General features: G+C 73.0%; 431 protein-coding genes, 5 tRNA genes, 1 pseudogene and 2 riboswitches (2 of these 439 cut by a window edge). Of the genes and pseudogenes, 128 read left to right on the top strand and 309 right to left on the bottom strand.

Annotation, left to right across the window (positions count from 1 at the left end; translation table 11 throughout):
- Positions 1–673, top strand: partial view of an aldo/keto reductase gene (locus tag QMF98_RS12630; protein ID WP_490715610.1) — the 3' portion only. Its footprint begins 353 nt before the window's first position; the window shows 673 of its 1,026 coding nt (coding positions 354–1,026); its start codon lies off the left edge, out of view; it ends in the stop codon at positions 671–673.
- Positions 674–686: 13 nt separating this feature from the next.
- Here QMF98_RS12630 and QMF98_RS12635 read toward each other — a convergent pair whose 3' ends face one another.
- On the bottom strand, positions 687–1,682 hold the full coding sequence (locus tag QMF98_RS12635) for a pirin family protein (protein WP_337973362.1): 996 nt from the start codon (positions 1,680–1,682) through the stop codon (positions 687–689).
- Between the two features lie 111 nt (positions 1,683–1,793).
- Between QMF98_RS12635 and QMF98_RS12640 the strand changes: the two genes are divergently transcribed.
- The 3 genes from QMF98_RS12640 to QMF98_RS12650 all read left to right on the top strand — a co-directional run bounded on the left by QMF98_RS12640 (position 1,794) and on the right by QMF98_RS12650 (position 5,738).
- Positions 1,794–2,993, top strand: a complete 1,200-nt coding sequence (locus QMF98_RS12640) for a Gfo/Idh/MocA family protein (protein WP_337973363.1) — start codon at positions 1,794–1,796, stop codon at positions 2,991–2,993.
- Positions 2,994–3,137: 144 nt separating this feature from the next.
- The gene (locus QMF98_RS12645) at positions 3,138–4,016 is read left to right on the top strand and encodes an LLM class F420-dependent oxidoreductase (protein WP_337973364.1); all 879 of its coding nucleotides are present in this window, start codon (positions 3,138–3,140) and stop codon (positions 4,014–4,016) included.
- A gap of 90 nt (positions 4,017–4,106) precedes the next feature.
- Positions 4,107–5,738, top strand: a complete 1,632-nt coding sequence (locus tag QMF98_RS12650) for an HNH endonuclease signature motif containing protein (protein ID WP_337973365.1) — start codon at positions 4,107–4,109, stop codon at positions 5,736–5,738.
- A gap of 52 nt (positions 5,739–5,790) precedes the next feature.
- Here the strand turns inward: QMF98_RS12650 and QMF98_RS12655 are convergent, their stop codons facing one another.
- Positions 5,791–6,720 (bottom strand): Gmad2 immunoglobulin-like domain-containing protein, encoded by a 930-nt coding sequence (locus tag QMF98_RS12655; protein ID WP_337973366.1) that lies wholly within the window; start codon positions 6,718–6,720, stop codon positions 5,791–5,793.
- A gap of 207 nt (positions 6,721–6,927) precedes the next feature.
- On the opposite strand from QMF98_RS12655, the gene QMF98_RS12660 reads away from it, so the two are divergent.
- The gene (locus tag QMF98_RS12660; RefSeq protein WP_337973367.1) at positions 6,928–7,401 is read left to right on the top strand and encodes a CoA-binding protein; all 474 of its coding nucleotides are present in this window, start codon (positions 6,928–6,930) and stop codon (positions 7,399–7,401) included.
- A 60-nt stretch (positions 7,402–7,461) separates the two neighbouring features.
- Here QMF98_RS12660 and QMF98_RS12665 read toward each other — a convergent pair whose 3' ends face one another.
- Together QMF98_RS12665 and QMF98_RS12670 are read right to left on the bottom strand one after the other, a co-directional pair.
- Positions 7,462–8,163 carry an anti-sigma factor domain-containing protein gene (locus tag QMF98_RS12665; protein WP_337973368.1) on the bottom strand — a complete coding sequence of 234 codons (702 nt, stop codon included), beginning with the start codon at positions 8,161–8,163 and terminating at the stop codon, positions 7,462–7,464.
- Entirely contained in the window at positions 8,156–8,731 is a 576-nt protein-coding gene (locus tag QMF98_RS12670) for an RNA polymerase sigma factor (RefSeq protein ID WP_337973369.1), read from the bottom strand. The genes QMF98_RS12665 and QMF98_RS12670 overlap by 8 nt, the downstream gene beginning before the upstream one ends.
- A 127-nt stretch (positions 8,732–8,858) precedes the next feature.
- Here QMF98_RS12670 and QMF98_RS12675 point away from each other — a divergent pair, with 127 nt between their 5' ends.
- Both QMF98_RS12675 and QMF98_RS12680 read left to right on the top strand, forming a co-directional pair.
- A complete protein-coding gene (locus tag QMF98_RS12675; RefSeq protein WP_337973370.1) occupies positions 8,859–9,410 on the top strand; it encodes a COG4315 family predicted lipoprotein in 552 nt (183 codons plus the stop codon).
- A gap of 7 nt (positions 9,411–9,417) precedes the next feature.
- A complete protein-coding gene (locus tag QMF98_RS12680) occupies positions 9,418–10,044 on the top strand; it encodes a DUF6529 family protein (RefSeq protein WP_337973371.1) in 627 nt (208 codons plus the stop codon).
- A 34-nt stretch (positions 10,045–10,078) separates the two neighbouring features.
- Here QMF98_RS12680 and QMF98_RS12685 read toward each other — a convergent pair whose 3' ends face one another.
- The 7 genes from QMF98_RS12685 to QMF98_RS12715 form a co-directional block, all read right to left on the bottom strand.
- Complete coding sequence (locus QMF98_RS12685; protein ID WP_337973372.1) at positions 10,079–10,417, bottom strand: DsrE family protein; 339 nt, start codon at positions 10,415–10,417, stop codon at positions 10,079–10,081.
- Between the two features lie 111 nt (positions 10,418–10,528).
- Positions 10,529–11,152, bottom strand: coding sequence for an ATP-binding cassette domain-containing protein (locus tag QMF98_RS12690; protein WP_337973373.1), 624 nt, complete (start codon positions 11,150–11,152; stop codon positions 10,529–10,531).
- Entirely contained in the window at positions 11,149–11,949 is an 801-nt protein-coding gene (locus tag QMF98_RS12695; RefSeq protein WP_337973374.1) for an ABC transporter permease, read from the bottom strand. The genes QMF98_RS12690 and QMF98_RS12695 overlap by 4 nt, the downstream gene beginning before the upstream one ends.
- On the bottom strand, positions 11,927–12,955 hold the full coding sequence (locus QMF98_RS12700; RefSeq protein ID WP_337973375.1) for an ABC transporter substrate-binding protein: 1,029 nt from the start codon (positions 12,953–12,955) through the stop codon (positions 11,927–11,929). The genes QMF98_RS12695 and QMF98_RS12700 overlap by 23 nt, the downstream gene beginning before the upstream one ends.
- Before the next feature lie 4 nt (positions 12,956–12,959).
- Positions 12,960–16,154 (bottom strand): NAD(P)-binding protein, encoded by a 3,195-nt coding sequence (locus QMF98_RS12705; RefSeq protein ID WP_337973376.1) that lies wholly within the window; start codon positions 16,152–16,154, stop codon positions 12,960–12,962.
- Between the two features lie 205 nt (positions 16,155–16,359).
- Entirely contained in the window at positions 16,360–16,722 is a 363-nt protein-coding gene (locus QMF98_RS12710) for a thioredoxin family protein (protein WP_337973377.1), read from the bottom strand.
- 12 nt (positions 16,723–16,734) lie between these two features.
- Positions 16,735–16,950, bottom strand: coding sequence for a YgaP-like transmembrane domain (locus QMF98_RS12715; RefSeq protein ID WP_337973378.1), 216 nt, complete (start codon positions 16,948–16,950; stop codon positions 16,735–16,737).
- Positions 16,951–17,061: 111 nt separating this feature from the next.
- Here QMF98_RS12715 and QMF98_RS12720 point away from each other — a divergent pair, with 111 nt between their 5' ends.
- A complete protein-coding gene (locus QMF98_RS12720) occupies positions 17,062–17,385 on the top strand; it encodes a rhodanese-like domain-containing protein (protein WP_337973379.1) in 324 nt (107 codons plus the stop codon).
- Between the two features lie 116 nt (positions 17,386–17,501).
- Here the strand turns inward: QMF98_RS12720 and QMF98_RS12725 are convergent, their stop codons facing one another.
- Positions 17,502–18,884 carry a UTP--glucose-1-phosphate uridylyltransferase gene (locus QMF98_RS12725; RefSeq protein WP_337973380.1) on the bottom strand — a complete coding sequence of 461 codons (1,383 nt, stop codon included), beginning with the start codon at positions 18,882–18,884 and terminating at the stop codon, positions 17,502–17,504.
- 177 nt (positions 18,885–19,061) lie between these two features.
- Here QMF98_RS12725 and QMF98_RS12730 point away from each other — a divergent pair, with 177 nt between their 5' ends.
- Complete coding sequence (locus QMF98_RS12730; protein ID WP_337973381.1) at positions 19,062–19,511, top strand: methylglyoxal synthase; 450 nt, start codon at positions 19,062–19,064, stop codon at positions 19,509–19,511.
- A 154-nt stretch (positions 19,512–19,665) separates the two neighbouring features.
- Here QMF98_RS12730 and QMF98_RS12735 read toward each other — a convergent pair whose 3' ends face one another.
- On the bottom strand, positions 19,666–19,821 hold the full coding sequence (locus tag QMF98_RS12735) for a hypothetical protein (protein ID WP_263729507.1): 156 nt from the start codon (positions 19,819–19,821) through the stop codon (positions 19,666–19,668).
- A gap of 214 nt (positions 19,822–20,035) precedes the next feature.
- Between QMF98_RS12735 and QMF98_RS12740 the strand changes: the two genes are divergently transcribed.
- The 5 genes from QMF98_RS12740 to QMF98_RS12760 all read left to right on the top strand — a co-directional run bounded on the left by QMF98_RS12740 (position 20,036) and on the right by QMF98_RS12760 (position 26,515).
- Positions 20,036–20,923, top strand: a complete 888-nt coding sequence (locus tag QMF98_RS12740; protein WP_337973382.1) for an SDR family oxidoreductase — start codon at positions 20,036–20,038, stop codon at positions 20,921–20,923.
- A gap of 109 nt (positions 20,924–21,032) precedes the next feature.
- A complete protein-coding gene (locus QMF98_RS12745; protein WP_337973383.1) occupies positions 21,033–21,974 on the top strand; it encodes an NAD-dependent epimerase/dehydratase family protein in 942 nt (313 codons plus the stop codon).
- Between the two features lie 235 nt (positions 21,975–22,209).
- Complete coding sequence (locus tag QMF98_RS12750; protein ID WP_337973384.1) at positions 22,210–24,000, top strand: pectate lyase-like domain-containing protein; 1,791 nt, start codon at positions 22,210–22,212, stop codon at positions 23,998–24,000.
- A gap of 323 nt (positions 24,001–24,323) precedes the next feature.
- Positions 24,324–25,625, top strand: coding sequence for a HEPN domain-containing protein (locus QMF98_RS12755; RefSeq protein ID WP_337973385.1), 1,302 nt, complete (start codon positions 24,324–24,326; stop codon positions 25,623–25,625).
- Positions 25,626–26,002: 377 nt separating this feature from the next.
- Positions 26,003–26,515 carry a hypothetical protein gene (locus tag QMF98_RS12760; protein WP_337973386.1) on the top strand — a complete coding sequence of 171 codons (513 nt, stop codon included), beginning with the start codon at positions 26,003–26,005 and terminating at the stop codon, positions 26,513–26,515.
- 84 nt (positions 26,516–26,599) lie between these two features.
- Here the strand turns inward: QMF98_RS12760 and QMF98_RS12765 are convergent, their stop codons facing one another.
- Complete coding sequence (locus QMF98_RS12765) at positions 26,600–27,667, bottom strand: glycosyltransferase family 9 protein (RefSeq protein ID WP_337973387.1); 1,068 nt, start codon at positions 27,665–27,667, stop codon at positions 26,600–26,602.
- Positions 27,664–27,903 (bottom strand): hypothetical protein, encoded by a 240-nt coding sequence (locus QMF98_RS12770; protein ID WP_337973388.1) that lies wholly within the window; start codon positions 27,901–27,903, stop codon positions 27,664–27,666. The genes QMF98_RS12765 and QMF98_RS12770 overlap by 4 nt, the downstream gene beginning before the upstream one ends.
- A 46-nt stretch (positions 27,904–27,949) precedes the next feature.
- Between QMF98_RS12770 and QMF98_RS12775 the strand changes: the two genes are divergently transcribed.
- Positions 27,950–28,549 (top strand): TetR/AcrR family transcriptional regulator, encoded by a 600-nt coding sequence (locus QMF98_RS12775; protein WP_337973389.1) that lies wholly within the window; start codon positions 27,950–27,952, stop codon positions 28,547–28,549.
- On the opposite strand, the gene QMF98_RS12780 is transcribed toward QMF98_RS12775, so the two are convergent.
- The 6 genes from QMF98_RS12780 to QMF98_RS12805 all read right to left on the bottom strand — a co-directional run bounded on the left by QMF98_RS12780 (position 28,533) and on the right by QMF98_RS12805 (position 36,616).
- A complete protein-coding gene (locus QMF98_RS12780) occupies positions 28,533–29,459 on the bottom strand; it encodes an NADP-dependent oxidoreductase (RefSeq protein WP_337973390.1) in 927 nt (308 codons plus the stop codon). The genes QMF98_RS12775 and QMF98_RS12780 overlap by 17 nt on opposite strands.
- Entirely contained in the window at positions 29,459–30,223 is a 765-nt protein-coding gene (locus QMF98_RS12785; protein WP_337973391.1) for a glycerophosphodiester phosphodiesterase, read from the bottom strand. The genes QMF98_RS12780 and QMF98_RS12785 overlap by 1 nt, the downstream gene beginning before the upstream one ends.
- The gene (locus QMF98_RS12790; RefSeq protein ID WP_337973392.1) at positions 30,220–30,996 is read right to left on the bottom strand and encodes a glycerophosphodiester phosphodiesterase family protein; all 777 of its coding nucleotides are present in this window, start codon (positions 30,994–30,996) and stop codon (positions 30,220–30,222) included. Before QMF98_RS12790 ends, QMF98_RS12785 begins: the two co-directional genes overlap by 4 nt.
- Positions 30,993–32,045, bottom strand: coding sequence for an alpha/beta fold hydrolase (locus QMF98_RS12795; protein WP_337973393.1), 1,053 nt, complete (start codon positions 32,043–32,045; stop codon positions 30,993–30,995). Before QMF98_RS12795 ends, QMF98_RS12790 begins: the two co-directional genes overlap by 4 nt.
- Position 32,046: 1 nt before the next feature.
- The gene (locus QMF98_RS12800; RefSeq protein WP_337973394.1) at positions 32,047–33,462 is read right to left on the bottom strand and encodes an MFS transporter; all 1,416 of its coding nucleotides are present in this window, start codon (positions 33,460–33,462) and stop codon (positions 32,047–32,049) included.
- A gap of 145 nt (positions 33,463–33,607) precedes the next feature.
- The gene (locus QMF98_RS12805) at positions 33,608–36,616 is read right to left on the bottom strand and encodes a UPF0182 family membrane protein (protein ID WP_337973395.1); all 3,009 of its coding nucleotides are present in this window, start codon (positions 36,614–36,616) and stop codon (positions 33,608–33,610) included.
- A gap of 120 nt (positions 36,617–36,736) precedes the next feature.
- Between QMF98_RS12805 and QMF98_RS12810 the strand changes: the two genes are divergently transcribed.
- Positions 36,737–37,390: a PPA1309 family protein gene (locus QMF98_RS12810; RefSeq protein ID WP_337973396.1), complete on the top strand. Its 654-nt coding sequence runs from the start codon at positions 36,737–36,739 to the stop codon at positions 37,388–37,390.
- Positions 37,391–37,394: 4 nt separating this feature from the next.
- Here QMF98_RS12810 and QMF98_RS12815 read toward each other — a convergent pair whose 3' ends face one another.
- The gene (locus tag QMF98_RS12815) at positions 37,395–38,531 is read right to left on the bottom strand and encodes a YlbL family protein (protein WP_337973397.1); all 1,137 of its coding nucleotides are present in this window, start codon (positions 38,529–38,531) and stop codon (positions 37,395–37,397) included.
- Positions 38,532–38,782: 251 nt separating this feature from the next.
- Between QMF98_RS12815 and QMF98_RS12820 the strand changes: the two genes are divergently transcribed.
- Positions 38,783–40,255, top strand: a complete 1,473-nt coding sequence (locus QMF98_RS12820) for a zinc-dependent metalloprotease (RefSeq protein ID WP_337973398.1) — start codon at positions 38,783–38,785, stop codon at positions 40,253–40,255.
- 85 nt (positions 40,256–40,340) lie between these two features.
- On the opposite strand, the gene QMF98_RS12825 is transcribed toward QMF98_RS12820, so the two are convergent.
- Positions 40,341–40,961, bottom strand: coding sequence for a M48 metallopeptidase family protein (locus QMF98_RS12825; RefSeq protein ID WP_337973399.1), 621 nt, complete (start codon positions 40,959–40,961; stop codon positions 40,341–40,343).
- 184 nt (positions 40,962–41,145) lie between these two features.
- Between QMF98_RS12825 and QMF98_RS12830 the strand changes: the two genes are divergently transcribed.
- Together QMF98_RS12830 and QMF98_RS12835 are read left to right on the top strand one after the other, a co-directional pair.
- Complete coding sequence (locus QMF98_RS12830; protein ID WP_263729539.1) at positions 41,146–41,304, top strand: DUF5679 domain-containing protein; 159 nt, start codon at positions 41,146–41,148, stop codon at positions 41,302–41,304.
- A gap of 269 nt (positions 41,305–41,573) precedes the next feature.
- Complete coding sequence (locus QMF98_RS12835) at positions 41,574–42,578, top strand: ThiF family adenylyltransferase (protein ID WP_337973400.1); 1,005 nt, start codon at positions 41,574–41,576, stop codon at positions 42,576–42,578.
- Between the two features lie 69 nt (positions 42,579–42,647).
- Here the strand turns inward: QMF98_RS12835 and QMF98_RS12840 are convergent, their stop codons facing one another.
- The 3 genes from QMF98_RS12840 to QMF98_RS12850 all read right to left on the bottom strand — a co-directional run bounded on the left by QMF98_RS12840 (position 42,648) and on the right by QMF98_RS12850 (position 45,456).
- On the bottom strand, positions 42,648–42,986 hold the full coding sequence (locus tag QMF98_RS12840; RefSeq protein WP_291757739.1) for a WhiB family transcriptional regulator: 339 nt from the start codon (positions 42,984–42,986) through the stop codon (positions 42,648–42,650).
- Positions 42,987–43,130: 144 nt separating this feature from the next.
- Entirely contained in the window at positions 43,131–43,301 is a 171-nt protein-coding gene (locus tag QMF98_RS12845; RefSeq protein WP_291757741.1) for a hypothetical protein, read from the bottom strand.
- 67 nt (positions 43,302–43,368) lie between these two features.
- Entirely contained in the window at positions 43,369–45,456 is a 2,088-nt protein-coding gene (locus QMF98_RS12850; RefSeq protein ID WP_337973401.1) for an ATP-dependent helicase, read from the bottom strand.
- A 208-nt stretch (positions 45,457–45,664) separates the two neighbouring features.
- Between QMF98_RS12850 and QMF98_RS12855 the strand changes: the two genes are divergently transcribed.
- Positions 45,665–45,934: a mycoredoxin gene (locus QMF98_RS12855; protein WP_337973402.1), complete on the top strand. Its 270-nt coding sequence runs from the start codon at positions 45,665–45,667 to the stop codon at positions 45,932–45,934.
- 15 nt (positions 45,935–45,949) lie between these two features.
- Here QMF98_RS12855 and nudC read toward each other — a convergent pair whose 3' ends face one another.
- A complete protein-coding gene (gene nudC / locus QMF98_RS12860; RefSeq protein ID WP_348773371.1) occupies positions 45,950–47,242 on the bottom strand; it encodes an NAD(+) diphosphatase in 1,293 nt (430 codons plus the stop codon).
- A gap of 152 nt (positions 47,243–47,394) precedes the next feature.
- On the opposite strand from nudC, the gene QMF98_RS12865 reads away from it, so the two are divergent.
- Entirely contained in the window at positions 47,395–48,342 is a 948-nt protein-coding gene (locus tag QMF98_RS12865; protein ID WP_337973403.1) for a phosphotransferase, read from the top strand.
- Positions 48,343–48,356: 14 nt separating this feature from the next.
- Here the strand turns inward: QMF98_RS12865 and QMF98_RS12870 are convergent, their stop codons facing one another.
- Positions 48,357–51,662, bottom strand: coding sequence for an ATP-dependent helicase (locus QMF98_RS12870; protein WP_337973404.1), 3,306 nt, complete (start codon positions 51,660–51,662; stop codon positions 48,357–48,359).
- Positions 51,659–54,961, bottom strand: coding sequence for an ATP-dependent helicase (locus tag QMF98_RS12875; protein WP_348773372.1), 3,303 nt, complete (start codon positions 54,959–54,961; stop codon positions 51,659–51,661). The genes QMF98_RS12870 and QMF98_RS12875 overlap by 4 nt, the downstream gene beginning before the upstream one ends.
- Before the next feature lie 153 nt (positions 54,962–55,114).
- Here QMF98_RS12875 and QMF98_RS12880 point away from each other — a divergent pair, with 153 nt between their 5' ends.
- On the top strand, positions 55,115–55,903 hold the full coding sequence (locus QMF98_RS12880; protein WP_337973405.1) for a TetR/AcrR family transcriptional regulator: 789 nt from the start codon (positions 55,115–55,117) through the stop codon (positions 55,901–55,903).
- A gap of 120 nt (positions 55,904–56,023) precedes the next feature.
- Positions 56,024–56,248: a DUF3107 domain-containing protein gene (locus QMF98_RS12885; protein WP_263729547.1), complete on the top strand. Its 225-nt coding sequence runs from the start codon at positions 56,024–56,026 to the stop codon at positions 56,246–56,248.
- A 30-nt stretch (positions 56,249–56,278) separates the two neighbouring features.
- Here the strand turns inward: QMF98_RS12885 and QMF98_RS12890 are convergent, their stop codons facing one another.
- Positions 56,279–57,052, bottom strand: coding sequence for a ferritin-like fold-containing protein (locus QMF98_RS12890; protein ID WP_337973406.1), 774 nt, complete (start codon positions 57,050–57,052; stop codon positions 56,279–56,281).
- Between the two features lie 318 nt (positions 57,053–57,370).
- Here QMF98_RS12890 and QMF98_RS12895 point away from each other — a divergent pair, with 318 nt between their 5' ends.
- Positions 57,371–59,047, top strand: a complete 1,677-nt coding sequence (locus QMF98_RS12895) for a DEAD/DEAH box helicase (RefSeq protein ID WP_337975625.1) — start codon at positions 57,371–57,373, stop codon at positions 59,045–59,047.
- Positions 59,048–59,166: 119 nt separating this feature from the next.
- On the opposite strand, the gene QMF98_RS12900 is transcribed toward QMF98_RS12895, so the two are convergent.
- Together QMF98_RS12900 and QMF98_RS12905 are read right to left on the bottom strand one after the other, a co-directional pair.
- Positions 59,167–59,787, bottom strand: a complete 621-nt coding sequence (locus QMF98_RS12900) for a MarC family protein (protein ID WP_263729549.1) — start codon at positions 59,785–59,787, stop codon at positions 59,167–59,169.
- On the bottom strand, positions 59,784–60,629 hold the full coding sequence (locus QMF98_RS12905) for a PHP domain-containing protein (protein ID WP_337975626.1): 846 nt from the start codon (positions 60,627–60,629) through the stop codon (positions 59,784–59,786). Before QMF98_RS12905 ends, QMF98_RS12900 begins: the two co-directional genes overlap by 4 nt.
- 221 nt (positions 60,630–60,850) lie before the next feature.
- Between QMF98_RS12905 and QMF98_RS12910 the strand changes: the two genes are divergently transcribed.
- From QMF98_RS12910 to QMF98_RS12925, 4 genes are read left to right on the top strand one after another with little or no spacing between them, the layout of a single operon-like run.
- On the top strand, positions 60,851–62,041 hold the full coding sequence (locus tag QMF98_RS12910) for a complex I 51 kDa subunit family protein (RefSeq protein ID WP_337973407.1): 1,191 nt from the start codon (positions 60,851–60,853) through the stop codon (positions 62,039–62,041).
- A gap of 10 nt (positions 62,042–62,051) precedes the next feature.
- A complete protein-coding gene (locus tag QMF98_RS12915) occupies positions 62,052–63,983 on the top strand; it encodes a [FeFe] hydrogenase, group A (RefSeq protein WP_337973408.1) in 1,932 nt (643 codons plus the stop codon).
- The gene (locus tag QMF98_RS12920; RefSeq protein ID WP_337973409.1) at positions 63,980–64,561 is read left to right on the top strand and encodes an NADH-quinone oxidoreductase subunit NuoE family protein; all 582 of its coding nucleotides are present in this window, start codon (positions 63,980–63,982) and stop codon (positions 64,559–64,561) included. The genes QMF98_RS12915 and QMF98_RS12920 overlap by 4 nt, the downstream gene beginning before the upstream one ends.
- Positions 64,521–66,065, top strand: a complete 1,545-nt coding sequence (locus QMF98_RS12925; protein ID WP_337973410.1) for an aminopeptidase P family protein — start codon at positions 64,521–64,523, stop codon at positions 66,063–66,065. Before QMF98_RS12920 ends, QMF98_RS12925 begins: the two co-directional genes overlap by 41 nt.
- A 9-nt stretch (positions 66,066–66,074) precedes the next feature.
- Here the strand turns inward: QMF98_RS12925 and QMF98_RS12930 are convergent, their stop codons facing one another.
- On the bottom strand, positions 66,075–66,791 hold the full coding sequence (locus tag QMF98_RS12930; protein ID WP_337973411.1) for a YflT domain-containing protein: 717 nt from the start codon (positions 66,789–66,791) through the stop codon (positions 66,075–66,077).
- A gap of 92 nt (positions 66,792–66,883) precedes the next feature.
- On the opposite strand from QMF98_RS12930, the gene QMF98_RS12935 reads away from it, so the two are divergent.
- The 3 genes from QMF98_RS12935 (at position 66,884) to QMF98_RS12945 (ending at position 69,912) form a co-directional block, all read left to right on the top strand.
- On the top strand, positions 66,884–68,152 hold the full coding sequence (locus QMF98_RS12935) for a magnesium transporter MgtE N-terminal domain-containing protein (RefSeq protein ID WP_337973412.1): 1,269 nt from the start codon (positions 66,884–66,886) through the stop codon (positions 68,150–68,152).
- Entirely contained in the window at positions 68,145–68,669 is a 525-nt protein-coding gene (locus QMF98_RS12940; RefSeq protein WP_291757757.1) for a DUF1003 domain-containing protein, read from the top strand. Before QMF98_RS12935 ends, QMF98_RS12940 begins: the two co-directional genes overlap by 8 nt.
- Before the next feature lie 76 nt (positions 68,670–68,745).
- Positions 68,746–69,912: an Mrp/NBP35 family ATP-binding protein gene (locus QMF98_RS12945; RefSeq protein ID WP_337973413.1), complete on the top strand. Its 1,167-nt coding sequence runs from the start codon at positions 68,746–68,748 to the stop codon at positions 69,910–69,912.
- Between the two features lie 57 nt (positions 69,913–69,969).
- On the opposite strand, the gene QMF98_RS12950 is transcribed toward QMF98_RS12945, so the two are convergent.
- The 5 genes from QMF98_RS12950 to QMF98_RS12970 form a co-directional block, all read right to left on the bottom strand.
- Complete coding sequence (locus tag QMF98_RS12950) at positions 69,970–70,767, bottom strand: exodeoxyribonuclease III (protein WP_337973414.1); 798 nt, start codon at positions 70,765–70,767, stop codon at positions 69,970–69,972.
- 43 nt (positions 70,768–70,810) lie between these two features.
- The gene (locus QMF98_RS12955) at positions 70,811–71,290 is read right to left on the bottom strand and encodes a VOC family protein (RefSeq protein ID WP_337973415.1); all 480 of its coding nucleotides are present in this window, start codon (positions 71,288–71,290) and stop codon (positions 70,811–70,813) included.
- A gap of 137 nt (positions 71,291–71,427) precedes the next feature.
- Complete coding sequence (locus QMF98_RS12960; RefSeq protein WP_337973416.1) at positions 71,428–72,309, bottom strand: bifunctional methylenetetrahydrofolate dehydrogenase/methenyltetrahydrofolate cyclohydrolase; 882 nt, start codon at positions 72,307–72,309, stop codon at positions 71,428–71,430.
- Complete coding sequence (gene glyA, locus QMF98_RS12965) at positions 72,309–73,586, bottom strand: serine hydroxymethyltransferase (protein WP_337973417.1); 1,278 nt, start codon at positions 73,584–73,586, stop codon at positions 72,309–72,311. Before glyA ends, QMF98_RS12960 begins: the two co-directional genes overlap by 1 nt.
- 71 nt (positions 73,587–73,657) lie before the next feature.
- Positions 73,658–73,747: riboswitch (ZMP/ZTP riboswitch) on the bottom strand.
- 90 nt (positions 73,748–73,837) lie between these two features.
- Positions 73,838–74,362: a MarR family winged helix-turn-helix transcriptional regulator gene (locus QMF98_RS12970; RefSeq protein WP_337973418.1), complete on the bottom strand. Its 525-nt coding sequence runs from the start codon at positions 74,360–74,362 to the stop codon at positions 73,838–73,840.
- 42 nt (positions 74,363–74,404) lie between these two features.
- On the opposite strand from QMF98_RS12970, the gene QMF98_RS12975 reads away from it, so the two are divergent.
- On the top strand, positions 74,405–75,361 hold the full coding sequence (locus QMF98_RS12975) for a DMT family transporter (RefSeq protein WP_337973419.1): 957 nt from the start codon (positions 74,405–74,407) through the stop codon (positions 75,359–75,361).
- Here the strand turns inward: QMF98_RS12975 and QMF98_RS12980 are convergent.
- A complete protein-coding gene (locus tag QMF98_RS12980) occupies positions 75,348–75,878 on the bottom strand; it encodes a GNAT family N-acetyltransferase (protein WP_291757768.1) in 531 nt (176 codons plus the stop codon). The genes QMF98_RS12975 and QMF98_RS12980 overlap by 14 nt on opposite strands.
- Positions 75,879–75,926: 48 nt before the next feature.
- On the opposite strand from QMF98_RS12980, the gene purU reads away from it, so the two are divergent.
- Positions 75,927–76,793, top strand: coding sequence for a formyltetrahydrofolate deformylase (gene purU / locus QMF98_RS12985; protein ID WP_337973420.1), 867 nt, complete (start codon positions 75,927–75,929; stop codon positions 76,791–76,793).
- 145 nt (positions 76,794–76,938) lie between these two features.
- Here the strand turns inward: purU and QMF98_RS12990 are convergent, their stop codons facing one another.
- From QMF98_RS12990 to mmsA (QMF98_RS13000), 3 genes are all read right to left on the bottom strand, one after another.
- On the bottom strand, positions 76,939–78,042 hold the full coding sequence (locus QMF98_RS12990; protein ID WP_337973421.1) for a substrate-binding domain-containing protein: 1,104 nt from the start codon (positions 78,040–78,042) through the stop codon (positions 76,939–76,941).
- A 67-nt stretch (positions 78,043–78,109) separates the two neighbouring features.
- Positions 78,110–79,390, bottom strand: coding sequence for a multiple monosaccharide ABC transporter permease (gene mmsB, locus QMF98_RS12995; protein WP_337973422.1), 1,281 nt, complete (start codon positions 79,388–79,390; stop codon positions 78,110–78,112).
- A 29-nt stretch (positions 79,391–79,419) separates the two neighbouring features.
- Positions 79,420–80,967, bottom strand: coding sequence for a multiple monosaccharide ABC transporter ATP-binding protein (gene mmsA / locus QMF98_RS13000; protein WP_337973423.1), 1,548 nt, complete (start codon positions 80,965–80,967; stop codon positions 79,420–79,422).
- A 307-nt stretch (positions 80,968–81,274) separates the two neighbouring features.
- On the opposite strand from mmsA (QMF98_RS13000), the gene QMF98_RS13005 reads away from it, so the two are divergent.
- Complete coding sequence (locus QMF98_RS13005) at positions 81,275–81,556, top strand: DUF167 domain-containing protein (protein WP_337973424.1); 282 nt, start codon at positions 81,275–81,277, stop codon at positions 81,554–81,556.
- Positions 81,557–81,585: 29 nt separating this feature from the next.
- Here the strand turns inward: QMF98_RS13005 and QMF98_RS13010 are convergent, their stop codons facing one another.
- The 4 genes from QMF98_RS13010 to QMF98_RS13025 form a co-directional block, all read right to left on the bottom strand.
- The gene (locus QMF98_RS13010; RefSeq protein WP_337973425.1) at positions 81,586–82,398 is read right to left on the bottom strand and encodes an ATP-binding cassette domain-containing protein; all 813 of its coding nucleotides are present in this window, start codon (positions 82,396–82,398) and stop codon (positions 81,586–81,588) included.
- Between the two features lie 35 nt (positions 82,399–82,433).
- Positions 82,434–83,624, bottom strand: a complete 1,191-nt coding sequence (locus tag QMF98_RS13015; RefSeq protein ID WP_337973426.1) for an ROK family transcriptional regulator — start codon at positions 83,622–83,624, stop codon at positions 82,434–82,436.
- 169 nt (positions 83,625–83,793) lie between these two features.
- Entirely contained in the window at positions 83,794–84,786 is a 993-nt protein-coding gene (locus QMF98_RS13020; RefSeq protein ID WP_337973427.1) for a malate dehydrogenase, read from the bottom strand.
- A 67-nt stretch (positions 84,787–84,853) separates the two neighbouring features.
- The gene (locus tag QMF98_RS13025; protein ID WP_337973428.1) at positions 84,854–86,071 is read right to left on the bottom strand and encodes an NADP-dependent isocitrate dehydrogenase; all 1,218 of its coding nucleotides are present in this window, start codon (positions 86,069–86,071) and stop codon (positions 84,854–84,856) included.
- A gap of 176 nt (positions 86,072–86,247) precedes the next feature.
- Here QMF98_RS13025 and QMF98_RS13030 point away from each other — a divergent pair, with 176 nt between their 5' ends.
- Positions 86,248–87,243 (top strand): aquaporin, encoded by a 996-nt coding sequence (locus tag QMF98_RS13030; protein WP_337973429.1) that lies wholly within the window; start codon positions 86,248–86,250, stop codon positions 87,241–87,243.
- 51 nt (positions 87,244–87,294) lie between these two features.
- On the opposite strand, the gene QMF98_RS13035 is transcribed toward QMF98_RS13030, so the two are convergent.
- The gene (locus QMF98_RS13035; RefSeq protein WP_337973430.1) at positions 87,295–88,596 is read right to left on the bottom strand and encodes an NAD(P)/FAD-dependent oxidoreductase; all 1,302 of its coding nucleotides are present in this window, start codon (positions 88,594–88,596) and stop codon (positions 87,295–87,297) included.
- 181 nt (positions 88,597–88,777) lie between these two features.
- On the opposite strand from QMF98_RS13035, the gene QMF98_RS13040 reads away from it, so the two are divergent.
- Positions 88,778–89,095 (top strand): DUF3017 domain-containing protein, encoded by a 318-nt coding sequence (locus tag QMF98_RS13040; protein ID WP_337973431.1) that lies wholly within the window; start codon positions 88,778–88,780, stop codon positions 89,093–89,095.
- Positions 89,096–89,179: 84 nt separating this feature from the next.
- On the opposite strand, the gene purH is transcribed toward QMF98_RS13040, so the two are convergent.
- A complete protein-coding gene (gene purH / locus QMF98_RS13045) occupies positions 89,180–90,808 on the bottom strand; it encodes a bifunctional phosphoribosylaminoimidazolecarboxamide formyltransferase/IMP cyclohydrolase (RefSeq protein WP_337973432.1) in 1,629 nt (542 codons plus the stop codon).
- Positions 90,809–90,855: 47 nt separating this feature from the next.
- Positions 90,856–90,947: riboswitch (ZMP/ZTP riboswitch) on the bottom strand.
- A 3-nt stretch (positions 90,948–90,950) separates the two neighbouring features.
- Positions 90,951–91,649 carry a phosphoribosylglycinamide formyltransferase gene (gene purN / locus QMF98_RS13050; protein ID WP_490715611.1) on the bottom strand — a complete coding sequence of 233 codons (699 nt, stop codon included), beginning with the start codon at positions 91,647–91,649 and terminating at the stop codon, positions 90,951–90,953.
- Between the two features lie 68 nt (positions 91,650–91,717).
- Between purN and QMF98_RS13055 the strand changes: the two genes are divergently transcribed.
- Positions 91,718–92,320 (top strand): hypothetical protein, encoded by a 603-nt coding sequence (locus QMF98_RS13055; RefSeq protein WP_337973433.1) that lies wholly within the window; start codon positions 91,718–91,720, stop codon positions 92,318–92,320.
- A 24-nt stretch (positions 92,321–92,344) separates the two neighbouring features.
- Here the strand turns inward: QMF98_RS13055 and QMF98_RS13060 are convergent, their stop codons facing one another.
- From QMF98_RS13060 to sucC, 3 genes are all read right to left on the bottom strand, one after another.
- A complete protein-coding gene (locus QMF98_RS13060) occupies positions 92,345–93,652 on the bottom strand; it encodes a cell division protein PerM (RefSeq protein ID WP_337973434.1) in 1,308 nt (435 codons plus the stop codon).
- A 115-nt stretch (positions 93,653–93,767) separates the two neighbouring features.
- Positions 93,768–94,643, bottom strand: coding sequence for a succinate--CoA ligase subunit alpha (sucD, locus tag QMF98_RS13065; RefSeq protein WP_337973435.1), 876 nt, complete (start codon positions 94,641–94,643; stop codon positions 93,768–93,770).
- 30 nt (positions 94,644–94,673) lie between these two features.
- Positions 94,674–95,855 carry an ADP-forming succinate--CoA ligase subunit beta gene (gene sucC, locus QMF98_RS13070; RefSeq protein ID WP_337973436.1) on the bottom strand — a complete coding sequence of 394 codons (1,182 nt, stop codon included), beginning with the start codon at positions 95,853–95,855 and terminating at the stop codon, positions 94,674–94,676.
- Positions 95,856–96,064: 209 nt separating this feature from the next.
- Here sucC and QMF98_RS13075 point away from each other — a divergent pair, with 209 nt between their 5' ends.
- Positions 96,065–96,274 (top strand): helix-turn-helix domain-containing protein, encoded by a 210-nt coding sequence (locus QMF98_RS13075; RefSeq protein ID WP_490715612.1) that lies wholly within the window; start codon positions 96,065–96,067, stop codon positions 96,272–96,274.
- Entirely contained in the window at positions 96,274–96,849 is a 576-nt protein-coding gene (locus tag QMF98_RS13080) for a Clp protease N-terminal domain-containing protein (protein WP_337973438.1), read from the top strand. The genes QMF98_RS13075 and QMF98_RS13080 overlap by 1 nt, the downstream gene beginning before the upstream one ends.
- A 13-nt stretch (positions 96,850–96,862) precedes the next feature.
- Here QMF98_RS13080 and arfA read toward each other — a convergent pair whose 3' ends face one another.
- Both arfA and QMF98_RS13090 read right to left on the bottom strand, forming a co-directional pair.
- Complete coding sequence (arfA, locus tag QMF98_RS13085; protein WP_337973439.1) at positions 96,863–98,371, bottom strand: arabinosylfuranosidase ArfA; 1,509 nt, start codon at positions 98,369–98,371, stop codon at positions 96,863–96,865.
- A 159-nt stretch (positions 98,372–98,530) separates the two neighbouring features.
- Complete coding sequence (locus tag QMF98_RS13090) at positions 98,531–99,565, bottom strand: LacI family DNA-binding transcriptional regulator (RefSeq protein WP_337973440.1); 1,035 nt, start codon at positions 99,563–99,565, stop codon at positions 98,531–98,533.
- Positions 99,566–99,752: 187 nt separating this feature from the next.
- Between QMF98_RS13090 and QMF98_RS13095 the strand changes: the two genes are divergently transcribed.
- Positions 99,753–100,223, top strand: coding sequence for a GyrI-like domain-containing protein (locus tag QMF98_RS13095; protein WP_337973441.1), 471 nt, complete (start codon positions 99,753–99,755; stop codon positions 100,221–100,223).
- Positions 100,224–100,226: 3 nt separating this feature from the next.
- Here the strand turns inward: QMF98_RS13095 and pcrA are convergent, their stop codons facing one another.
- The 5 genes from pcrA to QMF98_RS13120 are packed head-to-tail and all read right to left on the bottom strand — an operon-like array spanning position 100,227 to position 105,763.
- Positions 100,227–102,785 carry a DNA helicase PcrA gene (gene pcrA / locus QMF98_RS13100; protein WP_337973442.1) on the bottom strand — a complete coding sequence of 853 codons (2,559 nt, stop codon included), beginning with the start codon at positions 102,783–102,785 and terminating at the stop codon, positions 100,227–100,229.
- Between the two features lie 53 nt (positions 102,786–102,838).
- Entirely contained in the window at positions 102,839–103,333 is a 495-nt protein-coding gene (locus QMF98_RS13105; protein WP_337973443.1) for a DUF456 domain-containing protein, read from the bottom strand.
- A gap of 10 nt (positions 103,334–103,343) precedes the next feature.
- Positions 103,344–103,700 (bottom strand): hypothetical protein, encoded by a 357-nt coding sequence (locus tag QMF98_RS13110; RefSeq protein ID WP_337973444.1) that lies wholly within the window; start codon positions 103,698–103,700, stop codon positions 103,344–103,346.
- Between the two features lie 36 nt (positions 103,701–103,736).
- Positions 103,737–104,408, bottom strand: coding sequence for a LuxR C-terminal-related transcriptional regulator (locus tag QMF98_RS13115; protein WP_263729599.1), 672 nt, complete (start codon positions 104,406–104,408; stop codon positions 103,737–103,739).
- Positions 104,405–105,763 carry an ATP-binding protein gene (locus QMF98_RS13120; RefSeq protein WP_337973445.1) on the bottom strand — a complete coding sequence of 453 codons (1,359 nt, stop codon included), beginning with the start codon at positions 105,761–105,763 and terminating at the stop codon, positions 104,405–104,407. Before QMF98_RS13120 ends, QMF98_RS13115 begins: the two co-directional genes overlap by 4 nt.
- 126 nt (positions 105,764–105,889) lie before the next feature.
- On the opposite strand from QMF98_RS13120, the gene QMF98_RS13125 reads away from it, so the two are divergent.
- Both QMF98_RS13125 and QMF98_RS13130 read left to right on the top strand, forming a co-directional pair.
- Positions 105,890–107,359, top strand: a complete 1,470-nt coding sequence (locus tag QMF98_RS13125) for a PspC domain-containing protein (protein WP_337973446.1) — start codon at positions 105,890–105,892, stop codon at positions 107,357–107,359.
- Entirely contained in the window at positions 107,359–107,880 is a 522-nt protein-coding gene (locus tag QMF98_RS13130; protein ID WP_337973447.1) for a hypothetical protein, read from the top strand. Before QMF98_RS13125 ends, QMF98_RS13130 begins: the two co-directional genes overlap by 1 nt.
- A gap of 188 nt (positions 107,881–108,068) precedes the next feature.
- On the opposite strand, the gene QMF98_RS13135 is transcribed toward QMF98_RS13130, so the two are convergent.
- From QMF98_RS13135 to QMF98_RS13145, 3 genes are all read right to left on the bottom strand, one after another.
- The gene (locus tag QMF98_RS13135; protein WP_337973448.1) at positions 108,069–108,620 is read right to left on the bottom strand and encodes an aromatic ring-opening dioxygenase LigA; all 552 of its coding nucleotides are present in this window, start codon (positions 108,618–108,620) and stop codon (positions 108,069–108,071) included.
- A 231-nt stretch (positions 108,621–108,851) separates the two neighbouring features.
- A complete protein-coding gene (locus tag QMF98_RS13140; protein ID WP_337973449.1) occupies positions 108,852–109,997 on the bottom strand; it encodes a glycosyltransferase family 4 protein in 1,146 nt (381 codons plus the stop codon).
- Positions 109,998–110,038: 41 nt separating this feature from the next.
- A complete protein-coding gene (locus QMF98_RS13145) occupies positions 110,039–110,440 on the bottom strand; it encodes a DUF3817 domain-containing protein (protein WP_337973450.1) in 402 nt (133 codons plus the stop codon).
- Between the two features lie 170 nt (positions 110,441–110,610).
- Between QMF98_RS13145 and QMF98_RS13150 the strand changes: the two genes are divergently transcribed.
- The 5 genes from QMF98_RS13150 to QMF98_RS13170 all read left to right on the top strand — a co-directional run bounded on the left by QMF98_RS13150 (position 110,611) and on the right by QMF98_RS13170 (position 114,280).
- Positions 110,611–111,693, top strand: a complete 1,083-nt coding sequence (locus QMF98_RS13150) for a tyrosine-type recombinase/integrase (protein WP_337973451.1) — start codon at positions 110,611–110,613, stop codon at positions 111,691–111,693.
- A 486-nt stretch (positions 111,694–112,179) separates the two neighbouring features.
- Positions 112,180–112,743 (top strand): rolling circle replication-associated protein, encoded by a 564-nt coding sequence (locus tag QMF98_RS13155; RefSeq protein ID WP_337973452.1) that lies wholly within the window; start codon positions 112,180–112,182, stop codon positions 112,741–112,743.
- A gap of 31 nt (positions 112,744–112,774) precedes the next feature.
- A complete protein-coding gene (locus QMF98_RS13160; RefSeq protein WP_337973453.1) occupies positions 112,775–112,972 on the top strand; it encodes a helix-turn-helix domain-containing protein in 198 nt (65 codons plus the stop codon).
- A gap of 635 nt (positions 112,973–113,607) precedes the next feature.
- Positions 113,608–114,006: a hypothetical protein gene (locus QMF98_RS13165; protein ID WP_337973454.1), complete on the top strand. Its 399-nt coding sequence runs from the start codon at positions 113,608–113,610 to the stop codon at positions 114,004–114,006.
- A 34-nt stretch (positions 114,007–114,040) separates the two neighbouring features.
- Positions 114,041–114,280 carry a hypothetical protein gene (locus QMF98_RS13170; protein ID WP_337973455.1) on the top strand — a complete coding sequence of 80 codons (240 nt, stop codon included), beginning with the start codon at positions 114,041–114,043 and terminating at the stop codon, positions 114,278–114,280.
- Positions 114,281–114,617: 337 nt separating this feature from the next.
- Here QMF98_RS13170 and QMF98_RS13175 read toward each other — a convergent pair whose 3' ends face one another.
- Positions 114,618–115,613, bottom strand: a complete 996-nt coding sequence (locus QMF98_RS13175) for a site-specific integrase (RefSeq protein WP_337973456.1) — start codon at positions 115,611–115,613, stop codon at positions 114,618–114,620.
- A 198-nt stretch (positions 115,614–115,811) separates the two neighbouring features.
- Between QMF98_RS13175 and QMF98_RS13180 the strand changes: the two are divergent.
- The 6 genes and pseudogenes from QMF98_RS13180 to QMF98_RS13205 all read left to right on the top strand — a co-directional run bounded on the left by QMF98_RS13180 (position 115,812) and on the right by QMF98_RS13205 (position 130,506).
- Positions 115,812–117,367: pseudogene (locus tag QMF98_RS13180) on the top strand (type I restriction-modification system subunit M).
- Entirely contained in the window at positions 117,360–118,559 is a 1,200-nt protein-coding gene (locus tag QMF98_RS13185) for a restriction endonuclease subunit S (protein WP_337973457.1), read from the top strand. Before QMF98_RS13180 ends, QMF98_RS13185 begins: the two are co-directional and overlap by 8 nt.
- 1 nt (position 118,560) lies before the next feature.
- Positions 118,561–119,418 carry a restriction system modified-DNA reader domain-containing protein gene (locus tag QMF98_RS13190; protein ID WP_337973458.1) on the top strand — a complete coding sequence of 286 codons (858 nt, stop codon included), beginning with the start codon at positions 118,561–118,563 and terminating at the stop codon, positions 119,416–119,418.
- Positions 119,418–122,498 (top strand): type I restriction endonuclease subunit R, encoded by a 3,081-nt coding sequence (locus tag QMF98_RS13195; RefSeq protein WP_337973459.1) that lies wholly within the window; start codon positions 119,418–119,420, stop codon positions 122,496–122,498. Before QMF98_RS13190 ends, QMF98_RS13195 begins: the two co-directional genes overlap by 1 nt.
- Positions 122,499–122,728: 230 nt before the next feature.
- Positions 122,729–125,896: a hypothetical protein gene (locus tag QMF98_RS13200; RefSeq protein WP_337973460.1), complete on the top strand. Its 3,168-nt coding sequence runs from the start codon at positions 122,729–122,731 to the stop codon at positions 125,894–125,896.
- Positions 125,893–130,506, top strand: a complete 4,614-nt coding sequence (locus QMF98_RS13205) for a DEAD/DEAH box helicase (RefSeq protein ID WP_337973461.1) — start codon at positions 125,893–125,895, stop codon at positions 130,504–130,506. The genes QMF98_RS13200 and QMF98_RS13205 overlap by 4 nt, the downstream gene beginning before the upstream one ends.
- A gap of 8 nt (positions 130,507–130,514) precedes the next feature.
- Here QMF98_RS13205 and QMF98_RS13210 read toward each other — a convergent pair whose 3' ends face one another.
- Together QMF98_RS13210 and QMF98_RS13215 are read right to left on the bottom strand one after the other, a co-directional pair.
- Entirely contained in the window at positions 130,515–131,339 is an 825-nt protein-coding gene (locus QMF98_RS13210; RefSeq protein ID WP_337973462.1) for a DUF1828 domain-containing protein, read from the bottom strand.
- Positions 131,336–131,920 carry a DUF6978 family protein gene (locus QMF98_RS13215; protein WP_337973463.1) on the bottom strand — a complete coding sequence of 195 codons (585 nt, stop codon included), beginning with the start codon at positions 131,918–131,920 and terminating at the stop codon, positions 131,336–131,338. The genes QMF98_RS13210 and QMF98_RS13215 overlap by 4 nt, the downstream gene beginning before the upstream one ends.
- A gap of 315 nt (positions 131,921–132,235) precedes the next feature.
- On the opposite strand from QMF98_RS13215, the gene QMF98_RS13220 reads away from it, so the two are divergent.
- Both QMF98_RS13220 and QMF98_RS13225 read left to right on the top strand, forming a co-directional pair.
- Entirely contained in the window at positions 132,236–133,120 is an 885-nt protein-coding gene (locus tag QMF98_RS13220) for a hypothetical protein (protein ID WP_337973464.1), read from the top strand.
- 830 nt (positions 133,121–133,950) lie between these two features.
- Positions 133,951–134,916, top strand: coding sequence for a hypothetical protein (locus QMF98_RS13225; protein ID WP_337973465.1), 966 nt, complete (start codon positions 133,951–133,953; stop codon positions 134,914–134,916).
- Positions 134,917–135,724: 808 nt separating this feature from the next.
- On the opposite strand, the gene guaA is transcribed toward QMF98_RS13225, so the two are convergent.
- Entirely contained in the window at positions 135,725–137,305 is a 1,581-nt protein-coding gene (gene guaA, locus QMF98_RS13230) for a glutamine-hydrolyzing GMP synthase (RefSeq protein WP_337973466.1), read from the bottom strand.
- 148 nt (positions 137,306–137,453) lie between these two features.
- Here guaA and QMF98_RS13235 point away from each other — a divergent pair, with 148 nt between their 5' ends.
- Together QMF98_RS13235 and QMF98_RS13240 are read left to right on the top strand one after the other, a co-directional pair.
- Positions 137,454–139,241, top strand: a complete 1,788-nt coding sequence (locus tag QMF98_RS13235) for an ABC transporter ATP-binding protein (protein ID WP_337973467.1) — start codon at positions 137,454–137,456, stop codon at positions 139,239–139,241.
- Positions 139,238–140,974, top strand: coding sequence for an ABC transporter ATP-binding protein (locus QMF98_RS13240; protein WP_337973468.1), 1,737 nt, complete (start codon positions 139,238–139,240; stop codon positions 140,972–140,974). The genes QMF98_RS13235 and QMF98_RS13240 overlap by 4 nt, the downstream gene beginning before the upstream one ends.
- A 10-nt stretch (positions 140,975–140,984) precedes the next feature.
- Here QMF98_RS13240 and QMF98_RS13245 read toward each other — a convergent pair whose 3' ends face one another.
- Entirely contained in the window at positions 140,985–141,761 is a 777-nt protein-coding gene (locus tag QMF98_RS13245) for an SURF1 family protein (RefSeq protein WP_337973469.1), read from the bottom strand.
- Between the two features lie 373 nt (positions 141,762–142,134).
- Here QMF98_RS13245 and QMF98_RS13250 point away from each other — a divergent pair, with 373 nt between their 5' ends.
- Genes QMF98_RS13250 through QMF98_RS13260 form a run of 3 tightly spaced genes read left to right on the top strand, consistent with a single transcriptional unit; the run spans position 142,135 to position 148,008 of the window.
- Positions 142,135–144,615 (top strand): phosphoketolase family protein, encoded by a 2,481-nt coding sequence (locus QMF98_RS13250; RefSeq protein WP_337973470.1) that lies wholly within the window; start codon positions 142,135–142,137, stop codon positions 144,613–144,615.
- Between the two features lie 46 nt (positions 144,616–144,661).
- Entirely contained in the window at positions 144,662–146,815 is a 2,154-nt protein-coding gene (gene pta / locus QMF98_RS13255; protein WP_337973471.1) for a phosphate acetyltransferase, read from the top strand.
- A complete protein-coding gene (locus QMF98_RS13260) occupies positions 146,812–148,008 on the top strand; it encodes an acetate/propionate family kinase (protein WP_337973472.1) in 1,197 nt (398 codons plus the stop codon). The genes pta and QMF98_RS13260 overlap by 4 nt, the downstream gene beginning before the upstream one ends.
- A gap of 65 nt (positions 148,009–148,073) precedes the next feature.
- On the opposite strand, the gene QMF98_RS13265 is transcribed toward QMF98_RS13260, so the two are convergent.
- From QMF98_RS13265 to QMF98_RS13320, 12 genes are all read right to left on the bottom strand, one after another.
- Positions 148,074–149,726 carry a succinic semialdehyde dehydrogenase gene (locus QMF98_RS13265; protein ID WP_337973473.1) on the bottom strand — a complete coding sequence of 551 codons (1,653 nt, stop codon included), beginning with the start codon at positions 149,724–149,726 and terminating at the stop codon, positions 148,074–148,076.
- A 153-nt stretch (positions 149,727–149,879) separates the two neighbouring features.
- Positions 149,880–151,595: a phosphoenolpyruvate--protein phosphotransferase gene (ptsP, locus tag QMF98_RS13270; RefSeq protein ID WP_337973474.1), complete on the bottom strand. Its 1,716-nt coding sequence runs from the start codon at positions 151,593–151,595 to the stop codon at positions 149,880–149,882.
- Positions 151,592–151,873 carry an HPr family phosphocarrier protein gene (locus QMF98_RS13275; protein WP_263729620.1) on the bottom strand — a complete coding sequence of 94 codons (282 nt, stop codon included), beginning with the start codon at positions 151,871–151,873 and terminating at the stop codon, positions 151,592–151,594. Before QMF98_RS13275 ends, ptsP begins: the two co-directional genes overlap by 4 nt.
- 60 nt (positions 151,874–151,933) lie before the next feature.
- Positions 151,934–153,478, bottom strand: coding sequence for a PTS fructose transporter subunit IIC (locus QMF98_RS13280; RefSeq protein ID WP_337973475.1), 1,545 nt, complete (start codon positions 153,476–153,478; stop codon positions 151,934–151,936).
- On the bottom strand, positions 153,475–153,930 hold the full coding sequence (locus QMF98_RS13285; protein WP_291757827.1) for a PTS sugar transporter subunit IIA: 456 nt from the start codon (positions 153,928–153,930) through the stop codon (positions 153,475–153,477). Before QMF98_RS13285 ends, QMF98_RS13280 begins: the two co-directional genes overlap by 4 nt.
- Before the next feature lies 1 nt (position 153,931).
- Positions 153,932–154,879, bottom strand: coding sequence for a 1-phosphofructokinase (gene pfkB / locus QMF98_RS13290; RefSeq protein WP_337973476.1), 948 nt, complete (start codon positions 154,877–154,879; stop codon positions 153,932–153,934).
- A complete protein-coding gene (locus QMF98_RS13295; protein ID WP_263729625.1) occupies positions 154,876–155,637 on the bottom strand; it encodes a DeoR/GlpR family DNA-binding transcription regulator in 762 nt (253 codons plus the stop codon). The genes pfkB and QMF98_RS13295 overlap by 4 nt, the downstream gene beginning before the upstream one ends.
- Before the next feature lie 458 nt (positions 155,638–156,095).
- A complete protein-coding gene (locus QMF98_RS13300) occupies positions 156,096–156,536 on the bottom strand; it encodes a PTS mannitol transporter subunit IIA (protein WP_337973477.1) in 441 nt (146 codons plus the stop codon).
- Complete coding sequence (locus QMF98_RS13305; protein ID WP_337973478.1) at positions 156,533–158,134, bottom strand: PTS mannitol transporter subunit IIBC; 1,602 nt, start codon at positions 158,132–158,134, stop codon at positions 156,533–156,535. The genes QMF98_RS13300 and QMF98_RS13305 overlap by 4 nt, the downstream gene beginning before the upstream one ends.
- Before the next feature lie 154 nt (positions 158,135–158,288).
- Entirely contained in the window at positions 158,289–159,329 is a 1,041-nt protein-coding gene (locus QMF98_RS13310; RefSeq protein ID WP_337973479.1) for a zinc-dependent dehydrogenase, read from the bottom strand.
- A 61-nt stretch (positions 159,330–159,390) separates the two neighbouring features.
- Positions 159,391–160,152, bottom strand: coding sequence for a DeoR/GlpR family DNA-binding transcription regulator (locus QMF98_RS13315; RefSeq protein ID WP_337973480.1), 762 nt, complete (start codon positions 160,150–160,152; stop codon positions 159,391–159,393).
- 277 nt (positions 160,153–160,429) lie between these two features.
- A complete protein-coding gene (locus tag QMF98_RS13320) occupies positions 160,430–161,551 on the bottom strand; it encodes a GuaB3 family IMP dehydrogenase-related protein (RefSeq protein ID WP_263729632.1) in 1,122 nt (373 codons plus the stop codon).
- Positions 161,552–161,680: 129 nt separating this feature from the next.
- Here QMF98_RS13320 and QMF98_RS13325 point away from each other — a divergent pair, with 129 nt between their 5' ends.
- Positions 161,681–162,406: an exonuclease domain-containing protein gene (locus QMF98_RS13325; protein WP_337973481.1), complete on the top strand. Its 726-nt coding sequence runs from the start codon at positions 161,681–161,683 to the stop codon at positions 162,404–162,406.
- A gap of 27 nt (positions 162,407–162,433) precedes the next feature.
- Here the strand turns inward: QMF98_RS13325 and guaB are convergent, their stop codons facing one another.
- From guaB to QMF98_RS13340, 3 genes are all read right to left on the bottom strand, one after another.
- Positions 162,434–163,945, bottom strand: a complete 1,512-nt coding sequence (gene guaB, locus QMF98_RS13330) for an IMP dehydrogenase (RefSeq protein WP_337973482.1) — start codon at positions 163,943–163,945, stop codon at positions 162,434–162,436.
- Between the two features lie 94 nt (positions 163,946–164,039).
- Positions 164,040–164,732: a response regulator transcription factor gene (locus QMF98_RS13335; RefSeq protein WP_337973483.1), complete on the bottom strand. Its 693-nt coding sequence runs from the start codon at positions 164,730–164,732 to the stop codon at positions 164,040–164,042.
- Positions 164,733–164,908: 176 nt separating this feature from the next.
- Positions 164,909–165,868, bottom strand: coding sequence for a MerR family transcriptional regulator (locus QMF98_RS13340; RefSeq protein ID WP_337973484.1), 960 nt, complete (start codon positions 165,866–165,868; stop codon positions 164,909–164,911).
- Between the two features lie 272 nt (positions 165,869–166,140).
- Between QMF98_RS13340 and QMF98_RS13345 the strand changes: the two genes are divergently transcribed.
- The gene (locus QMF98_RS13345; RefSeq protein WP_337973485.1) at positions 166,141–166,437 is read left to right on the top strand and encodes a WhiB family transcriptional regulator; all 297 of its coding nucleotides are present in this window, start codon (positions 166,141–166,143) and stop codon (positions 166,435–166,437) included.
- Positions 166,438–166,542: 105 nt separating this feature from the next.
- On the opposite strand, the gene groES is transcribed toward QMF98_RS13345, so the two are convergent.
- Positions 166,543–166,836, bottom strand: coding sequence for a co-chaperone GroES (gene groES, locus QMF98_RS13350; protein WP_263729639.1), 294 nt, complete (start codon positions 166,834–166,836; stop codon positions 166,543–166,545).
- Positions 166,837–167,042: 206 nt separating this feature from the next.
- On the opposite strand from groES, the gene QMF98_RS13355 reads away from it, so the two are divergent.
- Both QMF98_RS13355 and QMF98_RS13360 read left to right on the top strand, forming a co-directional pair.
- The gene (locus QMF98_RS13355) at positions 167,043–168,296 is read left to right on the top strand and encodes a class I SAM-dependent methyltransferase (protein WP_337973486.1); all 1,254 of its coding nucleotides are present in this window, start codon (positions 167,043–167,045) and stop codon (positions 168,294–168,296) included.
- Positions 168,296–169,444, top strand: a complete 1,149-nt coding sequence (locus QMF98_RS13360; RefSeq protein WP_337973487.1) for a glutamate--cysteine ligase — start codon at positions 168,296–168,298, stop codon at positions 169,442–169,444. The genes QMF98_RS13355 and QMF98_RS13360 overlap by 1 nt, the downstream gene beginning before the upstream one ends.
- Before the next feature lie 42 nt (positions 169,445–169,486).
- On the opposite strand, the gene tsaD is transcribed toward QMF98_RS13360, so the two are convergent.
- Entirely contained in the window at positions 169,487–170,542 is a 1,056-nt protein-coding gene (gene tsaD / locus QMF98_RS13365) for a tRNA (adenosine(37)-N6)-threonylcarbamoyltransferase complex transferase subunit TsaD (protein WP_378097774.1), read from the bottom strand.
- Between the two features lie 97 nt (positions 170,543–170,639).
- On the opposite strand from tsaD, the gene QMF98_RS13370 reads away from it, so the two are divergent.
- Positions 170,640–171,290, top strand: a complete 651-nt coding sequence (locus QMF98_RS13370) for a malonic semialdehyde reductase (RefSeq protein WP_337973488.1) — start codon at positions 170,640–170,642, stop codon at positions 171,288–171,290.
- Positions 171,291–171,368: 78 nt separating this feature from the next.
- Here QMF98_RS13370 and QMF98_RS13375 read toward each other — a convergent pair whose 3' ends face one another.
- Genes QMF98_RS13375 through QMF98_RS13405 form a run of 7 tightly spaced genes read right to left on the bottom strand, consistent with a single transcriptional unit; the run spans position 171,369 to position 177,464 of the window.
- Entirely contained in the window at positions 171,369–172,217 is an 849-nt protein-coding gene (locus QMF98_RS13375; RefSeq protein ID WP_337973489.1) for a sulfurtransferase, read from the bottom strand.
- Positions 172,214–172,699 carry a ribosomal protein S18-alanine N-acetyltransferase gene (rimI, locus tag QMF98_RS13380; protein WP_337973490.1) on the bottom strand — a complete coding sequence of 162 codons (486 nt, stop codon included), beginning with the start codon at positions 172,697–172,699 and terminating at the stop codon, positions 172,214–172,216. The genes QMF98_RS13375 and rimI overlap by 4 nt, the downstream gene beginning before the upstream one ends.
- On the bottom strand, positions 172,696–173,391 hold the full coding sequence (gene tsaB / locus QMF98_RS13385; RefSeq protein ID WP_337973491.1) for a tRNA (adenosine(37)-N6)-threonylcarbamoyltransferase complex dimerization subunit type 1 TsaB: 696 nt from the start codon (positions 173,389–173,391) through the stop codon (positions 172,696–172,698). The genes rimI and tsaB overlap by 4 nt, the downstream gene beginning before the upstream one ends.
- A gap of 5 nt (positions 173,392–173,396) precedes the next feature.
- Positions 173,397–173,987 (bottom strand): tRNA (adenosine(37)-N6)-threonylcarbamoyltransferase complex ATPase subunit type 1 TsaE, encoded by a 591-nt coding sequence (gene tsaE / locus QMF98_RS13390; RefSeq protein WP_337973492.1) that lies wholly within the window; start codon positions 173,985–173,987, stop codon positions 173,397–173,399.
- Complete coding sequence (gene alr / locus QMF98_RS13395) at positions 173,984–175,180, bottom strand: alanine racemase (RefSeq protein WP_490715613.1); 1,197 nt, start codon at positions 175,178–175,180, stop codon at positions 173,984–173,986. The genes tsaE and alr overlap by 4 nt, the downstream gene beginning before the upstream one ends.
- Positions 175,181–175,227: 47 nt before the next feature.
- A complete protein-coding gene (locus tag QMF98_RS13400; RefSeq protein WP_337973493.1) occupies positions 175,228–175,911 on the bottom strand; it encodes a nucleoside/nucleotide kinase family protein in 684 nt (227 codons plus the stop codon).
- Complete coding sequence (locus tag QMF98_RS13405; protein WP_337973494.1) at positions 175,908–177,464, bottom strand: NAD(P)H-hydrate epimerase; 1,557 nt, start codon at positions 177,462–177,464, stop codon at positions 175,908–175,910. The genes QMF98_RS13400 and QMF98_RS13405 overlap by 4 nt, the downstream gene beginning before the upstream one ends.
- Before the next feature lie 30 nt (positions 177,465–177,494).
- On the opposite strand from QMF98_RS13405, the gene QMF98_RS13410 reads away from it, so the two are divergent.
- Entirely contained in the window at positions 177,495–178,481 is a 987-nt protein-coding gene (locus QMF98_RS13410) for an LLM class F420-dependent oxidoreductase (RefSeq protein ID WP_291757864.1), read from the top strand.
- A 108-nt stretch (positions 178,482–178,589) separates the two neighbouring features.
- On the opposite strand, the gene QMF98_RS13415 is transcribed toward QMF98_RS13410, so the two are convergent.
- Together QMF98_RS13415 and glmS are read right to left on the bottom strand one after the other, a co-directional pair.
- Positions 178,590–178,943, bottom strand: coding sequence for a holo-ACP synthase (locus QMF98_RS13415; RefSeq protein ID WP_263729652.1), 354 nt, complete (start codon positions 178,941–178,943; stop codon positions 178,590–178,592).
- 7 nt (positions 178,944–178,950) lie between these two features.
- Positions 178,951–180,807 carry a glutamine--fructose-6-phosphate transaminase (isomerizing) gene (gene glmS / locus QMF98_RS13420; RefSeq protein WP_337973495.1) on the bottom strand — a complete coding sequence of 619 codons (1,857 nt, stop codon included), beginning with the start codon at positions 180,805–180,807 and terminating at the stop codon, positions 178,951–178,953.
- Positions 180,808–180,889: 82 nt separating this feature from the next.
- Here glmS and coaA point away from each other — a divergent pair, with 82 nt between their 5' ends.
- The gene (gene coaA / locus QMF98_RS13425) at positions 180,890–181,840 is read left to right on the top strand and encodes a type I pantothenate kinase (protein ID WP_263729654.1); all 951 of its coding nucleotides are present in this window, start codon (positions 180,890–180,892) and stop codon (positions 181,838–181,840) included.
- A 24-nt stretch (positions 181,841–181,864) separates the two neighbouring features.
- On the opposite strand, the gene QMF98_RS13430 is transcribed toward coaA, so the two are convergent.
- From QMF98_RS13430 to QMF98_RS13460, 7 genes are all read right to left on the bottom strand, one after another.
- On the bottom strand, positions 181,865–182,521 hold the full coding sequence (locus QMF98_RS13430; protein WP_337973496.1) for a hypothetical protein: 657 nt from the start codon (positions 182,519–182,521) through the stop codon (positions 181,865–181,867).
- Between the two features lie 136 nt (positions 182,522–182,657).
- Entirely contained in the window at positions 182,658–183,308 is a 651-nt protein-coding gene (locus tag QMF98_RS13435; RefSeq protein ID WP_337973497.1) for a DedA family protein, read from the bottom strand.
- 69 nt (positions 183,309–183,377) lie between these two features.
- On the bottom strand, positions 183,378–184,049 hold the full coding sequence (locus QMF98_RS13440; protein ID WP_337973498.1) for a peptide deformylase: 672 nt from the start codon (positions 184,047–184,049) through the stop codon (positions 183,378–183,380).
- On the bottom strand, positions 184,046–185,395 hold the full coding sequence (gene glmM / locus QMF98_RS13445) for a phosphoglucosamine mutase (protein ID WP_337973499.1): 1,350 nt from the start codon (positions 185,393–185,395) through the stop codon (positions 184,046–184,048). The genes QMF98_RS13440 and glmM overlap by 4 nt, the downstream gene beginning before the upstream one ends.
- A 190-nt stretch (positions 185,396–185,585) precedes the next feature.
- The gene (gene rpsI, locus QMF98_RS13450) at positions 185,586–186,074 is read right to left on the bottom strand and encodes a 30S ribosomal protein S9 (RefSeq protein WP_263729660.1); all 489 of its coding nucleotides are present in this window, start codon (positions 186,072–186,074) and stop codon (positions 185,586–185,588) included.
- Between the two features lie 38 nt (positions 186,075–186,112).
- Positions 186,113–186,562: a 50S ribosomal protein L13 gene (gene rplM, locus QMF98_RS13455; protein ID WP_263729661.1), complete on the bottom strand. Its 450-nt coding sequence runs from the start codon at positions 186,560–186,562 to the stop codon at positions 186,113–186,115.
- A 228-nt stretch (positions 186,563–186,790) separates the two neighbouring features.
- Positions 186,791–187,711 (bottom strand): LysR family transcriptional regulator ArgP, encoded by a 921-nt coding sequence (locus QMF98_RS13460; protein WP_337973500.1) that lies wholly within the window; start codon positions 187,709–187,711, stop codon positions 186,791–186,793.
- Positions 187,712–187,727: 16 nt separating this feature from the next.
- On the opposite strand from QMF98_RS13460, the gene QMF98_RS13465 reads away from it, so the two are divergent.
- A complete protein-coding gene (locus tag QMF98_RS13465; protein ID WP_490715669.1) occupies positions 187,728–188,375 on the top strand; it encodes a LysE/ArgO family amino acid transporter in 648 nt (215 codons plus the stop codon).
- Positions 188,376–188,480: 105 nt separating this feature from the next.
- The gene (locus QMF98_RS13470) at positions 188,481–188,930 is read left to right on the top strand and encodes a DUF5709 domain-containing protein (protein ID WP_337973502.1); all 450 of its coding nucleotides are present in this window, start codon (positions 188,481–188,483) and stop codon (positions 188,928–188,930) included.
- A 106-nt stretch (positions 188,931–189,036) separates the two neighbouring features.
- Here the strand turns inward: QMF98_RS13470 and truA are convergent, their stop codons facing one another.
- Entirely contained in the window at positions 189,037–189,951 is a 915-nt protein-coding gene (gene truA / locus QMF98_RS13475; protein WP_337973503.1) for a tRNA pseudouridine(38-40) synthase TruA, read from the bottom strand.
- A gap of 42 nt (positions 189,952–189,993) precedes the next feature.
- Here truA and QMF98_RS13480 point away from each other — a divergent pair, with 42 nt between their 5' ends.
- Complete coding sequence (locus tag QMF98_RS13480) at positions 189,994–190,758, top strand: ROK family protein (protein ID WP_337973504.1); 765 nt, start codon at positions 189,994–189,996, stop codon at positions 190,756–190,758.
- Here QMF98_RS13480 and QMF98_RS13485 read toward each other — a convergent pair.
- The 43 genes from QMF98_RS13485 to QMF98_RS13695 form a co-directional block, all read right to left on the bottom strand.
- Positions 190,660–191,556: an alpha/beta fold hydrolase gene (locus QMF98_RS13485; RefSeq protein WP_337973505.1), complete on the bottom strand. Its 897-nt coding sequence runs from the start codon at positions 191,554–191,556 to the stop codon at positions 190,660–190,662. The genes QMF98_RS13480 and QMF98_RS13485 overlap by 99 nt on opposite strands.
- Positions 191,557–191,676: 120 nt before the next feature.
- Positions 191,677–192,240 (bottom strand): 50S ribosomal protein L17, encoded by a 564-nt coding sequence (gene rplQ, locus QMF98_RS13490; RefSeq protein WP_337973506.1) that lies wholly within the window; start codon positions 192,238–192,240, stop codon positions 191,677–191,679.
- 76 nt (positions 192,241–192,316) lie between these two features.
- Positions 192,317–193,330, bottom strand: coding sequence for a DNA-directed RNA polymerase subunit alpha (locus QMF98_RS13495; RefSeq protein ID WP_291757890.1), 1,014 nt, complete (start codon positions 193,328–193,330; stop codon positions 192,317–192,319).
- A gap of 135 nt (positions 193,331–193,465) precedes the next feature.
- A complete protein-coding gene (gene rpsK, locus QMF98_RS13500) occupies positions 193,466–193,870 on the bottom strand; it encodes a 30S ribosomal protein S11 (protein WP_291757892.1) in 405 nt (134 codons plus the stop codon).
- Positions 193,871–193,915: 45 nt separating this feature from the next.
- A complete protein-coding gene (rpsM, locus tag QMF98_RS13505) occupies positions 193,916–194,296 on the bottom strand; it encodes a 30S ribosomal protein S13 (RefSeq protein WP_263729672.1) in 381 nt (126 codons plus the stop codon).
- A 179-nt stretch (positions 194,297–194,475) separates the two neighbouring features.
- Positions 194,476–194,589, bottom strand: coding sequence for a 50S ribosomal protein L36 (gene rpmJ / locus QMF98_RS13510; RefSeq protein ID WP_088289657.1), 114 nt, complete (start codon positions 194,587–194,589; stop codon positions 194,476–194,478).
- A gap of 55 nt (positions 194,590–194,644) precedes the next feature.
- Complete coding sequence (gene infA / locus QMF98_RS13515) at positions 194,645–194,866, bottom strand: translation initiation factor IF-1 (protein ID WP_029290613.1); 222 nt, start codon at positions 194,864–194,866, stop codon at positions 194,645–194,647.
- Between the two features lie 420 nt (positions 194,867–195,286).
- On the bottom strand, positions 195,287–196,219 hold the full coding sequence (locus QMF98_RS13520; RefSeq protein ID WP_337973507.1) for a hypothetical protein: 933 nt from the start codon (positions 196,217–196,219) through the stop codon (positions 195,287–195,289).
- Between the two features lie 291 nt (positions 196,220–196,510).
- Positions 196,511–197,332, bottom strand: coding sequence for a type I methionyl aminopeptidase (gene map, locus QMF98_RS13525; protein WP_337973508.1), 822 nt, complete (start codon positions 197,330–197,332; stop codon positions 196,511–196,513).
- 5 nt (positions 197,333–197,337) lie between these two features.
- Positions 197,338–197,919, bottom strand: coding sequence for an adenylate kinase (locus QMF98_RS13530; protein WP_337973509.1), 582 nt, complete (start codon positions 197,917–197,919; stop codon positions 197,338–197,340).
- Positions 197,916–199,211, bottom strand: coding sequence for a preprotein translocase subunit SecY (gene secY / locus QMF98_RS13535; RefSeq protein ID WP_263729676.1), 1,296 nt, complete (start codon positions 199,209–199,211; stop codon positions 197,916–197,918). Before secY ends, QMF98_RS13530 begins: the two co-directional genes overlap by 4 nt.
- 167 nt (positions 199,212–199,378) lie before the next feature.
- Entirely contained in the window at positions 199,379–200,089 is a 711-nt protein-coding gene (rplO, locus tag QMF98_RS13540) for a 50S ribosomal protein L15 (protein WP_337975630.1), read from the bottom strand.
- Between the two features lie 2 nt (positions 200,090–200,091).
- On the bottom strand, positions 200,092–200,274 hold the full coding sequence (gene rpmD, locus QMF98_RS13545) for a 50S ribosomal protein L30 (RefSeq protein ID WP_263729677.1): 183 nt from the start codon (positions 200,272–200,274) through the stop codon (positions 200,092–200,094).
- Positions 200,274–200,921: a 30S ribosomal protein S5 gene (gene rpsE / locus QMF98_RS13550; RefSeq protein ID WP_291757903.1), complete on the bottom strand. Its 648-nt coding sequence runs from the start codon at positions 200,919–200,921 to the stop codon at positions 200,274–200,276. Before rpsE ends, rpmD begins: the two co-directional genes overlap by 1 nt.
- Positions 200,922–200,958: 37 nt before the next feature.
- Positions 200,959–201,330 (bottom strand): 50S ribosomal protein L18, encoded by a 372-nt coding sequence (gene rplR / locus QMF98_RS13555; protein ID WP_263729681.1) that lies wholly within the window; start codon positions 201,328–201,330, stop codon positions 200,959–200,961.
- 3 nt (positions 201,331–201,333) lie between these two features.
- Positions 201,334–201,873 carry a 50S ribosomal protein L6 gene (gene rplF, locus QMF98_RS13560; protein ID WP_263729682.1) on the bottom strand — a complete coding sequence of 180 codons (540 nt, stop codon included), beginning with the start codon at positions 201,871–201,873 and terminating at the stop codon, positions 201,334–201,336.
- Between the two features lie 25 nt (positions 201,874–201,898).
- Positions 201,899–202,297, bottom strand: coding sequence for a 30S ribosomal protein S8 (gene rpsH / locus QMF98_RS13565; protein ID WP_263729683.1), 399 nt, complete (start codon positions 202,295–202,297; stop codon positions 201,899–201,901).
- 86 nt (positions 202,298–202,383) lie between these two features.
- Positions 202,384–202,569 carry a type Z 30S ribosomal protein S14 gene (locus QMF98_RS13570; RefSeq protein WP_263729684.1) on the bottom strand — a complete coding sequence of 62 codons (186 nt, stop codon included), beginning with the start codon at positions 202,567–202,569 and terminating at the stop codon, positions 202,384–202,386.
- Position 202,570: 1 nt separating this feature from the next.
- The gene (rplE, locus tag QMF98_RS13575) at positions 202,571–203,143 is read right to left on the bottom strand and encodes a 50S ribosomal protein L5 (RefSeq protein ID WP_263729685.1); all 573 of its coding nucleotides are present in this window, start codon (positions 203,141–203,143) and stop codon (positions 202,571–202,573) included.
- Positions 203,143–203,484, bottom strand: coding sequence for a 50S ribosomal protein L24 (gene rplX, locus QMF98_RS13580; RefSeq protein WP_263729687.1), 342 nt, complete (start codon positions 203,482–203,484; stop codon positions 203,143–203,145). Before rplX ends, rplE begins: the two co-directional genes overlap by 1 nt.
- 2 nt (positions 203,485–203,486) lie before the next feature.
- On the bottom strand, positions 203,487–203,855 hold the full coding sequence (gene rplN, locus QMF98_RS13585; protein ID WP_263729688.1) for a 50S ribosomal protein L14: 369 nt from the start codon (positions 203,853–203,855) through the stop codon (positions 203,487–203,489).
- A gap of 130 nt (positions 203,856–203,985) precedes the next feature.
- Complete coding sequence (gene rpsQ, locus QMF98_RS13590) at positions 203,986–204,276, bottom strand: 30S ribosomal protein S17 (RefSeq protein WP_263729689.1); 291 nt, start codon at positions 204,274–204,276, stop codon at positions 203,986–203,988.
- Positions 204,277–204,283: 7 nt separating this feature from the next.
- The gene (rpmC, locus tag QMF98_RS13595) at positions 204,284–204,523 is read right to left on the bottom strand and encodes a 50S ribosomal protein L29 (RefSeq protein ID WP_263729690.1); all 240 of its coding nucleotides are present in this window, start codon (positions 204,521–204,523) and stop codon (positions 204,284–204,286) included.
- The gene (rplP, locus tag QMF98_RS13600; RefSeq protein ID WP_263729691.1) at positions 204,523–204,942 is read right to left on the bottom strand and encodes a 50S ribosomal protein L16; all 420 of its coding nucleotides are present in this window, start codon (positions 204,940–204,942) and stop codon (positions 204,523–204,525) included. The genes rpmC and rplP overlap by 1 nt, the downstream gene beginning before the upstream one ends.
- A 3-nt stretch (positions 204,943–204,945) precedes the next feature.
- Positions 204,946–205,761, bottom strand: a complete 816-nt coding sequence (gene rpsC / locus QMF98_RS13605) for a 30S ribosomal protein S3 (protein ID WP_263729692.1) — start codon at positions 205,759–205,761, stop codon at positions 204,946–204,948.
- A complete protein-coding gene (gene rplV / locus QMF98_RS13610) occupies positions 205,761–206,147 on the bottom strand; it encodes a 50S ribosomal protein L22 (RefSeq protein ID WP_263729693.1) in 387 nt (128 codons plus the stop codon). Before rplV ends, rpsC begins: the two co-directional genes overlap by 1 nt.
- A gap of 52 nt (positions 206,148–206,199) precedes the next feature.
- Positions 206,200–206,481, bottom strand: coding sequence for a 30S ribosomal protein S19 (gene rpsS, locus QMF98_RS13615; protein ID WP_263729694.1), 282 nt, complete (start codon positions 206,479–206,481; stop codon positions 206,200–206,202).
- A 12-nt stretch (positions 206,482–206,493) separates the two neighbouring features.
- Entirely contained in the window at positions 206,494–207,330 is an 837-nt protein-coding gene (gene rplB, locus QMF98_RS13620; RefSeq protein ID WP_263729695.1) for a 50S ribosomal protein L2, read from the bottom strand.
- A 22-nt stretch (positions 207,331–207,352) separates the two neighbouring features.
- Positions 207,353–207,655 carry a 50S ribosomal protein L23 gene (gene rplW, locus QMF98_RS13625; protein ID WP_263729696.1) on the bottom strand — a complete coding sequence of 101 codons (303 nt, stop codon included), beginning with the start codon at positions 207,653–207,655 and terminating at the stop codon, positions 207,353–207,355.
- Complete coding sequence (rplD, locus tag QMF98_RS13630; protein WP_337973510.1) at positions 207,652–208,308, bottom strand: 50S ribosomal protein L4; 657 nt, start codon at positions 208,306–208,308, stop codon at positions 207,652–207,654. Before rplD ends, rplW begins: the two co-directional genes overlap by 4 nt.
- 5 nt (positions 208,309–208,313) lie before the next feature.
- A complete protein-coding gene (gene rplC / locus QMF98_RS13635; RefSeq protein ID WP_291758114.1) occupies positions 208,314–208,973 on the bottom strand; it encodes a 50S ribosomal protein L3 in 660 nt (219 codons plus the stop codon).
- 22 nt (positions 208,974–208,995) lie between these two features.
- On the bottom strand, positions 208,996–209,304 hold the full coding sequence (rpsJ, locus tag QMF98_RS13640; protein ID WP_263729699.1) for a 30S ribosomal protein S10: 309 nt from the start codon (positions 209,302–209,304) through the stop codon (positions 208,996–208,998).
- Between the two features lie 428 nt (positions 209,305–209,732).
- Complete coding sequence (tuf, locus tag QMF98_RS13645; protein ID WP_291758112.1) at positions 209,733–210,926, bottom strand: elongation factor Tu; 1,194 nt, start codon at positions 210,924–210,926, stop codon at positions 209,733–209,735.
- 122 nt (positions 210,927–211,048) lie between these two features.
- Positions 211,049–213,151: an elongation factor G gene (fusA, locus tag QMF98_RS13650; RefSeq protein WP_337973511.1), complete on the bottom strand. Its 2,103-nt coding sequence runs from the start codon at positions 213,149–213,151 to the stop codon at positions 211,049–211,051.
- An 84-nt stretch (positions 213,152–213,235) separates the two neighbouring features.
- A complete protein-coding gene (gene rpsG / locus QMF98_RS13655; RefSeq protein ID WP_263729702.1) occupies positions 213,236–213,706 on the bottom strand; it encodes a 30S ribosomal protein S7 in 471 nt (156 codons plus the stop codon).
- A 5-nt stretch (positions 213,707–213,711) separates the two neighbouring features.
- Positions 213,712–214,080: a 30S ribosomal protein S12 gene (gene rpsL / locus QMF98_RS13660; RefSeq protein WP_263729703.1), complete on the bottom strand. Its 369-nt coding sequence runs from the start codon at positions 214,078–214,080 to the stop codon at positions 213,712–213,714.
- A gap of 425 nt (positions 214,081–214,505) precedes the next feature.
- Positions 214,506–218,375 (bottom strand): DNA-directed RNA polymerase subunit beta', encoded by a 3,870-nt coding sequence (locus QMF98_RS13665; RefSeq protein WP_337973512.1) that lies wholly within the window; start codon positions 218,373–218,375, stop codon positions 214,506–214,508.
- A 120-nt stretch (positions 218,376–218,495) separates the two neighbouring features.
- Positions 218,496–222,002, bottom strand: a complete 3,507-nt coding sequence (gene rpoB, locus QMF98_RS13670) for a DNA-directed RNA polymerase subunit beta (RefSeq protein WP_337973513.1) — start codon at positions 222,000–222,002, stop codon at positions 218,496–218,498.
- Positions 222,003–222,538: 536 nt separating this feature from the next.
- Positions 222,539–222,928, bottom strand: a complete 390-nt coding sequence (rplL, locus tag QMF98_RS13675) for a 50S ribosomal protein L7/L12 (RefSeq protein WP_263729706.1) — start codon at positions 222,926–222,928, stop codon at positions 222,539–222,541.
- An 84-nt stretch (positions 222,929–223,012) separates the two neighbouring features.
- A complete protein-coding gene (rplJ, locus tag QMF98_RS13680) occupies positions 223,013–223,546 on the bottom strand; it encodes a 50S ribosomal protein L10 (protein WP_291758107.1) in 534 nt (177 codons plus the stop codon).
- A 268-nt stretch (positions 223,547–223,814) separates the two neighbouring features.
- Positions 223,815–226,442 (bottom strand): CHAT domain-containing protein, encoded by a 2,628-nt coding sequence (locus tag QMF98_RS13685; RefSeq protein WP_337973514.1) that lies wholly within the window; start codon positions 226,440–226,442, stop codon positions 223,815–223,817.
- A gap of 4 nt (positions 226,443–226,446) precedes the next feature.
- The gene (locus QMF98_RS13690) at positions 226,447–226,950 is read right to left on the bottom strand and encodes a carboxypeptidase regulatory-like domain-containing protein (protein WP_337973515.1); all 504 of its coding nucleotides are present in this window, start codon (positions 226,948–226,950) and stop codon (positions 226,447–226,449) included.
- Positions 226,947–227,576, bottom strand: coding sequence for an RNA polymerase sigma factor (locus QMF98_RS13695; protein WP_337973516.1), 630 nt, complete (start codon positions 227,574–227,576; stop codon positions 226,947–226,949). Before QMF98_RS13695 ends, QMF98_RS13690 begins: the two co-directional genes overlap by 4 nt.
- A gap of 402 nt (positions 227,577–227,978) precedes the next feature.
- Here QMF98_RS13695 and QMF98_RS13700 point away from each other — a divergent pair, with 402 nt between their 5' ends.
- Entirely contained in the window at positions 227,979–229,655 is a 1,677-nt protein-coding gene (locus tag QMF98_RS13700) for a chymotrypsin family serine protease (RefSeq protein WP_337973517.1), read from the top strand.
- A gap of 193 nt (positions 229,656–229,848) precedes the next feature.
- Here QMF98_RS13700 and rplA read toward each other — a convergent pair whose 3' ends face one another.
- The 5 genes from rplA to QMF98_RS13725 form a co-directional block, all read right to left on the bottom strand.
- Positions 229,849–230,565: a 50S ribosomal protein L1 gene (gene rplA, locus QMF98_RS13705; protein WP_263729712.1), complete on the bottom strand. Its 717-nt coding sequence runs from the start codon at positions 230,563–230,565 to the stop codon at positions 229,849–229,851.
- 74 nt (positions 230,566–230,639) lie between these two features.
- Positions 230,640–231,071 (bottom strand): 50S ribosomal protein L11, encoded by a 432-nt coding sequence (gene rplK, locus QMF98_RS13710; RefSeq protein WP_263729713.1) that lies wholly within the window; start codon positions 231,069–231,071, stop codon positions 230,640–230,642.
- A gap of 95 nt (positions 231,072–231,166) precedes the next feature.
- Positions 231,167–231,988 (bottom strand): transcription termination/antitermination protein NusG, encoded by an 822-nt coding sequence (nusG, locus tag QMF98_RS13715; protein ID WP_337973518.1) that lies wholly within the window; start codon positions 231,986–231,988, stop codon positions 231,167–231,169.
- Positions 231,989–232,049: 61 nt separating this feature from the next.
- Positions 232,050–232,331: a preprotein translocase subunit SecE gene (gene secE, locus QMF98_RS13720; RefSeq protein WP_263729716.1), complete on the bottom strand. Its 282-nt coding sequence runs from the start codon at positions 232,329–232,331 to the stop codon at positions 232,050–232,052.
- A 150-nt stretch (positions 232,332–232,481) separates the two neighbouring features.
- Positions 232,482–232,554, bottom strand: a tRNA-Trp gene (locus tag QMF98_RS13725).
- 142 nt (positions 232,555–232,696) lie between these two features.
- Here QMF98_RS13725 and QMF98_RS13730 point away from each other — a divergent pair.
- From QMF98_RS13730 to QMF98_RS13755, 6 genes are all read left to right on the top strand, one after another.
- Complete coding sequence (locus tag QMF98_RS13730) at positions 232,697–233,920, top strand: pyridoxal phosphate-dependent aminotransferase (protein ID WP_337973519.1); 1,224 nt, start codon at positions 232,697–232,699, stop codon at positions 233,918–233,920.
- Between the two features lie 147 nt (positions 233,921–234,067).
- A complete protein-coding gene (locus QMF98_RS13735; protein WP_337973520.1) occupies positions 234,068–235,021 on the top strand; it encodes an ABC transporter ATP-binding protein in 954 nt (317 codons plus the stop codon).
- Positions 235,018–235,872 carry an ABC transporter permease gene (locus QMF98_RS13740; protein WP_337973521.1) on the top strand — a complete coding sequence of 285 codons (855 nt, stop codon included), beginning with the start codon at positions 235,018–235,020 and terminating at the stop codon, positions 235,870–235,872. Before QMF98_RS13735 ends, QMF98_RS13740 begins: the two co-directional genes overlap by 4 nt.
- Before the next feature lie 152 nt (positions 235,873–236,024).
- On the top strand, positions 236,025–237,326 hold the full coding sequence (locus QMF98_RS13745; protein WP_337973522.1) for a sensor histidine kinase: 1,302 nt from the start codon (positions 236,025–236,027) through the stop codon (positions 237,324–237,326).
- On the top strand, positions 237,323–237,946 hold the full coding sequence (locus QMF98_RS13750) for a response regulator (RefSeq protein WP_337973523.1): 624 nt from the start codon (positions 237,323–237,325) through the stop codon (positions 237,944–237,946). The genes QMF98_RS13745 and QMF98_RS13750 overlap by 4 nt, the downstream gene beginning before the upstream one ends.
- A gap of 57 nt (positions 237,947–238,003) precedes the next feature.
- A complete protein-coding gene (locus QMF98_RS13755) occupies positions 238,004–239,044 on the top strand; it encodes an adenosine deaminase (protein ID WP_337975631.1) in 1,041 nt (346 codons plus the stop codon).
- A 22-nt stretch (positions 239,045–239,066) separates the two neighbouring features.
- Here the strand turns inward: QMF98_RS13755 and QMF98_RS13760 are convergent, their stop codons facing one another.
- The 3 genes from QMF98_RS13760 to QMF98_RS13770 form a co-directional block, all read right to left on the bottom strand.
- The gene (locus QMF98_RS13760) at positions 239,067–240,224 is read right to left on the bottom strand and encodes a UDP-N-acetylmuramate dehydrogenase (protein ID WP_490715614.1); all 1,158 of its coding nucleotides are present in this window, start codon (positions 240,222–240,224) and stop codon (positions 239,067–239,069) included.
- 9 nt (positions 240,225–240,233) lie between these two features.
- On the bottom strand, positions 240,234–241,562 hold the full coding sequence (locus QMF98_RS13765; protein WP_337973524.1) for an MFS transporter: 1,329 nt from the start codon (positions 241,560–241,562) through the stop codon (positions 240,234–240,236).
- Between the two features lie 75 nt (positions 241,563–241,637).
- Positions 241,638–242,978: an MFS transporter gene (locus tag QMF98_RS13770; protein WP_348773373.1), complete on the bottom strand. Its 1,341-nt coding sequence runs from the start codon at positions 242,976–242,978 to the stop codon at positions 241,638–241,640.
- 241 nt (positions 242,979–243,219) lie between these two features.
- Between QMF98_RS13770 and QMF98_RS13775 the strand changes: the two genes are divergently transcribed.
- A complete protein-coding gene (locus QMF98_RS13775; RefSeq protein ID WP_337975633.1) occupies positions 243,220–244,284 on the top strand; it encodes a LacI family DNA-binding transcriptional regulator in 1,065 nt (354 codons plus the stop codon).
- A gap of 29 nt (positions 244,285–244,313) precedes the next feature.
- Here QMF98_RS13775 and QMF98_RS13780 read toward each other — a convergent pair whose 3' ends face one another.
- From QMF98_RS13780 to rpmG, 3 genes are read right to left on the bottom strand one after another with little or no spacing between them, the layout of a single operon-like run.
- Positions 244,314–244,739 carry a MaoC family dehydratase gene (locus tag QMF98_RS13780; protein WP_337973526.1) on the bottom strand — a complete coding sequence of 142 codons (426 nt, stop codon included), beginning with the start codon at positions 244,737–244,739 and terminating at the stop codon, positions 244,314–244,316.
- Complete coding sequence (locus QMF98_RS13785) at positions 244,739–245,188, bottom strand: FAS1-like dehydratase domain-containing protein (protein WP_337973527.1); 450 nt, start codon at positions 245,186–245,188, stop codon at positions 244,739–244,741. Before QMF98_RS13785 ends, QMF98_RS13780 begins: the two co-directional genes overlap by 1 nt.
- A gap of 5 nt (positions 245,189–245,193) precedes the next feature.
- Entirely contained in the window at positions 245,194–245,364 is a 171-nt protein-coding gene (gene rpmG / locus QMF98_RS13790) for a 50S ribosomal protein L33 (RefSeq protein WP_291758088.1), read from the bottom strand.
- Between the two features lie 231 nt (positions 245,365–245,595).
- On the opposite strand from rpmG, the gene QMF98_RS13795 reads away from it, so the two are divergent.
- On the top strand, positions 245,596–246,765 hold the full coding sequence (locus tag QMF98_RS13795; RefSeq protein WP_337973528.1) for a MarP family serine protease: 1,170 nt from the start codon (positions 245,596–245,598) through the stop codon (positions 246,763–246,765).
- 250 nt (positions 246,766–247,015) lie between these two features.
- Here QMF98_RS13795 and QMF98_RS13800 read toward each other — a convergent pair.
- The 3 genes from QMF98_RS13800 to QMF98_RS13810 all read right to left on the bottom strand — a co-directional run bounded on the left by QMF98_RS13800 (position 247,016) and on the right by QMF98_RS13810 (position 247,497).
- A tRNA-Met gene (locus QMF98_RS13800) sits at positions 247,016–247,089 on the bottom strand.
- A 53-nt stretch (positions 247,090–247,142) separates the two neighbouring features.
- A tRNA-Thr gene (locus QMF98_RS13805) sits at positions 247,143–247,215 on the bottom strand.
- 200 nt (positions 247,216–247,415) lie between these two features.
- Positions 247,416–247,497 (bottom strand) — tRNA-Tyr (locus QMF98_RS13810).
- A 154-nt stretch (positions 247,498–247,651) separates the two neighbouring features.
- On the opposite strand from QMF98_RS13810, the gene QMF98_RS13815 reads away from it, so the two are divergent.
- Positions 247,652–248,149 carry a YajQ family cyclic di-GMP-binding protein gene (locus tag QMF98_RS13815; protein WP_291758083.1) on the top strand — a complete coding sequence of 166 codons (498 nt, stop codon included), beginning with the start codon at positions 247,652–247,654 and terminating at the stop codon, positions 248,147–248,149.
- Positions 248,150–248,167: 18 nt separating this feature from the next.
- On the opposite strand, the gene QMF98_RS13820 is transcribed toward QMF98_RS13815, so the two are convergent.
- The 3 genes from QMF98_RS13820 to QMF98_RS13830 all read right to left on the bottom strand — a co-directional run bounded on the left by QMF98_RS13820 (position 248,168) and on the right by QMF98_RS13830 (position 251,221).
- The gene (locus tag QMF98_RS13820; RefSeq protein ID WP_337973529.1) at positions 248,168–248,758 is read right to left on the bottom strand and encodes a DinB family protein; all 591 of its coding nucleotides are present in this window, start codon (positions 248,756–248,758) and stop codon (positions 248,168–248,170) included.
- 74 nt (positions 248,759–248,832) lie between these two features.
- Positions 248,833–249,717 carry a zinc metalloprotease HtpX gene (gene htpX, locus QMF98_RS13825; protein ID WP_337973530.1) on the bottom strand — a complete coding sequence of 295 codons (885 nt, stop codon included), beginning with the start codon at positions 249,715–249,717 and terminating at the stop codon, positions 248,833–248,835.
- A gap of 133 nt (positions 249,718–249,850) precedes the next feature.
- Positions 249,851–251,221, bottom strand: a complete 1,371-nt coding sequence (locus QMF98_RS13830; RefSeq protein ID WP_337973531.1) for an FAD-dependent oxidoreductase — start codon at positions 251,219–251,221, stop codon at positions 249,851–249,853.
- Between the two features lie 138 nt (positions 251,222–251,359).
- Between QMF98_RS13830 and rarD the strand changes: the two genes are divergently transcribed.
- The gene (gene rarD / locus QMF98_RS13835; protein ID WP_337973532.1) at positions 251,360–252,355 is read left to right on the top strand and encodes an EamA family transporter RarD; all 996 of its coding nucleotides are present in this window, start codon (positions 251,360–251,362) and stop codon (positions 252,353–252,355) included.
- 36 nt (positions 252,356–252,391) lie between these two features.
- Here the strand turns inward: rarD and QMF98_RS13840 are convergent, their stop codons facing one another.
- From QMF98_RS13840 to QMF98_RS13925, 18 genes are all read right to left on the bottom strand, one after another.
- Positions 252,392–253,138 carry a PP2C family protein-serine/threonine phosphatase gene (locus tag QMF98_RS13840; protein ID WP_337973533.1) on the bottom strand — a complete coding sequence of 249 codons (747 nt, stop codon included), beginning with the start codon at positions 253,136–253,138 and terminating at the stop codon, positions 252,392–252,394.
- A 155-nt stretch (positions 253,139–253,293) separates the two neighbouring features.
- Positions 253,294–254,301 carry a polyprenyl synthetase family protein gene (locus QMF98_RS13845; RefSeq protein ID WP_337973534.1) on the bottom strand — a complete coding sequence of 336 codons (1,008 nt, stop codon included), beginning with the start codon at positions 254,299–254,301 and terminating at the stop codon, positions 253,294–253,296.
- A gap of 50 nt (positions 254,302–254,351) precedes the next feature.
- Positions 254,352–256,064: an NADH-quinone oxidoreductase subunit NuoN gene (gene nuoN / locus QMF98_RS13850; RefSeq protein WP_337973535.1), complete on the bottom strand. Its 1,713-nt coding sequence runs from the start codon at positions 256,062–256,064 to the stop codon at positions 254,352–254,354.
- A complete protein-coding gene (locus tag QMF98_RS13855) occupies positions 256,061–257,596 on the bottom strand; it encodes an NADH-quinone oxidoreductase subunit M (protein WP_337973536.1) in 1,536 nt (511 codons plus the stop codon). Before QMF98_RS13855 ends, nuoN begins: the two co-directional genes overlap by 4 nt.
- 17 nt (positions 257,597–257,613) lie before the next feature.
- On the bottom strand, positions 257,614–259,566 hold the full coding sequence (nuoL, locus tag QMF98_RS13860) for an NADH-quinone oxidoreductase subunit L (protein WP_337975634.1): 1,953 nt from the start codon (positions 259,564–259,566) through the stop codon (positions 257,614–257,616).
- 19 nt (positions 259,567–259,585) lie between these two features.
- Entirely contained in the window at positions 259,586–259,885 is a 300-nt protein-coding gene (gene nuoK, locus QMF98_RS13865) for an NADH-quinone oxidoreductase subunit NuoK (RefSeq protein ID WP_263729737.1), read from the bottom strand.
- Positions 259,882–260,868: an NADH-quinone oxidoreductase subunit J gene (locus QMF98_RS13870; RefSeq protein ID WP_337973537.1), complete on the bottom strand. Its 987-nt coding sequence runs from the start codon at positions 260,866–260,868 to the stop codon at positions 259,882–259,884. Before QMF98_RS13870 ends, nuoK begins: the two co-directional genes overlap by 4 nt.
- Positions 260,865–261,734, bottom strand: coding sequence for an NADH-quinone oxidoreductase subunit NuoI (gene nuoI, locus QMF98_RS13875; protein WP_490715615.1), 870 nt, complete (start codon positions 261,732–261,734; stop codon positions 260,865–260,867). The genes QMF98_RS13870 and nuoI overlap by 4 nt, the downstream gene beginning before the upstream one ends.
- Positions 261,727–263,073, bottom strand: coding sequence for an NADH-quinone oxidoreductase subunit NuoH (gene nuoH, locus QMF98_RS13880; protein ID WP_337973538.1), 1,347 nt, complete (start codon positions 263,071–263,073; stop codon positions 261,727–261,729). Before nuoH ends, nuoI begins: the two co-directional genes overlap by 8 nt.
- A complete protein-coding gene (locus QMF98_RS13885) occupies positions 263,070–265,685 on the bottom strand; it encodes an NADH-quinone oxidoreductase subunit G (RefSeq protein ID WP_337973539.1) in 2,616 nt (871 codons plus the stop codon). The genes nuoH and QMF98_RS13885 overlap by 4 nt, the downstream gene beginning before the upstream one ends.
- Positions 265,685–267,019, bottom strand: a complete 1,335-nt coding sequence (nuoF, locus tag QMF98_RS13890; RefSeq protein WP_337973540.1) for an NADH-quinone oxidoreductase subunit NuoF — start codon at positions 267,017–267,019, stop codon at positions 265,685–265,687. The genes QMF98_RS13885 and nuoF overlap by 1 nt, the downstream gene beginning before the upstream one ends.
- A complete protein-coding gene (gene nuoE, locus QMF98_RS13895) occupies positions 267,019–267,813 on the bottom strand; it encodes an NADH-quinone oxidoreductase subunit NuoE (RefSeq protein ID WP_490715616.1) in 795 nt (264 codons plus the stop codon). The genes nuoF and nuoE overlap by 1 nt, the downstream gene beginning before the upstream one ends.
- Positions 267,813–269,180 carry an NADH-quinone oxidoreductase subunit D gene (locus QMF98_RS13900; protein WP_378097572.1) on the bottom strand — a complete coding sequence of 456 codons (1,368 nt, stop codon included), beginning with the start codon at positions 269,178–269,180 and terminating at the stop codon, positions 267,813–267,815. Before QMF98_RS13900 ends, nuoE begins: the two co-directional genes overlap by 1 nt.
- Positions 269,177–269,878 carry an NADH-quinone oxidoreductase subunit C gene (locus tag QMF98_RS13905; RefSeq protein ID WP_490715670.1) on the bottom strand — a complete coding sequence of 234 codons (702 nt, stop codon included), beginning with the start codon at positions 269,876–269,878 and terminating at the stop codon, positions 269,177–269,179. Before QMF98_RS13905 ends, QMF98_RS13900 begins: the two co-directional genes overlap by 4 nt.
- A 236-nt stretch (positions 269,879–270,114) precedes the next feature.
- On the bottom strand, positions 270,115–270,669 hold the full coding sequence (locus QMF98_RS13910; protein ID WP_337973542.1) for a NuoB/complex I 20 kDa subunit family protein: 555 nt from the start codon (positions 270,667–270,669) through the stop codon (positions 270,115–270,117).
- A gap of 66 nt (positions 270,670–270,735) precedes the next feature.
- Positions 270,736–271,098, bottom strand: coding sequence for an NADH-quinone oxidoreductase subunit A (locus tag QMF98_RS13915; protein ID WP_263729744.1), 363 nt, complete (start codon positions 271,096–271,098; stop codon positions 270,736–270,738).
- A 64-nt stretch (positions 271,099–271,162) separates the two neighbouring features.
- On the bottom strand, positions 271,163–272,437 hold the full coding sequence (locus QMF98_RS13920; RefSeq protein ID WP_337975638.1) for a geranylgeranyl reductase family protein: 1,275 nt from the start codon (positions 272,435–272,437) through the stop codon (positions 271,163–271,165).
- Positions 272,438–272,631: 194 nt separating this feature from the next.
- A complete protein-coding gene (locus QMF98_RS13925) occupies positions 272,632–273,336 on the bottom strand; it encodes a demethylmenaquinone methyltransferase (RefSeq protein WP_291758068.1) in 705 nt (234 codons plus the stop codon).
- A 132-nt stretch (positions 273,337–273,468) separates the two neighbouring features.
- Between QMF98_RS13925 and QMF98_RS13930 the strand changes: the two genes are divergently transcribed.
- Positions 273,469–274,842: an isochorismate synthase gene (locus QMF98_RS13930; protein ID WP_337973543.1), complete on the top strand. Its 1,374-nt coding sequence runs from the start codon at positions 273,469–273,471 to the stop codon at positions 274,840–274,842.
- Between the two features lie 91 nt (positions 274,843–274,933).
- On the opposite strand, the gene QMF98_RS13935 is transcribed toward QMF98_RS13930, so the two are convergent.
- The 3 genes from QMF98_RS13935 to QMF98_RS13945 form a co-directional block, all read right to left on the bottom strand.
- Entirely contained in the window at positions 274,934–276,832 is a 1,899-nt protein-coding gene (locus tag QMF98_RS13935; protein ID WP_337973544.1) for a trypsin-like peptidase domain-containing protein, read from the bottom strand.
- Positions 276,833–276,955: 123 nt separating this feature from the next.
- The gene (gene menD / locus QMF98_RS13940; RefSeq protein WP_490715617.1) at positions 276,956–278,845 is read right to left on the bottom strand and encodes a 2-succinyl-5-enolpyruvyl-6-hydroxy-3-cyclohexene-1-carboxylic-acid synthase; all 1,890 of its coding nucleotides are present in this window, start codon (positions 278,843–278,845) and stop codon (positions 276,956–276,958) included.
- Positions 278,842–279,813 carry an o-succinylbenzoate synthase gene (locus QMF98_RS13945; RefSeq protein ID WP_337973546.1) on the bottom strand — a complete coding sequence of 324 codons (972 nt, stop codon included), beginning with the start codon at positions 279,811–279,813 and terminating at the stop codon, positions 278,842–278,844. The genes menD and QMF98_RS13945 overlap by 4 nt, the downstream gene beginning before the upstream one ends.
- Before the next feature lie 44 nt (positions 279,814–279,857).
- On the opposite strand from QMF98_RS13945, the gene QMF98_RS13950 reads away from it, so the two are divergent.
- A complete protein-coding gene (locus tag QMF98_RS13950; protein ID WP_490715618.1) occupies positions 279,858–280,829 on the top strand; it encodes a 1,4-dihydroxy-2-naphthoyl-CoA synthase in 972 nt (323 codons plus the stop codon).
- A 94-nt stretch (positions 280,830–280,923) separates the two neighbouring features.
- On the opposite strand, the gene QMF98_RS13955 is transcribed toward QMF98_RS13950, so the two are convergent.
- From QMF98_RS13955 to QMF98_RS13965, 3 genes are read right to left on the bottom strand one after another with little or no spacing between them, the layout of a single operon-like run.
- On the bottom strand, positions 280,924–281,676 hold the full coding sequence (locus QMF98_RS13955; RefSeq protein ID WP_337973547.1) for an SDR family oxidoreductase: 753 nt from the start codon (positions 281,674–281,676) through the stop codon (positions 280,924–280,926).
- Positions 281,677–281,692: 16 nt separating this feature from the next.
- Positions 281,693–282,622 carry an RNA polymerase sigma-70 factor gene (locus QMF98_RS13960; protein ID WP_337973548.1) on the bottom strand — a complete coding sequence of 310 codons (930 nt, stop codon included), beginning with the start codon at positions 282,620–282,622 and terminating at the stop codon, positions 281,693–281,695.
- A 15-nt stretch (positions 282,623–282,637) separates the two neighbouring features.
- On the bottom strand, positions 282,638–283,774 hold the full coding sequence (locus QMF98_RS13965) for a DUF3048 domain-containing protein (protein WP_337973549.1): 1,137 nt from the start codon (positions 283,772–283,774) through the stop codon (positions 282,638–282,640).
- Between the two features lie 128 nt (positions 283,775–283,902).
- Between QMF98_RS13965 and menE the strand changes: the two genes are divergently transcribed.
- Together menE and QMF98_RS13975 are read left to right on the top strand one after the other, a co-directional pair.
- Positions 283,903–285,132, top strand: coding sequence for an o-succinylbenzoate--CoA ligase (gene menE / locus QMF98_RS13970; protein ID WP_337973550.1), 1,230 nt, complete (start codon positions 283,903–283,905; stop codon positions 285,130–285,132).
- Between the two features lie 95 nt (positions 285,133–285,227).
- Positions 285,228–286,097 (top strand): 1,4-dihydroxy-2-naphthoate polyprenyltransferase, encoded by an 870-nt coding sequence (locus QMF98_RS13975; RefSeq protein WP_337973551.1) that lies wholly within the window; start codon positions 285,228–285,230, stop codon positions 286,095–286,097.
- Here QMF98_RS13975 and QMF98_RS13980 read toward each other — a convergent pair.
- The 7 genes from QMF98_RS13980 to QMF98_RS14010 form a co-directional block, all read right to left on the bottom strand.
- Positions 286,061–286,537 (bottom strand): DUF4229 domain-containing protein, encoded by a 477-nt coding sequence (locus QMF98_RS13980; RefSeq protein ID WP_337973552.1) that lies wholly within the window; start codon positions 286,535–286,537, stop codon positions 286,061–286,063. The genes QMF98_RS13975 and QMF98_RS13980 overlap by 37 nt on opposite strands.
- A 19-nt stretch (positions 286,538–286,556) precedes the next feature.
- Positions 286,557–287,708 carry a c-type cytochrome biogenesis protein CcsB gene (gene ccsB / locus QMF98_RS13985; protein WP_337973553.1) on the bottom strand — a complete coding sequence of 384 codons (1,152 nt, stop codon included), beginning with the start codon at positions 287,706–287,708 and terminating at the stop codon, positions 286,557–286,559.
- The gene (gene resB / locus QMF98_RS13990; protein WP_337973554.1) at positions 287,705–289,411 is read right to left on the bottom strand and encodes a cytochrome c biogenesis protein ResB; all 1,707 of its coding nucleotides are present in this window, start codon (positions 289,409–289,411) and stop codon (positions 287,705–287,707) included. The genes ccsB and resB overlap by 4 nt, the downstream gene beginning before the upstream one ends.
- Before the next feature lie 118 nt (positions 289,412–289,529).
- Positions 289,530–290,411: a cytochrome c biogenesis CcdA family protein gene (locus QMF98_RS13995; RefSeq protein WP_337973555.1), complete on the bottom strand. Its 882-nt coding sequence runs from the start codon at positions 290,409–290,411 to the stop codon at positions 289,530–289,532.
- On the bottom strand, positions 290,408–291,085 hold the full coding sequence (locus QMF98_RS14000; RefSeq protein WP_337973556.1) for a TlpA family protein disulfide reductase: 678 nt from the start codon (positions 291,083–291,085) through the stop codon (positions 290,408–290,410). The genes QMF98_RS13995 and QMF98_RS14000 overlap by 4 nt, the downstream gene beginning before the upstream one ends.
- Positions 291,085–291,780, bottom strand: a complete 696-nt coding sequence (locus QMF98_RS14005; RefSeq protein ID WP_337973557.1) for a histidine phosphatase family protein — start codon at positions 291,778–291,780, stop codon at positions 291,085–291,087. The genes QMF98_RS14000 and QMF98_RS14005 overlap by 1 nt, the downstream gene beginning before the upstream one ends.
- Positions 291,781–291,846: 66 nt before the next feature.
- Positions 291,847–292,338, bottom strand: a complete 492-nt coding sequence (locus QMF98_RS14010) for a MarR family winged helix-turn-helix transcriptional regulator (RefSeq protein ID WP_337973558.1) — start codon at positions 292,336–292,338, stop codon at positions 291,847–291,849.
- A 146-nt stretch (positions 292,339–292,484) separates the two neighbouring features.
- Here QMF98_RS14010 and QMF98_RS14015 point away from each other — a divergent pair, with 146 nt between their 5' ends.
- Complete coding sequence (locus tag QMF98_RS14015) at positions 292,485–293,042, top strand: YceI family protein (RefSeq protein ID WP_337973559.1); 558 nt, start codon at positions 292,485–292,487, stop codon at positions 293,040–293,042.
- Between the two features lie 98 nt (positions 293,043–293,140).
- On the opposite strand, the gene QMF98_RS14020 is transcribed toward QMF98_RS14015, so the two are convergent.
- Both QMF98_RS14020 and QMF98_RS14025 read right to left on the bottom strand, forming a co-directional pair.
- Entirely contained in the window at positions 293,141–293,806 is a 666-nt protein-coding gene (locus tag QMF98_RS14020) for a redox-sensing transcriptional repressor Rex (protein ID WP_337973560.1), read from the bottom strand.
- 69 nt (positions 293,807–293,875) lie between these two features.
- A complete protein-coding gene (locus QMF98_RS14025) occupies positions 293,876–294,136 on the bottom strand; it encodes a glutaredoxin family protein (RefSeq protein ID WP_337973561.1) in 261 nt (86 codons plus the stop codon).
- 140 nt (positions 294,137–294,276) lie between these two features.
- Here QMF98_RS14025 and QMF98_RS14030 point away from each other — a divergent pair, with 140 nt between their 5' ends.
- Both QMF98_RS14030 and QMF98_RS14035 read left to right on the top strand, forming a co-directional pair.
- The gene (locus QMF98_RS14030; protein ID WP_348773374.1) at positions 294,277–295,284 is read left to right on the top strand and encodes an HAD family hydrolase; all 1,008 of its coding nucleotides are present in this window, start codon (positions 294,277–294,279) and stop codon (positions 295,282–295,284) included.
- Between the two features lie 74 nt (positions 295,285–295,358).
- Positions 295,359–295,907 carry a GNAT family N-acetyltransferase gene (locus QMF98_RS14035; RefSeq protein ID WP_337975641.1) on the top strand — a complete coding sequence of 183 codons (549 nt, stop codon included), beginning with the start codon at positions 295,359–295,361 and terminating at the stop codon, positions 295,905–295,907.
- Between the two features lie 95 nt (positions 295,908–296,002).
- Here the strand turns inward: QMF98_RS14035 and QMF98_RS14040 are convergent, their stop codons facing one another.
- The 3 genes from QMF98_RS14040 to QMF98_RS14050 all read right to left on the bottom strand — a co-directional run bounded on the left by QMF98_RS14040 (position 296,003) and on the right by QMF98_RS14050 (position 297,892).
- A complete protein-coding gene (locus QMF98_RS14040; RefSeq protein WP_003792170.1) occupies positions 296,003–296,101 on the bottom strand; it encodes a 30S ribosomal protein bS22 in 99 nt (32 codons plus the stop codon).
- 203 nt (positions 296,102–296,304) lie between these two features.
- Positions 296,305–296,541: a helix-turn-helix domain-containing protein gene (locus QMF98_RS14045; protein WP_337973562.1), complete on the bottom strand. Its 237-nt coding sequence runs from the start codon at positions 296,539–296,541 to the stop codon at positions 296,305–296,307.
- 151 nt (positions 296,542–296,692) lie between these two features.
- Positions 296,693–297,892: an acetoin utilization protein AcuC gene (locus tag QMF98_RS14050; protein ID WP_337973563.1), complete on the bottom strand. Its 1,200-nt coding sequence runs from the start codon at positions 297,890–297,892 to the stop codon at positions 296,693–296,695.
- Between the two features lie 182 nt (positions 297,893–298,074).
- Here QMF98_RS14050 and QMF98_RS14055 point away from each other — a divergent pair, with 182 nt between their 5' ends.
- Complete coding sequence (locus QMF98_RS14055; protein ID WP_337973564.1) at positions 298,075–298,929, top strand: polyphosphate kinase 2 family protein; 855 nt, start codon at positions 298,075–298,077, stop codon at positions 298,927–298,929.
- 63 nt (positions 298,930–298,992) lie between these two features.
- Here QMF98_RS14055 and QMF98_RS14060 read toward each other — a convergent pair whose 3' ends face one another.
- From QMF98_RS14060 to QMF98_RS14195, 28 genes are all read right to left on the bottom strand, one after another.
- Positions 298,993–299,724, bottom strand: a complete 732-nt coding sequence (locus QMF98_RS14060; protein ID WP_337973565.1) for an ABC transporter permease — start codon at positions 299,722–299,724, stop codon at positions 298,993–298,995.
- Positions 299,721–300,479 carry an ABC transporter ATP-binding protein gene (locus tag QMF98_RS14065; protein WP_337973566.1) on the bottom strand — a complete coding sequence of 253 codons (759 nt, stop codon included), beginning with the start codon at positions 300,477–300,479 and terminating at the stop codon, positions 299,721–299,723. Before QMF98_RS14065 ends, QMF98_RS14060 begins: the two co-directional genes overlap by 4 nt.
- On the bottom strand, positions 300,469–301,197 hold the full coding sequence (locus tag QMF98_RS14070; RefSeq protein ID WP_337973567.1) for a TetR/AcrR family transcriptional regulator: 729 nt from the start codon (positions 301,195–301,197) through the stop codon (positions 300,469–300,471). Before QMF98_RS14070 ends, QMF98_RS14065 begins: the two co-directional genes overlap by 11 nt.
- Positions 301,198–301,304: 107 nt before the next feature.
- Positions 301,305–302,486, bottom strand: coding sequence for a multiple monosaccharide ABC transporter permease (gene mmsB, locus QMF98_RS14075; protein ID WP_337973568.1), 1,182 nt, complete (start codon positions 302,484–302,486; stop codon positions 301,305–301,307).
- Between the two features lie 5 nt (positions 302,487–302,491).
- Positions 302,492–304,021, bottom strand: coding sequence for a multiple monosaccharide ABC transporter ATP-binding protein (mmsA, locus tag QMF98_RS14080; protein ID WP_337973569.1), 1,530 nt, complete (start codon positions 304,019–304,021; stop codon positions 302,492–302,494).
- 83 nt (positions 304,022–304,104) lie between these two features.
- Positions 304,105–305,253, bottom strand: a complete 1,149-nt coding sequence (gene chvE, locus QMF98_RS14085) for a multiple monosaccharide ABC transporter substrate-binding protein (protein WP_337973570.1) — start codon at positions 305,251–305,253, stop codon at positions 304,105–304,107.
- 171 nt (positions 305,254–305,424) lie between these two features.
- Entirely contained in the window at positions 305,425–306,930 is a 1,506-nt protein-coding gene (gene araA / locus QMF98_RS14090; protein WP_337973571.1) for an L-arabinose isomerase, read from the bottom strand.
- Entirely contained in the window at positions 306,927–307,682 is a 756-nt protein-coding gene (locus tag QMF98_RS14095) for an L-ribulose-5-phosphate 4-epimerase (protein WP_337973572.1), read from the bottom strand. The genes araA and QMF98_RS14095 overlap by 4 nt, the downstream gene beginning before the upstream one ends.
- Positions 307,683–307,708: 26 nt before the next feature.
- A complete protein-coding gene (locus tag QMF98_RS14100; RefSeq protein ID WP_337973573.1) occupies positions 307,709–309,355 on the bottom strand; it encodes a xylulokinase in 1,647 nt (548 codons plus the stop codon).
- A gap of 89 nt (positions 309,356–309,444) precedes the next feature.
- Positions 309,445–310,515, bottom strand: coding sequence for a LacI family DNA-binding transcriptional regulator (locus QMF98_RS14105; RefSeq protein WP_337973574.1), 1,071 nt, complete (start codon positions 310,513–310,515; stop codon positions 309,445–309,447).
- An 11-nt stretch (positions 310,516–310,526) separates the two neighbouring features.
- The gene (proC, locus tag QMF98_RS14110) at positions 310,527–311,393 is read right to left on the bottom strand and encodes a pyrroline-5-carboxylate reductase (RefSeq protein WP_291758032.1); all 867 of its coding nucleotides are present in this window, start codon (positions 311,391–311,393) and stop codon (positions 310,527–310,529) included.
- A 182-nt stretch (positions 311,394–311,575) separates the two neighbouring features.
- Positions 311,576–313,558 carry an efflux RND transporter periplasmic adaptor subunit gene (locus QMF98_RS14115; protein WP_337973575.1) on the bottom strand — a complete coding sequence of 661 codons (1,983 nt, stop codon included), beginning with the start codon at positions 313,556–313,558 and terminating at the stop codon, positions 311,576–311,578.
- Positions 313,551–314,480 carry a hypothetical protein gene (locus QMF98_RS14120; protein WP_337973576.1) on the bottom strand — a complete coding sequence of 310 codons (930 nt, stop codon included), beginning with the start codon at positions 314,478–314,480 and terminating at the stop codon, positions 313,551–313,553. Before QMF98_RS14120 ends, QMF98_RS14115 begins: the two co-directional genes overlap by 8 nt.
- A 53-nt stretch (positions 314,481–314,533) precedes the next feature.
- Entirely contained in the window at positions 314,534–315,766 is a 1,233-nt protein-coding gene (locus tag QMF98_RS14125) for an ABC transporter permease (protein ID WP_337973577.1), read from the bottom strand.
- Positions 315,763–316,596, bottom strand: coding sequence for an ABC transporter ATP-binding protein (locus tag QMF98_RS14130; protein ID WP_337973578.1), 834 nt, complete (start codon positions 316,594–316,596; stop codon positions 315,763–315,765). Before QMF98_RS14130 ends, QMF98_RS14125 begins: the two co-directional genes overlap by 4 nt.
- Positions 316,589–317,965 carry an efflux RND transporter periplasmic adaptor subunit gene (locus tag QMF98_RS14135; protein WP_337973579.1) on the bottom strand — a complete coding sequence of 459 codons (1,377 nt, stop codon included), beginning with the start codon at positions 317,963–317,965 and terminating at the stop codon, positions 316,589–316,591. Before QMF98_RS14135 ends, QMF98_RS14130 begins: the two co-directional genes overlap by 8 nt.
- Before the next feature lie 252 nt (positions 317,966–318,217).
- Positions 318,218–320,488: an alpha-xylosidase gene (yicI, locus tag QMF98_RS14140; RefSeq protein WP_337973580.1), complete on the bottom strand. Its 2,271-nt coding sequence runs from the start codon at positions 320,486–320,488 to the stop codon at positions 318,218–318,220.
- A gap of 28 nt (positions 320,489–320,516) precedes the next feature.
- Positions 320,517–321,410, bottom strand: a complete 894-nt coding sequence (locus QMF98_RS14145) for a carbohydrate ABC transporter permease (RefSeq protein WP_337973581.1) — start codon at positions 321,408–321,410, stop codon at positions 320,517–320,519.
- Complete coding sequence (locus QMF98_RS14150; RefSeq protein WP_337973582.1) at positions 321,407–322,345, bottom strand: carbohydrate ABC transporter permease; 939 nt, start codon at positions 322,343–322,345, stop codon at positions 321,407–321,409. Before QMF98_RS14150 ends, QMF98_RS14145 begins: the two co-directional genes overlap by 4 nt.
- A 92-nt stretch (positions 322,346–322,437) precedes the next feature.
- On the bottom strand, positions 322,438–323,769 hold the full coding sequence (locus tag QMF98_RS14155; RefSeq protein WP_337973583.1) for an ABC transporter substrate-binding protein: 1,332 nt from the start codon (positions 323,767–323,769) through the stop codon (positions 322,438–322,440).
- A gap of 62 nt (positions 323,770–323,831) precedes the next feature.
- Entirely contained in the window at positions 323,832–324,839 is a 1,008-nt protein-coding gene (locus QMF98_RS14160) for a LacI family DNA-binding transcriptional regulator (protein ID WP_337973584.1), read from the bottom strand.
- A gap of 234 nt (positions 324,840–325,073) precedes the next feature.
- Positions 325,074–326,759: a DUF7059 domain-containing protein gene (locus QMF98_RS14165; protein WP_337973585.1), complete on the bottom strand. Its 1,686-nt coding sequence runs from the start codon at positions 326,757–326,759 to the stop codon at positions 325,074–325,076.
- Positions 326,756–327,436 (bottom strand): endonuclease/exonuclease/phosphatase family protein, encoded by a 681-nt coding sequence (locus QMF98_RS14170; RefSeq protein ID WP_337973586.1) that lies wholly within the window; start codon positions 327,434–327,436, stop codon positions 326,756–326,758. Before QMF98_RS14170 ends, QMF98_RS14165 begins: the two co-directional genes overlap by 4 nt.
- A gap of 160 nt (positions 327,437–327,596) precedes the next feature.
- A complete protein-coding gene (locus tag QMF98_RS14175; RefSeq protein WP_337973587.1) occupies positions 327,597–330,053 on the bottom strand; it encodes a sodium-translocating pyrophosphatase in 2,457 nt (818 codons plus the stop codon).
- A gap of 209 nt (positions 330,054–330,262) precedes the next feature.
- On the bottom strand, positions 330,263–330,625 hold the full coding sequence (locus tag QMF98_RS14180) for an anti-sigma factor antagonist (protein WP_337973588.1): 363 nt from the start codon (positions 330,623–330,625) through the stop codon (positions 330,263–330,265).
- 93 nt (positions 330,626–330,718) lie between these two features.
- On the bottom strand, positions 330,719–332,209 hold the full coding sequence (locus tag QMF98_RS14185) for an HNH endonuclease signature motif containing protein (RefSeq protein ID WP_337973589.1): 1,491 nt from the start codon (positions 332,207–332,209) through the stop codon (positions 330,719–330,721).
- 223 nt (positions 332,210–332,432) lie between these two features.
- Positions 332,433–333,263, bottom strand: a complete 831-nt coding sequence (locus QMF98_RS14190; protein WP_337973590.1) for an anaerobic ribonucleoside-triphosphate reductase activating protein — start codon at positions 333,261–333,263, stop codon at positions 332,433–332,435.
- Positions 333,260–335,134 carry a ribonucleoside triphosphate reductase gene (locus QMF98_RS14195; RefSeq protein WP_337975642.1) on the bottom strand — a complete coding sequence of 625 codons (1,875 nt, stop codon included), beginning with the start codon at positions 335,132–335,134 and terminating at the stop codon, positions 333,260–333,262. Before QMF98_RS14195 ends, QMF98_RS14190 begins: the two co-directional genes overlap by 4 nt.
- A 409-nt stretch (positions 335,135–335,543) precedes the next feature.
- Between QMF98_RS14195 and QMF98_RS14200 the strand changes: the two genes are divergently transcribed.
- Complete coding sequence (locus QMF98_RS14200; RefSeq protein WP_337975643.1) at positions 335,544–338,147, top strand: DEAD/DEAH box helicase; 2,604 nt, start codon at positions 335,544–335,546, stop codon at positions 338,145–338,147.
- Between the two features lie 8 nt (positions 338,148–338,155).
- On the opposite strand, the gene QMF98_RS14205 is transcribed toward QMF98_RS14200, so the two are convergent.
- The 7 genes from QMF98_RS14205 to QMF98_RS14235 form a co-directional block, all read right to left on the bottom strand.
- A complete protein-coding gene (locus QMF98_RS14205; protein WP_337973591.1) occupies positions 338,156–338,611 on the bottom strand; it encodes an Rv3654c family TadE-like protein in 456 nt (151 codons plus the stop codon).
- Positions 338,608–338,916: a TadE family type IV pilus minor pilin gene (locus tag QMF98_RS14210; RefSeq protein WP_337973592.1), complete on the bottom strand. Its 309-nt coding sequence runs from the start codon at positions 338,914–338,916 to the stop codon at positions 338,608–338,610. The genes QMF98_RS14205 and QMF98_RS14210 overlap by 4 nt, the downstream gene beginning before the upstream one ends.
- A gap of 101 nt (positions 338,917–339,017) precedes the next feature.
- On the bottom strand, positions 339,018–339,347 hold the full coding sequence (locus QMF98_RS14215; protein ID WP_337973593.1) for a DUF4244 domain-containing protein: 330 nt from the start codon (positions 339,345–339,347) through the stop codon (positions 339,018–339,020).
- Between the two features lie 139 nt (positions 339,348–339,486).
- Positions 339,487–340,125, bottom strand: a complete 639-nt coding sequence (locus tag QMF98_RS14220) for a type II secretion system F family protein (RefSeq protein WP_337973594.1) — start codon at positions 340,123–340,125, stop codon at positions 339,487–339,489.
- Positions 340,122–340,922 carry a hypothetical protein gene (locus QMF98_RS14225; RefSeq protein WP_337973595.1) on the bottom strand — a complete coding sequence of 267 codons (801 nt, stop codon included), beginning with the start codon at positions 340,920–340,922 and terminating at the stop codon, positions 340,122–340,124. The genes QMF98_RS14220 and QMF98_RS14225 overlap by 4 nt, the downstream gene beginning before the upstream one ends.
- Entirely contained in the window at positions 340,919–342,232 is a 1,314-nt protein-coding gene (locus QMF98_RS14230) for a TadA family conjugal transfer-associated ATPase (protein WP_337973596.1), read from the bottom strand. The genes QMF98_RS14225 and QMF98_RS14230 overlap by 4 nt, the downstream gene beginning before the upstream one ends.
- A gap of 18 nt (positions 342,233–342,250) precedes the next feature.
- Positions 342,251–343,021, bottom strand: coding sequence for a CpaE-like family protein (locus QMF98_RS14235; protein ID WP_337973597.1), 771 nt, complete (start codon positions 343,019–343,021; stop codon positions 342,251–342,253).
- Positions 343,022–343,212: 191 nt separating this feature from the next.
- Here QMF98_RS14235 and QMF98_RS14240 point away from each other — a divergent pair, with 191 nt between their 5' ends.
- The 5 genes from QMF98_RS14240 (at position 343,213) to acs (ending at position 350,199) form a co-directional block, all read left to right on the top strand.
- Positions 343,213–344,097, top strand: coding sequence for an HAD family hydrolase (locus tag QMF98_RS14240; RefSeq protein WP_337973598.1), 885 nt, complete (start codon positions 343,213–343,215; stop codon positions 344,095–344,097).
- A 378-nt stretch (positions 344,098–344,475) separates the two neighbouring features.
- Positions 344,476–345,873: an NAD-dependent malic enzyme gene (locus tag QMF98_RS14245; protein WP_337973599.1), complete on the top strand. Its 1,398-nt coding sequence runs from the start codon at positions 344,476–344,478 to the stop codon at positions 345,871–345,873.
- An 89-nt stretch (positions 345,874–345,962) separates the two neighbouring features.
- Positions 345,963–346,847: a formate/nitrite transporter family protein gene (locus QMF98_RS14250; protein WP_337973600.1), complete on the top strand. Its 885-nt coding sequence runs from the start codon at positions 345,963–345,965 to the stop codon at positions 346,845–346,847.
- A gap of 149 nt (positions 346,848–346,996) precedes the next feature.
- Positions 346,997–348,064, top strand: coding sequence for a hypothetical protein (locus QMF98_RS14255; protein WP_337973601.1), 1,068 nt, complete (start codon positions 346,997–346,999; stop codon positions 348,062–348,064).
- A gap of 152 nt (positions 348,065–348,216) precedes the next feature.
- Positions 348,217–350,199, top strand: a complete 1,983-nt coding sequence (acs, locus tag QMF98_RS14260) for an acetate--CoA ligase (protein ID WP_337973602.1) — start codon at positions 348,217–348,219, stop codon at positions 350,197–350,199.
- Here the strand turns inward: acs and QMF98_RS14265 are convergent.
- Entirely contained in the window at positions 350,196–350,996 is an 801-nt protein-coding gene (locus QMF98_RS14265; protein WP_337973603.1) for a hypothetical protein, read from the bottom strand. The two genes, acs and QMF98_RS14265, sit on opposite strands and share 4 nt — an antisense overlap.
- Positions 350,993–352,642 (bottom strand): bifunctional lysylphosphatidylglycerol flippase/synthetase MprF, encoded by a 1,650-nt coding sequence (locus tag QMF98_RS14270; RefSeq protein WP_337973604.1) that lies wholly within the window; start codon positions 352,640–352,642, stop codon positions 350,993–350,995. The genes QMF98_RS14265 and QMF98_RS14270 overlap by 4 nt, the downstream gene beginning before the upstream one ends.
- A gap of 92 nt (positions 352,643–352,734) precedes the next feature.
- Between QMF98_RS14270 and QMF98_RS14275 the strand changes: the two genes are divergently transcribed.
- On the top strand, positions 352,735–353,877 hold the full coding sequence (locus tag QMF98_RS14275) for an alpha/beta hydrolase (protein WP_337973605.1): 1,143 nt from the start codon (positions 352,735–352,737) through the stop codon (positions 353,875–353,877).
- 43 nt (positions 353,878–353,920) lie between these two features.
- Positions 353,921–355,162, top strand: coding sequence for an alpha/beta hydrolase (locus QMF98_RS14280; protein ID WP_337973606.1), 1,242 nt, complete (start codon positions 353,921–353,923; stop codon positions 355,160–355,162).
- A 37-nt stretch (positions 355,163–355,199) separates the two neighbouring features.
- Here the strand turns inward: QMF98_RS14280 and QMF98_RS14285 are convergent, their stop codons facing one another.
- The gene (locus tag QMF98_RS14285; RefSeq protein WP_337973607.1) at positions 355,200–356,402 is read right to left on the bottom strand and encodes an NAD(P)-binding domain-containing protein; all 1,203 of its coding nucleotides are present in this window, start codon (positions 356,400–356,402) and stop codon (positions 355,200–355,202) included.
- Positions 356,403–356,471: 69 nt separating this feature from the next.
- On the opposite strand from QMF98_RS14285, the gene mshD reads away from it, so the two are divergent.
- Genes mshD through QMF98_RS14300 form a run of 3 tightly spaced genes read left to right on the top strand, consistent with a single transcriptional unit; the run spans position 356,472 to position 360,686 of the window.
- Complete coding sequence (gene mshD / locus QMF98_RS14290; RefSeq protein WP_337973608.1) at positions 356,472–357,428, top strand: mycothiol synthase; 957 nt, start codon at positions 356,472–356,474, stop codon at positions 357,426–357,428.
- Between the two features lie 46 nt (positions 357,429–357,474).
- The gene (locus QMF98_RS14295) at positions 357,475–359,718 is read left to right on the top strand and encodes an RNA degradosome polyphosphate kinase (RefSeq protein WP_337973609.1); all 2,244 of its coding nucleotides are present in this window, start codon (positions 357,475–357,477) and stop codon (positions 359,716–359,718) included.
- Entirely contained in the window at positions 359,715–360,686 is a 972-nt protein-coding gene (locus QMF98_RS14300; protein WP_337973610.1) for an NUDIX hydrolase, read from the top strand. Before QMF98_RS14295 ends, QMF98_RS14300 begins: the two co-directional genes overlap by 4 nt.
- 45 nt (positions 360,687–360,731) lie before the next feature.
- On the opposite strand, the gene QMF98_RS14305 is transcribed toward QMF98_RS14300, so the two are convergent.
- The 3 genes from QMF98_RS14305 to QMF98_RS14315 form a co-directional block, all read right to left on the bottom strand.
- Positions 360,732–361,736 (bottom strand): inorganic phosphate transporter, encoded by a 1,005-nt coding sequence (locus tag QMF98_RS14305; RefSeq protein ID WP_291757992.1) that lies wholly within the window; start codon positions 361,734–361,736, stop codon positions 360,732–360,734.
- Between the two features lie 6 nt (positions 361,737–361,742).
- Positions 361,743–362,363 (bottom strand): DUF47 domain-containing protein, encoded by a 621-nt coding sequence (locus QMF98_RS14310; RefSeq protein ID WP_337973611.1) that lies wholly within the window; start codon positions 362,361–362,363, stop codon positions 361,743–361,745.
- A gap of 293 nt (positions 362,364–362,656) precedes the next feature.
- Positions 362,657–363,256, bottom strand: a complete 600-nt coding sequence (locus QMF98_RS14315; RefSeq protein ID WP_337975644.1) for a hypothetical protein — start codon at positions 363,254–363,256, stop codon at positions 362,657–362,659.
- 199 nt (positions 363,257–363,455) lie between these two features.
- Between QMF98_RS14315 and QMF98_RS14320 the strand changes: the two genes are divergently transcribed.
- Positions 363,456–364,922, top strand: a complete 1,467-nt coding sequence (locus QMF98_RS14320) for a sugar porter family MFS transporter (protein ID WP_337973612.1) — start codon at positions 363,456–363,458, stop codon at positions 364,920–364,922.
- A gap of 27 nt (positions 364,923–364,949) precedes the next feature.
- On the opposite strand, the gene QMF98_RS14325 is transcribed toward QMF98_RS14320, so the two are convergent.
- The gene (locus QMF98_RS14325) at positions 364,950–365,723 is read right to left on the bottom strand and encodes an NERD domain-containing protein (RefSeq protein ID WP_337973613.1); all 774 of its coding nucleotides are present in this window, start codon (positions 365,721–365,723) and stop codon (positions 364,950–364,952) included.
- A 105-nt stretch (positions 365,724–365,828) separates the two neighbouring features.
- Positions 365,829–366,233, bottom strand: a complete 405-nt coding sequence (gene msrB, locus QMF98_RS14330; RefSeq protein WP_263729825.1) for a peptide-methionine (R)-S-oxide reductase MsrB — start codon at positions 366,231–366,233, stop codon at positions 365,829–365,831.
- 152 nt (positions 366,234–366,385) lie between these two features.
- Here msrB and QMF98_RS14335 point away from each other — a divergent pair, with 152 nt between their 5' ends.
- The 5 genes from QMF98_RS14335 (at position 366,386) to QMF98_RS14355 (ending at position 371,463) form a co-directional block, all read left to right on the top strand.
- The gene (locus QMF98_RS14335; RefSeq protein WP_337973614.1) at positions 366,386–368,458 is read left to right on the top strand and encodes a putative bifunctional diguanylate cyclase/phosphodiesterase; all 2,073 of its coding nucleotides are present in this window, start codon (positions 366,386–366,388) and stop codon (positions 368,456–368,458) included.
- 242 nt (positions 368,459–368,700) lie between these two features.
- The gene (locus QMF98_RS14340; protein WP_337973615.1) at positions 368,701–369,393 is read left to right on the top strand and encodes a TasA family protein; all 693 of its coding nucleotides are present in this window, start codon (positions 368,701–368,703) and stop codon (positions 369,391–369,393) included.
- 5 nt (positions 369,394–369,398) lie between these two features.
- Positions 369,399–370,121, top strand: coding sequence for a signal peptidase I (locus tag QMF98_RS14345; RefSeq protein WP_337973616.1), 723 nt, complete (start codon positions 369,399–369,401; stop codon positions 370,119–370,121).
- The gene (locus tag QMF98_RS14350) at positions 370,102–370,344 is read left to right on the top strand and encodes a hypothetical protein (RefSeq protein ID WP_337973617.1); all 243 of its coding nucleotides are present in this window, start codon (positions 370,102–370,104) and stop codon (positions 370,342–370,344) included. Before QMF98_RS14345 ends, QMF98_RS14350 begins: the two co-directional genes overlap by 20 nt.
- Before the next feature lie 126 nt (positions 370,345–370,470).
- Complete coding sequence (locus QMF98_RS14355; protein ID WP_337975645.1) at positions 370,471–371,463, top strand: IS481 family transposase; 993 nt, start codon at positions 370,471–370,473, stop codon at positions 371,461–371,463.
- Between the two features lie 116 nt (positions 371,464–371,579).
- Here the strand turns inward: QMF98_RS14355 and QMF98_RS14360 are convergent, their stop codons facing one another.
- Positions 371,580–373,016, bottom strand: a complete 1,437-nt coding sequence (locus QMF98_RS14360; protein ID WP_337973618.1) for an FAD-binding oxidoreductase — start codon at positions 373,014–373,016, stop codon at positions 371,580–371,582.
- A gap of 227 nt (positions 373,017–373,243) precedes the next feature.
- On the opposite strand from QMF98_RS14360, the gene QMF98_RS14365 reads away from it, so the two are divergent.
- Complete coding sequence (locus QMF98_RS14365; RefSeq protein ID WP_337975646.1) at positions 373,244–374,419, top strand: LLM class flavin-dependent oxidoreductase; 1,176 nt, start codon at positions 373,244–373,246, stop codon at positions 374,417–374,419.
- A complete protein-coding gene (locus QMF98_RS14370) occupies positions 374,416–375,036 on the top strand; it encodes a CE1759 family FMN reductase (RefSeq protein WP_337973619.1) in 621 nt (206 codons plus the stop codon). The genes QMF98_RS14365 and QMF98_RS14370 overlap by 4 nt, the downstream gene beginning before the upstream one ends.
- Here the strand turns inward: QMF98_RS14370 and QMF98_RS14375 are convergent.
- Complete coding sequence (locus QMF98_RS14375) at positions 375,011–375,958, bottom strand: endonuclease/exonuclease/phosphatase family protein (RefSeq protein WP_337973620.1); 948 nt, start codon at positions 375,956–375,958, stop codon at positions 375,011–375,013. The two genes, QMF98_RS14370 and QMF98_RS14375, sit on opposite strands and share 26 nt — an antisense overlap.
- A 122-nt stretch (positions 375,959–376,080) precedes the next feature.
- Between QMF98_RS14375 and QMF98_RS14380 the strand changes: the two genes are divergently transcribed.
- Entirely contained in the window at positions 376,081–376,704 is a 624-nt protein-coding gene (locus QMF98_RS14380; RefSeq protein WP_337973621.1) for a nucleotidyltransferase family protein, read from the top strand.
- Positions 376,705–376,754: 50 nt separating this feature from the next.
- Here the strand turns inward: QMF98_RS14380 and QMF98_RS14385 are convergent, their stop codons facing one another.
- Positions 376,755–377,156, bottom strand: a complete 402-nt coding sequence (locus QMF98_RS14385) for a transferase (protein WP_337973622.1) — start codon at positions 377,154–377,156, stop codon at positions 376,755–376,757.
- Between the two features lie 139 nt (positions 377,157–377,295).
- On the opposite strand from QMF98_RS14385, the gene QMF98_RS14390 reads away from it, so the two are divergent.
- Positions 377,296–378,069 (top strand): aldo/keto reductase, encoded by a 774-nt coding sequence (locus tag QMF98_RS14390; RefSeq protein ID WP_337973623.1) that lies wholly within the window; start codon positions 377,296–377,298, stop codon positions 378,067–378,069.
- A 10-nt stretch (positions 378,070–378,079) separates the two neighbouring features.
- Here the strand turns inward: QMF98_RS14390 and QMF98_RS14395 are convergent, their stop codons facing one another.
- The 5 genes from QMF98_RS14395 to QMF98_RS14415 all read right to left on the bottom strand — a co-directional run bounded on the left by QMF98_RS14395 (position 378,080) and on the right by QMF98_RS14415 (position 382,200).
- Positions 378,080–378,526 carry a hypothetical protein gene (locus QMF98_RS14395; RefSeq protein ID WP_337973624.1) on the bottom strand — a complete coding sequence of 149 codons (447 nt, stop codon included), beginning with the start codon at positions 378,524–378,526 and terminating at the stop codon, positions 378,080–378,082.
- 245 nt (positions 378,527–378,771) lie between these two features.
- A complete protein-coding gene (locus tag QMF98_RS14400; protein WP_337973625.1) occupies positions 378,772–379,596 on the bottom strand; it encodes a hypothetical protein in 825 nt (274 codons plus the stop codon).
- Positions 379,593–380,243 carry a signal peptidase I gene (locus tag QMF98_RS14405; protein ID WP_337973626.1) on the bottom strand — a complete coding sequence of 217 codons (651 nt, stop codon included), beginning with the start codon at positions 380,241–380,243 and terminating at the stop codon, positions 379,593–379,595. Before QMF98_RS14405 ends, QMF98_RS14400 begins: the two co-directional genes overlap by 4 nt.
- 71 nt (positions 380,244–380,314) lie before the next feature.
- Positions 380,315–380,752, bottom strand: a complete 438-nt coding sequence (locus QMF98_RS14410) for a hypothetical protein (RefSeq protein WP_337973627.1) — start codon at positions 380,750–380,752, stop codon at positions 380,315–380,317.
- A gap of 278 nt (positions 380,753–381,030) precedes the next feature.
- The gene (locus QMF98_RS14415; protein WP_337973628.1) at positions 381,031–382,200 is read right to left on the bottom strand and encodes a sensor histidine kinase; all 1,170 of its coding nucleotides are present in this window, start codon (positions 382,198–382,200) and stop codon (positions 381,031–381,033) included.
- A 69-nt stretch (positions 382,201–382,269) separates the two neighbouring features.
- Between QMF98_RS14415 and QMF98_RS14420 the strand changes: the two genes are divergently transcribed.
- The gene (locus QMF98_RS14420; protein WP_337973629.1) at positions 382,270–382,941 is read left to right on the top strand and encodes a response regulator transcription factor; all 672 of its coding nucleotides are present in this window, start codon (positions 382,270–382,272) and stop codon (positions 382,939–382,941) included.
- A 61-nt stretch (positions 382,942–383,002) separates the two neighbouring features.
- Here QMF98_RS14420 and QMF98_RS14425 read toward each other — a convergent pair whose 3' ends face one another.
- Positions 383,003–383,677 (bottom strand): recombinase family protein, encoded by a 675-nt coding sequence (locus QMF98_RS14425; protein ID WP_337973630.1) that lies wholly within the window; start codon positions 383,675–383,677, stop codon positions 383,003–383,005.
- Between the two features lie 247 nt (positions 383,678–383,924).
- Between QMF98_RS14425 and QMF98_RS14430 the strand changes: the two genes are divergently transcribed.
- Positions 383,925–386,432, top strand: a complete 2,508-nt coding sequence (locus tag QMF98_RS14430; RefSeq protein ID WP_337973631.1) for a LamG-like jellyroll fold domain-containing protein — start codon at positions 383,925–383,927, stop codon at positions 386,430–386,432.
- A gap of 114 nt (positions 386,433–386,546) precedes the next feature.
- On the top strand, positions 386,547–387,041 hold the full coding sequence (locus QMF98_RS14435) for a hypothetical protein (RefSeq protein WP_337973632.1): 495 nt from the start codon (positions 386,547–386,549) through the stop codon (positions 387,039–387,041).
- 1,332 nt (positions 387,042–388,373) lie between these two features.
- Here QMF98_RS14435 and QMF98_RS14440 read toward each other — a convergent pair.
- The 4 genes from QMF98_RS14440 to QMF98_RS14455 form a co-directional block, all read right to left on the bottom strand.
- A tRNA-Thr gene (locus tag QMF98_RS14440) sits at positions 388,374–388,447 on the bottom strand.
- A 70-nt stretch (positions 388,448–388,517) separates the two neighbouring features.
- The gene (locus QMF98_RS14445) at positions 388,518–389,444 is read right to left on the bottom strand and encodes a DsbA family protein (protein ID WP_337973633.1); all 927 of its coding nucleotides are present in this window, start codon (positions 389,442–389,444) and stop codon (positions 388,518–388,520) included.
- 46 nt (positions 389,445–389,490) lie between these two features.
- The gene (locus QMF98_RS14450; RefSeq protein WP_337973634.1) at positions 389,491–389,964 is read right to left on the bottom strand and encodes a hypothetical protein; all 474 of its coding nucleotides are present in this window, start codon (positions 389,962–389,964) and stop codon (positions 389,491–389,493) included.
- 95 nt (positions 389,965–390,059) lie between these two features.
- The gene (locus tag QMF98_RS14455) at positions 390,060–391,865 is read right to left on the bottom strand and encodes a serine/threonine-protein kinase (protein ID WP_337973635.1); all 1,806 of its coding nucleotides are present in this window, start codon (positions 391,863–391,865) and stop codon (positions 390,060–390,062) included.
- A gap of 209 nt (positions 391,866–392,074) precedes the next feature.
- On the opposite strand from QMF98_RS14455, the gene QMF98_RS14460 reads away from it, so the two are divergent.
- The 4 genes from QMF98_RS14460 (at position 392,075) to QMF98_RS14475 (ending at position 396,697) form a co-directional block, all read left to right on the top strand.
- Positions 392,075–393,688 carry an alpha,alpha-trehalose-phosphate synthase (UDP-forming) gene (locus QMF98_RS14460; protein ID WP_337973636.1) on the top strand — a complete coding sequence of 538 codons (1,614 nt, stop codon included), beginning with the start codon at positions 392,075–392,077 and terminating at the stop codon, positions 393,686–393,688.
- Positions 393,681–394,469 (top strand): trehalose-phosphatase, encoded by a 789-nt coding sequence (gene otsB / locus QMF98_RS14465; protein ID WP_337973637.1) that lies wholly within the window; start codon positions 393,681–393,683, stop codon positions 394,467–394,469. The genes QMF98_RS14460 and otsB overlap by 8 nt, the downstream gene beginning before the upstream one ends.
- Positions 394,470–394,565: 96 nt before the next feature.
- Positions 394,566–395,483, top strand: coding sequence for an ABC transporter ATP-binding protein (locus tag QMF98_RS14470; RefSeq protein WP_337973638.1), 918 nt, complete (start codon positions 394,566–394,568; stop codon positions 395,481–395,483).
- Positions 395,480–396,697, top strand: coding sequence for an ABC transporter permease (locus tag QMF98_RS14475; RefSeq protein WP_337973639.1), 1,218 nt, complete (start codon positions 395,480–395,482; stop codon positions 396,695–396,697). Before QMF98_RS14470 ends, QMF98_RS14475 begins: the two co-directional genes overlap by 4 nt.
- A 44-nt stretch (positions 396,698–396,741) precedes the next feature.
- Here the strand turns inward: QMF98_RS14475 and QMF98_RS14480 are convergent, their stop codons facing one another.
- From QMF98_RS14480 to QMF98_RS14530, 11 genes are all read right to left on the bottom strand, one after another.
- Positions 396,742–397,230, bottom strand: a complete 489-nt coding sequence (locus QMF98_RS14480; RefSeq protein ID WP_337973640.1) for a hypothetical protein — start codon at positions 397,228–397,230, stop codon at positions 396,742–396,744.
- Positions 397,227–397,589 (bottom strand): response regulator, encoded by a 363-nt coding sequence (locus QMF98_RS14485; RefSeq protein ID WP_337973641.1) that lies wholly within the window; start codon positions 397,587–397,589, stop codon positions 397,227–397,229. Before QMF98_RS14485 ends, QMF98_RS14480 begins: the two co-directional genes overlap by 4 nt.
- On the bottom strand, positions 397,586–398,065 hold the full coding sequence (locus tag QMF98_RS14490; protein ID WP_337973642.1) for a chemotaxis protein CheX: 480 nt from the start codon (positions 398,063–398,065) through the stop codon (positions 397,586–397,588). Before QMF98_RS14490 ends, QMF98_RS14485 begins: the two co-directional genes overlap by 4 nt.
- Positions 398,062–398,457, bottom strand: coding sequence for a response regulator (locus QMF98_RS14495; RefSeq protein WP_337973643.1), 396 nt, complete (start codon positions 398,455–398,457; stop codon positions 398,062–398,064). The genes QMF98_RS14490 and QMF98_RS14495 overlap by 4 nt, the downstream gene beginning before the upstream one ends.
- Positions 398,454–399,389, bottom strand: coding sequence for a CheR family methyltransferase (locus QMF98_RS14500; RefSeq protein WP_337973644.1), 936 nt, complete (start codon positions 399,387–399,389; stop codon positions 398,454–398,456). The genes QMF98_RS14495 and QMF98_RS14500 overlap by 4 nt, the downstream gene beginning before the upstream one ends.
- Positions 399,386–400,633: a chemotaxis-specific protein-glutamate methyltransferase CheB gene (gene cheB / locus QMF98_RS14505; protein WP_337973645.1), complete on the bottom strand. Its 1,248-nt coding sequence runs from the start codon at positions 400,631–400,633 to the stop codon at positions 399,386–399,388. The genes QMF98_RS14500 and cheB overlap by 4 nt, the downstream gene beginning before the upstream one ends.
- Positions 400,634–400,734: 101 nt before the next feature.
- The gene (locus tag QMF98_RS14510) at positions 400,735–402,348 is read right to left on the bottom strand and encodes a methyl-accepting chemotaxis protein (protein WP_337973646.1); all 1,614 of its coding nucleotides are present in this window, start codon (positions 402,346–402,348) and stop codon (positions 400,735–400,737) included.
- A gap of 128 nt (positions 402,349–402,476) precedes the next feature.
- Positions 402,477–402,893, bottom strand: a complete 417-nt coding sequence (locus QMF98_RS14515; protein ID WP_263732604.1) for a chemotaxis protein CheW — start codon at positions 402,891–402,893, stop codon at positions 402,477–402,479.
- Positions 402,890–405,316: a chemotaxis protein CheA gene (locus tag QMF98_RS14520; protein WP_337973647.1), complete on the bottom strand. Its 2,427-nt coding sequence runs from the start codon at positions 405,314–405,316 to the stop codon at positions 402,890–402,892. Before QMF98_RS14520 ends, QMF98_RS14515 begins: the two co-directional genes overlap by 4 nt.
- A 52-nt stretch (positions 405,317–405,368) precedes the next feature.
- Entirely contained in the window at positions 405,369–405,695 is a 327-nt protein-coding gene (csrA, locus tag QMF98_RS14525) for a carbon storage regulator CsrA (RefSeq protein ID WP_337973648.1), read from the bottom strand.
- A 101-nt stretch (positions 405,696–405,796) separates the two neighbouring features.
- Positions 405,797–406,261 (bottom strand): hypothetical protein, encoded by a 465-nt coding sequence (locus QMF98_RS14530; RefSeq protein ID WP_337973649.1) that lies wholly within the window; start codon positions 406,259–406,261, stop codon positions 405,797–405,799.
- Positions 406,262–406,323: 62 nt separating this feature from the next.
- Here QMF98_RS14530 and QMF98_RS14535 point away from each other — a divergent pair, with 62 nt between their 5' ends.
- Positions 406,324–406,554 (top strand): hypothetical protein, encoded by a 231-nt coding sequence (locus QMF98_RS14535; protein ID WP_337973650.1) that lies wholly within the window; start codon positions 406,324–406,326, stop codon positions 406,552–406,554.
- Positions 406,555–406,585: 31 nt separating this feature from the next.
- Here the strand turns inward: QMF98_RS14535 and QMF98_RS14540 are convergent, their stop codons facing one another.
- The 30 genes from QMF98_RS14540 to QMF98_RS14685 form a co-directional block, all read right to left on the bottom strand.
- Positions 406,586–407,734, bottom strand: a complete 1,149-nt coding sequence (locus QMF98_RS14540) for a hypothetical protein (protein WP_337973651.1) — start codon at positions 407,732–407,734, stop codon at positions 406,586–406,588.
- Positions 407,712–409,769, bottom strand: a complete 2,058-nt coding sequence (gene flhA, locus QMF98_RS14545) for a flagellar biosynthesis protein FlhA (protein ID WP_337973652.1) — start codon at positions 409,767–409,769, stop codon at positions 407,712–407,714. The genes QMF98_RS14540 and flhA overlap by 23 nt, the downstream gene beginning before the upstream one ends.
- Entirely contained in the window at positions 409,766–411,049 is a 1,284-nt protein-coding gene (locus QMF98_RS14550; protein WP_337973653.1) for an EscU/YscU/HrcU family type III secretion system export apparatus switch protein, read from the bottom strand. The genes flhA and QMF98_RS14550 overlap by 4 nt, the downstream gene beginning before the upstream one ends.
- A complete protein-coding gene (locus QMF98_RS14555; RefSeq protein ID WP_337973654.1) occupies positions 411,046–411,822 on the bottom strand; it encodes a flagellar biosynthetic protein FliR in 777 nt (258 codons plus the stop codon). Before QMF98_RS14555 ends, QMF98_RS14550 begins: the two co-directional genes overlap by 4 nt.
- 13 nt (positions 411,823–411,835) lie before the next feature.
- Positions 411,836–412,108 (bottom strand): flagellar biosynthetic protein FliQ, encoded by a 273-nt coding sequence (locus tag QMF98_RS14560; RefSeq protein ID WP_337973655.1) that lies wholly within the window; start codon positions 412,106–412,108, stop codon positions 411,836–411,838.
- A complete protein-coding gene (gene fliP, locus QMF98_RS14565; RefSeq protein ID WP_337975647.1) occupies positions 412,105–413,076 on the bottom strand; it encodes a flagellar type III secretion system pore protein FliP in 972 nt (323 codons plus the stop codon). Before fliP ends, QMF98_RS14560 begins: the two co-directional genes overlap by 4 nt.
- A complete protein-coding gene (locus QMF98_RS14570) occupies positions 413,076–413,624 on the bottom strand; it encodes a flagellar biosynthetic protein FliO (protein ID WP_337973656.1) in 549 nt (182 codons plus the stop codon). The genes fliP and QMF98_RS14570 overlap by 1 nt, the downstream gene beginning before the upstream one ends.
- Positions 413,624–414,337, bottom strand: coding sequence for a flagellar motor switch protein FliN (fliN, locus tag QMF98_RS14575; protein ID WP_337973657.1), 714 nt, complete (start codon positions 414,335–414,337; stop codon positions 413,624–413,626). The genes QMF98_RS14570 and fliN overlap by 1 nt, the downstream gene beginning before the upstream one ends.
- Positions 414,334–415,320: a flagellar motor switch protein FliM gene (locus QMF98_RS14580; protein ID WP_337973658.1), complete on the bottom strand. Its 987-nt coding sequence runs from the start codon at positions 415,318–415,320 to the stop codon at positions 414,334–414,336. The genes fliN and QMF98_RS14580 overlap by 4 nt, the downstream gene beginning before the upstream one ends.
- Positions 415,321–415,544: 224 nt before the next feature.
- Positions 415,545–416,069: a flagellar basal body-associated FliL family protein gene (locus QMF98_RS14585; protein ID WP_337973659.1), complete on the bottom strand. Its 525-nt coding sequence runs from the start codon at positions 416,067–416,069 to the stop codon at positions 415,545–415,547.
- 70 nt (positions 416,070–416,139) lie between these two features.
- The gene (locus QMF98_RS14590; protein ID WP_337973660.1) at positions 416,140–417,054 is read right to left on the bottom strand and encodes an OmpA/MotB family protein; all 915 of its coding nucleotides are present in this window, start codon (positions 417,052–417,054) and stop codon (positions 416,140–416,142) included.
- The gene (locus QMF98_RS14595; protein ID WP_263732622.1) at positions 417,051–417,830 is read right to left on the bottom strand and encodes a motility protein A; all 780 of its coding nucleotides are present in this window, start codon (positions 417,828–417,830) and stop codon (positions 417,051–417,053) included. The genes QMF98_RS14590 and QMF98_RS14595 overlap by 4 nt, the downstream gene beginning before the upstream one ends.
- On the bottom strand, positions 417,830–418,156 hold the full coding sequence (locus QMF98_RS14600; RefSeq protein ID WP_337973661.1) for a flagellar FlbD family protein: 327 nt from the start codon (positions 418,154–418,156) through the stop codon (positions 417,830–417,832). Before QMF98_RS14600 ends, QMF98_RS14595 begins: the two co-directional genes overlap by 1 nt.
- Positions 418,157–418,258: 102 nt before the next feature.
- Positions 418,259–418,900 carry a M15 family metallopeptidase gene (locus QMF98_RS14605; protein WP_337973662.1) on the bottom strand — a complete coding sequence of 214 codons (642 nt, stop codon included), beginning with the start codon at positions 418,898–418,900 and terminating at the stop codon, positions 418,259–418,261.
- 8 nt (positions 418,901–418,908) lie between these two features.
- Complete coding sequence (locus QMF98_RS14610; RefSeq protein ID WP_337973663.1) at positions 418,909–420,108, bottom strand: flagellar hook protein FlgE; 1,200 nt, start codon at positions 420,106–420,108, stop codon at positions 418,909–418,911.
- Positions 420,109–420,134: 26 nt separating this feature from the next.
- Positions 420,135–420,593 carry a flagellar hook assembly protein FlgD gene (locus QMF98_RS14615; protein WP_337973664.1) on the bottom strand — a complete coding sequence of 153 codons (459 nt, stop codon included), beginning with the start codon at positions 420,591–420,593 and terminating at the stop codon, positions 420,135–420,137.
- A 50-nt stretch (positions 420,594–420,643) separates the two neighbouring features.
- Complete coding sequence (locus QMF98_RS14620; protein ID WP_337973665.1) at positions 420,644–422,170, bottom strand: flagellar hook-length control protein FliK; 1,527 nt, start codon at positions 422,168–422,170, stop codon at positions 420,644–420,646.
- Positions 422,167–422,613 (bottom strand): flagellar FliJ family protein, encoded by a 447-nt coding sequence (locus tag QMF98_RS14625; protein ID WP_337973666.1) that lies wholly within the window; start codon positions 422,611–422,613, stop codon positions 422,167–422,169. Before QMF98_RS14625 ends, QMF98_RS14620 begins: the two co-directional genes overlap by 4 nt.
- On the bottom strand, positions 422,610–423,959 hold the full coding sequence (locus tag QMF98_RS14630) for a FliI/YscN family ATPase (protein WP_337973667.1): 1,350 nt from the start codon (positions 423,957–423,959) through the stop codon (positions 422,610–422,612). The genes QMF98_RS14625 and QMF98_RS14630 overlap by 4 nt, the downstream gene beginning before the upstream one ends.
- Positions 423,956–424,573, bottom strand: a complete 618-nt coding sequence (locus tag QMF98_RS14635; RefSeq protein WP_337973668.1) for a FliH/SctL family protein — start codon at positions 424,571–424,573, stop codon at positions 423,956–423,958. The genes QMF98_RS14630 and QMF98_RS14635 overlap by 4 nt, the downstream gene beginning before the upstream one ends.
- Positions 424,566–425,570 (bottom strand): flagellar motor switch protein FliG, encoded by a 1,005-nt coding sequence (gene fliG / locus QMF98_RS14640; RefSeq protein ID WP_337973669.1) that lies wholly within the window; start codon positions 425,568–425,570, stop codon positions 424,566–424,568. The genes QMF98_RS14635 and fliG overlap by 8 nt, the downstream gene beginning before the upstream one ends.
- Positions 425,567–427,183 (bottom strand): flagellar basal-body MS-ring/collar protein FliF, encoded by a 1,617-nt coding sequence (gene fliF / locus QMF98_RS14645; RefSeq protein WP_337973670.1) that lies wholly within the window; start codon positions 427,181–427,183, stop codon positions 425,567–425,569. Before fliF ends, fliG begins: the two co-directional genes overlap by 4 nt.
- The gene (gene fliE / locus QMF98_RS14650; RefSeq protein WP_337973671.1) at positions 427,183–427,524 is read right to left on the bottom strand and encodes a flagellar hook-basal body complex protein FliE; all 342 of its coding nucleotides are present in this window, start codon (positions 427,522–427,524) and stop codon (positions 427,183–427,185) included. The genes fliF and fliE overlap by 1 nt, the downstream gene beginning before the upstream one ends.
- A 2-nt stretch (positions 427,525–427,526) precedes the next feature.
- Positions 427,527–427,922, bottom strand: coding sequence for a flagellar basal body rod protein FlgC (locus QMF98_RS14655; RefSeq protein WP_263732462.1), 396 nt, complete (start codon positions 427,920–427,922; stop codon positions 427,527–427,529).
- Complete coding sequence (locus tag QMF98_RS14660) at positions 427,922–428,269, bottom strand: flagellar basal body rod protein FlgB (RefSeq protein WP_291758201.1); 348 nt, start codon at positions 428,267–428,269, stop codon at positions 427,922–427,924. Before QMF98_RS14660 ends, QMF98_RS14655 begins: the two co-directional genes overlap by 1 nt.
- Before the next feature lie 175 nt (positions 428,270–428,444).
- On the bottom strand, positions 428,445–428,771 hold the full coding sequence (locus QMF98_RS14665) for a hypothetical protein (RefSeq protein WP_337973672.1): 327 nt from the start codon (positions 428,769–428,771) through the stop codon (positions 428,445–428,447).
- On the bottom strand, positions 428,768–429,193 hold the full coding sequence (fliS, locus tag QMF98_RS14670; protein WP_337973673.1) for a flagellar export chaperone FliS: 426 nt from the start codon (positions 429,191–429,193) through the stop codon (positions 428,768–428,770). The genes QMF98_RS14665 and fliS overlap by 4 nt, the downstream gene beginning before the upstream one ends.
- A gap of 19 nt (positions 429,194–429,212) precedes the next feature.
- A complete protein-coding gene (gene fliD / locus QMF98_RS14675) occupies positions 429,213–430,598 on the bottom strand; it encodes a flagellar filament capping protein FliD (RefSeq protein WP_337973674.1) in 1,386 nt (461 codons plus the stop codon).
- Positions 430,599–430,736: 138 nt separating this feature from the next.
- On the bottom strand, positions 430,737–431,897 hold the full coding sequence (locus tag QMF98_RS14680) for a flagellin N-terminal helical domain-containing protein (protein ID WP_337973675.1): 1,161 nt from the start codon (positions 431,895–431,897) through the stop codon (positions 430,737–430,739).
- A gap of 134 nt (positions 431,898–432,031) precedes the next feature.
- Positions 432,032–432,892 carry a sigma-70 family RNA polymerase sigma factor gene (locus QMF98_RS14685; protein WP_337973676.1) on the bottom strand — a complete coding sequence of 287 codons (861 nt, stop codon included), beginning with the start codon at positions 432,890–432,892 and terminating at the stop codon, positions 432,032–432,034.
- A gap of 376 nt (positions 432,893–433,268) precedes the next feature.
- On the opposite strand from QMF98_RS14685, the gene flgN reads away from it, so the two are divergent.
- The 8 genes from flgN (at position 433,269) to QMF98_RS14725 (ending at position 441,957) form a co-directional block, all read left to right on the top strand.
- Complete coding sequence (flgN, locus tag QMF98_RS14690; protein ID WP_337973677.1) at positions 433,269–433,754, top strand: flagellar export chaperone FlgN; 486 nt, start codon at positions 433,269–433,271, stop codon at positions 433,752–433,754.
- A gap of 7 nt (positions 433,755–433,761) precedes the next feature.
- Complete coding sequence (flgK, locus tag QMF98_RS14695) at positions 433,762–435,237, top strand: flagellar hook-associated protein FlgK (RefSeq protein WP_337973678.1); 1,476 nt, start codon at positions 433,762–433,764, stop codon at positions 435,235–435,237.
- Complete coding sequence (gene flgL, locus QMF98_RS14700; RefSeq protein WP_337973679.1) at positions 435,234–436,145, top strand: flagellar hook-associated protein FlgL; 912 nt, start codon at positions 435,234–435,236, stop codon at positions 436,143–436,145. The genes flgK and flgL overlap by 4 nt, the downstream gene beginning before the upstream one ends.
- Entirely contained in the window at positions 436,142–436,600 is a 459-nt protein-coding gene (locus QMF98_RS14705; protein WP_291758212.1) for a flagellar assembly protein FliW, read from the top strand. The genes flgL and QMF98_RS14705 overlap by 4 nt, the downstream gene beginning before the upstream one ends.
- A 44-nt stretch (positions 436,601–436,644) precedes the next feature.
- A complete protein-coding gene (locus QMF98_RS14710) occupies positions 436,645–437,841 on the top strand; it encodes an EAL and HDOD domain-containing protein (RefSeq protein ID WP_337973680.1) in 1,197 nt (398 codons plus the stop codon).
- A gap of 193 nt (positions 437,842–438,034) precedes the next feature.
- Positions 438,035–439,114: a DsbA family protein gene (locus QMF98_RS14715; protein ID WP_337973681.1), complete on the top strand. Its 1,080-nt coding sequence runs from the start codon at positions 438,035–438,037 to the stop codon at positions 439,112–439,114.
- 268 nt (positions 439,115–439,382) lie between these two features.
- On the top strand, positions 439,383–440,504 hold the full coding sequence (locus QMF98_RS14720; protein ID WP_337973682.1) for an ABC transporter ATP-binding protein: 1,122 nt from the start codon (positions 439,383–439,385) through the stop codon (positions 440,502–440,504).
- A 157-nt stretch (positions 440,505–440,661) separates the two neighbouring features.
- Positions 440,662–441,957 carry a DUF4032 domain-containing protein gene (locus QMF98_RS14725; protein WP_337973683.1) on the top strand — a complete coding sequence of 432 codons (1,296 nt, stop codon included), beginning with the start codon at positions 440,662–440,664 and terminating at the stop codon, positions 441,955–441,957.
- A gap of 63 nt (positions 441,958–442,020) precedes the next feature.
- Here QMF98_RS14725 and rlmB read toward each other — a convergent pair whose 3' ends face one another.
- From rlmB to QMF98_RS14760, 7 genes are all read right to left on the bottom strand, one after another.
- On the bottom strand, positions 442,021–443,037 hold the full coding sequence (rlmB, locus tag QMF98_RS14730) for a 23S rRNA (guanosine(2251)-2'-O)-methyltransferase RlmB (RefSeq protein ID WP_337973684.1): 1,017 nt from the start codon (positions 443,035–443,037) through the stop codon (positions 442,021–442,023).
- On the bottom strand, positions 443,037–444,473 hold the full coding sequence (gene cysS / locus QMF98_RS14735; RefSeq protein WP_337973685.1) for a cysteine--tRNA ligase: 1,437 nt from the start codon (positions 444,471–444,473) through the stop codon (positions 443,037–443,039). The genes rlmB and cysS overlap by 1 nt, the downstream gene beginning before the upstream one ends.
- A gap of 9 nt (positions 444,474–444,482) precedes the next feature.
- On the bottom strand, positions 444,483–445,778 hold the full coding sequence (locus tag QMF98_RS14740; RefSeq protein WP_337973686.1) for an MFS transporter: 1,296 nt from the start codon (positions 445,776–445,778) through the stop codon (positions 444,483–444,485).
- A complete protein-coding gene (locus QMF98_RS14745) occupies positions 445,778–446,422 on the bottom strand; it encodes a TetR/AcrR family transcriptional regulator (protein WP_337973687.1) in 645 nt (214 codons plus the stop codon). The genes QMF98_RS14740 and QMF98_RS14745 overlap by 1 nt, the downstream gene beginning before the upstream one ends.
- Before the next feature lie 144 nt (positions 446,423–446,566).
- Positions 446,567–447,082, bottom strand: a complete 516-nt coding sequence (gene ispF / locus QMF98_RS14750) for a 2-C-methyl-D-erythritol 2,4-cyclodiphosphate synthase (protein WP_337973688.1) — start codon at positions 447,080–447,082, stop codon at positions 446,567–446,569.
- Positions 447,079–447,810, bottom strand: a complete 732-nt coding sequence (ispD, locus tag QMF98_RS14755; protein WP_337973689.1) for a 2-C-methyl-D-erythritol 4-phosphate cytidylyltransferase — start codon at positions 447,808–447,810, stop codon at positions 447,079–447,081. The genes ispF and ispD overlap by 4 nt, the downstream gene beginning before the upstream one ends.
- A 48-nt stretch (positions 447,811–447,858) precedes the next feature.
- Positions 447,859–448,341, bottom strand: coding sequence for a CarD family transcriptional regulator (locus tag QMF98_RS14760; RefSeq protein ID WP_122148867.1), 483 nt, complete (start codon positions 448,339–448,341; stop codon positions 447,859–447,861).
- A gap of 240 nt (positions 448,342–448,581) precedes the next feature.
- On the opposite strand from QMF98_RS14760, the gene QMF98_RS14765 reads away from it, so the two are divergent.
- Positions 448,582–449,091 carry a hypothetical protein gene (locus QMF98_RS14765; protein ID WP_337973690.1) on the top strand — a complete coding sequence of 170 codons (510 nt, stop codon included), beginning with the start codon at positions 448,582–448,584 and terminating at the stop codon, positions 449,089–449,091.
- Positions 449,092–449,116: 25 nt separating this feature from the next.
- On the opposite strand, the gene pstB is transcribed toward QMF98_RS14765, so the two are convergent.
- The 6 genes from pstB to QMF98_RS14795 form a co-directional block, all read right to left on the bottom strand.
- Positions 449,117–449,896 carry a phosphate ABC transporter ATP-binding protein PstB gene (gene pstB / locus QMF98_RS14770; protein WP_291758229.1) on the bottom strand — a complete coding sequence of 260 codons (780 nt, stop codon included), beginning with the start codon at positions 449,894–449,896 and terminating at the stop codon, positions 449,117–449,119.
- Between the two features lie 43 nt (positions 449,897–449,939).
- The gene (gene pstA / locus QMF98_RS14775; RefSeq protein ID WP_337973691.1) at positions 449,940–450,908 is read right to left on the bottom strand and encodes a phosphate ABC transporter permease PstA; all 969 of its coding nucleotides are present in this window, start codon (positions 450,906–450,908) and stop codon (positions 449,940–449,942) included.
- Positions 450,908–451,828 (bottom strand): phosphate ABC transporter permease subunit PstC, encoded by a 921-nt coding sequence (gene pstC / locus QMF98_RS14780; protein WP_337975648.1) that lies wholly within the window; start codon positions 451,826–451,828, stop codon positions 450,908–450,910. Before pstC ends, pstA begins: the two co-directional genes overlap by 1 nt.
- A gap of 219 nt (positions 451,829–452,047) precedes the next feature.
- Positions 452,048–453,178, bottom strand: a complete 1,131-nt coding sequence (gene pstS, locus QMF98_RS14785) for a phosphate ABC transporter substrate-binding protein PstS (RefSeq protein ID WP_337973692.1) — start codon at positions 453,176–453,178, stop codon at positions 452,048–452,050.
- 163 nt (positions 453,179–453,341) lie between these two features.
- Complete coding sequence (locus tag QMF98_RS14790; RefSeq protein WP_337973693.1) at positions 453,342–454,064, bottom strand: response regulator; 723 nt, start codon at positions 454,062–454,064, stop codon at positions 453,342–453,344.
- Entirely contained in the window at positions 454,061–455,311 is a 1,251-nt protein-coding gene (locus tag QMF98_RS14795) for a sensor histidine kinase (RefSeq protein ID WP_337973694.1), read from the bottom strand. The genes QMF98_RS14790 and QMF98_RS14795 overlap by 4 nt, the downstream gene beginning before the upstream one ends.
- Before the next feature lie 147 nt (positions 455,312–455,458).
- Between QMF98_RS14795 and phoU the strand changes: the two genes are divergently transcribed.
- Positions 455,459–456,130: a phosphate signaling complex protein PhoU gene (phoU, locus tag QMF98_RS14800; protein ID WP_337973695.1), complete on the top strand. Its 672-nt coding sequence runs from the start codon at positions 455,459–455,461 to the stop codon at positions 456,128–456,130.
- Between the two features lie 94 nt (positions 456,131–456,224).
- Here the strand turns inward: phoU and QMF98_RS14805 are convergent, their stop codons facing one another.
- A complete protein-coding gene (locus tag QMF98_RS14805) occupies positions 456,225–456,965 on the bottom strand; it encodes a phosphoglyceromutase (protein WP_337973696.1) in 741 nt (246 codons plus the stop codon).
- Between the two features lie 76 nt (positions 456,966–457,041).
- A protein-coding gene (locus tag QMF98_RS14810; RefSeq protein ID WP_490715619.1) for a glycosyltransferase crosses the window boundary here: on the bottom strand, positions 457,042–457,933 show its 3' portion. It continues 440 nt past the right edge of the window; 892 of the gene's 1,332 nt are visible here — the last part of the coding sequence; its start codon lies beyond the right edge, outside the window — the gene reads right to left on this strand; it ends in the stop codon at positions 457,042–457,044.

Genomic DNA, 457,933 nt, shown 5'->3' on the forward strand with positions numbered 1-457,933 from the left:
CTCCGGCGACCGGGTGCGCGCCTCGGTGGCCGAGAGCATGCAGCGCCTCGGCCTGGACCACCTGCCGCTGGTGCACCTGCACGACCCGGAGGCCTTCGAGTTCGCGGAGCTGACCGCGCCGGGCGGTGCGGTGGACGCCCTGGTGAGCCTGCGGGAGTCCGGCGTGGTCGGCTCGATCGGCCTGGCCGGCGGGCGGGTGCAGGAGATGGCGCGGTACCTGGCCCTCGGGGTGTTCGACGTGCTGCTGGTGCACAACCGCTGGACGCTGCTGGACCGCAGCGCCGCGGACCTGCTGGCCGAGGCCGAGCGGCGCGGGATGGGCCTGATCAACGCCGCGGTGTACGGCGGCGGCATCCTGGCCGGCGGCAGGTCAGGTGGGTCGGGCGGCACCGGCCCGGCGCGGTACGGGTACCGGCCGGCGCCGCCGGAGATCCTGCAGGCGGTCGACGCGATGCGTCAGGTGTGCGAACGGCACGGCACCGACCTGCGGACGGCGGCGCTGCAGTTCTCGCTGCGGGACCCGCGGTTCGCCACCACCGTGGTCGGCATGAGCCGCCCCGAGCGGGTGGCGGCGACCGTGTCCGCGGCGCAGCAGGAACTGCCTGAGGCGATCTGGGAGGAGCTGGAGGCCCTGCTGCCGCCGTCGGGCGTCTGGCTGGACGCCCCGCTCTGACGCCGCGGGCGGGTCAGCCGCGCGGTGCGAGCCGCAGGGGTGGCAGCACGGGAGCGGGCAGCGGTGCGTGCGGGTGGCCGACGACGTGGCCGAACCGGGACCCGTCGTCGCCCAGGACCTCCTGCGCACCCGGCTCGGCGCCGATCTCCGCCTGCCACTGCGCCCGCGCCTGCACCACGTCCTCGTGCGAGCGCCCGACGAAGTTCCACCACATGACGATGCGCTCCCCCAGCGGCCGGCCGCCCAGCAGCAGCAGCCGCACGGGTGCGTCACCGGCCACCACGGTCAGGTGCGTGCGGCCGGGCGCGACGTAGAGCAGCTGCCCGGCCACGCCGTCCGTACCGGCCACCTGGACCTCGCCCCGGTCCACCAGCACCCCGTGCTCGAAGTCGGGGTCGACGACGAACGTGTGCCGCGAGCCGGCGTCGAGCAGCAGCTCAGCCCCGAGCAGCGGCGAGAACGTCGGCACCGGTGACACCTCACCGGCCAGCGCGCCGAGGAACACCCGCACGGTGACGCCCTCCAGCCGCAGGGCCGGCGGCGCGTAGTGCTGGAACGCCGGCGCCGTGTCGCGGTGCACCGCCGGCAGGGCGGTCCACAGCTGCACGCCGTGCAGCAGCGTGGTGCGTGCCGTCGAGTCCTCGGAGTGGCTGATGCCGTGCCCGGCCGTCATCAGGTTGAGCTGACCGGGTCTGACCAGGACGTGCGTGCCGAGGCTGTCGCGGTGCTCGATCTCTCCGGAGAACAGCCAGCTGACCGTCTGGAGCCCGGTGTGCGGGTGCGGCGGCACCCGCATGCCGCCCGTCACCGAGACGTCGTCCGGGCCGTAGTGGTCGAGGAAGCACCAGGCGCCGATCAGCGAGCGGGCGCGCTGCGGCAGCGTGCGCCGGACGGTCATGGCGCGGATGCCGCCGAGCGGGACGTCGCGCGGCTCGAGCACCTGCACGGCGTCCGTGGCGCCGGAGCCGTCGCACACCGTCTCGGTCGGCGCCTGCTCGAGGTTCGTCATGCGCCCATCGTCACCCCGGGTCGCCGAGGACGGCAGCGCCGTCCCGCCACACGCGCACGGGTGCCGGCTGCGCTGCGCGTCGTGGAGCACCGCCCGGGTCAGGATGTGCGCATGACCCCGGACGACTCCCCTGCCCCCGCCCAGCAGCCCCGCCTGCGCGTCGGGATGGTGGGCTACGCGTTCATGGGCCGGGCGCACTCGCACGCCTGGCGCACGGCACCGCGGTTCTTCGAGCTGCCGATGCTGCCGGAGCTGACGGTGCTGGCCGGGCGGGACGCCGCAGCCGCACGCGCGGCGGCGGACACGCTGGGGTGGACGGACGTCGAGACGGACTGGCGCGCTCTCGTCGCGCGCGAGGACGTCGACCTCGTGGACGTCTGCACCCCGGGCGACACGCATGCGGAGATCGCGATCGCCGCGCTCGAGGCCGGCAAGCACGTGCTGTGCGAGAAGCCGCTGGCCAACTCGGTGGCGGAGGCGGAGGCGATGACGGCGGCTGCGGCACGCGCAGCCGAGCGCGGGGTCGTGGCGATGGTCGGCTACAGCTACCGCCGGGTGCCGGCGATCCAGCTCGCCCGCCAGCTGGTGGCCGAGGGGCGCATCGGGACGGTGCGGCACGTGCGCGCCCAGTACCTGCAGGACTGGCTCGCGGACCCGCAGGCACCGCTGTCGTGGCGGCTGGACCGGCAGAAGGCCGGATCGGGCGCGCTCGGGGACATCGGCGCCCACATCGTGGACCTGACGCAGTTCATCACCGGTGACCGGCTGACCGAGCTGACCGCGATGCTCGAGACGTTCGTCACCGAGCGCCCGGTGGCGGCCGGCTCCTCCGGGCTGGGCGGGACCCCCGGCACCGAGCGGGGACCCGTCACGGTGGACGACGCCGCGGTGTTCATGGGGCGCCTGGGCAACGGCGCGCTGGCGACGTTCGAGGCGACCCGCTTCGCGTGGGGACGACGCAACTCGATCCGCCTGGACATCGACGGCACGGACGGCGCGCTGGCGTTCGACTTCGAGGACATGAACGTCCTGCAGGTGTTCGACGCGCACGAGGACCCGCGCACCGCCGGCTTCCGGCGCATCCAGGTCACCCAGCCGGTGCACCCGTACACCGGCAGCTGGTGGCCGGCCGGGCACGGGCTGGGGTACGAGCACGCGTTCACGCACCAGGTGGTCGACCTGGTGCGGGGCATCGCGGGCGGGACGCAGCCGGAGCCGACGTTCGCGGACGGGCTGCAGGTGCAGCGGGTGCTCGCGGCGGTGGAGCGGTCCGCCCAGGGCCGCACCTGGGAGCGCGTCGAGGGCGACTGACCACGCTCGCCCGCCCGGTCGTCGACGCGGCGAGGTCGCACCCGGCGAAACGGAGGCCCCTTCCGCTTGACGCCGGACGGGGCCCCGTGTGCAGAGTGCTGCTGGCGGCTCTCGCCGTCTCCCGCTCGTCCTCGAGGAGTTCCCGTGCGCGTCGGCATCCACCTCATGCGCTTCGACAGCGTCTCCCCCACCGAGCTGCGCGGCGAGCTCGCGCGCACCGTCGAGACGGCGGACGCGGCCGGCGTCGCCTGGATCTCGGTGATGGACCACTACTTCCAGATGATGCGCGCCGGGTTCCCTGCCGAGGACCCGATGCTCGAGGCGTACACGACCCTGGGCTACCTCGCGGGGCACACCGAGCGCGCGGAGCTGGGCGTGCTGGTCACCGGGGTGACCTACCGGTACCCGGGGCTGCTGGCGAAGATCGTCGCCACGCTCGACGTGCTCAGTGGCGGCCGCGCCGCGCTCGGCATCGGTGCCGCCTGGTACGAGGAGGAGCACGCGGCGCTCGGCGTCCCGTTCCCGCCGTTGTCCGAGCGGTTCGAGCGCCTCGAGGAGACGGTGCAGATCGCCCGGCAGATGTGGGACCCGTCCGACGAGGGCCCGTACACCGGTCGGCACTACCAGCTGGACCGCACGCTGTGCTCCCCGCTGCCGCTGCACCGGCCGGAGATCATGATCGGCGGCTCCGGCGAGCGGAAGACCCTCCGCCTGGTCGCGCAGTACGGCGACGCCTGCAACCTGTTCGGCGCCACGCCCGACGAGGTCGCCCACAAGCTCGAGGTGCTCCGGGCGCACTGCGCCGACGTGGGCCGTGACCCGGCCGAGATCCGGGTGACGGTGCTCAACGCCGGCGACGAGCTGCTCGACGGCGACGTCGCTGGCTTCGTCGAGACGATGAGCCCGTTCGCCGAGCTCGGCGTGGAGACCGTCATCCTGCGCCCTCCGGCGACGTCCCTGGCGGCCTGGGTCCGCGACGCCGTGGTGCCGGCCGTCGCACCGCTCGCCGACCTCCGCGTCTGACGCCCCGCATCTCCCTACTTCGTCTCGTGCCGCACGGACTCTGTGCACAGACCGCGACACAGCTGATGTCCGTCTTGCTATGATTCGTACATGCGTTCGACGGTGGTCGAGGATGAACGGCTCGGGGCCGTGCCCGCAGCCGACCCGAGACGCTGGCCGGACGACGGATGGGAGCCATGTCCCGGCGGCGGCGCAGGAGCGCAGCCTCGTCCCTTCGCCGCGGCACTCACCGCGGCGGTCGACGCCCTGGAGCGCGCGCTCGTCGCGGCGTCGGGGGCCGAGGGATGGCCGACGACCGAGCGGCACGGTGCACTCGAGGCGGTGGACCGCGCGACGAGCACCCTGACAGCGCTTCGTTCGCGCCTCCTCACGGCCGAGCAGGCCGCGGGCACCTGGGGGCTGCACGGCGACCGGACCCTTGCCGCCTGGCGCGCTCGCACGTCGCGACAGGGAGCCGGCGCCGGTTCCGCGCAGGTGCGGCAGGCCGTCACCGTCGCCACGCTGCCGCGCATCGCCGACGCTCTGACGTCAGGAGCCGTGACCGCGACCCACCTCGACGCGATCGCGCGACTGAGCACCGGCAGCTCGCGCGAGGTCGCACGGCACGTCACGTCCGACGAGGGACAGGCGCATCTCGTCGCACTGGCCGAGCGGCTCGACGGCACCGCCTATGCGAAGGCGCTCGCGCAGTGGCAGGCCGAGCTCGACCCCGCCGCTCGGCAGCGCGCGCACGACGAGCAGCGGGCCGCTCGCTACCTGCACCTGAGCCACACGCCCGGCGGCACCGTGGTCAAAGGCCTCCTCGACTCGGTGGCGGGCCACCGGGTCCAGCTGGCGCTCGAGGCGGTGTCCCCCAGACCCGCGCTCGATGACGACCGTTCACCCGAGCAGCGGCGAGCCGACGCCCTGGTTGCGCTGGCGGATCGCGCACTGGAGGACCCTGCCACCGTGACCGGCGCCGCCGTCAGGCCGCACGTGTCGCTGCTCGTCAGCGAGTCGACGTGGGCGTCCGTGCGCCGCGCGCAGCTCACGGTGCCGACAACGCCTGCGCAGGCCGCGGTCGCCGCGCAGCACGCGGGCGCGGCACGGGGAGGCGCCGTCCAGGTCGCCTCGGCGCTTGCCGGGCAGCCTGCTGTGTGCGACGAGGACGGCCGAACGTGGCCAGCGAGCGAGGTGGCACGCGTGCTGTGCGACTGCCGCATCAGCCGGGTGGTCCTGGGGTCGGATTCCGTCCCGCTCGACCTCGGTCGCACCCACCGGCTCTTCACCGGTGCGCAGCGCCGCGCCGCCACCGTCCGGGACGGCGGCTGCGGCTGGCCGTCGTGCCCGGCCGCCGCGCGCTGGTGCGAGCTGCACCACATCCGTTGGTGGGACCGCGACGGTGGCTCATCGGACCTCGACAACGCCGTCCTGCTGTGCAGCTACCACCACCACCTCGTCCACCGGCGGGAGCTGACCATCACGCGCCTCCCGCGCGCCGTGACGCCAGCCCTCCCCCTCGAGAGCCAGCGCCGCGTGCACTACAGGTTCACGGATGGGAAGGGCCGCGCCGTCGCCGAGCCGCGGAGCGCCCCTATGGGCCGCCCACCAACCGAGCAGAGCGCCGCCGCGACCAGCCCACCGGACGAGGACTCTGCCGCCGCCGGGACCAGTCCACAGGACGAGGACTCTGCCGCCGCCGGGACCAGCCGACTGGCCGACGGGAGTGGCGCAGGGAGGTGACTCCCTCGCGACGTCGTCCATCCGCTTGCGGCTGGTTCCGGCCTGTGGGAGCTCAGTGCACGGTGAACTTCTTGCTGTCCTGCATGCGCGGTCCCGGCGCCTCGCCACCGGAGGGGTCGTCCTCCGTCGCGACGACGGTGTAGGTGCCCGGCGGCAGCTGAACCGTGAACGAGTACGGCGCGAACGTCTGGCCCTCTGCTGTGTGCGCGACACCGGAGAGCACCACCACGCCTCGGTCGGTGACCACCTTCCACGGCAACGTCGCCTCGAACACGGCCGCCTGACCGCTGACGGTCACGGGCGACGTCGTCGTCGCACCCTGCCGCGGTGCGTCGATCTGCACCCAGGCCTGCACGTCGAGCGCCGGCTCACGCACCTGAGGATCCGTCCAGACGACCGCACCCCACAGCTCCCCCGCCGGCTGGCCGGCGATGGTCAGCAGCACCGAGCCGGACGGGTCGCCGGTCGCCGCCGTCACCGTGTGCACCAGCTGCTGGATCATCAGCGCGGCACCCGCCGAGCCGATCGACGCGGTCCGGGCGTCGGCGCTGAGGTCGACGACGGTCGGGTGGCCGGGCGTGACACCGAGCACGGTGGTCGCCCTGTTCCACGGGCTGGTGTAGTCCGGGTCGTCCGGTCCGGCGATCATCCGTTCGACGGCGCTGCGCACCGGGTCGCCGGTGAGGTCGTGCCGCTCGGGGATGAGCCGCAGGCCGGTGCGGGTGTCGATCATGAAGTAGACGGGCACGTCAGCCGCCGTGACGGTCGGCGTGGGTGTGGGCGTCGGGGTGGGCGTCGGGGTGGGCGTCGGCGTGACGCTGGGGGTCGACGGCGCGACGGTGGGGGCCGGACTGCTGGTCGAGGACGACGAGCCGGGACCGGCGGTCTGGTTCTGGCACCCGGTCAGCAGCGCGCCGACGACGGCGACCACCGCACCGGCCGCGAGGAAGGGGAACGACGAGGGCCTCGTCAGCGTCGACATGGCGCGCTCCTGCAGCGACCCCGGGCCCTGCGACGGGGCCCGCCACGGGGCCACTGTCTGGTTCGAGCGTCCCACCGCGCCCCCGTCAGGACCACGGACCGAAGGTCCCCACCGGGCCCTTCGGCCCTGGACGCGGGCCGGCAGCGGCGGTCGGCTGGTCGGGAACCCGCTGCACCAGCAGCGTCGAACCCTGCCGAGGAGCACCCGATGAAGACCGCCGACGCCGCCGCCGAGTTCCTCTCCCAGCGCCGCATCGCGGTGACCGGGGTGTCGCGGACGCCGGCCAGCCACGGCGCGAACGTCGTCTACAAGACCCTGCGCGACAAGGGCTACGAGGTCGTCGCGGTCAACCCGAACGCCACCACGGTAGAGGGTGACCCGTGCTACCCCGACCTCGCCTCGGTGCCCGGTGGCGTCGACGCGGTGGTGATCGCCACGGGTCCGGACCACGCGGACGAGACGATGCAGCAGGCGGTGGACGCCGGCGTCGGGCACGTGTGGATGCACCGGTCGGTGGACAAGGGCAGCGTCTCGGCCACGGCGACGGCACTGGGGCGGTCGCACGGCATCACCGTGATCGACGGCGGCTGCCCGCTGATGTACGGCGCGGTGTCCGACCCGGGGCACCGGTTCATGTACCGGTTGTTCACGCTGACCGGCCGGGTGCCCCGCAACGTCTGACGGCCCGGAGCAGCTGCCACCCGCGCTCGGCCCGCACGCCCCGCACGCCCCCCGCGAGCCTCACACCTGCGCGGTCGCCCAGCGCGCCCCTGACTCGGAGACCATCTCCACCGACGTGACCTGACCGCTCGCGGGCCACGGCACCACCCAGCTCCCGCCGCCGGACCCGTCGAGCGCCCACGTGCCGGCCGCCTGCCGCGAGCCGTCAGCCAGCACCAGCCAGCACGAGTACCACTGCCCGGCCGGACCGCCCGCCACGCTGACGACGAGCACGCGCTGCCCGTCTGACCGGCTCTCCTGGACCGCCCCCACCGCGCTGCCGTCCGGGGTGCGCAGCGGCGTGCCGACCGCCACCTGCTGCGCGGCGCCCTGGTGCAGCACCACGGCCGAGCCGCCTGCACCGACCGCGATCCCGACGACCAGCGCGGCAGCGACCAGCACGGCGATGCGCCGCCGCGGGCGGTGACGGTGCACGACGGCCGGTGCTGCGGCCGTGCGCCGGTCCAGACCCGTCGCCACCAGCACCCGCTGCGAGAACCCGGCGGGCGGCTCGACCCGCGGTGCGGCGACGAGCACGTGCTCCACGGCGTCCGCCAGCGCGGTGTAGCGGGTGCGGCAAGTCTCGCACCGGGCGAGGTGCCGGGTGAGCTCGTCACGGTCCCGCTGGTCCACCTGCGCCAGGGCGAGGTCCGTCAACGCCTCGTCGCCCGGGTGCGGGCCCGGCTCCGGGTTCGGGCGCAGCCCCGGGTTGTGCTCAGTCACGGTCCGCCTCCATCGCCTCGCGCACCCGACGCAGGCCCGTCCGGATGCGCGTCTTCGCCGTCCCGAGAGGGATGCCCTCGGACACGCTGATCTCGTTGGCAGTCCGCCCGCCGATCACAGCGAGCACCACGGCGCGCGCCTGCTCGGGCGGCAAGGTCCGCAGCCGCGCGACGGCGGCGTCCCGCTCGGTGGAGCGCACCACCTCGTCCTCCGGCCCGGGCACCTGCAGGGTGGCGGTGATCATCTCCTCGAGCACCGACGCGTCCACCGGGGTTGCCCGGCGGGCCCGCATCGCGTCGATCGCCGCGTTCCGGGTGATGGTCAACAACCAGGTCAGCACCGAGGCGCGCCGCACGTCGTAGGTCCCGGCGGCCCGCCACGCGCGGACGAACACCTCCTGGCTGACGTCCTGGGCCAGCCCGGTGTCGTGGGTGATCGACACCGCCAGGCCGAACACCGCCGACTGGAACCGCCGCACGAACGCGATGGCCGCGGCGTCGTCGTCCACCGCCAGCCCGGCGACCAGCGACGCGTCGGCGGTGCGGTCGGCACCGGAGAACAGCTGCACGTCCTGATGTACGGCGTCGGGGCCGGCAGGGATTGCGTGCCGCCGCAATCCCCCTGGCCACGCAGCACGTATCACCCTCGACGGCCGCCCACCCGAGGACGGCCCGCTCGGACCACCTGGAGGGGCCATGAACGCACGATCCCGCGTCTGGACGTTGGGGGCGAGCCTGCTGCTGGCGGGGACCCTCGCGGCGTGCGGCAGCTCGTCGTCGGGCGGAGGGACCGGCGCCTACGGCGGCGGCGCGACCAGCGCACCGGCCATGGGCTCCTCGGCGTCGGCCGGTGGTGGCGCCTACGGGTCGGGTGCGTCGGGCGGGTCGACCAGCGCCGCCGCGGTCACCGTGATGACGGCCAGCTCGAGCCTCGGCACGATCCTGGTGGACGGCAGCGGCCGCACCCTCTACCTGTTCACCAAGGACTCCCCCAACACCTCGACGTGCACGGGCGGCTGCCTCGCGGCGTGGCCCCCGCTGCTCGGCACGGCCACGGCCGGCACCGGGGTCGACTCCTCCCTGCTGGGCACGTTGACCCGACCGGACGGGAAGATGCAGGTCTCGTACAAGGGCATGCCGTTGTACTACTGGGCCCAGGACTCCGCAGCCGGTCAGACCAACGGCCAGGGTGTGCAAGGCGTCTGGTGGGTGGTCAGCCCACAGGGCACGCCGATCACCACCAAGTGACGGCGTCGTGCCGACGACGACGGGTGCACCGGACCGTGCCCGGGCCAGGACCGCGGGCACGCCGGGGCGCGGCACCACGCGCACGCTGCTCGGCACCCTCGTCGCCGGCACCGCGGTCTCCGTGGCGCTCGGCCTCTACGCCCGCCTGCACGTGCCGACCGGCCGGACGCTGACGACGCTCGGGTTCACCGACCTGCTGCACATGAAGGCGTGGCTGACCACCGCCGCGCTCGCGCTGGCCGGGGGTCAGGTGCTCAGCGCCCTGCGCCTCTACGGCCGGCTCGGTGGCCGGCAGCAGAGCTCGTCGAGACCGCGACGAGCCGAACCGGCACCGGCCTGGGTGCACCGGCTGCACCGGTCCGGCGGCGCGCTCGCCGTGCTGCTGACCCTGCCGGTGGCGTTCCAGTGCGCGTGGTCGCTCGGCTTCGGCACGTACAGCGCGCGAGTGCTGGTGCACTCGGCGCTCGGGTGCGTGCTCTACGGCGTGTTCGTGGCGAAGATGCTCGCGCTGCGCCTGCGACGCCCCCCGGGCTGGCTGATTCCCTGGCTCGGCGGCTTGCTGGTGCTCGCGTTCGTCGGCCTGTGGCTGACGTCGTCGCTGTGGTTCTTCACCCACGGCGGCAGGGGCTACTGACTCCCCGCTGACCCGGCCGCCGACCCGTCGCGCGTCACGGGCGCAGGTACGCCCAGCCCTGCCGCTGCCGGGCCACCAGGTGCGCCACCCCGGACGGGACGACGACGGCACCGGGCGTCACCGCGCCGTCGTCCAGCCCCATGCTGCGCAGCGAGTTGCGGCACACCGCGAGCCCGATGCCCGCCTCGAACGCCTCCGCGAGCGCGGGCGCCGTCTCCTGCCCCGGCAGGCCCAGCCGCGCCGCCTCGCCGTGCACCACCACCTCCACCGGCGTGCCGGGCTCCAGCTCGCGCAGCAGGTTCAGCGCGTTGCGCAGCACGGCACGGTGCTTGTCCGGCGAGCCCTCGGACAGGTGCAGCACGACTCCGGGCATCGCGGAACCTCTCGATCGGTGACGCCACGCACTGCGCGAGGCGTCTGGCACGGTACCCCGGGGTGTATGTCGGCGCAGCGCCGGACGACGGCGAGGCGGCCGGTGGTCCGGTCAGCCGCGCGCGGCGGACACCGACCCGACGGAACCGTCCAGGTGCACCACCCGCGCGTCGAACCACGCGGCCTCGCGCTCGTCGTGCGTCACCAGCAGCACGGTCCGCCCGGCGCACCGGTCGCGGACCCACCCCATGGTCACCGGCTTCACGGCCTGGTCCAGGCCGGTGAACGGCTCGTCCAGCACCACCAGCTCGGCGTCGGCGAGCACGGCGCGCACGATGGCGACCCGCCGGCGCTGACCACCGGACAGCTCGCGCACGGGCGCGTGCACCGCCGCGTCGTCGAGCCCCACCGCCGCGAGCGCCTCGAGCACCGCACCGCGGTCCGCCCCCCGCCCCAGCACCAGCCGCACGTTGTCCACCGCCGACAGCTGCGGGCACAGCCGGTCCTCCTGGAACACCGCCGACCGCGGCCGCCCGCCCACCCCCTCCACCGCACCGCCGTCGGGCCGGTCCAGCCCCAGCAGCAGCCGGCCGACCGTCGTCTTGCCGGACCCGTTCGGCCCCATCAGGGCCGTCACCCCGCCGGGCGCCAGCGACAGGTCCAGCCCGTCGAGCACCACGTGGTCACCGAACCGCCGCGTGACGCCGCGCAGCCCGATCCCGCCGCTCCCGCTCACGCCGCACCGCCCCAGCGCCGCTGCGCGGCGGTCAGCCCCAGCCGCACCAGCCGCTCGAAGGCGACGCTCAGCGCCACCACCACGAGGGTCCAGGCGAACAGGTCCGGCGTGGAGAGGAAGATCTTCGCCTGGTACATCCGCTCGCCGATGCTGCCGGTCGGCAGGCCGATCACCTCGGCGGCGATGCCGCTCTTCCACGCCAGGCCGACGCCCGTCTCGCAGCCGGCGACGACGAACGGCAGCACGGCCGGCACGTCGATGGCCCGCACGCGCCGCAGCCGGGGCACCCGGTACACCGTCGCCATCTCCAGCAGCGCGGCGTCCCGGTGGGCGATCCCCTCGAGGGTGTTGGTGTAGACGATCGGCACCACCATCAGCGCCGAGATCACCAGCGCCAGCCGTCCGGTGCCCGTCACCAGGATCACCAGGATGATGAAGCTGACCACCGGGGTGGCCCGAACGGTGCTGATCAGCGGTGCCAGCAGCGCCGCGACCAGGGGCACCGCCGCCGCGACGGCCGCGAGGCACACCGCGACCAGCGCCCCGATCGCGAAGCCTGCGCCGATCCGCAGCAGCGAGTGCCCGGCCGTCGTCCAGAACGCCGCGGTCCGCACCAGCTCGGCGAGCCGGCCCACCACCTCGACCGGCGAGGCCAGCACGATCTGCTGACCGACCGCGGCGGCGACCAGCTGCCACACCAGCAGCCAGAACACCAGCACCCCGCTGGTCCGCAGCGCACGCCCGTGCCGCCGGGCGCGCACCGCGGCCGGCCGCTCAGCGCTGGTAGTAGAAGTCATCACCCGGCAGCGCGCCGCCCACCGAGGCGGGGTCGGCGTCGAACAGGACCTTGAGGTAGCCGCTCAGCGCGTTGCGCAGGTCGACACCTTCCAGGTCGACGACGTGGCTGGCGGGGATCGCGGCGACCGCCACGGCGGCGGACGGCACGATGCCGGCCTGCACGATCAGCGGCGCCGCCTGGTCGGGGTGCTCGTTGGTGAACGTGGTGGACAGCTTGTAGTCGTCCAGGAACTGCTTGAGCGCCGCGGCGTGCTCGGTGGCGAACGCCTTGCGGACCACCAGCACGCCGGTGACCAGCTGAGACGTGCCGCTGGTGACCTTGTTCCACTCGTCGGACAGCTGCACCACGGTGCGGATGCCCGGGTGGCTCGACGTCAGCACCGTGGCGAAGGGCTGCGGCAGCATCCCGACGGCGCCCGGCGTGGCGGCCAGCACCGCGGCCACCTCGGTCGGCTCCGACCGGTAGTCCACCTTCACGTCGGTGCCCGGCACCAGACCGTCCTGGCGGAGCAGGTAGTTCAGCACGTACTCCGGCGAAGCCCCCTTGCCGGACGTCACCACGGTCTTGCCCCGCAGGTCGGCCAGGCCGTGCACCGCCGTCCCGTTCTCCACCACGTCGAGCACGCCGAGCGTGTTCACCGCGGCCACCTGCACGGCCCCCTTGGTCTTGGCGTAGAGCACCGCCGCGAGGTTGGACGGCAGCAGCGCGACGTCCACCGAGCCCTGCGCCACCAGCGGCACCACCTGGTCGGGGGTGCTGTACATGGTGACCTTGTAGTCCTCGGCGGTGGTGCCGGCGGTCGCGTCGCTCATCAGCTTGACCAGGCCCATGGTGGTGGGGCCCTTGAGCGAGGCGATCCGGACGGTGGTGCGCTCCGCAGGCGTTGCCGACGCCGAGGCCACCTTGGTGGCCGGGGTGGAGGCCGCCGCCTGGGTGCCGCCGGCACAGCCGGCGAGCAGCGCGGCGACGGCGAGCAGCGGGACGACGAGCGACGTGCGGCGCATGGCCTCAGCCCTTCCGGGTCGGGGTGGTCACCGGCTCGCGCCGGAACGGTTCGTAGGCGGTGTGCAGCGCGTGGTGCGCCGCCGGGGAGTTCGGTTCCCCATAGGTCTCCTCGTACAGGCGCAGCACGTCCGGGTTCTCCTGGGACTTGCGGTAGCGAGACGTCTGGTCGATGTTCACCAGCACCTGCTGCCGGGCCGCCATCACGCCGACCTCGGACGGGACCGGGTGCCCGGCGCCGTTGATGCAGCCGCCCGGGCAGGCCATCACCTCGACCATGTCGTAACCGGTGTCCTCGCCCGCGACGATGCGCCGGACCAGCGGCTCGGCGTTGTTCAGGCCGCTGATCACCGCGACGCGCACGGTGGCGTCGCCGGCCTGCACGGTGGCCTCCTTGAAGCCCTCGAAACCGCGGACCTCCTCGAACTCCAGGCCCTCCACCAGCGGTTCGCCGGTCAGCTTCTCCACGGCCATCCGCAGGGCCGCCTCGGCGACGCCGCCGGATGCGCCGAACAGCACGCCGGCGCCGCTGACCAGGGAGTACGGCGCGTCGAACTCGCCCGGCTCGATGTCCTGCTTCTCCAGCCGCAGCATCTTGGCCATCTCGAGGAACTCGGTGGTGGTCAGCACGGCGTCCACGTCACGGATGCCCTCGGGGGCGAACTCCGGGCGCGCGGCCTCGTACTTCTTGGCCAGGCACGGCACGATCGAGACGACGTAGAGGTCGTCCAGGTCGATCCCGGCGCGGAACGCGTAGTGCCGCTTCACCGTCGCGCCCATCATCTGCTGCGGGGACTTGCAGCTGGACAGGTGCGGGATCATCTCCGGCCAGCGCCGCTCGACCAGGTTCACCCAGCCCGGGCAGCAGGACGTGAACAGCGGGGTCACGCCGCCGCCGGTCAGGCGACCGAGCAGCTCGGTGGTCTCCTCCATGATCGTGAGGTCGGCGGCGAAGGCGAAGTCGAACGCCTTGTCGAAGCCGATCTTGCGCATCATCCCGGCGATGAACGCCGACGCCTGGTCGAACGGGATGCCGAACTCGGCGGCGATCACGCTGCGGACGGCGGGGGCGACGAAGCCGACCACCGTCTTGGTCGGGTCGTTGATCGCCGTGAACACCCCGCCGCGCTCGCGCACGTAGTCCAGGGCGCCGCACGGGCACGCCCGCACGCACTGGCCGCACGACACGCAGTCGGTCTGGTTCAGCGGCAGGCCGTTGTGGGTGCCCACCGTCAGGCGTCCGTTCTCGAACTGGAACGCCAGGACGCCGGGGCCCTCGATCTCGGCACAGGCGGCGACGCAGCGGCCGCAGCTGATGCACTTGTTGTTGTCGCGGACGATGAACGGGTGGTCGCGCACCACCGGCTCGTAGGGCCGCACGTGCAGCGGTGCGGCGAACGTGACGGAGTGGGCGGTGGCCTGGCGGCGCAGGTCGCAGTCGTTCTGCTTGCCGCAGCCGCAGCTCAGGCAGCGCGCCGCCTCGGCACGGGCCTGCTCCTCCGTCAGGGTCTGCTCGACCTCCTCGAAGGTGCGGATGCGGCTGGCCACCGGCAGCTCGTCGGGGTGCACGCGCACGCGGCGCTCGCGCACCTCGAACTCGTCGCGCGGCAGGTCCTCCAGCGAGCCGCGGCTGCAGGAGTAGTCGTCCTGGCTGGGACGCACGTAGCCGCGGGTGAGGAACTCGTCGATCGCGGTGGCGGCACGCCGACCGGCGGCGACGGCCTGGATCACCGTGGCGGGGCCGGTGGCGCAGTCGCCGCCGGCGAAGATCTTCGACTCCGACGACTCCATGGTGCGGCCGTCGATGTCGATGTCGCCCCAGGCGTTCAGGCGCACCGGCAGGTCGTTGTAGAGGAAGCCGGTGTCGGTGCTCTGGCCGATGGCACCGATCACGGTGTCGGCCTCGATGATCGTGTCGCTGCCCTCGACCGGCACGGGACGACGCCGGCCGGAACGGTCCGGCTCGCCGAGTTCCATGCGCAGGCAGTGCAGCTGCTTGACGCCGCCGGCCTGCGTGATGCGGGTGGGCGCCGCGAGGAACGTCATCTCGACGCCCTCGTCGATCGCGGCCTCGACCTCCGCCGCCTCGGCCGGCATCTCGTCGCGCGTGCGCCGGTAGAGCAGCCGCACCTTCTCGGCACCGGCCCGCAGCGCGGTGCGGGCGCAGTCGATCGCGGTGTTGCCGCCGCCGATCACCACGACGGTGCGGCCCAGCGGCACCTCGACGCCCTTGGTGACCTCCTCGAGGTACTGGATGCCGAGCCAGACCCCGTCGAGGTTCTCGCCGTCCAGACGCAGCGGGGTGGCCCGCCACGAGCCGATGGCCAGGTACACCGCGTCGAAGTCGCGCTTGAGGTCCTCCAGCAGCAGCTGGGCGCCCAGCGCCTTGCCGGTGACGATGCTGACGCCCAGCGCCTCGATCACACCGATCTCACGGTCGAGCGTGCGCTTGGGCAGGCGGTACTCCGGGATGCCGTAGCGCATCATGCCGCCGGCCCGGTCCTGCTTCTCGAACACGGTGACCGCGTGGCCGGCGATGGCGGCGTAGTACGCCGCGGAGAGGCCGGACGGGCCGGCACCGATGACGGCGATCCGCTTGCCGGTCGGCTCGGCCACCCGCGGCACCCACGGCAGGCTGCGGCTCATGTCCCAGTCGGCGGCGAACCGCTTGACGTTGTTGATCGCGACGGGCTCGTCCACCAGGCTGCGACGGCACTCGGCCTCGCAGGGGTGGGGGCACACGCGGCCGCACACCGACGGGAACGGGTTGCGGTCCTTGATCACACGGACGGCGGCCTCGTAGTTGCCGTCGGCGACGTGCGCCAGGTACGTCTGGATGTCCACGTTCGCCGGACAGGTCTGCACGCACGGGGCGACGCAGTCCGCGTTGTGGTCGCACAGCAGCTGCTGGAGCCGGACCTTCCGGTACGCCTCGAGGCGCGGGGTGTGCGTGGTGATCACCATGCCGGGCCGCACGGGCGTCAGGCAGGCCTTCACGTCGCGGGGGTTGGTCTCCCCCACCTCGACGACGCACAGGCCGCAGCTGCCGTTGGACCGCTTGAGACGGATGTCGTGGCAGAGCGACGGGACCTCGATGTTCTCCTTGTCCAGGGCCTGCAGGATGGTCAGCCCGCCGAACACCTGGGTCTCGCGCCCGTTGACCGTGATGGTGATGCGGTCGTCGTCCGAGAGCTCGCGCATGCCGTGACCTCCGTTGGCCAGGACCTGCGTGCACCGCGTCGTCGCGCTGCCCGCCGTCGCCTGTTTCCGGACCGGCTCCGGTGCCGGTTCGGGTTCTGCTGCGACGGTACGGCGGCCCCCTGCCGACATCGTCGGACTTCGGACCTAGGGCAGCACGGGGCCCCGGTGCCGCTGTGCGGCCCGGGGCCTGGTCACCGGACGGACGTCAGTGGGTCTGCTCGGCCACCTTCCGGCGCACCTCGTCCATGTCGAGCGCGCGCGCCTGGGCGATCAGGTCGTCGAGGGCCCGACCGGGCAGCGCGCCCGCGTCCTCGAACAGCAGCACGCCGTCGCGGTAGATCATCAGCGTCGGGATCGCGCTGATGCCCAGACGACCGGCGAGCGCGTGCTCGGCCTCGGTGTCCAGCTTCGCGAACGTGATGTCAGGGTTCTTCTCGGAGGCCTTGCTGAACACCTGGGCGAACATCCGGCACGGTGCGCACCAGGAGGCCCAGCAGTCGACCAGGACGATGCCCTCGGCGTCGACGGTGGGCTGGAACGTGCTCGCGGTGAGGTCGACGGTCGCCATCAGGGATCCCGCTCAGCGCGCCACGCGGTCGGCCGGCCGCGTCGACAGGTGCAGGGCCTTGTACAGCGGGCAGAACCCGACGGCGGCGGTGCCGGCCAGCAGCGCGGCCAGGACGATCAGCACCACGCCGAGCGCGCTGCCGACCCCGACCTGCAGCAGGACGACCACCAGGACGACGGCCGCGACCGCTCGCACGATCCGGTCGGTGGAACCCATGTTGCGTGGCACGACGAGCCTCCAGTCTCCGCCGAGTCGGCACCGGTCCGACGGACCGCGCCCCCCTACCTCGTCGAGAACCTATGGTATACCCCTGGGAGTATCCAGCGACAAGGAGGAACCGTGTCCGAGGTCGACCTCGCCGCCTTCGCGGCAGCCCACGCCGACGGCGCGCTCGTCATCGACGTCCGCGAGCCGCACGAGTACGTCGACGGTCACGTGCCGGGCGCACGGCTGCTGCCGGTGGACCACGTGCCGCTGCGCACCACCGAGCTGCCGCGGCGCGAGCGCGTCTACGTCGTCTGCGAGAGCGGCAACCGGGCGCGCTCGGTCGTCGGCATGCTGCGGGCGCAGGGTCTGGACGCCCTCAGCCTGCGGGGCGGCACCGCCGCCTGGCGCGCTGAGGGCCGGCCCCTGGTCACGGGCCCGCGCGCCAACCTGGGCTGACGTTCGCCGGACCCTTGCCTTCCCCTCGCCGCCCGTTCCTGGAGTCGCGAGTCGCGGCGGGTGGGCCCGGACCCGCCGCGGAGTCGTACGCTCCGCGGCGGGCCGGCGCCCGAGAGTCAGCCGCCGAGGCGGGTGCCCTCCGGCACGTAGCGGGGGGTGCCCTCGTCGGCCAGCGTCACGTCGCCCGTGGCGACCACGCCGCGCGCGAACGTCCAGTCGCCCCGCACGGTGAACGAGCTCGCCCCGCGCAGCGACGGTGCACCGGCCGGGAAGTGCGCGTCGAACGCCGAGATCGTCTTGTAGTGCGTCGAGTCGAGGTCGACCAGCGGCGCCGGCTCGGTGACCAGGTCCAGCGTCGCCGTCTCGGACAGCTGGTAGGCGTCGGACCGCAGCAGCAGCAGGTCGTTGGTCGTCTTCACCGGCAGGAAGCGGGAACGCGGGACGACGATGGCGGTGGCGCCCTCGAACACCTCGATCGCGGCGCCCATGGCGGACTCGACCTGGATCACCTGCGGGGACGACGGGTCCGTCGGGTCCACCGTCTTGGAGTTGCGGATCATCGGCAGGCCGAGCACCCCGTGCCGCTCGTTGAGCGTGCGGCGCAGCGCCGCCAGGTCGAACCACAGGTTGTTGGTGTGGAAGTACGGGTGCCGGTGCTCGTCGGTGAAGTAGTCCATCTCCTCCGGCGCCGTCTGCGCGGTGTCGCGCAGCACCAGCCGGCCGTCCGAGCGGCGGATCGCCAGGTGGCCGCCCTTGCGGTCGGCGGCGGTGCGGCGGCACAGCTCGGCGGCGTAGGGGGCGCCCGACTCGGCGAACCAGCCGGCGATGCGCGGGTCCGGGGCGGCACCGAGGTTGTCGGAGTTGGACACCGACGCGTACGCGAAACCGGCGTCGAGCAAGGCGTCGAGCACGCCGGACGCCTCGATGGCCGTGTAGAGGTCGCCGTGGCCGGGCGGGCACCACTCGAGCGACGGGTCGGCGGGCCACGAGACGGGCGTCAGGTCGTCCGCGCGCAGCTTGGGCTCGCGGTTCTGCAGGAAGTCGAGCGGCAGCTCGCCCACCTTGAGGTCCGGGTAGGCCGCCAGCGCGTCCAGGCTGTCCTGCTGGGTGCGGAACGAGTTCATCAGGATCAGCGGCAGGCGGGCGCCGTACCGGGTCCGGGCGGTGCGCACCTGCCGGGCGATCACGTCGAGGAAGCTCAGCCCCTCGCGCACCGGCAGCAGCGACTTGGCGCGGTCCATGCCCATCGAGGTGCCCAGGCCGCCGTTGAGCTTGATGATCGCGGTGCGGGCGAGGGCGTCACGGGCGTCCGTCGGCGGCACCTCGACGGCGTCCAGGCTCGGCGGGTCCAGCAGCGGGGTGATGTCGTCCTCGCGGATCAGGCCCGTCGCCCCTGCCTCGAGGTCGCGGTAGTACCCGGCGAACACCTCGACCGCCGCGGGCGCGACGCCAGCCGCACGCATCTTCTCCACGGCCAGCCGCAGACCCTCGTCGCTCATCTCAGCCCTTCCGCAACCCGTCGCAGTGCCGACCGGCACCGGCCACCGAGCAGTATCGCGTGGCAACCCGTGGAAGGGGCGACCGGGGACGGCCCGCGACCCGCCCGCTAGGTTGGGCCACGCCCGCATGGACGGACGGCCCGCGGGCGGTCGGAGCGACGCGAAAGGAGGACGACGATGGCCGGGTACGCGCACAACATCGCCCTGGTTGCCCACGACAACAAGAAGGTGGAGCTGCTGCGCTGGGCGGAGTTCAACCGCGGCACGCTGTCCCACCACCACCTCTACGCCACCGGCACCACGGGCACCATGCTCGAGTACGAGCTGGGGCTGCCCGTGACCCGGCTGCTGTCCGGCCCCGTGGGTGGCGACCAGCAGATCGGCGCCAAGATCGCCGAGGGCGCGATCGACATGCTCGTCTTCTTCTGGGACCCGCTGGAGCCCCAGCCGCACGACCCGGACGTCAAGGCCCTGCTGCGCATCGGCGCGGTGTGGAACGTGCCGATGGCGTGCAACGTCGCCACCGCGGACATGCTGATCTCGTCCCCGCTGCTGGCCACCGACTGGAACGCGAACCGGCCTGACATCACGCCGCGCGGCTGGGAGGGTTCGGCGCCGGTCGCCTGAACCGGCCGAGCGGGCCGAGCGGGCCGACGGGAAAACGCGCGCCCACATTGTGAACACGCGCACATGTGAAAGGGCGGCGGCGAGACGCGTTCACGTCTGCACCGCCGCCCTCCTGCAGTCGCGCCCCCTGGCGCGCCACATTTGGCCTACCGGCTTACACGGTCGAGCGACCGCGACCCACCAGCCAACCGATCAGGCTGATGACCAGCAGGGCGATTCCGATCCACAGCAGGATCTTCGCTGCCGTGACGGCGACGCCGAGGACGATCATCACGACGCCGACGATGATGAGAATGAGCCACAGAGCCATGGGACAGCTCCCTTCGCTGAGCGGACGGCGGCGGTAAGCCACCTGGGAAAGATCGTCACCCGGCTTTCACAGGTTCGCATCCGGAACGATTCGGACCGCCGGCGCCCGGGGTCTGCGGGGACGCCTTCTGACCGTTCGCACGGGCCGTCCGAGGGGCTCGCGCGGGCCCTCGTCCCCAGATGCGGGGGCCTGCGGGCCGGGTGATGGTGGAGGCATGACCACCTCCGCAGACCCGGGCTCGACGCGCGGCCCTGAGGGCTTCCCCGCACAGCAGCAGCAGCCGCCGGGCCACACCGACCCGATGGTCCCCGACCCGGACCACGGCGAGCAGAGCTACACCGGCTCGGACAAGCTGGTGGGCAAGCGCGCCTTCATCACCGGCGGGGACTCCGGCATCGGACGGGCCGTGGCCATCGCGTTCGCCCGGGAGGGTGCCGACGTGGCGATCGGCTACCTGCCCGAGGAGCAGGACGACGCCGAGGAGACGCGCGACTGGGTGCAGAAGGCGGGCCGCACGTGCGTGCTGGTGCCGGCCGACCTGACCGACGAGCGGCAGGCGCGTGAGTCCGTCCGCACCGCGGTGTCCGGGTTGGGCGGACTCGACATCCTGGTCAACAACGCCGGGTACCAGATGGCCCGCCGCGAGTCGATGGCGGACATCACCACCGAGGACCTGGACCGCACCATGCGGACCAACCTCTACGCGATGTTCTGGGTGACGCAGACGGCGCTGGAGCACCTGGGCAGCGGCGCCTCGATCATCAACACGACGTCGATCCAGGCGTACCAGCCGTCGACGTCGCTGCTGGACTACGCCTCGACCAAGGCCGCGATCACCAACTTCACGGTGAACCTCGCGGCGGAGGTCGGGGCGAAGGGCATCCGGGTCAACGCCGTCGCGCCCGGGCCCATCTGGACGCCGCTGCAGCCGGCGACGCAGCCCGTCGAGAAGCTGGAGAAGTTCGGCAGCGACACCCCGCTGGGCCGGGCCGGGATGCCGGCCGAGGTGGCGCCGGCGTACGTCTTCCTCGCGGCGGACTCCACCGGGTCGTACGTCTCGGGGACGGTGCTGGGCGTGACCGGCGGCAAGCCGGTGTTCTGACCGAGAGCGGCGGCCGGGTGGACGTGCGGGTCCCCCGGCCGCTCGGCGGTCGGTGGGGTGGTTGTGGGTTCGGCCGATCGAGGAGGTTCGGATGCGGGTGGAGCGCGGCGTGAGCAGTGAGGGCCGGGTGGTGGTCACCGGTGGCGCCGGGTTCCTGGGCAGCCACCTGTGTACCGAGCTGCTGGACCGGGGCGCCGAGGTGGTGTGCCTGGACAGCGTCCTCACCGGCTCGCCCGCCAACGTCGCGCACCTGATCGACAACCCGCGGTCCCACCTGACGCGGTGCGACGTCACCGACTTCGTGCACGTGCCCGGACCGGTGGACGCCGTGCTGCACTTCGCCTCCCCCGCCTCGCCGGTGGACTACCTGCAGCTGCCGATCGAGACGCTCAAGGTCGGGTCGATCGGTACCGGGCACGCCCTCGGGCTGGCCAAGGACAAGGGCGCCCGGTTCCTGATCGCCTCGACGTCCGAGGTGTACGGGGACCCGCAGGTGCACCCGCACTGGGGTCACGTGAACCCCGTCGGCCCGCGCGGCGTGTACGACGAGGCGAAGCGCTACGGCGAGGCGCTGACCACCGCGTACCGCAGCGCGCACCGCGTGGACACGGCGATCGTGCGGATCTTCAACACCTACGGGCCGCGCATGCGCCCGCACGACGGGCGGGCGATCCCCACGTTCATCCGGCAGGCGCTGGCCGGCGAGCCGGTGACGGTGGCCGGGGACGGCAGCCAGACGAGGTCCGTGTGCTACGTGGACGACCTGGTGCGCGGCGTGCTGGGGCTGCTGGACAGCGGGCACTCGGGGCCGATGAACATCGGCAACCCGCGCGAGCTGACCGTGCGGCAGATCGCGGAGGACGTGGTGGCGGCCACCGGCGCTCGCTCTCGCATCGACTTCATCCCGCGGCCGGTGGACGACCCGGAGGTGCGCCGTCCGGACACGGGGCTGACGACCGAGGTGCTCGGGTGGGCGCCGGAGGTCGAGTGGGAGGAGGGCCTGGAGCGGACCGTGGGCTGGTTCACCACCGCGCTGAGCCGCACGGCATGAATTGCCCGTCGGGCGAACTATTCGTCCGGTGATTTTGCGTGTCGCCAGGGTGGGAGCGCTTCCGTTGACACCGGTCCAGGCCTTTCTGATACTGGCGGCAGGCGCCTCGCGCGCCGCGGCACCATCAATGCAGATGGTCGCTACTTACCAGCCGGAAAGGCGGTCGCACGTGCGATCACGTGGTGAGAACCTGCGTCAAGAGAGCGCTCCCAGGCGCCGAGTAGCAGTCGTGGGGGTGACGTTCCTCGGGCTGGCGCTCAGCACCGGCCTGGCGGCCGCACCCGCGGTTGCGGCCGACCCGCACCAGGGCGGCAGCGCGACGGACCTCGGCGCGAACGTCGTCGTCTTCACGCCGTCGATGTCGACGGCGGACATCCGGGCCCGCGCCCAGGCGATCTACGCCCAGCAGTCCGACAGCGAGATGGGCACCGGCCGCTACGCGCTCCTGTTCGAGCCGGGCACCTACGGTTCGGCGAGCGACCCGCTGGACATCCCCGTCGGCTACTACACCGAGGTGGCCGGTCTGGGCCAGGACCCGTCGGCCGTCACCATCAACGGTGGCGTCACCGCCATCGGCAAGAACGGCTCGGGGTCGCTGGACATCTTCTGGCGGTCCGTCTCCAACCTGACCATCCACGTGGTGCCCACCGCGGACGGCTGCCACACCGGCAACGAGATGTGGGCCGTGTCGCAGGCCGCGCCGATGCGGCGGGTGGACGTGAAGGACTACACGACCTTCATGCCGTACTGCGAGAACCCGAACTACGCGTCCGGCGGGTTCGTCGCTGACTCGTTCCTCGAGGGCGGCGCGCTCAACGGCTCCCAGCAGCAGTTCTACGTGCGCAACACCAACCTGGGCGGCGGCTGGTCCAACTATGTCTGGAACCAGGTGTTCTCCGGTGACGTGAACGCGCCGGCGCAGGACTTCGGCAACGGCGCCGCGTACACCACGCTCGCCACGACGCCGGTGAGCAAGGAGAAGCCGTACCTCTACACCGACACAGCGGGCAGCTGGAACGTCTTCGTGCCGTCGGTGCAGCACGACTCCGTCGGGACGACGTGGGCCAACGGCCACACGCCCGGCACCTCGGTGCCGCTGAACCGGTTCTTCGTTGCGACCCCGTCGGACTCCGTCAGCACCATCAACGCGGCGCTGGCCCGCGGCCTGAACCTGCTGCTCACTCCCGGCGTCTACGACGTCAGCTCGCCCATAAAGGTGAAGCGCGCCGGCACCGTGGTGCTGGGCCTGGGCATGGCGACGCTGACGGCGACCCACGGCAACACCGTGCTGACCACGGCCGACGTGCCGGGCATCGACATCGCCGGGATCACCGTCGACGCCGGTGCGGTGAACTCGCCGGTGCTGGTGCAGATCGGCACCAAGAACGGCAACAACGGCCGGCCGCACGACGGCGCCGCCGACCCGGTCGCCCTGCAGGACGTGTTCTTCCGCATCGGCGGGCCGCACGTCGGCAAGGCGGCCCTGGCGCTCGAGGTGAACACCGACCACGCCGTGCTCGACGACCTGTGGGTGTGGCGCGCCGACCACGGCGTCCCCGGCTCGGTGGGCTGGACCGTCAACACCGCCGACACCGGCCTCGTGGTCAACGGTGACGACGTCACCGCGACCGGCCTCTTTGTCGAGCACTTCCAGAAGTACAACGTCATCTGGAACGGCAACGGCGGAAAGGTGCTCTTCTTCCAGAACGAGCTCCCCTACGACCCGCCGACGCAGGCCGACTACCAGCACGACGGAATTCTGGGATACGCGGCGTTCAAGGTGGCCGACTCGGTTTCCACCTTTACCGGGTACGGCATGGGCAGCTACATCTACACGAACGTGAACCCCGACATCCACGTGTCGCACGCCTTCGAGGTGCCCGTGAACGACGGTGTACGGCTGCACGACCTGCTGACCATCAACCTCAGCGGGCCGGGGACCATCGACCACGTGGTGAACGACACCGGCGGGCCGGTCAGCGACGCCAACAAGGACGTGGCGAGCCAGGTGGTCAGCTTCCCGTGATCGGGGTGATGGCTCGGTAGCGATTGACGCGGCGGCCCCTGGAGCGGAAGCTCCAGGGGCCGCCGTGCTATCCGAAGACTCCAAACGACTCGCTCCCACCAAGTGCGGCGGAGGAGAGTCTCTTGACCACCCGAGGCACCAGTGCGCATTCGAGAGGTCTTGGCATACGTCCATAAGCCAGCTCTCCGGTCGTGCAGTACGAAGTACCACTGAGGCTCTCTCCCGACTCCAGGTCGTCGCAGCCAGCAGTGGTCCATCCGGCGTGAGGGCGCGCCAACCGGTCTCGCCATGCCACCCGAGTTCAACGCTTCTCGCGTCGCCGCGTGGTGCAGACTGACTCCGTGACTGTTCATGGCATCAGGGCGTTGACGGAGCTCGCGATTGCGATGTTCGACGCCACGCGCGACATCGCAGATACCCTGAGGAATAATTTCAGAACCGGTTTCGGCGACCCTATCCTCGATGGCGCACTATTCCCGAACGGCGCAATTCCCGAACTGTATGGCGGGCCAGCGCTAACGCAGGCCGTCGAAGCTCTAGGAGCGGACCCCACCATGGAGCCCCTCCTGCCGCGCGAAGGTGAATTCGACCCATCCCTCAGCACAGCCATGGGTGGCTCTAGACAGGACTTTCGAGGCCTCGTCAAGTCCCTTGTCGCTTCCGCGCTGAGAATTATGTACTTCGATTCTGCGGAACAGACGCATTCTGTGCTGATAGAGCAGGTGCTAAGGAACTACGAGTCACTGAAGCGGGTTGCCCGTGGTGAGCCGATTTCAGTTAGGATAATTCACGGGATCGGTGGAGTCATTTTGCCCCCGGAGGCAAGAATCGTGACACCTTGGGGGACCGTGACACCGGCACCCCAGCCTGTGAACCCGGTCCTCTACGGAATGAACGCTTTCCGTCCACCGACCACCGCGCTGCTACTTCGCGACTACACAACGACGGTCGCGGTCTCGCGAGACGAGTTCCCCAGACCCGCGCCCGACGCGGAGCTATTTGCCACAGCGCAGAGGATTACGGAACTGTTGCCACTCTCATTCGCACTGGCCATCGAAGGGGATAGACACTGCGCCCCGATGCTTACGTTCACGACTGCAGTACAGCCATTCACAGCGAGCTTTGGCGCAACCTCTTCGGGCAGGCTAGGACCGCCGTGGCAGCAGACGACCGTGGAGAAAAGCGACGTCCCCGCAGTTGAGGACTGGGCCAGGAGGATAAACTCGCGCCACGTCGAAAACCTTCAGGTCACGGCGCGGAGGATCGTCTCGGCCATCGCAGAGCGCACCGATAGAAGCGATGCCCTGGTGGATGCGGTCATGGCATGGGAAAGCCTCGTCGGAACAAAGAATGAAACAGTGTTCCGGGTGACGGCGGCGTTGTCCAAACTACTTGCCACGAGCCCAAGCGAGCGTCGCTCCCTACGAAGGGAACTGGCCAATACCTACGACATTCGCAGCCGAGTGGTTCACGGGGATGTCGTGGACGACGGGAAGGTCAGCCTTGAGGCAGACAATGCAATCGAGGTTGCTTTGTCTGCAACCCGGGCCCTCTACCGGCGGGCACCCGAGTGGCTCACGTACACGAGCAACGAGCGAGCTGATCGACTAATCCTGGAGGAGTAGACCTAGCTTCGGCCCGCGGCTGTGGGCAATCGAGGCAGGGCCGATTCACGCGCTGGCCGTCTCCGCGGGCGCCCCTCACGGGTGTGGCGATGCCAGACTCGCTCCTGTGACCGACCGTGGACGCGATCCGAGGCCCGACCAAGAGGTGTGGTGGGAGGGCCTCAAGTCGGTCCAGGCCGCGCTGATGCAGATCCACCGGTTCCAAGAGGTATTCGGTGAGCGGGTCCGCGCAGAGTCCGACGCCGAGACTCGCGCCCGAGCGGCGGGTGATCCGCCTGACGACCCGTGGCGGCAGCACTACGACGCCATGGAGCCGTACGACCCTGATCGCCCCCTTCGTGTGCCCTCGTGGGCGTTGCGAATGCAGGCATCGTCTGATGCTCGACTTCCTGCTCGTTGCCATTCGCGGCGTGTTGCGCGCGCAGGCGAAGATCCCCGAGGCGATCCGACCAGAGATGGCGGACCAGCAGATGCTCAAGCACATGCGCGACGTCGCGGAACACTTCGACGTCGTGCCAGAGGCGACGAAGCGCCTAGCGAACCAGTTTCCGACCGTCAACACCGGCCAAGTCGCCTGGACAACCAAGGAGATCTGGATCGGAGGATTGGAGGGCGTGCCGTTGTCCCGTGTCCAATCGTGGCTCTGGCGCGTTCATGAGGCTCTGGTGACTTGCCTAGCGGGCGTAGGCATAGACGTCCCTGACGACCTTCTTGCGTCCTACGTCGAAGGTGACGACGCGTTGAAGTGGCCCTCGGAGCGATTGAGGTTCCACTGGTCGCTGCCGACGATGGACGAGCGCGATTGGCCGCGCGAGCCAATGCCCGAGGCTCTGCAGGCGCTGCTCGCTCAGCGATGGGCCACGCAGCGCACCCGTGACCCGAAGGACTAGCTGTACTGAGTCGCATCCGGTGCCGCCGTAGGAATGGCAGCGACAGGAAGAGGAGGTCGGGATCTAGGCCCCGCGTCGCGGAGGTCAGTGTTCGGAGGGGCGTAGCCCGGTTCGAAACACCTCTTCAGCCGTGACGTCCGCTAATGCCGAGTCGATTCCGCCTTCATGGGGGTCGCCCCGGTGAGTTTGGTCGCCGTGCCAGAGGACGGTGTGGATGTGCTCGTCGATGGCGGGGCCCCAGTGTTGGGGTGGGGTCGGGCCGAAGAGGAGGACCGACGGGGTGCAGAGGGCCGTCGCTAGGTGGGCTACGCCGGTGTCGCCGCAGATCAGGAGCGCGGCGTGGGCGACCAGGTTCGCGAGGCCCGGGATGGTGAGGGTGCCGGCGCGGGTCTCGATGAGGCGAGCGGCCGGTGCTGAGTCCCCGGTGAGGAGGGCGCGAGCATCCGTGACGACGCGGGTCGCCAGGTCGACCTCGTCGGGACCGCCGGTGACGAGCACACGGCGGCCCTCCGAGGCGAGCGCGGCCGCGACGGCGGACCAGCGGTCGGCCGGCCATCGTCGGGAACCCGATGACGCGCCCGGGTGCAGCAGGACGGCTCCCGCGTCCTCGTCGGCACCCCCGGGCGGCAGCGTCAGGCGGAGGTCGTCGCGGCCGCACTCTCCGCCGGCCCAGCGGACCAGGCGGCACCAGCGGTCGACCTCGTGCTCGTCGGCGCGCCACACCGGGCCGTCCGGAAGGCCGTCCGTCGCGAAGGCGACCAGACGGCTGGGCCGGGTGGCGGCCAGCACCGCGTGGCTCTGCGGGCCGCGGCCGTGCAGGTTCACCGCGAGGTGACCACCACCGGCCAGCTCCGGCGGCAGCACCTGCGGCTCCAGCCCCGCAGCGGGCATCACCTCGTCGGCCACGCCCAGGTCACGCAACCAGGTGCCGATCCCCACAGGCCCGGCGAGCCACAGCCGGCGGTTCGGCCAGGCTCGCCGAACGCCACGGAGTGCAGCGACGCCGGTGAGGGCGTCGCCCAGCCCGAGGGCCCGCAGCACCAGCACGTCGCCGGACATCTCGGCCGAGCCAGCCCCGAGAGCCCCAGCCGCCGCAGCAGTCCCAGCCGCCACCGCCGTCGTCACGACGTCGTCGGGCGCCGCGCCGCTCACGGCCAGGAGCTCTCCCCCAGCGCCATCACCAGCATCTCCCGGATCTCCGAGCCGACCGGCTGCCGCAGGGCGGTCAGCACGGCGCCCGGCGTCGCCGCCGGGTCGTTGAGCTGGGCATCGGGTCCCGCCCCGTACTGAAGCCGCGCAGCGCCAGCGTGGAGCCGACCGTGACGATGGTGCCGTGCGTGCGCTCCAGCGACGGCAGCGCGCACCGCGAGGCGCCGCCACGCTGACACGCCGGTACGGTCCGGCGCGGCCTCCGCGCACGGCTACCCTGCTCGGGTGGTGGGCACGGGTCAGGACTCCGGAGGGCTGCGGAGCCGCATCCTCCAGGCCACGCGACAGCTGCTGATCGAGGGACGCGACCCCCGCCTCGTCAGCATCGCGCGTGTCTGCGCACGGGCGGCGTGCACGCCGCCGTCTCTGTACCACTACTTCGCCACCAAGGACGACCTGCTCAGCGAGGTCTGCGACGGCGTGATGCGCGAGTTCATGTCCGGTCTGCAGCGCCAGGTCGCCACCATCGCGGACCCTCTCGAGGAGCTCGCCGCCCGCGGCACCGCCTACCTCGAGTGGGGGCTCGCCAACCCGGGCGAGTACCGCGTGCTGTTCGACCGCCCCAGCTGGGCGGTCGCGGGCGAGCAGCGGTCCTCGGACGCCAGCAACGGCCTCGCGGAGCTGGTGGACAACGTGGTGCGGTGCCGGATCGCGGGCAAGCTGTCCACCGACACCGACCCGTTCATCCAGGCGCTCGCGCTGTGGGGCGAGGTGCACGGTCTGACGATGCTGGCGATCGCCAACCCGAACATCCCGCCGCACGTGCTGCACGGCGCGCTGCAGGCGTCGCAGGCCTGGCAGCTGGGGGTCAGCCCGCGGGCGTGACGACGAGCTTGCCCTGCACGTGACCGTCACGCAGCCGCGCGTACGCCTGCCGCACCGCGTCCAGCTCCAACCGGTAGCGGCCCGCGATCGGCACCCGCACCCGTCCGGCGGCCACCAGGTCCAGCACGTGCGCCACGTCCTGCGACGTCGCGTGCGCACCGCCGGTGGACACCGCGCCCTGGAGCCGGTCCGGCGGTGCAGCGATCGAGGCGATCCGCTCCACCGGCACGCCGAGCTCGATGCCGGCCGTCACGTACTCCGGCCCGTGCAGGTCCAGCACGGCGGTCACCGGCCCCGGTGCCGCGGCGCGCACCCGGTCCACGAGCCCGTCGCCGTGCGTCACGGGCACCACCCCGAGGTCGCGCAGCAGCGGGTGGTTCGCCTCGCCGGCCACGCCGAGCACGTGCACGCCGAGGTCCACCGCCAGCTGGGCGGCGATCAGCCCCACGCCGCCGGCGGCGGCGCTGAGCAGCAGCACGTCGCCCGGGCCCACGCCCACCGCGGCGAGGCCGGCCACCGCCGCCCGGCTCGCCACCTGCAGCGCACCGGCCACCACCGGGTCGACCCCCTCGGGCACCGGCAGCACCGCATCCGTCACGTCCAGCACCAGCACGTCGGCCAGAGCCCCCTCGGGCACCTGCGCACAGACGGTGTCGCCGACCGCGAACCGGTCGACCCCCGCACCGACCTGGTCCACCACCCCGGACACGTCGTGCCCCACGCCGCGAGACCCGTCGGGCCCTGACCCGCGCGCGAACAAGCCCGCGAACGCCTTCCAGTCGGCCGGGTTCAGTCCGGCGGCCGTCACCCGGACACGCAGCTGACCCGGGCCGGCCACCGGGTCCGGGCCCTCGACCAGCCGGAGCACCTCCGGTCCGCCGTAGACGTCGTAGCGGATGCTGCGGGCCATCAGCGCTCCCCCGCCCGGGCGGCCAGCCACCCGCGCAACCGGTCCGGGCGGTTGGTGATCACGGCGTCCACCCCCAGCGCCTGGGCCTCGGCCCACATCCACGGCTCGTCGAGCGTCCACACCATCACCTGCCGACCGGCGGCGTGCTGCGCCTCGACCAGGTCGGGGTGCGTCTGCAGCAGCCGACCGTCGGGGTTGCACGTCATCACCCCGAGCCGCGAGCAGAGCGCGTCGAGCGCCGCCAGGTGGGGCGCACCGTCCGGCCCCAGCGGCAGGTCCTCCACCAGCAGCCCGCGGTGCAGCTGCGGGGCCACCTCGCGCAGGGCGGCGACGCTGCCGGGCTCGAAGCTCTGTCCGACGACCCGCGGCAGCAGCCCCGCTTCGGCGAGCGGGCCCAGCAGCAGCCGCACCCGGTCGGGCGTCCACACGCCCTTGAGCTCCAGCAGCAGGTCGGTGCGGGGGTGGCGGACCAGCAGGTCGACCACCTCGTCCAGCACCGGCACCCGCTGACCGGCGTAGGCGGGGGCGAACCACGAGCCCGCGTCCAGGGCGCGCACCTGGTCCAGGGTCAGCGTGTCCACCCGGCCGGTGCCGTCGGTGGTGGCGTCCACCTCGTCGTCGTGGATCACCACGGCGTGCCCGTCGGCCGTCAGCTGCACGTCGAGCTCGATCGCGTCGACCCCCGCCGCGCAGGCCGCCTCGAACGCCGCCAGCGTGTTCTGCGGCGCCACCGAGCTGTTGCCCCGGTGCCCGATCACCCTCATGCCCACACCCCTCGCTCCCGCAGCACCTGCGCCAGCAGGTCCGCCCGGTCGCTGACCAGGCCGTCCACCCCCAGCTCGAGCAGCCGCCGCATCTCCTCCGGCTCGTTCACCGTCCACACGTGCACCTGCAGCCCGGCCCGGTGCGCGGCGGCGACGGTGCGCCGGTCCACCACCGTCACGCGCCCCTGCGCCACCGGCACCTGCAGGCAGTCCACCGACCGCACCGCGCGCCGCAGGCCGCCGGCCGGCAGCCCGGTGCGCGCGCCGACGACGAACGCCGCCACCTCGCTGGTCGCCGCGGACGTCGCCACGGGCCGGGACAGCCCGGCCAGCGTCGCCAGCCGACGCCGCACCGAGAACGACGCGATGCACACCCGGTCGTGCGATGCCGTGCGCTCCACCGCCGCGACGACTGGCGCCACGGCCGACGCCGCCTTCACGTCGATGTTCACCCGCAGGTCGGGGGTCAGCCCGAGCACGTCCTCGAGCAGCGGCACCGGCTCGGCACCGCCGATCCGCGCCTCCCGCACGCGGGACCACGGCAGCTCCCGCACGCGCCCGTGCGCGTCGGTGGTGCGGTCCAGCGTCTCGTCGTGCAGCGCGACCGCCACGCCGTCGCTCGTCGCGTGCGCGTCCGTCTCCACGTAGCGGAACCCCAGGTCGACGGCTGCCGCGAAGGCCGCCAGCGAGTTCTCCAGCCCCTCCCGGGAGAACCCGCGGTGCGCCAGCGCGACGAACCCGCTCGGGTCCGCGAGGTAGCCGGTCGCCGTCACCGGCGCGCCCGTTCGTCGAGGAACCGGGTCATCGCGGCGAGGTAGGCCGTGCGCGGCGCCTGCGCCGAGAGCGCCAGGTCGTGCACCGCGCCGGGGAACGACCGCACGGTCACGTCCCGCCCCAGACCGGGCGCCCGACGGCTGATCGCCCGCACGTCCAGCACGGTGTCCTGCTCGTCCAGCGCGGGGTTGTCGGCGCGGTCCGGGCCCGACATCGCGGCGTGCCCCACCAGCACCGGGCAGCCGATCTCCAGCCCGCGCGACACGCGCGCCTGCGCCGACAGCACCGCCGCGAGCCACCCGGCGCGGACCGGCACGCCGTCCGGCCGCTTGAGGGTGGTGTCGAACTCCCACCGCCCGCCGTTGGCCGCCAGCAGGTGGCTCGCGTACACCGACGGCCCCGAGGAGACGACTGTCAGCGGCGCCGTGCGCGCCAGCACGCGCAGCACCCGGTCGGTGACGCGCGGCACCCACGACCGTCCCAGCGCGAGGAACGGGCTGTTCAGCACCAGCGCGTCCGGGCCGCCGTGCACGCGGTGCGCGTGCGCCCACAGCGCCGCGACCAGGCCACCCATGGAGTGCGCGTGCACCGCCACCGGCACTGCGGGGTGCAGCCCGCGGGCCACCGCGACGGCGGCGCCGAGGTCGGCGGCCTGCTCCCGCACGTCGTCCAGGTAGTGCGGCACCTCCTCCGGCCGCCACGACCGTCCGGCGCGCCGGACGTCCACCGCGAGGAACGCCCAGCCGGCGTCCTCGACGGCCGCGGCGAGGTGCTCGGCGAAGAAGTAGTCGTTGTAGCCGTGCAGGTGCACCACCACCCCGCGCGGCGGCCGCCCGCGTCGCAGCCGGCCGGCCGGGGCGCGCCGGACGACGGTCAGCACGGGGTCGGTCCGGCCCGCGGCCGCGGAGGCGAGCGGCCGCCCCGGCGCGGGCGGCCCGGCGGGCAGCCGGGTGGCGACGAAGCCGTCCAGCTGCTCGTCGTCCACCCAGTGCAGGCCGCCCGCCGCCGCGTCCATCGCCGGCGACCACAGCAGCGTCCGCAGCCTCATGTCACGCCCGCTCGTCGGCCGTCGGGACGTCGCGCACCGCCACGTCGTGCCGGCCGTCCACCCCGCGCCCGCGCGGGAACCGCACCAGCAGCAGCAGCCCGAGGCCGAGCGCCAGCACCACCACGATGCCGAGGATGCCCCAGTACTGCGCGCCACCCCAGGCGATGGCCAGCGAGAACGCCATCGGCGCCAGGAAGCTCGCCGCCCGTCCGGTGGTGGCGTACAGCCCGAACGCCTCGGCCTCGCGACCCGCGTCCGTCAGGCGCGCCAGCAACCCGCGGCTGGCGGACTGCGTGGGGCCGACGCACGACGACAGCACCAGACCGGCCACCCAGAACGCCGTCTGCCCCTGGTCGTGGAGCACGAACACCGCGACGGCCGCGAGCACCAGCACGACGAGGGACACCGTGATCACGCGCCGCGGCCCGAACCGGTCGTCCAACCAGCCGGCGCCGATGGTGCTGATCCCCGCGACCACGTTGGCGGCGATGGCAAAGACGATCACCTGCGAGGACGTGAACCCGAACGTGCCGGAGGCCAGCACGGCACCGAACGTGAACACCCCGGCCAGCCCGTCCCGGTACACCGCGCTGGCCACCAGGTACCCCAGCGTCGACCGGCGGGTGCGCCACAGGTGCGCGACGTCGTGACCGAGCTTGCGGTAGGCGCCGAGGGCGCCGATCGCGCGCGGGTCCGGGCGGGCGTGCTCCGGCACGGCGACCAGCACGGGGACGGCGAACACCGCCATCCAGACGGCGGACACCGCGACCGCCGCGCGGATGTTCCAGCCGTCGGCCGACGTCACGCCGAACCAGCCGACGTCGGGGTTGATGAACCCCACGAACAGCACGATCAGCAGCACGATCCCGCCGACGTACCCCGAGCCCCAGCCGATGCCGCTGACCCGGCCCACCGTGGCCGGCGTGGTGATCTGCAGCAGGAGCGCGTTGTACGCCACGGACGCCAGCTCGAAGAACACGTTGCCGGCCGCCAGCAGCACCACGCCGAGCAGCACGGCGTGGGACCGGGCGCCGTCGTGCGGGTGCACCAGCACCATGGCCGCCATCGCGGCCACCGTCACCGCCGTGTTCGCGCCGAGCCACACCTTGCGCCGGCCGGACGCGTCCGAGAGCGCGCCGAGCGCCGGTGCGAGCAGCGCCACCAGGATGCCCGCGACGGTCAGCCCCCAGCCGAGCCACTGCGAGTGCAGCGCCGTGGTGGCGGTGACGTCGGCGCCCGGCTCGACGAACACCTTCGACGTCAGCCAGACGGTGAACACGAACGTGGTCACCACGGCGTTGAACGCCGCCGACCCCCAGTCCCAGGCGGCCCAGGCGAGCACCCGGCCGGTGGTCAGGCGCGCGGCACGGGCGGGCGGCGTGGAGGTCCGGCCGGGGCCGAGATCGTCGTCGATCACGGCCGGCTGCAGTCGTCGGTCACGGCCGGATGGTACGGCGGCACGACGACCACCGCCCCGCGGCCGCGCAGGCGCGCGGGTGAACACTGCACGAACGCTCACCGGACGGACGGCCGGCACCGACCTGGCGCCGGCCGTCCACCCGTCAGCTGCCCAGGCGTGCCTGCGCGTCGATCGCGGCCTGGATCGCCGCGTCCAGCCGGGACTGCGCCGCGCCGTACGCCGCGAAGTCGTTCGCCGCGAGCGCCGCCTGACCGTCCTTCATCGCCTGGCTGGCCGCCTGCAGTGCCGACTGCAGGTCTGCGCGCGCCGTGGCGTCCCCTCCGGTGGAGGAGCCGCTCGGCGACGGCGTCGGGCTGGCGCTCGCCGTCGGCGTGCCGGACGGGGTCGGCGACGGCGTGCCGCTGGGGCTCGGTGACGGGCTCGGCGCCCCACCGGACCCGGCGTCACCGGCCTGGGCGCCGGAGTTGCCGCCGAACACCTGGTTCAGCGCCTCGTCCAACGTCTCGGCGAACCCGATCTTGTTGCCGAACGACACCAGCACGCGCTGCAGCAGCGGGAACGTGGTGCCGCTCGACGCCTGCACGTACACAGGCTGCACGTAGAGCAGTCCCCCGCCCACCGGCAGCGTCAGCAGGTTGCCGCGCAGCACCGACGAGTCGCCACGGCCCAGGATGTTCAGCTCGTTGGACACGGTGGCGTCCGCCGTGAAGGCCGAGTTGGCCTGTCCCGGTCCGGGCACCGTCGAGTCGCGCGGCAGTGTCAGCAGCCGCAACGTGCCGTAGTCCGGCGACGGTTTGCCGGCGACGTTGCCTGCCTCGGCGTCGGCCGCCAGGTACCCCGTCAGCACCTCACGCGCCGTGGAGCCGGCCGGGATGAACGTCGACATCAGCGAGAAGTTCGCCGACTTCTGGTCCGGCATCTGCAGGGTCAGGTAGTACGGCGGCTGGTCGACCTTCTCGGTGGTGGTGGTCGGGTCCAGCGGGTTGGCCCAGAAGTCGTTGCCGGAGAAGAACTGCCCGGCGTCCGTCACGTGGTACTTGGCCAGCAGCGTGCGCTGCACCTTGAACAGGTCCTCCGGGTACCGGATGTGGCTCATCAGCGCACCGCTGATGTCCGAGATCGGCTTGACCGACGTCGGGAACACCTTCGACCACGCCTTGAGCACCGGGTCCTGCGTGTCCCAGGTGTACAGGTCCACCGACCCGTCGTACGCGTCGACCGTCGCCTTCACCGAGTTGCGGATGTAGTTCACCGTCTTCGGCTGCAGCGCCTGCACGTTGGAGCTGGTCTGGGTGACCGAGTCGGTGGTCGCGTCCGAGAGCGACTGGCTGGCGCTGTAGGGGTACTGGTCCGAGGTGGTGTAGCCGTCGATGATCCACTTCACGCGGCCGTCGATCACCGCCGGGTACACCCGGCCGTCCAGCTCGAGGTAGGGCGCCACCTTGGCCACGCGGTCCCGCGGGTTGCGGTCGTAGAGGATCTGCGACTGCGGGGTGACGCGGTTGGAGAACAGGATCTGCTCGTCCCCGAACTTGATCGAGTACATGATCTTGTTCCACAGGTTGCCGATGCTCGGCCCCGCGGAGACCGTCTGCGTCGGGAACCGCGTGTTCAGCGAGCCGGAGCCACCCGTGTCGTCCGGGTAGTCGAACTCCCACCCCGTGGAGCCGTCGGGACCGCCGACGATCGAGTACGGCGGGGACGTCTCGCCGAAGTAGATGCGCGGCTCGTAGGTGCCGATGTCACCGCTGGACGGGATGCCGCCCTCCCAGAACGCCGGCTGACCGTTGGCGCCGCGCGTGTTGCCGTAGGCCGCCACCACGCCGTACCCGTGGGTGTACACGGTGGTGTTGTTCACCCAGTTCCGCTGCGAGTCGCTCAGCCCGTTGAGGTCGAGCTCGCGGACGGCGATCACGGTGTCGCGGCTCTGGCCGTTGACCGTGTAGCGGTCCACCGACAGCGTCTGCGGGAAGTCGTAGAACCCGCGGATCTGCTGCAGCTGCTTGAACGACGGCGACACCAGCTGCGGGTCGAGCAGGCGGATCGAGTTGGTCGTCTCGGCGTCGGACCGCAGCGCACCGGCCTCCGCGGTCACCTTCGCCGGGTACTCGCTCGTCTTGACGTCCGTCAGCCCGTACGCCTGCCGCGTCGAGTCGATGTTGCGCTGGATGTACTCCTTCTCGGCGTCCTGCTGGTTGGGCTGCACCTGGAAGCGCTGCACGATCGCCGGGTAGATGCCGCCGACGACGATGGCGGACAGCAGCATCAGCGCGACGCCGATGCCCGGCAGCCGCCAGTTCCCGGTGATCGCCGAGTAGACGAACGCCGCGGCGACGACGAGGGCGGCGACGGTGAGGATCGCCTTGGACGGCATCACCGCGTGCACGTCCGTGAAGGTCGCGCCGGCGAACTTCTGCCCGGCGCTGTTCTTCATCAGCAGCGAGTACCGGTCCAGCCAGTAGCTCGCGGCGATCAGCACCAGCAGCACCGCGGCCAGCACCGACAGGTGCACGCGCGCGGCGCGGGTGGTCCGGTTGCCCTTCGCGGCGGGGCCCAGCCGCAGGCCGCCGTACAGGTAGTGGGTCGCCAGCGCGCCGATGCCGGACAGGATCACCACGGCCATCAGGAACGACACCGTGAACCGCAGCAGCGGCAGCGTGAACATGTAGAAGCCGAGGTCCAGGTGGAACTGCGGGTCGGTGGTGCCGACGCGCTGCGCGTGCATCGCCAGCTGCACGGTGTCCCAGCGCTGCGCCGCGGCACCGCCGGCGAACAGCCCCAGCAGCACCGGTCCGACCAGCATCACCAGCCGGCGCAGCGGCTCGATCGCCTCGCGGTACTGGTCGAGGCTCGTCTGCTCGGGCGTCGACGGCGCGTACACCGGACGCGAGTGGTACGCGAACCGCAGGCTGCCCGCCACCGCGACGGCCATCACGGCGAACCCCACGACGAACAGCACGGCCCGGGTGCCCCACTCGGTCCACAGCACCTGCAGGTAGCCGAGCTGGTTGAACCACAGCGCCTCGGTCCACACGTGCGACAGGATCACGACGACGATCGCGATGCCGGCCAGGATGGCGATGGTCGGCAGCAGGGGCCCCCGTCGACGCCGGGCGGGACGGGGGCGGGGGCGGGGCGGTGAGGCGAACATCCGGCGGTGGTCCTCGTCGTGTGAGCGGTCCGGCCTCCTGGCCGGGTGGCCCACGAAGGGGCCAGCCGGTGAACGCGCCGGTCGGGGCCCAGGTTCCCACACCGATGGGACGATGAGGCCATGGCGGACGCACACCAGGCAGCGGGCGACGCGCCCGACGAGACACCGGCCCCGAGCGCCGCTCCCGAAACCGACGTACCCGCAGGAGGCGACGACGTCACGACGAGCGGCGCAGGCTCCGTCGCGGCCCGCACCGCGCTGACCGCCGCGGTCCGGGAGATCGAGCTGCACGTCGCCCGCGCGGGCTGGGACGCACCCGTCCGGGTGTTCGCCCTGGTGCGCACCCAGCAGGCGCTCGCCACCGAACCGACGCTCGCCGACCAGCTCGAGCCGGACGTGCTCGCCGCCGCCCGCACCAACCCCTGGCACCTGACCTCCGTCGAGCAGGAGGGCCTGCCGGCCGCGGAGGACGTCGAGCAGCTGCTGGGCCAGCTGTCCTGGCCGTCGACGGTGGACGGTGCGGCGCTCACGGTGGAGCGTGTGGTGCTCCCGCCGGCCGCCGAGGCGCAGCTGCCGGCCGACCCGGACGCGGCTCTCGCCTACCTGATGGGCCACCCGGACCGGCAGGACGTGCGGATCGCCGTCGGCGTGCTGCGCGACGGTGCCGCGTGGTGCGCCGTCCGCACCCGCGCGCACGACTCGGACGACCAGGTGGGCGGCGGTCCCGACGTGGTCCCCGGCCTGGTCGCGGCGCTGCGCTCGACTCTCGACTGACGGGTCAGCGCGTGCAGGTGGGCAACGAGCCGCCCGCGCCCTTGCCGATGGCCGTCATCGCCGCCACCGCGTCGGACAGCGTCGCCACCTTGACCACGTGCAGGCCGGCGGGGACGTGACCCACCACCTCGTCGCAGTTCGACGCCGGTGCCAGGAACCAGTCGGCACCGTCGCGCCGGGCGCCCACCAGCTTCTGCTGGATGCCGCCGATCGGCCCGACCTCCCCGGTGACGTCCATCGTCCCGGTGCCGGCGATCTTGGCGCCGTTCGCCTCGTCGGCCGGGGTCAGCTTGTCGACGATGCCGAGGGCGAACATCGTCCCCGCGCTCGGCCCGCCGATCCCGTCGATGCTGATGTCCACCTTCACGGGGAACGTGAACGTCGGGTCGATCATCACCCCGATCAGCGCGCGGCCGTCGGGGCGCTTCGACGTCACGATCGGCACCTGCTGGTCCGCACCGTCGCGCCGCACCGTCAGCGTCACCGTGCTCCCGGGCGTCACGGCCTCGAGCTTGCGCACCAGCGTCTGGTAGTCCGGCAGCGTCGTGCCGTCCAGCTGCTCCAGCACGTCGCCCTTGTGCAGCTTGGTCGCGGCGTCGGTGCCGTCCTGCGTGCCGGCGACCGTCAGCGTCGCCGGGACGGTGTAGCCGAGCTGCGTCAGCGCGGCGACGGTCGCGTTCTCCTGCGAGCTGGTCATCTCCTGGGAGTTGGCCGCGTCGATCTGCTGCTGCGTCTGGCCCTTGGGGACCACCGCCTCGGCCGGGTCGACGACGGACGTCGGGTCGAACCACCCGCGCAGCACTCCTGCCAGGGACGACGGGTACCCCGGCCCCCCGGTCCCGGACACGGTGGTCAGCCGCAGCTGTCCGGTGGACGGGTACGTCTGGGCGCCGGAGATCCGGATCAGCGGCGTGCCGTTCTGGGAGCCCAGCACGTCGCGCGTCGGTCCCGGGCTGGTCACGGCGTACGGGACCGGGATCACCACGGCGACGGCGATCAGCACGGCCGTCAGCAGCATGCCGCCGGACAGCAGCACGGAGCGCGGGTCGACGGGTCGGCGCGGCTCGACGGCCGCCGCCGCCGCCCCCTCGTCGGGCGCCGGCGCGATCTCGTCGGGACGGGGCTCGGGGCTGGCGAACACCCGCCGATCATCGCGCACGCGTCTGGGACCGCGCCTACCGACGGGCGCCGCCGCCCGGCCGCGGGGCGCGCACCGGTGACGCGGCGCTGCGCCGTGAGCGAACCCGCTGCTCCAGGCGGTGCCGGCCCTCGTTCGGCCGCGACGGCGGCGGTTACCGTGGAGCCGCGATCCCACGACGGCAGCCGCACCGACCGCGACCGGCGGACGCAGGTGCGAGCGACGCGTCGGCCGCCGACCGTCCAGGAGGACCCATGAGCCCGCAGACGCCGGACCCGGCCGTGCCGGGTGAGCAGCCCGACTGGGAGCAGGTGCTCCGCTCGATGCTGGGCCCGGCCGCCGACGAGGCGATCGCCCAGCTGCGCGAGGCGGGCATCGACCCTGCCGCGATGGCCTCGGGGTCGGGCCTGCCGCAGGATCCGGCTGCCCTGCAGCAGGTGTTCAGCCAGGTGCAGCGGATGTTCGCCGAGTCCGGTGACGAGCCGGTCAACTGGTCGATGGCCCACGAGCTGGCCCGCCAGCAGGCCTCCCTGGGCGGCGACCCGTCCGTCAGCCGCGCCGAGACCGACCAGGTCGCCCAGGCGTTCTCGGTGGCCGAGCTGTGGCTCGACGCCGCCACCGACCTGCCGCCCACCGGGGCGACGGGTCGCGCGTGGAGCCGCGCCGAGTGGGTCGAGGCGACGCTGCCGACATGGCGCACGCTGACGGAGCCCGTCGCGTCGTCCCTGTCCACCGCGCTGGTGCAGGCGCTCGGCTCGTCGCTGCCGGAGGGCTTCGCCGAGGAGCTCGGGGCGCCCGGCGGACCAGGCGGGGCGTTCGGCGGCCTGCCGCCGGGCGCGCTGAGCGGCCTGCTGGGCGACGGCACCGGCGGGCCGATCGACATGGGTCAGCTGCTGCGGCGCCTCGGGTCGGCCGTGTTCGGCCTCCAGGTCGGGCAGGCCTCCGGCACCCTGTCCCGCGAGGTGTTCGGCGCCACGGACATCGGCCTGCCCCTGCTCGAGCAGCCCGTTCCGGTGCTAGTGCCGCACAACGTGGCGGAGTTCGGCGAGGGCCTGGAGGTGCCGGCCGACGAGGTGCGCCTGTTCCTCGCGCTGCGCGAGGCGGCCGCGACGCGCCTGTTCACGCACGTCCCCTGGCTGCGCGCGCACCTGTTCGGCCTGGTCGAGGCCTATGCACGCGGCATCGCCATCGACGCCGACGAGCTCGGCGAGGCGGTCCGTTCGGTGGACCCGACCGACCCGCAGGCGCTGCAGGAGGCGCTGACCGGCGGCATCTTCGTCCCGCAGAACACCCCCGAGCAGGCCGCCGCGCTCGAGCGCCTCGAGACCTCGCTGGCGCTGGTCGAGGGCTGGGTCGACGAGGTGACCGCCCAGGCCGCGCTCCCCCACCTGCCGCACGCGGTCCCGCTGCGGGAGATGCTGCGCCGCCGACGCGCGTCGGGTGGACCCGCCGAGCAGACGTTCGCCAGCCTCGTCGGCCTCGAGCTGCGCCCCCGACGGCTGCGCGACGCCGCCACCCTGTGGGCGGCCATCGACGCCGAGCGCGGCCAGTCGGGGCGCGACGCCGTCTGGCAGCACCCCGACCTGATGCCCACCACGGCGGACCTGGACGACCCGTCCGGCTACGCCGCCCGGCGGCAGGCCGCGATCGACGAGGGCGCCGAGCTGGATCGGGCGCTGGCCGAGATCCTGGGTGAGGAGCCGCCGAAGGACGACGAGCAGGGCTGACCCGCTCTCGCGGCGTCACCGACTTGGCGGCACCACTGGCTGGGCGGCGCTACGTCAGGACGTCCGCCGGGCCGGCGGCCCCGGCTCAGGCCGGTCGACCGTCCTCCTCGACGTCGTCGTCCACCCCGTCCGGCCCGTCGTCCGGTGCGTCCGACCACGGCCCCGACGGTGAGGGCACGGCCCCGGGCCGCACGCCCTCCCGGTCCACGGCGTGCGCGTACCCCTCGAGGAAGCCGCGCGCCCGCTCGGTGTGCGGGTAGCGCTCCAGCTCGGCCCAGAACTCGGGACCGTGCCCGGGGTGCAGCAGGTGCGTCAGCTCGTGCAGCAGCACGTAGTCGGTCACCCACCGCGGCATGCCGCGGATGCGGTCCGAGATGCGGATGGTGCCGTCCGTCGGCGTGCACGACCCCCAGCGACGGCCCTGCTGGGTGGACCACCGGACCGACGACGGCACCGCGCGTCCGCCGAGGTATCGCGCCGACAGGTCCGCCGCGCGGGACAACAGCTCGTCGTCGGACGGTCGGCGCCGCTTCTCCTGCGCCGCCAGGCGTGCCACCATCCGGCCCACCCACTCGGCCTCCTGCGCCCGGGTGAACCGGGCCGGGATGGCGACGATGGTGCGTCCGTCCTCCCGCCACGCCGTCACCGTCCGGGCACGGCGGCGCGAGCGGCGGACCTCGACCGACGGGTCGTGCGCGGGCGGCACAGGCCGCACCGTAGCGCGGCGCGGCGACACCACGGCAGATCCCAGGTGCGACAGGCGGCCGCGCAGGCTCCGCACGCACGGAGCGCCTGGCCACTACTGTGAGCGCGGGCGCGCCGGCACGGCGCCGACCCTGTCGCCGGCCGGCATGCTCCGGTCGGGCGAACCACACCGAGGAGGGACCTGAATGGCCGAGACGTACGCGGGTGAGTTCTACTGCGTGAAGTGCAAGGAGAAGCGGCAGGCGGAGGGCGACGTCGTCGTCTCCGAGTCCGGTCGCAAGATGGCCAAGGCCATCTGCCCGGTCTGCGGCACCAAGCTGAACCGGATCCTGGGCAAGGCCTGACCCTCACGTCCCGATCGAAGGGCACCGTCACCACCGGGTGACGGTGCCCTTCGTCGTTCTGTCCCTTCGTCGTTCTGTCCCTTCGTCGTTCTGTCCCTTCGTCGTTCTGTCCCTTCGTCGTTCTGTCCCTTCGTCGTTCTGTCCCTTCGTCGTCCCCGGCCCTGGTCGTCCCGGCCCTGCGGACGGCCGTCGGCCCCTGTGGACGGTCCGCGGTCCGCTGCCGGCCCCGCCTGGCACAGTGGCCGCCCGACGGCGGACGAGGAGGGACCATGAGGCTGCGGCCCGGGCTGCGCGTGCTGACCCGCACTGACGGTGAGGTCCAGGTCGGTACCGACCCCCGGTGGGCGGTTCGGCTCGACGGGTTGACCGAGCGGGAGACCGCCGCGGTGCTGGCGCTCGGCGCCGGTGCCGACTCCGACCAGCTGGCCGCCGGCGCCGGAGCGCGGCTCACCCAGCTCGCGACGCTGCTGCGCGACGCCGGCCTGGCGGCGCCGGACCGCCGCTCGCCCGCCGTCCTCGGCCCCGCCGCAGCCGATGCGACGGTGTGCGGGCTGCTGCGACCGGACGGCGACGGCGCCCGGGTGGTCGACGCGAGGCGGGCCTCGGTGGTCGGCGTGGTGGGGCTGGGGCCGATCGGTCTGGCGACGGCAGGGACGCTGGCCGCCGCCGGGGTCGGGACCGTCCTGGTCGACGACGCGAGCCCGGTGCGCTCGGTGGACGTCGGCGTGTGCGGCTACCGGTGGTCCGACGTCGGGTCGGTGCGGGAGCGGGCCGCGGCCCGCGTGCTGCGGGACATCGCGCCGGACGTCCGCACCGACTCCTCCGCCGAGCCGGACGTGGTGGTCGTCGTCGAGCACGGCGCCGCGGATCCCGCCCGCACCGAGCTGCTGCTCGGCACGGGCACGGTGCACCTGCCCGTGCTGGTGCGCGAGGCGGACGCCGTCGTCGGGCCCCTCGTCGTGCCGGGCACCGGACCGTGCCTCCGGTGCCTGGACCTGCACCGCGCCGACGCCGATCCCTGCTGGCCGCGGCTCGTCGCCCAGCTGGTCGGTGCACCGCCCGCCGCCGAGGTCGGTGCGATGGCCGCCGTCTGCGCCGGGCTCGCCGCCGCCGCGGTGCTCCGGGCGGTCGACGACCCGCCGGCACGCACGCGGCTGCGGATCGGCACGACGTTCGAGGTCGGCCTCCCGGACGTCCTGCCGCGGACACGCACGTGGGAGGTGCACCCGGACTGCGGGTGCACCTCCCACGGTGCTGCTGCCGTCGCCGGCTGAGCGCCCCCTGCGCGCCCAGCCGTCCCGTCCGCGAGTAGCCGGGTGCGAGGCCGGCACGCGGAGCCGGGGTCAGGCTGCCGGCTTCGCCTCCTTGCGCGGACGGCCGCGCCCGCGCTTGACGGCGACGACCTGGCCGGCGACGAAGACCTCGCCGCCCCAGACGCCCCACGGCTCGGCGCGTTCGATCGCACCGGCGAGGCAGCCGTCCAGCAGCGGGCAGGTCCGGCAGAGCGCCTTGGCGCGCTCCACCTCCGCCGTCCGCTCGGCGAACCACAGCTCCGGGTCGTTCGAGCGGCAGGGGATCAGCTCGGCGACGAGCTGGTCGAGGGTGTCGGGCGCGGTTGCGCCGGGCGGCCACGGGCCGGAACCCCCGTTGTTCACGGTGTCGAGCAGCGTGGTGAGCCGCACGATGTCCTCCTACGTCCTTGCTGGTGAGCGTTGTGCTGCGACGGTGCGGACCTGCGCCGTGCGCTCACCGGACGTCCGGAGAGACGAGAAAGGCCGCGGGTCCGAGTTCCGGACTCCGCGGCCTGTGCCGACCTCACGGTCGGCTCAGGTCATACGAGTCCCGGGACGGGGATCGGTGGTGGCGCCACGGACGACGCCGACGTACGTCGAGAGGCCGGCGGGCACAGTGCGCCCCTGGAACGTGCGGGACGTGGCCGCGGGGATGCGCACGCGCAGGCGCTCGCAACGTTCGGATGCATCGAGCATCAGCTTCATCAGTGGCCACCTCCTCCCACGATCCGGGCTGCGACCTGCACGGTCGCGCCCTCCGACAAGGACCCGTTCACCTTAGGGGGGCCTTCGTGGACGTCACAACCCTTTTTCCGGGCTTCGTGCCAGACATTGTCGAAGAGGCCGCCGAGGGGTCGACGACCGCACCCTCGGCGAGGGCGTCCGCGATCACGGCGAGCACGTCCCGGCCGTAGCGCACCAGCTGGTTCTGACCGAAGCCGGGGATGCGGGTCAGTGCCTCGGGGCTGGCCGGGCGGTGCCGCGCCAGCTCCGCCAGGACGCGGTCCGTCAGCACCTTCGACGGCTCCTTGCCGTCCGCCGCCGCCCGGTCGGCACGCCAGCGCTGGAGCCGTGCGAGGGCACGGGCCGCTGCGGGATCCTCGTCGGACGCCGTGCCGTCCGAGGCCCCGACCTCGCGACCGGCGGGCCAGAGCGCGTCGAGGAACTGCGAGCGGGTACGGGTCGCCCGGGAGCCCGGGGTGCGTGCCTTGGCCCAGGACAGCTCGAGGCGGTCCCGCGCGCGGGTCACCCCGACGTACAGCAGCCGGCGCTCCTCCTCGCGAGCGGCGTCGGTCTCCGCCAACGAGATCGGCAGCAACCCCTCGCTGAGCCCGACGAGGAACACCACGTCCCACTCCAGGCCCTTCGCCGCGTGCAAGGACGCGAGCGTCACGCCGTCGGCGGTCGGTGCCTGCTGGGCCGCCGCACGCTCGTCGAGCTCGGCCACCAGGTCCGCGAGGGTCGCCGGCCTGCCCTCGGCTCCGGCCGCGACCTCGTCGGCCAGCCCGACGAGCGCCTGCATCGCGTCCCACCGCTCGCGGACCTGACCGCGCTCGGCCGGTGGAGCCGGCGCCCACCCGGCGGAGAGCAGCACGTCGCGAACCATCTGCGGCATCGGGACGTCAGCCTCTGCCGACCGCGCGGCACCGCGCAGCAGCAGCACCGCCTGGCGCACGTCCTGCCGCGAGAAGAACCGGTCGCCGCCGCGCAGCTGGTAGCCGATGCCCAGCCGGGACAGCGCGTCCTCGAAGGCCTCCGACTGCACGTTGGTCCGGAACAGGACCGCCATGCGGGACGCCGGCGTGCCGGCTGCGACCAGGCGGGCGACCCGCTGCGCGACGCCGGCTGCCTCCGCCTCGTCGTCCGCGTACGTCGTCCACTGCACCGCGGGACCGTCGGGACGCTGCGCGACCAGGTGCAGCGGGGCGTGACCGGGTCGCTTCGGCGCGGTGGCCAGCACGGCGTTGGCCAGCCGTACCACCTGCGGGGTGGAGCGGTAGTCCCGGACCAGGTCGATCTGCGTGGCCCCCGGGTGCGCCTGGGTGAACTCGAGCAGGTGCCGCGGGCTCGCCCCGGCGAAGGAGTAGATCGTCTGGCTCGGGTCGCCGACCACGCACACGTCGTGCCGACCGCCGAGCCACTGGTCCAGCAGGTACTGCTGCAGCGGGCTGACGTCCTGGTACTCGTCGACCACGAAGTGCCGGTACTGGGAGCGCACCTGCTCGGCGACCTCGCCACGCTGGGCCAGCATCGCGGCGGTGAGCAGCAGCACGTCCTCGAAGTCGATGACGCCGCGCGCCTCCTTGGCGTCCTCGTAGGCAGACATCAGGCGCGGCACGTCCTGCTGGTCGACCCCGCCAGGAGCCGGCCGCCGGGCGGCACGCGCCGCCGCGACGTAGTCGTCCGACGGGACCAGGCTGACCTTCGCCCACTCGATCTCCGCAGCGAGGTCACGGATCGCGAGCCGGTCGACGCCCTCGAGCTCCGCGCGCCGTGCCGCCTCCGCCACCACAGGCGCCTTCTGCTCGAGCAGCCGCGGCGGGGCCCCGCCCACCACGCGGGGCCAGAAGAAGCCGAGCTGCCGCAGCGCGGCCGAGTGGAACGTGCGCGCCTGCACGCCGCCGGCACCGAGCGCGCGCAGCCGCAGCCGCATCTCCCCCGCGGCACGCGCCGTGAACGTCACGGCGAGCACGCCCGCTGGGCGGTACTGCCCGGTGCGGACGCCGTAGGCGATGCGGTGCGTGATCGCCCTGGTCTTGCCCGTGCCGGCGCCCGCGAGCACGCACACCGGCCCCGTCAGGGCGGTGGCGACGGCACGCTGCTCGGGGTCGAGCGCGGCCAGCAGGTCGTCGGCGGACATCGGGCACATCCTCCCAGCCGGCACCGACACGGTGGCGACCGACCGGTGGACGGCGGGGAACACCGCACGAGCGTCCGGCGTTGCGCCGGACGGCCGGCAGAGCGGCCGCGGTAGAGCGATTGCGGACAGTGACCGCGACCGGCGGCTGCACGGACCACGACGCAGCACGAGACGCAGCACGACGAACCGACGAGGACCCAGAGGATTCATGAGCGGCACCCGGACGTCCGAGATCCCGCAGCAGCCGCTGACCATGTACACCACCACGTGGTGCGGGTACTGCCGCCGGCTCAAGAGCCAGCTCGACGCCGCCGGGATCGACTACTCCGAGGTGGACGTCGAGCAGGTGCCGGACGCCGCCGCCTTCGTCGAGTCCGTCAACGAGGGCAACCGCACGGTGCCGACCGTCGTCTTCCCCGACGGCTCCGCCGCCACCAACCCGTCGCTGGCCCAGGTGCGGGAGCGGCTGGGCGTCTGACGACCGGGGCGGTCCTCAGTCCGAGGTCGGCACCGGGGCGCCGTACCAGTCCTCGATCAGGGCGTGCGCGATGGACGCCGGGCTGGGCAGCACCAGGTCGCCGGTGGCGACGGCGGCCGCGAGCTCGTCCCGGCTGAACCAGCGGGCCTCCGTCAGCTCGACCCCGTCGACCACCACGTCGGTGCTCAGGGCGCGGGCGCGGAAGCCCAGCATCAGCGAAGCGGGGAACGGCCACGGCTGGCTGCCGGCGTACGCGACGTCGCCCACCAGGACGGTCGTCTCCTCCGCCACCTCGCGACGGACCGCGTGCTCGATCGACTCGCCCGCCTCGACGAAGCCGGCGAGCGTGGAGAACCGGTGCGGTGCCCAGGCGGCGGCGTGGCCGAGGAGCAGCCGGTCCGAGTCGTCCACCACCGCCATGATCACGGCCGGATCCGTGCGCGGGTAGTGCTCCGAGCCGTCGACCGTGCACCGGCGGGTCCAGCCGGCTGCCGTGCTCGTCGTCGGCGCCCCGCAGCGCGGGCAGCGCGGGTGCCGGGCGTGCCACGCGTCGAGCGCGACGGCGGTGGTCGCCAGGCCGGCGTCGGCGTCGGACAGCTCGGCACCGATCGCGCGCAGGGCGACCCAGCGCAGGCCCGGGAGGGGCTCGGGCACGGGTTCGGCGTCGACGTCCGACGGGGAGGTGGGTGCCGTGTGGGCGGCGGACGACGAGACCGTCGACGACGTCGAACCCGAGGACGTCGACGGCGACGACGAGGTGCCGTTCGTCAGGCCGCTGCTCGCCGCGATCGCGGCGTCCGCGGCCGCACCGCTGTCCCGGCGGGGCCTGTGCACCAGCACGTCGGAGGGTGCTCCGGACCGCGGGGCGCTGTGCTCCGGCCGGACGCGGCGGGCCAGGACGTCGCCGTCGTCGTCCCGGCCGAGGAACAGCCAGCCGCCGTCGCCGGGCTCGGCGTCCGCCTGTTCCGGGTCAGCCGGCGCCGCGTCAGCGGGTGCGGTGCCGCGCGGTGCCGCGTCAGCCGGCCCGGCGTCGCGCGGTGCGGCATCGGCCGCTCGGGCCACCGCCTCGGCCGTGCCCGGGTCCAGGAACGCCACCCGCACCGTGCCGCCTGCGCGACGGCCCCACCCCTCACCGACCAGGGGGTCGGCATCCCCGGCCGGCGTGCGCATCACCACCGAGCCGTCCCGGACCAGGAGCACCCGGGTGCGGGCGTCCGCCCGGGCTCGCCTGATCAGCTCGTCGTCGGCACGGGCGACCGCGGTGCGGTCGACCGAGGCGCGCGAGAGGGGCAGGTCGTCGGAGATCATGCGCCGACCGTACGCGGCGATCGGTCCGCGCCCGGGCGGGCGGCTGCGGTCCCCCGGCCCACCGCCGGGTCGCGCGACCTCGCGTGCCGCCGACGCCGGACACGCCGCGTCAGGCACCCGGGACCACCACGAACCCGACCTACTCTGACCACGTGCCTCGCTCGCCCCTCGCCCTCGCAGCCCTCGCGACCGTCGCGGTCCCCGGCCTCGACGCGGTCGACGTGCGCCGACCGCTGAGCGGCGGCTCCGAGTTCGACGTGGCGATGGTGATCGACTCCGCCGCGCGCCGCTGGGTGGTGCGCTGCCCCGTCGGGGCAGCGTCCGGGGCGGCGCTCGAGGCCGAGGTCGCGCTGCTCGAGCGCCTCGGTGCGCAGGTCGACGCGGGTGCGCTGCCGTTCGACGTGCCCCGTCCGGAAGGCTTCGCGCACCTGCCCGAGGGCGGCCGCGCCTGCGTGCACCCACTGGTCAAGGGCCGTCCGCTCCGTCTGGAGTCGCTGCGGCCCGGTCCCGGCCTGGCCGCGTCGCTGGGCCGGGCGATCGGTGCCCTGCACGAGCTGCCGACGTCGGTCGTCGAGGACGCCGGGATGCCCGTCTACGAGGCGGGGACGTACCGGGAGCGACGGCAGGCGGAGGTCGACGAGGCGGCACGCACGGGCAAGGTCCCGGCGAGCCTGCTGCGCCGGTGGGAGGCGAAGCTCGAGGACGTGTCGCTGTGGCGGTTCCGGCCGACCGTGGTGCACGGCGACCTGACCAGCGAGCACGTCCTGGTCGCCGACGACGACGTCAGCGGGGTCCTCGACTGGGGCGAGGCGATGGTGGCCGACCCGGCGGACGACCTCGCGTGGCTGCTGGTCGCCGCACCGCAGGACGCGGTGGACTCGATCCTCGAGGCCTACCAGCTGCGGCGCACCGAGCTGATCGACCCGCACCTCGCCGAGCGCGCGCTGCTGGCCGGTGAGCTGGCGCTGGCGCGGTGGCTGCTGGTGGGCGTGCGCTCGCACGACGACGAGGTGGTGGCCGACGCGGTGGCGATGCTGCTGGACCTCGAGGAGCACCTCCGCATGCAGGAGGAGCAGGAGCAGGCGGCCGAGGCGGTCTAGGGCCGACCGGCTCGTCACACGGTGACACCACGGAGCATCGCGGCGATCTCCGCCTCGTCCATCAGGCGCTGCGGCCACACCGTCTGCTCCGCGCCGACGTAGCAGAACGCCGCACGCACCGACTCCAGCGGTGTTCCCGTCCACCGCGACCACGCGAGCCGGTACACCGCCAGCTGCAGCTCGCGGTGCGCCCGCTCGGCCGGGTCGGTCGGTGGCGCTCCCGTCTTCCAGTCGACCACCACCACGGCGTGCGGGTCACCGGGTGCGTCCGGGTCCGGGAACACCGCGTCGATGCGGCTGCGCAGCACGTAGCCGTCCACGGACGTCTGCACGTCCACCTCGACGGCCAGCGGCGTCCGGTACGCCCACGGGGAGCGCAGGAACGCCGCACGCAGCGCCGAGAGGTCGGCATCGACCGCGACCGAGTCGTCGTCGGCACCGGGTAGCGCATCGAGGTCCACCAGCGAGGCAGCCCCGAACCAGCCCTCGACCCAGGCGTGGAAGGCCGTGCCGCGGCGGGCCTGCGGGGCGGGGGCCGACGGGACCGGGCGGCGCAGCTCCGCGGCGAAGCCGGTCGCGTCGGCGTCGAGGCGCACCAGCGCCGACGCGGACAGGTGCGACGGCAGCTCCACGGGCCCGTCCGGCTCCCGAGCGGCGGACCGCTCGGCGAGCAGCCGGTCGGCGAGCACGTCCCACGCGGTTCCGGCACCGTCGGGCCCGCCGGCGCCCTGGGCGGCGGCGCGCACGGCGCCCGCCGCCTCCTCCAGTGCAGCGCGTCGCCGACCGTCGTCGCCGAACGGGTCGCCTGGCCACTGGGTGGTGGCCACCACGTCGTCACGCGGGTTGGCCGCGCCCACCTCGGGCGGCGCCTCCCAGCCGGCCTCCGAGACCGCCCCCGCCTCGAGCAGCTCGGCAAGGAACGGGGAGACGGCCCGTGGTCGGGTCGCGGTGCCCCACCAGGCACCCGTCAGCAGCAGGTCCGTCCGCGCACGGGTCAGTGCGACGTAGGCGAGCCGCCGCTCCTCCGCCAGCTCGTGCCGTCCGGCGTCCAGCCGGAACTCCAGCCGCCGTCGGTCCAGGTCTTGCGGGCTCGCGGCGCCGGCGTAGCGGAAGGCGGGGAGGTCGTCCCGGTCACCTCGCAGCGGGTACGGCAGCGTGCCGAGCCCCGTCAGCCAGCCCGAGCTCGTCGGCCCGTCGGCCCCGCTCGCCAGCACGGGAAGCACGCCGTCCACCAGGCCGGGCACGGCGACCACGTCCCACTCCAGCCCCTTGGCGGCGTGCACGGTGATCAGCTGGACGGCGTCCGGGTCGGGCTCGCTCACGGGCAGCTCGAGACCGTCCTCGCGCGCGTCGGCCGCCTCCAGCCAGGCGAGGAAGCCGCCGAGGGTGGGCAGCTCCGCAGAACGGGCGAACTCGCCGGCCACCTGGGCGAACGAGTCGAGGTGCAGGCGGGCACGGGCGGGGCCGACGCCCGGTCGGGACGCCACCTCGATGTCCAGGCCGAGCAGCCGTTCGGTCTCCGCCACCAGCTCCGGCAACGGCAGGTAGGTGTGCCGGCGGACGTCACGGAGCACGGTGGCGAGGCGCGCCAGCCGGGCCCGGCCGACGTCGGTCAGCACGCGCCCGTCATGGCTGCGCCAACCCGGTGCGGGCAGGTCGTCGAGCGCGTCGACGATGCTGCGCTCGTCCACCACGTCGTGCTCGCGAGAGCCGTCGTCGGTCGACCGCGACCTGCCCGGACCGCGGGCGGCGAGCTCGCGCGCCCAGGCCGCGAGCGCGTGCAGGTCCGCGGCACCGAGCCGGGTGCGCGCCCCGGTGAGCAGCCGCATCAGCGCGTCTCCGCGCGACGGGTCGTGGGCCGCCTGCAGCGCCGCGACCAGGTCGACCACCTCGGGTGTCGAGAGCAGCCCCCCGAGACCGACCACCTCGACCGGCAGCCCTGCCGCCCGCAGGGCAGGTGCCAGCGCCTCGAACTGCGACCGCTTGCGGCACAGGACGGCGGCGGTGACGCGGTGGCCGTCCTGGCTCGCCGGACGCCACCGCTCGGCGACGAACCGCGCGACCGCCGACGCCTCCTCCTCCACCGTGGCGCACATCAGCGCCGCCACGTGACCGGGCCCGGCGCCGGGCCGGGCGCCGAGCACCGGGACCTCCACGGGGTGCGCGCGAGCCGCGGCGGCAGCCCGCAGCGGACCCGCCACGAGGTTCGCCGCGTCGAGGATCGCCCGGTCGTTGCGCCACGAGGTGGAGAGCTGGTGCACGTCGGCCGGCCGCCGGCCGCCGTCGTCCACCACCGGGAACGAGGTCGGGAACCGTTCCAGACCGCCCGCACTGGCCCCGCGCCAGCCGTAGATGGACTGGTGCGGGTCCCCGACCGCCATCACGGGGTGGCCGTCGCCGAAGAGGGCTCGCAGCAGCTCCAGCTGGGCGTGGGACGTGTCCTGGTACTCGTCGAGCAGCACCACGCGGTACCGGTCCCGCTCGGCGCTCGCGACGGCGGGCACCTCGGCCGCCAGCCTGGCGGCCAGCGCGACCTGGTCGCCGAAGTCGATGACGTCTCCGGCGCGCTTGCGGTCCCGGTAGGCGGCCACCACGTCGAGCAGCCGCAGCCGCTCCTGCAACGAGCCGATCAGGGTGCGGAGCTCCTGCTTCAGCGGCCGCGGCGGATCCCCCGCGGGCGTCGACGTCAGGCTGTCGACGATCCGCTCGATCCCGCGCCGGGCGTCCGCCACCGTCACCAGGTGCTCGTCGAGCGCGCCGGACAGCTCGAGCACCGCGTCCACCACGGTGGACGTCGCCTTGTCCGTGTCGAGGTCGCCGGACCACGACTCCACGACGTCGGCCGCCAGCTGCCACTGCGCCGCCTCGCCCAGCAGCCGGGCGCCGGGCTCGAGGCCGAGGCGAAGGGCGTGCTCGCCGACCAGCCCCGCGGCGTAGGCGTGGTACGTCGAGACGGTCGGCCGGCTCAAGGCACCGAGGGGGTCGTCCGGGTCGTGCAGGCCGAGGAGCTCCGCACCGGGCAGCTCCAGCCGAGCCGACCGGGCGCTGCGCACCAGCGCCCGCAGCCGCCGACGGACGCGGTCCTCGAGCTCACCGGCCGCCTTCCGGGTGAAGGTGAGCCCGAGGACCTGCTCGGGCGCCGCCAGGCCGTTGGCCAGCAGCCAGACGACGCGCGCCGCCATCGTCTCCGTCTTGCCGGAGCCCGCCCCGGCCACGACCAGCGCCGGGCGCAACGGCGACTCGATCACCCGCTGCTGCTCCGGCGTCGGCGGTTCCTTGTTCAGCAGAGCGGCGATCTGCACCGCGGACAGCACGCTCATCCGGCCACCACCTGCTGACCCTCGTCGCGCAGCGGGCACGAGCGGCGCACCGGGCACCGGTCGCACATCGCGTTGTGCGTCGCGGGGAACCGCGCGGCCGCCATCGCACCGGCCACCTCGTCGATCATCGTCCGGGCCCAGCTCGGGCCGTCCGCCTCCGGGCCGATCGGCGGCTGCACCCGCTGGGCTGCCTTCTTGCCGCTGCCCAGGTACACCAGCCGGGCGTCGGCGCTGGACGTGCCGGCAGCCAGCTGCTCGAACGCGCCGCTCTCCACCGCCAGCTGGTAGGCGGCCAGCTGGGGGTTCGCCTCCGCCTCGGACTGCGGCGGCGGCGTACGACCCGTCTTGAGGTCGATCACCCGCACCGCGCCGTCGGCCGCACGCTCCACCCGGTCGGCCGAGCCACGTACCAGGGCGCGTTCGGTGGTCAGCGTGAACTCCGCCTCGACCAGCAGCGGCTCCCCCGCCGTCTGCACGTAGTCGGCCAGCCGGTCCACCATCTGCTCGGCACGCCGTCGCGCCGCTCGTGCCGGCCAGCCGTCACCGAGCCCCAGCTCGGACCACCGGCGGTCGAGCGCCTCCCTCAGCTCGGTCCTGGTCCCGCGAGGCAGCTCCTGAGCGATGGCGTGCACCAGCGTGCCGAGCGTCTGCTGGCCCGAGTCGGCGGGTGTGCCGCCTGCCGACTCCAGCGCCCAACGCAGCGTGCAGCGTTGCGCCGCCTCGATGCGCGACGGCGACACGGGCACGCGGGTGTCCTCGTCCCACAGCGGGGCGTCGGACGACGGCCGCGCCAGCCCCGACCACTCCGCCGGGTCGGCGCCCTCGACACCGGCGGCCGCCAGACGCGCGAGCGTACGTGCGGCGGCCCGGTCCGGGTGCCCGTCGGCGATCGAGGCGACCAGCGACGACCGGAGCGACGCCACCAGCCCGCGCAGGTCCAGCGGCGCCGGTGCGGTGGTCCGGCGCTCAGCCCCGTCCTCCGACTCGGGCGGCTGGACCAGGTCGAGGAAGGGCGACGGCTGCTGGTCCGTGTCCGCGACGGCCGTCACCAGCAGCCGTCGGCGCGCGCGCGAGCACGCGACCGTGAACGAGCGCAGCTCGTCCGCGAGCACCGCCGCCCGTGCCTGCACCGGGTCGCCACGACCGTCCGACGCCCCGGCGCGCCCGTCGAGCAGGTCCACCAGCGCCGCGGCGCCGAGCATGCTGTCCCGCAGCCGCAGGTCGGGCCACACGCCCTCCTGCACGCCCGTGACCGCCACCACGTCCCACTCGCGGCCGGCCGCGCCCGCGGGGGTCAGCACGCTGACCGCCTGGCGCCGGGCGCGCGCCGCCAGCGAGTCGACGGGCAGGTCCTGCCCCTCCAGCCACGTGACGAACGCCCCCGGCGGCGCCTGCGGGTTCCGGTCGACGAACGTCTCGGCCGCGCGGAACAGGGCCAGCACGGCATCGAGATCCCGGTCCGCCCGCTGTCCCGAGGCGCCACCCGACAGGGCCGCGCGCCGCCACGCCTCGGCGACGTGCGCGGCGTCCCACACCGCCCACAGCACCCCCTGCGCATCCGCGCCGTCGCGCAGCGCCGCGTCGCGACCCGCGGCCAGCACGGAGGCCAGCCGCCGCAACGGACGGGCGGCTGTCGGGGGCAGCCCCGCGGTCCTCGTCTGCTCCGCCGCGGCCTCGACCAGCAGCGCGTCGCTGCTGCGGCCGCCACCGCCGGCCAGCTCGACGGCGCGCAGGGCGCGCCGGACCCGTCGCAGGCCCACGGCATCGAGGCCGATCAGAGGCGAGCACAGCAGCCGAGCGGCCAGCGGCGCGTCGAGCGACGTCACGCCGCAGGCGATCCCCATCGCGTCGAGCAGGGGGCGCACGGCGGGCTCGTCGCGCAGCGCGACCTGCGACCCGAGCACGCTGACCGGAACGCCGGCCGCGGCCAGCGCCCGACGCAGCCGCGTGACACCGTCCCCGGACCGCGCCACCACCGCCATCCGGTCCCAGCCGAGCCCCTCCTCCAGCCGCGCGCTGCGCAGCGCGTGGGCCACCAGCGCCGCCTCCTGCGCCTCGCTCGGCAGCACCGCCACCCGCACCGAGCCGATCGGCGCAGCCGGCGGGGCGGCCGCACGTCGGTGCTGCGCGGTGCCGACCGTCCCGACCCGCTCGGCGACCCGGGCCGTCACCGCGCGAAGGACACTCCCCTGCCGCCAGGCCGTCGTCAGGGCCAGCACGCGCGCGTCCAGCTCGCCCGGACCGTGACCGGCGACCGCGGCTCGGGACACCAGTGCCGGGTCCGCCCCGCGGAACGTCTGCACCGCGGCGTCGGGGTCGGCAAGCAGCAGCAGCCGGGCACCGTCCTCCGCCAGCACGCGCAGCAGCCGTGCGGTGGCGGCGGTCGACTCCTGGTGGTCGTCGACGACGACGAGACCCCACCGCGGCCGTGGCACGCGGGGCACCTCCTCCGCCCACGACTCGAGCGCGCGCACCGCCTCGTCGACGACGACGGCGGGGTCGAGCAGGGCACCGACGTCCGGGGTCGACGTGCGCAGCGCCATCACCGCGAGGTACTCCTCGTAGACCCGCGCCGCGGCACACCACTCCGGCCGTTCGTGCCGCCTGCCGAGCGCGGCTAGCTCCTCGGGCGCCAGCCCGCGCTCCGCGGCACGCATCAGCAGGTCGCGCAGCTCGTCGCGGAACGCCCGCCGCCCGAGCGCCTCGACGGGTACGTCGGCCGGCCACCCGACCTCGGCCCCGTCGCCCTCGGCGTGGCCGGCGAGGAGCTCGGCGAGGACCAGGTCCTGCTCGGCCCCGGACACCAGCGCGGGCGGCGGCTCGCCGAGCGCCACCGCGCGTGCGCGCAGCACCGCGAACGCCACCGCGGCCGGCGTCTGCACCAGCGGACGTCCCGCGGTGTGCGGCCAGCGGGCCGCGAGCCGGTCGCGCAGGTCACCCGCGAGCCGGCGGCTCGCGGCCAGCACCAGCACGTCGTCGGCCCGGGCCCCGCGCCGAGCCGCCTCGACCACCGCCTCCAGCGCGACGGTCGTCTTCCCGGTACCGGGCGCGCCGAGCACGAGCAAGGCACGTTCGCCGCCCGCCACCGCCTCGACCGCCGCACGCTGGGCGTCGTCGAGCGTGACCGGCCTGCCCGGACCGTCCTGCGGTACGTCTGCCAGCGTCGGCCGCGCCAGCACCGGACCCGCAGCGGACGTGCTCGATCGACCGGCCGCCGTGCCGGACGTCCCACGGGCACCCGACCTGCCGACGTCCGCCGGTGCGCGGAGCACCGGAGGGGCGGACGGGCTGTCGGGCACGGCCAGATCCCACCACGTCCCACCGACATGCCCACGCACCACCGCCGCAGCCGACCTGGGTCGACCGCGCCGACCGGCGCCGAGCACCTCCCGCCGGCACGCTCACCCGGCGCCCACCGGGTCGCCCGGCCGTGGGCTGGCTACCATCACCGGATGAGCGCCGTCCCGCCCGTCGACGGGGACTCGGCCGCCTCCGTGCCGGCACCGCCGGCGGGCCGCGCCGCGGGTCCGCGGATGCGCCGCGACCAGCGCCGCGACCAGCTGCTGACCATCGCGCAGCAGCTGTTCGCCAGCGAGGGCTACCACCACGTGTCGATGGACGACATCGCCGACCGCGCGCTGGTCAGCAAGCCGGTGCTGTACCGGCACTTCCCGTCCAAGCTCGACCTCTACCTGGCGGTGGTGGACGCCTGCGGCGAGGACCTGCTGACCACCATGGACCGCGCGCTCGAACCGGTGCAGCACGGCCAGGCGACGGACGGTCGCGACGTCGTCGCCGCCATCGTGCGGGCGTACATCTCCTTCGTCGAGGTCGCGGGCGAGGCGTCCAGCCTGCTGTTCGAGTCCGACGTCACCCGCGACCCCGGCGTCCGGGCCCGGGTCGAGCGGGCCTCCGTCTCCACCGGGACGCGCATCGCCGAGGCGCTGCAGCAGGCCGCCGGCCTCGGGCCTGCGGAGGCCGCGACCGTGTCCGCCGCCCTGGTGACGATGGCGCAGGGAGCGGCGGTGCACCGCCTGCGCCATGCCGGCACGCTGACGGCGGAGGCGACCACGGACCTCGTCTCCCGGCTGGCGTGGGGCGGCGTGGGCGGCCTGATCACGGACGTGTCGCGGCCCGCCGGGAGCACGGCGCCGACCCGGGTCGGGACGACGGACGCGGCGCCCCACGGTGCCGAGGCGGCCGAGGCCGCCGACCCGGGGCCCTCGCCCGCCACCACCTAGGATCGACCGGTGGTGGCGCGTCAGCGCCCTGGGAGGCCACCCCGCCCGTCCCACCCCGGCGAAGGGGACGACGACGGGGACGACGACGGTGGGCTCCCGCACCGGACAGGAGGAGGAACGGTGGACATCACGATCGGCGTGCAGAACCTGCCCCGGGAGATCACGCTCGAGTCCGACCAGACGTCGGACGAGGTCGCCGCCGCCGTCGCCGCCGCGCTTGCCGGCAAGGCGGCGCTGGAGCTGGTGGACAGCAAGGGACGACGGGTCATCGTGCCGACCGCGACCCTCGGCTACGTCGAGATCGGCGCGGAGTCCCGGCCGCGGGTCGGCTTCGGCACCATCTGACGTCGGCGCACGACGGCTGCGCCGACCCGCTCAGGCGGTGAGGCGCAGCCGGTTCATCCGCCGGGTGTGCTCGGCCGTCAGCTCACCGAGCACCGCGGCGCTCTCGCCGGCCCGGGGCCGTGCGTTCGTCGTCGTCGGCTCCGCCTCCGCGGACTCCGGCCCGTGCCCGCTGCGCGCCGCGTGCAGCAGCCGCTCCAGCGCGGGCCGCTGCGCCAGCAGCCGCTGCACCACGCTGAGCGACTCACCGACCAGACGCCGGCCCCACAGCGCCAGCCGAGCAGCCAGCACCGTGTCCTGCGCGGACGCGGCGTCCAGCTCCGCAGCCGCCAGCTCCGCGGGCGACCCCGCACCGAGCACCTCGAGGACGAGGGTGCGCGAGCGCTCGTCCAGCCCCTCGGCGGCGAGCCGGCAGAAGTCGTCGGCGACGCCGTAGCCGACGTACGCGGTGAGGAGTCGCTCCCACCACGACCCCGGCGCCGTCCGGGCGTCGAAGTCGTCCATCACGTGCTCGTGCCGCGCCATCGCCGCCACCGGGTCGCCACCGAGCTCGGCGATCCGGTCGAGCACCCGGTCACGCCCCTGGACGCACTCGGCGGCGCACCGACTGAGCGCCAGGCGCTGCTCGATCGAGGGCGCCGCCTGGGAGTCGGCGGCGAGGCGGACGAACTCGGTGTGCGCCACCTGCGCGACGAGGCCCAGCAGCTCCACCGCATCGGCGGCCTGGGTCCCGGCGTCGGCGGCCTGGGTCGCGGCGGACGCCGGGGCGGACGTCTGCGGGGCGGGGACGGCTGCGTCGGCGGTCATCCTTGGAGGGTAACGCCCGGCGCACCGGGCGGCGCCACCGAGGTCCGGTAGACTCGCGCCCGTACATCGGTTGCCCGGTCGTCTTGCATCTCGGGTCCACCCCTGCGAGGTGGCCCACCTCCCCGGCACCCGGTCCGCTCGGACCGGACGTCGTGCGTGAGGCGGAATTCACGATCGGCTGCCGGCCAACCCGCGTGGCGCCGCCGCCGCGTCCGGGGTGCCAGGCGACACGCCGCGGCCGCCCTGGCCGCCGCCCGCCGCCACCCTTCGCAGTGAAGAGTCCACGTGACCACCACCGATCAGCAGCCGGCTGACACCATGCTCACCGCCGCGGACGCCGTCGCGACGCCCGTCGGCGCCTACTCCCGCGCGTCCTCCTCCGTGCAGGCCGTCGACGCCTCGTTCGCCGACTTCGACATCCGCCCCGAGACCGTCGCCGCGCTCGCGTCGCACGGCATCACGCACCCGTTCCCCATCCAGGCGATGACGCTGCCGGTCGCGCTCGCCGGCCACGACATCATCGGCCAGGCGAAGACGGGCACCGGCAAGACCCTCGGCTTCGGCATCCCGCTCCTCGAGCACGTGATCGCGCCCGACGAGGACGGCTACGCCGACCTGACCGCGCCCGGCAAGCCGCAGGCGCTCGTCGTCGTCCCGACCCGCGAGCTGGCCGTCCAGGTGGCCGGCGACCTCGCGATGGCGGCCGCGACCCGCAAGGTCCGCATCGTGCAGGTGTACGGCGGCCGTGCCTACGAGCCGCAGGTCGAGGCGCTCGCCCGCGGTGCCGAGGTGGTCGTCGGCACCCCCGGCCGCATGATCGACCTGCTCACGCAGCGCAGCCTGATCCTGTCCCACGCCCGCACGGTGGTGCTGGACGAGGCCGACGAGATGCTGGACCTCGGCTTCCTCCCCGACGTCGAGCGGCTGCTCGGCGCCACCTCCGCCAGCCGCCACACCATGCTGTTCTCGGCCACCATGCCGGGCGCGGTCGTCGCGATGGCCCGCCGGTACATGAGCCAGCCGACGCACATCCGCGCCAGCGACCCGGACGACGACTCCAAGACCGTCAAGAACATCCACCAGGTCGCCTACCGCGCCCACGCGCTGGACAAGGTGGAGCTGCTCGCGCGGATCCTGCAGGCCCGCGGCCGTGGCCTGACCATCGTGTTCGCGCGGACCAAGCGGACCGCCGCCAAGGTGGCGGACGAGCTGAACGAGCGCGGCTTCGCCGCCGGCGCCATCCACGGCGACCTCGGCCAGGGTGCCCGGGAGCAGGCGCTGCGCGCCTTCCGCCACGGCAAGGTCGACGTGCTGGTCGCGACCGACGTCGCGGCCCGTGGCATCGACGTCGAGGACGTCACGCACGTCATCAACTACCAGTGCCCCGAGGACGAGAAGATCTACCTGCACCGCACCGGCCGCACCGGCCGCGCCGGGCACAAGGGCACCGCGGTGACCTTCGTCGACTGGGACGACGTGCCGCGCTGGGGCCTGATCGACAAGGCGCTCGAGCTCGGCATCCCCGAGCCGGTGGAGACCTACTCCTCCTCGGCGCACGTGCGCGAGGACCTCGACGTCCCCGAGGGCATCACCGGACGGCTGCCGAAGTCGCAGCAGACCCGCGAGGGCCTGGCGGCGGAGGTGCTCGAGGACCTGGGTGAGACCGGCAAGCACGGCGGCGCCCCGAAGCACGACGGACCTCGCGGCCGCGGTGGCCGTGGCGACGGTCCTCGCGGCGAGGGTGGTCGCGGCGAGCGGAGCCGGCAGCGCTCCGGCGGTCGGTCCGAGGGCCGGTCGCAGGGACGGGGTGACGACGAGCGCACCCGCGCGTCGGACGCCGCACCTGCCACTGCGGGCGCAGCCCCCGTGAGCGGCGAGGCAACGTCCGCCGACGAGACGCGCAAGCGTCGGTCGCGCAACCGTCGGCGCACGCGTGGCGGCCGCCCGGTCGAGGGCGCCGCGGGCGCCACGGCGGAGGCCGGCTCCGAGAGCTGAGCCCGGAACCGCTTCCGGAACGACGAACGGGCCGTCGCTCGCACCTTCGGGTGCGGCGGCGGCCCGTCGTCGTCGGGGCTGCCGCGGGACGCGCCCGTCCGGTCGGACGCAGCGTCCGGTCAGACCTGCCGGGCGAACGTCAGCACGGCGTCCGCGAGCAGCTGCGCCGCGATCGCCGCGAGCAGCAGACCGGCGATCCGGCTGACCAGCATGGTCCCCGAGTCACCGAGCACCCGGTGGATCGCGTTGGCGAACCGCATCGCCAGGTAGAGGCAGATGTGCACGCCGACCACGGCCAGCGCGATGGCGATCCAGTCGCCCGCGGTGCGCGCCTGCTGCGCGAACACCATCGTCGCGACGATCGCACCGGGACCGGCCAGCAGCGGGGTGCCCAGCGGCACCATCGCGATGTTGCCGCGGGCGACGTCCGGCGCCGGCTCGTCGTCCATCTTCCCGGTGAGCAGCTCCATCGCCACCACCAGGAGCAGCAGACCGCCCGCCGCCTGCAGGGCAGGCAGCGAGACGTGCAGGTACGTCAGCAGCTGCTGGCCGAACAGCGCGAACCCGACGATCACGCCGAACGCGACGAGGATCGCCTGCCGTGCCGCCCGCACCCGCTGCGCGCGGTTCATCGCGCCGGTCAGCACGAGGAAGATCGGCACGGTCCCGGGCGGGTCCATGATCACGAACAGCGTGACGAACGCCGACAGCAGCAGCTGGACGTTCAGCACGGCCCTCACGGCCGGACCACCGGCATGCTCCCCCGCTCCTCGATCGCGGCCAGCACCGCCGGGTCGGTGAGGTTCTCCCCCAGCGCGTTCGGCTTGCCGGCACCGTGGTAGTCGCTCGACCCGGTGACCAGCAGCCCGAGTCGGTTCGCCAGCGCCCGCAGGCGGTCGCGCTGCGCCGGGCTGTGGTCCCGGTGGTCCACCTCGAGCGCCACCAGGCCCGCCTCGGCCAGCTCCTCGATGACGTCGTCCGCCACCACCCGGCCGCGGCCGTCGGCACCGGGGTGCGCGAACACCGGCACCCCGCCGGCGGCGACGACCGCTCGCACCGCGTCGACGGCGGTCGGCGCGGCGTAGCCGACGTAGTACGGACCCCGGGCGGACAGCAGGTCGACGAAGGCGGCGGACCGGTCGGGCACGACGCCCAGCTCCACAAGCGCGTCGGCGATGTGCGGCCTGCCGACGGCCACCGCGTCCTTCGCCTGCAGCAGCACGTCGGCCCAGGTCACCGGCACGCCGCCGGCCGCGAGCCGTGCCACCATCCGCTCCGCCCGGTGCTCCCGGGAGTCCCGCGTGCGGGCCAGCACGTCGGCGAGCACCGGCGCCGTCGGGTCCTGCAGGTAGCTGAGCAGGTGCACGCTGACACCGCCCGCGAGCGCCGACACCTCGGTGCCCCGCACCAGCGCGACGCCCGCGCGCTCCGCCTCGTGCGCCGCCTCGGCCCAACCGCTCGTCGTGTCGTGGTCCGTCAGGCCTACCACGTCCAGGCCCGCCGCCCGCGCGTCGCGGACCACCTGCGACGGTGAGCCCGTCCCGTCCGATGCCGACGAGTGCGTGTGGAGGTCGATGCGCACGTCGGACGGGGTCACGCGGACACGGTAGTGCCCGGATCGGACGCCTCCGCCCTGTCGTGGTGCCGATCGGCCGGGACGCCGCTGCTCCGCCCTCCCACAAGGGACGTTCGGACCACGCGCACCGCGCGCGATGGGGGGTGGACTGAGGACGTCACAGCGTGAGGCGTGCCGAGGGAGCCGCGCGGTGCGCCTGGCGCTCCGAGCGCGAGGCGGTGGCACCTGTGAGCATCCGCACCCCCCTGACCCTGGCGTCGATCGAGCCCGACGCCGGCCTGCGAGCCGCCCTGGCGCTCGACCCGGCGGGGGTGGTGGCGACCGTCACGGACTCGGGGATCAAGGGCCGTGGCGGTGCCGGGTTCCCCACCGGCCGCAAGTGGGCCCTCGCCGCCGGTGCGCCGGCGCCGGACGGCGTGCGCTACGTCGTGTGCAACGCCGACGAGGGCGAGCCGTCCACGTTCAAGGACCGCGTGCTGCTGGACGAGCTGCCGGACCTGGTGTTCGAGGGCATGACGATCGCGGCCTACGCGATCGGCGCGCACGAGGGCATCTGCTACCTGCGCGGCGAGTACGTCTACCTGCTCGACGCCCTCGAGGCGTGCCTCGCCCGACGCCGGGAGGCCGGGCTGCTCGGCGACGACGTGCTGGGCTCCGGCTTCTCCTTCGACGTGCGGGTGTTCCTCGGCGCCGGCGCGTACGTGTGCGGCGAGGAGACGGCGCTGATCGAGAGCCTCGAGGGCCGTCGCGGCGAGGCGCGCAGCCGCCCGCCGTTCCCGGTGGTGCGCGGGTACAACGGGGCGCCCACCGTGGTGAACAATGTCGAGACCTTCGCCTGGACGGCGGCGATCCTCGCGCGCGGCGCCGACTGGTTCGCGGCGATCGGCACCGACCGGTCCACCGGCCCCAAGCTCCTCAGCGTGTCCGGCGACGTGCAGCACCCCGGCATCTACGAGTTCCCGCTCGGCGTGCCGATCGCCACCGTCCTGGAGGCGGCAGGTGGGGCGGACGCCAAGGCGGTGATCGTCGGCGGCGCGGCCGGCACGTGCGTGCCGCGTCGCGACTTCGGCCGGGCGATCAGCTACGAGGACGTGTCCACCGGCGGCGCCGTCATCGTCCTCGGGCCCTGGCGCGACCTGCTCGAGGTGGCCGAGAACCTGCAGTGGTTCTTCGTCAACGAGTCGTGCGGCCAGTGCACCCCCTGCCGGGTCGGCAGCCTGAAGCTGCTCGAGGGCATCCGTCGGCTGCGCCGCGGCGAGTGCACGCGGCAGGAGCTGGCGGACCTGGTCAGCCTGGGCGGCACCATGCAGATCGCGTCCAAGTGCGGGCTGGGGCAGGCCGCACCGAACGTGTTCCTGTCCCTGGTCAGCAGCCTGGAGCAGGAGATGCTCAGCCACATCCCGGCCGGCGCACGGTGAGGGGACGACGATGACCACCACCACGACACCGGGCACCGCGACGAGCACGGACACCGTGCGGGTCGTCGTCGACGGCATCCCCGTCGAGGTCCCCGTCGGCTCGTCGATCCTCGACGCCGCCCACCTCGCGGGCCGCCGCGTCCCCACCCTGTGCCACCACCCGGACCTGCCGGACGTCGGCATCTGCCGGGTCTGCCTCGTCGAGGTCGTCGGCCAGCGCGCGCTGCAGGCGTCGTGCGCGTACCCGATCAGCGAGCCCGTCGAGATCCGCACCTACAGCCGCCGCGTGCGCCAGGCCCGCCAGACGGTGGTCGACCTGATGCTCGCCGAGCACTACGGCTCCTGCCAGACCTGCGGCCGCAACGGCGCCTGCGAGCTGCAGGACCTGGCCGCCGAGTACGGCTCGGACCACTACCGGTTCGGCCGGCAGACCGCGCCGACGCGACCGTTCGACCTGGTGGGCCCGTCGATCGTGCGGGACATGAACAAGTGCGTGCACTGCACCCGCTGCATCCGCACGTGCGCACAGGTGCAGGGCGTCGGCGCGCTCGGCGTGATCGGCCGCGGCAGCTCGACGACCATGTCGCCGTACCTGACGCTGCCGATCTCCGACGTGGTGTGCATCAACTGCGGCCAGTGCATCGACCGCTGCCCGACGGGCGCCCTGCAGGAGCACGACGACACCGAGGCGGTGTGGCGGGCGATCGAGGACCCGACCAAGCACGTGGTGATCCAGACGGCACCGGCGCCCCGCGCCGCGATGGGTGAGGAGTTCGGCCTGCCGCCCGGCACCCCGGTGACGTGGCAGCTGAACACGGCGCTGCGTGGCATCGGCTTCGACAAGGTGTTCGACACCAACTTCGCCGCCGACCTGACCATCATCGAGGAGGGCACGGAGCTGCTGCTCCGCCTGTACGAGAACCTCGTCCTCGACGACCACAGCCGGCCGCTGCCGCAGTTCACCTCGTGCAGCCCGGGCTGGATCAAGTACCTCGAGCACCGGTACCCCGAGGCGATCGGCAACCTGTCCAGCTGCAAGAGCCCCCAGCAGATGTTCGGCGCGGTGATCAAGGGCTTCTACGCGCAGCGTGCGGGCGTCGACCCGGCGGACGTCGTCTCGGTGTCGCTGATGCCGTGCACGGCGAAGAAGTTCGAGGCGGCCCGGCCGGAGATGGTCGACTCGGGCTACCGCGACGTCGACGTCTCGCTGACCACGCGCGAGCTGGCCCGGATGATCCGCGAGTGCGGCATCCGGCTGCCGGACCTGCCGGAGTCGGACTTCGACGACCCGTTCGGCACGGCGTCGGGGTCCGGCGTGATCTTCGGGGCGACCGGCGGGGTGATGGAGGCCGCGCTGCGCACCGTCGTCGAGCTGGTCACGGGCCGGCCGGTCGAGGAGCTGTTCGACCACGCCGACATCACGCCGGTGCGCGGCTTCGAGGACACGCGCTACACCGAGATCACGCTCCCCGACCAGCTCGGACCGGTCCCGGCGATCCTCGCCGGGAAGATCCCCGACTTCGACTGGCTGCGCGGTGTGACGCTGCGGCTCGGCGTGGTGCACGGGACGGGCAACGCCCGGAAGGTGATGGAGGACATCGCCGCCGGCGGCCTGTTCAGCAGGTGCCACTTCATCGAGTTCATGGGCTGCCCGGGCGGCTGCCTGGGCGGCGGCGGCCAGCCCGTGCCGACCGACGCGACCATCCGCGCGGCGCGGGCACGCGCCATCTACGCGGAGGACGCGCACTACGGCGAGACGGGTCGGGCCCGCAAGAGCCACGAGAACCCCGCGGTGCTGCGGCTGTACGACGAGCTGCTCACCGACGGTCCCAACGGGCCGACGGCCCACCACCTGCTGCACACCACGTACACGCCACGCGGCAGCTTCATCGCCGCGGGCGGGACGGGCAAGCGGAGCGCGACGAGGGAGGCGTCCCGATGACCGGCATCCCGGCCGACGTGCTGGAACGTGAGGCCGACCTGGTCGGCGCGATCGACCGGCTCGTGGCGCAGCACGGCGCCCGACGCAGCTCCCTGCTGCCGATCCTGGAGGCGCTGCGCGAGCAACGGCGCCAGATCAGCGACGTCGCCATGCAGGTGGTCGCCGACCGCCTCGGCCTGCCGCCCGTGGAGGTCCAGGGCGTGGTGACCTTCTACCACTTCCTCGGCACCGAGCCGACGGGCCGGCACGTCGTCCACCTGTGCCGGACGATCTCCTGCGCGATGGCGGGCATGGGGGCGATCGCCGAACGGCTCGAGAACGAGCTCGGCATCCGGTTCGGCGAGACGACGGACGACGGGCTCGTCACGCTCGCGTGGGCCAACTGCATCGGCATGTGCGACCGCCCGCCGGCGATCCTGCTGGACAGGCAGGCGATCGGCCGGGTGACGCCCGACGACGCGTGCGAGCTGGTCGCACGCCTCCGTGCAGGGTCGTCGGACGACACGGTCGGTGGGACGCCGGTGGGAAACTGGTCGGGTGACCGAGGACCTGACCCCAGAGACGACGACGCCCGCTGACCACCCCGCCGACCAGCCGCTCCAGGACCGCGGCGGCAACCGCTCGCTGCGGCCGTCGTCGGCGGAGTTCCTCCGGTTCGTCACCTCCGGCTGGGCGCCTCGGCCGGCGAGCACGGTCACCCGGGCCGCGGTCGCGGACCTCACGCCGGCCCGCCGCACCGCGCTGGCCGCCGCCTTCGCCGGCCAGCGCCTCGTCGTGCCTGCGGGGCGCGCCCAGGTCCGGTCGAACGACACCGACTTCCGCTTCCGCCCGCACGCCGCGTTCGCCCACCTGACCGGGCTCGGCATGGAGCAGGAGCCGGAGGCCGTGCTCGTGCTGCACCCGGTCGAGGACGGCACCGGGGAGGGCGGCGGGAGCCACCGGCCCGTGCTGTACCTGCGTCCCCTGTCCGGCCGGGACAGCGAGGAGTTCTTCGCCGACAGCGCGCGCGGCGAGTTCTGGGTGGGCGCCCGGCCGACCCTCGAGGACATGGCGACGCTGACCGGCGTCCCCACCGCCCACCTCGACGACCTGCGGGACGCGCTCGCCAAGGACGCCGGCACCGACGGTGTGCTGCTGGCCGTGGTGCCGGACGTCGACGAGGCCGTGTCGCAGATCGTCGAGGAGATCCGCGCCGACGAGGCCGCGGGCAAGCGGCGCGACGAGCGGCTCGCCGAGGCGCTCTCGGAGCTGCGCCTGGTCAAGGACGCGCACGAGGTCGAGCAGATGCGCGAGGCCGTCGCCACGACGATCGCCGGGTTCGAGAAGGTGGTGCGGCAGCTGCCCGCGGCCACCACGCACCGGCGCGGCGAGCGCGTGGTCGAGGGCACGTTCATCGGGCACGCGCGGCAGGAGGGGAACGACGTCGGCTACGCGACGATCGCCGCCGCCGGCGAGCACGCGACCACGCTGCACTGGACCGACAACGACGGCACCGTGCGCCCGGGCCAGCTGCTGCTGCTCGACGCCGGCGTCGAGATCGACTCGCTCTACACCGCCGACGTCACGCGCACGCTGCCCGTCGACGGCCGCTTCACGGACGCGCAGCGCAAGGTCTACCAGGCGGTGCTGGACGCGGCCGACGCCGCGTTCGCCGTCGTGCGCCCGGGCATCCGGTTCCGCGAGGTGCACGGCGCCGCCATGGAGGTGATCGCCGACCGGCTCGCCTCCTGGGGGCTGCTGCCGGTCAGCGCCGCCGAGTCGCTGCGGCCGGACGCCCAGTTCCACCGCCGCTGGATGGTGCACGGCACCAGCCACCACCTCGGCATCGACGTCCACGACTGCGCGCAGGCGCGCGTCGAGATGTACCTCGACGGGGTCGTCCGGGCCGGGATGGTGTTCACCATCGAGCCGGGCCTGTACTTCAAGTCGGACGACCTGCTGGTCCCCGAGGAGCTGCGCGGCATCGGCGTCCGCATCGAGGACGACGTGCTGGTGACCGCGGACGGTGCCGAGAACCTGTCCGCGGCCCTGCCCCGCGACCCCGACGCCGTGGAGGCGTGGATGGCCGGCCTGCTGGCCTGAGCCGGCCGGTCAGGCGGTCGGCTCACCCGGTCCGGACGGCCCACCCGGTCCGGACGGTCCCGTCGGCTCACCCGCACGCGACGGAGCCGACGGACCGGTCGGCGAGGCGGGCGGCACCGGCGGCGCCGGGGGCGCGACCGGTGGCACGTCGGGCCGCGCCGGTCCCGGGTAGGTGGCGGTGGGGTCCGACGGCGGGGGTCCCATCGGCCGGCTGGGCTCCGGAGTGCGGTCCGGCCAGCCGGAGCGGACCCCGCCGATCGACGCGAGCAGCTGGCGCGCCTTGCCGGCGTGCTCCGTCGCGCACAGCACCGAGTAGGACGTCGCGACGATCTGGCTCGACGAGGTGAAGTCGCGCCGGCCCCGCGAGAACGAGTAGGTGATCACCGAGAAGAGCAGCCCGAACGCCCCGCCGAACAGGATCGCGGGCAGGAACAGGCTCGTCGCGTTCGACGAGAACAGGGTGAAGATCAGCCCGACGAACAGACCGAACCACGCCCCCGAGGCGAACCCGCCGAGCGCCACCGACGGGTAGGACAGCCGCCGCAGCACCCGCTCCACCATCTGCAGGTCGGTGCCGACGATCGTCACGTGCTGCACGGGGAACTGGGAGTCGGCGAGGTGGTCCACCGCCCGCTGCGCCTCGAGGTAGGTGCCGTAGGACGCGACGGTCTCCCCCTTGGGCAGCGTCGGTGTGCTCGGGGTCCGGTTCGGACGGGTGAACGACATGCGTCGATCCTGGCCCACGCTGCGGCGATGTGCCTAGGGCAGCCCCGGCACGCCCGGTGCCGTGCGGAGGCGCACCGCTTAGGCTCACCTGCGTGAGCGCCGCCGGGACACGCGTCTTCGTCGCACGGCTCGCGGGCACCATGGTGTTCGACCCCCTCGGGGACCACGTCGGCCGGGTCCGCGACGTCGTCGTGCTGGTGCGCCCGAAGGGGGCGGCGCGCGCAGTGGGGCTGGTCGTCGAGGTACCGGGACGACGCCGCATCTTCCTGCCGCTGACCCGCGTGACCGCGATCGACCCCGGACAGGTGATCTCCACCGGGCTGCTCAACATGCGCCGCTTCGAGCAGCGCGCCGCCGAGACGCTCGTCGTCGGGGAGCTGCTGGACCGGACGGTGGACCTGGTCGACGGTTCGGGAACGGTGCTGATCGAGGACGTCGCGATCGAGCGGCAGCGCAACGGCGACTGGTTGGCCACCCAGCTGTTCGTCCGGCGCCCCCGGCCCAGCGGTGGGCTGCTGCGCCGCCGTGGCGAGACGATGCTCGTCGGCGCCGACGAGGTCAGGGGTCTCGCGCGCACGACGGACGCCCAGGGCGCCCGGCTGCTCCTCGCGCAGTACGCCGACCTGAAGCCCGCCGACCTCGCCGACGCGCTGCACGACCTGACCACCGCGCGGCGGCTCGAGGTGGCCGCGGCGCTGGACGACGAGCGCCTGGCGGACGTGCTCGAGGAGCTGCCGGAGGACGACCAGGTCGAGATCCTGCAGGTCCTGGACCTGACCCGGGCGGCGGACGTGCTCGAGGCGATGCAGCCCGACGACGCGGCAGACCTGCTCGGCGAGCTGCCTGACGCGCAGCAGGCGGAGCTGCTGGGCCTGATGCAGCCGGAGGAGGCGCGGGACGTCCGCCGGCTGCTCGCCTACGAGGACAACACCGCCGGCGGCCTGATGACCACCGAACCGGTGATCCTGGGCCCTGAGACACCGATCGCCGCGGCGCTCGCGCACGTCCGGCGGCAGGACCTCAACCCGGCCCTCGCATCGGTCGTGTTCGTCACGCGCCCACCGCTGGAGACGCCGACGGGCCGGTTCATCGGCGTCGTGCACCTGCAGCGCATGCTGCGCGAACCGCCGCACCAGCCGATCGGGGCGATCGTCGACACCGACCTCGAACCGGTGACGGCCGACGCGCCGCTGCTGAGGGTCACCCGTGAGCTCGCCACCTACAACCTGCTGGTGCTCCCGGTGGTCGACGCCGAGCGGCGGCTGCTCGGTGCGGTGTCCGTGGACGACGTGCTGGACCACCTGCTGCCGGAGGACTGGCGCGAGGTCGACGACGAGACGACGGGTGCCCAGCATGGCTGAGCGTCGGCTGGACACCCCGCGCGAGCAGGGTCGCACCTGGCGGCCTGCGCTCGACCCCGACGCCATCGGCCGTGGTGCGGAGGCGTTCGCCCGGTTCATGGGCACCGGGCGCTTCCTGCTCTACATGACCGGGTTCATCATCGTCTGGATCTTCCTCAACGTCGTCGGGCTGGTCGGCCACTGGGACCCGTACCCGTTCATCCTGCTCAACCTCTGCTTCTCGGTTCAGGCGTCGTACGCGGCGCCGCTGATCCTGCTCGCCCAGAACCGGCAGGACGACCGCGACCGCGTCGCGCTCGAGCAGGACCGGCAGCAGGCGGAAAGGAGCCTGGCGGACACCGAGTTCCTCGCCCGCGAGATGGCGGCGCTGCGCATCGCGCTGTCGGAGGTCGCCACCCGAGACTTCGTGCGGTCCGAGCTCCGGGCCCTGCTGGAGGACCTGACCGAGGACCGCGACGCCGACGTCGTGCCGACCACGAGCGGCGGCACCGACCGGAGCGCGCCACCCAGCGCCTGACGCCCGGGCCGTCGCAGACCCAGGAGGCGACGAGGGTCACAGATGACGGCCCGGTCGCCGCACCTACGATTGCCCCATGCCGACCGACACCCCGCCCACCGCCACGTCTCCCGCCCCCGGCGGTCTCGAAGAGGCGATCCGGGCAGCGCTGGCGCGGGTGCAGGACCCGGAGATCCACCGGCCGATCACAGACCTCGGCATGGTGCGCTCCGTCGAGCTCGACGGCGGCCGCGTCGTGGTCGGCATCGACCTCACCGTGCCGGGCTGCCCGCTGAAGGACACGCTGCAGCGCGACGTCACGGCCGCGGTCGCCGCGGTGCCGGGCGTCGACGAGGTGGTGGTCCAGCTCGGGTCGATGACGGCCGAGCAGCGTGCCGAGCTTCGCTCCCGGCTGCGCGGCGGGGCCGGCGAGCCCGTCATCCCGTTCGCCCAGCCCGGTTCGCTGACCAGGGTGATCGCGGTGGCGTCCGGCAAGGGTGGCGTCGGCAAGTCCTCCGTCACGGCCAACCTCGCGGTGGCGATGGCCCGCCAGGGGCTGTCCGTCGGCGTGGTCGACGCGGACATCTACGGCTTCTCGCTGCCGCGCATGCTCGGCGCCGACCGCCCGCCCACGCAGGTGGACGACATGCTCCTGCCGCCCGAGGCGAACGGCGTCAAGGTGGTGTCGATCGGCCAGTTCGTCGCCCCCGGCCAGCCCGTCGTGTGGCGCGGACCGATGCTGCACCGGGCCCTGCAGCAGTTCCTCGCCGACGTGTTCTGGGGCGACCTCGACGTGCTGCTGCTGGACCTGCCGCCCGGGACGGGCGACATCGCCATCTCCGTGGCCCAGCTGCTGCCGGCATCCGAGCTGGTGGTGGTCACGACCCCGCAGGTCGCGGCGGCCGAGGTCGCCGAGCGTGCCGGTGCCGTCGCGGTGCAGACGCGGCAGCGGGTGATCGGCGTCGTGGAGAACATGTCCTGGCTGGAGCAGCCGGACGGCACCCGGTTCGAGCTGTTCGGTGCCGGCGGCGGCGCTCGGGTCGCCGAGAGCCTGTCCCGCATCACCGGCACGGACGTGCCCCTGCTGGGTCAGGTGCCGCTCGACGTGTCGCTGCGCGAGGCGGGCGACGGCGGGACGCCGGTGGTCGCAGCGAACCCCGAGACGGCCGCCGCCCGGGTGCTCACCGACATCGCCAAGCGGCTGGCGGTGCGGCCCCGCGGCCTGGCCGGCCGCTCGCTCGGGCTCTCCCCCGTCGGCCGCTGACGGGAGCACGGAGCGCACCGCTCCCCCGGCCGTGGCCGGTGATGCCCTCCCGATGGCTCAGGCGTCGAACTCCACGACCAGGGGGGCGTGGTCGCTGAACCTCTCGGCGTACGACGGCGCACGGTCCACGTTCGCCGCCACGGCCACCTCGGCCAGCGGTGCGGACGCGAGCTGGTAGTCGATCCGCCACCCCGCGTCGTTGTCGAACGCCTTGCCCCGCCAGGACCACCAGGTGTACGGCCCGGGACCGCCGCCACCCAGCTCGCGCCCCAGGTCGTGCCAGCCGAGGTCGTCGAACCAGTGGTCCAGGTACGCCCGCTCCTGCGGCAGGAAGCCGGCGTTCGCCAGGTTGCCCTTCCAGTTCTTGATGTCCACCTCGCGGTGGGCGATGTTCAGGTCGCCCCCCACCACGGCCAGCCCGCCGGCCTGCGCCAGCTCCCGCAGACGTGCGCCGACGTGCTCGCAGAACGCGTACTTCTCCTCCAGCGACGGCGTGCCCACCGTCGCGGAGTGCAGGTACACCGACACGACGGTCAGCGTCCCACCGTCCGGCACCGTGACGTCCGCCTCGACCCACCGCCCGGCGTCACCCGTTGCTCCGGTGCCCAGGCCGACGCGGACGGCGGTCATCGGCAACCGCGACGCGATCGCCACGCCGGCCCGGCCCTTCGCAGCGCCCGCCTCGTGCGCGAGGTCCCAGACCGCCGGGTCCAGGTGGTCGGCCAGGATCTCGTCCGACCCCCGGACCTCCTGCAGCAGCAGCACGTCCGGCTGGCGCTTGTCCAGCCACTCGCCCATGCCGCGGCGGAAGGCGGCACGGATGCCGTTGACGTTGACGGTGGCGACGCTCAGCACCGGGACATCCTGCCGGACGCCACCGACATCCCCGCCGACCAGGTCAGCGACCGGCGTAGGCCGCCTCGAGCGGGGCCACCTCGAGCTTCGACATCGTGAGCATGACGGCCATCGCGCGGGCGACGCCGGCGGGGTCGGACCCGCTCATCACGCGCGTCAACCCGGCGGGCACCACCTGCCACGACACGCCGAATTGGTCGACCAACCACCCGCACTGACCCGGCTGTCCGCCGTCGGCCGTCAGCGCGTCCCAGTACCGGTCGACCTCCTCCTGGGTGTCCACCTGCAGGAGCACGGAGAAGGCCGCGTCCAGCCGGAGGGCGGGGCCGCCGTTCAGGAACGTGAACGGCACGCCGACCAGCTCGAGCTCGACGATGAACGGCGCACCGTCCGCCACACCGGGTGTGCCCGCCGGCGCCTGCACCACCGAGGTGACCCTCGTGTCCGGCAGCAGCGCGGCGTAGTGCTGCGCCGCCGGTAGCGCCTGGTCGTCGAACCACAGGTGCGAGCGAACCGTCGTCATGACCGACCCCGTCCCCGGCGCCCCCTGCGGGCACCGTCAGCCGTACCGACCGCCCCCACCACGCGATCTCATCGCCAGGCTGACCGGCACCGCGCCCTGGGGTCGCACGCGGCACCGGCCCACCGCCGGCGACGCGCTCAGGCGAGGATGCGCTCCGCGGCCTCGACGACGTTGGTGAGCAGCATCGCCCGCGTCATCGGCCCGACGCCGCCGGGGTTGGGCGACACCCACGCCGCCACCTCGCGCACCGCCGGGTCCACGTCGCCCACCACACGCGACCGGCCCGTCGCCGGGTCGGTCACCCGCGAGACCCCGACGTCCACCACGACGGCACCGGGCCGCACCATGTCCGCCGTCACGATGCCCGGCACCCCCGCCGCGGCGACCACGACGTCGGCGTTGCGCGTGTGCGCCGCCAGGTCCGCCGTCCCGGTGTGGGTCAGCGTCACCGTGGCGTTGAGCTCCCGGCGCGTGAGCAGCAGCCCGATCGACCGTCCGACGGTCACGCCCCGTCCGACGACCACCACGTCCGCCCCTCGCAGGTCGACCCCGTGCCGGGTGAGCAGCTCGACGATGCCGCGCGGGGTGCACGGCAGGGGTGACGTCACCGGCTCGTTCACCCGCAGCACCAGCCGCCCGAGGTTGGTCGGGTGCAGGCCGTCGGCGTCCTTCGCCGGGTCGATCAGCTCCAGCACACGGTGCGTGTCGATGCCCTTCGGCAGCGGCAGCTGCACGATGAAGCCGGTGCAGTCCGGGTCCTCGTTCAGCCGCGTGACCGCCGCCTCGATCTGCTCCTGCGTGGCGTCAGCCGGCAGGTCCTCACGGATCGACGCGATGCCGACCTGCGCGCAGTCGCGGTGCTTGCCCTCGACGTAGAGCCGCGACCCGAGGTCGTCCCCGACCAGCAGCGTGCCGAGCCCGGGGCGCAGCCCCCGGGCCGCCAGCGCGGCGACCCGGGAGGTGAGCTCGTCCTTGATAGCAGCCGCTGTCGCGGTGCCGTCCAGCAGCCGTGCCGTCATCAGTACTGCTTCAGGCCGGCGTAGAGCGGGAACGCCTCGGTCAGCTTGGCGACCCGTGCCCGCAGCGCGTCGATGTCCGCGCCGGTGCCGTCCACCAGCGCGGTCGCGATCACGTCCGCCACCTCGGTGAACTCGGCAGCACCGAAACCGCGCGTGGCGAGCGCCGGGGTGCCGATGCGCAGGCCGGAGGTGACGCGCGGGGGGCGCGGGTCGAACGGCACGGCGTTGCGGTTCACCGTGATGCCTGCGTCGTGCAGGAGGTCCTCGGCCTGCTGGCCGTCGAGCGGCGAGTTCCGCAGGTCCACCAGCACCAGGTGCACGTCCGTGCCGCCGGTGAGCACCGAGACCCCGGCGTCCCGCACGTCCGCCGCCGACAGGCGCTCGGCGATGATCTTGGCGCCCTCCAGCGTGCGGCGCTGGCGGTCGGCGAACTCCGCGGTACCGGCGATCTTGAACGCCACGGCCTTGGCGGCCACCACGTGCATCAGCGGGCCACCCTGCTGACCGGGGAACACGGCCGAGTCGATCTTCTTGGCGTACTCCTCGCGCGAGAGGATGAAGCCCGAGCGCGGGCCGCCGATCGTCTTGTGCACGGTGGACGAGACGACGTCGGAGTACGGCACGGGCGACGGGTGCAGCCCGGCGGCGACGAGGCCGGCGAAGTGCGCCATGTCCACCCAGAGCTTGGCGCCCACCTCGTCGGCGATCTCGCGGAACGCCGCGAAGTCCAGGTGCCGCGGGTACGCCGACCAGCCGCCGATGATGACGGCCGGACGGTGCTTGAGCGCGGCCTCACGCACCGCCTCGGGGGTGATCAGGAACGACTCGGGGTCGACCCCGTACGCCGCGACGTCGTACAGCCGGCCGGAGAAGTTGATCTTCATGCCGTGCGTCAGGTGACCGCCGTGGGCCAGCTGGAGGCCGAGGATCCGGTCACCCGGGGTGGCCAGCGCGTGCAGCACGGCCGCGTTGGCCGTCGCGCCCGAGTGCGGCTGCACGTTGGCGTGCTCGGCACCGAACAGCGCCTTGGCGCGGTCGATCGCGATCGTCTCGGCGATGTCGACCTGCTCGCAGCCGCCGTAGTACCGCTTGCCGGGGTAGCCCTCGGCGTACTTGTTGGTCAGCACCGATCCCTGCGCCTGCAGCACCGCGCGGGGGACGAAGTTCTCGCTGGCGATCATCTCCAGCGTGCCCTGCTGCCGGGCGAGCTCACCGTCCAGGACGGCGGCGATGTCGGGGTCGAGCTCAGCGATGGACTGATCCATCAGATCGGTCATGGTGGCGCTCCGTTCGCAGTCAGCGGTGGGCGGCGGCCGGCGACGGGCACCCCGCACCGTGGTGGTGGGTGACCGGGGGCCCAGGCGTCCGACCCGCTGGTCCTGCTGCTGCGTCGCTCCCCGGTGGTGACCCACCCGTTGCGCCAGTCGCGACGCGCCAAGACTACCAACGGGCCCGTCGCCTGCCGCCAGCCCGTCTCAGGACGACGGCCCGTCTCGGGACCGCCGACCGTCTCACGACCACGGGCCCGTCAGTCGTGCGCGGGCGGCTCCTCGAGCGCCGCCAGCCACACCCGCAAGATCTGCTCGAGCTGACCGGCCCGCTCCTCGCCGATCATCGCGACCAGCCGGTGCTCGTTCGCGATGTGCTCGGTGTAGGCGGCGTCGATCACCTCGCGGCCCCGCGCGGTCAGCGCGACCACCCGGCCGCGGCCGTCGTGCGCGTCGCGACGACGTTCGACGAGCCCGGCTCGTTCCAGCCGGTCGATCCGCTTGGTCATCCCGCCGGTGGTCACCAGCGTGTGCTCCGCGAGGTCGCCGGCGCTCCGCTCGAACGGCGCTCCCCCGCGCCGCAACGTGGCAAGCACGTCGAAGTCGCCCTCGCCCAGGCCGTGCCTCCGGTAGACCTCCACGAGCCGGTCGGTCAGGTGGTTCGCCACCCGGTGCAGGCGGGTGACCACACCCTGGGGGCTGACGTCGAGGTCCGGCCGCTCCCGCTCCCAGGCAGACCGCAGCAGGTCGATGCGATCCGGGCCCGGCACCCCGTCGTCCGCCATGCCGCCCAGCCTATATCTTCCCGGTCAGGTACTATCCCTTCCATGGAAGGTAATTGGCGCGCCTCCGCCACCACCGCGGTCGCCCCCGTCGCGTGGGGTGCCACCTACTTCGTCACGCGGCACGCCCTGCCGGCCCAGCTCCCGCTGTGGGGCTCGGCGCTGCGCGCACTCCCCGCCGGCCTGCTGCTGCTCCTCGTCGCCCGACGGTTGCCGCGCGGTCGGTGGTGGTGGCGCTCCGCCGTGCTGGGCCTGCTCAACACGAGCGTGTTCTTCGTGCTCGTGTACGTCGCCTCGCAGCGGCTGGAGACCAGCACCGCCTCGACCGTCATGGCGACGTCGCCCTTCGTGCTCATGCTGGTCGCCCGGCCGCTGCTCGGCCAGCACCCGACCCGCGCCGCCCTGGTCGGCGCCGCCCTCGGCGTGGCGGGCGTCGTGGCGATGCTGACCACGGGCGCCGCGCGTCCCGACCCGCTCGGCATCGCGGCCTCGGTCAGCGCGATGGTGATGTCGTCCGTCGGCTACGGCCTGGCGACGCGCTGGCGCGACGACGTGGACGTCGTCAGCTCCACCGCCTGGCAGCTGGTGGGCGGCGGCCTCCTGCTGACCCCGGCTGCCCTGCTCGTGGAGGGTCCGCCGCCGAGGCTGGGACCCGAGGCCCTCCTCGCCGTCGGATACGTGGCGCTGGTCGCCACGGCGCTCGCCTACCTGGCCTGGTTCTCGGGCCTGCGCCGCCTACCCGCCTCCGCCGTCGGCCTGCTCGGACTCCTGAACCCGGTCACCGGCGTCACGCTCGGGCTGCTGCTCGGCGGCGAGCGGCTCGGCCCGCTCCAGGTGGTCGGCACGATCACCGTGCTGGCAGCCGTGCTGGTCGGACAGCCGTCGACCGCCGCCGTCGTCGCACGCCTGCGGGCACCGCTCGTCCGGCGCAGAGCGCCCGTCCCGGGCTCAGCCGACGAGTCCCCGCGGCTCGCCGAACCGTGCAGCGTCAGTCCTCGGTAGCGGCACCGTCGTCGGCGGGCTCCAGCTCCTCACCGGGGTCCCGACCCAGGAACCGGCGCAGGTAGGCGTAGGTCAGGTCCCCGGCCGTCCGGTCGTGCTGGTACTCGTAGCCCCGCCGCGTGTACATGGCGATGTTCTGCACGGAGTCCCGCGCGGTGAAGATCCACACCTCGCTGATGCCGTCCGGCAGGAACGTCGCCACGGCGTCGAGCAGGTGCGTGCCGACGCCCTTGCCCTGCTGGTCGGGCGCGACCGCGAACCGGCCGAGCGTCGCCTTCGAACCCTCGACCAGCACCCGGATCGAGCCGACCAGCCGGTGCCGCTGCCACATGCCGACGGTGATCACGCCCGGGGCGGACAGGTCGGCTCGCAGCTCCTTGAGCGTCTGCGTCAGCGGCGGGATGAAGGGGTCGTTGGCGAGCTGCGCCTCCGTCACGAACGCAGCCCGGCGCAGCGTCAGCAGCTCGCCGGCGTCCTCCGCGGTGACGAGGCGGATCTCGATGTCGTCGGCCGTCATGCGGCCATCGTCCCAGGCCCGGCACCGACCGCACTACTCTCGGGCCTCGTGTCCCCCACCACAGACACCGACGCCACCGCCTGGGTGCTGACCCTGTCCTGCCCCGACCGTCCCGGCATCGTCGCCGCGGTCGCCGGCCTGCTCGCCGAGCACGGAGGCAACATCACCGAGTCGCAGCAGTTCGGGGACGCCGACTCGGGTCTGTTCTTCATGCGCGTGCAGGTGACGGCGGCGGCGTCGCGGGAGTCGCTGGAGACGGCGCTGACCGCGTTGGCGGAGCGGTTCGACCTCACCTGGGAGCTCGACGTCGCCGGTCGACCGATCCGGACCCTGGTCATGGTCTCCACCGCGGCGCACTGCCTGAACGACCTCGCCTTCCGCCAGCGGTCGGAGAGCCTGCCGATCGACATCGTGGCCGTCGTGTCCAACCACGAGGTGCTGCGCCCGCTGGCCGAGTTCTACGACATCGCCTTCCACCACCTGCCGGTCAGCCCCGACACCAAGGCGCAGGCCGAGGCGCGGCTGCTCGAGCTGGTCGACCAGCTCGACGTCGAGCTGGTCGTGCTGGCCCGCTACATGCAGGTGCTGTCCGACGACCTGTGCCGACGGCTGCCCGGCCGGGTGATCAACATCCACCACTCGTTCCTGCCGTCGTTCAAGGGCGCCCGCCCGTACGCCCAGGCGCACGCCCGCGGCGTCAAGCTGATCGGAGCGACGGCGCACTACGTGACCGCGGCGCTCGACGAGGGGCCGATCATCGAGCAGGACGTCGAGCGGGTGGACCACAACCGCACGGTCGCCGACATGGTGCGCCTCGGCCAGGACGTCGAACGTCGCGCGCTGGCCCGTGCCGTTCGCTGGCACGCCGAGCACCGCGTGCTGCTGGACGGCCGCCGCACCATCGTCTTCCGCTGAGCCACCCGCCCGCCGGAGCTGTTCGCGTCGGTCCGAGCTTCTCGCGCTCGCCCGAGCTGCCCGCGCCGGCCCGAAGTGCTCGGACACGCCACGAGGGCCCCGCACCTTCCGGTGCGGGGCCCTCGTGCGTGCTGTGCTGACGGGACTACTTGGTCAGCGGGGCCAGCGTCGGGTCGTTCGCGTAGACCTGGGCCGCGTTCGCCTTGGTCACGATGACCGGGGTCAGCAGGTAGGCCGGGACGACCTTGACACCGTTGTTGTAGGACTTGGTGTCGTTCACCTGAGCGTCCTTGCCGGCCTGCAGGTCCTTGATCGTCTGGACCGTCTGCTTGACCAGCTCGCGGGTGTCCTTGTAGATGGTGGAGTACTGCTCACCAGCCATGATGGACTTCACGGACTCGACCTCAGAGTCCTGACCGGTGACGACCGGCAGGTCCTTGCCGGCCTGCTTGACCGAGGTCATCGCAGCGCGGCCGAGGGTGTCGTTCGGGGACAGGATGCCGTCGAGCTTCTTGTCCGTGTAGGTGCCCGCCAGGATCGTGTCCATGCGCTTCTGGGCGTTCTCAGCCTTCCAGCCCTGGGTCGAGACCTGCTCGATCGTGGTCTGGCCGGAGGGCACGACGAGCGTGCCGTCCTTGATCTTCGGCTCGAGCACGGACATCGCACCGTTGAAGAACGGGGCGGAGTTCGCGTCGTCGGGCGAACCGGCGATGAGCTCGATGTTGTAGGGGCCGTTGCCCTTGCGCGCCTTGAGGCCGTCCAGCAGGGCCTGGCCCTGCAGCTGGCCGACCTTGTAGTTGTCGAACGCGATGTACAGGTCCACCGCGTCGGTGTTCTTCAGCAGGCGGTCGTAGGCGATGATCGTCGCGCCGGAGGACTTGGCGTCCTTCAGCTGGCTGCCGAGCTGCGAACCGTCGATGGCGCCGACGACGATGACCTTGGCCTTCTGCTCGACCATCGAGGAGATCTGGTTCTGCTGCTCGGTCACACCGCCGTTGGCGAACTGGACGAGCGGCTTGAAGCCGGCGGCCTTGAGGTCGTCGTTGAACAGGCTCTCGGCGAGGACCCAGTTCTCCGAGGTCTTCTGCGGCAGGGCGACACCGATGGTCGCGTCGGCAGCGAAGCCCTTGGCAGCGGCGCTGGAGCCGGCCGAGGAGGCCGCGGTGGAACGCGAGTTGGACGAGCAACCGGTGAGCACCAAGGCCCCGGCGGCGCCGACCGCGATGGCCGCGACTGCGAACTTCTTCATGGGATATCGCTTTCTTGTCGGGCACCCGTCATTGGGTGCGGGTGTAACAGCGGAAATCTGTGGAGGACTAGCCCCGAGCGGCGGTCTCGCCGGCGCTGACCGGCACGGAGGGCTGCTCGGAGGTTCCGGGCGAGACGATGTCGTTGCGCCGGTTGCGGAAGAGGGTGCCGATGATCGACGGGCGACCCTGGACCTTGTTGTAGACGTCGAACGCCACAGCGGCGAGCAGCACCAGGCCCTTGATGATCTGCGTGCGGTCGGAGCCGACACCCATCAGCTGCAGGCCGTTGTTCAGCACGGCCATCACAAGACCACCGATCATCGACCCGACGACGGTGCCGACACCGCCGGAGACCGCCGCACCACCGATGAACACGGCGGCGATCGCGTCGAGCTCCCAGCCGGTGCCGTCGAACGGGCCCGAGGCGGTGGAGCGACCGATGAACACGATGCCGGCCAGGGCGGACAGCAGGGACATGTTCATCATCACGACGAAGTTGGTCCGCTTGATGTTGACGCCGGACAGGGCCGCTGCGGCCCGGTTGCCACCGACCGCGTACACGTGGCGACCGGTGATGGTTCGCGCCGAGATGAAGTGGTAGACGATCACCAGCACCACGAGGATGACGCCGGAGACCGGGAAGGACGTGCCGGGGCGGCCGGAGCCGAACAGCCAGGTCACGTAGCCGAGCAGGGCCACGATGAGCACGGTCCGGATGACCGACACCATGACCGGCATCTGGGCGCCGTTGAGCTTGGCGGCCTTGCTGCGCCGACGGAACTCCACCCAGACGGTGAACACGATCGCGAGCACGCCGAGCAGCAGCGTCGAGTTGTTCAGACCGGTGTTGGGGCCCCACTCGGGCAGGTAGCCGGCGCCGAGGTACTGGATCTGGTTGGGCACCGGGATGGTGTTCGACTTGCCGATGTACTGGTTGGCGCCGCGGAACAGCATCATGCCGGCCAGCGTGGTGATGAAGCCGGGGATGCCGACGTAGGCGACCCAGGCGCCCTGCCAGGCACCGATCAGGGCGCCGACCGCCAGGCCGAGGATCACCCCGAGCCACCACGGGATGCCCCAGTCGCGGATCGCGAGCGCCACCACGATGCCCACGACCGCCGCGACCGACCCGACCGACAGGTCGATGTGCCCGGCGATGATCACCAGCACCATGCCGATGGCCAGGATCAGCACGTAGGCGTTGCCGTTGATGATGTTCTGGGCGTTGGTCGACGTGAGGACCTTGCCACCCGTCGTGAACTGGAAGATCGCGATCAGCGCCGCGAGCGCGAACACCATTCCGAACTGGCGCGCGCCGCCGCTGAACAGCTGCTTGAGAGACTTCATCGTCGAGATTCCTTCGTGCCGGTAGGGCTTCAGTGGGTGGCGGCCGAAGCCGCGCCGGTCATGAGGCGCATGAGGGACTCCTGCGTGGCATCCGCCCGGTCGACGACGCCGGTGATGGCGCCCTCGAAGATCGTGTAGATGCGGTCGCAGAGGCCGAGCAGCTCAGGCAGCTCGGACGAGATGACGACCACGCCCTTGCCTGCGTCGGCGAGGCGGTTGATCAGGCCGTAGATCTCGAACTTCGCACCGACGTCGATGCCTCGGGTCGGCTCGTCCAGGATCAGCAGGTCCGGCTCCGGGAACATCCACTTGCCGAGCAGCACCTTCTGCTGGTTGCCGCCGGAGAGCTTGACCACACCCTCCGTCACGGAGTTCGCCTTGACGTTCAGCGCCTTGCGGTACCGCTCCGCCGCCAGGTACGCCGCGTCCGCGTCGATCACCGAGCGCTTGGAGATGCGCCGCAGGTCCGCCGCCACGACGGTGTCCTGGATGGTGTCGAGCAGGTTCAGGCCGAGCGCCTTGCGGTCCTCCGGGACGTAGGCGACCTTGTGGTCGATCGCCTGCTGCACCGTGTGGATCGACACGGGACGGCCCTCGATGAAGATCTGACCGCCGAGGTAGCGCCCGTAGGAACGGCCGAACAGCGACCGAGCGAGCTCGGTGCGGCCGGCGCCCATGATGCCGGCGAAGCCGACGATCTCGCCCCGGCGGACGTGGAAGTTCGAGCCCTTGCAGACCAGCCGGCCGGGCACCTGCGGGTGCTCGACGGTCCAGTCCTTCACCTCGAAGAAGGTGGCGCCGATGTTCGGCGTGTGCTCGGGGAACCGCGCCTCGAGAGAACGGCCGACCATGCCACGGATGATCCGGTCCTCGTCGACGCCACCGGCACCGACGTCCAGCGTCTCGACCGACTTGCCGTCACGGATGATCGTGATCGAGTCGGCGATCGCCGCGATCTCGTTGAGCTTGTGGGAGATCATGATGCTGGTCAGGCCACGGGAGCGCAGGCCCCGGAGCAGGTCCAGCAGGTGCGCCGAATCGTCCTCGTTCAGTGCCGACGTCGGCTCGTCGAGGATGAGCAGCTTCACGTTCTTGGAGAGCGCCTTGGCGATCTCGACGAGCTGCTGCTTGCCCACGCCGATGTTCTTGATCACCTCGTCGGGCGACTCGTCCAGGCCGACGCGCGCCAGCAGGTCGACCGCGCGGCGACGGGCCTCGGCCCAGTCGATGCCGAGCGAGCCCTTGACCTCGTTGCCCAGGAAGATGTTCTCGGTGATCGAGAGCTCGGGGATGAGCGCGAGCTCCTGGTGGATGATCACGATCCCGGCGTGCTCGCTGGACTTGATGTCCTTGAAGCGGACCTCTTCGCCGAGGTAGTTGATCTCACCCTCGTAGGTGCCGTAGGGGTACACCCCCGAGAGCACCTTCATCAACGTCGACTTGCCCGCACCGTTCTCCCCGCAGATCGCGTGGATCTCCCCGGCACGAACCTGCATGCTCACCCGGTCCAGGGCCCGGACCCCCGGGAACACCTTGGTGATCGACCGCATCTCCAGGATGACTGGGCCGTCCGTCATTTCACGCTCCTCGTGCCACACTGCACACCGCGACCCCGCGGGTCCGGACAGACACTAGGCAGGGCACCCCATCGCGTCAACTCATGAACGCAAGGCCGTGTCCGTACCCTCACCGCATCGTGACCTCGCCGTGACATTGGCATCCGTTGCCATCGGCCCGCCCCGACTCCGCCCGAGTCTTCACGTCCGGATCCGCCCGACTTCACGCAGTACAGGGGGCGGCTCGCTTCTTGTCATCACTTCTTGAACGCTAGGAACGGGCCGGGAAGTTCACCCGCCGCGGCCTCCGTGCGGCACCATCTGGGTCATGCGTCTGGAGATCCGCGTGCGCCCTGGGTCGTCCCGGGCGGGCGTCGGGGGCGAGCACGCGGGTCGCCTCGTGGTGGCCGTGCACGAGCGCGCGGTCGACGGCAAGGCGACGGATGCCGCCCTCGGCGCCGTCGCCGACGCCCTGGGCGTCCCCACCCGCAGGGTGCGCCTGGTGCGCGGGGCCACGAGCCGCGACAAGCTCGTGGAGGTCGAGACCCACGACGCGCAGGAGGAGGCCGACCTGCTCGAGCTCGTCGACCGGCTGCGGTCGGCTCGCTGACCGTTCAGCCCTCGGGGGACGGCCTGCGGCTAGATGACGGAGCGCAGGTGAGACACCGGCCGGTTCGACGAGGCACCGGTGATCGCGGCGATGATCGCCTCGTAGCTGGTGGTCGCCGTGTCGAAGGAGCCGTTGTTGCGCCCGTGGCGCAGGACCTCGATGCGGTCCGACACCGAGCGGACGTCCGTCATGTTGTGGCTGATCAGCACGACGCCGAGGCCCAGGTCGCGCAGCCTCTCGATGTGCGTCAGCACCTCGGCGGTCTGCGCGACGGACAGTGCCGCGGTCGGCTCGTCGAGCACGACGAGCCGGGGCTGACCGACCAGCGTCCGCGCGATGGCGACGGCCTGGCGCTGGCCGCCCGACAGCGTGCGCAGCGGCGAGTGCACCGACGGGATGCCGGCGGTGATCTGCTGCAGGATGCGCCGAGCCGTCTGCTCCATGCGCTCCTCGGCCAGCCAGCCGCCGGACGCGCGCACCTCCTGGCCCAGGAAGATGTTGGCCGTCACGTCGAGGTTCTCGCACAACGCGAGGTCCTGGAACACCGTGGCGATCCCGAGCTCGCGGGCCGCCTTGGCGGAGGTGATGCTGGCCGGCTCGCCGTCGAGCTCGACCAGGCCGGCGTCGGGACGCAGCACACCGGCGATGACCTTCGCCAGGGTCGACTTGCCCGCACCGTTGTCGCCGACGAGCGCGACGACCTCGTGCGCGTGCACCTCGAAGTCGACGCCGATCAGGGCCTCGACGGCACCGAACCGCTTGGTCACTCCCTGCATCGACAGCAGGGGCGGGCGGATGTCGGGCGTCGTCGCCGTCATGCTCTCCTGCTCCTCGTCGGTCATGCGTCCCGTCAGTGAATCGGTGCGGACGTCCACAGTCAACCAACCCCCCAGCGTCCGACCGGCTCGTCCTCGACCGCCCTCACCAACAGATCGGTCGACGACAGCACGAGCAGGAGGGCACCCATCACCTCGGCGTTGGCGCCGAGGTCGGCAGGGACCACCTCGAGAGGTGCGATCTGGTTCAGCAGCACCCGGCGGCGGATCGCCTCGCGCATGGGTCCGAGCAGGATCTCCCCCGTCTCGGCCAGCTCGCCACCGACCACGACGCACTGCGGGTTGACGGCCATGCCGAGCCCGGCGACGACGGCGCCGATGGTGGCACCGGCGTCGGCGACGATCTGGCGGCAGCCGGGGTCGCCGCTCAACGCCTGGGCGATCACGTCGCGGAGCGCCAGCGTGCCGTGGCTCGCGCGCAGCGGGGCGAGCAGCGCCTGCGCGCCGACCACCGTGTTGAGGCACCCGCGGCTGCCGCACAGGCAGATGTCGCCGCCCGCGTCGACCTGCACGTGGCCGATCTCCCCCGCCGTGCCGGCGAACCCGCGGTGGACCTGGCCGCCGATGACGATGCCGCCGCCGACGCCGTACGAGGCACGCACGTACACCGAGTCCTGGTAGCCGCGGGAGGCGCCGATGCGGCTCTCGGCCAGAGCGCCCAGGTTGGCGTCGTTGTCCACGAACACCGGTCGGTTCAGCCGCTTGGACATCACGTAGCCCACGGACACGTCGTCCCAGCCGCGCATGATGCCGGGGACGGAGATGGTGCCGGTGGCGACGTCGACCGGCGCCGGGAGGGCGATGCCGATGCCGAGCACCTCGTCCAGGGCGGACCCGACGCGCTCGAGCAGGTCGACGATCAGCAGGGCGGCGCGGTCCAGGCTGGTGTCCGCACGGTGCTCGGGCGGCAACGGCAGCGTCTGGTCCGCCAGCACCTCGTGGGAGGCGTCCGCCAGCGAGATGCGCAGGTGCCGCAAGCCGATGTGGACGCCGACAGCCACTCCGGTGCGGTGCGCGAGCGTGACGAGCTGGGCACGGCGACCGCTGCGGACCGTGGTGCGGACCTCGACGACGCCGGCCCCCAGCAGCTCCTTGACGATGTTGGACACCGTCGCGGCGGACAACCCGGTGGTGCCGGCGAGCTCCACCTGGGTCAGGCCGCCGAAACGACGGACGGCGTCGACGATCAGCGCGCGGTTCGCCCCTCGCAGGGCGGACTGCGACCCCGACATCGTCCTCGCCCTCCCGCCGCGCCGCGCCGCGCCGGAGGCGGCGCCGGTTCGTCGGCGCACCGGGCCTGCCCGGGCGGTTTCTGGGTGAATCAAACCACCGATCGTCAAGACCTCGCCCCGGCAGGCGCGGCGGCCGACCGGGGCGAGGTGGGGACGAGGGCGGTGCGGATCAGACCAGGCCGAGGGCGCGGACCTGGGCCCGCTCCTCCTCCAGCTCGGCGACCGAGGCGGCGAGCCGCTCCCGCGAGAAGGCGTCGAGCTGCAGGTCAGGCACGATGGTGAAGCGTCCGTCGGCCGCCGTGACGGGGAACGAGGAGACCAGCCCCTCGGGGACGCCGTAGGAGCCGTCGGACACCACGCCGGCCGAGGTCCAGTCCCCCGCCGGGGTGCCGTGCACCCAGGTGTGGACGTGGTCGATCGCGGCGTTCGCGGCCGACGCCGCCGACGAGGCGCCGCGCGCCTCGATGATCGCCGCACCGCGCTTGGCCACCGTCGGGATGAACGTCTCGCGGACCCAGGTCTCGTCGCCGACCACCTCGGGAGCCGGGCGGCCGCCGATGGTCGCCTGCGTGATGTCCGGGTACTGGGTGGCGGAGTGGTTGCCCCAGATGGTCAGCCGGGTGACGTCGGACACCGCTGCGCCGGTGCGGGCGGCGAGCTGCGCGACCGCGCGGTTGTGGTCCAGACGCGTCATCGCGGTGAAGCGGTCGGCCGGGACGTCGGGCGCGTGCTGCTGCGCGATGTACGCGTTGGTGTTCGCGGGGTTGCCGACGACGAGGACGCGCACGTCGTCCGCCGCACCGGCGTTGATCGCGGCACCCTGCGGTCCGAAGATCCCGCCGTTCGCGGTGAGCAGGTCGCCGCGCTCCATGCCCGCGGTCCGCGGGCGGGCGCCGACGAGCAGCGCCACCTGGACGCCGTCGAACGCGGCCGTCGCGTCGTCGTGGATGTCCGTGCCGGCGAGCAGCGGGAACGCGCAGTCCTCCAGCTCGAGCGCGACGCCCTCGGCGGCCTTGACGGCCTGCGGGATCTCCAGCAGGTGCAGCCGGACGGGTGTGTGCGGGCCGAGCAGCTGGCCGGAGGCGATCCGGAACAGCAGCGCGTAGCCGATCTGGCCGGCCGCGCCGGTCACCGTCACGTGCACGGGGGTGGGTGCGGACACGTTCGTTCTCCTTCGAATCGATCGCGCGGCGGCCGGCCGCCGGGTGGTGCTGCTGGTGCCGGACGCCTCAGGCGAGGCGAGCGGCGAGGTTCTCGTCGAGCTGGGCGAGGAACTCCTCGGTGGTCAGCCAGGGCTGCTTCGGCCCGACGAGCGAGGCGAGGTCCTTGGTCATCGCGCCCGACTCGACGGTCTTGATGACGACGTCCTCGAGGGTCTCCGCGAAGCGCGTCACCTCGGGCGTGCCGTCGAGCGCGCCGCGGTGCTTGAGGCCGCCGGTCCACGCGTAGATCGAGGCGATCGGGTTGGTCGACGTCGGCTTGCCGGCCTGGTGCTGGCGGTAGTGCCGGGTGACGGTGCCGTGCGCGGCCTCCGCCTCGACCGTCTTGCCGTCGGGCGTCATCAGCACGCTGGTCATCAGGCCGAGCGAGCCGAAGCCCTGCGCGACGGTGTCGGACTGCACGTCGCCGTCGTAGTTCTTGCAGGCCCAGACGTAGCCGCCCTCCCACTTCAGGGCCGAGGCGACCATGTCGTCGATCAGGCGGTGCTCGTAGGTGAGGCCGGCGGCGTCGAACTGCGCCTTGTACTCGGTCTCGAACACCTCGGCGAACAGGTCCTTGAACTGACCGTCGTACGCCTTGAGGATCGTGTTCTTGGTCGACAGGTACACCGGGTAGCCGCGCTGCAGGCCGTACGCGAACGAGGCCCGCGCGAAGTCCTTGATCGACTCGGTGAAGTTGTACATGCCCATCGCCACGCCGCCGGCCTCGGGGTAGACGACGACGTCGTGGCTGATCGGCGCGGAGCCGTCCGCCGGGGTGAAGGTCATCGTCAGCGTGCCGGCGCCAGGGACGACGAAGTCCGTGGCGCGGTACTGGTCGCCGAAGGCGTGACGGCCGATGACGATCGGCTTGGTCCAGCCCGGCACCAGGCGCGGGATGTTGCTGATGATGATCGGCTCGCGGAAGACGACGCCGCCGAGGATGTTGCGGATGGTCCCGTTGGGGCTCTTCCACATCTTCTTCAGGCCGAACTCGGCGACCCGCGCCTCGTCGGGCGTGATCGTCGCGCACTTCACGCCGACGCCGTGCTCCGCGATCGCGTGGGCCGCGTCGATGGTCACCTGGTCGTCCGTGGCGTCCCGGTGCTGGATCGACAGGTCGTAGTAGAGGAGGTCGACGTCCAGGTACGGGTGGATCAGACGGTCCTTGATGAACTGCCAGATGATCCGGGTCATCTCGTCGCCGTCGAGCTCGACGACCGGACCGACGACGCTGATCTTCGCCATGATGCGGGCTCTCCTGTGGGCCGGGGCCGGCACGGCTGGGTGCCGCGCGCCAGATTACTCGACATCGAGAGATCTCGCGGCGCGGGTCCCGGCGCCGGCCTCCGACGCGCCACAGCAGCGGCTGGCATGCTGGGGGCCGATCCCCGATCTCCACCCGTACTCACGACAGGACGACCATGTCCCAGCAGAAGCCCGACCCCGCCGACATCACGGCGGCGACCGCGTCCGACGCACCCGTCGAGACCGAGGCCGTCCCGGCCGGCACCCACCCCGAGCCCGTGTCGGAGCCCGAGGAGCTGGCCGACGTCACCGCCGAGGGCGAGCTGGTGCTCGACGAGGACGTCGAGACCTACGTCGAAGGACCCTCGCTGGCCGCCAAGCTCGGCGCCGAGGCGCTCGGCACGTTCGTGCTGGTGTTCGCCGGCGTCGGCGTCGCCCTGTACTCCGCCTTCAGCGGCGTCGGCGGCACCCTGGCGGTCGCGCTGGCCTTCGGCATCGCCGTGCTGGCGGGCATCATCGCGTTCGGCCGGGTCTCCGGCGGGCACTTCAACCCCGCGGTGACCCTCGGCGCGGCGGTGGCCGGCCGCACCCGCTGGGCCGACGTGCTGCCCTACTGGCTGGCCCAGGTGGTCGGCGGCGCGCTCGGTGCGGCCGTGCTGTTCCTGACGGTGCCGAGCGGTCTGCCGCAGATCCTGGGGCACCAGTCCGGCGGCGTCCGCGCCCTGTTCAGCACGGTCTCCACCGGCTACGGCACCCACTCCCCGCTGGCGCACGTGCTGGCGCAGAACCAGATCACGTCCGACGTCACGTTCGGAGTCGGCGCCGCGCTGCTGGCCGAGGCGGTCGGCACGGCGATCTTCGTCGCGGTGATCCTCGGCGCTACGGACCGTCGCGCCAACCTGCAGCACGTCCCGTTCGCGGTGGGTCTGACGCTGTCCGCCGTCATCCTGGTGCTGCTGCCGATCACCAACGCGTCGGTGAACCCGGCGCGGTCGCTCGCGACGGCGATCTTCTCCGAGGGCTGGGCGCTCAAGCAGGTCTGGCTGTTCTGGGTGGCTCCGCTGCTCGGTGCCGCCGTGTCCGGCCTGCTGTACCGGGCCTTCGCGCGCGAGCCGATCGAGGACGACCTGTTCGGCGAGGAGGACGAGGAAGAGATCCTCGTCGTGCAGTAAGGCACCTTCGCACCCCGTCGACGCCCGCCGTCTGCCTCCCGCTCCGGGAGCTCAGCCGGCGGGCGTCGCGCTGAGCAGGGTGCGCAGCGGCACGTCCGGGTCCGCGGCGGCCGCGACGTCGACGCGCGGCAGGCTCGCACCGGTGAACGCGCGGCGCGCCGCACCGACCTCGCGGTGACGGTCGACGACCAGGACTGCGGTGACACGGTCGCCGGCGAGCCAGAGGACGCTCCAGCCGGCGGACGCCGTGGGGTCGCCGCGGACCACGACCTCGTCGGCGGCGCCCGGCTGACCGAGCAGCACCAGGTCGTGGCCGAGCTGGGTGGAGAACACCTCGGGCGCGGGGTCGGCCAGCACGGGGTCGGCCAGCACGGGGTCGGCCAGCACGGGGTCGGTCAGCACGGGGTCGTCCAGCGTGACCAGGTGGTGCGCCAGCGCCTCTGGTCCGCGCAGCGCCGCCTCCCAGTGCCCGCCCGCGACCCAGCCGTGCCGGGCCGACCGACGCACCGCCACGTCGCCGACAGCCCAGACGCCCGGGACGGGCCGGCGACCCGCCAGCACCCGGTACCGTTCGTCGACCCGGACGGCACCGGACGCGTCCCGCGGCAGGGTGTCCCCCAGCCAGCCGGTCGCCGGGCGGGCGCCCACCGCGGCCAGCACCGTGGCCGCAGGCAGCCGTCGACCGTCGGCCAGCCGGACGCCGCCGTCCTCCACGGCAGCGACGGGCGCGCCGGTCAGCAGCTCGACGCCGGCCGCCGCGTACCAGGGCGCCGTCAGCGCACCGACCCGGCTGCCCAGCGCGGTGCTCAGCGGCGCGCCCGCCGCCTCGACGACGGTCACGGGGCTGCCGCTCGCCGCGACCACACCGGCCACCTCGGCACCGATCCAGCCCGCGCCGATCACCACCAGCGGCCCACCGGCCGCGAGCGCGGCCCGCAGCCGGTCGGCGTCGGCTGTGGTGTGCAGCGTGCGGGCGGAGGGCCAGGCCGGAGGGCGGACGGCATGGGCGCCGGTCGCGAGCACGACGTGGTCGGCGCGCACCGCGCCGGTGTCCGTGGCGACACCGGGCCGTCCGGGCTCGTCGAGCAGCAGGGCGCGCGCGGGTCGGTCCAGCTCGACGCGGTCGGCCAGGGCCGCGACGTCCACCCCGAGCTCGTCGGTCAGCCAGGCGGGTGCGGTGCGGTCGAGCAGGTGCTTGGACAGCGGCGGCCGGTCGTACGGCGGCACACCCTCGGCGCCGAGCACGTGGATGTGGCCGTCGAACCCGGCGGTCCGCAGCTCGGCCACGGTGCGCGTGGCGGCCAGCCCGGCGCCGACCACCAGGACGTCACGGGCGGCCGGGTTGCTGCGCACCGGGCCACGGTAGTCTGCCGAGAGGGAGGCACGGATGGGCGCTGAGCATGCGGTCGGTCGTGCGCCGACGGGCGCACCGACCTCCGGTGGCGCACCCCGCACACCGTCCGCCACCGCGTCCACGTGGCCCCGGATCGACGCAGGCGGCACCTCGATGAGCAACCCCGGCGCAGTGCCACCGATGGCTGCGTCCTCGCCCTCGCCTGCAACGGGAGCCGTCCCGCTGGTCGCCCGGCGCCGGCCTCGCCTGCCGCGTTCGGTCCTGCTGGTGGTGCTCGGGGTCGCCCTCGTGGTGGTCGGCGCCCTGCTGCTCGGCACCCGGGCGGCGGCGGGTCTGCTCGCGCTGCACCTGCTGGTGTGCGCCGTCGTGCGGGCCGTCCGCCCGGCCCCCGGACCGAACGCGTTGGCCGTGCGCTCACGCGCTCTCGACGTGCTGACCCTGACTGCGTTCGCCCTGGTCCTCGGCGTGCTGGCGGCGATCGTCCCCAGCGCGCGCTGACGGCTGCCGCGACAGCCGCGGCAGGCACCGTCACGGGACGGGCTCGTCCGGGACCGCCGTCTGCACGGTCCCGGACGGTGCCCGTCAGTGGGCGAAGTGCCGCGTCCCGGTCAGGTACAGGGTGACGCCGGCCGCCTTCGCCGCCTCGATCACCTCGGGGTCACGCACGGAGCCGCCCGGCTGCACGACGGCGCGCACCCCGGCGTCCAGCAGCACCTGGAGGCCGTCGGCGAACGGGAAGAAGGCGTCCGACGCGGCGACCGAACCGCGCGCCCGCGCCTGACCGTCCGCGTCGGCGCGCTCGACGGCCAGCCGGCACGAGTCCACGCGGTTGACCTGCCCCATCCCGACGCCGACCGAGGCGCCGTCGGCGGCGAGCAGGATCGCGTTCGACTTCACCGCCCGGACGGCGCGCCAGGCGAACGCGAGGTCGGCCAGCGTGGCGTCGTCGGCCGCCTCGCCTGCGGCGAGCGTCCACGTGGTCGGGTCGTCGCCCGCGGCGTCGATCCGGTCCGCCCGCTGCACGAGCAGGCCACCGCTGATCGAGCGCTGCTCGAGGCGGGCGGCCGGCGGGGTGTCCACGACCAGGAGGCGCACGTTCTTCTTCTGCGAGAGCAGCTCGAGGGCGTCGTCGTCGAAGGCCGGCGCCAGCACCACCTCGGTGAACACCGGCGCGATCTGCTGAGCCGCCGCCAGGGTGATCGGCACGTTCGCGGCGATCACACCGCCGAACGCCGACACCGGGTCGCACGCGTGGGCCTTGGCGTGGGCGTCCGCCACGTCGGTGCCGACGGCGATGCCGCACGGGTTGGCGTGCTTGATGATCGCGACGGTGGGCTGGTCGCCGTGGTCGTGCGCCGCACGCCAGGCCGCGTCGGCGTCGACGTAGTTGTTGTAGCTCATGGCCTTGCCGTGCAGCTGGGTCGCCTGGGCCAGCCCCCGCGCACCGTCGCCGGCGGTGTACAGCGCCGCCGCCTGGTGCGGGTTCTCGCCGTACCGGAGCACCGCCGAGCGCGTCCACGTGCCGCCGACCCATGCCGGGAAGCCGGTGTGCTCACCCTCGACCTCGTCGGTGCTGGTGGCGACGTTGCCCATCCAGGAGGCGACCGCCACGTCGTAGGTCGCCGTGTGCACGAACGCCTCCGCGGCGAGCCGGGTGCGCTGCGCCAGCGTGAAACCGCCGGCCGCGACCGCCTCGACCACCGCGGGGTAGCCGGACGGGTCGACGACGACGGCGACGCTCGGGTGGTTCTTCGCGGCGGCCCGGACCATCGAGGGGCCGCCGATGTCGATCTGCTCGACGCACTCGTCGACGGACGCCCCCGAGGCGACGGTCGCGGTGAACGGGTAGAGGTTGACGACCACCAGCTCGAACGGAGCCACGCCGAGGCCCTCGAGCTGGGCCAGGTGCTCCGGGCGGCGGGTGTCGGCGAGGATCCCGGCGTGCACCCGCGGGTGCAGGGTCTTGACGCGGCCGTCGAGGCACTCGGGGAAGCCCGTCAGCTCCTCGACGCGGGTGACCGGGATTCCGGCGCCGGCGATGGTCGCGGCCGTCGAGCCGGTGGACACCAGCTCGACCCCGGCCGCGTGCAGTGCGGTGGCGAGCTCGACGAGGCCCGTCTTGTCGTAGACGGAGACGAGCGCGCGGCGGACGGCGCGGCGACCGTCGCCGGTCGAGGTTGCGGGGGTGGACTGGCTGGGCTGCTGGGACATCGAGCACTCTCCCGGGTCGGGGCGCCGCGGTCACGGCGCGGGGCGGACCCGGGCACCCAGGCGGACGGTGCACGGACGACGGTGGTGCGGCCGCTCCCCGGTGGTGATCCACCTCGGTTCGCCAGTCACGGCCGAGACCATGCTATCCGGCGACCGGAGCACCGCCGAGCCGCACGTGACGGCCCTCGACGCTGAGTCCCTCCCGGACCACCCGCCCCACGACGTCGACCAGCAGCTCCCGCTCGACGGTCTTGATGCGCTCGTGGAGCGTCGCCTCGTCGTCCCCCTCGAGCACCGGCACCGCCGACTGCGCGACGATCGGGCCCGAGTCGACGCCCTCGTCGACCACGATCACCGAGCAGCCGCTGACCTTGACCCCGTGCGCGAGGGCGTCCCGGACCGCGTGCGCACCGGGGAAGGCCGGCAGCAGCGCGGGGTGCGTGTTGAGCGTCCGGCCACCGTGCTCGGCGAGGAACGCCTGGCCGACCAGCCGCATGAACCCGGCGAGGACCACCAGGTCCGGGGTGAACACCCGGACCGTCTCGGCGAGGGCGCGGTCCCACGCCGCACGGTCCGCAAAGTCCGCCGGGGCCACCACGGCCGTGGCCACCCCGGCCTCCCGCGCGCGCTCGAGCGCCCTGACGCCGTGCCGGTCGGAGACGACCGCGACGACGCGCGCGCCGTACGCCGGGTCGGAGTGCGCGGCCAGCAGGGCGTCGAGCGTCGAGCCGGTGCCCGAGACCAGCACGACGACGCGCCCCGCGGTGCGGGTGGACGGTGCGGGAGGGGTCGGGCCGGGCGGGGTCGGGCCGGGAGGGGTGGGGCCGGGAGCGGCGGTCACGGGGGAACCCTAACCGGGCACCGACGGACGCCCGACGTCCCCGTCGACGGCCCGGGGGACAATGAGGTGTGAGCAACCCGTACGCCCCGCCGGACGACCGGCCCCGCGGCGACGAGGCGCCGGCCGACCGCGGCGCTCCCGACGGGCGGCACGGCGTGACCGGTCCCGGGAAAGGACCGTCCAGCGGACCGTTCCACGGCCCCGACGGGCAGGCACCGGCACCGTGGCCGGGCGTCCGTCCCGCCGACCGGCCTGGCGTGGGGCAGGGTCCCGGTCAGCAGGAGGTGCCGCCGCCGGTCAGCCCCGCGCAGCTGTCGCGGATCGCCGCGGGCATGCGCTTCGGCGCCGCCCTGGTGCTCGCGGCGCTGCTGGTCCAGCTGCTGCCGCTGCCCTGGGGGCTGCTCGCGCTGCCGTTCGCGCTGCTGGGCACGGGCGTGGTGGGACGGACCATGCTGCTGATGTCCCGGGCACGGGTGCGGGGGCCCGCCTCCGTGCTGACCACCCTGCTGCTGGTGGTGGGCGTCGGCAGCGTGGCGGTCTCGCTGATGCTGGCCGCCTACTGGGCCGCCGGTGCCGACTCGTACCCGTGCGAGCAGTCGGCGCTCACCGTGCAGGCCCACTACTCGTGCGCGGCGCTCCTGCCGCAGCAGGGGTCGGTGCACCTCCCCTGACGGCCGACGGCCGAGCGCGAGCGCTCAGGCCCCGCCGAGCTCGGTGTCGTCCGGCACCCACGGGTCGACCGCCCGCCGGTGCACCAGGTGCCGCACAGCGGTGCGGACCACAGGGGCGCTCAGCGTCGTCGTGACCGCGGCACCGACCCACACCCAGAACCCGACCCGCAGGCCGACCAGCCACCCCTCCGCTCCGACGACGGCCATCCGGCCCGGGCCCGCGGCCCCGCTCGCCGCCGTCACCACGAGCGCGACCAGCACCGCGACCACCCCCGCGAGCAGCCCCGCCGCCGCGGCCGGGTGCCACCACCGCCGCGCGGACCAGCGGCGGTGCAGCACCAGTCCGGCCAGCACGCCGACCAGGGCGAGCACCAGCGGCAGCACCGTGGCCGCGATTCCGTGCACCGTCTCGGCGGGCAGCATGCCGAGCAGCGGGACCGCCGGGAGCGATCCGGGCACGACGGCGTCGGGAGCGAACCGGGACCCCGCGCCGACGGAGAAGCCGACGCCGGAGACCCACGTCAGGGCCCAGACCACCATGTTCGGCAGGTAGCCGAGCTGGACCACGGCGAGCACGACGCCGCCGATCACGTCGAGGTTCAGCCCGCCGACGACGGACGCGACCTGGGCCCGCCCGTCCAGCAGCCAGCCGCACGTCACCAGGCTGGAGACCACCGCGAGCAGCGCGACCGTGAGCAGGCCCGTGCCGAGCGCCGCGCGCAGCACGGGTGGCAGCCGACGCGTCAGCGGCTGCGCGAGCCGTGCCCACGTCGGCGCGTCGCTCTTGCGCATCACCCCCGTGCCGAGCCCGAGCAGCGCGACCACCGCCCCGCCGAGCAGGGCGCGCGGCAGCCCGCCGCGCGCCGCCGGCGTCAGCGCGGCCATCCCGGCCACCACCAGGACGTAGGTCGCCATCCCGGACAGCGAGGAGGACCAGCTCGCCGCGCCCGACCGCCGGGCCGAGGCGTGGCAGGTGTACACGGCGAGCGCGCTCACGCCCAAGGGCACCAGGCCGACCGTGATCGCCCCGACGCTGACCGTGACGCCGTGCCCGAGCAGCCAGACCGCGGTGCCGACCCCGACGGCACGCACCCAGGGCACGCCGTCGTTCGCCGGGTCGGCCGAGGTCGCCACGAACGCGGCGACCGACGGGACCACGATGACCAGCCACGACAGCAGGGCGCCCTGCAGGGCGGCGAGCACGCCCGCGACCCACCGGGGGGCGCCGTCGAGCGCGCTGCCGAGATCGACGGCCAGCGCGAGGTCACCGGCACGTCCGCGGGTCGTCCGCGGCGCGCGGCGGCGGGTGGCGGGGTCGGTGCGCAGGCTCACGCGCCCATGGTCGGCCGACCGCCGCGTGCCGTCCGGCAGGCACGTCCGGCGAGTCGCTCACGGCGCGACCCGGCGCCGTCGCGCGCGCCGCAGCGCGCGCGACGCCCCCGCGGGCTCAGGACAGCAACGCGCGGACCAACGCGGCGGTCTCGGACGGCGTCTTGCCGACCTTGACCCCGGCGGCCTCGAGGGCCTCCTTCTTGGCCTGCGCGGTACCCGACGAGCCGGAGACGATCGCACCGGCGTGGCCCATCGTGCGGCCCTCCGGGGCGGTGAACCCGGCGACGTAGCCGACCACCGGCTTGGTGACGTGGTCCCGGATGTACGCCGCGGCACGCTCCTCGGCGTCGCCGCCGATCTCGCCGATCATCACGATCGCCTCGGTGTCCGGGTCCTCCTCGAACGCGGCGAGCGCGTCGATGTGCGTGGTCCCGATGATGGGGTCGCCGCCGATGCCGATCGCCGTGGAGAAGCCCAGGTCACGCAGCTCGTACATCATCTGGTAGGTCAGCGTGCCGGACTTGGACACCAGCCCGATGCGGCCGGGGCCGGTGATGTCCGCCGGGATGATGCCGACGTTCGACTGCCCGGGGCTGATCAGGCCGGGGCAGTTGGGGCCGATCACCCGCACGCCGTTGTCCTGCGCGTAGGCGAAGAACGCGGCGGTGTCGGCCACCGGGACGCCCTCGGTGATGACGACGACCAGCGGCACGCGGGCGTCGACCGCCTCGACGACCGCGTCCTTGGTGAAGGCCGGCGGGACGAAGACGACGGACACGTCGGCACCCGTCTGCGCGACCGCCTCGGCGACCGTCCCGAAGACGGGGACGTCACCGGTGGGGAACGTCACGGTGGTGCCGGCCTTGCGCGGGTTCACGCCGCCGACCACCTGGGTGCCGGACGCGAGCATCCGGGTGGTGTGCTTGGTCCCCTCGGACCCGGTCATGCCCTGCACGATCACCCGCGACGCAGCGGTGAGGAAGATGGCCATGGCTGTTCGTCTCTCTCGTCGTCGGGTGGCTCAGGCGGCCGTCGAGGCCAGGCGGGCCGCGTCGTCCGCGCCGCCGTCCATCGTGTCGGCCAGCGTCACCAGCGGGTGCGCCGCCTCGGTGAGGATCCGGCGGCCCTCGGCGACGTTGTTGCCGTCGAGGCGGACGACCAGCGGCTTGGACGCCTCGTCGCCGAGGATGCCCAGGGCCGCGACGATGCCTCGCGCGACCTCGTCGCACGCGGTGATGCCACCGAACACGTTGACGAACACGGCCTTCACCTGCGGGTCGGACAGGATGATGTCCAGCCCGTCGGCCATCACCTGCGCCGAGGCGCCGCCGCCGATGTCGAGGAAGTTGGCGGGCTTGACCCCGCCGTGGCCCTCACCGGCGTAGGCGACCACGTCGAGCGTGCTCATCACCAGGCCGGCGCCGTTGCCGATGATGCCGACCTGACCGTCGAGCTTGACGTAGTTCAGGCCCTTCTCCTTGGCGCGCGCCTCGAGCGGGTCGGCCGCGGCCTTGTCCTCGAGCTCGGCGTGGTCCGGGTGCCGGAAGTCGGCGTTGGCGTCCAGCGACACCTTGCCGTCGAGCGCGATCACGTCGCCGTCCTCGGTCAGCACCAGCGGGTTGACCTCGACCAGCGTCGCGTCCTCGTCGCGGTAGACCGCCCACAGCCGCTCGAGCACGTCCACGACCTGACCGGCCACCTGCTGGTCGAAGTCCGCGGCCCGGACGATCTCCTCCGCCTTGGTGCGGTCGATGCCGGTGCGCGGGTCGACGGCGACGCGGGCGAGAGCCTGCGGGCGCTCGACGGCGAGCTGCTCGATCTCCATGCCGCCCTCGACGGACGCCATCGCCAGGTACCGGCGGTTGGCCCGGTCCAGCAGCAGCGACACGTAGTACTCGTTGGCGATGCGGGCTCCCGCGGCCACCATCACGCGGCGCACCGTGTGGCCCTTGATGTCCATGCCGAGGATCTGGCCGGCGACCTGCTCGGCCTCGTCGGCCGACCGGGCGAGCTTGACGCCACCGGCCTTGCCGCGGCCACCCACCTTCACCTGGGCCTTCACGACGACGACGCCACCGCTCTCGCCGAGCAGCCGCTCGGCCGCGGCCCGCGCCTCCGCGGGGGTCGTCGCGACGATGCCCGGCAGGACCGGTACCCCGTGCTTCTCGAACAGGTCCCGTGCCTGGTACTCGAACAGGTCCACGCCGGCGCGTCCTCTCGCTCGTCCCGCACGTCGGTGTAGGCGACGTGCGCACCGGTGGCGACTCTAGCCGGGGACCGGCGATTTCTCGACATCGAGAGATTCCGTCGACGCGCCGGGCGGCGGGGGTGGTGGCGGCCGAGCTGCATCTGCCTCCAGAGGGCGTCAAGTCGTCTTGACAGGGTGGTGGACGTCAATCTAGGTTGACGGCCATGACCGACGAGTTGCTCGACAGGGCGACCTCCGACGACCCGGCGAGCGGCCTGGCCGCCGTCGGGGCGCTGCGTGAGCTCGCCGACCGCCTCGAGGCGCTGCAGGTGGAGCGTGCGCGGCGGCTCGGCTGGTCGTGGCAGCAGGTCGCCGCCGCCCTGGGCGTGTCCCGACAGGCCGTCCACCAGAAGTACGGGAAGAGGTTGGGCTGATGTTCGAGAGGTTCACGCAGGACGCCCGCACCGCCGTGGTGCTGGCACAGGAGCTCGCGCGCGAGCTGCACGCCGACCGGGTCGGCACCGAGCACATGCTGGTCGGCGCGGTGCGGACCGAGGGGTCGGCCGCCTCTCGCGCGCTCGCCTCGCTCGGCATCCGCCCGGCCGACGTCGACGCCGCGGTGCGGCGCCGCAGCAGCACCGGGCTCGACGCGGACGCCCTCGCGGCGCTCGGCATCGACCTCGAGGCCGTCCGCGCCCGGGCCGAGCGGCTGTTCGGCGTCGGTGCGCTCGACCGGCCCGCACCCGGCCGGGGCGGCCGACGAGGCACCCACGTCCCCTTCGACACCACCGCCAAGAAGCTGCTCGAGACCACCCTGCGCGAGGCCGTCGCAGCCGGGCACCGGCGCATCGACACCGGCCACGTGCTGCTCGCGGCCGTGCGTCTCGACGAGGTCCCGGCGCACCAGGTGCTGCTCGGCCTCGGGCTGGCGCCCGAGGAGGTCCGGCGGGCAGTCCGACGGGCGTGGGCCGAGCCCGACGACGGCCCGGCCAGCGTTCTGGTCGGCTGAGGCCGCCCCGGCGTCAGAGACTCAGCCGGACCACGTTCCAGGACACCGGCGGCACGGTCAGGCTGAGCCTTCCGTCCTCGACGGTCGCGGTCGCGTTGGAGCGGGGCGCCACGCTGCTGTCGTCGTCCACCGTCGCCTGCCAGGTGTGGTCCGGGTTCGACAGCGTGCTCGCGGAGGTGAGCCGCAGCCCCGGGATCGAGCGCAGGTCCACCTCGAGGCGCGCCTCCTGGGTGGTCGACCGGTTGACGGCGAACAGCGCCACGGCACCGGTCTCGGGATCGTGGGTCGCGACCGCATCGACCAGGGGCGCGTCCCCGAACTTGGCCGTCTCGTACGTCGGCACGTCGATCGCCACCTGCAGCACGTCGCCGACGGCGGCGGACGACGCCTGCGCGAACGGGTGGAAGATCGTCTGCTTCCACGACCGGCCGCCCGGCTCGGTCATGATCGGCGCGATCACGTTGACCAGCTGGGCCAGGCTCGCCGCGGCGACGCGGTCGGTGTGCCGCAGCAGGCTGATCAGCAGGCTGCCGACAACCACGGCGTCCGCCACGTTGTAGCGGTCCTCCAGCAGGACGGGCGCCACCGGCCAGTCGTCGCCGGTCGGCGGCTGGGACTCGGCGCGGTGCTGGTACCAGACGTTCCACTCGTCGAACGAGATCGCGATGCGCTTGGACAGCTTCTTGTGGGCGCGGACGGCGTCCGCCGTCGCCGCGACCGACGTGATGAAGTGGTCCATGTCGAGCGCCGAGGCGAGGAACGAGCCGAGGTCACCGTCCTGCTCGCAGTAGTACGCGTGCGCCGAGATCATGTCGACCTGCTCGTAGGCCTCGGTCAGCACGGTCTGCTCCCACTCGCCGAAGGTCGGCATCCCGACCCCCGACGACCCGCTGGCCACCAGCTCGAGGTCCGGGTCGATCATCCGCATCGCGCGCGCGGTCTCCGCGGCCAGCCGGCCGTACTCGTGAGCCGTCTTGTGACCGATCTGCCAGGGCCCGTCCATCTCGTTGCCCAGGCACCACATCTTGACCTTGTAGGGCGCCTGCGCGCCGTTGGCCCGGCGCAGGTCCGACAACGCCGTGCCGCCGGGGACGTTGCAGTACTCCAGCAGGTCGAGGGCCTCCTGCACACCGCGGGTGCCGAGGTTGACCGCCATCATCGGCTCGACCTGCGCCGCGGCTGCCCACCGCATGAACTCGTCGACACCCACGAGGTTGGGCTCGGTCGAGTGCCACGCGAGGTCCAGCCGTCGCGGCCGACGGTCCACCGGACCGATCCCGTCCTCCCACCGGTACCCGGACACGAAGTTGCCACCCGGGTAGCGGACGGTGGAGACGCCCAGCTCACGGGTCAGCTCGATGACGTCCTTGCGGAAGCCGTCCGCGTCGGCGGTCGGGTGGGACGGGTCGTGGATCCCGGTGTAGACGCAGCGACCGAGGTGCTCGACGAACGAGCCGAAGGTGCGCCGGCGGACCGGGCCGACACGGAACGCCGGGTCGAGGGTGAGGGTCGCGGTGAACATGCTGGTGGAGCTCCTGGGGTGCGGGCGGCGCTGCTCGGACGGTTGCGGCTCCCGAGCGCGGCACGCTGGGGCCGAGTTCTGGAACGTTGTAGTACAACGATAGAGAGGATCACCCGGACCTGACAAGCGGAGCGAGCGGGACGGCCGACGGACGTCGTCCTAGGACGTCGCCGTCGACTCCCGCGCCACCACCGTGAACTCCGCGACCACGGTGCGCGGTGGCCCGGCGGCGTCCCCGCGGTCGATCCGCTCGCGCAGCAGCCGGACGGCCGTCTGCGCGATCTGGTCCCGTCCGGGGGAGATCGACGACAGGGTCGGTGCCGAGTACTGCGCCTCCTCGATGTCGTCGAAGCCGATCACCGCCACCTGCTCCGGCACCGCCACGCCGCGGCGGTGCAGCGCGTGCAGCACGCCGAGGGCCAGCGCGTCGTTCATCGCGAACACCGCGTCCACGCCGACCCCGGAGTCCAGCAGCCGGTCCATCGCGGCGGCACCGGCGGCGCGGTTCCAGAACCAGGCCTCCGCCACGAGCGCGGGCTCGAACGGCAGACCGGCCGCCTCCAGCGCCTCCCGGTAGCCCTGGAGCCGCAGCACCGCCGAGCCGGACACCTCCCCCGGATGGGCGCCGACGGTCGCGACCCGGCGCCGTCCCCGTGCCACCAGGTGCTCCGTCGCGGCGCGCGCGGCGTCGACGTTCGCCATGGTCACGTGGTCGGCGTCCGCACCGAAGATGCGCTCCCCGAGCAGGACCATCGGGAAGTCGAGGCGCAACGACGCCAGGTCGGCGAGGTCGAGCGCCAGCGGCGAGTAGAGCAGCCCGTCGGTCAGCTGCCTCTGGGCGCTGGTCAGCACGGCGAGCTCCCGGGTGCGCTCCGCACCCGTCTGCTCGATGAGCACCGTGAGACCCTCGCGCTCGGCCGCGCCGATCACGGAGTCGGCGAGCTCGGCGAAGTACGGCAGCCGCAGCTCGGGGACGGCGAGGCCGATGATGCCCGTCGAGCCGCGGCGCAGGTTCCGGGCGCTGAGGTTGACCTGGTAGCCGAGCTCGGCGATCGCCTGCTCGACCCGCTCCCGCGTGGCCGGGCGGATGTACGGGTACGCGTTGAGCACGTTCGAGACGGTCTTGATCGACACGCCGGCCCGGGCGGCGACGTCGTGCATCGTCACACCGCCCGTGCGACCTGCACGGCTCATCCCGTCACCCTCTCCTGCCGTCGCGTCCGCGCCACAGCGTGGCAGACGCAGCCCCCGCCCGAGCGCACGCGTCCGCGTCGCCGGATCGTACATCGTTGTACGGCGCCCCGACCAGCCCCTCTGCACCGCAGTGACGCACCTGCGACGCACGCTCGACGCCGACCGACGTCAGCGGGACGCTGGACGCATGACGACCGAGGAGATCGCGCGCGAGGTGCGCGCGGAGCAGCAGGTGGCGGTGGTGCGCGGGCGGATGACGACCGAGCAGCTGCCAGGGTTCCTGGGTGGTGCGTTCGGCGAGGTGATGACGACCGTCGCGGCGCAGGGCCGGCACGTCGCCGGCATGCCATTCGGTCGGTACGTGCCCGTCGGCGACGGGACGTTCGACGTCGAGGCCGGCTTCCCGGTGGACGCGCCGGTGGTGGCGCAGGGCCGGGTGGCGCCGAGCACGCTGCCCGGCGGACCGGCGGTCAGCGTGGTGCACCGCGGCAGCTACGACACGGTGGCCGCGGCGTACGAGCTGCTGCTGCGGTCGGTGAGCGAGGCCGGCGCGGAACCCGCGGGAGCGCCGTGGGAGTCCTACCTCGACGAGCCGGGGGTGCCCGAGCCGCGGACCGAGGTGGTGCTGCCGTACGCCGACCGCGCCACCGGCGCGTAGCCGCTACAGCTTGGTGACGGGCGAGAACCGGAGCAGCAGCCGCTTGGTTCCGGCCGAGCCGAAGTCGACCTTGACCACCGCGTTGGGACCGGCACCCTCGAGCGCCACGACCGTCCCTAGGCCGTAGGCGTCGTGCGTCACCTTGTCGCCGACGGCGAGGGTGGGGACCGCGCCCTCAGGTCGGGGCTTGGCGGACCCGAACGTGGCGCCCGTGGACGGCAGGGGCGCCCGCTCGGTCCGCGACCCGCCTCCGCCGCCGGACGATCCACGTGGCCCGTCGTTCCAGGACGACCCGCGGCCCCCGCCGCTGCCGAACCCGGACCCCCAGCCGCCGCGGATCCGCGACGTCGACGACTCGCGCCGCCGCCAGTCGATCAGCTCGTCCGGCAGGTCCTCGAGGAACCGGCTCGGCGGGAACTCGTTCGGCACGCCCCACGCGGTGCGGACCGCGGCGCGGGAGATGTACAGCCGCTGCCGGGCGCGCGTCAGCCCCACGTACGCGAGCCGGCGCTCCTCCGCGAGCTGGTCCGGGTCGGACAGCGACCGCAGGTGCGGGAACGTGCCGTCCTCGAGGCCCGTGAGGAACACCACCGGGAACTCCAGCCCCTTGGCGGTGTGCAGCGTCATCAGGGTGACGACGCCCTGGTCGGGGCCGGCGCCCTCGTCCCCGCCGTCCGGCGTGGGGATCTGATCGGAGTCCGCCACCAGGGACACGCGCTCGAGGAAGTCGGCCAGGTCCCCGTCGGGGTCGCCCTGCTCGAACTCGGTGGCCACGGCGTGCAGCTCGGCGAGGTTGTCCACGCGGGAGCCGTCCTGCGGGTCGTCCGACGCTCGCAGCTCCGCCAGGTAGCCGCTGCGGTCCAGCACCGCACCGAGCACGGTCGCCGGACCCGCGTCGGCCGCCAGCTCGCGCAGGCCGCCCAGCAGCTCACGGAACGCGGCCAGCGCCGTCACCGCCCGGGTGCCGAGCCCCGGCACCTCGTCGAGCCGCTCGAGCGCCGCGCCGAAGCTGATCCGCTCCCGCTCGGCGAAGGCGGCCACCATCGCCTCCGACCGCTCCCCCAGCCCACGCTTGGGCACGTTGAGGATGCGGCGGGTGTTCACGTCGTCGTCCGGGTTGGCGATCGCGCGCAGGTAGGCGACGGCGTCCTTGATCTCGCGGCGCTCGTAGAACCGCGTGCCGCCGACCACCTTGTAGGGCAGGCCGACGCGGACCAGCACCTCCTCGATCGCACGGGACTGCGCGTTGGCCCGGTAGAAGATCGCGACGTCACCGGGCCGCACGTCGGCGGTGTCACCGAGGCGGTCGATCTCCTCGGCGACGAACCGGGCCTCCTCGCGCTCGTCGTCGGCGACGTACGCGACGATCTGCGGGCCGGCACCGGCGTCGGTCCACAGCCGCTTGGGCTTGCGGCCCGGGTTGCGGGAGATCACCGCGTTGGCGGCGGAGAGGATCGTCTGCGTGGAGCGGTAGTTCTGCTCGAGCAGGATGGTGCTCGCGTCCGGGTAGTCCGCCTCGAACTCGAGGATGTTGCGGATGTTGGCGCCGCGGAACGCGTAGATCGACTGGTCGGCGTCGCCCACGACCGTCAGCTCGCCGCGCGGCACGCCGTCCGAGCCGTCGCCCACCAGCTCCTTGACCAGCACGTACTGCGCGTGGTTGGTGTCCTGGTACTCGTCCACCAGCACGTGCCGGAACCGGCGGCGGTAGTGCTCGGCGACCGCCGGGAACGCCTGCAGCAGGTTGACCGTGGTCATGATCAGGTCGTCGAAGTCCAGCGCGCTGGCCTGTCGGAGTCGCTGCTGGTAGCGCGAGTAGACCTGCGCCAGCGCGGTGTCGAAGTCGTTGGCGGCGCCCTGGCCGCTGGTCGCCGCGAACGTCTCGGGGTCGACCAGCTCGTCCTTGAGGTTGCTGATCTTGGCCGCGAGCGCCTTGGCCGGGTAGCGCTTGGGATCCAGGTCGAGCTCACGGGCGACCAGCGTCAGCAGGCGCTGCGAGTCCGCCGAGTCGTAGATGGAGAACGAGGAGCGCAGGCCGAGCGTGGTGGCCTCGCGGCGCAGGATGCGCACGCACGCCGAGTGGAAGGTGGACACCCACATCCGCTGCGCCGAGGGGCCGACCAGGGCCTCGACGCGCTCGCGCATCTCGGCGGCGGCCTTGTTGGTGAAGGTGATCGCGAGGATCTCCCCCGGGCGGGCGCGGTGCGTGGCCAGCAGGTGCGCGATCCGGTGGGTCAGCACGCGCGTCTTGCCGGAGCCGGCGCCCGCGACGATCAGCAGCGGACCGCCCTCGTGCAGCACGGCCGCGCGCTGCTGCGGGTTCAGGCCTTCGAGCAGCTCGTGGGCGCGGGCCTCGTCACGCGCCTGCGCCTGCTCGCGCGCACGCGCACGGTCGTCGTCCGGCACGTCGGACGTCCCCGCGCGCTCGTCCTCCCGGGGCGGGAGCACCACCGGCAGGCCCGAGGACTCCCCGACGTGCGTGGGCCGGACGGAGCCGGACGCGGGGGTGCCGCGGACCGACCCGGGGAGGGGCAGGGACAGGTTCTCGAACAGCGACGTCATGGCCCTACCAGGGTAGGCGAGCGGACCCACACCCCTGGGCGCGGCGGGCCTGATCAGCGGGTGACCAGCGCCACCACCCAGACGCCCGCGACGAGGAGCGCCGCCGTCAGCTCCACCAGCACCGTCAGGCCGGCTGCGCGCAGGGTGACGCCGGTCGCGCGCCAGGCCGCTGCGTGCGCCCGCAGCCGCACCCGCTCCGCCAGGTAGACACCGAGCACGAACCCGAGCACCACCCCGACGACGGGGACGACGACGAACCCGACCACGCCGAGCACCCCGCCCCACACGAGTGCCGATCGCGGCACTCCCCCGCGCCGCAGCTGCCGCCCGGCGAGCAGGTACTTCAGCACCTGTCCGGCGGCGGTGAGCAGCACCGCGACCACGGTGACCGTCCAGCCGCGCGGCCCGCCGGTCAGCGCACCCCATCCCGCGACCGACGCACCGACCAGCACGGCGCCGGGCAGCACCTGCACGACGGTGCCGACCAGGCCGATCGCGACCAGGGTGCCGACGAGCCAGGTCAGCTCCCCGGCTGCGCCGATCGTCACGCCGACCGGGCTACGGCCAGAGCACCGCCACCGCGACGTTGCACGCCGTCAGGCCGCCGATGGTCAGCACCAGCCAGCGCGGCACGCCCTTGTCCTTGCGCCGGCCTCCCCAGGCCACCAGCCCGGTGACGACCAGGGCGACGACGAGCTTCACGCCGAGCTTGGCGTTGCTGACGTGCTCGTCCGGCTTCCACGCGCCGGACGTCAGCAGGAACGCGAGGATCAGACCGGTGACCAGGGCGGTCAGCGCGCCGTGCAGCATCCCGGTGGGGATGCGCGGCGGCCGGAGGCTCACCAGGGCGCCGCCGAGCACGATGGCCCAGCCGATCAGGTGCAGCACGACGAGGACACCAGCGACGACGGTCATGCGGCGACCCTACGAGACCGCCCCGTGCGGCGCGTCTCAGAGCAGCCGACGCGCCGCCGCCCACCGGGTCAGCTCGTAGCGGCTGGACAGCTGCAGCTTGCGCAGCACCGCCGAGACGTGGGTCTCGACCGTCTTCACCGAGATGAACAGCTCGCCGGCCACCTCGCGGTAGGAGTAGCCGCGGGCGATCAGCCGCATCACCTCGCGCTCGCGTGCCGACAGGCGGTCGAGCTCGTCGTCGCCCGTGGCCACGTCGCCCGCCGCGGTGCCGAACGCGTCGAGCACGAAGCCGGCCAGCCGCGGGGAGAACACGGCATCGCCCCCCGCCACGCGCAGCACCGCGTCGGTCAGGTCGGGACCGCTGATCGCCTTGGTGACGTAGCCCCGCGCGCCGACGCGGATGACACCGACGACGTCCTCGGCGGCATCGGACACCGACAGCGCGAGGAAGCGCGTGCCCGCGAGCAGGTCCGCGCACCGGCGGATCACCTCGGCACCGCCACCGCCGTCACCCCCGGGCAGGTGCACGTCGAGCAGCACGACGGGCGGCCGCAGCCGGTGGATCACCTCGACGGCCTCGTCGACGCAGTCGGCCTCGCCCACCACGTCGACACGCTCGTCCAGGGACGCACGCACGCCGGTGCGGAACATGTGGTGGTCGTCCACCAGCACCACGTCCACCGGCGGACGCACCGCGCTCGTCGTCATCGGGCCACCTCCGTCCTCTCCGCCCGTCCGTCACCGTCCGCCGCCGGCCGCGCCACGACGGGCGGGACGACCGCCGCGCCGACGGGGAGCAGCAGGTGCACCTCCGTGCCGCGGTCCGGCCGGCTGGTCACCGTCGCCTTGCCCCCGCGCCGGTGCACGCGCCCCATGATGGACTCCCGCACGCCGAACCGGTCGGGACCGATCGCGTCCACGTCGAACCCGTCGCCGTGGTCGCGGACGAACACCTCGACCTCGTCCGGACGGACCTCGAGGTAGAGCGAGACCGGCGGGCGGCCGTGCACCACGGCGTTGACCAGGGCCTCCCGGCTCGCGGCGAGCAGGGCGTCGGTCCCCTCGTCGGGCACCCGGTCGCCGACCACGACGGTGTCGACCGCGACGGGCTCCCCGCCCGGCCCCGAGCGGGAGTCCTCCACCTCGGCGACCACCGCGCGCAGGGCTGCCGCCAGCGACGTGCCCGGGGCCGGTCGGTCGTCGTAGAGCCACTCGCGCAGCTCGCGCTCCTGGGCGCGGGCCATGCGCGCGACCTCGGCAGGCTCGTCCGATCGGGCCCGGATCAGCGCGAGGGTCTGCAGCACGGAGTCGTGCAGGTGCGCGGCCATGTCCGCCCGCTCCGCCTCGCGGGCCCGGGCGGCGCGCTCGTCCCCCAGCTCGCGCCACAGCCGCAGCCACCACGGCGCCAGCACCAGCCCGACGCCGGCCAGCACGGCCACCGCCGCGACGACCGCCTGCAGCAGCACAGCGGGCGCGATGCCCTGCCCCGTGGCGCCACCCACGAGCAGCAGCACCCCGACGCCGGCCAGCACCACGCCGCCGACCAGGCGCAGCACGCTGACGGGCACGCGTCCACCGGCGCGCTCCCGCAGCCGTCCCCGCTGCACGGCGTCCAGCTGGCTCCACGCCAGCACCAGACCGGCCGCGACGAGCATCGCCGGCAGCACCCACTGCAGCCCGAGCGAGCCCTGCTGCCGGGCGAGCAGCAGCGCCGCAGCGCCCGCCATCAGCAGCACGCCGACGGCCACGTCCGTCACCGGGAGGCGGCTGGGCGTCCCGTCGGTGCCCTGCCGGCGGGCCAGCCGGGCGAACGCCGCGGGCCGCGCGGCCTCGGCTGCCTCGGCGGGGTCACCCTCCGGGACCGTCAGCCACCAGAACCCGTAGAGCAACGGCCCGACGCCGAGCACGGGCGTGAGCACCACGAAGAGGACCCGCACCAGGCGGACCGAGATGCCGAGGTGCACGGCCAGCCCGATGGCCACCCCGGCCAGCCGACGGCCCTGGGCCGGGCGCCGCCACGGCAGGCGCGGCGGCGCGGGAGGCGGCACGGGAGCGGTCCACACAGGTCGATCGTGACACGTCCGGGTGCAGGTGAGGGCAGCCGCCGGGGCAGGATCAGGGGCGGTTCAGGGTGCGCTCAGGGGGTCACCCGATGGTGGCGGCGGGACGCCTCGGCGGACGATCGGGACATGGACAACCCGACCTCCCCCACGCCGGCACCCGGGCCGGCACCCGCCCCGCCGGCGGGGTTCTTCGCGGCGATCCGCCGCACCGGGCTCTACCGTTCCGACGACCGCTGGATCGGCGGCGTCTGCGGCGGCCTGGCCGCCCGGTTCGGCGTCGACCCGCTGCTGGTGCGCGGCATCGTCGCCGTCACCGTGCTGCTGGGCGGCTTCGGCCTGGTGCTCTACGCCATCGGCTGGGCCCTGCTGCCGGAGCAGCGGGACGGCCGGATCCACCTCGAGGGCCTGACGCTGGGGCACCCGGACATCGCGCTGCTCGGCGCACTGGTGATGCTGCTCGTCGGGCTGGGACGCGGCTCCTACTTCGGCTTCGACGGCCACGTCCCCGGCTGGATCCAGGGTCTGTTCTGGGTGGCCGCCGTGGTGGGCGCCGTCGTGCTGGTCGCGACCGCGGCATCCCACCGGAGCACCACGCCGCGCCCGCCGACGCCCTACGGCCCGTTCCCGGGCGGCCCGGTGCCGCCCGTGCCCCCGGCGGCCGGAACGGCGTCGACCACCTATACCGCCGCAGCCGGCTACCGTCCGGCCGCGCAGACGACGCCGGCACCCGCTGCCTATGGCGCCGCACCCCAGCCCGGGCCGACGACCGGCCAGCCCGGTGGCCCCGGTGCCTACCCACCGCCCGGCCCCTACGGGCCGTACCCCGGCCCTGCAGCACCGGCCGGCCGTCCCGGCTACCCGCCGCAGGCTCCGTACTCCCCGGGACCCGTCCCGCCGCGCCCCGTCGCGACGGCCACGCCCGTGTACCCGTCACCGGTCCGGCGCTCCGCCGGCCTGCCGTGGGTGGGCAGCGTGGTGGCGCTCGGCCTGCTGACCCTCGCCGGCCTGCTGATCGCGCAGCGCACCACGGACTTCACGGGACCGGTCGTCGCTACCGCGGCGGGGGTCACGGTGGTGCTCGCCGGACTGGCGACCATCGCGGTCGGGCTGCGGGGACGTCGCAGCGGCGGGCTGACCGCCGTCGCGATCATCGCGGTCCTGATCGCCGGACCGGCCGCGCTCGGCGAGCGCAGCGACTGGACCTCCCCGGGTCTGTCGCACGCGCAGCAGGTCAACGGGTCGTCCACCGTCACGGTGTCCGACCGGGCCGAGGCCGCGCGCGGCGTGCGCGCCGGCGTCGGGAACACGCGGATCGACCTGAGCGCGGTGCCGATGGACGCCAGCACCCTCGAGGTACCGCTGTGGCTCGCGGTGGGCAACTACACCGTGGTGGTGCCGCGCGGCACGGCCGTCACGGCGACGGTCGACCTCGGCGCCGGCTCCGTCAGCTGGCGGCTCGACGGCGGCAACGACCAGGCGAACGGCGTCGGCATCTCCCAGCGCAACTTCGCCAACCAGGCCGCGTCCAGCGGCACGTCGCAGCTGCACCTGCGGATCAGCATGGGCACCGGCGACCTGACCATCGAGGAGCAGTGATGAGCACCGACGACACCCGCCCGCTGCCCGCGGCGGACGACGAGACCCCCACCCGGGCGATCGAGCCGGTCGCGGCGGACGAGGCCGGGCCGGCGGTCGACACCGCCGCCCTGGACCAGGACAGCGCAGGGACCACCCGGCCGCTGCCGGTCGCCGAGGAGAGCGTCGCGACGTCCCGCGAGAGCGCGGACGCGCCGCGGCCGGCCGCAGCGACCGAGACGGCGCCACCACCGCGGCCGACCGGGGCGGCTGCACCCGCGCCCGTATCCGCCCCGGCACTAGCACCCGCTCCAGCACCCACGCCCGCCACACCGGCCGGGCCGGAGCTGCGGGTCGGGACGGTGGTGTGGGGCCTGGTGGTGGCGGTCGTCGGGATCGGGATCGTCTCGTTCGCCTGGGGCGCCCGGATCGACGGCGGGCTCGCGCTGATCGTGCTGCTCGCCGGAGCAGGAGTCGCGCTGCTGGTCGGTTCGCTCGTCGTGGCGCTCCGCCGGCCGCACCGGCGGGACGGGCGGGCCTGAGCCGGCGCGCGGGGGGCGCGCCGCGGACGTGCACCGCGAGGCGGTCGGGTCGGCCCGGAGGGCCGGAGACGGTGGGCCGACCCGGCCGAGCAGCAGGTCAGCAGGGTGATGAGGGACGAAAGAACGAGGGACGGTCGACCGGTTGGTCGACCGTCCCTCGTTCTGTGGGACCGTGCGTGCGGAGCAGGTCAGACGGTGACGGGCTCGCGAGCCGCCGCCGGGGCCACCGCGGCGGGCTTCGACAGCTTCATCAGCGTCCAGCCGATCAGGGCGAAGACGACGCCCACGCCGACCGCGAAGAGCGCGACACCGAACGCGATCACCGAGGTGAACAGCGAGGCCCGGAGGAACGAGCCGTTCATCACCGTGGTGCGCTGGCCCTGCAGCTTGACGACGTCCGCGTCCTTGGCGATCTCGTCAGCGGACTTGCCGGCGGCCTTCAGGTCGGCCTGCTTGGCCGAGATCATGGCGCCGAGCTCGGCGTACGTCTTGTCGTTGCTGGCCGTCAGGGCGTGGTGGCGGATGATCATCGCCTGCGAGAACGCCGTCCACGGCGAGTTGACGTCCTGGCCCCCGAAGGCGGAGGCGTCGGGCGAGACGGTGATCTTCTCGTCGGCCAGGTTCGCCGACACGGCTCCCCACGTGACGCCGCCGGCGACGATGAAGATGGCGCCGAAGATGAGAACGATGAGGCCCAGGACCCTGGCGGTCCCGGTGCGCTCGCTGAGGGTGGTGGACATGGTCTCCCCGATTCGTTGGTGAATCTCTGCAGCTGGCGAGGCCCGGCGAGATCCGGCCCTCGGTGAGCGTCTGTGCTCGAGAGAAAGCGTCGCTGCTGGTCGAGGCACCTGGCTGGGACCCAGGTCCCGCAGAATGTAGCACCGCAGGTCAGGGCACCCTTTGTCGACGGATCTCGTCCCATGACCCCCTTGCACGGGGTCGGGCGCGACCCCTGGACGGGCGACGGAGCGTCAGTGCGTGCCGGCGAGCGAACGCGCGCGCTCGTACTCCACCTCAGCGGCGCGGAGCACCCGCTGCCATCCGAAATCGGGTCGCCGGGACCGGTTGTGGGCCGCCATCCGGTCCAGCAGCGCGCCGTCCCGGGCGAGCCGCACGATCGCCATCGCCATGTCGTCGTCGTCCTCCACCAGCAGCCCGTCCACGCCGTCGACGACGAACTCTGCGATCCCCGTCCCCCGGCGTGCCACCACCACCAGGCCGGCGGCCCGCGCCTCGAGCGCGGCGATACCGAACGCCTCGAGCTGGGCGGGGGCGAGGAACACGTCCGCGTCCTCGTACGTCGCCCGCACCTGCTCCCGCGGCACCTGTCCGCGCAGGTCCACCAGGTGCTCCAGACCGCTGTCCTCGACGGCGGCCTGCACGGCCCCCCGCGCCGGCCCCGAGCCGAGGACGGTGAGCCGGAGCCGGTCGGGCGGCAGCCGCCGTGCGGCCTCCGCCACCGCTCTGACCAGCGGAACCGCACGCTTGCGCGGCGCGAGCCGCATGGTGGCGACCAGCCGCAGCGGCCCGCGCTCCCCCGGTCGGTCCGCCCGGTCGGGGTCGCCGCGCGGCGCCCACCGGTCCAGGTCGACACCGTTGGGCAGCACGTCGACGGGCTGTCCCTCGAACACCGCCGAGACGCGCTCGGCGGCCGCCGAGCTCACCGCCGACAGCGCTGCCGGCACCGTGCGCCAGTGCGACAGCTGCACGGCGCGGTGCAGCACGGGCGCGATGCCGTCGAGCATGCAGTGCCACGTGATCGCCGTCGGGAGACCGGCGGCGATCGCCAGGCGGGCACCGTCGTACGCGAACGGGGACACCACGCCCGCGTGCACGTGCACGACGTCGGGCTGCACCGCGAGCAGCGCCTGCGTGATCAGGTGCGGTCCGCGCGGGTTCACCGGCAGCTCGAAGGGCATGCGCGCACCGAGGCGGTGCACCCGCACGCCCCGGACGTCCTGCAGCGCGCCGCCCCGCTCCCCGTCGGGGCCCAACGTCCCGGTCAGCACGTGGACCTCGTGCCCTGCGGCGACCTGATAGGTCGCGAGGTCACTGACCTGGGTCTCGATGCCACCCGTCCGGGGCGGGAAGCAGTCGGAGACGTGGACGATCCGCACGCGGGCCCGCTAACCGCGAGGTGCCTGACGGCCTGCCGCGCTCACCGGCGGCCGAGCGTCGCGAGACGCTCCTGACCGTCGGCGTGCACCCGCCGCTCGAGGACGAACGACATCACCGGCACCACGCCGGCAGCCGCCATGGTGACGAACCGGCCGAGCTTCCACCGCATCACCGACCACAGGTCGAACACGGTGACCAGGTACACGATGTAGACGAAGCCGTGCAGCCGCGGCACCCAGTCCAGCGCGTTCACGTGGAAGCCGTACTTGAGCACCATCTCGAGGCACAGCACCAGCAGCATCGAGCCGGTGACGTAGGCCATCACCCGGTACCGGGCCAGCGCACCGGCCGCGCGCCGCACGCGCGGGTCCACCGATGCAGCGGCCGTCGGGTCAGGCGTCGGCTCCGTGCGCGGCCCCGTCGAGTCCGTCGTCCCTGTCACCCTCTCACTCCCACTCGAAGAGTATCCACAACCAACCTTAGAGTGCCTCTGACCTGCTGGAACGCTTGTCGGTGACGCGGTACTGTGGGGTCCTGGCCGTCCGCCAACGGTCCCACGAAGTACCCGCGCTGCCCGTCCCAACGGCGCGTATCAAGCCCTGGGAGTCTGGCATGGCGGAGCCGAAGCGACTGCACGAAGCCGTCGAGGAGTACGTCACCTACCGGCGTCCGCGGGTCGCGGCGACCACGGCGACGAACGAGGCCTTCGTCCTCCGCCGCTTCGCAGCCTGGTACGGGAACGTGCAGCTGCGCAACATGCGCCCGGACCGCGTCGGTGAGTGGTTCTTCGGCACGGCAGGCGTGCTGGCCGATCACGTGACCCGGGACGCCAGGCACCGGCGTCCGATCACCCCGGCGACGGCCAACTACTACCGGACGCGCCTCAACTCGTTCTTCGTCTGGGCCACGAAGCGCGGCTACCTCCGTCAAGACTTGTTGGCGGATGTGCAACCGCTCCCGGTGACGCGGCGGGTGCGCCTACAGATCAGCGCCGAGACCCTCCTTGGTCTGCCGGGCCTCGCGCGCGACGAGCGGGACGCCGCGTTCATCGCACTCATCACCAACTCCGGCTTCCGGGCGAGCACCGCCACGAGCATCCGCGTCGGGGATGTCGACCTCGTCGGAGGCACCATCAGGGTCCGAGTCTCGAAGTCGCACCTCGAAGACCTGTTCCCGGTCAGCGCAGACCTGGCGCCTGCACTGGCGGAGTGGCTCCGGAAGTACACCCTGCAGCTGGGACGGCCCCTAACGCCGGCCGACTACCTGTTCCCGGCGCGGAGGCCCGCGGTCTACAGGTGGGTGACCCTCGCCGACGGCTCGAAGGACCGACAGCGCACGCAGGCAGGGTGGCGTCCGGACCGTCCCCTGCACCGACCGGAGGTCGTCGTGCAGGACGCTCTCCGGGCTGCCGGGGTCGAGGTGGGGGCGGGCGAGGGTGTGCACACCATCAGGCGGTCCGTCGCCCGCGCGTTCTTCGACCAGGCCGCGGAGGCGGGCTATGACGGCGCGCTCCGGGTCACCTCCGCGCTGCTGCACCACCGGAGCAGCCAGACGACCGAGGTCTACCTCGGCCTGGCAGCGGACCGGATGAAGCGCGACACCGCACTCCGGGGCCAGCCGTTCCTCTCCGAGATCGCGGCGAGGAAGCGCCGAGAGCGCATCCACGTGATCGACAAGGCGTCCGGTGCCTCGTGATCGTCAACGGGGCGTCCCGTCCGTCGTGATCGTCGACGGGCCGGGCCGCAGCTTCCCGAGCCCGGCTCGGCCGTTGCCGACGCTCTGCCGGACGGCACGCCGAGATTCTTCTATGAACGAAGTCCAATCCCCCGCTCCTAGGCCCTCAGGGCTCGCGGAGCACGGTGCAGTGCTCGGCCAGGCCGGGCGAGCACACGAAGCACTCGGGCCGTCCGAGTCCTGTGTACGCCGCTGGATTTCCCGCGAAGTGGTGCAGAGCGCGCCAGGTGCCACCCGGTACCCCACGGTTGCCCGCCCTGCCTCACGGCGGGAGGTGCGGTGGCCAACTCGAAGCCTGCACTGCGCGGTCGCTCCCTTGATACCTCTGCCACACGCTGGTCCCGCCCCGACTGGTGCCCCAACGCGCCCGTGGTGGTTCGGCAAGGACGGGCTGTTCAGTTGAGGAGGTGCAGACGGCTCAGCTGTCCGTACTGCGTCCACGCCCACGTGGTCCAGGCCGCCAAGGCGATCACCGCCGCGGCGCCACAACAGCTCCTCACCCTGACGTGCCTCCCTGGCGACGCCCTCGAGACCCGCCCGTTGGTGCGGGGCTTCCTCAAGCGGATCAAGCATGCGTACGGCCTGGAGTACCTGGCCGTGCTCGAGCGCCACGAGAGTGGGCTGCTCCACGCGCACGTGCTGCTGCACGGCCCACAGGTAACGAAGACGGACCTGGTGGCGCACGCCGACGACAGCCGGATGCCGCACATGCACCTGACCCGGTACCGGGACGGGAGCGGCGGGTACCTGCTCAAGGAGATGCGCCACGACCCCAGCCGCGCCCGGCACCTGGCCGACAACGGCGGGCGGCTGGTGCTCGCCGCGTCCCAGGGGTTCTTCCGCGACGTGCACACCGGCGAGGTGTTCGCTGGCCTCACGCAGGCCAAGGCCGTCGAGCGGCGCCGGTGGTGCGCCGCCCATGGATACGCCACCGACTCATCGGAGCCGGTCGCCGCCTCGGGCAGCCCCGCAAGCCCTGTCGGAGGCGCCCTGACCCCCTCCAAGGGGTGAGAGTCCACCCGCGATCCCCTGGAGGCCACCCGTGACCGAGACCACGACTACCGGACGACTGCTGACAATGGACCAGGCCGCCGAGCGCCTGAGCATGTCCACGCGCTGGGTGCGGCACATGATCCGCCTGGGCCAGATCCCCGCTGTGCACCTGGGCCGGTCGGTCCGCCTGTACGACGAGGACGTCGACGCGTTCGCCCGCCGGCACCGGCGCGCTGTGGACCAGTAGCAGCGAGCCCCGCGGCGAGCCCCCTACCGCTTCATGCCGGTGGCCCGGGTCGGGCGCCCTCTCGCTTACCTAGAGCTGTTCTAGGTCGACCTCACAGGGGAACGGCTCCCGGGACGCCGCACCGCCCCGAGGCTCCCCCATGGACCGGCGGCACTGTGGTCCCACCGCCTCGGGAGCACCGAGGCCACGAGGGTCCGGCCGGAAGCGCGCCCCGGCGCCGCTCCCCCGGGCCGGGGCCGGCTGCACCAAGTGGAAGGAGAAGGAGTTGCACGACCCGACGCCGGACCTGATGGCTGCCGACCTGGCCGACTCACTGCGGCTGCAGAGGCCGCGGTCAACGCGGTACGCCGAGCGACCGGAGCACTCACCCCGGTGGCGAAACCGCGGCCCCGGGCTGCGCTTCCCGCGCAGGCGCACCGTCCCCACGCCGGGACCCTCCGTCCCCTCGAAGACCGACTGAGGAACCAGCCGATGAACGGGTCCGACAACCAGCACTGCGGTAGGGGCAACACGGTGCTCGCCACGTCGAGAGCGGCCCCGGGCCACGTCGTGCCGAACCGGGCCGCTCAGGGCCCTGCCAAACCCGTCCGGTCTCCACGAAAGGAGTGACAGCAGCACAACGGGAAGGAACCTCGATGACCACCACCAGACACGACCCGGTCGCGAACGCGATCATCGCGATGTTCGGCGGCTCCCCGCCCTGCACCGAGGCCCAGCCAGGGCGCTCCTGGCAGCCGAGCGCACGGGCGGCCACCTCGCCGGGACGTCCCCCGAAGCCCCGGCCGCCGCACCGGCCGCAGCCGCAGTGCGGGACCTGCAACCACCCCGCGTCGTTCCACTCCGCCGCCAAGACCCGCTGCCGGGCGAGCGGCTGCCGCTGCCAGCTGCTCACCGACAACCCGCCCACCGCCCCGGCGCTGTCGATCGGGATGGTCGTCGTCCTGACCGACGGGACGGCGTCCAGCGTCGCGGCGGTGGTCGGCGCCCTCAGCGCTGGCTGGAGGGCCTCGAACGGGCCCACGCAGACCGACTGACCCCACCACCACCACGACCACCACGGAGAAGACGATGGACAACACGGTGCGCTTCTTGACCCTCAGCGAGTACTACCCCCGGCTCTCGCCCCTCATGCGGGTGCTCGACCTGGACCCCGACAACGCGGACGACGTGCTCGGCTTCGCGTACGCCCTGTCCGCGATCAGGGTGGTCTCGGACCAGCCGAACGGTGACGCCTACGAGGCGGTGGTCGAGGGCCTGCGAGACCTCGGCACCTGCGTGGCCTCCCGCGCCGACGAGTACACCGGGTAGCCGCACTGGCACTCCGCTCGAGCGGACGGCTCGAGCGATCACGGTGAACCCCGGATTAGGGCGATCCTGGCGTGTATTGCCGGCCCGCTGCGCGCCAGGTCGCTCTCGCGGTTGTGGACACCTCGATGCGGCCTGACAAGCCGACTGAGTAACCGGCGCGCCACCCCGACCGGAGTCGGCCTGAGGCAGATCTGTCGCACGTCGGCGCCACGGTTGAGACCGATCCGGCTCACCGAGCCTGAGCCCATGGCCACGCCGCCCAACGCGCGGGCCGTTGGCCCGAAGAGATCTACAGCGCCCGAGTCGGGCTCCGAAGGGCGTGGGCTTGGGGCCTGGCTTACAGACCCAGCCCTGCGCTGCTCGTGGTCGCCAGGGCCTCCACCGGCCGGATGTAGCGGTGGATCAAGGTGTCGACGTGACGGTGGCGCGTCTGGGCAGCGATGCGCTCGACTCCGACACCCGCGGCGGCGGCCGCGGTGGCGTGCCCCGAGCGCAGGGAGTGGCCGCTGATGGGCAGGTCGGACAGCCCCGCCCCGGCGGCCCGCCCCTGGAGGACCCGCGCGACTGCCGCCCCCGACAAGGGCTCGGAGGTCACGTGCCCGCCGCGACGCATCCGACTGAACAGCGGACCAGACCCCGCCGGTCGCACCTGGAGCCATGCGTGCAGCGCGGCCACCGGGTCCGTCTCCGCATGCTCACCGCGGGCAACCGCAACGATCTGTCCCCGGCCATCCTGGTCGCCCTTCGACTTCCTGATGGTCAGCAGGACGCCCGTTGGGCGCCACTCCACGTCGGCCGTGCTCAGCGCCGCCAGCTCCGAACGGCGCAGCGCCGAGGCGAAGCCGACGAGCAGAAGGGCCGCGTCACGGGCTCCGGCCGGCGTCGCACGGTCGATGTGGCGCAGGATGCGCCCGACCTCGGCCACTGACAGCGGGTGCGACTGACGCCGTGCCGCCAGACCCACCGTGCGACGAAGACCGCGACGCACGAGCGCCAGCCGCGGATCGAGCGTGGGGTCGTCGAGCCCGTGTTCCAGGTGCACCGCGCGGATCGCCGCGACAGCGACGTCCAGCGTCGAGGCCGACGCCCCCGCCTCGGCTCGCTCGGCCAGGTACGAGGCGATACCCGCTGCGGTTGCCGGAAGGCTCGACACTCCCCTGCCCGTGCACCAGGCCTGCCAGCCGCGCCACGCCGAGGCGTACACCCGGCGCGTGTTGGCCGCCGTAGCTGCGTCGACGGCGGCACCAACGCGGACGGCGTCCTCGGCGGTCAGGCCAGTGGCCATCACGGCGCCGACCGGTGACTCGCCGTGCCTCTGCAGGGCTGTTCCCACCGGCTCACGATAGCGCGTGATAAGGGATCTTTTCGACCCTTGTGGTTGATGGAACTGTCGGCCGATCCTTGGCCCGCGGCGTCGCAGCCCCGGCTGTCCGCCCGAAGCTAGGGTCCGAGGGAGGCTTGCGCAGACGTCCGAGCCCGCAGTCGATGGAGGACGGCCTCACTGATGAGCAGTGCTATCACCCAGTCCGAGATGGAGTCGCGGCTATGGGGTGCTGCCGATGAGTTGCGGGCGAAGATGCCTGAGTCGCAGTACGCGTCGGTGATGTTTCCGCTGATGTTCTGGAAGTTCCTGTCGGATACCTGGGACCACAACCACGAGGTGTTCCTGGCGGAGAACACCGGCATCGAGTGGCTGAGTGCGGATGAGGCGCACGAGGTCGAGTACCGCGACTACCAGACCTTCGAGATCCCGATGATCGGGCGAGGCAAAGTTGGCGAGCTCCGCGCGTCGTGGGGCGCGGTCCTGACGACCATCACGCAGCCCGGTCTCGGCGCGCGAGTCCGTTCGTCGCTCCAGGCGATCGAGACCGCGAACCCGGACAAGTTCTCCGGGCTGTTCGGTTCCCTGGATTGGAGCAGGACTGGCGACGACGGGCTGGATGGGCCGGTGCTGGTGCGGGTCATGCAGGCGATGGACCGGGTGCCCAAGATGTTCGCGGAGAACGTCTCCTACGACGTCCTCGGCGGCGCCTACGAGTACCTGCTTAAGCGGTTCTCCGACGGCTCCGGCACTCGTGCCGGACAGTTCTTCACACCCCGCGAGGTCGTCGAGCTGATAGTTCGGCTGCTCGACCCCCACGACTTCGACTCCGTCTACGATCCCGCCTGTGGCTCGGGCGGGATGCTCATCGCCGCTGCCAACCTGCTTAAGTCGCACGACGGGCGGCCCTACACGCTGCGGCTGAGCGGCCAGGAGTCGGTGTCCAGCACCGCCGGTGTCGCGCGGATGAACCTGTTCATCCATAATCTGACCAGCGCCGTGATCCGAGTCGGCGACACCCTTCACGCGCCCCAGTTCAAGAAGGGTGACGGGACTGTCGAGCAGTTCGACGTGGTGTTGGCCAATCCGCCCTACTCGCTCAAGTGGGACCCGTGGATCAACGATGCCAGGGCTATCGGCGGCATCGCGCCCCGCTCCACGGCCGACTGGGCCTTCGTCCAGCACATGGTCGCCTCGATGAAGTCCAAGACCGGCCGCGCCGGAGTCGTCCTGCCCCACGGCGTGCTGTTCCGTGGCGGTCAGGAGGCGGCAATCCGCCGAAAGGTCGTCGAGGAAGACCTGCTCGAAGCCGTCATCGGACTCCCGGCGAACCTCTTCTATTCAACGTCGATCCCCACCTGCGTTCTAGTCTTCCGTGCGCGGGGCTCGAAGGCCGATGAGCGGCACAACGGAGTTCTGTTCGTCGACGCCTCCCAGCGCTTCGCCAAGGCAGGAACCGCAACACCCTGCGGCGCGAGGACATGACCGCCACTGTTGCCGCCTACCACTCGACATTCGGCATCGATGGCAAGCCCATCGACCCCGACGACGGCGGTATCCAGGCCCGTTTCGTGCCCATCGACGAGATCAAGGCCAACGGCTTCGACCTCAACATCGGCCGCTACCTCAAGGCCGACGCGGTCGAGGCAACGGCCCTCGGCACACTCATTGAGGGCTATAACGTGGCTCGTGCCCAACGCCAGAGCGCCGAGGAGCGCATGCTCGCGGTCCTCGCCGAAGCCGGAATCGGAGGCTTCGATGAGTGACGAGTGGACGCCCGGCTCACTGGGCAAGCATCTGACACGGGTGCGCCGAAAAGTCGCGGTCGAGGACGGAATTGCCTACCCCGCCGTGAGCGTGCAGATGTACGGCCGAGGCATTGGCGCGAAGCCGCCCTTCGTAGGCGGAGAGTCGAAGTACCAGGCCCTGTTCCGCGTACGCCAGGGCGACGTCGTCCTTCGGACTATCACGGCGTTCGAGGCTCCCGCAGCCGTCGCTCGAGCCGAACATGACGGCTCTCATGTGTCGAGCGTGTTCATCACCTACGAGATTGCGGAGGACGTACTTCCAGGCTACCTCGCTCTGTTCTTTCAATCGCAGGCCCTCTGGGATGAGATGAAGAACAGAGCCTCCGGCACCGTCCTGCGTCGCAAGACCATCTCGGACAAGGAGTTCCAAGCCATCCCGATCGCGATACCGCCGTTGGCGGTCCAGGAGCGGATCGTCGATGTCATCGCCGCAGTCGACGATCAGGTCGCTGCCCTCGACGCCGAGGCGGAGGCCCAGATTGGGGTAACCTCTGGGTTGCGCAGCGCTCTACTCACGCCCGGCAGGGACTGGACCGAGGTGCGAATCGGAGACGTCGCCATCGCTGCGACGGGACGCGCCTTCCCGGATAAGTACCAGGGGCACGCCACGGGGCAGGTCCCTTACTTCAAGGTCGCCGACCTTAACGGACCGCGCAATGACCCGGTACTCTCGGTCGCGTCCAACTGGCTCGATGCTGAAGGCGTGGCAGCCGTTAGGCCTCGCGTGTGCCCACGCGGGACGGTCGTCTTCCCTATCTTGGGAGCCGCCTTGGCGACGGAAAAACGCAGGATCTTGGGCCATCCATCTGCATTCGACCAGAACCTCATGGGTCTCATCCTCGGCGAACGAGTCTTGCCGGACTTCATGCTGGCCGTCATGTCGCAAGTACGGTTGGCCGAGCTGACCCAGAACGGCGCGGTACCTTCGGTAAATCAAGGCATCGTTTCGGCGATCCGCATTCACCTCCCGCCCCTGGCCGAGCAGGAATCGATCGGACGCACTCTAGATGCGCCTCAGAAGTTGATCGCGGCCACCCGCGCAGAGGCTGACCTTCTGCGGGTGGTCCGGGCGTCGCTGCTCAACGGGCTGCTGAACCGGGATATCGAGATCGCTGACGCCGCGGCTGCTGCCGAAAGGGTGGTGGCCTGAGATGGCCAACACGCAGGTGGATCTGCTTCTGTTCCAGGTGTTGTTGCCGGAGACGGTGGCTGACCCGGTGGTCATCTACGACCAGAGCGCGGCGCTGCGGTTCGCGGTCGTCGAGCGGGCGGGCATCACACGACTCGGAGTCGAGTGGGACCAGCCGGGGACCTACATCTTGCTCGACCCCCACGACTCCGAGGGAGCCTTCGGAACGTACGTCGGCAAGGCTGCGCCGGGCGGGGTGCGGTCGCGTCTGATGTCGCACATTAAGACCAAGGACCACTGGACGAGGGTCGTCATTATCCAACGGGACACGACTCACGGGTTCAACTCGGCCCAGGTGGGCTGGCTCGAGGGCCGCCTGTACGACCTCATGCAGTCCTCCGAATTCGCCCGACTGCACAATGGCAACCGGCCCGGTGACGAGACGCTGCCGCTGTTCGAGCGGAACATGCTGGAGCAAGCCGTCCCACCGATCCGGCGCCTGCTGCGGCTCCTGGGGTACGACGCCGCTCCGGCCGACGACTCGTCCGCCATCCTCGATGGTCGGCGTTCGCAGCAGCCAAGCGGCAAGCGCCACTACGGGGTAGCCCTGGCCGACATGATCACCGCAGGGGCACTGTCCGTCGGTACGCCACTGGTCTCGACGAACGGCGCTTGGCCCGCCCGCGCGGTCGTCGTCGCCGACGGCGTCGAGTTCGCCGGCATCACCTACCCCAACCCGTCGACCGCTGCGACGGTCGTCAAGCTTGGTGGCGCCGCCAACGGATGGGCCTTCTGGGCGGTCGAAGAACCGAGCGGCAAGGTGCCGCTAGCAACCGTGCGGGCTCGCTACCTGGCGGAGATCATGAAGGTGGCGGACTGATGGTCGGCGGCGTACCCGAGAAGCAGTTCCAGAACACGCTAATCGACTGGTCGATCCCGCTCGGGTGGAAGTACGTGGCCGGGCGCGAGCTGCCCCGTGAGCGCACGCAGACGGTCGTTGTGCCGTACCTGCGGGATGCGGTGGTTCGCCTCAACGTGAGGGTGATCGACGACTTCGATGTGGACGCGATCGTCGATGCGGTGGTTGCCTCGGTCAGCAAGGTCGAGGGCGGCCTGGTGGCCTCCAACGAGCGGGTGCTCAAGTTGCTGCGCGGCGGCATCGAGGCCCGTAACCGCGACGACGAGCTCCACACGCTGCGGCTCGTTGACTTCGACAAGTGGGGCGCCAACTCACTCGTGGTCTCCGATGAAGTGTCGATCGCGGTGTCGGGGGCGACCACCCGCCGGTTCGACCTCGTGTACTACGTCAACGGCTTGCCGGTCGTTGTTGTCGAGACGAAATCCCCGACGGCGAACAGCTCGTGGGCCGACGCCGCCACGGAGATCAACAACGTCTACGCCGCCGAGTACACCTGGTTCTTCACGCCGAACGTGTTCTGCGTCGCCTCCGACGGTGTGAAGCTACGGTTCGGCGCGGCCCTCGCACCGGTCAACAAGTGGCAGCCGTTCCGGTCCACCGCCGACGACGAGGCGCTGTCCGGGATGGCCGACGTCGCGCGGTCCGTGCAGTTGCTGCTCGCACCTGCCAACGTGCTCGACATCCTGGCCAACTTCTGCCTATTCGACACCGCCGGTGACGGCGTGGACATCAAGTACCTGCCGCGGTATCCGCAGAAGGAGGCGGCCCACCTCATCCACGACCGGGTCGTGTCCGGAGGGGACTGTGGGCTGATCTGGCACCACCAGGGGTCCGGCAAGACGCTGCTGATGATCTTCGCGGCCTCGCTGCTGCTGAACGACACCCGCACGGCCTCGCCGACGATCATCCTGCTGTCTGACCGCACCCAACTGGTCCGCCAGACCTCTGGGGTGTTCGTCAGCGCCCTAGGCAACCAGTTCTTCCACAAGCCCGAGACCAGCGCCGAGCTCCGAGCGCTGCTGGCGACCGGCGTGCGCGGCGTGATCTCGACGACGGTCCACAAGTTCGCCGAGGCAGGCCAGAGCCTGTCGGTCCGCTCGAACATCGTGGTAATGGTCGACGAGGCGCACCGGACCCAGTCAGCCAAGACCGAGTCGCTGGCAGGGCAGATGCGGTCCGCGCTGCCGAACGCGAAGTTCTTCGGGATGACCGGCACGCCCGTGGCCAACCTGAACACCGACACCTTCGCTCTGTTCGGCGACCCTTCGGACCCTAAGCGGGTGCTCCACTACTACGGGGCCACCCGCTCCCTGGCCGACGAGGCGACCGTCCCGGTGCTGTTCGAGCCGCACCCCGTCAAGTTCGAGACGGACACCAATGGGCTCGAGGATGAGTTCGGGAAGTTCGCCGAGGCCAACGAGCTGGACGACGTGGACAAGGAGACCTTGTCCCGCAAGTTCGGCCGGCTCACCTCCCTGTTCTCCAATCCCGAGCGCGTGGAGGAGGTGTGCCAGGACATCGTCGACCACTACCTGGCCACCGCCTACCGCAACGAGATGAAGGCGCAGGTCGTCGCCTACAACCGCGAGTTGGCCGTGGCGTACACCAACAAGATCAACGAGATCCTGGCCGGCTACGGCGCCCAGCAGATCCTCGCCGAGGTGGGGCGCCACGAGGCGATCGCCGCCGAGGTGAACGTCTCGGTCTCGGACTCCAAGGATGAGGACCCCGCGATGCGCCGGCACCACATGACCGAGGCGGTGGAGGAAGACCAGAAGCGTCGGTTCCTGACTCCCGACGACCCGCTGTGTTTCCTGGTCGTCACCGCCAAGCTCCTGACGGGCTTCGACGCGCCCAACGAGGGCGTGCTGTACCTCGACAAGCCGCTGACCAAGCACACGCTGTACCAGACGATCACCCGGCCCAACCGCACCTGGGTCTCGCCCAGCGGCTTCGTCAAAACTCAGGGCGCCGTCGTCGACTACATCGGGCTCGCCGAGCAGGTCCAGGGTGCGGTCATCGACCCGGCCTTCGACGGCACCGGCCCCAAGAAGTCGTTCATTACCGGCATGAGCGAGCTCGTCATTGGGTTCCGGACCACGATCGACCGGATCGAGGACGTCCTCGTTGAAGGCGGGGTGGACATCCACGGTGACGACGGCGCGCTTGCGCGTTTCGCCGCGCTGAGCGCCATTAACACCTTCCTCGACGAGCACCCGGATGCCGCGGAGGAGTTCAAGAAGGACTACCGGCTGCTGGCCAAGCTGTACCCGTACGTCTCGAAGGACGCGCGCGTCGCGCGCTACGACGACACGTTCGCCCTCTTCGGTGCCGTCTACGTCACCCTGTTCAAGCAGTCCACGGACGAGGAGCGCCGGCACCGCCTGGCCGAGCTCGGGCCCCAGGTGCTGGCCATCATCAACACTCACGTGCACGACTTCGAGGTCGCGTCCGCACAGGGCGAGGCGCTCCTGCTCGACCAGCAGGGCTTCATGATCCTGCGCGAACTCATGGTCACCATCACGCCCGACGTCCCGGTCGACACCGACGCCCAGCCTCCGTCGGCGAAGGAGATCCTCGACCGCATCAAGGACGCCCTTGATCACGGGGTCGACGAGCGGTCCGTTAAGTATGTCGCCCTGGCAGAGCGGATCCGGGCCTTGCGAGAGCGGGTGATTCGGAACGCCGTCGACACGTTGGAATTCCTCACGGAAGCGCTCCAGATCGCGAAGAGTATCGTCCAGGCGCAGCAATCCAAGGACGAGCCGTTGGTCGCCGACGCCGATCACATCGGTGTCCTCACTCGCATCATCACTGAGCACCAGCCGAAGGGCATGACCGTTACTGCACGGCACCTTGCTGAAGAGATCGACCAGGTCGTGAAGCGGACGCTTGCCCGGAGCTGGGACAACACCGAGGATCGCGGCCGGGGCGTCCGCCGCGCCGCTGCTGCGGTCTTCCGCAAGTACTTGTTGCGGCCGGTGGGTGAACCCTTCGACTCGACCGTGGCGTACATCGAGGCGCACTACCTACTCGACTGAGGTACAGCGGTGGCGAGGTGTGCAGAGGCGGTACCGAGAGCGCGCCCGCGAACTCAGCCCTTGACCGCCGACACACGGCCTCCACGGCGTTTCACCCGTCCCGGCGGGCGGTACCAGATGCCCCGCGCTCTAGCCTCTCTGACGGGGCGAGCAGAGCAGCCCGTCCCGACGGGTGCTGACGCGCGATCGCATCGAGTCGGTGCTCGCAGCGGGCTAGGGGGCGCGGGCCGATGGACAGCCGACGGTGGACCGACGAGAAGAACCTCGAGTGGTCCAGCGGTCTTCGGCGGGTGTCCTTGGTTGCCGAGCTAGAAGTCGACGATGACGACCTCGACCACGCCCGGGAGGTCTTCGGGAGTGTGCTCAGGCTGAACCCAGCCCAGGAGGTAGCACGGCACCACCCGGCGTTCCTCCTGGTGTGTCTCACCGCGACGGGGATGGCCAGCTGGGAAGAGGGCACCTTCTACGCCAAGGTGGCCCAAGCACTGAACTGCTCGAAGCGGTCAGCAGAGGACGTGACGCGCTTCTTCCCGGAGTGCCTGGACCGGTTCGGCCTGCCTCGGTTCGACGAGGCCGGTGGCATGCGCTGGGTCACCCCGGTCCTGCTGCACGGCGGCATCCCGCTGGACCACCTCGACGAGCTTCTTGACCTCGTGACGTCTCGTCGCCGACGCGACCCCACCGTGTCCGGTGACAGCTTCGTTGAGTGGGCGCGGCTGAACTCTCGCGCGCTGGCCACCCAGCCCAAGGCCCTGGTTCGCTTCCTGCAGTACGGCGGGGAATTCGCCCCCGACCTGGTCGGCAGGGTCCTGGACTACGTCGACGAGCGCGATGTGGTGCTGCCCCGTGGGGTCCGTGAACGGCTCGCCCTTCTTGCCGCTCAGGGCCGGGTGGTGCGCTCGGCCGACCGTCGCGAGGCCCGACCGAGCTTCGCGCTACACGACGACGGGGTCGTGGTTGTACGGCTCCCGGGCGTCCAGCCCACCGGGTCCTCTCGGGACGTGGAGTGGCGAGTCCATCAAGGCCCGCTAACGGAGACGTTCAGGGCCGTTGCGCCATGGACCGCCGGGCCACGGCGGACAGATCCCTTAACCGTCGAGGTGCACGGACCGGTGCGCACGGTGACTGTCGAGCGTGACGGCGCGGCCAGCGAGCTGCCTCTCGTGCAGGCGGAGGACCCGATGCTGGTGTTCGACGCGGACGGCGAACTCGTTCCGCGCACACGGGCGATACCGGCGGGTCCGGTCACCTTGATGTGGCCCGGGTCGGTGGAGGACCCGCCTCGGGACGGACTCGGGAACGCCTTCGTGGGGGACGACCTGGACCTGCCGTACGGGTGGGAGCGGTGGGCACGCCGCGAGACAGTGGTGAGCCCCGGCACCGCTGTGCACTGGCATCAGTACCCGGCCCACCGCGTGGCGGGATTCGACCGAGCACGCGTCATCGTCGAGTCGGAGCTTGAGTGGGTGCACGCCGCGGACGGCTACAACGTCACGGTGCAACGCCCGACGGTCGCGCTGCCACAGCGGGACCGTCCCGAGGACTGGGTCGTGCAGGTCTCCACCCGCGATGGGGTCGTCCTGGAGCGAACCAGAGCCACCGCCCACCGGGTCGACCTGCTCCGAAGCCAGCCCCGACCCCTGGTCGCCGACCTCGTGGTGAGCGTCAAAGGTCCCCTCGGCCGCGGCGTGACGCGACGCGCCGTCGTCGCTGAAGGGCTTGAGGCGGACAGCACTCCCGACCATCGCGGCCTGGTCCCGCCCGACGGCCTGGCTCCTGCCCAGGTGCGCCTGAGCCGCGGCGACCAGCTCCTCCATACGGTGACGTTCTCGCCCGAGCAGATGTCTCACGACGTCCAGCTGGAAGGTCTGACCCTCGTTGTCACGCCACCGCACACGGCCCTGTCGTGGGTCGACAACGACGTCCCCGGCCCGTGGACCGTGCAGCCGGTCACGCTGACTGCCGAGCAGGTGCGCAAGGCTGTAATCCACGTGCGAGGACTACCGCCCGGAACGCGGGCGGTCGTGACGTTCACTACGGGTCTGCTTCGCCACGAGGTGGTGCCCCGCCACGCGAGGGGAGATGCCTGCCTGTTCGACCTGTCGGCGCTGACGGACAGTGTGCGACAAGAGGGTTCGGGAACGCTGTTCTTGACCGCTGGCGGGCCGCCCACCCGGATCGGCGCGATCCGACCGGCGCAGCTGGCGACGCGGATCGAGCTTGAGCACGACCGACTGGACGTCGACCTCACCGTCAGCGAGACGCTGGAACTGGTGGTCTATCGCCTGGGGGCACCGTGGGAGCCCGGTCGCGTCCTAGCCCTCGCTGAGCACAGAGTCGCCCTGCCGGCCGACCTTCGCGGGCGCGGCCCGCTGCGGGTGCAAGTGCGACGGGTCGACGAGTGGACACAGGCGTCAACCGCCTCGTTCCCTTCGCTCGGCGCCGACGTCTTCGATGTCGACCAGGCCTGGCACGCCGACCGGGAAGACGAGGGCGACGAGGCGGTCGCCGCAGTTCTGCTGGGCGCACTCGACGCGTCGGCTTCAAGCCCCACACCGCAGGGCCTGGCCCACGCTCTCGAGGCGTTGGCACTGCCCCGCCTGCCGTACGTGCTGAAGACCGGCTCTCCCCGCCAGGGCCTGGCGCATCTGTTGAGCTTGCATCCGCCCATGAGTCTGGAGGCGGTGCACCGAAGCACCGCCAGCACCTCACAGCTGACGGTCGCGCTCGCCGAGTCCGGGCTGGTCCACGCACCCGCCGTGGACACCGAACGGCCGGACCTCGTCGAGCCGTTGCTGGCGCGGTGCCCCGTCGCGGCGATGCTGTCGGTCAGCGCCGCAGTTGAGCGCCACGGCGTGACGCATCCTGCCGCCGGGCTCCAGGCGGCAGCGCTCGGCGACTGCCTCGTCGACCTGTGGGGTGGTCAGCCGGACGACATGCGCGCCGGCAGGTTCGAGCCACAGTTCGAGGAACGACCTGAGCTGCCCAAGTTCGCCTACGACTACCTGGCACCGGTGCCCACGGTGCTGCTCGACGCTGACAGCCGGGTGGCAGCCTGCTACCGGATGTGGCAGGCCCGAGCCCAGCTGTCCAACGTCGCCGCGCTCGCCATGCCGGCGATCCACCGCACGCGCCAGGCGCTTGCGAGTGATGGTCTAGAGGCGGCCCTCTGGCCGTACGTGCAGCAACGGCTCAGCCATGACGGCGTCATCGCCCTGCCTGCGCTGTCGATCGCCCTGGCGCTGCTAGCCCGCGTCGCGGCACACCGTGACGGCGCGGCCCGGCAGCAGGCCGTGCGCCTTGGGTCCGTCCACGCCGACCTCGCTCGACACGCTCCCGACCTGGTCGCCATCGACCTGGTACGGGCCGACGCCGCTGTGATCGGAGCTACCCGTTGACCACGATCGACCCCGTCGCCACTTCAACGGCCATCGCCGCCACCTACCAGCGGTACCTCGGGTCGCTGCTGCCGCTGCGGGATGAGGCGCTGCGCGCCAAGCTGGACGCGCAGCTGGCCGAGCAGAGCACCTTCTGGCACGGGCCGCTGCTGGAGATGACCCCGCCGTTCGTCTCTGGCGCGAGCCTGGCTGACCTTGTGCAGGCAGGCGTGCTGAGCGCCGGCTTCGCCCGGTACTTCTCACCCGAGCTGCCCGGCGCACGTCCGCTGTATCTGCACCAGGAGCAGGCAATCCGTCGGGCCCTGAACGGGCGCAACCTCGTGGTGGCCACGGGCACCGGGTCAGGCAAGACCGAGACGTTTCTCGTGCCGATCTTGGACCTGCTGGCCCGGCAGCGTGCGGCGGGCACCCTCGGCCCAGGGGTTCGGGCCCTGTTGCTCTACCCGATGAACGCCTTGGCCAACGACCAGCTGGAACGACTGCGCAAGCTGCTGGCCGCGACCCCGGAGATCACCTTCGGCCGGTACACCGGCGAGACCAAGGAGTCGACCAAGGACGCCCTGGCCCAGTACCAGACGACCTACGGACGCGACCCGCTGCCCAACGAGATGATCTCCCGCGAGCAGATGCGCACCAACCCACCGCACCTGCTGCTGACCAACTACGCCATGTTGGAGTACCTGCTGCTGCGCCCGCGGGACATGGACCTGTTCGAGGGGCCCAGCACCGGGCACTGGCGGTTCCTCGTCGTGGACGAGGCACACGTGTACGACGGGGTGAAGGGCACCGAGATCGCCCTCCTGCTGCGGCGTGTTCAGCAGCGCGTAGTCGCCGGAACCAGCCTGCAGTACCTGGCCTCGTCCGCCACAGTGGGTGGCGACCTGGACCAAGTGGCGACCTTCGGACAGGCACTGTTCGGCGCACCCTTCGAGCAACCCAGCCCCACGAGCCCGGGTGACGTCATCACCGCGACCCGCCGCACCCTGCCGAGCGCGGACACCTGGGGTCCGCTGTCACCGGAGCAGTTGGCCACGTTGGCCCGTGACCCCGATCCGGCGGACGCCTGGCGACGGGCACACCCGGGCAGAAACCTGCAGGACGAGGCGTCGATGCGCCTGCTGCAACGCCGCCTGGCCGAGGCACCGGAGTCCCTGGGAAGCCTGGCCCGCGCGGTCTTCCCCGGCACCGACCAAGACGAGGCGCGGCGCGCCGTTGCTGACCTGGTCGAACTGGGTCACCACGTCAACACCTCGACCGGGAGCCCAGTGCTGTCGGCGCGGTACCACCTGTTCGCCAGCGCCGTCGAGGGCGCGTTCGCCTGCTTGTCGCCGCGTGGTCCGCACGTGCGACTGACCCGCCACGCGCACTGCCCGGACTGCTCCGCGGCCATGTTCGAGCTCGCGGCCTGTAAGCAGTGCGGCCAGCTGCACCTACTCGGCCGGGTGATCATGGACGCCGGCCAGGAGACCCTGACCTTCGCCACCCGCCAAGGTCGCACGCACTGGGTCGTCGTGGGCGAGCCGTCCACCGGCTTGGACGAGGACGAGGACCCAGCCAGCCCCACCGCAGCGCTGGACCCGCAGGCCGCAACGTTGTGCACCACCTGCGGGACCTTCGCCAGCCCCACCGCCACCACGTGCCTCTCGTGCAGCGGCACACACCTACGGGCCGTGCTGCGGATCGACGCCGGCCAAGAGCTGAACGTGTGCCGCGGGTGCGGCGCCCGCGGTCCCCGCCAGGTCCGCCGCTTCCAGTCCGGTACGGACGCCGCCGCCGCGGTGCTGGCCACCGCGCTCTACCAGAACCTGCCAGCTGAGCAGGCACGCGACCGGCACTTGCTGATGTTCAGCGACTCGCGCCAGCAGGCCGCGTTCGCTGCGCCCTACCTGCAGTACACCTACGCCGGGCTGGTGCACCGCGCCTTGATCGCCCGCGCCTTGCGCAGCGAGTCGGGACAGGAGTTGTCCACCCAGGACGTCGCGGCGATCACCCGCCGCGCCGCCCAGACCGCGGGAGTGCTGAGCGGACGGGACACCGGCTTCACCGAACGCCGCGAGGTCGGCCTGTGGTTGCACCGGGAGATGCTCGAGGGCGGGGAACGCACCAGCCTCGAGGGCGTCGGCCTGGCCACCGTGATCCTGGCGGCACCCGCCAGCCCGGCGCCCCGCCCGTTGACCCGACTGGGCCTCAGCGACGAGGAGGCCTGGGCGTTGCTCGACGTGCTTACCCAGACGCTGCGGACCCAGGGCGCCGTCGCCCCCGTCGAGGACAGCATCGATCTGACCGATGAGTACCTCGCCCCGCGGAACCGGGCCACCTACGTGCGCGGGCACGGCTCCGAACCGAGCCAGGGAGTGCTGTCCTGGTCTCCGTCCGGCGCCGCCCAGTCCAACCGGCGCCTGGACTACCTCACCAGGGTGCTGACCGCCCTGGGGGCGGACGAGGACCCCCGTGCGTTGCTGGAGCAGATCTGGACCTGCCTGTCAGGCCCGAGCGGACCACAGTGGCTGGTCCTCGTCACCGACCGTGAGCGCGGCCCTGTGTGGCGGATCGACCCGTCCGCCCTCCGCTGGTCCTGGAGCGCACAGGGGGCACCACGCTGGCGGTGCGGGCTGTGCGGGCGCTTGTCCGCCCGATGGGTGCGGGGTGTGTGCCCCACCAAGGGCTGCTCCGGACAGCTGCAGCCCGAGCCGGCCCAGGTCGACCCGCGCGACCACTACGCCTCCACCTACATGACGTTGACCACCTCGACCCTGCGAGCCGAGGAACACACCGCCCAGATCGGCCCAGACGTGGCCAGCCGGCTGCAGGAGCAGTTCAGCACTGGAGAGGTCAACGTGCTCTCATGCTCGACCACCTTCGAGCTCGGCGTCGACGTCGGCGACCTGCAGACCGTCTTCTTGCGCAATGTGCCGCCGACGACGGCCAACTACGTCCAGCGCGCAGGACGTGCCGGCCGGCGTACCGACAGCGCCGCCTTGGTACTGACCTACGCCCCGATGCGCAGCCACGACCAAGCGATGTTCCATGACCCTGTCGCCATGGTCCAGGGCACCGTTCGTGCCCCGATCGTGACCCAGGACAACGTCCGGGTGGCGCGCCGCCACGCCCATTCGATAGCCCTGGCCGGCTTCCTGCGCGCCACGTTCGACGCAGACGGCACCGAGTACCGGACCGCCGGCGACTTCTTCGACGGCACCGGCACGACCGGCGACCAGCAGCTGCACGGATACCTGCAACAGCTGCCGTTGTCGGTCGAGCAAGCGGTGCGCGAGGTCCTACCCCCCGCCGTGCGTGCCGCCCTCGACACCGCCGATGGTTCGTGGCCGGACGAGATGTGGAAGCTCGTCGAGCTGGCCGGACAGGAGTACCGGGACGAGGTCGGCTTCTTCCGGGACAAGATCGCCGAGGTCGTCGCCGCCGCGAAGTACCGGCAAGCCGAGCAGCTGAAGCGGGTGGTGACCACCTTGGAGCGCCAGCAGCTGTTCGCCTACCTAGCACGACGCAACGTCATGCCCAAGTACGGCTTCCCTGTCGACACCGTCGAGCTGCGGGTACGGCCCGACAGCGACCCCGTCGCGCCGACCCTCGAACTGTCCCGGGACCTAGCGATGGCGATCAACGAATACGCCCCTGGCCAGGAGATCGTCGCCCGGGGCAAACTCGTGAAGTCCGCCGGGCTGTACCGGTACCCCAAGCGGGACTTCGTACGCCGGCACTACGCCGTGTGCACCCAGTGCGAAAGGCTCACCGTCGACCTCGACGACGTCGGCCCCGCCTGCGAGTGCGGGGCTGCACGGACCGGTGCCCGCAAGGTGTTCGTCGTGCCAGAGTTCGGGTTCGTCGCTGACTCAAGGCTGCGCCCGGTCGGCCTGACCCGACCGCAGGGCGGATGGTGGTCGGAGCAGTACGTGGAGGACGACGGCCAGCAGGTCGGCAGCGGCCGGCTGGACAGCCACATCGGGTCCGTTGGCTGGACCCTGCACACCCGCGCGACCTTGTGCGTCATCAACGAGGGCCCGAACCACGCGATGTACCAGATCTGCGAGACCTGCGGAGCGGGGAACTCCAGCCTCGGCTCACGAGGCCGCAGGTCGGGTGAGCATCCGCACCCCATGACCGGCAGGCCGTGCCGGGGCCGGTTCACCTCTCTCGCGCTCGGCCATCGCTTCCAGACCGACCTGCTCGCGCTCCAGATCGGTCCCGTTGTCTCGAGCGACCAGGCCCGGAGCGTGCTCTACGCCCTCCTTGCCGGCGCAGCCGACGCCCTGCAGATCGCCCGTGACGACATCGACGGCACGGTGCTTCCCAGCCGGGACAACGCCGTCGTGCTCTACGACGCCGTGCCGGGCGGCGCCGGTCTCGTGCACCGGATCGCGCAAGCCCTGCCGACGGTCGTCGACGCGGCCCTGGCCCGTGTCCAGGGGTGCTCCTGCGGACCCGAGACCAGCTGTCACCGATGCTTGCGCGTCTACCGCAACCAGACCTTCCATGAAGTGCTTCGCCGTGACCACGTCCTCGCGGTAGCCGAGACCGACGGCGGCTCCACCTCCGCATTCACGACGAGTGTGGTGAGTGCGACGACCTCGTCGGTTCAGCCCACGGTCTAGCCCATCGGCTAGGCGGGTCTGTGAGGGGCAAGCAGGGGTTCGCTTGGGATGTCGCCCTCTAGGAAGCCCTCAAGCCGCTCTCGGTATCGCCAGAAGCCGACGTACGCCACCTCGGAGAGCGCCTTCAGCCTGGCCAGGTTCCACACCGCATAACTGCCGCCCAGCACAACGAGGCGGTTGGCGTACGGGATCCCCCCGCGATGCGCGAGCCCGAAGAGCGCGTAGGCGTGGTCGAAGGACTGCGTGGTCGATGTCGCCGGGCTCGTCTGAACGAGAATCCCCGACCTATTGCGCGTCTCAACCTTGAGCGTCGGACGGATCACGAGCCCGCCGCCCAGTTTGACCACCGGTGATCGCTCGATGTGAGCGGCGCTAAGCCGATCCCGGAGGAAGTCTTCCACTTCGTCGGCCAGCGTCTCGCGTCGCCCTTGCAGCGGAACCGCGGCAACGCGAAGGCCATCAAGGGCCACTAACGCATCGGCGAACCGGACGAGCTCGCTTGCCGCACGATCAACCGGCGCCTCGAGAAAGACCCGCCCGCTACTCGCCTGGACTCCGTAGGTCTCAAGGGCCTGGTTCCATAGCCCTGCCAGAGTTGGGTCCGCCAGGTCCAAGCCCTGATCGCTGAGGCGGCCGAGCGTCTCACCGCCATCGCTGAGGACGACCACTCCGCGCCGGAGTCCAGTCAGGATGTGGACCGGCTCACTGTCGACCAGCACGCGATCAGTCGTCAGGAGCGACGTGCTGCCATCCCTCAAAGGCCTGCATCGCCAGCCGGATCTCTTGGCGACCTCGTCGAGGACCGCGGTCAGAGCCTCGGTGCATCCGCTCACGGCACCTCCCAGAGATCAGTCTGTGTCGGTCGAAGCAGTTCGGGGTCGTGCCACCGGAACTCCGGGCCGAGTTCGACGTGACACTCAGCGGCGAAGGACTCGAAGATCGCACGGTAGTCGTCGTCGCAGACAGAGCCCTCGCCGATCGACTCGTGAGGGATGTCCGTGGGCGTGTAGGCCCATCGGTTGCCATCCTGGCTTGACCATCGATGCTTGTGAGTCGTGCCCCGCCATCGCGCACCGTCCGGGTTCTGGTGATCGTCCCGCAGATCGAGTCGACGTAGGTCGACGGGGAACTCCCCCGCTCGCTTGTCACCCCAACCCAGCGCCCAGTGCGAGCGCTCGGGGATCGCGATCGAGATGCGGCCGCGCATGCTGAGGTTCTCGCCGAACGCGTTGAACACCCTGACGGACATCCGCAACTCTGTTGGATTGACGTCGGCCCACCGGGACACGCCCCACCGGACGGGCTCATTCACGACGAGCGACTTGTCGTCGAGCAGCAGATCAGCCTCCGCGTCGGTCAATCGTCGGAAGTTGGGCAACCTCGCGAGGCGCGCCCGTATGGCTCGCTCGTTCATCCGCCCCCGGCCCCCCATCAGCGCGCGCCCGTATGGCGCGAAACTACGCGTTCTCACCGGCCAAGCGATGGGAATCAGGCGGTCGACTTGGAAGAGCCTCGCAGCGTCCCGCGCTGGACGGCCCAAGCCCTGTCCAGCTCCGCGCCTGCGCGGCCGCAGAACACCCTCACAGCAGGCGGCACGGGCGCTAGCCTCCGATCACGGCTCCGGGGCGTGGCGCGCATTTGACCCGGGAACCCAGGTCCGCCGCCCTTCTGCGAGAGGCGTCGGCGGCCGCCCCGATTTGCGTCTTGCTGCCCCGAAGGAGACTTCGCCATGCCAAACGTGCACCGCGTTCCGCCTCATCTGATTGGTACCGAGAGCCACCCTGATGCCAGTGACCTCAGCCGCTTCCTGGTGCACATGACACGCGACGAAAAGGACCTGGCGAGCATCGTCATGTCGGGACACCTGGAGGCGCGAACGCCTTTCGGTCTAGGTCGAACACTCTTCATGGTGGCCGACAAGCACCAAAGCGCATGCTTCACCGCGATGCCCTTGGCCGAACTTGGTCGGTTGGCGGCGCGCGGAAGGGAGTACGGCATCGGGTTCACTCGGGAGTTTCTTGTCAAGAACGGCGGTCAGCCTGTCTGGTACGTGAACGAGAACAGCCCGCAGCACCTCGCGACCCAGCAGATCCAGAGTCGTCTGGTCGCCGCTAAGGACTGGGATGACCCCTTCTGGTTGCTTACACCGTTCATCGACCGGGTGATTCCCGGAACCTACGTCTGGGACTGGGAGAGGGAGTGGCGCCTCCCTGGAGGCCTTCACTTTGAGTGGGAGGACATCGCTTTTCTCATCGCGCCCGACGGCACAGCCCTGGAGATCGACGAAGAACCCACGCTCGGCATGCAGGTATTCGACCCTGACGGCGGCCAAGGGCGCTGGTGGGGTGGATCGCTTCCAGCATTCGGCGACAGGATGGACTTGCTTCTTGATCAGTTTCACGCGGAGTATCTGTCGCCGGATGACGCTGGATTCCCCTACGTCACGGCGGAAGGCGGCTATCAGTGGTTAACGCCGGAGTACGGCACCGCTGACGCGGTCGACGACCTGTTCGGGGAGTATCCGTGGCACGTGCGGGAGAGGCTGACCCGTGTGCTGGACGGGGAAGGCTCCGGGTGGGCGCGCTGCTCCGACGTGGAGGCAGTCTGGGAGTGAGCCCGTCGCGTGCGTCGGGGGCTGGCAGCCGTCCAGACGACGCATCGGACAGGTTGGTGATCCCCGAGTACTCCGACCGCGAAGGGGAACGCTTCGGTGGTCCGCCGACACCGTGAGGCGGCGACGCGACTCCCGCGAGTCGACGGTCTGCCCGATGTGTCGCGACGCCACCGACTGAAAAGCCGAGGGGCGCGACCTGCCCTGCAGAGGGTCCGACCGTCCCCTTCTTCGATGTGGCCTGGGAGGAGGGCGACACGCTCTCGGTGGCCGAGGTCAAGAGCATCACGGCCGCGAACGAGCCGCATCAACTTCGGCTAGGGCTCGACCAGGTGCTCTAGTACCGGCACGCGCTCTAGGTGGAAGACCGGCCAGTCGTCGCCGTCCTCATGCCGGAACGCGAGCCGAGTTCCGGCGACTTGGAGGCACTCTGCGCGAGTCTCGGGGTCCGGCTGAGCTGGCCTACCAAGCTCACCGGTCGCGACGGCTCGTGGTAAGCGACCTAGAGACGGGGCCGGGTCCGGAACGACGAGATCACGAGCACCCAGCCCAAAGCGCGGCCCTGAGGTATGTCAGGCCCCGGTCCTACCGTCGGGGCATGGCCGCGCGCGACGCAAGTGCCGCACCCCGGAGAAGAAGCCCTACGCCACGAAAGCCGAGACGCTCCGGGTCCCCCTTCGCATGCCTGCCCGCAGCATAGACCGCCGCGCCTACCGCTGCCGCGGGCACTGGCACGTCACGTCGCAGCCGCGGTGATCCCGATGCATCCCGTGCCGTTTGGAGACCCTACGTAGCGGCCCCGATCATCAGGCGTCGCTGTCAGAATCCATGGCGTGCCGCAACCGACGTTGATGCCGGACTCGAACATCTGGCGCTACCTCGTCGATGAGGACGCGATCGAGGCTGTAAGGATGGAAGCAAAGCGCCGCAGGGTCGCGATCGTCGCATGCCCAGCGGTGGTCTACGAGGCCCTCCGTGACCCCGACGCGAACCGACGTCACCGGTTGCTGAGAGCGATGACGCTCGGATCGTGGACGCGTCTGATGTCCGAGTCCTACACGGAGGCCAACGAACTCCGCGCCGAGATTGTGCGACTTCGCCCGGCATGGCTAGAGCCGCAGCCCGACCTTCAAGACTGGTACAGGTTGCAGGCGGACTGGAAGGGCGGCTTCTGGCGGCGGGGCCGGCACGACACTCGTGCCGAGGCTGCACGTGTCACCTTGCTGGAGGCTCGGAGAAACGACACCGCGCGCGAGGAGCGGCGACGCGAGCGTCAACAAGCCAGAGAGCGCGGATGGGACATCGCGAACGTCCCGCTCGACCTCACCGACTCCTTCACTATCCCCGTTCCAGGGTGGGACGGAGAGCCATTCCAGGCCTGGCGATCCGTCGGGCTCAACCGGTACTGGGTCAGCCTTCTGGCAGGCAAAGGGGCCGATTGGGATTGGCTCTCGCCGTGGCTCGCCGTACCGCTGGTCCTCGCCGACCAGGCATCGTGGGTCGCCATGTGGCTGTACGAGACCGACGCATCGCACGTGCCTCATCAGTGGCTGCGCTGGGCCTTCGATCTGGTCCAGTCGACGCAGCGGATCAACGACGGCACGGTGTTCGACAACCAGATTGCCAACTACTTACCCCACTGTGACGCGTTCATCACGTCCGACACCCGGTTCGTGAGGCAGATCGAGAAAGTCCGACCGCACTCCCCGATCGAGTTGGCTCAGGCGGTCCTAGCCCCGAGTGGCAGCGCCGCGGTCGAGGCCACGATGTGCGCAATCGCCAACCTCTCCGAAGGATGAAGATCCAGAGCTCACAGCCACCGCTGGGCTGTGGACTAACGTTCGCTGCGACGCAACACACGGGGCTCGCCCCGGCTGGGTGTGGTGTGGGTGATCGGACCGCGTCAGTCCGACTGGACCCTGCAAGCCCATCCAGCCGATGGGAGTCACCCATGAACCCCAAGACGTCGAACCTGCCCCGTCCCGGACAACGCTGACGGCCACGCGAGACGCCTTCGTCGAGGCCGTCGAGACTGACAACCGCGAGGCGATCCGTGCCCTGGCCGGCCGCCTGTGGTCCTGCACCGACATCATGCCCGGCTACTTGTGCGTCGCCCTCGACATGCGAGGGGCAGCACCTACGCCCAGTCCGCTCGAAGGATCCGCAAGGCGAGGTGAACAACGTCCGGCCCCGCTCGATCGCCCACCGAGCGGGGCCGGACGTGGCTCTACGCTCGGACCCGTGGACCAGGCACCGAATCGGGACGGCGGACCCGACCCGGCGCTCGCACTGGGTGCGTCAGCGCGAGCCAAGACCGGAGTCGGCCGCGGACAGACCCCGATCGCCTCTGGCGGGCCGGAGTACCACTTCTTGCCCAAGGATCCGGAGGAGGCCCTTAAAGCGCTCAGGGGGCCAGCCAGCCGGCTAGCCGAGCCCTCACCGGGGCACTCGCCCGAGGCCCAGGAGGGTCCACGGCGCTCCACCGGCGAGTCCGAGCAGCCCTGAGCTCGAAGACGCACTCAGGTCCCTACACGGCGGAGTAGCGTGCTGCACGTCAACCGAAGCCGTTGATTCGGGGCAGCGTTCCCGCAGGTCAACGTTGGTGGATCACTCCCACTCGATCGTGCCCGGCGGCTTGCTCGTCACGTCCAGCACCACGCGGTTGACCTCCGGGACCTCGTTGGTGATCCGGGTGGAGATCGTCGCGAGCACCTCGTAGGGCAGCCGCGTCCAGTCGGCCGTCATCGCGTCCTCGCTGGACACCGGTCGCAGCACGATCGGGTGACCGTACGTGCGGCCGTCGCCCTGCACGCCGACCGAGCGGACGTCGGCCAGCAGCACCACGGGGCACTGCCAGATGTCCCGGTCGAGGCCCGCGCGCGTGAGCTCCTCACGGGCTATCGCGTCGGCGGCGCGCAGCACGTCGAGGCGCTCGGCCGTGACCTCGCCGACGATGCGGATGCCCAGGCCCGGGCCCGGGAAGGGCTGGCGCCAGACGATCGCCTCCGGCACGCCCAGCTCCAGGCCGACGGCCCGCACCTCGTCCTTGAACAGCGTGCGCAACGGCTCGACCAGCTCGAACTGCAGGTCGTCCGGCAGGCCGCCGACGTTGTGGTGGCTCTTGATGTTCGCGGCACCCTCGCCGCCGCCGGACTCGACGACGTCGGGGTACAGGGTGCCCTGCACCAGGAACCGGACCTGCTCGCCGGACTCGCCGGCCTCCTCGACCACCTCGCGGGCGGCATCCTCGAACACGCGGATGAACTCGCGGCCGATGATCTTGCGCTTGGTCTCCGGGTCGGACACCCCCGCGAGCGCCGTCAGGAACCGCTCGCGCGCGTCGACGACCTTGAGCCGCACGCCCGTGGCGGCGACGAAGTCCTTCTCGACCTGCTCGGCCTCGCCGGAGCGCAGCAGCCCGTGGTCGACGAACACGCAGGTCAGCTGGTCACCGACGGCCTTCTGCACCAGCGCCGCGGCCACCGAGGAGTCCACGCCGCCGGACAGACCGCAGATCACGCGGGCGTCGCCCACCTGGGCGCGGATCGCGGCCACCTGCTCGGTGACCACGTTCTCGGGGTTCCAGTCGGCGGCGAGGCCGGCACCGCGGTACAGGAAGTTCTCCAGCGTCGACTGGCCGAGCGGCGTGTGGTGCACCTCGGGGTGCCACTGCACGCCGAACAGGCGGCGGTCGGTGTCCTCGAACGCCGCGACGGGTGCGGCGGCGGTGCTGGCCAGCACGCGGAACCCGGCCGGCGGGGACTTCACCGCGACGCCGTGGCTCATCCACACCCGCTGCTCGTCGGGCGAGCCGTCCAGCAGCACGCCGTCGTCGGACACGTCGGCCCGCGTCTGGCCGTACTCCCCCGTCGCGCCCGCGTCGACCGTCCCGCCGAGGGCGTGGGCCATCGCCTGGAAGCCGTAGCAGATGCCCAGCACGGGCACACCGGCCTCGAACAGCGCGGGGTCGACGGACGGCGCGCCCGGCTCGTACACCGAGGCGGGACCGCCGGACAGGATGATCGCCGCAGGGTGCTTGGCCAGCATCGCCTCGACCGACGCCGTGTGCGGCACGATCTCGGAGTACACGTGCGCCTCACGGACGCGACGCGCGATGAGCTGGGCGTACTGGGCACCGAAGTCGACGACGAGGACCGGGCGCTGCGCGGAGGCCGGGGGCTGCGTCACGCGACCAGGATAGGTGCGCGTCGCGGGCGTCCCGGCCCAGCGAGCGCTGCCAGGTCGGCCAGCCCGGTCCGCGCGGCCCCGCGGCCACCGTCCGGACGAGCGAAAACACCGTGAGCCGTGTCGGCACCTGTCCGTAACGTGGACGCCCGTGCGCTCGCTGCCCCTCGCCGATCCCGGCACCCCGCCCACCAGCGGCCCCTGGCCGCTGCTGGGCTGGCTGGCGCGCAAGCAGGCGGGTCCCCTGACCGCCGCCGTGCTGCTCGGCATCGTGACGTTCGCGTGCCAGGCGGTGCTGCCCTGGCTGACCGGGCGAGCGGTGGACGGCGGGCTGACGCACGGGTTCGGGCCGGACCTGTTCCACGCGGTGACGGGCCTGGTGGCGCTCGGCCTGGTCAGCGCGGCGGCCAGCGCGATCGGCCACCGGTTCGACGTGACGTGCTGGATGCGTGCGGCGTTCACCTCCTCCGAGCTCGTCGGACGCACCGCGGCGCGCTCGGGCCACGCGATCACGGCCGAGCTGCCCACCGGCGAGGTGGTCTCCGCGGTGGCGAACGACTCGCTGCGGATCGGCGAGATGTACGCGAACGCCGGGCGGTTCGTCGGGAGCCTGGTGGCGTACGCGGTCGTGGCGGTGCTGATGCTGCGGGTGTCCGTCCCGCTCGGCCTGGTGGTGGTCCTCGGGCTGCCGACCGTCGCCGCGGTGCTCGGGCTGCTCGTCAAGCCCCTGCAGCGCAAGCAGGCCGCGCAGCGCGAGGCGTCCGGCCGGCTGACCACGCTGGGTGCCGACACGGTGTCCGGTCTGCGCATCCTGCGGGGCATCGGCGGCGAGCACGTCTTCACCGCGCGGTACCGCGAGCAGTCCCAGAAGGTCCGCGCCGCCGGTGTGGAGGTCGCCGGGACGCAGTCCTGGCTCGACGGGCTGCAGGTGCTGCTCCCGGGAGCGTTCGTGGTGGCGCTGGTCTGGCTCGGCGCCCACCTGGCGCTGACGGGCACGGTCACGCCCGGCCAGCTGGTGTCGACCTACGGGTTCGCGGCCTTCCTCGCCTGGCCGGTGCAGAACGCCACGATGATGCTGCAGGCCGCGACCCGGGCGCACGTCGGTGCCGCCAAGGTGGTCGCGGTGCTCCGGGTGGTGCCCGCCTCCGGCGCCCGGCCTGCGAGCGCGGCCGCCCCGGCGCCGGGCGTGGCGCTGGTGGACGAGACGAGCGGCGTACGGGTGGACGCCGGCCGGGTGGTCGGCCTGGTCAGCGCGGACCCGGACGAGTCCGCGGCGATCGCGACGCGGATGGGCCGGTTCGACGACGAGGCGGAGGCCACGACACCGGTGCTGCTCGGCGGTGTCGCACTGGCCGACCTGCCCAAGGAGGAGGTGCGCCGTCGGATCGTCGTCGCCGAGGCGACGCCCCACCTGTTCTCCGGACCGCTGGTCGACGAGCTGGACGTGCGGGGGGTCGCCGACCGGACGCACGTCAGCCACGCCCTGACGCTCGCCGACGCCCACGACGTGCTGGAGTCGCTGCCCGGCGGGCTGGACGGCGAGCTGACCGAGCGCGGCCGGTCGCTGTCCGGCGGGCAGCGGCAGCGGGTCGCCCTGGCGCGCGCGCTGCTCACCGACCCCGAGTTCCTGGTGCTGGTCGAGCCGACCTCGGCGGTCGACGCCCACACGGAGGCACGGATCGCAGCACGGCTGGCGGACGCCCGGCGGGGCCGGTCCACCCTCGTGGTCAGCGCCAGCCCCGTGGTGCTCGAGCACGTGGACGAGGTCCAGCTGGTCGAGGACGGCCGCCTGGTCGCCCGCGGACGGCACGACGACCTGCTCGCGGGTGCGGCCGGTGCCGACGTCGCGGACCGGTACGGACGGATCGTCGGCCGCCAGCTGGACGAGGAACGCACCGCCGCCGCCGGCGGTGCGGAGCGGACGGGGGGTGCGTCGTGAGGCTGCCCATCGCCGACGGGCCGACGGTGCGGGCGTACGCCCTCGGGCTGCTGCGCGCGCACCGCTCCGCGCTGACGCGGATCGCGGTGCTGCACGGCCTGGCCGCCACGGCCGGGCTGGCCGGGCCCTGGTTGCTCGGCCGGGTGGTCGACGGCATCACGCACGGCACCACGGGGCGGTTCATCGACCGGATGGTCGCCATCGGTCTGGTCGCCGTGCTGACCCAGGCGGGCCTGACCCGGTACGCCACCCGCGCCTCGATCGTGTTCGGCGAGCAGGTGTTCGCCCAGCTCCGCGAGGAGTTCGTCGAGACGGTCACCACGTTGCCGCTGTCCACGGTGGAACGCGCGGGCACCGGCGACCTGGTCGCCCGCACCACCAACGACGTCAACCGGCTGCAGCACGCCGTCCGGTTCGGGGTGCCGCGCGTGATCGTCGCGGTGGTCTCGATCGCCCTGACCGTGGTCGCCTGCGTGCTGGTGTCGCCCCTGGTGGCGCTCGCGCTCTTCGTCGGCGTGCCCGGGATGGTCACCGTGGTGCGCTGGTACCTGCGCCGCGCGACCCCGGCCTACGTCCGGGAGGCCGCGGCCTACGCCGCGCTCAACGGAACCATCACCGAGTCCGTCGAGGGTGCCCGGACGGTCGACGCCCTGAGCCTGGGGCCCCGTCGGCACCGTCGGGTCCGCTCCGACCTGCACGAGGCGTTCCGTGCGGAGCGCGCGACGCTGAACCTGCGCACGGTGCTGTTCCCCGGCGTGGACCTCGCGTTCGTGCTCGCGCCCGCCGCCGTGCTCCTGTGGGGCGGTTGGCTCGCCGCGGACGGCCGGGTCAGCCTCGGCGCCGTCACGTCCATCGTCCTGTACGGGTACCAGATGGCCGGACCCGTGTGGGAGCTGATCTTCTGGGTGGACGAGATCCAGGTCGCGATGACGGCGCTGGCCCGCATCGTCGGCGTGCAGCTGGTGGCGCCTGACCGGACCGCCGGCAGCGAGCAGCCTGCGGACGAGCGGATCGCCGCCGAGGGGCTGCGGTACGCGTACCGCGAGGGGCACGACGTGCTGCACGGGATCGACCTCGACCTGGTGCCGGGCGAGCGGCTCGCCGTCGTCGGACCCTCCGGCGCCGGCAAGTCCACGCTGGGACGCCTGCTCGCCGGCATCCACCCACCGACAGGCGGACGGGTGACCGTGGGCGGTGTCCCGCTGGTCGACCTCCCGCTCGACGAGCTGCGCGGGCACGTCGCCCTGGTCACCCAGGAGCACCACGTCTTCGTCGGCTCGGTCGCCGACAACCTCAGGCTGGCCGCCGAGCACGCCGACGACGACGCGCTGGAGCACGCGCTGCGGGCGGTCGACGCGTGGGACTGGGTCCAGGCCCTCCCCGAGGGTCTCGGCACCGCTGTCGGCTCGGGCGGGGCGGCGCTGACCCCGGCCCAGGCGCAGCAGCTCGCCCTGGCGCGGCTCGTGCTGCTCGACCCGCACACCCTGGTGCTCGACGAGGCCACGTCGCTGCTGGACCCGAGGGCCGCACGGCACCTGGAGCGGTCGCTGTCGGCGGTCCTCGCCGGGCGGACGGTCGTGGCGATCGCGCACCGCCTGCACACCGCGCACGACGCCGACCGGGTCGCCGTGGTGCAGGACGGGATGGTCAGCGAGATCGGTGCCCACGACGACCTGGTCGCAGCCGGCGGCGACTACGCCGCCCTCTGGCGCTCCTGGCAGCACGAGGCCTGAGCGGCGCGCCCTAGTCGAACGGGTTGCCGCGCGCCTCGTCCCGCACCATGCGCCACCACAGCAGCAGCGCGAACCCGGCGAAGATCCACCACTGCGCGGCGTAGGACAGGTTCTGCAGGTTCAGCCCGGTGCCGCGCCTGGTCGGCGGCGGCAGCACCGTCGGCGGGTCGCCCTGCGCCGGGTCGGACGAGGCGAGCACCACGTACCCGGTCCACGTGGGTCCGCCCCACACCCCGACGAGCTCGGCCGGGCTGATCGCCTCGGTGCGCCCGTCGGACACCCCCGCCCCGGGAGCCTCGCCCGCCTGCAGGTACCCGACCACGGAGACGGCGCCGCCGGGTGCCGCGGGCAGGGGCGCACCGTCGGGCACGAACCCCCGGACGACGGCGAGCACGGCGGCGCCCTGCGGGGTGCTGACGTGCAGCGGTGTGAGCACCAGCGACCCGTGCCGGCCACCGACCACGCGTCCCGTCACCTGCAGCTGCCCCGCCGGGTCGTAGGTGCCCGAGACCTGCACCTTCCGCCCGACCATGCCGCCCGTGAACGGCTGCTGCGGTGCGATCACCTGGTCGAGCGGGACGGGTGCCGCCGTGGTCAGCTCCGCCTGGTGCCGCTGCTCGGCTGCGGCCCCGCGGACCTGTGCCCGGTCCAGCTGCCAGACCCCGAGCCGGGCGCACACCGCCGCCGCCAGGAGCAGCAGAGCGAGCATCCCGAGCATCCGCGGCGTCACCGCAGCCCGGAACCAGCGCGCCGCCCCGCCGGACGGTGCCGGGACGTCGGTCCCCACCGAGTCTGGGACGTGCGTCCCAGTCGGCTCTGTGACCGGTGCAGACGCGTCCCCGGAAGCGTGCTCGGCACGTCCCGGACCGCGGTCCGACGACGGGCCGGGCGGTGCGCTCGGCAGGGGGCTCATGGGCACGTGCCACGGTACCTCGGCACTCGGGAGCAGCACCGTGACCAGGGCAGACGTGCGCTCGGCGGTACCTGCGGAACCGATGCGGCTCGCACCGGTGCGCTGCCCGTCGCCATGGGGTTGTATGGCGCTATGAGCCTTGTCACAGCGCTCCCTGGGCCTGATGTCCCGGATTCGGAGCCGCGGCTCACGCAAGGCTAGGGTCCGGGACCGGCCTAGACCGGCCGTCGACGAGGGGAAGACACCGATGAGCACGACGACGGAGAAGCCTGCGGCCTGGCGCCGCGGGGCGGGCGCCCAGATCGAGGCATCGACCCTCGAGCGCATCGACCAGTGGTGGCGTGCGGCCAACTACCTGTCGGTCGGCCAGATCTACCTGCTGAACAACCCGCTGCTGCGCGAGCCGCTCAGCCGGGACGACGTCAAGCCGCGCCTGCTGGGCCACTGGGGCACCACGCCGGGCCTGAACTTCCTGTACGCGCACCTGAACCGCGCCATCGCGGAGCGCTCGCAGTCGACGATCTACGTCACCGGCCCGGGCCACGGGGGCCCCGGCCTCGTCGCGAGCGCGTACCTGGACGGCACGTACTCGGAGATCTACACGAACATCACCGAGGACGAGGACGGGCTGCGCAAGCTGTTCCGCCAGTTCTCCTTCCCGGGCGGCATCCCGTCGCACGTCGCCCCGGAGACGCCGGGCTCGATCCACGAGGGCGGCGAGCTCGGCTACGCGCTGTCCCACGCGTACGGCGCGGCGTTCGACAACCCGGACCTGCTGGTCGCCGCGGTCGTCGGCGACGGCGAGGCGGAGACCGGCCCGCTGGCCACCAGCTGGCACTCGAACAAGTTCGTCAACCCGGCGCAGGACGGCGTCGTGCTGCCGATCCTGCACCTCAACGGGTACAAGATCGCCAACCCCACGGTGCTCGCCCGCATCAGCGACGACGAGCTGCACGACCTGATGGTCGGCTACGGCCACCACCCGTACGTGTTCACCGGCGGCTACGACGCGGACGAGTCGATGGTCGACGTGCACCGACGCTTCGCGGTGCTGCTCGACGAGGTGCTCGACGAGATCGCGGACATCAAGGCACGTGCCGCCGCCGGCGACACCAGCCGCCCGATGTGGCCGATGATCGTCTTCCGCACCCCCAAGGGCTGGACCGGCCCGGCCGAGATCGACGGCAAGAAGACGACCGGTTCGTGGCGGGCCCACCAGGTGCCGCTCGCCAGCGCCCGGGACACCCCGGAGCACCTGCAGGTGCTCGAGGAGTGGCTGAAGTCGTACCGCGCCGAGGAGCTGTTCGACGCCACCGGCCGCCTCGAGGCGAACATCCGTGCGCTCGCCCCGAAGGGCGACCTGCGGATGAGCGCGAACCCGAACGCGAACGGCGGCGTGCTGCTCAAGGACCTGCGGCTGCCCGACTTCCGTGACTTCGCGGTCGACGTGCCGCACCCCGCCGGCTCGTTCTCCGAGGCGCCCCGGGTGCTCGGCGACTACCTCACCGAGGTGATCCGCCGGAACCCGGACAACTTCCGGATCTTCGGCCCGGACGAGACGGCGTCCAACCGCCTGCAGTCGGTGTTCGGCGTGACGGACAAGCAGTGGAACGCCGAGTACATCTCCCCCGACGTGGACGAGCACATGGCCCGCGCGGGCCGCGTGATGGAGATGCTCAGCGAGCACCAGTGCCAGGGCTGGCTCGAGGGCTACCTCCTGACCGGGCGGCACGGCCTGTTCACCTCCTACGAGGCGTTCATCCACATCGTCGACTCGATGTTCAACCAGCACGCGAAGTGGCTGAAGGTCACCAACGACATCCCGTGGCGCCGGCCGATCGCCAGCCTGAACTACCTGCTGTCCAGCCACGTCTGGAGGCAGGACCACAACGGCTTCTCGCACCAGGACCCGGGGTTCATCGACCACGTGGTCAACAAGAAGGCCGAGGTCGTCCGCGTCTACCTGCCGCCGGACGCGAACACCCTGCTGTCCACCTACGACCACTGCCTCAAGAGCCGGCAGTACGTCAACGTGGTGGTGTCCGGCAAGCAGCCCGCGCCCAACTTCCTCACCATGCAGGAGGCGATCGAGCACACCACCCGGGGCCTCGGCATCTGGGAGTGGGCCGGTACCGAGGTCGCCGGCGAGGAGCCGGACGTGGTGCTGGCGTGCGCCGGTGACGTGCCGACGCTCGAGGTGCTGGCCGCGGCGGACATCCTGCGCCGCGAGCTGCCGGTGCTGAAGGTGCGCGTGGTCAACGTCGTCGACCTGATGCGGCTGCAGGACGAGCGGGAGCACCCGCACGGCATGTCCGACCGGGACTTCGACACGCTGTTCACGGCGGACCGGCCGGTCGTCTTCGCCTACCACGGCTACCCGTGGCTGATCCACCGCCTCACGTACCGCCGCAACGGGCACGCCAACATCCACGTGCGCGGGTACAAGGAGGAGGGCACCACCACCACGCCCTTCGACATGGTGATGCTGAACGACCTGGACCGTTACCACCTGGTGATCGACGTGATCGACCAGGTGCACTGGCTGCGCGCGTCGCAGGCCGGCCTGCGCCAGCGCATGGTCGACGCCCGCCTGCGCGCCCGTCAGTACACCCGGGAGCACGGCGAGGACATCCCGGAGGTGCGCGACTGGGTGTGGCCGGATGCCGGCGACGCCGCCGCCGAGGGCGAGGTCGCCGCGACCTTGTCCACGGGTGGCGACAACGAGTAGTCGGTGAGGGGGCCGGAGCGGGTGACCGCTCCGGCCCCCTCGTCGCATGACGAACCGCAAGAAACAGGAGACGCCCACCGTGGCCCGCAGCATCTACATCGCCTCACCCGAGGGTGACACCGGAAAATCCACGGTGGCTCTCGGCCTAGTCGACCTGCTCACGCGAACCGTGCAGCGCGTCGGCGTGTTCCGTCCGGTCGCCCGGTCCACCGAGGAGCGGGACTACGTGCTCGAGCTGCTGCTCGCCCACGACGGCATCGACATGGCGTACGACGACGCGATCGGCGTCACGTACGAGCAGGTGCTCGACGACGCCGAGGGCTCGCTGGCGAAGATCGTGCAGCGGTACCACGACGTAGAGCGCCGCTGCGACGCGATCGTCGTCGTCGGCACGGACTACACGGACGTCGCCGGACCGACCGAGCTGGCGTACAACGCCCGCATCGCCGCGAACCTCGGCGCGCCGGCGGTGCTGGTGGTCAGCGGCAAGAACCGGGCGCCGGACGCGATCCACCAGATCGCGGAGGTGGCGATCGCCGAGATGAAGGCGAACCACGCCCAGGTGGTCGCGGTGGTGGCCAACCGGTGCGCCGCCACGTGCGTGGACGGCGTGCGGGCGGAGTTCAAGGACGAGCTGCCGATCTGGGCGATCCCGGACGACCCCATGCTGACGGCCCCGACCCTGCGCGAGCTGGTCGACGCGGTGGGCGGCTCGCTGATCCGCGGCGACGAGGAGCTGCTGTCCCGCGAGGTGCTGGACCTGCTGGTCGGCGCGATGAGCGTGGAGCACCTGCTCGACCGCCTGCAGCCGGGTGCCGTAGTGATCACCTCCGGCGACCGGCACGACGTGCTGCTCGGCCTGCAGCTGGCGCACCAGGCCGACGGGTTCCCCAACCTGGCCGGCATCGTGCTGACCGGCGGCCTCACACCGGCCCCCGTGATCTCCCGGCTGCTGGACGGCCTGAACTCCCGGCTGCCGATCATCAGCACCGACCTGGGCACGTTCCGGTCCGCCTCCGCGGCGGCGGCGACCCGTGGGCGGCTCAGCCGCGACTCGCAGCGGAAGGTCGACTCCGCGCTCGCGCTGTTCGAGCAGCACGTCGACGGCACGGCCCTGCTCGGGGCTCTGGACGTCCCGCGCGTCGCCGTGGTCACCCCGCTGATGTTCGAGTACGAGCTGCTGGACCGGGCCCGCAACGACCGCAAGCACATCGTGCTGCCCGAGGGTGGCGACGACCGCATCCTGCGCGCCGCCTCGACCCTGCTCCAGCGCGGTGTCGCGGACCTGACGATCCTCGGCGACGAGCAGTCGATCCGGACCCGGGCCACCGAGCTGGGTCTCGTGCTCGACGCCGCTCAGGTGATCGACCCCAAGGACGGCGAGCTGCTCGAGCGGTTCGCTGCCGAGTACACCGAGCTGCGCAAGCACAAGGGCATGACGGTGGAGCGCGCGCGCGAGATCGTCTCCTCGGTGTCCTACTTCGGCACGATGATGGTCAAGCTCGGCCTGGCCGACGGCATGGTCTCCGGCGCGATCCACACGACGGCGCACACCATCAAGCCGTCGTTCGAGATCATCAAGACGGCGCCCGGCGTCAGCAACGTGTCCAGCTGCTTCCTGATGTGCCTCGAGGACCGCGTGCTGGTGTACGCCGACTGCGCGGTGATCCCGGACCCGACGGCCGAGCAGCTGGCGGACATCGCGATCTCCTCGGCGGCGACCGCCGAGCAGTTCGGCATCGAGCCGCGCATCGCGATGCTGTCCTACTCGACCGGCGAGTCCGGCACGGGGGCGGACGTGGACAAGGTCCGCACCGCCACGGCGCTGGTCCGCGAGCGCCGCCCCGACCTGTCGGTGGAGGGCCCCATTCAGTACGACGCCGCCGTGGACGCCTCGGTCGCCAAGACGAAGCTGCCGGACTCCGCGGTGGCCGGGCGGGCGACGGTGTTCGTCTTCCCCGACCTGAACACCGGCAACAACACGTACAAGGCCGTGCAGCGGTCCGCCGGCGCCGTGGCGATCGGCCCGGTGCTGCAGGGGCTGCGCGCCCCGGTCAACGACCTGTCCCGCGGCGCCCTGGTCCAGGACATCGTCAACACCGTCGCGATCACCGCGATCCAGGCCCAGGCGCTCGCCGGGGCCACCACCCGCACCCAGCTGCCCGCGGCAGCCGACCCCGTGGAGGCAGCAACCCGATGAGCACCCGCACAGTCCTGGTGGTCAACTCCGGCTCGTCGTCGATCAAGTACCAGCTGGTCGACCCCGACGCCGGCACGGCGATCGCCTCGGGCCTCGTCGAGCGGATCGGCGAGAGCTCCGGCAACGTCAAGCACACCTACGGCGACCAGACGGTCAAGCGCGAGCTGCCCGTGCCGGACCACGCGGTCGGCATGCGCATCGTCCTCGACCTGTTCGAGGAGGTCGGCCCCTCGATCCACACGTCCAACGTCGTGGCCGTCGGCCACCGCGTGGTGCAGGGTGGCTCGGTGTTCGACGCGCCGGCCCTGATCGACGACGACGTGGTGGAGAAGATCGACGCCCTGTCCCCACTGGCTCCGCTGCACAACCCGGCGCACATCACCGGCATCAAGGTCGCCCGGCAGCTGCTGCCGGACGAGCCGCAGGTCGCGGTGTTCGACACGGCGTTCTTCGAGAAGCTGCCGGCCGAGGCCGCCACGTACGCGATCGACAAGAAGGTCGCCGCCGCGCACCAGGTGCGCCGCTACGGCGCCCACGGCACCTCGCACCAGTACGTCTCGCAGGAGGTGGCCCGGTACCTCGACCGCCCGGTCGGCGAGCTGAACCAGATCGTGCTGCACCTGGGCAACGGCGCCTCGGCGTCGGCCGTCAAGGGCGGCCACGCGGTGGACACCTCGATGGGGCTGACGCCGCTCGAGGGCCTGGTGATGGGCACGCGCTCCGGGGACATCGACCCGGCCGTGGTGTTCCACCTCTACCGGAACGCCGGCATGTCGATCGACGACATCGACGACCTGCTGAACCGCCGCTCCGGCATCAAGGGCCTGTCCGGCGAGAACGACTTCCGGGCGCTGCACGACATGATCGCCGCGGGGGACGCCGACGCGGCGCTCGCCCTGGACGTGTACGTGCACCGGCTGAAGAAGTACGTCGGCGCCTACTACGCGATCCTCGGCCGGCTCGACGTGCTGACGTTCACCGCCGGTGTCGGCGAGAACGACGACGTGGTGCGCGCGCGGGTGTGCGAGGGGCTCGAGCCGCTCGGCATCGTGCTCGACCCGGAGCGGAACGCCGGTCGTGGCGGCCCGAAGGTCATCTCCGCCGACGGCTCGCCCGTCACGGTGCTGGTGATCCCCACCAACGAGGAGCTGGCCATCGCCCGCCAGTCGCTGGCGGTGGTCGAGGCCCGCTGAGGCCCGCGACCCACGGGTGCCCCGGTCCGCTCGTCGGACCGGGGCACCGCTGCGTCAGGCGGCGCTCACGGCAGCCGCACCGTCCGCATGGCCCGCAGCGTCTGCGTGTAGACGGCCGGCCAGAGCTCGTGCCCCAGCCCGAAGAGCCGCTCGAGCCCCACCGTCGGGCCGCCCCACGGACCCAGCACGCCGTGGGTCCCCCGCTGCACCGCGATGGTCTGCTGCCGCGTGTGCAGCCACAGCCCCTCCGGCCCGTGCCGGCCGCCGAGCCCGGACGGCCCCCAGCCGGACTGCGGCGCCCCCATCGACGCCCAGCTGGCGACGTACCCCTCGTTGACGTTCACCGACCCGGCGCGGACGCGCCGAGCGAGCGCGGCCCCGCGCCGTGCCGACGCCGTCCAGATGCTCGCGTTGAGGCCGTACTCGCTGTCGTTCATCGCGGCGACCGCTTCGTCGTCCGACGACACCGGGCTGAGCGCCACCACCGGACCGAAGGTCTCCTCGCGGCACAGGAGGGCCGTGGCCGGGACGTCGGTCAGGACCGTCGGCTCGTAGAAGTAGGGGCCGAGGTCCGGTCGCTCGTGCCCGCCGGTCAGCACCCGTGCGCCCTGGCCGACGGCGTCCTCGACGTGCTCGACCACCCGGGCCAGCTGGCTCGCCGACGTCAGCGACCCGACGTCCGACCGGTAGTCCAGCCCCGCACCCAGCCGCAGCGCACGCGTCCGGGCGACGAACGCGGGCACGAGCTCGTCCCACACGGCGCGGTGCACGTACACGCGCTCGACGCTCACGCAGATCTGGCCCGTGCCCGCGAAGGCGGCGCGCACCACCCCGGCGGCTGTGACGTCCACGTGCACGTCCTCGGCGACGTAGAGGGCGTTCTTGCCGCCGAGCTCGAGCGTCGCGGGCACCAGCCGCCGCCCGGCCTGCGCGGCGACCGTGCGACCGGCGCCGGTGGAGCCGGTGAAGACGACGGCATCCGCCGCCTCGACCACCGCCGAGCCGATGTCCGGCCCGCCGGTGACCACCTGAAGCACGCCGACCGGCAGGCCCGCGTCCTCCAGCAGCTCCGCGGCCCACAGCGCCGTCAGCGTCGTCTGCGGGTCGGGGCGCAGGACCACGGCGTTGCCCGCGACCAGGGCCGGCAGCGCATCGCCGAGGGCCATGGTCAGCGGCACGTTCCACGGCGCCACCACGCCGACCACCCCGATCGGGTGTCGCACCACCCGGGTGGACGTCAGCCCGGGCAGCAGCCCGGCGGCGTGCCGGGTGGCCAGGTACGAGCGGGCGCGGACGGCGTAGTGCCGCGCCACGTTGGCGACGTCCGCGACCTCCTCGAAGGCGTGGGTCCGCGCCTTGCCCGTCTCCACCTGGATCAGGTCGAGCACGTCGCTCTGCCGTTCGAGGAGCAGGTCGTGCAGCCGCAGCAGCACCGCCGTGCGCTCCCGGAGCGGGGCGGCGGACCACAGCCGCTGGGCGGCACGGGCGCTCCGGACGGCCTGCACCACGTCCTCCGGCCGGGACAGCGGGACGGCGGCGATCGGTGCGCCGGTGAACGGCGCGTGCGCGACGTGGACGGCGTGGCCGGGGCCGGCGACCACCCTGGCCAGCAGCGTGCGCAGGTCGTCCGGCTCGAGCACGTAGGTGGCGAGCGGGTCCGTCTCCGGGTCGTGCAGCTGGGCGTGTGCCGGGTCCGGCTGCCCTGCGTCGTGCGCCATCGCGTCAGCGTACGTCCGCCGCCTGTCGGAGCCCATGTGGGCGGAGTCGGTGGAGCCGGCGCGGTCGGGCGCAGTCGGCGGAGCCGGACGCACTCGGGTGCAGAACGCAGGTGGGGCGGTCGCCGTCGGCGACCGCCCCACCCCGTCGTGCACTCAGCCCAGCGTCGCGCGCACCTCGTCGACCAGCAGCCCGACCACGGCCGCGCGGGCCTCCTCGGCCGACCGCGCCGCGAGCGCCGCCGCCGCCATCTCGCGGCACCGCTCCAGCGTGTGGTGCCGCACGGCGTACCGCACGGCCGGCACGGCACCTGCCGACATCGACAGGCTCGTGACGCCAAGACCCACCAGGACCAGCGCCATCAACGGGTCGGCCGCCGACTCGCCGCACACCCCGACCGGCTTGCCGAGCGTCACCCCGGCCCGAGCCGTGGTGGCGACCAGGTCGAGCACGGCCGGCTGCCACGGGTCGAGCAGGTCGGCCAGCTCACCGCGCAGCCGGTCGGTGGCCATCGTGTACTGCGCGAGGTCGTTGGTGCCGAGGGAGACGAAGTCCACCTCCGCGAGCAGCTGCTCGGCCCGCAGCGCGGCCGAGGGCACCTCCACCATCACGCCGACCGTCGCGACCCCCGCGGCACGGGCTCGTGCCGCGAACTCCCGGGCCTCGTCCACCGTGGCGATCATCGGGGCCATCACCCAGGGGGTGGTGCCCGTCTCGCGCTGGGCATCGGCGAGCGCCGCCAGCTGGGTGTCGAGCAGCTCCGGGTGCGTGCGCACCTGGCGGTAGCCCCGCACGCCGAGCGCCGGGTTCTCCTCGTCGGGCTGCGTGGCGAAGGTCAGCGGCTTGTCCGCACCGGCGTCGAGCGTGCGGACCACCACCTTGCGCTCGCCGAGCGCCCGGAGGACGACGGCGTAGGTCTCCGCCTGCTCCTTGCGGGTCGGCGCCGTGGACCGCTCGAGGAACAGCACCTCGGTGCGGAACAGGCCGACGCCCTGCACCGGCTGCGGGGCCACGCGCTGGGCGTCCTCGGCCGTGCCGATGTTGGCGAGCAGCTGCACGGGATGGCCGTCGGCCGTGGCACCCGGTGCGGTGTCCTCCTCGAACACGCGCTCGGTCGCCGCCCGGCGCGCCAGCGCCGCCCGCAGCTCGTCGTCCGGGTCGACCGTCACGGTGGACGTCGCCGAGTCGACGGCGACCTCGACGCCCTCGGGCAGGTCGGTCGCACCGGTGACGCGGACCAGGCACGGCAGGCCCAGCTGGCCCGCGATGATCGCGGTGTGGCCGGTGGGGCCGCCGAGCTCGGTGACGATCGCCACCACGTTCGCCAGGTCGAGCGCCGCCGTGTCCGCCGGTGCGAGGTCGCGGGCGACCACCACGGACGGCCTGGTCAGCTCGGGGACACCGGGTGCCGGCAGCCCCATCGCGCGGGCCACCACCCGGTCACGCACCGACCGCAGGTCGGTGACGCGCTCGGCGAGGTACCCGCCCGCCTGCTCGAACATCGCGGCGAACATGTCCACCACGGCGTCGACCGCCGCGACCGGCGGCTCGCCGGCGTCGAGCCGGGCGAGCACGCCGGTGCGCAGCGCCGGGTCGGCCGCCATCTGCGCGGTGGCGGCCAGCACCTCCTTGACGGTGCCGGACGAGCGGTCGGACTGGGCCTGCAGGGCGTCCGCGACGTCCGTGAACGCCTGCCCCACCGCGGCGCGCACCTGCTCCGGGCCGGCCGGTGCACCGTCCACCAGCAGCGGCGCGTCGGCGGCGGGGGCCGGTGCCGGGCGCACCTGCACGACGGGGCCGACGGCGGTCCGACGGCCGACGCCGACGCCGTGCAGCACGGCACCGGACGCGGCCCCCACCGCCGCGGTCACGACGTCGCCTCGGGTGCGTCCAGGTCGCGGGAGAGCAGGTCGACGAGGCCGTCGAGCACCTCGTCCGCCTTCGGTCCCTCGGCTGCCAGGGTCACCTGGGCACCGCACGGCACGCCGAGCGACATCACCAGCAGGATGCTCGACGCGTCCACCGGCAACCCGCCCTCGGTGGCGATGGTGACGGGGGTGCCGCCGGCGGCCACCGCCTGCGTGAAGAGCATCGCGGGACGGGCGTGCAGCCCCACCCGGGACGCCACGGTGACAGTTCGTTCTGCCATGTCGTCAATCGCCTTTCGTCAGGTCGTCCAACGTCGTCGTCGTCGTCACTGCGATGCTGCTCACGCCACCCGGGCGACCGCCGGACGGGTGACCGCCTCGTCCGCGATCTCCGCGTCGGAGCCCTGCCCGAGCCGCTTCATCGCCATCACCGCCAGGGCGGACACTACGGTGCCGACCACCAGGGCGAGCAGGAACAGCAGCGGCTTGCTGATCAGGGCCAGCACCCAGATGCCGCCGTGCGGGGCCAGCTGACCGCTGCCGAAGGCCATCACCAGGCCACCGGTCACGGCGCCGCCGAGCATGAACGACGGGATCATCCGCAGCGGGTCGGCCGCAGCGAACGGGATGGCGCCCTCGGAGATGAAGGACAGGCCGAGGAGCCAGGCGGACTTGCCGGACTCCCGCTCGTTCTCCGTCCACAGCGCCGGACGGACGGCGGTGGCCAGCGCGACGGCCAGCGGCGGGACCATGCCCGCGGCCATCACGGCGGCCATCACCTTGGCCGGGGCGGCCGACGTGCTGGCGGCGTTGGCCAGACCGGTGGTGGCGAAGACGTAGGCCACCTTGTTCAGCGGTCCGCCGAGGTCGAAGCACATCATCAGGCCCAGGATCACACCGAGCAGCACCGCGCTGCCGCCGGACAGGCTGGACAGCCAGCTCGAGAGCCCGTCGTTCAGCGCCTTCATCGGCGGACCGATCACCAGGGCGGTCAGCACGCCGACCACGGCGACGGACAGCAGCGGGATCACCACGACGGGCATCACGCCCCGCACGCCCTTGGGCACCTTCCAGCGGGAGATCCACAGCGCGAGGAAGCCGCCGAGGAAGCCGGTGACGATGCCGCCGAGGAACCCGGCGCCGACCAGGCCGGCCGCGAAGCCGCCCACCATGCCGGGCACGATGCCCGGACGGTCGGCGATGCCGTAGGCGATGTACGCCGACAGCGCCGGGACCAGGAAGGCGAAGGCCCACTTCCCGATCCAGAACAGCAGCACGGCCCACGACTGCCCGGAGGTGAACGAGAACCCGTCGGCGATCCACTTGGCGAACGCCGCACCGTTGGTGCCGTCCACCACCTTGGTGACCTCGATGGCGCCGTTGGACGGCCACGCCACGGTCGCGATCAGGAAGCCGATCGCGATGAGGATGCCGCCGGCGGCGACGAACGGGATCATGTACGACACGCCGGTCATCAGGTACTGCCGGATGCGGTGACCCACCCCGACGGTCCGCGCAGGGGTGACCGCGACCGGCACCGGGGCGGCACCGGCAGCGGGAGCCGTACCGGCGGCACGCGCCGCCTCGACCGCGGCGACGGCCTGCGCGATCACGCCGGGCGCGTCGTGCACGGCCTTCTTCACGCCGACGTCCGTGATCGGCTTGCCGGCGAACCGCTCCTTGCCCTGCACGTCCAGGTCGGCGGCGTAGATGACGCCGTCCGCCTCGGCGATGAGCGCCGGGTCCAGCGGGACGGAACCCGCGGCACCCTGCGTCTCGACGTGGACCTCGTGGCCGGCCGCCTTACCGGCCTGCTCGAGGGCCTCAGCGGCCATGTAGGTGTGCGCGATGCCCGTGGGGCATGACGACACGGCGACGAACTTCATGCGGGAACCACCTCTCGGGTGATGATCTCGGCAACGGTGGCGGCGTCCGGCGCGTCGGTCAGCGACTGCCGGAACTCCGGGTGCACCAGGCGGCGCGCGAGCGCCGCCAGGATCTTCAGGTGGTCGGCGTCACCGGACGCGGGGGCCGCGATGAGGAAGACCAGGGTCGCGGGCCCGTCGGGGGCACCGAAGTCCACGCCGCCCGGCACCTTGCCCAGCGCGAGGCTGGGGGTGGTGACGTACTGGGACCGGGCGTGCGGCAGGCCGATGCCGCCGGGCATGCCGGTGGCCATCTGCGCCTCCCGTGCCTTGACGTCGGCGGCGAAGCCGTCGGCGTCGGTCACGCGGCCGGCCGCCACCAGCTTGTCGATGAGCTGGCGGACGACGTCGTCCCGGTCGGTGGCGACCACGTCGACGGCGACGAGGTCGGGGGTGATCAACGAGGTGCTCACGTCACAGCTCCTTCAGTGCGAGGCGGGGATCGGGGTTCTCGACGACGTGGACGGCCTCCACGTCGACGTCGGCAGGGTCCGGGACGGCGGTGCCCGGCATCATCACGGCGGCCCGTCCCCACGCCACCGCGGCACGCAGCCGCTCGGCCGGGGTGCCGGTGGCGCCCAGGTAGCCGGCGAGGGTGGTGTCGCCCGCGCCGACGGTGGACAGCGGCACCAGGGCGGGCCCACCGGCCCACCATGTGCCGTCCGCCAGCACCAGCAGCGCGCCGTGGGCGCCGAGGCTGACCAGCACGGCCTTGGTGCCGGCGGACATCACCTCGCGCGCGGCCTCGACGACGTCGCCGACCGTGCTCAGCTCGCGGCCGACCAGGTCGGCCAGCTCCTCGTCGTTCGGCTTGACCAGGCACAGGCCACCGGCCCGGACGGCCCTGGTGAACGGGGTGCCGGAGGTGTCCAGCACCAGCGGCACGCTGTACCGGGCGGCCAGGCCCGCCAGCCGGACGAAGAACGACTCCCCCGCACCCGCGGGCAGGCTGCCGGCGGCGACCAGGGCGGCCGGCCGGGTGGCCAGCTGCGCCTCGACCGCCGCGAGCACCGCGTCGACCTCGGCGGCGGACAGCTGCGGACCGGGCGCGTTCACCTTGGTGGTGGTGCCGCGGGAGTCGACCAGCGTCAGGTTGGTGCGGGTGTCCCCTGCGATCGGCACCGGCACGGCCGGCACCTGGTGCTCGTGCAGCAGGCGCACCAGGTAGTCGCCGTCGGCACCGCCCACCGGCAGCACCGCGCGGGTCTCGACGCCCTGACGGGCGAGCACCCGCGACACGTTGATGCCCTTGCCGCCGGGGTGCACGTGCGCGGCGTGCGCGCGGTTGACCTCGCCGACCTCCAGGCGGTCGACGTCCAGAGCCCGGTCCAGGCTCGGGTTGGGGGTCAGCGTGACGATCATGCGCGCACCACCCTCAGTCCGGCCGACTCCAGCTCCTCGGCGAGCTCGGCGTCCACGCCGGCGTCGGTGATCAGCGTGTCGACGGCACCGATCGGGGCGACGTGGACGAAGTCGGCCCGGCCCACCTTGGTGTGGTCGGCCAGCACCACCGTCCGCCGCGCGGCGGCCACCAGCGCCCGCTTCACGGACGCCTCGGCAAGGTCCGGGGTGGTCAGCCCGTGCTCGACGCTGATCCCGTTGGTGCCGAGGAAGGCGACGTCGGCGTGGATGTCGCCCAGGTCCCGCAGCGCCCAGGTGCCGACGGCGGCGAGCGTGCGGCCCCGCACCGTGCCGCCGACCAGGTGCAACGTGATGCCCTGCCGCGTGGCGAGCACCGTGGCGACCGGCAGCGCGTGGGTCACCACCGTCAGCTCCCGGTCGCTCGGCAGCAGCTCGGCCAGCCGCACCGTGGTGGTGCCGGCGTCGAGGATGATCGCGCCCCCGTCGGGCAGCTCGTCGAGCGCCGCCTTGGCGATGCGCTCCTTCTCTCCGGAGAGGACGCCCTCGCGATCGGCGATGCCGGGCTCGAAGCCGAGGCGCTCGACCGGGATCGCGCCGCCGTGCACCCGGCGCACCAGGCCGTGCCGCTCGAGCGCGGTCAGGTCGCGGCGCACGGTCTCGGGCGTGACGTCGAGCTCGACCGCCAGCGAGGCGACGTCGACGCGCCCCTCGCTGCGCGCCCGCGCCAGGATCTGCTGGTGCCGCTCCGGTGCGTACACGGTGACTCCGTCGTCCTCAGGCCGGACGGGCCCTGCGCCGCGTCCGTGCCAGTGAGACTCTCGCCCACGGCGCCGGATGTCAACCCCAAGCAAGCAGACTCGGACACACCCGGATCCGATCGGGCACCGGTTGGCCCGATAACGGGACTTTGGTCCCATTCGGTCGCGCTGATCGGACATCGCCTACCGCCCCGATGTCCGGGACTGTGGGATCGCATCCACGCCGTGCGTCCGCGCACGTCCCGGCACATGCCGAGCGTCCCGCGCGGACCGCGCTCGCGCCAGACGAGCGCACCACCGGCTCCGGCCGTGCCGCCACCGCAACCGGGCATGGCGAAGGGCGCCGCGGGCGCGGTGCGGAGACCTTCTGGAGTGATCCCCGCACCACGGCCGCGACGCCCTTCGCCCCTCGGCTCCCGGGCCGCGTCACCAGCCCGGGAGCCTGCTGCCGAGGCCCGTCAGGCCTCGTTCACCGAGGAGATGAGCTGGTACAGCTCGTCGGCGTCCTTCACCTCGAGCACGCGTGCCGCCTGCTCGGGGTCGGCGAACACCAGCGCGATCTTCGACAGGATCGTCAGGTGCTCGTCGCCGACGCCGGCGATGCCCACCACGACCCGGACGGGCTTGTCCGGACCCCACTCGATCGGCTCGTCGTACCGGATCAGGCACAGGGCCGACCGGACGATCTGCCCCTTGCTCTCGTCCGTCCCGTGCGGGATGGCCAGGAAGCTGCCCATGTACGTCGACATGGACCGCTCCCGCTCGGCCATCGCCTCCACGTAGGCCGGTGTGACCGCCCCGGCGCTGACCAGGAGCTCACCGGCCTCCCGGATGGCCTCGTCCTTGGTCCGGGCCGTGCCCGGCACCACGACGAGGTCCCGGGTCAGGACGTCCGTCACGAGGCGCTCCTGTCGCCGGCCGTGGCGGCCGCCGCCTTCGCCTCCGTCACCACGTCGTCGTAGACGGGGCTGGCCAGGAAGTTGTCGACGGACAGGTGCCGGGAGGTCGGCGCGTGCCGACGAGCGCGGTCGGTCAGCTCGCTCTGGCTGATCACGATGTCGGCGCCGTCCTCCAGGTTCGCCACGGCCTTGTTGACCACGGAGATGTCGCTCAGCCCCGCCTTGCGCAGCTTGTCGCGCAGGATGCTCGCCCCCATCGCGCTCGAGCCCATGCCGGCGTCGCACGCGAAGATGATCGAGTGGATCGGCCGGGTGCCGACCAGGGTGGACCCGGCGGCGCCCGCCGTGGCCGCACCGGACAGGGAGCCCAGCGCGCTGCTGGACTTGCCCTTGTTCGCCTCGGTCTGGGCGATCGCGGCGGACAGGTCGCCGCTCTCACCGAGCTCGAGGTCGCGGCGCCGCTGCGCCCGCAGGATCACGGCCGCCACGACGAAGGACACCGCGGCGGACAGGACCACGGACAGGATGACGCCGAGGTAGCTGCCCCTCGGGGTGGCCGCGAGCACCGCGATGATCGAGCCGGGTGCCGCCGGACCACGCAGGCCCGAGCCGAACACCACGTTCGTCGCCACGCCGGTCGCACCGCCGAGGATCGCGGCAATGATCAGCATCGGCTTCATCAGCACGAACGGGAAGTACACCTCGTGGATGCCGCCGAAGAACTGGATGATGATCGCGCCGGGAGCCGAGCTCTTGGCGACGCCGACACCGAGCAGCGTGTAGGCGAGCAGGATGCCGAAGCCCGGGCCGGGGTTCGCCTCGACCAGGAACAGCAGCGACTGACCGTGCTGGGTGACCTGCTGCGCGCCGAGCGGCACCAGCACACCGTTGCCGATCGCGTTGTTGAGGAACAGCACCTTGGCCGGCTCGACGATCAGGCTCATCAGCGGGAGCAGCTGGTGGGACGCCATCGCGTCGACGACGTGGCCCAGGGCCTTGCTGACCGAGGTGATCACCGGCGCGAACAGGAAGAACGCACCGACGGCCATGGCCGCGCCGGCGATGCCGGCGGAGAACATGTCGACCAGCATCTCGAAGCCGGGACGGATCTTGCCGGCCCAGATGGAGTCGATCTTCTTCATCACCCAGGCGGAGGCCGGGCCGACGATCATGGCGCCGAGGAACATCGGCACGGTGGAGCCCACGATCATGCCGACGGCGACGATCGAGGCGACCACGGCACCGCGGTCCTTGTAGACGATCCGGCCGCCCGCGTTCGCGATCAGCAGCGGGAGCAGGTACGTGATCATCGGGCCGACCAGGCCCACGTACTGGTGGAACGTCGTGCCGTCCTTGGCCTGGGCCAGCGCCGTGGCGGCACCCTGCCAGCTCATCGCGTCGGCGTTGCCGAACCCGCCGAGGATGCCGTTGGGCGTCCACCCGGCGGCGATGAAGAGGGTGGTGATCAGGCCCCAGGCGAGGAACGCCGGGAGGTTCGGCATGATCATGGAGGTCAGGAAGGCCCCGAACCGCTGGACCCTGACCTGTGCGCTCTTGCCCCGGCGCACGGTGGGGACGGCTGCCGCACTAGCGGACATCCCGCTCACTCTCCGTTCGGTGTGACGGTCGGTCGGGCTCTCGCCCGGGTCCGGCACTGAGGGATCTTCATTGATCGCGCCCTGCTCCCCGGGGCCCCTGCACCCCGGGACTGGTGCCGGGCGGCCGTCGGCCGACCGCCCGGCGGTCACGACCTCACGGCTCGATCGTGACCTTGATGCCCGTCCCGTTCCGGACGACGTCGAGGCCGTCGCGGATCTGGTCCAGCGGCAGCCGGTGGGTGATGAGGTCCGCCACCGGCACGCTGCCGTCGGCGATGTGGGCGAGGGCCTGCTTGTTGTGCGCAGGGCTCGACCCGTTGGCGCCCCAGATCGTCAGCTCGCGGTAGTGCACGAGGTTGGAGTCCAGGGTGATCGTCGGCTTGTCCTTGGGCAGGCCGCCGAACAGGCTGATCCGGCCGCGCGGGGCCAGCATGCGCAGACCCTGCTCCTGCGCCGCACCGGAGGCGGCGGCCGTGATGACGAGGCTCGCGCCCTTGCCGTCGGTCAGGTCGAGGACGGCCTGCACCGGGTCGGTCTCGGCCGAGCAGATCGCGGCGTCCGGCTTGACGATCTCGGCGGCGAGGTCGAGGCGCTCGCGGCTGAGCTCGACGAGGAACACCTTCGCCGCGCCGCGGGCCCGGGCCAGCCGCACGTGCAGGCAGCCGATGGGGCCGGAGCCGACGACGACGACCACGTCGCCCTCGTGCGTGTCGGCGAGCTCCTGCGCGTTGATCGCGCAGGCGAAGGGCTCGCTGACCGACGCCTCGGCGAACGAGACGCCGTCGGGGATGCGGTTGAGGCCGTCCACCGCGAGCACCTGCGGCGGCACGATCATGTACGGCGCGAACCCGCCGTCGAAGTCGTAGCCCATCGACAGCTGGTTCGGGCAGATGGTCATCAGACCTGCCGTGCAGAACTCGCACGTGCCGCACGGGATGGCGGCGATCACCTGCACGCGGTCACCCGCGGCCCAGCCGGTGACGCCCTCGCCGACCTCGACGATCTCGCCGGCGATCTCGTGGCCCATCACCCGCGGCGGCTGCATGCGCTGGTGGCCGGCCGTCGCGATCTTCACGTCCGTGCCGCACATCGAGCAGGCGCGCACCCGGATCTTCACCTCGCCGGCGGCGACCTGCGGCTCGGGCGACTCCTCGATGCGCACGTCGCCCGGGGCGTAGAAGCGGAAGACCTTCATCGTTCTCCTTCGTTCGTGGTGCCCACGCTCCGGGCGGGGTGCGGGCGGACGGGCAGCGCGGTCATGCGCGCACCACCCGAGGTCCGGCTGCCTCGATCTCGTCCACCAGCTCGGGTGCCGCGTCGGTGTCCGTGACGAGCACGTCCACCGCGGACAGCGGAGCGACCAGGGCGAAGTCGGAGACGCCGAGCTTGGTGTGGTCCGCGAGGACCACGACGCGGCGGGCGGCGGCCACCAGCGCGCGCTTGACCTGGGCCTCGGCCAGGTCCGGCGTGGTCAGTCCCCGCTCGACGGTCACGCCGTTGGTGCCGAGGAACACGACGTCGGCGTGGATCTGGGTCAGCGCCGCCAGCGCCCAGGAGCCGACGGCGGCCAGCGTGCGGCCGCGCACCGTGCCGCCCACCAGGTGCACCGTGATGTTGGGCCGTCCGGCCAGCACCGTGACGATCGGCAGGCCGTGCGTCACCACCGTCAGGTCCCGGTCGGTCGGCAGCATCGCGGCGAGCCGGATCGTGGTGGTGCCGGCGTCGAGGATGATCGCGCCGCCGTCCGGCAGCTCGTCCAGGGCAGCTTTGGCGATCCGCTCCTTCTGGGCGGACATCACGCGCTCACGGTCGGCGAGGCCGGGCTCGAAGCCCAGGCGCTCCACGGCAACCGCGCCGCCGTGCACCCGGCGCAGCAGCCCCAGCCGCTCGATGGCGGTCAGGTCGCGCCGCACGGTCTCCGGCGTCACGTCCAGGTCGAGCGCCAACGAGGCGACGTCCACCCGACCCTCGGCCCGCGCACGGGTGAGGATCTGCTGGTGGCGCTCGGGTGCGTACATCGGTCTCCGTCGACTCGACCGGGCGGCAGTGCCCGCGACGTCAGAGCATGATGTCCACTCGGACAGATGTCAAGCACATCCGGACTCAACCGGCGGCATCACCACATCGGTTCACGTGTGAAACGGGCATCGGAACGGTCATGTTCGCAGGTGAGGCCTCTGTTCCCACCCAACCGGGCACGTGCCGCCCCACCCCGGCGGTCCACGCCCGAACATGGCGGAGCCCGGTGCGCAGCAGGTGCGCACCGGGCTCCGACGGGAGGTCTCGTGGACCCGCTCAGCGGGGCTGGTACGGGGAGACGACGACCTCCACGCGCTGGAACTCCTTGAGGTCCGAGTAGCCGGTGGTGGCCATCGCCCGGCGCAGGGCGCCGATCAGGTTCAGCGTGCCGTCGGCCGTCCGGCCCGGGCCGAACAGGATCTGCTCGAGGGTGCCGGCGGTGCCGACCTCGACCCGCTCACCGCGCGGCAGGTCCGGGTGGTGCGCCTCCGGCCCCCAGTGCCAGCCGCGGCCCGGCGCCTGCGTGGCGCGGGCCAGCGCGGCACCGAGCATCACCGCGTCCGCACCGCAGGCGATCGCCTTCACGAGGTCGCCGGAACGGCCCACGCCGCCGTCGGCGATCACGTGCACGTACCGACCGCCGGACTCGTCGAGGTAGTCGCGCCGGGCGGCGGCGACGTCCGCCACCGCCGTCGCCATCGGGGCGTGGATGCCCAGCGACACGCGCGTGGTGTGCGCCGCTCCCCCGCCGAATCCCACCAGCACGCCCGCGGCGCCCGTGCGCATCAGGTGCAGCGCGGCGGTGTACGTCGACGCGCCGCCGACGATCACCGGAACGTCCAGCTCGTAGATGAACCGCTTGAGGTTGAGCGGCTCCGCGCGCCCGGACACGTGCTCGGCCGAGACGGTCGTGCCGCGGATGACGAACAGGTCGACGCCCGCGTCGACCACGGTGCGCCAGTGCTCCTGGGTCCGCTGCGGGGACAGCGCGCCGGCCACCGTGACCCCGGCGGCGCGCACCTCCTGCAGGCGGGCGGTGATCAGCTCGGGCTTGATCGGCTGGGAGTAGATCTCCTGCATGCGCTCGGTCGCCCGGGACGGGTCCAGCGTGGCGATCTCGGCGAGCAGCGGCTCGGGGTCGTCGTACCGCGTCCACAGGCCCTCGAGGTCGAGCACGCCGAGACCGCCGAGACGGCCCAGCTCGACGGCGGTGGCGGGGCTCATCACCGAGTCCATCGGCGCGGCGAGCACCGGCAGGTCGACGTGGTAGGCGTCGATCTGCCAGCCGACGTTGACCTCCTCCGGGTCGCGGGTGCGCCGGGAGGGCACCACCGCGACGTCGTCGAAGGAGTACGCGCGGCGACCGCGCTTGCCACGTCCGATCTCGACCTCGCTCACCGGCCCAGGCTACCGGCGTGCCGAGCACGGCCGTGTCGGTGCCCGGTGCCATCCTGGCGCCGCAGCGGGGGGACGACGAGGTCGGTGCAGCACCGAGGTCAGGCAGTGAGGTCAGGCAGTGAGGGCACGATGACGACGAGCTGGAGCGAAGGGCCGCTGCTCGGCTTCGACACCGAGACCACCGGTGTGGACGTGGACAGCGACCGCATCGTCACCGCCGCGCTGGTCCGCCGGGACGCGACGGGCACCAGCATCACCACGTGGCTGATCGACCCCGGCGTCCCCATCCCGGCCGAGGCGGCCGCGATCCACGGCATCACCACCGAGCACGCCCGTGAGCACGGCCGACCGCCGCGGGACGCGCTGGAGGAGATCGCCGTCGAGCTGGCGGAGGCGTTCCGGGCCGGCGTCCCCGTGGTCGCGTACAACGCGTCGTTCGACCTGCGGCTGCTGGACGCGGAGCTGCGCCGGCACCGCCTGCCGACGCTGCCGGACCGGCTCTACCAGGCCGCCCGCCCGGTGATCGACCCCCTGGTGCTGGACCGCGCGGAGGACCGGTTCCGGCGGGGGAAGCGCAAGCTGGTCGACCTGTGCGGCTTCTACCGCGTCATCGAGTCCGGCTCGCTGCACAGCGCCGACGTGGACGTCGTCGCCACGCTGGACGTGCTCGAGCGGATCCTCGGCCGCTTCCCGCACCTGGCGGAGCTCGACCTGGACACGTTGCACGAGTACCAGGTGTCCGCCCACCGGGCCTGGGCCGAGGGGTTCAACGCCTGGCGCGCCGAGCAGGGCCTCGACGGCCCGGGCGCCGAGCTGGTCTGGCCGACACGCGAACCGGCCGGCACCCTCTGGTAGGGCGCCGGCCGGTTCGGGTCGAGCAGGTCAGTGCGAGGTGTAGTTCGGCGCCTCGACCGTCATCTGGATGTCGTGCGGGTGCGACTCCTTCAGCCCCGCCGGCGTGATCCGGATGAACTTCCCGCGGGCCTGCAGCTCCGGGATCGTGTGCGCCCCGACGTAGAACATCGACTGGTGCAGCCCGCCGACCAGCTGGTGCGCGACGGCTCCGAGCGGCCCGCGGTAGGGCACCTGGCCCTCGATGCCCTCCGGGACGATCTTCTCGTCGGACGGCACGTCCGCCTGGAAGTACCGGTCCTTGGAGTAGCTGACCCGGCCGCGGGAGGCCATCGCACCCAGGGAGCCCATGCCGCGGTAGTGCTTGTACTGCTTGCCGTTGACGAACACGAGGTCGCCCGGCGACTCGTCACAACCGGCGAGCAGCGAGCCCAGCATCACCGTGTCCGCACCGGCCACCAGCGCCTTGGCGATGTCGCCCGAGTACTGCAGGCCACCGTCGCCGATCACCGGCACCCCGGCCGGCTTGCACGCCCGTGCCGCGTCGTAGATCGCGGTGATCTGCGGCACGCCGACGCCCGCCACCACGCGCGTGGTGCAGATCGAGCCCGGGCCCACGCCGACCTTCACCGCGTCGGCACCGGCGTCGACCAGGGCCTTCGCCCCCTCGTACGTCGCGATGTTGCCGCCGATCACCTGCACGTGCGCCGTCGCCGGGTCGGCCTTGAGCCGGCGCACCATGTCGAGCATCAGGCGCGCGTGCCCGTTGGCGGTGTCCACCACCAGCACGTCGACCCCGGCATCGACCAGGGCGGTCGCCCGCTCCCACGCGTCGCCGAAGAACCCGATGGCCGCACCGACCACCAGCCGCCCCTCGGCGTCCTTGGTCGCGTCCGGGTACTGCTCGGACTTCACGAAGTCCTTGACGGTGATCAGGCCCTGCAGCACGCCCCGCTCGTCGACCAGGGGCAGCTTCTCGACCTTGTGCTTGGCCAGCAGCGCCGCGGCGTCCTCGCGGGCGATCCCCACCGGTGCGGTGACCAGCGGCATCGACGTCATGGTCTCGCGCACGCGGCGCTGCTCGAACTCGGCGGCGGGGACGAACCGCAGGTCGCGGTTGGTGATGATCCCCAGCAGGTGCCGCTCGTCGTCCACCACCGGCAGGCCGGACACCCGGTACGTGGCGCACAGCCGGTCCAGCTCGGCGAGCGTGGCGTCCGGCCCCACCGTCACGGGGTCGGAGACCATGCCCGACTCAGAGCGCTTGACCAGGTCCACCTGGTGCGCCTGGTCGGCGATCGACAGGTTGCGGTGCAGCACCCCGATGCCGCCCTGCCGTGCCATGGCCACGGCCATCCGCGACTCGGTGACGGTGTCCATCGCGGCGGACAGCAGGGGGACGCGCACGGAGATCCGGCGCGTGAGACGCGAGGTCGTGTCGACCTCGCTGGGGATGACGTCGGTCTCCCCGGGCAGCAGCAGGACGTCGTCGTACGTCAGTCCTGTGCGGCCGAACGGGTCGTGCTCGTCTGTCCGGCTCATCGGTCCATGGTACGGGGCCGGGACGGGCGCCCCGGCAGCGGTCAGGGCCGCCGCGAAGGTCCGGACGCCGACGGCGGAGCCCGGTGCCGAGCGGTCAGCGGATGATGCCGCGGCGCAGCCCGATGGCGACGGCCTGGGCCCGGTCCCGGGCGCCGAGCTTGCGGAAGAGCCGCCGGGCGTGGGTCTTGACCGTGTCCTCCGAGAGGAACAGCTCCGCGCCGATCTGCGCGTTGGACTGGCCGTTGCTCATGCCGACCAGCACCTGCACCTCGCGCCGGGTCAGCTCGAGGTCGCCCGAGGAGTGCGCGCCGACCGACGCCAACGCCTCCGGGGCCAGCGGCAGGGAGCGCACATCGTGCACCGACTCGACCAGGCTGGCGGAGACCGGCTGCGGCACCGTGACGGACCGGCCACCACCGGCGAGCCCCGCCTGCACGTGCGCCGCGACCGCGGCCAGCTCGGCGCGACCGACCTCCGGCGCGAGGAACCCGCGGGCGCCCAGCGCGAGCGCGCGGTCGAGAGCCACGCCGTCGTCCGGCCCGGCGAGCAGCACCACCGCAGTGGTGGGGGCGACCGCGCGGAGCCGCCGGACGACCTCGACGGTGCCCGCGCCGGGCAGGTGCGCGTCGATCAGTGCGATCGAGGGCGGGACCCGGCGGGCGAGCGCCAGCAGCTCCTCCGCGGTGGCGGCGGCGCGGACCGGCGCGAGCACGGGCACGCCGATCGAGGCGACGACGAGGCGCTCGCGCACCGACGCCGACGCATGGCACACCACCACGCCAGCCATTCGGGTAACCCTCCCCTGCAACGGACACCCATCTGGGCGTTTACCGATACATCGGCCCGCTGGACCAGGACGTTAGCGGCACCGGAGGAACTGCTTGACGGCGCAGTGCCGAATTGCCCCGTGGAGGGCGGACAACCGGAATTGTCCGTGACCCGTTCGAGTGGATCTCCGGGGCATCACCCCAGAAATCGCCCGCCGTGACTCGAGGTTCCCCCCGACTCGCCGAGCGCCGCCAGCACCTCGTGCAGCAGCCCGGTGAAGGTCCGCGCACGGTGCACGGAGCGACCCAGCGGGAGCAGCTCGGCCGCCGAGTCCGGGACCATCACGAAGTGCGGCACCTCGGGCCGGTCCTCCGCGAGCCGCGCGACGGGCGCCAGGTCCGGCACCTGCTGCTGAGACACGGTGACCAGCGCACCGGCCCGCGTCATCGCGACCAGCTCCACGGCGTGCCGACCCGACAAGGGGCCGCCCACCACGCGAGCGTCCACGCCGTGCTGGACGAGCGCGGCCGCCAGCGCGTGCGCCAGCAGCGGCCGAGGGGCACCGGACGGCACCAGGACGAGCACGACGGGCTGACCCGTCCTCTCGTGGTCCGGCGTCACGTCCCGGAGGGCGCCCAGGGCGGCTGCCCGCAGCACCGTCTCGGCGTCGGCGCCGGGGCGGTCGATCACGGTCCGGCGGCTCAGCGCCTCGAGCGCCGGCTCGACCAGGGCGGTCCACCAGCTGACCACGTCACCGCCGGCGCCGATCCGCAGCAGAGCCGCGCACCCGTCGGCGTCACCGGCGAGAGCCGCGTCCACCACCGGACCCGGCGTCCGGGACGCGCTCGGCGCCGGTACGGCGACCCGGTCGGGCACCGCGTCCAGGAGCGAACCGCCGGAGACCTGGGTGGCGAGCGCGATGCGCGCGGCCTCGCCGGGTGCGACGCCGTCGATGGTCAGCCGCCGCATCACCAGCAGCCGCGCGAGGTCCTCGGCGCCGTACCGACGGTGGGAGCCGGCCGGGTGCTCGGACGGCCCGAGGCCGTAGCGACGGTCCCAGGTCCGCAGCGTCGCCGGTGCGACGCCGAGGCGACGGGCGACCGCGGCGACCGTGAGCGCCGGCGCCAGGTGCGCGGCCTGCTCGTCTTCGGCCATGACGCGATTGTGCCAGGCCGCAGGACCCTGAGCACTGCAGTGGTCGCGCTCCCGCGCCTGATGCCGTGACCTGCACCGACACGCGGGCCGGACCTGGGCAGGCGTCCATATCGCTTCACCGAGGCTGAACTTCCGACCGGGTCTTGAACAACCTGTGGCGCGGTTGCTACGGTGGCCAAGCACCACCCGATCGACCGGCACCGCCCGTTGCGGCGCCAGGGCGGTCCGCACGCAGCGGCCGACGAGGCCGAGGACACGAGGAGGACGACCAGATGGCCGAGATCTCGCGCTTGCCCGGTCCGGTGATGGACCTGTGGGAGTGGCAGTTCCAGGGAGCGTGCCGCGACGCCGACGAGAACCTCTTCTTCCACCCTGAGGGCGAGCGTGGCGCCGCCCGCCGCCGGCGTGCCGAGGCGGCCAAGGCGATCTGCGCCACGTGCCCGGTGATCAAGGAGTGCCGCGAGCAGTCGCTCGCCGTGCGCGAGCCCTACGGCGTGTGGGGCGGCCTGTCCGAGGACGAGCGGGCCGCTGTGCTGGCCGAGCGGGCGAGCCACCGGCACGTGGGCTGAGAGAGCTCAGCGCTCCAGGGACCCCGAAAGGTTCCACGGACCCGAACGACGAGGGCCCCTCTCCCGACCGGGAGAGGGGCCCTCGTTCATGACGGGGGGCGAGGATCAGCCCACGACCGCCAGCACGTCACGCGCGGACAGGATGAGGAACTCCTCGCCCGCGTACTTCACCTCGGTGCCGCCGTACTTGGAGTAGATGACCTTGTCACCCACCGCGACGTCGAGCGGCACGCGGTTGCCCTTGTCGTCGATGCGACCCGGGCCGACGGCGAGGACCTCGCCCTCCTGCGGCTTCTCCTTGGCGCTGTCCGGGATGACCAGACCGGACGCGGTCGTGGTCTCGGCCTCGAGGGCCTTCACCACGATCCGGTCCTCGAGGGGCTTGATGGAGACCGACACAGCGGACCTCCCCTTCGCATGTGAGTAGTTCAGCAGGTCAGTGCCGCACCGTCAGCCGCCGTCGTCGCGGTGCCGGGACCTGGGTGCGGTTGGCACACTCACGGGGAGAGTGCCAGCTCCTCACTCTAGGAACGCCTTAGCACTCGGTCAAGGCGAGTGCCAGCGACAGGCGGCGTCGCCGCCGGTCGCCGTGCGAGGATCGCCGCATGGACGCCGCCAGCCTCTCGCTCCTGCTCAGCGAGCAGGGCTGGGCGTTGCTGACCGCGCTGCCACCGTACGACGAGCAGCGGGTGATGGCCCTGTCCACCCGGCTGCAGGCCGAGGGCCTGGACCCGGCACTCGTCGCCGCGGCACTGACGCAGTCACGCCTGCGCGCGCGGGCGCGCACCAAGTTCGGGGACTTCGCTGACGGGATGCTGTTCACACCGGCCGGCCTTGAGCAGGCGACCCGCCTCCCGGTGGCGGCGCACCATGCGCGGCGCTACCTCGCCGCCGGGCTGACCCGGGTGGCGGACCTGACGACCGGGATCGGCGCCGACGCGATGGCGCTGGCGGGTGTCGGCATCCAGGTGCTGGCGGTGGACCTCGACGAGGTGACCGCGGCGGTCGCGACGGTCAACCTGCGGCACTTCCCCGAGGCACAGGTGCGCCACGGCGACGGTCTGCAGCTGGACCTCGCGGCGGAGGGCGTCGACGGCGTCTACGCCGACCCGGCCCGGCGCAGCGCCGCTGGACGGCGCAGCTGGGAGCCGACGGACTGGACCCCGCCGCTGGACGCGCTGCTCGCGCTGCGCGACCGGGTGCCTGCCGTCGGCCTCAAGCTCGGACCAGGGCTCCCCCACCGGCTCGTGCCGGACGACGCGCTCGCCCAGTGGGTGTCCGTCGACGGCGACGTCGTCGAGGTGGGTCTGTGGTTCGGCCCCCTGGCACCCGAGGGCCCGGGACGGTCCGCACTGGTGCTGCGCGACGGCCGCGCGCACACGCTGGCCGGCGGGACGGACGACGAGCGGCCGCCGGTCGGCGCCGTCGGCACCTACCTGTACGAGCCGGACGGCGCGGTGATCCGAGCCGGCCTGGTCGGCACCGTCGCGCAGGACCTGAACGGCCGGTTGCTGGACCCCACCATCGCGTACGTCACCGCCGACCGGCTGGTGCCGAGCGACGTCGCCACGACCTACCGCGTCCTGGACGACCTGCCCTTCGGCGTCAAGCGGCTGCGCACCTACCTCCGCGAGCGCGGGGTGGGTCGGCTCACCGTCAAGAAGCGCGGCACCGCCGTGACGCCCGAGCAGCTGCGCGGGCAGCTGGACCTGCGCGGCGACGCCGAGGCCACCGTGGTGCTCACCCGCGTCGGCGGTTCGCAACGAGTGCTGCTCGTCGAGCCGGTCGCCGACCCGACCGCGGCGACCACCGGCCGGTCCGACCCTGCCGCCTCCGGCGGCGAGCCCGAGGAGCCCTGATGGCGGCACCCGTGCCCCTGCCGTTCGCCGTGTCCGAGCGGTCGACCATCGGCATCGAGTGGGAGGTCGCCCTGGTCGACGCCGACTCCGGTGACCTGCGGCAGGCCGCCCAGACCATCCTGCAGGCGGTGCGCGCCGAGGACGGCAGCGACCACCCGAACATCAGCCAGGAGCTGCTGCTCAACACCATCGAGGTGCAGAGCGGCAAGTGCCGGACCGTCGCGGAGGCCGCCGCGGATCTCCAGGTCGCGCTGGACCAGGTGCGGCGCGTCGCCGAACCGCTGCGGATCGAGCTGATGGGCAGCGGCACGCACCCGTTCGCCCACTGGGCCACCCAGAAGGTGACCGACAAGCAGCGCTATGCCACTCTGATCGACCGCACCCAGTGGTGGGGCCGGCAGATGCTGATCTACGGCGTGCACGTGCACGTCGGCATCGAGGACCGCGCCAAGGTGCTGCCGCTGTCCCGCGCGATGCTCACCGTGTTCGGCACCATCCAGTCGCTGTCCGCGTCATCGCCGTTCTGGGCCGGCGCCGACACGGGCTACGCCTCGAACCGCGCGCTGATCTTCCAGCAGCTGCCGACGGCCGGCCTGCCGCCCCAGTTCGACCAGTGGTCGCAGCTCGAGCAGTACGTCGGCGACATGGTGCACACCGGCGTGATCGACCAGGTGGACGAGGTGCGCTGGGACATCCGGCCCTCCCCGCGCTTCGGCACGCTCGAGATGCGCATCGCCGACGGGGCCGCGAACCTCCTCGAGGTCACGGCCATCTCGGCGCTGACGCACTGCTTCGTCGAGCACTTCTCCGAGCTGCTCGACCGCGGCGAACCCCTGCCGACCCTGCAGCCCTGGTTCGTGCAGGAGAACAAGTGGCGCTCGGCGCGCTACGGCATGGACGCGATCCTGATCACCGACGCCGCCGGCGACGAGGAGCTGGTGACCGACTCGGTCACCCGGTGGCTGGAGGTCCTCACGCCCGTCGCCGAGCGGCTGGGCTGCCGCGCCGAGCTGGAGCAGGTCCGCACCATCCTCCGCCGCGGCGCGTCGTACCAGCGGCAGCGGGCGGTCGCGCGCCGCAACGCCGGCGACCTCGGCGCGGTGGTCCGCGCGCTGGTCGAGGAGTTCCGGGCCGGACGACCGCTGTAGCGGTCCCGGGGTGGCGTCCCGAGCGACCCGCGCCGTCCGACGCTAGACGAGCACCTGGGTCAGCGGCATGGACGAGTCGACCGGCAGGTCCAGCGACGACGCCGGCCGCCCCCGGCGCACCAGCGCGGAGCCGAGCGCCGCGATCATCGCGCCGTTGTCCGTGCAGTACCGGATCGGCGGGATGCGCAGCGTGATGCCCGCCTCCTCGCAGCGCAGCGCGGCCATGTCGCGCAGCTGTGAGTTCGCCGAGAAGCCGCCGCCGACCACCAGCGTGTCGACGCCGTGGGCCTTGCAGGCGGCGATCGCCTTGGCGGTCAGCACGTCGGCGACCGCGGCGGCGAACGACGCGGCCACGTCGTGCAGCGGGATCTCGAGCCCGGCGTCCTCGCGCGCCTCGACCCACCGGGCCACGGCGGTCTTGAGCCCGGAGAAGGAGAAGTCGGTCGCGTGGGCGGCCTGGTCCTTCGCCGCGGTGAGGCCGCGCGGGAACCGGATCGCCTCCGGGTCGCCCTCGCGCGCCAGCCGGTCGATGTGCGGACCGCCCGGGTACGGCAGGCCGAGCAGGCGGCCGACCTTGTCGAACGCCTCCCCCGCCGCGTCGTCGAGCGTCGAGCCGAGCTCGGTCACCTCGACGGTGTCGTCGATCCGGAGCAGGGAGGAGTGGCCGCCGGAGACGACGAGCGCGAGCACCCGCTCCGGGAAAGGTCCGTCGACCAGCTCGTCGACCACAGCGTGGCCGATCACGTGGTTGACGCCGTACAGCGGACGGTCGAGCGCCACGGCGAGGGCCTTGGCGGCGGAGGCGCCGATGGTCAGGGGTCCGACGAGCCCGGGACCGGCGGTCACGGCGATCGCGTCGACCTGCTCGAGACCGACGCCGGCGGTGCCGAGCGCCCGGCGGATGGTGGGGATCATCGCCTCGAGGTGGGCCCGCGAGGCGATCTCGGGGATGATCCCGCCGAAGCGCGCGTGCTCGTCCATCGAGCTCGCGACGGAGTCCACCAGCAGCTCGTACCCGCTGACGAGGGCCACGCCCGTCTCGTCGCAGGAGGTCTCGATGCCGAGGACGAGCGGGTCGGTGGATCCAGGCAGCGGCACGAGGACAGGATAGGCGAGGGCTCGGGATCCGCCCGGCTGTGGCGCAGGTCACACCCGTGGCGGGAAGCGACCCCAGCGGTTGAATGTTCAACGACTTGTGAGCACCGACACCACACCCCTGGACACCTCGGACCTCGACGCCGAGCTGGACTCCGCCGGCCTCCTCGACGGAGCCACCGCCGACCTGCTGTTCCGGGCGGCCCGGACCGCCGGCGCCTTCACCGGCGACGAGGTCACGGACGCGCAGCTGCAGGCGGCCTACGACCTGGCCAAGTGGGGCCCGACGGCGATGAACGTCACCCCGCTGCGGGTGCTCGTCGTCCGCACGCCCGAGGCCCGCGCGCGCCTCGCCGCGCACATGAACGAGGGCAACCGGCAGCGCGTGCTCGACGCGCCCGTCACGCTGCTGCTCGCCGCCGACACCCGGTTCCACCAGCACCTGCCGCTGCTCGCGCCGCACCGCGCCGAGATGGTGGACACGTTCGAGGCGATGCCGCAGATGCGCGAGCAGATGGCGCGCAACAATGCGTGGCTGCAGGCCGGCTACCTGATCGTCGCCCTGCGCGCGGCGGGGCTGGCCGCGGGGCCGATGGGCGGGATGGACGCCACCGCGATCGACGACGACCTGCTCGCCGGCACCGGATGGGCGTCGCTGTTCGTCGTCAACGTCGGCCAGGCCGAGGGCGCGCAGTACCCGTTCCCGCGCGCCGCACGGCTCGACTGGGACCAGGCGACGCGCACGGTCTGAAGGAGCGCGGGCCGCGGACCGCGGCACGGCACCCACGCCTGATCGGGCCGACGTGAGCGGTCGGCCCGGTCAGGTGCGTCAGGCGGTCGTCTCCCCGGAGGAGGTGGCCACCGGTCGCGACGGGTCCGACGACCACTGCGACCACGACCCCGGGTACAGGGCCGCCTCGACCCCGACCGCCGCGAGCGCCGCGACCTGGTGGGCCGCGGTCACGCCCGACCCGCAGTACACGGCAACGGGCCCGGTGACGCCGACCGCGGCGAACCGGGCGCGCAGCGCGTCGTCGTCGAGGAAGCGCCCGTCCGGCGCGAGGTTGTCGGCGGTCGGTGCGCTGCGGGCGCCGGGGATGTGGCCCGCTCGCGGGTCGACGGGCTCGACGACGCCGGCGTAGCGCTCCGCCGCGCGGGCGTCGAGCAGCGTGCCGGCCTCGGGCCAGGCCGCCGCGCCGTCCGCGTCGATCGTCGGCAGGCCGCCCGCGTGCAGCACCACGTCCCCCGGTTCCGGGAGCACCTCGCCGGCCTCCAGCGACAGGCCGGCCGCGGTCCACGCCGACAGGCCGCCGTCGAGCAGCCGGACCTGGGCGAGGCCCGCCCAGCGCAGCAGCCACCACGCCCGCGCTGCCGCGGTGCCCCCCGTGGCGTCGTAGACCACGACCGCCGCTCCGTCGCGCAGGCCCCAGCGCCGCGCCGCGGCCTCCAGGTCGGCCAGCGGCGGGAGCGGGTGCCGGCCGGCAGCCGCGCTCGGGGGCGCGGCGAGCTCGGTGTCCAGGTCGACGAAGACGGCGCCGGGCAGATGGGCCGCCAGGTACTGCTCGTGCCCGTCCGACCGGCCCAGGGCCCAGCGGACGTCCAGCAGCACGGGCGGCTCCTCGTCGGCGAGCGCCGCCGCGAGCGCCTCGGCGGTCACCAGCACGTCGGCCCTGCTCATCGCTGCTCCTCTGCCACGTGCAGCGGGAGCAGCATGGTCCAGGCGTCGATGTTGCCCGGCTGGTAGTAGGCCCGGCGGCGGCCCAGTCGCCGGAAGCCGGTCGACTCGTAGAGGTGGATCGCCGGGTCGTTGTCCACCCGCACCTCGAGCAGCACCCGCTGGGCGCCGAGCTGCCGGGCGTGGTCCACCAGCTGGTTCAGCATGGTCCGGGCGATGCCGCGGTCCTGGTGCTGGGAGTCCACCGCGATCGTCATCACCTGGGCGTCCTCGCCGTCGAACCACAGGCCCGCGTACCCGACCAGCAGCCCCGTGGTCGGCGTGACGGCGCCGATGTACCACCTGCCCTCCGTGACCAGCTCCTCCGCGAGCGACGCGGGCGACCACGCAGCCGCACCGAACAGGTCCCGCTCCAGCACTTCGAGCCGTGGCAGGTCGCTCGCGGCCAGCTCCCGCACGACGACGTCGGGCGGGACGGCGCTCACGTGAGGACCCGCTTGCGCACGACGGACGGTTCGGCATCCGGTCGGCGGAGGTAGAGCGGGGTGGTCGCGAGCGGCTGACCGGCGGCGTGGCGGGCCAGCGCCAGCCGGCCCAGCTCGGCGGGGTCGGGGTCGAGCAGCGCGGGGTCGTCCGGCTGCTCGTCCGTCAGCCCGAGCGCCTCGTGGTGCAGCCACGCTCCGCGCCCGACGACCAGCGCGCCGGTGGTGCGGCCGTGCTCGACGAGGTTGGCCGGGACGGCGATGTCCGGGCCGCCGATCGGCTCCGCCGCACGGTCGGCGTCGACGCGGTACTCCGCCCAGTACACCTCCCGGCGGCGTGCGTCCGTGACCACCAGCACGCGGGCTCCGGGCTCCGCCGTCCGCGCGGCGGTCGCCGCCAGGGCGTCGACCGAGGGCACCCCCCACGCCGGGACGTCGAGCGCCAGCGCCATCGTCCGGGCCGTCACCAGCCCGACGCGCAGCCCGGTGAACGGCGCCGGGCCGGTGCCGGCCACGACCGCGGTCAGCTGCGTCCGGTCGACGCCGGCATCGGCCAGCACGTGCTGCACCATCGGTGCGAGCAGCTCGGCATGGTGCCGTTGCTCGGAGTCGGACCGGGTGGCCAGCACCGTTCCGTCGTCGGCCAGCACGGCGACGGCGACGGCGGAGGACGTGTCCAGGGCGAGGATCGGCACGGCGATCAGCCTGCCACGACGGTCAGGACGCCGACGCGCGGGAGCGCGACACCGGCCCAGCGAGGACCCACGGCACGGACCGTGAGCACCCGCTCGCCGGCGTCCGCCGGCTCGTCCGCCGTCGGGTCCACCGCCCCGCGCGGACGCCGCAGGCTCAGCTCCAGCCGGTCCTCGGCCAGGGGCTCGACCCAGCCCTCGCCCCACTCCACCACGGTCACCGACTCGTCCAGGCTCGAGTCGAGGTCGAGCGCCTCGACCTCGTCGAGGGACCGCAGCCGGTACGCGTCCACGTGCACCAGGGCCGGCCCGACGGAGCCGTCGGGCCGCGGGACCGGCGGGTGCTCACGGGCGATGATGAACGTCGGCGAGGCGACCTGCCCACGGACGTGCAGTCCGGCGCCGATGCCCTGGGTCAGGGTCGTCTTCCCCGCGCCGAGGTCACCGGTGAGCACCACGAGGTCCCCCGGGCGCAGCACGGCCGCGAGCTCGAGCCCGTAGGCCCTGGTCGCCTCGGCGTCCGGCAGCCGCACGGAGCCGGTCGGTGCCTCACCACCCGAGCCCGGAGCCCCGGGCACACCCGCCAGCTCGCCGGTCATCGGACGACCGCCTGGTCGCACGCCGGCACACCGGCCCGCGCCACGGAGTCCACGTGCTCACGCGGCACACGCACGCCCAGCCGCGTGGTGATCTCGTAGCTGATCGTCCCGGCCGCGCGGGCCCAGTCCTCCGCCGTCGGACCTCCGTCCGCACCCGTCCCGAACAGCACCACCCGGTCCCCCGCTCTCTGCGTCGCCTCCGGCCCGAGGTCGAGCACGAACTGGTCCATGCACACGCGCCCCGCCACCCCGAGCGTGCGGCGCCCGACCTGCGCCGGCCCGCCGAGCCGCGCCCCGGACCCGGACGCGTGCCGCGGGATCCCGTCCGCGTACCCCAGCGGCACCACGCCGAGGGTCGTCTCGCGGTCGGTCACGTACTGGTGCCCGTAGGACACGCCCTGGCCGGCCGGGACGCGTTTGACGGTCGCGAGCTCCGCCTCGAGGGTCATGGCCGGCACCAGCCCGAAGTCGGCCGGGCCGCCGAGCTGAGGCACCGGGGACAGCCCGTACACCGCCAGCCCGGGGCGGACCAGGTCGTAGTGCACGGCCGGCCGCGTCAACGTCGCCGCCGAGTTGGCGATGTGCCGCACCTCGAGCCGCGCACCGGCGGCCTCGACCGTGCGCACCGCGTCGGCGAACACCTGCTCCTGGGCCCGGACGGTCGGGTGGTCGGGCTCGTCGGCGAACGCGAAGTGCGACCACACGCCCACCAGACGGACGGCGCCCTCCGCCTCGGCACGCAACGCCGCCGCCGTCAGCTCCGGCAGCTGGTCCGGCAGCACGCCGTTGCGGCCCAGCCCGGTGTCGACCTTCAGGTGCACCCGGGCGGTGCGGCCGGCGGCGCGGGCGGCACGCAGCACCTCGTCGAGCGCCCACGGCGCGGCGACCGACACGTCGACGTCCGCCTCGATCGCCTCCCCGAGCGGGGCTCCGGGGGCGTACAGCCAGGTCAGCACGCGGGGCGCGGTCACCCCGGCGGCGCGCAGCGCGAGCGCCTCGGACACCTGCGCGGTGCCGAGCCAGGTCGCGCCGGCCTCGACGGCGGCCGTCGCCACCGGCAGCAGCCCGTGGCCGTAGGCGTCCGCCTTGACCACGGCCATCACCTGCGCCGTGGGGGCGTGCTGGGCCAGGGCCCGCACGTTGCCGCGGATCGCGGCCAGGTCGACGACGGCACGGGCGGGGAAGCGGCTCACGGCCGTCAGTGTCTCACCGGCCCCGCGGACGGGCCCGAGGCTGCCCGTCAGCCGGGGTCGACCACCAGGTCGGCGCGGTCGGCCGTCGACACGATCAGCCGCGCGTTGGCCTCGTCGGGACCGAGCGACCACGCCCGTGCGGCGTCCGGCGCCTTGCCGAACCGCACGTGCCGGGCGATCAGGCGCTCGAGCCGCACCTCGTCGTCGACCGTGACGTACCAGGTCTCGTCCAGCAGCTCGGCCACCGGCCCGAACCCGTGCTCGCGCACCAGCAGGTAGTTGCCCTCGACGACCACCAGCGGGACGTCGGCCGGCACGGCCAGCGCACCGGCGATCGCGTTGTGCGCCTCGCGCCGGTACTCGGGCGCCCACACCGTCTCGCCGTCGACGGGCCGGCGCAGCCGTCGCAGCAGCGCGACGAAGCCGGCCGCGTCGAACGTGTCAGGCGCTCCCTTGCGGTCCGCCCGCCCCAACCGCTCGAGCGTCGTCTGCGCGAGGTGGAAGCCGTCCATCGGCACGACGACGCAGTCCGCGCCGAACGCCTCGGCCAGCCGCGCGGACACCGTGGACTTCCCGGCCCCCGGCGCACCCGTGATCCCGAGGAGCCGCCGGTGCGCGGCACCGTCGGACGGTTCGGTGCCGTCGGCGGATGGTCTGGGCGGACGGTCCAGCAGCGCGCGGACCCGGTCGACCAGTGCGGACGGCAGCGGGGACGTCTCCGGGATCGTCATGCGTCCTCCGCCGCCGTCTCGCGTGGCGCCACCAGCCCCGCCACCACACCGGGGAGCGCCTGCGCCACCGCAAGGGCCGCCACGGGTCCGCCGGGGTTCGCCGCCCGTGCCGCGCGACCGTGCACCGACGCGGCCGCGGCCGCGAGCGCCGCGACCAGGGTCGGGTCGGCCCGCACGTCGTCGGAACGACCGGCCAGCAGGGCGCCGAGCAGTCCGGTCAGCACGTCGCCCGCACCGGCGGTGGCCAGCCACGCCGGCGCCTCGGCCTGCGCGTACCGGGCGCCGTGCGGCCCTGCGACCACCGTCACGGCCCCCTTGAGCAGCACCGTGGCGCCGGTCAGCTGCTGCGCCCGGACCGCCCATCGCAGCGGCTCCCGCTCGACGTCCGCGCGCTCGACCGGTTCGCCTCGCACGCCGAGCAGGGTCGCCAGCTCCCCGGCGTGCGGGGTCAGCACCGTCAGCGGGGTCAGCCGGTCCGGCAGCAGCCCGAGCGCGCCCGCGTCCGCGACGACCGGGAGGTCGTCGGCCGCCGCCGCACCGAGCGCGTCCCGCACCCGTGCGGCTGCCACCTCGTCGTCGGGGTCGATCCCGGGACCGACCGCCCAGGCCTGCACCCTCCCGGTCCCGACGACCACCTCGGGCCGCGCGGCGAGCACCGCATCGCCGACGTCACCGACGTACCGGACCATCCCGACGCCGGCCAGCACCGCGGCGCTGCTCACCAGGACCGCAGCGCCGGGGTACCGCGGCGTGCCGGCCACCACGCCGAGCACCCCGCGGGTGTACTTGTGGGCCGCTTCGCCGGGCACGGGCCACAGCGCCGCGAGGTCGTCGGCCCCGAGCCGCACCACGGCCGGCGTGCCGGCGTTCCGCAGCCCGACGTCCACCACGTCGACCCGCCCGGCCAGAGCCGCCGCCGGCGGCAGCAGCAGCCCCGGCTTGGCGCAGCCGAACGTCACCGTGAGGTCCGCGGTCAGCACGGGACCGGCGACGCTGCCGTCGTCCACCCCGATGCCGGAGGGCACGTCGACCGCCACCACCAGGGGCAGCCGCTCCACCGCCGCGAAGGCCCCCTGCAGGGCCGTGACCAGGGCCGCGCCCGTGCCGCGCAGGCCGCCCCGCGCCCCGATGCCGAGCATCCCGTCGAGCACCACGTCGGCCCGCGCCGCCAGAGCCGCCGCCGCTCGGACGGACGAGCCGTCGGACGAGCCGTCCGACGACCCGTCCAGCGACCGAAGCCGGCCCCCGGCCTCCCGGAAGGCCACCGACCCCTCCGGGTGGACCCGCTCGGACACCAGCAGCGCCGTGACCTCGGCCCCCCGGCGCAGCAGCCGCACGCCCGCCCACAACGCGTCCCCGCCGTTGTTGCCGCCACCGACCAGCAGGACCACCCGCGCGCCACCGACCCGGCCGCGCCGTTCTCGCAGGCGGGCCGCGACCACCGTGGCCAGCGCGAAGGCGGCGCGGTCCATCAGCGGCACCCCCGCCGCCAGCAGCGGCTCCTCCGCGGCCCGTACGTCGTCCGACCCCCACGCCAGCAGCACGTCGCCCATCCTCGCGGGTCCCCCGGTAGCGTGCGAACCATGCGCTTCGGACTCTTCATCCCCCAGGGCTGGCGGCAGGACCTCACCGGCATCGACCCCCGCGAGCACTGGTCCGTGATGCACGGCCTCGCCCAGCACGCCGACGACGGCGACACCTGGGAGTCGATCTGGGTCTACGACCACTTCCACTCGGTGCCCGAGCCCAACGGCGAGGCGGTGCACGAGGCGTGGAGCCTGATGAGCGCCTTCGCCGCCAGCACGTCACGGGTCCGACTGGGCCAGATGTGCACGTGCATGGCGTACCGGAACCCCGCCTACCTGGCGAAGGTGGCCGCCACCGCGGACGTGATCAGCGGCGGCCGCGTGGAGATGGGCATCGGCGCCGGCTGGTACGAGCACGAGTGGAAGGCGTACGGCTACGGCTTCCCGTCCGCCGGCAACCGGCTCGGCATGCTCGACGAGGGCGTGCAGATCTTCAAGCAGCTGTGGAGCACCGGCACCGCCACGCTCGACGGGAAGCACTACCAGGTGGACGGCGCGATGCTGGCACCGCTCCCCCTGCAGCTGGACGGCCCGCCGCTGTGGATCGCGGGCGGTGGCGAGAAGGTGACGCTGCGCATCGCGGCGGAGCACGCGTCGTACACCAACTTCGACGGGGCGCCGGCCGGCTTCGCCCAGAAGTCGCAGATCCTGCGCGGTCACTGCGAGGCGATCGGACGCCCGTTCGACGAGATCACGCGCTCCGCCAACTACAACGTGGTGATCGGGTCGACGCAGGCCGAGGTGGACGACCGGATCGCCTGGATCGAGGAGCACTACGCGCTGACGGTCCCGGCCAAGGCGGCCGACGAGGCCGAGTCGTGGCGCCGCGGCCCGCTGGTCGGCACGCCGGAGCAGATCGTCGAGAAGCTGCGCGAGCTCGAGGGGCTCGGCATGACGTACGCCATCTGCTACTTCGCCGAGGCGGCCTACGACCGCTCGGGCATCGAGCTGTTCGAGCGCGAGGTCGTGCCGGCGCTGCGCTGAGAGGCACGGTCCCACGCTGGGCCGGCTGCCCGTCGGCCCAGCGTGGGACCGTGCCTCTGACGACCTGGCGGCTAAGTCCCGATCGGCGACTCGCTCCTGCTCGGCGGCTCAGTCCCGCTCGGCGACGACGACGGCGGCCGCGATGCCGGCGTCGTGCGAGATCGAGACGTGGAACCGCGTGATCCCCAGCTCGGCGGCCCGTGCCGCGACGGTCCCGGTCACCTCGATCACGGGCTGAGCACCCGCCACCCGGCGCACCACCGCGTCGTGCCAGTGCAGCCCCGCGGGTGCCCCCAGCGCCTTGGCGAGGGCCTCCTTGGTGGCGAAGCGCGCCGCCAGGGAGGTCTCCGGCATCGACCGCTCGTCGGCGACGAACAGCCGCTCGCGGAGCCGCGGTGAGCGGTGCAACGCCTCCACCAGGCGCTGCACGTCCACCACGTCGATGCCGACGCCGACGATCACCGTCCGGTCACTCGACCGTGACGGACTTGGCCAGGTTCCGCGGCTGGTCCACGTCCAGCCCCTTCGCGGTGGCCAGCTCGCAGGCGAAGATCTGCAGCGGCACGACCGTCAGCAGGGGGGCGAGCAGCGTCGGGCACTGCGGGACCGAGAACACCTCGTCCGCGAACGGGAGCACGGCCTCGTCGCCGTCCTCGGCGATCACCAGGGTGCGGGCGCCGCGTGCCCGGATCTCCTGGATGTTGGAGACGACCTTCGAGTGCAGGGAGTGCCGGCTGCGCGGGCTCGGCACGATGACGAACACGGGCTGGCCGGGCTCGATCAGGGCGATCGGTCCGTGCTTGAGCTCGCCGGCCGCGAACCCCTCGGCGTGGATGTACGCGATCTCCTTGAGCTTGAGCGCACCCTCGAGGGCTACCGGGAAGCCGACGTGCCGGCCGAGGAAGAGCACGCTCTGCGTGTCGGCCATCCACCGCGCCACCTGCCGCACCCGGTCGGCCCGGTCGAGCACCTGCTGGATCTTGTCCGGCATCGCCCGCAGCTCAGTGAGGATCGCGCCGACCTCGTCGGGGAACATGTTGCCGCGCAGCTGGGCGAGGTACAGGCCCAGCAGGTACACCGCGGTGATCTGGGCGAGGAACGCCTTGGTCGACGCGACGGCGATCTCGGGACCCGCATGCGTGTACAGCACGGCGTCCGACTCGCGCGGGATCGTCGAGCCGTGCGTGTTCACCACGGCGAGCACGCGGGAGCCCTGCTCACGGGCGTGCCGCACGGCCATCAGCGTGTCCATCGTCTCGCCGGACTGCGAGATCGCCACGACCAGCGTCCGCTCGTCGACCACGGGGTCGCGGTAGCGGAACTCGTGGGCGAGCTCCACCTCGACCGGGATCCGGCACCAGTGCTCGACGGCGTACTTGGCGACGTGCCCGGCGTAGGCCGCGGTGCCGCAGGCGACGACGACGATCTTGTCCACCTGGCGCAGCACCGACTCGTCGATGTGCATCTCGTCCAGCACCAGCCGGCCGTGCACGTCGGTCCGGCCGAGCAGCGTGTCGGCGACGGCGTGCGGCTGGTCGTGGATCTCCTTGTCCATGAAGGACCGGAAGCCGCCCTTCTCGGCGGCGGCGGCGTCCCAGTCGACGACGAACTGGCGGCCCTGCGCGGCGTTCCCTGCGAAGTCGGTCACCTCGACCCGGTCCGGCGTGATGGTCACCACCTGGTCCTGCCCGAGCTCGAGCGCCTCGCGGGTGTGCGCGATGAAGGCCGCGACGTCCGAGCCGAGGAAGTTCTCGCCGGCGCCGAGGCCCACGACGAGCGGCGAGTCGTGCCGTGCGCCGACGACGAGGTCGGGGCGGTCGGCGTGCACGGCCAGCAGCGTGAAGGTGCCCTCCAGGCGCAGCGCGACCGACTGCATGGCGGTCGTCAGGTCGCCCGTGCGGTCGAAGGCGGCGGCCAGCAGGTGCGCGACCACCTCGGTGTCGGTCTCCGAGGCGAACTGGACCCCCTGCTCGACCAGTTCGGCCTTCAGGGTGGCGAAGTTCTCGACGATGCCGTTGTGGATCACGGCGAGCCGCCCGGCGACGTGCGGGTGGGCGTTGACGTCGGTCGGGCCGCCGTGCGTCGCCCAGCGGGTGTGGCCGATCGCGGCCGTCGCGGCGGGCAGCGGACGGGCGTCCAGCTCCTCGACGAGGTTGGCCAGCTTGCCGGCCTTCTTGCGGGTGTCGAGCTCCCCGTCGGCCGTCACGACGGCGACCCCGGCCGAGTCGTAGCCGCGGTACTCGAGGCGCCGCAGGCCCTCGATCACCACCTCGAGGGGCAGGCCGCTGGCCGTTCGACTCCCGACGTACCCGACGATTCCGCACATGGCGTCGATGGTAACGGCCGGGCCACGACGGACCGCCGCCGGGCGTCCTCCCCGCGCCCACGGCCCGTGCGAGGATCGGGCCGTGCCGCTCACCGCCGCGTCGTCCACGCCGTACGTCGACCTGGACCGGTCGGCCTGGGTGCGCCTGTCGGAGTCGACCCCGCTGCCCCTGACCGGCGCCGACGTGCAGCGGCTGCGCGGTCTCGGGGACCCGATCGACCTCGCGGAGGTCGATGCGATCTACCGCCCGATCTCCCGCCTGCTGGACCTGCACATCGAGGCGACCCGGCACCTGCACCGGGCCACCAGCACGTTCCTGCACGAGGACGCCGGGCTGACGCCCTTCGTCATCGGCGTCGCCGGCTCGGTCGCCGTCGGCAAGTCCACCACCGCCCGCCTGCTGCGCGAGCTGATGGCCCGCTGGCCCGCCACGCCGCGCGTCGAGCTGGTCACCACCGACGGGTTCCTCTACCCGAACGCCGAGCTCGAGCGGCGTCGGCTGCTCGACCGCAAGGGGTTCCCTGAGTCGTACGACCGCCGTGCGCTGCTGCGGTTCGTCGCCGCCGTCAAGGCGGGGCGGCCCGAGGTCAGCGCCCCGGTGTACGACCACCTGACCTACGACATCGTGCCGGGCGCGCGGACGGTCGTGCGGCGGCCGGACGTGCTGATCGTCGAGGGCCTGAACGTGCTGCAGCCGGCCCGCACCCCGCTAGGCGGCCGCTCGAACCTCGCGGTCAGCGACTTCTTCGACTTCTCCATCTACGTGGACGCGCGGACCGCCGACGTGCGCAAGTGGTACATCGACCGGTTCCTGCGGCTCCGCGAGACGTCGTTCACCCAGCCGAGCTCGTACTTCCACCGGTTCGCCGCCCTGTCCGACGACGAGGCGACGGACATGGCCAAGGGGATCTGGGACGCGATCAACGCGCCCAACCTCGAGGACAACATCCTGCCGACCCGCAGCCGGGCGACCCTGGTGCTGACCAAGGGCGCCGACCACAGCGTCCAGCGGGTCCGGCTGCGCAAGCTCTGACCGCCTCGGCGCCCGTCGCCCGGCTCAGGGCCCCGTCGGTGCGGGCGTCGCCGGGGCCACCAGGCTGACCGGCGCATCGGACTGGTCCGTCACCGTCAGGGCGTCCAGCGCATGCCGCACGGCCTCGGTCGGGCGGCCGCAGCCGTCCGTCGGCATCTGCGGGCGGACGGCCCGGCCCATCGAGTCCACCAGCCACAGCTCCACCCGGTCGGCGGGGCTCGTCGAGCACGTGGACGGCCTCGCGCTCGGCGCCACCGGCGCCGGGGCACCTTCCAGGGCAGCCTGCAGGGCCGCGATCGCCGTCGCGGTGCCCTCCCTCGTCGTCGCCGTGACCACCGACCAGGTGCCGGACCCGTCGCGCAGCGTGCCACCGGCCTGGCACACCACCACCCCGACCGGGCTGAAAGAGCTCGGGACCCGACCGGCCGCCGGTGCCGGCTCGTGCGCCCCCGCCGTGGCGAGAACCGCGTCGAGCCGCAGCCCGAACGCGTCGAGCACCTCGGGCGCCAGGCAGTCGGCTGCCGGCACGACCTCGGCCGACCGGGTGCTGCGCTGCGCATCGTCGTCGGACCGCTGACCCAGCACCAGGACCAGCAGCACGGTGCCGATCCCCAGGCCCGCACCGATCAGGGCCACCGGACGCGCGGCACCGCGCTGCGCGCGCCCTCGTCCTCGGTCCACGTCCTGCCCCTGCCTACGTCCTGCGGCCGGCAGGACCGCCGCGGACGACGTGCGGTGCCGGAGGCCCAGCCGCGGCGCCGACCCGGATCGAGGGTAGGTGGGTCATCCCGCCGATTGACGCAGTGAGACCGGATCGTTAGCCGGCGGCACCGGATCGTGACCTCGACCCGCCGGGGCGGCGGGCCCATGCGCTGAGCACCCAGTCCACCAGCGCTCCGATCACCAGGCCGCCGACCACGCCCACGACCAGGCCGATCATCGGATGGTTCTTCAGCACCACGCCGGACGCGATACCGATCACCGAGGAGTAGGTCGCCCAGGTGACCGCCGCGAGCGCGGTGATGCCGACGAACCGGCGACGGCGGTAGCGGAGCGCGCCGGCCGTCATGTTGACGGCCACGCGGCCGACGGGGATGTACCGCGCGGCGATGATGAACGACGCGCCACGGGTCGCGAGCGACCGCTCGGCCCAGTCCAGCGCCTGCTGCGCCTTGGGCCGGGCGAAGATGCGCAGGCTGCGGACCTTCACCCGGGTGCCGATCGTGTAGGCGATCTGGTCGCCCGTGAACGCACCGAGGGCGGCCACGAGGATCACGGGCAGCAGCGGCGGGCTCCCCCGCGACGCCCACAGCGAGGCGAGGGCGATCACCACGGTCTCGCTGGGGATCGGCGGGAAGAAGCCGTCCACGGTGGCGAACGCGTAGAGCGCGGCGAACACCCACGGCGACCCGACCAGGGCCAACGCCCACTCCTGCACGCCTGACGTCCCCTCGCCGACGGTCGGCACTGCCCGTGCCCCGGGGCGGGCGTGCCGCCGTCTTCACGCTACAGGCCGGGGCACCGGCTCCGGGAGCGTTCAGTCCAGCGGGAAGCCGAGCGTGCGGGACGCGGTGACCGGCCGCGGCTCCGCCGCCCACCGGGCCCCGAGCTCGTCCGTGGCGGAGAGGGAGCGCAGCTCGGCGCGGTCCAGGTACAACGTGCCGGCCAGGTGGTCGGTCTCGTGCTGGACGATGCGCGCCGTCCAGCCGTCGACCACCTCGTCGAGCGGTTCGCCGTGCTCGTCCTGGCCGGTCAGGCGCACGGAACGGTGCCGCGCCACGACGGCCTGGTAGCCCACCACCGACAGGCACCCCTCGTAGAAGGACACACGCTCGTCGTCCAGGGGCGCGTACCGCGGGTTGACCAGGACCCGAGGGGCCAGCGGCTGGCGCTCGCGCACCGTGGCGACCTCGGGGCTGCCGACCCCGGGGTCCTCGAGCACGGCGAGGGCGAGCGGAAGGCCGACCTGGGGCGCGGCGAGGCCCACGCCGGGGGCGGCCCGCATCGTCCGACGCATCAAGGACAGCAGGGCAGCGAGCTCCGTGGCCGACAGCTGACCGTCGAACGGGACCGCCACCGCCCTCAGGGCCGGGTGGCCGGCACGGACGATCGGAGCCAACCCGTCCGGGCGCGCGGCAGCCGCCTCGACCAGGCGCAGGGCGTGGTCGCGCAGCGCGTGGTCGCGTGCTGACCGGTCCGAAGCCGTCACAGCGCGAGCCGCTCCCGCACCACGTCGGCCAGCTCGCCGGCGACGCGGTCCGCCTCGGCCTGGGTGGCCGCCTCGACCATCACGCGGACCAGCGGCTCGGTGCCGGACGGCCGCAGCAGCACCCGGCCGGTGCCGCCCAGCAGCTGCTCGGCACGGGCGACGGCCTCGCCGAGCGGGCCGTCGCCGGCTGCCCGCGTCCGGTCGACGCCCGAGACGTTGACCAGCGTCTGCGGGAGGCGCCGGACCACCGAGGCGAGGTCGGCCAGGGGCCGGCCCGAGGCGGCGACGCGCGACGCCAGCTGCAGGGCGGTCAGGATGCCGTCCCCGGTGGTGGCGTGCTCCGCCAGGATGATGTGCCCCGACTGCTCGCCGCCGAGGCTGAAGCCACCGGCCCGCATCGCCTCGAGCACGTACCGGTCCCCCACGGCGGTGTCCACGGTGGTGACGCCCGCCTCGGTCATCGCCAGCCGCAGGCCCAGGTTGCTCATCACCGTGATGACCAGGGTGTCGTGCGCGAGGCGGCCCTGGTCCCGCAGGGCCAGCGCGATGACCGCCATGATCTGGTCACCGTCGACCAGGGTTCCGTTCGCATCGACCGCCAGGCAGCGGTCGGCGTCCCCGTCGAACGCGACGCCGAGGTCGGCACCGGAGGCGACGACGAACGCCTGCAGCTGCTCCGGGTGCGTGGAGCCGCAGCGGTCGTTGATGTTCAGCCCGTCGGGCGCGGCGTTGATCACCAGCACCTCGGCGCCGGCCGCTCGCAGCGCCGCCGGACCGACCTCGCTAGCCGCGCCGTTCGCGCAGTCCACGGCGATCCGCAACCCGTTCAGCGGGGTGGTGATGGTGCTGACCAGGTGCTCCACGTACAGCTCGCCGGCGCGTCCGGTGTCCACCCGGATGCGTCCGACCCCCGCACCGACCGGCCGGTCCCACGGCTCGCCGAGCCGGGTCTCGATCGCGTCCTCGAGCTCGTCGTCCAGCTTGTGGCCGCCTCGAGCGAGGAACTTGATGCCGTTGTCCGGCATCGGGTTGTGCGAGGCGGACAGCACGACGCCCAGGTCGACCCCCGTCGCCGCCGTCAGGAAGGCCACCGCGGGTGTGGGCAGCAGGCCGACGTCGTCCACGTCCACGCCGGCGGAGGCGAGCCCGGCCGAGACGGCCGCGGCGAGGAACTCGCCCGACGCCCGCGAGTCCCGGCCGACCACCGCGCGCGGCCGGTGCCCGGCGAACGCCCCTTTGGTGCCGAGCACGTGCGCGGCCGCCACGGAGACGTCCAGCGCCACCTCGGCCGTCACGTCGCGGTTGGCCAGCCCCCGCACACCGTCGGTCCCGAACAGTCGGCCCATCAGCGGACCCCCTCGTCGTCGTCCCCCACGTGCCGGGACCCCGAGGTCTGCCGGCCGGTCATCTGCTTGTGGACGGTACCGGTCGCGATCGTGCCGCGGGCCGGAACGTCGGCCGGACCCCTCCGGGGCCCGGCATGCCGACGGCCCCGCGCACCGAGGTGCAGCGGGGCCGTCGTGACGGAGCGCCTGATCAGCGCTTCGAGTACTGCGGAGCCTTGCGGGCCTTCTTCAGACCGGCCTTCTTGCGCTCCACGACGCGCGCGTCGCGGGTCAGGAAGCCAGCCTTCTTCAGTGCCGGGCGGTTGTGCTCGGCGTCGATCGCGTTCAGCGCACGGGCGATGCCGAGGCGCAGGGCGCCGGCCTGGCCGGTGACGCCGCCGCCGCTGACCCGGGCGATGATGTCGAAGCGACCCTCGACGTCCACCACCTTCAGCGGGGAGCTCACCAGCTGCTGGTGCAGCTTGTTCGGGAAGTAGTCCTCGAGCGTCCGCCCGTTGATCGTCCAGGTGCCGGTGCCGGGCACCAGGCGGACGCGGGCGATGGCCTCCTTGCGGCGGCCGAGCGCCTGGCCCGGTGCCGTCAGGGACTGGCCACGCCCCGTGGGGGCTGCCGTCTCAGAGGTGTAGCTGGTGGGCGTGTCGTCGCCCTCGGTGTCGTAGTCGACTGTGGTCTCCGCCACGGGGATCCTCGCGTTCCGTCGTTCGTCGCAGCGGGGCCTCAGCCCTGCTGCGCCACCTGGATGAGCTCGAAGGGCTTCGGCTGCTGCGCGGCGTGCGGGTGCTCCGGACCCGTGTACACCTTGAGCTTGCCCAGCTGCTGGCGGCCGAGCGTTGTCTTGGGCAGCATGCCCCGCACGGCCTTCTCGATCGCGCGCTCCGGGTGCGTGGCCAGGAGCTCGGTGTAACCGGTGGCCGTCAGACCGCCTGGGAAACCGGAGTGCCGGTAGGCGACCTTGGTCTCCCGCTTGGTGCCGGTGAGGGCGACCTTCTCGGCGTTGATGACGATGACGAAGTCACCGCCGTCGACGTGAGGAGCGAACGTCGGCTTGTGCTTGCCACGCAGCAGCGTGGCCACATGGGTGGCCAGGCGGCCCAGGACGACATCGGTCGCGTCGATGACGTACCAGGTCCGCTCGACGTCGCCGGGCTTCGGGGTGTACGTGCGCACGGGTGTGAGCCTTCTGGTCAGTGATGCATGTCGAGGCCGCGGACGACTCGCAGAGCGAGCAGCCCGTGACGGGTATGTCGAGGCATCCCGATCCGGCGAGTGGGATCACCGGGTGCAGCCACCGGTGCCAGGTGGTGAGAAGCCACCGGCGCACGACAGGGGACGCGCAACGACACACCAGGGTAACTGAGAGCGGCACCACGGCAAAACCCGTCCGTCGGCGCCCCGTCAGACCGTGACGGGCGCCTGCCGCAGCGCGCTGCGGGCGACCTCGACCACCCGGTCGGAGAGCTCGTCGAGCGCCCGGGTCCGGATGGCCCAGCGCTGCCACCACAGCGGCACGTCCAACCACGAGCCGGGAGCGAGGTCGACGAGCACACCGGCCGGCGCGAGCTGGTCGGCCTCCTGCTCGGACACCATCCCCCAGCCCAGGCCCGCGGCGACCACCGAGACGTACGCCGAGCTGGACGGGACGTGGTGCACCCGACGCAGCGCGGAGCCGCCGCCCAGCATCGTGACGAACCGGTGCTGCAACGTGTCCTCCGCGGTGAACGCGACGGCCGGCGCCGTGGCGAGCGCACGCGCGAGACGGCGCCGCTCCCCCGAGCCGCCGAGCGGCACGTCGGCCAGGTGACGTGCGACGAAGGACGCGGATGCCATCGCGCGGTACCGGGCCGACCCGAGCGGTACCGAGCGGCAGCCCTGCACCGCCCGTCCGTCACCGGTCACCGCGGCCATCACCGTGCCGTCCCGGAGCAGCTGAGCCGTCCGGTCCTGGTCCTCCCGGTGGACCTCGACCGTGACGTCGTCGCCGACGCTCGAGAGGACCTGGACGAACCAGGTGGCGAGCGAGTCGGCGTTCACGGCCACCGGCAGCCGGTCCGCGGGTCCGCCCAGCTGCCCCAGCGCATGCCGCGCCTCCGTGTCCAGGGCGGCGCGCTGGCCGGCGAGCCGCACCAGCACCTCTCCGGCCGCCGTCGGGCGGCACGGCCTCGTCCTGAGCACCAGCACCTGGCCCGCGTGCTGCTCGAGCGCTCGGACACGCTGGCTGACCGCGCTCGGCGTCACGTGCAGCGTCTGCGCGGCGGCGTCGAACGTGCCCTCGGCGACGACCGCGGCGAGAGTCGTCAGCTGCTCGGCGTCGTACACATGAGTGATGCTACAGATGCTTCAGAAACCTGAACTTCCCTGTCGGAACGCATCCGCCTACCGTCCCTCCGTGATCGCCCTCCGCGGCCTGCTCAGCGGGCTCTCCCTCATCGTCGCCATCGGCGCGCAGAACGCCTTCGTGCTGCGGCAGGGCCTGCGCCGTGAGCACATCGGCGCCGTCGTCGTCCTCTGCGTCCTGGCCGACGCCGTGCTCATCGCCCTGGGTACCGCCGGGCTCGGCGCCGTCGTGCAGGCCCACCCGACCGCACTGACCGCCGTGCGCGTCGGAGGCGCCGCGTTCCTGCTGTGGCTGGCCGCCGACGCCGTGCGACGTGCCGTGCGGCCGGGCGTCCTCGACCCCGCCACCTCGGGCCCCGCAGGCCTGCGCCCGGTGCTCGCCACGAGCGCCGCGCTGACGTTCCTCAACCCTCACGTCTACCTCGACACCGTGCTGCTGCTCGGCGCGCTCGCCCAGCAGGCGGGAGCCGCCCGGTGGCAGTTCGCCGCCGGCGCCGCGGTCGCCAGCGTCGTCTGGTTCACCGCGCTGGGCTACGGCGCCGTGCGCCTGCGGCCGGTCTTCGCCCGTCCCGGTGCCTGGCGGGTCCTCGACCTGCTCGTCGCCGCCGTCATGGCGACGATCGCCGTCCGGCTCGTCCTCGACTGAGCCGACGGCGCACCACAGGCGCGCGACGCCGCACGGTCCGCCCGCACCGGGGGCTGGTGCCCCGCACCCGTGGCGCCGCCGGCCGACGGATGCCACGGTGGAGCCATGACCGAGGAGACCCCAGCCACCAGCACCGACGCCGCACTCGGTTCCGAGGGTGACGCCGACCAGCTGCCGCGCGAGGACATGCTGCTCGAGCGCGGTGTTGAGGACCTGCTCGACGAGGGCTACTCCCCGCCCGAGCGCGGCCGCAGCACCCACTACGGCGAGACGGCGTGGGAGGAGGAGCACCGGGAGACGATCGACCAGCGGGTACGGCAGGAGGAGCCCGAGGTCTGGGAGATGCCGGAGGAGCCGAGTGGCGACCGCGAGGAGTACCGGGCCGGCCGTCTCGAGGCCGACGACGACGCGGTGGCGGCCGGCGTCACCGACACCTTCGCGCACGACGTCGGCGTCGCGGGCGGCGCGGCCAGCGCCGAGGAGGCAGCGGTGCACGTCATCCCCGACCCCGACCAGCAGGAACCGTTGTACCGGGCGGACGACGAGCACGAGTGAGCGGGGCGTCGCGGCACGCCCCGGTCGGGCGCGTCAGCGACCTCGCCGGGTCATCGCGCCGCGCGGTACGGGACTCCGCCGATGACGGTGTGCCGTTCGGGCGTGGTCAGTCGCACTCGCAGCCGGGGGTGCCGGCGGCTTCCTCCGGGCGGCGCCGCGCCCGGGTCTGCACCGCACGCTCCGCCAGCTCGGCGTCCGGCGGGTAGCCCACCTCCTCGAGCGTGAGGCCGTGCGGCGGTACGACGGCCGCAGCCCCGTCCCGCCGACGTCCGGCGAGCAGCTCGGCCGCCCACCCGGCGGGGCGTCGCCTCTCGCCGATGACCAGGCTCGCGCCGACGAGCGCCCGCACCATCGAGTGGCAGAACGCGTCCGCCTGCACGTGGGCGACCACCAGCCCCTCGTCCGGCCCGCTGGTCACGCGACTCCACTCGAACCGCTCCAGGGTGCGGATGGTCGTGGCCTCCGGCCGTGGCTTGCAGAACGCGGCGAAGTCGTGGCGTCCGACGAGCGGGCGCGCCGCTGCCGCCATCGCGTCGGCGTCGAGCGCCCGCCGGTGCCACAGCACGTGACCGCGGCGCAACGGGTCGCGGAGCGCCGCGTCGTCGCAGACGCGGTAGACGTAGCGGCGCCGCAGTGCGGAGAACCGAGCGTCGAACCCGCTCGGCGCCACGGTCACGCGATGCACGACCAGGTCGCCGGGCAGCACGCCGGCGAGCCGGGCGACGAGCGCCGTCGGGCCGTCCCGGTCCGACCGCCCGCGCGTCGCCAGCAGCGCCGCAACACCGACGTCGACGTGCGCCACCTGTCCCCGGGCGTGCACCCCGGCGTCGGTTCGACCGGCCACCGTCACCCGCGGCAGGGCCTCGCCCCGAGGTGCCGCGCGCAGGACCGTCGCAAGCGCGTCCTCCAGCACGCCCTGCACGGTCCGGAGCGCGGGCTGCCGCGCCCAGCCCGCGAAACCCGCGCCGTCGTAGGCCAGGTCGAGGCGCAGCCGGACGACAGGGTCCGCGGCGGTGGTCACGGCGGACACCGTAGCCGCACGGGGCCCCGCTACCGTGGTCCGGTGGCGAACCCGTCGGACCCGTTCACCCTCGCCGTGGACTGCGGCGGAGGTGGCATCAAGGCGTCGGTGCTGGACGGCGCCGGCACGCTCCACGCGCCGCCGGTGCGGGTGCCGACGCCCTACCCCCTCCCCCCGGACCGGCTGGTGCAGACGGTCGCGGAGCTCGGTGCCGCCCTTCTCCCGTTCAGCCGAGCGACCGTCGGCATGCCGGGGATGATCCGGCACGGCGTCGTCGTGGCCACACCGCACTACGTCACCCGGTCGGGTCCGCGCAGCACCGTGCTGCCCGAGCTGGTCGACGCCTGGGCCGGCTGCGACATCCGCGCCCTGATCGAGGACCGCCTCGGTGTGCCGGCGCTGGTGCTGAACGACGCGGAGGTGCACGGCGCGGGCGTGGTGTCCGGCACCGGCGTGGAGCTCGTGCTCACCCTCGGCACCGGGCTCGGCTCCGCACTGTTCGACGGCGGCAGGCTGGCGCCCCACCTCGAGCTGTCCCATGCGCCGCTGCGCCGCAGCACCACGTACGACTCGTACATCGGCCAGCCGGAACGGGCCCGGCTCGGCGACGCGCTGTGGTCGCGCCGCGTGCGGCACGTCGTCGAGGGGTTCCGGCCGGTGTTCTGGTGGGACCGGCTGTACCTCGGCGGCGGCAACTCCCGCCACATCTCACCGCAGGTGCTGGACCGGCTCGGCGACGACGTCGTCGTGGTGCCCAACCAGGCCGGCATCGTCGGCGGCGTCCGCGCCTGGTCGCTGACCCTCTGACGTCGGTCCGACGCTCAGCGGCACCCCGCCGGCGACGGCGCCCTCCAGCTCGGCGGCCGCCTCGAGCAGCACCCGGGTGAACCGCGTCGGACGCACCAGGCTGACCAGGTGCGTCGCACCGGGGACGACCACCAGCCGACCGTGCCGGCACGCACGGAGGAAGGCGCGCTCCTCACCGCGGAAGTGGTCGAACCGACCGTTGACCAGCCACACGGGCGCGTCGACCCGAGCCAGGTCCTCCAGCGGCCGAGCCGACCGCATCGCGCGCAGGACGTCGCCCATCACCGCGAGGGCGAACCCGCCGGCACCGGAGTCGGCCGCGCCCGCCGGCGACAGCATCCGCTCGACGAGCACCTGGTTCAGGCGCGCGCCCGCGTCCGGCAGCCGGGCGATCACGCCCGCCGCAACCGCCCAGGCGTCCACCAGCGGCGGCCGCGGGCGCGTGCAGCAGGACGCGGCGACCAGGCCGATTACCTGCTCCGGGTGCCGCGCGGCGTGCGCGATCGCCACGTAGCCGCCGAGCGACAGCCCGACCACGAGCGCCCTGCCCCCGACGTCGTCGACGGCGCGCACCAGTGTCTCGTCGGCCGCCTCGAGGCTGAACCGTTCCCCGCGCCGCACGCCGTGCCCGGGCAGGTCGACCGCCACCGCCGTGCGACCCGACCGCTCCAACGCCTCGACCTGGACCCGCCACATGGTGCGCGACGTGCGCAGCCCGTGCACCAGCACGACCGGCACCGTCGACCGCCGCGGCTCGGGCCCTGCCGCCGCCGACCGTTCCCGGTCCCTCTCGGTCACGGGTCGACGCTAGGCCGTCCGTCACCGCGGTGCCCAGGTTCGCCCGGCGGACGCGCGAGAGCCCGGGACATCCCCTCTGCGGATGTCCCGGGCTCTCGTGTGGTGCTGCGGTGCTACGGATCAGGCCTTGTCGGCGTCACCCTCGGGGGCGTCGTCGGCGGCCGTCTCGGCGGCAGGCTCGTTCGGGGTCTCCTCGGCGACAGCCGCGGACTCCTCGACCGGGGTGTCGCTCTCCTCGACCGGAGCGGCGGCGACCGGGGCGGCCGCGGGTGCCGCCTTGGCGGTCGCACGCGTCGCCTCCTTCACGACGGCCTGCTTCGGCGAGAGCGGCTCGAGCACCAGCTCGATGACCGCCATCGGCGCGTTGTCACCCTTGCGGGCGCCGATCTTGGTGATGCGCGTGTAGCCACCCTGACGCTCGGCGACCGCGGGTGCGATCTCCGTGAACAGGACGTGCACGACGCCCTTGTCCTTGACGACCGTCATCACCCGACGACGGGCGTGCAGGTCGCCGCGCTTGGCGAACGTGATGAGCCGCTCGGCGAGGGGACGCAGGCGCTTGGCCTTGGCCTCCGTCGTCGTGACACGCTGGTGCTCGAACAGCTGCGTCGCGAGGTTCGCGAGGATCAGCCGCTCGTGAGCCGGTCCGCCACCGAGCCGGGGTCCCTTGGTGGGCGTGGGCATGGTCTCTACTCCTTGAGTTCTGGTGATGGTCGACGCGCGCGGCCCGTCGAGCGACGGGCCGGCGCGTTCCCCGGCGTCAGTACTGCTCGTCCTCGCTGAAGTCGACCTCGTCGTCGGCGTAGTAGCCGGCACCGGCCGTCGCGTCGAAGTCGATCGGGCTGTCCTTCAGGCTCAGTCCCAGCTCGGCCAGCTTCTCCTTGACCTCGGTGATGGACTTCGCACCGAAGTTGCGGATGTCGAGCAGGTCGGCCTCGGACCGTGCGACGAGCTCGCCCACCGTGTGGATGCCCTCGCGCTTGAGGCAGTTGTACGACCGGATGGTCAGCTGCAGGTCCTCGATCGGCAGCGCCAGGTCGGCGGCGAGCGCGGCGTCCGTCGGCGACGGGCCGATCTCGATGCCCTCGGCCTCGACGTTGAGCTCGCGGGCCAGCCCGAACAGCTCGACCAGCGTCTTGCCGGCGGAGGCCAGCGCGTCGCGCGGGCTGATCGCCGGCTTGGTCTCGACGTCCACGATCAGCTTGTCGAAGTCGGTGCGCTGCTCGACGCGGGTCGCCTCGACCTTGTAGGTCACCTTGAGCACCGGCGAGTAGATCGAGTCGACCGGGATCCGGCCGATCTCGGTGTCGAACGACTTGTTCTGGCTGGCGGAGACGTAGCCACGACCACGCTCGACGGTCAGCTCGATCTCGAGCTTGCCCTTGTCGTTCAGCGTCGCCAGGTGCAGCTCGGGGTTGTGCACCTCGACACCGGCCGGCGGGACGATGTCCGCCGCGGTCACCTGACCGGCACCCTGCTTGCGCAGGTACATGACCACCGGCTCGTCGTTCTCGGAGGAGACGACCAGGTTCTTGATGTTGAGGATCAGCTCGGTGACGTCCTCCTTGACCCCCGGCACGGTGGAGAACTCGTGCAGCACGCCGTCGATGCGGATGCTGGTGACGGCCGCACCCGGGATGGACGACAGGAGCGTCCGGCGCAGGGAGTTGCCGAGCGTGTAGCCGAAGCCCGGCTCCAGCGGCTCGATGGAGAACCGCGAGCGGTGCTCCGAGATGACCTCTTCGGTCAGGGTGGGGCGCTGTGCGATCAGCACGGTGGGGTTTCCTCTCAGCGGGCGTCCGCCATATGACGCTCCGCAGTGACGTGCAATGACCGCGCACGGTCTCGGTCCACCGGCGCGGTCGGCGCACCGGTCCGTGCGGCGGGGCACGGACCGGTGCGATCGAGCTCAGACGCGACGGCGCTTCGGCGGACGGCAGCCGTTGTGGGCCTGCGGCGTCACGTCCTGGATCGAGCCGACCTCGAGGCCCGCCGACTGCAGCGAGCGGATCGCGGTCTCACGGCCGGAGCCGGGGCCCTTGACGAACACGTCGACCTTGCGCATGCCGTGCTCCTGCGCCTTGCGCGCGGCGGCCTCGGCCGCCAGGCCCGCGGCGAACGGGGTCGACTTGCGCGAGCCCTTGAAGCCGACGTCGCCGCCCGACGCCCAGGCGATCACGGCGCCGGACGGGTCGGTGATGGAGACGATCGTGTTGTTGAAGGTGCTCTTGATGTGCGCCTGGCCGTGGGAGACGTTCTTCTTCTCCTTGCGGCGCGGCTTGCGCACGGAGCTGGTGCGGGTCTTGGGGGGCATCTGCTTCTTCTCTCGGGGTCTGCGGGTCGTCCGGCGACGGGCGGGCTACTTGCGCCCGGCCTTCTTCTTGCCGGCGACGGTGCGCTTGGGGCCCTTGCGGGTGCGGGCGTTGGTCTTGGTGCGCTGACCACGCACCGGCAGGCCGCGGCGGTGACGCAGCCCCTGGTAGCAGCCGATCTCGACCTTGCGGCGGATGTCGGCGGCGACCTCGCGCCGCAGGTCACCCTCGAGCTTGTAGTTGCCCTCGAGGTAGTCGCGCAGGGCGACGAGCTCGGCGTCCCCGAGGTCCTTGACGCGGACGTCCGGGCTGATGCCGGTCGCCTTCAGGGTCTCGGTCGCACGCGTGCGGCCGACCCCGTAGATGTAGGTGAGCGCAACCTCGAGCCGCTTCTCGCGGGGGAGGTCGACGCCGATGAGACGTGCCATGTGCCTGGTGGCTCCTGCAACTTCGTCGGAGGTCTGCCGCACCGTCCTCCCGCGAGCCTGCGGGCCCCGGCCTCCGAGCCGGGGGTGTCACCGGTGTCGACGTCTGCACGACGGCGACCGGTGCGGCGGTGCGCTGATCGGGTCCCGTCACCGGGACCCGGGGTGGTGCTGGTGGCTGCTCAGCCCTGGCGCTGCTTGTGGCGCTGGTTCTCGCAGATCACCATGACGCGACCGTGCCGGCGGATCACCTTGCACTTGTCGCAGATCTTCTTGACGCTCGGCTTGACCTTCATGGTTCCCTCCGCCGCCGGGCACCCTCGCGGGTGAGACGGCGTGGTCGAGTGGTGATTACTTGTAGCGGTAGACGATGCGCCCGCGGGACAGGTCGTACGGGCTCAGCTCCACCACGACGCGGTCCTCAGGGAGGATCCGGATGTAGTGCTGACGCATCTTGCCCGAGATGTGGGCGAGAACCTTGTGCCCGTTGCTCAGCTCGACGCGGAACATCGCGTTCGGCAGAGCCTCGACCACCGAGCCCTCGATCTCGATGACACCGTCCTTCTTTGCCATGTCCTCCGCTGCCTGTCGGTCCGTACGTGTCGACCCACGACACGCGACCCGCGAGAGCTGACGCCCCGGCGACTCGTGCCATCGTGGAGGGTGCTGCCGGTCTCCCCGTCCAGACAGGACGGCGGATGACGACCTTGCCCGCCCACGCCGCAGCGCAGGATGACGCACACCCAACGGGCTACCCTACGCCATCCGCTGCACCCCGGGAAACCGGCCCGGTGAGAGCCGCGGCACACCGTTCCGCGACATCCAGCCAGGCACCCCGGCGGCGCGCCACGGCCGTCGGGCACGGGCCCCGCCGCACGGTCACGCGGACACGACGGTGCCCCCGGGGGAGGAGGGGTTCCCCAGGGGCACCGTCGGGCACGGACCGGTGGCGCGCCGCGCACCTCCGTCAGGAGAGGTGCGGCGCCGCCGGACTCATCGCATCGCGCCGCGACGACGCAGCACCAGCAGAAGCACGCCGGCCGCCACGAGCACGACCGCTGCGGCTGCGACGCCGATCGGCGCCGCACCGGTCTGCGCCAACGAACCCGTGCGGTCCTCGGCGGCAAGCACCGCGCTGACGACCTGCGGGCTGGCGCTCTGGGTGGAGTCCGGCGCGGACAGCACGACGTCGACGACGTCCCGCGAAGGAGAAGCGCTCGGCTTCGGCGTCGCGACCGGTGCGGCAGTGGTGCTCGGGGCCGCCGCAGGAGCGACCGTCGCGCTGGGGGACGCCGTGGGCGCGGTCGTGGCCGGACGGCTCGGGCCGACGGCGGGGGTCGTCTCGACCGGTCTGGGCGTCTCGGTCGGGACGACCACGGGTGCCGCGGGCGACTTCGGCGTGGTGGTCGGCGTCGGGGTCGGGGTCGGGACGGCTGTGGCCGAGGCGCACGCGGGGACCTGGACGAGCTTGTCCAGGGTCCAGTGCTGCGCGGCGAAGATCGGTGGCCAGCCGATGGTCATCCTCGGGTAGCTCGGCGCGGGGGTGTCGGTGAACAGCGACTCCGTGCCGTAGGCCTGGTCCTCCTGCACCGCCCAGCCGGATCCGCACAGCTCGACACCCGCCACGGCCAGCGCGGTCCGCACCTGGTCGAGCGTCACCGGGCGGTACTCGGCACCCGACCAGGTCGCCACCAGGTACTGCTGCGTCGAGTTCTTCCAGGACGCGGGTCGGCCGGCGTCGCGCTTCCGGTACACGTACGCACCGGTCGCGGTCGGGGGTGCGGCATGCGTGCCACCACGCTGGGGGAACGGGTGCGCAGGGACTCCCTGGGACTCGTCCTGCCCCCCACCGCCCGCGTCCACGCAGCTGGCCGCGGCCGATGCACCCGTGGCGAGGCCGATCATCATCACCGTCCCGGTGAGCACGGCCGCTGCAGCCCTGAGGCCGCGGCGGGGGACGGAGCTTCCATGACGAGAACTGCGCAGCATGGTCCACCCATCGATGCGGGCAGGCGTCAGCGCTGAGGCACCTGCCGGGGAACGCGAGCACCAGTGCCGCTGCGTGCGTACCGCACGCGCTCGCGCCCCCTGGCCCGTGGCGGGATCCTTCCCGCGCGAGCGACCATATCGGACATAACGGACCGATGTGGGCAATCCACAGCCCTGACCTGCACCGACGCAAATGCCACCCGATCGGGTGATCCATCCCGTGCGATCTCAGACCAGCGCCGCGATCCGCACTCCTCGCTCGCCGAGACGAGCCGCGCCGCCGTCCTCGGCCGTGAGCACCCAGAGCGCGCCCTCCAGCACTGCGACGGTGTGCTCCCAGTGCGCCGCCCGGGACCCGTCGTCCGTCACCACCGTCCACCCGTCGGCGAGCTCGTGCGTGTCACCGGAACCGCGCGTCAGCATCGGCTCGACGGCCAGCACCATGCCGGGCGTCACCCGGTGCCCCCTCGGTCGCAACCGGTAGTTCGGCACGTCGGGCGGCTGGTGCATCGCGGTACCGATGCCGTGCCCGACGTAGTCCTGCACGATCCCGTAGCGCACCGGACCCGAGTCGACGAGGTCCTCCACGGCTTCCCCGACCACGCCGATGCGGTCCCCGCCGGCAAGAGCGGCGATGCCGGCCCACATCGCCGCCTCCGTCGTCGCGACCAGCGCCTGGTCGGCAGGATCGCCGTCGCCGACGACGGCGCTGAAGGCGCTGTCCCCGTGCCACCCGTCCACGATCGCGCCGCAGTCGACGGACACGAGGTCGCCCGAGCGGACCACCCGCTCCCCCGGTATGCCGTGGACCACCTCGTCGTTCACCGAGACGCAGATCGTCGCCGGGTACCCCTCGTACCCGAGGAAGGAGGGCGTGGCACCCGACGAGGCGATCACCCGTGCCGCCACGGCGTCGAGCTGGCCGGTCGTCGCACCGGGTACCAGCGCGGCCCGCACCTCCGCCAGGGCTGCGGCGACCACGAGCCCCGCGCGCCGCATGGCACGCACCTCGTCGACCGACTTCAGCTCGATCCGCTCGCGACCGGCCACGCAGGTCAGTGACGCAGCGCCGGCTCGATCGCCGCGAGCAGGCGGTCGGTCACCTCGTCGATCTCGCCGAGCCCGTCGACCCGCACCAGCAGCCCACGCTCGGCGTACACACCCGACAGCGGCGCGGTCTGGTCGGCGTAGACGTCGAGCCTGTGCCGGATCACGTCCTCCGTGTCGTCCACCCGACCCTCGATCTGGGCGCGCTTCAGCAGACGCTCCACCACGACCTCGGCATCGGCGGTGATCTCCACGACCACGTCGAGTGCCCGGCCGGCGTCGGCGAGGATCGCGTCGAGCGCGTCCACCTGGGCCAGGTTCCGCGGGTACCCGTCGAGCAGGAAGCCCTCGGCCGCGTCGGGCTCCGCGAGGCGGTCGCGGACCAGCTCGTCGGTCAGCTCGTCCGGGACCAGTGCGCCCACGGAGGTGTACTCCACGACGCGTCGACCGAGCTCGGTCCCGCCCTTGATGTTGCTGCGGAAGATGTCGCCGGTGGAGATCGCGGGGACGCCGAGCTTGTCGCAGATGCGTGCGGCCTGGGTGCCCTTGCCGGCACCGGGGGGACCGAACAGGACCAGGCGGACGCTCACCGCAGGAACCCTTCGTAGTGCCGCTGCTGCAGCTGGGACTCGATCTGCTTCACCGTCTCCAGACCGACACCCACGATGATCAGGATCGACGAGCCGCCGAACGGGATGTTGCCCCCTACCTTCATCAGGGCGAAGGCGACCGTCGGCACCAGCGCGACGAAGGCCAGGTAGATCGAGCCGGGAGCCGTGATGCGGGTGATCACGTAGTCGAGGTACTCGGCCGTCGGACGTCCCGCACGGATGCCGGGGATGAAGCCGCCGTACTTCTTCATGTTGTCCGCGACCTCGTCCGGGTTGAACGTGATGGCCGTGTAGAAGTAGCAGAAGAAGATGATCAGCAGCGTGTAGATCACCATGTGCAGCGGGGCGCTGGAGCTGGCGAGGTACTTGCCGACCCACTTCACCCAGCCGGTCGTCTGGTTGCCGAACTGGGCCAGCAGCACCGGCACCTGCAGCAGCGACGACGCGAAGATGATCGGGATCACGCCCGACATGTTGATCTTGATCGGGATGTACGTGCTGGAGCCGCCGTACATCTTCCGGCCGACCATCCGCTTCGCGTACTGCACCGGGATGCGCCGCTGGGACTGCTCGACGAAGACGACGAGCGCGATGACCAGCACGATGATCGCGAGCACCACGATGAACTTGCTCACGCCACCGTTGCCGCCGGCGATCGACCACATGTTCGAGGGGAACCGCGCGGCGATCGAGGTGAAGATCAGCAGGGACATGCCGTTGCCGACGCCACGCTCCGTGATGAGCTCGCCGAGCCACATGATCAGGCCGGTACCGGCGGTCATCGTGATGACCATGACGAGCATGGTCACCCAGCTGCTGTTGGGGATCACGCTCTGCGTGCAGCCCTGGAACAGGTTGCCGGACCGGGCGACCGCGATGATCGTCGTCGACTGCAGGATCGCCAGGCCGATGGTGAGGTACCGGGTGTACTGGGTGAGCCGCGACTGACCCGCCTGGCCCTCCTGGTACAGCTCCTCGAACTTGGGGATCACCACGCGCAGCAGCTGCACGATGATGCTCGCGGTGATGTAGGGCATGATCCCCAGCGAGAACACCGACAGCTGGAGCAGGGCTCCGCCGCTGAACAGGTTGACGATGCCGAGCAGGTCGTTGCTGGCTGTCTGCTTGATGCAGGCCTGGACGTTGGGGTACGACACCCCGGGCGTCGGGAGGAACGACCCGATCCGGAACACCACCATGATCGCGATGGTGAAGAGCAGCTTGCGCCGCAGGTCGGGCGTACGGAACGCCCGCACGAATGCGCTGAGCACCTGTCCTCCTGGCACCGCCCGTCGGCGGCATCTCGTCCGGCCGGAGCACTCCGGCCGGGCCGCCTGCGACGCGTCGCAGGCACCTGGGGAACCCTAACGGATGGCCCAGGGTGCCGGAACGGGGCCGGTGAGCGAGGGTCTCGCCACCGGCCCCGTTCCGGATCGAATCAGTCCTGCGCGACGGTCCCGCCGGCAGCGACGATCTTGTCCTTCGCGGACGCGGACAGAGCGTCCACGGCCACGGAGACCTTGACCGTCAGCTCGCCGTCGCCGAGCACCTTGACCGGCTTGCCCTTGCGGACAGCGCCCTTGGCCACCAGGTCCGCGACGGTGACGTCGCCCCCGTCCGGGTAGAGCTCCGAGAGGCGGTCGAGGTTGACCACCTGGTACTCGACACGGAACGGGTTGGTGAACCCGCGCAGCTTGGGAAGGCGCATGTGCATCGGCATCTGGCCACCCTCGAACCGCTCGGGCACCTGGTACCGGGCCTTCGTGCCCTTGGTGCCACGACCGGCGGACTTGCCCTTGGACGCCTCACCACGACCCACACGGGTCTTGGCGGTCTTCGCGCCCGCGGCCGGCCGCAGGTGGTGCACGCGCAGCGTGCCACCCGCACCGGGGACGGCGGCGGCCTCGGCCGCCTCCTTCGCCGCGGCCGAGACCGCAGGCGTGGCCTTGGCCTTCGCCGGAGCCTTGGCGACCTTCTCCGTCTTCTCGGCCTTGGTCGCCTTCTCCGCCTTGGCAGCGGCCGGCTTCTCGGCAGCGGGCTTCTCAGCCGTGGCCTTCGACGCCTTGGCAGGGGCGGCCTTCGCCGCCGCAGCCTTCTTCGCCGGGGCCTTCGCCTCGGTCGTCTCGTCAGCCTTCTTCTCGTCGGCCATGGTCACTCGACCTCCTCGACCGCGACGAGGTGCGTCACCGTGCGGACCATGCCGCGGATCTCGGGACGGTCCTCCTTGACGACCACATCACCGATCCGCTTCAGGCCCAGGGTGCGCAGCGTGTCGCGCTGGTTCTGCTTGCCGCCGATGGCGGACCTGGTCTGGGTCACCTTGAGTCGTGCCATCACGCACCGACCTTCGCAGCCGTCGCAGCGGCACGACCGGCGGCCTGCGCCCGCAGGAGCGGGGCGGGCACGACGTGCTCGAGGGGGAGCCCGCGGCGTGCTGCCACGGCGGCCGGCTCCTCGAGGCCGCGCAGGGCGGCAACGGTCGCGTGCACGATGTTGATGGAGTTGGACGACCCGAGCGACTTGCTCAGCACGTCGTGGATGCCGGCGCACTCCAGCACCGCGCGCACCGGACCACCGGCGATCACACCGGTACCCGGCGAAGCGGGACGCAGGAAGACGACACCGGCAGCAGCCTCACCCTGGACGGGGTGCGGGATGGTGCCCTGGATGCGCGGGACGCGGAAGAAGTTCTTCTTCGCCTCCTCGACACCCTTGGCGATCGCCGCGGGCACCTCCTTGGCCTTGCCGTAGCCGACGCCGACGGTGCCGTCGCCGTCGCCCACCACGACGAGCGCGGTGAAGCTGAAGCGACGACCACCCTTGACGACCTTGGCCACACGGTTGATCGTCACGACGCGCTCGACGAACGCGCTCTTCTCAGCGGCGTCCTGCCGACGGCCGCCGTCCCGGCGGCCACCATCGCGGCGGTCGCCGCCGGCGCCACCCTGGGCACCGGTGTTGCTGCGTGCAGGTGCAGCCATCAGTGGATCCTCTTCTTCGTCTGGACGTGCGTCGTGGTCACAGCGTCAGGCCTCCCTCGCGGGCACCGTCGGCGACCGCGGCCACGCGACCGTGGTACTTGTTGCCGCCGCGGTCGAACACGACCGCCTCGATGCCGGCGGCCTTCGCGCGCTCGGCGATGAGCTCGCCGACCTTGCGGGCCTTGGCCGACTTGTCGCCCTCGGCGCCGCGGAGGTCGACCTCGAGGGTCGACGCGGAGACGAGCGTCCGGCCCACGGCGTCGTCCACGACCTGGGCCGTGATGTGACGCGTGGAGCGGGTGACGACGAGGCGCGGACGTGCGGCCGTGCCGACGACCTTCTTGCGCAGGCGCAGGTGACGACGCTTGCGCGCGATCGCCTTGCCCTTGCCCTTGATGCTGATCGCCATGGCTTACTTCCCAGCCTTTCCGACCTTGCGCCGCACGACCTCGTCCGCGTACTTGACGCCCTTGCCCTTGTACGGCTCGGGCTTGCGGATCTTGCGGATGTTCGCGGCGACCTCGCCCACCTGCTGCTTGTCGATGCCCGTCACCGTGAACTTGGTGGGGGTCTCGACCGAGAAGGTGATGCCATCCGGAGGCTCGACCGTGACCGGGTGGCTGAAGCCCAGGGCGAACTCGAGGTTCGAGCCCTTGGCCTGCACGCGGTACCCGGTACCGACGATCTCGAGCTTCTTGCTGTAGCCGTCCGTCACGCCGACGACCATGTTGGCCAGCAGCGTGCGGGTGAGGCCGTGCAGCGAGCGCGACGCGCGCTCGTCGTCAGGCCGGGACACCACGAGGGCGCCGGCGTCGTCGCGCGCCACCTGGATGGGCGCCGCGACGGTGTGGACCAGCGAACCCTTGGGACCGTTGACGGTCACCACGGCGCCGTCGATGTCGACCTGGACGCCGGCCGGGACCGGGACGGGGATCCTGCCGATACGAGACATGGGCTTCTCCTCTCCGTCTCTGTCGTTACCAGACGTAGGCGAGGACTTCCCCACCCACGCCCTTCTTGGCGGCCTGCTTGTCCGTCAGCAGCCCGGACGACGTGGACAGGATCGCCACGCCCAGGCCGCCGAGCACCTTCGGCAGGTTGGTCGACTTGGCGTACACGCGCAGGCCCGGCTTGGACACGCGCTTGACGCCGGCCAGCGCACGCTCGCGGTGCGGGCCGTACTTCAGGGTCACGACGAGGTTCTTGCCCACCTCGGCGTCCTCGACGGTCCAGCCGGCGATGTAGCCCTCGGCCTGCAGGATCTCGGCGATGTGCGACTTCAGCTTCGAGAACGGGATGCTCACCGAGTCGTGGTGCGCGGAGTTGGCGTTGCGCAGCCGCGTCAGGAAGTCGGCGATCGGGTCGGTCATGGTCATGGGGCGTCGCCCCTCTCTCGCCGGGGTATCCCGGTCCCGCCGTTGCGGGACCGGGACCTACCGACGTCTGTCTCCTACAGGGTTCGTTACCAGCTGCTCTTGGTGACGCCGGGCAGCTCGCCGCGGTGCGCCATCTCGCGCACGCAGATCCGGCACAGGCCGAACTTGCGGTACACCGAGCGGGGGCGGCCGCAGCGCTGGCAGCGGTTGTAGCCACGCACACCGAACTTCGGCGTGGCGTTCGCCTTGTTGACGAGGGCGGTCTTCGCCATGTCAGTCCTCCTTGAACGGGAAGCCGAGGGCCTTGAGGAACGCGCGTCCCTCGTCGTCCGTGGTGGCCGTGGTGACGACCGTGATGTCCATGCCGCGCACGCGGTCGATGTTGTCCTGGTCGATCTCGTGGAACACCGACTGCTCGGTCAGCCCGAACGTGTAGTTGCCGTGACCGTCGAACTGCTTGGCCGACAGCCCGCGGAAGTCGCGGATGCGCGGCAGCGCGATCGACAGCAGGCGGTCCAGGAACTCCCAGGCCCGGTCGCCGCGCAGCGTGACGTGCGCGCCGATCGGCATCCCCTCGCGCAGCTTGAACTGCGCGATCGAGGTGCGGGACTTCGTCACCTGCGGCTTCTGGCCGGTGATGGCGGTGAGGTCGCGGACGGCTCCGTCGATCAGCTTGGAGTCCCGCGCGGCCTCGCCGACGCCCATGTTCACGACGACCTTGACGAGGCGCGCGACCTGGTTGACGTTCTCGTGGCCGAACTGCTTGAGCAGCGCGTCACGGATCTCGGCGTTGTAGCGCGCCTTCAGCCGCGGCTGTGCCGGCGCGTCGATGGTGGTCTGCGTCATCAGATGTCCTTACCGGAGCGCTTGGCCACGCGGACGCGGACCGTACGGGTGCGACCGTCACGCTCGACCTGCTCGGTGCGGTAGCCCACCCGGGTGCCCTTCTTGGTCTCCGGGTCGACCAGCATCACGTTGCTGATGTGGATGGGAGCCTCGACGGTCTCGATGCCACCGGTCCGGGTGCCGCGCTGGGTCTGGCCGGCCTTGACGTGCTTGGTCACCCGCTGCACGCCCTCGACGACCACGCGCTGGGTCTCGACGAGAACCTCCAGGACGCGACCCTGCTGACCCTTGTCCCGGCCCGAGATGACGACGACGAGGTCGCCCTTCTTGATCTTGGCCATGGTCAGAGCACCTCCGGCGCCAGCGAGATGATCTTCATGAACTTCTTGTCGCGGAGCTCGCGACCGACCGGACCGAAGATGCGGGTGCCACGGGGCTCCCCGTCGTTCTTCAGGATCACCGCCGCGTTCTCGTCGAACTTGATGTACGAGCCGTCGGCGCGACGGCGCTCCTTGCGGGTGCGGACGACGACCGCCTTGACGACGTCGCCCTTCTTCACGTTCCCGCCCGGGATCGCGTCCTTCACCGTGGCGACGATGACGTCACCGATGCCGGCGTAGCGGCGACCGGACCCGCCGAGCACACGGATGCACAAGATCTCCTTGGCACCCGTGTTGTCGGCGACGCGCAGCCGCGTCTCCTGCTGGATCATCTACCTGCTCCTGTCGTCTGGCGGGTTCTCGCCGCCCGGTCTCCCGGACGGACGAGCCTGGCCGAACGGATAGTTGCCGTGGTGCACACGTCGCGGACCGGGGTCCGCCCGTGGGCAACTGCCTGTCTGCTTACTTGGCCTTCTCGAGGACCTCGACCACGCGCCACCGCTTGGTGGCGGACAGCGGACGCGTCTCCATGATGAGCACGAGGTCGCCGATGCCCGCCGAGCTGAGCTCGTCGTGCGCCTTCACCTTGCTCGTACGTCGCATGACCTTGCCGTAGAGCGGGTGCTTGACCCGGTCCTCGACCTCGACCACGACGGTCTTCTCCATCTTGTCGCTGACGACGTAGCCCCGGCGCGTCTTGCGGTACGCGCGGTGCTCGGACGTCGCCGTCGTCGACTCGTTCTTGGTGCTCATGCGATCCTCACTCGCTCGGGCTCGGGGCGGTCCGGATGCCGAGCTCGCGCTCGCGCAGGATCGTGTAGATCCGGGCGATGTCGCGGCGGACGGCCTTGAGCCGACCGTGGCTCTCCAGCTGGCCCGTGGCCGACTGGAAGCGGAGGTTGAACAGCTCCTCCTTGGCCTTCTTCAGCTCGGCGACGAGACGCTCGTCGTCGTAGCCGTCCAGCTCGCTCGGCGCGAGGTCCTTGGTTCCGACGGCCATCAGCTGGCACCTCCCTCGCGGACCAGGAAACGGGTCTTCATCGGGAGCTTGTGCTGCGCGCGGCGCATGGCCTCACGAGCGAGCTCCTCGGGGACCCCGGCCAGCTCGAAGAGCACCCGGCCGGGCTTGACGTTGGCGATCCACCACTCCGGCGAACCCTTGCCGGAACCCATGCGGGTCTCAGCGGGCTTCTTGGTCAGCGGCCGGTCCGGGTAGACGTTGATCCAGACCTTGCCGCCACGCTTGATGTGGCGGGTCATGGCGATACGAGCAGCCTCGATCTGCCGGTTGGTGACGTAGGCGGGCTCGAGAGCCTGGATGCCGAAGTCGCCGAAGGCGATGGAGGTGCCACCGGTCGCGGCGCCGGAGCGCCCGGGGTGGTGCTGCTTGCGGTGCTTCAGCCTGCGCGGGACGAGCACGGCTCAGGCCTCCGTTCCGGTCTCAGGGGTGGTGTCCGACGAGGGGGCGTCCGACTGCTCGGAACGCTCCGGCCGACGAGCACCGGCACGCGGGCCGCGCTCGGGACGGTCGCCCCGGTCGCCGCGCGGACCACGCGACGGGCGGGGAGCCGCCGTCGCCTGCTCGCGGGCGAACTCCTTCTCGGTCATGTCGCCCTTGTAGACCCAGACCTTCACGCCGATGCGGCCGAAGGTGGTGCGGGCCTCGTGGAAGCCGTAGTCGATGTTGGCGCGCAGCGTGTGCAGCGGCACCCGACCCTCGCGGTAGAACTCCGTGCGGCTCATCTCCGCACCGCCGAGGCGGCCGGAGACCTGCACGCGGATGCCCTTCGCACCGGCGCGCTGGGCGGACTGGATGCCCTTGCGCATGGCGCGACGGAACGACACGCGGCTGGCGAGCTGCTCGGCGATGCCCTGCGCGACCAGCTGCGCCTCGATCTCGGCGTTCTTGACCTCGAGGATGTTGAGCTGCACCTGCTTGCCGGTGAGCTTCTCCAGCTCGCCGCGGATGCGGTCGGCCTCCGCGCCACGACGCCCGATGACGATGCCCGGGCGGGCGGTGTGGATGTCGACGCGAACCCGGTCACGGGTGCGCTCGATCTCGACCTTGGCGATGCCGGCGCGCTCGAGGCCCGTCGACATCAGCTTGCGGATCTGCACGTCCTCGCGCACGTAGTCGCGGTAGCGCTGACCGGTCTTGGTCGAGTCGGCGAACCACCGCGAGCGGTGGTCGGTCGTGATGCCCAGGCGGTACCCGAGCGGGTTGACCTTCTGTCCCACTATCGGGCCCGTCCCTTCGTGCTCTGTGCCGTCGCCTGCTCGCGCTCGGCGACCACCACGGTGATGTGGCTCGTGCGCTTGAGGATGCGGCCGGCACGACCCTGCGCGCGCGGCCGGAACCGCTTCATCGTCGGGCCCTCGTCGACGAAGATCTCGGAGACGTAGAGGTTCGCCTCGTCGAGCCGCGTGCTCGCTCGCTTGGCGCCCTCGACCGCGTTCGCGATCGCCGACTCCACGGTCTTGAGGACCGGCTGTGCCGCGACCTGCGGGGCGAACCGCAGCACGGCCACCGCCTCGCTGGCCTGCTTGCCACGGACGAGGTCCACGACGCGCCGGGCCTTCTGGGGCGTGACGCGGACGAACCGCGCCTTCGCCATGGCTTCCATCGCTGTCCTGCCTTCTGTCTGCGCCGTCAGGGCGTCGTCACCGACCCGGGGGTCAGCGGCGACGGCCCTTCCGGTCGTCCTTCTCGTGGCCGCGGAACGTCCGCGTGGGGGCGAACTCGCCGAGCTTGTGGCCGACCATCGACTCGGTGACGAACACCGGCGTGTGCTTGCGGCCGTCGTGCACGGCGAAGGTGTGGCCGAGGAACTCGGGCGTGATGACCGAGCGGCGCGACCACGTCTTGATGACGTTCTTCGTGCCCGCCGTGTTCTGGACGTCGACCTTCTTCTGCAGGTGGCCGTCGACGAACGGGCCCTTCTTCAGGCTGCGTGGCATCTCAGGCTCCTATCAGCGCTTCTTGCCGGTGCGCCGACGGCGCACGATGAGCTTGTCGCTCGGCTTGTTCGGACGACGGGTACGACCCTCGGGCTGGCCCCAGGGGCTGACCGGGTGACGGCCACCGGACGTCTTGCCCTCTCCACCACCGTGCGGGTGGTCGATCGGGTTCATCGCGACACCACGGACGGTCGGGCGCTTGCCCTTCCAGCGCATGCGGCCGGCCTTGCCCCAGTTGATGTTCGACTGCTCGGCGTTGCCGACCTCGCCGATCGTCGCGCGGCAGCGCAGGTCGACGTTGCGGATCTCACCGGACGGCATGCGCAGCTGGGCGTACGGCCCGTCCTTGGCGACGAGCTGCACGGAGGCACCCGCGGAGCGGGCGATCTTCGCGCCGCCGCCGGGCCGCAGCTCGATGGCGTGGATGATCGTGCCGGTGGGGATGTTGCGCAGCGGCAGGTTGTTGCCCGGCTTGATGTCCGCCGTGGCACCGGCCTCGACGAGGTCGCCCTGGTTCAGCCGGTTCGGCGCGAGGATGTAGCGCTTCTCGCCGTCGGCGTAGTGCAGGAGCGCGATACGCGCAGTGCGGTTGGGGTCGTACTCGATGTGCGCGACCTTGGCCGGCACGCCGTCCTTGTCGTGGCGACGGAAGTCGATCACCCGGTACGCCCGCTTGTGGCCGCCGCCGTGGTGGCGGGTGGTCACGCGGCCGGTCGAGTTGCGACCGCCCGACTTGGTCAGCGGACGGACCAGCGACTTCTCCGGCTCGGACCGCGTCAGCTCGACGAAGTCGGCCACGCTCGAGCCACGACGGCCCGGCGTCGTCGGCTTGTACTTACGGATTCCCATGTCAGTAGTCCTCTCGGGCCGCTCAGCCGACCGGTCCGCCGAAGATGTCGATCGAACCCTCGCGGAGGGTGACGACCGCACGCTTCGTGGCCTTGCGACGACCGATGCCGAACCGGGTCCGGCGGGCCTTGCCCTGCCGGTTGGCGGTGTTGACCGAGTCGACCTTGACGCCGAAGACCTGCTCGACGGCGATCTTGATCTCGGTCTTGTTGGCCCGCGGGTCGACGAGGAACGTGTACTTGCCCTCGTCGAGCAGGCCGTAGCTCTTCTCCGAGACCACCGGGGCGATCAGGATGTCGCGCGGGTCCTTGCCGACGGTGCTCACTTGGTCTCCTCCTTGGCGGCCGAGGTGCCGGCGAGGAACGCGTCGAGCGCACCCTGCGTGAACACCACGTCGTCGCTGATGAGCACGTCGTAGGTGTTCAGCTGGTCAGCGACCAGCAGGTGCACCCGCTCGACGTTGCGCAGCGACTTCCACGTGATCTCGTCCGCCCGCTCGACGACCACCAGGACGTTCTTGCGACCCGACAGGTTGTCGAGCACCTTGATGGCGGCCTTGGTCGACGGCGCCTCGCCCGGGGCGAACCCGGAGACGACGTGCACGCGGCCGGCACGGGCGCGGTCCGAGAGAGCACCGCGGAGCGCCGCGGCCTTCATCTTCTTCGGGGTCCGCTGGCTGTAGTCGCGCGGCGTCGGGCCGTGGACGATGCCACCGCCGGCGAACTGCGGTGCACGCGTCGAGCCCTGACGGGCGCGGCCGGTGCCCTTCTGCTTGTACGGCTTCTTGCCGCCACCGGACACCTCGCCACGAGTCTTCGTGGAGTGCGTGCCCTGGCGCGCCGCAGCGAGCTGCGCGACGACGACCTGGTGGATCAGCGGGATGTTGGTCTGCACGTCGAAGACGGCGCCGGGCAGGTCGGCCGTACCGGCCTTGTTGCCCTCGGCGTCCAGGACGTCGACGGTCAGCGTGTCACTCATCGTGGTCACGCACCCTTCACAGCGGTACGCACGAGGACCACGCCGCCCTTGGGGCCGGGGACGGCGCCCTTGACGAGCAGCAGACCCCTCTCGGCGTCGACCGCGTGCACGGTCAGGTTCTGAACGGTCTGACGGGCGTTGCCCATCCGGCCGGCCATCCGCATGCCCTTGAACACGCGCGACGGGGTGGAGGCCCCGCCGATCGAGCCCGGCTTGCGGTGGTTGCGGTGCGAACCGTGGGAAGCGCTGACGCCCTTGAAGCCGTGACGCTTCATCACACCGGCGGTGCCCTTGCCCTTGGTGGTGCCGGAGACGTCGACCGACTGGCCCGCCTCGAAGGCGGTCGCGGTCAGCTCCTGGCCGACCGAGTAGTCGGCGGCGTCCGCCGTGCGGATCTCGGCCACGTGCCGGCGGGGGGTGACCCCGGCCTTCTCGAAGTGGCCCTTGAGCGGCTTGGTGACCTTGCGCGGGTCGATCTGGCCGTAGGCCAGCTGCACCGCGACGTAGCCGTCGGCCTCAGCGGAGCGCACCTGCGTCACGACGTTCGTACCGACCTCGACGACCGTGACGGGGACGAGGCGGCCTGCCTCGTCCCACACCTGAGTCATGCCGAGCTTGGTGCCGAGCAGCGCCGTGACCGGGCGAGCGGTCTGCTGGGTTGCCATGAAGATCAGTCCTTCCCAGCGATCAGAGCTTGATCTCGATGTTCACGTCCGCAGGCAGGTCGAGACGCATGAGCGAGTCGACGGCCTTCGGCGTGGGGTCGATGATGTCGATCAGCCGCTTGTGCGTGCGCATCTCGAAGTGCTCGCGGCTGTCCTTGTACTTGTGGGGCGACCGGATGACGCAGAAGACGTTCTTCTCCGTCGGCAGCGGCACCGGGCCCACGACCTGCGCACCAGCTCGGGTCACCGTGTCGACGATCTTGCGCGCCGAGCTGTCGATGACCTCGTGGTCGTAGGACTTGAGCCGGATGCGGATCTTCTGTCCCGCCATGGCGTCGTCTACTTCTCTCTCTTCGAAACCGGTCCGTCCGACCCCCGCACTCGGGCGTGTCGCATTGAGCGACACACTCTCGCGCTGCGCACCGTCAGGTACGAGGTCAGTGGTTGCGGTCGAGCCCCTCACCGCCGGGTGACCCCGGGGTCCGTGGGCTCTCCACGTCGTCGCGCCCACCTGTCTGCGGCGCGCGAACGCACCACACCCCAGCGGGCAACCCCGACAGTCTGCCAGACGCTCCCCCGATTGACCAAACCCGGGTCGGCACCGACTGCGTCACACGCGGAGCAGGCCGGATTCGGCCGCCGGAGCGACGACCCCGGACGCCCGACGATCTCCCGCGGACCGGCACCGGACGACAGAAGGACCCGGGTGCGGCGTGCGCACCCGGGCCCTCTGCGTCGATCAGCCCCGAGGGGCGGTGATCACTTGATGATCTTGATGACCCGGCCGGAGCCGACGGTCCGACCACCCTCACGGATGGCGAAGCCGAGGCCCTCCTCCATGGCGATGGGCTGGATCAGCTGGACGCTGATCTCGGTGTTGTCGCCGGGCATGACCATCTCGGTGCCCTCGGGCAGCGTGATGACGCCGGTGACGTCCGTGGTCCGGAAGTAGAACTGCGGACGGTAGTTCGAGTAGAACGGGTTGTGACGGCCACCCTCGTCCTTGGCGAGGATGTAGACCTGGCCCTCGAACTGGGTGTGCGGGGTGATCGAGCCCGGCTTCACGACGACCTGGCCACGCTCCACCTCCTCGCGCTTGGTGCCGCGGAGCAGCAGACCCGTGTTGTCGCCGGCCTCGGCGTAGTCCAGGGTCTTGCGGAACATCTCGACGCCGGTGACGGTGGTCTTGATCGACTTCTCCTTGATACCGACGATCTCGACCTCCTCGTTCACCTTGAGGCGTCCGCGCTCCACACGACCGGTCACGACGGTGCCGCGGCCGGTGATGGTGAAGACGTCCTCGATCGGCATGAGGAACGGCTTGTCGATGTCGCGCACCGGGTCCGGCACGTTCTCGTCGACGGCGTCCAGCAGGTCCTCGACGGACTTGACCCACTGCGGGTCGCCCTCGAGCGCCTTCAGCGCGGAGACGCGGATCACCGGGACGTCGTCGCCCGGGAAGCCCTGCGAGGAGAGGAGCTCGCGCACCTCGACCTCGACGAGCTCGAGGATCTCCTCGTCGTCCACCATGTCGGACTTGTTCAGCGCGACCAGCAGGTAGGGGACGCCGACCTGACGGGCGAGCAGCACGTGCTCACGCGTCTGGGCCATGGGGCCGTCGGTGGCGGCGACCACCAGGATGGCGCCGTCCATCTGCGCCGCACCCGTGATCATGTTCTTGATGTAGTCGGCGTGCCCAGGGGCGTCGACGTGCGCGTAGTGGCGCTTGTCGGTCTGGTACTCGACGTGCGCGATGTTGATGGTGATACCGCGCTGCTTCTCCTCCGGCGCCTTGTCGATCTCGTCGAACGGCGTGAAGGGGTTCAGGTCCGGGTGCTTGTCGTGCAGCACCTTCGAGATCGCGGCGGTCAGCGTCGTCTTGCCGTGGTCGACGTGACCGATGGTCCCGATGTTGACGTGCGGCTTGGTCCGCTCGAACTTCGCCTTGCCCACTGGGTGTCCTCCTCAGGACTTGGTAGAGATTGCCCGTCGTCGCCTACGAACGGTAGCCGACGAGCGTGCGGTCCTCCGGGTCGGGTGTGTTGCTGGTACTGCGAGGGTTCGACCCTCGGGACTCACTCGCCCCGGGTCTTCTTGATGATCTCTTCGGCCACGTTGCGAGGAACCTCGGCGTAGCTGTCGAACTGCATCGAGTACACCGCACGACCCTGGGTCTTCGACCGCAGGTCGCCGACGTACCCGAACATCTCCGAGAGCGGGACGTGCGCACGCACGACCTTCACGCCGGTGGCGTCCTCCATCGACTGGATCATGCCGCGGCGGGAGTTCAGGTCGCCGATCACGTCGCCCATGTACTCCTCGGGCGTGCGCACCTCGACGGCCATGATCGGCTCGAGCAGGGCCGGGTCGGCCTTGCGCGCAGCCTCCTTCAGGACCATCGAACCGGCGATCTTGAAGGCCATCTCGGACGAGTCGACCTCGTGGTAGGCACCGTCGAGCAGGATCGCCTTGACGCCGACCATCGGGAAGCCGGCCAGCACGCCCTGCTGCATGGCGCTCTGGATGCCCTGGTCGACCGACGGGATGTACTCGCGCGGGATACGACCACCGGTGACGGCGTTCTGGAACTCGTAGACCTCGCCCTCGGCGGTGTCCAGCGGCTCGAACGACAGCTGCACCTTGGCGTACTGGCCGGAGCCACCCGTCTGCTTCTTGTGGACGTACTCGATCTTGTCCACCTTGCGGCGGATGGTCTCGCGGTACGCCACCTGCGGCTTGCCGACGTTCGCCTCGACCTTGAACTCGCGACGCATGCGGTCGACGAGGATGTCGAGGTGGAGCTCGCCCATGCCGCCGATGACGGTCTGGCCGGTCTCGTCGTCCAGGCGCACCCGGAACGTCGGGTCCTCCTCGGCGAGCTTCTGGATGGCCGTGGAGAGCTTCTCCTGGTCGGCCTTCGTCTTCGGCTCGATCGCCACGTCGATGACGGGCTCGGGGAAGGTCATGGACTCCAGGACCACCGGCGAGCTCGGGTCGCAGAGGGTGTCACCGGTGGTGACGTCCTTCAGCCCGATGAACGCGTAGATGTGGCCGGCCTGGGCCTCCTCGACGGGGTTCTCCTTGTTGGAGTGCATCTGGAAGAGCTTCCCGATGCGCTCCTTCTTGCCCTTGGTCGAGTTGAGCACCTGGGCGCCCTGCGCCACCTTGCCCGAGTACACCCGGACGTAGGTGAGCTTGCCGAAGAACGGGTGGGCGGCGACCTTGAACGCCAGCGCGGAGAACGGCTCCGTCGCGTCGGCGTGCCGCTCGACGAGGATGGACTCGTCCTTGACGTCGTGGCCCTCGATGGACGGGACGTCCAGCGGCGACGGCAGGTAGTCGATGACGGCGTCGAGCATGGGCTGCACGCCCTTGTTCTTGAACGCCGACCCGCACAGCACCGGGTACGCCTCGGACGAGATCGTCAGCTTGCGGATGCCCGCCTTGATCTCGGCGACGGTGAGCTCCTCGCCGGAGAGGTACTTCTCCAGCAGCTCCTCGTCGGTCTCGGCGACGGCCTCGATCAGCTCGGCGCGGTACTGCTCCGCACGCTCGACCAGGTCGGCCGGGATCTCCTCGACGTCGTACTTCTCGCCGAGCGCCGTCTCTCCGCGCCACACCAGCGCGCGGTTCTCGACCAGGTCGACGACACCGATGAACTGGCTCTCCGAGCCGATCGGCAGCTGGATGACCAGCGGGCGGGCCTTCAGGCGGTCGACGATCGTCTTGACCGTGAAGTAGAAGTCGGCGCCGAGCTTGTCCATCTTGTTGACGAAGCAGATGCGCGGCACGTCGTACTTGTCGGCCTGGCGCCACACCGTCTCGGACTGGGGCTCCACGCCCTCCTTGCCGTCGAACACCGCGACCGCGCCGTCGAGCACGCGCAGCGAACGCTCCACCTCGACGGTGAAGTCGACGTGGCCGGGGGTGTCGATGATGTTGATCTGGTTGTTCTTCCAGAAGCAGGTCGTCGCGGCGGACGTGATGGTGATGCCGCGCTCCTGCTCCTGCTCCATCCAGTCCATCGTGGCGGCGCCCTCGTGGACCTCACCGATCTTGTACGTGATGCCTGTGTAGTACAGGATCCGCTCGGTCGTGGTGGTCTTGCCGGCATCGATGTGCGCCATGATGCCGATGTTGCGGACCTTGGTCAGGTCGGTGAGCACGTCGAGTGCCACGTTGTGTACGCCCCTTGTCGGTTGGCTCGGGTGGTCGGGCGGGGCGGCAGCCACGTGGGCCGCCGCCCCCCGACCCGCCGGTTGTTACCAGCGGTAGTGCGCGAAGGCGCGGTTGGACTCGGCCATCTTGTGCATGTCCTCGCGGCGCTTGACCGCGGCACCGAGGCCGTTCGATGCGTCCAGGATCTCGTTCATGAGGCGCTCGGTCATCGTCTTCTCGCGGCGGGCGCGGGAGAAGTCGGTGAGCCAGCGCAGGGCCAGGGTGGTGGCGCGCACCGGGCGCACCTCGACCGGGACCTGGTAGGTGGCGCCGCCGACACGACGGGACTTGACCTCGAGCGCGGGGCGCACGTTGTCGAGCGCGCGCTTCAGCACGACGACGGGGTCGCCGGAGGTCTTCTCGCGGACGCCCTCGAGGGCGCCGTACACGATGGACTCCGCGACGGTCTTCTTGCCGTCCAGCAGCACCTTGTTGATGAGCTGGGTGACGACGGGAGACCCGTAGACCGGGTCGACGACGAGCGGCCGACGAGGGGCCGGACCCTTGCGAGGCATTGGACTCAGCCCTTCTTCGCGCCGTAGCGGGAGCGCGCCTGCTTGCGGTTCTTGACGCCCTGCGTGTCGAGGGCACCACGGACGATCTTGTAGCGGACGCCGGGCAGGTCCTTCACACGGCCGCCGCGCACCAGCACGATCGAGTGCTCCTGGAGGTTGTGGCCGACACCCGGGATGTAGGCCGTCACCTCGACCTGCGAGGACAGGCGCACGCGCGCCACCTTGCGCAGGGCCGAGTTCGGCTTCTTCGGGGTCGTGGTGTAGACGCGGGTGCACACACCGCGTCGCTGGGGGGAGCCCTTGAGGGCAGGCGTCTTCGACTTGTTCGTCTTCGCCTGCCGGCCCTTGCGGACCAGCTGCTGGATCGTGGGCACTGCGTCTCCGTCTGTCGATGGATCTCTGGTCGACCGGACCCGTCACCCAGGACGGCCGGCAGGTTCCCGGATCGACGCTCGTCGCGCGACTACCCCGGCTGGTCTTGCGTCCCGCACCGACCCCCGCGCCCGGGCGTGTCGGCCCGGTCCTCCGCGGCGCGAACCAGGATGCTGTCCTGGTCGGTCGTGACGATCGGGCTGTCACCCGGTGCCGCTGCCACCGCCCCGGAACTGGTCCGAATCAGCGGCGCGATGCGTGCACGCACAAGGGCCCGACGACGCGGGCACGGTGTCCCAGGCTACCTGGCGGCCGAACAGGCGTCAAAGCAGCACGTGGGACGACGTGCCGGCAGGGCCAGCCCCGTGCAGGTGCGCCGAGGGGCCCGCCGGCGAACCGGCGGGCCCCTCGGGCGGTGCGATCGAGATCAGCGGTAGTCGCCGAAGTCGATGTCCTCAAGCGGGATCGCGTCGCCGGTCCCCATGCCGAGGGCCGGGAAGTCGATCTCGTCGTAGCCGAAGGCCGGGTACAGCTCGGCCTTCGCCTCCTCGGTCGGCTCCACCGCGATGTCCCGGTACCGGGCGAGCCCGGTGCCGGCGGGGATCAGCTTGCCGAGGATGACGTTCTCCTTCAGGCCGAGCAGCGGGTCGGACCGGCTCGACATCGCAGCCTCGGTCAGCACCTTGGTCGTCTCCTGGAAGGAGGCCGCCGACAGCCACGAGTCCGTGGCCAGCGACGCCTTGGTGATGCCCATCAGCTCCGGACGGCCGGACGCCGGCTGACCACCCTCGGACACGGCCTTGCGGTTCGCGTCCTCGAAGCGCCCACGCTCGGACAGCTCGCCCGGCAGCAGGTCGGTGTCGCCCGAGTCGAGGACGGTCACCCGGCGCAGCATCTGCCGGACGATGACCTCGATGTGCTTGTCGTGGATGTCCACACCCTGCGAGCGGTAGACCTCCTGGACCTCGTCCACCAGGTGCTTCTGCGTGGCCCGCGGGCCGAGGATGCGCAGCACCTTCTTGGGGTCGACGGCACCGAGGACCAGCTGGGTGCCGACGGAGACGTGGTCCCCGTCCGCGACCAGCAGGCGCTGACGCTTGGTCACCGGGATGGAGATCTCCTCCGACCCGTCGTCCGGCGTCAGGACGATCCGGCGGGACCGGTCGCCCTCCTCGATCGCGATACGGCCCGAGAACTCCGCGATCGGCGCCTCACCCTTGGGGGTGCGGGCCTCGAAGAGCTCCTGGACACGCGGCAGACCCTGCGTGATGTCCTCCGCCGAGGCGACACCGCCGGTGTGGAACGTACGCATCGTCAGCTGCGTGCCGGGCTCACCGATCGACTGGGCGGCGATGATGCCGACCGCCTCGCCGATGTCGACGAGCTTGCCGGTGGCCAGCGAACGGCCGTAGCACTTGGCGCACGTGCCGACCCGCGACTCGCAGGTGAGCACGGAGCGCACCTTGAGCTCGGTGACGCCCGCCTCGAGCAGCCGGTCGAGCAGCACGTCGCCGACGTCGTCACCGGCGTGGCCGATGACCTCGCCGTCGATCTCGATGTCGGTGGCCAGCGTGCGCGAGAAGACCGAGGTCTCGACCTTGTCGTGCCGGCGCAGAGTGCCGTCGCCGGCGTCCACCCCGATCGGCATGGTCAGGCCGCGCTCGGTGCCGCAGTCCAGCTCGCGGACGATGACGTCCTGCGACACGTCCACCAGACGACGCGTGAGGTAGCCCGAGTCGGCGGTCCGCAGAGCGGTGTCCGCCAGACCCTTGCGGGCGCCGTGCGTCGCGATGAAGTACTCCAGGACGGACAGACCCTCGCGGTAGTTCGCCTTGATGGGCCGAGGGATGATCTCGCCCTTCGGGTTGGCCACCAGACCACGCATGCCGGCGATCTGCCGGACCTGCATCCAGTTGCCTCGAGCACCCGAACCCACCATGCGGTAGACGGTGTTGCGCGCCGGGAAGTTCGCCTGCATCGCCTTGGCGACCTTGTCGGTCGCCTCGGTCCAGATGTTGATGAGCTCCTGACGACGCTCGTCGTCCGTGATCAGACCCTTGTCGTACTGGCCCTGCACCTTGGCGGCGCGCGCCTCGTTCTCCTCGAGGATCGCCTTCTTCTCCGTCGGCGTGGCGACGTCGGAGATGGCGATGGTCACGCCCGAGCGGGTGGCCCAGCGGAAGCCGGCCTCCTTCAGGGCGTCGAGCGACGCGGCGACCTCGACCTTCGGGTACCGCTCGGCCAGGTCGTTGACGATGGCCGAGAGGCGCTTCTTGTCGACGACGCCGTTCTCGTAGGGGTAGTCCACCGGGACCAGGTCGTTGAACAGCGCACGGCCGAGGGTGGTCTCGAACAGCAGGGGCTCGCCCTGCGTCCAGCCCTCGGGCGCCCGCTCCTCGTCGAGGACCAGGCCGTCCATGCGGATCTTCACGACCGCGTTGAGGTCGAGCGTGCCCTGGTCGAAGGCCATGATCGCCTCGGACACCGAGCTGAACGCGCGGCCCTCACCCTTGGCACCCGGCCGGTCGGACGTCAGGTGGTACAGGCCGATGATCATGTCCTGGGTCGGCATGGTCACCGGACGGCCGTCCGACGGCTTGAGGATGTTGTTGCTGGACAGCATGAGGATGCGGGCCTCGGCCTGCGCCTCGGCGCTCAGCGGCAGGTGCACGGCCATCTGGTCGCCGTCGAAGTCGGCGTTGAACGCGCCGCAGACGAGCGGGTGCAGGTGGATCGCCTTGCCCTCGACGAGCTGGGGCTCGAACGCCTGGATGCCGAGACGGTGCAGCGTGGGCGCACGGTTCAGCAGCACCGGGTGCTCGGTGATGACCTCCTCGAGCACGTCCCACACGACCGGGCGGGCACGCTCGACCATGCGCTTGGCGCTCTTGATGTTCTGCGCGTGGTTGAGGTCGACCAGCCGCTTCATGACGAACGGCTTGAACAGCTCGAGCGCCATCTGCTTGGGCAGACCGCACTGGTGCAGCTTGAGCTGCGGGCCGACGACGATGACCGAACGGCCGGAGTAGTCGACGCGCTTGCCGAGCAGGTTCTGGCGGAACCGGCCCTGCTTGCCCTTGAGCATGTCCGAGATGGACTTGAGCGGGCGGTTGCCCGGACCGGTCACCGGACGGCCGCGGCGGCCGTTGTCGAACAGCGAGTCGACGGCCTCCTGGAGCATCCGCTTCTCGTTGTTGACGATGATCTCGGGCGCGCCGAGGTCGAGCAGCCGCTTGAGGCGGTTGTTCCGGTTGATCACGCGGCGGTACAGGTCGTTCAGGTCGGAGGTGGCGAACCGGCCACCGTCGAGCTGGACCATCGGGCGCAGGTCCGGCGGGATGACCGGGACCGCGTCCAGCACCATGCCGGTCGGCGAGTTGTTGGTCGTCAGGAACGCGTTGACGACCTTGAGGCGCTTGAGGGCACGCGTCTTGCGCTGGCCCTTGCCCACCCGGATCGTCTCGCGCAGCGACGCGGCCTCGGCGTCGAGGTCGAAGGCCTCCAGGCGCTTCTTGATCGCCTGGGCACCCATCGAGCCCTCGAAGTAGTTGCCGTACCGGTCCTGCAGCTGCCGGTAGAGCATCTCGTCGCCCTCGAGGTCCGCGACCTTGAGGTTCTTGAACCGGTCCCACACCGTCTCGAGGCGCTCGAGCTCGGTGTCGGCACGCTTGCGCAGCTGCGCCATCTCGCGCTCCGCGGAGTCGCGCACCTTGCGACGGGCGTCCGCCTTGGCACCCTCGGCCTCGAGCTCGGCCAGGTCGGCCTCGAGCTTGGCGGCGCGGGTGTTGATGTCGTTGTCGCGGCGGTCCGCGATCTCCTTCTTCTCCAGGTCGATCTCGTTCTGGAGGTTCGGGAGGTCCTCGGCGCGGCCGTCCTCGTCCACCCACGTGATCATGTAGGCGGCGAAGTAGATGACCTTCTCCAGGTCCTTCGGCGCGAGGTCGAGCAGGTAGCCCAGGCGCGACGGCACACCCTTGAAGAACCAGATGTGCGTCACGGGAGCGGCCAGCTCGATGTGGCCCATGCGCTCGCGGCGCACCTTGGACCGGGTCACCTCGACGCCGCAGCGCTCGCAGATGATGCCCTTGAAGCGCACGCGCTTGTACTTGCCGCAGTAGCACTCCCAGTCCCGGGTGGGACCGAAGATCTTCTCGCAGAACAGGCCATCCTTCTCCGGCTTCAGGGTCCGGTAGTTGATGGTCTCGGGCTTCTTCACCTCACCGTGCGACCAGGCACGGATGTCGTCGGCCGTGGCCAGGCCGATGCGCAGCTCGTCGAAGACGTTGACGTCGAGCAAGGGGTCCTACTTCCTTCGCATGCCGGCCTCGCGCTGTGCGGGCCGACGGACGGAATGGTGCAAGGGGTGCGGGCTGACGGTGCGGGCCCCGCGTGGACGGGGCCCGCACCGGGCTCGTCGTCAGATCTCTTCGACGCTGCTCGCGTTGGGGCGGCGCGACAGGTCGATGCCGAGCTCCTCCGCCGCGCGGTAGACCTCGTCGTCGTTCTCCTTCATGTCGATGGAGACGCCGTCCGAGGAGAGCACCTCGACGTTCAGGCAGAGCGACTGCATCTCCTTCAGCAGCACCTTGAACGACTCCGGGATGCCCGAGTCGGGGATGTTCTCGCCCTTGACGATCGCCTCGTAGACCTTCACGCGGCCCGGGACGTCGTCGGACTTGATGGTGAGCAGCTCCTGCAACGTGTACGCGGCGCCGTACGCCTCGAGCGCCCACACCTCCATCTCGCCGAACCGCTGGCCACCGAACTGGGCCTTACCGCCCAGGGGCTGCTGCGTGATCATCGAGTACGGACCGGTCGAACGGGCGTGGATCTTGTCGTCGACCAGGTGGTGGAGCTTGAGGATGTACATGTAGCCGACGGCCACCGGGTCCGGGAACGGCTCGCCGGAGCGGCCGTCGAACAGCCGGGCCTTGCCGTCGTGACCGACCATCCGCTCGCCGTCGCGGTTCGGCAGCGTGGAGCCGAGCAGACCCGTGAGGGTCTGCTCCGGCACGCCGTCGAACACGGGGGTGGCGACCGGGGTGCCGGGCGCGGACTTCGCCGCGATGGCCGGGACCTCGTCCCGCCACTGCACGTCGCCCTCCGCGAGCGAGATGTCCCAGCCCTGCTTGGCGATCCACCCGAGGTGGACCTCGAGCACCTGGCCGACGTTCATGCGGCCGGGCACACCCATCGGGTTCAGGACGATGTCGACCGGCGTCCCGTCCTCGAGGAACGGCATGTCCTCGGGGGGCAGGATGATCGAGATGACGCCCTTGTTGCCGTGACGACCGGCCAGCTTGTCACCGGCAGTGATCTTGCGGCGCTGGGCGATGTACACCCGGACCAGCTCGTTCACGCCGGCGGGCAGCTCGTCGCCGTCCTCGCGGTTGAAGGTGCGCACCTCGATGACCGTGCCGGACTCGCCGTGCGGCACCTTCAGCGACGTGTCGCGGACCTCGCGGGCCTTCTCTCCGAAGATCGCGCGCAGCAGGCGCTCCTCCGGGGTCAGCTCGGTCTCGCCCTTGGGGGTGACCTTGCCGACCAGGATGTCGCCGGCGTTCACCTCGGCGCCGATGCGGATGATCCCGCGCTCGTCGAGGTCGGCCAGCACCTCCTCGGAGACGTTCGGGATGTCCCGCGTGATCTCCTCGGGGCCCAGCTTGGTGTCGCGGGCGTCGACCTCGTGCTCCTCGATGTGGATCGAGGAGAGCACGTCCTCCTGCACCAGGCGCTGGCTCAGGATGATCGCGTCCTCGTAGTTGTGGCCCTCCCACGACATGAACGCGACCAGCAGGTTGCGACCGAGCGCGAGCTCGCCACCGTCCGTCGCCGGGCCGTCGGCCAGCACGGAGCCGGCCTCGACACGGTCGCCCTCGTTGACCAGGACACGCTGGTTGTAGCTGGTGCCCTGGTTGGAACGGCGGAACTTGGCCACCCGGTAGGAGCCGGTGGTCGCGTCGTCGTGCGCGATGGTGATCAGGTCGGCCGAGACCTCGGAGACCACACCCGGCTTCTCGGAGACGATGACGTCGCCCGCGTCGACCGCCGCACGCCACTCCATGCCGGTGCCGACCAGCGGCGCCTCGGAACGGACCAGCGGCACGGCCTGGCGCTGCATGTTCGCGCCCATGAGGGCACGGTTGGCGTCGTCGTGCTCGAGGAACGGGATCAGCGCCGTGGCGACGGAGACCATCTGCCGCGGGGAGACGTCCATGTAGTCGACGTTCTCGCCCGCGACGTACTCGATCTCGCCGCCCTTGACGCGGACCAGCACGCGCTCCTCGGCGAAGGTGTTGTCCGCCTTCAGCTCGGCGTTGGCCTGCGCGATGACGTGACGGTCCTCGTCGTCGGCGGTGAGGTAGTGCACCTCGTCCGTGACGACACCGTTGACGACCTTGCGGTACGGGGTCTCCACGAAGCCGAACGGGTTGATCCGGCCGTAGGTCGCGAGCGAGCCGATCAGACCGATGTTCGGACCCTCAGGGGTCTCGATCGGGCACATGCGGCCGTAGTGCGACGGGTGGACGTCACGGACCTCCATGCCGGCGCGGTCGCGGGACAGACCACCGGGGCCCAGGGCCGACAGGCGACGCTTGTGCGTCAGGCCGGCGAGCGGGTTGTTCTGGTCCATGAACTGCGACAGCTGGCTGGTGCCGAAGAACTCCTTGATGGAGGCGACGACCGGCCGGATGTTGATCAGGGTCTGCGGCGTGATCGCCTCGACGTCCTGGGTGGTCATCCGCTCGCGGACGACGCGCTCCATCCGGGACAGGCCCGTGCGGACCTGGTTCTGGATCAGCTCGCCGACGGCGCGGATGCGCCGGTTGCCGAAGTGGTCGATGTCGTCCGTCTCGACGCGGACCTCGATCGCCTCACCGTTGCGCACGCCCGCCATCGAGGTGCGGTCGATGTGCAGGCTGGCCAGGTACTTGATCGTGGCGACTATGTCCTCGCGGGACAGCACCGAGTCGCTCAGCGCGGCGTCGCGGCCCAGCTTCTTGTTCAGCTTGTAGCGGCCGACCTTCGCCAGGTCGTAGCGCTTGGGGTTGAAGTAGAAGTTGTCCAGCAGCGCACGGCCGGCCTCGACCGTCGGCGGCTCGCCCGGGCGGATCTTGCGGTACAGGTCGAGCAGGGACTCGTCCTGCGTCTGCACGTGGTCCTTGTCCAGCGTGTCGAGCACGGCCGGGAAGTCCGCGAACTCGGCACGGATCTCGGAGTCCGTCATGCCGAGCGCCTTGAGCAGCACGGTGGCGTTCTGCTTGCGCTTGCGGTCGACGCGCACACCGACGTTGTCGCGCTTGTCGATCTCGAACTCGAGCCAGGCCCCGCGGCTCGGGATCATCTTCGCGGTCAGGACGTCCTTGTCGCTGGTCTTGTCGGCGACGCGCTCGAAGTACACGCCCGGCGAGCGGACCAGCTGGGAGACGACGACACGCTCGGTGCCGTTGATGATGAACGTGCCCTTGTCGGTCATCAGCGGGAAGTCGCCCATGAACACGGTCTGGCTCTTGATCTCACCAGTCGTGTAGTTGACGAACTCCGCCGTGACGAAGAGCGGTGCGGCGAAGGTGAAGTCCTTCTCCTTGCACTCGTCGGCCGTGTACTTCGCCGGCTCGAAGCGGTGCTCGCGGAAGGAGAGGGACATCGAACCGCCGAAGTCCTCGATCGGGGAGATCTCCTCGAAGATCTCCTCCAGACCGGCGGTCTGCGGGACGTCCTGGCGTCCCGTCTCGAGCGCGGCGGCCACCCGGGCCTGCCAGCGCTCGTTGCCGAGCAGCCAGTCGAAGCTCTCGGTCTGCAGCCCGAGCAGGTCCGGCACCTCGAGGGGCTCGGAGATCCTGGCGAAGGAGATGCGGCGAGAAGCGGTGCGAGTGGCGATGGCGTCGGCGGAGGGTGCAGAAGGGGTGCGCGAGGCAGCCAAGAGGGGTCCTTCCCTGCGGATCGAGTGCACGCTGCGCCGGTCCCGGCGAGATACGACCCCCCGGCCTCGGAACCACCCGGCGTCGCGCACGAACGACGAAAGGAAGGCTCGGGTTATACGGGATCGCGGACACAGGCCAGCGCAAAGCGCGAGCATACTCGCTTCGGCGCACGCCGTCCAGCAGCGCACTCCCTCGTACACTCTCCGGCCGCTGCCCCGCGACCGACCACCACGCCCCCGACCCGATCGGCCGTGGACCTCAGGACACCGATGCCGGCGCCGTTGCCGTCCCCCCGCTGTCCCGCATGCTCACTCGTCGTGCTCCCGGCGGGCGAGCCCGACGGGTGCGGCCCGGTGAGCCGTGAGGCCCGGTCCGGTGTCGCCGCGGCCCATGATGGCACACGACGGTCCGCGCCGCCGCAGGCGCCCCTCGATCGGTGGACAGGGACGCCGGGCACGACGAGGGCCCGCCCCCACGTGCGGGGACGGGCCCTCGTGCTGCCGGCGGCCGCGTCAGCGCGCGACCGCCGAGGGGGTCACTTGACCGAGACGGTCGCGCCAGCGCCCTCGAGGGCGGCGACGGCCTTGTCCGCGGCCTCCTTGTTGACACCCTCGAGAACCGGCTTCGGGGCGCCGTCGACGAGGTCCTTGGCCTCCTTCAGGCCGAGGCTCGTCAGGGCGCGCACCTCCTTGATGACCTGGATCTTCTTGTCGCCGACGGTCTCGAGGACGACGTCGAAGGAGGTCTTCTCCTCGACCTCCTCGGCCTCGGCGGCGCCACCGGCGGCCGGCGCGGACGCGACGGCGACGGGGGCGGCGGCGGTGACCTCGAAGGTCTCCTCGAACGCCTTGACGAACTCGGACAGCTCGATGAGCGTGAGCTCCTTGAACGCGTCGATGAGCTCGGCGGTGGACAGCTTCGCCATGGTGGCGGTTCCTTCCGTGTGGGCCCGCCGGTCGCGGCGACCGGCGGTGATGCTGGGGTTACGGGGTACGGCCGGAGCGGAAGCTCAGGCCGCGGACTGCTCGGACTCGTCGCGCTTGGCGCGCAGGGCCTCGACGGTGCGGACGGCCTGGGCCGCCGGCGCCGTGAACAGGTAAGCGGCCTGGTAGAGCTTGGCCTTCATCGCGCCGGCCGCCTTGGCCAGCAGAACCTCGCGGGACTCGAGGTCCGCGAGCTTGGTGACGTCCGCCGCGGTCAGGGAGCGGCCGTCGAGCACGCCCCCCTTGATGACCAGGGCGGGGTTCGCCTTGGCGAAGTCACGCAGACCCTTGGCGGTCGCAACCGGGTCACCGGTGACGAAGGCGATGGCGGACGGGCCCTTCAGCTCGTCCGCGAAGCCCTCGAGCCCGGCGTCCCTGGCCGCGATCGCGGTCAGCGTGTTCTTCACCACGGCGTAGTTCGCGTTACCGCTGAGCGCCTTACGCAGCGACTTGAGCTGCGCGACGGTGAGCCCGCGGTACTCGGTCAGCAGCGCCGCGTTCGACCCACGGAACTGCTCCGTGAGCTCAGCGACCGCGGCTGCCTTGTCCGGCCTCGCCATGACGATCCTTCCGATGGTGGTGCCGCCGGTCTCCAGACGCACGACGAGCCCCGGCGCAGGCGCGGGGCTCGGACGGGCTGCGCGCACGACGGCGCGGGACCGGGAACACTCACCTGCGCCGGTCTCCGCGTGAGCGGGACTTCGGACGACGGGTCGGTCCCGCGGGGCGGGCACGACGAGCCGACGACCGGCGGTCTTGGGCGCGTCAACGGTACGGCACGGTTCGGTGACAACCAAATCCCGGTCGTCCGGCCGGGGGGTGCGGGGTTCAGACGGGGGCGCCGAACACCTGCAGGGGGACGTGCTGACCGGTGACGGCCAGGTCCTCGGCCGTGGCCCGGGCCAGAGCAGGGGCGATCGGCTCCCCGTCGCGGAGCAGCTGGTGCGCCCGCGTCATCACCCGTATCGCCGTGTCGTCGGGCAGCGGCGCCGTCGCGGCGACCACGGCGCCGACACCCGTCCGCAGCAGCACGCTCGCCATGCCGAGGGCCTCGCCGCCGGCGCGGACGCTCGTACGTCCGACCTCGCACGACGAGAGGACCACCAGGTGCGGCGGGCTGCCACCGCCGTCGAGCTCGTGCGCGAACAGCGGACCGTCTGCCAGGCGGACCGAGGAGAACAGCGGGTTGTCCGGCTCGTGCCGGCCGTGGGCGGCCAGGTGCACGATCCCCGGGGACCCGAGCAGCTCGACCATCCGGCCGACGGTCGCCTGCTCCCCGACCAGCGCGCTGGCGGCCGGCCACAGACCGGCGACCCGGCGGGCCTCGTCCTCACCGTGCACCAGGCCCGGTCCTGCGGCGGCGGTGACCCGTTCCGGACGGCGCGGCGCTGCGCCCGCGTGGGTGAGCCAGTGGCGCACCGAGGGCGCCACGACCGTCGGCAGACCACGCCGTGCCGGCAGCATCGCCCACGGCACCAGGCCGAGCCACCCGCCGGCGACGACGACCAGCTCCGCACCGCCCTCGTCGACGATCGCGCCCAGCGTGCGCTGCAGCGCCTGGAGCCCCTCGCCGAGGGACCGGGCTGCCGCCCCCCGCAGGTCGCGCGGGACGAGCGGGTTGGCGAGCACCTCCAGGTCCGCGTGCACCCGGTGCACGTGCTCCCGCAACGGCGCGGCATCGCCCAGCCTGCGTAGACGCAGGCCCGAGCCGTCGGCGCGCACCCCGAGCACCTCGCCGCGGTGCTCGACCACGTCCACCAGGACCGCACCGGGGTGGTCGGACAGCGCGCGCCGGACCTCGGCCGACCGAGCCGCACGGTCGTCCGCCAGACGACCCTGCTCGTGCCACGAGCGCGCCAGGATCTCGTGCTGCAGGCGACGGCTGTCGGCCAGCAGCCGGTCACGTCCTGGGTCGCTGGCCGGACGGCCCTGGAGGTTGCGGTTCTCGGCGACCAGCTGGCGCAGCTCGGTGAGCAGGGTCGCGGTGACGGGATCCTCCGGCGGCGTGACCCGCGGTGTGCCGCCGATCACCGCGCGCACCCGTTCCACGGCGTCCAGCACCGATCCCGGGCGGCCGGTGGCCGTTGCGAGCTGGAGGTCGAGGTCGGCCAGGGCGGTGCCGTGCACCGCGCCGGCCGTGCGCAGGTCGAGCGAGCCGAACCGGGCGCGGTGCACGCGCAGGTCCCGCTGGCCGGCGCGCACGTCGCGGACCGCGGCCTCGCGTCGCCCCGCCGCGAGCTGGAGGAGGGCTCGGACACGGCGCGCCTGGAGCCGTACCGCGATCGGCGCCTCGACCGGCACGGGGCCGAGCAGCTCGAGCGTCGCCGCCGGGTCGTCGCAGGCACCGCGCGCGAGATCGGCCTCGACCCGGAGGCACGCGGCACTCAACGCCCACAGCGGTCGTCCGGTCTGCCGGCACAGCTCCTCGACGCGGGCGGCCCGGCGCGACACCGAGGCCCACCGTCGGCGCAGCGCGGCATCGCGCTCGGGTGCCGCGGCCAGGAGAGCCGCGTCCGCCTGCAGCTCCCCGAGGGTCGCGCGCACCACCCACGTCTCGTCGCCCCTGCGGCGGAAGAGGTGCCGCGCCACGGCCGCGTGCTGCCGTGCCGCCGCCGAGTCGCCACGCACGGCGGCGCACTCCGCCCGGCCCAGCTCGCACTCCCCCACGTCGTGCGGCAGGTGCTGGTCCGCGAACTGGGCGGCCGCCTCGGCGAAGGTGCGGTCCGCGACCTGGACCAGGCCGGCCTCGAGCAGCACCAGGGCGCGGTCGAGGAGCGCGATGGGCCACTGCCCCGGCATCGTGCGGGCGGCCGCCTCCATCCGCGCGAGCGCCTGCGGCAGCCGTCCGGCGTAGAGCTCCAGGTGACCGCGGTTGTGCTCCGCCTTGAACTGCAGGCGGGCGAACCCCTCGGCACGCGCCCGCCGAGCGCACTCGGCGTAGTCCGCGCGCGCCTGCCCGAGCTCACGACGCTCGGCGTGGACGACGCCGCGGTTGAGCAGCATGCGGCAGGCGTCCAGGGGCTCGGCGTCGGCGATGTGCATGACTGCGGTGTCCAGCCAGGTCAGCGCCTCGTCGAGCCGGCCCGCGCGCAGCGCGAGCAGACCGTGCAGGCCGGCCACCGCGGGCCGCAGCCCCGGCCACCCGGCGCCGGACCCCTGCGACCGGTGGGTGGCCTGGGCCTCCACCATCTCGTCGAGCCGCTGGACCGTGGCGTCGGCGCTGCCGTGCGTCTCGAACTCGCTGCGTGCCAGCTCCATCAACGCCCATGCGCGCACGCGCACCACGTCCGGGTCCCCGTCCGGCACGGCGTCGAGCGTCCGCAGCACCGGGAGCAGACGACGGCGGGCTCGCGCCGGCCGCCCTTCGGCGTTCTCCCGTTCCGCCTCGCGCACGCGCAGCGTCAGCTCCGCCAGGTCCGGCGACCCGGCCTGCGCCGGGGCACCGGTGGGGCACATCCGGCTACAGCTCGATCTGCGGGGTCACGATCGGCACGGTGGGCTCGGCCGGACGGCGCAGGACGAACCTGGCCGGTCCGCGCTCCACGTCCGAGAAGGAGAACCGGCCGTCCGCGTTCGAGCTGGTCACGACGACGTCGCCGTGCTGGTGCAGCTCGACCGTCAGCAGTCCCGCCGGGGCGGCCCAGCCGTCCACCCGCAACCGGTCCCCCTCCGGGTGCACGGACACCATCACCGTCAGCACGTCGGTGGTGAAGGTGATGGTGCCGGCCTCGATGCTGGTCTCGTCGGCGCGCACCGAACCCGCGGCCTCGCCGACCAGGTGCAGCTCGGCGACCTCCGCGTGCAGGGCCTCGACGGTCAGCGCGATGCCGATCCGTTCCACCAGGCCCGCCGGGACGGGGTCGACCGCGTCGACCAGGGCGTCGAGCCGGCGCAGCACCTCGAGGTCGAGCTCATCGAGCGGGGCGTCGGCGAGGGCCTCGAGCTCGCGGCCGTCGGCGTTCACACCAGGCTCCACGTGGGGTCGGAGGTGAGTGCCTGGCGGAGCTTGGCCAGGCAGCGGCCGCGCGTCGGCCCGATGCTCCCGACCGGCATCCCGAGGGAGCGCGACACGACGGCGTAGTCGGGTCGGTCGACCGTCGCCACCAGCCCGAGCAGCTGCCGGCAGCGCTCGGGCAGCTCCCGCACGTGCCGCCACAGCGCCCGGTCGCGCTCGTCGCGCACGGCGACCACGTCGGGCAGCTGGTCCAGGGGGGCGGCGAGCCAGTCCGTCACCGTCTCGTCCTGCTGCTGGCGCATCAGCTCGTCGCGGCTGCGGCGCACCGTCCGCCATGCCGCCCGGCGCGCGGTGACGAGCATCCACTGCAGCGTGGCGCGGGGGTCGCGGATCGTCTCGATGTCGCGCACCAGCGTGAGCCAGACGTTCTGGACGACGTCCTGAGCCTGCTCGGGATCCGCACCCTGCGCGCGCACCGTGTGCCACAGCAGGGGTGTCATCACCTCGACGAGCTCGGCGAGGGGGGCACGGTCACCGGCGCGATAGGCCAGCACCGCGTGCGCCGCGCGCAGCGCGAGCCCTTGCTCCTGGTCGCGGAGCCCGGCCTCGACCGGTCCCACCACCTCGTCACTCATCATCGACCCCTCGCACGTGTCCTCGGCGGGTGGCCGCCCCTGCCGTGCAGACTAGGACGACCCGGACAACCCAGACAAGGACGCAAGGGACCTCCGGCCCGTCGCGGTGCCCGCTCGCGACGGCGTCGACGTCCCCCACGTCCAGCCGCGTCGAGGGTCAGGAGCAGCACCGTCGCACGCAGATACACCGGTCCGGCGATCCCTCGGCGAAAAGGCCCTGTATCTGGCACGCCGCGGGATGCTCCTGTCGATCGCGTGGCGCTCCCGCGCCGCGCCTGAGCCATGAGGAGTGCGTACCCCATGACCGCACCGGAGCGACCAGTGCCCTCGAGCCCGTCGCCGACCGTCGCTCCTCCGCCGTCAGCGGCCGCCGAGCCGCCGGGGCGCGCCGAGGTGCGGCCGGTGAAGCGCGCAGCGGAGGACGCGCTGCTCGCCCGGCCCGGGGTCGTCGGTGTCGACATCGCGGAGAAGCTCACCGGTGGCCGACGCTCCGGCGTGCTGGCGATCGTGGTCCACGTCGAGGTGAAGCGCGGCGCCGACGAGCTCGGCCCCGGGGAGCGCATCCCCGAGCAGATCGAGGGCGTGCCGACCGACGTCGTGGTGCATCACGTCGGGCTCGAGCCGACGGCACCCCCGCCGGTCAGCCCGGAACGGTTCCGACCCCTCGCCGGCGGCATGTCGATCGGCCCCCTGGACCCCGTGACGCTGCCGTCCGACGAGGGCGCGAGGCTCCGCTCCGTGAACGGCACGCTGGGGCTGCTGGTGACCGAGCCCGGGACGGACCGCACGCTGGCCCTGACGAACTGGCACGTCGCCGCCGGCGACGGCCTCGAGGACGTCGGCAGCGTCTGGGTGCAGCCGGCGGTCGCCGACGGCGGGTCCCCGGCGGACCGGTTCGGCTCGCTGGCGCGCGGCGTGCTGACGGAACGTGTCGACGCGGCCGTGGTGGCCCTCGCGCCCGGTGCGCGGTGGACCCCCGCCGTCGTCGGCATCGGAGCCGTGACGGGCTGGGCGTACGCGGAGGTCGGCACAGCCGTCCGTAAGCACGGACGCACCACGGGTCTGACGTCCGGCGTGGTCGCCTCGACCGACCTGACCGTCAAGGTCGACTTCGGCCCCGGCACGGGCCCGAAGATCCTGCGCGACCAGCTGCGGATCGAACCTGCGCCGGGCACCTCGCGGTTCTCCGCCGGCGGCGACTCCGGCTCGGCCGTGGTCGACCTGCAGGGCCGGGTGGTCGGGCTGCACTGGTCCGCCGAGGACGACGGCAGCTTCGCCGTGTCCAGCCCGATCGACGTGGTCCTGGCGACGCTCGGGGTCCAGGTGGCCACACCCGCATCGGTCGCCGCGACCGCCGCACGACGCGCTGCGCAGGCGCGGCTGGTGGCGTCCATCCGGCGGGACGTCCTGCTGCCGCCGATCGAGGCGGCCTTCGGGATGGGCGACGGCGTCGGAGCACGTCCGACGGCACCACGAGTCGGCGCGGCCACGGACGGCGTGCGGACCGGAGGCCCGGGTGCGGGGCCGACCGACCGGGTCGGCGCCGCGCCGACCGGAGAGGACGTGACGCCGGCCGTGCGACCGGAGGCCGCGACGGAGCCGTTCACCGAGCCGTTCACCGAGGCAGCGGCCCAGCCCTTCACCGAACCGTTCACGGAACCCTTCACCGAGCCGTTCACGGAACCGTTCACCGAGGCAGCGGCCCAGCCCTTCACGGAGCCGTTCACGGAGCCCTTCACGGAACCGTTCACCGAGGCAGCGGCCCAGCCGTTCACCGAGCCCTTCACGGAACCGTTCACCGAGGCAGCGGCCCAGCCGTTCACGGAGCCCTTCACCGAACCGGTCTCCGACGCAGCGGCCCAGCCGTTCACCGAACCGTTCACCGAACCGTTCACGGAGCCCTTCACCGAACCGGTCGCCGCCACGGTCACGGAACCGTTCACCGAACCGTTCACCGAGGCCTCCGGCGTCTGGGCCGCCGACCCGGCCGTCCGCGCACGAGCGGTCGCCACGCTGCGGCTGCGCCGGGCGTTCTGGGAGGGCTGGATGGCGGGCCTGCGGCAGGGCCGGCGTCGATGACGCTCCCACCGCACCGGCGCCCGCGCTGACCGTCGTGGTGGCGGAACGGCCCCGCAGGGGGAGGTCGTTCCGCCACCGGACCGCCTGCCGCCACGCGGCGGGCGCCCCCGGGCGGGCGGAGGGCCGCCCGGGAACGACGAAGGCCCGGTCCTCGCGGACCGGGCCTTCGTTCGTGCTGCGGGGAGGGCGACCGTCAGGCCGCGTCCTCCTCCGTGAGCCGACGCGTCTTGTTCTGGTCGAGCGGGATGCCCGGGCCGTTCGTCGTCGACATCGTCGCCTTGGAGATGTACCGACCCTTCGAGGCGGCCGGCTTGAGCCGGAGGATCTCCTCGAGCGCCGCGGCGTAGTTCTCCACCAGCTGCACGTCGGTGAACGACGTCTTGCCGATGATGAAGTTGAGGTTCGCGTGACGGTCCACGCGGAACTCGATCTTGCCGCCCTTGATGTCGGAGACGGCCTTGGCCACGTCCATCGTCACCGTGCCGGTCTTCGGGTTGGGCATCAGGCCACGGGGACCCAGCACCTTGCCCAGACGGCCGACCTTGCCCATCAGGTCCGGCGTCGCCACGGCGGCGTCGAAGTCGGTGTAGCCACCGGCGACCTTCTCGATCAGCTCGTCGCCACCGACCTCGTCGGCACCTGCGGCACGCGCCTGCTCGGCACGCTCACCGACGGCGAACACGACGACGCGGGCCGTCTTGCCGGTGCCGTTCGGCAGGTTCACCGTGCCACGGACCATCTGGTCCGCCTTGCGCGGGTCGACACCGAGGCGGAACGCGACCTCGACGGTGGACGGGTAGGACGTCGTCGACGTCTCCTTCGCCAGGCGCACCGCCTCGAGCGGGCTGTAGATGCGACCGGCCTCGATCTTCTCGAGAGCGGCGCGGTACTTCTTGCTGTGCTTGGCCATCTGCTTCTCCTTGTTCAGCAGTCGTGGTCGACGGGCCGCACAGGGCCCTGCCACTGGTGTGACGTGCCGGGGGCTCAGCCCTCGACGCGGATGCCCATCGAGCGGGCGGTGCCGGCGATGATCTTCGCGGCGGCGTCCAGGTCGTTCGCGTTGAGGTCCTCCAGCTTGGTGCTGGCGATCTCACGGACCTGGGCGTTGGTCAGGGTGGCCACCTTGGTGGTGTGCGGCGTCGGGGAGCCCTTGGCCACACCGGCGGCCTTCTTGATCAGCTCGGCGGCCGGCGGGGTCTTGGTGACGAAGGTGAACGAGCGGTCCTCGTACACCGTGATCTCGACCGGGATGACGTTGCCGCGCTGCGACTCGGTCGCCGCGTTGTAGGCCTTGCAGAACTCCATGATGTTCACGCCGTGCTGACCGAGCGCCGGGCCGATGGGCGGGGCGGGGGTGGCAGCACCGGCGTTGATCTGGAGCTTGATGAGGCCGGTGACCTTCTTCTTCGGGGGCATTGCAGTCCGTTCTTGTCGTGGGCCGACGCCGTGGGCGATGACCCGGTTGCACTGCCGCGCGGCAAGCGCCGCCCGGCGGGATCAGGGGGTGGGGGTCAGATCTTGGAGACCTGGCTGAAGGACAGCTCCACGGGGGTCTCGCGGCCGAACAGCGAGACGAGCACCTTGAGCTTCTGGTTCTCGGGGTTGATCTCGGAGATCGTCGCCGGCAGCGTGTCGAACGGGCCGCCGTCGGTGACGGTGACCGACTCGCCGACGGTGAAGTCGACCTGCACAGGGGCCGCGGCCTTGGCGGCCTTGGTCGCCGCGGGGGTGGTCGGCTGCAGGCTCGGCGCGAGCATCGAGTACACCTCGGACTGCGTCAGCGGCACGGGCTGGTGGGTGTGGCCGACGAAACCGGTGACCCCGGGCGTGTGGCGCACGGCGCCCCACGACTCGTCCGTCAGGTCCATGCGCACCAGGACGTAGCCGGGGATCCGGACGCGCTTGACGACCTTGCGCTGCGCGTTCTTGATCTCCACGACCTCCTCCATGGGGACCTCCACCTGGTAGATGAAGTCCTCCATGTTGAGGCTCTGGGTGCGGTTCTCCAGGTTCGTCTTCACCCGGTTCTCGTAGCCCGCGTACGAGTGGATGACGTACCAGTCGCCCGGGAGCCGGCGGAGCTTGGCCTTGAACGCGGCGACCGGGTCCTCGTCGGGGTCCGGCTCGTCCTCGTCGGACGCCGCGTCCTCGTCGGGCGCCGCGACCTCGTCCTGCTCGACCTCGTCCTGCGCGAGCTCGTCCTCGGGCGCCTCGTCCGCGTCCGTGCTGGACGGAGCCACGTCCGACGTCCCCTCGACGGCCTCGACCGACTCGAGGGCGTCCTCGAGCTCGGCCTCGGCGCCCGGGGTGGGCTGCGGCGACTCCTGCGACACGTGCGAACCTGCTTCCTGCTCGGGGACGAACTGACGGGACCTCACGGGTCCCGGTGGGCGGTCAGCCGCCGAACACCCAGAAGGTGAGCTGGCCGGCGCCGAAGTCGACGACCGTGATGAAGGCCATCACGATGACGACGAACGCGATCACGACCATCGTGTAGGTGCCCAGCTCGGAGCGGGTGGGCCAGACCACCTTCTTCAGCTCGGCGACCACCTGGCGCCAGAACAGGGCGATGCGGGCGAAGAGCCCACGACGCTCCGCGCCGGCTCGAGTGCTCGGTGCCGTGCTGCGGCGCGGCGCCTTGCCCTCGGACGCAGCCGCGGGTGCGGGTTCGCTCACGTCTGGCCTCTCCCTCTCATGACGGACGTCGCCGGCGCCGAGCCGGACATCCGTCGCGCGTCACGTCCCGGAGGGACCTGACGGCTGCGGTGCCGGCGTGACCCGCTGGACCGTCCGGCAGACCTGCTCGCGATCGGATGACCGCTTGCGCAGGGCAGACAGGACTCGAACCTGCAACCTGCGGTTTTGGAGACCGCTGCGCTACCAATTGCGCCACTGCCCTACGGTCGTTCGACGTCCAGCACGTGCGATCGGTTCCCGCCGAGGGCGCAACTGATCATGACGGACGTCAACCGCCGGGGGTCCACTGTACGCGACCGTGGACGCCCGGTCGAACTGCCCCCGGTCCGCGCGATGATGGCCCGGTGAGCCAGCAGACCTCGTCCCCCCGCCCTCGCGTGTCCGCCCGGGTCGGCGCCATCGCCGAGTCCGCCACCCTCGCCGTCGACGCCCGCGCCAAGGCGCTCAAGGCTGCCGGCCGGCCCGTGATCGGCTTCGGCGCCGGTGAGCCGGACTTCCCGACGCCGCAGCCCATCGTCGACGCGGCGATCGCCGCGGCCGCCGACCCGCGCAACCACCGGTACACGCCCGCCGCCGGCCTGCCCGAGCTGCGCGAGGCGATCGCGGCCAAGACGCTGCGCGACTCCGGCTACGAGGTGCGCCCGGCGGACGTGCTGGTCACCAACGGCGGCAAGCAGGCGGTGTTCCAGGCGTTCGCGACGATCGTCGACCCCGGTGACGAGGTGCTGCTGCCCGCGCCGTACTGGACCACCTACCCCGAGGCGATCCGCCTGGCAGGCGGCGTGCCGGTGGAGGTGTTCGCCGACACGGACGCGGGCTACCTGGTCACGGTCGAGCAGCTCGAGGCGGCCCGGACCGAGCGGACCAAGGCGCTGCTGTTCTGCTCGCCGTCCAACCCGACCGGCGCCGTGTACTCCCCCGAGCAGACCGAGGAGATCGGGCGCTGGGCGCTGGAGCACGGCATCTGGGTGATCACCGACGAGATCTACGAGCACCTGACCTACGACCACTCGGTGTTCACCCCGATCGTCCGCGTGGTGCCCGAGCTCGCCGAGACGGCGATCGTGCTCAACGGCGTCGCGAAGACCTACGCGATGACCGGCTGGCGGGTCGGGTGGCTGATCGGCCCGTCGGACGTGGTGAAGGCCGCCACCAACCTGCAGTCGCACCTGACGTCGAACGTGGCCAACGTGTCGCAGCGGGCGGCGATCGCAGCCGTCACCGGCGACCTGTCGGCGGTCGAGGCGATGCGGGCGGCGTTCGACCGGCGGCGCCGGACGATGGTCTCGATGCTCGAGCAGATCGACGGCGTGCGGATCCCGGCCCCGCAGGGCGCCTTCTACGCGTACCCGTCGGTGAAGGGCGTGCTCGGCCGGACCATCCGCGGTGTCACGCCCGCCACCTCCGCGGAGCTGGCGGCGCTGATCCTCGACCAGGTCGAGGTCGCGGTGGTGCCGGGCGAGGCGTTCGGGCCGTCGGGCTACCTGCGGCTGTCGTACGCGCTGGGCGACGACGACCTGGTGGAGGGCGTCGGGCGGATCGTGTCCCTGCTGGGCGAGGCGAGCTGACCCTGCTGGGGCGGGCGGGCTGACGCTGCCGGGCGACGCGGTCTGACGTCCGGCAGCGGTGGACCGCCCCGTCCACCGATCGGTGGACGCACGGGGCGGTGACCCGGCCGTCGCGGCAGGTGGAGCTTCCCGACCACGCTGGTGGTCATGGCGAGAGACATCGGCAGCCGCGCGGTCGACGTGGTCGGGCTGCACAAGAGCTACGGGGACAAGCACGCCGTCGACGGGGTGAGCCTGCACGTCGACACCGGTGAGGTGGTGGCGGTGCTCGGGCCGAACGGCGCGGGCAAGACGACCACCGTCGAGATCCTCGAGGGCTACCGGCACCGGGACGCCGGCGAGGTGCGGGTGCTCGGCACGGACCCGCAGACGGCGGACCGGGCGTGGCGCTCACGCGTCGGCATCGTGCTGCAGAGCGTCAACGACCTGGCCGAGGCCACCGTCGAGGAGCTGGTGCGGCAGTTCGCGGCGTACTACCCGCGGCCGCGGGACGTCGACGAGCTGATCGCGGCGGTGGGCCTGGAGGACCGGCGGCGCACGCGGGCGCGTCAGCTGTCCGGCGGGCAGCGGCGGCGGCTGGACGTCGCGCTCGGCGTCGTCGGGCGCCCCGAGCTGCTGTTCCTCGACGAGCCGACCACGGGGTTCGACCCGGAGGCACGCCGGGCGTTCTGGGACCTGGTCAAGGGCCTCCGCGACGGCGGGACGACGATCCTGCTGACCACCCACTACATGGACGAGGCCGAGCAGCTGGCGGACCGCGTCGTCGTGGTGAGCGCCGGCCACGTGGTGGCCGAGGGTGCGCCGCACACGTTGGGCGGTCGGCAGGCGCACCGCGCACGGGTGCGGTGGCTGCGTGACGACGAGCTGCAGGAGGTCGCCACCGACACCCCGACCCGGACGGTCGCCGAGCTGACCACGCGGTTCGCCGCGGAGGGGCTCGACGAGGTACCGGGGCTGCAGGTGGTCCGCCCGACGCTCGAGGACGTGTACCTCGGGCTGGTGGGCGCCGCCGACGCGGCTGGTGCGGAGGCTGGTCCGGGTGACGCGTCGCCCGTGCTGGTCGGCCGCTCGGGTGCGGAGCGGACGGGGGCCCGGCGATGACCGCGCTGCCCGTGCCGACCGACCGTGGGTCGGCCGTCGTCACCCCTCCCCTGCCCGGCGTGCTGCGCCTGGGCCTGGTCCGTGCCGGGTACGAGCTGCGGGCCTACGCCCGGGAGCGCGACGCGGTGGCGTTCATCTTCCTGTACCCGGTGGTGATGCTCGGCATCTTCGCGACGGTGTTCGGACGGGACGGCGGCACCGTCGGGCCGGTCAGCTTCGCCCAGTACTTCCTGCCCGGCATGGTGGCCACCGGCGTGATGCTGTCGAGCTTCCAGAACCTGGCGACGTTCGTCGCCGTCGAGCGCGACGAGGGCGCCCTGAAGCGTCTGCGCGGCACTCCCCTGCCGGCCGCGTCGTACTTCCTCGGCAAGGTCGGGCAGGTGCTGGTGACGGCCCTGCTGCAGACCGCGTTGCTGATCGGCGCCGCCGCCCTGCTGTGGGACGTGCCGCTGCCGAGCGACGCCGGCCGGTGGCTGACCTTCGCGTGGGTGTTCGTGCTGGGTACGGCGACCGGGTCGGTGTGCGGGGTCGCGTTCTCCTCGGTGCCGAGGTCCGGGCGGTCCGCGAGCGCCGTGGTGGTGCCGATCGTGCTGGTGCTGCAGTTCGTCTCCGGGGTGTTCTTCCAGTACGACCAGCTGCCGACGTGGATGCAGGACGTCGCGTCGGTGTTCCCGCTGAAGTGGATGGCGCAGGGCATGCGCTCGGTGTTCCTGCCGGACGGGGCGCTGAGCATGGAGCCCTCCGGCTCGTGGCAGCACGGGCTGACCGCCGGCGTCCTGGCCGCCTGGCTGGTGGCCGGGCTGGTGCTGGGCGGGCGGCGGTTCCGGTGGCTGCGCCGGGACGACGGGTGAACGTGCACCCTGCTGACGGCCTGGCCGGACCGCGCGACGCGCGGACCGGCCAGGCCTCGGCGTCGCCCCGGGTGGCGCCCCCGGTTGCGCCTGCCGTGCCGCCGCGGTCGATGGCGTCCACCTGGGCCCGGGCGCTGTGGGAGGGTCGGCCCATGCCCGCGCAGGCGCCGCACCCGCACGACAGCAGGCCGACGACGGTCGTCGAACGGCTGGACCGCGCGGTGCGCCGGCTCAGCGGCTGGGACGCCCTGTTCTTCGCGCTGACCGCGGTGGCTGCCGTGGCGATCGTCATCCCGGGGACCACCGGTTCGCGGACGTGGTGGGCGCTCGCGGTCATCGTCGCGCTGGTCGCGGCGTACGTGCTGGTGGGCCGTGGGGCGATGGACGGGCACCACCCGCGCCGTGCCGACGCCTACCTGGCGCTGCTGCTCCCGCTGACCGCCGTCTGCACGGCGCTCACCAGCGCGGGATTCGTCCTGCTGTTCGTCGCGTACACGCAGATCTGGTTCTTCAGCCGCAACCGGCTGCGCGGGGCGCTGTGGTGCACCGGGCTGACCGTGGTGGTGATCGCGGCGGCCACCGTCGCGGCCCGCGGCTGGCGCGACGAGCTGGTCGGCTTCGCCGCCCAGATGCTGGCGAGCCTGGTGTTCAGCATCGTGCTGGGCCTGTGGATCACGATGACCGCGGAGCAGAGCGAGGAGCGGGCCGAGCTGCTGCGCCGCCTCGAGGCGACCCAGGCCGAGCTGGCGGCGACCCACCACGCGGCCGGTGTGGTGGCCGAGCGGCAGCGGCTGGCCCAGGAGATCCACGACACGCTCGCCCAGGGGTTCACCTCCGTGGTGATGCTCGCCCAGACCACGCAGGCGGAGCTGGACCGCGGTCGGCCGGAGGCGGCGCGGACGCGGGTGACGCAGATCGAGCAGGTGGCGCGGGACAACCTCGCCGAGGCACGCAGCCTGGTCGCGGCCTTCGGACCGGCCGGGCTGCGGGACGCCTCGCTCGGCGAGGCGCTGGTGCGGCTCGCGGAGCGGTTCTCGGCAGAGGCCGACGTGCAGGTGCAGCTGGCAGGCGACCAGACCGCCGGTGACGACCTGCCGCGGGAGGCGCAGGTGGTGCTGCTGCGCTCGGCGCAGGAGGCTCTGGCGAACATCCGCAAGCACGCTGCCGCGCGCAGCGTGACGCTCCGGCTGGTGCGGGCCGACGACGTGGTGCGGCTCGAGGTGGAGGACGACGGCCGGGGACTGCCGCCGGGCACCACCGAGGGCAACGGGTTGCGGGGCATGCGCGAGCGCGCGCACGACGGCGGCGGGTCGCTGCAGGTGGAGGCGGGACCGGCGGGAGGGACGCGGGTGGCGGTGACGGTGCCGACCGGGACGACGGGCGCGCAGGCGGACGGTGGGCGGGACCCGGGTCGCAGCGGGTCCGCGGGAGCGGCTGCCGGGGGTGCTCGATGATCCGCGTGCTCATCGCCGACGACCACCCGGTGGTGCGCTCGGGGCTGGCCGGCATGCTGGCCGTCGAGCCCGACCTGGAGGTGGTCGGCGAGGCGGCCGACGGTGAGGAGGCCGTCGCGCTCGCCACCGGACTTCGGCCGGACCTGGTGCTGATGGACCTGCGGATGCCGCGGATGGACGGTGCCGAGGCGACCGCTCGCATCGCGCGGGAGGTGCCCGGCGTGCACGTGCTGGTGCTGACCACCTACGAGACGGACACGGACATCCTGCGGGCCGTCGAGGCCGGCGCGACCGGGTACCTGCTGAAGGACACCCCGCGCGACCAGCTCGTCGCCGGTCTGCGCGCCGCCGCGCGCGGCGAGTCGGCGCTCTCCCCGTCCGTCGCCCGCCGGCTGGTGCAGCAGCTGCGCGGCGGCGACGAGCGGCTGACGACCCGTGAGCAGGAGGTGCTGGCGCTGGTGGCCCGAGGGCTGTCGAACGTGGCCATCGGACGCGAGCTGTACATCACCGAGGCGACCGTGAAGACGCACCTGCTGCGCGCCTTCGCCAAGCTCGGTGTCGACGACCGGACCCGTGCCGTCACGGTGGCGATCGAGCGCGGCATCCTGCCGGGCGCCTGACCTGCGTCCGCCCCGACGGCAGGCGCCACGTAGGGTGACGGGCATGCTGGAGGCCCGCTGAGCACCGAGAGCGGGCGCGACCTGCGGGCCCTGCCCAAGGCGCACCTGCACCTGCACTTCACCGGGTCGATGCGCTCGGCCACCCTGACGGACATGGCGGCCCGCCGCGGCATCGTGCTGCCCGACCTGCTGCAGGAGGGCGAGCGCGTGCACGTGCCGGCCGACGAGCGCGGCTGGTTCCGGTTCCAGCGGCTCTACGACGCGGCGCGCGCGTGCGTGCGCTCCGAGGCGGACATGCGGCGGATCGTCGACGAGGCGGCCGCGGACGACGCCGCCGAGGGCTCGGGACGCCTCGAGATCCAGGTGGACCCCACGTCGTACGCGCCGTTCGTCGGCGGGCTGACCCCCGCCCTGGAGATCGTGCTCGACGAGGCCCGGGCGGCCTCCGCCCGGCACGGCGTCGAGGTTGCCGTTGTGGTCGCCGCATCGCGGCTGCGCCACCCGCTCGACGCCCGCACCCTGGCCCGGCTCGCCGCACGGCACGCCGGTGAGGGGCCGGGCGAGGTGGTGGGGTTCGGGCTGTCCAACGACGAGCGCCGGGGTGACACCTCGGCGTTCGCACCGGCGTTCGCCATCGCCCGCCACGCGGGTCTCGCCTCGGTGCCGCACGGCGGTGAGCTGCTGGGGCCGACCCACGTCGACCAGGTGCTGGACCAGCTCGAGCCGGACCGGCTGGGGCACGGCGTGCGGTCCGTCGAGGACCCCGCGGTGCTGGAGCGCGTGCTCGAGTCGGGCGTGGCGCTGGAGGTCTGCCCGGCGTCCAACGTCTCGCTCGGCATCTACGCCACGGCGGCCGACGTGCCGCTGCGCGCCCTGGCGGAGGCCGGCGCGCAGGTGGCTCTCGGCGCGGACGACCCGCTGCTGTTCCGGTCACGGCTGGTGGAGCAGTACCGGGCGGCCCGCGAGGTGCACGGGTTCAGCGACACCGAGCTGGCCCAGCTGGCTCGGGGGTCGATCCTGGCCAGCCGCGCGTCGGCGACGACGAAGGACCGGCTGCTGGCCGGTGTGGACGACTGGCTGGCGGCGCCGGCGGGCTGACCCGCCCGGCGGTCAGAGCCGGTCAGAGCGCAGCGCCCACCAGCACCGGCTCCGGCTCCAGCACGACGCCGAAACGCCGCGCCACACCGTCCCGGACGGTGCGCGCCAGCGCCAGCAGGTCCGCAGCCGTCGCGCCACCACGGTTGGTCAGCGCCAGCACGTGCTTGCCGGAGAGCCTCGCGGGACCGTCACCGAACCCCTTGGCGAAGCCGGCGTGGTCGATCAGCCACGCGGCGCTCGTCTTGACGCCGCCGGGCACGCCGTCCCGCGCGCCGTCGTCCGGCAGCGGGAACCGCGGGGCGTCCGGCGGCAGCTGCGCGGCCTGCTCGGGCGTCAGCAGCGGGTTGGTGAAGAACGACCCGGCGCTCCACGTGTCGTGGTCGGCCCGGTCCAGCACCATGCCCTTGCCGGCACGCAGGCTCAGCACGGCCGCCCGCACGTCTGCGAGGGGTGCCCGCTGACCGAGCTCGACGCCGAGCGTCCGCGCCAGCTCGGCGTAGGCGATGGGTGCCGACAGCGAGCCCTGCCGCAGCTGGAGCGTGACGTCGAGCACGACGTAGCGAGGGGTGGGCCACCAGGGCGCGCCCGGGTCCTCGTCTGACGGCGCCGCCCGCATGGACCGCTTGAGCAGCGAGCTGCGGTAGGACAGCTGCAGGTCGGACAGGGCGAGCGTGCGGACCCGGCCGCGCGCCCGGTCCCACGTGCGCACGCTGGCGACCGTCTGGGCGACCTCCTGCCCGTAGGCCCCGATGTTCTGCACCGGTGCGGCCCCGACCGAGCCGGGGATGCCGGACAGCGCCTCGATCCCGTGCAGCCGGTGCTCACCGGCGAACGCGACGACCTCGTCCCAGGGCTGCCCGGCCGGCAGCTGGTAGGTCACACCGGCGCACGCGGAGTGGTCCGGGACGTCGATGCCGGTGCGGACGTCCCGCACGACGACGCCGTCGAACCCCTCGTCGGCCACCAGGAGGTTGGAGCCACCACCGACGACCAGCAGCGGCTCGCCGGCCTCGTCCGCGGTCCGCACGGCGTCGATCAGCTCCGCCTCGGTGGCCGTCTCCACGTAACGGGCGGCGGGGCCACCGACGCGCAGGGTGGTCAGGTCCGCCAGCGTCGGCACCGATGCCGGACCGTCCTGCGCGGGCTCGCTGGCGGAGGTGATGGTCGGCTCGGCGGTCACCCGGCCAGGCTAAGCCCGGTCGGGCTGGGCCCGGTCGCGATGCAGGGGCGCCGCGGCGCCCATCACCGCCAGGCTCAGCGCGACGGGCACCAGGATCGCCAGCAGCGCGTGCCGGTAGCCGACGTGCTGCGCCAGCAGCCCGAGCAGCGGCGGGCCGCCGAGGAACGCGGAGTACCCGATGGTGGACACGACGCTCACGCGCGCCGGCGCGCGCCGCGGGTCGTCCGCGGCCGCGCTCATGCCGACCGGGAAGCCGAGCGCCGCGCCCATGCCCCAGGCGACGATGCCCACCATCGCCAGCCACAACGGTCCGACCAGGCCGAAGACGGTGAGGCCCACCAGCGCGAGCCCTGCGCACAGCCGCAGCACCGCCACGCGCCCGAACCGGTCCAGCAACGGGGTTCCGAACATCCGCATGGCCGTCATCGCCGTGACGAAGATCCCGAACGCCAGCGCCCCGACCGCGTGGCTGGTGCGGAACCCGTCGACCACCGACAGGCTGGCCCAGTCGTTGGCCGCCCCCTCCGTGAGCGCGGCGGCGAGCACCACCAGCCCGACGAGCAGGGTGCGGGGCTCCGCCCAGGCCGCGAGCGCGCCGCGGGCCCCCCGCGGGGTGCTCACCGCGGGGTCGGCGGCCAGGTCGACGGGATGCGCGACGACGGCGGTCGCCGCCCGGGACCCGGCCGTCGGACCGGCGACCTCGGCATCCGGCACGACGTCCGTCGGCGGCTCCGGGTGCAGGAGGTGGTCCGCGTGGCCGGTCGGCAGGAAGCGGCGCACCGCCACGGCGACGAGCACCGTGCTGACCACCATCACGGCCGGCAGGTGCGTCACCACCGGCACGTGGGCCTCGGCCGCGACGGCCGCCACCCCGGCAGCGGCCATGGTCCCGAACGAGAAGCCGGCGTGGTACCGCGGCATCACCGTGCGACCCAACCGCTGCTCCACGAGAGCACCCTCGAGGTTCATCGAGGCGTCCCAGACGCCGGCGCCCACGCCCACCAGGACCAGCCCCGCGACGACCAGCGGCACCAGCCGCTGCTGCACGCCGACCGACGAGAGCAGGAAGCCCAGCGCGTTCACCACCGCGAAGGTCATCACCGTGCGTCGTGCACCGAGCCGCTCGACCACCATGCCGGACAGCGGCAGCGACAGCAGCGAGCCGACGGAGGCGACCAGCAGCAGCAGACCCATCCGGTCGGGCGAGAACCCCAGGCCGTCACGGATGGCGGGCATGCGCGACGCCCAGCTGGCGAAGTTCACGCCGCTGAGCGTGAACACGGCCGCCACCGCCCACGACGCGGCGCGGACCGAACGGTCGGGTGCAGGGGTGCTCATCGTCAGCTCTCCACGGGGGTCTCGGGCATCCTCACGCATCGGCGCAGCAGTGACCAGGCTCGGATCAGGCCGCGGTCAACGTGAGCCGGCGGGCTCGGGTACGGCGGCAGCAGCGGTCGGCAGACCTGTGACGGACGGCTCCACGGCCGCCGGCAGCTCGGCGGTGGGCGCGGGTCGCACGGTCGGCACCGCCGCCGGTACGGGTGCGCGCAGCCGGGCGACCTGCCGGGAGACCGAGACGCTGGCCACCATGGCGACGACGACGAGCAGCAGCATGTGGCGCGCGCCCATCGTCTCGGCGGCGAGGCCCAGCAGGGGCGGTGCCGCGATCGAGGCGCCCGACGCGAAGGTGGAGACGAGCGCGACGCGGGCAGCCGCCCGCCGGGGGTCGTCGGACGCGGCCGCGATGCCGATCGGCACGGCGAGCGCGGCACCGAAGCCCCAGGCGACCACACCGACGCAGGCCAGCGGCAGGGAAGGTGCGAGACCGAACGTCAGCAGCCCGACGAGTGACACGAGCCCCGAGGTCCGCAGCACGGCCACCCGGCCGAACCGGTCGATCAAGCGCGTGCCGAGCAGCCGGACCACGGTCATGGCGGCCACGAACAGCCCGAGCACCACGCCGCCCATCGACTCCGGCTTGCGGAAGCCGTCCACCACGGCCAGGGACAGCCAGGTGTTCGCCGAGCCCTCGGACAACGAGGCCGCCAGCACCACCACCCCGATCAGCACGGTGCGCCGCTCCGTCCACGCCGAGAGCACGGACCGGAGGCGTCCACCGCTCGTCCCTGGCACCGGACGCAGCGCGGCGGCCAGCTCGTCGGCCGCGGGGTCGAGCACGACGCCACGCACGGACGCCAGCCGCCAGACCACCGCCACGGCGGCGACCGCCGTCAGCTGCGCCGTGACGGAGATGCCGAGCCGCGAGGCGAGCGCGCCGCCCGCCGAGCCCGCGACGGCGCCCACCGAGAAGCCGGCGTGGAAGTGCGGGATCACGGTGCGGCCCATCGCCCGCTCGATGCGGGCGGACTCGAGGTTGAACACCATGTTGGCGAGCGACACACCGACGCCGTTGAGGAAGATGCCCACCGCGAGCACGACAGCCGAGCCGGCGCCGGGGCCGATGCCCATCAGCGCGTAGCCCGCGCCGAGCACCCCGGTGGACAGCACCAGCGACCGTCTGCTGCCGATGCGCTGCACCAGCACGCCGGACGCCATGACGGTCAGCAGGGCGCCGACGGATCCGACCAGCAGCAGCGCACCCAGCGTGGCGGTGGACAGGTGCAGCTGGTCACGGACCGCCGGGATGCGCGCCAGCCATCCGGACGTCATCAGGCCCATCAGCACGTAGCAGCCGATCAGCAGCAGGCGCGCTCGAGGCACGGGGCCGGTCCGGGATCGGCGGGCGAGCAGCACAGCGAGGACTCCAGGTGACGACGACGAGGGACGGGTCCGGCGCCGCGAGTGGTCGAATCGATTCGATCGGAACGGACGACGGTTGTCGAATCGATTTGAGGACGGGCGCCATTTTGGCCGGTACGCTGACCGACGTCAACCAGGTGGCCGCCTCGGTGACCGGCGAACCGCGGTGCACCAGCGGCCTCATCTGCCCGGCCGACCGACGCCCCGGCAGGCGACCGAGGAGAAGGAGAGCGCCCTGTCCTCCCAGCGGCCCACGCTCGCCGACGTCGCGGCCTCCGCCGGGGTCTCGGTGTCCACCGCCTCGCTGGCGTTCTCCGGGGCCGGCCCGATCGCCGCAGCCACCCGGCAGCGCGTGCTCGACGCCGCGCAGGCGCTCGGCTACGCCGGCCCCAACCCGCTCGGCCGGCAGCTGCGCCGCGGACGCTCCGGGATCGTCGGGGTGATCGTCGGCGACGCGCTGCGTCGCGCGTTCCGGGACCCCGTGTCCATCCAGGTGCTCGACGGCATCACCAGCACGCTGGGCCCCATGGGGCTGGGCGTCCTGCTGATCGCCGGCCCGCACGACCCGACGGACCCGCCGGTGGACCCGCTGGTGGAGCTCGCGGCGATGGACGTCGCGGTGATGATGTGGGGCGGCACCACCGACGACCCGGTGCTGAGCGCGCTGCGCCGCCGGGGCATCCCGACGGTGCTGGTCGAGGGCAGCCGCCATCCCGACATCTCGGTGATCGGCATCGCGGACCGTGCCGGCATCGCGGACGTCACGCGCCAGCTGTTGGGCCTCGGCCACACGCGCATCGCCACGGTGACCCTGCCCTTCACCAACGACCGCTCCGAGGGGCTGGTCGACGCCGCCCGGCTCGACGCCCTGGAGTGGGAGCTCACCCGCCGGCGGCTCGACGGCGTCTTCGACGCCGGTGTCCAGCCCGTCGCCATCTGGGAGACGCCCGCCTCGCTGGTCGAGCACGGCGCCAGCGCGGCGCGCGCGCTGCTGGCCGGCCCTGACCGGCCGACCGCCGTCGTGTGCCAGTCCGACCTGCTCGCCGCCGGCGTCGTGCTGGGCGCCCGTGAGCTCGGCCTGCACGTGCCGCAGGACGTCTCCGTCGTCGGGTTCGACGGGCTGGACCTGCCCTGGTTCAAGCCGGACGTGCTGACGTCCGTCGCACAGCCGCTGGCCGAGAAGGGCCGGGCCGTCGGGCGGGAGGTCGCGAGGCTGCTCGAGGGCGAGCCGCCGCAGTCGCTGGACCTGCCGGTCGAGCTGGTGTGGGGCACCACGGCGGGGCCCGCACCGACGGTCTGACGTCCGCAGGGACTCGGCTGCGCGGGGCCTCAGCCCAGCCGCACCAGCACCTGCGCCTTGCCGAGCACCCGGGTACCCAGGGCGCTGACCTGCAGGTCGATGCGCGCCGTCCCGGCCTCCGCGTCGAGCGCACCCACCGTCGCGACGACCTCGACCTCAGCCTCGCCGGGGTCCGGCACGGGGATCGGGCGAGTGAAACGGACCTGGTAGTCGAGCACCGCACCCGGGTCGCCGAGCCAGTCGACGACCACGCCGACGGCGGCACCCATGGTCCACATGCCGTGCGCGATCACGCCGGGCAGGCCCACCGAGGCGGCGAACCGCTCGTTCCAGTGGATCGGGTTGAAGTCACCGCTCGCACCGGCGTACCGGACCAGCCGGGACCGGTCGACGGTCCGCGTGCCGCGGGCGACCTCCTGGCCGACGGTCAGGTCGGCGAGCACCGGCAGGCCCATCAGCTCTCCTCCGGCCGCACCGCGAGCGTGGAGACGACCGTCGCGACGGCCTCGCCGTCCTCGGCTGCGATCTCCGCCCGCGTGGTCACCATCGCCAGCCCGGCGCGCTCGCTGATCGAGTCGACGTGCAGCGTGGTCACCAGGCGGTCGCCCGCGTGGATCGGGCGGTGGTGGGTGAAGCGCTCGTCCGCGTGCACCACGCGGCTGAAGTCGACGCCGGCGGCGGGGTCGCGCACGTACTGCGCCTCGGCCCGCTGGGCGATCACCACGGCGAAGGTCGGCGGCGCCACCACGTCCGGGTGGCCGAGCGCCTGCGCGGCCGCCGGGTCGGTGTAGGCGGGGTGGTCGGCGCCCACCGCCTCGGCGAACTCCGCGAGCTTCTCCCGGCCGACCTCGTACACCGGGCCGGCCGGGTACGCCCGGCCGGCGTACGACGCGTCGACGGGCACGAAGGTCAGCGGGTCTCGCGGTGGACGGTGTGCCGACCGTCGCGCGGGCAGTACTTCTTCAGCTCGAGGCGGTCGGGGTCGTTCCGCCGGTTCTTCTTGGTGATGTAGTTGCGCTCCTTGCACTCGGTGCAGGCGAGCGTGATCTTCGGACGGATGTCCTGGCTCTTGCTGGCCATGGTGCTGCCACCCTCTCGCGTGGTTACCCGACGCACGACGAGCGGCCGGGAAGCTGACAGCGGCGGCGTACCCGCACGCTGGACCCGTCAATGTTACGGCATGGCAGGGCCCTCGGCCGACGGCCTGCTTCCTGCAGTGATGGCTCCCTGCGGTGACGGCGTCCGACATGGCCCGCGGTGCCGAGAGCGCGTCCGACGCCGTCGGGCGCCCGTCGGGAGAAGATGTCGCCGATGCTCCTCGACCTCGTGCTCGCGCTGATCCTCCTCGCCACGCTGCTGGGGGGCTTCGGCCGCGGCCTGCTGGCCACGCTCGGCGGGCTGCTCGGCCTGGTCGCCGGCGGTGCCGCCGCGTACTGGGTGGTCCCCCTGGTCAACGACTGGGCACCGGCCCGGTGGCGGGCCGCGCTCGTCGTCCTGACCGCCGTCCTGCTGCCGCTGCTCGGCTCGTCGGTCGGCGCGCGCATCGGGCACGCGCTGCGCCGAGGGGTCGACCGGACGCGGCTGGCGGTGGTCGACCGGCTGCTCGGCGCGGTCGCCAGCGTCGTCGTGATGGCGCTGGCGATGGCGTTCGTCGGGTCGGCGATCGCCGCGACCGGCGTCCCGGTGCTGGCGCCCGCGATCGCCTCGTCGTCGGTGCTCCGCACGATCGACCGCCTGACGCCCGCCCCCGTGACCCGCACCATGGCGCAGCTGCGCGGCGCCGTGCTGCACTCCGGCCTGCCGCAGCTCGGCGACCTGCTGGGACCGCAGCCGTCGCCCACGGTGCCGTCGGTCGACCTGTCCACGGCCCGGCTGGCGCAGGCGTCCAAGGCCGTGGCCCGCATCCAGGGCACCGCCTACGCGTGCGGCATCAGCTCCAGCGGATCGGGGTTCGTCGTGGCCCCGGACCGGTTGGTGACCAACGCGCACGTCGTCGCCGGGGTGGACAAGCCCGTCGTCGAGCTGCCCGGGCAGCGCGCGAAGGTGGGGCGCGTGGTCTACCTCGACCCGGTGAACGACCTGGCGGTGATCGCCGTCGACCACCTGGGCGTCACGCCGCTGCCCATCGTGCCGACGCTGGCTCGCGACGCCGTCGCGGTGGTCCAGGGCTACCCCTACGGCGGCCCGTTGACGTCCGGCGGCGCCCGCGTGCTGGCGGTGAGCACCGCCAAGGTGCCGGACATCCACGGGCAGGGCGACTCCGAGCGGGAGATCTACGCGCTGGCCGCGGTGGTCCGGCCCGGCAACTCCGGCGGACCGCTGCTGACCACCGACGGGACGGTGGCGGGCATCGTGTTCGCCCGCTCGGACTCCAACCCGGACCTGGCGTATGCGATGACCCCCACGGAGCTGCTCCCCGTCGTGGCGCGCGCCCCGGGCCTCAGCGCGACGGTTCCCTCGGGCGCCTGCACCACCGGCTGACCTGGACCACCGGCTGACCTGGACCACCGGTCGACCTGGACCACCGGCCGAGCAGGCCGACGCACGACGGCGGGAAGCCGCGATGGGATGGAGCGACCGACTCGCGGGCGCCGACCACGTGTGCGTCCAGGTGGTGCCGGCCGCCGGCGACGTGCTGCCGGCGTTGCGGGCGATCGCGGAGCGGCTCGGGCTCTGACCCGGAGAGACGACAAGGGCCCGGGTTCCGAGGAACTCCGGGCCTGCCGTGCCGTAGCGGGAGCGGGACTCGAACCCGCGACACCACGATTATGAGCCGTGTGCTCTAACCACCTGAGCTACCCCGCCGCGCCGGTGGTGCGGCCAGCCGCCGAGGCGACTTGACCGGCAACACACCAGAGAGCCCCGAAAGGGAATCGAACCCTTGACCTTCTCCTTACCATGGAGACGCTCTGCCGACTGAGCTATCGGGGCGGCGCGGATCAGAGTACACGGCGGGCCGGGGGCGGCGAAATCGCGGGTGGACCGGCGAGCACCGTGTCATGCAGCCCGGTCGGCCCTGGGTCTGACGTCCACCGCGGCGGCGGGGCGTGCCGGTCCGGCCGCGTCCGACGGGCGAGCTCCGACATGCGGACGGGGCGCCCTCTCCGCGGAGAAGACGCCCCGTCCGTGCGTGGCGGGTGAGGGATTCGAACCCCCGTAGGCGTTGCCAGCTGATTTACAGTCAGCCCCCTTTGGCCACTCGGGTAACCCGCCTCGGCCAACCCGTCCCCGAGGCCCACCCCGATCCCGAAGAACCGTCCGGGCGAGCCGACGCGAACGCGCGGATGGAAGGATAGCAACTCGCGAGGGCCACCCGTGCCAGGGGTGGACGACGACGGCGCCCCGGTGGCGCGAGGGAGGCACAGGCATGGCGAGCGAGTCGTCGTTCGACGTGGTGAGCAAGGTCGACCGGCAGGAGGTCGACAACGCGCTCAACCAGGCTGCGAAGGAGATCGCCCAGCGGTACGACTTCAAGGGCGTCGGCGCCTCGATCGCCTGGAGCGGCGAGACCATCGTGCTGGTCGCCAACTCGGCCGACCGGGTCCGGGCGGTGCTCGACGTCTTCGAGACCAAGCTGATCAAGCGCGGCATCTCGCTGAAGTCGCTGGACCTCGGCGACGGCGAGCCGAAGCCGTCCGGCAAGGAGTACCGCCTGGTCACCTCGATCAAGGAGGGCCTGTCCTCGGAGGTCGCCAAGCAGCTGGCCAAGCTGGTGCGCGACGAGGGGCCCAAGGGGGTCAAGACGCAGATCCAGGGCGACGAGCTGCGCGTCTCGGCCAAGAGCCGGGACGACCTGCAGGCGACGATCGCCCTGCTCAAGGGCGCGGACGTGGACGCCGCCCTGCAGTTCGTCAACTACCGCTGAGCCCGCGGGGCTCTCCCGTCAGACGGGCGGCAGGCCGCCTGCGGTCCGGGCGGCGGCCTCGATGCGGCCGCGGTACTCCGCCCACTCCTGCGGCGTGCGCCCGGGGATGTTCGGGTCGTCAGGCTTCATGCCGACGCGCCCGTCGAGCGTCTCGCGCAGGATGTCCGCCTGGCCGGCGTGGCGGGACGTGTCGACGATGACGTGCACGGCGATCCGGTGCAGGGTCACCTCCTGGTGGCCCGGGCGCCACCACGGCACCACGCCGGGGGTGTCCAGCGGCAGCTCGGCGAGCGTCGCGTCCGCCTGCTGCGCGGAGTACCGGTGCAGCTCGAGGATCGCGTCCCTGGGCTCGTCGGCCTGCGCCCACATGTCGTCGTCCGGGTTGCCGCCCTCGCGCTCGTACGGCGCCACGCGCCCCGGCGGCCGGCCGAACACGGTGGTGAAGTACCCCAGCTGGATCCAGGCGACGTGCTTGACGAGCCCGAGCAGGTTGGTGCCGGTCGGCGTCAGGGGACGCCGGACCGCGTACTCGTCGAGCCCGTCGAGCTTGCCGACCAGGCTGGTGCGCTGCTCGTCCAGGTAGTGCCGCAGGGCGTCCTTGGGGTCCATGGGCGGCAGTCTGCCGGTGGGGTCCGACACCCGCGCCCCGGCCGTCTCCGGGCCCTGGTGCCGCGCGCGCCGGCTCAGTACCGGGTGATCGGGCCCTGGTTGCCCGCCATCGCCTCGAGCCGGGCGATCCGCTCGGCCATCGGCGGGTGGGTGGCGAACATCTTCGCCACGCCGGCGCCGCGGAACGGGTTGGCGATCATCAGGTGCGAGACGTCCACGAGCTTCTGCTCCTGCGGCAGCGGACGGGCGTTGGTGCCGACCTCGAGCTTGCGCAGGGCCGATGCCAGCGCCAGCGGGTCGCCGGTGAGCGACGACCCGTCCTCGTCGGCGTCGTACTCACGGGTCCGGCTGATCGCCAGCTGGATCATCGTGGCGGCGAGCGGCGCCAGCACCACCATCACCAGGCCCGCGATCGGGTTGCCGCCGCGGTCCCGGTCGGATCCGCCGCCGAAGAACAGCGCGAACTGCGCCAGCGACGTGATGACGCCGGCCACGGCGGCCGCGACCGAGGACGTGAGGATGTCGCGGTTGTAGACGTGCATCAGCTCGTGACCCAGCACGCCGCGCAGCTCGCGCTCGTCGAGCATCCCGAGGATGCCCTCCGTGCAGCAGACGGCCGCGTGCGCCGGGTCGCGGCCGGTGGCGAAGGCGTTCGGCGACGAGGTGGGCGAGACGTACAGCCGCGGCATCGGCTGCCGGGCCTTGGTCGACAGCTCCCGCACGATCCGGTACATGCCGGGCTGCTCGAGCTCGCTGACCGGGCGCGCCCGCATCGCGCGGATGGCGATCTTGTCCGAGGCCCAGTAGCTGTACGCGGTGCTGAGCAGGCCGATCGCGGTGAACAGCAGGAGGAAGCGCGGCGTGCCGCGGCCCAGCAGCCAGCCGATGCCGAGCAGCAGCGCCCACATGCCGCCGAACAGCGCGGTGGTCTTCAGACCGTTGAAGTGCCGATGACTCATGGTCGCGTCGAGCTCCTGATCCGTGCACGGCGCCGGGCGGCCCCTGCGGGCCGACGCGTACCGGCGTCCTGTGCCTGACAACGCCCGCTCCGCTCGGGGCGTTCCCGGGACGCCCCGAGGGGCCCGGAGGGGATCAGCCGCGGCGGCCCAACGACACGTCCACCATCTCCTCGCGAGGCACGACCTTGACCCGCTCGCGCCCCTGCACCTCGCCGAGCGCCCGCTCGTACGCGTCCAGCAGCTGCCACCCGGACCACTCGATCGCGTCGACACCGCGCTCGTCGAGCAGCTTGCTGACGGCCTGCGGGTCCCGTTCCGTCGCCCGCGGCAGCAGTCCCGCCTCGGCGTCCTCGCGCAGGTGCGCGATCGTCTCCGTGGCGTCCGACTTGGTGTGCCCGATCAGGCCGACGGGACCCCGCTTGATCCAGCCGGTGGTGTAGAGGCCCGGCAGCGCCTCGCCGCCGTCGTCCACCACCCGGCCCTCGCGGTTGGGGATCACCCCGCCGACCTCGTCGAACGGCAGCTCCGGCAGCGGCGAGCCGAAGTAGCCCACGGCCCGGTAGACGGCCTGGACGGCCCAGTCGGTGGTCGCACCCGTGCCGGTGACGTGACCGTCCCCGTTGAGCGCGGTGCGCTCGGTCCGCAGGCCGACGACGTGGCCGTCCTCCCCCAGCACCTCGACCGGCCGCTGCAGGAAGTGCAGGTGGATCCGGCGGCTCGCCGTCAGGTCCTCCGGTTCCTTGAGGGTCCAGTCGGTGAGGGTCTTGACCACCTGCTTGGTCTGGTTCGAGGAGTGGATGGCGGCCATCGACCCCTCGTCGAAGTCGAAGTCCTCCGGGTAGACGATCACGTCGACGTCCGGCACGTGGCCCAGCTCGCGCAGCTCCAACGGGGAGAACTTGACCTGCGCCGGACCGCGGCGGGCGAACACGTGCACGTCCGTCACGGGGCTGGCCAGCAGGCCCTCGTAGACGTTCGGCGGCACCTCCGTCGGCAGCAGGTCCTCCGGGTGCTTGGCGAGGATCCGCGCCACGTCGAGCGCGACGTTGCCGGCGCCGATCACCGCGACCTCGCGGGCCTCGAGCGGCCAGGTGCGCGGCACGTCCGGGTGGCCGTCGTACCAGGAGACGAAGTCGGCGGCACCGTAGGAGCCGACCAGGTCGACGCCGGGCACCCGCAGGGCGGCGTCCCGGATGGCGCCGGTGGCGAAGATGACCGCGTCGTAGTGCTGCCGCAGGTCGTCGAGCGTCAGGTCGGTGCCGTAGTCGACGTCCGCGAGCAGGCGGATGTCCCCGCGCTCCAGCACCTTGTGCAGGGCGACGATGATCTGCTTGATGCGGGGGTGGTCCGGGGCGACGCCGTAGCGCACGAGCCCGAACGGGGCCGGCAGCCGCTCGATCAGGTCGATGCTGACGTCCAGGCCGGACCGGGCGAGGATGTCGGACGCGTAGATACCGGCGGGCCCGGCGCCGACGACGGCGACGCGCAAGGGCGTGGTGGTCACGGGACGAAGGGACCTTCCGCGAGGGGGTTCGCTAGCTGCCGGCCAGTCTAGGCGGGACCCCCTCGGCGCCCGCCAGCACGTCTCGCATGCGGACGGACGCACGGTGCCCGCGTGGGCGGCACGACCTACAGTCAGCCGGTGGCCGACGAGCGGACGATCCCTGCCCCGACCGACGGAGCCACCCCCGCAGCCCGGCCCGGCCGCGGCGGCCTGGCCGCCGGCATCGGTGCCTACCTGCTGTGGGGCGGCCTGCCGCTCTACTTCCCGCTGCTGCAGCCGTCCGGCGCGGTCGAGATCATCGCCCACCGGGTGGTGTGGTCGCTCCTCTTCTGCCTGCTGCTGCTGGTCGCCACCCGGAGCTGGCGCCCGTTCGCCGAGCTGCTGCGCCGACCGCGCACGCTCGCCACCCTCGGGGTCGCCGCCGTGCTGCTGGCGATCAACTGGCTGGTGTTCGTGTACGGCATCCTCACCGACCAGGTGGTGGACGACGCGCTCGGCTACTTCATCAACCCGCTGGTGACCGTCGGCCTCGCCGTGCTGGTGCTGCGGGAGCGGCTGCGCCGGGTGCAGTGGGCGGCGCTGGCGTTCGGCGCGGCCGCCGTCGTGGTGATCACCGTCGGCTACGGGCGGGTGCCGTGGATCGCCCTGTCGCTGACGGCGAGCTTCGCGCTGTACGGGTTGATCAAGAAGCAGGTGGGCCGGTCGGTCGGCGCCCTGCCGGGCCTGGCAGCCGAGACGCTGGTGCTCACCCCGGTCGCCGCCGGCTACCTGGTGTGGCTGCAGGTGGCCGGCACCGGCTCGTTCACCGGCCACGGCGGCTGGCACGCCGCGGCGCTCGCCTCCGCCGGCGTGGTGACGGCCGTCCCGCTGCTGCTGTTCAACAGCGCCGCCCGCCGGTTGCCGCTGTCCGTGATCGGGCTGCTGCAGTACCTGACGCCCGTGCTGCAGTTCCTCACCGGCGTGCTGCTGCTGCACGAGCACATGCCGCCCGCGCGGTGGTGGGGCTTCGGGCTCGTGTGGGTGGCCCTGGTGATGCTGGCGGCGGACGGTCTGCGGCACCGGCGGACGCAGGTGCTCGAGGCCCGTGCGGCCGTGGACGCGAGCGGGGACTGCGAGGCGGTCGCGGAGCGCTGAGGCGCCCCCGCGGGCAGGGCGACCACCCGGCAGGGGTCAGCCGACGACGTCGACGACGACGACCGTGACGTTGTCCCGGGCGCCGACGGCCAGCGCCGCCGCGACCAGGGCGTCGGCCGCCTGCTGCGCCGCGGGGTGCGCCCGCAGCTCCGCCTGGATCCGGGCGTCCGGCAGCGCCTCGGACAGGCCGTCGCTGCACACGACGATGCGCTCCGTGGGGCTGACGGGGAGCGCGAACACGTCCGGCTCGACATCCGGAGAGCCACCGCCGAGGACGCGCGTCACCACGTGCCGCTCGGGGTGCCGGGACACGTCCTGCGGGTCGAGGAACCCGGTCGCCACCAGCTCCGCCACGCGCGAGTGGTCGGTGGTCAGCTGCTCGAGGACACCACCCACCATCCGGTAGGTGCGGGAGTCGCCGACGTTGAGCACCAGCCAGCACGGCAACCCGTCGCGCTCGCTCAGCACCACACCGGACACCGTCGTCCCGGGGCGCCGCTCACCACCGAGCGGCAGGGCACGCACCCGCTCGTGCGCCGTGCGAAGCGCCGCGCGCACGTCGTCCTCGTCGGGGGTGCCGCCCGTCAGGCTGCCCAGGGACTCGACGGCCGTCGCGCTGGCCACCTCGCCCGCCTCGTGCCCACCCATGCCGTCGGCGACCAGGTACACGCCGTCACCGGCGCGGTACGAGTCCTCGTTGTCCAGGCGACCGCCACGGTGGCTGGCGGCGCCCACCCGCACCGTCGGACCGCCCTCCCGGGGCACCGGGTCAGCTGCGCTCATGCGGTCTTCTCCGACGACGACCAGGTGGACGTCGGTCAGCATAGCGAGGGCCGGGCGGAGCACTGACCACCCGATGACCGGCCCGTGACGGTGCCCGACGGGGCCGCTCTCCCGCCCCCGGTACGCGCCGCAGCGGCGCCCCGGCGCAGGACGGGTCAGGCCGCGCGGTCCACCAGCGCGTCGGCGAACTGCACCAGGGACTCCTTGACCGGGCCGTCCGGCAGCGGTGCGAGCTCGGCGACGGCGGCACGCGCCACGGCGACGGCACGCTGCCGCGTCTCCTCCACCACGGGGTGCCGTCCGAGGGTCGCCACGGCGGCGGCCAACCGGTCGTCGTCCGACAGGTCGGAGTCCAGCAGGGCCACGGCCGCACGGTCCTCGTCCGTGGCGTCGGGACCCGCCGCCCGCGCGCGCAGCAGCAGCACCGGCATGGTCGGCACGCCGTCACGCAGGTCGGTGCCGGGCGTCTTGCCGCTGAGCGACCCGTCAGACGTCAGGTCCAGCACGTCGTCGGCCAGCTGGAACGCCAGGCCGATCAGCTCGCCGAACCGTCCCACGGTCGCGACCACCTCCGGCGAGCAGCCGGACAGCATCGCGCCGAACTGCGCCGAGGTCGCGATCAGCGACGCCGTCTTGTCGGCGAGCACCTGCAGGTAGTGCTCGACCGGGTCCTCCCCCGTCGCCGGCCCGACCGTCTCGTGCATCTGCCCCATGCAGAGCCGGACGAACGTGTCCGCCTGCAGGGTCAGCGCCGGCTGACCGAGGTGCGCGACCACCTGCGACGCCCGGGCGAACAGCAGGTCGCCCGTGAGGATGGCGATCGAGTTGCCCCACACCTCGTGGGCGGCCGGAGCGCCGCGGCGCAGCGGAGCGTCGTCCATCACGTCGTCGTGGTACAGCGACGCCAGGTGGGTCAGCTCGACCACCACGGCGCCGTCGATCACCTGCGAGCGGTCGGGGTCGCCGAGCTCCGCCGTGAGCAGCGCGAGCAGCGGACGCAGCCGCTTGCCGCCGGCGGAGACCAGGTGCGTGCTGGTGGCGCCGACCAGCAGGTCGGTGGTCGCCACCGCCTCACGCAGGCGCGCCTCGACCGTGCCGAGCCGCTCCGTCAGTCGTGCGGAGAGCTCGGGGTCGGCGAGGGCGAAGGCCGTCGTCGTCGTCACGGGATGAACCTATCTTCCGGACCCGGTGGCGGCGCAGCGGCGGACAGCCGTCACTGCAGGAACCGCGCCACCGCGTCGACCAGGTCGAGCACCGGGGTGGGGAACACGCCGAGCAGGACGGTGCCGACGGCGCAGACTGCGATCGCGACCGCCGCCAAGCCCTCGGACCGGACGACGACCGTCGCGGTGGCCCGCTCGGTGAGCGTCGGGGCGACCGCGACCGCCGTGGCGGTTCCGCCGCCGGCGACGTCCGCCAGCTCGTCGGACGCGGCCGCGGGCACGGCGTCCCCGCCCGCGACGTCGTCGTCCTCGACCGCCGCCTCGGCCGTCTCCTCGTGCGCCGCCGTGAAGAACATCAGCACGATGATCCGGACGTAGAAGAACGCGGCCGCCGCCGAGGCGAGCACGCCGATCAGCGCCAGGGGCCAGGCACCGCCGGCCACCGCCGCGGAGAACACCGCGAACTTCCCCATGAACCCCGCCGTCAGCGGGATGCCGGCGAAGGACAGCAGGAACAGCGTGAAGGTCAGCGCCAGCACCGGGTGCGACCGGCCCAGGCCGGCCCACTGGGACAGTGCCGTCGCCTCACCCGTGATCGAGTCGCCGCTGCGCTCCCGCACCAGCGAGACGATCGCGAACGCGCCGATGGTCGCCAGGCCGTACGCGACCAGGTAGAACAGCACGCCCGTGATGCCGCGCTGGTGCAGGGCGACCACGCCGGTGAGCACGAAGCCGGCGTGCGCGATCGAGGAGTAGGCGAGCAGCCGCTTCACGTCGTTCTGCACCAGGCCGGCGACCGTGCCGACCACCATGGTGGCGATCGCGACGATCCACAGCAGGGCGCCGAGGTCCCACGCCATCCCGGGCAGCATCGCGTAGACGATCCGCAGGATCGCGCCGAACGCCGCGACCTTGGTGCACGCGGCCATGAAGCCCGTGATGGGCGTCGGGGCGCCCTGGTAGACGTCGGGGGTCCACATGTGGAACGGCACCGCACCGACCTTGAACAGCAGGCCGGCGAACAGCAGCACCGTGCCGACCAGCAGCAGCCCCTCGGTCCCGCCCGGGGTGCCCGTCGCGGCGGTGATGTCGGCGTACCGGATCGAGCCGCTGTAGCCGTACAGCAGCACGATGCCGAACAGCAGGAGCGCCGAGGCGAAGGCGCCGAGCAGGAAGTACTTCATCGACGCCTCCTGCGAGAGGAGGCGGCGCCGGCGCGCCATGCCGGACAGCAGGTAGAGCGGCAGCGACAGCACCTCGAGCGCGACGAACAGCGTCAGCAGGTCACCGGCGGCCGGGAACACCATCATCCCGCCGAGGGCGAAGAGCGTGAGGGGGTAGACCTCGGTCTGCGACAGCCCCGCGCGGCGGGCCTGCTCCTCGTACTCCGAGCCCGGGACGGCCGCGGCGAGCGGTGCGAACGAGTCCTCGCCGGTCTGGGTGCGGTCGGCGACCACCAGCACGGACAGCAGGCCGAGCAGCGCCAGAGTGGCCCACAGCACCAGGGTCGGGCCGTCCACCAGCAGCGAACCGCCGAGCACGACGGTGCCGCCGGAGCGGTGCACCCCGCCCCACAGGGCGACGACGGCGACCAGCGCACCGGCCGTGGCGGCGATCGCGAGAGCGACCTGGGTGGTGCGGCGGAGGCGGTCGGGCACGAAGGCCTCGACCAGCACACCGACCACGGCGGCCCCCAGCACGACGACCACCGGGGCGAGCGCCGTCCAGGCGACGCTCGGCGCGGTGAAGGCAGCGGCGATCACTTGGCGGTCCCTTCGGATGCGACGGCCGGCAGGTCGGCGACGCCGACGTTCTGCACGGTGGTCTGCGCGGCTGGGCGGACCAGGTTCAGCGCGGGCCCGGGCACGAAGCCGAGCACCAGCATGACGGCGACCAGCGGGCCGATCGCCCACCGCTCCACGCTGCTGACGTCCTTCATGGTGTCCAGACCGGGCCGCACGGGACCGGTGAACATCCGCTGGTAGGTCCACAGGATGTAGAGCGCGGCGAGCACCACGCCGATGCTGGCGACGACCGCGGCGGCGGGCACCGCCGGGAAGCTGCCGACCAGCACCAGGAACTCGCTGACGAACGGTGACAGGCCGGGCAGCGCGAGCGCCGAGAGGCCGACCACCAGGAACAGGCCCGCGAGCACCGGGGTGACCCGCTGCAGCCCGCCGAAGTCGTCGATCCGCTGCGACCCGCGGCGCGAGATCAGGAACCCGGCGAGCAGGAACAGGGCGCCGGTGCTGAACCCGTGGTTGACCATGTAGAACGACGAGCCCGCGACGGACGTCGACGTGAAGGCGAAGATGCCGAGCACGATGAAGCCGAAGTGCGACACCGACGTGTACGCCACCAGGCGCAGCAGGTCACGCTGGCCGATCGCCAGCAGGGCGCCGTACAGGATGGACACCACCGCCAGGACGATGACCACCGGGGCGGCCCAGCGCGAGGCGTTCGGGAAGAGCGGCAGGCACAGCGTCAGCATCCCGAAGGTGCCGACCTTGTCGAGCACGCCGACCAGCAGCGTCGAGGTGCCCGCGGGTGCCTGCTCGGCGGCGTCGGGCAACCAGGTGTGCACCGGGAACATCGGCGCCTTGATGGCGAACGCGACGAAGAACGCGACGAACAGCAGCCGCTCGGTGGTGGGGTCCAGGTGCAGGCCGACGAGGTTCTGCGTGAGGAAGCCCTGCGGGCCGCCGGGGCCCTTGAGGTACAGCGCGATGACGCCGACCAGCATGACCAGCCCACCGGCGAGCGAGTACAGCAGGAACTTCACCGCGGCGTAGCGCCGTCGGGGCCCGCCGTAGCTGCCGATCATGAAGTAGACCGGGATCAGCATCGCCTCGAACAGGATGTAGAAGAGGAACACGTCGCGCGCGGCGAACACGGCGACGACGAACGCCTCGAGCGCGAGCACCAGCGCGAGGTAGCGACGCAGGCTGTTCGACGCGGACGTCGCGCTGCCCTGCTCGTGCCAGGCGGCGAGCACCACCAGCGGCACCAGCAGCACCGACATGCCGATCAGCGCGAGCGCGACGCCGTTGACGCCGACAGCGTAGGAGACGCCGAACGCAGGGATCCAGCTGTGCACCTCGGTCAGCTGGTACTCGCCGGCGCGGTGGGTGTCGAAGGCGAGGAACGCCAGGCCGGTCAGCACCAGCTCGGCGATCGCGAAGGCCAGCGCCACCGGCCGGACGACGTTGCGTGGCGCGGCGGGCAGCACCCACAGCACGACGGCGCCGACCAGGGGCAGCAGCACCAGGACGGTGAGCCAGGGGAAGGAAGACATCGGTCGCTGCTCTCCCGTCAGCTCTGCAGGGCCAGGACGACGACCACCAGGGCGACCAGGCCCAGGAGCATCGTCGAGGCGTAGGAGCGGACGTAGCCGGTCTGTGGACGGCGGGCGAGGTCGCCGGAGGCGACCGTCCCCTTGGCGAGGCCGGACACGGCGCCGTCCACCAGGGCCCGGTCCCCGTACACGAGGGAGCGGGTGAGCACCTGGCCGGGGACCACCAGCACGCCGTCGTTGACGACGTCCTGGTACAGGTCCTTGCGGGCGGCCCGCGTGAGGGTGGTGCCGAGCGGCGGCGTGGTGGGCACCGCGGCGACGGCGTACCGGCGCCACGCGATGAGGACGCCGATCACGACGACCAGCAGGCTCAGCGCGATCAGCACCGGCGCGGGGATCACCGGCTCGGCGTGGTCGGTGGCGCCGACCGACGGCTCCAGCCAGTGCGTGAACCGCGAGCCCGTGGCGAGGATGCCGCCCAGTGCGACGGAGCCCACCGCCAGGATGATCATCGGCACGGTCATCAGCGCCGGGGCCTCGTGCGGGTGCTGGTGGCTGCCGTCCGCCTTGTCGGTCCAGCGCTTGGTGCCCTCGAACGTCATGAAGAACAGCCGCGCGATGTAGAAGGCCGTGATCGCGGCGCCGAGCAGGGCGACCGTGCCGAACAGCCAGGCGCGCCACGGCTGCCCGTCCGTCGGGACGAACGCCGCCTCGATGATCGGGTCCTTGGAGAAGAAGCCGGAGAACGGGAACATCCCGACGATCGCCAGCGCACCGGCCATGAACGTCAGCCAGGTGATCTTCATCGAGCGCCCGAGGCCGCCGAAGAAGCGCATGTCCGTCTGGTCGTCCATCGCGTGCATCACCGAACCGGCACCGAGGAACATGCCGGCCTTGAAGAAGCCGTGCGTCACCAGGTGCAGGATCGCGAACGCGTAGCCGACGGGGCCGAGTCCGGCCGCCAGGATCATGTAGCCGATCTGGGACATCGTCGAGGCGGCCAGCGCCTTCTTGATGTCGTCCTTCGCGCAGCCGACGATCGCGCCGAACAGGAGGCTGATCGCCCCGACGATCGTCACGACGAGCCGGGCGGTGGGAGCGGCGTCGAAGATCGCGTTGGACCGGACCACCAGGTAGACACCGGCGGTGACCATCGTCGCCGCGTGGATCAGGGCGGACACCGGCGTCGGGCCGGCCATCGCGTCACCCAGCCACGACTGCAGCGGGAACTGCGCCGACTTGCCGCACGCGGCGAGCAGCAGCATCAGGCCGACGCCCGTCCACAGCGCGGTGTCCTTGGACCCGGACGCCGCCGCGGCGTGCACCGTGGTGAAGTCCAGCGCGCCGACCTTGGCGAAGATCATGCCCATGCCGATGATCAGGCCCAGGTCGCCGATGCGGTTGGCGACGAACGCCTTCTTGCCCGCGACGGCGTAGTCGAGGCGGTAGTTCCAGAAGCTGATCAGCAGGTAGGACGCCAGGCCGACGCCCTCCCAGCCGACGAACAGCAGCAGGTAGGAGTCCGCCAGCACCAGCAGCAGCATCGCGGCGACGAACAGGTTGAGGTAGGCGAAGAACCGGCGGCGGTCGACGTCGTGCTCCATGTAGGCCACGGAGTAGACGTGGATCAGGGTGCCGACGAACGTCACCAGCAGGACGAAGGTCAGCGACAGCGGGTCGACGCGCAGGCCGGCGTTCAGGTGGAACGAGCCGGCGTCGATCCAGGTGCCGAGCTTGACGTCGAGCACGCGCTGGTCGGCGGGGCGGCCGAGCACCGTGACGAACGCGACGAGGCCGAGCAGGAAGGCGGCGCCGGAGGCGAGCACGCCCACCCAGTGGCCCCAGCGGTCGGCCCGCCGCCCCAGCAGGAGCAGCACCGCGGCGGACGCCAGCGGCAGGCCCACCAGCAGCGATGCGTAGGAGACGGAGCCGCCGTCCACCGGGGAGGCGGAGGCGACCAGTTCGGTCAACAGATGCACGTGCCGGCCCTCAGCTCTTCAGCAGGTTGACGTCGTCGACCGACGCGGAGCGCCGGGTGCGGAAGATAGCGACGATGATGGCGAGCCCGACGACCACCTCGGCGGCGGCGACCACCATGACGAAGAAGGCCAGGACCTGGCCCGTCAGGTTGCCGTGCAGCCGGGCGAACGTCACCAGCGCGAGGTTGCTCGCGTTGAGCATCAGCTCGACGCCCATGAACACGATGATCGAGTTGCGTCGCAGCAGCACCGTCAGGGCGCCGATGGAGAACAGGATCGCCGCGAGGACGAGGTAGTGGGTCAGGCTCACGGCTTGGGCTCCGTCCGCTGGTCCTGCACGGTCGCGTCGCCGGCGTCCTGCGGTCCGCTCGGGGCGTGCACCCCCGGCACGGGCGCGCCGACGACGGCTGCCTCGTGGTCGGCCGCCTCCGGCGGCGTGGTGCCGCCGACCGGGCCGATCTGGGTCGCCGAGGTGAACGCCCCACCACCGGACGCCCAGCCGCCCGCGAGCACCCGGTCGATGCGCGCGGCGTACTCGGCGGCGTCGGCCTCCTGGCCGCGCACCCGCAGCACGCGCGGCACCGAGATGTCCAGCGGCTGCCCGTCCGGTCCGAGCGCCGGCACGTCCATCGCGTTGTGCCGCGCGTACACACCGGGAGCGGGCAGCGGGGTCAGCGTGTGGCCGTTGCGGACTCGGGCGTCGGCCCGCTCCTTCTGCGTCACGCGGGCCGTCAGGCGGCGGCGGTGGGTCAGCACCAGCGCGCCCAGCGCCGCTGTGACCAGCAGCGCGCCGACCACCTCGAAGGCGAAGACGTACTGGCCGAAGACGATCCGGGCGAGCTCGACGGGGTTCGAGTCGGCGTTCGCCGAGGTCAGGCCCTTCGCGGGTCCGTAGGTCGCGCGGCCCACGACGCCGGCCAGCACCACCACCAGGCCGATCCCGCCGAGCAGCGCGGTGACCCGCTGCCCGCGCAGCGTCTCCACCAGCGAGTCGGAGGTGTCGACGCCGACCAGCATCAGCACGAAGAGGAACAGCATCATCACGGCGCCGGTGTAGACGACCACCTGGACGACCCCGAGGAACACCGCGTCCTGCGCGACGTACAGGAACGCCAGGCTGATCATCACCACGACGACCGACAGGGCCGCGTGCACCGCCTTGCGGGCGAACAGCAGGCCGAGAGCGGCGATCACCATGATCGGGCCGAGGGTCCAGAACAGGATCGCCTCGCCCGTCGTCGTGACCCCCGCGCCGGTCAGCGAGGTGTGGACGAGGGCAACCAGCGCGCTCATCGGGTGCCCTGCCGGGTCGCCGCCGCCGTGAGGTCCGCCTGCGCCTGCGCCGTCGCGCCGCGGGGTGCCGGCGGCACGCCCTTGGCGACGTTGGCCGGCAGCGACGGGTCGTCGGGCCGGTGCTCGGTCACCCACGCCTCCTGCTCGGCGGTCGGCCCGGTGACGGTGCCCTGGTAGTAGTCGGTGTCCGTGGTGCCCTCCACCATCGGGTGCGGGGAGGAGAGCATCCCGTTGCGCAGCGGCGCGAGCAGGTCCTCCTTCTCCCAGATGAGCCCGGCGCGCGTCGGTCCCGCGAGCTCGAAGTCGTTGGTCATGGTCAGCGCCCGCGTCGGGCAGGCCTCGATGCACAGGCCGCACAGGATGCAGCGCAGGTAGTTGATCTGGTAGACGCGGCCGTACCGCTCCCCCGGCGAGTACTGCTCGTCGGGGGTGTTGTCCGCGGCCTCGACGTAGATCGCGTCCGCCGGGCACGCCCACGCGCACAGCTCGCAGCCGATGCACTTCTCCAGGCCGTCCGCGTAGCGGTTGAGCTGGTGACGGCCGTGGAACCGCGGCTTCGGCGGGATCTTCTCCGACGGGTACTGCTCCGTCACCGTGGGCCGGAACAGGTTGGCGAGCGTCACGCCGAACCCCGCGACCGGCGCGAGCGCGGCCTGGAGGCCCGTCGACCCCGGCATCCGGGACGTGTAGCCCTGGGCCGGGGCGCCGACCTCGCGGCCCGCGGCGGGCTTGGTCGCCGGAGTGCCGGCGGGCCGGCGGGCCGGGGTGGCCGACGGGCGGGCGGCCGGCGTCGCGCCGGTCGCGCTCGTCCCGCCCTGCTTCTTCGGCGTCGGCTTCTTCGGCGTCGGCCTGGTGGGCTCAGCCACGGGGCACCTCCTGCGTGACCTGGGGGGCGGTCGCGTCGGTCGCCGTCTGCACGGCCATCCGGCGCTGGGCGCGCGGCGAGGGCGGCAGCACCTGACCGGGCAGCGGTGGGACGGGGTAGCCGTCGGCGTACGGGTCGAACGCCTTGACCGGTGCGGCGCGCTGCTCGGGCTTCTTCTCCGGGATGAGGAACGACACGATCAGCCCGACGACCACCAGCCCGGCCAGCACGTAGAGCAGCGTGCTCAGCTGCAGGTGGGTGAACTGGCGCACGCCCTGGACGACGGCCACGCACACCACCCACACCAGGGCGGACGGGATCAGCACCTTCCAGCCGAGCTTCATGAACTGGTCGTACCGGAACCGCAGCAGCGTGCCGCGCACCCAGACGAAGAAGAACATCAGCAGCCAGACCTTGGCGAGGAACCACAGCAGCGGCCACCAGCCGGTGTTGAGCACCCCGTGGTCGATCGCGGTCAACGGCCACGGCGCACGCCAGCCACCGAGGAACAGCGTGGTGGCCACGGCCGAGACGTTGAGCATGTTGATGTACTCGGCGAGGAAGAACCAGGCGAACTTCATCGAGGAGTACTCGGTGGTGTAGCCGCCGACCAGCTCGCCCTCGGCCTCGGGGAGGTCGAAGGGCAGCCGGTTGGTCTCGCCGACCATCGAGATCACGTAGATGACGAACGCCGGCAGCAGCGGCAGGAACCACCACACGCGGATCTGCGAGTCGACGATCTGCGACGTGGACATCGAGCCCGCGAGCACGAACACGCTGACCAGCGACAGGCCCATGGCGAGCTCGTAGCTGATCACCTGGGCGGTGGACCGGACCGAGCCGAGCAGCGGGTAGGTCGAGTTGGACGACCAACCGCCGAGCACGATGCCGTACACGCCGACCGAGGCGCACGCGAGGATGTAGAGCGTCGCCACCGGGAAGTCCGTCAGCTGCAGCGGCGTGCTGTGGCCGAACATGCTGACCTGGGGACCCATCGGGATCACCGCGTACGTGAGCAGCGAGCAGAACACCGCGATCATCGGCGCGACCAGGTAGACGATCTTGTCCGCCGCCGAGACGTCGATGTCCTCCTTGACCAGGAGCTTCATCGCGTCCGCGAGCGACTGCAGCAGACCGAACGGGCCGTGCACGTTGGGGCCGGGGCGCACCTGCATGCGGCCGACCACGCGGCGCTCGAACCAGATGGCGAACAGCACCGACAGCAGCATGAACACGAGGATCGCGACGGCCTTGATCGCCCAGATCCACCACGTGTCGTGACTGAAGTCGGCACCGGTCGGCGCACCGCCGACGGCCGCCGCCACGCTGAGCGCGTTCACGCCGTGACCCCTTCACCCGTCGCGTCGGCGGTGACCCCGCCGACGATGTCCGGCGCGGCGGCGCTCAGGCGCACCACCGCTCCGGCGTCCGCCCCCAGCGCGTCCCGCACCGCGCTGCCGACCGAGTTGGTCGGCAGCCAGACCACCCGGTCCGGCATGTCGGTGACCAGGACCGGCAGCGTGATGCTCCCGGCGTCGGTGGCGACGGTCAACGACCCGCCGTCCGCCACGCCGGCCGCGGCGGCCGTGGCGGCGGACACGCGGGCGACCGGCCGCTTGGCGGTGCCGGCCAGGAACGGCTCACCCGTCTGCAGCCGGCCGGCGTCGACCAGCTGGTGCCAGGTGGCCAGCACGGCCGACCCGTCGGGCACGGCCGGCGGCTGCGCGGCGTCCACGGCCGGGGCCGGCACCCGGGCGCCGTCCCAGCCGCCGAGCTGGTCGAGCTCGGCGTGCACGGCGGCCACGGTCTGCAGCCCGAGCGGCGTGCCGAGGGCGTCCGCCAGCAGGTCGAGCACGCGGTGGTCGGCCATCTGGTGGCTGGCCAGCGCCTGCGGGAACGGCCGCGGACGGCCCTCCCACGTGACGAACGTGCCGGCCTTCTCCACCGGCGGGGCGACCGGCAGGACCACGTCCGCCAGCGCCGTCACCTCGGACGCGCGCACCTCGAGCGACACGACGAACGGGACCGCCTCCAGCGCCCGGCGCGCCTGGGCCGGGTCCGGCAGGTCCGCGAGCTCGAGGCCGCCGACGACGAGGCCGCCGAGCAGCCCGGCCTCGGCCGCCGCGAGGATCTCCGTCAGCGAGCGGCCGCGCTCGGCGGGCAGGCCGTCGACCCCCCAGACGGCGGCGAGGTCGACGCGGGCCGCCGAGTCGCCCACCGGACGTCCGCCGGGCAGCAGACCCGGCAGCGTGCCGGCCTCGACCGCTCCGCGCTCACCGGCACGGCGCGGCACCCACGCGAGCTTGGCGCCGGTCCGCTCGGCCAGCCGCAGGGCGGCCGACAGGGCGCCGGCGGTGCCGGCGAGCCGCTCGCCGACGAGCACGACGGCGCCCGGGGCGGTCAGCGCGGCGGCCGCGTCGGACAGCAGGGAGTCGGACGAGCCGGCGACCAGACCGTCCAGCACCTCGGCCTCGGTGCCGGGCGCGGCCGGCAGCAACGTGCCGGACAGCCGCTCGAGACCGCGGCTCGCGAAGGGCGCCACCGACAGCACGCGCTGCTTGCGGGCCCTGACCGCCTGGCGGAGGCGGACGAACAGGATGCCGCCCTCCTCCTCGGCCTCCAGCCCGGCCAGCAGCACCGCGGGGGCGGCGGCCAGGTCGGCGAACGTCACGTGCAGCGTGCGACCGGCGACGGCGTGGCCGAGGAACTGCTCCTCCTCCGCCGAGTGCGGCCGCGCGCGGTGGTCCACGTCGTTGGTGCCCAGCACGGTCCGCGCGAACTTCGAGTAGGCGTACGCGTCCTCGAGCGTGACGCGGCCGCCGGGGAGCACGGCGACGCCGTGGGCGGTGCCGTCGGCACGCTGCGCCGCGGCCAGCCCGTCGGCGGCGACGTCCAGCGCCTCCTGCCAGCTGACCGGCTCCAGCTCGCCGGCGCGGCGCACCAGCGGGGTGGTGAGCCGGTCGGCGGCCACCTGCCAGGTGAACGCGAAACGGTCCTTGTCGGTGATGAACTCCTGGTTCACCGCCGGGTCGTCGCCGGCCTGCCGGCGCAGCACGACGCCGCGGCGGTGGTCGATGCGGATCGCCGAGCCGTTGGAGTCGTGCTCGGCGATCCCCGGCGTCGACACCAGGTCGAACGGCCGGGAACGGAAGCGGTACGCCGCGGAGGTCAGGGCGCCGACCGGGCAGATCTGCACCGTGTTGCCCGAGAAGTACGACGAGAACGGCTTGCCGCTGACGTCCAGCGTGGCCGGTCCGGCCGGCGCCTCGCCGGCGAAGTCGAGCACGTGGGTGTCGAAGGTGCCGATCTGCTGCACCGCCCCGCGCATCTGCAGGTCGATGAACGGGTCGCCCGCGACCTCCTCCGAGAACCGCGTGCAGCGCTGGCACAGGATGCAGCGCTCGCGGTCCAGCAGGATCTGCGTCGAGACGTTGATCGGCTTGGGGTACGTCCGCTTGACGTCGATGAACCGGCTGGTCGCGCGGCCGTTGCTCATCGCCTGGTTCTGCAGGGGGCACTCGCCGCCCTTGTCGCAGACGGGGCAGTCCAGCGGGTGGTTGATCAGCAGGAACTCCATCACGCCGTGCTGCGCCTTGTCGGCCTCGGCGGAGGTGTGCTGCGTCTTGACCTGCATGCCCGGGGTCGCCTCGAGCGCGCAGGACGGCTGCGGCTTCGGCATCTTGGACAGGTTGCCGTCACGGCCGGGTGCCCAGACCTCGACCAGGCACTGCCGGCAGGCGCCGACGGGCGCGAGCAGCGGGTGGTCGCAGAACCGCGGGATCGCGATGCCCAGCTCCTCGGCAGCGCGGATCACCAGCGTGCCCTTGGGCACGGTGGTCTCGATGCCGTCGATGCTGAACGTCACGGTCGCCGCGGGGACGGCCGGCACGGCGGCCGGTGCCTGCGGCACCAGCGGCGTCGCCGCGTCCGTACGGGATGAGGTCACGGTCATCAGTGCACTCCCGCCAGCTGCGCCTTGCGGGGACGCGGCGTGTACGCGAACAGGGAGCTGCGCTCCGGGGGGAACAGGACGTCGGCCGGGGTGTGCATGCCGGCCTCGAACTCCTCGCGGAAGTACTTCACAGCGCTGGTGATCGGGCTGGTCGCACCGTCACCGAGCGCGCAGAAGGCGCGGCCGAGGATGTTGTCGCACTGGTCGAGCAGCAGCTCGATGTCGCCCTCGGCACCCTGGCCCGCCTCGAGGCGCTGGAGCACCTGGAGCAGCCAGTAGGTGCCCTCGCGGCACGGCGTGCACTTGCCGCAGGACTCGTGCTTGTAGAACGCGGTCCACCGCGTGACGGCGCGCACCACCGAGGTGGTCTCGTCGAAGATCTGCAGCGCCCGGGTGCCGAGCATCGAGCCCGCCTTCCCGACCGACTCGTAGTCGAGCGGGACGTCGAGGTGCTCGGCGGTGAAGATCGGCGTCGACGAGCCGCCCGGCGTCCAGAACTTCAGCTGGTGACCCTCGCGGACCCCGCCGGCCAGGTCGAGCAGCTCGCGCAGGGTGATGCCGAGCGGCGCCTCGTACTGGCCGGGCCGCTGCACGTGCCCCGAGAGGCTGAACAGGCCGTGACCGGTGCTCCGCTCGGTACCCATCGCGGTGAACCACGACGCACCGCCGCGCAGGATGCCCGGCACCGACGCGATCGTCTCGACGTTGTTCACCACCGTCGGGCGGGCGTACAGACCGGCGACCGCAGGGAACGGCGGCTTCAGCCGCGGCTGACCGCGCAGGCCCTCGAGCGAGTCGAGCAAGGCCGTCTCCTCGCCGCAGATGTACGCGCCGGCACCGGAGTGGACCGTGACCTCGAGGTCGAAACCGGACCCCATGACGTTCTTGCCGAGGTAGCCCTTGGCGTAGGCCTCGGCGACCGCCTGGTGCAGGCGACGGGCGACGTGCAGCACCTCGCCGCGCACGTAGACGAACGCGTGGTGGCAGCCGATGGCGTACGACGTGATCGCGATGCCCTCGATCAGCTCCTGCGGGCTGGCCAGCATCAGCGGGATGTCCTTGCAGGTGCCCGGCTCGGACTCGTCGGCGTTGACGACGAGGTAGCGGGGGCCGCCGTCCGGCGCCGGCAGGAAGCCCCACTTCATGCCGGTGGGGAAGCCGGCGCCGCCGCGGCCGCGCAGGCCCGAGTCCTTCACCGCGGCGATCACCGCGGACGGCTCCATCGCCAGCGCGGCGCGCAGGCCCTTGTAGCCGCCGTTCTTCTCGTAGGTGGCCATGGTCCAGGACTTGTCCGCGTCCCAGTGGGCGCTGAGCACGGGGGTCAGGGTGGTCATCAGGACTCCTTCGCCTCGGACGGGCGGCGTGCGCCCTTCTCGTCGCCGAACGGCGCCGCGGCCCAGCCGTGCTCGTGCGCGACCTCGAGGCCGACCAGAGTGGCGGGTCCCGCGCCGACGCCTTCGTCCGCGCGCCCGTCCGGGAAGCCGGCGAGCACGCGGCTCATCTCGCGGAACGGCACCACGGTGTCGGCACCACGGGTGGGGTGCACGGGGCGGCCGGCCTGGATCGTGTCGACCAGCTCGACGGCGGAGGCCGGGGTCTGGTTGTCGAAGAACTCCCAGTTGACCATCACCACGGGGGCGTAGTCGCAGGCCGCGTTGCACTCGATGCGCTCGAGCGTGATCGCACCGTCGTCCGTCGTCTCGTCGTGCCCGACTCCGAGGTGCTCCTCGAGCTCCTCCCAGATCGCGTCGCCACCCATCACCGCGCACAGCGTGTTGGTGCAGACGCCGACGGTGTAGTCGCCGTTGGGGTGCCGCTTGTACTGCGTGTAGAAGGTCGCGACGGCCGACACCTCGGCGGTGCTGATCCCCAGCTGCTGCGCGCAGAACGCGATGCCGCGGGGGCTGACGTACCCGTCCTCGGCCTGCACCAGGTGCAGCATCGGCAGCAGCGCCGAGCGCTGCTGCGGGTAGCGGGCCATGATCTGCGCCGACTCGGCGGCGAGCCGGGCGCGGGTCTCGTCGTCGTACCCGGCGCGGTGCGCCTGGCCGTGGACGCGGCCTGTGACCTGGCCTGTCACCTGGCCTGTCACCTGGCCCGGCACAGGACCGGTCGTGTCTGCGGACATCAGCGGTCCACCCCTCCCAGCACGGGGTCGAGCGAGGCGACGGAGACCACGACGTCGGCCAGGTTGCCGCCCTCGCACATCACCGAGACCGCCTGCAGGTTGTTGAACGACGGGTCCCGGAAGTGGGCCCGGTACGGCCGCGTGCCGCCGTCGGAGACGACGTGGCAGCCCAGCTCGCCGCGGGGGTGCTCCACCGAGACGAAGGCCTGCCCGGCGGGGACCCGGAAGCCCTCGGTGACCAGCTTGAAGTGGTGGATCAGGGCCTCCATCGAGGTGCCCATGATCTCCTTGATGTGGTCCAGCGAGTTGCCCATGCCGTCGGTGCCGATGGCGAGCTGCGCGGGCCACGCGATCTTCTTGTCGGCGACCATCACCGGTGCCTGGCCCAGCTTCTGCAGCCGCTCCAGGGTCTGCTCGACGATGTGGATCGACTGCCAGCACTCCTCGAACCGGACGATCATCCGGTCCCAGGCGTCGGCGCCCGTGCCGGTCGGCACGTCGAAGTCGTACGTCTCGTACCCGCTGTACGGGGCCGCCTTGCGGACGTCGTACGGCAGGCCGGCGGACCGCAGCACGGGGCCGGTCAGTGCGAGCGCCGTGCAGCCGGCGAGGTTCAGGTAGCCGACGCCGACGAGCCGCGCCTTGAGGATCGGGTTGGCCAGCATCAGCTTCTGCAGCTGACCGAGGTAGTGCCGCACGCCGACCAGCGCCTCGCGGATGGTGTCGATCGACCCCGGCGGGACGTCCTGCACCACACCGCCCGGACGGATGTACGCGTGGTTCATCCGCAGGCCCGTGATCAGCTCGAAGATCTGCAGGATCTCCTCGCGGGCCTGGAAGCCCAGCGTCATGATCGTGGTGGCGCCGAGCTCGTTGCCGCCGGTGCCGAGGCAGACCAGGTGGGACGCGATCCGGTTCAGCTCCATCATCATCACGCGGATGACGGAGGCCTTCTCCGGCACGTCGTCCGTGATGCCGAGCAGCTTCTCGGTGGCCAGGCAGAACGCGGCCTCCTGGAACAGGGGCGCGAGGTAGTCCATCCGGGTGCAGAAGGTCACGCCCTGGGTCCAGGTGCGGAACTCCATGTTCTTCTCGATGCCCGTGTGCAGGTAGCCGATGCCGGCACGGGCCTCGGTGACCGTCTCGCCCTCGATCTCGAGCATGAGGCGGAGCACGCCGTGGGTCGACGGGTGCTGGGGGCCCATGTTCACGACGATGCGCTCCTCGCCGAGGCGAGCAGCCTCCTCGGCGATGTCCGACCAGTCGCCGCCCGACGCCTCGAAGGTGGGGATGCCGGCGGTCTGGTCGTCGACGATGTGCCCGGTGGCGTGCGGGACGCCCGGCCGGTGCGGTGCCTGCGTGCTCACGTGTACGACCTCCGCTGGTCCGGGGGCGGGGTTGTCGCGCCCTTGTACTCGACCGGGATGCCACCGAGCGGGTAGTCCTTGCGCTGCGGGTGGCCCGGCCAGTCGTCCGGCATCTCGATGCGTGCGAGCGCCGGGTGGCCGTCGAAGACGATGCCGAAGAAGTCGAACGTCTCGCGCTCGTGCCAGTCGTTGGCCGGGTACACGTCGACGGTCGACGGGATGTGCGGGTCGGCGTCCGGGGCGGCGACCTCGAAGCGGAGCCGGCGGCCGTGGGTCACCGACACCACGTGGTAGACGGCGTGCAGCTCGCGGCCCTCGTCGTGCGGGTAGTGCACGCCGCTGACGCCGAGGCTGATCTCGAACCGCAGGTCGGGGTCGTCGCGCAGCGCCTGGGCCACCTCGTGCACGTGCTCGCGGGCGACGTTCAGCGTCAGCTCGCCGCGGTCGACGACAACGCTCTCGACGGCGTTCGCGAAGCCGGTGCCGGACTCGTCGAGCACCTCGGCCAGCACGTCGACCACCTCGTCGAACCAGCCGCCGTACGGCCGCTCGCTCGGGCCGGGGAGCGCCACCGTGGCGACCAGGCCGCCGTAGCCGGAGGTGTCGCCCGAGCCGTTCACGCCGAACATGCCGTGCCGCACGTCGACGACCTCGAGGGTGGGTGTGCCGGCGGGGACGGCGACCGTGGTGGCCGGGATGTTGGCGGCACCGACCTCGGCGGCCGCGGCGGAGGTCGACTGCGCAGCGGCAGCCGCTGGGGTGGTGGCCTCCCCCGGCTTCGCAGCGCTCGCTGCGTCGGCCTTCTCACCCGTCGGCACGGGGCTCGCGGGCTCGTCGCGCGTCGCGTCCTTCGGCGTCTCGACGCGTGCGCGGGTGTCCGGCGCGGTCGTGCCGACCTCGGACTGACCGGTGGCGTCCTTCTTCTTCGGGGGCGTCATCGCAGCAGGCCCGTCATGTGGGAGGTGGGCGTGGCCTCCAGCGCGGCGCGCTCGGCGGCGGCGGCCGCCTGCTTGCGGTCCACGCCGAGCGGGGAGTTCTGGATCTGCTCGTGCAGCGCCAGGATCGCGTGGATCAGCATCTCCGGCCGCGGCGGGCAGCCCGGCAGGTAGATGTCCACGGGGACGATGTGGTCGACACCCTGCACGATCGCGTAGTTGTTGAACATGCCGCCCGACGAGGCGCACACGCCCATCGACAGCACCCACTTCGGCTCGGGCATCTGGTCGTAGACCTGCCGCACCACCGGGGCCATCTTCTGGCTGACCCGGCCGGCGACGATCATCAGGTCCGACTGCCGCGGCGAGGCCCGGAACACCTCCATGCCGAACCGGGAGATGTCGAACCGCGGGCCGCCGGTCGCCATCATCTCGATCGCGCAGCAGGCCAGGCCGAACGTCACCGGCCACAGCGACGCCTTGCGGAAGTACCCGACGAGCGTCTCGACGGACGTCAGCAGGAACCCCTGGGGTGCGCCCTCCTCCAGACCCATCTCAGGCCTCCGTTCTCGTTGAGCTCGTCGTCGTCCGCATGCCTCGCGTACCCGCCGGGGCGGGCGTCAGTCCCACTCGAACCCGCCCCGCCGCCACTCGTAGACGAACGGCACCGTGATCAGGGCGAGGAAGCCGAGCATCGCGATCAGCCCGAACATCGCGAGCTCGGTGAACGTCACGGCCCACGGGTAGAGGAACACCACCTCGATGTCGAAGATGATGAACGTCATCGCGACCAGGTAGTACTTCACCGGGAACCGGCCGCCGCCGACCGCGTGCGGGGTCGGCTGGATGCCGCACTCGTAGGCCTCGAGCTTCGCGCGGTTGTACCGCTTGGGGCCCAGGATCGCGGAGGCTCCGACGCCGCCGAGCGCCATGACGGCGGCGATCGCCATCATCCACAGCAGCGGGACGTAGGGGTTGTTCATCGGTGAGCCCTCCTCGACCGGGGCCGTACGAGATGCCGTGCGGGATGTGCGAAAAGACGGTGGTTCATGCTGCCGGGGCCATCCTCGCCAGCCCGGTGATGACGCGGTCCACCACGTCGCCACCGTGCGGCTCGTAGCAGTCCGAGAGCAGCTTGAGCGTGAAGCGCATGACGAGCGGCCGGGGCAGACCGTAACGCGTGCAGACGCGCATGACCTCGGGGTGCTCGATCAGCCGGACGAACGTACGCCCCAGCGTGTAGTACCCGCCGAGGTCGTCCTTCATGCGGGACTGGTACGAGGCGAGCGCGCGCTCGCGCCCCGCGGCGGACCCCCGCGCGAGCCCCTGCGCGATCGCGTCGGCCGCCACGCGACCCGCCTGCAGGCCGTAGGCGATGCCCTCGCCGTTGAACGGGCTGACCATGCCGGCGGCGTCGCCGGCGAGCAGCACGCCGTTGCCGTACAGCGGACCGCGGTTGAAGCCCATCGGCAGGGCGGCGCCCCGCACGGGACCGAGCTGGTTGTCGGGGGTGAGCTCCCATTCGGGCGGCGTGTTGGCCATCCAGGTGGCGAACAACGCCTTGTAGTCCACCTTGGTGGCGGCGTTGGTGGAGCTGACCGAGCCGAGCCCGACGTTCACGGTCCCGTCGCCGAGGGCGAAGATCCAGCCGTAGCCCGGCATGAGGTTGCTGCGACCGGGCTCGCCGTCCCACAGCTCGAGGTGGGACTCCATCCACGGGTCGTCGTGGCGGGGGGAGCGGAAGTAGGTGCGGACGGCCACCCCCATGGGGCGGTCCGGTCGGGTGGTGCGGCCGAGCGCGGTGGCCAGGCGGGACGAGACGCCGTCGGCGGCGACGACGACCGGCGCGCGGTACATGGTCTCGCTCCCGTCCGCGGTACGGGCGGTGACGCCGAGGACCCGACCGGTCCGCTCGTCGTGCACCGGGCCGGTGACCCGCGTGCCCTCGAGGACCTTGGCACCGGCGGCACGGGCGTGGTCGACCAGCAGCGCGTCGAGGCTGGTGCGCGCCTTGGCGAGGCCGTAGGACGGGTAGCTGGACAGCTCCGGCCACGCCAGCTCGATGGTGTGGCCCCCGCCGTGCACGCGCAGGCCACGGTTGCGGATCCAGCCGTCCTGCTCGCGCAGCGGCACGCCCATGCGCACCAGCTCGGCGACGGCGCGGGGGGTCAGGCCGTCGCCGCAGACCTTGTCGCGGGGGAAGGTCGCCTTGTCGATGAGCAGCACGTCGAGGCCCGCGGAGGCGGCCCAGTAGGCCGTCGAGGACCCTGCGGGACCGGCGCCGACGACGACGACGTCTGCGTCATCGTGTGCTGCGTCCACCACGAAGTCCCCATCTTGTGACGATGTTCACGTGCGACCCCCGGCGAGTGTAACCAGCGCCTCTGGGCATGTCTGCGAAGGCTTGGCTTACTTGAGGGTCCGGAGCGGGACAGTGGTCCCGGATACCCGTATCTACCTGCGGTGACGCGGTCTGGAGGCGGTCGACGTCGAGGCTCCGTCCGCGGCCGGAACGGTCACGATGCGTCCTCCGGCCGCGTCGCCCGGTGCAGCGCCACGATGCCCCCGGAGAGGTTGCGGTACGCCACCTTCGACCACCCGGCACGCTTGATCTGCCGGCCGAGGGCCGCCTGGTCCGGCCACGCCTGGATCGTGTCGGCCAGGTACGTGTACGCGTCGGACTCCTTGGCGACGGCCGCCGCGACCCTGGGCAGCGCCCGGACCAGGTACTGCGTGTAGACCGTCCGGAACACCGGGTTGGTCGGGCGGCTGAACTCGCAGACCACCAGCCGGCCGCCCGGCCGGGTGACGCGCAGCAGCTCCGCGAGCGCGGTGTCGACGTCCGGGACGTTGCGCAGCCCGAACGACATGGTCACCGCGTCGAACGAGCCGTCGGCGAACGGCAGGGCCAGGGCGTCCCCGTTGACGAACGCGAGGTCGGGACGGCGGCGGCGGCCCTCGGTCAGCATGCCGAGCGACAGGTCGCACGCCACCACGCGCACCCCGCGGTCGGCGAGCGGCTCTGCGGAGGTGCCGGTGCCGGCGGCCAGGTCGAGCACCGTGTCGCCCCGCTGCGCCCCGACCGCGTCGAGCGTCGCGCGCCGCCACAGCCGGTCCTGACCCATCGACAGCACGTCGTTGGTCAGGTCGTAGCGGTGCGCGACGGCGTCGAACATCGCCGCGACGTCGTGGGTCTGCTTGTCCAGGCTGGCACGAGGCATGGGGACATCGTCGCAGGTCCGGCTGACGGGACCGCCGGCGGCCGAGGCCTGGCGGTCGTGGCCCGACCTCGGCGTCGGGGGCGCCGGGCCCCGTGCGCGGGTGCGGTGCGCCAGCACCTACGCTGACGGGCGATGAGCATCACGTCCTCGGCGCCGTCCGCGCCGTCCCTCCCGCTGGTGGTGCGGACCGTCCCGCTCGACGACCTGGCGCAGCCGCCCGGGTCCGGCCTCGGGGCGCCGTCCGCCCTCGATGACCTCGCCGATCGCGCGGCCGACCTGCTGGGGCTGCTGCCCGCGCAGGCCCCGCTCGCCTGGGTGCGGCGCGGCGACGGGCTGGTGGCGTGGGGCGAGGCGATGCACCTGGAGGTGCACGGGCCGGACCGGTTCGCCGCCGCCGAGCGCGCCTGGCACCAGGTGCTGGCGCACGCCGTGGTGCGGGACGAGGTGCGGCTGCCGGGGACCGGTCCGGTCGCGTTCGGCTCGTTCGCCTTCGACGACGACTCCCCCGCCGGCGGCGTGGTGGTGGTGCCGCAGGTGGTGGTGGGCCGACGGGACGGTCGGGCCTGGCTGACCACGCTGACGACCGGCGGGCACCTCGGCGCGGCACCGCGGCTGGCCGACGTCGCGGCGGACGGTGCCGGTGAGGCTCCTCGGTCCCCCGGGGTGGTGACGTATGCCGAGGGTGCCGTGCCGGCGCAGGAGTGGCCGGACGTCGTCAGCGCCGGTGTCGCCGCGATCCGCGCCGGCGAGGTGGACAAGGTGGTGCTCGCCCGGGACGTCGAGGCGACCGCCGAGGAGCCGGTGGACGTGCGCTGGCTGCTGCAGCGGCTGGCCCGCCGCTACACGTCGTGCTGGACGTTCAGCGTCGACGGCATGGTGGGAGCGACCCCCGAGCTGCTGGTGCGCTCCGACCAGGGGCTGGTCACCTCCCGCGTGCTGGCCGGGACCATCCGGCGCACCGGGGACGACGCGGCCGACATGGCGCGCGCGGCGATCCTCGCGCACTCCTCGAAGGACCTCGAGGAGCACGAGTACGCCGTCGCCTCGGTGGCCCGGGCGCTGGCACCGTTCTGCTCGTCGAGCAACGTGCCGGACGTGCCGTTCGTGCTGTCGCTGCCGAACGTGCTGCACCTCGCCTCCGACGTGACCGGCGTGCTGGCGACACCGGCCGACGGACGTCCGCACCCGTCGTCACTCGCGCTGGCGGCAGCCCTGCACCCGACCGCCGCGGTGTGCGGCACGCCGACGCAGGCGGCGCGTGCGCTGATCACCCGGATCGAGGGGATGGACCGCGGCCGGTACGCGGGGCCGGTGGGGTGGTTCGGTGCCGACGGCGACGGCGAGTGGGGCATCGCGCTGCGGTCGGGGCGGGTGGACCCGGACGACCCGCGGCGGGTGCGGCTGTTCGCCGGGTGCGGTGTGGTGGCGGCGTCCGACCCGGCGGCGGAGCTCGCCGAGTCGGAGGCGAAGCTGGTGCCGATGCGCTGGGCGCTCGGCTCGGACTGACCACCGGCAGGGCGGACGAGGATCGCACGGCGACGGGCCGGCCCCGGGTGCTGAACCCCGGGGCCGGCCCGTCCGTCGTGCTGGGCGCTCGTCAGCCCTGGTTGGGGCTGCTCCCGCCGTTGCCGCCGCCCTGCTGCTGAAGCCACTGCCACAGCTGCTCGGGGCTGAGGTTGCCCGGCGCGGTCTGGCCGTTGGAGCCGGAGCCACTGGACCCGTTCGAGCCGTTGGACCCGTTCGAGCCGTTCGAACCCGAGCCGTTCTGGGTGGCGGTCTCCTGCCTGGTGGCCAAGGTGACCTTGACGTCCATCGCCTTGCCGCTGCGGACGACGATCAGGGTGGCCTGCTGACCGGAGGTCATCGCCCGGACGAAGGCCGTCAGGGACTCGGCCCCGCCGGTCGGGTTGTTGTCGATGGCGACGATCACGTCACCGGTCTGGATGCCGGCCGATGCGGCGGGCGAACCCGGGCTGACCGACTGGACCGCGGCACCCCGCCGCGTGACGCCGTCGGCCGTCGCCGTGCCGTCCTTGAGGGACACCCCGAGGTAGGCGTGCTTGGCCGAGCCCGTGTCGATCAGCTGCGCCGCGATGTTCTTCATCAGGTTCACCGGGATGGCGAAGCCGAGACCGATCGAGCCGGACTGGCTGGACGTGGTGGCGATCGACGAGGTGATGCCGATCACCTGACCCTGCGCGTCGAACAACGGTCCGCCGGAGTTGCCCGGGTTGATCGCGGCGTCGATCTGGATGGCGTTGGTCACCACCGGCTGGCCGCCGGACTCGGAGGTGGACACCGGACGGTCGACGGCGGACACGATGCCCGTGGTCACGGTGTTGGCGAGGCCGAGCGGGTTGCCGACCGCCATCACCGCCTGGCCGACGGCCACCTTGTCCGAGTCGCCGAACTGGGCGACGGTCAGGTCGTTCGGCGCGTTCTTCAGCTGCACGACGGCCAGGTCGGTGGTCGGGTCGGTGCCGACGACCGTGGCCTCGAACAGCCGACCGTCGTCGAGCGTCACCTGGACGGTGTTGTTCTGGGCTCCGGAGACGACGTGGTCGTTGGTGAGGACGTGCGCCTTGGAGTCGATGATCACGCCCGAGCCCTCGGCCTGACCCGAGGCCGTGGTGACGGAGATCGCCACCACGGACGAGTGCACCGCCTGGACCACCGCGGGCCAGTTCGGGTTCTGCGAGCTGGAGCCGGACACCGGGACGGAGCTCGAGCCCGAGTGCCCGATGGTCGCGAGCGAGGCCGGGTGCGATCCGCCGCCCGCAGTGCTGCGCGAACCGCTGCGCGACGCCACGGCGACCGCGCCGATGGCGAGGAGCAGCACCACGACCAGCGTCGCGACCAGGGGCAGCCACCGCCGCCGCGGCACGCTGCCGCGAGGGGCGTTCGGGTCGACCTCGGCCGCCTCGGCCGTGCCGGTCGGCTGACCGGGACCGGCGTACGGGTCGTAGCCGGCGTACGGCTGGCCCTGGGTGCCCTGCGGCGGGTAGGGCTGGCCGGGGTACGCCTGACCGGGGTAGGGCTGGCCCGGGAACGGCTGGCCTCCGTAGGGCTGGCCCGACGCCTGGCCCGGGTACGCCTGGGCGCCGTACGGCTGGGCGTAGGGCCGGCCTGCGACGGGTGGGTACGGCTGCTGGCCGGGCTGACCGGGGCCGCCGTACGGCTGCTGGCCCGGCTGGCCGGGGTACCCGCCGTAGCTGCGGATCGGGTAGGTGTGGCCGGCCTGCGGCGGCACCGGTGCCTGCGGCACCGTGGGCTGCTGCGCCGTGGGCGTCGTCGGCTGCTGCGCCGACGTGGGCAGCGGCTGCGTGGGGTGCTCGACGGGCAGCGCCTGGGTGTCCGCGGCCTGCGGGTGCTCCGGCTGGGCCGCGGGCTCCTGGCCTGCGTCGGCCGTCCCCTGCGGTCCCTGGTCCGCCGGCGGCTGCTGCGCACCCTCGGGGCGGTCGGTCCCGTCGGGTCCGGGCGAATCAGTGGTGGTCATGGGTCCCCTCCTTGTCACGACCATGAGACGTCCTCGCGCTGGAGAGAGCCTCCACCGAACCTGGGAATCCGCTGCGAGTTCGGCATGTGTCCGGCGACGATCCTGCCGCACGGCACCCACAGCTCAGCTGGAGAGCAGCTCCCGGACGGCGTCGGCCACCTCGGCGGCGATGCGCTCGCCGAGCGCCCGACGGCCGGCGCGGTCCACCCGCACCTCCACGACGCTGAGCCCGGTCCCCGGCGCCGCCAGCGCCGGGAGCAGGCCCTCCAGGTCGCTCACCCGCGTGTGCCGCACGCCGTACCCGGCGCACAGCGCCGCGAGGTCGGCGCCGTGCGGCGTGCCGAACACCCGCTCGAACACCGCCGCATGCGCCGGCGCACCCGGCTCGAGCGTGCTGAACACCGATCCGCCGTCGTCGTTCGCCACCACCACCTGCAGGTTCAGCGACGGCTCTCCAGGTCCCCTGAGCAGGCCACCGACGTCGTGCAGGAACGTCAGGTCGCCCACGTACGCACGCACGCGGCGCGCGGGCAGGGCGAGCGCGGTCCCCGCCGCGGTGGAGATGGTGCCGTCGATGCCCGCGAGCCCGCGGTTGGCCAGCACCAGCGGGGCCGTCTCCCAGCGCGCGACCAGGTCGAGGTCACGCACGGGGTTCGACGACCCTGCGACCAGCACGTCCGCCGGAGAGCTCGCGGCCGCGACGGCCCGTGCCACCGCGGGACCGCTGAGCCGGGCCGACGAACGACCTCGCCGGCCCGCCGTCGCCACGTCGTCCACCCCGAGCAGACGGTCCAGCACCGCGAGCGCCGCCTGGTCCGCCGCGCGCCACGCGTCCCACCAGCCCTGGGGTGCACCGGAGCGACGCCAGCGCGCCGGCACCTCGGGCAGCACCGCTGCGGCGTTGCGGGCGGCGTCCGGCCAGGGCGCCCCGCGCGGGGCGATGACGGCCACCTCGACGTCCGGGTCCGCGAGCAGCCGCTGCACGGGCCGCGACAGCGTCGGCCGGCCGAGCACCACCACGCGGCGCACCTCCCCACCCAGCCGCTCGTCGTCCAGCAGCAGGCGGTACGTGGTCAGCGCGCGCGAGCCGGCACGCGCACCGGACGACGGCTCGGCGAGCAGCGGCCAGCCGGCGGCCTCCGCGAGCTGGCGTGCGGCCGGTCCGGCACCGTCGCCGGCCACGACGACGGTCGGCACCGGGCCACGGGAGCGCCGGCGGCGGGCGGCAGCGGGGTCGACGACGGCCGGGATCGCGGCGGTCAGCGCGGGCAGCGGCGCACCGGCCGCCGCGGACCACCCGCCGACGGGCTCGACCACGCTGAGCCCCGCGGTGGACGGCGTCGGCCAGCCCTCGTCGTCGGGCGACGGCACCAGCGGCTCGCGGAAGGCCAGGTCGAGGTGCACCGGCCCCGGCGTGCCCGTCCGCGCGCCCGTCGCGGCGGCGACCGCCCTGGCCGCGAGCGCGCGCAGGTCGCGGTCCTCGTCCGGACGTCCGGTCGGCGCCGGGACGTCCGCCGCGAGCCGCACGGCCGAGCCGAACATCCCGGGCTGCTCGGTGGTCTGGTTGGCACCGGTGCCTCGCAGCTCGTGCGGCCGGTCGGCCGTCAGCAGCAGCAGCGGGACGCCGGCGTGGTGCGCCTCGAGGACCGCGGGGTGCAGGTTCGCGACGGCGGTGCCGGACGTGGTGACCACCGCCACCGGCCGCGCCATGGCCGGACGGCCGTCACCGGGTCCTGTCGGCACGTCGCTCCAGGGCGAGGCCTTCGCCATCCCGAGCGCGAGGAACGCCGCGTCCCGCTCGTCGACCCGCACGTGCAGCCGCAGCGCCGGGGCATGCTGCGGCCGCTCGTCGTCCGGCAGCGCCGCCGCGGCGAGCGCGAAGGCGAGCGGCGCGCTCCGCGAGCCGGGTGCCAGCACGACGTCGCGCACGCCGAGCGCGGCCAGCGCCTGGACGAGCACGCGGGCGGCGGTGGTCGACGGGTTGGTCGACGGGGTGGTCACGGCCGCCATCATGCCCGAGGAGCCCGGACCGCTCCTGCCACGCGGGCGACCCGCTCCCGCCACCGGGCGTCGAGGTCGGGCGCCGCCGCGGCGGCCGTCAGCAGGTCCGGCTCGGGCAGCGGCCGGCGCACGTCGATCGCCCCGTCGCGCGGCAGCAGCGGTTCCGTGACCAGGTCGTGCGTGAGCAGGGCCGCCGTCGCCAGGCCGCAGGCGTACGGCAGCGCCGGCAGGGCCGCCGCGAGCGCGAGGCCGGCGGCGAGCCCGACCGAGGACTCCAGCGCGGAGGACACCACGACCGGCAGGTCCAGCTGCTCGGCCAGCCGCAGGCACGCCCGCACGCCGCCGAGGGGCTGCACCTTGAGCACCACCACGTCGGCGGCGTGCCGACGGGCGACCTCGAGGGGGTCGGCCGCCCGGCGCACCGACTCGTCGGCCGCCACCGGCACGTGGGTCCGGCGGCGCAGCGCCGCGAGCTCGTCCACGGTGCGCACCGGCTGCTCGGCGTACTGCAGCCCGCCGGCGGCGCGGTCCAGCGCGGTCAGCCGCGCGGCCGCGGTGTCCACGTCCCAGGCGGTGTTGGCGTCCACCCGGATGGCGCCGTCCGGACCGAGCGCGTCGCGCACCGCCTCGAGCCGCGCCTCCTCGTCGGCGGGCGACTGCCCCGGCTCGGCGACCTTCACCTTGGCGGTCGTGCAGCCGCCGGACTCCCGGACGATGCGGTGGGCCGTGGCCGCGTCCACCGCCGGGACGGTGACGTTCACCGGGATGCGGTCGCGCAACGGTGCCGGCCAGCCCTGGTCGGCCGCCTCCCGCGCCGCGAGCCACCAGCGGCGGGACTCGTCGTCGTCGTAGTCCCAGAAGGGGCTGAACTCCCCCCAGCCCGCATCGCCGCGCACCAGCGTGCCGTCCCGGGACGTCAGCCCACGGAACCGGGTGCGCATGGGGACGGACCAGACGACGAGGTCTCCGGGGACGGGCACGTCCGCCACCTTAGGCACCCGGCCTCGAGCCTAAGGTGACGGGCGTGACCCCCGCCGTCGCCCTGCAGCCCCTGACGCCCGAGCCCGCCACCGTCTCGGCGACCTTCGACCCGTCCCGGTGGCGCACCGTGCCGGGCTTCGAGCAGCTGACCGACATCACGTACCACCGCGGCGTCGCGCGCCAGGCCGACGGCCAGCGGGACCTGCCGGTCGTGCGGGTGGCGTTCCACCGGCCGGAGGTGCGCAACGCGTTCCGCCCGCACACGGTGGACGAGCTGTACGCGGTGCTCGACCACGCCCGGACGACGTCCGACGTCGGCACCGTGCTGCTGACCGGCAACGGGCCGAGCCCCAAGGACGGCGGCTGGGCGTTCTGCTCCGGCGGCGACCAGCGGGTGCGCGGCCGCGACGGGTACCGGTACGCCGACGGCGACACCGCGGCGACCGTGGACCCCGCGCGGGCCGGGCGGCTGCACGTCCTCGAGGTGCAGCGCCTGATCCGCACGATGCCCAAGGTGGTGGTCGCCCTGGTCAACGGCTGGGCGGCCGGCGGCGGCCACTCCCTGCACGTGGTCGCGGACCTGACGATCGCCAGCCGCGAGCACGCCCGGTTCATGCAGACGGATGCGAACGTCGGCTCGTTCGACGCCGGCTACGGCTCGGCGCTGCTGGCGCGGCAGGTCGGGCAGAAGCGCGCCCGGGAGATCTTCTTCCTCGCCCGGGAGTACTCCGCGCAGCAGGCCTACGAGTGGGGCGCGGTGAACGACGTCGTCGCGCACGACGACATCGAGGCGGTGGGCCTGGAGTACGCGCGGATCATCGCCACCAAGTCGCCGCAGGCGATCCGCATGCTGAAGTTCGCGTTCAACCTGGCCGACGACGGGCTGGCCGGTCAGCAGGTGTTCGCCGGCGAGGCGACCCGGTTGGCGTACGGCAGCGACGAGGCCGTCGAGGGCCGCGACGCGTTCCTGCAGCACCGTGACCCCGACTGGTCCGGGTTCCCGTACGCGTTCTGACGGAGGCCTCCACCGGTCGCCGACCCTCGCCGGGCACCGCCCGCGCGTGGAACCGCCCGCGCCGGGCGTGCTGCCCGGCGGGGCGGCCCGGACCTCAGCGCCGTGCCGCCGCGCGTGCCGCCAGGTGGTCGGCGAACGTGACGCGGCCGTAGGGCGTACCCGGCACGAGCCCTGCGCCGGAGCGGTAGCCGGCGAACGTCTTCCCGGGCAGCACGAAGGGCAGCACGGGACGACGGCCGCCCACGGCGCCGCGCCACAGCCGCGCCAGCTCCGGCACGGTGCGCTGCTCGGGACCGCCGGTGTCCGGGACCCGTCCGGCCGGCCGGTCGGACGCGAGCTCCACGAGCCGGTCCGCGACCTCCTCGGCCGCGATCGGCTGCACGGTGAACGCCGGGGCGACGACGACGGGCAGCGCGCGCTGACCGGTGAACAGGGCCTCCACGAAACCGTGGAACTGGGTGGCCCGCAGGATGGTGAACGGCACCCCCGACTCGCGCACCAGCCGCTCGATCACCACCTTGTCCCGGTAGTACGCCAGCGGGATGCCGTCGATCCCCACGATCGAGATCAGCACCAGGTGCTGCACGTGCGCATCGGCCGCCGCCGTCAGCAGCGTCCGCGCCGCCTCGACGTCGCCTTTCCCGCGCGGTGCGGTCGCCAGGTGCACCACGGTGCCGACCCCGGCGAGCGCCCGGTCCACACCCGCACCGGTGACCAGGTCACCGGTGGTCAGCCCCGAGCCGGTGCGCCGGCTGAGGGCGCGGACGTCGTGCCCGGCGGCGCGCAGCCGGAGGACGGTGGGGGTGCCGAGCGTGCCGGTCGCGCCGGTGACCAGGGTGGTCGTCATGGGTGTGCTCCTCTCGTCACCCCTCACGACCAGGCAGCGCCCCGATCCGTGACAGCTGCCGCTCGGCGTGGACGAGCTTGTCCGGGTTCAGCACCAGGTCCAGAGCCGACACGCGGCCGTCGCGCGTCTGCACCACCAGCACGGCCCGGAGGCTCGTGCGGTCGGTGAAGGCGACCGCCGGCACGCCGTTGACCTCGACGAGCACCCGCTGCAGCCCCGCGGCGAAGCGGTCCACCACGCCGGTGACGTAGCGGGCCACCTTCTCGCGGCCCTCCACCGGACGGCGGCCGGCGCTGACGACGCCACCGCCGTCGGCACGCGCGACGACGTCCTCGCTGAGCAGCGCCTCGAGCGCGGCCAGGTCGCCGCCACGGGACGCGTCGAGGAACCTCTCGACCAGCTCGCGCAGGCGAGCCGGATCCGCCTCGCGCGGCGCCGCACCGGCGCCCGCCTCGGAGACGCGGCGCCGGGCCCGCGCGTGCAGCTGGCGCACGTTGGCCTCCGACGTGCCGATCAGCTCCGCGACCTCGGCCGCGCTGTAGGCGAAGGCCTCCCGGAGCACGTAGGCCGCCCGCTCCGGCGGGGACAGCCGCTCGACCACCGTGAGCAGGGCGAACGACACGCTGTCCCGCTGCTCGGCGTGGTCGAGCGGTCCGAGGTCCGTGCCGGCCGGACCGGTCAGCACCGGCTCCGGTAGCCAGGGACCCACGTAGACCTCACGACGGGCCCGGGCCGACGTCAGCGCCGTCAGGCAGAGGTTGGTCACCGTCCGGGCGAGGTAGGCCGCCGGGGTCTGCACCGCCGACCGGTCCGCCGCCTGCCAGCGCAGCCAGGCGTCCTGCAGCACGTCGTCGGCATCCGCGGCCGAGCCCAGCATCCGGTAGGCGATGCCGAACAGCCGGGCGCGGTGCGCCTCGAACTCCTCCAGCGCCGGGTCGCCGCCCACGTGGTCGGACGCGGCTCAGCCCGCGGTGACCGACCCGTTGGTCGGCACCATCTCGACCCAGGTGTTGCCGGGGGCGAGGGACACGGGCTGGCCGTCCGTACCGGTCAGCTTGAGGACCTCCGGCTTGGCGCCCTTGGTCCACGTCGCCTTGACCGTCTTGCCGCCGGTCGCCACGAGCGCCTCGCCGGACCCCGTCAGCACCGTCTCCGGCACGGGGTTGCCGGCCGGGTCCTTGGTGCCGGTGTCCACCAGCGTCACGCGCAGCACCACCACGTTGGTGGCCGCCAGGCGTGCACCGGACCGCACCACCGCCGGCGTGCCGCCCTCGGACCGCAGCCACGTGCCGCTGCCGCCGTCCCAGGTCCACGACGGCTGCGAGTAGCCGCTCATGGTGATGTTCACCGCACCGGCCGGTGCACCCGCCACCACCGCGGACGCCGCGGACGCCTGCCGCGCGACGACGAACTGCGGGGCCGGCGGCGCCTGGTGCTGCGCGTCGGCGTTGGACCACCACGTCGACGGTGTGCCGTACACGTTGTGCGGTGCCGGTGCGACACCGGACTTGCGGGCGAAACCCGGTGCGCCCTGGTCCTGCGAGAAGATCTGCAGCCCGGCGTCGGAGAGCAGCTGCACGAAGCCCGGCTGACCGCCGGAGAACGCGATGAGGCCGTGCATCGGCGCGAGGATCGTCGAGTCCATCGGCCGCACGGACCGCACCGGTCCCACCTCGGCCGGCACCTGCGAGTCGAACACCGCCGCGAAGCGGGTGATGCCGCCCTCGACGACCTCCTCCCACACCATGTCGGCCTGGTCGAGGCCGGTCTGCGGACGGGCCTCGCGGGAGTTCTCGATCTTGACCGCGAGCGCCGGGCGGTTCGCCACCGTGCCGGCGACGCCGGTCAGCGGCCAGCGCGCCGGCACGGCGGCCGTGGGGGCCGCCTGCTTCTGCACGCCGACGCTCGGTCCGACGGTGACGTCCCCCGGCGTGCTCCGGGACGGTCCGGGGCCGCCGTTGGAGCAGGCGGCCAGGGCCGCCAGCACGGCGACGGTCGAGGCGGCGGCGAGCAGCCGGGGCAACGTGCCGGTGCGCCGCTCGAGCGGGCGTGCGGCGTCGCCGCTCCGGACGGGCACGGCGTGGACGGCGTCAGGCACGGCAGCTCCTCGGGACGGGACGGCCGACACTCTACGGTGGACGACCGCCCCGGCGGGTCGGTCCGCGGTCGCGTCGCACCAGGTTTCCGCCGACGGGGTGGTCCCCAGGGCGGACCTACAGTGGCGGCATGTCCCGAGCTGTCCGCGTGCTGCCCGCGCGAGCGGACGTCCTGGTGGGAGCGCTGCGAGCGGCGCTCGAGGACGACGGGCCGGCCGTCCTGCCCGTCGCCGAGGGGTCCGACGGCGGTGGGTCCGACGACGGCGGGCCCGACGGCACGGCCGACACGCGCTCCGACGGCCGGCTGCCCGAGGACGGTGTGCCCGACGACGTCGTCCTGGTGGTGCGGACCTCCGGCTCCACCGGCGCCCCGCGCGGCGTGCTGCTGTCGGTGACCGCGCTGCGCGCCTCGGCGGACGCGACCGCCGAGCGGCTCGCCGGCCCAGGTCGTTGGCTGCTCGCGCTGCCCGTCGACCACATCGCCGGCCTGCAGGTGCTGGTGCGCTCCGTGCTCGCGGGAACCGGACCGACCGTGCTGCCGCCGGGTCCGTTCCGGGCCGACCGCTTCGCCGCCGCGGTGGCCGCCGCCGTGGGGACGGGCCCCGCCGGTCCCTGGTACACGTCGCTGGTCCCCACGCAGCTGGTGCGGCTGCTGGACGACGCCGCCGGCACCGCGGCGCTGCGCCGGTTCGACGCCGTGCTGGTCGGCGGCGCGGCCACGGCCGGCAGCCTGCTGGACCGCGCGCGCGAGGCCGGTGTGCGGGTGGTGACCACCTACGGCATGACGGAGACGTGCGGCGGCTGCGTGTACGACGGCCGCCCGCTGGACGGTGTGGACGTCCGGCTGGACGCGACCGGGCGCGTGTGGCTGGCCGGTCCCGTGCTGGCCGTCGGCTACCGCGGTCGGCCCCACCTGGACGCCGAGACGTTCACGGTGGACGCCGACGGCCGGCGGTGGCTGCGCACCGGCGACCTCGGTCGGCTCGCCGACGGTGTGCTCACCGTGACCGGCCGCGCCGACGACGTGCTGGTCACCGGGGGTGTGAACGTGGCGCCCGGTCCGGTGGAGGACCTGCTGACCGGCCTGCCGGGCATCCGCGAGGCCTGCGTCGTCGGGGTGCCGGACGCCGAGTGGGGGCAGGCGGTCGTCGCCGTCCTGGTCGTCGGGCCGGACGGTCCCCCGCCGCTCGCGGAGCTGCGACGGTACGTGGCCGACCGGCTCGGCGCGGCGGCTGCGCCACGGCGGGTCGTCGTCGTCCCCGCCCTGCCGCTGCGGGGGCCGGGGAAGCCCGACCGCCGCGCCGCCGCCGCGCTCGCTTCGACCTCGGCAGGGGCCGAGAACCGCACCGACCGGCGCTGAGCCACCCCGACCGGCCCCGCTCGGCAGCCACCAGCGCCGACCAGCCCCGACCGGCGCCGACAGAGGCGCCCCGGGCCGCACCGTAGGCTCGGCGCATGGCCACCTGGACGGAATGGGTCGCCGGCGCGCGCCCACGCACGCTGCCCGCGGCGGTCGCACCGGTGCTCGTCGGCACCGGGGCCGCAGCGCAGAGCCACTCCGCCTCGCTGGTCCGCGCGCTGCTCGCGGCGGGCGTCGCGCTCGCGCTCCAGGTGGGCGTCAACTACGCCAACGACTACTCCGACGGCGTGCGCGGCACCGACGTCGACCGGGTGGGACCGATGCGCCTGACCGCCTCGGGGGCGGCCCGGCCGGGACACGTGAAGCTCGCCGCGTTCGGCGCGTTCGGCGTCGCCGGGGTGCTCGGTCTGGCGCTGGTCGCCCTGAGCGGTCACTGGTGGCTGCTGGCCGTCGGCGTGCTGTGCGTGCTCGCGGCGTGGGGCTACACCGGTGGGCGGCGGCCGTACGGCTACCGCGGCCTCGGCGAGGTCGGCGTGTTCGTCTTCTTCGGCCTGGTGGCCACGCTGGGCACCACGTACACCCAGGCCGACGGGCTGACCTGGCCCTCCTGGCTCGGCGCGGCCGGCGTCGGGCTGCTGGCGTGCGCGCTGCTGATGGTGAACAACCTGCGGGACATCCCCACCGACGCCGTGTCCGGCAAGCGGACGCTGGCCGTGCGGCTGGGCGACCACCGTGCCCGCCGCGCGTACGCCCTGCTGGTGATGCTGCCGGTGCTGCTCGGCGCGGGCTGCGCGTTCGCCTCGGGCTGGGCGCTGATGGTGCTGGCCCTGTTCCCGGCCGCTGTCGCGCTAGCGGTCACCGTGCTGGTCGGCGCGCGCGGACGCGCGCTGGTGCCGGTGCTGGCCGGCACCGGTCTGCTGCAGCTCGGCTACGGCATGCTGCTGGGGCTCGCGCTGGCGCTCTGAGCGCTGCCCGGCCCGGCGCGTCGGTCCCCGTCGGCCGGCCGCTCGTCGGCGTCGTCCTCGGGTGCGGTCCGGCGTGCGGCGGCGTCAACGGCCGCGTCGCCGACCACCGCATCGCCGACCGCCGTGTCACCGGTCACCGCGTCACCGGTCACCGCGTCGCCGAGCGCGGCGTCGACCGCGGCGTCCTCCACGTCGGCGTCCTCCCGCGCGTGCGGTGACAGCACCGGCCGCCCGGCGTGCGCGGCACGCACCGCGGCGCGCTCGGCGAGGTACCGGGCCGCGGCGTCACGGGGGCCGCCGAGCGCCACGTAGGACAGCCCCCACGCGACGAAGGCCGCGACCAGCAGCGCCGCGAGCGGGTGCAGGCCGGCCCAGGTCAGCAGCAGCCAGCTGAGCACCAGGAGGGCGACGCGCAGGACGGAGTAGACGACGACGGGCACGGATCCAGCGTAGGTGGCGCTACTTGAGCCCGGAGTAGGAGTGCAGGCCGGAGACGAAGAGGTTCACCAGCGTGAAGTTGGCGATCACCACCGCGTACCCGGCGAACACCAGGTACGCCGCCCGCCGACCGTTCCAGCCGCGCGTGGTGCGGGCGTGCAGGTAGGCCGCGTACACCACCCAGGCGACGAAGGTGCCGATCTCCTTGGGGTCCCAGTTCCAGTACCGGCCCCAGGCGTGCTCAGCCCAGATCGCGCCGCCGATCAGGGTGAACGTCCACAGCACGAAGCCGACCGCGTTCAGCCGGAAGGACAGCGCCTCGAGGTTGCGCGGGCCCGGCACCTGCTTCAGCCAGGCGAACCGAGGACCCGTGACGCGCCAGCCGGCGAGCGGCCGGCGCAGCCCGTCCGCCGCACCCCACGAGCCGGTCAGGTGCGAGCGCCCCTCCTCACGGGCTGCCGAGAGCAGCTGCAGGGCGGAGGCGGCGAAGGCGACGGTGAACACACCGGTCGCGGAGATCGCGACGCCGACGTGGATCACCAGCCAGTAGCTCTGCAGGGCGGGCTGCACCGCCTCGGCCTTGACGTAGAACAGCAGCAGGTCGGCCGCGAGCGCCAGCACGGTGATGCCGAGCACGACGACGCCCACGAACGCGATCACGCGGCGCCGCTGCACCAGGCTCAGCACGACGGCGGCGACCAGCACGCCGACGAGCGTGAACTCGTACATGTTCGCGGTGGGCCAGCGGCCGGCCGCGACGCCGCGCATCGCGATGCCGGCGATCAGCAGGGCCGTGCCGAGGTACGTCGTCGAGCGAGCGATGCCCTCGCTGCGCGCGGAGCGACCGTCGGGGCCATCGGCAGCGCCGCCGTCGGCCGCAGCCGTCACGCGGTTGTCGTCCGGCCCGCCGGCGGCGACCGTCACGGGCCGCACCGCGTCCGCGCTCGCACCGGTGACCAGCCCGGCCGCCCCGACGGCGACCGGCGCACCGGCCGTGACGGCGACGCCCGCCGGGACCGCACGAGCGGGGCTCGTCGAGGTACGCCGCTGTCCGGCCCGCCGCTGCCCCGCCTCGACGATGCCGGCCAGGTCCACCGTGTAGGCGATCCACGCGATGGTGAAGGCGGTGGTCGCCGCCCACACCAGCAGCGTGCTCAGGTCCCCGGTCGTCATGGCGTGTCCTCTCCGGGCCCCTCGTGACGGCCCAGCGTCGCGGCGAGCACGCGGTCCAGCTCCGGCTGCAGCCCGATGTCGTCACCCCGGGCGAGACCCGCGGCGCCGACCACTGTAGTAGGACCTTGGTCCTGTGCAGCACGCAGCCAGATGCGGCGCCTGGGCGCGAACAGGGAGGCCGCGAGGCCCGCGAGCGCCAGGAGGGCGAACGCCAGCACGAACGCCAGCGCCGGGTCGTGCCGCAGGTCGAGCGCGACGTACCGCGGCAGGCCGTTGAACGTGAACGACCCCAGGCCGTCGGGCAGCTGCACCGTCTGGCCCGGGTGCACGTACAAGGTCACGGGCTTGCCCGTGCTGTCCACCGACTGCGTCATCCGGCTCTGGTCCAGCAGGTACACGTTCTGCGGCACCCCGGTGTCCAGCCCGAGGTTGCCCGACCAGACGGACAGCACCAGCACCGGGTCGTCCGACTGGGGGCTGACCGACCGCCACACCCCCGGGGCGACCTCCTTGCCGGTCGGCAGCAGGAACCCGACCAGGCCGATCTGCTTCTGCCCGCCGGACACGTCCGGCACCTTGATCACGCCGCGCGAGGTGTAGACGGTGTCCTGCGGCAGGAACGGCACCGGCCCTGCGAAGGCCACCGAGCCGGACGCGTCCTTCACCGTGACGTCCGGCGCGTAGCCGTTGCCCATCAGGTACACGTTCGCCCCGCCGACCATCAGCGGGTGGTTCACCTTGATCGTGTCGGTGGACGACCCGCCGCCCGGCGCCGTCACGGTGACGTGCGCGGTGAAGTCACGGGCGGCGTCCGTCTCCGGGTCGAAGCGGGCGTCCAGCTGGTCCAGCTTGAGGGTGAACGGCACCAGGGACGAGGACGAGTAGAACCGTCCGTGCTCGAACGGCGAGTACGCCACCTCGGCGTTGGCGAAGCCGTGACCCTGCACCACCAGCACCTGGCCGCGGTAGTGCAGCACCTGGCCGGTCGCCACCGAGACGAGCAGCCCGACGAGGGCGAGGTGGAACAGCAGGTTGCCCGTCTCACGAAGGTAGCCGCGCTCGGCGGACACCGACCACGTGCCGGCGCCCTCGTCGTGCACGTCCACGCGGTAGGCCGGCCAGAACGGCAGCCACCTGCCGCGGCGCAGCACGCGCGCGGCGCGCTCGACGACCACCTGCGGCTGGTCGCCGCTGGTGCCGGTGCCCTGCGCCGGGAACCGCGTCAGACGCCTGGGGGTGCGCGGCGGCCGACCGCGCAGCGCCGCCACGTGAGCGCGGGTCCGCGGCAGGATGCAGCCGACCAGCGAGACGAACAGCAGCAGGTAGATCGCCGAGAACCACACCGACGTGTAGGTGTCGAACATCCCGATGCGGTCGAGGAACGGGCCGAGCGCCGGGTGGTCGGTGAGGAAGGTGGCCACCTTCTCCGGGCTCTGCGCCCGCTGCGGCACCAGCGTCCCGGGGACGGCGGCGACCGCGAGCAGCACCAGGAGCAGCAGCGCGACCCGCATGCTGGTCAGCTGCCGCCACGCCCAGCGCAGCCAGCCGACCGGACCCAGGCTCGGGAGGGTGGGCGAGCCCGGCGCCGGCGCCTCCGCCGGCTCCCCCGCGCCGTCCTGCGCGGGCAGCACCGGCTCGGCCGCGTCCGCGTCCTGCTCCGGCACGAACGTGTCGTGCAGACCTTCCGGCCGGTACCCGCTCATCGCCACCTCTCGTCCGGCCCGCCGGTTCGTCGTCCGAACCCGCGGGGCCGCTCGAACCCTGCCCGAAGCCTCCGCTGCGCACCTGTGCGGCGCGCGCCCGACCGTGCCCCACCGTGCCTCAGACCACCGGCACGAACCCGTTCGTCCCGGTCAGCAGGCTCTGCAGCCAGCCCGCCCACGTGCTCCACACGCCGGTGACCATCGCCAGGCCCAGCACCACCAGCAGCCCACCGCCGATGCGGGTCACCGCCACGCGGTGCCGGCGCACCAGCGCCATCGCCCGGCTCATCCGCTCCACGCCCAGCGCGACCAGGAGGAACGGCAGCCCGAGCCCCGCGCAGAACACCGCCGCCAGCACCGCGCCGCGCGCGGCCGAGCCGTCGCCGAGGGACAAGGCGAGGATCGCCGCGAGCGTCGGCCCGATGCACGGCGTCCAGCCCAGGCCGAACGTCAGGCCGAGGATCGGCGCGGCCCAGATGCCGGCCCGCGGAGCGAGGTGCATCCGCCGCTCCTGCTGCAGGAACGGCACGAAGCCCAGGAAGGCGAGCCCGAGCAGCGCGACGACGACGCCGAGCGCGCGCGAGATCGGCCCCTGCCAGTGCAGCAGCGCCGCGCCCACCGTGCCGGCCAGCGCGCCGAAGGCGACGAACACCACGGTGAACCCCGCGACGAACAGCCCGACGCCGGCCAGCAGCCGCCGCCGGCCGGCCCGTGCCTCCGCCCGTTCGGCGGTCCGCTCGTCGGCCTGCCCGTCGACAGAGGCCGACGCCGCCCCGCCGGCACCGGGCGCACCCGGCACACCGGCGAGCAGGGCTGTCGGCCGCGTCGTGACCCCGAGAGCGCTGCCGAGGTAGCCGAGGTACCCCGGCACCAGCGGCAGCACGCACGGCGACGCGAAGCTCACCACACCCGCCAGCAGCGCCACCGGCACCGCGAGCAGCAGCGACCCGCTGGCGACCGCCTGGCCGAACGCGTCGCCGATGCCGGCAGCCACGCTCATCCCGCCGCCCCCGCGGTCGTCGAGGCGCTCGGTCCCGAGGTCGCGCCCGGGGTTGCGGCAGACCCACCCGGTTCCGCCAGCAGCGCGTCGACCAGGGTGCGCAGCGTCGAGGGGTCGGCCAGCCCCAGGATGCGGGCCGCCACCTTCCCCTGCCGGTCGAGCAGCACGGTGGTCGGTACCGCGTTCACCGGCACCACGCCCTGCAGGGCGGCGATCGCCGAGCCGCCCGTGTCCTGGATCGTCGGGTACGGGACCGAGAACTGGCGGACGAAGGCATCGGCCGCCCCCGCGGCGTCGGTGCCGTTGATGCCGAGCACCTTCAGTCCCTTGGCGGCGTCCTCGTCGGCGAGCGCGACGAGGGTCGGAGCCTCGGCACGGCACGGCGGGCAGGCCGCGTACCAGGTGTTCAGCAGCACCACGTCTCCCCGCCACGCGCTCACGTCCTGCGTGGCGCCGCTGTAGTCCGTCCCGGACAGCGTCACCGGCCCCTTGCGCTGGCCGACGGGCCAGGTCGTCGTGCTGCCGTCCCCGGACCGGTAGCCCTGGTCGACCACGTCGGACGGGTGGCTCGCGGGACGCGCCGCTCCCCCGCACGCTGCGCTGCCCAGGACGACGGCCAGCCCCAGCGCAGCCGCCAGGGGCGCGCGCCACCGGCGTCCGTGCAGCCGCGCCATCACGCCCCCGCCACCGTGGACGCACCGGCCAGCAGCGCCGCCGCGGGCTCGCAGTACCCGATGCCGACCAGCGCGTCGCCCTCGAACCGCAACGAGGTCAACGAGCCGAGGGCGCACTGCCGTCGGCGCGGGTCGTGCCACAGCCGCCGGCCCTCGAGCGCCATCCGGGTGATCCAGATCGGCAGCTGGTGGCTGACCAGCACCGCCTCGTGCCCACGAGCGGCCGCGCGTGCGTCGGCGACCGCCGCGAGCATCCGCTCCACCTGCTGCGTGTACGGCTCCCCCCACGACGGGCGGAACGGGTTGCGCAGGTAGGGCCAGTGCCGCACGTGCCGCAGCGACCCGTCGCCGACGCCGAACGTCATGCCCTCGAAGTGGTTCTCCGCCTCGAGCAGACGGGGGTCGCTGCCGATGGCGAGCCCGAACGCCGCGGCGACCGGCGCCGCGGTCTCCTGCGCCCGTTGCAGCGGGGAGGCGATCACCACCGTCACGTCGCGCCGCACGCCGCCGGCCTCGAGCGCCGGGTCCGCGTCGGGCCCGCTGCCCGCCTCGACACCGGCCAGGTAGTCGGCCACCACCTGCGCCATCCGCGCGCCCGCGTCGGACAGGCGGTAGCCCGGCAGACGGCCGTAGAGGACTCCCTCGGGGTTGTGCACCTCGCCGTGGCGCAGCAGATGGACCGTGGTCGCGACCATGGGCCTAGTGTCGCAGCCCGCGCTGGGGGTATTGCCCCGCCTCGGCGCACCGCCCGGGTGCGCTGCTCAGCGCTCGGGCGTCTCCCGCAGCCGGTGCTCGACGACGGCCATCGCCTCCCCGAGCGCGGCGAGCTGCTCGTCGCTCAGCACGTCGACCAGGTGCGCCCGCACGCTCTCCACGTGTCCCGGTGCCGCCTCCACCAGCCGCTGGAACCCGGCGTCGGTCAGCGCGCAGTCCACGCCCCGCAGGTCGGACGAGCAGGTCCGTCGCTGCACCAGGCCGGCCGCCTCCATCCGTGCGATGGTGTGGGTGAGACGGCTGCGGGAGTGGCCGATGCCGCTGGCCAGCTCGGACATCCGCATCCGGCGGTCCGGCGCCTCCGACAGCCGGACCAGCACCTCGTACTCGTGCAGAGAGAAGCCGCTCTCGTCCTCGAGCTCGCGGCCCAGGGCGTCCATCAGCAGGGCGACGCCGTTGCGGAACGCGCGCCAGTGCCGCTGCTGCTCCGTCGACAGCCACCGTGTGGCCCGCTCCGTCTGCTCGCTGCTCGACGTCACCGTCCCGCTCCCGTCCTGTGCTGCTCGCCCACCGGGGTCCACCTGTCGGTGCGCCCCTTGCATCCGACGTCCGAGTGTAGTAGAAAGTTCAACGAATCAGTTGACCGTTCAACCAACCCGGCCGGAGACGGCCACGGAGGACTCCCATGACCACCACCGCCATCCCGCAGGGTCTCGCCACCGGCACCTGGACCATCGACCCGTCGCACAGCGAGGCGAGCTTCACCGTGCGCCACGCCGGCATCTCCAAGGTCCGCGGCACCGTCGCGATCGTGTCCGGCGAGATCGTGCTCGGCGAGTCCCTGGCCGAGTCGCGCGTGACGGCCACGCTGGACCCGAGCACGGTCAGCACGGGCGACGCGAACCGCGACGGCCACCTCAAGAGCGGCGACTTCTTCGACGTGGAGAAGTTCGGCCAGTGGACCTTCGTCTCCACCGAGATCCGCCAGGCCGGCGGCAGCACCTACGAGATCGCGGGCGACCTGACCATCCACGGCGTGACGCAGCGCGTCGAGCTCGCCACCGAGTTCAACGGCACCGCGACGGACCCGTTCGGCAACCTCCGCGCCGGCGGCGAGGCGACCACCACCATCTCCCGCAAGGACTTCGGCCTCACCTGGAACGCGGCCCTCGAGGCCGGCGGCGTGCTGGTGGCCGACAAGGTGCGCATCGACCTCGACGTGTCGGTGATCAAGCAGGCCTGAGCCTCGGCTCGGGCCCGCGCCCGCGCCCGGGAACCTGCCCCGGCGCCACGACCCGGCCCGGTCCGCCACGTGCGGGCCGGGCCTCGTCGTACCTGCGCTCACGCCCCCTCGCCGTCGACGGCCCGGCGCCGCCCGTGCCCGTGGAACGCGAGGATCTGCAGCTCCGAGGCGACGTCCACCGACCGCACGTCCACGTCGTCGGGGACGTGCAGCACCGCGGGAGCGAAGGTGAGGATGCCGGTGACGCCCGCGGCCACCAGCAGGTCGGCGACGTGCTGGGCGGCCGACGGCGGGGTGGTGATCACGCCGATCGTCGCGCCCTGCACCGCGACCAGCTCGGCCAGCGCCTCGAGCGGCCGTACCGGCAGCCCCGCCACCACCGTGCCGACCACGTCCGGTGCGACGTCGACCAGACCGACCAGCGTGAAGCCGCGCTGCGCGATCCCGGCGTATCCGGCCAGGGCGCGTCCGAGGTTCCCGACGCCGACCACGACGAGTCGCTGCGGCACCGCCATGCCCAGCACCCGGCCGATCTGTTCCCGCAGGTGCGGAACGTCGTACCCGACGCCTCGGCGACCGTAGGTGCCGAGGAACGACAGGTCCTTGCGCAGCAGCGCGGGCTGCACGCCGGCGCGGGTGGCCAGCTCCTCCGACGACGTCAGCAGGTTCCCCTCGGCCGCCAGCACGTCGAGCGTGCGCAGGTAGGCAGGGAGCCGGGCGACGGTGGCCGGCGGCACCTGGGGGCGGGCGCGCACCGGTGTCACCGGACCGAGGCTAGGGCGCCGACCAGGCGCTGACCAGGGCCAGCACCAGGCGAGCCGCCGCCGACCGCCTCAGCGTCCGACGAGCGCCCGGCGCAGCGCCTCGCCGTCCACGTGCCACCACGCGTGCCGGGCACCGTCCACCTCGACCACCGGCACCAGCTCGCCGTACTCCTCGAGCAGGTCGCGGCCGCCCGCCGGCGGCGCGTCGTCCACGTCCACCTCGGTCCACGCGGTGCCGGTGCGTGCGCAGACGTCCGCCACCACCGCACGCGCCTCGACGCACAGGTGGCACCCGACACGTCCGTACAGCACCACCCGGGGAGAGCTCACGGACCCACCGTAGGCGGCGCACCGGTCGAGGTGCCGCCCCGGGGGTACGCGGGCGGCGGCGACGGGCGGACGCCGTGTCGGCGACGGACCCCGACGACCCCCGGAACGGACGGCGCCGACCGCCTGGCTACAGTGGCGGGGTGGCCCCGACGACCGAACCGTCCGACGTGACGGCGCCGGACGAGGGCCACACGGCCGTCACCCGTTCGGGTGATCGGCGCCCCGCTCCCGGTGGCGGCGCGTCCGGCGCCGCCCTCCCCGCTCCGGCCATCCCTGCGGCGGCCGTCCCTGCAGCGGCCGTCCCCGAGGACGACGAACGAGCGGGACGCGCAGCGGTGCGGGAGGCGGTGGTCGGCCCCGGTGCACCGCCGCACGGGTGCGTCGGGGCGTTCTTCGACGTCGACAACACGATCATCCGGGGTGCGAGCGCCTTCCACCTCGCGGTCGGCCTGTACCGGCGCGGGTTCTTCCGGCGGTTCGACATCGTCCGGTTCGCCCTGCACCAGGCGCGCTACCTCGTGTTCGGCGAGAACAAGCAGCAGATCGACGAGCTGCGCTCCGAGGCCCTGGCGATCATGCGGGGGCACTCCGTCGCCGAGGTCGCGGTGATCGCGGAGGACGTCTACGACGAGGTGCTGACCCTGCGCATCTACCCCGGCACCCGACGGCTGCTCGACGAGCACGTCGCGGCCGGGCACGCGGTCTGGCTCGTCACCGCCACCCCCGTCGAGGTCGGCGAGCTGATCGCCCGTCGCCTCGACGCGACCGGGGCGCTGGGCACGGTCGCCGAGCACCGCGACGGCTTCTACACCGGCCGGCTGGTGGGCGACCTGCTGCACGGCGAGGCGAAGGCGGCCGCCGTGCGGGCCCTCGCCGAGCGGGAGGGCATCGACCTCGCCTCGTCGTACGCCTACGGCGACTCGGCGCACGACGTGCCGATCTTGTCCCTGGTCGGCCATCCGTTCGCCATCAACCCGGACCGCCGGCTGCGCCGCCACGCCGCGGAGGTCGGCTGGCCGGTCCGCGAGTTCCGCGCCCGTCGCCGGGCCACCCGCCGCAGCATCAACGCCGCCAGCCTCGCCGGGCTGGCGTGGGTGGCCGGGCTGGTGGCCCGAGCCGTCCGTCGGTCGCTGGCGGACCGCCCGTGACCGACGGACAGCCGACCGGTCGGCCCGAGCACGGTGCGCTCGGCGCGGCGGCCCGCAGCGCACGGTGGGACGGGCTGCGCTCGCCGGGGGCGCCCGTCCGCGTGCGCACCGCACAGGCCGAGGACGCCGGCGCACTCGCCGAGCTCGCGGCCGTCACGTTCCCGCTCGCCTGCCCGCCCGGCTCCACCCCCGCCGACCAGCGGGCGTTCGTCGCGCAGCACCTGTCCGCCGGGCGGTTCGCCGGCTACGCCGTCGACCCCTCGCGGGTGCTGCTGGTGGCCGACGACCCCACCGGCGCCCTGCTGGGCTACACGATGCTGGTGCACGCGACGCCGGCCGACCCCGACGTGCGCGCCGCGCTGACCTTGTCCCCCACAGTCGAGCTGTCCAAGTGCTACGTGCACCCCGACCACCACGGCTCCGGGGTGTCGAGCCGGCTGATGGCCGCGACCCTCGAGGCGGCCCGAGGCACCGGCGCGGCCGGCGTGTGGCTCGGAGTGAACCAGCTCAACGACCGGGCCCAGCGGTTCTACGCCCGGCACGGGTTCACCGTGGTGGGCACCAAGCACTTCCAGGTCGGCAGCCGGGTCGAGGACGACTACGTGCTGGAGCGCCCGCTCTAGCCGCAGCAACGACCTCTCGCGGCAGGAACGACGAAGGCCCGGTCGCGAGACCGGGCCTGTCGGGTGCGGCGCCACCCGGACGGGCGGCGCGGCGGTCACTTCTTGTTGCGACGCTGGTGGCGCGTCTTGCGCAGCAGCTTGCGGTGCTTCTTCTTGGCCATCCGCTTGCGGCGCTTCTTGATGACGGAGCCCATGTGGTCCTCACTCGCTTCGGTCGGCCCGCACGGGCCTCGGTTTGGTCGATCGGCGCGGGACGGACGCACTGGATCAACCGAGGCGCCCACGCAGGAAAGTCCGGTCGCCTACCTTACGCCCTCGGCGCAGGGCGGCGCGACGCGCGGTCGGGGTCTGCCGACAGGGCCGGCCGACCGGCCTCCCGACAACGGCGCCGGGCCGTTCAGGAGGAGCGGCGGTCCTCGCGCCTGACAGACCCCTCGTCGTCCACGAACGCCGTGGCGGACGAGCGCAGGTAGGCGTCCAGCGCGTCCTGCGGCACGCGGAAGGAGCGTCCGACGCGCACCCCGGGCAGCTCGCCCGAGTGCAGCAGCCGGTACACCGTCATCTTCGACACCCGCATGACCTCGGCGACCTCGAGCACCGTGAGGAACCGCACCCGGCCGGACTGCTCGCTCATGTCTGCTCTCTCTCGGGCGCGCGCCCGGGGAACGGTCGCGGCCGGGTGTCGCCGCGGGACGAGCCCGACGACGCCGGGTGCTCGGCGCACAGCGTAGTGGCTGGTGGGACGGGTGGGAAAGAGGTGACCGAAGGGTCTGATGTGACCGAAATCATGCGAAGTCCACGTCCAGCCCGAGGTGCGGGAACACCTCCGCCCGCGTCGCCCGGATGGCTCGGTCGACGTCGTCCGCCGGGTCGTAGCCGGCCGACCACGGGCGGAACGTCGCGGGCTGGCCGTCCGTCATGCGGCGGGTCGACAGGGGGCCGTAGCGAGCCTCCACGATGGTCACCCAGTCCTCCGGCAGCGCGGTGTCCGGGGGCACCGACCGATGCGTCGCCGTGGCGATCAGGTGCGACCAGACCCGCGGCACCACGTCGGCCATCGCGTAACCACCACCGCCCAGGGCGAGCCACCGGCCGTCCACCAGCTCGTGCGCCAGGTCGTGCAGGAGTTCCGCGGCACGCCGCTGACCGTCCACCGACGTGCGCAGGGTCGTCAGCGGGTCGGACACGTGCGTGTCGCACCCGTGCTGGGTCACCAGCACGTCCGGCGCGAACTCCCGCACCACGGGCGGCACCACCGCGTCGATCGCCCGCAGCCAGCCCGCGTCGGCCGTCCGGGACGGCAGCGCGACGTTGACGGCCGTGCCGAGCGCGTGGGGCCCGCCGATCTCGCTCGCCCACCCGGTCCCCGGGAACAGGGCGTGGCCGGTCTCGTGCAGCGAGATGGTCAGCACCCGCGGGTCGTCCCAGAAGGCGGCCTGCACGCCGTCCCCGTGGTGCGCGTCGATGTCGACGTAGGCCACGCGGGCCGCCCCGGCGTCCAGCAGCGCCCGGATCGCGAGCGCGGCGTCGTTGTACACGCAGAAGCCCGACGCGGCACCGGGCATCGCGTGGTGCAGACCGCCCCCGACGTTGACCGCGTGCTGCACGTCACCCGTCCACAGCGCCAGCGCGGCGTCGACCGACCCGGTGACCATGCTGGCGGCGGCGGTGTGCATCAGCGGGAAGATCGGGTCGTCGGACGTCCCCAGACCCCGGGCGAGGTCGGGCAGCCCCTGCTCGGCGGCGGCGTGCACCGCGGCGACGTACGCGGGCTCGTGCACGGTGGTCAGCAGCGCGTCGGAGGCGGGCTCGGCACCGACCACCTCGACGTCCGGCTGGTCGAGCAGGCCCAGGCCGGCCGCGAGCGCGATGGTCAGGTCGATCCGCTCGCTGGTCATCGGGTGGCCGGGGCCGAAGTCGTACGCCAGCAGCTCGGTGGACCACACCACCCGAGCGACCGTCGTGGTGCGGGACAGCGAGGTCATGGGTTCACGGTTGCACCGCGGGGCGCCGGTGTCGATCCAGCGTCCACGCATCCGGGGCGGACCGGTCGCGCCACCGGCGGCACAGGACGAGGATCCGTGCCACGTGACGACGGTCCGAGGCACGCGCGGCACCACCGCGACGGCCCGGGCCCGCGCGGCAGACCACACGGAAGGGGACGGCGATGGTGGCGGACGGCTGGTCGACCAAGGCGGCGGAGGCCCTGGCGGTGCACCCGGGGTTCCGGCTGGCGGACCTCGACACGCGCGGCACACCCGGGTTCGGCGACGGCAAGAAGACCGGCGCCGCGATCACCCGCGCCATCGGCGAGCGGATGTCCGACCTGCAGGAGCGGCTGTTCGCCGAGGGGCGTACCGGCGGCACGCGCTCGATCCTGCTGGTGCTGCAGGGCCTGGACACCGCCGGCAAGGGCGGGATCGTGCGGCACGTGATGGGGATGGTCGACCCGCAGGGCGTCGCGCTGCACTCGTTCGGCGTCCCGACGGCCGAGGAGCGCCGGCACGACTGCCTGTGGCGCATCCGCCGGGCGCTCCCGCCGGCGGGCAAGATCGGCGTGTTCGACCGGTCGCAGTACGAGGACGTGCTGGTCGCGCGGGTGAACGAGCTCGCGCCGCGGGACGTGATCGACAGGCGGTACGACGAGATCGTCGACTTCGAGGCCGAGCTGGCCAAGGCCGGCACCCGCGTGATCAAGGTGGCGCTGATGATCTCCCGCGGCGAGCAGTACCGGCGGCTGCACGAGCGCCTGGAGCGGTCCGACAAGCACTGGAAGTTCAACCCGGCCGACGTGGACACCCGGGCGCGCTGGGACGACTACCAGGAGGCCTACCAGGTGATGTTCGACCGGACGTCGACCCCGGACTGCCCCTGGCACGTCGTGCCGGCCGACCGCAAGTGGTTCGCGCGGCTGGCGGTCTCGCAGCTGGTGCTGGACGCGCTCGAGGACCTGGACCTGCACTGGCCGTCGGCGGACTACGACGTGGCGGAGCAGCTGGCCCGCCTCGAGGCGACCCGGTAGGCGCAGTCGTCGTCGGCCCTTAGGCGCGGCCGTCGTCGGGCCGGCGCGTCGTCCGGCCGGCGCTCAGGCCGTGCGCCGGCGCAGCGTGCTGATGCCCAGCAGCAGCGAGCCGACGATGAACAGGGCGATCACGCCGACGTCCCCGCTCACCTTCGACCACCCGTCGCCGAAGGCGATCCGCTGCATCGCCTCGACGCCGTAGGTCAGCGGCAGCACGCGGGACAGCCACTCGAGCACGGTCGGCATGTGCGCGCGCGGCATCAGCAGGCCGGCCGTGATCAGCTGCGGGAAGATGATCGCCGGCATCAGCTGCACCGCCTGGAACTCGGTGCGGGCCACCGCCGAGGCGGCCAGGCCGAGCGCGCAGCCCAGCACCGCGTCGAGCACGGCCACCAGCACCATCAGCAGGAACGGTCCCTTGACGTCCATCCCGCACACCCATACGGCGAACCCGGTGACCACCAGGGACTGCAGCAGGGCGAGCACGGCGAACGCGATCGCGTACCCGATGACGAAGTCGCCGCGGCCGATCGGCAGGGTCATCAGCCGCTCGAGGGTGCCGGAGGTCCGCTCGCGCAGCGTCGCGACGGACGTGACCAGGAACATCACGATCAGCGGGAACAGGCCCACCAGCATCGGCCCGAACCTGTCGATCACGTCGGTGCCGTGGAACATCCAGGCGATCAGCCCGAGCAGCAGGCACGGCAGCACCAGGATCAGCGCGATCGTCCGCGGGTCGTGGCGCAGCTGGTTCAGCACACGGCCCGTCGTCGCGGCCGTCAGCCGGGGGCTCATGCCGCCACCGGTCCCTTCCCGGCCGCCCGGTCGACGAGGGTGAGGAAGGCGCCCTCGGCGTCGGATGCGCCGGTCGCCGCGAGCAGCTCGGCCAGCGTGCCGTCGGCCAGCACCGCACCGTTGCGCATCAGCACCAGCCGGTCGCAGCGGGCCGCCTCGTCCATCACGTGGCTGGACACCAGCAGAGACCGCCCGGCGTCCCTCAACCGCCCGAACAGGTTCCACAGGTCCCGCCGCAGCACCGGGTCCAGCCCGACGGTCGGCTCGTCGAGCACCAGCAGCGCCGGCGTGTTCAGCAGCGCGACCGCCAGCGAGACCCGGGACAGCTCCCCGCCGGAGAGCGTTCCGGTGAGGCGCCGCTCGAACCCGGTCAGCCCCACCTGGTCGAGCACCCGCGCGGGGTCGGACGCCGGTGCCCCCAGCAGCGAGCCGGCGTAGTGGAGGTTCTCCCCCACCGTCAGGTCCGCGTACACGCTGGGCGCCTGGGTCACGTAGGCGACCTCGCGGCGCAGCGGCGGGGACCCGGCGGGCCGCCCGAGCACCGTCACCGTCCCGCCGGCCACCACCTGGGCGCCGACGATCGAGCGCATCAGCGTCGTCTTGCCGCTGCCGCTGGGTCCGAGCAGCCCGACGACCTCGCCGGCCGGGACGGTGAGGTCCAGGCCGGCGAGCACCACGTTGCCGCCCCGGACCACCCGGAGCCCGCGCACCTCGACGGCGACGGGCCGTCCGCCGCCATCCTCGTTATTCCTCATGTGAGGAATAGTCCTCCTCCGTGTGGGCGCCCGCAAGGGGCGCCGTGGGCCGATCGGGTGACCGGACATCCGCGAGGGGTCCGGTCAGGTAGCCCTGCAGCGCCGGTCCGACGAGCGCCGCCAGCCGGTCGGTGCCGATCCCGGCGATCTCCGGCAGCTGCAGCACGTGGCGAGCCACGAGCACACCGACCACGTGGGAGGCGGCCAGCGCCATCCGCAGGTCGGCGTCCGGCGTCGGCAGCTCGGCCACGACCCGCGCGAACACCTGCCGGCCGAGGAACTGCGCCATCGCCTGCACGTGCGGCTCGCTGGAGCCCAGGGCACCGAACAGGACCCGAAACCGTTCGCCGTGCTCGTCCTCCCACACCTCGAGCACCGCCCGGGCCAGCCGTTCCCCGAGCCCGTCGAGCCCGCCCTCCAGCAGCTGCCCGACCACCTGCGCCGGCTCGACCCCCGTCGGCACCATCGCGGCGGCGAACAGCTCGGCCTTGTCCTCGAAGTAGTGCCGCACCAGCGCGGGGTCCACCCCGGCGCGGCGCGCCACCGACCGGACCGAGGCGCCGTCGTACCCGCGCTGGGCCAGCTCCGCACGGGCCGCGGCGACGATGTCGCCCCGGGTGTCCGAGCCGGCGGGCCGACGGCCGCGCGGCCGGGCCTGGTCCTCGCCGCCTCCGACCGCGCCCGCGGCGCCGTCGGCCGCCCGCGCTCGTCCCGCCACGGCCCCCAGCGTAGGGACTGCGGACAGCCGACGACCCGCCCTCCGAGGTGCCGGAGGGCGGGTCGTCGGCGCCGGGCGGGCTGTGCCCGGCGGTGGAGCTGCGCTGGTCAGCGGCTGACGCCGGCCCGCCGCTTGTTGTACACGTCGAACGCGACGGCCATCAGCAGCACCAGGCCCTTGATGGCCTGCTGGTAGTCGATGCCCACGCCCATGATCGACATGCCGTTGTTCATCACACCGATGATCAGGCCACCGGCGATGGTGCCGACCACGGTGCCGACACCGCCGGTCACCGCCGCACCGCCGATGAAGGCGGCTGCGATGGCGTCGAGCTCGAAGCCGGTACCGGCCTTCGGGTTGGCCAGGTTCAGGCGGGCCGTGAACACCAGGCCGGCGAGCGCGGACAGCACGCCCATGTTGACGAAGATCCAGAAGTTGACCCACTTGACCTTGATGCCGGACAGGGTGGCCGCGTTCAGGTTGCCGCCGATCATGAACACGTGGCGGCCGAAGACGCTGTTCTTGGTGACGGCCGCGTACACGAGGATCAGCGCCGCCAGGATGATCAGCACGATCGGCAGGCCCTTGTAGTTGGCCAGCTCCCAGGCGAACGCCATGACGACCGCGCCCATGATGACGATCTGGCCGATGAACAGCGGCATCGACTCGACGTCCTGCTGGTAGGCGATGCGGGCACGGCGCTTGCGCCACTGGCTGAAGGCATAGCCGATCACGCCGAGGGCACCGAGCAGCAGCGTGAACGCGTCGAACCCGTTGCCGCCCATGACCCCGTTGAGGTAGCCGGACGCGATGTTGCGGAAGTCGTCCGGGAACGGCGAGATCTGGGTGTTGCCCAGCGTCACCATCGTGGCGCCGCGGAACAGGAGCATGCCGGCCAGCGTGACGATGAACGCCGGGATGCCGACGAACGCCACCCAGTAGCCCTGCCAGGCGCCCACCAGGGCGCCGACCACCAGCGCGGCGACCACGCCGATCCACCACGGCAGGCCGTGCCGGACGGTGACCACACCGGCGACGGCGCCGGTGAACGCCACCACCGAACCGACCGACAGGTCGATGTGGCCGGCGATGATCACGATGACCATGCCGATGGCCAGGATCAGGATGTAGGAGTTCTGGACGACGATGTTCGTGACGTTCTGGGGCGTCAGCAGCACGCCCTTCGTCAGGAAGTAGAACAGGATGATGATCGCAACGAATGCGAGATAGATCCCGCTCTGGCGGAAGTTCTTGGTGAAGGCGTCCTTCACCCCGGCGAGCGCGCCCATCGGCGTCAGTCCTTTACCTTGGTCATGAGCTGCATGAGGGATTCCTGGGTCGCCTGCTCGCGCGGCACCACACCGGTGATCCGGCCGGCGCTCATCGCATAGATGCGATCGCACATGCCCAGGAGCTCGGGCAGCTCGGAGGAGATGAACAGCACCGCCTTCCCGGCGTCCGCGAGGCGGTTGATGATCGTGTAGATCTCGTACTTGGCGCCCACGTCGATGCCGCGCGTCGGCTCGTCGAGGATCAGCACGTCAGGGTCGGCGAAGATCCACTTGCTCAGCACGACCTTCTGCTGGTTGCCGCCGGACAGCTTGCCGGCGAGCGCCAGGACCGAGGGGGCCTTGATGTTCATCGAGACGCGCGAGTCCTGCGCGACCTTGGTCTCCTCGTTGTCGTTGACCCAGCCGCGGCGGGACACCTTGCCGAGGGCGGCGACCGAGATGTTCTGCTTGATCGTCTCGATCAGGTTGAGGCCGTAGCGCTTGCGGTCCTCCGTGGCGTACGCGATGCCGGCGGCGATCGCGTCCGGCACGGTGTGCAGGCGCAGCTCCTTGCCGTCCTTGATCACCCGGCCCGAGATGTCGGCGCCGTAGGCCCGGCCGAACACGCTCATCGCCAGCTCGGTGCGGCCCGCACCCATCAGACCTGCCAGGCCGACGATCTCGCCGCGCCGCACGTTCAGGGAGGCGTGGTCGACAACGACGCGCTCGTGCTGGATCGGGTGGTGCACGGTCCAGTCCTCGACCCGGAGGACCTCCTCGCCGATGGTCGGCGTGTGCTCCGGGAACCGGTGCTCGAGGTCGCGACCCACCATGCCGCGGATGATCCGGTCCTCCGTGACCTCGTCGCGCTTCATGTCGAGCGTCTCGATGGTGCGGCCGTCCCGGATGACCGTCGTGGAGTCGGCGATCTCGGCGATCTCGTTGAGCTTGTGGGAGATCATGATCGAGGTGATGCCCTGCCCCTTGAGCTGCCGGAGCAGGTTGAGCAGGTGCTCGGAGTCCGCGTCGTTCAGCGCCGACGTGGGCTCGTCCAGGATGAGGAGCTTGACCTCCTTGGAGAGCGCCTTGGCGATCTCCACCAGCTGCTGCTTGCCGACCCCGATGTCCGCGATGCGGGTGGTCGGGTTCTCGGTCAGGCCGACTCGCGCCATGAGGCGCGCGGCCTCGGCGTTCGTCTTGTTCCAGTCGATGAAGCCACGCTGCGACAGCTCGTTGCCGACGAAGATGTTCTCCGCGATCGACAGCAGCGGGTTGAGCGCGAGCTCCTGGTGGATGATGACGATCCCGCGCTGCTCGCTCGCGCGGATGCTGTTGAACTTGCACAGCTCGCCGTCGAAGTAGATCTCGCCCTCGTAGTCCCCGTACGGGTAGACGCCCGAGAGCACCTTCATCAGCGTCGACTTGCCGGCGCCGTTCTCTCCGCAGATCGCGTGGATCTCGGCCCGCGCGACCGTGAGGTTCACGTCCTGGAGCGCCTTGACTCCGGGGAACGTCTTGGTGATGCCACGCATCTGGAGGATGTCGTCACTCATGTGCCCAACCGATCCTGCTGTCTCGGGGCGGCGCCCCGCCGGAACTACCGGCGGGGCGCCGCGCTGCTGATCGAGGCGGGACGTCAGCTCAGCTGCGCCTCGGTGTAGTAGCCACCGTCGACGAGGACCTTCTTGTAGTTGTCCTTCGTGATGATCTGCGACTCGAGCAGGTAGGACGGGACCACCTTGACGCCGTTGTCGTAGGTCTTGGTGTCGGTGACCTTCGGCTCCTGACCCTTGAGGATCGCGTCGGTCATGGCAACCGTGACCTTGGCCAGCTCACGGGTGTCCTTGTAGATGGTCGAGTACTGCTCGCCCTTGATGATCGACTTGACCGAGGCCGCCTCGGCGTCCTGGCCGGTCACGATCGGGTACGGCTGGCTGGCAGTGCCGTAGCCGACGCCCTTGAGGGCGCCGAGGATGCCGATCGACAGACCGTCGTACGGGGACAGCACGCCGGCGACCTTGGAGCCGTCCGCGTAGGTGGACGTCAGCAGGTTCTCCATGCGGGACTGCGCCGTGGCCGGGTCCCACCGCAGCGTGGCGATGGTCTTGAAGTCGGTCTGGCCGGACTTGACGACCAGGACCTTCTTGTCGATGTACGGCTTGAGGACGCTCATCGCGCCGTTGTAGAAGAACGTCGCGTTGTTGTCGTCCGGCGAGCCGGCGAACAGCTCGATGTTGAGCGGGCCGGTCTTGCCGGCGTCCTTGCCCGAGGCGTCGAGGACACCCAGGCCGGTCAGCAGCGAGGTGGCCTGCTGCACGCCCACCTTGAAGTTGTCGAACGTCGTGTAGTAGTCCACGTTCGCCGAGTTGCGGATCAGGCGGTCGTACGCGATGACCTTGATGCCGTTGGAGTGGGCCTGCTCGAGCTGGCTGGTGAGGGCCGTGCCGTCGATCGAGGCGACGATCAGGACCTTGGCGCCCTTGGTGATCATCGTGTCGATCTGGTTCACCTGGGTGGGGATGTCGTCCTCGGCGTACTGCAGGTCGACCTTGTAGCCCAGGGCCTCGAGCTGGCTCTTGACGTTGTTGCCGTCGTTGATCCAGCGCTCGGAGGACTTGGTCGGCATCGCGACGCCGATCAGGTCGCCCTTGGTGGCGGCGCCGCCACCGGCGGTGCTGCCGGCGGTGGAACCCGAGGTGGAGCCCGCGCCGCCGCCGCTGCACGCGGCCATCGTCAGGGACAGGGTGAATGCTGCCGCAATGGCAGCGATGCGCTTGACGTGCATCGATGATCTCCTCGTTGAGATTCACGGCCATACGACGATATGGCCGCGGGTACTGCGTCTGTGGTGCTCAGACGGACGAAGGTAAACCTCCGGCGTCACGTGTTCTCGTGGTCCAGGTTAGCGCTCACATCTGCGTTTTCCCAAGGCCGTGGAGTCACATTTGGGTAACAGCTAGATTCGCTGCGCCAGGCGGTAATACGCGGCGTTGAAGCGCACCTGGTCGCGGAACCCGCGGGCCGTGGTGGCCTCGTCGATGACGAGCAGCTCGGTGCGCGCGATGGTGGCGAACACCTCGAAGGCGTCGACGCCGGCGGCCGTGGACAGCACCGTGTGGTGCGCCCCGCCGGCGGTCAGCCAGGCCTCCGCCGACGTGGTGAAGTCGGGGCGCGGCTTCCAGACGGCCCGGGCGACCGGCAGGTTCGGCAGCGCCGGGTGCTCCACCAGGTCGACGACGTTGGCGGTCAGCCGGAACCGGTCCCGCATGTCCGCGAGCGACACCACGACGCCGACGCCCGGGTCGGCGTCGAAGACCATGCGGACCGGGTCCTCCTTGCCGCCGATGCCGAGCGGGTGGATCTCGACCTTCGGCGTCGAGGTGGTCAGCGACGGGCAGATCTCGAGCATGTGCGCACCGAGGATGCGCTCGTCGCCCGGGGTCAGGTCGTAGGTGTAGTCCTCCATCAGCGACGCGCCACCGGGCAGGCCGGCGCCCATCACCTTGGCGGCGCGGACCAGCACGGCCGTCTTCCAGTCGCCCTCGGCGCCGAAGCCGTAGCCCTTGGCCATCAGGCGCTGCACGGCGATGCCCGGGAGCTGGCGCAGCGCGCCGAGGTCCTCGAAGTTCGTCGTGAACGCCTTGGCGCCCAGCTCCCCGAGGAACGCCTCGAGCGCCGCCTCCTGGCGGGCCGCGTACCGCAGGGACTCGTGCCGCTCGCCACCCTTGCGCAGCTCCGGCACCACGTCGTACAGGTCCTCGTACTCCGCGACCAGGGAGTCGACCGTGGCGTTCTCGACCGCGTCCACCGCGGCGACGAGGTCGTTGACGCCCCACGTGTTCACGCTGACGCCGAAGACGTGCTCCGCCTCGGTCTTGTCGCCCTCGGTCACGGCGACGTTGCGCATGTTGTCGCCGAAGCGCGCCAGGCGCAGCTCGTGCGTGGCGGCCCAGCCGGCGGCACCGCGCACCCAGGTGCCGACGCGCGCGGTGACGGTCGGGTTCGAGGCGTGGCCGACGACGGTGGTGCGGGCCACGCCGAGGCGGGCCAGCGCGTAGCCGTACTCGCGGTCGCCGTGCGCGGCCTGGTTGAGGTTCATGAAGTCGAAGTCGATGCCGTCCCACGGCAGCTCGACGTTCGCCTGGGTGTGCAGGTGCAGCAGGGGCTTGCTCAGCACGTCCAGGCCGGCGATCCACATCTTGGCCGGGGAGAACGTGTGCATCCAGGTGATGACGCCGAGGACGTCGTCACGGCTGTTCGCGTCGAGCATCGCCCGGCGGATCGCGGCGGAGTCGGTCAGCACCGGCTTCCAGACGATCGTGGCCGGCACGTCGTCGCTCGCGCCGAGGGTGCGCGCGACCTCCTGCGACTGCTCCGCCACCTGGCGCAGCGTCTCCTCGCCGTACAGGCCCTGGCTCCCGGTCAGGAACCAGACCTCGCGGTCGGCGTACGGCTTGCTCATGCTCGGGACTCCTCGTCGAGTGCGGAACCGGTGGAGACCGGGGCGCTGTCGCCCTGGCCGTAGACGTTCTGGTAGCGGGCGTACAGCGCGTCGATGTGGCGCTGGTCGATGGGGATCAGCTCGCCCAGCTGGCGGGACAGGTGCACCGTGCGGGCGACCTCCTCGACCATGACGGCCGCCTTGACGGCGTCCTTCGCGTCGCGGCCGATGGTGAAGGGGCCGTGGTTCTGCATCAGCACGGCCCGGCTGCGGGAGCCGGACAGGGTGTCGACGATGCCGCGGCCGATCGAGTCGTCGCCGATCAGGGCGAACGGGCCGACCGGGATGGGGCCACCGAACTCGTCGGCCATCATCGTCAGCACGCACGGCACGGCCTCGCCGCGGGCCGCCCACGCCGTCGCGTACGTCGAGTGCGTGTGCACCACGCCGCCGACGTTCGGCATGTGCCGGTACACGTAGGCGTGCGCCGCGGTGTCCGACGACGGGCTGCGGGTGCCGTCGACGAGGTTGCCGTCCAGGTCGCAGACGACCATCGACTCCGGCGTCAGCTCGTCGTACGTGACGCCCGAGGGCTTGATCACCAGCAGGTCCTCGCCGTCCTCCGCCGGGACGCGCTGCGAGACGTTGCCCGCGGTCCACACGACCAGCTCCCAGCGCGGCAGCTCGGCGTGCAGCCGGGCGACCACCTCACGGGTGCGCTCGACCTCGGCGCGCACGGCGGCCGAGTACTCGGACAGGGGTCGGACGGTCATCGGTGACGGCTCCTGGGTCGCGGGGGTCAGAGGGCCAGCGTCGCGGCGCGCTCGACGGCGAGCCCGGCCTGGTAGCGGTCGAGGTAGGCGGCGAACCCGGCCACGTCGGCCGCGTCCGGCTCGACGACGTCGAGGTCCGCACCGGCGAACACGCGGGTGCGCAGGTACTCGCCGAGGTCCTGCTCCGCACCGGAGGTCAGGTAGGCGGCCAGCACGGCGATCCCCCACGCGCCGCCCTCACCGGCGGTGCGACCGACGGCGACCGGCGCGCCGATCGCCGCGGCGAGGAACCGCTGGGCGACGCCGGCGGTGCGGAACACGCCCCCGTGGGCGAACATCGCGTCGAGGCCGACGCCCTCAGCCGCGAGCACGCGCATGCCGAGGCTGAGCGTGGCGAAGGCGCCGTAGATGCTGGCGCGCATGAACGTCGGCAGCGTCAGGCTGCTGCCGGGCGTGCGCACGACGAGCGGCCGGCCGGACTCCAGGCCGGTGACCGGCTCGCCGGCCAGGTAGTTGTAGGCCAGCAGGCCGCCGCCGTCCGCCTCGCCCTCGAGCGCGGCGCGGAACAGGGTGCCGAACACCTCGTCGGACGAGGAGCCGTGCCCGGAGCGCAGCGCGAACTCGCGGAACAGGCCCACCCAGGCGTCCAGCTCGCTGGCGCCGTTGTTGCAGTGCACCATCGCCACCGGGTCGCCGGCGGGCGTGGTGACCACGTCGAGCTCGTGGTGCACGTGCGCCAGCGGCCGCTCGAGCACCACCATCGCGAAGATCGAGGTGCCGGCGCTGACGTTGCCGGTGCGCGGTGCGACGGAGCTGGTGGCGACCATGCCGGTGCCGGCGTCGCCCTCCGGCGGGCACAGCGGGATGCCCGCGCGCAGGCTGCCGGTCGGGTCGAGCAGCGCGGCACCCTCCGGGGTGAGGTTGCCGGCCTCCTCGCCGGCGCAGAGCACCTGCGGCAGCAGGGCGTCGAGGGCCACGCCGGGCTCGAGCCGGCGGTGCGTGGCGAGCAGACCGTCGACCGCCGCCAGCATCTCCTTGTCGTAGCCCCGGGTGGCAGGGTCGATGGGGAACATGCCGGAGGCGTCGCCGACGCCGAGCACGCGGCGGCCGGTCAGCTGCCAGTGCACGTAGCCCGCGAGCGTGGTGACGAAGCGGACGTCGGGGACGTGGGGCTCGTCGTCGAGCACCGCCTGGTACAGGTGGGCGATCGACCAGCGCAGCGGGATGTTGTGGCCCAGCAGCTCGGTCAGCTCGGCGGCGGCGCGGCCGGTCGACGTGTTGCGCCACGTCCGGAACGGCACCAGCAGCCGGTCCTCGGAGTCGAACGCCAGGTAGCCGTGCATCATCGCGGAGACGCCGATGGCCCCGAAGGTCGTCGGGCGCACGCCGTACTGGCGCTGCACGTCCGCGAACAGGTCCGCCACCGCCGACTGCAGGCCGGCCCAGACGTCCTCGAGCGAGTACGTCCACACGCCGTCGACCAGCTGGTTCTCCCAGTCGTGGCTGCCGTTGGCGATCGGCGCGTGGTCGGGGCCGATCAGGCACGCCTTGATGCGCGTGGAGCCGAGCTCGATGCCGAGCGAGGTACGTCCTGAGGTGACGGCCTCACGGGAGGCGCTCGTCACGTCGGGGGCTGCGGCGTGGGCACGCGCGGCGTTGGGCACGACCACCATTGGTCCGCTCCTTCACGATCGGTCGTGGAGGATGTTAGCGCTCACATGGTCTGGTGCCAAGCCGCCTGGTGAGGAGGGCTTTCCGGGCCTCAGGACGTGCGGCGCAGGGACGAGGCGCGCACGACCAGGTGCGCCGGGATGATGCCCACCGTCGGCGGGCTGCCGGCGGTGGCTCCCATCAGGACGCGGACCGCCCGCGCACCGAGCGCCGCGAGGTCCTGCCGGACGGTGGTCAGAGCCGGGATCGTGTACGCGGCGCCCGCCTCGTCGTCGAACCCCGCCACGGCCACGTCGTCGGGCACCCGGACGCCCGCCTCCCAGAACGCGTGCAGCAGCCCGATGGCCAGCTGGTCGTTGGCGGCGAAGACGGCCCGCGGAAGCCCCTCCTTGACCAGGCGCCGGCCCACCGCCGCTCCGTGCGCCGCCGACCACCCCGACTCCATCGGCGCCGCCGGCTCGATGGGCGCACCCGGTTCGATCCCCGCCGACCGGCACGCGTCGCGCCAGCCCGCGAGCCGCTCCTGGGCGTCGAACCAGTCCTGCGGCCCCGCGACGTGCACCACCTCGCCGTAACCCTGCGCGAGCAGGTGCGACGTGGCCAGACGACCGCCCCCGCGCTGGTCGACGGCCACCTGGTGCAGGTGCTCCGCCTCCGTGCCGAGGTCGCCGGAGGAGACGATCACCACGGGCAGCGAGGTCGGCGCCTGCTCGAGGACCTGCATCACCTCGGTGTTGGGCGCGATCACCGCGAGGCCCTCGACGCCCTGGGTGAGGAACTGCTCGACCGCCTGGTGCATCGAGTCGGCGTCGAAGCTGCGCAGCATCGCCACCGCCACCACCGCACCGACCAGGCGGGCGGACTCCTGCAGGCCGACCAGCGTGCTGGTGGGGCCGAACAGCGTGCTGGCGGGCGCGACGACGCCCAGGACGCCCGTGCGCCGGGTGACCAGCGCTCGGGCGGCGCTGTTGCGGCGGTAGCCGAGCTCGGCGATGGCGGCCAGCACCCGGGCGCGCGTCTCCGGCCGGACGCTCGGGTGGTCGTTGAGCACGCGCGAGACGGTCTGGTGGGAGACTCCCGCGACCACAGCCACGTCGCTCATCGCGGGCGGGCGCGGGTTGGCGGCGCGGGACGTCGGCACGGCGGCGGGGACGTTCGGCACGGGGCGCGCCGTCAGTGCCGCGGCGAGGCGGACTGGGCCGAACCCAGCTCGCGGGAGCGCTCGTACGCCGCCCGGGCGGCTGCGACCACACCGGCACGTACCCCGTGGGCGTCCAGCTGCGCGACGGCGGCGACCGTGGTGCCGCCCGGGGACGAGACGCGCTCGCGCAGCACCACCGGGTGGTCGCCGCTCTGCGCGGCGAGCGCGGCGGACCCCTCAACGGTCGCGACCGCGAGGCGGGTCGCCAGGTCACGCGGCAGGCCGAGCAGCACCCCGGCCTCCGCCATCGCGTCGATCAGGTAGAACGCGTACGCGGGACCGGAGCCGGAGATCGCCGTGACGGCGTCGAGCTGCTTCTCGGGCACCCGCACCACCAGACCCGTGGGACGCAGGATCGTCTCGGCGAGCGCCAGGTGCCGTTCGGTGGCCGCCGAACCGGCGGCGAGCGCCGCGGCACCCTTGCCGACCACCGCCGGCGTGTTGGGCATGACGCGGATCACCGGGGTGCCGGCGGGCAGCCGCTGCTCGTAGAAGGCGAGCGGAAGGCCGGCGGCGACGCTGATGACCGGAGCACCGCCGCGCAGCGCCGGGCCGATGGTGGTGAGCACGTCGCCCACGACGTCGGGCTTGACGGCGACCAGGACGACGTCGGCACGGGCGGCCGCGTGCTCCGTGGAGGCTGCGGTCAGGACGCCGAGCCGACGGCGCAGGTCCTCGGAGCGCGCGACGTCCCGCTCCGCCACCTCGACGTCGCGCGGGGACCAGCCCGCCGCGAGCAGCGCCTCCACCAGCGTGCCGCCCATCACGCCGCCGCCGACGACCAGCACGTGGGCGCGCTGCGCCCGCTCGTCGTCCGCCCGGTCGGTGCCCTCGCTCATGCCCGGCCTCCCCCGTCGCGGCCGGGTGCTCCGGCCGTCCGCGCCGAGCCTAGTTGGGCCCGCCGATGGTCGGTGCCGACCGCGCGTCGGGGCAACGCACGGTCGGCACCGGGACGACGACGGCGCCGACAAGTCGCCGCGTCGTCAGGCAGGGTCGGCCCGCAGACCCGGGCCGACCCGGATCAGCCGCCCGGCCGTACGCCGCCGGCGGGCGGGCCGTTGAAGGTGCCGGCGAACTGCCGGTTGGCGCCCCCGTTGCCGCCGGACAGCAGGCCGGTGGACGACGAGGACCGGGTGCTGCTGACCATGGGGACCGAGAGGTCCGCGAGCACCACCTTCTGGCCCTCGGTCAGGCCCGAGGTGATCTGCGTCAGCTCGGAGCCGACCGCACCGCGCTGCACGGTCACGGTCTTCGCGACGCCGTTGTCCAGCACCTGCACCGTCGCCGTCTGGCCGTCGACGTGCACCGCAGAGGTGGGGACGGTGAGCACCTGTCCGGTGCCGGCCACCGTGATCACCAGCTGGGCGGACGAACCGCCGTACAGCTTCTCGGTGGTGGGCGTGACCGCGACGGTGACGGCGTAGGACGGTGTCGAGGTCGACGAGACGTCCAGCACCCCGATGCTGCTGACCGTGCCGGCCAGCGTCGCCGTGGTGGACGGCACTGTGATGGCCACCTTCTGCCCCACCTTCACCGCGTCGATCGAGGCGAGCGGGATGGTGGTGCTCACGACGAACCCGTCGGTGCCGACCACCGTGACCACGGCGGACGTGGACTGCGCCGCGACGCTGCTGCCGACCGACAGGCTCACGGCCGCCACCGTGCCGGCGATCGGCGACGTCAGCGTGACCAGGGACAGGTTCTGGTTGGCGATGTCGAGCTTGGACTGCGCCGAGTCGATCGCCGCCCGGTCGGAGAGGATGTCCGCCGCGCTCGCGACGGTGGTGGTCCCCGCGCCGGACCCGCCGGTGGACGTGCGGGCGGCCGACGACGAGCCGGACGTGCCGGCGGTGGACGAGCCGGTGCCGGACGACGTGCGGGTGCTGCTGCCGGTCGAGCCGGTGCCGGCCGACGGGCCCGACGTACCGGGACCGGACGTGCCGGCCGAGGCGGTGACCGCCTTCTGCAGCGCGCCGACCGCCTTGTCCAGGGCCTGGGCCGCCGTGCCGACGGCCGTCTGCGCGGTGCCGGTGGTGGTCTGCGCGGCGCCGACCGCGACGAGAGCCGTCCGGCACGCCTGCAGCTGCGCCGCCGTGGGCGGCGCGCCGCTGGTGACCAGCGACGTGGTCGTGGCGGTCGGGCTCGGCGTGGGCGTCGGGGTGACGGTCGGGGTGGGCGTCGGGGTCGGCGTGGCCGTGGCGCTCGGGCTCGCGGTGGGGCTGGGCGTCGCGGTGGGCGTCGGGGAGGCCGATGCCGTCGGGCTGGGCGTCGCGCTGGGGGTGGGCGTCGGGGACGGCGTCACCGCGGCGCAGGCCGTCTGGGCGTCCTGCAGCGCGGCGGTGCTCGCCTTCAGCGCCGTTTCGGCGGCGTCGTACGCGGTGAGCAGGGCCTGCTGGGCCTTCTGCACGCCGGCCAGGGCCGTGGCGACGGCCGGCGACGCACCGCTGGACGACCCGGCACCGGACGAGCCGGTCCCGGAGCCGGAGGTCGAACCGGAGGCCGAGCCGCCCGACGACGCACCGGCCGCGGCGGACGACGTCCCGGTGGCGGCACCGGTCGAGCTGCCGCCGGACGACGCCGAGGAACTCGTCGAGGCCGCGCTGGTCTGCGAGTCCAGGTCCGTCTGCAGCTGCTGCTGGGCCGTCTGGAGCGCGGTGGTCGCTGCGTCCACGGCGTTCTGCAGCGCCGTCGGGTCGAGGGTGGCCAACGTCTGACCGGCCGTCACCGTCTGGCCGACGCCCACCGCTACGGACGCGACCGTCCCTGCGACGGGGAACGCGACGTCGCGGCGGGTGGCCGAGGCGACGGTCCCGACGGCCGACACGGTCTGCGTGACCGAGCCCAGCTTGGCCGTCGCCGTGGTGTAGCGCGTCTCCGACTGCCGGGACATGGCCAGGGCCACTCCCCCGCCGGCGATCGTCAGCACCACGGCGCCGGCCGCCGCGAGCGCCGCGACCCGGCGCCCACGAGCTCGGCGCCGTCGCACGGTGGTCCGCTCAGGCATTGGAGCCCGCCGCCGGAGCGCCCTGCTGAGGCTGGCCGTTCTGGCCGCCGCGGTTGCCGCCGAAGCCGCGGTTGGCGGTCACGCACGTGCCGTTGGTCGGCGGGGACACGACGATGCTGGTCGCCGTCACCTTGCCGGAGGTGTCCGCCTGGCCGCGGGCCGTGGCGCACTGGCCGACGACGATGACCGACGCGTCCGCCGTCCTGGTGGTGCGGTACGTCGTCGCGGAGTCGACCGTCACGGTGGCGGTGCCGGTCGTCGTGCTGGGGCTGGTCGTGCCGGGGGTCGCGGTGCCGGAGGTGCCCGCAGCACGCGTGGTCGTCTGCACCGTGATCGTGCTCCCGGACACGGCCGTGACCAGGCCGTCGACCGGCCGGGCGAAGCCGCCCGCGCCGCCCGTCGGGGCACCGCTGGGCCGGGCACCGGAGCGCGGGGCGCCGGTCGGCATGCCACCACCGGGCGCTCCCGCCGCCCCGCCGAAGCCCGCCGCGCACGCGCCGTCGACCGGCTGGGTGATGGTGACGAAGGTCGCCGCGCCGGACGTGGACGACGTGGCGGTGCCGGACGACGCCGTCGTCGCCAGGATGCAGACCCCCGGCGTGACGTCCGCCAGGCTGCCGGCGACCTGCTGGCTGATGGCGGTGCTGGAGGTCCACGCGACGGCCGTCTGGCTGGACGTGTCCTGCAGCTGCATCACCTGGCCGGTGACGGCCGCGATGGTGCCGCGCACCCCGCCCCGGTCCTGCTGGGCGGCGCCGCCGCCCGATCCGGACCGAGCGCCGGCCGAGGCCGCGGGGGCCGCGGGGGCCTTCGCGTTGGCGGCGCCGCCGCCGCAGGCGGCAAGGGTGAGGACCACGACGGCGCCGAGCGGGAGGGTCCAGGCGCGGCGCAGCCGGGCAGCCCAGGGACGGGACGACGACATGGCAGAGCTCCTCGAGGTGGGGATGGTGCTGGTACTGGCGCGCTGCACGGCGATCACTCCGAGCGCAGTGCGTCGATGGGTGCGAGCCGCGCGGCCCGCGTGGCGGGGTAGACCCCGAAGACGAGCCCGATGGCGACGGCGACCACCACCGAGCCGGCGACCGCGACGCCGGACACGACGATGGTGCTGTTCAGCAGCTTGGGCAGCGTGTTGGCCGACACCACGCCCAGCAGGCAGCCGAGCAGACCGCCGGCCAGGCCGAGGATCGACGCCTCGACCAGGAACTGCCGGCGGATGGCCCACGGCGGGGCACCGAGCGCCTTGCGCAGGCCGATCTCCCGGGTCCGCTCGGTGACCGACACCAGCATGATGTTCATCACGCCGATGCCGCCGACCAGCAGGGACAGGGCCGCGATGCCGGTCAGCAGCACCGTCAGCGTGCGGGCCACCGCGGTCGCGGTCGACACCAGCGACTCCTGCGAGGAGACCGTGAAGTCCGCGCTCGACGCGGTGGTGATGGAGTGCAGGTTGAGCAGCAGCTGGGTCGCCTCCTGCGAGGCACCGGACAGCTGCTGGGCCGACGCCGCCTCGATGTAGATGCGGGAGACGGCGTCGCGGGTGCTGCCGCCGACCAGCTGCTCCGCAGCGGTGGAGAGGGGCACCACCGCGAGGTCGTCGAGGCTGGTGTTGCCGCTCGACCCGGCGGTGGACAGCACCCCGATCACGGTGAACTCGACGTTGTTGATGGTCACCGTGCGGCCCACCGCGTTGGTGGTGCCGTACAGCTGCGTGGCGGTGTCGGCACCGAGCACCACCACGTCGGCGCGGGCGGTGTCCTGCGCGTCGGTGATGAACTGCCCGGCGGACAGCTGCCGCGCCCGGACCCCCAGCCACGACGCCGTGGTGCCGGTGACGGTGGTGGTCCAGTTGGTGGTGCCGTTGACCAGCGACAGCTGGGTCGACTTCTCCGGGGCGACCGCGGCGATGTCCGGGGCGTTGTCCTTCGACGTCAGGGCGACGGCGTCGGACCGCTTCAGCGTGGTGTTGGAGCCGAAGCCGCCGCGGACGCCGGTGGTGCTGGTGCTGCTGCCGGGCGTGACGATCAGCAGGTTGGAGCCGAGGGAGTTGATCCGCGCCGACACGTCCTTCTGCGAGCCGAGGCCCAGGCCGACGGTGAGGATCACCGCGGCGATGCCGATGAGGATGCCCAGGATGGTCAGCGTCGAGCGCAGGGTGTGCGAGCGGACCGCCGACCAGGCGGTGTGCAGCGTCTGGGTCCAGGTCATCGTGCCGCCCCCTCGCGGTCGGCCACGTGGGCGGCCGCGTGATCGTCGGGATCGGTGTCGGACAGCACCCGGCCGTCCCGCACCCGCACCATGCGGCGGGCGTGCTCGGCGACCTCGAGCTCGTGGGTGATCAGCACCACCGTGCGGCCGGCGGCGTGCAGCTCGTCGAACAGGCCCAGCACGTCGGCGGTGGAGACGGAGTCGAGGTTGCCCGTCGGCTCGTCGGCCAGGATCAGGTCCGGGTCGCTGACCAGGGCACGTGCCACCGCGACCCGCTGCTGCTGGCCGCCGGACAGCTCGCCGGGCCGGTTGGCGGTGCGGTCGGCCAGGCCGACGCGCGCGAGGGCGTCCATCGCCCGGGTCCTGCGCTCCGCGGACGGCACCCCCGCGTACATCAGCGGCAGCTCGACGTTGCGCCACGCGGACAGCGCAGGCAGCAGGTTGAACTGCTGGAAGACGAAGCCGATCCGGCGGTTGCGGATGTGCGCCAGCTCCGCCTCGTCGAGCTCGGAGACGTCCTCGCCGGCCAGCCGGTAGGTACCGGTGGTGAGCACGTCCAGGCAGCCGAGGATGTTCATCAGCGTGGACTTGCCGGAGCCGGACGGGCCCATGATCGCCACGTACTCGCCCTGGTCGATCCGCAGGTCGACCCCGCGCAGCGCCTCGAACGTGATGCTGCCGGTGGTGTACGTCTTGCTCACGCCCGCCAGCTCGATCACCGGGGTCGCGGCGTGCTCGGCGAACCGCTCCTGCACCGCCGTCGGGGCGCCGATCGGGAGCACGCCGTCCAGCGGAGCCGCCCCGCCGTGCCGCGGGCTGTCGTCAGCCATTCGTCCGGCTCCCCGTCGTGCCCGCCTGCTGGCCGCCCTGACCCGCCTGACCGCCCTGGCCCCCCTGAGCAGGGAAGCCACCCGGGAACTGACCCGTGCCGCCGGCGCCGGTGCCGCGGGTGCCGGTGTACCCGCCGTAGCCGCGCTGGGTCCCCGTGCCCGACCCCGTCGCGCTGCGCGTGTACACGACCTCGCGCACCAGGTCGCCCTCAGCCAGGCCTGACGTGATCTCCGTCAGCTGCCCGGACGTCTCGCCCACCTGCACCTCGACGGTCTGCGCGGCGCCCTCGGCGTCCACCTTCTGCACGGTGCTCTTGCCGTTGGCGGTGGTGACGGCGGCGGTGGGGACGGCCAGCACGTTCGCACGCCGCTCGTAGACGATCGCGGCGGTCACCGAGATGCCGTCGTGCAGCTTGCTCACGTCGCCGGTCACGTCGACCACCACGGGGTAGCTCGCGACACCCGCGGAGGTGGACAGCAGCCCGATGGACGACACCGTGCCGAACACCGTGCCGGACAGGCTGGTCGACGTCATCTCGACCTGGTCGCCGACGGCCACCTTGGCGATGTCGCTGTCGCTGACGCCGACGGACACCTGGTAGGCGTCCGTGCCGACGATGGTGAACTGCGCGCTCGACGAGGAGGCGGAGGACCCGGACGACGAGGAGCCACCGGCCGACCCGGTGCCGCCCTGCCCGCCGCCCGCCGAACCGGCCGAACCGGCCGAACCGGAGGAGCCCGACGTGCCGGTCGACCCGGTGCCGCTGGTGCTCGTCGCGCCGGACGACGATCCGGTCACCTTCTGCCCCACGACCACGTTCACGCTGGTCACCAGGCCGGCGACCGGTGCGGTGAGGGTGGCCTCGCCCAGCGCCGTCGTGGCGCTGTCCACCTGCGACTGGGCGACGGCCACCTGGGCCGACGCGGCCGCGATCTGCGCCACCTGCGCAGCGGTGCCGGTCGAGGCGGCCTGGAGGTCGGCCAGCTTGGCCTGGTCGCTGGCGAGCGTCGCCTTCGCGGCCAGCAGGTCGGCGTTGAGCTGCAGGGTGTCGACGGTGGCCAGCGCCTGCCCGGCGGTGACGGTCGCTCCGGCGGCCACGTTCACGGCGGTGACCGTGCCGCTGACCGCGAAGTTCACCGTCTGGTTCACCTTGGGCGTCAACGTGCCGGTACCGGAGACCGACTTCTGCATCGTGGTCAGGCTCGCCGCCACGTCGCGCGTGGTGGTCGTCGCCGTCGTCGCGGCCGAGGCGGAGTCACGTCCTGCGAACCACCAGATGCCCGTGCCGGCGGCCGCCAGCACCACGGCCAGCAGCACCACCGCGATCACCCGACCAGCCGGGCGCGCCGACCTCCACCGCTTGCGCATGTCGTCCTCACGTCGTGTGCCGATGTTCGCGAGCGACGCTAGGGACGACGGCTGGACGCGCTGCCGATCCCGGCTGTGACCAGCCTGTGAATCCCGGGTGGGCGGTGCCCGGCGGACGCGGCAGAGCCCGGCGTGAGGGGGTCGGCTCACGCCGGGCTCTGGGCCCGGGGCGGCGTCGGGGGTCCGCCGCCCGCGGTCAGGCCGAACGGCCTTGGTCGGTGTCGGGTTCGGGTTCGGGGTCGGGTCGCGGGGTCAGTCGAGCGACAGCTCCGCGCGCCCGCCGGTCGCGTCGACCACCTGGTCGCCGGCCTGCAGCCGCCACGCCACGTCGGACGGACCCTCGGCCAGCAGCCGGTCTCCGTCGCGACGCACCATGAAGGTCGTCGCCGCCCCGCCGGTCGACGACGGGACCACCACCTCGCGCCGGTCGCCGTCGGCCAGCTCGAAGGCGCGCAGCGTCACGCCGTCCGCCCAGTCGTAGTCCGGCCGGTCGGTGACGGCGCCGACCGGCAGCACGGTGCCGGGCCGCACCAGCACGGGCAGCGAGTCGAGGCCGTGCACCTGGTTCACCCAGCGCGGGCCGGTCACCGTGGACCCGTCGAGCAGGGAGGTCCAGGTGCCCTCCGGCACGTACACCTCGGCGACGCCGTCCGGGGAGAGCACGGGCGCCACCAGCAGGCTGTCGCCCAGCATGTACTGCGTCTCGGCGGTGAACGCCGACCGGTCGTCGCCGAACTCGAGCAGCATGTGCCGCAGCATCGGGATGCCGTCGGTGTGCGCCTCCTCGGCCACCCGGCCGAGGTACGGCATCAGCGAGAGCTTGAGATGGGTGAACCGCCGCGTGATGTCGACGGCCTCGTCGTCGAACGCCCACGGCACGCGGACCGAGCCGGAGCCGTGCAGGCGGGAGTGCGACGACAGCAGGCCGAACGCCAGCCACCGCTTGAACACCAGCGGGTCGGGCGTGCCCTCGAACCCGCCGATGTCGTGCGACCAGTACCCGAAGCCGGACAGGCCGAGCGACAGGCCGCCGCGCAGCGTCTCCGCCATCGAGGCGAGCGAGGAGTCGTTGTCGCCGCCCCAGTGCACCGGGTACTGCTGCCCGCCGACGGTCGCCGACCGGGCGAACAGCACCGCGTCACCCTCGCCGCGCACGTCGCGCAGCACGTCGAACACCGTCTGGTTGTAGAGGTGCGTGTAGTAGTTGTGCATGCGGTCCGGCTCGGAGCCGTCGAACCACGCGACGCCGTCGGTGGGGATGCGCTCGCCGAAGTCCGTCTTGAAGCAGTCGACGCCCTGGCCCAGCAGGGTGCGCAGCTCGCCGGCGTACCAGTCGGCCGCCGCCGGGTTGGTGAAGTCGACCAGCGCCATGCCGGCCTGCCACAGGTCCCACTGCCACACCGACCCGTCGGTGTTGCGCAGCAGGTAGCCCTTGGCCTTGCCCTCCTCGAACAGCCGGGAGCGCTGGGCGATGTACGGGTTGATCCAGACGCAGATCCGCAGCCCCTTGGCCTTGAGGCGGGTGAGCATCCCCTCGGGGTCCGGGAACGTCGCCGGGTCCCACACGAAGTCGGTCCAGTGGAACTCGCGCATCCAGAAGCAGTCGAAGTGGAACACCGACAGCGGCAGGTCGCGCTCGGCCATGCCGTCGATGAACGAGCTGACCGTCTTCTCGTCGTACTCGGTGGTGAACGACGTGGTCAGCCACAGCCCGAACGACCAGGCGGGCACGCGAGCCGGCCGGCCGGTCAGCGCCGTGTACCGGCGCAGCACGTCCTTGGGCGTCGGGCCGTCGATGACGAGGTACTCCAGCACCTCGCCCGGGACCGAGAACTGCGTGCGCTCCACCATCTCGGAGGCGACCTCGAACGAGACCTTCTCGGGGTGGTCGACCAGCACGCCGTACCCGCGGGACGTCAGGTAGAACGGCACGTTCTTGTACGCCTGCTCCGAGGACGTGCCGCCGTCGAGGTTCCAGATGTCGACGGTCTGGCCGTTCTTCACCACCGGCCCGAACCGCTCGCCCAGGCCGTACACCAGCTCGCCGGCGGCCAGGGTCAGCTGCTCGTGCACGTACGTGTCGCCGTCCGGCCCGGTCGCCGCGCCCACGGACCGGTTCGCCGACGACGTGAGCAGCCGTCCGCCGGACCGGAACTCGACCAGCCAGCCGGGACCGCGGCGCACCCGCACCGTCAGGTCGCCGGAGGTCAGCTCGCCGACCTCGTCGTCCACCCGCACCTGCGGGACGAAGCCCGGCTGACCGGCGATCGCGAAGCCGGGGCGCCGCTCCACTCCCCCGTCGAAGTGGGCGATCCGCACCCGGACCACGCCCGGCGCGGGCGCCGAGTACGTGACGGTGATCAGCGGGAGGTTGAGCGTGTCGCCGCGGGTGCGGATCCGCTTCGCCGTGCCGTACACGGTCAGCGTGCCGGCCTCCGGGTCGGCGACGACGTCCCGCACCTCGGCGGGGCGAATCAGGGTGAACCCGTCGCGGTCCATCCAGTAGCCGTTGGTGAACTTCATCGCAGGGAATTCCTTCGCGGGTCGGGTGCTACTTCACCGCGCCGGCGGTCACCCCACGGGTGAGCGTGCGCTGGAAGAACAGGAAGAACAGGAGGGTGGGGAGCAGGGACACCAGGGCGCCGGCGTTCAGCGTCGGCACGTCGAGCAGGCGGTCGCCCTGCAGCGAGCTGAGCGCGATCGGCACGGTCTGCGAGGCCGGCGTGGTGAGCATCACCAGCGGGATGAAGAACTCGTTCCACGTCCAGATGAAGAAGAAGATCATCAGCACCGCGAGCGTCGGCCGGACGATGGGGAAGACGACTCGCCACAGCACCCGCCAGCTGTTCGCGCCGTCGAGCGCCGCCGCCTCCAGCAATGCCTTCGGGAATGTGCCCAGGACGCTGGCCAGAAGGTACGTGCCGAATGCCGACTGGATCACCGTGAAGATGATGACGATCGACCAGCCGCTGTTGTTCAGGCCCACCTTCTGGGCCATCGTGTACAGCGGGTACAGCAGCACCTCCTGCGGCAGCATGTTGGCCAGCAGGAACACCGCCACCAGCCACGCGCGGCCGCGCACCCGGCCGACGCCGATCGCGTAGGCGGTCAGCAGCGACAGGCCGGTGCCGAGCACCGACACCGCGGCGGACGTCCAGATCGAGTTCCACAGCTTCACCGGGAAGTCGACGGTGGTCCAGAACTTCGTCAGGCCCGTGAAGTACAGGTTGGTGGGCAGGCTCAGCGGACCGTGCGTCGAGTAGTCGGCGGGCGACTTGAACGCGTTGATCAGCATGAGCACGAACGGCGCCAGCATCAGCACCGCGATGACGGCGCAGCCGACCAGCACCACCCAGCGCAGGGCGCCGCGGTGGTGACGGTCGCCCGTGCGGGTGGCCTTGACGGGTGCGGCGACCTCGGTCGGTGCCTGCGCGAGCGTGGTCATCGGACACCCTCCTCGTCCCTGCGGGCGGAGCGGTTCTGCAGCAGCTGGATGACGGCGGCGACCACGACGATCACCAGCGTCAGGACGGTGGCGACGGCGGCGCCGTAGCCGACCTTGGACTTGTCGAAGAAGTTGAGGAACGAGTAGTACGACGGCACCAGCGTCGACAGCTCGGGGCCGCCGCGGGTCAGCACGTAGATCGGTGCGAACACCTTCAGCGCCGCGATGGTGCAGGTCAGCGTGATGACGAAGGTCTCGGGCTTGATCTGCGGGATGGTGATCGCCCGGAACCGGCGGAACCAGCCGGCACCGTCCAGCTCGGCGGCCTCGTACAGCTCGGGGTCCACCCGCTGCAGGGCCGACATGAAGATCACGGTCGGGTAGCCGATCTGGATCCAGACCAGCACCAGCATCACCGCGGGCAGCGCCGTCGAGGGGCTGCCCAGCCAGTTGGGCGGGTGCGCGACGCCGATGCTGTGCAGCATCGCGTTCAGCGACCCCGTCTCGGCGTTGAAGATCCAGTTCCAGACGATGCCGGCGACGGCCACCGGCATGATCTGCGGCAGGTAGTACGTCGCCCGCAGGAAGCTGGCGGTCCGGTTGCCGACGTTCTTGCCGATGTAGTCGAACAGCACCGCCGCCAGGATCAGGCCGATCAGCGTCGGGACGATCACCATCGCGACGATCATCCAGACGGAGTTGCGGAACGAGCTCCAGAACGCCGCGTCGTGCAGCAGGTCGGTGTAGTTGCCGAACCCGTACCAGTGCATGGGCGACAGGCCGCCCTTCCACCGGTGCAGGCTGTAGAACACGTTGAGGCCGAACGGCACGATGATCACGGCCGTCAGCGCGATGACACCGGGCAGCAGGTAGAGCCAGTAGACCGCCTGGCGCCGGCGTGCGGCGCGATGGACGCGGGGCGTCTGTACCGACATGAGGGATCTCCTGGTCCGGGTCGTCGGGTGTGTCAGCGCAGGTGGGCTCCTCGTCGGGCCCCGGGTTCCGTCCGGGGCCCGACGAGGTCACCTCACTTGCCGGTCAGGTCCTTGCGACCGGAGTCGTAGAACGTGCCGAGGTCCTTCAGCGCGTCGGCCGGGGCCTTCGAGCCGTTGACCACCGTCTGGCCGAAGCTGACCAGCTGGTCGTAGAAGCCGGCGACCGGCCAGTCGGGGTAGAACGCGAGACCGTCGCTCTTCACCACGGAGTCGAAGTTGTCCTGCAGGGTCTTGGTGTTCGGGTCCGTGATCACGGACGAGTCACCGGCGACCGGCAGACCACCGAGCTTGGCCATCGTGTCCTGCGAGGTCTTGCCCAGCGTGGCGTCGATGAACTTGGCGGCGAGCGCGGCGTTCTTCGAGTTCTTCGGGATCACCAGCAGGTTGCCCGACGAGCCCGGGTTCAGCTTGTTGCCGGGGAAGGTGAACTGGCCGAGCTTGAAGGAGGTGACCTCCTTGTTCAGGCGGCCGAACCACCAGGAGCCGGAGACCATGATCGGGTACTTGCCCGCGATGAACGCGGTGCCCATGTCCTCGGCCTTCAGACCGGAGGAGTCCTTGGAGATGTAGCCCTTGGACACCCAGTCGGCGAGCGTGTTGGTGCCGTCCAGCAGCGGGCCGGACGTGAAGTCCACGTTGCCCTTGAACAGCTCGAAGTTGTCGACGAAGGAACGGTCGGCCTTGTTCAGCACCAGCTCGTACCACAGCTGGCCGAGCGGGTACTCGGCGCCGGCCTCGGCCAGCGGGGTCACACCGTTCTGCTTGAACGTCGCCAGGGCCTTCTCGAAGTCGGCGAAGCTCGTCGGCACGGAGATCCCGTACTTGTCGAACATGTCCTTGTTGTAGAAGACGGTGACGTACTCGCCGTAGCTGGGGACGCCGTACCACTTGCCGGAGCCCATCAGGCCGTTCTCGTCGTACTTGGCGGTGGTCTGCACGGAGGACGACAGCTTGGAGTCCCAGCCGTACTTCGTGGCGTCGGCGCTCAGGTCGGTGAGCAGGCCCTGCGAGGCGAGCTGACCCGCGGTCGCGTTGCCCTTGTTGTACTCCATGACGTCCGGCACGTCGTTGCCGGCCAGCACGATCTTGGCGTTCTTCTGCAGCTGCTCGAACGTCTGCTTCTCGACCTTGACGGTGACGCCCGGGTTGGCCGCCTCGAACTCCTTGATGGCGGCGTTCCAGCCCTGCGTCATCGCCGAGTCGTCGCCCTCGTAGTGCCAGAACGTGAGGGTGGTCGGGTTGGCGGTGCCACCGGCGGCGGCGCTCGAGCTGGAGGACGAGCTGCCCCCGGACGAGCAGGCGGCCAGGGAGAGGGCCGCGAGGGCGGTCGCGGCGACCACCTTCAGGCGGGTCGAACGGATCATGACTTTCCTTCCGTCGTGCGGCTCGGCATCGAGCAGCGGGTGGGATGGAGCGGTGCGGCTCGTCAGGGGGTGGTGAGCCGGGTGACCGGACCGGACGTCTCCCGGACCTGCAAGGTGCAGGGCAGGTTGACCCCGGCCGGGGCTGGGCGGCCGTCGAGGACCTCGAGCAGGCCGTGCACCGCACGTCGGCCCTGGTCGGGGCCCGGTGCGGCGAGATAGGTGAGCGGGTGGTCGTACATGTCGCTGATCTCGCCGGAGATCGCGATGCCCACCACGGACATGTCACGCGGGACGGAGCGCCCCGCCTCACGCAGGGCGGAGGCGACGCCGAACAGCGCGAGCTCGTTCATCACGATCACAGCGGTCAGCTCGGGGTGCTCGGCGAGCAGGGCGGTGGTGGCTCGACGACCGGCCCCCGGGTTGACGTCGCACGGCGTGCTCACCGGTGTCAGCCCGCGCTGCGCCATCGACTCCTCGTAGGCGCGCAGGGCGCGGACCGACGGGCCGTAGCCGGCGTCGAGGTCCGCCTGCGAGCGGTTGACGAACGCGATGTGCGTGTGGCCCTGGCCCGCCAGGTGGTCCACCGCCACCTCGAGGCTCTCCTCGAAGTCGATGTCGACCCAGACCCGGTCGGCCGGGTCGGCCGAGCGACCGATCAGCGCGCACGCGAGGCCCTGGCTCTCGACGGCCTCGATACGAGGGTCGTCCAGGGCGACCTCCATCAGCAGCACGCCGTCGGCGGTGCGGCCCGCCGCGAGCTCCCGCAGCACCTCCGGCTCGCTGCTGCTGACCGGCCACAGCACCAGCTCGTACTCCGCCTCGCGGGCCGCCTCGACGGCCCCCTGCACGATCTCGTTCAGGGTGGCGCCGAGCGAGACGCCGTACACCGGGTAGGCGAGGGCGAGCACATGGGTGCGGCGCGAGGCGAGCGCGCGGGCGACGGGGTCACGGCGGAAGTCGAGCTGGGCCATCGCCTGCTCGACGCGGGCCCGGGTGGCAGCCGAGACGGGGCGCTTGCCCGTGAGGGTGTACGACACGGTGCTCAGCGAGACATGGGCCAGATCAGCCACGTCCTGCATCGTCGCCACGGCGAACCCCTTCGTTCGAAGCGCTTCCGCGAAGCGCTTCGACAAGAATGCGCGGCGAGGCAGATAACGTCAAGCGCGCGAACAAACCCGTGACCTGATCGAGACCGTCGGTGTCTGGACGAGCGTCCAGAGACGCTCGGACGGCCGGACGGCCAGGCCCCCGGTGTGCGAGCTCGGCGGGCGTCGCGACGCGGACCCGCGTCGGCGCCCTGCCGCTCAGGCGGGCAGCAGGAACCCGTCGGCCACCAGGCCCCGAGCGGTCGGCAGCACCTCTCGGGCGACGTCCTCCGCGGACCGGTCCAGCAGCGCTCCCAGCGCTCCCACCAGCGTGCCGACGCTGAGCTCGCCGTCGCACGCCCCCACCAGCCCGGCCACAGCCGTGCCCACCTGCACCGCGCGACCGAACCCGCCGCCCTGCCGAAGCAGCACCACGCGGGGGTCGGACTCCCCCGGCACCAGGTGCCGCTCCTCGGTGACGTCGGGGGCGACGACGAGGTGCTCCGCGACGAACGCCTCGTCGTCGCGGGCGGCGAGCCAGTCGTGGGCGGCCAGGCCGGCGGCGATCGCCGGACCGACGGGGCCGGGCAGGGGGCTCGTCAGCTCCTCGAGCCGGCGCAGCCGCGGCCGGTGCTCGTCGGCCACCGCCGGCCGGCGCAGGGTGACGATGCCGAAGCCGATCGCCGTGACGTCCCGGGACGCCAGGTCGTCCAGCCAGGCGCCGTACAGCGAGCGCCACGCGGTCCGGTCGGCTGCCGACGTGGTGCCCGCGTCGCGGATCCAGGTCTCGGCGTACTGGGCCGGGTCGAGCAGCTCGCGCTGCACGACCCACGCGTCCAGGCCCGAGGCGTCCACCCAGGCACCGATCCGCTCGGTCCAGTCGGCCTGCCCGTGCACCTCCCAGTTCGCCAGCAGCTGCGCGACGCCGCCCGGCGCCAGCACGGCACCGACCCCGGTGACCAGCTCCTCGACCAGCGAGTCGCCGGGGCGACCGCCGTCGCGGTACTCGTACACCGGCACATCCGGTATGCGCGGGGTGATGACGAACGGCGGGTTGCTCACCACCAGGTCGAACTCCTCGCCGGCGACCGGCTCGAGCAGCGAGCCGCGGCGCAGGTCCACCCGGGACGGGTCGAGACCGGCCAGAGCGAGGTTGAACGCCGCGAACGCCAGCGCCCGGTCGGACACGTCCGTCGCGGTCACGTGCCGCGCGTGCCGCGAGGCGTGCAGGGCCTGCACGCCGCAGCCGGTGCCGAGGTCCAGCACCCGGTCGACCCGCGTGGGGACCGTGGCGCCGGCGAGCGTCACCGAGGCGCCGCCGATGCCCAGCACGTGGTCGGTGCCCAGCGGACCGCCGGTCGCGAGCTCACCGAGGTCGGAGGCGACCCACCACGTCGTCTCGTCGGCACCGTCGACCGCCGTCCACGGGCGCACGTCGACGAGGGGGCGGAGCCTGTCAGGCCGAGACGAGCCGTGCGCTGACGTCGCGTCGCGCGGCGCCCCGCCCGACGGTGCCGCGTCCCCTGGTGTGCCGTCACCGCCAAGCACCGGCGCTTCGGGGTCGTCCACGTCGTCGACCCGGGCGACGAGCCCGAGCGCCAGCGCACCGGCCGCACCGGCGGTCGGCAGGGCGCGGTCGAGATCCTCCCTGGTCACGGCCTCGCCGAGGAGGAAGGCCCGCACCAGCGTCGCGACGGGCGGGACGTCGGGGCCGGCGGTCGCCCGCAGTGCTGGGGTCGGCTCACCGCGCTGCAGCGCCGCCGAGGCGACGGGGCCGAGCAGCGCCTCGACGGCGTCGACGGTGAAGGCGGCGAGGTCCGCACGGAGGGCAGCGACCGCAGCCTCGTCGACGACGGGGACGCGATGCGGCGTGGGGTCGTCCGGCGTCGTGGCGGACGACGTCACCGCTCCTCCCCCGCCACGAGGTCGACGACCACCGGCAGGTGGTCGCTGGCGACGCGGGCCGCCGGGACGTCGAGCACACGGGCGGCTGTCACGCGCAGACCGTAGCCGACCAGCACGGCGTCGATCCGCTGGGCCGGAGCGGACGCCGGGAACGTCGGACCGGCGTCCGCGGCCGCATCCGTCAGCCCCTGGGCGAGCAGCGTGCGCCACGACGGCTGGTCGGGCACCTCGTTGACGTCCCCCAGCAGCACCCATGGCTCGGTGCGGGGCAGCCGGTCGAGCAGCAGGCGCAGATGCCGTTCCCGCTCGCCCGCGTCCAAGCCGAGGTGGACGACGACCAGCCGGACCGGGTCGCCGCCCGATAGCACCCGGGCCGTGCTGGCGCCACGGCGGGTACGCGGCAGCTCCCACGGCAGGCGGTACGCCGCCGCCTGGTCGGACGGCAGGTCCACGCGCACCAGCAGGGCGGTGGTCCGGGAGGCGCCACCGCCGACGACCACGCGGAGCCCCGCACGCCGGGCGACGCGGCGCAGGCGCCACCGGCCCAGCGGGCCGAGCGGACGTTCCTGGACGCCGACGACGTCCGGAACCGTGTCCCGCAGCACGCCGACGACGGCGTCGACGCACCGTCGGGTGGTCAGCCAGGGCGTGCCGAGCGCGTGCAGGTTCCACGTCATCACCCGCAGCGGCCGGTTTGCCTCGGCGGGCTGGGGCGCCTCCGCGGGTCTCGGCAGTGCTGCGGGTCTCGGCAGTGCTGCGGGCTCCGTCACTCCGGCGGGCTCCGTGGCCCCGGCGGACTCCCTCACTCGGCGGGCTTCGTGGCCCCGGCGGACTCCCTCACTCCCGCGGGCGCGGTCCCCGCGGTGCCGAGTCGGCGAGGCTGTCGTCGTCCAGGTCCTGGTCAGGCAGGTCGGCGGCGAGCTCGGCGTCCGAGAACTCGTCCGTCTCGTCGAACTCGAGCTCCGCCTCGAGCACCTCCGGGTCCGGCGACCCGCCGGACGCGCGCCGTCCCTCCGCCGACGCCGCGGCGACCGACTCACGGTCCACCCGCGCCGCCCGGAGCCGGGACACGATCACGGCCCCGAACGCGACCCCCGCGGCCAGCAGGGCGATCACCAGGCGCAGCGCATGGTTGGCGCCGGCACCGGCCGACACGGACACGACCGCCGGTGCGACCAGCAGCGCCACCAGGTTCATCACCTTGATCAGCGGGTTGATCGCCGGCCCGGCGGTGTCCTTGAACGGGTCGCCGACGGTGTCGCCGATCACGGCTGCGGCGTGCGCCGCGGACCCCTTGCCGCCGTAGTGCCCGTCCTCGACGATCTTCTTCGCGTTGTCCCAGGTGCCACCGCTGTTGGCGAGGAACACGGCCATGAGCACACCCGCGCCGATCGCACCCGCGAGGAACCCGGCGAGCGGGCCGATGCCCAGCCCGAACCCGACGGCGATCGGCGCGAACGCCGCCAGCAGGCCCGGGGTGGCGAGCTCCCGCAGCGAGTCGCGCGTGCAGATGTCCACCACCCGGCCGTACTCGGGCCGCTCGGTGCCGTTCATGATGCCGGGGTGCTCGCGGAACTGGCGGCGCACCTCGAAGACGATCGCGCCGGCGGCGCGGGTGACGGCGTCGATCGCCAGCCCGGAGAACAGGAACACCGTGGCGCCGCCGAGGATCAGGCCCACCAGCGTGATCGGGCTGATGATCTGGTAGTCCATCATCGCGGTGACGAGGTCGTCGCCCAGCCGACCGCTCACCCCGGCCAGCGAGGTGCGCACCGCGTCGGCGTAGGAGCCGAACAGCGCGGTCGCGGCGAGCACGGCGGTGGCGATCGCGATGCCCTTGGTCACGGCCTTGGTGGTGTTCCCGACGGCGTCGAGGTCCGTGAGGATGCGCGCACCCTCCTCGGTGACGTCGCCCGACATCTCCGCGATGCCCTGGGCGTTGTCGCTGACCGGCCCGAACGTGTCCATCGCGACGATCACGCCGACCGTCGTCAGCAGGCCGCAGCCGGCCAGCGCGATGAGGAACAGGGCCAGCGGGATCGACCCGCCCGCCACCAGGAACACGGCGCAGATCGCCGCGGCGATGATGCCCGCGGTGTAGACGGCGGACTCGAAACCGACGCCGATGCCCGACAGCACCACGGTGGCGGCACCGGTCAGCGTGGTCCGGGCGACGTGCAAGGTCGGGTTGCTGGTGGTGTTGGTGAAGTAGCCGGTCACCCAGAGGATCACTCCGGCCAGCACCACGCCGACCAGCACCGCGACCGACGCGATCAGGCGCGGGTCGCCGTGGTGGGTCTGCAGCCCGGCGGTGCCGTCGGTGAAGGCCGTGAACGACGACGGCAGGTAGACGAAGGCCGCGACGGTGGCCAGCACCACGCCGAGCAGCGCCGCCGTGTAGAAGCCGCGGTTGATCGCCTGCAGGCCGGACTCCTGGCCACGGACCCGCGTGATGAACACACCCAGGGCTGCCACGAGGGCGCCGACGGCCGTCACGAGCAGCGGGAACACCATGCCGTGCTCGCCGAACGCCGCCTTGCCGAGGATCAGCGCGGCCACCAGCGTCACGGCGTACGACTCGAACAGGTCGGCCGCCATGCCGGCGCAGTCCCCGACGTTGTCGCCCACGTTGTCGGCGATGGTCGCGGCGTTGCGGGGGTCGTCCTCCGGGATGCCCTGCTCCACCTTGCCGACCAGGTCGGCGCCGACGTCCGCCGCCTTGGTGAAGATGCCGCCGCCCACCCGCATGAACATCGCGAGCAGCGCGGCGCCGAAGCCGAACCCCTCGAGCACCGCGGGTGCGTTGCCCCGGTAGACGAGGACGACGGCGGACGCGCCCAGCAGCCCGAGGCCGACGACCGACATGCCCACCACGCCGCCCGTCCGGAAGGCGATCCGGGCACCGGCCGCCCGTCCGTCGGGCCCGGAGGCCGCCGCCGCGACACGCAGGTTGGCGCGGGTGGCCAGCCACATGCCGAGGAACCCGATCGATGCGGAGAAACCCGCTCCGAACAGGAAGAAGATGCTGCGCCCCAGCTTCACGCCACCGTCTCCGGGGAGCAGCAGCAGCAGCGCGACGACCACCACGGCGAACAGGCCGAGCGTGCGGAACTGCCGCCGGAGGAACGCCGACGCCCCTTCCTGCACCGCGTGGGCGATGTCCTGCATGCGGACGGTGCCCTCGCCCGCGGCCAGCACCTGACGGGCCAGCACCGCAGCGACCGCCAGGGCAGCCACCGCCACGGCGGCGATGCATCCGACGATCACCAGGCTCGTGGTGCCGAGCTGCAGCATGGATCCTCCCCCAAGGACGTCGCACGGCTCTCGGCCGAGTCGTTCCTCGGCACCGTCGCCGGGAATCCGGGCAGTCTAGCCAGGGAGTGTGACCTTGGTCCTACCGAGGACCGAACGACAGGTGTCTGGGCCGAGGTCCTTCGGCACGGCTGGGTGCCGTCGACCGGGGCAGCTCATGGCCTCGGCCGCGCGGCGGCCGACCTCCGACGTCAGTGCGTCGGCTCCTCGACCAGCGCGTCGTCCAGGGAGGGGCGGATGGTGAAGACCTGCTCCAGAGCCGTGATGCGGAACACCATGAGCAACCGCTCCGAGTCGACGACCAGCTGCAGCCGGCCACCCGCGGTCCGCACCCGCTTGAGGGTGCCCACCAGCAGGCCCAGGCCCGTCGAGTCCATGAAGCTGACGCCCCGCAGGTCGACCACCAGGTCGACCTGCTGGCGGTCGATCAGGGCGTTCAGGCGCTCACGCAGCGTGTCGGCGGTGGCGACGTCGATCTCGCCGTCGACCTCGACCACCGTCTGCCGGCCGACCTCACGGCTCACCACACGCAGCGCCACGGCCTGCCCCTCCACGTCCGCTCGGCACGACACGGGAATTGAAACATCCGCGCCGGCCAGGAGCCACAACAGCGACCGTGGCGCTGGTCACCAGAACCGAGCGTCGGGTCAGAAGGGCGGGACCAGCGGGTAGGCAGCAGCACGGCGCCCCGCGGGCATTGCCGAACGAACGGGGTCACGAGCGGAGGCATCCGCTGGGGCACCGGCGCCGGTTGACGGCGGCGACCCGGCGTCGAGACGGGCGGCCGGCTCGTCGTGGTAACGCCGGCCCGACGGCGTCTGCCAGACGAGCTCACCGCCGCGCCGATGCGTCACGTGCCATCGACCCAGGTGCTTGAGCCGGTGGTGCTTGCGGCACAGATGGGCGAGGTTGTCCGCCGCCGTCTCGCCACCGGCCGCCCACGCCGTCGAGTGGTCGACGTCGCAGCGCGCGGCCCGACGCGCGCAGCCGGGGAACCGGCAGGTGACGTCCCGCACCGCCAGCGCGGTACGGAGATCACCCGGAACCGCGTACCGGCGGCGACCGACGGAGAGCACCGCCCCCGTGTGCGGGTCGGTGAGCACCCTGATGAACGACGGGGCATCCGCCGCCAGACGGCGAGCCGTCTCGATGTCGATCGGCCCGTGGCCCTCGAGCACGGCCGGCTCGTCATCATGTCCGAGCAGCGTCAGAACCGGCACGGTGAGCACCACGGTCGCGCGGATTCCCCGTGCCCCGTCGGGGAGCGACTTGCGGGACCCGCTCATGTCGGCATCCACCTGGACGGCGTCGCTCGGATCGTCGCATCCGTCGGTTCGGCTGGGGTGCCGCTGGTCCTGGTCCGGCAACTGCCGCGGAGCGGCCCTCACGGGCCTGCTGGCGTCCCGAGCGTCCGGGTCGATGAGGAGCGCGGACATCACGTCCGCGCGCAGCTGCGGCAGCGAGCGCTCGTCATCCGGGCCCTGGACCTCCGCAGCCAGGTCGGAGATGCGGTGGAACGCCGCATAGGCCTGCTCGGCGGGCAGCAGGGCGCTGAGCCACGCGAGGTGGTCGTCAGCCGGCGTCACGGTGACGTGCCGGTCCGCGACGGCGGCGCGGCGCGCCTCCGGAGTCACCGGAGCGGCGTGCCGCGCACGCCACCGGCGGGCCACGGAGCGGAACCGGGACGGGTCCAGCGCCAGCGCCCGCGGAGTCAGCGCCTCGTCCGCTGCCGAGCGCACGTCCTCCGAACACCGCTCGAACAGCTCGAGCATCACGTCGACGTGCCACCGGGAGACCTCACCGTCGGCGTGCGCCTCGGCGAGACGCGGGAAGCACCTGGTCAGCACGGCCGTGCGGCGCACCCGCGACGAGACGGTCGACTCCGGCAGACGAAGAGCGAGCGCGAGCTCCGCGACCATGTCGGTCCGGGCCCACTCCCAGGCGACGTTGTCGGACAGGCCCGCCGGCAGCTCGGCACGACGCATGGCAGCGCCGCTCCGGAACGCCTCGACGACGAGACCGTCACGCCAGGCGGAGATGCGGTTCACCAGGCGGTCCGCCGCCGAGACGGCCGAGATCATGTCGTCGACGGGATCGCGGTCGTCCCCGTCCGCGAGCACCGCGGGCACGGCGGGCACGGCGGGGAGCGTCCCCACCGCTACCGACCGCCCGTCATCCATAGGGGGATCCCATCACCGACCACTGACATAGCCGCCCAAATCGGGCGCCATGCGTTCGCGGCCCTCTGCGACCTGACATGGCCGATCTGACGTGGCCCTAGGTCGCGGCAGGGCACGCGACAGGAGACAGGCAGGGCGTCGCACGACCGGGCGTGCTCAGTCCGAGGCGACCACAGCCCCGTCAGCGAGCGTCCCGGACCGCCGCAAGCGCAGCCCGGTACTCCTCCGTGGTGCCGTCCGCTCGTACGGTCTGAAGCACGTGCTCGCGGACCCCCCGCTCCGCGAGCACGGCAGTCAGCTCGGCGACGTCGTCGTCGGACATCACCGTCGGATCCACCGTGGTGCGCACCTGCACGTCCACGCCCGACGCGAGCACCAGCTCGAGAGAGGAGAACGCCTGGTCGGCGCTGGTCGTCGGTCCACCGGTCCGCGTGATCGTGCGGTACAGCCGCGCCGGCGCCTTGATGTCGAGCCCCACCCAGTCGACCAGGGGCAGCAGCTGCCGGAGCCGACGCGGGTAGGCACCGCCCGTGTGGAGCCCGACGAGGAAGCCTGCCTCCTTCACCTCACGCATCGCGGCCACCAGCCCGGCCTGCCGGGTCGGCTCACCGCCCGAGAAGACCACGCCGTCCAGCAGCCCGCGACGTCGCGCGAGCAGGTCGCGAACGGCCTGCCACGGGACCACGCCGGGTGTCCGGGGATCGAGGATCGCGCTGTTGTGGCAGTAGGTGCACCGCCACGGACAGCCCTGCAGGAACACGGTGGCAACCAGGTGCCCCGGCCAGTCGACGGTGGAGAGCGACACGAGACCGGCGATCTGCAGGTCGTCCGCGGCGGCATCCCGGGCCTGAGAGCCGGCGCGTGCCGTCGACGGGCCCGAGCTGGCCTGCGCGGCCGGCGACGGCGCGCCCGCGCGGGCCGACGGCGAGGCGGCACGGGCCGACGACGAGGCGGCACGGGCCGACGACGAGGCAGCGCGCCCCGTCGTCGGCCCGGTCGTCGGCATCGTCATGCACCCACCGCGACGGGCTCGCCCGCGCCGACGATCTCGTCGTGCGCGTACGCGTGCATGCCGGGGTCCGCACCGAACGCGACCCGCTCCTCGAACGAGACGCGCTCCGCCTGCTCACCCTTCTTGCCGACGTTGAACGAGCTCACGGGCCGGAAGTAGCCCATGACGCGCGTCCACACCTCGCACTCCACCGGCGCGGCGTCCGGGTGCGCCTCCGCGCAGCGCGGGCACGTGTGGTGCTCGCCGGCCAGGTAGCCGTGGTTCGGGCAGATGGAGAACGTCGGCGTGATGGTCATGTACGGCAGGCGGAAGCTCGACAGCGACCGCTTCACCAGCTCGCGACAGGCGTCCGCCGTGCTGATCCGCTCCGACATGTACAGGTGCAGCACCGTGCCGCCGGTGTACTTGGTCTGGAGCTCGTCCTGCCGGGCCAGCGCCTCGAACGGGTCGTCGGTGAAGCCGACCGGCAGCTGCGAGGAGTTGGTGTAGTACGGGTTGGCGTCCGTGCCGGCCTGCAGGATGCCCGCGAACCGCTTGCGGTCCTCCTTGGCGAACCGGTACGTGGTCCCCTCGGCGGGCGTCGCCTCGAGGTTGTACAGGTGACCCGTCTCCTCCTGGAACTCGACCATCCGGCCCCGCACGTGGTCGAGGATGCGCAGCGCCAGCTGGTGGCCGCGCGGGTCGGTGAGGTCGTACTCGTCACCGGTGAAGTTGCGGATCATCTCGTTGATCCCGTTGACGCCGATCGTGGAGAAGTGGTTCTCGAGCGAGCCGAGGTACCGCTTGGTGTAGGGGAACAGACCCTCGTCGAGCAGCCGGCCGATCACGTCCCGCTTGAGCTCGAGCGAGGTGCGGGCCAGCTCGAGCAGGCGGTCGAGCGCCGTGATGAGACCGGCCTCGTCGCCCGGGTGCAGGAAGCCGAGGCGCGCCATGTTGACCGTCACCACGCCGACGGAGCCCGTCTGCTCCGCCGAGCCGAACAGGCCGTTGCCCCGCTTGAGCAGCTCACGCAGGTCCAGCTGCAGCCGGCAGCACATGGACCGCACGTCGCCGGGGTTCATGTCCGAGTTGATGAAGTTCTGGAAGTACGGCAGCCCGTACTTCGCCGTCATGGCGAACAGCCGCTCGGCGTTCTCCGACTCCCACGGGAAGTCCTTGGTGATGTTGTACGTGGGGATCGGGAAGGTGAACACACGGCCCGACGCGTCGCCGGCCGTCATCACCTCCATGTACGCCCGGTTGATCATGTCCATCTCGACCTGCAGCTCGCCGTACGTGAAGTCGCACGGCTCGTCGCCGACGAACGGCACCTGCTCCTTGAGGTCCTCCGGGCACGTCCAGTCGAACGTCAGGTTGGTGAAGGGCGTCTGCGTGCCCCAGCGGCTGGGGACGTTCAGGTTGTAGATCAGCTCCTGGATCCCCTGGCGCACCTGCTCGTAGGTGAGCTGGTCCAGCCGCACGAACGGGGCCATGTACGTGTCGAACGAGCTGAAGGCCTGGGCGCCGGCCCACTCGTTCTGCATGGTGCCGAGGAAGTTGACGATCTGGCCGATGGCGGACGAGAAGTGCTTGGGGCCGGTCGCCTCGACCTTGCCCGGCACGCCGTTGAGACCCTCCTGCAGCAGCGTGCGCAGCGACCAGCCGGCGCAGTAGCCGCTCAGCATGTCGAGGTCGTGGATGTGGATGTCGCCCTCGCGGTGGGCCGTGCCGATCTCGGCCGGGTACACGTGGGACAGCCAGTAGTTGGCCACCATCTTCCCGGCGGTGTTGAGGATCAGACCGCCCAGGGAGTACCCCTGGTTCGCGTTGGCGTTGACCCGCCAGTCGCTGCGGTCCAGGTACTCCTCGATGGAGGAGCCGACCTCGACCATCACCGGCGCGGCCGGCTGCTGCGGCACGGTGGACGTCGTCGTCCCACGCTGCGCCTCGACCTGCTGCTGGAGCTCTGCACCGAGCTCCGACCCCTGCGTCGCGTGCTGCGACGACTCCTGAACCGACATCTGCGCCCTCCTGAGCCTGCGTCACCCGCGGTCCGGGTGGAGCCCTATCCGAGCGCACCCGACACAAGATGTTGTGGTCCGACTCGCCCGACACGCCCACATGTGCCACAACGACAATCCGTTCAACGCCCGGCGCAGGCGACAGGCCCGGGACCAACGTCCCGGAATGCGGGTGATCTTGGCGCTCGACGAGAGCGCGACGCGCGGGTGCGACCATGAACGGGTGGGGACCGGCGAGCTGCTCGACGTGCTGCTCGCGGGAGGCCGCCGAGCGGACCGGATGACGCACGTCCGGCACCTGCCGAGCCGGCCCGGTCGCACCGTGGACTGGCCGGCCTGGGCCGACCCAGCGCTGGTCGCTGGCTACCGGCGGCTCGGGGTCGAGGCGCCCTGGGCGCACCAGGCCGAGGCGGCGGACGCCGCGTGGTCCGGCAGGCACACCGTGCTCGCGACGTCCACCGGCTCGGGCAAGTCGCTGGCGTTCTGGCTGCCCGCGCTCAGCGCCGTGCGGGCCGCGGGCACGGACGCCGCGACGGGCGCCGACCGGGGCCGGATCGAGACCGTCCGCCGACGCGCCACGACCCTCTACCTGTGCCCGACCAAGGCGCTGGCCGCCGACCAGCTCGCCGGGCTCGAACGGCTGCTGCGCGCCGCCGAGCTGCGCGACGTCCGCGTCGCGACCTGCGACGGCGACACCTCCCGCGAGGAACGTCGTTGGGTGCGCGAGTACGCCGACGTGGTGCTGACCAACCCCGACCTGCTGCACGTCACCCTGCTGCCGCAGCACCAGCGGTGGTCGCGCGTGCTCTCCTCGCTGCAGTACGTGGTGCTCGACGAGTGCCACGCGTTCCGCGGTGTGTTCGGCGCGCACGTGGCGCTGGTGCTGCGCCGGTTGCGACGGGTCGCAGCGGCGTACGGGGCGTACCCCACCTTCGTGATGGCGTCCGCCACCACCGCTGACCCGGCGGCGAGCGCCGCACGGTTGATCGGCGTGGGCCCCGACGAGGTGCGGGCGATCACCGACGACGCGTCGCCGGCCGGCACCAAGACGGTGGTGCTGTGGGAGCCGCCCGAGCTGCCGGGGTCCGATGCGCCGTGGTCGGCGCTGCTGCCGGAGGACGACCCCTGGGCACAGGTCTCGGTCGTGCCGGCCGCCGTGCCGGTGCCGGCGGCGGCGCGGGGGGTTGTAGCGGCACAGGCGCCCGCGGCGGGGCAGGCCCTCGAGGTGGCGCAGGTGGCGGCGCAGGCGTCGCGCGCGCCTGAGACACCGCTCGCGGGCCTGCCGTCGGGCCCGCTCGGCACCGGCGAGCAGCTGGTGGTGGAGCGCACCGACGCGCCTCGGCGCACGGCGACCGCCGAGGTGGCGGAGCTCCTGGCGGACCTCGTCGCCGCCGGTGCCCGCAGCCTCGCGTTCACCCGCTCACGCCGAGGAGCGGAGTCCGTGGCCGCCACAGCACGCGCCCACCTGGAGCGCAGCGCGCCAGAGCTGGCTGGACGGGTCTCGGCGTACCGCGGCGGCTACCTCCCCGAGGAGCGGCGCGCGCTGGAGCGGGCGATCGGCACGGGCCAGCTTCGCGGGCTCGCCACGACCAACGCCCTGGAGCTGGGCGTGGACATCTCCGGCCTCGACGCGGTGCTGATCGCCGGCTGGCCCGGCACCCGCGTGTCCTTGTGGCAGCAGGCCGGTCGCGCCGGCCGGGCCGGCGCCGACGGGCTCGTCGCGTTCGTCGCCCGCGAGGACCCTCTCGACACCTACCTGGTGCACCATCCGGAGGCGGTGCTCGATGCACCCGTCGAAGCCACCGTCTTCGACCCGGGCAACCCCTACGTGCTCGCGCCGCACCTCTGCGCCGCAGCGGCCGAGGTGCCGCTGCGCACGGACGAGCTGGCGATGTTCGGACCGGCCGCGCCGGCGCTGCTGGACGAGCTGGTGGAGCGGGGCGCCCTGCGCCGCCGAGCCTCCGGGTGGTACTGGACCCACGCCGAGCCGGCGAGCGGGCTGACCGACCTGCGCGGCACCGGTGGTGACCCGGTACGGGTGGTCGAGTCCGGCACCGGCCGACTGCTGGGCACGGTGGACACCGCGTCCGCCGACTCCACGGTGCACGAGGGCGCCGTCTACGTGCACCAGGGCGCGACCTTCGTCGTCGACGAGCTGTCCCTGGACGACGGCATCGCCCTGGTGACGCGCCGCGACGTGGACTACGGCACGTGGGCCCGCTGGGTCACCACGACGCAGATCCGGGAGGTCCGTCAGGAGCTGGCGTGGGGGCCGGTGACGTGGGGCTTCGGGGACGTGGACGTCACCAGCCAGGTGCTCGGCTACCAACGCAAGCGCGTCCCGGACCTGCAGGTGCTCGGCTCGTCCGAGCTGGACCTGCCCGCACGGACCCTGCGCACCACCGCCGTCTGGTGGACCGCACCGCCGGAGGTCCTCGAGGCCGCCGGCGTGACGCTGGAGCAGACGCCGGGCGCCCTGCACGCCGCCGAGCACGCCTCGATCGGCCTGCTGCCCCTGCTGGCGACGTGCGACCGCTGGGACCTCGGCGGCCTGTCGACGGCCGTGCACGTCGACACCGGCACCGCCACCGTCTTCGTGCACGACGCGTACCCCGGGGGCGCCGGGTTCGCCGAGCGCGGGTTCGGTCTCGGCGCCGTCTGGCTGCGGGCCACCCGTGACGCGATCGCGTCCTGCCCGTGCGGCTACGGGTGCCCCGCCTGCGTCCAGTCGCCCAAGTGCGGCAACGGCAACGACCCCCTCGACAAGGCGGCTGCGATCCGGCTGCTCGACGTGGTGCTGGCGCACGCACCGAGCTCGACGGCCGGTCGAACGCCATCCGACCTGGGTCCGACGGTCGATAGAGCGGGGTCCCAGCCGAGCTGACCGCACGGTCACGGCGCCCGCGGGCCGGCCGCAACCGGGCTCGGCCCCGCGCGGGCGCGCGCTCGCGCGGCGCCGGCAGGCCCGTCCACCGTCACCTGCACGGTCACCGTCCCGAACCCTGCCGTCCCGGACGCGCCCGTCTCGCACCCCGTCGTGCGGCCGCCGTTACGCTCGGCGACGGCAGCGGCGAGGACGCACGGGCCCCCGGCCGGTGCGGACACGGGCTCGGTGGCGTCGGGGAAGACGGACTCCCGCTGCAGCCGTTCCGCGGCCGCGAGCGCCGCGAGGTCGGCAGCCGCCTGTGCACGTGCGTGCCCGAGGAACGACGCCGCGAGCACGCCGAGCAGCCCCGCGACCAGGACGACCACCGCGGCCACACCGAGAACCAGGACGGTTCCGGACCCACGGTCGCCGTGCGGAAGCCGTCGCCACGCCGGCGGGACTCGCCCGGGTGGCGTGCTCACGGCTCCACCGGTGTGCTGCTGCGCGCCCGCGCCTCGAGACCTCCGAGGCCCCATGCGCCGGTCACGGGCCGGTCGACCGTCACCGTCACCCACCCGTCGGCGCGGACCACGGCGACACCGGCACCGTCCCCGGCTGAGCGTCTGACGACGCCCAGCACGGCGGCGTCGTCCTCACCGAGCGCGGCGCTGCGCGCACCGGCACGCGCTGCCTCGGTGCACCGCAGCTGAGTGGCGGCCGCCGTGGTGAGCAGCAGCACCAGCCCGAGGAGCACCACCACACCGACCAGACCGACGGCGAGCTCCACGGTGACCGACCCACGATCGGTTACCGCCCCACGACCGCCGGCCGCGTGCGGACGTCCCACCGCACGGTCCCGGCGCGGCACCGGGCCACCAGCACGCGCCGTCACGACGAGAGTGCGCGCCGCACGATGCCGAGCAGGAGTCCGCGCACCTCGTCGCTGCGCAGGATGGCCACCAGCAGCCCGGCGAACCCGACCGCGGCAAGCGTGGCGATCGCGTACTCCGCGGTCGCCATCCCGGCGTCCCGCGCACCCGACCGCAGCGCGCGCACCCTCGCGACGACCCACCGTGCGAAGCCCCTGAGCGGCCCGACGCCGAGGCCGCCCCCCGCGCCCGCGCTCGTCGCGCCGGCACGCGCCGACCCCGCGCTCGTCACGTCAGCACCGGTCGCCCCGGCCTCGGCCACACCTACACCGATCACATCCGCACCCATCCATGTCTCCTTCCGACCAGGCCGGTCCCGCGACCGGCGGGCCCGAGCCTGGTGGTCCTCCGCCGGGCTGCTCCCCACCCGCCCGAGGCCCGGATCGCCCACGCGATCGCCCCGGGCTGTGGACGGATGACGTCCACGGTCACCCGAGCACCCGGCCGGCGATCGACAGCACCACCGGCACCACGCCGAGCAGCAGGAAGGCCGGCAGGAAGCACAGGCCCAGGGGCAGCACCAGCCAGACGCCGAGCCGTCCGGCAGCCGCTCGACCGGCAGACCGGCGACGGCGACGTGACGCCGCGGCGGCGGCGCGCAGGAGCGGCACCGGTGACGCCCCGGCTGCGGCCGTGGGCTCCAGCGCGTCCGCCACCGCACGGGCTGCCGATGGCGCGTCCGCCCACGCGGCCTGCCACGACGAGCCGAGCGCCAGCGCACCCGCTGCGCGGCGCAGTGGAGCACCGACACGTCCGGGTAGCGCGTCGGCGACGGTCGACAGTGCTCGCGGCATCGGCGCACCCGCCGCCAGTGCGGCTGCGACCAGGTCGAGCAGCAGCGCCGGGTCCGGATCGACATCCAGCGCCCCGGACCCGCGCCGTGCACCCACCGGTCCCAGCCGACGCCACCCGCAACCGCCCCCCGGGCGTCGCCGGTCGGCGTCGGCGCCGTGCTCCCGCACCGCGCCTGGCCGTCGACCGACCGACCGCACCCGGCCACCAGCGCACCACCACGGGACGCTGCCGAGCACCACGAGCACCACGAGCAGCACGGGGCCGCCGCTCACGGGGCTGCCGCTCTCCGCGCCCGGGCGACGAGGAGCCTGGTCCAGCCCCATCCCCCGACGGCGAGGCCGCAGCCCAGCACCCCGGACGCCGTGCCGAGGCGGCCGTCGAGCAGCACGGCGACGGGATCCTCGCCGGCGGCCGCGCCCAGCAGCACACCGAGCACGGGCAGCCCGAGCAGCACGCGCACCGATGCACGCGGGCCCGCGAGCGCCGCGGCGAGCTCCGCCTCGGCCTCCGCGTCGGCCACCACCGCAGCGGCGACGTCGTCCAGCACGGCGGCGAGCGGAGCTCCCAGCTGCTGCGCGACGACGGCGGCCGCGACGACCGCCTGGGCGCGCGCCCGTTCACCGGGCGGCACCCGGCGACGTCGTCGACCACGGGTCTCGGGCGCAGCACCGTGCAGGAGCTGGTCCACCGTCGGGACGGCACCGCAGGCGGAGAGGCGGAGCGCTCGCGCCCACGCGTCGGTGGGCCGCGCACCGGCACGCAGCAAGGCGGTGACGGTGGTGAGGACTGCCGCCAGGTCCCCCGCGCCGGTCTGGGCACCACGGCGGGACACCAGCCGCGCCGTCCACCCGCCCGGCGCCGCTCCCGACTGCGACGACACCGGAGGAGGCGGCGGCCGCCACTCCCGGCCGGCAGCCAGCGGCCTCGCCCCGGCCCCCTCCAGCACGGCTCCGGTGCCCGCCGAGACCCTCCTCCGCTGCTCGGCGCCGGACCCCAGCCCTCGACGGCACCGCGGTCCCGCGACCAGCAGCACCGCCAGCGCGACGAGCAGCCCGAGGACGGCCGTCACGATGCGGTCCGGTCGAGGAGTGCTGCGAGGCGGTCCCACGCCGGGCCGCGCTCCACGGCTCCCCCACCGCTGCAGCGCACGGCGGTCTCGACGACCAGCGACCCGTCGTCGGCCCGGCGCACCACCCCGACCTCGCTCAGCCGGCGCTGCGCCCGGTCCGGACCGGCGCGGCGCAGGTGCAGCACCGCGTCGACGGCGCTGACGGCCTGGGCCGCAAGGGCGTCCCGCGACATCCCGGCGAGGGCCGCCATCGCCTCGAGCCGCGCCGGGACGTCGGCCGCCGTGTTGGCGTGCAGCGTCGCGCAACCACCCTCGTGCCCGGTGTTCAGGGCCGCGAGCACCTCCCGGATCTCGGCGCCGCGAGCTTCTCCCAGGACGAGTCGGTCGGGACGCATCCGCAGGGCCTCCCGGACGAGCCGTGCGAGGTCCACCGCGCCGGCCCCGTCGACGTTGGCGTTGCGGGTGGTGAGGTGGACGACGTGCGGGTGGTCCGGCCACAGCTCGCCGGCCTCCTCCACGACCACGATCCGCTGGTCCGGCGGGACGGCCGTCAGGAGCGCTGCGAGCAGGGTCGTCTTGCCGGAGCCCGTCGGGCCGGACAGCAGCAGGTTGGCCCGGCGGTGGACCAGCGCCTGCAGCAGCGGTGCGACGGCGGGGGCCAGGGTGCCGCGGTCGACCAGCTCGTCCAACGTGAACGGCTGCCGACGCAGCACGCGCAGGCTCAGCACCGTGCACGACCCCGCCAGCGGCGGCAGCACCGCGTGCAGCCGCGTGCCGTCGGGCAGACGGGCGTCGACCGTCGCCGTCGCGTCGTCGAGCCGCCGGCCGCCCGATGCCGCCAGGCGGACGGCCAGGTCCCGCACGTCGGCCACCGAGCCGAGGTCCGCGTCGGTCCGCACCAGCCGCCCGGCGCGCTCCACCCACACGTCGGCCGGTCCGTTGACCAGCACGTCGGTGACCAGCGGGTCGTCGAGCCACCGCTGCAGCGGCCCGGCGCCGAACAGCACCGCACGGACCTCCCGCACGGCCGTGGCCAGAGCGGACGGGCCGAGCAGGGTGCCCTCCTGGTGCACCGCGTCCCCGACCAGCGCAGCCAGGAGCTCGTCCGACGGCACCGTCCCGACGCTGTCGTCGGCGCTGCGACCGGACGCGGCAGAGGTCGAGGACGCCGGTGGTGCTCCGAGCCCGTCCTGCAGCCGCGCACGCACCCGCTCGGCGAGGGCCGTCAGGCCGTTGCCCGCCAGCACCGCCGCACCACGGCCCGCCGAGCCGGGCAGCGCGTCCCGAGCCACCAGCCGCCCGGCACTCATCGCCTCACCGCCGAGCCGTCATCCGAGCAGCCACGACGCCTCGACCTGCGCCGCGACCGCGCGCGCCGCGCGCACGGCCGTCCCCCTGCTCGGCAGCACGCCCCGCTCCGCCGCGCGCGCGAGCCGCCGCGTCGTGCCGCCGGCCCAGAGCACGGGGAGGTCGACCGCGGCCGAGAGCTCCGCCACGGAGAGCCCGCCGGGACCTCGCCCGAGGACGACCAGCCCCGCCGACGCGCCCGCCGCGGCCAGCCGGGGCCGAACGGCAAGGGTGCCCGCGACCGACCTGAGGTCCCGCCGCGCCACCACGACCACGACGTCGCACGCCCCCAGCACGGCGGCGCCGGCCGACGCGCCGCCCCGCGGCAGGTCCAGCACGATCGCGCCGACGACGCCCGTCAGCGCGTGCAGCACGTCGGTCACCAGACCGGGGTCGGGGTCCGAACCGTCCCGGTCGGCGCTGAGCACCGCGCAGCCGCCCCACCGCGGCAGCAGCGCGAGCACGTCCTCACCCGGCACGTCGCCACGCGCGCCCGCCAGCTCCGGCCACCGCGCACCGTCGGCGTCCTCCACCCCGACGGTGACGTCCAGGCCGCCGCCCCGGCAGTCGAGGTCGACCAGCACCGTGCTGGTGCGGCGGGCCAGCCGGGCCGCGGTCAGCGCCGCCAGCGTGGACGTACCGGCACCGCCACGGGCTCCCACCACGCCGACGACGGCGGCACCCTGCCCGGGCCCAGCGACGGCGACGGCTCCCGCCGGCCCGGGGGGCAGCAGCACCCTGCTCGACGACATGACCCACCTCCTCAGCGGCCGCCCAGCCTGCCGTTCCGCGCCGCAAGCAGCGGGACCGGTGCGACGTCCCCGCCGAGGGCCGACGTGCGGAGCGGGGCTGTGGGTGGGTGGCCGCCGATACGCTCGCGGGAACCGGCGCCCGTCGGGTGCCGCCGCAGCTCGTGGTCCCAGGCCGCCGAGGAGGCTGATCGATGAGCGCCGCCGCCGAGGAGCCCGCGGGCGGCCCCACCGCCGACCGCACCGCCGACCCGACCGCCGACCGCGCACCGGCCGACCCGCACCGGGCGGCGGCCTTCTTCGACCTCGACAAGACGATCATCGCCACCTCGTCGGCCACGGCCTTCTCGCGCCCGTTCCTCGCCGGCGGGCTGCTGACCAGGCGCGCGATGCTGCGCGCCGCGTACGCCCAGTTCCTCTACCAGGTGGGCGGTGCGGACGAGGTGCAGACGGAGCGCATGCGCGCCCAGCTGTCCCGGATGGTGACGGGCTGGGACGTGGACCAGGTGACGGCCATCGTCGAGCGGACGCTGCACGAGTCGATCGACCCGGCGGTGTACGCGGAGGCCGTGGTGCTGATCGACGAGCACCACCGCGCCGGGCGGGACGTGATCGTGGTGTCGGCGTCGGGCCGGGAGCTGGTGGAGCCGATCGCGCGGCTGCTCGGCGCGGACGGCGTGATCGCCACGCACATGCGCGTCGCGGGCGGGCGGTACACGGGGCTGATCGACTTCTACGCGTACGGGCCGGCCAAGGCGGAGGCGATGGCCAACCTCGCCCACCGCAGGGGGTACGACCTGCAGGCCAGCTACGCGTACTCCGACTCGATCACCGACGAGCCGATGCTCGCCGCCGTCGGCCACGCCGCCGTGGTGAATCCCGACCGGGCCCTGCGCCGGCTCGCCGAGGAGCGGGGCTGGGAGACGCTGCGGTTCGTCCGGCCGGTGTCGCTCCGGCTGATGTCGCGCCGCGACTCCCGGACGGCGGCGGCCGCCGTGCTGCTCCTCCTGGCGACGGGCGCCGTGGTGTGGGTCCTCGCGGCCCGGCGACGCCGGGGCGGCGGACGGGCCGGCCACTGACGGCAGCCCCGTCCACATGCCGGTCCGTCGTCCCGCCATGTGACCACCAGCGCGCCCTGACCTCGTCGGACGCCGCCAGGGGTAGGCAGACGGCGCCGCAGGAGGTACCAAGGGTTCACAACTGAACGTGCGGGGGCACCCACGCGCAGGAGTGCCCACCTACAGGGCAGGTCGACCGGGCTGGACCCGTAGCGACCGAAGCGATGCACGCCATGTTCACCCCCGCACCTCGGTACCGACGGCGGCGTCCTGCGGGGCGCCGTCGCTGGCGTCCCCGGCAGCCCGGGCCCGGCCGACCCGGATCCCCTCGAACGGCGCGACGGGCGCCCGTCCCGCGCGCCGACGAGCGCATCGGCCTCACGTCGTGACAATGACCGCATGGTGGCAGCCCCCAGCGTCTCGTCGTCCATCACCGCGCGCCTGAAGGTGACGGCGCGCCCGACGGCGGTCAGCGAGCTGACCACCGCGATCGAGACCGCCGGCGGCATCGTCACGGCGCTCGACGTGCAGTCCTCGGGCCACGAGCAGATGACGGTCGACGTCACGTGCGCGACGCGCGGCGAGGAGCACGCGGCGACCATCGTCGCGGGCCTCGAGCAGCTGCACGGCGTCGTCGTCGAGCGGGTCTCCGACCGGACGTTCCTCATGCACCTCGGCGGCAAGCTGTCGATCGAGTCCAAGGTGCCGCTGCGCACCCGCGACGACCTGTCCATGGCCTACACCCCGGGCGTGGCCCGGGTGTGCGAGGCGATCGCGGCGCACCCGGAGGACGCCCGACGGCTGACGATCAAGCGCAACACCATCGCGGTGGTGACCGACGGCACCGCCGTGCTGGGCCTCGGCGACATCGGCCCGCTGGCGGCGCTGCCCGTGATGGAGGGCAAGGCGGTGCTGTTCAAGCGGTTCGCCGACATCGACGCGTTCCCGATCGCCCTGGACACCACGGACGTCGACCAGATCGTCGAGACGGTGGTGGCGATCGCGCCGGTGTTCGCCGGCATCAACCTCGAGGACATCAGCGCGCCGCGGTGCTTCGAGGTGGAGCGCCGCCTGCGCGAGCGCCTGGACATCCCGGTGTTCCACGACGACCAGCACGGCACGGCGATCGTGGTGGTCGCGGCGCTGACCAACGCGCTGAAGGTGGTCGACAAGGCGATCGGCGACGTGCGGATCGTGCTGTCCGGCGCGGGCGCTGCCGGGACCGCGGTGCTGAGGCTGCTGCTCGCGGCGGGGGCTCGCGACGTGGTCGTAGCGGACATCGAGGGCGTGGTGCACCCCGCGCGGCCCGGGCTGGCACCGTCGTTGCTCTGGACGGCGGAGAGCACCAACCCGCGCGGCGTCACGGGCACGATCGCGCAGGCACTGGCCGGGGCCGACGTGTTCATCGGCGTCAGCGCACCGGACGTGATCACGGGTGACGACGTGGCGACGATGGCCGACGACGCCATCGTCTTCGCGCTGGCGAACCCCCGACCCGAGGTGGACCCGGACGACGCCGCGCAGCACGCCGCGGTGGTCGGCACCGGCCGGTCCGACTTCGCCAACCAGATCAACAACGTGCTGGCCTTCCCCGGGGTGTTCCGGGGGCTGCTCGACGCGCAGTCGCACAAGGTGACCGAGCACATGCTGCTCGCGGCGGCCAACGCCCTCGCGTCCGTGGTGCGCGACGACGAGCTCAACCCGACGTACATCGTCCCCAGCGTGTTCAACCCGGAGGTCACCCGCGTGGTCGCCGCCGCCGTGGCGAACGCCGCACGACTCGCCGAGTGGGGCTGATCACAGCCGGCGGTCCTCGCACTGGTCAGCGTCCCGCACCGGACCATTCGTCCCAGGACTGACACTCGGCGAGCCGTCACCCTGGTCGGGTGCTGACCATCCCGCAGACCGTGGACCTCGAGGCCGACGCCGCGCACCACAAGGTGGACCTCACGCACCGGCCGGGGGTGTTCCTGGTGCGGACCATGCTCGCCGGCGCCTACATCGGCATCGGCGTGCTGATCATGGTGACCGCCGGCGGGCCGCTGGTGCAGGCCGCCTCGCCGTGGGCGCCGCTGATCCAGGGCCTGGTGTTCGGGGTGGCGCTGACGATCGTGGTGGTCGCCGGGGGTGAGCTGGCCACGTCGGCGATGATGATCCTGACGCAGGGGGTGTTCCGGCGGTCGGTGCGACCGGGGCGGGCGGCGCTGACGCTGCTCGCCGTGTTCGTCGGCAACCTGGTCGGTGCCACGGTGTTCGCGGCACTGCTGCGGGGCTCCGGGGTGCTGGCGCCCACGACGGCGGCGGGCAAGACGATCGCCGCGATGATCGAGCACAAGGCGGCCGAGACCACCGGTCAGCTGTTCGTCCGCGGCATCCTGTGCAACCTGCTGGTCTGCCTGGCGATCTGGTGCGCCGGCCGCCTGGAGAACGAGGGCGCGAAGATCACCGTCATCTTCGCCTGCGTCATGGTGTTCATCACGTCGGGCTTCGAGCACGTGGTCGCCAACATGACGACCTTCTCGTTCGGCCTGATCGCGGGGCTGCCGCACGCGACCGTCGGCGAGTTCGCGCGGAACCTGCTCGCCGTCGGGCTGGGCAACCTGGTCGGCGGGGGGCTGCTGGTGGGCGCGTCGTACGCCTACGGCGTGCACGGACCGCGCGGTGCGGCGTCGGACGCGAAGCCCGGTGCGGTCGAGCCGACGTCGGGCGCCCCGGCCGTCGCGGACCCGGAGCTCGACGAGCAGCTCGCTCAGGTCGCCGCCGTCCGCTGACGCCTCGGCGTCCTGCGCGGGTGCCCTCACCTGCGCGGTCGCATCGCGGCGCGCCTGCCCGTGCGAGGGCGCGCCGGGCCGGAGCGCAATAGCGTGACCTCGACGCGCCCGCGCAGGGCGCCGACGACCAGCCGAGGAGCATGCGCGCGATGAGCACCAGCGACCCCCAGGACCGCCCCGCTCCGACCGAGCCCGTGGTCCCGGCACCGGACGCCGCGGACGCCGGCGCCGCAGCGGGCACGACGCCGACCCGCCCCGTCGGCACCGAGCCCCGCACGGTGCCCGGCACGGCGTCCGGCGCCGAGCCCACCGCCGCGCACGAGAGCGCGGCACCGGCGGACCTGCCGCCGTCGGGCGAGGGCCTGACCGTCAGCGACGAGACCGCGCACCGGCACGTGCAGGCGCGGCCGCTGCCGACCCCGCCGGAGCCGGAGGCTGCCGACCGCCGCCTGCCGCCGCCGCGGTTCACCGCCGCCCGCTCGGAACGCCAGGAGCCGGCACCGGACTCGCGCACCACGACGGCGCTTCCCGCGGCCGGCGCACCCGCCTCCGGCCCGGCCCGCGACGTGCCACCGGCGCCGATGCCCGGCCCGGCGGTCGCGGCCGCCGCCGCTGGCGGAGCAGGTGCGGCGGGTCGGCCCGGCGAGCGCACCGGCGCCACGCCGCTCGCCACCCCGGCCACCGTCGCGTCGACGCCGGGCACCGCGGAGGACGGGACGCTGTTCCCGGACCCCAACGCACCGCGCACCATCGGGGCCGGCACGCACGTGCTCGGCCTGATCGTGGGACTGCTGCTGCCCGCTGTCGCCGCCGTGGTCACGCTGCTCGGGGTGTCCCGCATCCTGTCCGTCGAGGCGGACGGCTGGGTGGCACGGGTCGAGGTTCTCGGCATCGTGCTGGTGACGCTGGGCGCGCTGCTGCTGGGCGCGGTGGCGCTGCTGTCGCTGTGGACGCCGTGGGTCGGCTACACGGGCGGGGTGCTGCTGACGCTGGCCGGGGCGCTGGCGCTGTTCGCGCCGGGCGTCAGCCGCAACGCGATGCTGCAGGTGGTCAGCGCCGAGGGGTGGCGGCCGACCGTGGTGCAGACGTCGGTCGCGGCGACCTCGGGCACGTTGCTGGTGATCGGCGTGATGGTGCTGGCCAGCGGCATCGTGTCGCACGTCGCCCGCCGGCACGGGATCCACCTCGGTGCCTTCCGGGAGCGCAACGCCCACTGAGGTGAGCACTGGAGCCGAGCCCTGGAGCTGAGCACCGGAGCTGAGCACTGAGCCGCCCACGGCCCTGACCACGGCACATGCGGGTCTAAAGTCCCAGGTGGCACCATCTGTGACTCGACCGATCGCATCATCGTCGCTGCGGAGGAGACACCGTGACCGAGCCGAACACCGGGGACAACGGCCTGGAGAACCTGCTGACGGAGGACCGCCGGTTCCCGCCGTCCCCGGAGTTCACCGCACAGGCGAACGCCACCCGGGACCTGTACGCCTGGGCCAACGCCGACCCGGAGGGGTCGTGGGCGGAGCAGGCGCGCCTGCTGCTGAGTTGGAGCACGCCGTTCACGCAGACGCTCGACTGGTCCGACGCCCCCTTCGCCAAGTGGTTCGCCGACGGCACGCTGAACGCCTGCGTCAACGCGGTGGACCGGCACGTCGAGGCGGGCAACGGCGACCGCGTCGCGCTGCACTTCGAGGGTGAGCCGGGCGACACCCGCACGCTGACCTACGCCGACCTGCTGCGCGAGGTGTCCCGCGCCGCGAACGCCCTGGAGTCCCTCGGCGTGCGCACGGGCGACCGGGTGGCCGTCTACCTGCCGCTGATCCCCGAGGCCGTGATCACCATGCTGGCGTGCGCGCGCATCGGCGCCCCGCACTCGGTGGTGTTCGGCGGCTTCTCGGCCGAGGCGCTGCACTCGCGGATCCTGGACGCCGAGGCGACGCTCGTCGTCACCGCCGACGGCGGCTACCGCCGCGGCCACCCGAGCGCGCTCAAGCCCGCGGTCGACGAGGCCCTGGCCAAGGGCGCGCCCACCGTGAAGAACGTGCTGGTGGTCCGCCGGACCGGCCAGGAGGTCGACTGGAGCGACGGGCGCGACCTGTGGTGGCACGACGTGGTGGACGGCGCGTCCGACCAGCACAGCGCGGTGGACCTGCCGGCGGAGCACCCGCTGTTCATCCTCTACACCTCGGGCACCACCGGGAAGCCGAAGGGCATCTTCCACACCACCGGCGGGTACCTGACGCAGGCGGCGTTCACGCACCTGAACGTCTTCGACCTCAAGCCCGACACGGACGTGTACTGGTGCACCGCCGACATCGGCTGGATCACCGGCCACACCTACGTGGTCTACGGGCCGCTGGTGAACGGTGCGACGCAGGTGATCTACGAGGGCACCCCCGACACCCCGGACCGCGGCCGCTGGTGGGACATCGTCGAGAAGTACAAGGTCTCGATCCTCTACACGGCGCCGACGGCGATCCGCACCTGCATGAAGTGGGGCGACGACATCCCGGCGGCACGGGACCTGAGCAGCCTGCGCGTGCTGGGCTCGGTCGGTGAGCCGATCAACCCCGAGGCGTGGATGTGGTACCGCCGGGTGATCGGTGGTGACCGGACCCCCGTGGTGGACACGTGGTGGCAGACGGAGACCGGCGCCATCATGATCAGCCCCCTGCCGGGCGTCACCACGGCCAAGCCGGGGTCGGCGCAGACGCCGCTGCCGGGCATCGCCGCCGACGTGGTGGACGACGAGGGGCACCCGGTCCCCAACGGCGCGGGCGGCTACCTGGTGGTGACCAAGCCGTGGCCGTCCATGCTGCGCGGCATCTGGGGCGACCCGGACCGGTACCGGGACACCTACTGGTCCCGGTTCCGCGGCCTGTACTTCGCGGGCGACGGTGCGAAGAAGGACGAGGACGGCGACATCTGGCTGCTCGGTCGCGTGGACGACGTGATGAACGTGTCCGGCCACCGGCTGTCGACCACCGAGATCGAGTCCGCCCTGGTGTCGCACCCGTGGGTCGCCGAGGCGGCCGTGGTCGGCGCGCACGACGAGACGACCGGGCAGGCCGTCGTCGCCTTCGTCATCCTGCGCGCGGGGTCGGAGGGCCTGGACAAGGACGCCGCGGCGGTGGAGACGGAGCTGCGCAACCACGTCGCCACGCAGATCGGCCCGATCGCCAAGCCGCGGCAGATCCTGGTGGTGCCCGAGCTGCCGAAGACCCGCTCCGGCAAGATCATGCGACGCCTGCTGCGGGACGTCGCCGAGCACCGGCAGGTCGGTGACTCCACCACGCTGGCCGACGCCTCGGTGATGGAGCTGATCTCCCAGGGCCTGGCGTCGGGGGCCAGCTAGCCCCCGGCCGCCGCGTTGGCGGGGCTGCGTGCCAGCACCACGCAGCCCGCCAGCGCGACCGCCACCGCGAGTACCACGCCGGGGATCCAGCCCGCGCGCACCGTGTCGCCGAGGAACGCCGCGCCGACGAGCCCCGGCACCAGCACCTCGACCACGGAGACGGTCGCGGCGGCGAGCCCCACCGAGCCGCGCTCGAGCGCGCGCACGTACGCGACCACGGCGATGACCCCGCAGCCGACGACGACGGCGGCCATCGGCTGCAGCACCACGTGCAGCAGCGGGCCGTCGGTGCGGGCGCCGCGGGCGCCGATCGCCACCCCGGCGTAGCCGAGCGCGCTGACCAGGGCGAGCAGCCACGCCGGCCCCTTGGCGTAGGACGCCGCGAGCAGCACCACGAGCGCGCCGGCGCCGGACACGGTCGCGACCAGGAACGTACCGTGCGCCTGCACCGGTGGCTGGTCGCCGGACGCGGCCGCGAGCACCACGAGCGACAGCACCACGCCGACGGCCGCGGCGAGGTCCACCGGCCGCAGCGGCGCCCCGAGGAACGGCCGCGCCAGCAGCACCACCACGACCACCGAGGCGGCGATCACCGTCTCGACGGCGAACAGCGGCAGCCGCGCGAACGCCAGCAGGGACAGCAGGAAGCACGCCCCGTCCAGCGCCAGACCGCCGAGCACCAGCGGGTTGCCGAACGCCGCCATGCCGTGCGCGCGGCGGGTGCCGACCGCCTGCATGATCGTCGCCACCCCGTACCCGATGCTGGCGCCGACCGCCGCGAGGAGCCCGACGATCATGCGGTGGTCCGGCCGAGGAACCGGCCGATCACCGGGATCTCCGTGACACCCTCGGCACCGGCCATCACCAGCGCCTGCGTGCCGACGAACTCCGCGGCGTCCAGCACCACGTACCGGGGCTGCCACGACGGCCCGAACTTCTCGTTGAAGCTGGCCAGCGAGCTCATCTGGGTCTGCTGCGACAGCCGCTGCAGCATCGGCCGCACCAGGTCCTCCCACCGCGAGTCGCCGCGGCCACCGAGCACGTCCCGCATCACCGCGAAGTTCAGGCCGACCGCGCGCTGACCGCGCGCCGCCACCTCCTCGATGGTGCGCACCACCGTGAAGTCGATCAGCCCGTTGGGCAGGTCCGGCACGTCGAGCCGGCGGCGCATCACGTCCAGGGACCACCCGTCGATGCCGGGAGCCGGCGCCCACTGGCAGAAGGCGTCCACCCGGCCTGCAGGCGACGTGGTCACCGAGAGCATCAGGCCGGCGTCGTGCGGGTCGAACAGGCGGGACAGCGTCATGGAGAAGCCGCGCTCGGCCTCGCCGCGCCGGGACTGGTCGGCGACCTCCTCGATCTGCTGCCGAAGCGCCGGGTCCACCGCCGTCGACTCGACGAACGTGGTGGTGTAGCCCGCCTTGCCCACCCGGTTCACGGCCTGCCGCAGCGACTTGCGGGCGTGGCCCTCGAGGCTGAAGCCGGGGCAGTCGACGATCGCCTCGTCGCCCAGGTACACCGAGCGCAGCCCGCTGGCCTCGTAGATGGGCAGCCAGTCGGCCGAGGCGCCGAGCACCGCGACGGACCACCCGCAGTCGACGGCGTAGTCCAGGAACTCCGCCCACGCGTCGGCCTGCTCCCCCGGCGGCCCGATCGGGTCCGGCGACACGAGGCACACGCCGCCCCGCACCGCGTGAGCCACCACCGACTCGCCGACGAAGAACCAGTCCTTGTCGTCCCGCAGCGCGAAGTAGTCCAGGGTGCCGCGGCCCCACCGCTCGATCACCCGGCGGGCCCGTTCCCGCTCGTTCAGGTGCGCGGCGGTGTGCAGCCGTCCGGGGCGCTGCGGAGACATCACGAACCAGACGAGCGCGACGACGAACACGACGACGAGGGCCAGGTCGATGTCGGCGGACAGGTCCCGCAGCGCCGACCGGTGCTCCGGCTCGGAGCGCAGCACGAGCCGGAACAGCACCTCCGCGGCGCCGGTCAGCAGCAGCCAGGTGCCGGCGATCAGCGCCACCCGCCGTGCCTCGCGGCGGGTCGCCCGCACGGGGAACGACCGGCGCTGCAGGGCCAGCCAGATCGCTGCACCCAGCACCAGAACGGTCGGGATCACGTCCACGCGGTGCGCCAGGTGCAGCACCGCGGAGACGGCCAGCACGGCGAGGGTGCCGCCCCACGCGATCGAGTGCCCCCGGCGCAGGCCCCGCGACGTGCCGAGCATCACCACGGCCGCGAGCACCAGCGACGGACGGGCTACGTGCGGGCGGGCGTTCCAGGCCACCTGACCGAGCACCGCGACCGGCTGCCAGAGGTGCGGACGCGCAGCGGAGATCAGCGTGATCACCGCGAGCGCGAGGATCGCGCGGGACGCGACCGTCCGGACGCGCACCTGACGGCGGTGCCGGGCGAGGGCCTCCATCCGGTCGTCCGTGGCCACCCGCCCGGCCCCTCGGGAGCCTGCTGTCGCCGCCGTCGCCACGGCCCCAGTCTCGCACCGACCCGGCCGTCGCATGAGGCAGGATCGGCCCGGTGAGGAGCGACGCCGACCCCGTGCTGCCGCCGGACGTGCTGCACGAGCTCGGTCAGGGGGGCGACTTCCTCGGGTCCTGGTGGACGGCGGTGGGGCTCGCCGTGCTGACGGCGGTGCTGGTCACGGTCGCGGTCCGCCGTCGGCGCCCGCGTCCCGGGCGGTGGCGTCGGCGCGTCTGGCCCGCCTGGACGGCGGCGGTGACCACCCTGGTGCTGTGCCTGGCGATCGCCACCAACGTGGTGGTCGGGTACATGCCGAGCGTGGCGGCGGCGCGCGTGACCTTGGCGGGCTGGGGCATCGGGCACGCGCACGCCCTGCCGCACGGCATCCCCGTCGCCAACGCGGCGTCCGTGGCGACCGGAGCGACGCAGCCCGTCACCATCCCGGCGCCGCCGGAGCTGCGGATGGGCACCGCACCGAGCTGGGTGTACACGCCGCCGGGGTACGCGGAGAGCGCCGACCGGTACCCGGTGGTCTACCTGGTCCACGGCAGCCCCGGGCACGCCGGCGACTGGTTCGCGGCGGGCAACGTCGGGCACGCGATGGACACGCTGCTGGCGCACGGGCTGGTGCAGCCGATGATCGTCGTCTCGGTCGACGTCAACGGCACCGGCCCCGGCGCCCGGGACACCGAGTGCCTCGACTCGACCACCGGCGGAGCGCTCGTCGAGACGTACCTGACCACCGTCGTGATCCCGTACGTCGACACCCACCTGCGCACGGTGGCCGACCGCACCGGCCGGGCCTTCGGCGGCTTCTCCTCCGGCGGGTACTGCGCCCTCGACCAGGTGCTGCGCCACACCGGGCTGTACAGCACGCTGCTGGCGATGGCGCCCTACGGCGACCCGGGCACCGGCGGCACGGCGATGCTGGCCACCGGTGCCGAGTGGGCGACGCACCACGTGACGGCGTACGCGCCCACCATCCCGCTGCCCCACCCGGTCGCCGCCTTCGTCGCCGTCGCGGGTGCGGACCACGGCCAGGACTCCCGGGACGCCCGCACCATCGCCGCCACGCTGCGCCAGCGCGGCCAGGACGTGGTGCTGCACGTCGCCCGCGGGGACGTGCACACGTGGAACATGGCCCGCGCGACGCTGCCGTACGCGCTGGTGTTCGCCTCGCACCACCTGAGCGGCGCCTGAGCTCTCATGGCGCCCGCACAGGATCCGTGCGCACCATGAGGCGGTGAACCCCGGCCGGGCCCCGTCCGTGGTGAGCTCCGTGCGGTCCCCGATCAGCCGGCTCGCCGACCCGCCGAGGCTGCTGCGCGCCCGCTGGCCGGTGGCCGTGGCGGCGGGGCTCACCGCCGCAGGGGTGGTGCTGGGCCGCCGGTCGGGCACCTGGGACCGGCGCTGGACGATCGGTGCCGGCGGCGCGCTGGCGCTGACCACGGCGCTCGCGGTCAACCGGTACGTCGGCTACGTGCCGACCCCGGGCGCCGTCGGCATGTACCTGGCCAGCTGGTCGGCGCGGCTGCGCCGGAGCACGCCGCCGCCGGGCAGCGTCCGCACGTGGCGGCAGGCCGAGGACGGCTCCGGACGGGTGCTCGCGGCACAGGTGCCGGTACCGCGCGAGCTGCGCCTGCCCGCCTCGATCACGTGGGTGTGGACCCCGCCGGGCTACGACGACGAGCCGGAGCGCCGGTACCCGCTCCTGCTGATGCTGCACGGCACCCCGGGGTCGTCCGCCGACTGGTTCGCGGCGGCGGAGGTCCCCCGGCTGCTCGACGAGCTCGTCTCGTCCGGGAAGATCCCGCCGGTGGTCGCCGTCGCGCCGGACCTCAACGGCACCGGCGTGTCGTGGCTCGACACGGAGGGCCTGGACTCGACCACCGGCGGCGCCCAGATCGAGACCTTCCTGTGGCAGGTGCTGCTGCCGTGGGTGGAGCAGCACCTGCGGGTGAGCGACGACCGGCGGCGCCGGATGCTCGCCGGGTTCTCGGCCGGCGGCTTCGCCGCCCTCGACCAGGGGCTGCGGCACCCGGAGCTGTTCGCCACGCTGCTGACCTTCGAGCCGTACGGCGATCCCGGTCTGGGCGGGCGGCTGATGCTGCGGACGCCGCAGGAGTGGGCGGAGCACGACGTGTCGTCGTACGTCGGCGACGTGCCGCTGCCGCCGGACCTCGGCGTGTTCGTCGACATCGCCGGCCATGCCCGTGGACGCACCAACGGTCAGGTCGCCCGCTCGATCGCCGGGGTGCTGCGGGCGCGCGGCGCGCAGGTGCTGGTGCGCAACGAGCCGGGGCACGACCACACCTGGGTGATGGCCCGGCACGGGCTGCCGCACGCCCTGGCGTTCGCCGCCTCCCGGCTGCCGTCCGACGAGCACAGGCTCGCCCCCGACCAGGCGCCGCGCCCTCGACGAGGGTCGGTGCGGCCGGCCCGCGAGCCCGTACCACCGCCGACGAGCGCGCCCGACGCGGCCTGAGCCCGCCCGCAAGGCGCCGCAGCCCCGTCGCAGTCGCCTACAGCGCGAGCGTCCGCCGCAGGTTGCGGACCGCCTCCCGGCCGGCGCGGTTGGCCCCGACCGTCGACGCGCTCGGCCCGTACCCGACCAGCTGGACGCGCGGGTCCGCCACCACCTGCGTGCCGTCCATCACGATCCCGCCGCCCGGCGCCCGCAGCCCCAGCGGCGCCAGGTGGTCCAGCGACGCGCGGAACCCGGTCGCCCACAGCAGCGTGCGGGCCGGCACGTGGGCCGGGCCGGTGACCCAGCCGTCGCCGGCCTCGTCCGGGTGGTCCCACTCGACGCCGTCCGGGACGATCCGGTCGAACATCGGCCGGGCGCGCAGCACGCCGGACTCGATGCCGGCGCGGTAGGCGGCCGTCAGCGGCAGCCCGGTGACGCTGACCACGCTCGCCGGCGGCAGGCCCGCCCGGGTGCGGGCGTCCACCTGGGACACCGACTCGCGACCGTGCTCGGGGGTGAACTCGGCGTCGATCCACTGCGGGGGCCGCCGGGTGACCCACGTCGTCGGGGTGAGCGGGGCGATCAGCAGCAGCAGCTGCACCGCCGAGGTACCGGCGCCGACCACCACCACCGGCCCGTCGGCCAGCTCCTCCGGCGTGCGGAAGTCGCGGGTGTGCAGCTGCCGTCCGGCGAACGTCGACCGCCCGGGGTACGCCGGCCAGAACGGCTTCTGCCACGTCCCGGAGGCGTTGACCAGGCCGCGGGCGCGCCAGACGACCTGCGCGTCGGACCCGTCGAGCACCCGGCTCCGGACCAGCAGCCGACCGCCGCCGTCGTCGGCCACCCGCTCCACGCGTACGGGACGCTGCACCTGAAGGTCGTACGCGTCCTCGTACTGCGCGAAGTAGTACGGCACCGCCTGCGCCGCCGGCTCGGACTCGTCCGGCACGTGCAGCGGCATGCCGGGCAGCTCGTGCACCCGGTGCGCCGCCGCCATGGTCAGCGCCGGCCACCGGTGCTGCCAGGCACCGCCCGCGCGCGGGTTGTCGTCGAGCACCACGAACGTCGCCCGCGCCTGCTCCCAGCCGCGTGAGCCGACCGCGACCAGGCCGGTGCGGCGCAGGTGGTAGGCCGCCGACAGCCCCGCCTGCCCGGCACCCACCACCACGACGTCCACGTCGACGGTGCGGGGTCCCGCAGGCGGCCCGGGACGCCGTGACCGGCGCGACCCGGACGGCGGGGCGGGCGTGGACTCCATCGCCCGCCCACGGTAACCCAGCCCCCGGCGCCCCTGCCGTCCGCGCGCGCCCCGTGATGGGATCGCCCCATGCACCCCGAGCAGCTGACCGGTCCCCTGCCGGCAGCCACCGCCGCCCGGGTGCGCGCGCTCGCGGCCCGCGCCGAGGCGGCGGACGGCATCGCGCCGCTGTCCGAGGAGCCCCTGCTGCGCCTGACCGACCCGGAGGCGCCCGTCCGGCACCTGCTGGTGCACGAGCCCGGCGTCCCCGAGCTCCACGGGTACGCGCAGCTGGCCCTGGACGACGGGGCCGCGCCGCTGGTCGAGCTGGTGGTGGACCCGCCGTCCCGCGGCCACGGGGTCGGCCGCGAGCTGCTCGCCGCCGCGCACCGCATCGCCGGTCGGCCGCCGCTGGTGTGGGCGCACGGGGACCTGCCCGCGGCTCGGGCCCTGGCGACAGCGGCGGGACTGGTGCCGGTGGAGCAGCTGTGGCGGATGCGCGCCGCGCTACCTGTCCCGCCGCCCGCGCCGGCGCTGCCGGACGGTGTCCGCGTGCGGGTCTTCGTGCCCGGTCAGGACGAGGACGCCCTGGTCAGGCTCAATGCGCGGGCGTTCGCCGACCACCCCGACCAGGGCCGCTGGACCCGTCACGACGTGCTGGCACGGGAGGCGGAGCCGTGGTTCGACCCGGCCGGGCTGCTGCTGCTCGAACGTGCCGGGGCGCCGATCGGATTCGTCTGGACCAAGGTGCACCCCGCCGGTGACCTCGAGCCGGGACCGGTCGGGGAGCTGTACGTGGTGGGCGTCGACCCGGACGCGCAGGGCGCGGGCCTCGGCGGCGTGCTCACGGCGCTGGGCCTGCGGGTGCTGGCCGAGCGCGGGCTGACCGCCGTGGTGCTGTGGACGTCCGGGGACAACGACCGGGCGGTGCGCACCTACCGGCGCGCCGGTTTCGAGCCGGTGGTGGTCGACGTGCGGTACGGACCGAGCCCGACGGCCGACGACACCGCACCGGACGTCACCGGACCCGCCGCACCCCCGGCCTAGCCGAGCCCACCGGACCGGACCCGCGCGAGGGTGCCACGATGGGCGCATGAGCGACGCGACCGTGCTCCAGAACTCCTTGGCGGCCACCATCGCCGAGCACCTGGACACCTCCGCCATGCCGGTGGTCCCGGTGGACGCCACCCCGCTGCCGGAGGGCCGGTTCCTCGACCGGGAGCTGTCCTGGCTGGCGTTCAACCAGCGGGTGCTGGAGCTGGCCGAGGACCCGAGCGTGCCGCTGCTGGAGCGGGTGCGGTACCTGGCGATCTTCGCGTCCAACCTCGACGAGTTCTTCATGGTGCGGGTGGCCGGCCTCAAGCGCCGCATCGCCACCGGCATCGCCGTCACGGCCGCCTCCGGCCTGTCCCCGCGGCAGGTGCTCGAGGCGATCAGCGAGCGCGCGCACACGTTGATGACCCGGCACGCGCAGGTGTTCGTCCAGCAGGTGCAGCCGGCGCTGGCGGCCGAGGGCATCACCATCGTCCGCTGGGACGACCTGGGCGAGGCCGAGCAGGACCGGCTGCACAAGTACTTCCGACGGCAGATCTTCCCCGTGCTGACCCCGCTGGCGGTGGACCCGGCGCACCCCTTCCCGTACATCTCCGGGCTGTCGCTCAACCTGGCCGTCTCGGTGGTGAACCCGACCAGCGGCAAGGAGCACTTCGCCCGCGTCAAGGTACCGCCGCTGCTGCCCCGGTACGTCGCGGTCGACGCCTCCGGCCGGCCGAGCGCCCCGGACCTGCAGACCGCCGCGGTGGAGAAGGGCCCCACCAGCTTCGTGCCGGTCGAGGACGTCATCGCCCAGCACCTGGACTACCTGTTCCCCGGCATGGAGATCCAGGAGTTCCACACCTTCCGCGTCACCCGCAACGAGGACGTGGAGGTCGAGGAGGACGACGCCGAGAACCTGCTCAAGGCGATGGAGAAGGAGCTGCTCCGGCGCCGGTTCGGCCCGCCGGTGCGGCTCGAGCTCGCCGCCGGCACCAGCGCACGCGTGCGCAAGCTCCTGGTGCGCGAGCTGGCGATGTCCGAGGAAGACGTCTACGAGCTGCCCGCCCCGCTGGACGCCACCGGCCTGAACCTGATCGCGGACCTGGACAGGTCGTCCCTGCACTTCCCGACGTACGTGCCGACCACCCACCGGCACCTGGCGGAGGTCGAGTCGGCGACGCCGACGGACATCTTCGCGGCGATCCGCGCGCGGGACATCCTGCTGCACCACCCGTACGACTCGTTCTCCACGTCGGTCCAGGCCTTCCTCGAGCAGGCCGCCGCCGACCCGCAGGTGCTGGCGATCAAGCAGACGCTGTACCGGACGTCGGGCGACTCGCCCATCGTCGACGCGCTGATCGACGCCGCCGAGGCCGGCAAGCAGGTCTTGGCGCTGGTGGAGATCAAGGCCCGGTTCGACGAGCAGAACAACATCTCCTGGGCGCGCAAGCTCGAGCAGGCGGGCGTACACGTGGTGTACGGCATCGTCGGGCTGAAGACGCACTGCAAGCTGTCGCTGGTGGTCCGGCAGGAGAGCGACGGCCTGCGCCGGTACAGCCACGTCGGCACCGGCAACTACCACCCCAAGACGGCGCGCCTGTACACCGACCTTGGCCTGCTGACGTGCGACCCGGAGGTGGGCCAGGACCTGACCCGCCTGTTCAACCAGCTGTCCGGCTACGCCCCGAAGTCGCGGTTCCACCGGCTGCTGGTCGCGCCCCGCTCGGTGCGCGCCGGGCTGATCGAGCGGATCGAGCGCGAGGCCGCCTCGGCCCGTGCCGGCCGGACGGCGTGGATCAAGATCAAGGTCAACTCGATGGTGGACGAGGCGACGATCGACGCCCTGTACCGTGCCTCGATGGCCGGCGTGCCGATCGACATCAGCGTGCGCGGCATCTGCGCGCTGCGGCCGGGCGTGCCGGGGCTGTCCGAGACGATCCGGGTGCGCTCGATCCTCGGCCGGTTCCTCGAGCACTCGCGCGTCTTCGCGTTCGCGCACGCCGACGGCACCCCGGAGGACGGGTTCGACTTCGCCGGTCCCGAGGTGTTCATCGGCTCCGCCGACCTGATGCACCGCAACCTCGACCGCCGGGTCGAGGCCCTGGTGCGGGTGGCCGACCCGGACCACGTCGTGGAGCTGCTCGACCTGATCGACCTGCAGATGGGCGACGGCATCTCGTCCTGGCACCTGCTGCCGGACGGCGCGTGGGAACGGCACTCGACCGGTCCCGAGGGGCCGCTGGCCGACGTGCAGGCGGTGCTGATCGCCCGGCAGCGGCGCCGGCCCGGGCTCGGCCAGTGAAGGCAGTCGCTGCGCCGGTCGTCGTCGAGGCGGCCGGCGCGCTCGTGTGGCGGGTGCGTCGCGGCAGGCTGCAGGTGGCGCTGGTGCACCGGCCCCGGTACCGCGACTGGTCGTGGCCCAAGGGCAAGCTGGAGGCCGACGAGACGGCGGTGGAGGCCGCCGCCCGCGAGGTGGCCGAGGAGATCGCGCAGGACGTGGTGCTCGGCATGCCGCTGCCGCCGCAGGAGTACAAGCTGCGCGACGGCCGCATCAAGCGGGTGCACTACTGGGCGGCGCAGGTGGCCGGGCGCTCGGACGCCCCGGCGGTGCACGCGCGGGAGCCGGTGCCGCCGGCCGCCCGCGCGGAGATCAACGACGTGCGGTGGTTCGACGCCCCGGACGCGGCCCGGCAGCTGACGCGGTCGTCCAACATGGCGCCCCTCGACGCCCTGATCGACTCCTACGCCAAGCGCCGGCTGGACACGCGCGCGGTGGTGGTGGTGCGGCACGGGTCGGCCCGCAAGCGGGCCGGGTGGACCGGGACGGAGGCCGACCGGCCCCTGACGCCGGACGGCGTACGGCAGTCGGAGCACCTGGTGCCGCTGCTGTCCGCCTTCGGGGTCACCGGCATCGTGTCCAGCGAGTGGCTGCGCTGCGCGGCCACCGTGCGGCCGTACGCGCAGGCAGCCGGCATCCCGGTGCGGACGTCGCCGGTGCTCACCGAGGCGGGCCACCACACCAGCCCCGGCCTGGTGGCTGCCGAGGTGGCCGATCTGGTGCGTGGCCGCCACGACGTCGCGCTGTGCACCCACCGGCCGGTGCTCGCCACGGTGATGGACGTGCTCGCCGAGCACTCCCGGCGCGAGGTGGCCGACGGCCTGCCGGCGCAGGACCCCTTCCTGCACCCCGGGGAGATCCTGGTCGCGCACGTGGCGGACACGGCGCCGGGACCTCGCGTGGTGGCGACGGAGCGGCACCGGCACGTCTGACGCGCGGGTCCACGGCCCAGCGGGCGCTGTCTGCCCCAGCGGGCGTCAGCCGATCAGCGGCCGCAGCAGCACGTAGCAGAGGGCCGCCACGGCGGCGGCGGCCGGGATGGTGAGCACCCAGGCGACGGCGATGTTGCCGGCGACGCCCCAGCGCACGGCGGACAGCCGCTTGGTGGCGCCGACGCCCATGATCGCCGAGGTGATGGTGTGGGTGGTGGACACCGGGGCGTGCAGCGCGAACGCGTTGACGTACAGCACCACGGCCGAGACGGACTCGGCGACGAACCCGCGCGCGGGGTCGAGCTCGATGATCCGCCGACCGAGGGTCCGCATGATGCGCCAGCCGCCGGAGTACGTGCCGGCCGAGATGGCACCGGCCGCGGCGAGCTTGACCCACACCGGGATGCCGGTGTGCGGGTTGGCCCACCCGACGCTGATCAGCGCCAGGTAGATCACGCCCATCGTCTTCTGCGCGTCCTGCAGGCCGTGGCCCAGGGCCATCGCCGCCGCCGAGATCGTCTGCGCCAGCCGGAACCGGCGCAGCGTGCGCGCCGGGGGACGCCGCCGGACCGCCCACAGCACGCCGACCATCACCGCGAAGCCGAGCACGAAGCCCAGCACAGGCGACACGATCATCGGCAGCACGACCTTGTTCTCGATCGCCTTGCCGTAGACGCCGAACCCGGCCGCGAGCCCGGCGCCGACGAGCCCGCCGATGATCGAGTGCGTCGACGACGACGGCAGCCCCAGCCACCACGTGATGAGGTTCCAGGCGATCGCCCCGATCAGGGCGCACACCACCACCACCAGCGCGTCGTGCGAGGACGCGTCCTTCAGGTCGACGATCGACTTGGCGATCGTCTCCGCGACGCCGGTGCCCAGCAGGGCGCCCGCGAAGTTCATCACCGCCGCCATGATCAGCGCGACGCGCGGCGTCAGCGCCCGGGTGGACACCGACGTGGCGATCGCGTTCGCTGCGTCGTGGAAGCCGTTGGTGAAGTCGAACCCCAGGGCGAACGCGACGACGACGACGACGAGCACGGCCTCCACGGCGGCTCAGGACTCCTTGACGGCGATGGTCTCGATGGTGTTCGCCACCCGCTCGAACGCGTCGGCCGCGTCCTCGAGCTTCTCCACGATCTCCTTGAGCTTCATCAGCAGGATCGGGTCGGAGATCTCCTCGAACATCTGCGCCAGCAGCTTGCGGTGCGCCTTGTCCGCCTGGTTCTCCAGCCGGTTGATCTCCACGACGTACTCCGACAGGGAGCTCATGGACCGCAGCCGCGGCATCGCCTCGGCGGTGAGCTCGGCGGCGCGCTGCAGCGCCTGCACCTGGTCGGCCACGCGGGGCGGCAGGCCCTCGATCTTGTAGAGGACGACGAGGTCGGCGGCCTCCTCCATGAAGTCCATGCAGTCGTCCAGGCCGGAGGCGAGCGTGTAGATGTCGTCCCGGTCGAACGGCGTGATGAACGTGAGGTTCAGCTGCCGCATGATCGTGTGCGTCGCCTCGTCTGCCTGGTGCTCCGCCTCGGCGAAGCGCTTGCCGATCTCCTTGCGGGTGGCGCGATCGGCGCCGAGCATCTCGCCCAGCAGGTTCGCACCCGTCACCAGGTGCTGGGCCTGGGCGGCGAAGAGGTCGTAGTACGAGTTCTCGCGCGGTGTCAGGCGCAGGCGCACGGCAGGCTCCGGTCGAGGAATGGGGTGCCCGGGCGAGCCGCTCGGACGTCCGACAGCCTAACGGCACCCGACCGGGACATGGACGCCGGGTGTCTGGTACGTGCAGGTGATGTGCGCGGGCGAGCGGCCGTGGGCGCGGCAGGTTGGCCTGCCGGAGGAGTGGGTGCGTCGGGCCGCAGAGCGCCTCTCGGCGCGTGGCCGCTCGAAGCGGCGAAAAGTGGAGCCCGGGGCTACCGCGACCCGACGCCCGTCCATCTTAGGCACGCGTCCGGACGGGTCGCCGGGCCGGCCCGTCAGTCGAGCGTGCCGGCCCGCCAGGAGCGCGCGTCGTCGGCCAGCTCGTCGGCCGTCCGGAGCAGGGCGGACGCGCCGTGCGTCTGCCGCGCGGCCGCATCCGGGTCGGCCTGGTCCAGGTGGTCGGCGTCGAGGGCGGCGCCCGCGGCGAGCACCCGGCAGAACGCCGCCGCCCGCTCCAGCGCCACCGCGAGGTCGCCGGAGTACACGCCGCCGAGCACCTCGTCGGCCGCGCGCCGCACGTCCTGCGGCCCCGGCGGCGTGACCACGCCGGCCACCGCGTCCTGCACCGGCGCCACCGCCATGCCCTGCCGGTACCGGTCGGCCACCGTCCCGGGGTCCCGGCGCACCCACTCGCGCAGCACGTAGAGCCGCCACAGCGCCCCCGGCAGCGTCCCCGCCGGGCTGTGCGACCACAGGTCGGCCACCACGTCGAGGCCCTCGGTCTCCACCAGGGCGGTCAGCCGGGCCAGCACCTGCGGGTCCTCGCTGGCGCGGCCGCGGTGCACCAGCAGCTGCGCCGTGGTGTGGGCCACCTCCTCGCGCAGGCGCTCGTCCGACGGGTCGGCCAGCCCGTCGGTGGAGGCGGGGTCGACCAGCACCGGCCGGTGGTGGCGGGGGGCACCGGGGCCGGTCGGTCCGTTGCGGTTGTCGTCGGGCACGGCGCCGATCATCCCTCGCGCAGAGCCGCCCTGCCCGCGCCGGTCGTCGTCGCCCGACGCACCGGCTCGGCGTGCGCATGCGCAGATGCGGACGGAGGGTGAAGGTCACAACGCCACGACCGCAGGGGGTCCCCACATGTCCAGCCCGAGCGACCGCCCACGTCCTGCCCACCACAAGGCCGCCATCGGGCTGGCCGTCGCGGCGGCGATCGGCGGCTTCCTGTTCGGGTTCGACAGCTCGGTGATCAACGGCGCCGTGCAGTCCGTCACCGCGCACTTCCACCTCGGCGGGGTGGTGACCGGCCTGGTCGTGGCCGTGGCGCTGCTCGGTTCGGCGCTCGGCGCGTGGCTCGGTGGGCGGCTGTCCGACCACTGGGGCCGTACCCGCGTGATGTTGCTGGGCGCGGTGCTGTTCTTCGCCTCCTCGATCCTGTCGGGGCTGGCCGTCACCCCCTGGGACCTGGCGCTGTGGCGGGTGCTGGCCGGTGTCGGCATCGGCATCGCGTCGGTGATCGCCCCGGCGTACATCGCCGAGATCTCCCCCGCTGGAGTGCGCGGCCGGCTCGGCTCGCTGCAGCAGCTCGCCATCACGCTCGGCATCTTCGCCGCGCTGCTGTCCGACCAGCTGCTCGCGACGTCCGCCGGCGGCGCCTCGCACGACCTGTGGCTCGGGTTCCCCGCCTGGCGCTGGATGTTCGGCGTCTGCGCGATCCCGGCGGCCGTGTACGGCTTCCTCGCGCTGCGGCTGCCGGAGTCGCCGCGCTACCTGGTGGCGCAGGGCCGGCACGACGAGGCGCGCGAGGTGCTCGCCAGCGTGCTCGGTCCGGACGAGGACGCCGGGCGCCGGGTGGACCTGATCCGGGAGACGATCCGGGCGGACCGGAAGGCCGAGCAGCGGGTCACCCTGCGCGGGCCGGTGCTGGGCCTGCTCGGCGTGGTGTGGGTGGGCATCCTGCTGTCGGTCTTCCAGCAGTTCGTCGGGATCAACGTGATCTTCTACTACTCGACGACGCTGTGGCAGGCCGTCGGGTTCGGCGAGCAGCAGTCGTTCCTGTTCTCGACGCTGACCAGCGTGACCAACGTGCTGGTCACCCTGATCGCCATCGCGCTGGTGGACAGGCTCGGCCGGCGTCCCCTGCTGCTGGTCGGGTCCGCCGGCATGGCGGCGATGCTCGGCCTGATGGCCCTGGCGTTCGCCCACTCCGGCGGCAGCGCGCAGCACGTCACGCTGTCCCACGGCTGGGGCGTGACGGCGCTGGTGGCCGCGAACGCCTTCGTCGTCTTCTTCGGCGCGACGTGGGGCCCGCTGGTGTGGGTGCTGCTCGGCGAGATGTTCCCCAACCGCATCCGTGCGGCGGCCCTCGGCGTGGCCGCCTCGGCGCAGTGGCTGGCCAACTTCGCCATCACGGTCAGCTTCCCGCAGCTGCTGGCGCAGTTCGGGCCCAGCGTGCCGTACGTGCTGTACGCGGTGTTCGCGGCTGTGTCGTTCGTGTTCGTGCTGGTGCGCGTCCCGGAGACGAAGGGCGTCCAGCTGGAGGACATGGAGTCGCTGCACACGTCGCGGCAGGAGTCGCGCGCGCACAGCGCGGCAGCCCGGGCGTAGGGCAGCCGCAGCGGGCGGTCGGGGCGGTCAGCCCATCCAGGTGGTGCGCCGGCGGGCGACCTTGGCCAGCGCGGCGACCCGCGCCTCGTCCAGCACCGGCTCCATCCGCCGGAAGACGGCGGGCACGTCGCTGCGCGGCACGGCGAGCGGGTCGCTGGGGCTGGTGGCGGCGACGTCCAGGTCCAGCTCGCCCTGCAGCACCAGCACGCCGCGCACGTGGATCTGCGCGCAGCCGGCCGCCATCAGCCGGTCCTGCGTGCGGGCTGCCTCGAGCCGGCAGTCGCGCAGGTAGGCGACAGGCTGACCGGACACGGTCACCGTGCGGCCGCGCGCGCGGACGCGCTCGCCGGGGTGCCGGCGCTCGGTGACGGTGAACAGGCCGCCGGGGCCGATCAGCAGGTGCTCGACGAGGCTGCCCTGGCGGCCCAGCGGCACGTCGTGCACCGTCTCCCAGCCCTCCTCGGCCAGGCGGTCCAGACGCTGCGCGACGGAGCTGCCGCGCTGCGCGGCCGAACCGGTGGCGAGCACGCTCTTGCCGAGCCACTCCTCGATCGCGGCGTCCAGCCGGCGCAGGTCCTCCTGCGCACGGACGCTGGTCGCGGGGAGCACCAGCTCGGTGACGTCGGCCCGCAGGAACTCCTGGGCGGCCCGGCGCAGCTCGTTCTCCATGCCCGGGTCCGCGGCGACGACCTCGCCGGACTGCAGGTCGACCGAGCCGACCGGACGGCCGCTGTCCTGGGTGACGTACAGACGGTCCGCGCCGTAGCGGCGCCAGCGGCGCACGGTCAGCAGATCATCCACGACCTGATTATCGGCATCACGCAGCCTGTGCGTGAGGTGGGAGGACCGGCGCGTCCGGCACCGGATGTGCTGTTCCGCACACCCGGTGCCGCCTCACCCGGGACCTCAGCCCTGCGTGGGCTCGAACGTCAGGCTGACCGAGTTCATGCAGTAGCGGTCACCCGTCGGCGTCTGGGGCGCGTCGTCGAACACGTGGCCCAGGTGCGAGCCGCACCGCGCGCACCGCACCTCGGTCCGCACCATCCCGAGGGTCCGGTCCGTCAGCAGCTCCACGCGGTCACCGGCGAGCGGTGAGAAGAAGCTCGGCCAGCCGCAGTGCGAGTCGAACTTGGTGTCGGAGCGGAACAGCTCCGCACCGCACGCCCGGCACCGGTACACACCCTCGCGGTGCTCGTCGAGCAGGGCGCCGGTCCACGGCCGCTCGGTCGCGGCCTGCCGCAGCACGGCGAACTCCTGGGGCTCCAGCTCCAGCCGCCACTCCTGCTCGCTCTTGTCCACCTGGTAGGTCATCACGCCTCCTTCGCGTCAGCCCGTGCAACACCCGGCCGCACCGTGGCGTTCCCCGCCGCGGGTGTCCGCGGTTATCGCCCGGTGGCGGGACCACGCCATACCCTGTCCACAGGTGCCCCGCCGGGCGCCCCCCGCCGTCCCGCGAGGTCCCCGTGCCACGAGCAGCCCGACGACGCTCGAGCCTGACCCGATACTTCGTCGTGGTCAGCCTCGTCGCCACCACGCTGCTGGGCTGTGCCCTCGTGTGGGTGTCCTCGTCCGTGATGCGGCACCAGGCGGTGCGGCTCGGCACGGTGACGGCGTCGTCCGTCGGCTCGTACGCGGTCGCACCGCTCAACGCGGAGATGTTCCGCACCGGCATCCTCGACGACGGCCAGCGCGCCGCCGTCACCGCCGCGACCTCGGGGTTCAAGGACAAGCTGGTCGAGCTGCGGCTGTGGAGCATCGACGGCCGGCTGATGTACTCGACCGCCCGCAACACCACCACCGGGCTGCCGGACAACACCCGGTTCGAGCGGATGCGGGCCTCCGGCGAGCCGGACGCGCAGATCGTCACCGACGTGCGACGGGTGCCCGGGGGCTCGGCGCTCGCCTCGACCGAGCAGCCGGTGCTGGACGTGTACGTCCCCGTGCGCGCCGGTGACACCAGCGACCCGACCACCAGCGTCGGCGTGCAGCCCAAGGACGCGATCATCGGCGCGGCCGAGGTGATGATCGACCAGACGGTGTCGCAGCAGTCGCTCGCCGACGCCGTGCGCACCGTCACGTACGTCGTCGTCGGCGGTCTGGTGCTGCTGTGGCTGCTGCTGTTCCGCACCGTGCACTCGACGTCGAAGCGGCTGCACAACACCGCGCTGGAGAACGCCCGCCTGGCGCTGCTCGACTCGCTGACCGGCCTGCCCAACCGGCGGCTGCTGGCGGACCGGATGCGCCGCGGCATCCAGCAGGCCCGTGACGAGGGCACCCGCGTCGGCCTGGTGCTGCTGGACATCGACCGGTTCAAGGAGATCAACGACACCCTGGGCCACGACCGCGGCGACGAGCTGCTCGAGCTGGTGGCCGAGCGGCTGCGGCACTCCCTGCGCGACGAGGACGTGGTGGCCCGGCTGGGCGGCGACGAGTTCGCGATCCTGCTGCCGGACGTGCGGACGGTCGAGAACGCGGCGCGCCTGGCCCACCGCGTCCGCGACGTGTTCGGCGCCCCGTTCCGGCTGGGCGGGATGGAGCTGCACGTCGAGACCTCGATCGGCGTCGCGTGCCTGCCCGACCACGCCGACGACGCCTCGTCCCTGATGCGGACCGCCGACGTGGCGATGTACGCCGCCAAGACGCACCGCACCGGCGTCGAGGTGTACGACGCCGACGACGACCACTCGTCCCCCGCCCGGCTGATCCTGCTCGGCGACCTGCACCGGGCCCTCGAGCAGGCCGAGTCCGGGGCGTCCACCGAGCTCGAGATGCACTACCAGCCGAAGATCGACCTGGCGTCCGGCCGGACGGTCGGCCTGGAGGCGCTGATCCGCTGGCGGCACCCGGAGCACGGGCTGCTGCTGCCGAGCTCGTTCATCCCGCTCGCCGAGCAGTCGGGGCTGATCCACGTGGTCACCCGGTTCGCCCTCGAGGAGTCGATCCGGCAGCTCGCGGCCTGGAACGGGCAGGGCTCCACCACGCCGGTCGCGGTCAACCTGTCGGCGCACGACGTCGCGACGGACCACGTCGTGGACCTGATCGAGACGCTGCTGCAGCGGTACCACGTGCCGGTCGGACAGCTCGAGGTGGAGATCACCGAGACGGCCCTCGTCTCCGACCGGTCCCGGGTGATCCCGGTGCTGCAGCGGCTGGCCGGGATGGGCGTCCGTGTGGCGATCGACGACTTCGGCATCGGCAACACGTCGATCTCCCAGCTGCGGGACCTGCCGGTGGACCAGCTGAAGATCGACCGCCTGTTCATCGCGGACCTGCGGGACGACACCCGCGAGGGCTCGCAGGTGGTGGTGCAGGCGATGGTGGACCTGGCCCACTCCTTCGGCCTGCGGGTGGTCGCGGAGGGCGTCGAGGACGAGTCGACGTCGACGATCCTCGCCCGCCTCGGTGTGGACGAGGCGCAGGGCTTCTTCTACGCCAGGCCCGCGGCGCCGACCGAGCTGCCCGTGCAGGTGCGGCTGCCGGGCCAGCGCGTCCGGAGCGGCCGGGGCCGACGACCCGCCGCCTCCCGGCCTGCCTGACCCCGCCACGCGGACGCCGCGGCCCGGTCGACTGCCTCGGCCGTCCGGCCGGTAGGCCGCGCCGTGCCGGTGGTCGATCTGCGACGGTTATGACCCTTTTGACCGGTGCCGGAGCGCCGTCGACCGCCCGATAGAGTGAAACCCCGGCCGAAGTACTCAAGAACCGCGCAGCGCGGGTCGATAGGGATCGACGACCGGACGTGTCGCACGTCGATGCCCGCCTTCGAGGAGACCCGCTCGCGATGGACGAACTGCTCCAGGAGATGATCGACCCCGAGCCGCCGCGCCGTGACGGTGCGCGCCGGTGGCGGCTCTGGACGACCATCGGGGTCTTCACCCTGGTCGGCGTCGGGGTCACGTCGCTCACCACGAGCGCGGTGTTCACGGACACGGACTCCGTCGCGGGCGACCTGCTCTCCGGGACCGTCGTCGTCACCCTGGACCCGACGGACCCCACCTCGACGCTGGCGCTCAACGCCGGCAACGTGGCGCCCGGCGACGTCGTCAACGCACCGCTCGTCGTGACGAACTCCGGCTCGCTGGCCCTGCGGTACGCCGTCTCCTACTGGTCCGAGAACACGACGCAGAACCCGCCGACCGGGGCCGGTGACCTGCGCAACATGCTGTCGCTGTCGATCCTGCCCCTGGGCGCCAACGCCAGCTGTGCCGCGGTGCCGGCGAGCACGACGCCGCTGGGCTCCGTGGCCACCCTCGGCACCGTCGCGATCAGCGACGCCACAGCGGCGAAGATCGTCGGCGACCCCGCCACCGGTGCGCAGACCGGCGACCGGGACCTGTCGGCCGGTACGCAGGGCGGGAACAGCGAGACGCTCTGCGTCCGCCTGACCTTCGACAAGAGCGCCACCAACATCTACCAGGCGACCAGCGCCAAGCTGCACCTTCGGATCGACTCCGAGCAGACCGTCAACAACTGATCTGGATGACGCAGCTCACCGGCGCGGAGGAGTCGGCGTTCGTCGATCGACGAGTGCCCACCCCTGTTGCGATCCGGCGGCGGCGGCGGTCCCACCGACCGCGCTGGCGGGTGGCGGTCTCGGCGGTCCTGTGGACGGTGGTGGTGCTCGGCACGGTGGCGTACGCGACCACCCTGGCGGTGCCGCTGTCGTTCCAGCTGCAGGGTCAGCGACTGCTCATCGTCACCTCGGGCTCCATGGCGCCGACGTTCGTGGCCGGTGACGTCGTGGTGCTCAAGGCGATCACCGACGAGTCGCAGCTCAAGGTCGACCAGGTGGTGACGTTCCGACCGGTGGGCAGCCAGACGCTGGTGACCCACCGGATCGTCGAGCTGCACAAGCTGCCGGCGATGACGCAGACGGCGGGTGGTCGAGCGGTCCCCCGGTTGGACTCCAACGGCAACCCGATCCTGCAGCCCTACATCATCACGCAGGGCGATGCGAACAAGAGCCCTGACCCCGACGCGACTCCCGTCAGCCGCGTACGAGGCGTGGTGCTGGGCTGGCACCACGGGTGGGGCCGGGTGCTGCTCTGGGCCGGGTCGCCGCAGGGACGTGCGACCATGCTGGTGCCGCCGCTCGTGGCGCTCGGCGTGCTCGAGCTGCTCAGCATCCTCGAGGCCAGGGGTCACGACGGGCACCGCCGTTCCCGAGCGAGAGGGCCGCACGATGAGCTCCTCCTCGACTGAGCCCACGCCGCCGTCGCCGAGCGGGACCACCCCGCCGGGACGCGCTCCTGGCGAGCCCCGTTTCCTCCCGACGGGCCGGACGGGCTGGCTGCGGCTGGTCGTCGTCCTCGCCCTCGCGCTCGCGGCGATCCTCGGACCGCGAGTCGTCGCCACGACGGGCGCGATCTACACGGACAGCGGCAGCGTGAGCGGAGACATCACCGCCACGCCCACCATCCCCTAGCTGTACTGCCCAGGGACGTTGGTTGTTGGAGTGTGACGACACGCGGTAGCGGGTCATGGACGGACGAAGACCTCCGGTCGTGGAGTGGAGCTGCTGAGGTTCCGCTCCCACGACCTGGAGGTCTTCGTGTCCCACGCTAACGCTGCCTTGACGCCCCGTGCCCGGCTGCGGCTGGCGCGCCTGATCGTCGAGGAGGGTTGGCCGATCGCCCTGGCTGCGCGTCGTTACGACGTGTCGTGGCCGACTGCCAAGCGCTGGGCGCAGCGGTACGCCGCGATGGGCGAGGCCGGGATGGGCGACCGCTCGAGCCGTCCGCACCGCGTCGCCAACCGCACCCCGCAGTACCTGGTGCGTCAGGTGGTGCACCTGCGCTGGAAGAAGCGGCTATCACCGATCGCGATCGGTGCGCGGTTGGGGATGCCGGCCTCCACGGTCCACGCCGTCTTGACCCGCTGTCGCCTGAACCGGCTCTCGCACGTGGACGTGCGCACCGGTGAGCCGATCCGCCGCTACGAGCACGACCACCCCGGCGCGATGATCCACGTCGACGTCAAGAAGCTGGGCAACATCCCCGACGGCGGCGGGTGGCGGTTCGTCGGACGAGCCCAAGGCGATCGGCACCGGGCCGCGACGCCCGGCAAGACGAAGAACGCCCACTACAGCCCGAAGATGGGCACGGCGTTCGTGCATACCGTGATCGACGACCACTCCCGGGTCGCCTACGCCGAGATCCACGACGACGAGACCGCCGCCACCGCGATCGGGGTCCTGCGTCGGGCGGTGTCCTGGTTCGCCGCCCGCGGTGTCATCGTCCAACGGGTCCTGTCAGACAACGGATCGGCCTACAAGTCCCACGCCTGGCGCGACGCCTGCACCGACCTCGGCATCACCGCCAAGAAGACCCGCCCCTACCGGCCGCAGACCAACGGCAAGATCGAACGCTTCCACCGCACCATGGCCGCCGACTGGGCCTTCGCCCGGCACTACCCCTCCGAGACCGCCCGCCGGGCCGCCCTGCCAGGATGGCTCCACCAGTACAACCACCACCGGCCCCACTCAGCCATCGGCAAGGTCCCACCCATCACCCGATTGACCAACCTGGCTGGGCAGTACACCTAGCGAAGGTTGCGGGTCCCGCCCGGTCCGCGCCGCCTCCGCACACGGGCGGCAGACGACGGAGGGCGGGACGCCGGCCCTCCACCGGCATCCCGCCCTCCCCGCGCAGCCCCAGTGGCTCAGGCCCCCCGCACCAGCTCCTCCTCGACCGTGCCGACGGCCGCGGCGCCCACCGGCAGGTCCCGCACGTTGCGGCTGCCGAGCAGCACACCGTCCGGGTCGTAGCGCAGCGACACCTCGCGCAGCCGCCGGGCGCCGTCCTCCCCGAACACCCGCAGGGCCCAGTCCGGACCGCTGCCGGCGTGGAAGTTCGGCAGCGCGCCGGGGCGACGCCACGGCGCGAGGCCGTCGACGATGCGCCGGGCGTCGGCGCGGACCAGGTCGGCGATCTCGGGGATGCCGAGGCCGATGGCCAGCACCGTCCACTGCGCGTCGCGGTGGCCGAACACCGACTCCCCGCGCAGCGGGGTGGTGACGGCACCGCCGAGGCGGCGCACCTCGACCATCAGCTGCGTGGTGGCCGCCTGCGGTCCGACCAGGTCCAGCAGCCGGTCGGCGGCGGCGGCGTCGAACGCCTCCAGCAGCAGGTGCGTCTCGACGGCCGGCATCGGGTCCTCGGGGTCGCTGTGCACGATGCCGATCTCGGCGTAGGGCCGCGCGGCGACCAGGTCGACCAGCGGTGCGGCCACCGAGCGGATCGCGCGCAGCAGCTCCTCGCCGACCGCCGGGTCGCCGGTCCACGCGAAGCGGACGGACACGGTGGTGCGGCCGGCGAGCTCCGGGGGGACGCCCGGCATCGCGGGCAGCCGCATGACGGCGATCGACGTGGTGCCCTCGTCGGGAAGCAGCTGCGACCACTGCGCCCACGTGCGCACCACCGCCGGGATGTCCGGGGCGTCGAACCACACGGCGCCTGCGTAGACCTCCGGCTGCTGCACCAGCTCGAGCTCGAGGCCCGTGACGATGCCGAGCGTGCCCTTGCCGCCACGCAGCCCCCAGTACAGGTCGGGGTTCTCCGTGGCCGACGCCCGGCGCAGCACGCCGTCGCCGGTGACCACGTCGAACGAGAGCACGCGGTCGGCCGACAGGCCGTACGTGCGGGCGAGCGGACCGTGACCGCCGCCGGTGAGCAGACCGACCACGCCCACGGACGGTGACGACCCGCACAGCGGCGCGAGGCCGTGCGGCGCGGCGGCCTCGAGGACGGCGGACCAGCGGACGCCTGCGCCGATGCGGGCGACGCGGCTGACCGGGTCCACCATCAGCCCGTCCAGACCCCGGGTGGCGACGAGCACCGCGCCGGCCATCGTGGCCCACGGACCGTGGCCGGTGCTCTGCACGCCGACCGGCACGCCGTGCTCCCCGGCGACGCGCACGGCGGCGGCCACGTCGTGCGCGGTCTGCGCCTCGACGACGGCCAGCGGGGTGAGCCGCGTGCACAGGTTGTAGGTGGCGGTCAGCTCGGCGTAACCGGCCGATCCGGGCAGGTGGACGCGCGAGACGGCAGCGCCCAGCGCGTGGGCGAACGCGCCGGTGGTGTCGAGGGCGACGGACATCGCGGGGACTCTCCTGGGCATCGTGGACGCCGGTCGTTCGGACCGGGTCGCGGCGGACGGGGCACCGGTTCTCGGTGCACGAGTCGTCAGGAGTTGGACTGGGGCTGTCTGATACGTCCCATTCGCGGCTGGATACGGACCTTGGTCCCGGGAAGCGGAATACGGTGGCGAGGCACGGCGTTCAGCGCGATGTTCATGCAAACGCATAGATCGTGAGGCGACCTGACATGCAGTTCGGCATCTTCTCCGTCGGCGACGTCACCACCGACCCGCTCACGCGGCACACCCCCGACGACACCGAGCGCGTGCGGAACATGCTCACGATCGCGAAGCACGCCGACGAGGCCGGCCTCGACGTCTTCGCCACCGGCGAGCACCACAACCCACCGTTCGTCCCGTCGTCCCCCACGACGATGCTCGGCTACCTCGCGGGCGTGACCCAGCACATCACCCTGTCCACCGCCACCACGCTGATCACCACCAACGACCCGGTCCGCCTGGCCGAGGAGTACGCGATGCTCCAGGTGATCTCCGACGGCCGGATGGACCTCATGCTCGGCCGCGGAAACACCGGCCCGGTGTACCCCTGGTTCGGCAAGGACATCCGCCAGGGCATCAACCTCGCGGTGGAGAACTACGCGCTGCTGCGCCGGCTGTGGACCGAGGACGTCGTCGACTGGTCCGGCAAGTTCCGGACCCCGCTGCAGGGGTTCACGTCCACGCCGCGGCCGCTGGACGGCGTGCCGCCGTTCGTGTGGCACGCGTCCATCCGCTCCCCCGAGATCGCCGAGCAGGCCGCCTACTACGGCGACGGGTTCCTGCACAACGCGATCTTCTGGCCGATGGAGCACACCGCGGCGATGGTGAACTACTACCGCCAGCGGTTCGAGCACTACGGCCACGGCCGTGCCGACCAGGCGATCGTCGGCCTGGGCGGCCAGGTGTTCGTGCGGCACGACTCGCAGAAGGCATGGGACGAGTTCCTGCCGTACTTCAACGAGGCCCCGGTGTACGGGCACGGGCCCTCGATGGAGGACTTCACGCGCGACACCCCGCTGACCGTCGGCAGCCCGCAGCAGGTCATCGACCGGTACGGCGCCTTCTGGGAGCAGGTGGGCCACTACCAGCGGCAGCTGTTCCTGGTGGACCACGCCGGTCTACCGCTGAAGACCGTGCTCGAGCAGATCGACCTGCTCGCAGGCGAGATCGTGCCTGCGCTGCGGCACGAGGCGGAGCTGCGCCGTCCGGCGGACGTGCCGTCGGACCCGCCGTCGCACGCCGCGATGGTGGCCGCGGCCCGGGCCGCCGGTCAGGTGCACGAGCAGCAGGTCGCCGCGGCCGACCACTGGACCGGCAAGACGGCCGAGGACGACATCGACGCGGCGGACGAGGTGACGGCATGAGCACCCGTTCGATCGTCGTGATCTCCGCCGGCGTCTCGCAGCCGTCGTCGACCCGCCTGCTGGCGGACCGCCTTGCCGAGGCGACCGTGACGGCGCTGGCCGACCTCGGTCAGCAGTCGCAGGTGACCGTCGTCGAGGTGCGTGAGCTGGCGCACGACGTGGTGAACATGACGCTGACCGGGTTCGCGGCGGCACCGCTCGCGGCGGCCCAGCAGGCGATCGCGGACGCCGACGCCGTCATCGCGGTCACCCCCGTGTACACGGCCGGGCCCGCCGGGCTGTTCAAGTCGTTCGTCGACGTGCTCGGCACGGACGCGCTGACGGGGACGCCGGTGCTGCTGGGCGCCACCGGCGGGACCGCCCGGCACTCCCTGGTGCCGGAGGTGGCGATCCGCCCGCTGTTCACCTACCTGCACGCCGACGTGGTGCCCACCTCGGTGTTCGCCGCGACGGACGACTGGGCCGACGAGGGCGGCGACGACGTCAAGCCGCTGCCGTCCCGGATCACCAGGGCGGCCACCGAGCTCGCGGAACGGGTGGCCCGACGCCCGACCACCGCCCGGCCGGGGCTGTACGACGCTGTGCCGGACTTCAGCGAGCTGCTCGGCGGCGCCTGAGCCGCCGCAGGGCGGGCGCGTAGCCGCCCGGGTCGCGGCTGGACGACGGTGCCGGACCGGCGCCCGCCCGCTCCCGGCCGGCGTCGCGGCGGACGGTCCCGGTCGGTTGCTGCGCCCCGCCCGACCCGGCGTACGCGGCGCCGGCACGGGCGGCCGCCGCACCGATCCGCACGTCCACCACCAGGGCGCGGTGGTCGGACAGGCCCAGGTCCACCGCCTCGGCCGGACGGACGGCCGCCACTGCACCCTCCCCCAGGATGTGGTCGAGCTGCCGCACCGGCCGGCCGACGGGATACGTCGGCGCGGTGGCCAGCGGCGTCATCCGGGCGAGCTGCGCCGGCTGACCGTCCTCGAGGTTGAGGTCGCCCAGCACCACCAGCGGCCGCGGCAGCTCCTCCACCGCGGCGGTCAGCCGCCGCAGCTGCAGCCCGTTCCACCGCGGGATGAACGTCAGGTGCGTGCACACCACCGTCAGGGTGCCGCCGGGCGCGTCGAGCACCGCGGCGATCGCCGCGCGCGGCTCGTCGCGCACCAGCTCCGGCCACCGCCGCCCCGGGAACCGGACGGGCGCCCGGCGGTTCAGCACCGGGAGGATCAGCACGCGCCACTCGCGCACCGGGTGCCTGCTGAGCAGGGCGATCCCGTAGGCGGCGCCGCGCGGCTGATGGGCACCGGTGGCCGCCACCCACAGCCCGGGCTCGCCGTGCAGCGTCGCGGCGAACCGGTGGGCGTGCGCCCCCATCGCCTCGGCGGCGATCGAGGTCAGGTCCGCACCGTGGGACCGCGCCTGGTCGCGGTCCACCTCCTGCAGGCCCAGCACGTCGGCGTCGAGGCGCCGCACCGCGGCGGCGAACCGGTCCAGGTCCACCCGGCCGTCGGCAGGCGAGCGCGCGTGCAGGATGTTGAACGTGGCCAGCCGCACCCGTCGAGTGTCGCCCGGCAGACCGCTCACGTCCTGCCGAGGGACGCCGCAGCGACGTCCCGCTGGCCACAGCGCCGCGACCCACGCTGCAGCCCGCCGCCCCGGGGTGTAGACAACCGAAGATGACGGACCACGTGACGACGCCCGCCGACGAGCGCGCCGCCCTGCAGGACGGCCTGCGCCGCACCGCCGTGGCTCTGCTCGAGGCGGGCATCCCGTTCGCCCTGGTGGGCGGCTACGCCGCCTGGGCGCGCGGCGCGCCGGAACCGAGCCACGACGCGGACTTCGCGGTGACGGAGGAGGACGTGGGCCGCGCCAAGGAGGCGCTGACCGCGGCCGGGCTGGACGTGGTGCAGCCCGCGGAGAACTGGCTGTTCAAGGCGTACCACCACGGTCAGCTGATCGACGTGCTGTTCCGGATGGTCGGTGAGCCGATCACGCCGCAGATGCTGGCGACCGCCGAGGAGCTCGAGGTGCTGGCGGTGCGGATGCCCGTGCTGCAGGCGACCGAGATCGTGTCGGCCAAGATGCGGGTGCTCGGCGAGCACTACTGCGACTTCACGTGGCTGCTGCCCACGGCCCGGGCCCTGCGCGAGCAGATCGACTGGGACCGCGTGCGCGAGGAGGTCGGCGAGCACCCGTACGGGCGGGCGTTCCTGTTCCTGGTGGACGAGCTGGGGATCACCGGCGCGGGGCCGCGCTCGACGTCGTCACCTGGACGCGCGGAGCTGCCCGACGACGACTGACGCCTCCCGGCGCAGGACCGGTGGCGTCGTCGGTCAGGCGGCGTGCTCGGTCAGGCCGCGACGGGGCGGGAGGCCGAGCGCCGGACGAGCGCGCCCGCCGGGATCGTCTGGTCGGAGTGCACGACGACACCGGGCTCCACCCGTGCGCCGGCGCCGACGGTCACGCGCGTGCCGAGGCGCGCACCCGCGCCCACCACCGCGTCCGCCTCCACGTGCACGTGGCTGCCGAGCCGCGCACCGGTGTGCACCACCGCGCCGCGCTCCACCCACACGTGGTCGCCCAGGTGGGCGCCCGCGTTCACGTGCGCACCCGGGTCCACCCAGGCGGTGGCCGCCACGTAGGCGTCCGGTGCCGCGTGCGCGCCCGCGCCGATGAGACCGCCGCCGTTGTCGTGGCGCCGGTACCGGACGACGGTGCCGTCGTCGTTCTCGAGGTCTTCGTATCGCTTCATCTCGGCTGGCACAACGATGCGCGACACGCCGGTGTTCCCGGCTGTGCACAGGCTGTGCCACGGCCTGGGCGACGGCGCATCCGGGCGTCGTCACGCCCTCCAGGTGCGGCTCGACGGGGGTGGCGGCGAGGATGGCCGCATGACGTCCTCCCCCACCCTGGCCCTGCCCGGCGGCACCATCCCGATGCTCGGCCTGGGCACCTGGCAGTCCACCGGTGACGAGGCGGTGCGTGCCGTCAGCGGCGCCCTGGAGCTGGGCTACCGGCACCTGGACACCGCCACCGGCTACGGGAACGAGGGGCAGGTGGGACGCGCCCTGTCGCTGGTGGACATCGACCGGGACGACGTGTTCCTCACCACCAAGCTGCCGCCCGAGCACGCCGGCCGGGAGCGCCGGACGATCCTCGAGTCGCTCGCCGCGCTGGGCACGGACCACGTCGACCTGTGGCTGATCCACTGGCCGCCCGGCGGCAAGGCGGCGCCCGAGGTGTGGCAGGAGCTGCGCCGCGCCCGCGACGAGGGGCTGACCAGGTCGATCGGGGTGTCCAACTACTCGATCCCGCAGATCGACCAGCTGATCGAGGCGACCGGTGAGGCACCGGCGGTCAACCAGATCCCGTACAGCCCGGCCGACCACGACCCCGAGCTGCTGGACGCGCACCGCGAGCGCGGCATCGCCGTCGAGGGCTACTCGCCGCTGAAGCGGACCGACCTGGCGTCGGAGGCGATCACCAAGGCGGCCGCGGTGCACGACGCGACACCGGCCCAGGTGGTGCTGGCCTGGCACCTGGCGCACGACGTGGTGGTGATCCCCAAGACGACCCACCTGGCCCGCCTCGAGGAGAACCTCGCGGCGCTCGACCTGCGGCTGACGGCCGAGGAGGTCGCGGCGATCGACGCGCTGGGTTGGTGAGCGGCCGGCGTCAGGAGACGGGGGCCCAGGACGCGGCGGTGACCAGCACGTCGCCGACCACGGACCGGTCGATCCGGTCGATCACGCCGCGCTCCAGCGGCCGCACCTCCCGGCGGACCACGGTGCCCCCGCTGGAGTACGTGATCGCCACGGGCCGCCCGACGCAGGCGGCCGGGACGTCGTCCACGCGGATGCCCTCGATCGAGAAGCCCCCGTCGGTCCCCGGGACGAGCCCCGCCTCGTACCCCCAGCGCACCTGGTTGCCGTCGCACCCGGACTGCGCGGCACCGGCCGGGGACTGCGGGGCCTGCGCCATCGCCTGGGACGAGGCGTAGAGACCCGCGACGGAGAACGCCGTCAGCACCGCGGCCAGCTTGAGCCGGAACGCGCGCGAGCGCAGGGACCGGATCGGCGCCCAGAGCGCGGTGCGCGCAGAACCTGCGGACACCTGTGTCACGGTCGCCTCCCCTCCGTGGGCGGCGGATCGTCGGCGGACCGACGTGTCAGCGTCGTGCTGACAGCACAGAGGCTAGGTGCTAACACCTAGGGGTCGCGAGCCGGGATACCCGTTCGGGGCAGAACTTCACCCCTCTGACCAGGAACGACGCATCGGACGCAAATCAGACCGATCCATCGGTCGGACGTCCCCGATGCTGAGGGATCCGGCCGGACGTCACCCGTTCGGAGCAGCGACCTGTCGGGTCAGGAGCAGACGAGGACGGAGGCGCCGGTGCGGTTCTCGAGCGCGTCGAAGTACACCTGGGCACCGTTGGCGGCCCAGCCGGGCGCATAGGCCTGGAGCATCGGGAGCGCCGAGCAGCGGTCGCCGGGATAGGGCGTGAGGTTGCCCGTCGTGACCCCGGCGTTGCCCCACTGCCAGTTGTTGGGCAGTCCCGACGCAGCGCCGAGGTTCAGCACCAGGTAGGCCTTCTCCGTCCCGTCCGTGGCCATGGTCGGCGCGGACAGCACCAGGTACATGTGGTCGGTCCGGTAGCCGCGACCGGCGCCGTCCCCGTTGCTCACCGCCGTGAGGCTGGTGATCGAGCACGGCTTGGTGGTGGCAGCTCCCGTGGCCGCGACGACGACGACGCAGCCGCCGTAGATGGACGGCATCCACGTCGCCTTGATCGGCCAGGTGTTGCCGGAGACGAACAGCCGCGCGTTGGCCGCGCTCGGCGGCGTGTACTGGCCGCTGCTGGTGGACACGGAGAAGACACCGCCGGAGATGGTGCCCGTGCCGGAGATCAGGCTGGTGCCGTAGTTGTCCCGCAGCTCGAGGTAGCCGGTGGAGCACGAGCCCGTCAGCCCGGTGACGGCCGCCTGCGAGTACTTCCCCGCGCCGTTGGGGTTGCCCATCGGCGTGACCAGCACCGGCCCGGCGCAGGGCCGGGAGAAGGTGGCGGAGTGCCACACCGCCCCGACCGAGCTCAGCGGGATCTTGGAGGCGGACGCCTCGGCGACGCCGAGCAGGCCGAGCACCAGGACGGTGAGCGCGGCGATCAGCCGGAACCGCGGGCGTCGCGTCATCGGGCGTCGTCCACGGCCACGGGGCGGCGGTCCACGGAGACGTCGCCCGCGACGTCCCCCGCGCCGACGGTCACCACCTCCGCGACCTCGTCGGCCACCCCGGACGGCGCGGCGTCGGCGCGCGTGTCGTCGTCGTGCGGCTCGTCCTCCGCGGACGGCCAGATCAGCAGGACCATCGCCGCCAGCACGGCGAACGCCCAGAGCCAGGGGTTGAGGAGCAGCACGGACAGCCGGCCGAGCTTCGGGACGTGCAGCACCGCGACGCCGACCACGTCGGCGTTCGTCGGGGAGAACGGGTCGGCGTACGTGTTGTTGTCGCCCTTCAGCTGCCACCCCGAGGCACCGTCACCGCCGACCACCCGGTGGATGATCCGGGCCGAGCGGTCCACCGCGGCGGGCCGGTAGACGGCCACGTCCCCCACCTTCGGGGTGCCGCACCGCGCCACCACCAGGTCGCCGGTGTAGTAGGTCGGCTCCATCGAGTGCCCGGAGACCACCGTCAGGGTGGTGCAGCCGCCGAGCGAGGACGGCCAGACGAGCCACAGACCTGCGGCGAGCAGCACCCAGCCGAGGACGCCGCGCACCACTCGCAGCACACGCGGCGCGGACGACGCCGGTGCGCTGGTGCGGTGCGCGGCTTCCTGCACGGCCGAACCCCCTGGTTCGAAGGGTGTGCGCGAGGGCGGCCGCCTCGAGTCGGCCGCCCTCGCCCGGGTCGTCAGCTGTGGATGGTCAGCGCCCAGCCGGTGATCGTGCTCGGGTCGGTCACACCGCTCGGCAGCGTGACGGCGATGGAGCCGGTGGCGTCGACCTTGGCGCTCGCCGTGGTCAGGCCGGTCTGCACCCAGCCGTTGCTCGACGACGTGGAGTAGGCGACCTCGTAGGTCTTGCCCTGGCAGGCGGTGTCGATGGACGAGAACGTCACGTTGGAGACGGTCCAGCCGGTGGAGGAGAACGCCGGCGTGCCGTACGCGACGCCGACGGTGCTCTTCTGGCAGTCGCTCATGACGGTCGGGACCGAGCCGGACTGGAAGCTCTGGGTGTTCCAGTTGAAGTTGATCTGCGACGCGGAGGCCAGGGAGAGGCCGGCCACGCCGACGACGGCCAGGCCGATGGCCAGGGACTTGCGACGGGTGGACCACTTGCTGCGAGACATGGACGTGCTCCTCTTGTTCCGGGGGTTCTGACGACGATCCGCCCGGAACGTAGGGCTTCACATAACCAAGTTGGACAAGCGTCTAGGTGGCAGCACCCAGGGGTGTCTAAATTGTCCGATTCTTTCACCCAGCCGCAGGTCAGCGGCTCACTCCGGCGGGTGAAGCGGTACGCCGGGGAATCGCTTCGGTGCCCTATAGCGCGCCTAATCCGCGCCATTTTTCACGGCGCTGCCGACGATGCTCGCGACAGTGCTGCCCCGGGCCGATGCGGCCGCCCTCAGCGACCGCGGAGCGCGTCCACGGGGAGCGTCGCGACCACCTCGGTACCGACGCCGAGCACTCCCTTGACGTCGAGCCGGCCGCCGACGATCGACAGCCGCTCGGCCAGCCGCTTGGTGCCGGAGCGGGTCACCGCCGCCGGGTCGAAGCCGCCGCCGTCGTCCCGCACCCGCAGCGCGATGCCCGTGCGGTTCACGCCGAGCCGCACGTCCAGCTCGGTCGGGGTGCCGTGGCGGAGCGCGTTGCTGACGGCCTCCTCGACGACGCGGACGGCCAGCAGCCGTTCCGCCTGGGAGAGCTCCGGGGCGGCCGGGTCGTCCAGCGCACGCAGCTCCTCGTCGACGTCCAGGTGCGTCGCGATCGCCGGCGGGACGCGGCGCAGGAGCGCACGGACCGCCGGGACCATCCCGATCTCCAGCTGGTCGGGGTAGAGCAGCCGGCTCATCTGCCGCACGTCCTGCTCGCGCACGTTCTCGATCTCCGTGCGCACCTCGCGCAGCGTGACCAGGTCCCGCGCCGGGGCGCCGGCGGCGGCGAGCCGAGCCAGCGCGCCGTCCAGCCGCGCCGTCACCAGCACCAGGCGCTGCTGCATCGACGAGTGCAGCCCGTCGGCCACCTCCCGCCGCACGCGGATCTCCTCGTCCTCGAGGGCTTGCACCGCCGTCTCGACCGCGTGCGTCGTGCGCACCCGCTCGCGGACCTCGGCCCGCAGCCGACGCCGCGACATCATCACCCAGGTGCCGAGCACCGCCGAGCCGACGCCGATCATCGCGCCCGTCACCGCCTCGGCGACCACCGTCTTCGGCCCGAACGCGGGGTACACCCCCAGCAGCACCTGCAGTGCCACTCGCGCGAGCGCGGCGATCAGCCCGGCGAGCACCGCCCCGAGCATCTTGCCGAGCCGGGTGATCCGGTGCGGCTGGCGCCACAGCGCCAGCACGGCGATGAGCACCAGGACGGTCAGGGCGTTGACGACCACGCGCGAGACGACGGAGACGAACTGCCAGCCCGGCACGAACACGGCGAAGATGTAGGTGGACTGGGCGACGGCGCCGAGCGCGAACATCGAGGCGACGGCCCCGGTGGTCACCCAGAGGGTGCGCCAGTCCGACGCCTCGTCCGCGGGGTCCGCACTGCCGTCCGGCGCGCTCTGGGCGGGCACGCTCACCTCAGCTCTCGTCGGCCGGTGCGACGTTGCGCCACAGCATCCGGTCGGCACAGACGATACTGAGCAGTGATGCCCAACCAATCCCTCGGCGCGCTGCGCGTCGCGGTGGTCGAGGACCAGCCGCTGTTCCGCTCGATGCTCGAGCGGACCCTCGGCGAGCAGCCGGGGCTGCAGGTGGTGGCCAGCGTCGGGACCGTCGCCGCGGCCCGGAACGTCATCACACCAGGCCTGGCGGACGTGGTGGTGCTGGACATCGACCTGCCGGACGGCAACGGCATCGCGCTCGGCGTCCAGCTGCGCCGCAGCCAACCGTCGCTCGGCATCCTGCTGCTGTCCGCGCACGACGCGATGGAGCTGCTGCTGGACCTGCCGGCCGACGTCGCGGTGGGCTGGGGGTACCTGTCCAAGACGTCGGCGACCACCGTGGAGGCCCTGGTCGGAGCCCTGCACGCCGCCGCCCGCGGCGAGACGGTGCTGGACCCGGCGCTGCTGGCGAAGATGCGGCCGCGACGCGGCTCGGCGGTGGCGGCGCTGACGGACCGGCAGTTCGAGGTGCTGCAGCTGCTGGCGCAGGGCCTGAGCAACTCCGGCATCGGCGAGCGACTGGGCATCACCGAGAAGTCGGTGCAGAACCACGTGAACGCCATCTACAACACGCTGGGCATCGACTCCGACCCCGAGCGGAACCCGCGGGTCAGCGCCGCGCTGCGGCTGATCGAGGAGACCGGCCCGCTCGGCTGAGCGGGCGCGGCAGCATCGGTCGGTCGGCGCGCGTCGGTCGGTCGCCGGCAGCGAGCCGGCGTCAGTCGGTGGCCGGCAGCGAGCCGGGGTCGTGCTCGATCGACGGCAGCCGCAGCGTCCGGGCGCGGCGCCGGGCCGGCGCCGGCGCAGGGTCGTCCTCCTGCACCTCGGCGGCGCCGCGGTCGGCGTCCTGGATCACCCGGTACACGGTGGCGCGCGAGGTGCCGAGCGACTCGGCGATCTCCCGCACCGTCGCGCCCTGGTCCCGCAGCATCAGCACGCGCTCGACGTTGGTCGAGGACAGCGCCCGCGGTCGACCGCCCACCCGGCCGCGGGAGCGTGCGGCGTAGACGCCGACGATGGTGCGCTCGCGGTGCAGCCGGCGGTCGAGGTCCGTGAACGCCGCGACGAACCGCAGCAGCGCGGCGCCGTCGGGACCCGTGGTGTCGAGCTTGTCGGCGACGCTGACCACGCCGACCTGTCGTCGGCCGAGCAGGTCGAGCAGGGAGACGACGGCGGAGGTGGTCGCGCCGAGCCGGTCGAGACGCCAGACCAGCAGGGTGTCCCCGGCGTGCAGCTCGTCGAGCGCATCGGTCAGGTGCTCGCGCATCTGGGTGGACGTGTGGGCGCTGACGTCCTCGAACAGCCGCTCCGCCCCGCGCTCGCGCAGCAGCGCCCGCTGGTAGTCGGCGTTGTGCTCCAGCGGGCCCACCCAGACGTAGCCGACGGTGGTCATGACCCGGGGCCCTTCGGACGGCACTTCGGACGGCGCGCGGCGGTGGACCGCCTGGCGGACGCGGCGAGCGTACTACCGGCGACGGTGCGGGGAGGGGCGAACCCTCGACTTATGGACAGGTTTTCGGAACACTGTCCGATGGCGGTCCGGGGAGGGCCGCCCGGGGGCAGCGCCCTCGGTTCCAACGAGGAGGTTGGGCCACATGCACGTACCCAGACCACGGCGCGCACCCGGTGCGCTCCTGGCGTTGGCCGCAGTCTTGACCCTCACGCTCCCGGCCGCGACCGCAGACGCCGCGACCGGCACCACCACCGCATCCGCCTCCACGACCGTCGCCTCGACCGCGGCGTGGACCAAGGGGACGCCACCGCTGAGCACGCCGTGGACGGCCGACGTCTCGCCGACCAACGCGCTGCCCGACTACCCGCGTCCGCAGCTCGCCCGGCCGAGCGCCGCAGCTCCCGAGTGGGCCAACCTCAACGGCCTGTGGCAGTACCAGCCGTGGGACGGGTTCAGCCCGCTGCCCTTCGGCACCGACCTGGCCAAGCAGATCCTGGTGCCGTACCCGATCGAGTCCGCCCTGTCCGGCATCCAGTCGCACTCGGACTACATGGTGTACCGCCGGACCGTCACCGTCCCCGACCCGTGGAAGCACGGTGACCGGCGCATCCACCTGAACTTCGGTGCCGTCGACTACGAGGCGACGGTGTACGTGAACGGGCGCGAGGTGGCCCACCACACCGGCGGGTACACCGCCTTCACCGCGGACATCACCGACGCGCTGGTCGCCAAGGGGCCGCAGGAGATCCTGGTGGCGGTGCACGCGCCGGCGAACAGCGAGAACATCCCGGTGGGCAAGCAGAGCCTGACGCCGGGCGGCATCTTCTACACCGCGTCGTCGGGCATCTGGCAGACGGTGTGGATGGAGCCCGTCTCGACGACGAGCATCTCCGCCCTGACCGCCACGCCGACCTCGGACCTGACGGGCTTCGACGTCAGCGCCACGACCCTCGGCGACGCGGCCGACGCCCGGCTGAGGGTCGCGGCCTTCGCCGACGGCCAGCAGGTCGGCAGCGCCGAGGGCGCGGTCGGTCAGCCGCTCCACGTGACGGTGGACCACCCGCACCTGTGGACGCCCGACGACCCGTTCCTCTACACGTTCACCGCCACCCTGACCGGCGCCGGACGTGCGGACCAGGTGGAGAGCTACGCCGGCCTGCGGACCATCGCCGTCGCGAACGTCAACGGCAAGCAGCGCATCACCCTCAACGGCAAGCAGCAGTACCTGCTGGCCACCCTCGACCAGGGCTTCTGGCCGGACGGCATCTACACCGCACCGACGGACGCGGCGCTGAAGTCCGACATCCAGCGCACCAAGGACCTGGGCTTCAACACCATCCGCAAGCACATCAAGGTGGAGCCGGCCCGCTGGTACTACTGGGCCGACCGCCTCGGGATGATGGTGTGGCAGGACGCGCCGTCGATGCCGGCCGGCAGCACGCCGCGGCTGAGCACCGCCGACAAGGCGACGTTCCGCTCGCAGGTGTCCGACATCGTCACGCAGCTGCGCGGCGAGACCTCGGTGATCGGGTGGATCCCGTTCAACGAGGGCTGGGGGCAGTGGAGCATCCAGGCGGCTGCCGACCTGACCACGCAGATCACGTCCCTCGACGCGACCCGTCTGGTCGACTCCCGCAGCGGCTCCAACTGCTGCGACATGGCCGGTGACCCCGGCAGCGGCAACATCATCGACTGGCACCAGTACCAGGGCCCGGCCCTGCCGTCGCCCGACGCCAACCGTGCGGCGATCGACGGTGAGCACGGCGGGCTCACGCTGCCTGTCCCGGGTCACTCCTGGCCCGGTGCCGACGTCAACCCGTACGGGGCCGTCAAGGACTCGGCCGCCCTCACCCAGGGCTACGTCGACAACACCACGGTGCTCAAGGACTACGCGCCGTGGGGCCTGTCGGGCAGCGTGTACACGCAGATCACCGACGTCGAGGGCGAGCAGAACGGGTTCTGGACCTACGACCGCCAGGTGCTGAAGGTCGACCCCGCCCCGGTGCGCGCGAGCAACCTGGCGACCATCGCCGCGGGCTCGTCGTCGTCGGCACCCCAGCCGCCGGCCGGGACCCCGGGGCTCAACGGCATCGGCCACTGGCCGCTCGACGACGGCAGCGGCACCACCGCCACCGACGTCTCCGGCAGCCACCCGCTCACGGTGGTCAACGGCGCCTGGAGCGCCGACGGCCTGACGTTCACCGGCAACGGGTACGCGCACAGCAGCGGCCCGGTGATCGCGACCCAGGGCACCGACTACGCGGTGTCCGCCTGGGTCAAGCTCGCGGCCTCTGGCGGCGGGTTCCAGACGGTGGTCAGCGAGGACGGCGTCACCAACAGCGCCTTCTTCCTGCAGTACTCCGGCGCGGACCACCTGTGGGCGTTCTCGTTCGCCGGGACCCGCGCGCTGGCGACCGCGGTGGGCACCCCCGTCGTCGGGCGCTGGTACCACCTGGTCGGCGTCCGGGACGTCGCGGCGTCGACCCTGACGCTGTACGTCGACGGTCAGCAGGCCGGCGTGGCGCACGTGCTCGGCTCGGTCGACGCCGGGACGGGCGACTTCACCGTCGGTCGCGGGCGGTACGGCGGCAACCCCGTCGACTACCTGACCGGCACCGTCGACGACGTGCGGGCCTACGACCGGGCGTTGTCGTCCGACGAGGTCGCGCAGCTGTTCGCCGCGGGTCGCGTCTGAGGTGCGTGGGGTGGCCGGGTCACCTCGACCCGGCCACCCCACGGCACGCTCTGGCCGACTGGGCACGCCTCAAGGCCGGGACGTCGGCGACCGATCCCAGAGCGGGGGTGACGGATGACGACCACGACGGACGGCGACGGCAACGGCGCCACAGCGGCGGAGCGCCGCGCTCCCGCAGCCGTGCTGGCAGCAGCCGTGCTCACCGGCCTGTTCACCATCGGTTTCCTGGTCGAAGCAGGCATCACGGCGGACATCCTGTTCGGGCACAAGGCGGGGTTGGCTCACGGCACCGCCGTCGCCGACCGCGGTGCGGCGACCGTCCTCGTGCTGTTCCTGGTGGCGGCGGGCTGGTCCGTCGTCGGGACGGCCCGCCTGCTCCGTGGGCAGGACGTGAAGGCGGTGGCCATCCCGCTCGGCGCCGTCGTCCTCGTCGGGATCCCCGGGGAGATCGCGGACGCGATCGGCACGGCGAGCGGCAGCAGCCTCGCCATCGGCGCGGGGATCGTCGCGGCGGCGGGCCTCACGCTGGCTCTGCTGGTCACACCCGCTGCGCGCGCATGGCGACGAGCTCCGGCGCCCAGCGGACCAGCCACGCCGACCGGACTCTGACCGGGCCCCTGCGCCGACGTGCACGGCGCGGGCGTCCGTGAGCACCGTGCCCGCGGCACCGATCACGACCGCGGGCATCGCCCGCGGACCAGCGGCGCACCGTCAGCGTGCGCTGCCGTGGGTCAGGTGGCGGCATCCGACGCCCGCGTAGGCGCCGAGCAGCGCCGGCACGACCAGGACCAGCAGAGATGCCGTGCCGAGCCGTCTTCGCAAGACCCCGGTGCACTTTGTCTAGCTGAAGCGTGTGACACGGGGAAAGTCCGGGTGGTTCCGTTTTGAGATCCACATATCGAATGTGGACGGGAAGCGCAGGGGCACGTATTTTGCCTGGTAGGGCGTTAGCCCGAGGTAGACTCCCGCGCTTCGCGTTGCGACGGTCGTCAGTCGAACTCGAATAACAAAAAGGACAACCGCCACCAGGAAGAAGACGGCCGATGCGGCGACTCCTAAGGAGGAGCGGACGATCTGCGACCAAACTTCCCCAAGCACAAAGGCGCCCCCAGATGCGAGACCCCAGTGTTGATAGCGCATCGCTCTTTGCAAGGCGACAGCCGCTTCCGGGCCGATTCGCGGCGTCCAGTCCGCGAGGATCCGAGGCTGGTCGTGTCCCGTTGTCATGAACCGCAGGACCTCTCTTCAGTGGTCAGGCATCCGGTGCAGGCGGCACAGCAGTCGAGTGAAGCTGTAGCGACACCATCGGGTCGCGGCTTGCTGGTAACGGCACCGCGCACCAGGTCATCGTGACGTCGTTGTGCTCCCGCCACGTATCGCGCGACAGTGCTGTCTCCAGAGGCCATCCGGATGGCTGAAGTCACCACGCACCTCCACCCGGGCATCGCGGCTCGCCATCGTCCCCCGTAAGGTACGCGGCCCAGCCGGCACCGTAGCCGAACGAACCCATACCAAGAGCACCTCCCAGCAGACCGGCCTTAGCGGAGGCACCTGCGAATCGAACAGCCCCGCCGAGCCCGAGGGAGGCCGCGCCGGCCACTGCACCCACGCACGCACCGACGTCGATGCCGTCTTTCGACCCGAAGCTCCGCGCGCATGGGACGGCGTCTGTGCCAACTGCCAGAAGGCCGGCCAGATCTCCCCCAACCTCGATCGTGGTGGCGAGAGTCGTGCCAAGCTCCCTTCGCCGCAGACGGCCGTCATCCCTCGCGAACGCTGGGGCGCTGAGGACTGGTCCCCACCAACTCAAGGCCCGGACCGTTCAAGGATTCGGACGGTCTCTTGCTCTGCGTCCCGAAGGCCCAAGTCATGCCCGTATCAGGAATGGACGGACTTCTGCCAACCCAAGGCGCCGGCTTTCACCGACCACTCAAGAAAGAGAGCCCCCTGTCGGATTCGAACCGACGACCTGCCGCTTACAAGGCGGCTGCTCTGGCCAGCTGAGCTAAGGAGGCGAGGGGGTCCAGCGTAACGACCGCCACGACGGCGGCCGCCACGCCGGACCCACGCGTGGGCCGGGCTGGATCAGCCCTTGGCGGCCTTGGCGGCGTTCACCCTGCCCAGCAGCTGGCCGGGGGTGAAGTAGAAGCCGGCGTCCTGGTCACCCTGCTTGCCCACCTGCTTGCCGTCGATGAAGACCGCCGGGGTGGAGATGCCGCCCAGGGCGTCGTCGGCGTGCTGGGTGGCCGCCGCGAGGAACGGGGCGTAGGTGCGCCAGGTGCCGTTCTTGGTCGTGTCACCCGACTTGTAGGTACCCGAGACGGTGTCCGTGAAGTGTGCGGTCACGCTGTCCGGCACCCCGACGCTCTTGGCGATGTCCGCGATCTTCGCGTCCGTCAGGCCGGGGGTGTTCTCCGCCGGCTGGCCCTTGTAGAACGCGGTGATCAGCGGCATGAAGTGGGTCGGGTCCTGGTCCGCGACGATCATCAGCGCGTTCGCGGCGCGGGTCGAGTAGTAGGTGCCGAGCGAGCTGCGGTCGAGGAAGTTCAGCGGCTGGAACACCACCGTGACGCCGTCCTCCTTGGCCAGCGTGTCGAGGTCGGCGGAGTTCACCGAGTCGAACTGCTGGCAGGCGGGGCACTGCAGGTCGAAGTAGATGGTCAGCGTGGTGTCGTTCGCGCCGGCCTTGCCGACGCCGGCCTTGCTCACCGGGATGCCGCCGTTGGCGTCGGCCGCCTTCGGCTTGGTGACGGAGTCGAGGGTCGGCGCCGTCACCTTGGTGTCCGTGCCGCCGTAGGCGACCTTGCCGTAGGCGTCCTTGGCGGCCTTGTTGTTGATCAGCACGGTGGCGACGACGCCGATCAGCACGACGACGGCGAGGACCAGCCCGCCGATGGCGAGCATGCGGTTGCGGCGCTCCTTGCGCTGCTGCTCCTGGCGCATCTGCAGCGCCTTGGCGCGGGCGTCGTCACGGCGCTGGGCCTTGGTGACGCGGGGTTCGTTGCTGGGCATCGGGGTGCTCCTGAGATCCGGTGGGGTTGCTGGGGACGGGCGCTGCTCAGGCGGGCAGCGGCGGTCCCCGGTGCGGCCGGACGTGCACCAGCCACCGGTCCAGGCGCACCCGCGGTGCGGGCAGCGGCGGTCGCGGGCGACGCGCGACCGGCAGCGGCCGGTCGGCTGGCGCCGGACGGACGAGCGCGGCGCGGACCAGGGCCGCCGCGGCACGAGCGGCCCGCAGCAGCATCGTGCCGAGGCCCAGACCGCCGGCGACGAGTGCCAGGTGCAGGGCCAGCACCGGCAGCGCGACGGACAGCAGGACGACGACGCCGCTGGGCGCCTGACCGAGGCCCAGGGTGCCGGCCGGGCAGTCCGCCCGGTCCCGCAGCACCAGCAGGTCGATGCCGAGCCGTCCCCAGGAGCCGGTGGTCACGCACTCGTGCAGCAGCACGCGGCCCTGGGTCAGCACGACGCCCGCACCGGCGGTCAGCAGGGCGGCGGCCAGCGCCGCACCGTGCCGTCCGCTCGCGCGCATGGCGCCAGGGTAGGGCAGCGACCTGTCGGGACGGCATCCGCCGGACGGGTCCGCGGCCTGCGTCGCCGTGCGGCCGCCCCGTGGCCCCGTCCGGCTCAGGCGCTCGGCAGCGTGGGGGTCGGCAGCGGCGACCAGACGATGGCACCGCCGTCCAGCACCCGCACCAGCAGCATCGCCGTCACGCCGAGGGCCAGCAGCACCAGCACCAGCGCACCGAGCCAGTTGGGGGTGATCACCCACAGCACCCGCCGCGCACCGAGCCGCGTCATCGCCGAGAGCGGCCCGAACCACAGCAGCACCACGCCCGCGAGCACGACGAGGCCCACCAGCACCGAGGCGGTCGGTCCCTGCAGCGGGCCGCCCTGCTGGCTGGTGCCGACGGTCCAGCGCCCGGTGCCGACCAGCCACCAGCCGATCCCCAGGCCGATCACCATCACGCTCGCGGCCACCAGCACGCTCGGCACCAGGCCGAGCACCGCGCGCAGCAAGTGCCACGGGCTGGAGACCGCCGCGACCAGACGGTCGGACGCCCGGACGCCGTGCTTCTCGCGCCGCCCGTGCATCGCCTCGACCGTGGAGCCGAACGCCCGGACCAGCAGCACCAGCGCACCGACGACGATCAGCGTGCGCCCCGGCCACGAGGCACCCGCAGCCGCGACCAGCAGCCCGAGGGCCGCCACCGAGCCCCATCGGCGCCGCGCGTGCGGCCGGACGTAGCCGGACCCCTCCTGGTCAGGACCGGCCGACTCGTCGAGGTCCTCCTCGATCCACTCGACCGCCTCGTCGACGTCCACCGGGCGCACCCGCCACGGGTGCCGGGGGTCCGTGCCGTCGTCGTACGGCTCGTCGAGCTCGTCGTCGGGCTCGTCGTCGTCAGGCTCGGCGCCGTCGTCCAACCGGATGTCGTCGCCGTCGTCCGGGCCACCGGGCGCGAAGGCGCGCGTGCGACCGTCGTTCGCGGCACTCCGACCCGCGAGCGCCACGGTGGTACCGGCCGCCGCGCCCGCGGCGCCCACCCGCGCCGGCACGGCGACCGTGCCGGCCGCGTCCGCCCCGCTCAGCACGCGGGTCGCCGTGCCGTCCACCGGGTCGCCGTCGGCCGCGGCCGTCCGCAGCGCCGAGACCACGTCGTCCGCCGCGAGGCGCCTCTGCGGGTCGGGGTCCAGCGCCCTGCGCAGCGCCCCGGCCGTCACCGGTCCGAGGTCCGCCAGGTCCGCCGAGCCGGTGCGCGCCCGCGCGAGGACCACGTCCACCGCCCCGCTGCCGAACGGCGGCCGGCCCGTGGCGGCGAACGCCAGCACCGCAGCCCAGCCCCACAGGTCGCTGCCCGGGCTCGGCTCGGCCCCCGACAGCAGCTCGGGTGCGAGGTAGCCCGGCGTACCCATCACCAGGCCGGTGGAGGTCAAGTGCTCGTCCCCCGCGTCCTGCGCGATGCCGAAGTCGATCAGCACGGGGCCGTGGTCGGTGAGCAGCACGTTGGACGGCTTCAGGTCGCGGTGCACCACGCCGGCGGCGTGCACGGCCGCGAGCGCGTCGCACAGGCCGGCGGCGAGGTCCGCGAGCTCGTCGGGTCCGAGGGGTCCGCGGGCGTGCACGCGGGCGGCCAGGTCCTGCCCGTCCACCAGCTCGGTGACCAGGAACGCCTCGGTGGAGTCGACCTCCGCGTCGAGCACCGCGGCGACGGCCGGGTGCCGCAGCCGTTGCAGCGCCGCGACCTCGCGCATCAGCCGCGCGCGGGCGGCCGCGTCGGCGCCGACGTGCGGGTGCAGCAGCTTGAGCGCCACCGGAGAGCCACCGCCGTCCACCGCCCGGTAGACGGTCCCCATGCCCCCCGCACCGAGCGGGGAGACGACGGTGTAGCCACCGATCTCCGACCCCGGCGCCAGACCGATCCGCTCCATGACGGAACGGTATCCGCGCACCGTCCGGGCGCCAGCGCGCGGCGCCGCGAGGTCCCGAGGCGGCCCGCGAACCGGTGCCGTCGGCCGCCCCACCGGCGTCGTGACCGCGGCGCCACCAGCAGGTTCACCAGCATCTTCACCGGGCGACCACACCCGAACGCCGCTAGTTTGGACGGCACCGCCCGAAGGAGCTGATCGCGCTGTCCCACGTGCCTGCCGGCGCCCACGAGCTGGTGGTCGTCGCGAACCGCCTGCCCGTCGACATCTCCCTCGACGACGAGGGGAGGATGAGCTGGACCCGAGCACCGGGAGGCCTGGTCACGGCTCTGTCTCCGGTGATGCGGAGGTCGCGGGGCGCCTGGGTGGGCTGGGGCGGGTCGCCGGACCTCGAGGTGGACCCGTTCGACGCGGACGGCCTGCACCTGGTGCCGGTGCCGCTGACGGCCTGTGACGTCGAGGGGTTCTACGAGGGGTTCGCCAACGACACGCTGTGGCCGCTGTACCACGACGTGATCACCCCGCCGACCTACCACCGGCAGTGGTGGGACGCCTACCGGCGGGTGAACGACCGGTACGCGCGCGCAGCCGCCGAGCAGGTGGCGCACGGCGGCACCGTCTGGGTGCACGACTACCAGCTGCAGCTGGTGCCCGCCCGGCTGCGGGAGCTGCGGCCGGACGTGCGCATCGGGTTCTTCTGCCACATCCCCTTCCCGCCCCTGGAGCTGTTCGCGCAGCTGCCCTGGCGCCGGCAGGTGGTGGACGGCCTGCTCGGCGCGGACCTGCTGGGCTTCCAGCGGCCGGGCGACGCGGGCAACTTCGTCCGCGCGGTCCGACGGCTGACCGACCTGACGACGCACGGTCTGCTGATCACCGCTGGCGACCGCGAGGTGCGGGCCGGCTCGTTCCCCATCTCCATCGACTCGCACGCCTTCGACGAGCTGGCCCGCACGCCCGCCGTCGCGGCGCGCGCGCGGGAGATCCGCAGCGAGCTGGGCGACCCCGAGGTGGTGCTGCTGGGCGTCGACCGGCTCGACTACACCAAGGGCATCCGGCACCGGCTCAAGGCGTACGGCGAGCTGCTGGCCGACGGTCGGCTGTCCCCCGCGGAGACGACCCTGGTGCAGGTCGCCAGCCCCAGCCGGGAGAACGTCGGCGCCTACATGCAGCTGCGCGACGAGGTGGAGCTGCTGGTGGGCCGCATCAACGGCGACTTCGGCCAGGTGGGTCACACGCCGGTGCAGTACCTGCACCAGTCGTACGGCATGGAGGAGATGGCGGCGCTGTACCTGGCCGCCGACGTGATGCTGGTGACGGCCCTGCGGGACGGCATGAACCTCGTGGCCAAGGAGTACGTGGCAGCGCGGTCGGACGACCGTGGCGCGCTGGTGCTGTCCGAGTTCACCGGCGCGGCGGACGAGCTGCGCGGCGCCCTGCTGGTGAACCCGCACGACATCGACGGGCTCAAGGACGCCATCACGTACGGCGCGCGGATCGACGGGCGTGAGGCGCGCAAGCGGATGCGGCGGCTGCGGAGGCGGGTGCTGGGGCACGACGTGTCGGCGTGGTCGGCGGAGTTCCTCGCGGCGCTGCGGGCGGATGCCGCGACGGTGCTCGGCGGCGGCAGCCTCCAGTCGGCGCAGTACCCCCGGACGGGTGGCGAGCAGCTGCCGTCGCCGCGGTCCGAGGGCGGTGTCGGCGCCCGGTCGGACGCGGCGGCGGGCGTGGAGTCGGACGACATGGCGGCGGTCGAGGCGGGCCAGCCCGCGCCGCCGCTCGACGGTGATACCGCGGCGGCCGACCGGCGGGGGCGGTCCGATGACTGACGGGACGGCAGGGCTGACGGACCGCCTGACGGCGGTCGCGGACGACCCGTCGCGGCGGCCGCTGCTGGTCGCGCTGGACTTCGACGGCACCCTGGCCCCCCTCCAGGACGACCCGTCGAGGTCGGCGATCACCGCCGACGGTGTCACAGTGCTGGAGCGTCTCGCGGCGCTGCCGCAGGTGACGCTCGCGCTGGTGTCCGGCCGTTCGATGGCCGACCTGCACAAGCTCGCCACTGTCCCTGCGGGCACGGTGCTGATCGGCAGCCACGGCGCCGAGCGGGCGCGGCGCACCCGGTTCGGGCTGGACCGGGACGTGGTGCGCCTCACCGACGAGCAGGCCGACCTGCTGGCGGCGCTCGGCGCCCGGGCCGCCGCGGTGGCCCGCGGTCGGGACGGCGTGTGGGTGGAGAGCAAGCCGACCGCGGTGGTGGTGCACTCCCGGCTGGCTCCGCGGGACGTCGCGGCGGTGGCGTGCGACGAGGCGCTGGCCCTCGGCGCCGACACCGGTGTGGACGTGATGAAGGGCAAGGACGTGGTGGAGCTGTCGGTGCTGCACGCCGACAAGGGCGCCGCGCTGACCGCGCTCCGCGACGAGCTGGGCGCCGAGCTGGTGCTCTACGCCGGTGACGACGTGACGGACGAGCGGGCGTTCGCCGCCCTGCGGCCAGACGACGTGACGGTGAAGGTCGGTGACGGCGACACCTCGGCGGCGTACCGGGTGCCCGGCACCGAGGCGCTGGTCGACGTGCTGGGCGGCTTCGCGGACGAGCTCGCCGGCTGACGTCGACGACATGCGCGTGACGGGCTGAAGGGCCTGGTCACAGGGCCTTCAGCATGATCGGATGGGCGTACCGCCGTCCGTCAGGGGAGCACGCGCATGCCCGATCTCGAGCTCGACCGTCTCGACAAGTCCTACGGGGAGCTACGTGCCCTGCGTGAGCTGAGCCTGACGGCACATGCCGGGGAGATCCTCGGCTTCGTCGGCTCGAACGGCGCCGGCAAGACCACCGCGATGCGCATCGTCATGGGGGTGCTCGCCGCGGACGCCGGGCAGGTGCGCTGGGACGGGCGGCCGCTCGACCTGGCTGCGCGCCGGCGGATCGGGTACATGCCGGAGGAGCGCGGCCTGTACCCGCGGATGCGCGTCGGCGAGCAGCTGGAGTACCTGGCGCGCCTGCACGGGCTGGACCAGCCCGCGGCGCGGGCGGCGGCCGGCGAGTGGATGGAGATCCTCGGCGTCAGCGCACGGCGGGACGACGAGGTGCAGAAGCTGTCGCTCGGCAACCAGCAGCGCGTGCAGCTGGCCGCGGCGCTGCTGCACACGCCGGACGTGCTGGTGCTCGACGAGCCGTTCTCCGGCCTGGACCCGGTGGCGGTCGACGTGATGAGCGGCGTGCTGCGGGAGCGCTCCCGGGCCGGGGTGCCGGTGCTGTTCTCCTCGCACCAGCTGGACCTGGTGGAGCGGCTGTGCGACAGCGTCGGGATCGTCAAGGACGGGGCGATGGTGGCCGTCGGCAGCATCGAGCAGCTGCGCGCGTACGAACGCCCGCGGTGGCTGGTGGACGGGCCGCCCGGTGGCGGCGCGTGGGTGGACGGCGTGCCTGGCGTGCACGTGGTGCAGGCGGACGGCACCTGGACGGTCGTCGAGCTGGACTCGACCGCGGCCGGTGCGGAGCAGCCGCTGCTGCAGGCGGCGCTGGCGGCCGGTGCCGTGCGGGAGTTCGGGCCCGTGCGGCCCTCGCTGGTGGAGCTGTACCGCGACGTGGTGAGCGTCCCGACGGAGGTGGCGGCATGAGCGGCACGCTGACGACCCCGGACCGACTGGGCGCCGGAGCCACCATCCGCCTGGTGGCCGGGCGGGAGATCACCACCCGGCTGCGGTCCAAGTCGTTCCGCCTGATCACCGGGCTGCTGCTGCTGCTCGTCGTCGGCGGCGGCGTGGCCCTGCACCTGGCGACCGCGTCCCCGTCCACCAAGCAGGTGGCCCTGGTGCCGGGCACCGCGGCCCTCGGCCCGGTGCTCGAGGCGGCGGGCACCGCCAGCGGGCAGCACCTGAGCGCGGTGCCCGTGGCGGACGACGCGGCCGCACGGGGGAAGGTGCAGGACGGCTCCGCGGCGCTCGCGCTGACCGGGACGCCCGCGCAGTTCACCGTGGTGGTCAAGACGCGCCTGGACCCGTCGCTGACGGCGCTGCTGACGGAGGTGCGCCGGCAGGCCGCGCTGAGCGCGGCGATCACGCAGCTCGGCGGCGACCCGGCCGCGGTGGCGAAGCAGGTGGCGGGAGCCACGCTCGACGTGCAGGCCCTGCAGCCGACACCGGAACGGGACGCCGCGCAGATCATCGCCGGGTCCCTCGCCGGGATCCTGCTGTTCATCGCGCTGCAGACGGGCGCCCAGCTGGTGGCGCAGGGCGTGGTGGAGGAGAAGTCGAGCCGCGTCGTCGAGCTGCTGCTCGCCACGATCCGGCCGTGGCAGCTGATGGCCGGCAAGGTGGTCGGCATCGGCGTGATCGGGCTGATCCAGGTGGTCGTCCTGGTCGCCGGTGCGGCCGGCACGGCGACCGCGACCGGGCTGGTCGACCCCAGCAAGATCGGCCTCGGCGCCACCGCGGCGTGGGCGCTGGTGTGGTTCGTCGTCGGGTTCGCCGGGTACGCGGTGGTGCTCGCCGCGCTGGCCGCGCTGGTGTCCCGGCAGGAGGACGTCGGCTCGGTGACGGCGCCCGTGGTGATGCTGATGGTGGTGCCCTACATGCTGGGCATCACGCTCGGCGTGCAGGACCCGACGAGCCCGGTCATCGTCTGGCTGAGCTTCATCCCGTTCGCCTCGCCGATCGTCATGCCGATCCGGGTCGCCATGGGCACCGCACCGACCTGGGAGGTGCTGGTGTCGCTGGCGATCTCGACGGCCCTGATCCCCGTGCTGGTGTGGGGTGCCGGGCGCATCTACTCCAACGCGGTGGTCCGGATGGGCGCCCGCGTCCGGCTGCGGGACGCGCTGCACTCCGTCTGACCCGCAGGTCCCCGGCCCGGGCCGGCGCCCGCGCCGGGGACCCGTCAGGGGATCAGCAGGATGGAGACCGCACCCTCGCCGTAGCCGGCGATGTCCACCGTCAGGTCGAGGCGGGGCACGTAGGCCTTGACCCACCGCGCGAGGTCGTGCGGCAGGGGCTGACCCGGCTCGGCCACGCCGTCCAGGCGCAGGTGCGGTCCGTCCCCCGTGTTGAACAGCGACGCGGTCACGTTGAGCACCTCGGCGGCGTTCTCGGCCAGGGTGTCCGACAGCTCGAGGGCGGCGACGTCACCCTCCGAGATGCGGTTGGGCACCAGGCCGATCGCGGCACCGCAGCGGGCGGCGAACGCCAGGTCGAGCACCACGAGGGCCCGCAGGTGCAGCAGCCGGTCGACGTACGCGCCGACCATGGCGCCGCCGGGCTCGGCCGGGTCGATGATCCGGCCGCCGGTCAGCACCTGGACGTCGCGGCCCAGCAGGCCCTCGACCAGCTCGCGGAACTCCTGCGCAGACGGCAGCGTTGTGTCGCTCATGCCAGCACCGGGTCGATGACCTCGCGGAACGACTCCGGGGTGAACGGCTTGGCGATGAGGAACAGCGCGCCGGCCGCCTCGGCCTTCTCGCGCATGTCCGGCGAGCCCTCCGACGTGACGAACCCGAACGGCGTGCCGAACCCCTCCTGCCGCAGCCGCCGGAGCAGCTCGATCCCCGTCATCTCGGGCATGTTCCAGTCGGACAGCACCACGTCGGGCTCGTCCGCACGGATCTCCTCCAGCGCCTGCGCACCGTCCGCCGCCTCGCGGACCTCCCAGTCGTAACCGGCCTGGCGCAGCGTGCGGATGACGATCTGTCGCATCACGCGGCTGTCGTCGGCCACCAGCACCCTGATCATCGCTCCCCCTCTCGCACCGAGCCCGTCGGCTCGGCCACCTCCCACACAGTGACGACGAACGGGTGACCCCGCCACGCGAGCGGCACCCGCTGGACCGCGGCGGCCAGCTGCCCGTCAGGCAACCGGTCCGCCACCTTGGGCAGCCCCAACGTGCCGTGCTCCGGCAGCAGGGCCTTGACGTTGCCGCCGACGACGTTGGCGAGCTCGCCGAGCGCGTCCACCACGTCCTCGCGGGGCACTGTCTCGTCCGCCTCCATCGACAGCAGCGCGCGGGCCAGCTCGTGGGCCGCGGGCGTGCTCGTCTCGAGCGACGCGCGGCCGAGCCAGGGCCCGTGCACGTCCACCCAGGCGACCACCGCGTCCGAGCCGGTGCCGGCGTCCGGCCACGGCACCAGGGACTCCGGCTCGCCGTCGATCATCGCGGCGAACACCTCCTGGGCGATCGCCTGGACCTCGTCGTGCGCGATCGCGCTCATGCCATGCCTCCGGCGGCGACGGGCTCCGGCACCAGGCCGAGCAGCTCGAGCTTCTCCCGCAGCGCGTCCGCGGTGAAGGGCTTGATGACGTACTCGTGCGCGCCGGCGGCCAGCGCCCGGACGATCTGCGAGTGCTCCGACTCGGTGGTGACCATCACCAGCGTGACGGCCCGCCACAGCGGGTTGGCTCGCACGCGGGTGACGAACTGCAGGCCGTCCAGCACGGGCATGTTCCAGTCGACGCAGGCGAGGTCCACCTCGAGGCCACCCTCGAGGAGGTCGAGCGCGGCCTGGCCGTGCTCGGCCTCGTGCACCTCGTACCCGAACGCCGCCAGCGTGGCTCGGACGATGCGCCGCATGGTGCGCGAGTCGTCGATGACCAGGGCTCTCACGGTGCGACTCCTCTGAACGTCGGGATGGCGGCGCGAGTGCGGTCCGCCACGCTGAGCGGGTGCGGGATGGTGCCGGCGAGCCGCCGGGCGGTCTCGGTGGGGAGGGTGGCGGTGAGCGGACGGCCGATGGCGCGGTGCAGGCAGGCACGACCGGCCTCGACCCGCTCGAACCCGTCGTGCACGCCGAGGGTCGTCTCCGCGGCGCCGAGCACCAGGTACCCGCCGGGTCGCATGGCGCGCAGCACCCGGTCGAGCACGGCGCGCTTGACGGCCAGGTCGAAGTAGATGAGGACGTTGCGGAGGAAGACGACGTCGAACGGACCGCCGGCCGGTGCCGGGTCCAGCAGGTTGTGCCGGCGGAAGGTGATCACCTTGCGCAGCGGGTCGGACACCTGCCAGTGCGCACCGGCTCGCTGGAAGTGGCGCACCAGCATCGGTGCCGGCAGTCCGCGGTTGATCTCCAGCTGCGTGTACGTGCCGGCGCGGGCGCGTGCGAGCACCTGCTCCGACAGGTCGGTGGCGGTGATCGACAGGGCGGTGCCGACGTCCAGGATGCCGTCCAGCACCATGGCGATGGAGTACGGCTCCTGCCCGGTGGAGCACGCGGCGGACCACACCCGCAGGCTGTCCAGCCGGCCCAGGTGCGCGCGCAGGGCGGGGACGACGTGCTGGGACAGCGCCGTGAACGGCGTCTGGTCGCGGAACCACGACGTCTCGTTGGTGGTCAGCGCCTCGACCACGCCCATCAGCTCGGTCTCGCGGGGTTGGGCGCGCAGCGCACGGACGTAGGCGTCGACGTCCATCCCGCGCTCGCGCGCGAGGGGCGCGAGGCGGCTCTCGACCAGGTACTCCTTGCCCGGCTCGAGGCTGATGGCGCTGCGCTGCCGCACCAGGTCGGCGACGTAGGCGAACGTGTCGGCGGCGAGCGTCATCGGACCCCTCCCGTGAGGTGTGCGGCGGGCTGGGGGGCGCCGACGGCGGCGGCGACGGCGGCCTCGATGGCGCCGGGGACGTCGTCGAGCGGCAGGACGCGGTGCGCGAAGCCGGACGTGGTGACGGCGCCGGGCATGCCCCAGACGACGCTGGTCGCCTCGTCCTGGGCGAGCACGGTGCCGCCGGCGGCGACGATCTTGCCGGCGCCGTTGCGGCCGTCGGAGCCCATGCCGGTGAGCACCGCGCACACCAGGTCACCGCCGACGGCCTCCACGGCGGAGTCGAACATCACGTCGACCGACGGCTTGCAGAAGTTCACCGGTGGGCCCTGGTCGAGCACCGCACGCAGCGTGCCGCGGACGTTGCGCACCAGCAGGTGCTCGCCGCCGGGAGCGATGTAGACGTGGCCGGGCCGCAGCTCCTCGCCGTCCACCGCCTCGCTGACGCGGGCGGGACCGAGCCGGTCGAGCCGCGCCGCGAGCTGGTGGGTGAACACCGGCGGCATGTGCTGGACCACCACCACCGGCACCCGCGGCGGCGCGGTCAGCGCCGTGACCAGGGTGGACAGCGCCTGCGGACCGCCCGTCGACGAGCCGACCACCACCATCCGCACCGGGTGCGGGGCAGGTGGCGCCGGGCTCGCGGCGCGGGCCGGCACCGTCCCGGGCGCCGTCCGCGCGGGCCCGAAACCGGCGGCACGGGTAGCGAACCCACCGAGGGCCTGGCCGCCGGGCGCCGCGGTCGGGGCGTACCCGCCGGGCGTCCGCAGGCCGGGCCCACCGGGCCCGCCGGCAGCGGGGCGGGCACCGAGGTGACCGCGGCCGGCTGCTCCGGGACCGCCGGCCAGCACCAGGATCTTGGGGATCAGCTCCTCGGCGACCCGGGCGATGGACTCCTGGACCGAGCCCATGTTCGACGGCTTGGTCACGTAGTCGCTGGCGCCCGCGACCAGGGCGTCCAGCGTGGCCGCCGCCCCGCGCTCGGTCAGCGTGGAGAACATGATGATCGGCACGCGCGAGCCGGACGTGCGCAGCGCGCGGACCGCCTCGATGCCGTTCATGTCCGGCATCTCGACGTCCATGGTCACCACGTCGGGCTTCAGCTGCTCGACGCGGGCCAGGGCTCGACGGCCGTCCGACGCCGTGCCGACCACCTCGACCCGGGGGTCGGCGGCGAGGGCGTCGGTGACGAGCCGTCGCACGACGACGGAGTCGTCGACGACGAGGACGCGGATCGCGGTCATCGAGGCCTCCGGGTGCGTGGGGATCGGGACGGGTGGACATGGGATGCCGGGTCCGCACCGGCCCGGTGTGGGGGCGGCAGGCCGGTGCGGACGGATCGGGGTCAGACGGTGAACGCGGCGACTCGGGTGCGCAGGTCGGCGGAGAGGCGGGCCAGCTCGGCGACGGAGTCGCCCATCTGCCCCAGCACCTGGGAGGACGTGGACGCCGCGGAGGCGACCGCGGTGATGTTCTGCGCGATCTCCCCCGACCCCGTCGCAGCCTCGGTCACCCCCCGGGACATCTCGTTGGTCGTGGCGGTCTGCTCCTCCACCGCCGACGCGATCGTCATCTGGTGATCGTTGATCGCCGCCACGATCGACCCGATCTGCCCGATCGAGGTCACCGCCCCCGCCGTGTCCGCCTGGATCGTCTCCACCCGACGAGCGATGTCCTCCGTCGCCTTGGCCGTCTCCCGGGCCAGGTCCTTGACCTCCCCGGCCACCACCGCGAACCCCTTGCCCGCCTCACCAGCCCGGGCCGCCTCGATCGTCGCGTTCAACGCCAACAGGTTCGTCTGCTCCGCGATGCTCGTGATCAGCTTGACCACGTTGCCGATCTCCGCACTGGACTCCCCCAGGCGACCCACCGACTCGTTCGCCGCCGCCGCCACCCCCGTCGCCTGCGAAGCGACCTTCGCCGCCTCCGTCGCGCTCTGCGCGATCTCCCGGATCGAGGCCCCCATCTGCTCGGCACCGGCCGCGACCGCCTGCACGTTGCGGCTCACCTGCTCCGCCGCCGCCGCCACCACCCCCGCCTGCACCGACGTCTCCTCCGACCCCGACGCCACCTGACCCGACGCCGCCGACAGCTCCTCCGCCGCCGCCGCCACCGCAGCCGCCGTCTCGGCCACCACGCTCAACGTCCCCCGCAACGACCCCTGCGCCGACGTCAGGGCCGCCGCCATCCGGCCCACCTCGTCACGCGAGTCGAGACGGAGCTCCTTGGTCAGGTCACCGGCCGCCATCGCCTCGAGACCGGCCTTCACCGCGTTCACCTTCTTCAGCACGCCGCGCAGCACGGAGAAGCCGAGCGCGATCGAGGCGACCGACGCCACGACCAGCAGGATCCACATGAACCGGATGGAGGACGACGACTGGGCCACGCCCGTCTCGTGCAGCGCCTTGGCCTTCTTCGCGAGGGCGTCCGCCTCGGCCGCGATCGCGTCGTTGGTGGTCGACGCCTGCTTGGTCAGGGTGTTCTGGGTGTAGACGGCGGCACCGGCGATGTCACCGGCGCCGACCATGTCGAACATCTTCTGGGCGTCGTTCTCGTACGTCGTCATCTCGGTACGGATCGACTGGATGCTCTCCTGGCTCGACGCCATCGGCGCGTACTTGTCGAGGTACGACTGCATGTCCCGGAACCGGCCCCCGAGCTCGGTCACCTGGTTGGTCAGGTCCACGCTGCCGAGCGCCGGCACCAGGCCCACGCGTCCGCGGTCACCGCCGAACTCCCGCTCGATCATGATGATCTGCTGCATCGGCAGGCTCGTCTGGTCGTAGAGCTGCTCCGAGCCGGCGTTCAGGGAGTCCATCCGCTGCACCGACAGGCCGGTCAGCCCCGCCGCGACGAGCACCAGCAGCGCGAGGCACAGCCCGATCTTCACGGCGATCGAGGAGTCGGAGAACAGCCGCTTGGTCAGGGACCGGCGGGCCGCCCGTGCGGTGGTGCTCATGTGAGGTGCTCCTTCATGGAGACGTGGACATCCGTGTCACTCGTCCCACCCATCGGCCGGACCGGGACGCTCGTGAGCCGCCGGGCGGGGTGGATCGGACGGCCGTCCAGGACGCCGTCCCCGCGTCGTCAGGCGGCGACCGCCTCGTCGACGTCGAGCACCAGCAGCAGGTCGTGGTCCAGCTTGTGCGCGCCGAGCACCACCGACCGCATGACGCGGGGCAGCGTGTCCGGCGGCTCCTCGAACGTCTCCGACCCGACGGTGACCACCTCGCCGACGTGGTCCACGAGCAGCGACACCGTCTCGCCGCCCACCCGGACCACGACCATCATCGGGTCGTCGCCCTCGGCGCGGTCGGGCAGCGCGAGCCGGGCCCGCAGGTCGACCGCGAGCACCACCTGACCACGCAGGTTCACCAGGCCGGCCACGGTGCGGGGGGCGAGCGGCACGCGGGTGCGCTGCTGCTGGTGCAGCACCTCCTGCACCTGCGTCACGTCCACCCCGTACAGCGCACCGCCCAGACGGAACGTCACCAGCTGGGTCATCGGGCCACCCCCACCAGGTCGCGGTCGTGCGGCGCGTCGTCGAACGTCGTCGCGTCGAAGAAGGCCGGGTCGGCGGCGAGGATCGCCGAGCGGACGTCGAGCAGCTCGGTCACCTTGCCGCCGAGCACCGCCGAGCCGACCAGCCCCATGTCGTCCAGGTCGCTGTGCAGCGAGTCGTCGTCGGCCAGGATGTCGACGATCGACTCGACCACCAGGCCGACCCCGCGGCCGTCCTGGCTGTGCACCACGACCTGCAGCGTCTCCTCGTCGAATCCGCCCATCGCGCCGAGCAGCCGGTCGAGGCGGACCAGCGGCAGGATCGCGCCGCGGTACTGCACCACCTCGCGGCCGCCCACCAGCTCGACCAGCGAGGCCGGGATCTGCTCCAGGCGGGTGACCGAGGCCAGCGGCATCGCGACGCGTCGTCCGCCGCCGATGCCGGCGACCAGCACCTGGCGGGCGGTGGAGGCGCCGGCCGCGGCGGCGGTGGACCGGGTACGGCCGAGGCCGCTCTCCGGCTCCCCGACCAGCGCCCGCCGCGCCAGCCCCTGCACGTCGAGGATCAGCGCGACCCGGCCGTCACCCAGCACCGTGGCGCCGGAGTACGTGCCGATCGACTTCAGCCGCGGCGACAGGGCCTTGACCACGATCTCCTCGGTGTCCAGCACGCGGTCGACCACCAGGCCGAACCGCACGTCGTCGGACGCGACCACCGCGATCACCGCGGAGCTGCCCGGCGCCACGCTGAGCACCGGCGCGGACCCGTCGGCCTGCGTCGTGCCGTCCAGGACGTGCGCCAGCGACACCAGCGGCAGCAGGTCGCCGCGCAGCCGGTACACCGGGGCCGAGTGCACGTACTCGATCGAGGTGGCGTTGCGGTCGTCCACCGCGACCAGCTCCAGCAGGTTCACCTGCGGGACGGCGAACCGCTCCTCGCCGCACTCGACCGTCAGCGCCGGCATGATCGCCAGGGTCAGCGGGATGCGCAGCCGCCACGTCGTGCCGATGCCGGGCTTGGACTCGACGTCCACCGACCCGCCCACCGACTCGATCTTGGTGCGGACCACGTCCATGCCGACACCGCGGCCGGACACGTTGGTGACCTGCTCCGCCGTGGAGAAGCCCGGCAGGAACAGCAGCTGCATCAGGTCCGCCGGCGTCGCCGCGGCGAGCTGCTCGGCGGTGCGCAGACCCTTGCGGAGGGCGCTGGCGGCCACCTTCTGCGCGTCGATGCCGCGGCCGTCGTCGGACACCTCGACGACCACCAGGCCACCGGCGTGGTAGGCGCGCAGCGTCAGCAGGCCCTGGGCCGGCTTGCCGGCCGCGACCCGGTCGGCGACCGGCTCGATCCCGTGGTCGATCGCGTTGCGGACCAGGTGCGTCAGCGGGTCCTTGACCGCCTCGAGCAGACCGCGGTCCAGCTCCGTGTCGCCGCCGGACATCTCCAGGCCGACCTCCCGGCCGCACGACGCGGCCAGGTCGCGCACGACGCGCGGCATCTTGGACCAGATGTGCTCGATGGGCTGCATGCGCGTCTTCATGACGCCCTCCTGCAGCTCACCGGCGATCACGTCGAGGCGCTGGGCGGCGCGGGACAGGTCGAGGTCGGCGCCGACCGAGGCCAGGCGGGTGATCTGGTTGCGGGCCAGCACCAGCTCGCCGACCTCGCGCATCAGGCCGTCGAGCAGCTCGACGTCGACGCGGATCGAGGAGTCGGAGATGGTGCGGACGCCCTCGTCCGGCGTCTCCGCGGTCGCGGCCGACGGCGGGATGCGGGGGGTCGGGACGGCGGGAGCCGGAGCGGCGGCCGCGGCGGCGGGGGTCGCCGGCGCGGGCGCGGCTGGCGCGGGGGCGGGGGCAGGGGTCACGACGGCAGCAGGCGCCGGCGCGGGCACCGTCTCGGCGATGCGCTCGACGATCACGGCGGTGGTGACCGGCGCGGGCTCGCCGACGGGCTCCGCCGCGGCGACCGGCTCGGCGCCCGTCGTCGTGACCGCCACCGGCTCGGGGTCGAGGGTCGCAGCAGCCGCTGCCGGGTCGGTGGCCAGCACCGCCTCGACGCGGGCCACGACGTCGTCGATCGCCACGGAGCCCTCGTCGCCACCGGTCTCGATGGTGCGCAGGATCTCGCGGACGCGGTCCACCACGGCCAGAAGCACGTCGGTGGTCGGCTGGTCCATCGACCGCTTGCCGTCACGGAGCTCCACCAGCAGGTTCTCGCCGGCGTGCGTGACGTGCTCGAGGTTGCCGAACGCCAGGAAGCCGCTGGTGCCCTTGATCGTGTGGATGGTGCGGAACACGCTGCTCAGCAGCGGCCGCGCACCGGGCTCCTTCTCGAGGGCCACCAGGTCCTGGTCGAGCTGATCCAGGTTCTCGTAGCTCTCCACGAGGAACTCGCGGACGATGTCGTCGGCGTCCTCCACGCTCCTGCCTCCTCATGGAGGGCCGGCGTCCATCGCCGGCCGTACAGGAGGCTCATCGGTCGAGCGGGGCGTCTCCTGAGGAGTCCACGGCCGGTGCCGGGGCCGCCGGCGCAGCGGGGACGGCCGGGTCGGCGGGCGTCGCGGCCGACGGCGGCGCGGCGATGATGCGGCGCAGTGCCGCCTCTGTGCCGTCGTCCGCGGCGACCGCCTGCTCGTTCTCCGACTGGATCGCCTCGAGCACCTCCGCGCGGTGCACCCGCACGGACCGCGGGGCGTCGATCCCGAGCCGCACACCGTCGGACCGCACCTCGATCACGGTGACGACGATGTCGCCCCCGATGACGAGGCGCTCGCCCACCCGACGGCTCAGCACCAGCATGCGGTGACCTTATCTTGCGGCGCGGTGAGGCCCCGGCTGCCGCGCGACCGCGCTCCAGGCGTCGCGGACGATCGGGACATGTACAAAACCGGCGCAGACCGCTAGGACGCAGTGCGGGCCTCGACCCGCACGACGGACTCACCGGACGCCCTGCCACCGCCCGACTCGACGGACGTGCTCAGGTCGTACAGACCGGGGGCGGCATCAGTCGGGATGGCGATGGTGCTGACCGGTGCTCCGCCCGCCCGGTTCGTCGTCTGCACGGGCGCCGCGGTCAGCCGCGGAGACGGAACACCCACGCCGACGGAGCTCTTCAGCGTCGTGACGTCCGGGTACGAGCCGGTCAACGACGCCGACAACGTGACCGGCGCCTGCGGGTACGCCTGCGTGGGCGGAAGGGTCTCGACGATCCAGTGCACCACCAGCACGTCGCCGGGGCGCAGCACCTGGTCGACGTCCGTCTTCTGGCAGCACGTGTACCGGTAGGTGGCCGGGGCACCCTCCGACGGTGGCTGGGGCGTGGGTGCGCAACCGGCGATCGCCAGCGGACCGAGAACGGCCGACATCGCCAACGCTGCTGACGGAGACAGGTGCTGAGCGACGAGGCGCCTTCCGTGCGACCTGGATCGTGGGCCTCGCCGTCGTGGCGTTCCAGGTCGTGGTGGCCGAGGCGTGGAGGAAGGGCACCGGAGGCGTTCACCTCGCACCCTTCTGGGGCACGTACGTCGGCATGGCGTTCGGTCTGTGGGGCATCGCCGCCGTCGCGGCATCCCGCTCCCGACGTGGCGCCGACTCACTGGCCGCACTGGCCGTCAGCTCGGCCTCTCTGACGCTCGCCCTGGCGCTGCTGGCGTTCTAGCGGCGCGGGCCGCGGGGCCCGCGACGGGCGCTCAGGCGCGGGCGGCGTCCACGTCCTGGCCCAGCAGCGCCGCCCAGACCACCGGGGACGACGGCACCCCGTCCGCCAGGGCGATCGGCAGGCCCAGACCCAGCACCGTCCCCGGTGCGCGCGTGTCGAACAGCCCCCGAACCGCCAAGGCGTCGACGGGCCGTTGGCGGCCGACCTGCGCCAGCCAGTGGCCGGTGTCCTCCGGCTTGGTGCGGCCGTCCACGACCGCCCACACCTGGTCCGGCCGGGCGGCGGCGACCAGTGCGGCGGCCTGCTCACGGTCGAGGCGCTCGTCGCGCACCGGCACGGTGACGATCCACGGGTGGTCCTCCCGCGGCGCGGTGGCCCGCCAGCGGGAGGTGGCCGTGGCGCTCGACATGGCCCCGGGACCGCACTTCACGACGGCCTGCGGGGGCAGCGCCCAGCGGTGCGCGATCAGGTCGGCGGTCTCCTCGACGTCCAGCGGTGGGCCGACGAGGACGAGGACCTGACCCGACTGGCGCGGCGGGACGGGCGACGGCGGGAGCTGGGCCAGCACCCCGCCGAGGGTCAGCGGCGTGGCGGTCAGCAGGGCGGCAGGGACGCCGGCGGCGGTCAGCGCTGCGCGCAGGGCGTCGTCGGACGGTGGTGCGAAGCCCGCAGCCGGCGCCGAGTCGGGCGCAGCGAGGGCGCCCGTCGCGGTCGGGGCGGGCACCTCCACCTCGGCGGGAGGCGGTACCTCGGCGAGCGCACGCACCTGGTCGAGCACGGCCGCGAAGCGGGCACTGGCTGTGGACACGGGTGCTGGCTCCACGGGCGCCGCGGCCTCGGCTGCCGGACGAGTCGCCACCGCGCCACCGGTCTGCCCCGGCCCAGCTGCGCCCACGGGCGCTGCGCTGAACGGCGCGCCGGTGCGTTCCGCCTGGTCGGCCGCCTCGAGCAGGTCGTCGAGCGAGGCCGCCGTCGGACGCGTGAACCGGCGCCGGGGCGTCCGCGCGGGCTCCGGCACGTCGATCGTCAACTCGTACCGCTCGCGCGCGAAGAACCCGCCGAACCCGCCGCTGCGCACCTTCTCGGCGCGCACGATGCGGGCACCGGGACCGAGCTCCTCGCGGACCCGGACGATCAGGCCGGCCAGGTCGGCGCCCTCAAGCAGCAAGCGCTCGCCCACGGCTCACCATCCCCACGGTCTCGACGTTGACGCCGGCGCCGGTCACCTCGGAGTAGCTGAGCACCGCGAGGCGAGGCAGGCCGAGCGACACCAGGCGGCGCAGCGCCGGGCGGATGGTCGGTGCGCACACCAGCACCGCGGTGGTGCCCTCCGCCTCGGCCTCCGCCAGTGCGCCGCGCAGCCGGCCGAGCATCGTGTCGAGGATCTCGGGATCGACCACCAGCTGGCTGCCGTGGTCGCCCGGACGGATCGACTCCACCAGCTGGTGCTCCAGCACCGGCTCGAGGGTGATCACCCGCAGCACGCCGTCGCGCGAGTGCGGCGCGACCAGCGCGGGACCGAGCGCCGCACGGGCGGCCTCGACCAGACCCTCCGGGTCGGTGGACACGCGGGCACGCAGCGTGAGCGCCTCGTAGATGCGCGACAGGTCGCGGATGGAGACGCCCTCCGCGAGCAGGCCCTGCAGCACCCGCTGCACCTCGCCCAGCGAGAGGAGGGACGGAACGAGCTCCTCGACCACCGAGGGGTTCACCTGCTTGACGCCCTCGGTGAGCACGCGCACGTCCTCGCGGGACAGCAGCCGGTCGGCGTGCTGGGTGACCAGCTCGCCCAGGTGCGTGACGAGGACGGACACGCGGTCGACGACGGTGGCACCGGTCATCTCGGCGGCGTGCCGGAGCTCGGCCGGCACCCACTTGCCCGGCAGCCCGAACACTGGCTCGGCCACGGCGGATCCCGGCAGGCCGGCGAGGTCGTCGCCGAGCGCCAGCACGCGTCCGCCCGGCGCCTGCCCGCGGCCCACCTCGACACCGGCGATGCGCACGACGTAGGTGGCCTGCGGCAGGTCGACGCTGTCGCGGGTGCGCACCGGCGGGACGACGACGCCGAGGTCCATCGCCGTCTTGCGGCGCAGCGACCGCACCCGGCCCAGCAGGTCCCGCTCGGGCCCGCTGCCGACCAGGTCGACCAGGTCCGGCGCCAGGAGGATCTCGAGCGTCGGCACCCGCATCTGCTCGATCAGCTGCTCCGGGGTGTCCGCCGTCTCCGGTGCAGGGCCCGCCGGCTTGGCTGTCGCCTGCGCCGCTGCCTCGCGCCGCTCGGTGCTGCGGGCGCGCTGCGAGACGAGCAGCAGGACCCCGCCGACCAGCAGGAACGGCACCTTCGGCATGCCGGGCAGCAGCGCCAGGGCCACCGCGCCGCCACCGGCGATCATCAGGGCGGTCTTGGACTGGGTCAGCTGCTTGGCGGCGGAGGAGCCCAGGTCCGCGTCGGCGCTGGCGCGCGTGACGACGATGCCGGTGGACACCGACAGCAGCAGCGCGGGGATCTGGGTGACCAGGCCGTCGCCGATGGTCAGCAGGCTGTAGCGGTTCAGGGCGTCGCCCATGGTCATCTTCATCTGGACCATGCCGATGACGAACCCGCCGACCAGATTGATCACCGTGATGATGATTCCTGCGACTGCATCACCCTTGACGAACTTCGAGCCACCGTCCATCGCGCCGTAGAAGTCGGCCTCGGCGGCGACGTCGGCACGGCGGCGGCGCGCGGTGTCCTCGTCGATCAGGCCCGAGTTGAGGTCGGCGTCGATCGCCATCTGCTTGCCGGGCATCGCGTCGAGCGTGAACCGGGCGCCCACCTCGGCCACGCGGCCGGCGCCGTTGGTGATCACCACGAACTGGATCACCACGAGGATCAGGAAGATCACCAGGCCGATCACCAGCGACCCGCCCACCACGAAGTGGCCGAACGCGTCGATCACGTGACCGGCGTACCCGTCCCGCAGCACCAGCCGGGTCGACGCCACGTTGAGGCCCAGCCGGAACAGCGTGAACACCAGGATCAGCGACGGGAACACCGAGAAGTCCAGCGGCCGGCGCACGTACATGCTGGTCAGCAGGATCACCAGCGCCGCGGTGATGTTGGCCGCGATCAGCACGTCCAGCAGCGCCGCCGGCAGCGGCACCACCAGCAGCAGCACGATGCCGACCACGCCGATCGGCACGGCCATCGCGGACAGGTCCTTGTTTCTCATCGGCCGTCCTCCGGTCGAGCGGGTGAGTCTGCGGTGGTCGAGCGGGTGGTCGAGGTGGCGACGGCCGGGCCGTCGCTCGTGGGTGCCGGTGCCGCGGGGGCATCCGCAGCGGGGGCGGGGCGGCCCGCGCGGGACCGGCTCGCAGCACGCGCGGCGGCACGGGCGACCGCGCGGTGGTCGGTGTGGTCGTCGGGCGCCAGCGTCGAGCCGCCGGGCACGTGGTGCTTGCCGGCGGACGCCCCGCGCCGGCGCAGGGCCATCACGAAGGCGAGCACCCGGGCGACGGCGGTGAACAGGTGCTCCGGGATCTCCGCCCCGATCTCGCACGCGGCGTGCAGCGCGCGGGCCAGGGGGATGTCCTCGACCAGCGGCACGTGCTCCTCGGTCGCCTTCTCGCGGATCTTCGCGGCGACCGCCCCCGCGCCCTTGGCCACCACGCGCGGCGCGCCCTTGCCGGGCTCGTAGCGCAGCGCGACGGCGACGTGCGTCGGGTTGACCAGCACCACGTCGGCCTCGCGGACGGCCTGCATCATGCGCTGGCGGCTCATCTGGTGCTGACGGGCGCGGATGGCGGCCTTGACCTGCGGGTCGCCCTCGTTGCGCTTGTTCTCCTCCTTGAGCTCGCGCATCGTCATCCGCGTCTGCTTGCGGTTGCGGCGGATGACCGTGACCACGTCCACCAGGCCGAGCAGCAGGCCGGCGGCGATGCCGGCGCGCAGCAGCGAGGAGACGCCGGAACCGGCCTCGTGCAGCAGCTGGGACAGCGGCAGCCGGCCGGAGGCGATCAGCACCGGCAGCAGCCCCTGGATCGCCATCCAGAGCGCCAGCCCGACGGCCACCGACTTGCCGAGCGTCATCGCCAGCTGACCCCAGGCGTGCGGGCCGACCATCCGCTTCACGCCGTTGACCGGGTTGAACTGCTCCACCTGCGGCTTCGGGGAACGGACGTGGATGCCGCCCTGCGCCGCGGCGACGACGAGCGTGACGGCGACCACCACGACGAGCAGCGGCGCGAGCGTCGACACGGCCGACCGCAGCCCCGTCTCGAGCGCCGTCACCGCCAGCGCGGGCTCCGGGTGCGCGGCGAGCCGCTGCAGCGAGCCGAGCTGCTCCATACCGGCCTGCCGGCCGCGGGACAGCACGCCCGGAAGCATCACCACGGCGGCGCCGACCCCCACCCAGGCCGACAGGTCCTGCGACCGGGAGAGGCGACCCTTGCGGCGCACGTCCTTCAGGTGCCGGTCGGTGGCCTTCTGGTTGCGCTCCTGACCGTCGCTCACGGCTGCACCCCCTGCATCAGGTGGGTGGCCGTCCCGGACAGGCCGGCCAGCACGCCCGGCAGCGTCAGCACCACGTACCCGCCCAGGCTGACGGTCAGCAGGATCTTCAGCGGGAAGCCCATCGCGAACGCGTTCAGCGCCGGTGCCACGCGGGTGAGCAGCCCCAGGCCGACGTCGGCGAGGAACAGCACGACGACCAGCGGCCCGGCGATCTGCAGCGCCGACACCGTCATGCCGGTCAGCCCGCTGATCGCCGCCTTGGCCAGCGCCGCCGGCGCCAGCCCCATGCCGATCGGCAGGGAGTCGAAGCTGCGCACCAGGCCGAGCAGCATCACGTGGTGCGCGTCCGAGGCGACGAGCAGCGCCACGACCAGCATCTGGTAGAGCCGCGCGAACGTCGCGCCGCTGACCATGTTCATCGGGTCGAAGGCGGTGGCCAGCTGGAAGCCGCCGAACAGGTCGATCAGCCCCCCGGCGGACTGCACGGCGGCGAACACGAGCCAGACCAGAAACCCGAGGGCCAGCCCCACCAGCGCCTGCAGCGCCACGTCGCCGACCAGCGGGGCGACCGACGTCGTCGCCACCCGCGGCAGCCGGGCCTGCACCACCAGCGCCAGGCCCAGGCCCAGCGCCACCTTCACCGGACCGGGCACGCCCTTGTTGGCGAACGGGGGCGCGACGACGAGGAACGCGGTGATCCGCACGGCCGCGAGCGCCGTGGTCTCGATGACGTCGAGCGGGACGTCCACCGCCAGGTCCGGGGAGAAGGCCATCTGCGTGCCCGGCTCAGTGCCCGACGAGCGCGGGCATCCGCGTGTACAGGTCGGTGGTGAACGTGACGACCGTCGAGATCATCCAGTGGCCGGTGACCACCAGGGCGATCGCGGCGCCCAGCGCCTTGGGCACGAAGCTGAGCGTGACCTCCTGCACCTGGGTCATCGACTGCACCAGGGACACGACCAGCCCGATCACCAGGGCGGTCACCAGCACGGGCGCGCAGAGCTTGGCGGCGACCATCAGGGCCTGCACCGCGATGTCGAGGACCGCCTCGGTGGTCATCCGCCGGCCCCCGTGTACGAGCCGAGCAGGGCCTTGATCACCAGGCCCCAACCGTCCACCAGCACGAACAGCAGCAGCTTGAACGGCAGGGACACCATGACGGGCGGCAGCATCATCATGCCCATCGCCATCAACGAGCTGGAGACGACCAGGTCGATCACCAGGAACGGCACGAAGATGACGAAGCCCATGATGAACGCGGCCCGCAGCTCGGAGAGCATGAAGGCCGGCGCCAGGGTGGTGAACGGCACGTCGGCCGCCGACTGCGGGTTGGGGCGCTGCGCGGCGCGCGTCACCAGCGCCAGGTCCTGCTCGCGGGTGTGCGCCACCATGAACGTCGCCAGGGGCTTCTCCCCCGCGCCGATCGCCTCGGAGAAGCTCGTCTGACCGTGCAGGTAGGGCTGCACCGCCTGGGTGTTGATGTCCCCGATGGTCGGCGCCATCACGAACAGGGACAGGAAGAGCGCGAGGCCGGCGATCGCCTGGTTGGGCGGCACACCCTGCAGGCCGAGCGCGTTCCGGGTCATCGCCAGGACGACGAAGATCTTGGTGAAGCTGGTGGTCATGATCAGCAGCGACGGTGCGACCGACAGGACCGTGATGCCGAGCAGCACCGTGATCGAGCTGCTCGGGGTGCCGTCGACGCCGTTCACGCTGACGTGCACCGAGCCGGGGGCGGCCGGGGTTGCGGCGGGTGTCGGCGCGCTCGGGCTGGCCGGCGTGGTGGGGCCGGCGGCGGGGACGACAGCGGCTGGCACGACGACGGCGGGGACGACGACGGCGGCCGTCGTGATGCGCGCCGGGGTACTTGCGACCGCGCCCGACGAGGCCAGCAGCACCAGGCCGCCGGCCAGGCACAGCGCCGCCAGCAGCCGCAGCGCACGCACCACGCGCGCCGGGGCGGCGACCTGCGCCAGCTCCGGCTCGACCACGGTGCGCGCGCCGGCGCCGCGGCGCGGGGCGAACATCACCGGCGGACCGTCCGGTCCTGCAGCGCACGGACCGCTGCACGCCACGTCTGCGGGGACAGCACGGAACCGGCCAGCGCCCCGGCCAGCGCGGACTGGTGGGACGCGTCGTCGAGCGCGGGACGCGGGTGCGGCACGGCACCGAGAGCCGGTCCGGCACCCGGCAGGCCGGCGGCGCCGCCGACGAGGGCCCCCGGGACGCCGGCGCCGGTAGGCGTGCTCGTCGGGACCGCCGCCTGCTTGGTCGCCTTGGCGCCCGTGCGCTCGCCGGGGAGCCCGACCGGCGCACTGGCCACGGGGCCGAGCTCCGTCAGCAGCTGCACGGACGTGTCGCTGAAGCCGACCAGCAGCCGCCGGTCGCCGGCGGCGATCACCGCGACGCCGGAGTGCCGGCCCAGACCCTGCCGGCCCACCACGTGCACGTCCGCCTCGCGCGTGCGCTCCGCGGCGCGGCCGGCGGACATCCGCCGGCCGACGTACACGATGAGCGCGATCACGACGCCGAGGGAGACGGCGACCCGCAGCAGCACCAGGAGGGTCTCGCCCATCAGCGGTCGGCCTCCACGCCGGACACGATCTCGGTGATCCGGACGCCGTACTCCTCGTCCACCACCACCACCTCGCCGCGGGCGATCAGGCGGCCGTTGATCATCACGTCCGCCGGCGCACCGGCCGCGCGGTCCAGCTCGAGCACCGTGCCGGGGGCCAGCTCCAGCACCTGGCGCAGCGGCAGGCGAGCCCGGCCCAGCTCCGCCGTCAGGGTCATGTCGACGTCGTAGAGCACGCGCATGCTGGCCCGCGGGGTCGGCACGGCCGAGGCGCCGCCGGCCACCGGCACGCGCCCGCCGCGCACGCGCACGGCGAACCAGCCGAGCGTGGTGCCCGCGGCCTGCAGGGCGAACAGCTGGGAGTCGTCGGACAGCACGCTGCCCGCGGAGTCGGTACGGGCGGACTCCAGCACGCCGGTGCCGAGCCGGGCGGCCGCGGCCTCGAGCGCGGGGCGCAGCGCATCGGTCAGCGCCACCGGGGTGCCCTCGCTGACACCGGCCGCGGTCAGCTCGGCGACCACCGCCTCCGCGACCACCACCAGCTCGGCACTGGGCGAGCCGACGAACGAGGCGACCACCGCGACGGCGTCCGGGTCCGGCCGGTCACCGGGGGCGGCCGGCACCGCGACCAGCGGCACGGTGGAGGGGACCATCGCCGCCGCCGCACCCGCGACCGCCTGCACCTCCAGGTCGCTCACAGTGGTGGCGTTCATGCGTTCTCCTCCTCGACGTCGACCACCCGGCAGGCGAGCCGGGAGCCCTGGCTGCCCACGGCAGCGCGGGCGAGCACCACACCGTCGACGACCACGTCGAGCGGACGGGTGGCGGGATGCTGCAACGGCAGGACGTCGCCGACGGCGAGCCCCACCACCTCCGGGGGGCGGACCGTGACGGGCGCGAACCGCACCACCAGGTCCACCGGGACCGCCGTGACGGCCACCTCGAGCTGCGCGCGCGCGTGGGCCGCCTCGCGCCGGTCGTCCTCCGACCGGGTCTCGTCCGTCTCGGCCAGCCGCATCGCGGCCAGCAGGTTCTCCGCCGGGACCATCAGCGTCGCGGTGTCCGCACGCTCGCCGGTGTGCAGCGTGAACCGGGCGACCAGCACGGCGTCGCTCGCCGGCACCGCCTGCACGAACTGGGGGCTGTACTGGACCGCTCGCATCGACAGGCTCAGCGGCGCGACCGTCGTGAAGGCGTACCGCAGGTCGTCCAGCGCGGGCTGGAGCAGCTCGCGGACCACGGTCAGCTCGATGTCGGTCAGCTCGCGGCCCTCGCGGTCGTCACCGAGCCCGGTGCCGCCGAACAGGTAGTCCACCCAGACCATCACGGTCTCCACCGGCGTCTGCAGCAGCGCCGTCTGGCGGGTCTGCTCGACGGTGCACAGCATCAGCGCCGTGCGGGCGGGCAGCGTGCCGACGTACTCGTCGTACGGCATCAGCTCGACGCGGTCGCAGGTGGCGGAGCACAGGGCGCGCAGGCGGGAGGTCAGCTGGGTGCCCCACATGCGGGCGAACCGCTCGAACGCCATCTCCAGCCGGCGGCCGTGGTCGCGGGCGAGGGTCATCGGGCGGCGGAAGTCGTACAGCTCGGGCTCGGCGTTGCGCGCGCGGCCGGTCGCCGTCCGGGAGGTGGGCCCCGGTGCGGACCGGGGCGCGGGCACGCCGAGGGTCGCCTCCGGCGCCTGGGGGGCTGTCACGAGCAGCCCATCGGCGGGCAGCACGGCTTCCTGAGCGAAACGTGTGCGAGAGCCGCTCACGTGCGTCTGGTGGTGCTTCCCCGCCACCGGCCGTCGTGGCCGGCGCCTCGTGGTGCTGTGCCCGAACGAGGTCTACGGGGCGGTGCGGCGCCCTCCATGGCGCCCCGGGTGCGCCGGGCTGGAGCCCGGCGGGACGGTGCGGCGGTCCGTGCCGCCGCCGACCGTCACTGGGTGACGAAGTTCGTCAGGTAGAGGTCCATCACCTCCCCCTTGTAGGCCTTCTCCAGGGAGGTCAGCAGCTCCGCCTTCATCTTGTCTCGCGTGGCGGCGTCGGAGACCTCGGCCACCGTGTGGCCGGAGAACTCCGCGATCGCCAGGTCGAGAGCGCGGGACGGGTTGGGAGCCGTCTTGGTCTCCTTGGTCAGCTGCAGGCCCATGCCCAGGCGCAGGTAGTGCCCGTCGGCCAGGTTGATGCTGATCGCATCGACCGTGAGCACCTCACCGGCGACCGGCGTGGGGGTCGCGTGGGCCTTCGGGGTGCCGCCGGTGGGCCGCAGGAAGAACCAGTAGCCGGCGCCGGCCCCGAGCAGCAGCACGACGACCAGCACGACGACCAGGAGCTTCTTGGACTTCTTCGGCTTCTTCTCCGCCGGCGGCTCGGCCGGCGTGCGGGAGCCGATGGTCGAGGACGGCGACGACGGCCGGGGGGCGCCGATCTTCTGCGAGATGATCCGCTGCTCGGTGGGCACTGGCTCCTCCTTCGGGTGTCTGGCTGGGGTGGCTGGTTCGGGTGGCTCGGTGGGGCGGGGCGCGGCGAGGTCAGCCGCCGGCCGCGACTATCGGCAGCAGCTTGCGGACCGCGTCTGGTGCGCTCGACAGCACCACCAGGTCCACCCGCCGGTTGGCCGCGAGCGCCTGGTCGTCGGCACCCGGCACCTCCGGGCGGGCGTCGCCGAAGCCGACCGCCATGATCCGGTCCGCCGGCATGCCGTCGGACTCGACCAGCCGGCGCAGCACCTGCGTGGCCCGGTCGGAGGACAGCTCCCAGTTGGTGGCGTACTTGCCCGAGCCGGACACCGGCAGCGTGTTGGCGTGCCCCTCGATGGACACCTGCTCGGTGATGCCGCGCAGCGTGGGCGAGAGGGTGTCGATCACCCGCTGGGAGGTGGGCGTCAGCTGGGCCGACTCGGGACCGAAGAACACGTCCTGGGCGACCAGGCCGATGATCAGACCGCGCTCGGTGATCTTGTAGTCCACCGCGTCGCTGAGGCCGACAGCCCCGAGCTCCGACTTGATCGCGTCGCGGATCTGCTCCAGGTGCGCCGCCTCGGCCCGCGCCGCGAGCAGCAGCTTGGGGTCCGTCGTCGGCGAATTGGCGGCCGGCTTGGCCCCCGCCGCTTGCGGGGCGCTCGCCTGCTGGCCCAGACCCTTGTCGGCGGTGACCAGGCCGGCCGTGCCCACCTCGTTGGCGTTGGTCGCGGCGCTGACGCCGTCCAGCACGCCCGGGTTCGACTCGAGCACCGAGCTGTGCACCGTGCCCTGCCCGAAGCCGGTCGCCAGCGAGTCGCGCAGTGCCGTGAACTTCTGCTGGTCCACCTGGCTGATCGCGAACAGCACGATGAACAGGCCCATCAGCACGGTCATCATGTCCGAGTAGCTGACCGCCCAGCGCTCGGCGTTGGTGTGGTCGTCGTCGTCGACCTTCTTGCGCCGACGCCGCGGCGGGGTGCTCATGCCGCCTTCTTCTCGCCGGCGGCGCCACGTGCGTCGTCGGGCAGCAGGCTGCGCAGCCGCTCGCCGACCAGCCGGGGGTTGGCACCGGCCTGCACGGCCAGCAGCCCCTCGAGCGCGAGCTCCATCTGGGCGCACTCGAGGTCGGACATCCGGCGGATACGGCTGCCCAGCGGCATCCACACGACGTTGGCGGACAGCAGGCCCCACAGGGTGGCGACGAACGCCGAGGCGATCGACTCGCCGAGCTTGCTCGGGTCGGACAGGTTCTGCAGCACGTGCACCAGGGAGATGACGGTGCCGATGATGCCGATGGTCGGCGCGTAGCCGGCCATGTCGTGGAAGTACTTGGCGTGCATGCGGTCGAGCCGGCGCTTGGACGCGATCCGGTCCTCGAGCATCATCCGCAGGTCCTCGGGGTCCGTGCCGTCGATCGCCGACTGCAGGCCCGAGCGCAGGAACGGGTCGGTGATGGTGCGCGCCGCGTCCTCCAGCGCGAGCAGGCCCTCCCGGCGCGCCTTGTCCGCCAGGCTGACCAGCGTCTCGATGGTGCCCGACGGGTCCGGCGCCTTGCTGCGCAGCGCGGTGGGGACCGCGGCGAAGGAGCCCATCGCGTCCTTCAGCGTGTGGCCCATCAGGCCGACCGCCAGCGTGGTGACCCACACCAGCAGCAGCGGCCCGGGCAGCACGATGGCCATCGGCGGCGTGCCCTCGATGAGCATCACCACGAAGACGGTGCCGAGGGCGACGCCCAGACCGATCAGACCTGCGGGATCCATCAGCGCACCGTCCGCAGGTGGGCACGGCCCTCGTCGTGGGGACCCCGGGGGTCGGGCTCGTCGTCCGGACCGCCCTCCGGCTCGTCGTCCGACGGCACCGGCGCGAGGTGCACCGACTGCCGCTCGGTCTCGATCTGCCGGGCCCGGGCCAGCACCAGCGCCCGGTGCTCGGTGATGCGGGAGATCACCTCGGCCATCGACTCCTCGACGATGTACTTGCTGCCGTCGATGAGCGTCAGGATCGTGTCCGGCGCGCTCTCGACGCGCTGGACCAGATCGGGGTTCACCCCGAAGAGTCCGCCGTTGAGGCGCGTCACGATGATCACGGTGGTCCCGTCCCTGGTCCCTGCATGCGGCTGGATGCCGTTGAGCCCGTCCGTGGGCTCGTTGCCTTCCCGATCGGCCGTGCGCGCTGCCTGCTGAGGACTTCAGCCCGCCGGGTGGTAGGCCCAGTGCCAGCTCTCGCCGGGCACGTCGGCCTGGAAGCCGCACGACGGCGCGTTGCGCTGCATCCACGCCTGGGCGGCGCCGTTCAGCTGCAGGTCGGCGGCGATGCCCCAGCCGTGCTCGCTGGTGCCGGGCTTGGCCGCGAGACCGCCCTGCGAGTACAGGCCCTTGCTGGCGGCCAGCTGCACCTGCTCGTCGTACGGCCGGTACGTCTCGGTGATGCCGACGGTCACGCCGTCGGCCTTGGCGGCCGCGATCAGCTTGGTCATCGCGGCGGCGGCCGGCGCCCACATCTTCTTGCCGGTGTCGCCGACCGGCGCGAGGGCCGAGTCGGGGATGCGGCCGTTGCCGTAGGCCGCGAGATCGGTCGGGACGCGGTTGGCGCCGAGCGTCCCGGCCGCCGTCGTGGCGGTGGCCGACGAGAGCGACGACGTGGCCGACGACGACGAGCTCCTCGCCAGCTCCTGCGCCAGCACGTCGTCGAACGCCGCGCCCCTGGCCGCCCCGGCCGCCGTGGCCGCCGGGCGCGAGGCCAGGGCGACACCGGCGACCGGGCCGGACACCAGGGACTGCAGCTGCAGCACCCGGGCGGAGATCTGGGAGATCTGCGAGAGACCGTCCATCAGCCGGCTCAGCGCTTGAGGTTGACGAGCTCCTGCAGGACCTCGTCGGACGTGGTGATGACGCGCGAGTTCGCCTGGAAGCCGCGCTGGGCGACGATCAGGTTGGTGAACTCGCTGGACAGGTCGACGTTGGACATCTCCAGCGCGCCGCCGGCGAGCGTGCCGCGACCGCCGGTGCCGGGGGCGCCGAGCTGCGGGTTGCCCGAGTTCACCGTCGTCTGGAACAGCGATCCGCCGGACTTCTCCAGGCCCGCCGGGTTGGTGAACGACGCGAGCGCGATGCGGCCGATCACCTGCTTGAGGCCGTTGCTGAAGGCGCCGGTGATGGTGCCGTCGCTGCCGAGCGAGAACGACTGCAGCGTGCCGGCCGCCTGGCCGTCCTGCTTGGTGGCCGCGACGGTGTCCAGGCCGGCGAAGCCGGTGATCTTGGAGATGTCGACGGTGATGCCGCCCACCGTCAGCGTGCCGGCCGACGTCAGCTTGCCCGTGCCGTCGAACGTCAGCGGGCCGTAGGCGGTGCTGGCCGCGCCGTCGTTGCCGGTCAGGTTCCACGTGGTGACGCCCGCAGCCGTGGTGCTGGCCTGGAACGTCAGGTTGAGCTGGGTCTCGTTGCCGGTCGAGTCGTAGACGCCGATCGCACGGGTGATCGTGGTGCCGTCCGGCGCGGACTGCTCCAGGTTGCCCTCGTACGTCGCGCTCTTGGTGGCGATCGCCGCCATCAGCGTGCCGGCGGGCACCCGCAGGTCCGTCAGCGGCCCGTTGGTGTCGATCACGCCGTTGGTGGCGGCCCAGCCCTGCACCAGGGCACCCTCGCCCGGCAGCACCATCTGACCGGTGGAGTCGAAGTCGAACGACCCGGCGCGCGTGTAGTACGTGTCGGCGCCCTTGCGGACGGCGAAGAACCCGTCGCCCTGGATCATCATGTCGGTGCTGCGGCCGGTCAGCTGCGAGGCCCCCTGCGAGAAGCTCGTCGTGATGCCGGCCACCCGCACGCCCAGGCCCACCTGGGCGGGGTTGGTGCCGCCGACGCCCGCGCCGGGCTGGGCGCCGCCCGCGTTGGACACCAGCTGGCTGAGCGTGTCCTGGAACTGGATCTGCGAGCTCTTGAAGCCCGTGGTGTTGACGTTGGCGATGTTGTTGCCGGTGACGTCGAGCATCGTCTGGTGGCTGCGCAGACCGCTGATGCCGGAGAAGAGCGAGCGAAGCATGGTGGTGTCCCTTCGGGTGGAGCGGGTCAGGCGCTGGCGGAGGTGCCGGCTGTGGTGCCGGCCGTGCTGGACGGGGTGACGGTGCGGACCTCGTCGAGGCCGACGTCGGTGGTGCCGACCCGCAGGGTGGGCACGGTGGAGGTGTAGGAGACGGCGGAGACCTGGCCGTGCTGCTCGGTCCCGTTGGCGTCGTTCCAGGTCACCTGGCGGCCGACGAGCGTGGCCGCGGCGACGCGCATCTGCAGCGCGAACTCGTTCTGCGACGTGGTGGTGAGCTCGGTGAGGCTCTGCATCGTCGACATCTGGGTGGTCTGCGTCATCATCGCCGAGGTGTCCATCGGCGAGCTGGGGTCCTGGTTCTTCAGCTGGGCGATCAGCAGCTGCATGAATGCCTTGCTGTCCAGCTGGGTCTTGTCCTTCGGTGCCGAGGCGCCCGCCGTGGCGGCCGTCCGGTCGGACGTGAGGTACGAGACGTCGATGCTCATGCGGGTCTCCGTGGTGGGCTGAGGGTCGGCCGGGCCGGTGGGTGGTGGGGTCAGACGAGGAGGTCGAGGCCTCCGGGTCGGACCCCGGCGGCGCCGGGCGCCGGTCCGCGCTGGGTGGCCGGGGTGCCGGTCCACGGTCCGGTGCGGTCGTCCGCCGGCCGGGCCGGTGCGCCCTGGTCGCCCGAGCGGCTGTCGGGCTGGCCGCCGGACGGGCTGCCGGACTGGCCGGCCGCGGGGCCGCCCGTCCCCTGGCGGCCGCTCCCCTGGCCGGGGCCGGAGCTCCCGGCGTCGACCGTGATGCCGGCGGCGGAGAGGTCCTTGCGCAGGTCGGCCAGCGCACCGCGGAGCGCGTCCTTCGCCGCGTCGGTCGCCCCCGCGAGCTCCACCCGGACGGACTGGGCGGTGATGTGGGCGACCACCCGGACGGCGCCGAGGTTCTCGGGGTCCAGCGGGACCGACAGCACGTGGTGACCGGCGGCCAGGCCGGTCAGCGAGCGCAGCCGGGCGCCGAGCTGGTCCGCGACGGGCAGCGGCGTCGTGGGCGTCGCCTGCGCGGCGGCCGTGGCGGCCGCCGCGGGTGCGGAGGTGGTCGGCGCGGAGGTGGTCGGGGCGGAGGGGGCGGTGAGCGGCACGGCGGCCTGCGCGGCGGCGGCGCCGGTGGCGTCCACCCGCACGGGGGCGTCGGGGACGGCAGCCGCCGGCTGGGTCGCGGCGCCGACGGGCGCGGTGGCGGTCGCAGCGGGGGCGTCCGGTGCACGGTGGTCGGCGGCGGTCCGGGTGCCGCTCGTGCCGGCTGCCGCCGGACTCGGCGTCGCGGTGACCGCAGCGGCGGTGGTCCCGGTGGCGAGGGTCCGCGGTTCCGCGCCGGCGCGGCCGGGCTGACCGGAGGCGGCCTCGGCTCCCGTCGCGAGGGTGGTGGTGGTGGGCGTGCCGGCCGCCGGTGCGCCCGCAGTCACCGCTGCACCGGCCCCGACGGCGGTCGCACCGGCGACAGCGGATCCGGGCGGTACTGGGGCAGCGGCGGACGCCGCCGTCGTCGGCTGCCCCGCCGCCGCGACTGCCGTCGTGGCCGCGGCCGTGGTCGTGGTCACCGCTGCACCGGCCGCGGCGAGCTGGGCGGCCGTCTGCGGGGTGCCGCCCTGGAGGGCGGTGCCCTGCACGGCGGTGCCCTGAGTCGCCGCACCCTGCGCGGTGGTCGAGGTCGCCGTGCTGGCGGACCCGGCCGACGACGAGGTCGCGGCCGACGAGCCCGCTGCCGCGGCATCCCCCGGTCCACCCGTCGTCGTCGCGTCGCTCCCCGACGCCGCACGCGTGCCCCTGCCGGCCGGCCGGTCCCGGCGGTCCACCGCCCGGTCGGCACCTGGGTCCGCCACCCGCTCGGGGCTGTGGTCGGGCCGGGCGTCGCTGCTGCGGTCGGCACGGTCCGCACGGTCGGCCCCGAGCGACGGCACGCTGCGTGCCGTGCTCGCCAGGTGCGCGGCCAGCAGGTCGTCAAACCCGCTGCCGCTGGTCTGCGCAGCCGCGTACCGGGCCGGCCGCACCGCCGGGGCGGTCGGCGTGACCGTCGTCGTGCTCATGCCTCGGTCCCCTCGTCGTCGCGTCCGGGGACGCCGCCGTCCGTGCGACGGCGGGCCGCCGCCTCGTCCAGCACGTGCTGCTCGGCCCGGCCCTCGGCCAGGCGCTCGCGCTCCTCGTGGTGCTCCGCCAGCCTCTCGACGGCCCGCAGGTCCCGCCGCGCGGCCGACCAGGCCTCGCGGCGCTCGTCCGCGGCGCGGTCCGCCTCGGCCGCCTCGGCCGAGCGCTCGGCGAGCAGGCTGGACAGCGCCAGCCGGGACGCGATGGTGGCGTGGAACAGGACCTGGTCCACGGGCTCGCCGGTCGCGGCCAGCCGCTGCAGGGTGTCGTCGGCCGCGGCCCGCCGCTCGCGCCGGCGCCGCTCGGCCTGACCCAGCTCTGCGGCGGCCGTCTCCTCGCGGAACGTGCGCACGCGCAGCAGCCCGCCCAGCCCGAACACGCTCACGCCGCGCCCCCGTCCATCGCGCCGACCAGGGCGGACAGCCGCTGCCACGACTGCTCCGCCGGTGCACGCTCCGCCATGTCCTGGCACAGGAACGCCTCGATCGCGTCGGCGTGGGCCAGCGCGGTGTCCACCTGCCGGTTGGAGCCCGGCACGTAGGCACCCACGTCGATCAGGTCCTGCGCCTGGGACCGAGCCGCCAGCACGCTGCGCAGCCGCTGAGCCGCGGCCCGCTGCTCACGGGACGTCACGCGGTTGGCCAACCGGCTGATCGATGCGAGCGCATCGACCGACGGGAAGTGACCGGCCACCGCCAGGCGGCGCTCCAGCACCACGTGCCCGTCGAGGATCGACCGGGCGGCGTCCGCCACCGGCTCGTTGTGGTCGTCGCCGTCCACCAGCACCGTGTACAGGCCGGTGACCGAGCCCCGGGGGCCGGTGCCGGCGCGCTCCAGCAGCCGGGCGAGCATGGCAAAGGTGCTGGGCGGGTAGCCGCGGGTCGCCGGGGGCTCGCCGACGGACAGCCCCACCTCGCGCTGAGCCATCGCGACGCGGGTGAGGGAGTCCATCATCAGCACCACGTGCCGGCCCTCGTCGCGCAGCTGCTCGGCGATGCGGGTCGCCAGGAACGCCGACCGCAGCCGCACCAGCGGCGGCTCGTCGGACGTCGCCACCACCACCACGGACCGCGCCAGCCCCTCGGGGCCCAGGTCGTCCTCGAGGAACTCGCGCACCTCACGGCCGCGCTCCCCCACCAGGGCGATCACCGAGACCTCCGCCTCGGTGCCCCGGGCGATCATGGACAGCAGGCTCGACTTGCCGACGCCGGACCCGGCGAACAGCCCCAGCCGCTGCCCGCGGCCGACGCTCACCAGCGTGTCGAGCACCCGGACGCCCAGGTCGAGCGGGGTGTCCACGCGGGCCCGCTCCAGCGGGTGGGGCGCGGCGTGCTCCACCGGCAGCCAGCCGTCGGCCTGCAGCGGTCCGCGTCCGTCGATCGGCCGGCCGAGCCCGTCGAGCACGCGACCCAGCAGCCCGCGCCCGACCGGCGCGCACAGCGTGCCGCCCGTCGACCGCGCCGGCAGCCCGGCACGCAGCCCGTCGGCGGGGCCCAGCGGCAGGCACCGCACGGCGCCGGCGGCCGTGGCGACCACCTCCGCGGGGATCGCGTCGGCACCGTCGCCGATGCGCAGCAGCCCGCCCACCGGCGCATCCAGCCCGGACACCTCGACGGACAGGCCGACGACGGACCGCACGGTGCCCACCCGCTCGGGCCGGGCGGCGGTCAGCACGCGCCCCCAGGTGGGCACGACGGCGGCGTCCGGCCGCACGGTCTCCAGCAGGCTCATGCCGCACCCCCGGACGCCAGCGCCGCCCGCGCCCGGTCCAGCGCCGTGCCGATCCGCGCGTCCAGCCAGCCGTCCGGCAGGTCGGCCACAGCGTCGCCGCGCGCCAGCGAGGGGTCGGCCACCAGCCGGGCACCGTCCGGCAGCTCGGGGTCGGAGCCGAGGGCGCGCACGTCGTCCGGGTTCAGCCGCACCACCACGGGCTCGACGTCGGCGGCCGCGACCCGGGCCAGCGCCGCCACGGCGCCGGTGGCCCCGTCGGACAGCTCGACGCCCAGCACCGCCTCGGCCAGCTCCAGCGCGCAGCGCAGCAGGGTCGCCTCGGCCTCGGCCAGCACGGGAGCAGTCCGGGACTGCGCTCCCCGGGTCGCCGCAGCCAGCGCCGCGAGCGCCGCCGCGTGCTCGGCGGTGCGCCGGTGCTCGTCGGCGAGCCGGCGCTGGTCGGCCACCGCCTGGGTCCGCGCGGCGGCCCGGGCGGCAGCCCGTGCCGCCGCGGCGAACCCCGCCGCGAAGCCGGCCGCGTGCGCACCGTCGCCGGACCGCTGCGTGGGCACCCCGGTGGTCCCCGGCGCGTCCAGCGCGGGGAAGGCGACGGTGACCACGTCGCGGTCAGGCAACGTACTCGTCCTCGGCGTCGCGGCGGATGGTGATCTGCCCGCTCTCCTCGAGTCGGCGGATCACCTGCACGATGCCCGCGCGGGCGTCCTCCACCTGCGACATGCGGACCGGACCGAGCAGCTCGATCTCCTCGAGCAGGTTCTCGCGCGCCCGCTCGGACAGGTTGCGCAGCACGGTGTCGCGCACCTCCGGGCCGGAGCCCTTCAGCGCCAGCGCCAGCGCGGGGACCTCGACGCCGCGCAGCACCAGCTGCATCGCGCGGTCCTCGAGCAGCACGATGTCCGTGAACACGAACATCCGGCTGCGGACCTCCTCCGCCAGCGCCTCGTCGCGCGCCGCGAGCCCCTCGAGGATCGCCTTCTCGGTGCCGGGGTCGGCCCGGTTGATGATCTCGACCAGCGGCTGCACGCCGCCGACGGCCGCGAGCTCCCGCGGCGCCAGCACGGCGGACGCCTTGCGCTGCAGGCTCTCGGCCACCACGGCCACCACGTCAGGAGAGGCCCGCTCCATCAGCGCGATCCGGTGCGCGACGTCCGCCTGCTCGGCGCCGGGCAGGCCGGCCAGGATCGCCGACGCGTGCTCGGGACGCAGGTGCGCCAGCACCAGGGCGACGGTCTGCGGGTGCTCACCGGACAGCAGCGACACCACCTGCCGGGCGTCGGCCTGCTGCAGGAACTCGAACGGCTGACCCGCCAGCGTCGTCTGCAGCCGCTCCATCATCCCGGCGGCCCGCTCGGTGCCGAGCGACGCCTCGAGCAGCCGCTGCGCCAGCCCCATGCCGCCGCCGAACGACGGTCCGGTGTTGGTCGCCTCCCAGAACTCGTCGAGCACCTCGCCGGCGACCTCGGGGTCGATCCGCTCCAGGTGCAGGATCTCGGCGGTCAGCTCCTCGATCTCCTGCTCGCTGAGCTGGGACAGCACCCGGGCGGCACGGTCCTTGCCCAGCTGGAGCAGCAGCGTCGCGGCCTTCTGCGGCCCGGTCAGCCCGAGGCTCATCGCCGCCGCCCGGAGGACGGTGCGGCCAGCCAGCCGCGCAGCAGCTCGGCGACCTCGGCGGGCTGCGCGTCCGCCATCGCCTCGACCTCTTCACGGCGCACGGCGCGCGGGTCCGGCAGCAGCGGCGACGGCCCCGGGGGCAGCACCGGGTGCAGGCCGGCGCCGTCGATGCCGTCCGGCAGGTCGAAGCCCTCGTCCACCGCGGTGAGCGACCCGAGGTCGAGCGCCTCGCGACGGGCCCGGCGGGACCGGCGCATGCCCAGCACCACCAGGAAGATCACCAGCAGCAGCACGGCCCCGGCGATCGCGGCCTGCTTGATCATCGACTGCTTCTTCTCGGCCGCCGTCGCCGCGTCCGCCTTGGCCAGGGCCGTCGCGGCGTTCTGCGCCGACGTGGTGTCGAAGGCCATCCGCTGCACCGAGATGGTGTCGCCGCGGGTGGGGTCGATGCCGGCGGCGGCCGAGATCGCCTGGGTCAGAGCGGTCATGTCCAGCCCGCCGCCCGCCTTGGCGTCGACGGCGACGGACACCGACTGCCGCTGCACGCCGCCCGGCGGGGTGGTGACCACCTGGGTGCTCTTGTTCACCGAGTTGGTCACGTCCGTGCTGGTGGAGGTGTAGCTGCCGGTGCCGGTGCCCGCGGTGCTGGACCCGGACGGCACGGCGATGTTGTCGGGACCGAGCACACCGGCCGCACCGGCACCGCCGGCGCCGCTGTACTGCTCCGTCTTGGTGGACGAGGCCAGCGGTGGTGTGGTCGGCGTGGCGGAGAAGGTCTCGGTGGTGGTCTGGCTGGACGACGTGCCCAGCTGCGCGGTGACCGTCACGGCGGAGTTCCCGGCGCCGACCAGCGGGTCGAGGATGCGCTGCACGGCCTGCTGCACGCGGGCCTCGTAGTCGGTGGTGGCGCCGGACGACATCGGGCCGCTGGTGGTCCCGGTGCCGACGGCGGACAGCACCTTGCCGGACGCGTCGATCACCGCGACGTCGGTGGGCGTCATGCCCTGGATGCCGGCGGACACCAGATGGACGATCGCCTGCACCTGGTCGTTGCTCAGCGTCGCGCCCGTGCGGGTGCGGACGAACACCGAGGCGGTCGGGTCCTTCTTCTTCTCGACGAAGACGGAGTCGTCCGGGATCGCCAGCTGCACGGTGGCCTGGTCGACGCCGTCGATCGCGCCGACCGTCTTGGCGAGCTCGCCCTCGAGCGCGCGCTGGTAGGTGGTCTTCTGCTGGAACTCCGACGCGGTGACCGGCATCGAGTCGAGCAGGGAGTACCCGGCACCGCTCTTGTTGGCCGGCAGGCCGGCCGCCGCCATCGCGATGCGCTCGGCGTACAGCTTGTCCTGCGGCACCAGGATCGTGGAGCCGCCGTCGGCCAGCTGGTACTTGACGCCCTTGGAGCCGAGCTGGTCGACGATCGCGCTGGCGTCCGCCCCGGACAGGCCGCTGAACAGCGGGCCCATGGTCGGCTTGGTCAGGTAGCTGGACAGCGCCACGCCACCGAGCACCAGGGCGGCCACGGCCAGCACCGCGAAGGTGCGCTGGGCGAGGGAGAACTGCCGCACCGCCGCCTGGAGGCGGGCGATGACGGACTGCAGCGGCGCGGGCATCAGGCCTGCATCCGCATGATCTCGTTGAACGCGTCGACCGCCTTGTTGCGGACCGCCGCGGTCAGCTCCATCGCCAGGTTCGCCTCGGAGGCGGCGATCGTGTAGTCGTGCACGTCGGTGAGGTCACCGGTGACGGCCTTGACCGAGAGGTCCTGCGCGGTGGACTGCAGCTGCTGCAGCCGGTCGACGCCGGACAGCACGTTCGCGAAGCCCGCTCCGGACGTGGCGGCGGTTCCCGCGGTCGAACCGGCGGCCGTCGTGGCGGTGGTCGGGGCGACCGACGCGAGGGCGGTCAGGGCAGGGCTCGCGGCGCCGACTGCGCCGATCGCGGAGACGCTCATGGTCACTTCCCGATCTGGAGAGCGGCCTGGTAGGCCTCGGTCGCGCGTTCGATCACGGCGGCGTTCGCCTGGTAGCCGCGCTGGGCGATGATCAGCTGGGTCATCTGGCTGGCGGTGTCGATCTCCGGGTACCGCACGTTGCCCTGGGCGTCGGCCAGCGGGTTGCCGGGCTCGTAGACCACCCGGCCGGTGGTGTCGCCGGAGAGCACGGCCCCGGCGACGGCGACGCCACCCTCGCCACCCATCTCCTGGGCCACCACGTACCGGGCCTGGAACGCCGACTGGGAGGTGCTGGTCGCGTCGTTGACGTTGGCCAGGTTGTCGCTGACCGCGTCGAGCCACTTGCGGTGCACCGTCAGGCCGGAGCCGGCGATGCCGAGGGCGCCGAAGATGGTCATCAGGCGGTCCGCATCGCGGCGCGCACGTCGGACAGCTGGCTGGACACGGCCTGCGACGCGAGCTGGAAGCGCAGGTTGGTGTCGATGTTCAGCACGGTCTCGGTGTCGAGGTTGACGTTGTTGCCGTCGGTGCGGGTCGGCTCGAGCGACCGCGACTCGGTGGCGGTGACCGCACCGGAGCCCTGGGAGACGGCGGCGCTGAGCGCCTGCTCGAACGACACCCGTCGGGCCGTGTACCCCGGGGTGTTGATGTTGGCGACGTTGTCCGCGATCGCACGCTGACGCAGCGCGAGCCCGTCCAACGCACTGTGCAGCGCGACATAGCTCACCGAGTCGAACAGACCCATGGCCGTGCACACCTCATCGACGAGTACGAGAGGCCGATCCGTGGCCAGAGGGTCGAGCGATCCGTGCTCAGCCCTGTCGATCGGCAGGGCTGATGAGGTGCTGAGGAGTTCTGCAGAAGCCGTCTGATCAGGTGCGATACGTCCGGTTCGGCGGTTCGGGCCCTAGGGCGCGCCGTCAGCCGTCGATGTCGACGTACACCGGCCGCCGCTCGGCGACGGTGCCGAGCACGGCGCGGGTGGCGGCCAGCTGCCGCCGCGACCGCACGACCGCCTCCGAGACGGCCTTCGCCACCTCGAGCTGACGGTCGCGCAGCGTGCGCGCCCGCTCCTCCAGGCTGGCCGGCAGCGGGCCCAGGTCCACCGGCGGCCGCCACGTGCGCACCGCCGGCGCCATGCCTCCCCCGGTGCCGTGCGCCGCGGCGAGCAGCAGCTCCGCGGCGGCGACGTCCAGCTCCAGTGCGTCGAGCGCCTGCTCCCAGGCGTCCGACCACCCGGTGGTCATGCGACGCCGAGCAGCCCGGTGGCCGCGACGGGCTCGGCCGTGGGGCGGTCGGCCCCGGCGAGCGCGTCGGCCGCCTCGTGCCAGGCCTCGGCCAGCGGGGCGACCACGCCGCGGCAGGCCTCGACGCGGGCGGCGTCGCCGGTGGTGCCGGCGGTCAGCAGCTCGTTGAGCACCCAGCCGTACAGCGACATCAGGCGGTTGCCGCCCTCCCACGCCGAGACGTCCAGCGTGGCGATCAGCTCGCACACGATGTCCTGAGCGTGCGCCAGGTGGGTGCCGGCACCGCCGCGGTCACCGGTCTCCAGCGCGGACGTGGCGCGGTGCAGGTCCAGCAGCAGCCGGTCGTACAGCAGTGTCAGCAGCCGGGCCGGCGAGGCCGTGGCGACGGAGTCCGCCAGGTAGCGGGCGCGCAGGTCGGACATCAGAAGTCCTCCGGTGGGGTCAGTTCGACGACGAGCTGGACGAGCCGCTGAGCGACCCGAGCTGGCTGGCCAGCCAGCTCGACTGCGACTTGAGGTTGGAGAGCGTCACCTCGAGGTTCGAGTACGTCGTCTGCAGGCTCTCCCGGCGCAGCTGCAGGGTGACGTCCCACTGGCTGATCTGGTCGCCGAGGTCCTTGACCACGCCCTGCTGGGCGGTGATCTCGGCGGTCAGGCTGCCGCTGGTCGGGTCCGAGGTCGACGTGGTGACCGCGGCGACGCGGGCGGCCAGACCGGAGACGACGTCCTGCACCTTCTGCGGGTCGGCGGCGAGCGCCGCGCTGTAGGCCGCCTGGTCGAACGCGAAGGTGCCGTCGCGCTGGATCGAGATGCCGACGGTCGACGGGGAGACGCCGTTGACCGGGTACGACGCGGCCGCGGTCAGCTGCTGCTGCAGCGTGCTGACGGACGAGTCCATGCCGAGGACCCCGGGCGTCACCACGGTGCCACCCGTGGTCGGGTCGGTGGTGGTCGTCGAGCTGGTCCGGCTGGAGATCTCCCCCAGCACCAGGTTCAGCTGGCTGACCAGGTTGGAGCCGAGCGTGCTCAGCGCGGCGGTGTCCCGGCCGAGGGTCAGCGTCACCGGGTTGGTCTCGACGGCGCTGGTGGTGATCGACACCCCGGTCAGCACGTTGCTGAACGTGTTGGTGGTCGAGGTGAACGTCTGCGCGGCCGACGTCCCCGGCCACAGGGTCAGCTGGGCGTCCTGCGCGGTGGTCAGCGAGGTGAGCGACTTCGACGTCGCCGTCCCGGCGGTCACGTCGGCGGGGCTGCCCTGGTACAGCTGGAAGGCGTTGGCGGCGCCGGTCTGCTTGGCCGAGAGCTGCAGGCGGTAGCCGCCGGTCACCTGCACGGCGACAGGGGAGACGCCGGCGTTCGAGTTGGTGATCGCGCTCGCCAGGCCGGTGACGCTGGTGATGCCGGTGGTGTCGATCTGCGTGGACCCGGCGGCGGAGGTCAGGGTCAGGGAGTTGCCGCTGCCGGTGAAGGACGGGACATCGGTGAAGACGTCGGTCAGCGACACCTGCCGCTGCGCCAGCTTGTCGACGGTGAAGCTCACCTGGGTCGGCGAGGCACTGGTCGAGGCCGTCGCCGTGACGGAGGTGGCCGACGAGGTCGCGGTCAGCGCGGCCCAGGACGTGGCGGTCGAGGCGGCCGTCGCGGCGGTGCCGAGCGAGGCCACCTTCGTGTTCAACGACTGCAGCGCGGCGATGAGCGTCTGGGTGTCGGACTGCTTCGTCTTGAGCAGGGTCTGCGGACCCGACTCGACGGACATCAGCTGGTTGATCAGGTCGGTCGTGTTCAGACCGCTGACCAGGCCGTCGATGCCCATGCTGCTGGTCGCCACGAGATCCGCCCTTGCTGCCGTCGAGAGTGGTTCAGACGGCACCGGCGGCGCGGGAAGGAGCCCGTCGCCGCCGGTGCCGGGTGCGGGCGCCGCAGGGGCGCTCGCGTCTGGTGACCGTCAGCCGGTCACCGGGGTAGCTCAGCCGAGGAGCTTGAGCACGCTCTGCGGCAGCTGGTTCGCCTGGGCGAGCATCGAGGTGCCGGCCTGGGACAGGATCTGGGCCCGGGTGAACGAGACCATCTCCGACGCCATGTCGGTGTCACGGATGCGGGACTCCGACGCGGACAGGTTCTCGACCGCCACGTTGAGGTTCTTCACCGTGTGGTCGAAGCGGTTCTGCACGGCACCGAGGTTGGCGCGGACCGTGGAGACCGTGCGGATGGCGGTGTCGATCGCGGTGATCGCGAGGTCCGCACCCGACGCCTGGCTGCCCGTCAGGGTGTTGGTGGCCAGGTTCGCCGCCGTCGGAGCCGCCGCCTGGGTGAAGGTCAGGCCAGTCGCGGTGTTGGCCACCGTGAGGTAGCCGGTGCCGAAGGTGGCGTCGGCCGCCTTCTGCACGGCGGCGTTGCGGGCCGTCGCGGTGGAACCCGAGGCGAACTGCACCGTCGAGAGGTCGAGGGACTTGCCCCCCACCGAGATGGTGCCGTTGAGACCGTCGAAGCTCTCGGAGAGCGTGAAGTCCTTCGCACCGGCGACCGTGACGACACCGGCGGTGCCCGCGGCCGAGGCCGTGGTCTGCGCCACCGTGTTGCCGACGTTGGTGGTGGTGACGTCGACGCCGTCCACGCCCAGGCCCGCGGCACCCATGGAGGTGCTGACGGCGACCGAGATCGTCTCGCCGACGTTCGCACCCACCTGGAACTTGCCGTTGTACGAGCCGTCCAGCAGCTTGGTGCCGTTGAACTGCGTGGTGTCGGAGATGCGGGTCAGCTCGGACTTGAGCTGGCTCATCTCGGACTGGATGTTGCCCTTGGCGTCGGCCGACAGACCACCGGTGTTGGAGGCCTGCACGGACAGGTCGCGCATGCGCTGCAGGATCGAGGTGGACTCGTTCAGCGCACCTTCAGCGGTCTGGACGACCGAGGTGCCGTCCTGGGCGTTGCGGACGGCGACCTTCAGGCCACCGATCTGCGAGCGCAGGCCCTCGGAGATGGCCAGGCCGGCCGCGTCGTCGGCCGCACGGTTGATGCGGAAGCCCGACGACAGCTTCTCCAGCGACTTGGAGAGGTCGTTCTGGGTGTTGGAGAGGTTGTGGTACGCGTTGACTGCCGCGATGTTCTGGTTGATCGAGAGACCCATCGTTCTCTTCCTCCTGAGTTCGGGTCGAGCGGCCCATCCGTGGGCACACCCCGTTCATCGCCACCGGGGGCGCTGGTCTGAGAAGTTCTGCGCGGACTTTTCGTCGCGGTGCGCAGATCGCCTCCGCGCAGGCGTCAGGCGCCGAGCGCCCGGCTGGCGAAGGCCGTCGGCATCACGCTGCCGGTCCGCGGCGAGGGAACGCTGGCGCCGTACACGCTGGCCGGCATCGACGCACGCGCCGCGACGGCGGCGAAGTACGCCTGCCGGCGCCGCTCGGCGACGCCGCCCGGACGCTCGCCACCGCGCACCAGCCCCGGGTTCATCGACGCGTTCATGCCGTCGCGCAGCAGCCCCAGCGCCTCGGTGCGCAGCTGGCTGATCCGGGACTGGGTCACGCCGAGCTCGTCGGCGAGCTCGGCGATCGACCGGTCCTCCAGGTACAGGCCGCTGACCACGGCGCGCAGCCGCTCCGGCAGCACCTCGACGGCGGCGCGCAGCCAGTGCCGCTGCTCGGCGGCCAGCACCTGCTCCTCGGGCGTCGCGTCGTCGTCGGCGATCGAGTCGGCGATCGGTGTCTCCGACGCGTCGATGGACAGCACGCGCCGCTCGGCGTCGTGCCGGGCGACGTCCACGCCGGCGGCGTCGGTGCCGAGGGCGGAGGCGAGCTCGTCCCGGCTGGGCTCGCGGCCCAGCGTGGCGCGCAGGCGCTCGGTCACGTCGGACAGCTCACGCACCCGGCGGCGGGCGGAGCGGCTGGCCCAGTCCATCGAGCGCAGCTCGTCGAGCAGGGCGCCCTTGATGCGCAGCGAGGCGTAACGAGCGAACGGCACACCGGCTTCGGGGTCGAAGCTGCGCGCGGCGAGGACCAGGGCGAGCGAACCTGCGGAGGCCAGCTCGTCGCGCGTCACCGACGGCGGGACACGGTGCAGCAGCTCGGTGACGTGGTAGCCGACCAACGCGAGGTTGTTCACCACCAGCTCGTCGTGCGCGTTCATGGGAGAAAGGTCGTCGTTCCCACGGGGGGACTTGAACGGTTTCGCTGCAGCGGCGAGGAACGCCCGAAGGGGTCATTGCGTCGGGCGTGCAACAAATCCGGACGTATGGTCCGGCGGAAATTCGGACGTTCTCCGTCAGATCGCTCCGCTTCCCCGGGTGCGTGTGACCGACGTCACACCGCCGATTCCTACGACGTTGCACACCTGTCTCACATGCTGGTCACCATCGGTCTGGGGCTACCGCTCGGTATGCAGGTCAGGGTCGGATTGGGCCGTTCGGGTCAGATCCCGGCGGTACCGGCCGATACGTACGGCAGAGTTCACCGCGGCTTCACCCGCCGACCACCGGACCGTGCACGAGAGGAGGGCAGAGGAGATGTCGTTGACCCAGCTGTCCGACGTCCTCTGGCAGGAACGTCACCTGCTGGACCTGCTCCTGTTCAAGCTCGAGGAGGAGCAGCTGGTGCTGAGCAGCGGCCGCACCCGCTGGCTCGCCAACGCCACCCGCGAGGTGGAGGCGGTGCTGGACGAGATCCGCTCCGCCGAGATCGCGCGCGCGGTGGCCGCCGACTCCGCCGCCCGCGAGCTCGGGCTGAGCCCGGACGCCGGTCTGCGCGCCCTCGCCGACGCCGCCCCGGAGCCCTGGGACGAGCTGCTGCGCGCCCACCACGAGGCGTTCCTGTCCCTCACCGGCGAGATCAGCCGGCTGGCGGACGACAACCGCGAGCTGCTGGCCATGTCGCACCGCGCCACGCAGGAGACCCTGATGTCCCTGCAGGACTCGGTGCAGACGTACGACGGGTCCGGCCAGGCGGCCGTGCTCGCCGAGCACGGCTCCCGCGTCCTCGACCGGTCGATCTGAGGCGGGGATGGCCAGCACCTTCTCGGGCCTCGGCACCGCCCTGAGCTCCCTGATCGCCCAGCGGCAGGCGCTCACCGTGGCGGGCCAGAACATCGCCAACGCCAACACCCCCGGCTACACCCGCCAGCGCGTCGACCTCGCCTCGGTGCCGGGTGCCCAGGTGCCGTCGATGTTCGCCACCTCCGACGGCGTCGGCATGGGCACGCAGGTCACCGGGATCTCCCGGCTGTCCGACCAGTTCCTCGACACCCAGCTGCGCTCGCACACCGGCACCGCCTCCTTCCTGGCGGCCCGCGCCGACGCGTACACCACGCTCGAGACGAGCCTCGGCGAACCCTCGAAGACGGGCCTGTCCTCCCAGCTCTCGACGTTCTGGGCCGGCTGGCACGACGTCGCGAACTCCCCCGACGACGCCGCCGCCCGCACCGTGCTGCTGGACGACGCCCGGCAGGTGACCGAGACGCTGCACGCCCGGTACGGGGACCTGCAGACGCAGTGGCAGCAGGCACGCAGCACCACGGGCACCCTGGTGGACCAGACCAACACGCTCGCGTCGAACGTCGCGGACCTGAACAAGCGGATCCTCGACATCACCAACTCCGGCGGCAGCGCCAACGAGCTGGCCGACCAGCGCGACCAGCTGGTCACGCAGCTGTCCGGCCTGGTCGGCGCCACGGCGCGGCAGCGGGCCGACGGCCAGCTCGACGTGATGGTCGGCGGCAACATGCTGGTGTCCGGGGACCACGTGCGGCAGCTCGCCGTCAGCGGCCCGGCAGCCTTCTCCGGTGCGACGGGTGACCCCTCGGCCGTCCCGCCGGTGGTCGCGGCCGCCGTCCGGGTCGTGTGGGCCGACGCCCCGACGCAGGACGCGGCCCTGTCCGGCGGCCGGGTGGCCGGACTGCTGACCGTGCTGGCCCCGCCGGACGCCTCCGGCACCGGCGGCATGCTGACCGAGGCCGCCGCGAGCCTCGACACGGTGGCGCAGGCGCTGGCCGACGGCGTCAACGCCCTGCACCAGCAGGGTCAGACGGTCGCCCAGGCCACGGCCGGCTCCGCCACCCCCGGCGGCACCGACTTCTTCGCCATCAGCGGCGGATCGGCGGCCGCCGGCATCTCCGTCGCACTGAGCACCCCCGACCAGATCGCCGTCGCGGCACCCGGCAGCGGGCCGCTCGACGGCTCCGTCGGGCAGAAGATCGCCGCGCTCGCCGACAGCTCCACCGGCCCTGGTGCCGTGTGGGCCGCCGCCGTGGCGCAGGTCGGCAGCATGTCGGCGTCGGCCTCGTCCCGCAGCGGCGTGGCCGAGCAGGCCCGCGCCTCGGCGGAGACGGCGCAGCAGTCCGGCGCCAGCGTGGACACCGACGAGGAGACCGTCTCGATGCTCGCCTTCCAGCGGGCCTACCAGGGCGCCGCCCGCGTGATCACCGCGATGGACGAGATGCTGGACACCCTGATCAACCGCACCGGAACCGTGGGGAGATGAGCATGCTCGGCCGTGTGACGCAGCAGACGGTGCAGGCCCCGAGCCTGCGCAACCTGCAGTCCAACCTCAGCCGGATGGCCGCTCTGCAGGCGCAGATGTCCAGCGGCACCAAGCTGTCGCTGCCGTCGGACGACCCGTCGGCCACCTCGGACGTGATGCGGCTGAACGCCTCCTCGCGCCAGCTGGACCAGTTCGGTCGCAACGCCTCCGACGGCACGTCGTGGCTCACCACCATCGACACCGCCCTCTCGTCCACCACCACCGCGCTGCAGCGTGCCCGCGACCTGACGGTCCAGGGCGGCAACGGCGCCTACGGCGCGACGTCGCGGCAGGCACTGGCCACCGAGATCGCCGGCATCCGCGACGACCTGCTCAAGCAGGCCAACACGACCTTCCTCGGCCGCACGGTGTTCGCCGGCACGTCGAACACGGGGGCGGCGTACACCGTCGGCACCGACGCGAGCGGCAACCCGACCTACACGTTCAACGGCGTCGCCGGATCGTCCGTGCAGCGGCAGGTGGGCACGGACACCCAGGTCCGCGTCGACTCCGACGGTGCCGCCGTGTTCGGCAACGGCAGCGGCTCGGTGTTCGCGACGCTCGACAGCATCGCCGCGACCCTGAACGCCGGCGGCGACCCCACGGCGCAGCTGGCCGACCTGGACAAGCACCTGAACGCCGTCACCAACGAGGCCGCCTCGGTCGGCAGCCGCCAGCGCGTGCTCGACGCCTCGACGGCAGACCTGACCAGCGCGAGCCAGACGGTGAAGACGCAGACCTCCGGCCTGCAGGACATCGACCTGGCCGCGGTGATCATGCAGCTGAAGTCGCAGGAGGTCGCCTACCAGGGCGCTCTCGGTGCCACCGGTCGCGTGCTGCAGCCGACGCTGATGGACTTCCTCAAGTGACCCCCGCCCCCGCCGCCCAGACGGTGACGGTGTCCACCGCGACCGGTCCCCGTCAGGTGCCCGCCGTGCTGCGGTTCGCCGACCCGCTCCCGGGCCTGCCGGGCCGCACGGAGTACGCCCTGGACGCGCTGGACGACGAGGGCCTGCTGTTCGCGCTGCGCAGCGCGCCCGACGCGGCGGCGCCGCGGGTCCGGCTGTTCGTCGTGAGCCCGGGCCTGTTCTTCCCCGACTACGCGCCGTCCATCCCCACGGACGCGCTGGACGGCGTGCGCGGGCGCCCGGCCGCCGGTCCTGCACCGGACCCGGTGCTGCTGAGCGTGGTGCACCCGGGCGAGGCGGACGGTGAGCACCCGACGGCCAACCTGCTCGCCCCGCTCGTGGTCAACCCGCACAACGGGCGTGCCGTGCAGACGGTCCTCGACGAGGACCTGCCGCTGCGCGCCCCGCTGGGCTGACGCCGAACCCTCACGACGAGGCCGCTCCGGCCGATGGACCGGGCATGCCCCACTCGTCGCCGTCGTCCCCGGTCGCCGTCTACCGACAGCCAGTCGTGGACCTCGACCGCAACGTGCGCGCGTATGCGCTGCGTGCCGCCACGTCGGCCGTCGCGACCGACCCCGTCGCCGAGGACCTGGTCGAGGCGCACTACGCCCAGCTGGACCTGACCGAGCTCGCCGGCGACGCCCCGGTGATCCTCCGGGCGACCGCCCGCATCCTGTCCGGCGCCCTCCCGCTGCCGACGGCTGCCCAGGGCACCTGGCTCGAGCTCACGGCACGGATGGCCGCCGACCCGGATGCCGCCACGCACGTCGTCACCCTGCGCACCCGGGACGTCCGCACGGTGCTGGGCGACTACGCCGCCACCCCGGGCCAGGACGCGCTGCTGCCCCTCGCGGGCTGGGCGAAGGTGGACGCGACCGCGGAGCCCGAGCGGCTGCGTGCGCTGGTCGAGCGGGCGCACGCCCTCGGCGGCCAGGTGATCGCCGAGCGTGTGGGCACCGCACGCGACCTGCAGGCGGCCAAGGAGGCGGGCGCCGACCTGCTGCAGGGCCCGATGCTGGTGCGCCGCGAGGAGGCGCAGACCCGCGAGGGCTCCGCCGGCGAGCTCCAGTGCCTCGAGCTGGTGCGGCTGCTGTCCGTCGAGGACGAGATCAACTTCACCGCGGTGGCGAACATGGTCGCCAGCGACCCGGAGATGTCCGTGCGCGTGCTGCACATGGTCAACTCCTCGGCGTTCGCCCTCGCCCGCACCGTCGACTCCGTCCGCACCGCGGTGGTGCTGATGGGTGCACGCCGGCTGGCCGCCCTGGCGATGGCCTCGCTGATCGACGCCCGCCCCACGGCCGTCGGGCCGTTGTGGGCCGTGCTGACCCGTGCGCTGGCCTGCCGCACCCTCACCGACGAGACCGGCTACACCGTCGGCCTGCTGTCGGCGGTCAGCGCCCAGCAGAACCTGTCCCTGGCGACCATGGTGCGGCGCACCGGCGTCTCGGCCCAGGTCGCCGACGCGCTGCTGAACGGCGCCGGCCGGTACGGAGCCGTGCTCGCGGCGGTGGTCGCGTACGAGGCCGACGACCCGCAGGCCGTCATCGCCACCGGCATCGACCCGTTCGCCGTCGCGCACGCCTACCTCGACGCGGTGCCGGCGGCCCTGTCCACCGCGACCGCCCTGTGCGTCGAGGCCGTCTCGGCCTGACCTCGGGCCACGCCCCGGCGCAGCACCCGGCACCGGACACAGCAACCTCTCAGCGGACTTCAGGCGCACGGCCAGCCCGCGGTGCCAGGCTGCGAACGTCATGCCCGGCCACGGCCGCCGCGACGTCCCGGTCGCGTGGGTGCGGGTCCGGCAGCCGCAACGAAGCAGCCGCAAACGAAGGGGTGCCCGCGCCGTGAGCTACAACCGGTCCGCCAAGCAGAAGGTCAGCCGCAAGCAGCGGCGTGCGGAGGACCGCGAGCTGGCTCGCCTGGAGCGGGAGCGCCGGGCCGCCCGTGCCCGACGACGCCGCATCGGCCTGCGCGTCGGCGCGGTGACCTCCGTCGTCGTGGTGGCGGCCGGCGTCGCCGTGGCGGTGCAGGCGCACGCCCGCGCCCTGCAGGTCGGTCCGCGCAACATGATGAGCGACGGCCTGCTGATCACCGGCAACGGCAGCACCCTGTCCCCGGCGACGAGCGCGCCGATCCCCGCGGGCGGCACCCCGACCCCGCACCCGGTCAGCACCGGCTCGGGCGCGCTCGACCTGGTGGTCAGCCTCGACTACGGCGACCCGCGGTCGGCGGCGTTCTGGGCCGCCAACGGCAGCACCATCGAGCAGTGGGTCACGTCCGGAGCCGCCACCCTGGAGATCAAGCCCGTGGCGCTCTCGTCCGGTCGGACGGCGTACACACCCACCCCGGCGCCCACCCCCAGCACCCCGGCGGCGACGGCGTCGCCCACCCCGTCCGCCACGCCCAGCCCCACGACGTCGTCCTCCGCCACCCCGTCGGCCACGCCCACGCCGACCGCCACCACCAACACCGAGACGACCGCCCAGGACTACGCGCTGCGCGCCGCGAACGCCTTCGCCTGCGTCGCCAGCTACCAGCCGAGCTCGGCCCTGGCGGTCAACGACGCCCTGTTCACCGCCCAGCACACCTTCGGCTCCGCCGGTCTGACCCAGGCCCAGCTCGTCACGCTCGTCAACAACGCCGGCGTCACGTCCGGCACCGTGAGCGCGTGCATCACCAGCCGCCGCTACGTCGGCTGGGCGCAGCAGGCCACGGACCGCTCGGGGGTCGCGGGCGTGACGGTCGACGTCGCGGGCCGGCCGTACACCGGCTCGGTCGACGACACCACGGCGTTCTCCACCTTCGTCGCCTCCGTGTACAGCTCGCTCGCCGCCTCGGCGTCGGCCGCCACGGCCACGCCGACGCCGACCGCCACCCCGCCCCAGACGTCCACCCCGACGCCGGTGGCCACCCCCGCCGGCTGACCGAGGCCGGCTGACCACGGCCGGCTGACCACGGCCGACCCGCGGCCGGTAGACGCCCGACCGGCTTGCCCCGGCCACCCGAGGACCGAGGGGCCCAGTCCCGCCGTCGACCCCTGTGGCATGATGACTGCGCGCGGACCTCTCGGTCCGCGTACCCGTCGTCGTCGACGGTGTCGACGACGACACCTCCCCGGTCCGCTGTGGTCCGGGGCAGCTCTTCACTCGGATCGTCCGGCACGTACCTGCCGGTGAAGGGATTGGCACAGTCATGGCTACGGTCACTTTCGACCACGCGACCCGGATCTACCCGGGCACCGAGCGTCCCGCGGTGGACTCGCTCGACCTGCACATCGAGGACGGCGAGTTCCTCGTCCTCGTCGGCCCCTCCGGCTGCGGCAAGTCGACCTCCCTGCGCATGCTCGCCGGCCTCGAGGACGTCAACTCGGGCAACATCTTCATCGGCGACCGCAACGTCACCGACGTGCAGCCCAAGGACCGGGACATCGCGATGGTGTTCCAGAACTACGCGCTGTACCCGCACATGACGGTCGCGGACAACATGGGCTTCGCCCTGAAGATCGCCGGCACCCCCAAGGCGGAGATCCGTACGCGGGTGGAGGAGGCGGCCAAGATCCTCGACCTGACGCAGTACCTCGACCGCAAGCCGAAGGCCCTGTCCGGTGGCCAGCGTCAGCGCGTCGCCATGGGCCGCGCCATCGTCCGCCAGCCGCAGGTGTTCCTCATGGACGAGCCGCTGTCGAACCTCGACGCCAAGCTGCGCGTGCAGACGCGTACGCAGATCGCCGGCCTGCAGCGCCGCCTCGGCGTCACCACGGTGTACGTCACGCACGACCAGACCGAGGCCCTGACGATGGGCGACCGGATCGCCGTGCTCAAGGACGGCCTGCTCCAGCAGGTCGGCACCCCGCGCGAGATGTACGACCGCCCGGCCAACGTCTTCGTCGCCGGCTTCATCGGCTCCCCGGCGATGAACATCGGCACGTTCCCGGTGCTCAACGGCGCCGCAACGCTCGGCTCCACCCGCGTGACGCTGCCTCGCGAGGCGATCGCGGCGCTGTCGGACGACGACAAGGGCCACATCACGGTCGGCTTCCGCCCGGAGGACCTCGACGTGGTGCCGGCCGGTACCCCGGACTCCATCCCGGTGTCCGTGAACATCGTCGAGGAGCTCGGCTCCGACGCGTTCGTGTACGGCTCGCTGACGGACGACTTCGGCAACGCCGAGACCATCCACTCCGGTGCCGGCGACGCGCAGGTGATCGTGCGCATCGACCCGCGTGGTGTCCCGGCCAAGGGTGAGAAGATCGCCGTCAAGGTGCGTCCCAACGACCTGCACCTGTTCCACGCCGGTACGGGCGAGCGCTTCTGATCCGCTCCACGTGACGCCCGTGAGGGGCGGGACCGGCACCCGGTCCCGCCCCTCACGTCGTCTCGGAGCCTTCCCGGCACTCGTCCGCCGACCCGCACCAACGCGCGCCCGGCCCGCCCAGCCCGCCGCGCCCGCCCAGCCCGCCGAGAGGACCACGATGGCGCAGAGCCTGCAGATCACCGCCGCCTCGGCAGACCCGGCGCTGCTCGACCTGCCGTGGCACATCGCCCTGGAGGACTGGCCGACGTCGGCCCTCGCCGCCCTGCCACGCGGCATCTCCCGGCACATCGTGCGGTTCGCCCGCCTGTCCGGACGGGTGATCGCGGTCAAGGAGATCGGCGAGTCCGTCGCCTTCCGGGAGTACGAGCTGCTGCGCCAGCTGCGCCGGCTCGACGTGCCGAGCGTGGTCCCCCTGGGCGTGATCACCGGTCGGCACGCCCCGGACGGGGAGCCGCTCGAGGCCGCCCTGATCACCGAGCACCTGCAGTTCGCGCTGCCCTACCGCGCCCTGTTCAGCCAGTCGCTGCGACCGGACACGGCCACCCGCCTGATCGACGCGCTGGCGGTGCTGCTGGTGCGCCTGCACCTGGCAGGCTTCTACTGGGGCGACGTCTCGCTGTCGAACACCCTGTTCCGGCGCGACGCGGAGACGTTCGCGGCCTACCTGGTGGACGCGGAGACGGGCGACCTGCACGAGAAGCTGACCGACGGGCAGCGGTCGTACGACCTGGAGATCGCGCGGGTCAACATCATCGGCGAGCTGATGGACCTGCAGGCCGGTGAGTTCCTGGAGGACGACACCGACGCCGTGGCGATCGGCGACGCGCTGGCGGTCCGCTACGAGGAGCTGTGGCGCGCGCTGACCGAGGTGGAGTCGTTCGGGTTCGGCGACCGCTGGCGGGTGCAGGCCCGCATCGACCGGCTCAACGACCTGGGCTTCGACGTCGACGAGATCGACATCACCACCGACGTGGACGGCACCACGGTCCGCATCCAGCCCAAGGTGGTCGACGCCGGTCACCACTCCCGCCGTCTGATGCGCCTGACCGGCCTCGACGTGCAGGAGAACCAGGCCCGGCGGCTGCTGAACGACCTCGACGAGTACCGGGCCGCAACGGACCGGCAGCGCGAGGACGAGGCGTTCGTCGCCCATGACTGGCTCACCGAGGTGTTCGAGCCGGCCGTCCGGGCGGTACCCCGTGAGCTGCGCGGCAAGCTGGAGCCGGCGCAGGTGTTCCACGAGCTGCTGGACCACCGCTGGTTCCTGTCCGAGCAGCAGCACCGGGACGTGCCGATGGACCAGACGGTCGCGTCGTACCTGTCGACGATCCTGCCGCTGCGCCCCGACGAGCAGGCGATCCTCGGTGGGCTGCCGGGTGACATCCGCGACGAGACCGGCGCCATCCCCAGCGTGGAGGGCGCAGCGGCGGAGGACGCGGTCGCCCACGACTGACGCCCGTCTGCCGGCACGCCCGACGTTCGGGTCGTCACGGCACCAGCCGGTGACGGCAGGACGTCAGCCGACCGAGCGGGCCTTCGCCACCTCGTACAGCGCGATCCCGGCGGCCACCCCGGCATTCAGCGACTCGACGGCCGACGCGATCGGGATCGCCGCCACCGCATCGCACTGCTCGCGCACCAGCCGGGACAGCCCCTTGCCCTCCGAGCCGACCACCAGCACCAGCGGGTCGCCGGAGAACGGCAGGTCACCCACCGACACGTCGCCGTGCCCGTCCAGGCCGACGACGAACACGCCCGCCTGCCGGTACTCCGCCAGGGTGCGCGCCAGGTTGGTCGCCCGCGCCACCGGCACCCGCGCGGCGGCACCGGCGGACACCTTCCAGGCCGCCGCGGTCACACCGGCGGAGCGACGCGACGGCACCAGCACGCCGTGCGCGCCGAACGCACCGGCGCTGCGCAGCACCGCGCCGAGGTTGCGCGGGTCGGTGACGCCGTCGAGCGCCACGATCAGCGCGGGCTTGCCGGACCGCTCGGCGGTGTCCAGCAGGTCGTCCGGGTCGCCGTACACGTAGGCCGGCACCTGCAGCGCCACGCCCTGGTGCACGCCGCCGTCGGTCATCCGGTCCAGCTCGAGGCGGCTGACCTCGAGGATCGGCATGCGGGCGTCGGCCGCGATCGCGATGATCTCGCGGGTGCGGTCGTCGGCCTCGAGCTTGGCGGCAAGGTAGACCGCCGAGGCGGGCACCCCGGCGCGCAGCGCCTCGAGCACCGAGTTGCGGCCGCCGACCACCTCCTTGCCCGGGGTCTGACGGCCCCGACCGGCCGCGCCGGGCCGCCCTGTACCGGGTCGTCCTGCGCCGGGCCGCCCGGTGGCCGCCGGGCGTGCGACGGAGCCACCCCGCTCCTGCGCCACCTTCCGCTTGTGGGCGGCGTGGTACGGCCGGTCCTCCGCCTTGGGCGTCGGCCCCTTGCCCTCGAGCGCCTTGCGGCCGTGCCCTCCCGTGCCGACGCCGGGGGCCTTCTTCGACCCTGCCTTGCGCGTCGCACCGCGTCGCTGCGAGTTCCCGGCCATCAGCTCTCCTCGTCCCGCGCGGCGAGCGTCCACCGCGCACCGTCCTTCGAGTCCTCCACCACGATGCCGGCGGCACCGAGGCGATCCCTGATGGCGTCCGACGTCGCGAAGTCCTTGGCGGCCCGCGCCTGGGCCCGTGCCGCCAGCTCCGCGCCGACCAGGGCGTCCAGCGCCCGCGCCTCGCGGTCGTCCGAGCGGACCGAGCCCCACTGCTCGCCGGCCGGGTCCAGCCCGAGGACGTCGAGCATCCCCCGCAGCCCGACCATCGCGGCCTGCACCGCCTCGTCGTCGCCGCGGGCGAGGGCCGAGTTGCCGGCGCGCAGCACCTCGTGCACCACCGCGAGCGCGGCCGGCACGTTGAGGTCGTCGTCCATCGCCGCGACGAAGTCCGCGGGGAGCTCGGCCGAGGCGACGGCGGCGGCGTCCGCCACCCCCACCTTCTCGGCAGCCCGCGCGACGAAGCCGGAGAGGCGGTCCCACGTCGCGGCGGCCTCCGCCAGGGTGCCGTCCGTCCACTCGAGCATCGAGCGGTACTGCACGGCGGTCAGCGCGTACCGCACCACCGCCGCGGGCGTCTGAGCCAGCACCGCCGAGACCAGCAGCCCGTTGCCGAGCGACTTGCTCATCTTCGCGCCGCCCTGCGTCACCCAGCCGTTGTGCAGCCAGTACCGCGCGAACCCGTACCCGGCGGCCCGCGACTGCGCGAGCTCGTTCTCGTGGTGCGGGAACCGCAGGTCCAGGCCGCCGCCGTGGATGTCGAACGAGTCGCCCAGGTACCGGCGGGCCATCGCGGAGCACTCCAGGTGCCAGCCGGGGCGGCCGCGGCCGAACGGGGTGTCCCAGGCGGCGGTGTCCGGCTCACCCGGCTTCGGCGACTTCCACAGCGCGAAGTCGTGCGGGTCGTGCTTGTCGGCGCCGTCGGCCGGCTCGTCGGAGGTCTCGACGATGTCGTCCAGGCGCTGGTTGGTCAGCGCGCCGTAGGCCGGGTACGAGCGCACGTCGAAGTACACGTCGCCGGGGCCGGCGCTGTACGCGTGCCCGGTGTCGACCAGGCGGGTCATCAGCTCGACCATCGCGGGCACGTGCCCCGTGGCGCGGGGCTCGTAGTCCGGCGGCAGCACGCCGAGCGCGTCGTAGGCGGCGGTGAACGCCCGCTCGTTGGCCATCGCCCACGCCCACCACGGCACGCCGGCGTCCGCCGCCTTGGCGAGGATCTTGTCGTCGATGTCCGTGACGTTGCGGATCATCGTCACCTGGTAGCCGCTGCGCCGCAGCCAGCGCACCAGCACGTCGAAGGCGATCGACGAGCGCACGTGGCCCACGTGCGGCGGCGCCTGCACGGTGGCGCCGCACAGGTAGATGCCGACCCGGCCTTCGACGAGGGGGACGAAGTCACGCACCGCGCGGGTCGCGGAGTCGAAGAGCCGGAGGGTCACCGGCCAAGGCTACCGGGGCGGCTGCGTGGGCCCGCGCCCGCCAGGGGTGCCCAGCACCCCCGCGACCAGCACCACCGCCAGCACCAGCACCGCAGGCACCACGAAACCGGCCCGCAGCGTGAGGACGGACCCGACGGCTCCCACCGCGACGCCGCCGAGCACCACGCCGACGTAGTTGAAGTAGTTCAGCCGCGCGACGACGGCATCGGCGTGGCCGGGCGCCACGTCGCCGGCCGCCGAGAACGACAGGGGCGGCACCACGCCGAGGCCGAGGCCCACCAGACCGAACCCGGCCACGACCAGCCAGGCGTCGTGCGTCAGCATCACCACGAGCAGACCGACGGTGCCCAGCACCGCGCCGACCCGCACCACCGCCGCCCGGCCGACGCGGCGCACCCCGAGGTCGCCGACCACCCGGGACAGCAGCGTCGTGCCCAGGTAGGCCGCGTAGCCGAGGGGCTGCACGTGCGTCGGCGCGCCGACGTCCTGCGCCAGGAACAGCGCGCTCCAGGCCGACACCGCCGAGTCGACGATGTAGAACGCCACCACCACCAGCCCGAGCATCACCACCGGGCGCCACGGCACGACCGCGCGCGAGGTGGGCCCGGTGGTCGGGACCGACGGCTGTGCGCCGTCCGCTGCCACCGGGGCCGCCTCGGTCCCGTCAGCCGCCGTCCCCGCGTCAACCGCTGCCGCGCCACCGGACCACCACCCGGCCCGCCGCACCAGCACCGCCGCTGCGACGGCAGCCGGTGTGCCGAGCAGGATCACCGCCACCACGGGATCCGCCGGCCAGCGCGGCGCGAGCGCCGCCACCAGCAGCGCACCGGCGATCCCCCCGAAGGACCACGCCCCGTGGAACCCCGCCAGCAGCGACCGCCCGTACCGGTGCTGCACGGCGACCGCCTGCATGTTCACCGACGCGTCCACCAGGCCGAGGCCGAGGCCGTACAGCAGGAACGCCCCGACCAGCAGCGCGAACGACGGGGCCGCCGCGACACCGACCAGGGCGGCCGCGAGCACGCTCAGCCCTGCGACCAGCCCGCCTCGGCTGCCGGACGCCGAGGCGGCCAGCCGGTCGGCCAGCACCGTGCCGCCGGCCGCCACCACGCACACGCCGAGGATCACCAGCGTCACCTGCCCGGTGCCGACGCCGTGCCGGCGCTCCAGCACCGGCAGGCTGTTCAGCGTCAGCGCGTAGGACAGCCCCTGGGCCGCGAACGCCGCCGAGATCGCGATGCGCGCCCGACGAGCCGCCACCGGGACGGCGAGGCTGCGCGACAGCGCGTCCGCCGGCGACGCCATCAGACGGGCTGGTCGGCGAGCGGCTGCTCGAGGGCGTCCGTGCGCGCCTGCACGGGGCGGATGTGGGAGGCGAGGAACGCGCCGAACACCTCGAGGGCGGCCAGCGCCTGGTCGCCGTCGTGGTCGGCCAGCCACGCGAGCGTGATGCCGTCCGTCGCCATCACCACCAGCCGCGCGAGCTGGGCGAGCGGCAGCGTCCACTCGACGTGCGCCGCCCGGGCGACGCTCTCCAGGAACGTCCGCGCGGCCTCGTGGCTGACGGAGTACTGCTCGGCGGACACCTGCCGGACCTCGGGGTGCCGCATCGAGTAGGTGGTGAGCTCGAAGCTGAGCAGCTGGGCGCCGCGCGTCTCCGCGATGTTCGACCAGAGCAGGTGTGTCGCACCGAGGATGATCTCGGCCGCCTCGCCCTCGGGCGGCATCTGCTGCAGGCCCGTGGTCAGGTTCTGGCGCGTGATGTAGTGCGCCATCGACCGCAGGATCTCGTCCTTGTCGCGGAAGCAGTAGTGCACCACCCCGAGCGAGACGCCGGCCTCTGAGGCGATGGCGCGCACGGTGGCGGCGTCGATGCCGTCACGGCTCGCGACGCGGATGGCCGCGTCGATCAGCTGCTCGCGCCGCTCGGCGACGGGCAGTCGGTTCATGGGGCCCTCCTTGTACCGGCGCCGCTCGCGGCACCGCAGCGCCGCGACGAGGCAAATAACCAAGGATGACGATAGTCATAAGTGGCGTGCACTCCGCACCCAGACGGGAGCCGGTCACCCGCTCGGACCTGCGGTGACCGGCTCTCAGGAGCCGACGGGCAGCACCAGGGCGGTGGCGACGGCCGCGACGCCCTCGCCGCGGCCGGTCAGCCCCAGGCCGTCGGTGGTGGTCGCGGAGACCGTGACCGGGCCGCCCGCCGCCGCCGACAGGGCGGCCTGGGCCTCGTCCCGCCGCGACCCCAGGCGCGGCCGGTTGCCGATCACCTGCACGGCGACGTTCCCGACGACGAACCCGGCGGCGCGCACGCGCCGCGCCGTCTCCGCCAGCAGGGCCGTGCCGGCCGCACCGGCCCAGGCGGGGTCCGACGTACCGAACTGCGAGCCCAGGTCACCGAGCCCGGCGGCCGACAGCAGGGCGTCCGCGGCGGCGTGCGCGGCGACGTCGGCGTCCGAGTGGCCCGCCAGCGGTCGCTCCCCCGGCCACTCGAGGCCGGCGAGGTGCAGCACGGCACCCTCGGCGGGATCCGGGTCGTAGGCGTGCACGTCCACGCCGATACCGGTGCGGGGCAGTCCACCGGCCAGTGGCTCGCCCGTCGTCACGGCGCCACCGCCGCCAGCACCTCGGACAGGTGCAGGTCGCGCGGGGTGGTGATCTTCACGGCGCGCTCGTCCCCGGCCACCATCCACACCGGCAGCCCGAGGGCCTCGACCAGCCCGGCATCGTCGGACGCGGCAGTCGCCTCGCCCACCGCCCGGTCGGCCCCCGCCTGGTGCGCCCGCACCAGGACGTCGCGGTCGAACCCCTGCGGTGTCTGCACGGCTCGCAGCTCCTCCCGCGGCACGGTCGCCAGCACCGGCGCACCCTCGGCGCCGCCGGCCCCGACCCGCTTGATCGTGTCCGTGACGGCCAGCCCGGGCACGACCGCCGGATGCCCTGCCCGCACGGCCTGGACCACCCGCGCGACCAGCTCGGGGGGCGCGAAGGCCCGCGCCGCGTCGTGCACCAGCACCACCGTCGCGTCGTCCGGGATCGCCGCGAGCCCCGCCGCCACCGACGCCTGCCGCGTCGCGCCGCCGGCCACCACCACGAACGACGCCCGCGGACCGAGCCCGGCCCGCAGCAGCGCCTGTGCCGCGGTCACCTGTCCCGCGGGCACCGTGACCACCAACCGCTCGACACCGGGCCCGTCGGCTGGCCGTGCCGCGAGCAGCGACCGCGCCGCATGCACGACGAGGGCCACCCCCTGCACCGGCACGAAGGCCTTGGGCAGGACGTGGCCCAGTCGGGATCCGCTCCCGGCGGCGGTGAGGATGGCGGCGACCGTCACGGCCGTGCTCCTCGGGCGCTGGTCAGCAGGTGGGTGGCGCGAGGCGGCTCAGGAGGCCAGCACCTCGTCGAGGATGGCCTCGGCCTTCTCCTCCTCGGTGTGCTCCGCCAGCGCGAGCTCCGAGACGAGGATCTGACGGGCCTTCGCCAGCATCCGCTTCTCGCCGGCCGAGAGGCCCCGGTCGGCGTCGCGGCGCGACAGGTCGCGGACCACCTCGGCGACCTTGATGACGTCGCCCGATGCCAGCTTCTCGAGGTTGGCCTTGTAGCGGCGCGACCAGTTGGTCGGCTCCTCCGTGTAGGGGGCGCGCAGCACGTCGAACACGCGCTCCAGACCCTCCTGGCCCACCACGTCGCGCACGCCGACCAGGTCGACGTTCTCCGCCGGGACCTCGATGGTCAGATCACCCTGCGCGACCTTGAGCTTGAGGTAGATCTTGTCCTCTCCACGGATGGTCCGGGTCTTGATCTCTTCGATCAACGCTGCACCGTGGTGCGGGTAGACAACGGTCTCCCCAACAGTGAAAGTCATCTGCAGGTGTCCCCTTTCGCAGTGACCTATCCTATCACGCCGTATTTCCGGCCAAATGGTCCGGATCCTGCCGTCGTCGCAGGTCAGCAGGCACGTCCGGAGCCCGGTCCCGGGACGGCACGCCGGGGGTGCAGGCCGCTAGGCTGGGCACGCCCAGGACCAAGGTCCTCCCCGCATGGCGGGGCCGTACCGGGGGTACCGGGACGCGCAGCGGCCGCAGGGCCGTGCACAGGAGGAGCCGTGACCAGCACCCGCCGCCCACGCCGAACGATCGCCGTCGCGGTGCTCGCGGTGGCGCTGCCGCTCGTCGGAGGGCTCGCCGGCTGCTCGGCGACCAACCCGATCCAGACGCAGCGCCCGTACTCGCCGGCCGACGGTGTGCGTGCGACGCTCGGCCCGCTCGAGACGACGAACCTGCTGGTCGCCGGCACGGCGAAGGGCCACGCCGCGGCGCTGTCCGGCGGCCTGGTGAACACCGGTGCGGACGCGCTGACCGTCAGCGTGGCCGTGTCCGGCGAGACGTCGACGTTCACGGTGCCCGGGCACGGGTCGGTGCTGATCGGCACGGGGTCCGGCACCGGCCGGACTCTGCCGATCCACTCCCTCGACGCCGACCCCGGGGCGCTGACCACGGTCACGCTGAAGGTGCCGTCCGCCGGTTCGGCCGCCGTGCAGGTGCCGGTCGTGGACGCCGCGCTGCCGCAGTACACGTCGGTGCTGCCGTCGCCGACGCCGAGCACGTCGTCCTGACGGCTGCGCCGGCGCCCCGGCCCGATCAGCCGAAGCGGCCGGAGATGTAGTCCTCGGTCTGCTGCTGGCGCGGGGTGGAGAAGATCGTCGCGGTGTCGTCGATCTCCACCAGGCGTCCCGGCTTGCCGGCGCCCTCGATGTTGAAGAAGCCGGTGCGGTCGGAGACGCGCGCGGCCTGCTGCATGTTGTGCGTGACGATCACGATCGTGTAGCTCGCCTTGAGCTCCGAGATCAGGTCCTCGATCGCGAGGGTGGAGATCGGGTCGAGCGCCGAGGCGGGCTCGTCCATCAGCAGCACCTGCGGGGTGACGGCGATGGCGCGCGCGATGCACAGGCGCTGCTGCTGACCGCCGGACAGGGACGATCCCGGGCGGTCGAGGCGGTCCTTGACCTCCTTCCACAGGTTGGCGCCCACCAGCGAGCGCTCCACCAGGTCGGCGGCGTCGGACTTGGAGATCTTCTTGTTGTTCAGCCGTACGCCCGCCAGCACGTTCTCCGCGATGGACATCGTCGGGAACGGGTTGGGGCGCTGGAACACCATGCCGACCTGGCGGCGCACGGCGACCGGGTCGACCGCGGGTCCGTACAGGTCGACGCCGTCCATCGCGACGGTGCCCTCGACGCGCGCGCCCGGGATCACCTCGTGCATGCGGTTCAGCGAGCGCAGGAACGTCGACTTGCCGCAGCCGGACGGGCCGATCAGCGCGGTGACGCTGCGCGGCTCGATCGACATGCTGACGTCCGAGACGGCGAGGAAGGACCCGTAGTAGATGTTCAGGTCCTTCACGTCGATGCGCTGTGCCATGCGGGTCTCGCTCTCTGCTCTCTGCGACGGGGTCTCGTGGTGCTCAGCGCAGCTTCGGCGCGAACAGCCAGGTCACGAGGCGACCCACGAGGTTGAGGATGACGACGATGAGAAGGAGGGTCAACGCCGCGGCCCACGCCCGGTCGAGGTTGATCGACACGAGGCAGTTGGTGGCGTTCCGGGCGCAGCGCGCCGGGCCCTGGTGGTACTGGTCGTAGATGAACACCGGCAGCGTCATCATGCGGCCGGCGAACAGGTTGAAGTTGATCGACGCGGTGGTGCCGACCGCGATCAGCAGCGGGGCCGTCTCGCCGATCACGCGGGCGACGGCGAGCAGCACGCTGGTGGTCAGCCCGGCGACAGACGTGCGCAGCACCACCTTGACGATGGTCAGCCACTTCGGCACGCCGAGCGCGTAGGCCGCCTCGCGCAGCTCGTTCGGCACCAGCCGGAGCATCTCCTCCGACGAGCGGACCACCACGGGGATCATCAGCAGCGCCAGGGCCACCGACCCCATCACGCCGAGGCGGACACCAGGGCCGAAGAAGATGGCGAACACCGCGAAGGCGAACAGACCGGCGACGATCGACGGGATGCCCGTCATCACGTCGACGAAGAACGTGACGGCCCGCGCGAGCGGTCCCTTGCCGTACTCGACGAGGTAGATCGCGGCGAGCAGGCCGATCGGCACCGAGATCACCGTGGTGCCCAGCGTGATCAGCAGGGTGCCGGCGATCGCGTGGTAGGCACCGCCGGCGTCCATGCCGCCGGACACGTTGCGCATCGAGTGCTGCAGGAAGTACGGCGTGAACTTCGCCAGACCGTGGCTGAGCACGGTCCAGAGCAGCGAGAACAGCGGCGTGATCGCCAGGACGAAGGCGGCCCAGACGAGCCCCGTCATCATCCGGTTCTTGCGCTGCCGGCCGCGGTCGACCGACGTGAGCAGCTCGCGGAGCGCGTTGTCCGGTCCGGGGGCGGTCGAGGCGGTGGCCGACGCGCTGGTGGCGCTCATCAGTTGGCTCCGGAGAACTCGTTGCGGCGCGACACGATCCAGCGCGCCAGCATGTTGACCGCCATGGTGATGACGAACAGCGCCAGGCCGGTCGCGATCAGGGTGTTGACCGCGAGGCCGCTCGAGTCGGGGAACTTCGCGGCGATGTTCGCCGCGATCGTCTGGAGCACGCCCGAGTCGAAGATCTGGAACGAGTAGCCGGCGCCGCTCGAGGTGGACAGCACCATGAGCACCGCCATCGTCTCGCCGAGCGCGCGGCCCAGGCCGAGCATCGCGGCGGACACCACACCGGAGCGCCCGAACGGCAGCACGGCCATGCGGATCACCTCCCAGCGCGTCGCGCCGAGGGCGAGCGCCGCCTCCTGGTGCAGGTGCGGGGTCTGCTTGAACACCTCGCGGGAGACCGCCGTGATGATCGGCAGGATCATGATAGCCAGCACCAGGGCGGTGGTGGCCATGGAGCGGCCGGTCGCCGTCGCCCGCACCGTCACGCCCGGGATCACGCTGAGCACGTCGGCCACCCACTGCCACAGCGGGGCGATGCGCGGCGCGAGGATCTGGGCGCCCCACAGACCGAAGACCACCGACGGGATCGCCGCGAGCAGGTCGATCACGAAGCCGACGGCACCGGCGATGCGGCGCGGCGCGTAGTGGGACACGAACAGCGCGATGCCGACGGCGACCGGCGTCGCCATCACCAGCGCGAGCGCCGCGGCGATCAGCGTGCCGAAGATCAGGGGTCCGATGTACCCGGCCAGGTTGTGCGCGCCGGGGGGCAGGTTGCCCTCGGTCTGCAGCGTCGCGTCCGACGCGGTGATCGCCGCCCAGCCCCTGATCAGCAGGAACACCGCCACGGCGGCCAGGACGACCAGCAGCAGCACGCCGGCTGCCGTGGCCGCCCACCGGAACACCCGGGACATGCCGCGCTCGGCGACGCGCCGTCCCCGGGACGTCCGCGGACCGGCACCGCCACCGCCCTGGGGGGCCTTCGATGCATCGAGCGTGGGTGCGCTCACCACATGGACCTTCTCATCGCTTGATGGTCAACGGGAACTTCGCCGAACGCTACTGCCGGTGGCAGGGCACCCTGGTGGGGCGTCCCTGCCACCGGCAGGTGGGCGTCACGCCGGCAGTGCCGGTCAGCCGACCTTGATGGCCGCGACCGAGGCGGCCGCCTTCTGGGCGAGCGCGCCGGTCAGCGGCGCGGAGCCGGCCGCCTGGGCGCCGGCCTTCTGGCCCGCGTCGGAGACGACGTAGCCGAGGAAGGACTTGACGAAGTTCCCCTTGGCCGAGTCGCTGTAGCTGGAGCACGCGATCGCGTAGGACACCATCAGCAGCGGGTAGTCACCGGAGGCCGAGGCCTTGCGGTCGATGCTCACCACGATGTCGTTCGCCGGGCGGCCGGAGGCCAGCGGCGAGGCGTTGACCACGGCGGACGCGCCGTCGGCGGACGGCTTGTTCCAGGCGGAGCCGACCTTCAGCGCCGCCACGTTGATGCCCTGCGGCACGCCGGAGTCGTCGATGTAGGCGACGGCACCGTCGGTGCTGGAGAGCACGCCGGCCACACCGGAGGTGCCCTGCGCCGAGTCGCCGCCGTTCAGCGGCCACGCGTCGGCCTTGGCGTTGGTCCACACGTCACCGGCGGCCTTGTTCAGGTAGTCGGTGAAGTTGTTCGTCGTGCCCGACTTGTCGGAGCGGTGCACCGGCGTGATCTTGGTCGACGGCAGGGTCACGCCCGGGTTGTCCGCGGCGATCGCCGGGTCGTTCCAGGTCGTGATCGCGCCGGTGAAGATCTTGGCGATCGTTGCCGGCGCGAGGTTCAGCGAGGAGACGCCCTTGAGGTTGTACGCCACCGCGATCGGCGACACGTACACCGGGATGTCCCACGCGCCGTCGGGGCCGCAGACCTTCTGCGACTGGGTCAGCTCGTCGGTGCTCATCGCGGCGTCCGAACCGGCCCAGGCCACGCCACCGGCGAGGAACTGCTGACGGCCCGCACCCGACCCGGCCGGGTCGTAGTTGATGGTCAGGCCGGAGTTCTTCTGCTGCTCGGCGGCGATCCAGGCCTGCATCGCCTGCTGCTGCGCGGAGGAGCCGGCGCCGGAGAACGTGCCCGAGATGGCCGGTCCGGCGCTCGTGGCGCCCGAGCCCGACGTCGCCGACGAGCCGCTGCCGGCCGTGGCGTTGTTGTTGTCCGAGCCACAAGCGGCCAGCGCCAGGGCGGTGAGCCCAGCCAGCACGGCGGCGCCCACTGCGTGCGTTCGCTTCACTATGTTCCCCATCGTCTCGTCGTAGCGCCGTGCGTGGCGCTGTCGAGGGCAGACGTTAGGGACCCGAGGTGACCGGTTTCCCGGCGGAAGGTGAACCCCGGGTGAACGCTGGACGACGATCTGGTCGCGCGTCCGAGTTCTCCGGCGCAGCCCCGCAGCGGGGCTACTCGTCGGCGGAGAGCTTGTAGCCCAGGCCGCGCACGGTCGTCAGCAGGCGCGGGGTGGACGGGTCGTCCTCGATCTTCGCCCGCACCCGCTTCACGTGCACGTCCAGGGTCTTGGTGTCGCCGACGTAGTCCGCACCCCAGATCCGGTCGATCAGCTGGCCGCGGGTCAGCACCCGCCCGGGGTTGCGCAGCAGCAGCTCGAGCAGCTCGAACTCCTTCAGCGGGAAGGCGACCTGCTGGTCGTGCACCCTCACCACGTGCCGGTCGACGTCCATCTCGACCGGGCCCAGCACCAAGCGCGTCTGGTCCTCGTCGGGCAGGTCGTCGTCCGGCGAGGCCGCCACCGGGGCGGGGGCCGCCTCGCGACGGCGCAGCACCGCGCGCACCCGCGCCAGCAGCTCGCGCGACGAGTACGGCTTGGTGACGTAGTCGTCGGCGCCGAGCTCGAGGCCGACGACCTTGTCGATCTCACCGTCCTTGGCCGTCAGCATGATCACCGGGACGTCGCTGACCGCACGCAGCCGCCGGCACACCTCCGTGCCGGGCAGGCCGGGCAGCATCAGGTCGAGCAGCACCAGGTCCGCACCGGTCTCTGCGAACCGGTCGAGCGCGTCGGGACCGGTGGCCGCCGTGACCACGTCGTACCCCTCGCGGCGCAGCAGGTACTCGAGGGGCTCGCGGTAGGACTCCTCGTCCTCGACGAGCAGGATGCGGGTCACTGGGCGCTCCCGGGTGCGGACGTGGGACGGTCGGCCGACGACGCCGGCTCGGCGGTGGTGACGGTGGAGGCGCTGCTGGTGGAGGCGCTGCCGGCGGTGGCGCTGCCGGCGGACGTACCGGTCGGCTCCTCGGCGCGCGGCAGGCGCAGCGTGAACGTGGAGCCACGGCCCGGCTGGGACCACACGGTGACGTCACCGCCGTGGTCGGCGGCCACGTGCTTGACGATCGACAGGCCGAGCCCGGTCCCCCCGGTGTTCCGCGACCGCGCGGGGTCCACCCGGTAGAACCGCTCGAAGATCCGGTCCTGCTCGGTGGGCGGGATGCCGACGCCCTGGTCGACCACGGCGATCTGCACCAGGTCGGCCGTGGTGGACACGCCGACGCCGACGCGGGTGGCGTCCGGCGAGTACGCCACGGCGTTGTCCAGCAGGTTGCGCACGGCCGTCACCAGGAGGTTCCGGTCGCCGAACACCCGCGCGCCGGTCTGCCCGCCGACGTCGATGACGATCCGCTTGCCGCTGGCCGTGGTCCGGGCGCGGTCCGCCGCCTCGGCCAGGACGCTGTCGACGTCGACCAGCTCCATGTCCTGCAGGGCGTCCGTCACCTGCAGGCGGGACAGCTCGATGATCTCCTGCACCAGCAGGGCCAGCCGCTGCGCCTCGGACTGCATCCGGGCGGCGAACCGGCGGACGGCCGCCGGGTCGTCGGCGGCGTCCTGCACCGTCTCGGCGAGCAGCGACAGGGCGCCGACCGGCGTCTTCAGCTCGTGCGAGATGTTCACCACGAAGTCCCGCCGCATGGCCTCGAGCCGGCGGGCCTGGGTCAGGTCCTCCGCGAGCACCAGCAGCAGGTGCGGCATCACCTGGGCCACCCGCACCTCGAGCAGCAGCGTGCCGGAGCCGACCGGACCGCGCGGCAGGTCCAGCTCCGCATCCCGGATCACGCCGTCGCGGCGCACCTCCGCCACCATGTCGCGCACCGCGGCGTGCACCAGGCGACCGTCCCGCACCAGCCCCAGCGCATGGGCCGGCGGGCTCGCCCGCACCACCCGGTCCGCGTCGTCCAGCACGATCGCCGACGAGCGGAGCACGGCGAGCGCCCGCACCAGGCCCTCGTCCAGCTCGGGCTCCGGTTGCGGGGGGACGTGCCGCTGGGCACGCTCGCTCAGTCGGAAGGCGAGCGTCGCGCCGACTCCCACGAGCAGCCCGACGAGGCCTCCGACGAAGGAGGCGAGCTCGGTGTCCACAGCGCCACACCCTAGGGGCCGACGCCACGGCCAGGTCCCACCGGAGGGGCCCGTGCCGTGGCACAGTGCCCAGTGTTCACCTGGGGGGGCCCTTCCGTTCACCTGGACCTGGCACCCTGGCACCCGCACAAGCGGGAGAGGACGTTCATGCGTGAGATCTTCGACGCCGAGCTGAAGGCGCTCGGCGAGGACCTGCAGGCCATGAGCCGCAAGGTCGAGCAGGCCATCACGTCGGCGGGCATCGCCCTGGCGACGGCCGACCTGGGGCTGGCCGAGCAGGTGATCGTGGACGACCTCGCGATCGACGAGCTCGAGCGGCACCTCGACGAGCGGTGCATCCACCTGCTCGCCCAGCAGCAGCCCGTCGCGACCGACCTGCGGATCGTCGTCTCGGCGCTGCGCATGAGCGCGACGCTGGAGCGGATGGGCGACCTGGCGCGGCACGTCGCGCAGGTGGCACGCGGCCGGTACCCCCGGCAGGCGGTGCCGCAGTCGCTGTCCGGCACGTTCGCCGAGATGCACGAGGCGGCGGTGCGGGTGGCTCGCCGGATGACGACGCTGCTCGAGACGCGCGACCTGGCGGTCGCCGAGTCGATCGAGTCCGACGACGACCTGCTCGACGCCCTGCACGCCGACACGTTCACCGCGATGCTCGGCGGCGAGTGGTCCGCCACCCCCCAGCAGACGATCGACGTGACGCTGCTGGGCCGGTACTACGAGCGGTTCGGCGACCACGGCGTGAGCATCGCGCAGCGCGTGGTGTACCTGGTGACCGGCGACCTGACCAAGGGCGAGCCGACCAGCCTGCGGGCGCACTGACCCACCGCTCGGGCATCGCGCCCGACCGGCACCCGAACGACGAAGGGCGCCGCTCCTGCTGGGAGCGGCGCCCTTCTCGTTCAGCAGACCGAGGTCAGCGACCCTGGTTCGCCACGGCCTTGATCGCCTCGGCGGCGGCGTCCGGGTCGAGGTACTTGCCGCCGCGGACGGTCGGCTTCAGCGTGTCCTCGTCCAGCTCGTACACCAGCGGGATGCCCGTGGGGATGTTGATGCCGGCGATCGTGTCGGCGTCGACGTCGTCCAGGTGCTTGACCAGCGCGCGGATCGAGTTGCCGTGGGCCGCGACCAGCACCGTCTTGCCGGCCTGCAGGTCGGGGACGATGTCGCTGGTCCAGTACGGCAGCGCCCGGGTCAGCACGTTGGCCAGGGCCTCGGCGCGCGGGATCGGCTCACCGGCGTAGCGCGGGTCCGCGTCCTGCGAGAACTCCGAGCCGAGCTCGATGTCCGGCGGCGGCACGTCGTACGAGCGGCGCCAGAGCATGAACTGCTCCTCGCCGTACTCGTCGCGGATCTGCTTCTTGTCCTTGCCCTGCAGGGCGCCGTAGTGGCGCTCGTTCAGGCGCCAGCTGCGCTTGACCGGGATCCACAGGCGGTCCGCCACGTCGAGGGCGTAGTTCGCGGTGGTGATCGCGCGGCGCAGCAGCGAGGTGTGCACCACGTCCGGCAGCACGCCCTCGGCCTTGAGCAGCTCCCCGCCGCGCTTGGCCTCCTGCACGCCCTTCTCGGACAGCGCGACGTCGACCCAGCCGGTGAACAGGTTCTTCGCGTTCCATTCGCTCTCGCCGTGGCGGAGCAGCACGAGGGTGTAGGTCATGGCGTCCATCCTGCCGCAGGCGGGCGGCACCCGGCAGGACTGGGGTCCCCCGCGGACACCTGCCGAGGGCGGGCGGTCAGCGGGCTTCGGCCGCCACCGCGTAGACCTTGAGCACCTGGTCGGCGGCGGCGTCCCAGCCGAACCGCTCGGCGCTGGGCCGGGCCGCCTCACCCCAGGCGGCGAGGGTGTCGTCGTCGTCCAGCGCCTGGGCCAGCACGTCGGCCCAGACCGCCGGGTCGTGCCCGCGGACCAGTCGCCCCGAACGGCCGTCGTCCACGATGCTGCGCAGGCCGCCGACGGCAGCGGCTACCACGGGGACGCCGGACGCCTGCGCCTCCGCGGCGACCAGGCCGAACGACTCCGAGCGGGACGGCATCGCCACCAGGTCGGCCGCGTGGTACCAGCCGACCAGGTCCTCGCGCGCGGCCGGCGGGTGCACCAGCAGGTCGTCGCCGATGCCGAGCGACGCCGCGAGCGCGACCAGCTCGCGCACCGCCGTCGACCGCCCGCTGGGCCCGCCCAGCACCACGAGCAGCGGCACGGGGCGGCCGGTGGCGCGCAGCAGACCGAGCGCCCGCACCAGCACGTCCGGGGCCTTGAGCGGCTGGACGCGGCCGGCGAACAGCACCACACGGCGATCGGCGGGCAGGCCGAGTCGCGCACGGGCGGCCGCACGGGTCGCGGCATCGGCCGGCCGGAACCGGTCCAGGTCCACCCCCGGCTCGACGACGTGCACCCGCGCGGGGTCGGCGCCGTAGAGCTCGACGAGCTGGCGCGCCTCCGCCGGCGTGCTCGCCACCAGGGCGTCCGCCGCCTCGACCACCTGCTCCTCACCGACCACCCGGGAGACCGGCTCGGCGTCGTCCCCCGGCGCGAGCGCCGCGTTCTTCACGCGGGCCAGCGTGTGGGCGGTGTGCACCAGCGGCACCTCCCAGCGCGCCGCGGCCACGGCACCGACCTGGCCGGAC

Origin of the sequence: Cellulomonas sp. NTE-D12 (assembly GCF_027923705.1) — a bacterium.
GTDB lineage: Bacteria > Actinomycetota > Actinomycetes > Actinomycetales > Cellulomonadaceae > Cellulomonas.

Bases quoted from the DNA above. Each gene is read 5' to 3' on its own strand.
- QMF98_RS14055 (WP_337973564.1), top strand. From the start codon at position 298,075: ATGGTGGCGGACGGCTGGTCGACCAAGGCGGCGGAGGCCCTGGCGGTG.
- pstC (WP_337975648.1), bottom strand. From the start codon at position 451,828: ATGTCCCGGGTGTTCCGGTGGGCGGCCACGGCAGCCGGCGTGCTGCTG.
- QMF98_RS13795 (WP_337973528.1), top strand. From the start codon at position 245,596: ATGCTCCTCGACCTCGTGCTCGCGCTGATCCTCCTCGCCACGCTGCTG.
- QMF98_RS12805 (WP_337973395.1), bottom strand. From the start codon at position 36,616: ATGTTCGCCTCACCGCCCCGCCCCCGCCCCCGTCCCGCCCGGCGTCGA.
- QMF98_RS13915 (WP_263729744.1), bottom strand. From the start codon at position 271,098: ATGAACAACCCCTACGTCCCGCTGCTGTGGATGATGGCGATCGCCGCC.
- QMF98_RS13925 (WP_291758068.1), bottom strand. From the start codon at position 273,336: ATGCCTCGTGCCAGCCTGGACAAGCAGACCCACGACGTCGCGGCGATG.
- QMF98_RS13030 (WP_337973429.1), top strand. From the start codon at position 86,248: ATGTCCCAGCAGAAGCCCGACCCCGCCGACATCACGGCGGCGACCGCG.
- ccsB (WP_337973553.1), bottom strand. From the start codon at position 287,708: ATGACGACCGGGGACCTGAGCACGCTGCTGGTGTGGGCGGCGACCACC.
- QMF98_RS13075 (WP_490715612.1), top strand. From the start codon at position 96,065: ATGACCGACGAGTTGCTCGACAGGGCGACCTCCGACGACCCGGCGAGC.
- QMF98_RS14470 (WP_337973638.1), top strand. From the start codon at position 394,566: ATGCCCGATCTCGAGCTCGACCGTCTCGACAAGTCCTACGGGGAGCTA.
- QMF98_RS12740 (WP_337973382.1), top strand. From the start codon at position 20,036: ATGACCACCTCCGCAGACCCGGGCTCGACGCGCGGCCCTGAGGGCTTC.
- QMF98_RS13215 (WP_337973463.1), bottom strand. From the start codon at position 131,920: ATGAACGAGCGAGCCATACGGGCGCGCCTCGCGAGGTTGCCCAACTTC.
- QMF98_RS14320 (WP_337973612.1), top strand. From the start codon at position 363,456: ATGTCCAGCCCGAGCGACCGCCCACGTCCTGCCCACCACAAGGCCGCC.
- QMF98_RS14345 (WP_337973616.1), top strand. From the start codon at position 369,399: ATGACGCAGCTCACCGGCGCGGAGGAGTCGGCGTTCGTCGATCGACGA.
- QMF98_RS12940 (WP_291757757.1), top strand. From the start codon at position 68,145: ATGGCTGAGCGTCGGCTGGACACCCCGCGCGAGCAGGGTCGCACCTGG.
- QMF98_RS13745 (WP_337973522.1), top strand. From the start codon at position 236,025: ATGCCCGCGCAGGCGCCGCACCCGCACGACAGCAGGCCGACGACGGTC.
- QMF98_RS13260 (WP_337973472.1), top strand. From the start codon at position 146,812: ATGAGCACCCGCACAGTCCTGGTGGTCAACTCCGGCTCGTCGTCGATC.
- QMF98_RS14385 (WP_337973622.1), bottom strand. From the start codon at position 377,156: ATGAAGCGATACGAAGACCTCGAGAACGACGACGGCACCGTCGTCCGG.
- QMF98_RS14125 (WP_337973577.1), bottom strand. From the start codon at position 315,766: ATGACCTGGACCCAGACGCTGCACACCGCCTGGTCGGCGGTCCGCTCG.
- QMF98_RS12895 (WP_337975625.1), top strand. From the start codon at position 57,371: ATGCTCACCGCCGCGGACGCCGTCGCGACGCCCGTCGGCGCCTACTCC.
- QMF98_RS13090 (WP_337973440.1), bottom strand. From the start codon at position 99,565: ATGAGCCGTGCAGGTCGCACGGGCGGTGTGACGATGCACGACGTCGCC.
- mmsB (WP_337973422.1), bottom strand. From the start codon at position 79,390: ATGAAGTCTCTCAAGCAGCTGTTCAGCGGCGGCGCGCGCCAGTTCGGA.
- QMF98_RS14365 (WP_337975646.1), top strand. From the start codon at position 373,244: ATGCAGTTCGGCATCTTCTCCGTCGGCGACGTCACCACCGACCCGCTC.
- QMF98_RS12850 (WP_337973401.1), bottom strand. From the start codon at position 45,456: ATGTCCGCCGACGACCTGCTGGCCGCGCTCGACCCCGAGCAGCGTGCC.
- proC (WP_291758032.1), bottom strand. From the start codon at position 311,393: ATGAGCGAGGGCACCGACCGGGCGGACGACGAGCGGGCGCAGCGCGCC.
- purH (WP_337973432.1), bottom strand. From the start codon at position 90,808: ATGTCCCAGCAGCCCAGCCAGTCCACCCCCGCAACCTCGACCGGCGAC.
- QMF98_RS13405 (WP_337973494.1), bottom strand. From the start codon at position 177,464: ATGGGCGACGTGCTGCTGGCGTGGGGGTCGGACGACGTACGGGCCGCG.
- QMF98_RS12700 (WP_337973375.1), bottom strand. From the start codon at position 12,955: ATGCGCCGCACGTCGCTCGTCGTCCCGCTGCTCGCCGTCGCCGCGCTG.
- QMF98_RS13015 (WP_337973426.1), bottom strand. From the start codon at position 83,624: ATGTCGGGGTCGCAGTCCGCCCTGCGAGGGGCGAACCGCGCGCTGATC.
- QMF98_RS14190 (WP_337973590.1), bottom strand. From the start codon at position 333,263: ATGACGATGCCGACGACCGGGCCGACGACGGGGCGCGCTGCCTCGTCG.
- fliP (WP_337975647.1), bottom strand. From the start codon at position 413,076: ATGTTCGCCCCGCGCCGCGGCGCCGGCGCGCGCACCGTGGTCGAGCCG.
- phoU (WP_337973695.1), top strand. From the start codon at position 455,459: ATGCGTGAGATCTTCGACGCCGAGCTGAAGGCGCTCGGCGAGGACCTG.
- QMF98_RS13735 (WP_337973520.1), top strand. From the start codon at position 234,068: ATGGCGAGAGACATCGGCAGCCGCGCGGTCGACGTGGTCGGGCTGCAC.
- QMF98_RS14100 (WP_337973573.1), bottom strand. From the start codon at position 309,355: ATGGTGGTCGTGCCCAACGCCGCGCGTGCCCACGCCGCAGCCCCCGAC.
- QMF98_RS12810 (WP_337973396.1), top strand. From the start codon at position 36,737: ATGGCGGACGCACACCAGGCAGCGGGCGACGCGCCCGACGAGACACCG.
- fliF (WP_337973670.1), bottom strand. From the start codon at position 427,183: ATGCCCGCGCCGCTGCAGTCCGTCATCGCCCGCCTCCAGGCGGCGGTG.
- QMF98_RS13325 (WP_337973481.1), top strand. From the start codon at position 161,681: ATGACGACGAGCTGGAGCGAAGGGCCGCTGCTCGGCTTCGACACCGAG.
- menD (WP_490715617.1), bottom strand. From the start codon at position 278,845: ATGATGGCGGCCGTGACCACCCCGTCGACCAACCCGTCGACCACCGCC.
- QMF98_RS13750 (WP_337973523.1), top strand. From the start codon at position 237,323: ATGATCCGCGTGCTCATCGCCGACGACCACCCGGTGGTGCGCTCGGGG.
- QMF98_RS12870 (WP_337973404.1), bottom strand. From the start codon at position 51,662: ATGAGCGTGCTGTCCGCGGTGCAGATCGCCGCTCTGCTGAACAAGGAA.
- QMF98_RS14560 (WP_337973655.1), bottom strand. From the start codon at position 412,108: ATGACCACCGAGGCGGTCCTCGACATCGCGGTGCAGGCCCTGATGGTC.
- QMF98_RS13080 (WP_337973438.1), top strand. From the start codon at position 96,274: ATGTTCGAGAGGTTCACGCAGGACGCCCGCACCGCCGTGGTGCTGGCA.
- QMF98_RS14725 (WP_337973683.1), top strand. From the start codon at position 440,662: ATGGCGCAGAGCCTGCAGATCACCGCCGCCTCGGCAGACCCGGCGCTG.
- QMF98_RS13740 (WP_337973521.1), top strand. From the start codon at position 235,018: ATGACCGCGCTGCCCGTGCCGACCGACCGTGGGTCGGCCGTCGTCACC.
- QMF98_RS14595 (WP_263732622.1), bottom strand. From the start codon at position 417,830: ATGGATCCCGCAGGTCTGATCGGTCTGGGCGTCGCCCTCGGCACCGTC.
- QMF98_RS14760 (WP_122148867.1), bottom strand. From the start codon at position 448,341: ATGACTTTCACTGTTGGGGAGACCGTTGTCTACCCGCACCACGGTGCA.
- QMF98_RS12685 (WP_337973372.1), bottom strand. From the start codon at position 10,417: ATGCCCGGAGTCGTGCTGCACCTGTCCGAGGGCTCGCCGGACAAGCAC.
- QMF98_RS13820 (WP_337973529.1), bottom strand. From the start codon at position 248,758: ATGGACCCCAAGGACGCCCTGCGGCACTACCTGGACGAGCAGCGCACC.
- QMF98_RS14240 (WP_337973598.1), top strand. From the start codon at position 343,213: ATGAGCGCCGCCGCCGAGGAGCCCGCGGGCGGCCCCACCGCCGACCGC.
- QMF98_RS12915 (WP_337973408.1), top strand. From the start codon at position 62,052: ATGACCACCACCACGACACCGGGCACCGCGACGAGCACGGACACCGTG.
- QMF98_RS14480 (WP_337973640.1), bottom strand. From the start codon at position 397,230: ATGAGCGACACAACGCTGCCGTCTGCGCAGGAGTTCCGCGAGCTGGTC.
- rpmC (WP_263729690.1), bottom strand. From the start codon at position 204,523: ATGGCCGTCGGAACCAAGGACCTCGCGCCGAGCGAGCTGGACGGCTAC.
- QMF98_RS13280 (WP_337973475.1), bottom strand. From the start codon at position 153,478: ATGAAGTTCGTCGCCGTGTCGTCATGCCCCACGGGCATCGCGCACACC.
- QMF98_RS12730 (WP_337973381.1), top strand. From the start codon at position 19,062: ATGGCCGGGTACGCGCACAACATCGCCCTGGTTGCCCACGACAACAAG.
- QMF98_RS14350 (WP_337973617.1), top strand. From the start codon at position 370,102: ATGAGCTCCTCCTCGACTGAGCCCACGCCGCCGTCGCCGAGCGGGACC.
- rplX (WP_263729687.1), bottom strand. From the start codon at position 203,484: ATGGCCAAGATCAAGAAGGGCGACCTCGTCGTCGTCATCTCGGGCCGG.
- QMF98_RS13220 (WP_337973464.1), top strand. From the start codon at position 132,236: ATGCCAAACGTGCACCGCGTTCCGCCTCATCTGATTGGTACCGAGAGC.
- yicI (WP_337973580.1), bottom strand. From the start codon at position 320,488: ATGAAGTTCACCAACGGCTACTGGATGGACCGCGACGGGTTCACCCTG.
- QMF98_RS12890 (WP_337973406.1), bottom strand. From the start codon at position 57,052: ATGACCGCCGACGCAGCCGTCCCCGCCCCGCAGACGTCCGCCCCGGCG.
- menE (WP_337973550.1), top strand. From the start codon at position 283,903: ATGTCCCGAGCTGTCCGCGTGCTGCCCGCGCGAGCGGACGTCCTGGTG.
- QMF98_RS14450 (WP_337973634.1), bottom strand. From the start codon at position 389,964: ATGCGCGCGAGCGGACGGCACGGTGCGGCGCTGGCCGCCGCCCTGCTG.
- QMF98_RS13095 (WP_337973441.1), top strand. From the start codon at position 99,753: ATGACGACCGAGGAGATCGCGCGCGAGGTGCGCGCGGAGCAGCAGGTG.
- rplC (WP_291758114.1), bottom strand. From the start codon at position 208,973: ATGGCAACCCAGCAGACCGCTCGCCCGGTCACGGCGCTGCTCGGCACC.
- QMF98_RS12710 (WP_337973377.1), bottom strand. From the start codon at position 16,722: ATGGCGACCGTCGACCTCACCGCGAGCACGTTCCAGCCCACCGTCGAC.
- csrA (WP_337973648.1), bottom strand. From the start codon at position 405,695: ATGCTGGTGCTGAGCCGTCGGGTGGGCGAGCGCCTCGTCATCGGGGGC.
- chvE (WP_337973570.1), bottom strand. From the start codon at position 305,253: ATGCACGTCAAGCGCATCGCTGCCATTGCGGCAGCATTCACCCTGTCC.
- QMF98_RS13265 (WP_337973473.1), bottom strand. From the start codon at position 149,726: ATGGCGCACGACGCAGGGCAGCCGGACCCGGCACACGCCCAGCTGCAC.
- QMF98_RS14490 (WP_337973642.1), bottom strand. From the start codon at position 398,065: ATGAGCGCGATCGCGCACGACGAGGTCCAGGCGATCGCCCAGGAGGTG.
- QMF98_RS14630 (WP_337973667.1), bottom strand. From the start codon at position 423,959: ATGAGCCTGCTGGAGACCGTGCGGCCGGACGCCGCCGTCGTGCCCACC.
- rpsG (WP_263729702.1), bottom strand. From the start codon at position 213,706: ATGCCTCGCAAGGGTCCGGCCCCTCGTCGGCCGCTCGTCGTCGACCCG.
- QMF98_RS12675 (WP_337973370.1), top strand. From the start codon at position 8,859: ATGAACGCACGATCCCGCGTCTGGACGTTGGGGGCGAGCCTGCTGCTG.
- QMF98_RS14685 (WP_337973676.1), bottom strand. From the start codon at position 432,892: ATGAACGCGCACGACGAGCTGGTGGTGAACAACCTCGCGTTGGTCGGC.
- QMF98_RS14005 (WP_337973557.1), bottom strand. From the start codon at position 291,780: ATGGTCGCGACCACGGTCCATCTGCTGCGCCACGGCGAGGTGCACAAC.
- QMF98_RS12640 (WP_337973363.1), top strand. From the start codon at position 1,794: ATGACCCCGGACGACTCCCCTGCCCCCGCCCAGCAGCCCCGCCTGCGC.
- QMF98_RS14680 (WP_337973675.1), bottom strand. From the start codon at position 431,897: ATGGGTCTCTCGATCAACCAGAACATCGCGGCAGTCAACGCGTACCAC.
- QMF98_RS12980 (WP_291757768.1), bottom strand. From the start codon at position 75,878: ATGACGGCCGACGACATCGAGATCCGCCTCGTCACCGCGGAGGACGCC.
- QMF98_RS14370 (WP_337973619.1), top strand. From the start codon at position 374,416: ATGAGCACCCGTTCGATCGTCGTGATCTCCGCCGGCGTCTCGCAGCCG.
- QMF98_RS14665 (WP_337973672.1), bottom strand. From the start codon at position 428,771: ATGACCACCGGGTGGTCGGACGCCTGGGAGCAGGCGCTCGACGCACTG.
- QMF98_RS14245 (WP_337973599.1), top strand. From the start codon at position 344,476: ATGGTGGCAGCCCCCAGCGTCTCGTCGTCCATCACCGCGCGCCTGAAG.
- QMF98_RS14000 (WP_337973556.1), bottom strand. From the start codon at position 291,085: ATGGCGCGGCTGCACGGACGCCGGTGGCGCGCGCCCCTGGCGGCTGCG.
- cheB (WP_337973645.1), bottom strand. From the start codon at position 400,633: ATGACCGCGATCCGCGTCCTCGTCGTCGACGACTCCGTCGTCGTGCGA.
- nuoE (WP_490715616.1), bottom strand. From the start codon at position 267,813: ATGTCCGCAGACACGACCGGTCCTGTGCCGGGCCAGGTGACAGGCCAG.
- QMF98_RS13840 (WP_337973533.1), bottom strand. From the start codon at position 253,138: ATGAGCGCAGCTGACCCGGTGCCCCGGGAGGGCGGTCCGACGGTGCGG.
- QMF98_RS13470 (WP_337973502.1), top strand. From the start codon at position 188,481: ATGACCGAGGAGACCCCAGCCACCAGCACCGACGCCGCACTCGGTTCC.
- QMF98_RS14380 (WP_337973621.1), top strand. From the start codon at position 376,081: ATGACGGACCACGTGACGACGCCCGCCGACGAGCGCGCCGCCCTGCAG.
- QMF98_RS14295 (WP_337973609.1), top strand. From the start codon at position 357,475: ATGAGCGACGCGACCGTGCTCCAGAACTCCTTGGCGGCCACCATCGCC.
- QMF98_RS14720 (WP_337973682.1), top strand. From the start codon at position 439,383: ATGGCTACGGTCACTTTCGACCACGCGACCCGGATCTACCCGGGCACC.
- QMF98_RS13930 (WP_337973543.1), top strand. From the start codon at position 273,469: ATGAGCATCACGTCCTCGGCGCCGTCCGCGCCGTCCCTCCCGCTGGTG.
- QMF98_RS13685 (WP_337973514.1), bottom strand. From the start codon at position 226,442: ATGTGCCCCACCGGTGCCCCGGCGCAGGCCGGGTCGCCGGACCTGGCG.
- QMF98_RS14420 (WP_337973629.1), top strand. From the start codon at position 382,270: ATGCCCAACCAATCCCTCGGCGCGCTGCGCGTCGCGGTGGTCGAGGAC.
- QMF98_RS13335 (WP_337973483.1), bottom strand. From the start codon at position 164,732: ATGGCTGGCGTGGTGGTGTGCCATGCGTCGGCGTCGGTGCGCGAGCGC.
- QMF98_RS13400 (WP_337973493.1), bottom strand. From the start codon at position 175,911: ATGACGATCCCGGAGACGTCCCCGCTGCCGTCCGCACTGGTCGACCGG.
- glmM (WP_337973499.1), bottom strand. From the start codon at position 185,395: ATGGGCCGACTGTTCGGGACCGACGGTGTGCGGGGGCTGGCCAACCGC.
- QMF98_RS13885 (WP_337973539.1), bottom strand. From the start codon at position 265,685: ATGACCGTGACCTCATCCCGTACGGACGCGGCGACGCCGCTGGTGCCG.
- QMF98_RS14230 (WP_337973596.1), bottom strand. From the start codon at position 342,232: ATGAGTGCCGGGCGGCTGGTGGCTCGGGACGCGCTGCCCGGCTCGGCG.
- rplB (WP_263729695.1), bottom strand. From the start codon at position 207,330: ATGGGAATCCGTAAGTACAAGCCGACGACGCCGGGCCGTCGTGGCTCG.
- QMF98_RS13195 (WP_337973459.1), top strand. From the start codon at position 119,418: ATGGTCGGCGGCGTACCCGAGAAGCAGTTCCAGAACACGCTAATCGAC.
- rplV (WP_263729693.1), bottom strand. From the start codon at position 206,147: ATGGAAGCCATGGCGAAGGCGCGGTTCGTCCGCGTCACGCCCCAGAAG.
- QMF98_RS13115 (WP_263729599.1), bottom strand. From the start codon at position 104,408: ATGACGACGAGCGCGGTGCGTCCGCCGGTGGACGTGGTGCTGGTGGAC.
- QMF98_RS13855 (WP_337973536.1), bottom strand. From the start codon at position 257,596: ATGTCTTCCTTCCCCTGGCTCACCGTCCTGGTGCTGCTGCCCCTGGTC.
- QMF98_RS13570 (WP_263729684.1), bottom strand. From the start codon at position 202,569: ATGGCGAAGACCGCCCTCGTCAACAAGGCGAACGCCACGCCGAAGTTC.
- QMF98_RS14255 (WP_337973601.1), top strand. From the start codon at position 346,997: ATGAGCACCAGCGACCCCCAGGACCGCCCCGCTCCGACCGAGCCCGTG.
- glmS (WP_337973495.1), bottom strand. From the start codon at position 180,807: ATGTGCGGAATCGTCGGGTACGTCGGGAGTCGAACGGCCAGCGGCCTG.
- msrB (WP_263729825.1), bottom strand. From the start codon at position 366,233: ATGACCTACCAGGTGGACAAGAGCGAGCAGGAGTGGCGGCTGGAGCTG.
- htpX (WP_337973530.1), bottom strand. From the start codon at position 249,717: ATGAGTCATCGGCACTTCAACGGTCTGAAGACCACCGCGCTGTTCGGC.
- QMF98_RS14605 (WP_337973662.1), bottom strand. From the start codon at position 418,900: ATGGACGGTCTCTCGCAGATCTCCCAGATCTCCGCCCGGGTGCTGCAG.
- QMF98_RS13125 (WP_337973446.1), top strand. From the start codon at position 105,890: ATGGACAACCCGACCTCCCCCACGCCGGCACCCGGGCCGGCACCCGCC.
- QMF98_RS12705 (WP_337973376.1), bottom strand. From the start codon at position 16,154: ATGCGCGAGCTCTCGGACGACGACCGCATCACCATCACGGTCAACGGG.
- QMF98_RS12880 (WP_337973405.1), top strand. From the start codon at position 55,115: ATGAGCGCCGTCCCGCCCGTCGACGGGGACTCGGCCGCCTCCGTGCCG.
- QMF98_RS14510 (WP_337973646.1), bottom strand. From the start codon at position 402,348: ATGAGCACCACCGCACGGGCGGCCCGCCGGTCCCTGACCAAGCGGCTG.
- QMF98_RS14215 (WP_337973593.1), bottom strand. From the start codon at position 339,347: ATGGGTGCGGATGTGATCGGTGTAGGTGTGGCCGAGGCCGGGGCGACC.
- QMF98_RS14265 (WP_337973603.1), bottom strand. From the start codon at position 350,996: ATGATCGTCGGGCTCCTCGCGGCGGTCGGCGCCAGCATCGGGTACGGG.
- fliN (WP_337973657.1), bottom strand. From the start codon at position 414,337: ATGAACGCCACCACTGTGAGCGACCTGGAGGTGCAGGCGGTCGCGGGT.
- QMF98_RS14615 (WP_337973664.1), bottom strand. From the start codon at position 420,593: ATGAGCATCGACGTCTCGTACCTCACGTCCGACCGGACGGCCGCCACG.
- QMF98_RS14530 (WP_337973649.1), bottom strand. From the start codon at position 406,261: ATGTCGGCCGTTCTCGGTCCGCTGGCGATCGCCGGTTGCGCACCCACG.
- QMF98_RS13410 (WP_291757864.1), top strand. From the start codon at position 177,495: ATGCGCTTCGGACTCTTCATCCCCCAGGGCTGGCGGCAGGACCTCACC.
- QMF98_RS12975 (WP_337973419.1), top strand. From the start codon at position 74,405: ATGGAAGGTAATTGGCGCGCCTCCGCCACCACCGCGGTCGCCCCCGTC.
- rpsK (WP_291757892.1), bottom strand. From the start codon at position 193,870: ATGCCCCCCAAGACCCGCACCAGCTCCGTGCGCAAGCCGCGCCGCAAG.
- QMF98_RS14285 (WP_337973607.1), bottom strand. From the start codon at position 356,402: ATGGAGTCCACGCCCGCCCCGCCGTCCGGGTCGCGCCGGTCACGGCGT.
- QMF98_RS14390 (WP_337973623.1), top strand. From the start codon at position 377,296: ATGACGTCCTCCCCCACCCTGGCCCTGCCCGGCGGCACCATCCCGATG.
- QMF98_RS14200 (WP_337975643.1), top strand. From the start codon at position 335,544: ATGACGCACGTCCGGCACCTGCCGAGCCGGCCCGGTCGCACCGTGGAC.
- QMF98_RS12945 (WP_337973413.1), top strand. From the start codon at position 68,746: ATGCCGACCGACACCCCGCCCACCGCCACGTCTCCCGCCCCCGGCGGT.
- rpsQ (WP_263729689.1), bottom strand. From the start codon at position 204,276: ATGAGCACCAAGAACGAGTCGACGACGGCGACGTCCGAGCACCGCGCG.
- QMF98_RS12930 (WP_337973411.1), bottom strand. From the start codon at position 66,791: ATGTCGTTCACCCGTCCGAACCGGACCCCGAGCACACCGACGCTGCCC.
- QMF98_RS12920 (WP_337973409.1), top strand. From the start codon at position 63,980: ATGACCGGCATCCCGGCCGACGTGCTGGAACGTGAGGCCGACCTGGTC.
- QMF98_RS14195 (WP_337975642.1), bottom strand. From the start codon at position 335,134: ATGGTCGAGGTCGGCTCCTCCATCGAGGAGTACCTGGACCGCAGCGAC.
- rplE (WP_263729685.1), bottom strand. From the start codon at position 203,143: ATGACGCAGACCACCATCGACGCGCCGGCACAGCCGCGGCTGAAGGCG.
- flgN (WP_337973677.1), top strand. From the start codon at position 433,269: ATGTCGTTGACCCAGCTGTCCGACGTCCTCTGGCAGGAACGTCACCTG.
- QMF98_RS13010 (WP_337973425.1), bottom strand. From the start codon at position 82,398: ATGACCGACGAGGAGCAGGAGAGCATGACGGCGACGACGCCCGACATC.
- rplF (WP_263729682.1), bottom strand. From the start codon at position 201,873: ATGTCTCGTATCGGCAGGATCCCCGTCCCGGTCCCGGCCGGCGTCCAG.
- QMF98_RS12660 (WP_337973367.1), top strand. From the start codon at position 6,928: ATGAAGACCGCCGACGCCGCCGCCGAGTTCCTCTCCCAGCGCCGCATC.
- QMF98_RS14710 (WP_337973680.1), top strand. From the start codon at position 436,645: ATGCCCCACTCGTCGCCGTCGTCCCCGGTCGCCGTCTACCGACAGCCA.
- QMF98_RS14655 (WP_263732462.1), bottom strand. From the start codon at position 427,922: ATGACCATCTTCGGCGCCCTCGGCATCGCCGGCTCCGGCCTGACGGTG.
- rlmB (WP_337973684.1), bottom strand. From the start codon at position 443,037: ATGGCCGGGAACTCGCAGCGACGCGGTGCGACGCGCAAGGCAGGGTCG.
- QMF98_RS12970 (WP_337973418.1), bottom strand. From the start codon at position 74,362: ATGGCGGACGACGGGGTGCCGGGCCCGGATCGCATCGACCTGCTGCGG.
- flgK (WP_337973678.1), top strand. From the start codon at position 433,762: ATGGCCAGCACCTTCTCGGGCCTCGGCACCGCCCTGAGCTCCCTGATC.
- QMF98_RS13200 (WP_337973460.1), top strand. From the start codon at position 122,729: ATGGACAGCCGACGGTGGACCGACGAGAAGAACCTCGAGTGGTCCAGC.
- mmsA (WP_337973569.1), bottom strand. From the start codon at position 304,021: ATGAGTGACGACATCCTCCAGATGCGTGGCATCACCAAGACGTTCCCC.
- QMF98_RS12820 (WP_337973398.1), top strand. From the start codon at position 38,783: ATGAGCCCGCAGACGCCGGACCCGGCCGTGCCGGGTGAGCAGCCCGAC.
- QMF98_RS13130 (WP_337973447.1), top strand. From the start codon at position 107,359: ATGAGCACCGACGACACCCGCCCGCTGCCCGCGGCGGACGACGAGACC.
- QMF98_RS14235 (WP_337973597.1), bottom strand. From the start codon at position 343,021: ATGTCGTCGAGCAGGGTGCTGCTGCCCCCCGGGCCGGCGGGAGCCGTC.
- QMF98_RS14740 (WP_337973686.1), bottom strand. From the start codon at position 445,778: ATGGCGTCGCCGGCGGACGCGCTGTCGCGCAGCCTCGCCGTCCCGGTG.
- rpsH (WP_263729683.1), bottom strand. From the start codon at position 202,297: ATGACCATGACCGACCCGATCGCCGACTTCCTGACGCGGCTGCGCAAC.
- QMF98_RS14410 (WP_337973627.1), bottom strand. From the start codon at position 380,752: ATGTCTCGCAGCAAGTGGTCCACCCGTCGCAAGTCCCTGGCCATCGGC.
- QMF98_RS14145 (WP_337973581.1), bottom strand. From the start codon at position 321,410: ATGACCACGCTCGCGCAGGCACCGACCGAGGTCGCCGCACCCGTCAAG.
- rplK (WP_263729713.1), bottom strand. From the start codon at position 231,071: ATGCCCCCGAAGAAGAAGGTCACCGGCCTCATCAAGCTCCAGATCAAC.
- QMF98_RS13995 (WP_337973555.1), bottom strand. From the start codon at position 290,411: ATGAGCGTGGCTGCCGGCATCGGCGACGCGTTCGGCCAGGCGGTCGCC.
- otsB (WP_337973637.1), top strand. From the start codon at position 393,681: ATGACTGACGGGACGGCAGGGCTGACGGACCGCCTGACGGCGGTCGCG.
- QMF98_RS12695 (WP_337973374.1), bottom strand. From the start codon at position 11,949: ATGACTTCTACTACCAGCGCTGAGCGGCCGGCCGCGGTGCGCGCCCGG.
- QMF98_RS14515 (WP_263732604.1), bottom strand. From the start codon at position 402,893: ATGACCCAGCTGGTGACGTTCCGTCTGGGCGGTGCGCTGTACGGGGTG.
- QMF98_RS14445 (WP_337973633.1), bottom strand. From the start codon at position 389,444: ATGCCCAGCAACGAACCCCGCGTCACCAAGGCCCAGCGCCGTGACGAC.
- QMF98_RS14590 (WP_337973660.1), bottom strand. From the start codon at position 417,054: ATGAGCACCCCGCCGCGGCGTCGGCGCAAGAAGGTCGACGACGACGAC.
- QMF98_RS13345 (WP_337973485.1), top strand. From the start codon at position 166,141: ATGGCCGAGATCTCGCGCTTGCCCGGTCCGGTGATGGACCTGTGGGAG.
- QMF98_RS13135 (WP_337973448.1), bottom strand. From the start codon at position 108,620: ATGTCCACCACCCTCAGCGAGCGCACCGGGACCGCCAGGGTCCTGGGC.
- rpsS (WP_263729694.1), bottom strand. From the start codon at position 206,481: ATGCCACGCAGCCTGAAGAAGGGCCCGTTCGTCGACGGCCACCTGCAG.
- QMF98_RS14360 (WP_337973618.1), bottom strand. From the start codon at position 373,016: ATGTCCGTCGCCCTCGACACCACCGGCGCGTTCGCCCACGCGCTGGGC.
- QMF98_RS12785 (WP_337973391.1), bottom strand. From the start codon at position 30,223: ATGAGGGTGATCGGGCACCGGGGCAACAGCTCGGTGGCGCCGCAGAAC.
- flgL (WP_337973679.1), top strand. From the start codon at position 435,234: ATGAGCATGCTCGGCCGTGTGACGCAGCAGACGGTGCAGGCCCCGAGC.
- QMF98_RS14040 (WP_003792170.1), bottom strand. From the start codon at position 296,101: ATGGGCTCCGTCATCAAGAAGCGCCGCAAGCGGATGGCCAAGAAGAAG.
- QMF98_RS14485 (WP_337973641.1), bottom strand. From the start codon at position 397,589: ATGATCAGGGTGCTGGTGGCCGACGACAGCCGCGTGATGCGACAGATC.
- QMF98_RS14065 (WP_337973566.1), bottom strand. From the start codon at position 300,479: ATGAGGAATAACGAGGATGGCGGCGGACGGCCCGTCGCCGTCGAGGTG.
- QMF98_RS13910 (WP_337973542.1), bottom strand. From the start codon at position 270,669: ATGGGTCTGGAGGAGGGCGCACCCCAGGGGTTCCTGCTGACGTCCGTC.
- QMF98_RS14060 (WP_337973565.1), bottom strand. From the start codon at position 299,724: ATGAGCCCCCGGCTGACGGCCGCGACGACGGGCCGTGTGCTGAACCAG.
- nudC (WP_348773371.1), bottom strand. From the start codon at position 47,242: ATGATCTCCGACGACCTGCCCCTCTCGCGCGCCTCGGTCGACCGCACC.
- rplN (WP_263729688.1), bottom strand. From the start codon at position 203,855: ATGATCCAGCAGGAGACGCGGCTGCGCGTCGCCGACAACACGGGTGCC.
- QMF98_RS14435 (WP_337973632.1), top strand. From the start codon at position 386,547: ATGACGACCACGACGGACGGCGACGGCAACGGCGCCACAGCGGCGGAG.
- rpsE (WP_291757903.1), bottom strand. From the start codon at position 200,921: ATGGCTGCACCTGCACGCAGCAACACCGGTGCCCAGGGTGGCGCCGGC.
- QMF98_RS12830 (WP_263729539.1), top strand. From the start codon at position 41,146: ATGGCCGAGACGTACGCGGGTGAGTTCTACTGCGTGAAGTGCAAGGAG.
- QMF98_RS14805 (WP_337973696.1), bottom strand. From the start codon at position 456,965: ATGACCTACACCCTCGTGCTGCTCCGCCACGGCGAGAGCGAATGGAAC.
- QMF98_RS14015 (WP_337973559.1), top strand. From the start codon at position 292,485: ATGACCACCACCGCCATCCCGCAGGGTCTCGCCACCGGCACCTGGACC.
- QMF98_RS13340 (WP_337973484.1), bottom strand. From the start codon at position 165,868: ATGGCCGAAGACGAGCAGGCCGCGCACCTGGCGCCGGCGCTCACGGTC.
- QMF98_RS14500 (WP_337973644.1), bottom strand. From the start codon at position 399,389: ATGACGCTCGCCGCCGACACGTTCGCCTACGTCGCCGACCTGGTGCGG.
- fliE (WP_337973671.1), bottom strand. From the start codon at position 427,524: ATGAGCGTCTCCGCGATCGGCGCAGTCGGCGCCGCGAGCCCTGCCCTG.
- QMF98_RS14130 (WP_337973578.1), bottom strand. From the start codon at position 316,596: ATGGCTGACGACAGCCCGCGGCACGGCGGGGCGGCTCCGCTGGACGGC.
- rplO (WP_337975630.1), bottom strand. From the start codon at position 200,089: ATGGCCGACGAGAAGAAGGCTGACGAGACGACCGAGGCGAAGGCCCCG.
- QMF98_RS13040 (WP_337973431.1), top strand. From the start codon at position 88,778: ATGGCTGCGTCCTCGCCCTCGCCTGCAACGGGAGCCGTCCCGCTGGTC.
- QMF98_RS13355 (WP_337973486.1), top strand. From the start codon at position 167,043: ATGGACGCCGCCAGCCTCTCGCTCCTGCTCAGCGAGCAGGGCTGGGCG.
- rplQ (WP_337973506.1), bottom strand. From the start codon at position 192,240: ATGCCCACGCCCACCAAGGGACCCCGGCTCGGTGGCGGACCGGCTCAC.
- QMF98_RS13815 (WP_291758083.1), top strand. From the start codon at position 247,652: ATGGCGAGCGAGTCGTCGTTCGACGTGGTGAGCAAGGTCGACCGGCAG.
- rpmD (WP_263729677.1), bottom strand. From the start codon at position 200,274: ATGGCACGACTCAAGGTGACCCAGACCAGGTCCGCCATCGGCGGCAAG.
- araA (WP_337973571.1), bottom strand. From the start codon at position 306,930: ATGAGCAAGCCGTACGCCGACCGCGAGGTCTGGTTCCTGACCGGGAGC.
- sucD (WP_337973435.1), bottom strand. From the start codon at position 94,643: ATGGCCATCTTCCTCACCGCTGCGTCGCGGGTGATCGTGCAGGGCATG.
- QMF98_RS13275 (WP_263729620.1), bottom strand. From the start codon at position 151,873: ATGGCAGAACGAACTGTCACCGTGGCGTCCCGGGTGGGGCTGCACGCC.
- QMF98_RS12835 (WP_337973400.1), top strand. From the start codon at position 41,574: ATGAGGCTGCGGCCCGGGCTGCGCGTGCTGACCCGCACTGACGGTGAG.
- QMF98_RS12655 (WP_337973366.1), bottom strand. From the start codon at position 6,720: ATGTCGACGCTGACGAGGCCCTCGTCGTTCCCCTTCCTCGCGGCCGGT.
- pstB (WP_291758229.1), bottom strand. From the start codon at position 449,896: ATGGCACAGCGCATCGACGTGAAGGACCTGAACATCTACTACGGGTCC.
- QMF98_RS14115 (WP_337973575.1), bottom strand. From the start codon at position 313,558: ATGCCTGAGCGGACCACCGTGCGACGGCGCCGAGCTCGTGGGCGCCGG.
- QMF98_RS14095 (WP_337973572.1), bottom strand. From the start codon at position 307,682: ATGACCGTCCGACCCCTGTCCGAGTACTCGGCCGCCGTGCGCGCCGAG.
- QMF98_RS12795 (WP_337973393.1), bottom strand. From the start codon at position 32,045: ATGAGGCTGCGGACGCTGCTGTGGTCGCCGGCGATGGACGCGGCGGCG.
- QMF98_RS12960 (WP_337973416.1), bottom strand. From the start codon at position 72,309: ATGACGGCACGGCTGCTGGACGGCACCGCGACAGCGGCTGCTATCAAG.
- QMF98_RS13695 (WP_337973516.1), bottom strand. From the start codon at position 227,576: ATGAGTGACGAGGTGGTGGGACCGGTCGAGGCCGGGCTCCGCGACCAG.
- mmsB (WP_337973568.1), bottom strand. From the start codon at position 302,486: ATGGGCGCGCTCGCCGGGGTGAAGGACGCCTTCACCAAGAACTTCCGC.
- QMF98_RS13360 (WP_337973487.1), top strand. From the start codon at position 168,296: ATGGCGGCACCCGTGCCCCTGCCGTTCGCCGTGTCCGAGCGGTCGACC.
- QMF98_RS14400 (WP_337973625.1), bottom strand. From the start codon at position 379,596: ATGACGCGACGCCCGCGGTTCCGGCTGATCGCCGCGCTCACCGTCCTG.
- QMF98_RS13250 (WP_337973470.1), top strand. From the start codon at position 142,135: ATGAGCACGACGACGGAGAAGCCTGCGGCCTGGCGCCGCGGGGCGGGC.
- QMF98_RS13765 (WP_337973524.1), bottom strand. From the start codon at position 241,562: ATGAGCACCCCTGCACCCGACCGTTCGGTCCGCGCCGCGTCGTGGGCG.
- nuoF (WP_337973540.1), bottom strand. From the start codon at position 267,019: ATGACCACCCTGACCCCCGTGCTCAGCGCCCACTGGGACGCGGACAAG.
- arfA (WP_337973439.1), bottom strand. From the start codon at position 98,371: ATGTTCACCGCGACCCTCACCCTCGACCCGGCGTTCCGTGTCGGCCCG.
- QMF98_RS13310 (WP_337973479.1), bottom strand. From the start codon at position 159,329: ATGAAGGTCTTCCGCTTCTACGCCCCGGGCGACGTGCGCATCGAGGAG.
- QMF98_RS13780 (WP_337973526.1), bottom strand. From the start codon at position 244,739: ATGGGCCTGCCGGTGCTCGCCGACCTGACCGTCGGCCAGGAGGTCGCC.
- pfkB (WP_337973476.1), bottom strand. From the start codon at position 154,879: ATGATCGTCACGCTGACCCCCAACCCGAGCCTGGACCGGGCTCTGGAC.
- QMF98_RS14555 (WP_337973654.1), bottom strand. From the start codon at position 411,822: ATGGCCTTCTCCCCGGACCTGGCGGTGGACGTCCCGCTCGACGTCATC.
- QMF98_RS14610 (WP_337973663.1), bottom strand. From the start codon at position 420,108: ATGCTTCGCTCGCTCTTCTCCGGCATCAGCGGTCTGCGCAGCCACCAG.
- QMF98_RS14135 (WP_337973579.1), bottom strand. From the start codon at position 317,965: ATGCGCAAGCGGTGGAGGTCGGCGCGCCCGGCTGGTCGGGTGATCGCG.
- fliS (WP_337973673.1), bottom strand. From the start codon at position 429,193: ATGTCCGACCTGCGCGCCCGCTACCTGGCGGACTCCGTCGCCACGGCC.
- QMF98_RS14620 (WP_337973665.1), bottom strand. From the start codon at position 422,170: ATGAGCACGACGACGGTCACGCCGACCGCCCCGGCGGTGCGGCCGGCC.
- QMF98_RS13955 (WP_337973547.1), bottom strand. From the start codon at position 281,676: ATGACGACCACCCTGGTCACCGGCGCGACCGGCACGCTCGGCACCCCC.
- QMF98_RS14150 (WP_337973582.1), bottom strand. From the start codon at position 322,345: ATGTCGGTACAGACGCCCCGCGTCCATCGCGCCGCACGCCGGCGCCAG.
- QMF98_RS12955 (WP_337973415.1), bottom strand. From the start codon at position 71,290: ATGACGACGGTTCGCTCGCACCTGTGGTTCGACGACCAGGCGCTACCG.
- QMF98_RS13935 (WP_337973544.1), bottom strand. From the start codon at position 276,832: ATGACCACCACTGATTCGCCCGGACCCGACGGGACCGACCGCCCCGAG.
- QMF98_RS14660 (WP_291758201.1), bottom strand. From the start codon at position 428,269: ATGGGTCTGTTCGACTCGGTGAGCTATGTCGCGCTGCACAGTGCGTTG.
- pta (WP_337973471.1), top strand. From the start codon at position 144,662: ATGACGAACCGCAAGAAACAGGAGACGCCCACCGTGGCCCGCAGCATC.
- glyA (WP_337973417.1), bottom strand. From the start codon at position 73,586: ATGACCGATCTGATGGATCAGTCCATCGCTGAGCTCGACCCCGACATC.
- pstA (WP_337973691.1), bottom strand. From the start codon at position 450,908: ATGAGCGCCACCAGCGCGTCGGCCACCGCCTCGACCGCCCCCGGACCG.
- fliG (WP_337973669.1), bottom strand. From the start codon at position 425,570: ATGAGCCTCGGGCTGACCGGGCCGCAGAAGGCCGCGACGCTGCTGCTC.
- guaB (WP_337973482.1), bottom strand. From the start codon at position 163,945: ATGAGCCGGACAGACGAGCACGACCCGTTCGGCCGCACAGGACTGACG.
- QMF98_RS14340 (WP_337973615.1), top strand. From the start codon at position 368,701: ATGGACGAACTGCTCCAGGAGATGATCGACCCCGAGCCGCCGCGCCGT.
- mmsA (WP_337973423.1), bottom strand. From the start codon at position 80,967: ATGACGGACGGCCCAGTCATCCTGGAGATGCGGTCGATCACCAAGGTG.
- QMF98_RS13185 (WP_337973457.1), top strand. From the start codon at position 117,360: ATGAGTGACGAGTGGACGCCCGGCTCACTGGGCAAGCATCTGACACGG.
- rplL (WP_263729706.1), bottom strand. From the start codon at position 222,928: ATGGCGAAGCTGTCCACCGCCGAGCTCATCGACGCGTTCAAGGAGCTC.
- mshD (WP_337973608.1), top strand. From the start codon at position 356,472: ATGCACCCCGAGCAGCTGACCGGTCCCCTGCCGGCAGCCACCGCCGCC.
- tsaE (WP_337973492.1), bottom strand. From the start codon at position 173,987: ATGACCGGCGAGCTGGCGGGTGTGCCCGGGGCTCCGGGCTCGGGTGGT.
- QMF98_RS13375 (WP_337973489.1), bottom strand. From the start codon at position 172,217: ATGAGCAGGGCCGACGTGCTGGTGACCGCCGAGGCGCTCGCGGCGGCG.
- rplR (WP_263729681.1), bottom strand. From the start codon at position 201,330: ATGGCGATCAGCATCAAGGGCAAGGGCAAGGCGATCGCGCGCAAGCGT.
- rpmJ (WP_088289657.1), bottom strand. From the start codon at position 194,589: ATGAAGGTCAAGCCGAGCGTCAAGAAGATCTGCGACAAGTGCAAGGTG.
- QMF98_RS13975 (WP_337973551.1), top strand. From the start codon at position 285,228: ATGGCCACCTGGACGGAATGGGTCGCCGGCGCGCGCCCACGCACGCTG.
- rplJ (WP_291758107.1), bottom strand. From the start codon at position 223,546: ATGGCGAGGCCGGACAAGGCAGCCGCGGTCGCTGAGCTCACGGAGCAG.
- QMF98_RS14155 (WP_337973583.1), bottom strand. From the start codon at position 323,769: ATGATCCGTTCGACCCGCCTGAAGGTGGTCGCCGCGACCGCCCTCGCG.
- rpmG (WP_291758088.1), bottom strand. From the start codon at position 245,364: ATGGCCAGCAAGAGCCAGGACATCCGTCCGAAGATCACGCTCGCCTGC.
- QMF98_RS13110 (WP_337973444.1), bottom strand. From the start codon at position 103,700: ATGACCGTCGTCGCTGGTGTCCTCGTCGTGCTGCACCTGATCGGCTGG.
- QMF98_RS12845 (WP_291757741.1), bottom strand. From the start codon at position 43,301: ATGAAGCTGATGCTCGATGCATCCGAACGTTGCGAGCGCCTGCGCGTG.
- pcrA (WP_337973442.1), bottom strand. From the start codon at position 102,785: ATGACGTCGCTGTTCGAGAACCTGTCCCTGCCCCTCCCCGGGTCGGTC.
- QMF98_RS12635 (WP_337973362.1), bottom strand. From the start codon at position 1,682: ATGACGAACCTCGAGCAGGCGCCGACCGAGACGGTGTGCGACGGCTCC.
- QMF98_RS13305 (WP_337973478.1), bottom strand. From the start codon at position 158,134: ATGTCCGCTAGTGCGGCAGCCGTCCCCACCGTGCGCCGGGGCAAGAGC.
- QMF98_RS13465 (WP_490715669.1), top strand. From the start codon at position 187,728: ATGCTTCAGAAACCTGAACTTCCCTGTCGGAACGCATCCGCCTACCGT.
- QMF98_RS12780 (WP_337973390.1), bottom strand. From the start codon at position 29,459: ATGGCCCGCAGCATCCGCTACGACGTCTACGGCGGACCGGAGGTGCTC.
- QMF98_RS12855 (WP_337973402.1), top strand. From the start codon at position 45,665: ATGAGCGGCACCCGGACGTCCGAGATCCCGCAGCAGCCGCTGACCATG.
- QMF98_RS13025 (WP_337973428.1), bottom strand. From the start codon at position 86,071: ATGGCGAAGATCAGCGTCGTCGGTCCGGTCGTCGAGCTCGACGGCGAC.
- QMF98_RS14120 (WP_337973576.1), bottom strand. From the start codon at position 314,480: ATGTCGTCGTCCCGTCCCTGGGCTGCCCGGCTGCGCCGCGCCTGGACC.
- QMF98_RS12760 (WP_337973386.1), top strand. From the start codon at position 26,003: ATGCTCGACTTCCTGCTCGTTGCCATTCGCGGCGTGTTGCGCGCGCAG.
- flhA (WP_337973652.1), bottom strand. From the start codon at position 409,769: ATGAGAAACAAGGACCTGTCCGCGATGGCCGTGCCGATCGGCGTGGTC.
- QMF98_RS14175 (WP_337973587.1), bottom strand. From the start codon at position 330,053: ATGCTGCAGCTCGGCACCACGAGCCTGGTGATCGTCGGATGCATCGCC.
- QMF98_RS14170 (WP_337973586.1), bottom strand. From the start codon at position 327,436: ATGACGTGGAACCTGCACGCGCTCGGCACGCCCTGGCTGACCACCCGA.
- QMF98_RS13190 (WP_337973458.1), top strand. From the start codon at position 118,561: ATGGCCAACACGCAGGTGGATCTGCTTCTGTTCCAGGTGTTGTTGCCG.
- rplD (WP_337973510.1), bottom strand. From the start codon at position 208,308: ATGAGTGACACGCTGACCGTCGACGTCCTGGACGCCGAGGGCAACAAG.
- infA (WP_029290613.1), bottom strand. From the start codon at position 194,866: ATGGCAAAGAAGGACGGTGTCATCGAGATCGAGGGCTCGGTGGTCGAG.
- QMF98_RS13005 (WP_337973424.1), top strand. From the start codon at position 81,275: ATGCGTCTGGAGATCCGCGTGCGCCCTGGGTCGTCCCGGGCGGGCGTC.
- QMF98_RS13165 (WP_337973454.1), top strand. From the start codon at position 113,608: ATGACCACCACCAGACACGACCCGGTCGCGAACGCGATCATCGCGATG.
- QMF98_RS14570 (WP_337973656.1), bottom strand. From the start codon at position 413,624: ATGGGCGAGACCCTCCTGGTGCTGCTGCGGGTCGCCGTCTCCCTCGGC.
- QMF98_RS14050 (WP_337973563.1), bottom strand. From the start codon at position 297,892: ATGACCTCGCTGTCCCGCACCACGACGGTCGCTCGGGTGGTGTGGTCC.
- QMF98_RS14425 (WP_337973630.1), bottom strand. From the start codon at position 383,677: ATGACCACCGTCGGCTACGTCTGGGTGGGCCCGCTGGAGCACAACGCC.
- QMF98_RS13315 (WP_337973480.1), bottom strand. From the start codon at position 160,152: ATGTACGCACCCGAGCGCCACCAGCAGATCCTCACCCGTGCGCGGGCC.
- QMF98_RS14475 (WP_337973639.1), top strand. From the start codon at position 395,480: ATGAGCGGCACGCTGACGACCCCGGACCGACTGGGCGCCGGAGCCACC.
- QMF98_RS13170 (WP_337973455.1), top strand. From the start codon at position 114,041: ATGGACAACACGGTGCGCTTCTTGACCCTCAGCGAGTACTACCCCCGG.
- QMF98_RS14045 (WP_337973562.1), bottom strand. From the start codon at position 296,541: ATGAGCGAGCAGTCCGGCCGGGTGCGGTTCCTCACGGTGCTCGAGGTC.
- QMF98_RS13870 (WP_337973537.1), bottom strand. From the start codon at position 260,868: ATGAGCGCGCTGGTTGCCCTCGTCCACACCTCGCTGACCGGCGCGGGG.
- rpsJ (WP_263729699.1), bottom strand. From the start codon at position 209,304: ATGGCGGGACAGAAGATCCGCATCCGGCTCAAGTCCTACGACCACGAG.
- rplA (WP_263729712.1), bottom strand. From the start codon at position 230,565: ATGGCCAAGCACAGCAAGAAGTACCGCGCCGCTCTCGAGAAGATCGAG.
- QMF98_RS14745 (WP_337973687.1), bottom strand. From the start codon at position 446,422: ATGAACCGACTGCCCGTCGCCGAGCGGCGCGAGCAGCTGATCGACGCG.
- rpsM (WP_263729672.1), bottom strand. From the start codon at position 194,296: ATGGCACGTCTCATCGGCGTCGACCTCCCCCGCGAGAAGCGGCTCGAG.
- QMF98_RS13150 (WP_337973451.1), top strand. From the start codon at position 110,611: ATGGCGGAGCCGAAGCGACTGCACGAAGCCGTCGAGGAGTACGTCACC.
- resB (WP_337973554.1), bottom strand. From the start codon at position 289,411: ATGAGCGGGTACCGGCCGGAAGGTCTGCACGACACGTTCGTGCCGGAG.
- QMF98_RS12735 (WP_263729507.1), bottom strand. From the start codon at position 19,821: ATGGCTCTGTGGCTCATTCTCATCATCGTCGGCGTCGTGATGATCGTC.
- QMF98_RS14455 (WP_337973635.1), bottom strand. From the start codon at position 391,865: ATGGAGCGGATCGGTCTGGCGCCGGGGTCGGAGATCGGTGGCTACACC.
- QMF98_RS12650 (WP_337973365.1), top strand. From the start codon at position 4,107: ATGCGTTCGACGGTGGTCGAGGATGAACGGCTCGGGGCCGTGCCCGCA.
- QMF98_RS12725 (WP_337973380.1), bottom strand. From the start codon at position 18,884: ATGAGCGACGAGGGTCTGCGGCTGGCCGTGGAGAAGATGCGTGCGGCT.
- QMF98_RS12990 (WP_337973421.1), bottom strand. From the start codon at position 78,042: ATGAAGAAGTTCGCAGTCGCGGCCATCGCGGTCGGCGCCGCCGGGGCC.